Below are 461373 nucleotides of genomic sequence, written 5' to 3'. Positions count from 1 at the left end.
GCTTCATCTCGTTCATTTCGATGACCTCGATGATCGGTCTGGCACTCGGTGTCCTGGCGATGATTGTGGTGCTGTCGGTCATGAACGGTTTCCAGCGGGAAATGAGCTCGCGGATTCTCGGCATGGTGCCGCACGCGGTCATTGCCGGTAACACTCCGGTCGATGACTGGAAACCGCTGGCCGACGCTGCGCTGAAAAACCCTGAAGTCACTGCTGCCGTGCCATTCACCGACATGGAAGGCATGCTGTCCTACAAGGGCTCGATGCAGCCGATCCAGATCAGCGGCGTAGACCCGGCGTTGGAACATGAAGTATCGATCGTCACGCAGCACATCACCCGCGGAAGCCTCGAAGACCTCAAGCCGGGCGAGTTCGGCGTGGTGCTGGGCGACATTACCGCACGCCGCTTCCGCTTGACCATCGGCGACAAGCTGACGCTGATCGTTCCTGAAGTCAGCAGCGCCCCTGGCGGCATCACGCCGCGCCTGCAACGCCTGACCGTCGTGGGTATCTTCAAGGTCGGTGCCGAGCTGGACGGTTCGATGGGCCTGATCAATATCGCCGATGCGGCGCAGATGCAGCGCTGGCAGCCCAACCAGGTTCAGGGTGTGCGACTGGCGCTCAAGGATCTGTACAAGGCGCCCCAGGTGTCCACCGCCATTGCCGCCGGTCTGGGTGATGGCTATCGCGCCGATGACTGGACCCACACCCAGGGCAGCCTGTTCAGTGCCATGAAGATGGAAAAGACCATGATCGGTCTGTTGCTGCTGATGATCGTCGCTGTGGCTGCGTTCAACATCATTGCGACGCTGATAATGGTGGTCAACGACAAGGGCGCAGACATCGCCATCCTGCGCACCATCGGCGCCACGCCGCGGCAGATCATGGCGATCTTCGTGGTTCAGGGCACTGTCATCGGTATCGTCGGTACGTTGATCGGCGGCATCCTGGGGATTATTGCCGCGCTGAACGTCAGCAGCCTGGTGGGCTGGCTCGAGCGGGTCAGCGGCCAGCACATCTTCAGTTCCGATGTGTATTTCATCAGCAACCTGCCTTCAGAACTGCAGGCCGGTGACGTGCTGCTGATCTGCAGTGCCGGGTTTATCCTGAGCTTTCTGGCGACCATCTACCCCGCGTGGCGCGCCGCGCAGATCCAGCCGGCGCACGCACTGCGTTACGAGTGACAGGGCCTGAGTCACCTTCGTCGAGGCCGCAGGGCGGCCTGCGAGGGTGGCGGGGCAGAGCGGATTTTCGCTGAAAGCCCCACGCAAACGCTATAAACTCGCCGCGTTAATTCATGATCCAGGTATTGCCATGCATCCCGCAGCCGAACACTCACCGCTGGGCAAGTCCAGTGAGTACATCGCCACCTACACGCCGTCGCTGTTGTTCCCGATCCCTCGTGCCGCAAAATGGGCCGAGCTTGGGCTTACCGCGCAGACGCTGCCTTATCAGGGTGTCGATTTCTGGAACTGCTACGAGCTGTCATGGCTGCTGCCTTCCGGCAAGCCGGTGGTGGCCATTGGCGAATTCAGTATTCCGGCAGAATCGCCGAACATCATCGAATCGAAGTCCTTCAAGCTGTACCTCAATTCGTTGAATCAGACGGCTTTCGCGAACGTCGAACAGCTGCAGACCACTCTCGAGCAGGATTTGTCGGCTGCGGCGGGCAAGCCGGTCGGCGTGCGTATTCGCAGCCTGGCGGAAATCGAAGAAGAAGGTGTCGCGGCGTTGCCGGGCCTGTGCATCGACGACCTGGACATCTCGGTCAGCAGCTATGACCGGCCGCAACCCGAGTTGCTGCGTTGTGATGACTCGCGGGTGGTGGAAGAGAGCGTGCACAGTCATCTGCTCAAATCCAACTGTCCGGTCACCAGCCAGCCTGACTGGGGCAGCGTAGTGGTCGAATATCGCGGCGCAGCACTGGATCACGCCAGCCTGCTGGCGTATATCGTCAGCTTCCGCCAGCACTCGGATTTTCATGAGCAGTGTGTGGAAAGAATCTTCCTCGACCTGCAGCGCTTGCTCAAGCCGGAGAAGCTCACCGTGTATGCGCGCTACGTGCGCCGCGGTGGTCTGGACATCAACCCGTACCGCAGCACTGAAACGCTCGACGTGGACAATCGCAGGCTGGCGCGGCAGTAATATTGTCTGAGGCCCGAGGAGTGAACGCAGAGCGTCCGGAACGGCATCCCCACGCGGAGCGTGAGGAACGACAGGTATCAGTAGTGCTGATGCTCGGCGTCGCACCGCGCATCAGCGGCCGAACGCAGAGCTATCAGAACGGCATCTCCCAATCAGACTCCGATATTGCCCAGCGTCTGCACGATGTTGCGCAGAGTGCCGGCGATGGTCGGATGCTCCAGCTCGAAACGCTCGACAGCCAGATTCACGCCATCAGCCAGGCTGCTGTCCTGCTCGTGGGTGGCCTGTTCCAGCTGAATTTTAGTTTCAATTTGTTGCATGAGCTCGTGCAGGTTTTCCCGCTCGGACTCTGACATCGGCGGGTTATGCTCCAGTTGCTCGCGCAGAGTATTGAGTTGTTCTTGCAGTTCGCGGGCGGGCATGACGTGCTCCTTGATTGATAAGTCTGTCTCATGGACTTCGCCGGAGAGCTAAAGGTCCATGTTCAATCAAGACTAATCCAGTCTGCGCCCTGCTGCATATGTATCAGGGTTTTTCGCCCTTGCTGCGTCGCAGGGCGATGTCGGCCAGGCAGGATTCCAGCTCGCCCAGATGGTCGATCACCGAATGCACCCCCAGCGAATAGAGTTTGAGCGTGGCCTGCGCGCGTCGCTGTTCACGTTCTGCATTGCTGAGCGCCTGCCATTGCGAGGGCGAGAGTCCGCACAGTGGTCCGCAGGAGGCCAGGCCAATGGTCCACAGCCCGGCGTTCAGCCCGGACTGCAACAGGCGCGGGTCGCCGCTGATCAGTACGCAGCCATCCAGATGGCTGACTTTCAGGGCCATCAATGCCAGCCAGCAGGCATCCGGTGCGGGCCAGCCTGCGGTCGGGCGGGGGGCGGGAATCATCCAGTCACTTACCGGCACAGACAGTGTGGCGCTCACGCTTTCAGGCAGTTCATCGAGCCAGGCGCAAGGCATGCTCTGGTCGCGCAGGGTCTGCAGAATAGCCTTTGCACCCGGTGTGAACTGCGTGTGCTCATCGCCGGGTGTGCGCGAGTTTGCGGCCTGCGCGCCGAAGTCCACCAGGCAGCCGCTGAGGCCGAACAGCAGGGCAGGGAAGGTTGGCAGAGGCGTGAGGACCGGGGCGAGCATGAGGATCTCTCTGAAATATCGAGAAACGCTACCGATCTTTTGTGACACTTCGATGAATGTGCGATGACGGAGTTTATGCGGAACCCTTTGCTGACAGACCTGCCTTATTCTCGACAGAAGGCTTTATACTCCCTGTCCTAGCGTGTGGGGCGTAGCACCCGCGTCATTATTTCGATATCTCGATCAGGAGTGTCAGCTATGCCCGTGACCGGTGCAGGCTTTATCAAACGTTTGGTGCAATTGTCCCTGTGTGCCGGCATCGCGCTGGTTCCGGTGGCCGTGCAGGCCGCTGAAGATGATCCGTGGGAAGGCATCAACCGTCCCATTTTCAAATTCAACGATACCCTTGACGCTTACACGCTCAAGCCGCTGGCCAAGGGATATCAGTACATCGCGCCGCAATTCGTCGAAGACGGTATCCATAACTTCTTCAGCAACATCGGCGATGTCGGCAACCTGGCGAACAACGTGCTGCAGGCCAAGCCTGAAGCGGCGGGCGTCGACACTGCGCGCCTGATCGTCAATACCACCTTCGGCCTGCTGGGCTTCATCGACGTGGGTACCCGCATGGGCCTGCAACGCAACGATGAAGACTTCGGTCAGACGCTGGGCTACTGGGGCGTGCCGAGCGGTCCGTTCGTGGTCATTCCGTTGCTGGGGCCAAGCACCGTACGTGATGCGTTCGCCAAGTACCCGGACACCTACACCTCGCCCTACCGCTACATCGATCACGTCCCGACCCGTAACACGGCGCTGGGCGTCAACCTGATCGATACGCGTGCCAGCCTGCTGTCTGCCGAGCGCATGGTCAGTGGCGATCGCTACACCTTCGTTCGCAATGCCTATTTGCAGAACCGCGAGTTCAAGGTCAAGGATGGCAAGGTCGAAGACGATTTTTAATCGCTACTTTGCCGATGCATGAATCAATAAAGGCGACCCTGGGGTCGCCTTTATTATTTTGTAAAAGTGTGAACCGGTTCCGCCCGTTTTCACTTCATCGAGACGATTGAAAGCCCCAGTTTCTGTCCACCACCTTCTTCATCATTCACCCAGACCACCTCGGTTTCGGCTTCAAGCCCCTTGAGTGCAGGATGGTCAGAATCAATACGCACGTCGAGTTTGTCTCCGACCTGGAACGAGCGTGGCGCCTGAACCTGCATGCCAGAGCTGGAAAGGTCAATGCATACGGCAGGGATCACCTGGCCGGCGTGGATCAGGTTGACGTCTGCATCGACGCGCATGCGGATGTAATCCCGCTTTTCCTCGTAGTCGCGATCATTTCGACTCATGTACAGTCCTTCGTTTTAGTTGCTGATTTGTGAGTTCTTATAACTCTGGGTGATTTGCGATGTAAAGAGCGCAAAGTGAGGGTAGGAGCATGCTTGAAACACCCGTCGGATGGGAGTACCGTCTGCGCCTTGAAGGGCACCTCTGAAACACGACAGACTTATCAAGTTGTTGCGTGTTATTGCGGAGAGGCTAGAAGCGAATCCAGTAAGTGGCTTTCGGTAACCCCGGGCCGCCTACGCCAACCTGATCTGGCGCCGTTTGCCCCCATGCCAAAAACCAGTGCCAAGCTGCTGATTATCGATGACGACGACGTAGTGCGCGCAAGCCTTGCCGCCTACCTTGAAGACAGTGGCTTCAGCGTTCTGCAAGCGAGTAACGGCTTGCAGGGAATCCAGATATTCGAGCAGGAGAACCCCGATCTGGTGGTCTGCGACTTACGCATGCCACAGATGGGCGGGCTTGAGCTGATCCGTCAGGTCACCGCCATCGCGCCGCAGACGCCTGTCATCGTCGTTTCCGGTGCGGGCGTGATGAGCGATGCAGTCGAGGCCTTGCGCCTCGGCGCTGCCGACTACCTGATCAAGCCTCTCGAAGATCTTGCCGTACTCGAGCATTCGGTGCGTCGTGCGCTGGATCGTGCTCGCTTGCTCACTGAAAACCAGGTCTACCGCGAGAAGCTGGAAAAAGCCAATCGCGAGCTCGAAGCCAGCCTGCACCTGTTGCAGGAAGACCAGGACGCAGGTCGGCAAGTGCAGATGAACATGCTGCCGATCACGCCGTGGTCGATTGACGCGTTCAAGTTTGCGCACCAGATCATTCCGTCGTTGTACCTGTCCGGCGATTTTGTCGATTATTTCAGGGTCGACGAACGGCGCGTCGCTTTCTATCTGGCCGATGTTTCAGGCCATGGCGCGTCCTCGGCATTCATTACCGTGCTGCTGAAGTTCATGACCACGCGGCTGCTGTTCGAGTCCAAGCGTGGTGGAACGCTTCCGGAATTCAAGCCGTCGGATGTGCTGGGGCATATCAACCGCGGCCTTATCAGTTGCAAGCTGGGCAAGCACGTTACGATGGTCGGCGGTGTCATCGACGAAGAGTCAGGTAAACTGACGTACGCAGTGGGCGGACATCTGCCATTGCCTGTGTTGTATTCCGAAGGGCAGGCGCATTATCTGGAAGGTCGTGGACTCCCGGTAGGGTTGTTCAACGAGGCTACTTATCAGGATCATGAAATCGATCTGCCCGAGTCCTTCAGTCTGACCATGTTGTCTGATGGCATACTGGACTTGTTACCCGGTGATACACTCAAAGAGAAAGAAGCCGTCCTTCCCGAATTGGTCAAGACGGCTGGCGGCAGCCTGGATGGCTTGCAGCAGGTTTTTGAATTGGCAACGCTAGGGGAGATGCCGGATGATATCGCCTTGTTAGTGTTAAGCAGGAATCTTGAATGAGTACCGGTAGAATCCAGTTCGCCGAGCAGGAAGGCACCTTCGTTCTCAAGTTCGTGGGTGAAGTGCGGTTGACGCTGTGTTCGGCACTGGATGCGACTATCGAGCGCATCTTCACTGCGCTGAATTTCTCGGCGGTGGTCATTGACCTGACCGAAACCCGCAGCATTGACAGCACAACGCTTGGCCTGCTGGCCAAACTGTCGATTCTGTCACGCCAGAAGGTAGGCCTGTTGCCGACCCTTGTGACCACTCACGAGGACATCACGCGCCTGTTGCAGTCGATGGGCTTCGATCAGGTCTTCAACATCGTTGACCGGCCTCTGCCGCGGCCTGAGTGCCTGACTGATCTGCCTTCACAGGACCAGTGCGAAGAAGTGGTGAAAGCCAAGGTGCTTGAAGCGCACAAGATCCTCATGGGCCTCAACGACTCCAATCGTGAAGCGTTCCATGATCTGGTCAATGCACTGGAAGGTCAGCGCTAGGCATCAGTTTCGTCTGTCTCTCTGATCGCCGAACCCCAGGCAGCAAAAAGGGCGACACCTGCGAAGGTGTCGCCCTTTTTCATGTTCAGGCTTTTTTGGCGGAGAGCAGTGCTTCCAGCTTTTCCTGATCGCGAGCGAACTGACGAATACCTTCAGCCAGCTTTTCGGTGGCCATGGCGTCTTCGTTGGAAGCCCAGCGGAATTGGCTCTCGGTCAGGCTCTGACGCGCTTCGCCGGCGTTGCCCGGTGCAAGCTTGCGTTCCAGAGTGCCGGTGTCCTCAGCCAGCTTCTTGAGCAGGTCGGTGCTGATGGTCAGGCGATCACAACCGGCCAGCTGTTCGATCTGGTTCAGGTTGCGAAAGCTCGCACCCATGACCACGGTCTTGAAGTCGTTGGCCTTGTAGTAGTTGTAGATGCGCGTTACCGATTGCACGCCCGGGTCTTCTGCGCCGGTGTAGTCGGTGCCTGTCGACTTCTTGTACCAGTCGTAGATACGGCCCACGAACGGCGAAATCAGGAACACCCCGGCCTCGGCGCAGGCGACTGCCTGGGCGAAGGAGAACAGCAAGGTCAGGTTGGTCTGGATGCCATCCTTCTCGAGCTTCTCAGCTGCGCGGATACCTTCCCAGGTAGCTGCCAGTTTGATCAGCACCCGATCACGCTTGATGCCAGCGGCGTCGTACAGACCTATCAAGCGCTCGCTGCGCTCGATCAGGGCATGGGTGTCGAAGGAGAGGCGTGCGTCCACTTCAGTGGATACGCGACCCGGAACCACTTTGAGAATCTCCTGACCGATGGCGACTGCAAAGCGGTCGCAGGCCAGGCCGATGTCGCCCTTGCTACCGTCGAACGCTTCGCCCAGCATCTTGGCGTTGTTCGCGTCGGAAGCGGCCTTGAGCAGCAGGGAAGGGTTGGTGGTGGCGTCCTCGGGTTCGAGGCTCTTGATTGCGCCGAAGTCGCCGGTGTCAGCAACAACGGTGGTGAATTTCTTGAGTTGATCCAGCTTGGAAGTCATGAGCGTGCTCTGTCCTGTGCGGTTGGATGACATTACCCGAGCGCTGCCGACCACTCAAGGCCGCAGCGCTTACTGCTGCCGATGATAGGCCCTGAGGGACGGCATTGTCGTGAATACCTTTGTCTAGACTGTTTTTGAGCCTCGCACCGACTGCTTGTTCCCTTCATATGAATTTAACCTCTGCCGAGCGGCCTGCACGCTGCAGGTTTCACAGCGACCACTTCAGCGAGACCATCAGGTTGCGCGGGTCACCGTAAACGCCGCTGCCGGTCGCCAGCGGAATGCCTTGCCAGTATTTTTCGTCGAATACGTTGTTGAGATTGACCCGCGCGTCCCAGTGCTCGTCGAACCGGTAGGCTGCCATCAGCCCCACGACCGCATAGGCATCCTGCACGGAGTGACCGTTGCCGACCCGGTTGTACGTCTCGCTTTGTGCCAGGACATCTGCACCCACGCGCCATTTGTTCAGGTTGCCGGGCAGGTGGTAGGACGTCGCTGCCTTGAACAGGTGTTTCGGCTGATTGGGCGCAAACAGGTCGCCCTTGTCATTGGTTCGGTCCTTGACGTACTGGCTCAACACCAATGTGTAGGAAGCGGAGGCCTGCCAGTCAGGTGTCAGCTGGCCGGTTATTTCTGCGTCGATACCTCGACTGCGCACTTCCCCGGCGGCTTCGTAACAGACGCGATTTTGCTGCTGGCAGGCGGCTGGCGGGTTGACGATGGCATACGCGCGGTTTTCCTGGGTCATGTCGAAGACTGCCAGCGAGGCATTCAGGCTGCCGTCGAAGTATTCGCCTTTCAGACCGATTTCATAACTTTCGCCGGTCATCGGGTCAAGCACGCCGCCCCCCACGTCCAGCTGATTCTGCGGCTTGAAAATCTCGGTATAGCTGGCGTAGGCCGAGTAGGTGTCGTTCAGGTCATAGACAACACCGGCGTAGGGCGTGACTTCGCGGATGACCTTGTAGTCGCCATTATTGGCCGAACGATTCTGGTAGTCGTACCAGCTCACCCGGCTGCCGACGATAAGGTGCAACGGATCAATCGGGTTGAAACGCGCGGCAGCGTAGACGCCTTCCTCGGTGGCGGTGTTCTGGCTGACATAGGCCGTGCGCGTGGCAAGGTCTGGCTTTGCAATCACGTTGGGATTGAAGTGATGGATATCGATTGGCGTGGAGCCGTAGAAGCCGCCTTTCTGATCGAACTTCTCTTCGCGACGACTGACCCCGAGCATCAGCTCATGCTCTCGGCCAAACAGCTGGAACGGGCCGGACAGTGAGCCGTCGAGGCTGGTCTGCACATCCGTGGTGTCGTACTGGCCGGCTGCCTGGCCGTAGCCGGTGCCGTTGGCGGTCAGGTAGTTGGAGTACATGTCGGACTCCGCCCAGATTCTGGTCGCTGCCAGCTTGCTGCTCCAGCCGTTGTCGAAATGATGGGTCAGGTCAGTGAAAAGGCTGACGTTGTGTCTGTCCCAGTAGGCCCAGTCGTTGCTCAGGAACGTCGAGCGTGGCAGGTCGAGATTCTCGCCGTTCGGACCGGATGGCAGGCTGCCCCAGTCGGAGGTCGCGTCATCGCGCTGCCTCGAGGCGCCGATGGTCCAGGTGGTCGATTCGCTGAGATCGGCTTCCAGCACGCCATAGAACGTCTGGCGCTCTTTATCGCGCTCATCGACAAAACTGTTGCCCGTTTCGTAGGCCGCCACCACCCGGCCGCGCAAGGTACCGGAATCGTTGAGCCGGTTCGACGCGTCCACTTCGGTACGGTAACGGTCCCAACTCCCTGCACTGGTGGTCACGCTCACTTGCGGAGTCGTGGTGGGACGCTTGCGGATCAGGTTCAGCGTCGCCGATGGACTGCCCGCACCGGTCATCAGCCCCGTCGCCCCGCGCACCACCTCGACGCGGTCGTACAGGGCCAGATCGGCACCGGAAATGGTGTCCAGTGTAAAGGTACTGACGATTGTCGGCAGACCGTCATACATCAGGTTATCGATGGCAAAGCCGCGCGCCAGAAATTGCTGACGGTCCGAGCCGAACTTGCGCAGCGTCACGCCGGGTGCATATTTGACGACATCATTGAGGTCGTTCATGCCTTGATCTTCAATGCGCTGGCGGGTGATCACGCTCACCGACTGCGGCGTCTCGCGAATCGACAGGGGCAGCCTGGTCGCGCTGCTCATCGAGCCGGTCGTATACGAGCCACTGCCTTCTGTAGTGGCCATTCCAGCGATTCCCGTTTGAGCGCTGATCTCCACGTTGCCCAGCGTCATGGGGCCATTGCTGGCTGGCTGGAATACCTTCACGGCATTGCCCTGCACTTGGGCGTCAAGGCCGCTGCCCAGCAGCAGTCGGCTCAGTGCCTGAGCCGGTTCCAGGCTGCCTCTTACAGCCGGGGCCTGCTTGCTTGCAATCAGGTAGTCATCAGCCGATATCTGCAGGCCGCTTTCCTGACTCAGTTGTGTCAGCGATTTGGAGAGCGGCTGTGCGGGCAGATCGAGTTGGACGGGGGCTGCCACTGCGGCGGCTGAAAGCCCGAGGACTACAAGACCGGTCAGCGAAGGGGGAAACGGACGAAGCATTAGGGTCATTCCTGCAATGGCTGAGGACGTGGTGATACATCTGGCAGAGGACGCGCCTCTCGACCGGGGTGACGGGCAGCGGCGGGGCGAGACTAACAACTTTTTCACATTTAATTAAATGCTAATCACTCTCAGTTACATTCTCATACATATTTGTCGCACGAGCCTCGCCTGTGGCGTCGAGCAACGCATTGGGGTAAAGATGTTGTTCAACTCGCGATCATCTGAAGGAACCAGCATGCATTCACGACGCTTCCCCATCACTGCCGCAATCGGATTTTCCCTGGCGTCCATGGGCCTGTTTTCCATGGTTGCCAGTGCCGCCGAGCTGTCACCCGATCAGTTGCTGAAGAAAGCCCAGGCCGAACAACCGGCCTACCTCGACACGGTCCGGCAACTGGTCGATATCGACACAGGCACCGGCCAGGCAACCGGGCTGAAGACCGTCAGCGCAATGCTGGTCGAACGTCTCAAGGCGCTGGGCGCAGAAGTCTCCACCACGCCGGCAGAGCCTTCGGCGGGGGACAATATCGTCGGTACCTTCGAAGGCAACGGGACGCGGTCTTTTCTGTTGATGGTTCACTACGACACGGTGTTTGGGCCGGGCACCGCCGCCAAGCGTCCCTTCAGACTCGACAGCGAGCGCGCCTATGGCCCGGGGGTGGCAGATGCCAAGGGCGGCGTAGCGATGATTCTGCACGCGCTGCAACTGTTGCAGAATGAGCAGTTCAAGGCGTTCGGTACGCTCACTGTGCTCTTCAACCCGGACGAGGAGACCGGCTCCAGCGGCTCGAAAAAAGTCATCGCCGAACTCGCTCGCCAGCATGACTACGTGTTTTCGTACGAGCCGCCTGACAAGGATGCCGTCACTGTTGCCACCAACGGCATCAATGGTCTGATTCTCGATGTCAAAGGCAAGTCGTCACACGCTGGCTCCGCTCCCGAGGCCGGACGCAATGCGGCCATCGAGCTTGCGCACCAACTGCTGCAGCTCAAGGACCTCGGCGACCCGGACAAAGGCACGACCGTCAACTGGACGCTGATCAAGGGCGGGGAGAAGCGCAACATCATTCCATCCAGCGCGTCGGCCGAGGCGGACATGCGCTATTCCGATCTCAGTGAAAGCGATCGCGTACTGGCTGATGGCCAAAGGATGGTGAAGAAGACGCTGGTCGATGGCACCGAAGTGACCTTGCGAATGGAAAAAGGCCGACCGCCGCTGGCCAGAAACCCTGGCTCCGAACAGTTGGCGAAAACCGCGCAGACGCTTTACCAGAAAACAGGCCGAACTTTAGAGCCGATTGCCATGCGTTTCGGTACCGACGCGGGCTATGCCTACGTACCGGGCAGTGCAAAACCGGCGGTGCTCGAAACCATGGGCGTGGTCGGCGCGGGCCTGTATGCCGACGATGAATACATTGAGTTGTCGAGCATTGCGCCCAGGCTTTACCTGACCGTCGCGTTGATTACGCAGCTGTCGAAGGGCGATGCGACACCCTGAGGGCCTGTGAGGTGAGGGCGGCAAGGCGTGGTCTCCGGTCCGCGCCATCTGTCGAGGTATCGGGCATTGCGATTGACCTGAGCGCCGATAAACGATTAACTGTATATGTATACAGTAAATCATAAAAGGCTCGCCTCATGAGTGTTACCTTCCTTGGCCCATTGTCGGCAGGGGGCATCAAGCTCCCGTTCATATCGCTGTCGTCCGTTGGCGCCCGATCGCCAGTGGTCGAGAAGCATGTTTCGATTGCCGAGCTTTGTGAGGTCCGTGAGCCGCACGCTTACCTGGCCAGGATCGAAGATCAAGGCATGCAAGGGGGCGGCATGTGCAGCGGAGACATGCTGGTGGTCGACCGCAGCCAGTACGCCGAGCACGGTGACATCGTCGTTGCCTCGCTCAATGCACGGCAGATCTGCCGACGTTTGCATATGCGGGGTGATGTGGTGATTCTGGAATCGCAAAACCCGGATTACCCGCCACTGCGTGTCACCGACAACGATGACCTGATCATCCTGGGCGTGGTGACCTATAGTGTGAAAAATCTACTGGAGGGCCGCGCTGCATCATCAGCTCATCGATGAACAGACGCATGTCCTTGCATTGCACGCCGCTGCGTGATCTGCTTCCTACTCTTTGGCTTTTAGCGGAATACCGAGCGCATGCAAGAACGACTTGACCAGTTACGGCTCCCCAAGCCTGTACAGGGAGCAATCAGTGATCTGGTAAGAGCGCTCGACGCAACCAGCACCTGCGCCGACGTGGAAGCCGAAGCGGCGTTGCAGATCGAATACATTCACGGTCTTGAGACCAGCAGAAAGCTGCGTCCAGCCGATGCCGAAGCGCTTTACATCATATTCGACGACGCAGTTCAGGCTCGTTTACAGGCACTTGCCGATTAGATTCGGTATTCCGTTATTCTTCTGCCTGCGTGAATTTCACTCCAGACGTTATTTGTCCGCTGGATAGGGACGGATACATTGGCTTACCCTACGAATCCGCAATCTGCGGGGATCATGTCAGGTTTGAATGGCTATGCGGTTATCAGGCTTCATCCTCGAAAACATCGAAGCTATTGTGCGCGAGTGGACCGATTTCGCGCGCACCCTGTCCGCGCTCGGCGAGCCTCTGGATACCACGGAGCTCAGAGACCATGCCGAGCAAATGCTGCGCGCCATCGCCACTGATCTGCAAACGGATCAATCGTTGCAGCAACAGGTCGACAAATCCCAGGGCCACGGTGTGTCAAATGAACAGACTGCAGCGAAAAGCCACGCGATCACTCGATTGATGTCGGGCTTCACCATCGATCAGGTGGTTTCGGAGTTTCGGGCATTGCGGGCGAGCGTGATCAAGCAGTGGATGTCGCGAGAGACGCAGGACGCTCAACAGCAGATCGAAGACATGATCCGCTTCAACGAGGCAATAGATCAGGCCCTTGCCGAGTCTATCTCCAGCTACACAGGCGCGGTTCAGGCGTCACGCAATATCTTCCTGGGCATCCTCGGGCACGACTTGCGCACCCCGCTAAGCGCGATATTGCTGGGTGCCGACGTGCTGTTGCGCACCCATGATCTGGGCGCGCGGCCAACCAAGGTCGCCTCGAGGATCTATTCCAGCGTGAAGCGCGCCAACCAGATCGTTGGCGATTTGCTTGACTTCACGCGTTCGCAGATCGGCCCCGGTATCCCGCTGAAAAAGACCGAAGTAGACATGCAACCCATCTGCACTCGCATCGTTGAAGAGTCGAGTACCGTCCACCCGGAAGCAGACATTCGCCTGACTTCAGATGAGCCGGTCATTGGTCGCTTCGATGGCGATCGCCTCGAGCAGGTCTTCTCCAACCTCATCGGCAACGCCATACAGCATGGCAATAGCAGCGATCCCGTCGAAGTGACGCTGGCCGTCTCGGAGAGTGGGCTGCGCTTTACCGTTCACAATACCGGCAGCCCGATTCCCGAAGACGTGCTTCCGTTCATCTTCAACCCGATGGACCGCTATTCACCCGAAAAGATGACCGATAACGGACCATATTCAAGCCTGGGGCTGGGTCTGTTCATCGTCGACAGGATTGTCGATGCGCACGGCGGGCGTATCGAGGTGACATCGAAAGCGGATTTGGGGACTACGTTTGCGGTCGTTATTCCGTTGAATGCGGAATGAGGTCGCGTAGCGGCGATAGAGTTGCGAGGCAACTGAAGAGCATCCGGATCAGAGCTGCCTGTCCCTGATAACGCGCCCGTCATGGCCTGAAAGTCAGCGCAGGATAATCACACCCTGACGTGCCACACGGATGAGATGCCTGTAGGTGTCCGATCTGCTGCCGTCGGGGGGAAGACGAATGATCAACAGGTCATAAGTATCATCGTCCCATAGACCCATGTCTGCACACCCGTCAAAAAGCCGCATGGCCGGGCTCAGTACCGTCGCCAGGCCTGTCGTTGAAACGGGTAAGTTTTCAACGCCTGCCATCTCAGTTGCCAACTGCTCTGCTTTACCAAACCTCAGCGTCCGCCAGGCCAGACGAAAAGAACTACGGTTGATCGTCACGCCGTTCTCGAGACCAATAACGGGATTTCGGTTTCTATCGGATATCACATGTATGCTCCATGCAAACACTCGATCCTGGTTAACGCATCACTTCATCGAGCTGATTCAGACTCAGTCCCGATTGTAGAAAATCCAGTCCCTCTGGTTCTTCCAATCCAAGTAAAACAGTCGAGATCTGCCGGTAGGCGTTACGAAACAGTGAGCTGCCCAGGCTGATCCGGCGAACGCCGACTGTCCTGAGTCTGTCAATCGTCATACCGAAAACAGGCAGGACGTTGAGAGGTTTGCTGAGCGCTCTCTGAATCGCCTCAATGTCCTCGATCGATTTCACGCCGGGTGCGAACAGACAATCGGCTCCTGCTTCTTCAAACGCGACCAGCCGTTTAATAACTTCGGTCAACGAATACTCGTGTGCTCCAAGCAGATAGTCGGTCCTGGCGGTGACGATAAAATCGGCATCGAGCGCGTGGGCGGCCTCACTCGCAGCGCGTACCCGATCGCACGCTTCTTCGATAGAGAAATACAGCGGGGTGTTCGGGTCATGATAGTCGGCTATATCCTCAATGGATGCACCAGCGCAGCCGACGGTCAGGGCTCTTCTGAAATGCTCCTCGACCTTGCCCAGTGTTTTCGCCAGACCATTCTCCAGGTCTGCCGTCACGGGTATGTCCACTGCCCGAACGATGCGTTCAATCGCCGCAAAGCGATCTTCATGGTCCATCGAGGGGGATGAATCGCGGTAGCCCTGTGCATAGGCAATCCCCGCGCTGGTGGTGCCGAGGCTGGCGTAGCCCAACTGCTGAATGAGGCGCGCGCTTCCCTCACACCATGCATTGGGCATGACGAATAACTCATTGCGTTCATGTAACTTTCTGAATGCCTGGCTGGTGTTCATGGCGCCTCCCTGAATGGCCAAGCATAGTCTTCTTCACAGCACGCATGATTAAAAAAAAATGAAGGGGCTTAAAAAAGTTTGAACAGACAACACGCAGCCCCTGTGAAATGCTTTTGTCCACTTTATCGCAAGGACGTCGACTGATGAAAAGGATTGCTTCTGCTGCGTTGTTTATTGCGTCCTGTACCACCGCTTTAATGGTGAGCGCGGCGCCACTGCCTGCCAGTTCAGCCGCAAATATAGACGGTGTGGAAGTTCATACCGTCACGCTAAAAACTGACGCGATGAAGATGGCCCTTTGGCGTGATTCGCCGAAAGGGACCCACACTCAAACAATGAAAGAGTCACAAGTTGTTCTGTTTATTCATGGCGCAACCATTTCAGGTAATCTCTCGGCCGGGTACGCCATCGACGGTTATTCCTGGGCCCAAGACGTCGCCAATTCAGGGCGTGAGGCCTGGGTGGTGGACCTGCCGGGGTATGGTCGTTCTGATGATTATTCGGAAATGCGCGAGGCCAGTCCACACGCCAACGGTGAATCGGTGGGCAATGCCAAAAGCCTGGTGCCCGTGATTGATGCCGCCGTCGACTATGTATTGAAGTTTACCGGTGCAAAAAAACTGACGATTATCGCCACGTCCAGGGGCGCGATACCGGTGGGGTATTACCTGAGCGCGCACGGCGAAAAAGTAGACAAGGTCGTGTTCAACTCGCCCATCGTCCGGCGTGATACCACAAGCCCGGAGATTGTCCGAGGCTTGTTCGGCAGTGCCGAAAGACCCGACAAGAGCTTTTATGAGATTCCGGTCGACAAGCGATTGTCCATGATAGAAGAAGACCGTCCGGCGGGCACCGAGACGCAGCTTGAACAAGGGTTTATAAAAAACTGGCCCGGTGATGCAGCGCTGGAAAGAGCGCATCAAAAGAACATGATTAAAGTACCCGGAGGTTTTGCCCAGGATATCTACGATGCCTGGCATGGCGTGTATTGGGACCCTGCCACAATCACGGTGCCTGTATTAATCACACGCGGTGACTATGATCATGTGCTGACCACCGCGGCGGATATCGACTGGCTGTACACACACTTGAGCAATGCTTCCAGTAAACGGTACGTGCTGATCGATAAAGGCACCCATGCCATGTTATTTGAAAAAAAGCGTTTCGAACTCTATCGCGAAGTACGGGTTTTTCTGGAAGGCTCATATAACCGATTGTCACTGGCCTGTAGTTTTTGCGGCGGCCGCAACTAAAGCAAGGAGCAGATCATGTTGAAGAAAGCACGCATTGTTAAATTTCCAGGCGTTTTTGACGAGCAGGTATACAACGAGCGGGTTTCACGCAGCGGTTGTTTTCTCGGCAACTCGACACTGGAGCAGATGGCCAATCAGGGTAAGCTTTCCAATGCTGTTGTCGGCGTCGCTGGCGCAGGGGGTATTGGCGGTGCCGTGGCCCTCGGGCTGGCACGATTGGGTGTAAGGCATATTAAAATTGCCGATCCCGATTCTTTCGACATCAGCAATATCAACCGACAGTTTGGTGCTTCAGTGGAAACCGTCGGTCGTAACAAGGCGTTGGTGGTTGCCGAGCTGGTTCACCGGCTGGCGGGTGACGTGAGCGTTGATGTGTTTCCGGAGGGTATACAGAAGCACACCGCTGAAGCGTTTGTGGAGGACTGTGATCTGGTGTTGGATCAAATGGACTTCTGCAGCATTGCCGAGCGCTATGCACTGCACAGGGCGTACCGTCACTCAGCCAGGTGCAAAGGCTTGCTGGCATCCTCGGTGGTCGGTTGGGGCGCCAACATCTACAAGTTCGACAAGGCAGGCCTGACGCTGGAGGATTTTTACGATATTCCGGAAGAGGCGCAGATGACGCCTGAGCTGGTAGAAAGGCTGGTCATGCTTCAAGCCTCTTATCAGCCTCGTTTTCCGAGCATTCCCGATATTTTCAGCTGGATGAAAGAGACAGGAAACGTGCCTATTCTTTCCGTGGCACCGACGGCCTCGCACTACTTGATTCTCTGTCGTTCAGCGCTGATGCTTTGCGACCTGGAGGGCGCACCGTACAGCACCGAACTTCCTCCCATGCCCAAGTATTACTGGTTCGACGGCTCTACGTTCGACAACGGTATTTATGAATTCGACGGCACGTGGGCAAACCCCGAGGAGCATCGCAAACACTTCAATGTCAATTGAACCAGCTGGCCCCGATCGGGGCCAGCCCTTTGAGGAAGGCGCCGTGAACGAAGTGCTCGATACTCAGGAACGGCACAATATTTCCAGGTTCCTCCTGGCCTCCAGTCTGTGGTTCATTTGTGTGGGGATACAAAGCGTATTTCTGCCCTGGGTACTGATCAGCGTCGTTCATGCATCGGCCTTTCAATTTGGCATCGCCCAGATGTGCCTGATGTTGCCGGTGCTGCTGCTGGTGATCTATGGCGGTTATGTTGCCGATCGCAAACCGTTGCGCAGGTTATTGGTCTGCGTGTACCTGGGTGGCGCGCTGACGGCATTGGTCTTCGCCGTCTGGAGTTACCAGTCCGCAATAACGTACGCCAACGTGCTGGTGTATGCGTTGGCCTTTGGCGTGCTGTCGGCCTTTTGTGCGCCCGCCAGAGAACTTTACTTGAATGTACTGGGCAAGAAACAGTTGCAAAAGATCGTCACTATAAACATCGGGATTGAGTTCGGGATTCAGACGGTGGGTTTCGCCATTGGAGGTATTGCACCACAGGTGGGCGTCGGTCTGATGTTCTTGTTGTTGTCGTTTCTGTTCGGGATGTCGTCCCTGGCCGCCTCTTATATTTCGGTGACCACGCCCAGCAAGCCTCATTCCGGCCTGATCGCTGAAACCCGTACCGCGCTGCGGTTTTCCATTCAGCACCCGGTCATCTTCCCGGTACTGTTATTAAACGGCCTGATCGGTGTATTTTTTCTGGGCTCATTTTTCGTCATGTTACCCCTGCATATTTCCCGGTTGCCGGGGTACGACGCCTCGTTGTTGGCGCTGTTCAATATTGTGTTTATGGTTGGGTTGATCGCTTCCGTCATTGTCTTGACCGTCAAGGGCGGGATAGAAAATAAATTACGGGCACTGATCAGTTCCTGCCTGCTCGCGTCGTTACTGCTGGCGGTTATCCCATCCGTGCTCACAGAGTGGATTCTGTTTTTAGGGGTATTGAGTTGGGGGTTTCTGGGCGGTATTGCCCTCAGCATGGGGCAGACGCTGATTCAGGAAAATGCCCCTTCAGGTAATAAAGCTCAGGTGTTAGCGTTACTGATGTTGTTTTTCATGGGGGGCAGTCCGATAGGTTCTTTCCTGCTGGGAACACTTCTCGAGTTCGTTGACGCGCCCGTCGTAGGTGTCATCAGTGCAGTCGCAATGATTGTTTCAATAATGGCAGTTTCCTATACCTACACGCTATGGAATGCACAACATGAACGGATCGACACTGCCCTTTGACGATGCCACGTCGAAGGACTTCAAAGGTAACGTGCTACTTGCAAACTCTGATATTGAACTCGCCCTGGTCAAGGCTGTTTGGCAGGAAGTGTACAGCGAGGAGTTAGGTTGGCTGGACGGGGATGACACCGATCCTCGTAATGATCGCTACCATGCCAACTCGGTCTACCTGCTCGCCACTGACGAAGAGGGAGCCGCCGTGGGGGTCATGCGCATGATTATCGACGGGGACCAAGGTCTGCCCATCGACAACTTTGCCGATATTTCCGGAATACGGGCAACCGCGCAAGGCGCGCTCATCGAATGTACGCGACTCATGGTTCCGGCCAGGCACCGCGATCAGATATTTTCGGCTTACCCCTACGGTATTTTTGCTGCCTTGGTAAAAGCGGCTTTGCAGTATTGCCTGAAAGAAAAAAACTACGACGTCCTTGCCAATTGTTTTATCGATACACCGCACACACCGATAAAAGCACTGGCCCACATGGGGTTCCGTGACTTGAACATTCGCTTTCGAGACGAGTTGCATGAAACGTCAGAGTGTACGGTTCTGCATTTAGACGTCAAGGACATGCTGTCGATATTTTACGGGCCCGAGAAAAGCCTGGGCCATTACATCATGGCGCGAGCGTAGTTTAATTTTTCTGGGCAAGGGAAGCAGGCATGAACCCATCAATGGCTATCTACGAGCGTGAGTCGAATGTGCGTTCTTATTGTCGCGACTGTGACGTTGTGTTTGCGACGGCGCAAGGCGCAGTGATCGAAGACGTCGAGGGGCGACAGTTCATCGACTTTTTTGCGGGGGCCGGATCACTGAACTATGGCCACAATAACCCGCGTTTGAAAAAAGAGCTGTTGGACTATATTCAGCAGGACGGTATCACGACCACCCTAGACTTTCACAGCGCTGCGAAGTCTCGGTTTATCGAACAGTTCGAACGGATTATCCTCACACCGCGGGGAATGAACTACAAACTGCAGTTCACTGGGCCCACGGGGACCAATGCAATCGAGGCCGCCTTGAAGCTGGCCCGCAAGATCACCGGACGCACTTCCATCGCTGCGTTTACCCATGCATTTCACGGCGTCACGCTGGGCTCGCTGGCGCTGACCGCCAACGCCGATAAAAGAGCCGTCTCTGGCGTAGAGCTTTCAAATGTCGTTCGGCTACCTTATGACGGATTTCTGGGGCGTGACATTGACAGCGCGCATATCATTGAAACGATGTTCTCCTCAGCAGGCGCAGGTTTCGAGCCGCCGGCAGCCATTATTCTGGAAGTTGTGCAGGGCGAGGGCGGTTTGAATTGCGCGCGTCCGCAATGGTTACAGAGAATTCAACGGCTGTGCCAGGCCTCAGGCGCGCTGCTGATCATTGACGATATTCAAGCCGGTTGCGGTCGTACGGGCACGTTTTTCAGTTTTGAATCTGCCGATATATCCCCCGACATCATTTGCCTTTCGAAGTCCATCAGCGGTTATGGTCTGCCGATGTCACTGGTGCTGATAAAGCCGGAGCACGATCAGTGGGCGCCCGGTGAACACAATGGCACCTTTCGTGGAAACAACACTGCATTCGTGACGGCTGCGGCGGCACTGAGCTATTGGCAAGACAACGCGTTCGAGCGCTCGATTGCGCAACGTTCCGCCGTCCTGCGCCTTGCACTGGAAAAAATAATTGCTCATTCACCCCCCGAGGCTGTCCGCATTGTCGGGAGAGGGCTGTTTATGGGATTGAGATTTGGCAACTCACGGCGCGCGAGCAGACTGTCTGCAGAATGCCTGTCCCAAGGTCTGCTTGTGGAAACCTGTGGTCCCTTGAATGAAGTGCTCAAGCTGATGCCGCCACTGACCATCGATCTGCCTGTATTAGAGCGCGGACTGGACATCTTGAAACGTGCCTACCTTTCTACCTTACACAACGAATCATCGCGAGGGATTGCCTGATGGATTTAATGGTTGGAGATACCCGTACATTGTCTGCCCGTGCGTTGGGCGATGAGTTCATCCTGCAAGAGCTTGCACAATTAAGAGACGAACTGATACAGCAGGTTTTCGATCATCCTTTTCTGGTTCAGTGTCGTGCGGCAAGCATGCCGATAGACCGGCTGAAGAACTTTCTCGTGCAACAAGGAAAATACAGCCGTTATTTCACCCGGTACATCTGCCAGTTAATGAGTCATCTTGAGGGTGATGAAGATATTCTGGCAGTGTTCGAAAATCTTTTCGAAGAACTGGGTTTTGGTGAAGTCGCCGAACCCACTCATTCGGCTATCTACCGTGAGATGTTGTGCTCCTTCGACCTGAACCTGGAGGCGCACGCCACGCTTCCTTCCACGCAGCACCTCATCGATACAATGATGAACTTCTGCAAACAGCCCAATGGTATTTATGGACTCTCGGCGTTGTGCCTGGGGGCTGAGGCCATTGTTCCTCACCTGTACAGTGACATTGTCACTGGCTTCTCGGGTCAGGGCGTTGCTGCAGAGAGGCTCAGGTTTTTCACGTTGCATATCGAATGTGACGATGGTCACGCGGACACCCTGTTGGCGATTCTGTCGCGTCTGGTGATGGAAAAACCGACTCGTTTTGAAATAGTCCGGCACGCCGCCGTCATGATGATCAAGGCGCGACTTGAGTTTCTCGATAAACTTTGAGGTGAGCATGAATAACCCTACTTTTTCTTCCGGTGATTTCGTGCATGTTCCCGCCAGTCTGGCCGTTGGCGAGGACGTGGGCACGCTGTTACATGAAGGCGTCAGAACAACCACGCTGGACGCGTTCAGCAAAACAAGAAAGCACGAAGTTCATGTTGTCGACCTGCCGTCCAGGTCGATAAGCATGACGTTCGGTGCGCTGCAGCCGCTGCAAGGGTCGGGCCTGCATCGGCATAACTATGAAACCATCATCTATATCATTTCAGGCACCGGTTTTTCGATGGTAGGAGAGACGCTCGTTGCCTGGACAGCTGGAGACGCCGTTTATATTCCCGTCTGGCGTTGGCACAAACACGTCAATACATCAGAGGACGCAGAGGTCACGTACATCGCCTGTGAAAATACGCCTCTGCTGCAGGCGCTTGGCGTCGCGTTGCGGGAGGAAGCTTCCTGAAAGAAGCTCGGTATCCGTGCCGCGGAGGGGAGTCTGGGCGTACCGAAGTTTTCATCCGTAAATGAACGGTCAGAAAGATGATCGGGGCACAGAAAATCGATTCAGCCCGCCGTTTTTTAACCCTATTTCCTCTGATGCTCAGGAATACTTTGCGAATACCCGCCAAATGGCCTAACTATAGAGGGAAGGAAAGCCGGGGTGCAGTGGGAAAACCCCGGAGCGGGAAAACACCCGGTTGGCAAAGTCGACCATCCGCTTTGCACCGGGTAAACAGGGAAAACGGATGTCTCGAATCTTTGATGTTGATACGCACCTTTGGCGCACGTTCAAATCGGTGAGCGAAACTCGAAGTATCACGCGGTCTGCGGTTGCGCTGTGCAAAACTCCACCAGCCATCAGCATGCAGATAAAAAAGCTGGAAGCACTTCTGGAACTGAAGTTGTTCGTCAGAGGCGACGACGGTTTTCGGCTGACGGTCATTGGCGAAGAAGTATTGGCGGCCGCTGAAAAGATTCTCGCCATGCATGACAATCTGTTCCGCTTGAAGAACAAGAACCCTGATAGCGAATTGCGTCTGGGCATGCCGGATGATTACGCACTCTTTTTCCTTCACGGGATTGTAAAAGCCCTGTCTCGATCAAACCCCGATCTCAAGATAAAGCTGGTCTGCAAGACGTCGTCGTTCTTGATAGACGACGTCGACCAGGGTCGACTGGACATGGCCGTTGTCGCAGTGCCGGAATCTCGGGTCATGGAGCATTCTGAATACATCAGGCGTGAAGAACTGCACTGGATCGGCGATGCCAGGCTGATCAGGGCAGGGCATCCGATACCGTTGGTGCATTTTCCCGATGGTTGTATATGCCGAGAGGTCTCTGTCCAATCCTTGCAGTTTGCCGGGATGGCGTCCGAGATACGATTCACCTCAGAGTCCAATTTTGCCGTTTTCAATGCCATCAGTGCCGGTGTAGGTATCGGCGTGGGCGAGTTATCACTCATTCCGGGCGATACGCCTATTATCACAAGCTCGCTGCTTCCCGCCTTGCCCGCCATACGGATGTCTGTACTCTCCAACAACGATCGCATTTCCAGAGCTGTCCTTTCCAGAATAAGCACTAGCGTTGTGAGGTGCGTCAATGCTGTCTGCGAGCAGAATATCCTCGGAAAAACACGCCCGGAAAATGCCTTTGCTGTTGGCGCTTTTTGACACGTTCAGCTCCCGTGCCTGAAATCCGGCTGCGAATCAGCACGTCATCAGAACTGTCGCTTTCCTGATAAACTATCGGCCTTTCCCGATTGACCGCGTCTCTGCGTGCGGGCCACTGTGTGGTCCCGCGCATCGCTCGATTCAATTGAGCCATTTTCTCACTGGCCGCCACTCAATGATGCATGTTGTTGAGGCCAGCTAAGGGATGGCGATAACCCGCCGCGTAAAAGACCAATCCACATGAACATCGAAAACAACGAAGCCTCAGCAAACATAGGCGATCCGGTTGCAACAGTGTCTCGCCGCTTCTCCGTCGCGCCGATGATGGACTGGACCGACCACCACTGCCGCTACTTCATGCGCAAGCTCTCAAAGCACGCCTTGCTCTACACCGAGATGGTCACCACCGGTGCCTTGCTGCATGGCGACCGTGAGCGGTTCCTGCGGCATGATGAAAGCGAGCATCCGCTGGCATTGCAGCTGGGTGGCAGTACGGCGGCGGATCTGGCTGCGTGTTCGCGTCTGGCGCAAGAGGCGGGGTATGACGAGGTCAATCTGAACGTCGGTTGCCCGAGTGACCGGGTGCAGAACAACATGATCGGCGCGTGCCTGATGGCGCATCCTGAGCTGGTGGCGGATTGCGTGAAGGCGATGCGCGATGCGGTCGGTATTCCGGTCACGGTCAAGCACCGGATCGGCATCAATGGCCGTGACAGCTACGCCGAGTTGTGTGATTTCGTCGGCAAGGTTCAGGAGGCGGGTTGCCAGAGTTTCACGGTTCACGCGCGTATCGCGATTCTCGAAGGGCTGTCTCCCAAGGAAAACCGCGATATTCCGCCTCTGCGTTATGACGTGGTCGCGCAGTTGAAGTCTGACTTTCCTGACCTGGAGATTGTGCTCAACGGCGGCATCAAGACGCTGGAGCAGTGCAGTGAGCATTTGCAGACGTTCGATGGAGTGATGCTGGGGCGTGAGGCTTATCACAATCCTTATTTGCTGGCGAATGTGGACCAGCAGTTGTTCGGCAGCACGGCGCCGGTCATCAGTCGTTACGATGCGTTGGAGTCGATGCGGCCGTACATTGCGGAGCACATTGCCAGCGGCGGCAACATGCACCACGTCACCCGGCATATGCTCGGTCTGGGCCTGGGTTTCCCTGGCGCGCGACGCTTCCGTCAGTTGCTGTCGGTTGACATACACAAGGCCGAAAATCCCATGCTGTTGCTGGATCAGGCCGCGGCGTTTCTGCAGGGGCATTGATCGCATGTGCCGTGCGTTGATCTGAGCTGAATCAAAGGAACCGCTTATTCCAGTAGCGGCGTTATCGGGCTGCGGTTATGTTGAGCGCATAACCCAACAAGGAAAACGCCCATGCACAAAGTCCTGGTTCCTTTCGACGGCTCCGAGCACGCGATGCGTGCCCTGGGCTATGTCATCGAGTTGTCTGGCGAACTCACCAAGTCGCTCGAGGTACATATCCTGAATGTGCAGGCCAGCCCTATCGATTACAGCCTTTATCTGGCTCCCGACATGATTGATGGCGTCAAGGCCGGCTTGACCAATGAAGGCAAGCGGGTGCTGGCTGATGCGGTTGCGTTGTTGACTGCTGCTGGTGTGCCGTTTCAGGCCCACGTCGATCTGGGCAACGTGGCCGAACAGGTTGAGGCCGAGGTCAAGCGGCTTGGCTGTGACGCGGTGGTGATGGGCACCCGCGGGCTCGGTAACTTTGGCGGCTTGCTGCTGGGCTCCGTGGCCACGCGGGTGATCCACGAAGCATCGGTGCCGGTGACGCTGATCAAATAATCACTGCTGCGCCAGCGTGCGCGGCTGGCGCAGTAGTTCGATATTTTCCGCAGGCACCAGCTCGCGCAGCGATTTATACAGTGCGCGGGTTTCCAGCAGGTTCCAGATGCGCAGCATGGTTTCCAGGGCATCCAGCGGCTTGCTGATGAAGTCCCGCGCGCCCAGCGCCAGCGCGCGCAGGCGGGTATCGCGCGTTGCGTCGGCGGTCAGCACCATGATCGGCAGGTAGTCATTGGTCGGTATGCGCCGGTTGAGCTGTTCCAGTACCGCGAAGCCATCGAATTCGGGCATGTGCAGATCGAGCACAACAAGGTCGGGCTCGAAGCTGTTGAACAGGTCCAGCGTGCGCAACGGCTCGGTGCTGCTCAGGACATTGGTCAGCCCCTCGCGGGCAAGCAGTTGCTCCATCAGATCAAGGTTGGGCCGCTGGTCATCGATGATCAGAATGCGGAAGTCGCCGGTCATGTGGGCTCCGGTAAATACTGGTCCAGGAGGGCAAGGAACACTGGCACCTGGATGGGTTTGATCACAATGGCCGTGGCGCCGGCCTGTTTCAGTTCGCGATGGGCTTTATCACTGGTGTCGGCAGTGATCATCAGCACGGGCGTGTGGGCGGTGGCCGGCAAGTGGCGCAGACGTTGCAGCACCTCAAGCCCCTTGATGTCCGGCAGGTTGAGGTCGAGAAGAATCAGCTGTGGCGCATGCTGGCGCGCCAGGTCCAGCCCCAGTTGGCCCTGCATGCTCGACAGCAACTGGATACCGGGTCTACGTTGCAGCAGCGTTTCAATCAAGGCCATGCTCGACAAATTGTCTTCGATGCACAGCAGCTTGCCATGATAGACCGGGCGGGCAGGTGAGCGTGCATCAGGCTTTATCTCAAGGGAAGTTTCAGCTTGACGGGGCAGTTTAGCGGCAGGCGGCTGCACCCGCACAAACGGCAGCGCCAGTATGAACCGGCAGCCTTCGTCCGGCGTGTTCTGTACGGACAGTGTGCCGTGCATCATCTCCAGCATGCTTTTGCTCAGCGCCAGTCCCAGCCCGGTCCCTTCGACACTCGGGTTGGCGTCCAGGCGTTCGAACGGTTTGAACAGCTGCCCGATACGCTCTGGCGCAATCCCGTAGCCAGTGTCCACTACGCTGACCGTCACCTGCTCGGCGGTCTGCTCGATTTCAATCCGCACCTGGCCGGCGGGCCGGTTGTATTTGATGGCGTTGGACAGCAGGTTCAGCAACACCTGAATCAAGCGCTGGCGGTCAGCCACCACGCCGATCTCGTCAGGCAGGTTCGGCAAGGGCTTCAATTCGATGTTGGCGTCGGCAGCCATCGGCGAGACCAGCACCAGCGCTTCTTCAAGCACGCTCGACAGGGATACGGGCTCGAGGATCAGGGAAACATGCCCGGCTTCGATTCTGGCGATGTCGAGCACTTCATTGATCAGCTTCAGCAGATGCTGGCCCGCCCGCAGAATATGACCGATTTGCGGGCGCTGGCTGGCGGGGGAGTCCATGTCCAGCAACTGGGCAAAGCCCAGAATCGAGTTCAGCGGCGTGCGCAGTTCATGGCTCATGCGCGACAGGAATTCACTTTTGGCCCGGCTGGCGCGTTCGGCTTCCTCGCGCGCAGTGCCCAAGGCAATTTCGGCAACGCGACGATCACTGATGTCACGGGTGATCTTGGAGAAACCGCGCAGCTCGTCATTGCTGTCGTATTGCGCGGTGATCACCACACTGGCCCAGAAACGGCTGCCATCCTTGCGTTGGCGCCAGCCTTCTTCGGTATACCGGCCATTGACGGTGGCCTCATGCAGCGCCATGTCGGGGTGTTGCGGACACTCCTGCTGCAGATAGAACACAGAAAAGTGCTGGCCGATGATCTCCTGCTCCGTGTACCCCTTGATACGTTCGGCCCCTGCGTTCCAGGTGGTGATGTAGCCGTTGCGGTCCAACGCGAAGATGCCGTAGTCCTTGACGCCTTCGATGATCAGCCGCAAGCGCTCTTCGTTGTCGCGCAGAGCGCGTTCGCGTTCGGCGAGCAACTGACCGGCTTCGACCAGCCGGGTACCGAGCTGGCCGATTTCATCCTTTTCAGGCGGCTGGGGCAGCAGCGGATGCCCCAGCGCCAGACGCTGCGCGTTGCGTTGCACCTGATGCACCCTGGCGACGATGCCCTTGGACAGCATCAGCACCGCAAGGATGGCACCGAAGATTCCGCAGGCCGCTGCCAGCAGGGTCGACAGCAGCAGGCGCTCGCGGGTGGCTGCGGCAGCCTCGGTGCGTTCGGCGAGCAGCGCGTCTTCACGCTCGCGCATGATGCCGATGCGTTCGCGCAACTGGTCGAGCACGTACTTGTTTTCGATCAGGATGCGGGCGACGGTTTCCTGATCTTGCCTATTCATTGAGCGCAGTTTTCCCAGGCCTTCGACCTTGGTGTTGATCAGCGGCTCGATGGCTTTCAGGTGTTCGCGCATCTGCCCGTCACGCACATTGGTGTTGAGCCGCGTCAGCGCCGCCTCGATCAGCGGTTGCGCGTTGAGGTAGCCAGGCAGGAAGTCTTCCCTGTGAGTCAGCAGATAGCCACGTACGCTGGCCGCGCCTTCTGCGATCTGGGTGTGGAGGGTCTGGATGTCGCCTTGCACGAGCAGCACACGCCGTACATCTTCCTCCGCCCGAGCGGTCTGGCGCTCGGCGATGTAAATCAGCACCAGCGAGAACATGAGAATCGTCAGTGGCAGCGAAATGGCCACCAGCGCCTTGCCGCGTAGCGGAAGGTCTTCCCAGCGACTGCTGGCGTGTGCCGTCATTGCCAGTCGCTCGTCGATTGACTCACCAGCCCCAGTGCAACACCGCGTACTGCAGCCTGCGTGCGGTCCGAGGCGCCGAGTTTGCCGATGACCTTTTCCACGTGGGCCTTGGCTGTGCCGGTGGTGATGCCAAGCTTTTCGCCTATTTCCCGATTGCTGAAGCCGCCCGCTACCAGGCCGAGTACCTGGCGCTCACGCGGGGTGAGGGTTTCCGGCAGGGCTGCGCCACTGGTGTTGCGTTCGGTCATGCGCCGCAGCAGGCGCGCGCTGACGGCGCTGTTCAGTGCCTCTTCACCACGCGCCACCCTTTGCAGGCCGTCGATCACTTCGTCGCGGCTGGCATCCTTGAGCAGGTAGCCCACGGCACCCGCACTGATCGCAGCCTCCAGGTGATCGGTACTGTCGTCCATGGTGAAAATCACCACTTTCAGCCCCGGCATGCGCTGTTGGAGAATCCGCGCAGCGCCCAGCCCGTTGAGCACCGGCATACGAATGTCGAGGATGGCGATGTCCGGTTGCAGTTCCAGGCACAGATCGATGGCTTGCTGGCCGTCGGCTGCCTGACCGACCACTTCGAATTCCGGATGCCCCGCCAGCAGCGAGACGAACCCGGTACGCGTCACTTCATGATCGTCCGCCAAAACCAGTCGCACAGTGTCAGTCATGTCATTGCCTTGTCTGCGGTAAAAGGAACGATGGCGCGCAGTCGGGTGCCGTGCCCGGGCCGACTGACGCAGGTCAGACGGCCGCCGAGCAGGCTGGCGCGCTCCTGCATGGCCACCAGGCCCAGTTTCTGGACGCCTTTGCCATTAAACGGTTTTTGGGTGATGAAACCACTGCCGTTGTCTTCCAGCAGCAGTGAAATGTGCTCGTCACTCAGTTCCAGGGCCAATTCTACGCGGCCGGCACTGGCGTGTTTGAGCACATTGTTGATGCCTTCCTGGGCAATACGGAACAGGGCGATTTCCAGGTGGCTGGGCAGGCGGGTCAGGGAGCGCGAGCGCCAATGCACCGCGACTCCCGCTTCGCGCAACCGGTCGGCTTCCTTGTCGACCGCCTGCAGCAGGCCGAAATCGTCGAGCACGCTAGGACGCAGACCGCTGATCAGTTGTCGACCTTCGCCCACGCAGTGCTGCGCCAGTTTGAGAATGGCCTGCAGATCGGCGTCCAGTGGCGCAGGCAGCGCCGGACAGCGACCGGCAAAACCCTGCAATCGCTGGTGCAGACCGGCCAGGGTCTGAGCCAGACCATCATGCAGGTCGTAGGCCATGCGTTTGCGCTCGTCTTCCTGAGCGGTGAACAACTGGCGGACCAGTTCGGACATGGTCTGCTCTCTGACCACCAGCGCGTCGAGCAGCCGATTGTTTTCCAGGTGCGCCGCCAGCAACGTCGCCAGCAATTGCAGCGACTCGATGTCTTCGTTGTCCGGCGCATTGATGCCCACGCTGTTGGCCAGCAGCAAGGTGCCAAAAGACCCTTCGTCGGCGCCGCGCAACGGTAACAGCAGCATGCACGGCAGGTCGGCTGCGGGCCGCTCCAGCCATTGCGGGCCGATGGCCAGCGGGTCGGCAGCGGTTTCAAGCGTGGCGAGGCGTTCTGCACTGCCATGGCTGGCGGTGGTCTGCACACCGTTGTCGGCACTCCATTCCAGCAGCAGGCCATGGTCCATGGCTACGAATGCGCACGCGCGTTGCAGCACGCACTGGCGCATGGCCTGAGGTGGCAGATGGGTCAGCTCCTGACCGGTATCCACCAGCAGGCGAAGACGTGCGGCGCGGCTTTGCGACTGGCGATACTGGTTACGGATGGCCAGTGCGCTTGCCGGATCATGGGGAGGACTTTGCATGGGGTGCTCCAGCGAGGGTTGATGCCCGCGCGGGCATAAACAGAAGTCAGGCTATTAGAACTGTATCAGGAGGTGACGCCTATCTGCCGATCGGCATACACAGTTAACCCCGGTTGGCCGATGGCGAGCCGTGGCGGGGAGGGCAAAGTGGCAATCACTGAATCCCTGAACAGATCCCCGTAGGAGAGTAGCGATGAAAACGAAATTGACCGCCCTGGCCCTGTTGCTGGCTGTAAGTGCACCGATGGTTCACGCTGCTGCCGAGCCGTCCGGCTACACCTACCGCATGGTGGCCGAGACGCCAAACAATGTGAACGACAAGGAAATCGCCGGTCTGTTTGATCGCTGGAACAAGGCCCTGCAAACCGGAAACTCCACTACCGTCGCATCGTTGTACGCGTCGGACGCGGTCCTGCAGCCTACGGTCTCCAACAAGGTGCGTGCCACTCCGGCAGAGATCAAAGATTACTTCGATAAGTTCCTGGCGCTCAAGCCGGTTGGCGAGATCAACTACCGGGAGATTCGTCGCCTGGGGCCTGATGCCGCAGCGGACAACGGTGTTTACACCTTCACCCTGACGGCGCCGGACGGCAAGAAGACCAAGGTACAGGCACGTTATTCGTTCCTCTACCACCGCGTCGGCAACGAGTGGAAGATTCTCAACCACCACTCCTCGGCGATGCCGGAAGTGCAGCCTGAGTATCAGGTCAGCCGCTGATCTGTCGTCTGCCAGGCTGAAAACAAAAATCCGGAGCCAATGCTCCGGATTTTTTTGCCTGCCTGAACCGCTCGCAATCAGGCTTCAGCCTGGGCGCCATTGACCTTGCGGCAATGAATCAGCGCATCGCGGATCATGAAGTTGACCAGCGTTGGCGACACACCCAGTTCCTTGGCGATGTCTTTTTGCGGCACGCCGTGCAGGCGGTACATCTCGAACGCATAGCGGGTGCGGGGCGGCAGCTCGGTCAGGGCGTCGGCAATTTTCTCCAGGCTGGAGAAATTGATATGCGAGATTTCCGGCGAGGCACCCTGAATCACCACGTTCAGCCCCTCGGCCTCGGGGCCGGTGTATTTCTGTTCCAGCGCCTGTTTGCGGTAATGGTCGATGGCCAGGTTGCGCACGATCTGAAACAGGTAACTGAGCTGTGCCTTGAAGGTCAGCGTGGCCTGCGGTGCCGAGCGCAGTCTGAAAAAGGCATCTTGTACGACGTCTTCGGCGCGCGAGCGGCAGCCCACGATGCGGGCCGCAATCTTGACCAGCAGCAAGTAGTTATCGACGAATGCCTGGAGTAAGGGTGAGTCGCACTTACTTGTGATTACGTGTTCCGTCATGGAATTCACCTTGCTGCTTCAACAATGGAGGGGAGGGCCGCATGAAAGAGGCAGCGCCGTCACATGGGGCGACAAATTAGCCTTAATGATAATTATTGTCAAATGCGAAAGCCAATCAGCGCACTTTAAAAGGGCGTTTTTTTCGTGCCTGTCCCCGCCGCGTGCATCCGCCTAATTATTTGCAGACGCCATCCGTTCTCATTGGTGACAGGCCCGACCACGGTTGCGGCCAGGGAATACCTCAGGAGAACCCCATGCGTTTCGATCACGCGCATCGCCGCTTTTACATCCGCGCCCACAGCCGGACGGTTTCGATATGAGCACGCCGGTGAGCCTGACGCTGTTCTGTCTGCCTTATTCCGGGGCCAGCGCGATGTTCTACAGCCCCTGGCGGCGCAAATTGCCGGAGTGGCTGAACGTGCGCCCGCTGGAGCTTCCCGGCCGTGGCATGCGCATGGACGAGCCCTTGCAGACCGACATCGTGCAGCTGGCCAGTCATCTGGCCGACGAGATCAGTGCCGACCTGGACAAGCCCTATGCGCTGTTTGGCCACAGTCTGGGCGGGCTGCTGGCCTTTGAGCTGGCGCACGTCTTGCGCGAGCGCGGCCTGCCTGCGCCGCTGGCGCTGTTCGCATCGGCGACTGCCGGCCCGGTGCGGCGCGATGTCAGCGAATACGCCACTGCGAAGACTGATGCGCAACTGCTCGACCGATTGCGCACGTTAAAAGGCACCAGCGAAAACGTCATCGCCAACCAGGAGCTCATGCAGTTGATGCTGCCGATCCTGCGCGCCGATTTTCTGCTCTGCGGCAGCTTTGTGTACGGCAGGCGCGAGCCGCTCAGCGTGCCGATCCATGTATTCGGCGGCAAGCAGGACAGCATCAGCGTCGAGCAACTGCTCGACTGGCAGGAAGAGACCTGCACCGGCTTCTCTCTGGACATGTTCGAGGGCCATCACTTTTATCTGGTCGACGAGCAAACGCAGCTGCTCCGTCTGCTGCGACGCTATTGCGAACAGCACCTGACACGCTGGCGCAACAGCGCGTCACGGCACATGAACCGGGCCGCCGGTTGACCCTGTTTGCTCCGCGCGCGACCTCCTTGCAGGGCGCGCGTCTTTTTTGAAATTCAGATTTTATCTGGCACGCCGAATCTAGCAGGAACCCCATCATGGATGCGTTTGAACTCCCCGACACTCTGGCTCAGGCTCTTCAGCGTCGCGCCTTGCACACGCCGGATCGGCTGGCGCTGCGTTTTCTCACCGATGAGAAAGACCAGGGCCTGGTGTTGACCTACCGTGATCTGGACCTGCGCGCGCGGACCATCGCTGCTGCGCTGCAACGTCAGGCTGTGCCGGGGGATCGGGCAATTCTGCTGTTCCATAGCGGGCCCGACTATGTTGCGGCGTTCTTCGGCTGCCTGTATGCCGGGGTCATTGCCGTGCCGGCTTATCCGCCGGAATCCAATCGTCGCCATCACCAGGAGCGACTGCTGTCGATCATCGCCGATGCCGAGCCGCGTCTGCTGCTGACCGGCTCCGATTTGCAGCCTGCCTTGCTGCAGATGGACGAGCTGGCCGCCGCCGATGCGCCGCCACTGCTCTGTGTCGATACGCTGCCTGCTGCCCCGGCACAAGACTGGCAGGGCCCACAACTGCAGGCCGACGACATTGCGTTCCTGCAATACACCTCTGGCTCGACCGCACTACCGAAGGGCGTGCAGGTCACGCATGGCAATCTGGTCGCCAACGAGTCATTGATCCGCCACGGCTTCGGCATCGACGTCAATCCGGACGACGTGATTGTCAGCTGGCTGCCGCTCTACCACGACATGGGCCTGATCGGCGGCTTGTTGCAGCCGATTTTCAGCGGTGTCCCGTGCATCCTGATGGCCCCCGCGTACTTCCTCGCCCGGCCGTTGCGCTGGCTGGAAGCCATCAGTGAATACGGCGGCACCATCAGCGGCGGGCCTGACTTCGCCTACCAGCTGTGCAGCGCACGGGTCAGCGATTCGGCGCTGGAGCGTCTGGACCTGAGTCGCTGGCGCGTGGCGTATTCGGGCTCCGAGCCGATTCGCGAAGACAGCCTGAGAGCATTTGCCGAAAAATTCGCCAGTTGCGGCTTCACGCCTGACAGCTTCATGGCGTCCTACGGTCTGGCCGAAGCGACGTTGTATGTGGCCGGGGGCAAGCGCGGCAAGGGTATCCCATCGCTGCGCCTGGATGCGCAGGCGCTGGCGCGCAATGTCGTAGAACCGGGCGACGGTATGCCGGTCATGAGCTGCGGCACGGGCCAGCCAGGGCATGGCGTGCTGATCGCCGACCCGGTCAGCCTGCAGGTGCTCGGCGAGAATCAGGTTGGCGAAGTCTGGGCCAGCGGGCCGAGCATCGCCCATGGTTACTGGCGCAACCCGGAAGCCACCGCCAAGGCGTTCGTGCAGCACGCCGGGCAGACCTGGCTGCGTACCGGCGACCTGGGTTTTCAGCGTCACGGCGAGCTGTACATCACTGGCCGCCTGAAGGACATGTTGATTGTTCGTGGCCACAACCTGTACCCACAGGACATCGAAAAGCTCATCGAGCGTGACGTAGATGTCGTGCGCAAAGGCCGGGTGGCGGCGTTTGCCGTCACTCAGGACGGTAGCGAAGGCATCGGCATTGCTGCTGAAATAAGTCGCAGCGTGCAGAAAATCCTCACGCCGGACGCGTTGATCAAGGTTATCCGGCAGACCGTGGCCGAGGCGTTTCAGGAAGCGCCGAGTGTCGTGGTACTGCTCAATCCGGGCGCGCTGCCCAAGACCTCCAGCGGCAAATTGCAGCGCTCGGCCTGCCGCACGCGTCTGGCCGACGGCAGCCTGGACAGCTACGCGGTGTTTCCTTCGAGCGATGCCACTCTTTCAGGCTGTGCCCCAAGCAGCGGCTCGGACCTGCAAGCGCAGATCGCCACAGTCTGGTGCGAGCAGTTGCAGTGTGAACAGGTCAACGCCGACGACCATTTCTTCCTGCTGGGCGGCAATTCGATTATCGCGACCCAGGTCGTGGCCCGCCTGCGCGAAACGCTGGGGATTGACCTGAGCCTGCGACTGCTCTTTGAAGCGCCGACGCTGGCGGCCTTCGCGGCACAGGTCGAAACGCTGCAGACCGCCGCATCGCAGGGCGACAGCCAGACGCAGAGCGCCATCGCGCGATTGCCCGGCAATGAGCATCTGCCACAGTCCATGGCCCAAAACCGCCTTTGGTTCCTCTGGCAGCTCGACCCGCACAGCAGCGCCTACAACATTCCCGGTGGGCTTCACCTGCGCGGTGAACTGGTTAGCACTGCATTGCGCACCAGTTTCCAACGCCTGATCGAGCGTCATGAATCGCTGCGCACGCGCTTCTACGAACAGAACGGCGTGGCCCTGCAACGTATCGATGCGCCGAGTGAATTTCACCTGGACACCCTCGATATCAGCGATCTGCCCAGCGACGAGCGTCAGGCACGGGCCGTGGCAATTCGCGAACAGCAGGCGCGCTTGCCGTTCGATCTGCAACACGGCCCGTTGCTGCGCGTCACGTTGCTGCAACTGGACGAAGAAGAGCATCAATTGCTGGTCACGCTGCACCATATCATTGCCGATGGCTGGTCGCTGAATGTGCTGATCGACGAGTTCTCGCGCCTCTATGCCTCGGCTGTTCAGGGCCAGACGCTGGAGCTGGCACCGTTGCCGCTGCGTTACGCCGATTACGGCCAATGGCAGCGCGAATGGCTGGCGAACGGCGAGGCCGAGCGCCAGCTGGCTTACTGGCAGCAGCAACTGGGTGATGAACAGCCAGTTCTGACGTTGAGCACCGACCATCCGCGTTCGGCCCGCCAGCAGCACAGCGCTTCGCGCTACAGCCTGCGCTTGACTGCCGAACTGAGCACCGCCGTGCGCAACACCGCGCAAGCCTGGCAATCGACGTCGTTCATGTTCCTGCTGGCAGGGTTCCAGACCCTGTTGCATCGTTACAGCGGGCAAGCCGACATTCGCATCGGTGTGCCCGGCGCCAATCGGCCACGCCATGAAACCCAGGGCCTGATCGGCTTCTTCATCAACACCCTGGTGCTGCGCGCAGAGCTGGACCCGCGTCTGCCATTCTCGACCCTGCTGGCCCAGACCCTGCAGGCGGCGCTTGAAGCCCAGGCCCATCAGGACGTGCCGTTCGAGCAACTGGTCGAAGCGTTTCCGCAGGCGCGCGAGCACGGTCTGTTTCAAGTCATGTTCAACCACCAGCAACGCGACCTCGGCGCTCTGCGTCGTTTGCCTGGGCTGCTGGCCGAAGAGCTGCCGTGGCACAGCCGCGAGGCCAAGTTCGATCTGCAACTGCACAGTGAGGAGGACCGCAATGGTCGCCTGACGCTGTCCTTCGATTACGCCGACGAACTGTTCGAGCACGACACTATCGTGGCCATGGCTCAGCACTATGTGCGCCTGCTGACGCAGGTCAGCCAGCAGGCCCAGCTCGCGCTGGGTGACGTGCAACTGCTCAGCGCCGAGGAGCAGGAGCAACAGGCGCAATGGAGCGCCGCGCCTTGCGCACCGGCCACGTTGTGGTTGCCGGAACGGCTGGACCGCCAGGCGCGACAGACACCGGAACGTATCGCACTGGTGTGGGAGGGCGGCAGCCTAGACTTCGCCAGCCTGCACGCTCAGGCCAACCGCCTGGCGCATTACCTGCGCGACAAGGGCGTTGGTCCGGACATCAAGGTGGCGATCGCCGCCGAGCGTTCGCCGCAGCTGTTGATCGGGCTGCTGGCGATCCTCAAGGCAGGCGGGGCTTACGTGCCGCTGGACCCGGACTATCCGATGGATCGACTCGCCTACATGCTGCAAGACAGCGGGGTCGAACTGCTGTTGACCCAGAGCCATCTGCTGGGCGACCTGCCGAGCGCCGAAGGCGTGTGCACCGTCGCGATGGACACGCTGCACCTGGACAACTGGCCGGTCAGTGCGCCGCGTCTGAACCTGCACGGCGACAACCTGGCGTACGTGATTTACACCTCCGGCTCGACCGGTCAGCCCAAAGGCGTCGGCAACACTCACGCGGCCCTGGCCGAGCGCCTGCAATGGATGCAGGACACCTACGCACTGGATGAAAGCGACGTGCTGATGCAGAAGGCACCGATCAGTTTCGACGTCTCGGTGTGGGAGTGCTTCTGGCCGCTGGTCACCGGCTGCCGCTTGTTGCTGGCAGGCCCTGGCGAACACCGCGATCCGCAGCGCATCGCGCAGCTGATCAACGCGTATTCGGTGACCACGCTGCACTTCGTGCCGCCGCTGCTGCAACTGTTCATCGATGAGCCGCTGGCGCAGCAGTGCAGCAGCCTGCGTCGGCTGTTTTCCGGCGGCGAAACGTTGCCCGGCGAGCTGCGCAACCGGGTGCTCGAGCAACTGCCCGGCGTACAGCTGCACAACCGCTATGGCCCGACTGAAACCGCGATCAACGTCACCCACTGGCAGTGCCGGATCAGCGACGGCCTGCGCTCGCCGATCGGCCGGCCATTGGGCAATGTGCTGTGCCGGGTGCTGGACAGCGAACTGAATCCGCTGCCACGCGGGGTGGCCGGGGAGCTGTGCATCGGCGGCATCGGTCTGGCGCGTGGCTATCTGGGACGTCCCGGGCTGACCGCCGAGCGCTTCATCGCCGATCCGCTGGGGCAAGCGGGTGAGCGCCTGTATCGTACCGGTGACCTGGTGCGCTGGGCCGCCGATGGCGTGCTGGAATACCTTGGCCGTCTGGATCAGCAGGTCAAACTGCGCGGTTTCCGCGTCGAACCACAAGAGATCGAAGCGCGTTTGCTGGCCCAGCCAGGCGTAGGCCAGGCAGCCGTCCTGCTGCGCGAAACCGTTGCCGGGCCGCAACTGATCGGTTACTACACCGCCGAAGCGGGGCAGAACGTCGAGGCCGAGCGGATCAAGTCGGCACTGGCCCTGGAACTGCCGGATTACATGGTTCCGGCGCAGCTGGTGCGCCTCGACAGCATGCCCCTGAGCCCGAGCGGCAAGCTGGATCGTCGCGCCTTGCCCGAGCCGCAATGGCAGACCCGCGAGCACGTCGAGCCGCAGACGGATCTGCAAAAACAGATCGCCGCTGTCTGGCGACAGGTGCTGGGCGTGCCGCGTGTCGGCCTGCGCGATGATTTCTTCGAGCTGGGCGGGCATTCGTTGCTGGCCACGCAAATCATTTCCCGCGTGCGTCAGGCGTGCGACATCGACCTGCCGTTACGGACGCTGTTCGAAGCCAGCGAACTGGGCGCGTTTGCCGAACAGGTTGAGGCCATTCAGCAGTCCGGCGCACGCAGCAGCCTGCAACCGATTGCCCGTGTCGACCGCAGCCAGCCGGTGCCGTTGTCCTACTCCCAGCAGCGCATGTGGTTCCTCTGGCAGATGGAACCGGACAGCCCGGCCTACAACGTCGGCGGCATGGCGCGCCTGAAAGGCGTGCTGAACATCGAGTGCTTCGAGGCAGCGCTGCAAGCTTTGATCCTGCGCCACGAAACCCTGCGCACCACGTTCCCGAGCGTCAACGGCGTAGCGTGCCAGCAGGTCAGCGAGCAGTCCGGCCTGCGCGTGCAATGGCAGGACTACTCGGCATTGCCCGCCGAGCTTCGTCAGCAGCGCATTCAGGCACTGGCCGACAGTGAGGCGCACCAGCCTTTCGATCTGGAAACCGGACCGTTGTTGCGCGCGTGTCTGGCCAAGGCGAGCGACCTTGAGCATTACTTCGTCCTGACCCTGCACCACATCGTCACCGAAGGCTGGGCGATGGACATTTTCGCCCGCGAACTGGGGCAGCTTTACGAAGCCTTCCTCGAAGGACGACCATCGCCGCTGGAACCGCTGGCGGTGCACTATCTGGATTACAGCGTCTGGCAGCGGCAGTGGATGGAAGCTGGCGAACGCCAGCGCCAGCTCGATTACTGGACCGCGCAGTTGGGCAGCGAGCATCCATTGCTGGAGCTGCCTGCGGACCGGCCGCGGCCGCCGGTGCAAAGCCATCAGGGCGAACTGTATCGCTTTGACCTGAACGCCGACCTGGCCGCGAAAGTTCGTGCATTCAATGCGCGCAACGGCCTGACCCTGTTCATGACCATGACCGCCACCCTGGCGGTATTGCTCTACCGCTACAGCGGCCAGAACGACTTGCGCATCGGCGCGCCGGTGGCCAACCGCATTCGTCCGGAAAGCGAAGGGCTGATCGGCGCGTTCCTCAATACCCAGGTGTTGCGCGTGCAGCTTGACGGGCAGATGAGCGTCGCCCAGCTGTTCGAACAGGTTCGCCACACGGTGATCGAAGGCCAGTCGCATCAGGACCTGCCGTTCGATCATCTGGTCGAAGCCCTGCAACCGCCACGCAGCGCAGCCTACAACCCGCTGTTTCAGGTGATGTGCAACGTGCAGCGCTGGGAGTTCCAGCAAAGCCGCGAACTGGCGGGCATGACTGTCGAGTACCTGGTCAACGATGCGCGAGCCACCAAGTTCGACCTCAATCTGGAAGTCACCGAACTGGACCACCGTCTGGGTTGCTGCCTGACCTACAGCACCGATCTGTTCGACGAACCGCGCATCGCACAGATGGCCGAACACTGGCTGAACCTGTTGCAGGCGCTGCTCGCTGATCCACAACAGCGTTTGAGTGAATTGCCGCTGTTGCAGGACACAGAGCGTCAGCAACTGCTCGACAGCCTCGGCGTCGAAGCGGGTGAGCAGCGGCTCGACCAGTGCATTCACAGCCTGTTCTCCGAACAGGCACAACGGCGTGCAGACGCGCCGGCGCTGACGTTCGCCGGGCAAACTCTCAGCTACGCCGAGCTGGACGCCAAGGCCAACCAACTGGCCTGGATGCTCCGCGAGCGCGGCGTCGGCCCGCAGGTTCGCGTCGGTCTGGCGCTGCCGCGCTCGCTGGACATGGTCGTCGGCCTGCTGGCGATCCTCAAGGCCGGTGGCGCTTACGTGCCGCTCGACCCGGAATACCCGCTGGAACGCCTGCACTACATGATCGAAGACAGCGGCGTCGGGCTGCTGCTGAGCGATCGTGCCCTGTTTACCGCGTTGGGCGAGTTGCCTGCCGGTGTTGCCCGCTGGTGCCTGGAAGACGATCAGCCGCTGCTGGAGTCTTTTTCGTCCGATGAACTGCCGTTTATCAGCCTGCCGCAGCATCAGGCGTACCTGATTTACACCTCCGGCTCGACCGGCAAACCCAAGGGCGTGGTGGTGTCCCATGGTGAAATCGCCATGCATTGCCAGGCGGTGATCCGACGCTTCGACATGCGCCCTGACGACTGCGAGCTGCATTTCTATTCGATCAATTTCGACGCCGCCACCGAGCGTCTGCTGGTGCCCTTGCTCAGTGGTGCGCGAGTGGTACTGCGTGCTCAGGGGCAGTGGGACGCCGAAGAAATCTGCACGCTGATTCGTCAGCAGCAGGTCAATATTCTCGGCTTCACGCCCAGTTACGGCAGCCAGTTGGCGCAGTGGCTGGCGACCCAGGGCCAGACCCTGCCGGTGCGCATGTGCATCACCGGCGGCGAAGCGCTGACCGGCGAACACCTGCAACGCATCCGTGCGGTGTTCCAGCCCGAGCTGTTATTCAATGCCTACGGCCCGACCGAAACCGTGGTCATGCCGCTGGCCAGCCTGGCCCCGCAGCAACTGGAGGACGGTGAAGCCAGCGTGCCGATCGGACGCGTGGTCGGTGCACGGGTGGCGTACATTCTCGACGCCGATCTGGCGCTGGTGCCCCAGGGCGCGAGCGGCGAGCTGTACATCGGCGGAGCGGGCCTGGCGCAGGGCTATCACCAGCGCCCCGGCATGACTGCCGAACGCTTCGTGGCCGATCCATTCGTCAGCAACGGCGGGCGTCTGTACCGTACCGGCGATCTGGTGCGCCAGCGCGCCGACGGTTTGGTGGAATACCTGGGGCGTATTGACCATCAGGTGAAGATTCGCGGCTTCCGCATCGAACTGGGGGAGATCGAGACCCGTCTGCTGGAGCACGCAGCAATCCGCGAAGCCATCGTGCTGGCGCTGGACACGCCGTCAGGCAAGCAACTGGCAGGCTATCTGGTCAGCGATGTGGCCGGGCATGGCGACGAGCAGCAGACGCAATTGCGTGAAGCGCTCAAGTCGCACCTCAAGGCGCAACTGCCGGACTACATGGTGCCGACCCACCTGATTCTGCTCGACAGCATGCCACTGACCGCCAACGGCAAACTCGACCGCCGTGCCTTGCCTGCACCAGACCCGGAGCTCAATCGTCAACACTACGTAGCGCCCGCCAGTGAGCTGGAGCAACAGTTGGCGGCAATCTGGTGTGCGGTGCTGAACGTGGAAAAAGTCGGCCTCAACGATAACTTCTTTGAGCTGGGCGGCGACTCGATCCTGTCGATTCAGGTGGTCAGCCGGGCGCGTCAGCTGGGTATTCATTTCAGCCCGCGTGATTTGTTCCAGCACCAGACCGTGCAGACCCTGGCCGCCGTGGCCACCACTCGCGAGCTGATTCAGGCCGAGCAGGGCCAGCTTGACGGTGCTTCCAGCCTGACGCCGATTCAACACTGGTTCTTCGACACGCCGATCCCCGAGCGTCGGCACTGGAATCAGTCGTTGCTGCTGGAGCCGCTCAGCGCGCTGGACCCGAACGTCCTTGAGCAGGCGTTGCGTGCGCTACTCGAACAACACGATGCCCTGCGCCTGAGTTTCACCGAGCATGAGGGTACGTGGCAGGCAGAACACCGCGCAGTGTCCGCCGACACCACCCTGTTGATTCAGGCGCAAGTCAGCGACATGGCCGAATGCGCAGCCTTGTACGCTGACACCCAGCGCAGTCTCGACCTGCAAGACGGTCCGCTGCTGCGCGCCTTGCTGGTCGACGGTCCGCAGGGTCAGCAACGGTTGCTGATGGTCATTCATCACCTGGTAGTCGACGGCGTGTCGTGGCGTGTGCTGCTCGACGATCTGCAAACTGCTTATCGTCAATTAAGCGAATCCGCGCCGGTGCGCTTTGCGGCGAAGACCAGCGCCTTCCGCGACTGGGCCGCACGTCTGCAGGCCTATGCAGGCAATGAATCGTTACGTGAAGAACTGCACCTGTGGCAGCGCCAGCTGGGCGGTCCTGCGACGAGTCTGCCGTGCCATAACCCGCAGGGCGGTCGGCAGAATCGTCATGCGCAGACGGTCAGCGTGCGCCTGGATGCCGAACGTACCCGGCAACTGCTGCAACAGGCGCCGAGTGCCTACCGAACCCAGGTCAACGACCTGCTGCTGACCGCGCTGGCACAGGTGGTCTGCCGCTGGAGCGGGCAGCCGTCGACCCTGATCCAGCTTGAAGGTCACGGCCGTGAAAACCTGTTCGATGACATCGACCTGACCCGGACGGTGGGCTGGTTCACCAGCGCCTATCCGCTGCGCCTGACGCCCGCGCCGGCTGTCGACGCGGCACCGGGCGATTCGATCAAGGCAATCAAGGAGCAACTGCGCCAGGTGCCGCACAAGGGGCTGGGCTATGGCGTGCTGCGCTACCTGGCCGACAGTGTCAGCAAGGCCGCCATGCAGGCATTGCCGGTGGCGCCGATCACCTTTAACTACCTCGGCCAGTTCGATCAGAGCTTCGCTGACGACGCGCTGTTCCGTCCGCTGCAAGAGTCGCCAGGCGCGGCCCACGATCCACAGGCGCCGCTGTCTAACGAACTGAGCATCGACAGTCAGGTGTACGGGGGTGAACTGCTGCTGCGCTGGACTTTCAGTGCCGAGCGCTATGAACCCGCTGCCATCGAAGTACTGGCGCAGGATTACCTGGCTTGCCTGCAGGCGCTGATCGCCCATTGCCTGGCCGATGGCAGCGGCGGCCTGACGCCGTCGGACTTCCCGCTGGCTGCTCTGGATCAGGCGCAACTGGACGCGTTGCCGGTTCCGCCAAGCCACATCGACGACGTCTACCCACTGACCCCGATGCAGGAGGGCATGCTGCTGCACACTTTGCTGGAGCCGGGAACCGGACTGTATTACATGCAGGACCGCTACCGCATCGACAGCGCCCTGGACCCGCAGCGTTTCGCCCAGGCCTGGCAAGCGGTCATCGCCCGTCACGAAGCGTTGCGTGCCTCGTTCTGCTGGAACATCGGCGAAACCATGCTGCAGGTCATTCACAAGCCGGGCAGCACGCCAATTGATTACCTGGACTGGCGTGAGGTGCCGGCGGAGCAGCAGGAGCCGCGCTTGCAGGTTCTGCTCAAGTCCGAGCGCGAGGCCGGTTTCGAACTGCTCGATCAACCGCCGTTCCACCTGCGCCTGATCCGCGTCGACGAGGCGCGCTACTGGTTCATGATGAGCAACCACCACATCCTGATCGATGCCTGGTGCCGCTCGCTGCTGATGAACGACTTCTTCGACATCTACACCGCGCTAGGCGAAGGTCGTGATGCGCAACTGGCCCCCGCACCGCGCTATCGCGACTACATCGGCTGGTTGCAACGCCGAGGCCTGACGCAGGCACGTGACTGGTGGCGAGACAACCTGCGCGGCTTCGAGCGGCCCACGCCGATCCCCAGCGACCGGCCGTTCCTGCGTGAACATGCCGGCGACAGCGGTGGCATGGTGGTGGGCGACTGCTACACCCGTCTCGATGAACGCGACGGTGCGCAACTGCGCGAACTGGCGCAGCAGCATCAACTGACCGTCAACACCTTCGCCCAGGCGGCCTGGGCGCTGACCCTGCGGCGCATGAGCGGTGATCGCGACGTGGTGTTCGGCGTGACTGTGGCCGGGCGGCCGGTGGAACTGCCGCAGATGCAGCGCACGGTCGGGCTGTTCATCAACACCATCGCCTTGCGTGTCGGCATGCCGGCTGACGATCAACGTTGCAGCGTTCGCCAGTGGCTCAGCCAGTTGCTGGACAGCAACATGCAGCTGCGCGAGTACGAATACCTGCCGCTGGTGACCATTCAGGAAAACAGCGAGCTGCCCAAGGGCCAGCCGCTGTTCGACAGCCTGTTCGTGTTCGAGAACGCGCCGGTCGAGGTCTCGGTGCTGGACCGTGCGCAAAGCCTGAATGCCACCTCGGATTCCGGTCGCACCCACACCAACTACCCGCTGACCGCAGTCTGCTATCCGGGCGATGACCTGGGCCTGCACCTGTCCTACGACCAGCGCTATTTCGACGAATCCACCGTGCAGAGCATGCTCAGTGAGTTCAAGCGCCTGCTGCTGGCGCTGGTCGAAGGCTTTCATGGCGACATGGCCGAATTGGCGCTGGTCAGTGAGCAGGAGCGCGCTTTCCTGATCGACGGCTGCAATCAGAGCGACCACGCTTACCCGCTGGATAAAAGCTATGTCGAACTGTTCGAAGCGCAGGTCGCGGCGCATCCGGAGCGCATTGCGGTCAGTTGCCTGGAACGTCAGCTCAGCTATGCCGCGCTGAATATCGCCAGCAACCGTCTGGGCCATGCCTTGATCGAGGCCGGTGTCGGTTTCGATCTGCCGGTTGCCGTGCTCGCCGAGCGTGGCCTTGAACTGTTGGGCATGATCATCGGCAGCTTCAAGGCCGGTGCCGGTTACCTGCCGCTGGACCCGACGCTGCCGAACTCGCGGCTGAGCGGCATCATCGACCAGAGCGCCACGCCGCTGCTGGTGTGCAGTGCTGAGTGCCTGGAACAGGGCAGGGCGTTACTTGATGCGCTGCCTGAGTCGAGCCGACCGCAGTTGCGGGTCTGGGAAAACGTGCAGCAGAGCGATTCCGCGCAGCACAACCCTGGTCGCTACAGCGCGCCGGACAACCTCGCTTATGTGATCTTCACCTCAGGCTCCACCGGGCTGCCGAAGGGTGTGATGGTCGAGCAGCGCGGCATGCTCAATAACCAGTTGAGCAAGGTGCCTTACCTGAGCCTGAGCGACCGCGATGTGATCGCCCAGACCGCCTCGCAGAGTTTCGACATTTCGGTCTGGCAGTTCCTCGCCGCGCCGCTGTTTGGCGCTCGGGTAGATATCGTGCCGAACGACATCGCCCGCGACCCGCAGGCCCTTTTGGCGCATGTTCAGGCGCAGCGCATCAGCGTGCTGGAAAGCGTGCCGTCGCTGATCACCGGCCTGCTCGCCGAACCGCAGGCAGCGCTCGACAGCCTGCGCTGGATGCTGCCGACCGGTGAAGCCATGCCGCCGGAGCTGGCCAGCCAGTGGCTGCAATGTTACCCGCAGATCGGCCTGGTGAATGCCTATGGTCCGGCTGAGTGTTCCGACGATGTGGCGTTCTTCCGGGTCGATGTGCAGTCCACTCGCAGCGCTTATCTGCCGATCGGTTCGCCGACCGACAACAATCGTCTGTACTTGCTCGACGATGCGCTGGACCTCGTGCCGCTGGGTGCCGTCGGTGAGCTGTGCGTAGCCGGGGACGGTGTCGGTCGCGGCTATGTTGCTGATCCGCTGCGCACCGTGCCGGTGTTCGTGCCGCATCCGTTCGGTGCGCCGGGCGAACGTCTGTACCGCACCGGTGACCTGGCGCGGCGGCGCAAGGACGGCGTGCTGGAGTACGTCGGCCGGGTCGATCATCAGGTGAAGATTCGTGGCTATCGCATCGAGCTGGGTGAAATCGAAACCCGTCTGCTGGAGCATCCGGCCATCCGTGAGTCAGTGGTGCTGGACGTCGACGGCCCATTGGGTAAGGTGCTGGCGGCCTACCTGGTGCCGCGTTCCGCGACGCAGGATCACGAGGCTCTGCGTGACGAGGTGAAAAGCCACCTCAAGTCCAGCCTGCCGGACTACATGGTGCCGACGCATCTGGTGTTGCTGGAGGCCATGCCGCTGACCCCGAACGGCAAGCTGGACCGCAAGGCCCTGCCAGCGCCCGACGTCAGCCTGGCGCAGCAGGATTATCTGGCGCCACAGACCGAAATGGAGCAGCAGCTGGCGACGATCTGGGCCGATGTGCTCAAGGTCGAGCGCGTGGGCATTACCGACAACTTCTTCGAGCTGGGCGGGCACTCGCTGCTCGCCACTCAGGTGGTGACCCGTGCGCAGAAGCGCTTGCAGCGTAACGTCCCGTTACGGGCAATGTTCGAGTTCAACACCGTTCAGGCGTTGGCGCAGCACCTGGAAAGCCTTGGCGGAACACAGGTCGACGAGCAGAAATTCGACCGTCTGGCGGACTTGATGGCGGAACTGGAAGGGCTCTGATCAGCCTCTCGTCGGGGCGCCGGGGCTGCGGATAAAAAACTCGTTACCGGGTGTAAATCCGCAGCCCGCTGGCGCGTTTTCAAAGCAACGAACACATACCTGAAGCGGCATGCGCCAACGCCCATGCTTCAGGTCATTCAAGCAGCGTATTGAGGGTTGCACAGATGTCAGTCGCTACCAGGTTTATCGATGATCAGCCGACTCAGGTTGCCCCGGCTGCGGCTGAGACGCTCTACCAGTTCGACGAATCGCCACTGCTGGCCCGACAGAGTCGCCAGGAGTCCAATGCTCGCAGCTACCCGCGGCGCATACCGCTGGCGCTCAAACGCGCCAAGGGTATTCACATCGAGGACGTCGAAGGGCGGCGCTTCATCGATTGCCTGGCAGGCGCGGGCACCCTGGCGTTGGGGCATAACCATCCAGTGATTATCGAAGCGATCCAGCAGGTGATCGCCGACGAGTTGCCGCTGCACACCCTGGACCTCACCACGCCGGTCAAAGACCAGTTCGTTCAGGACCTGTTCGGCCTGCTGCCCCCAGCGCTGGCCGATGACGCGAAGATTCAGTTCTGCGGCCCGACCGGGACCGATGCGGTGGAAGCCGCGTTGAAGCTGGTGCGTACCGCTACCGGACGCAGCACGGTCTTGTCATTTCAGGGCGGTTATCACGGCATGAGCCAGGGCGCATTGAGCCTGATGGGCAGCCTGGGGCCTAAAAAGCCGCTGGGTGCGCTGCTCGGCACAGGCGTGCAGTTTCTGCCTTACCCCTACGATTACCGCTGCCCGTTCGGGCTTGGCGGCGAACAGGGCGTGCGCGCCAACCTGCATTATCTGGAAAACCTGCTCAACGACCCGGAAGCCGGCGTGCAATTGCCCGCAGCGGTCATCCTTGAAGTGGTGCAGGGCGAGGGCGGAGTCATCCCTGCTGATCTGGACTGGCTGCGCGGCGTGCGACGCATCACCGAAAAGGCCGGCGTGGCGCTGATCGTCGATGAAATCCAGAGCGGTTTCGCACGCACCGGCAAGATGTTTGCCTTCGAGCATGCCGGGATCATCCCGGACGTGGTGGTCATGTCCAAAGCCATCGGCGGCAGCTTGCCGTTGGCGGTGGTGGTCTATCGTTCATGGCTGGATACCTGGCTGCCAGGCGCTCACGCCGGGACCTTTCGCGGCAATCAGATGGCCATGGCTACCGGTTCTGCCGTCATGCGCTATCTTCAGGAGCACTCCATTTGCGAACACGCGACAGCCATGGGCGCGCGGCTGTCCGGGCATCTGCGTGCCTTGCAGCGTGACTTCCCGCAACTGGGCGATATTCGCGGGCGCGGCCTGATGCTCGGTGTCGAGCTGGTCGACCCATCCGGTGCGCGTGATGCACAGGGTCACCCGCCGCTATTTGCGCGTCTGGCCCCACTGATCCAGCGTGAATGCCTCAAGCGCGGGCTGATTCTGGAGCTGGGCGGTCGACATGCCAGCGTGGTACGTTTTCTGCCACCGCTGATCATCACCGCCGAGCAGATCGACGAAGTGGCAGAGATCTTCGGCCGTGCGCTGAACGCCGCTGTCGCCCAGGTTTAATTTTTCGACGTAGTGATACGTTCAATCCCTATAGCTGCCATGAATTGGCACGGCAGCGCTGAACACACATGGAGAGCAGCAATGACTTCAGTATTCGATCGGGAAGACATCGTCTTTCAAGTTGTAGTCAACCACGAAGAACAGTATTCCATCTGGCCCGACTACAAGGCGATCCCCAACGGCTGGCGCACCGTGGGCAAAAGCGGCTTCAAGAAAGAATGCCTGGCCTACATCGAAGAAGTCTGGACCGACATGCGCCCCCTGAGCCTGCGCCAGAAAATGGAAGCGCAGACGGCCTGATTGACGGTCTGGACGGATACTTCGATTATCGTGCGACGCTCCGCGTCGCATGCCTTTCCGGACGCTCCGCGTCCTCTCTACGACGTAAAGCGTCGCGACCTGCATTCCCACGCTGGAGCGTGCCGAACGATAATCTCACTCCATACCAGCCAGCACCCCGATAATCCCCTGAATATCCCCCTGCAACTCTGCCAGCGGGTCAGCGCCATCGATCCCCAGCACCAACAGCTTGCTGCCAGCCGCTTCAATGGCGGTCTTGACCGGCGCGGGTGGCTGGCGGTGATCGAGCACCAAGGCCACGTCGTTATCCTTCAGGGTCGCGCTCAATTTGCTCAAGGCTTCTGGCGTCCATTGCTCGTCCGTCAGCGCCTGAGTGTCGATCAGCTCCAGATTCAGCCCGCTGATCAAATAGCTGAAGCGATCCGACAGGCTCACCACACTCAAATTATCGGCACCGGCCAGCGCGGCCTCGCTGCTGGCGCTGAGCTTGAGTAGCTGCTGCTTGAACGCCGCCAGGTTGGCCTCGATTTTCGGTTTGGCGGCCGGAGCCAGGCGCACCAGATCCGCTGCCAGCACATCGGCCATACGCCCCATGTTATTGCTCGCCAGCCACGGCTGACTGTTCAATCCGTCAGTGCCCTGACCCGGCTGTACGGCGATGCCTGGCAAGCTGCCGTCCACCGGCCGTGCGGCGTCGATCTCGACGATACGAATATTGCTGCGCCGTGCATTGGGGTAAAGCGGGTCATCGGCCCAGATCGAGCGCAAGCCGATCACCGCGTCGGCGTTGTTCGCCAGCCCGCGCAAGGCATCGGCACCACGCCCGGTGAAATACGCCGTCTGACGCGAGCCCGGCAGGTTGGCCGCTGCAGCCCGCTGCAGCACCACACCGCTGTCCTTGAGCAGTATCTCGCTCAGGCCATAGGTGATCGGCAGGCTGGCCAGCACTCGCACCGGTTGCGAACTGTCGGTTTTGCTGTCAGCCGCCTGCAGGCTGTTGCTGAACAGGCCGCTCATGATCAGCGCGAGGGTCAAGGTACGTAACGTAGGCATTTATCCAATATTCCCTTTCAGGCTCGGCAGCGTGCCGCGAGCGATGGCGGCGAGCGCAAAAGCCATGCCCGCCACCAGAATGATTGCCGCGCCGGACGGCACAGGCAGGTCGAAGACGATGGGCAGCAGGATGCCGCACAGGGTGCTGAGCGTCGCAATGGCCACTGAAATCCAGAAAAAGCCCTTGAGCGACTGGCTCAACAGGCGTGCGGCCGCCGCCGGAATCACCAGCAGCGCACCGACCAGGATTGCGCCGATGACTTTCACCGCCGCGACCGTGATCAGCGTCACCAGAATCACGAACAGGTAATCCAGCGTCTTCACCGCCACGCCGCGCACCGCAGCCAGTTGCGGGTTGAAGCTGGCCAGCATGATGCGGTTGTACAGCGGCAGGCTCAGGCCCATGACCAGCGAACCGACGATCAGCAGTACCAGCAGGTCGTTGCCGTTGACGGTCAGCACGGAGCCGAACAGCACGTTTTCCAGAATGTGCACGTTGATCTTGCCGGCCAGCACCAGCAGCAGGCTCGCGCCCAGTGCCAGGGAGACCGACAGGAACACGCCGATCAACGTGTCCGGTGCCAGCCCGGTGCGGTTGCGCAGGTAATTGAGGACGATGCCGAACAGCAGGCAATAGCCGAACAGCGCGCCATAGGGGCCGGTGTAGGGTTCGCCGAGCAGAATGCCGATCGCCACCCCGGTCAGTGCCGCATGGCCCACGGCTTCGGAGAAAAACGCGAAGCGCTTGACCACCACCAGTGTTCCCAGCCCGCCCAGCACCGGGCCGATCAACAGCCCGGCGAGCAGGGCGTTGACCACGAAACCGTAGGCCAGCGCCTCGGGCAGGTAACCGGAAGAGGCGAGGCCCTGAATGAACAGGCGAAAGGTTTCGTAATCCATTACGCGATCCTCCCGGCGCTGCTATCCGTCGTGCGCGGGTGCGCGGAAAACAGGGTCAGCAGCCGCTCCGGGGTCAGCGCAGTGGCGGCCGGTTCATCGAACAGGATGCGTCGGTTGAGCCCTGTTACCTGATCGGCCAGACGCCTGACGGCATCCAGGTCATGCTCGATCCACAGGACCGTAACCCCGCTTCGGCGCCAGTCGCCCAACAACCGCTCGAACACCTGAATACCCGCTTCATCCAGCGCCGACATCGGCTCATCCAGCACCAGCAATTGCGGCGCAGGAATCAGCCCCTGCGCCAGCAGCACGCGCTGCCGCTCGCCACCGGACAGCGCGCCCATGCGCCGTTTGCGCTTGTCCTGCATCCCGACCCGTTCCAGCGCCTCGCCAATCGCTGCCGCGTAGTGCTTCGACAAGCCCAAAAACGCCGGGCGTCGCTGACACATCGCAGCCATGAAGTCGTCGACGGTCATCGGCAGGCCACGGTCGAACTCCAGCGCCTGCGGTACATAGCCGATCAGCCCTGGAGCTGCAGGCCACAGTAGGCTCAATTGGCCCTGATGCGGTGTCTGCCCGAGCAGGGTCTTGATCAGCGAGCTTTTGCCACCGCCGTTCGGGCCGACCAGTGCGTGTACGCTGCCGGCGCGCACATTGAAATGAACCTGATCGAGAATCGTGGTGCGCCCGAGGGTCAGGCTGACCTGCTTGAATTCGATGCCCGGCCCCTGGCTGACGATATCGAGTTGCTGTGCAGCCGTCATGCGCCCGACTCCTGAATGGCGCGTACCACTGTGTCCAGGTTGCCGGCCATCTCCTTTTCGTATTTGTCAGCGGTGTATTCGCCATAGGAGATATGCGACAGAGGGTACAGTTTGACCCCGGATTCACGCTGAATGGTCTCGACGTAGGTGGACGGGAAATCCATCTCCGAGAAGATCACCTTCACGTCCAGCTCACGCAGTTGGTCGATGGTTTTTTTCAACTGGCTCGGGCTCGGCTCGATGCCATGCGCCGGTTCAACCACGGCGGTGACTTCCAGGCCGAATTCGCGCAGCAGGTAGTCGTAGGCGGCATGCACCGTGGCCACGCGCAGGTCGGCATTGGGTGCCTTGGTCAGTTTGGCGAGCGCGTCGGCGCGCATCTGGCGCAGGCGCTTGCCGTAGGCGCGGGCGTTGGCGGTGTAGGTTTTGGCATTGTCCGGGTCCAGCTTGCCCAGCTCGCGGGCGATATTGTTGACCTGCGCAATGGACGCACTGATCGACAGGAAGGTGTGCGGATTGACCACTTTGCCAGCACCTCGCGCCGCCACCCCGGTGGCCGCCAGCAACGGCACATCGGCATTGGCCTCGATGGTCTTGATGTTCGGCGTTTCACTGGCGGCGATCATGCGGTCGGCAAAATCGTCATGGCCAACGCCGTTGAGCACGATCACGTCCAGCGAACCGATGCGCTTGATGTCCTCGGCGCGCGGCTCATAGGCATGCGGGTTGAAGCCCGCCGGGATCAGCGGCACGACGTCGGCCTTGTCGCCGACAATATTGCTCACGTAGCTGTAGTAAGGGTGCAGGGTAATGCCGATGCGCAGGCGTTTGGCCGGTTCGGCGGCGAAGCTGGACGGCGCCAGCAGGGCGACCATCAGCCCCGTCAGCAGGCCGCGCAGCAAGGGACGGCGTTTGAATGAAATAGGCATGGGCAAGCGGTCTTCTTTCAAAGGAATGCGGAGTTTCAGTGCGGGTGCTGACGGGTCACGCCAGCATCGAATTGCGCGACGACCTGTTTCCAGCCTGAATCGATCAAGGCCTGGTCACTGAGGTCGCTGACCGTCGCCAGCGAGGCGTTGCGGTTGATCCAGATGTCTGGCTGCTCGCCGGAATCGACACGCATCAGAAACGAACCGGCCACGCTCGGCGTCCGGCTCAGTCCCAGGTAGGACTGCTCGATCATCTGCCAGGCATGATCGCCACGGCTCACCGAACTGGCATCCCTGGCGAACGGCGCAAAGCCTTCATCGCCCAGTTGCTCTGGGGTGATCGGTGTCTGCTGCTCGCTGGCCAGCAGGCGGATTTCGTCGAGGGTCACGCGCAGGTCGGCGTAAATGCCTTGTTCCGCAGCGCTCAAATCGCGTCGTGCGTCCAGTTGGTGGTTGGCGATGCTGTGCGTTTCCTGAGTATCACGGTGCAGGCTGATCACGCCGGCAGCGCTGCCGAGGATCAGCAGGCACAGCAGCAGGACGTACAGGGTTTCATGCCCGGCGCCTGCCGGGCGGACGATGTGTCGGGTTGGTGTGCTCATGGCGCCTGGATGTCCGCCTGATCGATTTCCACCACGTGACCGGGTCCGGCGTCGAACAGCACGTAGAACTCCGAAGCCGGGCGCTTGAAGGTCACGGTCGAGTCTTCGCCGAGCTTGCCGGGCACCAGGATGGTTTCGTCGTAGCCGATCACGTCCAGGGTCACACCCGGCGCACCACTGCCGTCGGAAAAACCGCCGGTGCAGCGGATCTGCTCGGTGTCGATCTGTTTGCATTCGCACATCGGGTTATGCGCCAGGGCGTTGCCGCTCAGGCCAAGCAGGCACAGGGCACTGGCCGTCAGCCAGCGCAGGGAAGGGCGGGCAATCATGGTTGGGCTCCTTGTTTTTTAAGCCACGCCACGGTGCTGGGCGAAGCCTGTTGCAGGGGGATGGAAGTCTGATGCACGGCGCCGTCCCAGCCTTCCATGGTGATCCACAGTTCGGCGTCGGGATCGGTGTTTTGCGCGATCTGCATGAAGGCACTCATGCGGTAGCCGCCACCGAAGAAAATCACCCCGGCGGTGCGCAGGCTGCGCGGTTTGCCGATACGCAGATAAGTGGCCTTGACCCGGTCGATGCAGGCGTTGCACAGCGCCGCGTTGAAACTTTTCATGTAGCCCGATGGGCCGGAAAGGCGCGGCGCTTCGTTGCGGTCTTCTGCCAGGCGCAGGTTCCACGGGCCGACCTGAATCTCGCCGACCTCGCGCTGGCCAAGGCCCTGATCACCACGATCCAGTGAAACATCGGAGAAGTACTTGGGCATGAAACCCAGCGGGATCAGCACCAGCAGCACGTTGATATGGAAGCGCCATTTGTGCCAGAAACGACTCAGTGACGATGCAGGTTGTGCAGCAGCGGCGGCCTTGCTCACAGGCTGTTCTCCGGGGTGCGGGTCGCCAGCGGCGAGGTGTTTATCTCCGGGGTGTACGCGACAGGTCTGGCTCGGGCATCACGCTTGAGGGCATTGATTGTTGCTATCGCGGTGCGCTTGCTCCAGATCAACAGGCCGCTGAGCACCATCATGCTCAGCAGCAGGCCGAAAAACGCCCAGATCAGCTTGATCCAGATGCCGCCGAAATCGCCGGTGTGCAGGGGGCGCATGGACTCGGTGACGAACTCCAGCTTGTTGCGGTCCGACAGCAGGTGCGAGGCGGCAATCTCGCCGCTGTACGGGTTGATTTCGGCGGTCTGGAACATCAATGGATACCAGCTGCGTCCACCCACCTGCATGTTGCTGTAGGCATTGAACGGCGGTGTGATGAAGCTGGCTTCCAGGCCCGGAATCCGCTCCCTGGCGATTTCCACGGCGCGCTCCAGGCTGATGGTCGGCGCGGGTCTGCCGTCGGCAGTCAGCGGCACGGCGCTGTGCGGGATGATCGACGCGACCTGGGATTTGCTGGAAATACTGATCTGGTTGTCGCCCAGAATCGCCTGGATCAGAAACCACGTGCCGGTAATGGAAATTACCGCAATGAACCAGATCGACCAGACGCCGCTGAGGCGATGCAGGTCGCCCCAGAAAATCCGCGGGCCCTGGCTGAAACGCACGGGCTTGAAAAAGCCGCGCCAGAATTTCTTGTAGACCACCAGCCCGGTCACCAGTGACGCCAGCAACGGCAGGCCGAGAATCGACACCAGGTACCAGCCCCACGAATAGCCGTTGGTAAACGGCACCAGCCACCAGCCGTGCAGCGCCCGGGTGAAGCGGCGGAAGTCGAACGATGGGGTAATACCCTGAATCACTCCAGTGTAAGGGTTGACGTAAGCCGGCACCGAACGCCCGTCGGGGTAGGTGATGAACACGCTCAAGGCGAAGTACTCGCCGTCCGGCTGCATGATGGTGCCGACGATCAGGTCCGGCTCGTTGCGTTCGATGGTTGCGCGAATCTGTTCGAAGTTCAGGCGCTGGGCGTCGTCGGAAGGGCGGTTGTCACGCATCTCCGGGTTGGCCAGCCACATGATTTCCTTGCTGACCACGGCCAGCGTGCCGGTCACACAAACGATCAGCACGAAGAACCAGATCGGCAGGGCCAGCCAGCTGTGGACGAGAAACCAGATTTTTGAACGGGACTTCTTCGACATGGATAAACAATCTCGATTCACGATGTGGAGCGGCCGCAAGGCGGTGCCCTCTGTCTGTACGCGCGGGCGTAAAAAGCCTCGCATTAAGTTAAAGACGAATGAGAACTGAATTCCTATAGGAACTTTTTGCGTTTAAATGCAAAAAATTGTTTCAGCGCCGCGGTACACCTCCGCATGCCGCATGAATAGGGCGGTACGGCTAATTTTTCAGCAGCGCAGTACGTTCAATCTGGACATTGGTGTTGCGCCAGGCCGCAGGGGCTCGGGCGCTTTTGCCATCAAGGGAGAGACATCATGAGTCATGCGTTGAGTTTGGATATCCGGCCGTTGCTGGCAGGGGCGGGCAGCTTGCCGATGCTGGTGCAGGCACCCGAGCCCGGTCTGGACTTGATGGAAGCGCTGGGCGAACTCAAGCCGTTGGTCGCCGAACATCTGTACAGCGCCGGCGGGATTCTGTTTCGCGGCTTCGAGGTGGGCGGTGCGGAAGCGTTTCGCGAGTTCGCCGCCGGTTTCGGCGATCCGCTGCTCAACTACGAGTTCGGCTCTACGCCGCGCAGCAATGTCACCAAAGGCGTGTACACCTCAACCGAGTACCCGGCGCACCAGAGCATCCCTCTGCACAACGAGCAGGCCTACACGCTGGAATGGCCGATGAAGATCTGGTTCTACAGCATGATCGCGGCGCAGACAGGTGGTGAAACACCGATCGCCGACAGCCGCGAAATCTACCGACGCATTCCGGCGCGCATTCGCGAGCGCTTTGTCGAAAAGAAACTGATGTACGTGCGTAACTACGGCAACGGGCTCGATGTGGAATGGAGTCAGGTGTTCAATACCGACGATGAGTCCGTGGTCGAAGCCTACTGCCGGGCGCACAACATCGAGTGCGAATGGAAAGACGACGGCGAACTGCGCACCCGGCAGATTTGTCAGGCGGTATCACGCCACCCGGTGACCCACGACACCGTCTGGTTCAACCAGGCGCACCTGTTCCACATCTCCAACCTGCAACCGGAAGTGCGCGAAACCCTGCTCGACGTAGTGGACGAAGAAGACCTGCCGCGCAACGTCTACTACGGCGACGGCTCGCCCCTCGAAGAAACCCTGCTGGACGAAATCCGCGGCGTACTCGACGAATGCACCGTCAGCTTCCCATGGCTGGAAAACGACGTCCTGATGCTCGACAACATGCTCACCGCCCACTCCCGCGCACCCTTCACCGGCAAACGCAAAGTGGTGGTCGCCATGGCACAGGGGCATTCGGATAAGTAAACGCCGTTAGATCATCGTGCTGACGGAGCGTAGGCGCGATAGTCACGTTTGAGCGAGTGGAACGATAAGTGTCCGGCTATTGATTATCGTGCCTGCGCTCCGCGTAGGCACGCAGTTCTGGACGCTCTGCGTCCTCTCTTGAGTGCGCAGTGCAATGCAGAGCCTTACCCCCGAGAAACCTTTCTAAATATTTCCTCGCCAATTCGTTCTTGTTGATACGACCCCGCCCGACGGTCAGCCCCACTCAGCAAGGATCGACCCATGAACCCCGAACACGCCCAGAAACTCGCTCGCCGTTTTGTCGAGTTACCCCTTGAAAAACGCCGCCTGTTCCTCGATGGCATGCGCAAGGAGAACATGGATTTCTCGCTGTTCCCGATTCCTTCCTGTGCCGGGCTGGCCGAGCGTGACGGTCTGTCCTATGCCCAGCAACGCATGTGGTTTCTCTGGCAACTGGACCCGCACAGCGCGGCCTACAACCTGCCGATGTCGGTGTGCCTGAACGGTCCGCTGGAACTGCCTTTGCTGGAGCGGGCATTCGGTGCGCTGGTCGAACGACATGAAAGCCTGCGCACCACCTTCGGCCAGGAGGGCGACCGGGCGTTTCAGCGTGTCGCGCCGCCAGCGCCAGTGAGCATCCGCCTGACCGACCTGAGCGCCTTGCCGCCCGAGCAGCGCTGGGCCAGTGCGCGTCAGGCCATGGCCGAACAGGCCGCGCAAACCTTCGATCTGCAGCGCGGGCCGCTGTTCACCGTGCAGGTGCTGCGTCTGGCCGAACAGGAGCACCTGCTGCTGCTCAACCTGCACCACATGATCACCGATGGCTGGTCGATGAACGTGCTGATCGACGAATGGCTGCGCGGCTACGACGCGCTGCTGGCCGGCAAACCGCTGCCTTTTCAGCCGCTGCTTGTGCAGTACCGCGATTACGCAGTCTGGCAACGCAGCTGGCTAGAAGCCGGTGAGCAGGCGCGTCAGCTGGACTACTGGCGCAGCCACCTGGGCGAAGAGCATCCGCTGCTGGAGCTGCCCACCGACCGTCCGTATCCGGCCTTGCCCAGTCACGACGGCGCTCGCCTGGAGCTGGCACTGGAGCCCGAGCTGCTGCGCAACCTGAAAAGCCTCGCGCAACGCCAGGGCGTGACCCTGTTCGTGGTGCTGCTGGCGACCTTCAAAAGCCTGCTGCATCGCTACAGCGGGCAGACCGACATTCGTGTCGGCGGCCTGATCGCCAACCGCACCCGCAGCGAAACCGAAGGGCTGATCGGCTGCTTCATCAATACTCAGGTACTGCGCAGTGAAGTGACGGCGCAGACCCGCTTCGTCGACCTGTTGAATATCGTCCGCGATGCCTCGACCGGTGCCCAAGCGCATCAGGAGTTGCCATTCGACGCCATCATCGACGCCCTGCAGCCGGAGCGCAGTCAGAGCCATAACCCTTTATTTCAGGTGATGTTCAATCACCAGCCGGTGGTTGCCGACCTGCTCGACAAACAGTTGAGCGGCGGCCTGCGCGTGGCCAATCTGCCCGCCGAACAACAGGCACTGGCGCAGCGCTCGCACGCTGCCGCCAGCGACCTGATGCTGGCCACCAGCGGTGAAGGCGAACAACTGCATGCCGCCTTCACCTACGCCACCGACATTTTTGACGAGTCGACCATCGCTCGCCTGGCCGGGCACTGGCGCAACCTGTTGGCCTCTGTCTGTGCCGACCCGCTGCAGACCATCGCCGAGCTGTCGATGCTCTCGGCCGACGAACGTAAGCAACTGTTGGCAGTGGACAGTGCTGCCAACGCCGACAGCAACACCGCCGCACACCGTCTGTTCGAAGCGCAGGTACAACGCACGCCCGATGCAGCGGCGCTGATCCTTGCCAGCGAAGGTCAGTCTCCAGGCCTGAGCTACACCGAGCTGAACCAGCGCAGTAACCGTCTGGCCTGGCAGCTGCGCGAGCAGGGTGTCGGCGCGGACGTGCTGGTCGGCGTGGCGCTGGATCGTTCGCTGGACATGCCCGTGGCGCTGCTCGCCGTGCTCAAGGCTGGCGGTGCCTATGTGCCGCTGGACCTGAATGCGCCGCGCGAACGCTTGCGTCATGTATTGGAGGACAGTGGCGTGAAACTGCTGCTGACCCACAGCGATCAGCTGACCGGGCTGCCTGAATTGGCTGACATGCAATGCCTGTGCATCGATCGGATGAACAGCGAAACCGCCAGCGTGCACAACCTCGACGGCCCGATCGATCCGGCCAGCCTGGCCTACGTGATTTACACCTCAGGGTCGACCGGGCGGCCCAAAGGCGTGGCGATCAGTCATGCGGCGCTGGCCGAGTTCGTCGCCCTGGGGGCCAACTACAGTGAGCTGCGCGAAGGCGACCGGGTCCTGCAGTTCGCCACCCACAGCTTCGATGGCTTCGTCGAGCAGTTCTACCCACCGTTGTGTCGCGGTGCGGCCGTCGTGCTGCGTGACGAGCGCCTGTGGGACAGCGCCACCTTCCATCAGGCCATCGTCGAGCACGGCGTAACCCTCGCCGACTTGCCCGCGGCCTATTGGCTGACGCTGGTTCAGGACTTCGCCGCCAGCCCGCCCGCGCATTACGGCGCGCTACGGCAGGTGCATGTTGGCGGCGAAGCCATGGCCGTCGAGGGGCTGCGCCTGTGGCAAAAGGCCGGGCTCGGGCATGTACGCCTGCTCAATACCTATGGCCCGACCGAAGCCACCGTGGTGTCGAGCATCCATGATTGCAGCACGCTGACCCCGCAGCAGGTGTCCTGGCGCGGCGTGCCGATTGGCCGGGCGCTGGCAGGACGACGCCTGTACGTTCTCGACGATCAAATGAACCTGCTGCCGCAAGGTGCGGTGGGCGAGCTGTACATCGGCGGTCCTGGTCTGGCGCGGGGGTATCACGCTCAGCCCGGTCTGAGCGCCGAACGTTTTGTCGCCGATCCATTTGTCAGCGGTGAGCGCCTGTATCGCAGCGGCGACCGCGCCCGACTGCGTGCCGATGGTGCTGTCGAGTACATCGGCCGGGTCGATCATCAAGTGAAGATTCGCGGTTTCCGCCTCGAGCTGGGCGAAATCGAATCGCGCCTGCAGCAATGCACGGGCGTGCGCGAGGCCGTGGTGCTGGCCGTCGAACTGGCGGGCAGCACGCAGTTGGTCGCCTACGTGGTGCCGGACGTTGCCGCGTCTACAGAGGCCGAACAGTTGGCCCTGCGCCAAAGCATCCGCAGCCAGTTGCAAGCCTTCCTGCCGGATTACATGGTGCCGACGCACATGCTGCTGTTGCCCGAGCTGCCCCTGACGCCCAGCGGCAAGCTGGACCGCAAGGCATTGCCAGCCCCCGACGCAAGCCAGTTGCAGGCGCGTTATCGGGCGCCGCACAGCGAGGTGGAAATCTGCCTGGCGGCCATCTGGGCGGACGTCCTGCATGCGCCCCAGGTGGGCCTCGACGATCACTTTTTCGAACTGGGCGGGCATTCGTTGCTCGCCGCGCAAGTCATCGCCCGGATCAAGACGCAGTTGGGCATCAGCCTGCCGCTGCGCACTCTGTTTGAAAAACCGCTGCTCAGTGAGCTCGCCGTCGAAGTGGCAGCGCTGACCGACAACAGCACGGACAACGACTGGAGCGACATGGACCAGTTCATGGACTCACTGGAGGAATTCGGCGCATGACCGGGACCACTGCTGCACGCATCGCGAAACGTTTTGTCGGCCTGTCGCTGGAGCAACGCCAACAGTTCCTCGCCCGGTTGCGCCAGGAAGGCAAGGATTTCAGCCTGTTGCCGGTGCCGGTCAGCCGGCATGATGTCAGCGCCATTCCGCTGTCCTTCGCTCAGCAACGCCTGCTGTTCCTCTGGCAGCTCGATCCGTCGAGCGACGCGTACAAGATGACCACCGGCCTGCGTCTGCGCGGCACGTTGAACGAGTCGGCGTTGCGCCGTGCATTCGATCACCTGATTGAGCGCCATGAGGTGCTGCGCACGGTGTTTCAGACTGATGGCGATCAGGCACAGCAACTGCTGCTGCACGACCAGACAGTCGCATTGGAAAGCATTGATTTGGCCGGTCTGGCCGATGTCGAACTGCGCGATGCCGAGCTGGCGCTGCAAGTGGCCACAGTCACGGGCCAAGCGTTTGATCTGCGTACGGGGCCGCTGCTGCGCGCGCACCTGTTTCGCCTCGCGGACGACGAGCATGTGCTGATCGTCAGCATGCACCACATCGTCTCCGACGGCTGGTCGATGGATGTGATGATTCAGGAGTTCGTGCACTGCTATCAGGCGTACTGCGAGGGCCGCGAACCCGCGCTGCCGGAACTGCCGCTGCAATACGCCGACTATGCGATCTGGCAGCGCAGCTGGCTGGAGGCGGGCGAGGGCGCACGTCAGCTGGACTACTGGCGTCACCAGTTGGGCGAAGAGCAACCGTTGCTGGACGCCGCACCGGATTTCCCGCGTCCGGCCACGCAAAGCCATCAGGGCGAGCACCTGCGTTTCGATTTCGGTGTAGACCTGTCGCGGCGGCTCAACGCCTTTGCGCGCACGCAGGGCATGACCCTGTTCATGCTGGTGCTGGCCGGCTTTTCGCTGTTTCTGTCGCGCAAGGCCGGGCAGCGTGATATCCGCATCGGCGTGCCGAATGCCAACCGCGGTCGCGCTGAAACCGAAGGCTTGATCGGCTTCTTCATAAATACTCAGGTTTTGCGCTGCCAGGTGGACGAACGCCTGAGCTACCTTGACCTGCTCGCGCAGATTCGCGACACCTCGTTCGGTGCGCAGGCGCATCAGGACGTGCCCTTCGAACAACTGGTCGATCAACTGGCGCCCGAGCGTAGCCTGGGCCACAACCCTCTGTTCCAGGCCAAGTTCAACCAGAACGTGGTCCTCAAGCAGAAAACCGCGCTCAGGCTGGCCGGGCTGGAGGTCAGCGAATATGCCTTCGACAAACAGGGCGCACATTTCGACCTGGCGCTGGACATCACGGATGATGGCACACTGATCCACGGCGACATGGCCTACGCCAGCGACCTGTATCGACGCACCACCGTCGAAGGTTTCATCCCGGAACTGCTCGCGCTGTTCGAAACCCTGCTCGACGCGCCGCAGGCACCGCTGTTCAGCCTGGGAGCACTCGCGGTCGAGCCGAGGCGCGACGCTCGCGCACCCGCGCCGCACATGCTGCAACTGTGGGACCGACAGGTCGAACGGCAACCTAATGCCCAGGCAGCCCGCTGCCTGCAGCGCACGCTGACCACGCTGCAACTGGAGCAGGCCGCCAATCAGTTGGCCCATCACCTGATCCGCATGGACATCAGCGAGGGCCAGCCGGTCGCGGTATTGATGGAGCGTTCGCTGGACTGGCTGACCGCCGTGCTGGCAATTTTCAAGGCCGGCGGCGTGTACATGCCGCTGGACGTCAAAGCCCCCGATGCGCGACTGCAACAGATGCTGGTCAATGCGCAGGCAAGAGTATTGCTGTGTGCCGAGGGTGATGTGCGGCACACGTCGCTGGGTGTTGCCGGTTGTCAGGGCCTGACCTGGACGCCTGCGCTGTGGCAGGACCTGCCTGTCAGCCGCCCTGACACCCGGCCTTCAGCCGATTCGGCGGCCTACGTGATTCATACCTCCGGCTCGACCGGCCAGGCAAAAGGTGTGCTGGTCAGCCAGAGCGCACTGGCCAGTTACCTGCGTGGCTTGTCGGAGCAATTGCAACTGGCACCCGAGGCGAGCATGGCGCTGGTCTCGACCATCGCCGCCGACCTCGGCCATACCGTGCTGTTCGGCGCGCTGTGTTCGGGACGCACGCTGCACGTGCTGACAGAGGCGCTGGGTTTTGACCCGGATGCCTTCGCGGCCTACATGGCCGAGCATCAGGTGGGCGTGCTGAAAATCGTCCCCGGTCATCTGGCCGCGCTGTTGCAGGCCGGTCAGCCAGCCGATGTACTGCCGCAGCATGCACTGATTGTCGGCGGCGAAGCCTGCTCGCCAGCGCTTGTGGAGCAGGTGCGTCAGCTCAAGCCGGGTTGCCGGGTGATCAACCACTACGGGCCGAGCGAAACCACTGTTGGTGTGCTGACTTATGAGGTGCTGATGTCGCCCTGTGGGAGCGAGCCGGGCGATGCTTCGCTTGCTCGCGAAGAGGCCGACACAGGCTTGCGAAACAGGCCGGCTGGGCCATCGCTTTCGCGAGCAAGCTCGCTCCCACAGGATGTGTATCTCCCACAGGATGTATGTGTATCCACTGGGGTGAACTCTGGCGACCCTCTGCGCAGCGTGCCAGTCGGCAGATCGTTGCCGGGGGCCAGCGCCTACGTGCTGGACGACGTGCTGAACCCTGTGGGTACTCAGGTCGCCGGTGAGCTGTACATCGGCGGCGACAGCGTGGCGCTGGCCTATATCGGCCAGCCTGCGCTGACCGCCGAGCGCTTCGTGCCGGACCCGTTCGCGCAGGACGGCACGCGCGTCTACCGCAGCGGCGACCGCATGCGCCGCAATCATCAGGGCCTGCTGGAATTCATCGGCCGGGCCGACGATCAGGTCAAAGTGCGCGGCTATCGCGTCGAGCCGGCAGAGGTCGCGCGGGTGTTGCTGGGCCTGGCTTCGGTGGCGCAGGTCAGCGTACTGGCGTTGCCCGTCGATGACGATCAGACCCGCCTGCAACTGGTGGCCTATTGCGTCGCGGCAAGCGGGGCGAATCTGAATGTCGACAGCCTGCGCGAGCAACTGGCTGCGCGCTTGCCGGACTACATGGTGCCCGCGCAGATCATGCTGCTGGACAGTCTGCCACTGACCGTCAACGGCAAGCTCGACAAGCGCGCCTTGCCCAAGCCTGGCGTGGTCAAACAGCGTTACACCGCACCAGTCGGCGAGATCGAGGAAAAGCTCGCTGCCGTGTGGGCGGATGTCCTCAAGCTGGAGCAAGTGGGCAGCACTGACAACTTCTTCGAACTGGGCGGCGATTCGATTCTCAGCCTGCAGATCATTGCCCGCGCCAAGCGCCAGGGCATCAAGCTCAGCCCCAAGCAATTGTTCGAAAAACAGACCATCGGCCAACTGGCCTCGGTGGCGAAACTGATTCAGAAAAAGCCCGTCGCTGTGGCAGAGCAGATCAGCGGTTCGTTGCCGTTGCTGCCGATTCAGGCACGTTTCTTCGAACTGGACATCCCCGAGCGCCAGCACTGGAATCAGGCGCTGATGCTCAAGCCGTTGCAAACGCTGGAGGCCGCTCATCTTCAGTCGGCATTGACTGCGCTGATCGAGCAGCACGACGCACTGCGCTTGGGTTTCAGCCAGCAGAACGGCCAATGGCAGGCCACCTTCGGCGCGCCGAATACTCGCGAGCTGCTCTGGACCCATGAGCTGGACAGCATCGAGCGCTTGCCTGAGCTGGCCGATGAGGCGCAACGCAGCCTGGATCTGAAAAACGGACCGCTATTGCGTGCCGTGCTGATCCACCTGCCGCACGGCGAACAGCGCCTGCTGCTGGTGATTCATCATCTGCTGGTGGACGGCGTGTCATGGCGGGTGTTGCTGGAAGACCTGCAACAGGCGTACTTCGCCCTGGCGCAAGGCCAGCCGATAGCACTCGCGGCAAAAACCACGTCGCTCCAGCGTTGGGCCGAGCAATTGCAACAGTATGCGGCCGGTGAGACGCTGAAGGCCGAGCGCGATTACTGGCTGCAGGCCTTGCAGGGCGAAGACCAGCCGCTGCCTCGTGACAAGCCCGAAGGCACGATGCGCAATCGCGACGTGGCCCATGCGTCGTCATGGCTGAGCAGGAACCTGACCCACAAGCTGCTGAAAGTCGCGCCCGCCGCGTACCGCACGCAAGTCAACGACCTGCTACTGACGGCGCTGGCCCAGGTCCTCTGCGAATGGAGCCAGCAGCCCTCGGTGCTGATCCAGCTGGAAGGGCATGGCCGCGAAGACCTGTTCGACGACACTGATCTGAGCCGCACCGTTGGCTGGTTCAGCAGCCTGTTTCCGGTGCGTCTCACGCTGCAGACCGCGCCGGGTGCAAGCCTGTGCGGCATCAAGGAGCAATTGCGTGCGGTGCCCGACAAGGGCATTGGTTACGGTGTGTTGCGCTATATGGGCGAGGGGCCTTTCGCGCAGCAATTGGCCGCCTTGCCGCAGGCGCGGGTCACGTTCAATTATCTGGGCCAGTTCGACGGCAGCTTCAACGAACACCAAGGCGCGCTGTTCGTACCGAGTGCCGACAGTGCAGGCACTGCGCTGTGCGAAGACGGGCCGCTGGGCAACTGGCTGAGCCTTAACGGTCAGGTGTTCGACGGCCAGTTGCAACTGGACTGGAGCTTCAGCCGCGAGGTGTATCACGCCTCGACCATCGACACCCTGGCGCGTCGCTACGAGCAGGCGCTGACCACCCTGATCGAACATTGCACGGCGGGGCATCAAGGCGTTACGCCGTCGGACTTCCCGCTGGCGCGCCTCACCCAGGCGCAGCTTGACGGTCTGCCGATTGCGGCGGGCCAGATCGAGGATATCTACCCGCTGTCACCGATGCAGCAGGGCATGCTGTTTCACTCGTTATTCGATGAACGCGCGGGCAACTACATCAACCAGTTGCAGGTGAACATTCGCGGGCTGGATGTGCCGCGTTTCCGCAACGCCTGGCAGGCCGCGGTGGACCATCACGACGTGCTGCGCAGCTGTTTTGTCAGTCAGCGCGAGCAGTCGCTGCAAGTGGTGCAGCGTCAGGTCGAGGTGCCCTTTGTCGAGCTGGATGCGCGTGGTCAGCCAGAAAACTGGCTCGACGATTGGGCGCAGGCCGACCGTCAGCAAGGCTTCGATCTGGCGCAAGGGCCATTGTTGCGCCTGGCCGTGTTGCGTATCGCCGACGACGCGTGGCATTTGGTTTACACCAGCCACCACATCCTTATGGATGGCTGGAGCAGCTCGCGCCTGCTCGGTGAAGTGCTGCAACGCTACAGCGGGCAGATGCCAGCGAAACAGGCAGGCCGCTATCGTGATTACATTCAGTGGCTACAGCGTCAGGATGCCGCGCTCAGCGAGCGTTTCTGGACTGCGGAACTGGCGGAGCTGGACGAGCCGACCCGCTTGCTGCAAGCGTTCAAGTCTTCGGCCGAGGGGCAGGGCTACGGCGACTACATCCAGCTGATCGACAGCGACGGCACGCGACGTTTGAGCGAGTTTGCCCGCGAGCAACGCGTCACCCTCAATACGCTGCTGCAATCGGCCTGGCTGTTGCTGCTGCAACGCTATACCGGCCAGTCCGGCGTGACCTTTGGCGCGACGGTGGCCGGGCGTCCGGCCGAGTTGCCGGGTGTCGAAGAACAGCTGGGGCTGTTCATCAATACCCTGCCGGTCATCGCCAGCCCGCGTGCCGAGCAGACGGTGGCCGACTGGGTGCAGCAGGTGCAGGCGAAAAACCTTGCTCTGCGCGAGCATGAGCACACGCCGCTGTATGACATCCAGCGCTGGGCGCGCAACAGTGGCGAGGCGTTGTTCGACAACATTCTGGTGTTCGAAAACTACCCGGTGTCCGAAGCCCTGCAGCGCGCGCCGGACGGTCTGGTCTTCAGCGACCTGCGCAATCAGGAGCAGGCCCATTACCCGCTGACCCTGGTGGTCGAGGCCAATGAGGTACTGTCGGTACGTTTCAGTTACGACCGCCAGCACTTCAGCGCCGAAGGCATTCTGCAACTGGCGGCGCATTTCGATCACCTGCTGCAGAGCCTCTGCGCATCGGCAACCACGCCACTCGGCGAACTGGCATTGCCGACCGCCTGGACGCAAAGCGTGCAGCGCTACCCGAGCGAGCACTGCGCCCACCAACGCATCGAAGCCGAAGCCGAGCGTAACCCGCAGGCCATCGCCCTGAGTTTTGGCGATCAGCAACTGAGTTACCGGCAGCTCAACCAGCGCGCCAACCAGCTGGCGCACAAACTGCGCGAGCAGGGCGTCGGCCCGGATGTGCGCGTCGGGCTGGCCGCCGAGCGCGGTCTGGACATGATTGTCGGCCTGCTGGCCATCCTCAAGGCCGGTGGTGCTTACGTGCCGCTGGACCCGGATTACCCGCAGGATCGCCTGAGCTTTCTGATGCACGACAGTGGTATCGAACTGTTGCTGACCCAAGCGCCGCTGCTTGGCAAACTGCCGATCCCCGAACAGGTGCAGACGCTCGATCTGGCTGACAAACTGGACGGTTACAGCACGGAAAACCCGATCAATCAGACCGCGCCGGACAACCTGGCCTACGTGATCTACACCTCGGGTTCGACCGGTAAACCGAAAGGTACCTTGCTCGCCCATCACAACCTGATGCGCCTGTTCGCCGCGACGGATGACTGGTTCACATTCAGCGAAAAGGACGTGTGGACGCTGTTCCATTCCTTTGCCTTCGACTTCTCGGTCTGGGAGATCTTTGGCGCACTGCTGCATGGCGGCCGACTGGTGATCGTGCCCCGCGAAGTGACCCGCTCGCCGGAAGAATTCCATGCGTTGCTGATCGAACAACAGGTCACGGTGCTCAACCAGACGCCGTCGGCGTTCAAGCAACTGATGCGCGTGGCCTGTGATTCATCGTTACCGCTGTCGCTGCAGAAAGTTATCTTCGGCGGCGAGGCGCTGGACGTCGTTAGCCTGAAGCCGTGGTTCGAGCGCTTTGGCGATCAATCATCGCAACTGATCAACATGTACGGCATCACCGAAACCACCGTGCATGTGAGCTATCGACCGATCACGCTGGCCGACACGCAGAACCCGGCCAGCCCGATTGGCGAGGCGATTCCCGACCTGTCGTGGTACGTACTGGATGCTGATTTCAACCCGGTCGCTCAGGGCTGCAGCGGCGAGTTGCACATCGGCCATGCCGGTCTGGCGCGGGGCTATCACAATCGTGCGGCGCTGACCGCCGAACGCTTTGTGCCGGACCCGTTCTCCAACGACGGTGGCCGCCTTTATCGCACCGGCGACCTGGCGCGTTATCGGGCCACGGGCGTGATCGACTACGTCGGGCGCATCGACCATCAAGTGAAAATTCGCGGCTTCCGCATCGAACTCGGTGAAATCGAAGCGCGGTTGCAAGCGCACCCGGCCATACGCGAAGTGAGCGTGCTGGCGCTGGACGGGCAGTTGGCGGCGTATCTGGTGCCTAACGAGCCTGATCAGGATCAGCAGAGCCTTCGTGAAACGCTGAAAAATGAACTGAGGGCGCACTTGCCCGATTATATGGTGCCCACCCATTTCATCGTCCTCGACAGCATGCCGCTGACTGCCAACGGCAAGCTGGATCGCAAGGCGCTGCCTGCGCCGGATGCCAGTCAGTTGCAGGCCAGCTACAGCGCTCCGCAAGGCGAGCTGGAGCAGCAACTGGCAGCGATCTGGGCCGATGTGTTGAAGGTCGAGCGGGTCGGGCGCAACGACAACTTTTTCGAGCTCGGCGGCCATTCGCTGCTGGCGGTGCAGATGCTCGTGCGGGTGCGCGAACAGTTGCAGCACGAGGTCGGCCTCAAGGATGTCTTCGAGCAACCACTGCTGGCGGACTTCTGCGCCACGCTGCAGGAAAAAAATGGCGAAAGTGACCACGCGCAGGACGAATTGACTAAATCACTGGAGGCACTCAAACGTTTATCAGCGGAGGAAATTGATAATTTGATTGCTTAGCAGGAGAGACCCCAGTGCAACAGTTGCTTGACTCCGTTAAATCGCTGTCCGCCCGTGAACGCAAGGCGCTGGCGGTCCTGCTCAAGCGTCAAGGGGTGAATCTCTACGGGGTCACGCCGATTGCCGTGAGGGAGACGCAGGCACCGTCCGCGCTCTCCTACGCGCAGCAGCGGCAATGGATCATCTGGCAACTGGAGCCGCACAGCGCGGCCTACAACATTCCGCTGGCGCTGCGCCTGCACGGTGCGCTGAATGTCGAGGCATTGCGACGCAGCGTGGAGCAACTGATCGAACGTCACGAAACCCTGCGCACGACCTTCGAACAGCAGGGCGATGAAGCGCTGCAGGTGGTGCATCCGGCGTCGCCGTTTGCGCTCGGTGTCGAGCAGCTGGCGGCTGGCGAGTCCGTTGAAGCGTGGGTGGATCAGCACGTGCAGCAGCCTTTCGATCTGCTGCAAGGGCCACTGCTGCGGGTCAACGTGCTCAAGCTGAGCGGGCAGGAGCATGTACTGGTGTTGACCCAGCACCACATCGTCTCCGATGGCTGGTCGATGCCGATCATGGTCGAGGAGTTGATGCAGTTCTATCAGGCCGCCAGCCTCGGTCGCGAGATCACACTGGCACCGTTGCCGACCCAGTATGCCGACTACGCCCTTTGGCAGCGCAACTGGCTAGAAATGGGTGAACAGGAACGCCAGCTGGCGTACTGGAAGCAGCAACTGGGCGAGCAACAGCCGATTCTGGAACTGCCCACTGATCGGCCGCGTCCTGCGCTGCGCAGTTACCAAGGTGCGCGACTTGACGTCGAGCTGGACGCCGCACTGCTCGACGGCCTCAAGGTGCTGGCGCGTCAACAGGGCATCACGCTGTTCATGCTGTTGCTGGCCTCGTTGCAGACCCTGCTGCACCGCTACAGCGGTCAGGCCGATATACGCGTCGGCGTGCCGGTCGCCAACCGTACCCGCAGCGAAACCCAGGGGCTGATCGGCTTCTTCGTCAATACTCAGGTGCTCAAGGCCGAATTCACCACGCAGACCACCGTGGCCGAGCTGTTGCAGCAGGTCAAACACACTGCCGTGCAGGCGCAGGCCCATCAGGACCTGCCGTTCGAACAACTGGTCGAAGCCTTGCAGCCGCAGCGCGACCTGAGCCGCAGCCCGCTGTTTCAAGTGGCCTACAACCACCAGAGCGAAGGCCACAACCAGAGCCGTGAGCTGGCAGGGCTGCGTCTGGAATATCAGGTGTTCGACAAGCACACCGCGCAGTTCGACCTGACCCTCGACACCTGCGAACGCCCGGACGGCCTGACAGCCGCACTGACCTACGCCACCGACCTGTTCGACGCATCGATCATCGAGCGCATGGCCAGCCATTGGCGCAACCTGCTCTACGGCATGTGCCGCGACGTCAATCAGCGTATCGCTGACCTGCCATTGCTGAGTGCCGAGGAACGCCAGAATACTCTGCGTGACTGGAACCGCGATCTTGCGGTTTACCCAAGCGCTTATTGTGCCCATCAACGCATCGAAACCCAGGCCGAGCGCACGCCGCTGGCCATCGCTCTGAGCTTTGGTGTCGAGCAACTGAGCTATCAACAGCTCAACCGCCGCGCCAATCAGCTTGCCCATAAACTGCGCGAACAGGGGATTGGCCCGGAGGTGCGCGTCGGGCTGGCTGCCGAGCGCGGTCTGGAGATGATTGTCGGCCTGCTGGCCATCCTCAAGGCCGGGGGTGCTTACGTGCCGCTGGACCCGGATTACCCGCAGGATCGCCTGAGCTTTCTGATGCACGACAGCGGTATCCAGCTGCTGCTGACCCAGACGTCGCTGCTCGACAAACTGCCAATCCCTGCACAGGTGCAGACGCTCGATCTGGCTGACGCTCTGGACGGTTACAGCACGGAAAACCCGCTCAATCAGACCACACCGGACAACCTGGCCTACGTGATCTACACCTCGGGCTCGACCGGCAAACCCAAAGGCACCTTGCTTGCCCATCACAACCTGATGCGCCTGTTCGCCGCGACGGATGAGTGGTTCACATTCAGCGAAAAGGATGTGTGGACGCTGTTCCATTCCTTCGCCTTCGACTTTTCGGTGTGGGAGATTTTCGGCGCGCTGCTGCATGGCGGCCGACTGGTCATCGTGCCCCGTGAAGTGACCCGTTCGCCGGAAGAGTTTCATGCGCTGCTGGTCGAGCAGCAGGTTACGGTGCTCAACCAGACGCCGTCGGCGTTCAAGCAACTGATGCGCGTGGCCTGTGATTCATCGTTACCGCTGTCGCTGCAGACAGTCATCTTCGGCGGCGAAGCACTGGACGTCGCCAGCCTGAAGCCGTGGTTCGAGCGCTTCGGCGATCAGACACCGCAACTGATCAACATGTACGGCATCACCGAAACCACCGTGCATGTGAGCTATCGACCGATCAAGCTGGCTGACACGCAGAACCCCGCCAGTCCGATTGGCGAGGCGATTCCCGACCTGTCGTGGTACGTGCTGGACGCCGATTTCAATCCGGTCGCCCAAGGTTGCAGCGGCGAGCTGCACATCGGCCATGCCGGTCTGGCGCGGGGCTACCATAACCGCGCCGCGCTGACGGCCGAACGCTTTGTGCCCGATCCGTTTTCCAGCGATGGCGGCCGCCTGTACCGCACCGGCGACCTGGCGCGTTATCGCGCTGCCGGAATCATCGAATACGCCGGGCGTATCGACCACCAAGTGAAGATTCGTGGCTTCCGTATCGAACTGGGTGAAATCGAAGCGCGGCTGCAAGCGCACCCGGCGGTGCGTGAAGTGCACGTGCTGGCGCTGGACGGGCAGTTGGCGGCGTACCTGGTGCCTGCTGAGCCTGATCAGGACCAGCCAACCCTGCGTGAAATGCTTAAAAACCAACTCAGGGCGCACCTGCCGGATTACATGGTGCCCACCCATTTCATCGTCCTCGACAGCATGCCGCTGACTGCCAACGGCAAGCTGGATCGCAAGGCGCTGCCTGCGCCGGATGCCAGTCAGTTGCAGGCCACCTACAGCGCTCCGCAAGGCAAGCTGGAGCAGCAACTGGCGGCGATCTGGGCCGATGTGTTGAAACTCGAGCGGGTCGGGCGCAGCGATAACTTTTTCGAGCTGGGCGGGCATTCGCTGCTGGCCACTCAGGTGATTTCGCGCATTCGTCAGCAGCTGGATGTCGAGCTGTCGTTACGCTACCTGTTCGAAGCGCGTGATCTGGCGGCCTTCGCGCTGGCAGCGGGCGCAGGGCAGGGCAACGACGCGCCGCGCTTCATCAAGGCCGACCGCACGCAGCCGTTGGGGCTGTCCTACGCGCAGCATCGTCAGTGGTTCCTCTGGCAGCTTGACCCGGAGAACACCGCGTACATTATTCCCGCAGCCCTGCGCCTGCGCGGTTCGCTGGACATCGCTGCGCTGGAGCACAGTTTCAGCGCGCTGATCGCCCGCCACGAGACCCTGCGCACGACCTTCCGCCAGCAGGGCGAGCATGCCGTACAGGTCATTCATGCGCCACGCGCCTTGACCCTGTCTGTCGAGTCGCTGCCCAGCGGCCAGAGCCTTGAAGCTTGCGTGCAGCAGGAAATGCAGCGCCCGTTCGATCTGGAGCAGGGGCCGCTGTTGCGGGTCCGCTTGCTGAACCTGAACACCGATGAGCATGTGCTGATTCTGACCCAGCATCACATCGTCTCCGATGGCTGGTCGATGCCGATCATGGTCGATGAACTGGTGCGCCTTTACGAGGGCTACAGTCAGGGCCGTGAGGTGAGCTTGACCGCGCTGGAGCTGCAATACGCCGACTACGCACTGTGGCAGCGGACCTGGATGGAGGCTGGCGAGCAGGCCCGGCAGCTGGATTACTGGAAGCAGCAATTGGGCGATCAGCAACCGATTCTGGAGCTGCCCGCCGATTATCCGCGGCCAGTGGTGCAAAGCCATGCCGGTGCGCGGCTGGCAGTCGAGCTTGAGCCTGCGCTGATCGATGGTTTGAAGCAGGTCTCGCGGCAACAGGGCGTGACTCTGTTCATGCTGTTGCTGGCGTCATTCCAGAGCATGCTGCACCGTCACAGCGGTCAGTCGGACATTCGTGTCGGCGTGCCGATTGCCAACCGCAACCGCGCTGAAACCGAAGGCCTGATCGGCTTCTTCGTCAACACACAGGTGCTGCGCGCCGAGTTTGACGTGCACACGACGTTCAACGAGTTGCTGCAGCAGGTCAAACACACCGCCCTGCAAGCCCAGGCGCATCAGGAGCTGCCATTCGAGCAACTGGTCGAAGCCCTGCAGCCACACCGCAGCCTCAGCCACAGCCCGCTGTTTCAGGTGATGTTCAATCACCAGAGCCAGGCCAGCGCCGACGTCCGCGCGTTGCCCGGTCTGCAGGTCGAAGCGTTGCTGCCGGACAGTTACCCGGCGCAGTTCGACCTGACCCTGAACACTGCTGAACATGACGGTGGCCTGAGCGCTGGCCTGACCTACGCGACAGCGTTGTTCGACCCGCGCACCATTGAGCGCATGGCCGGGCACTGGCTGGCCTTGTTGCAGGCCATCTGCGCCAATGCCGCACAGCGCATCGCCGAAGTGCCGATGCTCGACAGGGCTGAACGGCAGCAGATTCTCCACGACTGGAACGCCACAGCCGCAGACTTCCCCAGCGAAGACTGCCTGCACAGCCTGATCGAAGCTCAGGTACGCGCGACGCCGGACGCTCCGGCGCTGATTTTCGCCGCCGAGCAGATGAGCTACGCGCAACTCAACGCCCGCGCCAATCAGCTTGCGCATCGCCTGCGTGAGTCGGGCGTCGGCCCGGACGTATTGGTGGGTATCTGCGTCGAGCGCAGTCTGCAACTGGTCATCGGTCTGCTGGCGATCATTAAGGCGGGCGGCGCTTATGTACCGCTGGACCCGGATTATCCCGAGGATCGTCTGGCCTACATGATGCAGGACAGCGGTATCGGTCTGCTGCTGACTCAGACGGCGCTATTGGAACGTTTGCCGGTTTCGCATCAGGTGCAGAGCCTGTGTCTGGATCAGGACGGCGACTGGCTGGAGGATTACAGCACCGCCAACCCGGTCAACCTGAGCCATCCATTGAATCTGGCTTATGTGATTTACACCTCGGGTTCGACCGGTAAACCCAAGGGCGCGGGCAACAGCCATCGTGCGCTGGTCAACCGTCTGCACTGGATGCAGAAGGCCTACGCGCTGGATGGCAGCGATACGGTTCTGCAAAAGACGCCGTTCAGTTTCGACGTGTCGGTCTGGGAGTTCTTCTGGCCGCTGATGACCGGCGCACGTCTGGCCGTGGCGCTACCGGGCGATCACCGCGACCCCGAGCGGCTGGTGCAGACCATCCGTGAGCATCAGGTCACGACCCTGCATTTCGTGCCGTCGATGCTGCAGGCGTTCCTGACCCATCCTCAGGTGGAAAGCTGCAATACGCTGCGCCGAGTGGTGTGCAGCGGCGAAGCACTGCCTGCCGAACTGGCCGCTCAGGTGCTCAAGCGGCTGCCGCAGGCCGGTTTGTACAACCTGTACGGGCCGACCGAAGCGGCCATCGACGTGACCCATTGGACGTGCACCACAGACGACGTTCTCAGCGTGCCGATCGGCCGGCCGATCGATAACCTGAAAACCCACATCCTCGACGACGGCCTGTTGCCTGCCGCCCAAGGCGTGGTGGCGGAGTTGTACCTGGGCGGCGTCGGTCTGGCGCGGGGTTATCACAACCGAGCAGCCTTGACGGCTGAGCGCTTCGTGCCGGATCCGTTCGACGAGCAGGGCGGCGGCAGGCTGTACCGCACTGGCGATCTGGCGCGCTACCGCGACGCGGGCGTCATCGACTATGCCGGGCGTATCGACCATCAGGTGAAGATTCGCGGCTTGCGCATCGAACTGGGCGAAATCGAAGCCTGCCTGCTGGAGCACGACAGTGTTAATGAGGCGGTGGTGATCGACGTTGACGGCCCGTCCGGCAAACAGCTGGCGGCGTATCTGGTGGTCGAGCACCACGACGATCAGCTGCGTGATGCGCTCAAGGCCTTCCTCAAGGAGTCGCTGCCGGATTACATGGTGCCCACGCACTTCATCATCCTCGACAGGATGCCGCTGAGCGCCAACGGCAAGCTCGATCGCAAGGCACTGCCGAAACCGGACGCCAGCCAGTTGCAGCGCCAGTACGTCGCGCCGTCCACAGAGCAGGAACAGCAGATGGCGGTGATCTGGGCTGATGTGCTGAAAGTCGAGCGTGTCGGCCTGAGCGACGATTTCTTCGAGCTCGGTGGCCACTCGCTGCTGGCGACGCAGCTGATTTCCAGAATTCACACCGGCCTGGGAATCGACATTCCGCTGCGCCTGATCTTCGAGAAACCGCAATTGAACGAATTTATTCAGGCCTTCGCCGGCAGTGGCCTGTCGCTGACCGAGGACGGCTTGTCCGATATTGAAAAAATGATGAATGAAATGGCGGGTATCTGACATGGACAAGTCTGCAGCAGAGCGTATCGCCCAGCGTTTCGTCGGCTTGCCCGTCGAACAGCGCCGGCAGATCCTCGCCAAGATGCACGAGACCGGGCAGAGCTTCAAACTGCTGCCCATCGCCGTGACCCGACACGCCGCAGCGCGTATTCCGCTGTCCTACGCGCAGCAGCGCATGCTGTTCCTCTGGCAGATGGAGCCGGGCAACGCGGCCTACAACGTGCCCATGGCGGTGCGTCTGAATGGCGCATTGAACCGGCAGGCCCTGAGCGCGGCGCTGGACCTGCTGGTGCAGCGTCATGAAACCCTGCGTACCCGCTTCGTTTCAGAGGACGGCGCGTTCTATCAGGAGATTCTCGAGCAGGCCACGGTCGCCCTCGAGTTCGCGTCAGTGGCGCCCGCAGACATCGAGCAGCAGGTGCGCGCCGAGTTGCAAAAGCCTTTCGATCTGTTGAGCGGTACGCTGCTGCGGGTCAAGCTGTTTCAGTTGAGTGAAAGCGAACACGTACTGACCGTGTGCATGCATCACGTGGTGTCCGATGGCTGGTCCGGCGAAGTGCTGATTCGCGAGTTCGTGCAGTTGTATCAGGCGCAGGTATCGGGGCAGCCAGTGCCGTTGCCCGCCCTGGCGATTCAGTACGCCGACTACGCGATCTGGCAACGCGCCTGGCTGGAGGCCGGGGAGGGCGAGCGGCAGCTGCACTACTGGAAACAGCAACTGGGCAGCGAACAACCGTTGCTGAGCCTGCCACTGGATCATCCGCGTCCGCTGCAACCCAGCCATCGCGGTGCGAGTGTGCGCGTCGACCTGTCGCAGCAACTCTCCGCGCAACTGAAAAGCCTGGCGCGCAACAACGGCCAGACCCTGTTCATGGTGACACTGGCGGCGCTGTCGGTGGTGCTGTCGCGCTTCAGCGGACAGTCCGACCTCCGCATCGGTGCACCCAATGCCGGGCGCACACGCAGCGAGCTGGAAGGGCTGATCGGCTTTTTCATCAACACTCAGGTGCTGCGTGTGCAGGTGGACGAGCGGCAGAGCTTTGCCGAGCTGCTGGATCAGGTCAAGCAGGTGGTCACGGGCGCGCAGTCGCATCAGGAACTGCCGTTCGAGCATCTGGTGGATGCCTTGGCGCCGGAGCGCAATCCGGGTCACAACCCGCTGTTCCAGTTCAAGATCAATCAGCACGTGCTGGCGGCCGATGGCAACGGGCAGCGCGTGTCGGGCCTGACGGTCGATGAGTTCCCGATGGGCAGCAGCGATGCGCGTTTCGACCTGGCCTTCGACTTCACCGACACGCCCGACGGGATACGCGGTTATTTCACCTACGCCACCGATCTGTTCGAAGCACAGACCATCGAGCGTATCGCCGACGCGCTGCGCAGGGTGCTGCACGCACTGGTTTCGGACACCGACCGGCGTCTGGCCGATCTTCCACACGCGGTATCGTCGCTGGTCGCCGAGCAAACCCAGGACTTTGCCTGCACCGATTTTCTCAGCCTCTGGCAACAGGGCCTGCGTGCCGGGCGTGGCAAGACTGCGTTGCGTGTGGGCCAGCAGGTGTTGAGCTTTGACGAACTTGAGACACGCAGTAACCAATTCGCCCGCTACCTGCACGCCCAGGACATCAAGCCGGGCATGACCGTCGCGCTGTGCCTGGACCGCTCCGTGGAATGGGTGATCAGCCTGCTGGCGCTGCTGAAGCTGGGCGCGGTGTACCTGCCGCTGGACAGCGCGCAACCCGCCGAGCGCCTGCAGCAACTGGTCCGTGACAGCGGCACGGTGCTGCTGGTGCATGCGCCCGAAGACGACAAGGCCGCGCGGTTGGGCGTGTGCCCGGTGCTGGCGTTCGATGCTGCGCTTTGGGCCGCTGTCGACAACCAGTCGCTGGACGTTCGGGTGCTGCCCGGGCAAGCGGCGTACATCATCTACACCTCCGGCTCCACCGGGCAGCCCAAGGGCGTGGTGATCAGCCACGGCGCGCTGGCCAACTATGTGCAGGGCGTGCTTGAGCGCCTGGCGCTGAACGACGGGGCGAGCATGGCGATGGTGTCGACGGTCGCTGCCGACCTGGGGCACACGCTGTTGTTCGGTGCGCTGGCGTCCGGCCGGACGCTGCACCTGCTGTCTCACGAACAGGCGTTCGACCCGGACGGTTTTGCGCGTTACATGGCCGAGCATCAGGTTGACGTGCTGAAAATCGTGCCCAGCCATTTGCAGGGCCTGCTGCAGGCCGCCAACCCGGCGGACGTGCTGCCTGGGCAAGTGCTGATTCTGGGCGGCGAGGCCAGCGCCTGGGCGTTGATCGAGCAGGTGCGTGCGCTCAAACCGGGCTGCCGGGTCATCAACCACTACGGTCCGACCGAGACCACGGTCGGCATCCTGACTCACGAAGTGGCGGGGCCTATAGACGCCTGCCGCAGTGTGCCGGTCGGTCAGCCGCTGGCCAACGGCAAGGCGCGGGTGCTGGACGCTTACCTGAACCCGGTGGCCGAACGGGTGGCCGGTGAACTGTATCTGGGCGGTCGCGGGCTGGCGCAGGGTTATCTGGGCCGTGCGGCAATGACCGCCGAACGCTTTGTGCCGGACCCGGACGCCAACGGTCAGCGCCTGTACCGTGCAGGCGACCGTGCGCGGTGGGTGGATGGCGTGCTGGAATACCTGGGCCGTGCTGACGATCAGGTGAAAATCCGCGGTTATCGTGTCGAGCCGGGCGAGGTCGGCCAGCTTCTGCAAACCCTGGACAACGTCGCCGAGGCCGTGGTGCTGGCCCAGCCGCTGGACAGTGACGAGACGCGCTTGCAACTGGTGGCCTATTGCGTCGCGGCGGCCGGCACGAGCCTCAATGTCGACCAGTTGCGCGAGCAATTGGTGGCTCGCCTTCCGGAGTATCTGGTGCCCGCGCAGATCATGCTCCTGGAGCGTCTGCCGGTGACCGCCAATGGCAAGCTCGACAAGCGCGCCTTGCCAAGGCCTGGCGTAGTCAAACAGCGTTACACCGCACCAGTCGGCGAGATCGAGGAAAAGCTCGCCGCCGTGTGGGCGGATGTCCTCAAGCTGGAGCAGGTCGGCAGCACCGACAACTTCTTCGAACTGGGCGGCGATTCGATCCTCAGTCTGCAGATCATCGCCCGCGCCAAGCGTCAGGGCATCAAGCTCAGCCCCAAACAATTGTTCGAAAAGCAGACCATCGGCCAACTGGCCTCGGTGGCGAAACTGATTCAGAAAAAGCCCGCCGCCGTGGCAGAACACATCAGCGGTTCGTTGCCGTTGCTGCCGATTCAGGCGCGTTTCTTCGAGCTGGACATCCCCGAGCGTCAGCACTGGAATCAGGCGCTGATGCTCAAGCCGTTGCAAACGCTGGAGGCTGCTCATCTTCAGTCTGCATTGACTGCGCTGATCGAGCAGCACGACGCACTGCGTCTGGGTTTCACCCAGCAGGACGGCCAATGGCAGGCCACCTTCGGCGCGCTGAACACTCGCGAGCTGCTCTGGACTCATGAGCTGGACAGCATCGAGCGCTTGCCTGAGCTGGCCGATGAAGCGCAACGCAGCCTGGACCTGAAAAACGGCACGTTGCTGCGTGGCGTGCTGATCAACCTGCCACAAGGCGAACAGCGTCTGTTGCTGGTGATTCATCATCTGCTGGTGGACGGCGTGTCCTGGCGGGTGTTGCTGGAAGACCTGCAACAGGCGTACGTAGCTCTGGCATCAGGCCAGCCAGCGCTGTTGCCGGCGAAAACCAGCTCGCTGAAAAGCTGGGCTGAGCACTTGCAGGCCTACGCGCAAAGCCCGGCGCTGGAGCAGGAGTTGGGCTACTGGCAGGCGCAATTGCAGGACGTCAGCGATGCCTTGCCGTGTGATCATCCGCATGGCGGCCAGCAACAGAAGCACGCGCTGTCGGTGGTCACGCAACTCAATGGCGAGCTGACCCGACAACTGCTGCAGGACGCCCCGGCGGCGTACCGCACGCAGATCAATGACCTGCTGCTGACCGCGCTGGCGCGGGTGGTCAGCCGCTGGACCGCGCAACCGCATGCGTTGATTCGTCTCGAAGGCCACGGCCGCGAAGACCTGTTCGACGCACTGGACCTGAGCCGCACGGTGGGTTGGTTCAGCAATGTGTACCCGGTCAGGCTCACCCCGCAGGCCTCGCTGGCCGATTCGATCATGACCATCAAGGAGCAACTGCGCGCAGTACCCGACAAGGGCATCGGTTACGGCGCGTTGCGCTACCTGGGCCGCGAATCGGCGCGGCAGACCCTAAAAGCCCTGCCGCTAGGCAGCATCGTATTCAATTACCTGGGGCAGTTCGACGGCACCTTCGACGCACCAGAGGCACTGTTCACCCCTTCGGCCGACAGCAGCGGTGCCTCACAGAGTGCCGATGCGCCGCTGGCTGCGCCGATCAGCATCAACGGTCAGGTCTATGCCGGTGAGCTGCGCCTGAGCTGGACCTTCAGTGGCGCGGTGTTCGAGCGCGAGACCGTGCAGCGCCTGGCCGATGAGTACGCCGCCGAATTGCAACAATTGATTGCCCATTGCACCACCGAAGGCGTGGCTGGGGCGACTCCCTCGGACTTTCCGCTGGCGCGCCTCAGTCAGTCGCAGCTGAGCCGTTTGCCGATATCTGCCGGGCAGATCGAAGACCTCTACCCGTTGGCACCGATGCAGCAGGGCATGCTGTTCCACACCCTGTTCGAGCAGGAGGCGGGCAATTACATCAACCAGATGCGCATCGAGGTCAGCGGCCTGGACGTGCCGCGTTTCCGCGCCGCCTGGCAGGCCACGCTGGATGCCCATGAGGTGCTGCGCAGTGCCTTCATCAGCCATCTGCAACCAGCGCTGCAAGTGGTCTTGCGTGATGTGCGCATGCCTTTTGTCGAGCTGGATGCCCGGGGGCAGTCGTCCGGCTGGATCGACCAATGGGCCGATGCCGACCGCCAGCAAGGTTTCGATCTGGCCCAGGGGCCTTTGCTGCGCCTGGCCGTATTGCGCACCGGCGAGCAGAGCCATCAACTGATCTACACCAGCCATCACATCCTCATGGATGGCTGGAGCAGCTCACGTCTGCTGGGTGAAGTGCTGCAGCGTTATAGCGGCCAGACACTGCCGAGGCAGGTCAGCCGCTATCGCGACTACATCGAATGGTTGCAGCGCCAGGATGCTGGTCTCAGCGAGCGTTTCTGGACCGATCAGTTGGCCAGACTCGATGAGCCCACGCGGCTGGTGCAGGCCTTCAAGACGCCTGAGAATGGGCAGGGGCACGGTGATTACTTGCACTCGATCGACGCCGAGAACACCCGTCAACTGAGCGAGTTTGCCCGCGAGCAGCGCGTGACCCTCAACACGCTGGTGCAATCGGCCTGGCTGCTGGTACTGCAACGCTACACGGGGCAGTCCAGCGTCACCTTCGGCGCAACCGTGGCCGGGCGTCCGGCGGATCTGCCGGGTGTCGAGGAGCAACTCGGGCTGTTCATCAATACCCTGCCGGTGATCGCCAGCCCGCGTGCCGAGCAGCGCGTGGCGGATTGGGTGCAACAGGTGCAGGCGCAGAACATCGCCTTGCGAGAGCACGAACACACACCGCTGTACGAGATTCAGCGTTGGGCACGCAGCGCTGGCGAGGCGCTGTTCGACACCATTCTGGTGTTCGAAAACTACCCGGTGTCCGAAGCCCTGCAACAAGCTGCGCCGCCGGGGCTGGTGTTCGGTGGTCTGTACACGCAGGAGCAGACGCATTACCCACTGACGCTGGTGGTCAATCTCGGTGAAACCCTGTCGTTGCGCTTCAGTTACGCCCGTCAGGCGTTCAGCGAGCAACACATGGCGCAGTTGTCGGCGCATTTTCAGCAGGTCCTGCAGGCGCTGGCGCATGACTCACAGGCGGCGCTTGGCGAACTGGCGCTGTTGAACGACGACGAGCAGCAGCATGTTCTGCGCGAGTGGAACGCCACAGCCGTAGACTTCCCCAGCGAGCAGTGCCTGCACAATCTGATCGAAGCCCAGGTGCGTGTCACGCCGGACGCTCCGGCGCTGATTTTCGCCGCCGAACAATTGAGCTACGCACACCTCAACGCCCGCGCCAATCAGCTTGCGCATCGCCTGCGTGAGTCGGGCGTCGGCCCGGACGTGCTGGTGGGGATTTGCGTCGAGCGCAGCCTGGAACTGGTCATCGGTCTGCTGGCGATCATTAAAGCAGGTGGCGCTTATGTACCGCTGGACCCGGATTATCCCGAAGATCGGCTGGCTTACATGATGCAGGACAGCGGGATTGGCTTGCTGCTGACCCAGACTTCGTTGCAGGAACGCCTACCGGTTCCTGCGCAGGTACACAGTCTGTGTCTGGATCAGGACGGCGACTGGCTGGAGGGTTACAGCACCGCCAACCCGGTCAACCTCAGCCATCCATTGAATCTGGCTTACGTGATTTACACCTCGGGTTCGACCGGCAAACCCAAGGGCGCGGGCAATAGCCATCGTGCTTTGGTCAACCGCTTACACTGGATGCAGAAGGCTTACGCGCTGGATGGCAGCGATACGGTTCTGCAGAAGACTCCGTTCAGTTTCGACGTGTCGGTCTGGGAATTCTTCTGGCCGCTGATGACCGGCGCACGTCTGGCCATGGCGCTGCCGGGCGATCATCGCGACCCCGAGCGGCTGGTGCAGACCATTCGCGAGCATCAGGTCACGACGCTGCACTTCGTGCCGTCGATGCTGCAGGCGTTCATGGCTCATCCTCAGGTGGAAAGCTGCAACACGCTGCGCCGAGTGGTATGCAGCGGCGAAGCACTGCCTGCCGAGCTGGCCGCTCAGGTGCTCAAGCGTTTGCCGCAGGCCGGCCTGTACAACCTGTATGGCCCCACCGAAGCGGCCATCGACGTGACCCATTGGACGTGCACCACCGACGACGTGCTCAGCGTGCCGATCGGACGGCCGATCGACAACCTGAAAACCCACATCCTCGACGACGGCCTGCTGCCTGCTGCACAGGGCGTGGCGGCGGAGTTGTACCTGGGCGGCGTCGGTCTGGCGCGGGGTTATCACAACCGTGCAGCGCTGACGGCTGAGCGCTTCGTGCCGGATCCGTTCGACGAACAGGGCGGCGGCAGGCTGTACCGTACCGGCGATCTGGCGCGCTACCGCGACGCGGGCGTCATCGACTATGCCGGGCGTATCGACCATCAGGTGAAGATTCGCGGCTTGCGCATCGAGCTGGGCGAAATCGAAGCGCGTCTGCATGAGCATGCCGCTGTGCGCGAAGTCACGGTGATCGACATCGACGGGCCGTCCGGCAAGCAACTGGTGGCTTATCTGGTGCCGACCGCTACCGCTGAGGCGCCGGACGTTCTGCGCGAGCGTCTGCAGGCCCACCTCAAGGCTCAGGTGCCGGATTACATGGTGCCGGGCTACTTTGTCGTTATCGATTCGATGCCGCTGACCGCCAATGGCAAGCTGGATCGCAGAGCGCTGCCGAAACCGGACGTGGCCCGTTCACAGCAGGGTTATGTGGCGCCGCGCAGCGCATTCGAGCAACGCCTTGCTGCGTTGTGGGAGCAGGTGTTGCACGTCGAACGGGTCGGGCTCAACGACAACTTCTTCGCCCTGGGCGGGCACTCGCTGCTGGCGGTTTCACTGGCGGGCAGGATTCGCGAGACGTTCGATATCTCCATCAAGCTGCATGACTTGCTGTTGCTGCAGACCCTGGGCGAGCTGGCCGATTTCATGCGTGCCGATGAAGCCAGGGTCAAGTCGGCGGTCATCGCCATGAACGCCAATGGCTCGGCGCATGCGCCACTGTTCTGCCTGCCGCCGGGCGGTGGTGGCACCTATTCGTATTACCCGCTGGCGGGCAAGTTGAGCGACAGCCGACGGGTTTACGGGTTGGTCAACAAGGCCTACGTGGTGCCGGGCTGGTTCGATACGTCGTGGCAGGACATGGTCGATTACTACGTCGAACAGATCCGCATGACCCAGCCGCACGGGCCGTACAACCTGCTGGGCTGGTCGATGGGCGGCGCGCTGGCCGTCGAGGTCGCGCATGTGCTGGAGCGTGCTGGCGAGGTGGTGAGCTTTCTCGGGCTGGTCGACACCCAGCTACCGGCATCGGTCGGCATGCAATGGGTCAAAGAGGACCCGCACGTCACCACGCAGCAGCAGGGCGAAAACTACTACCGCAGCCTGATCAAGAGCCTGCAGGCCTTTGTGCCGGGCTTGCAGGAGCAAACCATTGTCGACCTGATCGAAACGGCCCGGCAGTCGGTGACCGGGGAGAGTGAAGTGATTGATCAGGTGATCGAGCAGATCGCATTGCAACACGCAATGAACGTCGACAGCCTGCGCAGCATGTTCCAGGACATCGCGGTGCAGGACGAAATCGAAACCGGTTACAAATTGCTGGAAGCCAACGCGAAACTCAGCCAGGCGTTTACCTTGAGGACCCTCAATGTACAGGTCGATTGCTGGTGGGCAGGGCAAAGCCGCAAACCGGGACAGATTGCCAAGGCTGAAGCGGTGCTGCTGGAACAGTGCTCGGTCAACGGACTGCGCAGCTCGACGACGATCGATCAACGACACGACAACCTGGTGATCGCGGAAGCGTTTCTGCAGGGGCTTGCCGAGCGCTTGGTGTGACGCAGAGCGTCACGAACGGCATTCCCACGCGCATGGGAACGATAGTCAAACGTCCGACTTTTTGGGGTCAGTTCACTCCAGCGTGGGCATGCCTTTCTGGACGCTCTTGAGTGCGCGGCGCGAGCGTCGCTTAAAAATCACCGCGCAGGGTCAGCACGTAGTTGCGCGGGTCGCCGTAATAGTTACCGCGGTCGATGTCACCGGTGGCCTTGTAGTATTTGCGATCCAGCAGGTTGTTGCCGTTGAGGGCCACCGACCAGTGTTCGTCGATTTTCCACGCGATCCGGGCATCCCAGATGGCCCGGCCAGCGTTATCGATGGGTTGGGTCGACTCGTGTTCCGAGTAGCCGCTCTGCGCCGAAACCCCGCCGCCGACCGTCAACCGACGCCAGGCGCCGGGCAGGGTGTAGCGGCTGGTCAGGCGCAGCATATGCCGGGGTGTTTCTGCTGAAATCGATTGCCCGTCGCTGCCGCGGGTGATGTTGAACGTGTAGCCGGCCAGGGTCTGCAATCCCGGTAACGGCTCGCCGCTGATTTCCATATCGATGCCCTTGCTGCGCCGAATATCACCGTTCAGGTAGCAGGTCCCATAGGCATCATTGCTCAGGCACTGACCCGCATTGGCATCATCTTCGACGGCCACGTCCTTCTGCTTCACATAGAACAGCGCCAGTGACACGTTCAGGCGTTTGTCGAACAGCTCGCCCTTGATTCCGGTTTCATGGCTGGCACCGATGGCCGGATCAAGCAGCGTACCTGAGGCGGTTCGATAGGCGCTTTGCGGCAGAAAAATATCCGTGTAACTGGCGTACCACGACCAGTCCCGGTTGAGGTCGTAGATGACCCCCGCAAACGGCGTGACCTGGTTGTCCTCCTGCGCGCGACGGTTTACGCCTGCGGACGTGGTCTGATAGTCATAGCTGCTGACCCGGCCACCCATCACCAGGCTCAAGGATTCTGTCAGGCTCAGGCGCAGGTTGCTGTAGACGCCATAGCGCTTGTCGCTGTAGTCCGTGCTGCTCCAGGCCGGGCGCGCAGGCTCGGCAATCGCGTCGTGGTCGGGGCTGAAGATAGCCAGTGGCTGATTGGCATTGACCGTGGCATAGCGCGACTCGCGTTTCTGCACGGACCCGTTGCCGCCGACGGTCAACTGGTGAGTCAGGCCAAAGGCGTCGAACCGGCCGTCCAGGTGCGCGTCGATGCCATTGCTATGGATATCGTCCGAGCGGAACAGGGTTCGGACCAGCCGGGAGCCGTTCTGCGTCGCCGGATCAATAGCGCCCTGTGCGTAGGCGACCTTCTGATCGAAAGCGCCCTCGGAGTGGGTTGCCGACAGTGTGCCGCTCCAGTTCTCGTCAAGGCGGGTTTCCAGCTCGCTGAACACTTCGTCGGTGCGGGTCTGGTGGCGGTTCCAGTCCTGAGCCAGCGACGTGGAGCGCGGCAGGTCGATGGCCTTGCCGTTGCTGTAGCGGGGCAGACCGAAGATCGAAAAGCCTTGGGTGTCCGCGTTCTGATGGCGCACGCCCAGGGTCAGGGTGGTGTCTTTGCTCAGGTCGGTTTCCAGGATGCCGTAGAGCAACGGCGCGGTTTTCTGCAGACCATCGGTGAAATAGCCGCGGTCTTCATAGGACGTTACAAAACGCCCGCGGATGCTGCCGGAATCGTTGAGTTTGCTGCTGCCATCCAGGTCGACCCGGTAGTTGTCCCAACTGCCTGCGCGGGTGGTAATCGACAGCTGCGGCAGTGCGGTCGGGCGCTTGCGGACCAGATTGACCGCGCCACCGGGGTTGCCTGCGCCGATCAGCAAGCCGGCTGCGCCGCGCAGCACTTCAACGCGGTCGTAGATTTCCATGTCCGGGGTCATCCAGCCGGTCACGCTGTAACCCTGACCGGCCACGCCATCGATGATGTAGCTCTCGTCCTCCAGCGCGAAGCCCCTCGAACTGAAGACATGAGAGCCGAAGTTACGTTGGGAAAAGGTGATGCCGGGCGTTTGGGCCATCACTTCATCAAGGCCGGTGAGGTTTTTGTCGTCCATCACCTGGCGGGTCATGACGGTGATCGACTGCGGCGTTTCGCGCAGCGACTGAGCGGTCTTGTTGATGCTCACGCCAGTGGCCGCATACGAGCCGCTGCCCTCGGAGGTGATGCCGAACGAGTCGCCCTTGATCGCCACCGGCCCGAGATTCATGGTTTGTGCGGAGGCAGCAGCGCCAAGGGTCAGGGTGTTGTCTTCAAGACTGTGCGCTACGTTGGCTTTTTTCAGCAGGTCGGCAACTGCCTGTTCGGGCGTCAGCCTGCCATGCACCGGGCTGCTGAGCTTGCCGTTCAGGTCGTCGGGGTTATAGAGGATTTGCAGATCGCACTGGCGGCCTAATTCCTTTAGCGCACTGCTCAGGGTCTGGGCCGGGATATCGAACTCGAATTCTTCCGCCAGCGCCTGTCCCTGGACACTCAACACCAGCAACAACCCCACACCGCCCAGACGCAGGCCGAGCGTTTTCACGCGGCCTGTGCGCAGACGGCTGGAGGATGTTTGCATGGGAGGGATGGCTCGTTGAGATCAATGGCGAAGGATAATGCATTTGCGGTGGAGTTGGTGGTATGCAGATGTTTGCTGAGTGTCCCGGCCCCCAGCGTTCCGCTCGCTCAAACGCTCATGGGCCAGTATGTTGTCCAAAAATGCATCGTCTGAACTACAGTCTTCGCGAACAAGTTCGCTCCCACGGCCTTCGGCCAGAATCAAAAGCGGGCTTGTGTATAACGCTGAATGCAGAGCGTAGGCGCTAGAATCACGCCTATCGTTTACTTAGATCAGAAATCCCCCCGCAAGGTCAGGACGTAGCTGCGCGGTTCGCCGTAGACGTTGGAGCGGTCGGTGGCGATCGAGGTGGTGTAGTACTTGCGGTCGAACAGGTTTTCGGCGTTTAGCGACACCTTCCAGTTTTCGTCCAGTTTCCATGACGCCCTGGCATCCCAGATGGCCCGACCGGCCACGCCGAGTGCTTTGTCGTAGGGCACTTCGTAACCCGAATCCGCCGACACTCCAGCGCCCAGGGTCAGGCGGTTCCAGGCACCCGGCAGGTTGTAGCTGGTGTTGAGGCGCAGCATGTGTTTCGGCGTTTCGTAAGCCACATCCGAATCACCGTTGTTGCGCAGCATGTTGTAGGTGTAACCGCCGAACACTTGCAGCCCCGGCAGCACTTCACCGCTGGCCTCGACGTCGACACCCTTGCTGCGGCTGATGCCGTCCTGCAGGTAGCAGGAGCCGTCGGAGCTGGTAGGGCACAGTTCAGTGGTGTTCACATCAACGGCAGCCACATCTTTCTGTTTGATATAGAACAGCGCCATCGACAGGTTCATGCGCTTGTCGAACAGCTCGCCCTTGAAGCCGGTTTCGTAGTTGGAGCCGATGGCCGGGTCCAGTGGCGAGCCGCCAGCGGTGACGTAGTTGGCCTGTGGCGTGAAGATGTCGGCATAGCTGGCGTACCACGACCAGCTGTCGTTGATGTCATAGATCAGGCCGGCGAACGGGGTGAATTCCTGAGTCTGCTTGGATTCGTAACTGTTTGCCGCACCGGTTTTGACGTCGTACTTGTAGTCGTACCAGCTGAGGCGCGTGCCCAGCACCACGCTCAACGGTTCGCTCAGGTGAATGCGCGTGTTGGCGTACAGACCCGCGCGTTCTTCGGTGGTGTCGATGTCATTTTGCCAAGCGGGACGGGCCGGTTTGGCAAACGCATTCTCGTTGACGTCGAAAACGTTGACTGCGGTGCGTCTGGTCACGGTCGCCTGATGTGTGTTGGCGTCCTGCTTCGACCAATCGGCCCCCAGGGTCACTTGATGTTCAAGGCCGAACGCGTTGAAGTTGCCTTCCAGCTGGCTGTTCAGACCGACGCTGTCGACCTCGTCCTTGCGAAACAGCGTGCCCTGAAAGTTGGAGCCCGCCAGCGTCACGGGATTCACTGCGCCCCGTGCGTAGGCAATGTTCTGATCGAAGCCACCTTGGGAATAGGTCAGCGACGTCCGGCTGGTCCAGTCTTCATTGAAGCGATGCGCGACTTCGGTGAACACCTCGGTCATGTCGCTTTCATGGCGGTTCCACTTCTGCGCCAGGTTGGTCGAGCGCGACAGGCCCAGCGACTGGCCGTTGCTGTAGCGCGGCAGGCCATAGATCGAGTAGCCGTTGATGACCTGTTCCTGACGACGCAGGCTCATGGTCAGGGTGGTGTCATCGCTCAGGTCGGCTTCGACGATGCCGTACAGCAGCGGCGTGCGGCTGTCGCGACCGTCCAGGTAGGAGCCGCTGTCATCGTAGGCCGCGACCATGCGCCCGCGCAGGGTGCCTGAATCGTTGAGCTTGCCGCTGCCATCCAGGTCGACCCGGTACTGGTCCCATGAGCCGGCGCGGGTGGTGATCGAAAATTTGTTCTCGGCGGTCGGGCGTTTGCGCACCAGATTGACCGCACCGCCGGGCTGACCGGCACCGACCAGCAGCCCTGACGCGCCGCGCAGCACTTCCACGCGGTCGTAGATCGCCATGTCGGGCTGCATCCAGCCGGTGATCTGATAGCCCTGACCGCCAATGCCGTCGACCAGGAAGCTTTCCGCCAGCAGCGAGAAGCCGCGTGAGGTGTACACGTGACCGCCGAAGTTGCGGTACTGGAAGGTGATACCCGGAGTGTCTTCCAGCACGTCGCTGAGGCTGGTGAGGTTGTTGTCATCCATGACTTGCCGAGTCACCACGCTCACCGATTGCGGTGTTTCGCGCAGCGATTGCGGTGCGCCCTTGCCGATACTCACTGCACCGGTGGTGTAGGAACCGGTGCCGTCGGTGCTGGTGCCCAGGTAATGCGAGTCGATTGCGGTCGGGGCCAGATTGAGCGTGCCCGTGGTGTTCGAATCGTCTGCGACAGTTTCCTGCGCCTGGCCGGCCACCGGCATGCACAGCGCAAGACCCATGGCCGCCATGGATGGCCGGGAGCGGAACATCTGACTGAGCATCAACGCTTTGCTGAGCGGGGTGAGTCGTGACGGGTTGTGCATGAATTGGCTCTTTCCAGTAAGTATCGGCAAGGAGATCGGGAGCGTCGTTCAGGTCTGCGCAGTCGGGTCCAGCCGTCGACCGGGCAGGCGTGAGCTACTTTTTTATGGGGCGTTGCGCGAGAGATGGCTGGGCGCGCAATTCGCTGTTAATGAGAACGAAAGCGAATAACGTTTATTTAATGTTTTTTTCACAATCCACAAAAAAACATGGCGTTTGGCTAGTAATTGAGCGTGGCGCGGAGTGCACAGGCAAAAAAAACCCGCTCACGGACGTACCGGGCGGGGCGTTTCAGGCGCGAGTGAATCACGCCGTAATGGTTTTATCGCGGGGTTCGCTGTGAACCTGTTCGACCTGAATCTGCCCGGTCTGCATCCGCACCAGCTGGTCGGCGATGTAGAAATAGCGGTCGTCATGGGAGATCACGATGATGGTCTTGCCTTGTTGCTTCAGTTCCGGCAGCAGCTCGGTGTAGAACACGCGACGGAACGCCGGGTCCTGATCGGCGGCCCACTCGTCGAACACCAGCACCTGACGCTCGTCCAGCCACGCATTGATCAGCGCCAGACGCTTGCGCTGACCGGTCGACAGATCGGTGGTGGTGAAGGCCCCGTTCTCGATCCTGACCTTGTGCGCGATGTCCAGGCGCTCCAGGTATTTGCCCGCGTCTTGCGGCAGCGCGGCCTGGCCCTGCAACGGCTCGTCGAACAGGTAGTAGTCGGCGAAAATCGTGGTGAACAGCTGGCGGTAGTCATCCAGCTTTTCCGCAGTGACGGCCTGGCCATTGAGGCGGATCTCGCCCTGTTGCGGCGTGTACAGGCCCAGCAGCAGCTTGATCAGCGTGGTCTTGCCACAGCCGTTCTCGCCGACGATGAACACGATGTCGCCCTGTTTGATGCTCAAGTCGACCGGGCCAAGGTGGAAGGCATCGCTGCCCTCGACCGGCGGGTAGTCATAGCGCAGGTTGTGCAGCTCCAGCGTGTGCATGCTGGCCAGCGACGTCGGTCGGTCACTGACCAGCAGGTGCGGTTCGGGGCTGGAGAATTTCCACGACAGCTCGGCGATGCGACGCATGGCGATCTGCGCACGGCTGATGCCGGGCAGGGCAGTAATCAGGCGTTCCAGCGGGCCTTTCATGTACAGCATCACCAGCACGAAGCCGCCCAGTACGGTCTTTTCGGTCGTCGGCCAGAGCGCCTGAAAGGCAATAGCCATGCCGATCACCGCAAAGAACAGCATCGAGCCGAAGGTTTCCGCGCTGACGAAGATGTTGGCAGCGCGAATGTTCGAGCGGCAGATGTGTTCAGTGGCACCGTGAATCTTTTCGTCGAGCATGTGCTGACGACGTTTGCGCTGAATGCGCAGCTCCTTGGCGCCTGCGGACAGCGCCTGATAGTGCTTCTGCAATTCGTCTTCGCTGTTGCGCGCGGCCAGAATGCTGCGCATGCCGAACGCATGCGCCAGGTATTGTGCGCCGGTGCCGAGCACTACGGTGAGTACCGTCAGTGCCAGAATCTGCCAGGACAGCACGGCCAGATAGGCCAGGCAGCCTAGGGTGACGGTAAACGAAATCACCATCGGCGCGACCGACAGGGCAAAGGTGCTGATGGTGTTAACGTCGTTGAGCAGCACCGGGATCAGGCGGTGCGCGCGATAGCGTTCCAGCTGCTCGATGGGCGCGACCAGCACCTTGGCCGCCAGCTCGCGGCGCAGGTTGGCGACGACTCGCTGGCCGACGTAATTGGTCGACAGGTTGGACAGGGTCGAACACGCCAGGGTCAGCACACACAGGCCGGCAAACAGCAGCGCGGTCTGCGTGTCCGGCCCGCCGGGCATGTTCATCGCGTTGTTGATGGTGGCCAGCAGGCCGGTGACGCTCAGGCCGCTGACAATCCCCAGCAAGGTCGACAGCGCCACCAGCCACCAGAACGGCTTGAGGATTCTCAGGGTTTCCCGGGCGAGGCTTTCAGTTGTGCGGGTCATGGTGTGTCTCGTCAGTGTCCGTGAGTGCGGCGTGGGCTTGTTCAGGCCGGGGGCGCATGAAGTCCGTCAGAGGTCGCGGGCGACCCGGAAACCCAGCCAGTCGCCCCGTACATCCGGCTGGCGGCTGTTGCGGTTGCCGGAGCGCGAGAAAATCGGCGCTTCGGTCCAGTCATTGCCGCGAATCATCTTCCAGGTGCAATCACCGGCCAGCCATGCGCTGCCATCGGTGGGCGCGCCATTGTAGTTGCTGGTCTCGCAATCGGCAGTCCATTCGTAGACGTTGCCGTGGGCGTCGTAGATGCCGAAATCGTTAGGGCTGTAGCTGCCAGCGGGCGCTGTGTAGCTGAAACCGTCTTCCGGGCCGTAGGTGTTGGCGTGTTTGGCGATGCTGTAGGGCTTGCCTTCGTCCATCGGAAACGGGAAGGAGCCCTTGCTGCTGCCGCGTGCTGCGTATTCGCGCTGGGCTTCGCTGACCATGTGGTAGGACTTGCCGGTCTTTTTCGACAGCCATTCGACATACGTCTTGGCTTCGTTCCAGTCCATGCACACCGCAGGCTGACGCGGGCTCAGCGGGTAGCGCGGTGTGCCGGCCTTGCACTCGCGACCCGGCCGGGTATCGCCGTCCGGCATTTTGTAGCCGGAGCTCTTGATGTAAGCGTTCCACTCGCCGCTCAGCACCTGAAAACGGCTGATGGCGAAGGGTTTCGCGAAGGTCACGTCATGCAGAGGACCTTCGTCCGGCTGACGACCCAGTTCCTCTTCGGGCGCACCCATGGTGAAGGTGCCCGCAGGCAGCACGACCATTTCCGGGCAGTCCTTGCAGTCCTTGAACACTTTTCCGGGCGCGGGCACCGCTGCGGGCGTGGCGGCGAGGGTGGTGCCACATAGCAACAGGCCGAGCAGGGCGGACAGGGGCAGCAGTGTTTTTTTCATGACGGGTCTCGATGGAAAACGGAAAACAGGTGATCAGTGCATTTGTGTCAGGCGCGCCGGGCGAGCAGCGTCATGAAACGATCGATTTCGGCTTCGCTGTTCAGCAGCCCCGGCGCGGTGCGCACCACCGGGCCGACGTCGCGACTCACCGCGTCAACGACCATGCGCTGCTTCATCAGCCAGGCCGCCACGTCGTCGCACGACTGGCCCTTGAGCCGGAAGAAACTGAAGCCCGCCGACAGCGCAGGGTCCATGGGCGTCACCAGCTCGACATTGGGCTGGGCCTTGAGGCGCTGCTTGAGGTAACTGTTGAGCTGGTGAATACGTGCCTGCACATCGGCCTTGCCCAGTTTCAGGTGCAGTTTGAAGGCCTCGTTCAACGCCCAGCGGTGTTCGAACGAGTGGTAGCCACCGGGCGTCATGATCGTGCTGAAACCGGTGGCTTCCGAGAACGTCGGGATCAGCGGCGTGAGGTCCTTGACCTGTTCCGAGCGGGCGCAGACGATGCCGGTACCGCGTGGACCGAACAGCCACTTGTGGGTGCCGGCGACATAGAAGTCGCACTTCATCTCCGGGAAGTCGAGGTTCTCGACGCCAAAGCCATGCACGCCGTCGACCACATAGAGGATGCGGTCCTGGTCGTCACGGTTGCGGTTGTGTTCCTCGACCAGATCGCCGATGGCCCCGATGGGCAGTTTCACGCCGCTGCCGGACTGCACCCAGGTCATGCCCAGCACCCGCGTCTTCGGCTGGATACTGCGCGCGATGGAGCCGATGATTTCGTCGACCGAGACGGTAGCCGGGTCCTTGAACAGGCGAATCTTGCGCACCTGCGTGCCGTCGCGCTGCTGGCGGAATTTGAGGATGTCGCGGACGCAGGAATGCTCGTGTTCGGTGGTCAGAATCTCCTGATCCGGGCGCACATGGAGACCGCCGTAGATGATCGCCAGGCCTTCAGTGGTGCTGCCGGTCAGGGCGATCTGGCCGGGTTGGGCGTTCAGGTACTTGCCCGCCCAGACGCGAACCTCGTGTTCGCGGCGCTCGGTCTCTCCCAGGTCCCAGTCCATGGCCAGACCGGGATTGCGGTCGATATGCGCGCGATGCTGTTCGATGGCCTGACGAACCGGTGCAGGGTGCGAGGTGACCAGAAAATTGGAGAGGTGAACGTAGTCCGGGTCCTGATTGAACAATTGTTTCAGGCGCGTCCATTTATCCGTGGAGGCCGGCTGAGTGGCTGGCGTCATGGCCGCCGTTGCCAGGCTGGAGCCCAGTGGCAGGGCTGCGGCCAGCACTCCGGCCTGTTTGAGAAAGGTTCTGCGATCAGTCATGAGCGTCTGCGCCTGAGGGTCGGGTAGCGGCGTTTGAGAGATTCATGTGCTTCACATCCGGGCGAGCAGCAGCCTGAACCTGCTCCCAGACGCGCAGAAAGTTGCCGCCCCAGAGCTTGGTGATATCCGCTTCGGCGTAGCCGCGCTCGATCAGTTCGGCCGTCACGTTGCGGATCTCGCTGACATCGTTGAAGCCTTTCACGCCGCCGCCATCGTTGAAGTCGGAGCTGATGCCGACGTGGTCGATGCCGATTTTGCGGACGGTGTAATCGATGGCGTCGACGAAGTCCTTGACCGTGGCTTTGGGCTCCTCCTCAAGAATCGCGTACAGCTTGCTGGCATAGGCGCCGAAGCGTTGTTCCGGCCAGACGGTGATGATCGGGTCGCCGGGCATCAGCGCCATGGCCAGGTTCGGCAGCGGTGGCAGGTCGAAGTCCTTGCGCAGCGCGTTGAGCTTGTCCTGGGTTTTCTGGCTCAGCGGCTTCAAATAGGCCGGGAACGCTACGATCTGCACCACGCCGCCGCTGCGCTTGATGAGCTGCAGTTCCTCGTCGCTGAGGTTGCGCGGGATGTCCACCAGCGCACGCGGCGCCGAGTGCGAGGCGACCATGGGCGTACGGCTCAGCTCGCTGACCTGTTGCAGCGCCTTGCTCGACATCTGCGACACGTCGATGATCACACCCAGGTCGTTGAGGCGGCGCACGGCCTGCCTGCCGATCTCCGACAGGCCGCCCAGAGCGTCGGGCGTGTCATTGAGAAAGGGCAGGGGGCGTGAAGAATCGGCCCAGCTGTTGTTGCCAACGTAACTGAAACCGAACATGCGCATGCCGCGTGCGGTCCAGTGGTCCAGCAGGCTCAGGTCATTACCCAGCGGGTAAGCGTTGAGCATGCTGATGAAGATCGCAAACTTGCCTTCGCCGTGCAGGCGGCGCATGTCGTCCGGGGTGTAGGCGATGCCGACCTGATTGGGGAAATCGCGCACCAGCCCGCTGATGATCCGGTAGCGCACTTCCTGCTGATGGCGTGCTTCGTCGACGAAACCGGGTGTCGGACGATGCGGGGCGTTGTCGCCGTTCCAGATCTCCGGCCAGCCGAATACCGTCAGTGCAGCCCCGGACAGGCGTCCGCGCGCGGCTTTCACCAGGTCGAACTGCCCCGAGCCGTCCTTGTCGGCTTCGTTGCCCTCGCTGCCGAATTTCATCGGCACGGTGATGTGGCTGTCGAAGGAAATGATCCGCTCCTGCAGGTCGTCGGCCTGTTGCATGACCTTGACCGGGTAGCCTGCCGGCGACCAGTAATTCCAGGCCAGAAAGCCCGTACCTGCACTAATGGCCAGGGCCAGCGGCAGGCCGATGAAGAGAGCTTTTTTCCAACGCGGTCTTGTCATTTCCGTCTCGTGTGGTTAACCGTTGCGCAGCCAGCGACGGCTGTTGCTATCTGGTGGAGAACGAGCGGATCGCCGATAAATTTAGCGCGGGGGCATGGATGTGGGTACAGCGCTAAATTTGTCTGCCGGTTTTACGTTCTAGCTTGGATAACGGCTGTCTCGGGGCTGGAACAGGTAGGGTAATGACGATTTCTCGACGAGGGTTCATAGCGGGGCTGGCGCTGACCGGTGCGGCAGTTCCGGCAGCGTATTACGCGCATCGGGAACTCACCCGGGTCGACCTGCCTGAAACGCCGGGCGAAGCGACGGCGGGGCCTGCCGATACCGCCACCCAGCGCCTGGCCGACAAGTTGCGCGGTGTGTGGACTCTGCGCTTTGAGGGGCGCGATGCCGGGCTTGGCGGTGCGCCGCTCGAAGGCCTGGAAATGTTTCTCGACATCGCCCCGCGCGGTCGCGGTCTGCGCGGCTATATCGACACGGCCGACCAATTGCGCGGCGATGCGCTGCCGCGTTTTCGGGTGATTGGCGATCTGCAACCGGCCAACGCCGCAAGACTCTATCTGCGGGTCATGGACGGGCATGCCGGCAATGATCCGCACAGCGACAGCCCGGATTACGAATTCAGCCTGACCCTCGATGAAGTCTGGGGCGCGTTCGGTAACGCGGGCAGCGGCACTCTGAGCGGGCGTATCGAACGTCTTGACCGACCGCTGGCCCTGCCCGAACTGGAAAACCGTCTGATCGCGATCAAACAGGTGTTTCCAGAAGCGCGGGAAAGGGTGGGCCTGAGTCCGCCGTTTCTGGCCTGGCTGGTTTCCAGGGAGCATCGTCTGTTCCATCAGCTCTGGCATGCCTCGCGAGACAAATGGCACAAGTTGCCGGAAGACAAGCGTGACGCATTGCGCGGCATCGGCTGGCAGCCGGGGCCGCGTGATCATGAGCGCGATGCGCGTGGCCCGCACAAGGACCGCAACGGCTCGGGTGAAGACTTCTTTTATATGCACCGGCACATGCTGATCCAGGCACGCAGGATTCAGGACTTGCCGTCCTGGCCGCGTTTTCCGCTGCCGCAGCCTGAGCTGGAGCGCGACCGCCTGGGCTTTGCCCGCTATTTCGACAATCACGACGGTTGTTCGCTGCCGCCCAACTGGCTGGCGCATGGTGACGAGGAATACACACAGCTGGTCAGCGATATCAAAAGCCACGAGACGTTTCATACGCATTTTCAGGTCTGGGAATCGCAGTATCGCGATCCGCGTTTTTTGTCGAAGCTGACCCTGGGCCAGTTTGGTTCGCAGGTCGAACTGGAACTGCACGACTGGCTGCACATGCGCTGGGCCTCGGTGGCCCGAGATCCGGCCAACGGCCAGCCGGTGCCAATGGCACGTCGTTCGGATGATTTTGCCGAGCGCTGGTTCGCGCCGGAAAACGACTTTCTCGCCGACCCGTTTTCATCGCACGTGAACCCGGTGTTCTGGATGTTCCATGGCTGGATTGACGACCGCATTGAGGACTGGTTCCGCGCCCACGAGCGCTTTCATCCGGGCGAAGTGAAGCGCCTGGAAGTCAACGGCGTGCCGTGGTTTGCGCCAGGCCGCTGGGTGAATGTCAGCGATCCCTGGCTGGGGCCTGAAACGCACGGTTGCAGCACAGTGCCCGGCCAGGCTGCAGGCACGACCATGGAAATGGACCCGGAAGTCATGAAGCTGGCGCTGCGGATTACTTTTGCTGCGGATGACAGGTTGAGCAACCTGCTTCGCCGTGTGTCGCGCAGGCCGTGGTATGCCCGGAATCTGTTGCCGGACAGGTGGTTTTGACGAACGACGGTTGAGATTGTCGTTCTCTACGCTCCAGCGTGGGAGTGCCGTCTATGACGCTCTGCGTCGCAAGAGGACGCAGAGCGTCCAGAAAGGCATGCGACGCGGAGCGTCGCACGATAGTGGTGGGATTATCGTTCCTTGCGTGACGCTCAGCGCACCTGCCAGCCCCCACCCAGTGCCTTGTACAGCGCGATGCTCGCCTGCAGGCGCGCCAGCCGCAGTTGCACACTGACATCCTGCGCCAGGTACAGCGTGCGCTGGGTTTCCAGTACGGTGAGCAGGTCCTCGGCGCCTTCCTGATAGCGGCTCTGGGCGATGCGGAAGGCGGTTTGCGCCTGTTTGAGTTCTTCTTCGTGCCAGTAGCGCTGTTGATCCAGGCCGTGAATGCTGTTCAAGGCTTTTTCCACGTCGGCGAAGCTGTTGATGATTGCGCCGCGATAGGTTTCCAGCAGCTCTTCCTGACGCGCTGTGGCCTTGTCGCGCTCTGCAGCCAGGCGACCATTGTTGAAGATCGGTCCGACCAGCCCGGCAGCGAGGCTGCTGAACGGTGCGCGCAGCCAGTCTTCGGCGCGGGTGTTTTCGGTGCCGAGCCTGGCGCTCAGGGTCAGTTTCGGCAGCATGGCGGCGCGGGCGACGGTGACATTGGCCTGTGCCGCCGCCAGTTCGGCTTCGGCCTTGGCCAGATCAGGGCGGCGGGTCAGTAGTTCGCTGGGCAGGCCGGGGCCGATGTCCGGCCAGTTCAGGGTGTCGAAGGGCTGATCCGCGAGGTGCAGATTCTGCACCGGCTGACCGAGCAAGGCTGACAGGGTGATCAACTGCTCGTTGGCCAGTTGCTGAACACGGGGCAGTTCACGCTGCTGGGTCGCAACCAGATTCTTCTGCTGCGCCAGCTCCAGAGCGGTAGCTGAACCCGATTCATAGCGCGTCTGCACCAGACGCAGCACGTCTTGTGCGTTGGTCAGGTTCAGTTCGGCAATCCGCCCTTGCTCGCGCGCCGCCAGGGTTTGCGCATAGCGATCGGCGACGTTGGCCAGCAGGGTCAGCTCCACGGTCGCCTGATCGAACTGGCTGGCGCGCAGGCCCTGTAGTGCGCTGTCGCGTCCCGCTGCGATGCCGCCCCAGAAATCCACTTCATAGCTGGCGGTCAGGTCGCTGGTGAAGTTGTTGGTGTTGTTGTCATCTGAAGGGTTGGCCTTGCGGTCGCTGTTGCGCACGAATTTGTTGTGTTCACCGCGCACGTCAAACGCCAGCTCCGGCAGTAACGGCGCGCCGCCGATGATAGCGCTGGCCTGCGCCTGACGAACCCGCGCCATCGCCGCAGCGACTTCGTGGCTGTCGCGGCTGGCCTGTTCGATCAGGCGATTCAGCTGCGGACTGCCGAACTGCCGCCACCAACGCACGTCGCTGCGCTGTGCGGCGGCGTTTTCGGCAAACGCCCAGCTTGCTGGTGGCTGGATGCCGCTGCCCAGCGGCGGAGCAGGCGTCTGGCAAGCGCTCAGCAACAGGCAGGCAGTCAAAACGGAGAGACTGGTCTTCATTGATCGATCATTCACTGGTGAGGGCCGCGACCGGGTCGAGGCGAGCAGCTTTGCGGGCCGGCATGAAGCCGAAGATCACGCCGGTGATCAGGGCGCAGGCAAACGCCCCGGCCACAGCCGGCAGGGTGAACGCCACCGCCACCTTGCTAAGCAGCAGCGCTGCGCCCATGCCCAGCGCCAGCACGATACCGGCCAGCCCGCCGACCACGGAAAGCATCACTGCCTCGGTGAGGAACTGCCGCAAGATGTCGCTCTGCCGCGCGCCGGTGGCCATGCGGATGCCGATTTCACGGGTGCGTTCGCGCACCGTCATCAGCATGATGTTCATCACGCCGATGCCGCCGACCAGCAAGGAAATGGCGGCAATCGAGCCGAGCATCAGCGACAGGGTATTCTGGGTGCGTGCTTCGGCCTGGATCATCGCGGCGTTGTTGGTCAGCTCGTAATCCTGTTTGCCGTGATGCAGTTGTTGCAGCAGGTCGCGTATCGATTGTTCGGCCTGTTTGACGTTGTTGGCGTCGCGGGTGGCGATGGTGATGTACTCGGGGTCCTGCGTGCCGAACAGGCGGATGCTGGCCGACGAGTAGGGGATGGCGATGCGATTGTCGCTGTCCAGATCGCCCGACGTGGCGCCTTTTTCCTGCAGCACGCCGACCACCTGAAAAGGCACGTTTTCGATCAGGATGTACTGGCCGACAGGGTCGGTCTGTTCGTCGAACAGTTTCTGGCGCACCTTGTGGCCAATCACAGCCACTGCCGCTGCGTTCTGCTCATCCGCCTCGCTGAAATAACTGCCTTCCACCACCGGCCAGTTGAAGATCGCCGGAAAGTGCGTGTCATTACCGCCGACGTAACTGGAGTGATCGACGTTGCCGTAGCGCACCCCGGCCTGGCCGCCGTTGACCGGCATGATCATCTTGACCTCGGGCAACTGGCCCAGCGCGGCGACTTCCTCCAGGGTGATGACGCCCTTGGGCGCACGCGGATTGGGCGCCTTGCCGTTGAGGTAAATGATGTTGGAGCCGAACGACGACATCTGCGCCATGACCTGACGCTTGCTGCCTTCGCCGACGGCCAGCATCACCACCACCGACGCCACGCCGATGACGATGCCCAGCAGCGTCAGCGCAGTTCGGAAGCGGTTGATCCACATGACGCGCCACGCCGCCTGAACCGCGTCGAGCAGTTCGCCTTGCCAAGCGCTGTGACTGCCGCTGCCCTCGCTCAGGCGCTTGCGCAGGTCGACCGCTTGCAGCGCGGCTGGATTGTCTGCAGGCGGCGTGGGCCGGTCATTGGCGGTATCGCTGATCACCAGGCCATCGCTGATCTCGATGACCCGTTTGGCGCGCGCCGCCACTTCCCGGTCATGGGTGATGAGGATCACCACATGGCCCTGGCTGGCCAGTTCGTCGAGCAGGGTCATCACCTCCGCGCCACTGTGGCTGTCCAGCGCACCGGTGGGCTCGTCGGCGAGGATGATGTGCCCGCCATTCATCAAGGCGCGGGCGATGGAAACCCGTTGCTGCTGGCCGCCGGACAACTGATGCGGTCGATTGCTGGTGCGCGACGCCAGGCCCAGCCGGTCGAGCAGGGCGGCGGCCCGCGCGTGACGCTCTGCGGCGGGCGTCCCGGCATAGATCGCCGGCATCTCGACGTTTTCCTGCGCCGAGCCGGACGGAATCAGGTGATAGCCCTGAAACACGAACCCGAACGCTTCGCGGCGCAGCCAGGCGAGTTCGTCGCTGCCCAGCGCGGCGACGTTTTCTCCGGCGAACAGGTATTCACCCGAGGTCGGACGGTCCAGACAACCGAGGATGTTCATCAGTGTCGACTTGCCGGACCCGGAAGCGCCGACGATCGCCACGAACTCACCGGCATGAATCGACAGATCGATGCCGCGCAGCACGTTGACCAGTGGGCTGTCGCCTCCGCCGTAGGATTTGCGGATGCCTCGCAGGTCGATCAGCGGCGTGCGCATTCAGCCCCCGCTGCCGACGGAGGCGGGCATCAGCAGGCGTTCACCTTCATTCAAGCCGTCGATTACCTGCACGCGCAGACGGTCGCTGATGCCGGTGCGCACCTGACGGTTCTGCACCTCGCCATTGGCAGATAGCACCTGGGCGGTCTGCCTATCAGTCTGCGCCCCGTTTCGCAACGCCGCGAGTGGCGCGGTGAGGGTGTTCTCGGCTTTTTCGGCGACGAAGAATATCTGTGCGGTCATTTCTGCCATCAGCGCCTGATCGCTGTTATCCACGTCCAGCAGCACGGTGTACAGCACCACACGGCCACCGCCGTTTTTGCGCGAACTGCTTGGGCTGCCACCGCCCTGATTGGCTTGATCCAGCGGCCTGGGCGGTACTGGCAGGATCTGCCGCACGGTGCTGCTCCAGCGCCGGTTGCCGCCGCTCAGGGTGGTGAAATAGGCAGTCATGCCGGGTTTGACATGGCCGATATCGGCCTCCGAGACCTCGGCCCAGACCGTCATCGGCGACAAGCGGGCGATGCGCAGAATCAGCGGTGTCTGTTGTTGCGCGTTCAATGTCTGGCCTTCACGTGCGTCGAGTGCCACCACTGTGCCGCTCATGGGCGCAAAAATACGGGTGTAGCCCAGCGCCGCTTCGTCGCTGCGCATGGCGGCCTGGGCTTCGAGAATCTGCGCCTTGAACATATCGACCCGTGCCTGGGTGGCGCGAAATTCCGATTCTGCAGCCTGCACGTCCTCGGCCCGTGTGGCACCGCCTGCGGCGAGGCGCTTCTGGCGCTGCTGCTTCTGTTCGGCCAGTTCGTGCAGCGCACGCTGTTCCTGCAATTGCGCCTTGAGGTTATCGATGGCGTAGCGTGCGGCGTCGAGCTTGGCTTTTTGCGTCGAAGGGTCGATCTCGACCAACAGGTCGCCTTCCTTGACCTGGTCGCCGACCTGGGCGTGGATTTTCATGATCTGCCCACTGGCCTGCGAACCCACGTCCACGTAGCTGCGCGGCTGCAGGGTACCGAGCGCCGTGACGCTGTTTTCGATCGTGCCGCGAGTCACCGTCACAGTCGCGGCGCTGCCTTTGCTGTCGGGCAGGATCTGCCAGGCGCATACGGCAATGACCGGGAACAGGCACAGCGCCACCAGGAGGGCGCGTCGAGGATGTCGAGAGCGTTTCATGCAGATTCCTGCGCTGGGAGATCAGTCGGTCGGTGAACGACGGCCACGAGAGCTGCCCTTTAAACGAGGCATGCCGGCAGGAATTTAGCGTCGAACACGGGTTATCCGCTTCGGCTAAACATCAGCGTCCGTGCTTCGTTTAACGGGAGCGGCTAATTCGGGTCGTCTTGTCGAGTTGGAGTCAGCGTGAATATGTCCAGACCCCTGTGCGGTTTTCTGTTTGCAGGTCTTTCATTGGCTGTGATTTTGCCCGCGCAGGCCTTGGTTGAGCCTGGAAATCAGGCGGCCAGGGCCGAGATCCGGCGGACCGGTTTTGGCGTGCCGCATATCGTTGCCGCCAATGAGCGCGGTCTGGGCTACGGCATCGGTTATGCCTACGCGCAGGACAACCTGTGCCTGCTGGCCAATGAGGTCGTTACCGTAAACGGCCAGCGCTCGCGCTATTTCGGCCCGGACAAGGCGACCCTTGAGCAGCGCAACAACATGGCCAGTGACCTGCTGTTCCAGTGGCTCAATACGCCGCAGGCACTGGCGGATTTCTGGAAGGCGCAGCCGCTGGAGATTCGCGAGTTGATGCAGGGCTATGTCGCCGGTTACAACCGTTCGCTGGCCGAGCAGACCACCCAAGGCCTGCCGCAACCCTGTGCGGCCGAGTGGGTCCGGCCGATCAGCACTGATGACCTGGTGCGTTTGACCCGTCGCCTGCTGGTCGAGGGGGGCGTGGGGCAGTTCGCCGAAGCGCTGGCCGGTGCCACGCCGCCTGCGCTGCAGAAGCCACTGCAGGTAAATGCTCAGCAGGTTCAGGCGCTGCAACTGGCCGCAGCGCGTAATCAGCGTTTTGCCCTGGAGCGCGGCAGCAATGCAGTGGCAATAGGGCGCGAGCTGTCCGCCAACGGGCGTGGCATGCTGCTGGCCAATCCGCATTTTCCATGGGCTGGCGGCATGCGTTTCTATCAAATGCATCTGACCATTCCCGGCAAACTCGACGTGATGGGCGCAGCGCTGCCGGGCCTGCCGCTGATCAATATCGGCTTCAATCAGCATCTGGCCTGGAGCCATACCGTCGACACGTCGAAACACTTCACGCTGCATCGCCTGCAGCTCGACCCGAAGGATTCCACCCGTTACCTGCTGGATGGCCAATCGGTTGCCATGGGCAAGCAGCAGGTGAGTGTCGACGTGAAGCAAGCGGATGGCAGCCTGAAGTCGGTGCGACGCATCGTCTATTCGTCCATATTCGGTCCGGTGGTGCAATGGCCGGGCAAGCTGGACTGGGACAATAAGTTTGCCTTCAGCCTGCGTGATGCCAACCTGCAAAATGATCGGGTGTTGCAGCAGTGGTATGCAATGGACAAGGCCGACAGCCTCAAGGCGTTTGAGGATTCGGTGCACAAGATCCAGGGCATTCCGTGGGTCAACACCCTGGCAGTCGATGCCAAGGGGCAGGCGCTGTACATGAACCTCTCGGTGGTGCCGAACGTTGACGCCGCCAGGCTTGCCCGATGCAGTGATCCGCGCATCGGCACGGAACTGATCGTGCTCGACGGCTCGCGCAGTGAATGCAACTGGAAGGTCTCCGCAGAGGCGGCACAAGCCGGTATCTATCCGTCCTCGCGCCAGCCGCAACTGCTGCGAACCGACTTCGTGCAGCACTCCAACGATTCGGCGTGGATGGTCAATCCCGCTGCGCCGTTGAAGGACTTTTCGCCGCTGATCAGCCAGGACGGCCAGCCGCTGGGACAGCGAGCGCGTTTTGCGCTGGATCGGCTGGGCAGCCTGAAAAAGGCGGGCAAGATCAGCGTCGAGAACCTGCAAGCGATGGTCATGGACAACGAGGTCTATCAGGCCGGGCAAGTGCTGCCGGATCTGCTCAGTTTCTGTGCCTCGGAGCTGGGTGATGATGCGGCGCGTCTGACGCCGCTGTGTACCGCGCTGAAAGCCTGGGATGGACGCGCTGACCTGAACAGTAGCATCGGCTTCTTGTACTTCCAGAGAATCGTGACGTCCATGCAGGCTGTTGCCTTGCGCTGGCGCGTGGAGTTCGACCCACGGGACCCGGTTCACACGCCGAGCGGGCTGGCGATTGAGAACCCTCAGGTCGCCACTGCATTGCGCGCTGCCATGTTGGCCGCAGTGGATGAAGTGACCAAGGCAGGCCTCTCGGCAGGCAGTAAATGGGGCGACATTCAGGTCTCCAGCATCAGCGGCAAGCAGATCCCTATTCATGGCGGGCCGGCCGGGCTGGGCGTCTACAACGCCATGCAGACAATCGCTGGCAAGGACGGCAAGCGCGAGGTGGTCAGTGGCACCAGCTACCTGCAGGTGGTGTCGTTCGACGAGCACGGCCCCAAGGCGCAGGGTTTACTGGCGTTCTCGGAGTCGAGCAATCCACAGTCAGCCCATTCAAGCGACCAGACTGAGGCGTTTTCAAAAAAACAGTGGCAAGCATTGCCGTTCACTGATCAGCAGATCAAGGCTGATCCTGCGTATGAGGTGCAGGTGATAAGCGAGGAGGCCAATCGCTGAAAGAGGCAAGAAAAGCGTTTGGGCCATGCGGCCCAAATGCGCTTGCCGGGAATCAGCCGCCGGGTGTATCAATGTCAGCGTCAACGCCAGTGGTGGGCTGATGATTGCGTAAATCCTCGGTTTTTTCTTCCGGCTCATGGTCAGGCACATAGGCGCTGTCGCTGTTTGACTGGCTCTGCGACTGAGTCTGTGACTGGCTGGGGGAAGGCGTCTGGCCCTGGCTCTGGCCATTGCCCTTTTCAGTCCCGGGTTTTACGTCCCCGACCTGCGGCTCGATTGCCGGATCGTTGCGGTCCGGGCCCGGGCTGGCAGGTGCGTCCTGATTTGGCGTCGGTTCTTTCTGACGTTGCGGTTCGATAGACATGGGTACCTCGATATCTGGTTCAGAAAATGTGCTGACAGAGTTTCGAGGCAGGTTTTTTCAGATCGTTCGATGGAAAGTGCCCAGCGGAGCAGGGAGCAGGGAGCAGGGAGCAGGGAGCAGGGAGCTGGGAGCTACAAGCCGCAAGCCGCAAGCTGCAAGCTGCAAGCTGCAAGCTACAAGCTACAAGCTACAAGCTACAAGCTACAAGCAAGAGCGGTTCTGCTTTTACTTGCAGCTTGCAGCTTTCGGCTTGCAGCTTAAAGCTTAAAGAACCTGCTTGATCGCGTCACACACTACGTCAATGTTCTTCTGATTCAGCGCGGCCACGCAGATACGCCCGGTGTCCAGCGCGTAGATGCCGAACTCGCTGCGCAGGCGCTGGGCCTGTTCGGCGGTCAGACCGGAGTAGGAGAACATGCCGCACTGGCGCGCGACGAAGCTGAAGTCCTGACCGGCCGGATTATCAGCCAGACGCTCGACCATCGCCTTGCGCATGCCCTGGATGCGCAGGCGCATTTCGCCCAGTTCCTCTTCCCACATTGCGCGCAACGTCGGGTCGTTAAGCACCGCTGCGGAGATGATCGCACCGTGGGTCGGCGGGTTGGAGTAGTTGGTGCGGATCACGCGTTTGACCTGGGACAGGACGCGAGTGGTTTCTTCTTTCGATTCGGTAATGATCGACAACGCGCCGACGCGTTCGCCATAAAGCGACAGCGATTTGGAGAACGAGCTCGAGGCGAAGAAGGTCAGGCCCGACTCGGCGAACAGGCGCACTGCCAGCGCATCTTCCTGAATGCCCTGACCGAAGCCTTGATAGGCCATGTCCAGAAACGGGACGTGGCCCTTGGACTTGACCACTTCCAGCACTTTTTTCCAGTCATCCAGGCTCAGGTCGACCCCGGTCGGGTTGTGGCAGCAGGCGTGCAGCACGACCACCGAGTTGTTCGGCAGGTTGTGCAGGTCTTCGAGCATGCCGGCACGGTTCACGTCGTGAGTGGCAGCGTCGTAGTAGCGATAGTTCTGCACCGCAAAGCCCGCGGTTTCAAACAGCGCACGATGGTTTTCCCAGCTCGGGTCGCTGATGGCGACGACGGCATCGGGCAGCAACTGCTTGAGGAAGTCGGCACCGATCTTCAGTGCGCCGGTGCCGCCGACCGATTGGGTGGTCAGCACGCGGCCCGAGGCGATCAGCGGCGAATCGGCGCCCAGCAACAGTTTTTGCACGGCCTGGTCATAGGCGGCAATACCGTCGATCGGCAGGTAGCCACGCGGGGCATGCTGGGCCACGCGGACCTTCTCGGCTTCGGCCACGGCGCGCAGCAGGGGAATGCGCCCGTCTTCATCACAGTAGACGCCTACGCCAAGGTTGACCTTGGTGCTGCGGGTGTCGGCGTTGAAGGCTTCGTTGATACCCAGGATCGGATCGCGGGGTGCCATTTCGACAGCGGAAAACAGGCTCATGGTGCGGCGGCTCTTGGTGAAGAGTGGGAAGGGGACACGCTGAGGCTCGATGCGCCAAAGCGGTGCGCAAACAGAGCGTAGTATAGAGAGCATCCCCTCGGTGATCGACAGTGCAGGGCGGGTTTTTTACAGGTTTTTGCGCATATTTGTAGAACGTTCGTTCGGTTAAAACCTCAATGCTTTAAGTGGGTGGCTTGAAAGGCTGATATATGACTCCATCTATTAGCCATCACTTCAAAACATCGCACGCCTGCTTCCCGGCGGGAACGGCTGTTTGCGATGATTTCGTCGTTGCGCGCCGTCATGCGCCGACGAATATTTCCAGTTGTGCCGTCGAGGCGGTCAGGTCGCGGAAAGATTCACGCGAACCCGTCACGCGCACCATTCAAGAGGTCAGTTATGTCCGAGTTCCAGCTCGTTACCCGCTTTGAGCCAGCCGGCGATCAGCCCGAGGCCATTCGCCAACTGGTCGAAGGGATCGACGCCGGGCTCGCGCACCAGACCTTGCTCGGGGTGACCGGCTCGGGCAAGACGTTCAGCATCGCCAACGTGATTTCGCAGATCAAGCGCCCGACGCTGGTGCTGGCGCCGAACAAGACCCTGGCCGCGCAGTTGTATGGCGAATTCAAGGCGTTTTTCCCGAACAACGCCGTGGAATACTTCGTTTCCTACTACGACTACTACCAGCCCGAAGCCTATGTGCCGTCGTCCGACACCTTCATCGAGAAGGATGCGTCGATCAACGACCACATCGAGCAGATGCGTCTGTCGGCGACCAAGGCGCTGCTGGAGCGCAAGGATGCGATCATCGTCACCACGGTGTCGTGCATCTACGGTCTGGGCAGTCCGGAAACCTACCTGCGCATGGTCATGCACATCGACCGCGGCGACAAACTCGATCAGCGTGCCTTGCTGCGCCGCCTGGCCGACCTGCAATACACCCGTAACGACATGGACTTTGCCCGTGCGACATTCCGGGTGCGCGGTGATGTGATCGACATCTACCCGGCCGAATCCGATCTGGAAGCGATTCGTATCGAGCTGTTCGATGACGAGGTCGAGAGCCTGTCGGCGTTCGATCCGCTGACCGGCGAGGTGATCCGCAAGCTGCCGCGCTTCACCTTCTACCCGAAAAGCCACTACGTCACCCCGCGCGAAACGCTGATCGAAGCGATGGAAAACATCAAGGTCGAGCTGCAGGAGCGTCTCGAATACCTGCGCAGCCAGAACAAACTGGTGGAAGCCCAGCGTCTTGAGCAGCGCACCCGTTTCGACCTGGAAATGATGCTGGAGCTGGGCTACTGCAACGGTATCGAAAACTACTCGCGCTACCTGTCGGGCCGTCCGTCCGGTGCGCCGCCGCCGACCCTGTTCGACTACCTGCCCCCGGATGCGTTGCTGGTGATCGACGAATCCCACGTCAGCGTGCCGCAGGTCGGCGCGATGTACAAAGGTGACCGTTCGCGCAAGGAAACACTCGTCGAGTACGGCTTCCGCCTGCCGTCGGCACTGGATAACCGGCCGATGCGCTTCGACGAGTGGGAGGCGATCAGCCCGCAGACCATTTTTGTCTCGGCGACTCCGGGTAACTACGAGGCCGAGCACGCCGGGCGTATCGTCGAGCAGGTGGTGCGTCCGACCGGCCTGGTGGACCCGCAGATCGAGATTCGTCCGGCGCTGACCCAGGTCGACGATCTGTTGTCGGAAATTCACAAGCGTGCTGCGCTTGAAGAGCGGGTGCTGGTCACCACGCTGACCAAGCGCATGTCCGAGGATTTGACCGACTACCTGAGCGACCACGGGGTGCGCGTGCGTTACCTGCACTCGGACATCGATACGGTGGAACGCGTCGAAATCATCCGCGACCTGCGATTGGGGACATTCGATGTGCTGGTGGGCATCAACCTGCTGCGTGAAGGTCTGGACATGCCGGAAGTGTCGCTGGTGGCGATTCTCGATGCCGACAAGGAAGGCTTCCTGCGTTCCGACCGTTCGCTGATCCAGACCATTGGCCGGGCGGCACGGAACCTCAACGGCCGGGCGATTCTGTATGCCGACCGGATTACCGGCTCGATGGAGCGCGCCATCGGCGAGACCGAGCGACGTCGCGAGAAGCAGATCGCCTTCAACCTGGAACATGGCATTACGCCCAAAGGCGTATTCAAGGACGTCGCCGACATCATGGAAGGCGCCACCGTGCCCGGCTCGCGCAGCAAGAAGCGCAAAGGCATGGCCAAAGCCGCCGAAGAAAACGCCCGCTACGAGAACGAACTGCGCTCGCCGAGCGAGATCAACAAACGCATTCGCCAACTGGAAGAAAAAATGTACCAACTGGCCCGCGACCTGGAATTCGAGGCCGCCGCACAAATGCGCGACGAAATCGGCAAACTGCGCGAGAGGTTGCTGGCGGTTTGAAGCATTGGGCACGCTACTTCTTATGCCTATGCGCCGCGTAGGCATGCAGTTCGTGACGCCCTGCGTCACAAGCCTTTAGTGCCGCACAATGTCATGCTGCGCCTGCATGAGCCCGCCATACGCGCTTTTCGATCACGATGGCACTGACGACGCAGGGTGCGACGTTAGTGACGGCTGAGTCATGGCGCTGATCCGGGGGTAGCCTGGCAGGACGCCAGGCTAGCCGCACCGCGCCATGGATGGCGCGTTGCGGCGACCCCCGGATCAGTGACAGGGCGAAGGAACCCGACGAAGTCGGGCCGGAAACCGGAGCGAGGGGGTTTGCCTACTTTGGCCCCATCAAAGTAGGTCGCCGAGGGGCGAAAAGGTGACCTGAGCCGAACCTCAATCCACCTGACGGCGCAGAGCCGTCGTGTGACGCAGAGCGTCACGAACTGCATTACCACGCGGAGTGGGAACGATATCCACGCCGAGCAGGGACTTTGCTCACTTTGGTCCCTCAAAGTGAGTCGCCGAGGGGCGAAAAGGTGACCTGAGCCGAACCCCAATCCACCTGAAAAAGAAAAACCGCCGTGTGACGCAGAGCGTCACGAACTGCATGCCAACGCGGAGCATTGGCACGATAATCAGCTGAATTTGTTTACAGCTCCGGGCGCGGAGCATGTGGAACGAGAGACGTCCGGGCAATTGCCTTTCTTGCTGGAGCCCCATGCCCCCGGCCTGTTAACATTCCGCGCTTGATCGACATAATTCGGGATTTTCCATGACCACCGTTCGTACCCGCATCGCGCCATCGCCCACAGGCGACCCCCACGTCGGCACGGCCTACATCGCGCTGTTCAACTACTGCTTTGCCAAACAGCATGGCGGCGAGTTCATCCTGCGCATTGAAGACACCGATCAACTGCGCTCTACCCGCGAGTCCGAACAGCAGATCTTCGACGCACTGCGCTGGCTGGGCATCGACTGGAGCGAAGGCCCCGACGTCGGTGGTCCTCACGGCCCCTACCGCCAAAGCGAGCGCGGCGACATCTACAAGAAATACGCGCAGCAACTGGTCGACATGGGTCATGCCTTCCCGTGCTTCTGCACCGCCGAAGAGCTGGACCAGATGCGCGCCGAACAGCAGGCCAAGGGCGAAACTCCGCGCTATGACGGTCGTGCCTTGCTGCTCACCAAGGAAGAAGTTCAGCGCCGCCTGGATGCCGGCGAGCCACACGTGATCCGCATGAAAGTGCCGACCGAAGGCGTCTGCGTCGTCCCTGATATGCTGCGTGGCGAAGTCGAAATCCCGTGGGACCGCATGGACATGCAGGTCCTGATGAAGACCGACGGCCTGCCGACCTACTTCCTCGCCAACGTCGTCGATGACCACCTGATGGGCATCACCCACGTATTGCGCGGCGAAGAATGGCTGCCATCGGCACCCAAACTGATCCTGCTGTACGAATACTTCGGCTGGGACAAGCCGCAACTGTGCTACATGCCGCTGCTGCGTAACCCCGACAAGAGCAAGCTGTCCAAGCGCAAGAACCCCACCTCGGTGACTTTCTACGAGCGCATGGGCTTCATGCCCGAGGCGATGCTCAACTACCTGGGGCGCATGGGCTGGTCGATGCCTGACGAGCGCGAGAAGTTCTCCTTGCAGGAGATGGTCGACAACTTCGACCTGTCGCGTGTTTCGCTGGGCGGGCCGATCTTCGATATCGAAAAGCTTTCCTGGCTCAATGGCCAATGGCTGCGTGATCTGCCGGTCGAGGAGTTTGCCTCACGTCTGAAGACCTGGGCGCTGAACCCTGACTACATGATGAAGATCGCACCGCATGTGCAGGGCAGGGTAGAGACCTTCAGTCAGGTCGCACCGCTGGCCGGCTTCTTCTTCGCAGGTGGCGTCACGCCTGATGTGAAGCTGTTCGAACACAAGAAGCTGTCTCCGGAGCAGGTGCGTCAGGTGATGCAGCTGATCCTGTGGAAGCTGGAATCGCTGCGTCAGTGGGAGAAGGACCGCATCATGGGTTGCATCCAGGCCGTGGTCGAACATCTCGAACTCAAGCTGCGTGATGCCATGCCACTGATGTTCGCTGCGATCACCGGTCAGGCCAATTCGGTCTCGGTGACCGATGCGATGGAAATCCTCGGTCCTGACCTGACCCGCTTCCGGCTGCGTCAGGCACTCGATTTGCTGGGCGGCGTTTCCAAGAAAGAAAACAAGGAATGGGAAAAGCTGCTGGGCTCGATTGCCTGAGGCATTACCTGTTCCTGTGAATCGCCCCCGGTTCTCCGGGGGTTGAATGGTAAGTGGTTGTATTACCGACAAAAAAGTTTGCAGATTGTAGAAAATAAATTTGACAGCCCTGTCACTCACGCTTAATATGCGCCCCGTCCACTGATGTGGGGCTTTAGCTCAGCTGGGAGAGCGCCTGCATGGCATGCAGGAGGTCAGCGGTTCGATCCCGCTAAGCTCCACCAAATTTAGCGTTGCAGAGTGCTGCTACACTGCTCTGGAATCTGGAATGATGTGAAACAAGCGGATCCAGCGACCGTTTGTTTTGCGAGAAGGTTTTGTCCCCTTCGTCTAGTGGCCTAGGACACCGCCCTTTCACGGCGGTAACAGGGGTTCGAGTCCCCTAGGGGACGCCAGTTTCACCGAGTGATGCCGGAAGGTTGATCTCCGCCGAGAGGCGTAAATCCGGGGCTTTAGCTCAGCTGGGAGAGCGCCTGCATGGCATGCAGGAGGTCAGCGGTTCGATCCCGCTAAGCTCCACCAATTTTGCCAGGGTTCATCGTTCGATGAACCTGACTGAAGGTTTTGCGTCCCCTTCGTCTAGTGGCCTAGGACACCGCCCTTTCACGGCGGTAACAGGGGTTCGAGTCCCCTAGGGGACGCCACGATTTCCCGCTCTGCGGGACCAAGGGTCATTCGATTATTGAATGGCCCTTTTGTTTTTTCAGGGTTCGAAAAATCCTTCTTTCTGTTTTTATCTATTGCCACACTCAACTGTAACCGACTCTCTTGCCGATACTGCGTTGGCATGCCGTTCGGGACACTCCGCGTCCTCTATGCGTTCGCAACGCAGTGCGCCGCGAACTGCATCCTCGCGCTACAGCCCTCATGGTTATACATAAGTCTTGTGGGAGCGAGCTTGCTCGCGAAGAGGCCGGTATAGCTCCCAGGAAATAGGGGTTGGATGCATCGTCTTCGTGAGCAAGCTCACTCCCACAGGTCTGTGTCCAGTCTGCACGTACGGTTTCAGGCCTTTTATCCGGGCTTATCCAGACTTGTGTGTGACTCTGAGCGCTGTAGCGTGAAGAGCAAAAGGCGTTCCGAGGGGCGCTTTTCATGCCAGCGCGTGTGAACGCGCGCCATGACCCGCTACACTCCCGCCAATCACATCTACTCAAGCAGGAGCACGCATGGTCTGGGACCGGGCAACGCCGTTTGTCATCGATCTGAATGTCGCCGCCGAAGACATCGACGGGCTGGGGCACGCCAATAACGCCGTCTATGTGTCCTGGCTGGAACGCTGTGCCTGGCGTCATTCGCAGTTCCTCGGGCTGGACCTCACCGAATACCGACGCCTCGACCGTGCGATGGCGGTGGTCAGGCATGAGATCGACTACCTCGCCAGCGCCTACGAGAACGACGAGCTGCAACTGGCGACCTGGATCGTCGACTGGGACCGCCGCCTGAAAATGACCCGCTGTTTTCAGCTCAAGCGTCCTGCCGACAACCTGACCTTGCTGCGCGCGCAAACCACCTTTGTCTGCATCGAACTGTCCACTGGTAAGCCCAAGCGTATGCCTGCCGAGTTCATTGAGGGCTACGGCGCAGCCATCTCTGACAACGCCGTTCCCAATCCGCACGTCGGGCAGTAAACTGCCGGACTTTTTTTCGAGTGTTACCCATGCAAATTGCTCTGGCGCCCATGGAGGGGTTGGTCGACGACATCCTGCGTAATGTGCTGACGAAAGTCGGCGGCATCGACTGGTGCGTGACCGAATTCATCCGGGTGTCCGAGCGTTTGATGCCGGCGCATTACTTCTATAAATACGCATCGGAATTTCACCAGGGCGCGAAAACTGACGCAGGCACACCGTTACGCCTTCAATTGCTGGGCTCTGACCCCGTGTGCCTGGCCGAGAACGCCGCGTTCGCCTGCGAATTGGGCGCCCCCGTGCTGGATCTCAACTTCGGCTGCCCGGCCAAGACCGTCAATCGCTCGCGTGGCGGCGCAATCCTGCTCAAGGAGCCGGAATTGCTGCATTCGATCGTCAGCCAGGTACGCCGTGCCGTGCCCAAACATATTCCTGTCACAGCCAAGATGCGTCTGGGTTACGAAAATACCGATGGCGCGCTGGATTGCGCACGGGCATTGGCTGACGGCGGGGCAGAGCAAATCGTCGTTCACGCCCGCACCAAGGTCGACGGCTACAAGCCGCCGGCGCACTGGGAGTGGATTGCGCGCATTCAGGAAGTGGTCAAGGTTCCGGTGGTCGCCAACGGGGAAATCTGGACCGTTGAGGATTGGCGGCGTTGCCGCGAAATCTGTGGCGCGCGGGACATCATGATCGGTCGCGGGCTGGTGGCGCGTCCTGATCTGGCCCGGCAGATCGCTGCAGCGCAGAAGGGCGAAGAGGTCGTGCCAATGACCTGGGACGAGCTACAGCCGATGCTGCGGGTCTTCTGGCAGGACTGCCTGGCGAAGATGACGCTGATTCAGGCGCCGGGTCGGCTCAAGCAGTGGCTGGTGCTGTTGACCAAAAGCTATCCCGAGGCGACCCTGATGTTCAATACGTTGCGCCGCGAGACCGACTGCGATCGCATCAGCGTATTGCTGGGCTGCGCGCCCGGTTGCTTACCCAGAAGCTGATCCCGACGAACGGTCAAAAAAATTCTGAAAAAAGTCTCTTGAAAAGCGAAGGGCTGTCCCTATTTTGGTGATCAAGCGATGCCGAAAAAGGGTCGCGTAAATCACTCGCTGATAAACAGGAGAATTGTTATGGCTACTGCATTTTCTCTGGCTCCACTGTTTCGCAACTCAGTGGGATTCGACCGCTTCAACGACCTCTTCGAGTCGGCGGCACGAAATGAGACAACCAGCGGTTATCCGCCCTACAACGTCGAGCGGCACACCGATGACCATTATCGAATCGTGATTGCTGCAGCAGGCATGCAAGAGCAGGATCTCGAGTTGCAGGTTGAAAAAGGCGTGCTGACCGTGATCGGCAACAAGCGCGAGCAAGAAGCCGAAAACGTGACGTATCTGCATCAGGGTATTGCCCGGCGTGAATTCAAGCTGTCATTCAGGCTGGCGGACAATATCGAAGTCAAAGGGGCCGATTTGTCTCACGGCCTGCTGAATATTGACTTGGTGCGCAATGTGCCGGAAGAAGCGAAACCAAAGCGTATTCCGCTCAATAGCCAGAAAGCGCTGGAAAACTGATCCGTCAGGTGACGTTGAGTCAGCGGCATGTAACAGAGAAGGCGCCTGCGGGGCGCCTTCTTTTTTAGTCCTGATGTGCGGTTTGCTGCGCAGGCCGCTTGAGCTCCAGCAAGGACTCGAACTGCGGGCCTGGCAGTGGTTCGCTGAACAGATAGCCTTGATAGGTGTAGCAGCCGACTTTTTCCAGAAATGCCAACTGCTCTGAGGTTTCCACGCCTTCCGCGATCACGTTCAGGTTGAGGCTCTGCGCCATGGCGACGATGGCACGGATGATTTCCGCGTCGTTGGGGTCGTTGGTGGCGTCCTGGACGAAAGACTGGTCTATCTTCAGCGTATCCACCGGCAAGCGCTTGAGGTAGGTCAGTGACGAATAGCCAGTGCCGAAATCATCCATCGCAAAGCTGACGCCCAGCGCCTTTAAGCTGAGCATCTTGAGGATGGTGTCGTCCAGGTTCTGGATGACGATACCTTCGGTGATTTCCAGCTTGAGCATGGACGCAGGCAACTGATGCAGGGTCAGGCTGCGTTCCACGCGCTCGATGAAATCGTGCTGGAGAAACTGTCGCGGGCTGATATTGACGCCCATCAGGAATCTGTTTTCCGGGATCAGCCCCTGCCTTAACAGCAGGCCACCGGTTTTGCAGGCTTCGTTCAGAATATGGCTGCCGACCTCCAGAATCATTCCGCTTTCTTCAAGTATCTGCACGAACTGATCAGGCGCCATCAAGCCGTATTCGGGGTGTTGCCAGCGCAGCAGGGCCTCGGCCCCGGTGATGTATTCGTTGCGGCAGTCGACCTGGGCCTGGAAGTGTAGGTGAAATTCGTTGCGGGTGAGGGCCAGGCGCAAGTCATTTTCCAGGCGCAGACGCTGGCTGACGGCCTGTTGCATGGACACATGGAAAAACTGTGAAGCGTTGCGCCCGCCATCCTTGGCCCGATACAGGGCAATATCGGCGCGCTTGAGCAGATCGGCCGGGGTCAGCCCATCATCCGGAATCAGCACCACGCCGATGCTCGGTGTGACCTGCAGGCGATGGCCGTCGAGAAACATCGGTTCGGCCAGCAGGTTGCGCAGGTTGTCGGCCAGCTCCCGCACTTGCTGGGTGACCTCGTCCTGTGAGCCTTCCAGGCCGCAGATCAACACCACGAATTCGTCGCCGCCCAAGCGGGCCACGGTGTCTTCCTGGCGCACGCTGGCTTCCAGGCGCGCGGCGATGATGCTCAGAACGCTATCGCCCACCGGATGGCCGAGCGAGTCGTTGATGTGCTTGAAATGGTCCAGATCGAGAAACAGCAGGGCACCGCGCAGGTTCTGATGCTGAAGCAGCGACACTTGCTGGCTCAGGCGGTCGAGCAGCAGTGCGCGATTGGGCAGCCCGGTCAGCGGGTCGTGATAAGCCAGGTGCTGAATCTGCGCCTGGGCATTTTTAAGCGCGCCGATGTCGCGGGCATTCATCAACAGGCAGGCGGTGTTGTTCAGGGTGATGAATTCGACCGATATATCCAGTACCAGGGGCGCGCCGTGCTTGTCTCGACCGTCCATTTCCCGATGATGCACGCGGCCTTTCTGGCGCAATTCTTCAAGCATGTGTTCGCGCTGCAAGGTGTCGGTCCAGATACCGACCTCGTGCGCTGTACGGCCGAGCACTTCCTGCGCGCTGAAACCGGTCAGGCGAGTAAAACCATCGTTGACCTCGACATAGCGGCCCGAGTCGATCTCAGTGATGGTGATCGAGTCGGGGCTTGAATGAAACGCCTTGGCAAATTTTTCCTCGCTGGCCTCCAGGGCGATCTGCGCGCACTGTTGGGTAATGTCCATGAGGGTGCCGGACAGCCTGACGGGCTTGCCCTGTTCATCCCGGTAAATCCGCGCGCGGCCTTCAAGCAGGCGTGACGCTCCGTTTTTCAACTTGAACCGGTAGGTGACTTGCAGGCAGTCCTGCCCGGTTTCGAGTGCCACGGCATAGATCGCGCGCATTCGGCGGCGCTCTTCGGCAGGCAGGCTGCCGAAGAACTGCCCGCCAGACTCGTCGAAGAGCCGTGCCGGCATGCCGTGCAACAGCGCCGCGCGTGCCGAAGCCTGCAGCCGGTTGCGGACGATATCCAGATCCCAGGTGCCCATTTGCGCCAGGTCCAGTGCCAGCTCCAGGCGATCACGGGTTTCCTTCAGGGCCCGCTCTGCGTCCGTCAGCGGCAGCCTGGCGGAGGCCGACTGTGCGGTAGCTTTCGGCACGGCGTTATCCGGTAGGTTGGGCATGTTATCCGAGCCTTTAATCGATAGAACCGCCAGAGCGATCTGCCTGCGGCCTGCAGCAGCATCTACTCACTGTGTCTGCGCATCGAGCAATTTCATGAATGCCCGTGCCGCATTCGACAGCGTGCGTTCGGTGTGCAGGATGTAGCCTAGCTGGCGATTGAGCTGTACGCCCGGCAGCGGAATGCGCGCGACCTGCTCGTCGAGCATGGTACGTGGCAGAACACTCCAGGCCAGGCCGATGGAAACCATCATCTTGATGGTCTCCATATAGTTGGTGCTCATGGCGATGTTGGGCTTGAGGCCCTGGGCCTCGCACAATCCGCTGACAATGTGATGGGTAAACGTATTACCGCCGGGAAATACCGCCGGATAGCGCACAATATCCTCCAGCTTCATCGGGCCGCTGTTGGCCAGCGCGTGCTCGGGTGCAGCGACGAAATCCAGCGGATCGTCCCAGACGGGCACGGCGCGGATCAGTGCATGCGGCTCGGGCGCCAGTGTAATGACTGCCAACTCGGCGCGCCCGTGAAGAATTTCTTCATAAGCGATTTCCGAATCCAGGAACTGAATGTCCAGTGCAACCTTCGGGTAAGTACGGGTAAAGGCCCGCAATATCGGCGGCAAACGGTGCAGGCCTATGTGATGGCTGGTCGCCAGAGTCAACCGCCCGGTGACTTCCCCGGTCAGGTTGGTCAAAGCACGGCGGGTGTCATCCAGCACGTTGAGAATCTGGTAGGCGCGCGGCAGCAGGGCGCGTCCGGCCTCGGTCAGACTGACTTCGCGGCCCAGGCGGTCGAACAGGCGCACGTTGAGTTGCTGCTCCAGACCGGCAATGCGCTTGCTGATGGCCGGTTGGGTCAGGTAAAGGCGTTCGCCTGCCCCGGAGAAGCTGCCGGTCTCGGCAATGGCAATAAAGGCATTGAGGTTGGCCAAGTCCATGGTCAGATTCCAGTTGGTTATCCAAAGTATGAAAATTATGAATTTGAGTTATTTAAGCATATTCCATAGGATGACCGCACAAGCCAAAGGGTCATCGCCACGATTGCCCAAGGCATAGAAAGAAGCTGATGAGGAAGTACGTCCGATGGCCGGGAAAACGCTCTACGACAAGCTCTGGGATTCGCATTTGGTCAAACAGCGCGACGATGGTTCGGCGCTGATCTACATTGATCGTCATATCATCCACGAAGTGACCTCGCCGCAGGCGTTCGAAGGTCTGCGGCTGGCGAAGCGCAAGCCTTGGCGGATCGACTCGATCATCGCCACGCCTGACCATAACGTGCCGACCACCGCAGAACGCAAGGGTGGCATCGGTGCCATCGAGGATCAGGTGTCGCGCTTGCAGGTGCAGACCCTCGACGACAACTGCGACGAGTACGGCATCACCGAATTCAAGATGAATGACCCGCGCCAGGGCATCGTCCACGTGATCGGCCCGGAGCAGGGCGCAACCCTGCCAGGCATGAGCGTGGTCTGCGGCGACTCGCACACCTCGACCCACGGCGCATTCGGTGCGCTGGCCCACGGCATCGGCACTTCCGAGGTCGAGCACGTGCTCGCTACCCAGTGCCTGGTTGCCAAGAAAATGAAGAACATGCTGGTGTCGGTCGAAGGGCAATTGCCGTTTGGCGTGACAGCCAAGGACATCGTACTGGCAGTGATCGGCAAGATCGGCACTGCCGGCGGTAACGGTTACGCCATCGAGTTCGCCGGCAGCGCGATCCGCGACCTGTCGATCGAAGGGCGCATGACCATCTGCAACATGTCCATCGAAGCGGGCGCGCGGGTTGGTATGGTGGCCACCGACGAGAAGACCGTCGAGTACGTCAAAGGCCGTCCGTTCGCACCCAAAGGCGCAGAGTGGGACCTCGCTGTCGAAGCCTGGAAGGACCTGGTGTCCGACCCGGACGCTGTGTTCGATACCGTGGTCAAGCTGGACGCCGCACAGATCAAGCCGCAGGTCAGCTGGGGCACCTCGCCGGAAATGGTCCTGGCGGTTGATCAGAACGTGCCGGACCCTGCGCAAGAGCCGGATCTGGTCAAGCGTGGCTCCATCGAGCGTGCGCTCAAGTACATGGGCCTGAAAGCCAATCAGCCGATTACCGACATCCAGCTGGACCGGGTATTCATCGGTTCCTGCACCAACTCGCGCATCGAAGACTTGCGCGCCGCTGCGGACGTTGCCAAAGGTCGCAAGGTGGCTTCAACCATCAAGCAGGCCATCGTGGTCCCAGGCTCGGGGCTGATCAAGGCGCAGGCCGAGAAGGAAGGGCTGGACAAGGTGTTCATCGAAGCCGGCTTTGAGTGGCGTGAACCGGGCTGCTCCATGTGCCTGGCGATGAACCCGGACCGCCTGGGTTCCGGCGAGCACTGCGCGTCGACCTCCAACCGTAACTTCGAAGGTCGTCAGGGGGCCGGTGGCCGCACGCATCTGGTGAGCCCGGCGATGGCCGCTGCCGCTGCGGTGAATGGCCGTTTCATCGATGTTCGCGACCTGATCCAGCACTGAGGAGTCCCGTATGAAAGCCTTTACCCAGCACCGTGGCCTGGTCGCTCCTCTGGATCGTGCCAACGTCGACACTGACCAGATCATTCCCAAGCAGTTTCTCAAGTCGATCAAGCGCACCGGTTTCGGTCCGAACCTGTTCGATGAATGGCGTTATCTGGACGTGGGGCAGCCTTACCAGGACAACTCCAAGCGCCCATTGAACACTGACTTCGTCCTCAACCACGAGCGGTATCAGGGTGCCAGTGTTCTGTTGGCCCGGGAAAACTTCGGCTGCGGCTCGAGCCGCGAACACGCGCCGTGGGCACTGGAAGAGTACGGTTTCTGCGCAATCATTGCGCCGAGCTACGCGGACATCTTCTTCAACAACAGCTTCAAGAACGGCTTGTTGCCGATCATCCTGTCCGAGGAAGACGTCGATCAACTGTTCAAGCAGGTGGAAGCCACGCCCGGTTATCAGTTGAGTATCGATCTGCAGGCGCAGACCGTGACCCGCCCGGATGGCAAGGTCCTGAGCTTTGAAATCGATGCGTTCCGCAAGCATTGCCTGCTCAACGGTCTGGACGATATCGGCCTGACGCTGATGGACGCCGAGGCCATCGCCGGTTTCGAGAGCAAGCACCGCGCCAGCCAGCCGTGGCTGTTCCGCGACTGATCGATCTCCAGCGGATGCATGTTTGCCAGTAAGGTGCAATTGCCCCTTGCTGGCAAAAGTGTTTTCGCGGCACGCTAAATTTTCTGTGGTATCGAGCGTTTCAAGCAGGCGTTGTCAAAGACGCCGATGCACAAAATCGAGGATGTTATGAGCAAGCAGATTCTGATTCTCCCTGGTGATGGTATTGGTCCGGAAATCATGACCGAAGCGGTCAAGGTGCTGGAACTGGCCAACGAAAAGTATCAACTGGGGTTTGAGTTGACCCACGACGTGATCGGCGGCGCGGCCATCGACAAGCACGGCGTGCCGCTGGCCGATGAAACCCTGGAGCGTGCCCGTGCGGCCGATGCCGTGCTGCTGGGTGCAGTCGGCGGCCCGAAATGGGACACCATCGAGCGCGACATCCGTCCTGAGCGCGGTCTGCTGAAAATACGCTCGCAACTGGGCCTGTTCGGCAACCTGCGTCCGGCGATCCTTTATCCGCAACTGGCCGACGCGTCGAGCCTGAAACCGGAAATTGTCGCCGGCCTGGATATCCTGATCGTTCGCGAGTTGACCGGTGGCATCTATTTCGGCGCGCCACGCGGCACGCGGGTGCTGGATAATGGCGAGCGTCAGGCTTACGACACACTGCCGTACAGCGAAAGCGAGATCCGCCGCATTGCCAAAGTCGGTTTCGACATGGCCATGGTGCGTGGCAAGAAGCTCTGCTCGGTGGACAAGGCCAACGTACTGGCGTCCAGCCAGCTGTGGCGCGAAATCGTCGAGCAGGTTGCCAAGGATTACCCTGAAGTCGAACTGAGCCACATGTACGTCGACAACGCTGCCATGCAACTGGTGCGTGCACCCAAGCAGTTCGATGTGATCGTGACCGACAACTTGTTCGGCGACATTCTCTCCGATCAGGCGTCGATGCTCACCGGCTCCATCGGCATGCTGCCGTCGGCCTCGCTGGACACGGCCAACAAGGGCATGTACGAGCCATGTCACGGTTCTGCGCCGGACATCGCCGGCAAAGGCATTGCCAACCCGTTGGCGACCATTCTGTCGGTGTCGATGATGCTGCGTTACAGCTTCAATCTGACCGATGCGGCCGACGCCATCGAAAAGGCTGTCAGCCTGGTTCTGGATCAGGGTATCCGCACCGGCGACATCTGGTCGGAAGGCAAAGTCAAAGTCGGTACGCAGGAAATGGGCGATGCTGTAGTCGCCGCGCTGCGGAATCTGTAATCTCTCTGGCCCGCCGCCTGCTGTGTACGCGCAGAGCGGCGGTCCCACTTTTATTCAAGGTGTAGTTGCGATGAAACGTGTAGGTCTGATCGGTTGGCGTGGCATGGTCGGTTCCGTGCTCATGCAGCGGATGCGGGAAGAGCAGGACTTCGATCTCATTGAGCCGGTGTTCTTCACTACTTCCAATGTCGGTGGCCAGGCGCCTTCGGTGGGCAAGGATGTTGCGCCCCTGAAAGATGCCTACAGCATCGACGAGCTGAAAACCCTGGACGTGGTGCTGACCTGCCAGGGTGGCGACTACACCAATGAGGTGTTCCCCAAGCTGCGCGAAGCGGGCTGGCAGGGTTACTGGATCGATGCGGCGTCGAGCCTGCGCATGCAGGATGACGCGGTCATCGTGCTTGACCCGGTGAACCGCAAGGTCATCGACCAGCAACTGGATGCGGGTACCAAGAACTATATCGGTGGCAACTGCACCGTCAGCCTGATGCTGATGGGCCTGGGCGGCCTGTTCGATGCCGGTCTGGTCGAGTGGATGAACGTCATGACCTATCAGGCGGCCTCCGGCGCCGGCGCGCAGAACATGCGTGAGCTGATCCGGCAAATGGGCGCGGTGCATGCTTCGGTGGCCGATGATCTGGCCAACCCGGCCAGCGCCATTCTGGACATCGACCGCAAGGTGGCTGAAGCCATGCGCAGCGAGTCGTTCCCCACCGAGAACTTCGGCGTGCCGCTGGCGGGCAGCCTGATCCCGTGGATCGACAAGGCCCTGCCAAACGGCCAGAGCCGCGAAGAGTGGAAAGGCCAGGCCGAGACCAACAAGATCCTCGGTCGCTTCAAGAGCCCGATCCCGGTGGACGGCATCTGCGTTCGCATTGGTGCGATGCGCTGCCATAGCCAGGCGCTGACCATCAAGCTGAACAAGGATGTGCCGATTGCGGACATCGAAGGCTTGATCAGCCAGCACAACCCGTGGGTCAAGCTGGTGCCGAACAATCGCGAAGCCAGCATGCATGAGCTGAGCCCGACGGCGGTGACCGGCACCATGAGCATTCCGGTGGGGCGTCTGCGCAAACTGAACATGGGTTCGCAATACCTGGGCGCTTTCACCGTGGGTGACCAGCTGTTGTGGGGCGCTGCGGAGCCGCTGCGTCGCATGCTGAGAATCCTGCTGGAGCGTTGAGGCTTCGGTTTCACAGCAAACCCGCTTTCCGAAAGGGAAGCGGGTTTTTTAATGGCTGATACTTTTGATTGATCGCCCTTTGTCCCTATATATGGGATTGAAATTTACATATTGAGATAAGTGTAACAACGGGTTTATAGTCGTCCTGCACTCACTTCCAAAAAAACAACAGGTGACGCAATGCAGGCGCAATTGATCGCGCTCGATTGGGGGACAACCTCACTTCGTGCTTATCGACTTGGCGAACATGGCCAGGTACTGGAACAGCGCGCATTGAGCGCGGGCATCATGCAGTTGCCAACCACGCCGCGGCTGATCGCGGGGCAGTTCTGCAGTGACGGTTTCGAACTGGCCTTTGACCAGGCGTGCGGCGACTGGCTCGATGCCCAGCCAGACCTGCAGGTGATTGCCTGCGGCATGGTCGGCAGCGCGCAGGGCTGGCGCGAGGCGGCTTACCGGGAAACGCCGGCCAGCGTCAACGAACTGAGCGCAGCGTTGCAGACCGTGCGCAGCGTGCGCGGTGTAACCGTGCACATCATCCCCGGCGTCCTGCAGCGCTCGACCCTGCCTAACGTCATGCGTGGCGAAGAAACCCAGGTGCTGGGTGTGCTGGCGGGGCTCGAAGAAGGGCAGGGCAGCCAGCCTCTGCTGATCGGTCTGCCTGGCAGTCACTCCAAATGGGTGCAGGTAGAGCGCGGGCGCATCGTTCACTTCGACACCTTCATGACCGGCGAGGTCTACGCCGCACTCTGCGCACATACCATTCTCGGACGCACTATGCAGCCTTCGCAGGCGTTCGACGAGCAGGCGTTTGACCGCGGCCTGTCGATTGCTCTGTCCGACGCGGGCTCCGCGGGGCCGCTGTCGACGATTTTCAGCACGCGAACGCTCGGCCTGACCGGGCAATTGGCTGCTAGTGCGCAACCTGACTATCTTTCCGGCCTGTTGATTGGCCATGAACTGGGTGCCATCGCCAGGCTGCATCTGCACAACCACGAACAATTGCCTGCGGTGATCCTCATCGGCAGTGATTCGCTGTGCACGCGCTATGCACGCGGGCTTGCGGTTTGTGGCTTTCCCGGGGTGACATTGGCCGAGCAGGCGACCGAGCGTGGCCTGTGGCAGGTCGCCGTTCAGGCCGGTCTGATCGCGCGCCGCTCGTCCCAACACATTCGAGAGGTTTGACATGCTCAAGCAAGCATTGAAAGAAAATGGCCTGGTCGCGATTCTGCGCGGCCTGCGTCCCGAAGAAGCGCCTGCCGTGGGCGATGCGCTGTACGAGGCGGGGTTTCGGGTCATCGAAGTGCCGCTCAACTCCCCGCAACCGTTCGACAGCATCCGCTTGTTGCGTCAGCAATTGCCTGCCGATTGCCTGATCGGTGCTGGCACCGTGCTCACCGCTGAGCAGGTGACTCAGGTCAAGGATGCCGGCGGGCAAGTGATCGTTATGCCGCACAGTGACGCCAAGGTGCTGCGTGCGGCCAAGGCGGCCGGGCTGTTCCTGTCGCCAGGGGTCGCGACGCCGACCGAAGCCTTTGCGGCACTGGCCGAAGGTGCCGATGTGCTCAAGCTGTTTCCTGCCGAGCAAATGTCGCCTGCGGTGGTCAAGGCGTGGCTGGCGGTCTTGCCCAAGGGCACGATTCTGCTGCCGGTCGGGGGGATTTCGCCGGACAACATGAAGGTATTTCTCGATGCGGGCGTGAAGGGGTTTGGCCTGGGCTCCGGGCTGTTCAAACCCGGCATGAGCGTCGCAGACGTCACCGAGCGTGCCCAGGCCTATGTGGCGGCCTGGAAGCTGCACAGCGCAGCGCTTGCAGACTGACCGGCGCAGACGCCGTCGTGCAGTAGCCGCTATCCAACAAGAGAATCAACAAGAGAAACCGCACTCATGAAAATCACCAAACTCACCACGTTCATCGTTCCGCCGCGCTGGTGCTTCCTCAAGGTCGAGACCGACGAGGGCGTTGTCGGCTGGGGCGAGCCAGTGGTCGAAGGCCGCGCGCACACGGTCGCTGCCGCTGTGGAAGAGCTTTCCGATTACCTGATCGGCAAGGATCCGCGCAACATTGAAGACATCTGGACCGTGCTGTACCGCGGCGGCTTCTACCGCGGCGGCGCGATTCACATGAGTGCGCTGGCCGGTATCGATCAGGCGTTGTGGGACATCAAGGGCAAGGCGCTGGGGGTGTCGGTCAGTGATCTGCTCGGCGGTCAGGTGCGTGACAAGATTCGCGTCTATTCGTGGATTGGCGGTGATCGACCCGCCGATACGGCGCGCGCCGCCAAGGAAGCGGTCGAGCGCGGTTTTACGGCGGTGAAGATGAATGGCACCGAAGAGCTGCAGTTTCTCGACACTTTCGACAAGGTCGACCTGGCACTGGCCAACGTGGCCGCCGTGCGTGATGCAGTGGGGCCGAATGTCGGCATCGGTGTGGACTTCCACGGCCGGGTTCACAAGCCGATGGCCAAGGTGCTGATGAAGGAGCTGGACCCGTACAAGCTGATGTTCATCGAAGAGCCGGTGCTCAGCGAGAACTATGAAGCACTGAAGGAACTGGCGCCGCTGACCAGCACTCCGATTGCGCTGGGCGAGCGGCTGTTCTCGCGCTGGGACTTCAAGCGTGTGTTGAGCGAAGGCTACGTCGACATCATCCAGCCGGATGCCTCGCACGCCGGTGGCATTACCGAAACCCGCAAGATCGCCAACATGGCTGAAGCCTACGACGTCGCACTGGCGCTGCATTGCCCGCTGGGGCCTATCGCGCTGGCGGCCTGCCTGCAACTGGACGCGGTTTGCTACAACGCCTTCATCCAGGAGCAGAGCCTGGGTATTCACTACAACGAAAGCAACGACCTGCTCGATTACGTCAAGCACCCGGAAGTCTTTGACTACGACAAAGGCATGGTCAAGATCCCCAACGGCCCCGGCCTGGGCATCGAAATCAACGAAGAATACGTCATTGAACGCGCCGCCATCGGCCACCGCTGGCGCAACCCGATCTGGCGTCATGCGGATGGCAGTTTTGCCGAGTGGTAGAAAAGCAAATCCGCTAGCCATCGTTTCGGCGCTCTGCGCTCATCGCCATACATAAGTCCTGAAGCGCCTGGAAAATGGGCGTTCAGGCTTCTGCCCGCAGGGCGTAGGAGCGAACGTGTTCGCGAACAGGCTTACCTGTTCTCTGAAAATGTTTCGTTTGAACAATTGTCTTCGCGAACAAGTTCGCTCCTACGGCCTTCGGCCAGAATCAAAAGCGCACTTGCGTATAACGATGAGCGCTCTGCGTGGGAACGAGAATCGGCGTGCCTTCAGCTCAGCTGTATCGAAACACAGACCTCAATAAATCCAACAAGAGGCTACATTCCATGCGCACTCGAACTCTGGAGGGTGCGGCATCCCTGGTGACGCCGTCCCGCAAACGTTTCTTTATCATGGTGCTGCTGTTCATCACCGTAGTGATCAACTACCTGGACCGCAGCAACCTGTCGATTGCCGCACCAGCGCTGACCTCCGAACTGGGCCTTGATCCGGTGCATGTCGGGCTGATCTTTTCCGCGTTCGGCTGGACCTACGCCGCCATGCAACTGCCTGGGGGCTGGCTGGTAGATCGCGTGCCGCCGCGCATTCTCTATACCGCAGCCCTGCTGCTGTGGTCCATTGCGACCATCATGCTCGGCTTCGCCGCCAGCTTCATCGCCCTGTTCGTACTGCGCATGGCGGTCGGTGCGCTGGAAGCACCTGCTTATCCGATCAACAGCCGCGTGGTTACCACCTGGTTTCCCGAGCGCGAGCGTGCTACCGCTATCGGCGTCTACACCTCCGGACAGTTCGTCGGTCTGGCGTTTTTGACCCCGGTACTGGCCTGGTTGCAGGCGCACTACGGCTGGCACATGGTGTTTGTCGCCACCGGTGGAGTCGGCGTGTTGTGGGCGTTGATCTGGTACACGGTGTATCGCGAGCCACGTGATTTCAAAGGCGTCAATCAGCAGGAAATCGAGCTGATTCAGGAGGGTGGCGGGCTGGTGGACATCCAGAAGGATGTCGAAAAACAGAAGCAGGCGTTCAGCTGGCTGGACCTGGGTATTGTGTTGAGCAGGCGCAAGCTGTGGGGCATCTACCTGGGGCAGTTCTGCCTGAACTCGACGCTGTGGTTTTTCCTGACCTGGTTCCCGACCTACCTGGTGAAATACCGGGGTATGGACTTCATCAAGTCTGGCCTGCTGGCGTCGTTGCCGTTCCTCGCCGCATTCGTCGGTGTGCTGTGCTCGGGCTTCTTTTCCGACTGGCTGATCCGTCGCGGGCATAGCGTAGGCTTTGCACGCAAGTTGCCGATCATTGCCGGGCTGCTGATCTCGACCTCGATCATCGGTGCCAACTTCGTCGACTCTACGCCGCTGGTGATCACCTTTCTGGCGCTGGCGTTCTTCGGCAACGGTCTGGCGTCGATCACCTGGTCGCTGGTCTCGACCCTGGCACCGGCGCGCCTGCTGGGCCTGACCGGTGGCACGTTCAACTTCATCGGCAACCTTTCTGCCATCGCCACCCCGATCGTGATTGGCTTTCTGGCGTCGGGAGACTCGTTCGCGCCTGCCATCACCTACATTTCGGTCCTGGCACTGCTGGGCGCGCTGTCGTACATCCTGCTGGTAGGGAAAGTGGAGCGTATCGAGCTCTGATATCGACGCATCCGGACACTGGCGGTGATAATGCCGCCGGTTTTCGATCCGAACCCTTTTGATCCGAGCAAGGCCTCTCATGCACAACGATTCGATCACCCCTGAAAAGATTACCGGCAAGGACTCCGTACCCACCGGGACTCAGACCTTGCTGCGCGGGCTGGGGGTGGTGCAGGCGGTTGCCGGTGGCGCACGGGACCTCAAGGAGATCGCCCGGCTGATCGGCACCACGCGCAGCACCACGCACCGTCTGGCCAGTTGCCTGGTCGAGGAGCGTTACCTGCGCATCGTTCCTCAGGTGGGCTATCTGCTTGGGCCGAAACTGATCGAGCTGGGGTTTCAGGCGCGTGAAGAGGTGCCCCTGGCGATGCTGGCCAGGCCGTATCTGGATCGCTTGTCGGAGCTGACCGGCGATACCGTGCATCTGGCAGTACGGGAAGGGGACGACGTGCTCTATCTGCACAAGAATCCCGGTCGCAATGGTCCGGAAATGCGTTCGCGGGTCGGGCATCGGATGCCGATGGTGCGCACCGGTATCGGCAAGGCGCTGCTGCTGGACAGTGCTCAGTCCGAGTGGCAGCGGCTGTATGAAATCAGCATGCCGAGCACAGGCAGAAATCCGCTATGGCCTGCTCATGAGCAGCAAACCTGGGAACAGTTGAAGGCACGGCGGGAGGAGTACGTAGAAGGAGGGTATGCATTCGATCTGGAGGACAACGAGCCGTCGATCCGTTGTGTCGCAGCGCCGGTACGTGATGCCAGCAAACAGATCGTTGCCGGCATCAGTGTCGCCAGTACCGTGCCCTACATGCCGTTGGAGAAGATGGCCGAGCTGGTTCCGCTGATCAAAACCATCGCAGCGGAACTCTCGGCCGATCTCGGCGGCTGATCGGCAGTCGATCAGGCCTTCAGCGTGGCCATGTCGATTACGAAGCGGTACTTCACGTCACCGGCCAGCATGCGCTCGTAGGCTTCGTTGATGTTGCGGATATCGAGCATTTCGATGTCGCAGGTGATGTCGTTCTCGGCACAGAAATCCAGTACTTCCTGAGTTTCCGCGATACCGCCGATCAACGAACCGGCCAGCACGCGACGGCTCATTACCAGGTTGGCGGCGTGTACTGGCGGCTCGATCGGCTCAATCAGGCCGACCAGAATGTGGGCGCCGTCGAAACGCAAGGTTTCCAGGTAGGGGTTCAGGTCGTGCTGCACCGGAATGGTGTCGAGCAGGAAGTCGAAATGCCCGGCAGCAGCCTTCATCTGTTCAGCGTCGGTGGAGACGATCACATGATCGGCGCCTTGACGATGTGCTTCCTGAGCCTTGGCGGCGGAGCGGGTGAACAGGGTCACTTCAGCGCCCATGGCCTTGGCGAACTTGATGCCCATGTGGCCCAGACCGCCCATGCCCAGAATGCCGACCTTGTCGCCCGCCTTGACGCCGTAGTGCTTGAGCGGCGAATAGGTGGTGATACCTGCGCAGAGAATCGGCGCAGCAGCGGCCGGATCGAGTTTTTCCGGGACGCGCACGACAAAGTGCTCGGCGACCACGATGCTGTTCGAGTAACCGCCCATGGTGTTGCTGCCGTCCACGCGGTCCGGCGTTGCGTAAGTCATGGTCGGGCCTTCCAGGCAGTACTGCTCGAGGTCCGACTTGCAGGCCGAGCATTCGCGGCACGAATCGACCATGCAGCCGACACCGACCATGTCACCGACCTTGTACTGGGTTGCACTGCTGCCGGTGGCAGTGACGCGGCCAACGATTTCGTGGCCTGGCATCAGTGGGTAAACAGCAATGCCCCACTCGTTGCGCGCCTGGTGAATGTCGGAGTGGCAGACGCCGCAATAAAGGATTTCGATGGCAACGTCGTCGGCACGCAGAGCGCGACGTTCGAAGGTCATCGGGGCGAGGGGAGCGGTAGCTGACTGTGCGGCGTAACCGATAGCTGTGTACATGTTTGACCTCGCAAGATGTAACGGAAGAGAGGCGAACCATTGTCCTGATACAGGCCCTTCGCGGCTATGGTGAATCCTCCGTGTTTCATGCCTATTCCTCCGGCCTGAAAATTCAGGGTCGGCGCTGAGGCGCAAATCTGCGATGATACGGCTGTCTGTTTCTCTGCCAGGCTGTGCCCATGACCTTACCTGTTGTGCCGGATGGCAATGCCACCCTCGTTTCCCTGATCCAGCCGCTGGCAGTGCGCCCGGGGTTTGTCGCTACGCCGTTGCCGGAGGTCCGCGTGCTTTCGGCGTTTGGTTATGTCGCCAGCAGCCCGCAGATCTACGAGCCGAGCCTGATGATCGTGGTGCAGGGCAGCAAGATCGCGTGCCTGGGGCCGCGCACGTTCGAATACGGCACCGGGCATTACCTGATTCAGGCGCTCTCTGTGCCGTTCAAGTGCGAAACGTTCGCCACTCCGGAAAAGCCGCTTTACGGCGTTTCAGTGGCGATTGACCGCGTGTTGCTCGGTGAGCTGGTGCAGGTGATGGGCCCGGTCACCGGGCACGAGAGTCAGGTGCAGACGCCGGAATCCATGACCTCGGTGCGCATCGATAACACTATGCGCGACAGTGTCGAGCGTTTGCTGCGTTGTCTGCATGATCCGCTGGAGTGTCAGGCCATGGGCCAGGCACGGATTCGCGAGGTGCTGTATACCGCGCTGCGCGGACCGCAGTCGGGGGTGCTACGTGCGCTGGTCGAACAGCAGGGGCAGTTCGCACGAATTGCCTCGGCCGTGACCTACCTGCATGAGCATTATGACCACGCGTTGAACGTCGACACGCTGGCCAGTTGCGCGAACATGAGCACGTCGACCTTTCATGAGCATTTCAAGCGCAGCACGCTGTTGTCGCCGGTGCAGTACCTCAAGCGCCTGCGCCTGCTCAAGGCTCAGCAATTGCTGGTGGCCGAGGGCCTGGGTGTGGCGCAGGTCGCGTTGAAGGTCGGCTATCAAAGCGCGTCGCAGTTCAGTCGTGAATACAAACGTTACTTTGAGCGCAGACCGGGCGAAGAGGGATGTAGGGGTTAGCTGCAAGCTTCAAGCCGCAAGCTTCAAGATCAAAGCTTGTAGCTTGTAGCTTGTAGCTTGTAGCTTGTAGCTTGTAGCTTGTAGCTTGTAGCTTGTAGCTTGTAGCTTGCAGCTGCTTCACCTCACATATTCGGGTAGGTCGGGCCGCCAGCGCCTTCCGGTGCCACCCAGGTGATGTTCTGCGACGGGTCCTTGATGTCGCAGGTCTTGCAGTGCACGCAGTTCTGCGCGTTGATCTGGAAGCGTTTCTCGCCGTCTTCCTTGGTGATGACTTCATACACGCCAGCCGGGCAATAACGCTGAGCCGGCTCGTCATACAGCGGCAGGTTCTTGCTGATCGGGATGCTCGGATCGGTCAGCTTCAGGTGGCAGGGCTGTTCCTCTTCATGGTTGGTGCTGGAGAGGAATACCGAACTGAGCTTGTCGAAGCTGAGCTTGCCGTCGGGTTTCGGGTAGTCGATCTTCTTCGAGTCGGCTGCGAGCTTCAGGCAGGCGTAGTCCGGCTTGGTGTCGTGCAGCGTGAACGGCAGCTTGCCACCGAAAATGTTCTGATCGATGAAGTTGAATGCGCCGCCCTTGATCGCGCCGTATTTGTGGATCGCCACGCCAAAGTTACGGCTGGCGAACAGTTCTTCATGCAGCCAGCTGGCCTTGAATGCGTCCACGTAGGCGTTCAGCACGTCGCCGCCTTCCTTGCCGGCGAGCAGCGCGTCGGCTACCGAATCGGCAGCCAGCATGCCTGACTTCATCGCCGTATGGCTGCCCTTGATCTTGGCGAAATTCAGCGTGCCCAGATCGCAGCCGATCAGCGCGCCGCCGGGGAAGACCATCTTCGGCAGGGAGTTCAAGCCGCCCTTGGCAATCGCGCGGGCACCGTAGCTGATGCGCTTGCCGCCTTCCAGGTACTGCTTGACGACCGGGTGATGCTTGTAGCGCTGGAATTCGTCGAACGGCGAGAGGTACGGGTTGCTGTAGGACAGGTCGATGATCAGGCCGACCACGACCTGATTGTTTTCCAGGTGGTACAGGAACGAGCCGCCCGGATTGTCATCGTCCAGCGGCCAGCCGGCGGTGTGCACCACCAGCCCCTGTTCATGTTTAGCCGGATCGACTTCCCAGATTTCCTTGAGGCCGATAGCGTAATGCTGCACGTCGGCTTCGTCGTCGAGCTTGAAGCGCTTGAGCAGCTGCTTGCCGATGTGACCACGGCAGCCTTCGGCGAACAGCGTGTACTTGGCGCGCAGTTCCATGCCGGGGGTGTACAGGCCTTCCTTCGGATTGCCTTCGCGGTCGACACCCAGGTCGCCGGTGACGATGCCGCGTACTACACCGTTTTCGTCGAACAGCGCTTCCTGAGCGGCAAAGCCCGGATAGATTTCGACACCGAGGTTTTCAGCCTGCTGCGCCAGCCAGCGGCACAGGTTGCCCAGCGAGATGATGTAGTTGCCATGGTTGTGCATGGTCTTGGGGACGAAAAAGTCCGGTATTTTCTGGGCTTTTTCGGCGTCGCGCAGCACATAGATGTCGTCGCGCTTGACCGGCGTGTTGAGCGGAGCGCCCAGTTCCTGCCAGTTGGGGAACAGTTCGTTCAGTGCGCGGGGCTCGAACACGGCACCGGAGAGGATGTGCGCACCGACTTCGGAGCCTTTTTCCACCACGCAGACGCTGATTTCCTGGCCAGCTTCAGCGGCCTTCTGTTTAAGGCGGCAAGCGGCAGAAAGCCCGGACGGGCCGGCTCCGACGATAACGACGTCGAATTCCATGTATTCGCGTTCCACAGGCTATCTCCTACTCTCAAGGCTCACGGTGTTTTTATGGGCACTGCTTTTTTGGTTGCTGCAGGCCGACGCATGGAGGTATTGAACCGCCTCGTCTTTTAATGGTTCGCATTATATCTACACCACTGCGCGGGTCCAATACAAACGTTTGTTTGAATCGGCCGCAGGCCAGATAAATCAAAGACACCAGACTCGGAACTGGCCGATTTGGCGTATTGACCGGAAAAGGCGTTGCGGTCAATATACGGGCGGTTTTGCGTTTGCCGTAGGCTGAAACGAGGTTCCCGGATTGCGGGCAATCTCTCAAAAGGCATCAGGCAGACGCGCTGCAGGCAACAGGTCAACGTCGCACGGCGCATTTTACACACCCAGCCGCTGCTTGACGGGTGACTCCCGGCTTTTATATGGCTTTTTAAAGCCGTCCGAATGGCCTGCACGCATAGCGATTGCTTGTTGAGGACACATATCGATCGCCTGGTGCCGCCGGGCGACTTCTTTTCACCGGAGAGTGAGGAATCCATGAAGGTTCTTGTAGCTGTCAAACGAGTGGTCGACTACAACGTCAAGGTTCGCGTCAAGGCGGACAACTCCGGCGTCGATCTTGCCAACGTCAAAATGTCCATGAACCCGTTCTGCGAAATCGCCGTTGAAGAGGCGGTTCGTCTTAAAGAGAAGGGTGTAGCCACCGAAATCGTCGTCGTCACCATCGGCCCGACCACCGCTCAGGAACAACTGCGTACCGCCCTGGCACTGGGGGCCGACCGTGCCGTGCTGGTCGAGTCCGCCGAGGAACTGACTTCTCTGGCCGTGGCCAAGCTGCTCAAGGCCGTGGTCGACAAGGAGCAGCCACAACTGGTGATCCTTGGCAAACAGGCCATCGACAGTGATAACAACCAGACCGGCCAGATGCTGGCTGCGTTGAGCGGCTACCCGCAGGGTACGTTCGCATCCAAGGTTGAAGTGACCGGTGACAAGGTCGCCGTAACCCGTGAAATCGACGGCGGCCTGCAGACCGTTTCCCTGAGCCTGCCAGCCATCGTGACCACGGACCTGCGCCTGAACGAGCCACGCTACGCTTCGCTGCCCAACATCATGAAGGCCAAGAAGAAGCCGCTCGAAGTGCTGACCCCGGATGCACTGGGCGTTTCCACGGCCTCGACCAACAAGACCCTCAAGGTCGAAGCGCCGGCTGCACGCAGCGCCGGCATCAAGGTCAAGTCGGTGGCTGAACTGGTCGAGAAACTGAAAAACGAAGCGAAGGTAATCTAAATGACGATCCTGGTTATCGCTGAACACGACAATGCGACCGTAGCCCCGGCTACGCTCAACACCCTTGCTGCTGCCCAGAAGATCGGCGGTGACATTCATTTGCTGGTGGCCGGTTCCGGCGTGAGCGCCGTTGCCGACGCAGCCGCCAAAATTGCCGGTGTGACCAAGGTCCTGGTGGCCGATCACGAAGCCTACGCGCACCAACTGCCTGAAAACATCGCACCGCTGGTCGTGGAACTGGCTGCGGGCCATAGCCATGTTCTGGCTGCGGCAACGTCCAATGGCAAGAACATCCTGCCGCGTGTCGCTGCGCAGCTGGATGTTGACCAGATATCCGAGATCGTATCGGTGGTTTCCGCCGACACCTTCACTCGTCCGATCTATGCCGGTAATGCCATCGCCACCGTTCAGTCGACGGCTGCGGTCAAGGTCATCACCGTACGCGCCACCGGCTTCGACCCGGTGGCTGCCGAGGGTGGCTCGGCCGCTGTTGAAGCAGTATCGGCTGCTCACGATGCCGGCAAGTCCAGCTTCGTTGGTGAAGAACTGGCCAAATCTGATCGTCCGGAGCTGACAGCAGCGAAGATCGTGGTTTCCGGTGGTCGCGGCATGCAGAACGGCGACAACTTCAGGCACCTGTACACGCTGGCCGACAAGCTCGGTGCGGCAGTGGGCGCTTCCCGTGCTGCGGTCGATGCCGGTTTCGTACCCAACGACATGCAGGTCGGTCAGACCGGCAAGATCGTTGCTCCTCAGCTGTACATCGCGGTCGGTATTTCCGGTGCCATTCAGCATCTGGCCGGTATGAAGGATTCCAAGGTGATCGTTGCGATCAACAAGGATGAAGAGGCGCCGATCTTCCAGGTCGCCGATTACGGTCTGGTGGCTGACTTGTTCGAAGCCATCCCCGAGCTGGAGAAGCTGGTTTAAGCCACGCGCTTCCACTATAAAGAGAACCCGTTCCATTCGGGGTTCGCACACCAGCGGTTTATGGTGCGCCTGCCCGGATCGAACGGGTTTTTTATTGGGTATCGAAAGGACTTCTCATGGTGCATTCCCGGCTGCTGTCTTCGCTTCTTTTCGGGCTGATCGCGCTGCCGTCGCTGGCCTTCGCCGCAGGCAAGTGCGAGCGTCTGATCGTGACTGGCAGCCCGGACGCGCCGCCTTATCTGTGGCGTGATCCCCAGGACCCGCGTCACCTGATGGGCGCCAATGCCGATCTGCTGACTCAGGCAGCGGGCGAGCTGGGTATCAAGGTTGAGTTTCTGTATGGCGGCAAGCGCAGTCAGGCACTCGAAGAGGTGCGCACCGGGCGCATGGACCTGCTGGCTGACGCGCCGTTGAACGCGGCACAACTCGAAGCGCTGGATTACATTCATCCGCCGATCGTGCAGAACGAAATCATGGTCTGGACGCGTCACGATCACAGTGTGCCGTTCAATGCCGTCAGCGAGCTGCAGGGTCATCCCGGCGCCATGTCGGAAAAGACCCGCCTGACGCCATCCTTTGATGCGCTGGCCAGACAGAGTCTGACCCTGGAGAGGGTGCCTGCACTTACGCCCGCGTTCCAGAAGCTGGCCCTGGGTGAGGTGGATTACGTGCTTGCCGGGCGTTATGCCGGTCTGGTCATGGTGCAGACCCTGGGTCTGTCCAAAGACCTGACAGCGCAGCCTCTACCGGTCGATACGCCGGGTTTTTATCTGGCCTTGTCGTTCAATTCGGCCTGCAATGAACCATGGTTGCGCGGACAGCTGGCGAAAAAGATGACAGAATCGGCCGCCTCTGGCCTTGCGGGCGATGTCATCAGGCACAACCTGGAGTTGTGGAAAGCCCAACTGCTGCAACCTGCCAGCGCCAGCGCACCCAACAAGTAGGGATGTTTTTGTGAGTATTCGTTTTTCAATTGCCGTCATGGCAATCGCCACGCTGGCCGGTTGCGCCAGTGACCCGGTACCAACCGAGCAGTTCAAACTGACCGAGCAGGCGCTGGAGCAGGCCAAGGCGGTCGGTGCGAGTGACGATCAGCCCGAGATGGAAGTCGCCCAGGCCGGCTTCGCCGAAGCCCGCGCCTCCATGGCAAGCCACGCCTACAAGGACGCGCGCATGAAAGCCGAGCAGGCCGAACTTGATGCGCGCCTGGCCGAAGCGCGAGTGCTGACCCTCAAGAGCCAGGAGCAGGTCAATCAGTTGAATACCCGCCTCAATCGCTTGTGCAAGCAGCTGGGGGAGGCGCAATGAACCGTATTCCTCGTGTCCTGAGTGTGTGTCTGTTGCTGGGGTCGGCTGGCCTTTACGGTTGTGCCGGTCACAAGGACAGTGGCCAGGCCTTGCAGCAGGCCAGTGCCGACTTCCAGAAGGTCAAGGAAGATACCGATGTGCTGCGCAGTGCGCCCAAAGATGTCATTCGCGCGGGTGAGTCGCTGGCCCGCGCCGAGCGTCTGTCCAGTTACCTGGGGAGCGGTGCCGATGTCGCTCACTACGCCTACCTCAGCAGCCGTTACAGCGAAATCGCGCGTGAGCACAGCAACCTGATGCTGAGTCAGGAGCGTCTGGCAAAAATGGACATGGAGCGTCAGCGTATGCAGCTGGCACTGCGTGAAGCCAAGCTGGCCAGCGCCCAGCAGCAGGGCCGTTGGCTGGAGGATCAGATCCTCAGCCTGGCCACCACCGAAACCGACCGCGGGCTGGTCATGACCCTGGGCGATGTGCTGTTCGACGCCGGACATGCCGAGCTGAAAAACTCCGCCAGCCGTACCATCCTCAAAGTTGTGCAGTTTCTGCAGATCAACCCGCGCCGAGTGGTCCGGATCGAAGGTTATACCGACAGTACGGGCGATCGTCAGGACAACCTGAAGCTCTCGAAAGACCGGGCACAGGCCGTCGCTGACGTGCTGATGGACCTGGGTGTCGATGAAAAACGTATCCACGTCGAAGGTTATGGCCAGGAGTTTCCTGTGAATGCCAATACCTTCGAGCGGGGCCGTGCGCAAAACAGGCGTGTCGAGATCGTTTTCTCGGACGAGAAAGGTCAGTTGGGCGCAGCTCGCTGATAAAAAGCCGATAAAAAGCCCGACGCCGGAAACGGCCTCGGGCTTTTTTGTCTTTAATAACATTGACTATGGCGTTTCTGCCCGCGTTTATTTTCACTCAGCAATCATCAATGCTGGCCTGATTTCAAACTGTTCCCGTACACTTCCGATCTGTGCCGGTTATTACGCATCTGTATTTTCAAAAATAATAAATCACCGGTCTTTTTGAGGCTGTGTCATGACCAATCTCTTGCTCTACCAGCGTATCGCTCAGCAGTTGGCCGAAGACATTCGTCGTGGTGTCTATCAGCCCGGCGAGCGGGTGCCGTCCGTCCGCAAAATGAGTTCGCAGCTCAACGTCAGCCATGCCACTGTATTGCAGGCCTACGCGAATCTTGAAGATCAGGGGCTCATCCGCGCGCGTCCTCAGTCCGGCTACTACGTCCATCAAACCCCCGCGCTGACAGCTTCGACCCCGGATATCGCGCGGGTCGAGCGGCCCGGCCTGGTCACACGCAGCAGCATTATCCAGCAGGTACTCGAAGAGTCCCGCCGCGAAGGTGTGTTCGCCCTTGGAGCTGCCGTGCCTCATGTTGATTACCTGCCGGTGCGCGCGTTGCATCAGCAGTTGGCCAAGGTCACGCGCTTTCACAGCCCGCGGGCCTTCAGTTACATGTTCAGCCCTGGCTTCGAACCCTTGCGCAGGCAGGTCGCCATCCGCATGCGTGACGCCGGCGTGGTGGTCGACCCGCCAGAGGTGGTGATCACTCACGGCTGCGTGGATGCGCTGCAGATGGCCCTGCGGGTGTTGACGCGGCCCGGCGATCTGATTGCCGCCGAATCGCCAGCCTATTACGGGTTGCTGCAACTTGCCGACCTGCTGGGTTTGAAAGTCATCGAAATCCCTAGTGATCCGGCCACCGGCATCAGCCTTGAAGCCTTGCAGCTGGCGGCCAATCAATGGTCCATCAAGGCACTGGTACTGACCTCGCGGCTGAGCAATCCACTGGGCGGCACCATGCCTGAGGAGCGGCAGAAAAACCTGCTGCGTCTGACCTCGGATTTCGATATCCAGGTGGTTGAAGACGACGTCTACGGCGAGTTGATGTTCGAAGTAGGGCGGACCAAGGCGCTCAAGGCGTTCGACCGGCTGGGGAGGGTGATTTACTGCTCAAGCTTCTCCAAGACCTTGTCACCGGGTGTGCGCATCGGCTGGATGATAGCCGGCAAGTACCAGGCGGAAATTCAGCGTCTGCAAACCTTCAGTACTCACTCGGCGTGCAGCGTGACGCAAATGGCCGTCGCGGCTTACCTCGAAAACGGTGGCTACGATCGGCACCTGCGCTTCATTCGTCTCGAATACCGCAAGAACCTCAGTGCGTATCAGCTGGCGGTGCAGCAGTTCTTTCCCGAAGGTACGCAGATGAGTCGGCCCGCAGGGGGCTTTATCCTGTGGGTCAGTCTGCCGGGCAGGGTCAACACCCAAGAGCTGCATGTCCGTGCGCTCGAGCAGGGCATCAGTATTGCACCCGGGCTGATTTTCAGTAATACCGAGCAGTTCAACCACTGTATTCGTTTGAATTGCGGCATGAAATGGAACAAGGAAGCCGAGCGGGCATTGATGACACTGGGGATTCTGTCCAAGCAGTTGTGTCAGGAGGCTGTTCAGGCTTATTGATTGGCAAAGATATTTGTCAATTCTTCGGAACTCTTGTCTTGTCAGGTTGGCCTCAAAAGGACAGCATGTGTTTCTTTCCGGCTTTTTGCCACTGTCTTGCCTGACTTTTTGCCTATGAATGTTTTTCGCTGTCTCGGATTGCTTGTCGTCGTACTTCTGAGTGGTTGTGACGCTCCGGATACCTCTGTGCCCAAACCCAAGACCGAGGCGGTCATCACCGCGCCGGTATCGCCCGAGGTGCATCTGAAGACTGAGGCACCTGCGCAGGCAGCCGCCACCGATGCCAAGCAAATCAAGGCGCCGGACACCATGCATCAGCTGATGCCGGGCGTGCCAGTCGTGCCTGTGGTGATCGGAAAGGAAAAATCAGAACCTGCAGCACCCCAGAGCGTCAAATCGGCGACTTCCGAAAAAGCCTCTTCCAGGATTGCGGCAGCCAAGGCACCTGCGAGCAAGCGCAAGAACGCCAAGGATGCCAAGACCGCCAGCGTCAAGGATGTGCGAATCAAAGCACCCAAGCTGGACCTGAGCCTGCCTCCCGAGCTGGTCAAGGAGCTCGACTCGCCTGCCAAGGTGATTACCAACAAGCGCAAGCCGATATTGCCGCAGATGTTCAGCGACAAGGGCGATTCTGCGAACCCTGGCCCTTTCGAGCTCGAGGGGCGATTGCTGACCAACGAAATGCAATTGCAGATGCGCAATGACAACCGTCGGGATGTAGAAGGCGCTGCGCTGGACTTCAAATTCAAGCAGTAAGTCCTGCCTGTCGTCCGATACGGCGTTTTCAAACAGACGTTTTGACGGTTAATATCCTTTCTCTTTTTTAATTTTCACAAAAGGGTGTCTGGTCATGGACTGCCGTTCCGGTTGTGGCGCGTGCTGCATAGCGCCTTCCATCACGTCTCCCATACCCGGTATGCCTGACGGAAAGCCTGCTGGCGAGCGCTGTCTGCATCTGTCGGTCGAGTTTTTGTGCGCCTTGTTCGGCAGGGCTGAGCGGCCCGCGGTGTGCAGTCAGTTCAAGGCGGCAGATGATGTCTGCGGTGCCGACCAGGCGGATGCCATTCGCCTGATCGGTTGGTGGGAAAAAGCCACTGCGGTGGCCTGAAAAAGTGTTTTCGAGCACAAATGCTTCTTCGGAACTTCAAAACAAGGAATAGAACAATGGGTCCGCTGTATCGCATGGCTGTTGCTTGTGGCTTCACTGTAATGCTTGCCGGAACGGCGCAAGCTGAAGAGTGGAAAGAGGTCAAGAATCAGGATGGCATCAAGGTCTCGTTGAGCGACGTGCCTGGTTCCGATTACAAGGCGTATCAAGGTATTGCGCTGATCAATGCCAGCGTAAGCAAGTTGCGTGCGCTCCAGGAGGATGTCACGGGGGCCTGCGCCTGGATTCATGAGTGCAAGTTGCAGAAAGTGCTCAAGCACGAAGGCAACAAGACCTGGACCTACAGCCAGTTCAATACGCCCTGGCCGGTGACGCCTCGCGATTCGGTGCTGTTGATCACCACTCAGGAAGGCCCTGACGGGAGTGTTACCCGTAACCTTGAAGAGCAGCCTTCGTATATCCCCGAGGAGAAGGGCTATGTGCGGGTGACCGAGGTCAAAGGCTTCTGGAAAATGGTGCCGAAGGGGCCGAACCAGACTGAAGTGACCTATCAGGTTCACACCGAGCCGGGTGGCAGTGTGCCGTCGATGCTGGCCAACAAGTTCGTTGTCGATGCTCCGTACAACACCTTGAAAGCGCTCAGGGAGCGTGCCGCGCAAACCAAATGATCCGCACTGGATAGCGCGCATAAAAAAGGGCTGCCAATGGCAGCCCTTTTTTTGCGCGTGGCGCTTACTTGCGGTCTTGCAGGGCGACGATGTCGCGTTGCACGTTGCCGGTGTACAGCTGACGGGGGCGACCGATCTTGTAAGGGCTGGAGAGCATTTCCTTCCAGTGCGAGATCCAGCCGACAGTCCGCGCCAGGGCGAAGATCACGGTGAACATGCTGGTCGGAATGCCTATGGCCTTGAGGATGATGCCCGAATAGAAGTCGACGTTCGGGTACAGCGAACGCTCGATGAAGTACGGGTCGGTCAGGGCGATCTCTTCGAGGCGCATGGCCAGTTCGAGTTGAGGATCGTTGGTGATGCCCAGCTCTTTCAGTACTTCGTCGCAGGTCTGCTTCATTACGGTGGCGCGTGGGTCACGGTTCTTGTACACGCGATGGCCGAAGCCCATGAGCTTGAACGGATCGTTCTTGTCCTTGGCCTTGGCAATGAACTTGTCGATGTTCGACACATCGCCGATTTCATCGAGCATGGTCAGTACCGCTTCGTTGGCGCCGCCGTGGGCAGGGCCCCAGAGCGCTGCGATACCGGCTGCGATACAGGCGAACGGGTTGGCGCCCGAAGAGCCCGCCATGCGCACGGTGGAGGTCGAAGCGTTCTGCTCGTGATCGGCGTGGAGGATGAAGATCTTGTCCATCGCCTTGGCCAGCACCGGGCTGATCGGTTTGATCTCGCACGGGGTGTTGAACATCATGTGCAGAAAGTTTTCCGCGTAGCTTAAGTCGTTGCGCGGGTACATCATGGGCTGACCCATGGAGTACTTGTAGACCATCGCTGCCAGCGTCGGCATTTTGGCGACCAGGCGGACCGCAGAAATCTCGCGGTGCTGCGGGTTATTGATGTCCAGTGAGTCGTGGTAGAACGCTGACAGGGCGCCGACTACGCCACACATGACGGCCATCGGGTGGGCGTCGCGGCGGAAACCGTTGAAAAAGGTCTTGAGCTGTTCGTGAACCATCGTGTGGTTCTTGACCACGGCCACGAACTGGGCTTTCTGCTCGGCGGTGGGCAGTTCACCGTTGAGCAGCAGGTAGCAGGTTTCGAGATAGTCGGACTGCTCGGCCAGTTGTTCGATCGGGTAGCCGCGGTGTAGCAGAATGCCATTATCACCATCGATGTAGGTGATCTTCGAATCGCAAGAGGCCGTGGACATGAAACCAGGGTCAAATGTGAAGCGGCCGGTGGCGGTCAGGCCGCGTACGTCGATCACGTCCGGACCCACTGTACCGGTCAGAATTGGCAGCTCGACGGGGGCAGCGCCCTCGATGATCAACTGCGCTTTTTTGTCAGCCATGTGGCCTCCTATTTATGCTTCAAATCATCAGACAGGCCCCCCACGCAGGGCCCGCATCACTATAGTGAGATAAATTCTAAAGTCAATTTGCCTAAAGTCGTGTTCCGCAAGGGCTCGGCCGTGGATTTTGCAGACGGTTTACTGCCGTTTACGCCTTTTGTCGCGGCAACGCAATCCGCTATTGGCGGTAAGTCTGCGCGTTGTCATTAGTAACCTAACTGTCTATACTCGGCGTCCGACCGCCAGAGGCTTTTGGCCTGTTTCAAGGGGGTCGTCACTTCCTGGGTGGTGGGTACCTGACCAGTGCACTTCCCAACAACTTGCCCTGATTGTTAGGGGCTCTTCAGTGTGAAAAAAAGCCGTGAATAGCCAACGACCTGTAAATCTAGACCTAAGGACCATCAAGCTCCCAGTCACCGCTTACACGTCCATCCTTCACCGCATCTCCGGTGTCATCCTCTTTGTCGGTATTGCAATCATGCTGTATGCAATGGACAAGTCGCTGGCCTCCGAAGAGGGATTTGGTGAAGTCAAGGCGTATATGACCAGTCCGCTGGCCAAGCTGATCATCTGGGGACTTCTGTCTGCCCTGCTGTACCACCTGGTGGCCGGTATTCGTCACCTCATCATGGACTCGGGGGTAGGCGAGACGCTTGAAGGCGGCAAGCTGGGCTCCAAAATCGTTATCGCGGTCTCCGTGATTCTGATTCTTCTGGCGGGAGTATGGATATGGTAACCAACGTCACCAACCTGTCGCGTTCGGGCCTCTATGACTGGATGGCTCAGCGTGTTTCCGCAGTCGTGCTCGCGGCTTATTTCATTTTCCTGATCGGTTACATGGTCTTTCACCCGGGTCTGAGCTACGCCCAATGGCATGGTCTGTTCGCTCACAACGGAATGCGTATCTTCAGTCTTCTGGCTCTCGTTGCCCTTGGCGCCCACGCCTGGGTCGGCATGTGGACCATCGCGACCGACTACCTGACGCCGATGGCGCTGGGCAAGTCCGCAACTGCAGTACGTTTCCTGTTCCAGGCGGTATGTGGCGTTCTGATGTTCGCCTACTTCGTCTGGGGCGTGCAGATTCTTTGGGGTATCTGATCCATGGCTAACATTAATGCGCTTTCTTTCGACGCCATCATCATTGGTGGTGGCGGTGCCGGCATGCGCGCTGCGCTGCAGCTCGCCCAGGGCGGTCACAAGACTGCCGTGGTCACCAAGGTTTTCCCGACCCGCTCGCACACCGTATCCGCCCAGGGTGGCATCACCTGTGCAATCGCTTCCGCCGATCCGAACGATGACTGGCGCTGGCACATGTACGATACCGTCAAGGGTTCCGACTACATCGGTGACCAGGACGCTATCGAATACATGTGTTCCGTAGGTCCGGAAGCGGTCTTCGAACTCGAGCACATGGGCCTGCCGTTCTCACGTACCGAGCAGGGCCGTATCTACCAGCGTCCGTTCGGTGGCCAGTCCAAGGACTTCGGCAAGGGCGGGCAGGCTGCCCGTACCTGCGCTGCCGCCGACCGTACCGGTCACGCGCTGCTGCACACCCTGTATCAGGCCAACCTGAAGGCCGGCACTGTATTCCTCAACGAATACTATGCAGTTGATCTGGTGAAGAACAACGATGGCGCCTTTGTCGGCATCATCGCGATCTGCATCGAGACGGGCGAAACCTCGTACATCCGCGCCAATGCAACCGTGCTGGCGACTGGCGGTGCAGGCCGTATCTACTCGTCGACCACCAATGCCCTGATCAATACCGGTGACGGTATCGGCATGGCGTTGCGTGCCGGTGTGCCGGTTCAGGACATCGAAATGTGGCAGTTCCACCCGACCGGTATTGCCGGCGCAGGTGTACTGGTCACTGAAGGTTGCCGCGGTGAAGGCGGTTACCTGATCAACAAGCACGGTGAGCGTTTCATGGAGCGTTATGCTCCGAACGCCAAGGACCTTGCCGGTCGTGACGTTGTGGCACGTTCCATGGTCAAGGAAATCATTGCCGGTAACGGCTGTGGTCCCGATGGCGATCACGTGATGCTCAAGCTCGATCACCTTGGTGAAGAAGTGCTGCACAGCCGTCTGCCAGGCATCATGGAGCTGTCCAAGACCTTCGCTCACGTCGATCCTGCGACCGCGCCGATTCCTGTCGTACCGACTTGCCACTACATGATGGGCGGCGTTGCCACCAACATTCACGGCCAGGCGATCACTCAGGATGCGGCGGGCGTCGACCAGATCATTCCAGGTCTGTTCGCGGTAGGTGAAGTGGCTTGCGTATCGGTTCACGGCGCCAACCGTCTGGGCGGCAACTCGTTGCTCGATCTGGTGGTGTTCGGCCGCGCTGCGGGTATCCACCTGGAGCAGGCCCTGCGTGAAGGCGTCGATTATGCGCGCGCTTCCGAGTCCGACATCGATGCTGCCCTTGCACGCCTTGCCGGCCTGAACGAGCGCACCACCGGTGAAGACGTTGCAACCCTGCGCAAAGAGCTGCAGAGCTGCATGCAGAACTACTTCGGTGTATTCCGTACCGGCGAATACATGCAGAAGGGTATCGCCCAGCTGGCTGATCTGCGTGTACGTATCGCCAACGTCAAGATCAACGACAAGAGCCAGGCGTTCAACACCGCCCGTATCGAAGCGCTTGAACTGCAAAACCTGCTGGAAGTTGCCGAAGCCACGGCGATTGCTGCAGAGCATCGTAAAGAGTCCCGCGGCGCTCACGCTCGTGAAGACTTTGAAGATCGCGATGACGAGAACTGGTTGTGCCACACCCTGTATTTCCCGGGTGACAAGAGTGTGACCAAGCGTGCCGTGAACTTCTCGCCGAAAACTGTCCCGACTTTTGAACCGAAGATTCGGACTTATTAAGGGGTGACCGATATGTTGCAAGTCAGTGTTTATCGTTACAACCCTGATCAGGACGCTGCACCATTCATGCAGGAGTTTCAGGTCGATACCGGTGGCAAAGACCTGATGGTGCTGGACGTGCTCGCCCTGGTCAAAGAGCAGGATGAAGGCTTTTCGTACCGTCGCTCGTGCCGTGAAGGCGTGTGCGGTTCCGACGGCATGAACATCAACGGCAAGAATGGCCTGGCCTGCATCACGCCGTTGTCGGCTGTCGTTGCCAAGAACAAGCTGATCGTACGTCCTCTGCCTGGTTTGCCGGTTATCCGTGACCTGGTCGTCGATATGAGCATCTTCTACAAGCAGTACGAGAAGGTGAAGCCATTCTTGCAGAACGATACGCCGGCTCCGGCCATCGAACGTCTGCAAACGCCGGAAGAGCGCGAAAAGCTCGATGGTCTGTACGAGTGCATCCTGTGCGCTTGCTGCTCGACTTCCTGCCCGTCCTTCTGGTGGAACCCCGACAAGTTCCTGGGTCCTGCTGCACTGCTGCAAGCCTACCGTTTCCTGGCTGACAGCCGTGATACTCGCACCAGTGAGCGTCTGGCTTCGCTTGATGATCCGTTCAGCGTATTCCGCTGCCGCGGCATCATGAACTGCGTCAACGTCTGTCCGAAGGGCCTTAACCCAACCAAGGCTATCGGTCACGTACGCAACATGTTGTTGCAGAACGGCGTCTGATTCATCGCTTTATCTGTTACACCGTTACACTGAAGTGGCTACGGCGCAGGCTTCAACCGGCGCCGTAGTTTTAACCTGAGCAGCAGCTCGCAAGGCTGCGGCTCTTATTTTGAAGAAATGAGACCAGCAGGGGCATCCGGGCTGGTACCCGGACTATCTGCGTGATCCCTGGTGACTTGATACAGTCGCTGCACACGACTATTTCAGGATTGCTCTGGTGTCTTCGCCGGTGGTGTCCCCTTACCGAGGGTGACCAAGCATGCAAGAAAGCGTGATGCAGCGCATGTGGAACAGTGCCCACCTATCCGGTGGTAACGCTGCCTATGTGGAAGAGCTCTATGAGCTTTACCTGCACGACCCTAACGCTGTGCCAGAAGAATGGCGCACCTACTTTCAGAAGTTGCCAGCAGACGGCAGCTCTGCCACTGATGTATCGCACTCGACCATTCGCGATCATTTCGTGTTGCTGGCCAAAAACCAGCGCCGCGCTCAACCGGTGTCCGCCGGCAGTGTGAGCAGCGAACACGAGAAGAAGCAGGTTGAAGTGCTGCGACTGATCCAGGCATATCGGATGCGTGGCCACCAGGCTGCCCAACTCGATCCGCTGGGCCTGTGGCAGCGCCCTGCGCCTGCGGATCTGTCGATCAATCATTACGGCTTGACCAATGCCGATCTCGATACGACCTTCCGTGCCGGCGACCTGTTCATCGGCAAAGAGGAAGCGAGCCTACGCGAAATTCATGAAGCGTTGCAGCAGACATATTGTCGCACCATCGGCTCCGAGTTCACTCACATCGTGGATTCCGAGCAGCGCAACTGGTTCATGCAGCGTCTCGAGAGTGTCCGTGGCCGTCCGGTGTTCTCGGCTGACATTCAGAGCCACCTGCTCGAGCGTGTTACCGCAGCCGAAGGCCTCGAAAAATACCTGGGCACCAAATACCCGGGCACCAAGCGTTTCGGTCTGGAAGGCGGCGAAAGCCTGATTCCGATGCTCGACGAGCTGATTCAGCGTTCCGGGTCCTATGGCACCAAGGAAGTCGTGATCGGCATGGCCCACCGTGGCCGCCTCAACGTACTGGTGAACACCTTCGGCAAGAACCCGCGCGACCTGTTCGACGAGTTCGAAGGCAAGAAGAAAGTGGAACTGGGCTCCGGTGACGTCAAATACCACCAGGGCTTCTCTTCCAATGTCATGACCGCAGGCGGTGAGGTTCACCTCGCCATGGCCTTCAACCCGTCTCACCTGGAGATCGTGTCTCCAGTGGTCGAGGGTTCTGTGCGTGCGCGTCAGGATCGTCGCAACGATCCGAACGGCGACAAGGTTCTGCCGATTTCCCTCCACGGCGACGCGGCCTTTGCCGGCCAGGGCGTGGTCATGGAAACCTTCCAGATGTCGCAGACTCGCGGCTTCAAGACGGGCGGCACGATCCACATCGTCATCAACAACCAGGTGGGCTTCACCATCAGCAACCCGCTGGACTCGCGTTCTACCGAGTACGCCACCGACGTTGCCAAGATGATTCAGGCACCGATCCTCCATGTGAATGGGGATGATCCGGAAGCCGTGATGTTCGTGACCCAGCTGGCCATCGATTACCGCATGCAGTTCAAGCGTGACATCGTGATCGACCTGGTTTGCTACCGTCGCCGTGGTCACAACGAAGCTGACGAGCCTAGCGGCACCCAGCCTTTGATGTACCAGCAGATTACCAAGCAGCGCACCACCCGCGAGCTGTATGCCGAGCATCTGATCAAGACCGGCGTTCTCGACGATGCCCGCGTTCAGGCCAAGGTCGACGACTACCGCAGCGCGCTGGACAATGGTCTGCACGTAGTGAAAAGCCTGGTCAAGGAGCCGAACAAGGAATTGTTCGTCGACTGGCGTCCATATCTGGGTCATGCCTGGACTGCGCGTCACGATACAAGCTTCGACCTCAAGACCCTGCAGGAACTGTCCGCCAAGCTCATGGAGCTGCCGGAAGGTTTCGTCGTGCAGCGTCAGGTTCAGAAAATCTACGAAGACCGCCAGAAGATGCAGGCCGGTGGCTTGCCGATCAACTGGGGTTACGCCGAAACCATGGCGTACGCCACACTGGCCTTCGAAGGTCACCCGATCCGCATGACGGGGCAGGACATCGGTCGCGGTACGTTCTCGCACCGTCACGCCGTGCTGCACAACCAGAAAGACGCCGGGACCTATATCCCGTTGCAGAATCTGTACTCCGGTCAGCCACGTTTCGACCTGTACGACTCGTTCCTTTCGGAAGAGGCTGTACTGGCATTCGAATACGGCTATTCGACCACGCAGCCTGATGCGCTGGTTATTTGGGAAGCCCAGTTCGGCGACTTCGCCAACGGTGCCCAGGTGGTTGTCGACCAGTTCATCACCAGCGGCGAGCACAAGTGGGGCCGTCTGTGCGGTCTGACCATGCTGTTGCCTCATGGCTATGAAGGGCAGGGACCAGAGCACTCGTCGGCACGTCTGGAGCGTTACCTGCAATTGTGCGCCGAGCACAACATTCAGGTGTGCGTACCGACGACTCCGGCGCAGATCTATCACTTGTTGCGTCGTCAGGTCATCCGTCCGCTGCGCAAGCCGCTGATCGTGCTGACACCGAAGTCGCTGCTGCGTCACAAGCTGGCTGTTTCGACCCTGGAAGATCTGGCCGAAGGCTCGTTCCAGACCGTCATTCCGGAAATCGATACCCTCGATCCGGCCAAGGTCACGCGTCTGGTGCTGTGCAGCGGCAAGGTTTACTACGACCTGCTGGAAAAACGCCGTGCCGAAGGGCGTGAAGACATCGCCATCGTTCGCCTCGAGCAGCTGTATCCGTTCCCTGAAGATGATTTGATGGAAACCATCGCGCCTTACACCAACCTGCAGCATGTGGTCTGGTGTCAGGAAGAACCGATGAACCAGGGTGCCTGGTACAGCAGTCAACACCACCTGCGTCGCAGCATGGGCAACCACAAACGTGAACTCGTTCTCGAGTACGCCGGTCGTGATGCTTCTGCCGCTCCAGCGTGTGGTTATGCGTCGATGCACGCCGAGCAGCAGGAAAAACTGCTGCAAGATGCCTTCACTGTTTAACGCCTTCGAGCATTAGAAACCGAATTAAGGAATTACAGATAATGGCTATCGAGATTAAAGCCCCCTCTTTCCCGGAATCCGTTGCCGACGGCACCATTTCCAAGTGGTACAAAAAAGAGGGCGATGCGGTAAAGCGTGACGAGATGCTGGTCGATATCGAGACTGACAAGGTTGTCCTCGAAGTGCTGGCCGAAGCTGACGGCGTGATGGGCGCGATCACCAAGGAAGAGGGTGCCATCGTCCTGTCCAACGAAGTGCTCGGGACATTGAATGACGGTGCTACAGCATCTGCTGCTCCGGCACCGGCTGCTGCGCCTGCCTCGGCGCCTGCTTCGGCACCCGCCGCTGCTCCGGCTGCATCTGCTGGCGAAGAAGACCCGATTGCTGCGCCTGCTGCGCGTCAACTGGCTGAAGAAAACGGCATCAACCTGGCCAGCCTCAAGGGCACCGGTAAAGACGGCCGTATCACCAAGGAAGACGTGGTTGCTGCAGTTGAAGCGAAGAAATCCGCTCCGGCCGCTGCGCCTGCTGCCAAGCCTGCCGCCGCCGCTGCTCCTGTCGTCGCCGCTGGCGATCGCACCGAGAAGCGTGTACCGATGACCCGCGTGCGTGCAACCGTTGCCAAGCGTCTGGTCGAAGCTCAGTCGAACATGGCGATGCTGACCACGTTCAACGAAGTCGACATGACCGAAGTCATGGCGCTGCGTTCGAAGTACAAGGACCTGTTCGAGAAGTCGCACAACGGCGTACGTCTGGGCTTCATGTCGTTCTTCGTCAAAGCAGCCACCGAGGCGCTGAAACGCTTCCCGGCCGTCAACGCGTCGATCGATGGTTCCGATATCGTTTACCACGGCTATGCCGACGTCGGTGTAGCGGTTTCCAGCGATCGCGGTCTGGTCGTACCGGTTCTGCGTAACGCAGAGCACATGAGCCTGGCTGAAATCGAAGGCGGCATCGCCACCTTCGGCAAGAAAGCCCGCGACGGTAAGCTGTCCATCGACGAGATGACCGGCGGTACGTTCACCATCACCAATGGTGGTACTTTCGGTTCGATGATGTCGACGCCGATCGTCAACCCGCCACAGGCTGCAATTCTGGGTATGCACAACATTCTGCAGCGTCCGATGGCGGTCAATGGTCAGGTTGTGATTCGCCCGATGATGTATCTGGCGTTGTCGTACGATCACCGTTTGATCGACGGCAAGGAAGCGGTAACCTTCCTCGTGACCATCAAGAACCTGCTGGAAGATCCGGCTCGTCTGCTGCTGGATATCTGATGGAGTAGCCTCGAGCTGCAAGCCTCAAGCTTCAAGTCAGAAGCGAAAGGCGAGCAGTCGGGGCTGATGTGTTTCACCTAATTCAATAGGTCGCAAGTCGGCCTCGCGATGAAACGCGGACTGACTTGCAGCTTGCAGCTAAAAGCTCGCAGCTATAGAGGAATTCTTTTTTATGTCCCAGAAATTCGACGTGGTAGTGATTGGCGCAGGCCCTGGCGGTTATGTTGCCGCCATCAAGGCTGCGCAACTTGGTCTCAAGACTGCCTGCATCGAGAAGTATCAGGACAAGGAGGGCAAACTGGCCCTCGGCGGTACCTGCCTGAACGTAGGTTGCATTCCTTCCAAGGCACTGCTCGACAGCTCCTGGAAATTCTATGAAGCCAAGAACGGCTTCAGCGTACATGGCATCTCGACATCTGAACTGAACATCGATATCCCAGCGATGATTGGCCGCAAGTCGACGATCGTCAAAGGCCTGACCGGCGGCGTCGCCAGCCTGTTCAAAGCCAACGGCGTGACCACGTTGCAGGGTCACGGCAAACTGCTGGCCGGCAAGAAGGTAGAACTGACCGCAGCCGACGGCACCGTCGAAATCATCGAAGCGGACCATGTGATCCTGGCATCGGGCTCGCGTCCTATCGACATTCCGCCAGCTCCTGTTGACCAGAAAGTCATCGTCGATTCGACCGGTGCTCTTGAATTCCAGCAGGTTCCACAACGTCTGGGCGTCATCGGCGCTGGCGTGATCGGTCTGGAACTGGGTTCCGTGTGGGCTCGCCTGGGTGCTCAGGTCACCGTTCTGGAAGCGCTGGAGAAGTTCATCCCGGCAGCCGACGAAGCGGTCTCCAAGGAAGCGCTGAAAACCTTCAACAAGCAAGGCCTGGACATCAAACTGGGCGCTCGCGTTACCGGTTCCAAGGTCGAAGGCGAACAGGTTGTGGTCAGCTACACCGACGCTGCCGGCGAACAGTCGATCACCTTCGATCGTCTGATCGTTGCCGTGGGCCGTCGCCCTGTGACCACTGACCTGCTGGCTTCGGACAGCGGTGTGGATCTGGATGAGCGCGGTTTCATCTACGTTGATGACTACTGCACCACCAGCGTACCGGGCGTATACGCCATCGGTGACGTGGTTCGCGGTCTGATGCTGGCGCACAAGGCCTCGGAAGAGGGCATTATGGTTGTCGAGCGCATCAAGGGCCACAAGGCCCAGATGAACTACAACCTGATCCCGTCGGTTATCTACACCCACCCGGAAATCGCCTGGGTCGGCAAGACCGAGCAGACGCTCAAGGCCGAAGGCGTTGAAGTCAATGTCGGTACGTTCCCGTTCGCAGCCAGTGGCCGTGCCATGGCAGCCAACGACACCGGCGGTTTCGTCAAGATCATTGCCGACGCCAAGACCGATCGCGTACTGGGTGTTCACGTTATCGGCCCGAGCGCCGCAGAACTGGTACAGCAGGGCGCAATCGCGATGGAATTCGGCAGTAGCGCAGAGGACATCGGCATGATGGTCTTCTCGCACCCGACCCTGTCCGAAGCGCTGCATGAAGCTGCACTGGCTGTGAATGGCGGCGCCATCCATATCCAGAATCGCAAAAAACGCTAAGACAACAAGAGAAACCACGGCGCAGTGCCCGTCGTTGGCCTTGCAAGCAGGGCTAACCGCGGAATCTGCGCCGGACTCGACCTCTCAGGCGGCTTCATGAGTGTCCCACGGCACTTGCGGAGTCCACCCGGAGTAGCGGTCACAGGTGGTGCGGCACGCTGACGTGCAGCACCGAATGCGCAGTACCTAAACGAAGACGGTAATAAGCATGAATCTTCACGAGTATCAGGGTAAGCAGCTGTTCGCTGAGTACGGCCTGCCAGTATCCAAGGGTTACGCGGTAGACACCCCGGAAGCAGCAGCAGAAGCCTGCGACAAGATCGGCGGGACCGAGTGGGTCGTCAAAGCCCAGGTTCACGCAGGTGGTCGCGGTAAAGCGGGCGGCGTAAAGCTGGTTCGCAGCAAGGAAGACGCTGCAGCGTTCGCTCAACAGTGGTTGGGCAAGCGTCTGGTGACTTACCAGACTGACGCCAACGGTCAGCCAGTGACCAAGATCCTGGTCGAGTCCTGCACCGACATCGCCAAAGAGCTGTATCTGGGCGCTGTGGTCGATCGTTCCAGCCGTCGTATCGTGTTCATGGCTTCCACCGAAGGTGGCGTGGACATCGAGAAGATCGCTCACGACACTCCTGAAAAGATTCTCAAGGCCACCATCGATCCACTGGTCGGCGCTCAGCCGTTCCAGGGTCGCGATCTGGCATTCCAGCTGGGTCTGGAAGGCAAGCAGGTCACTCAGTTCGCCAAGATCTTCACCGGTCTGGCCAAGCTGTTCCAGGACCATGACCTGGCACTGCTGGAAGTGAACCCGCTGGTGATCAAGGCTGACGGCGATCTGCACTGCCTGGACGCCAAGATCAACATCGACGCCAACGCCATGTACCGTCAGCCAAAGCTGAAGGGCTTCCACGATCCTTCGCAGGACGATCCTCGCGAAGCTCACGCCGCCAAGTTCGAACTGAACTACGTTGCGCTGGAAGGCAACATCGGCTGCATGGTCAACGGTGCCGGTCTGGCCATGGGTACCATGGACATCGTCAACCTGCATGGCGGCAAGCCTGCAAACTTCCTTGACGTTGGCGGCGGTGCCACCAAGGAGCGCGTTACCGAAGCGTTCAAGATCATCCTGTCCGACGCCAACGTCGCTGCAGTACTGGTCAACATCTTCGGCGGCATCGTTCGTTGCGACATGATTGCCGAAGGCATCATCGGTGCAGTGAAAGAAGTCGGCGTTAAAATCCCGGTTGTTGTTCGCCTTGAAGGCAACAACGCTGAGCTGGGCGCTAAAGTACTGGCAGAAAGCGGTTTGAACATCATCGCTGCTACCAGCCTGACCGACGCTGCTCAACAAGTTGTCAAAGCCGCGGAGGGCAAGTAATGAGCGTCCTGATCAATAAAGACACCAAGGTTATCTGCCAGGGTTTCACTGGTTCGCAAGGTACCTTCCACTCCGAGCAAGCCATTGCCTACGGCACCAAGATGGTTGGCGGCGTGACACCAGGCAAGGGTGGCACCACGCACCTGAACCTGCCCGTGTTCAACACTGTGAAAGAAGCGGTAGACACCACTGGCGCAACCGCCAGCGTCATCTACGTTCCGGCTCCTTTCTGCAAGGATTCCATCCTTGAAGCAGCGTTCGGCGGCATCAAGCTGATCGTGTGCATCACCGAAGGCATCCCGACCATCGACATGCTGGAAGCCAAGGTCAAGTGCGACGAGCTGGGTGTGGTCCTGATCGGTCCTAACTGCCCAGGCGTCATCACTCCGGGCGAGTGCAAGATCGGCATCATGCCAGGTCACATTCACTTGCCAGGCAAGGTAGGCATCGTGTCGCGTTCCGGCACCCTGACTTACGAAGCTGTGAAGCAGACCACTGACGCCGGTTTCGGTCAGTCCACCTGTGTTGGTATCGGCGGTGACCCGATCCCGGGCTCGAACTTCATCGACATCCTGAAGCTGTTCCAGGAAGACCCGAAGACCGAAGCGATCGTCATGATCGGTGAGATCGGCGGTTCGGCTGAAGAAGAAGCGGCTGCCTACATCAAGGCACACGTGACCAAGCCGGTTGTTTCCTACATCGCTGGTGTGACTGCTCCTCCGGGCAAGCGCATGGGCCATGCCGGTGCAATCATCTCGGGTGGTAAAGGTACTGCAGACGAGAAATTCGCTGCACTGCAGGACGCTGGCGTGAAAACCGTGCGCTCCCTGGCAGATATCGGCAAGGCCCTGGCCGAGCTGACCGGTTGGCCGACCAAGTAAGCCTCGCTTGCTTTTCGGGTAATCGACAGAAGCCACCTTCGGGTGGCTTTTGTTTGGGCGTCTGAAAAAGGCCGCGGGGGCGTTCTGGTCCTGTGTTCTCCTATCGATTGTTGTTCATCTGCCATTCCTGGCGGGTCAATTCCCATATCTGCTCCTGGGTGGTCCCGCAAACAAACTGCGCTTCCTGCACAGTCACAAGACGCATGCCTTCACGCCGCGACAGGCGGCACGACGCTTCATTCAAGGCCGATTTGGCTACACGCAAAACAGGACGTTTCAAGGTTTCAAACCAGAAACGGTCGATGGCCACGCACACCTCCGACATCAGGCCCAGCCCCTGATAGGGTGGAGAGAGCCAGAACCCGCGATTGTTGTCTGGCTCATCCATCATGCACGCGGCACCGATCAGATGATCCTGCTCGCCGCAAAGACGAATCGACCAGTGCCACTCTTCACCGTCCTGCATGGCTGGCAGGGCGTCCTCGCGAAGATAACGCAGCGTTTCTCCGTCAGGGTAGGGCCAGGGCACATGGTGGGTCAGATAACGCACCACTTCCCACTGGTTGAACAGGTGTTGCATCGCCGCGGCGTCTTCAAGCTGCAAGGGCCGCAGGACCAGGCGCGGCGTATACAGGGTCGGCGTGAGTATCGCGCTCAGATGGGTGATGTCAGGCATGGAAATAAGCTGCCGGGTATAGAGAGGAGGGCCAATATATCCGCTAGGAAACGCCTGGTCTGTCAGGCATTTCTGGTTTTACAGCGGCTTTTGCAACTGCCAGTTCAAGGTGCGTCGTCGGGTTGCTCGCCCTGAGACAGTGCATTTTCGAGCGAAGTTGGCTACCCTGTCCGCCGTTTTTGCGTTGCCCTCACGAGGGGCGTTTCGCAAGGTACTGCCACGTCTTACGCCGACGGGCTGCGTCTGCCCCATTCATGGGTGACGTCCCATCCCTTATTTCGATTCCGTGTGGTCCCTCGTAATGAAAGTGTTGAAAGGCCAGGACATCCTGGCACTCGGTTTTATGACATTTGCCCTGTTCGTCGGGGCTGGCAACATCATCTTCCCCCCCATAGTGGGTCTGCAGGCCGGGCCGCATGTCTGGATGGCGGCGCTGGGCTTTCTGGTCACCGCAGTTGGCTTGCCGGTCATTACCGTGATTGCTCTGGCCAGGGTCGGGGGCGCGATGGATGCCCTGAGCAGTCCGATTGGCAAGATCGCCGGCGGGGCGCTCGCTGCCGTCTGCTATCTGGCGGTCGGTCCATTGTTCGCCACGCCACGTACCGCCACGGTCTCGTTCGAAGTCGGACTGGCGCCTCTGACCGGCGACACGCCGATGGCGTTGTTCCTCTACAGCTTGGTGTACTTTCTGGTGGTGTTCTGGGTGTCGCTGTACCCGGGGCGCCTGCTCGATACCGTCGGGCGCTTTCTGGCACCTCTGAAGATCATCGCGCTGGCGGTACTGGGCATCGCGGCATTCGCCTTGCCGGCAGGCGGAATAGGGGAGGCAGAGCCGGCGTACGCCGTAGCGCCATTTTCCCAGGGCTTCATCAATGGCTACCTGACCATGGACACGCTGGGGGCGCTTGTCTTCGGTATCGTCATCGTCAACGCGATCCGCTCTCGCGGTGTCGAATCGCCCCGTCTGATCACGCGCTACGCGATCATTGCCGGGCTGATCGCCGGGGTCGGGTTGGCGCTGGTGTATGTCAGTCTGTTTCGCCTAGGTTCCGGCAGCCACGCCGTGGCCGCAGGTGCCAGCAATGGCGCAGCGGTTCTGCATGCCTACGTACAGCACACCTTCGGTTCGCTGGGCAGCGGTTTTCTTGCCGTACTGATTTCCCTGGCGTGTCTGGTCACTGCAGTAGGCCTGACCTGTGCCTGCGCCGAATACTTTGCCAAGGTGCTGCCGCTGTCCTACAGAACGCTAGTGATAATCCTCGCCGTGTTCTCGTTGCTGGTGTCCAATCTCGGGTTGACCAAACTGATCCAGTTTTCGATTCCGGTGCTCACGGCGATTTATCCGCCGTGCATTGTTCTGGTCGCGCTGAGCTTCTGCAAGGGGCTCTGGCAGAGCCAGGGACGTGTGGTGGCACCCGTGATGCTGGTTTCTCTGGTATTCGGCCTGATCGATGCGCTGAAGGGCGCTGGTTTCGCCGATGCTCTGCCGGATGTTTTGAGCCATCTGCCGCTGGGTGATCAGGGGCTTGCGTGGCTGGTGCCTGCTGTTGTCACACTTGCGGTTGCAGTGGTGGTCGACAGGGTGATGGGCAAGCGCAGCGAGGCGCTGGCTTGAAGGCCGTGCTTTAGACGATTGCGCAGGAAAAATCGTGCTGCATGAAAAGGCCCGCTGTAAGCGGGCCTTTTTAGTTCTGCGAGCGTGTCAGCCTTACTTGGTGGCTGGTGCTGCTTCTGGCGCCTTGTCGGCGTTTTCATTGGTGCGCTGCTGAGCGGCTTCAGCGTTCTTCTGAGCGGCTTCCTGGCTTTCCTTGGCCGCGTCATTCACTTTTTCCTGAGCCTTTTCCATCGACTCCTGGGACTGCTGAGCTGCCTTGTTGGCATCTTGCTGAGTGTTTTCGGACTTTTTGTCACAGGCGGCAAGGCCCAGGGTGGCAGAAAGCATCAAGGCATAGGCTAAAGATTTACGCATGGGGTGTTTCTCCTTATTAAGTATTCACGAGCCTAAGAGCCTGCCCCCGAGGGTTAAGTTCCACCCGTGACGACAATAATGGAGGGGGCCGTTTCACGGTCGTTACAGGCTGATGAAAGCGCGCCGATCATCAGCCGTTCCGGCGAGCGCCGAGCAGGCGGGTTCGCCCCGTGCCCGACGCACGAAACACGCTCCAGGCATCATTGGCTCTTGAAATCCCCGACCCAGCCCCCACCTTGATGACTACCCGCTGTCACACAGGCTGCTGCCTGACCGTGACGGCTTATACCATCCAGATCGGAGTTTGATGATTATGAGTGTGGAAACTCAAAAGGAAACCCTGGGCTTCCAGACCGAGGTAAAGCAACTGCTGCACCTCATGATCCATTCGCTGTATTCCAACAAGGAAATTTTCCTTCGCGAATTGATCTCGAACGCGTCTGACGCGGTCGACAAATTGCGTTTTGAAGCGTTGTCCACGCCCGAGTTGCTGGAAGGCGGCGCGGAGCTGAAAATTCGTGTGAGCTTCGACAAGGACGCGAAGACCGTTACGCTTGAAGACAACGGCATCGGTATGAGCCGTGAAGACGTGATCACCCACCTGGGCACGATCGCCAAGTCCGGCACCGCTGATTTCATGAAAAACCTGTCCGGCGACCAGAAGAAGGATTCGCACCTGATCGGTCAGTTCGGCGTCGGCTTCTACTCGGCGTTCATCGTTGCCGATCAGGTCGAAGTGTTCAGCCGTCGTGCCGGCACGCCGGCGAGCGAAGGCGTGCACTGGTCTTCCAAGGGCGAAGGCGAGTTCGAAGTTGCTACCGTCGACAAGGCTGATCGTGGCACCCGTATTGTTCTGCACCTGAAAAACGGTGAAGAAGAGTTCGCTGACGGCTACCGCCTGCGCAACATCATCAAGAAATACTCCGACCATATTGCCTTGCCGATCGAGCTGCCCAAAGAGCAGCCTCCGGCAGCCGAAGGCGAGGAGGCTCCGGCGCTGGAGTGGGAAACCGTCAACCGCGCCAGCGCACTCTGGACCCGTCCGCGCACCGAGGTGAAGGACGAGGAGTATCAGGAATTCTACAAGCACGTTGCACACGACTACGAGAACCCGCTGAGCTGGAGCCACAACAAGGTCGAAGGTAAGCTGGAATACACCTCACTGCTGTACGTGCCTGCGCGTGCGCCGTTCGATCTGTATCAGCGTGAAGCACCGCGTGGTCTCAAGCTCTACGTGCAGCGCGTGTTCGTGATGGATCAGGCCGAGTCGTTCCTGCCGCTGTACATGCGCTTCGTCAAGGGCGTGGTCGACTCCAACGATCTGTCGCTGAACGTTTCCCGTGAAATCCTGCAGAAAGATCCGATCATAGACTCGATGAAGTCGGCGCTGACCAAGCGTGTGCTGGACATGCTGGAGAAGCTGGCGAAAAATGAGCCCGAGAAGTACAAGGGTTTCTGGAAGAACTTCGGTCAGGTCCTCAAGGAAGGTCCGGCAGAAGACTTCGCCAACAAAGAAAAAATCGCCGGTCTGCTGCGTTTCGCATCGACGTCCGACGACAGCGGCGAACAAAGCGTTTCTCTGGCCGAGTACCTGGCGCGTGCCAAGGAAGGTCAGGACAAGATTTACTACCTCACTGGCGAATCCTACGCACAGGTCAAGAACAGCCCGCACCTTGAGGTCTTCCGCAAGAAAGGCATCGAAGTGCTGTTGCTCACCGATCGTATCGACGAGTGGCTGATGAGCTACCTGAGCGACTTTGACGGCAAGGGCTTTGTGGATGTGGCGCGTGGTGACCTGGATCTGGGCAAGCTTGACTCCGAAGAGGACAAGAAGGCTCAGGAAGAGATCGCCAAGGACAAGGAAGGCCTGATCGAGCGCCTGAAAGCCGCGCTGGGTGAGTCGGTGAGCGAAGTGCGGGTATCCCATCGTCTGACCGATTCGCCTGCGATTCTGGCCATTGGCGAGCAGGATATGGGTCTGCAAATGCGTCAGATTCTGGAAGCCAGCGGGCAGAAGGTGCCGGATTCCAAGCCTATCTTCGAATTCAACCCTGCGCACCCATTGATCAGCAAGCTCGATGCCGAACAGAGTGAAGACCGCTTCGGCGATCTGTCGCACATCCTGTTCGATCAGGCCGCGCTGGCCGCTGGTGACAGCCTCAAGGATCCGGCCGCTTACGTGCGCCGTCTGAACAAGTTGCTGGTAGAACTGTCGGTTTGATAGCCGGTTGACAAGAAACCCGCCTCGGCGGGTTTTTTGTTTCAGTTCCCGCGACACGTCCTTCATCTCTCCAACGATCAGGAGTCAGTAATGAGCAGCAATATCGAAATTCGTTCTGTGGTCTATCAGATTGATGGTCAGCCTTATGAAAGCCGTCTGGTGTACGACACAAAAGCTACTGCTGCACAGCCGGGTCTGCTGATGGCGCCTAACTGGATGGGTGTCAGCAAGGGTGCCGAAGACATTGCCAAAGCGGTCGCAGCCGAGGGCTATGTAGTGTTGCTGGCTGACCTGTATGGTCAGCAGATTCGTCCAGGTAACAATGACGAGGCGGGCGCTGCCATGACGCCGCTCAAGAACGATCGCGGCCTGTTGCGCAAGCGTATGCAGGCAGGACTTGACCAGTTGTTGGGTCAGGGCGGTGCGTCTCTGGACTCAAGCAAAATCGCAACCTTCGGTTTCTGCTTCGGCGGCTGCTGCTCTCTGGAGCTTGCGCGTACCGGTGCCGAACTGAAAGCCGCGATCTCCTTCCACGGCACGCTGGACACACCCAACCCGGCTGACGCCAAAAACATCAAGGGCTCGGTGCTGGTCCTGCACGGTGCTTCTGACCCATTGGTGCCGAAAGAGCAACTGCCGGCTTTCGAAGACGAGATGAACGCCGCTGGCGTGGACTGGCAACTGTACAGCTACGGCGGTGCATTCCACTCCTTCACCGATCCGCACGCCAACGTGCCGGGCATGATGATGTACGACGCCAAAGTATCGAGCCGCGCGTTCAAGTCGATGCATGATTTGCTGAAAGAAGTGTTCGGCTGAAGGAACAACGATCTTCCCCTAAGGCGTGCCGGATGACACTACCGTTCCGTGGGCATGCCGGTCCGGACGCTCTGCGTCCTCTTGCGACGCAGAGCGTCGTGAACTGCATTCCCACGCTGGAGTGGTGTGAACGATCGGTGTTCTGAAGATCCATCGTCCCCCCAGATATACCGAAGAACGCTAGCCACGTTTTTCCGACTCACAAAAAAGGCGCCTCGAAAGGCGCCTTCTTTGTTTGTGGCAAAAGCAGTATTACTTGCCCGCCCAGCGCTTCAAGACCAGCGTGGCGTTGGTGCCACCGAAACCGAAGCTGTTGCTCATGACCAGATCGAGCTTGGCGTCTTCCTTGGTTTTGAGCAGGATAGGCATGTCGGCAACCACCGGGTCCAGCTCTTCGATGTTGGCCGAACCTGCGATGAAGTTGTTCTCCATCATCAGCAGGCAGTAGATCGCTTCGTGGACACCTGCGGCGCCCAGCGAGTGGCCCGACAGGCTCTTGGTGGAGCTGATCGCCGGAGCGTTGGCGCCGAATACTTCGCGCACACCTTCCATTTCCTTGGCGTCGCCGACCGGGGTCGAGGTGCCGTGGGTGTTGATGTAGTCAATGGCGCCGGAGTCGATGTCGCCCAAGGCCATCTTCATGCAACGAATGGCACCTTCACCGCTGGGTGCGACCATGTCGTAGCCATCGGAGGTCGCGCCGTAACCGACGATTTCTGCGTAGATCTTCGCGCCACGCGCCAAGGCGTGTTCGAGTTCTTCGACCACCACCATGCCGCCACCACCAGCAATGACGAAACCGTCACGCTTGGCGTCGTAGGCACGCGAGGCTTTATCCGGCGTTTCGTTGTACTGGGTGGACAGTGCGCCCATCGCGTCGAACAGGAACGACTGGCTCCAGTGCTCTTCTTCGCCGCCACCGGCAAAGACGATGTCCTGTTTGCCCAGCTGGATCTGCTCGACAGCGTTGCCGATGCAGTGTGCGCTGGTGGCGCAGGCGGACGAGATGGAGTAGTTCACACCCTTGATCTTGAATGGTGTGGCCAGGCAGGCCGAAACGGTGCTGCCCATCGTCCGCGTGACGCGGTAGGGGCCAACGCGCTTGACGCCTTTCTCACGCAAGGTATCCAGCGCTTCCATCTGGTTCAGGGTCGAGGCGCCGCCGCTGCCGGCGATCAGGCCGGTACGCACGTTGGAAACCTGCTCTTCGGTCAGGCCCGAATCGGTGATAGCGTCTTTCATCGCCAGGTAGGCATAGGCTGCCGCGTGGCCGACGAAGCGGAAGATCTTGCGATCGATCAGCTCTTCCAGATTCAGGTCGATGGAGCCGGAAACCTGGCTGCGCAGACCCATTTCGGCATATTCCGGGTTGAAGCGGATGCCAGGGCGGTTAGCACGCAGGTTAGCGGTGACGGTCTCTTTGTCATTGCCCAAGCAGGAAACAATACCCAGACCAGTGATAACGACGCGGCGCATGCGAGTACCCTTAGAAATTTTCAGTGGAAGTGAACACGCCGACCCGGAGGCCTTCGGCGGTATAGATTTCGCGACCGTCGACACTCACTGAACCGTCGGCGATGGCCAGGTTCAGCTTGCCCTTAAGGACGCGCTTGATGTGGATGTTGTAAGTGACTTTCTTGGCGGTAGGCAGAACCTGACCGAAAAACTTCACTTCGCCTGAACCCAGGGCACGGCCACGGCCGGGATTGCCCTGCCAGCCAAGATAGAAGCCGACCAGCTGCCACATGGCGTCGAGGCCCAGGCATCCAGGCATGACCGGATCACCTTCGAAGTGGCAGGCAAAGAACCACAGGTCCGGATTGATATCCAGTTCGGCGACCAACTCACCCTTGCCGAACTTGCCGCCCTCATCGCTGATGTGCGTGATGCGATCAACCATCAGCATGTTGGGGGCGGGCAGTTGCGCATTACCTGGGCCGAACAGCTCGCCACGACTGCAGCGCAGCAGGTCTTCCCGGGTAAAGGCGTGTTGTTTGGTCATGCGAGCTCCTCAATAATCTTGTGCGGCAGGTTGTGGCGCCACTGGCCCGAACGCCAGTCCTGGCGCGCTAATTTCGCCAGGACCCTGTCCGGCAGCCTACTCATAGACTGTTGCGTTGTAATGAAAGTCACAGCGCAGGTGAAATCAAGGTACACCTGTACACTGAATTTTGTCATTCAGCCGATTTTGCTGGCCGATCTGGATGCCAAGACTGCCGCAATTTAACATTTATCGCCAGTCACAGGTGCTTCAAAGGACAGCCAGCGCTGCAAAACCTGCTGTAAATCAGCATGTTTGAACGGTTTGGGCAGGTAATCATCCATTCCTGCCTGCAAACAGGCGTCCCGATCACCCTGTAACGCGTTGGCGGTCAGGGCAATGATTGGGATTCGCTCCAGCCCGGAAAGTTGCCTGATTCGACGGGTGGCCTCATAGCCGTCCATGACCGGCAGTCGGCAATCCATCAGAATCAACGCGTGATTGCCTGCGCTTGCCTTCGCCACTGCTTCGGCACCGTCGACAGCGATGTCGACCTCGCACCCCAGATTACGCAACATGGCCTGCACCACGGTGCGGTTCACCGGGTTGTCTTCGACCAGCAAGATGCTGCGCTCCCGGCCGTGTGAGTCGAGTGTCGACAGCGGCTTGGCAATAGCCACCGAAGCGTCGCGCGAGACGGGCAGGGGGATCTGCAGCGTGAATAATGAGCCGGACCCTTCCTCGCTCTCGGCGTGCAAGGTACCGCCCATGCGTTCGGCCAGAGTCCGCGCAATCGGCAGCCCCAGCCCCGTGCCGCCGTAACGTCTGGAAATAGAGCTGTCGGCCTGCTTGAACGCATCGAACATCGATTCCAGTCGCTCGGCGTCGATACCGATGCCGCTGTCCTGTACCGCACAGGTAAAGTGCAGCAGCTCATCGTCGAGCATTGCCCACCTGGCGTCGACGCAGACCTTGCCTTGCTCGGTGAATTTAAGCGCGTTGCCGATCAGGTTCACCAGAATCTGGCGAATGCGGGTCGGGTCGCCTATGACGTTCAAGGTCTCAAGGCCTGGCTGAATGTGCAGCTCCAGCAGCAGCGTGCGTTGCGCGGCGCTGTGGTTGAAGGCGTGGGTCGAGGCGCTGACCAGTTCCGCCAGGTTGAACGGTATGCCTTCCATCTGCAGGGCATCGCGCTCGATGCGGGAAAAGTCCAGGATATCGTTGATGACCCGCAGCAGATGCTCGGTGGATTCGGTCGCCAGCGTCGCATACTCGCTCTGCTCATGGGTCATGTGCGTGGTTTCCAGCAGCTGCAGCATGCCCAGTACACCGTTCATGGGCGTACGCAGCTCGTGACTCATCATGGCCAGAAAATCAGATTTGGCGCGGTTGGCCTGTTCGGCTTCTTCCCGGGTCTGGATCAGCTGTGCCACCGAGCGCTGCTGCTCGAGGCTGGCGCGGTGCAGGTTCTCTGCCAGGTTGTTGATGTGCCGCGCCAGCGCGCCCAGTTCGGCGTCGTCGCTGACCGGCATGGGCGTGTGGTAATCGCCCTGTTGAATCGCCTTGAGCGCTTCGCCCATATCACTGATGGGCCTGGACAGGCTCAAAGCCAGGCTACGCGCCAGCAGAAAGGCGAACAGCAAAGCGACCATCGCCAGGACGCCAGCCTTGAGCAGTATCTCCTGCTGACGTCGGCTGAATGCTTCGCTGGACATGCCCACCAGCACCCGCCCCAGATAACGCTGTGAAGCGCCCTGCGCGGGTTGGCTTTTTCCTGCGGCAGGCGTGCCGGGATTGTCGTGAATGGTGGTGCGCTGCGGCTGAACGGGGGCCAGGAACACTTCCATCTGCCGGGCCTGCTGCTCGTTGTCGCGCGGCTGGTCTATGTAGATCACGGCGGTATTGGAGCTGTCCTGAATTTCCACATAGCGAACGCTGGGCATGGACAGGGTGGCGCGCATCAGCGCCTTGAGCCCCTCGATATCACCCGTGGTCACGCCCGGCTCGACCGCGGTCGCCAGCTGATTGGCGATCAGCTGCCCGGTGTGATTGAGCTCCTGACGCAGATCCTGAATACGCACGAAAGTAAAAAAGCTGATCAGCAAAGCCGTCAGCAACAGGGCAGGGCCAAGGCTGATGATCTGCGTGCGGGTATTGATGTCCCAGTGCCGAAACTTCATCGGCTGTGCGCCTCGCGCGCAAGGCACTGCTGAGGTTGTTCGATTGATGCGTCCATGCCTGTTTGCCCGGTGGTCGCGAATCGGTCAGGCTGCACAAGGCAGGGCCGGCCATCACGATGATTCATGCTGTGCGCGCATGTTAACCGAGATGGCGCGTGTTTCCAGCGAACTTGTTTGATTGATGCTGTCCTGACTGCGTAACGGATCAGCTTTGTCGCTAGCTGATAACGTGTTGCTCCGTATAATGATCACATCGCCACTTGAATGGCTCTGGATGGATAGTTTTATGACCACACAGCAACCCGTCGCGGTGCTTGGCGGTGGCAGCTTCGGTACGGCCATTGCCAATCTGCTGGCCGAGAACGGCCATCAGGTTCGTCAATGGATGCGCGATCCGGAGCAGGCTGAGGCCATTCGCGTCAATCGTGAAAACCCCCGTTACCTCAAAGGCATCAAGGTTCGTCCTGAAGTCGAACCGGTCACCGACCTGACGGCGGTGCTCGACGCCAGTGAACTGATCTTCGTCGCCTTGCCATCGAGTGCCTTGCGCTCGGTGCTGTCGCCTCACGTCGAGCGCCTGAATGGCAAGATGCTGGTGAGCCTGACCAAGGGTATCGAAGCGCAGAGCTTCAAGCTGATGAGTCAGATCCTCGAAGAGATCGTCCCGCAAGCGCGTATCGGCGTGTTGTCCGGGCCCAATCTGGCGCGGGAAATCGCCGAGCATGCGTTGACCGCAACGGTGGTTGCCAGCGAAGACGAGGCGTTGTGTCAGGAGGTTCAGGCGGCATTGCACGGGCGCACCTTTCGCGTCTATGCCAGCAATGACCGGTTTGGCGTCGAGCTGGGCGGGGCACTGAAGAACGTTTACGCAATCATTGCCGGCATGGCGGTGGCGCTGGACATGGGCGAAAACACCAAGAGCATGCTGATCACCCGGGCGCTGGCGGAAATGACCCGTTTCGCGGTCAGCCAGGGTGCCAACCCGATGACCTTTCTCGGCCTGGCCGGGGTGGGCGATCTCATCGTCACCTGTTCCTCGCCGAAAAGCCGCAACTATCAGGTCGGGTTTGCCCTGGGCCAGGGGCTGACGCTGGAAGAAGCGGTCACACGCCTGGGTGAGGTGGCCGAGGGTGTGAACACCCTCAAGGTGCTCAAGGTCAAAGCGCAGGAAGTGCAGGTCTATATGCCATTGGTCGCCGGGCTGCACGCGATTCTTTTTGAAGGTCGTACGCTCAGCCAGGTAATCGAGGCGCTGATGCGGGCCGAGCCCAAGACGGACGTCGATTTCATTTCGATTACCGGCTTTAATTGAATTCAGTCTGATCAGGAGAAGGTCTTGAACGAGTCGAAAATCCAGCACAACGAATCGATCCTGCTGCGCATTCTGTGGATGCTGCTGTTTCTGGGCGTATGGCACGTTGCCCAGATCATTCTGGCGGGCGTGGTGCTGGTGCAACTGGTCTATCGCCTGATTTACGGTGCGCCGAATGGTGGCCTGATGAACTTCGGCGACAGCATCAGCCAGTACCTGGCGCAGATCGGTCGTTTCGGGACGTTTCACAGCGACCATAAACCCTGGCCTTTTGGCGACTGGCCAGCACCGCGTGCGCCCGAAGGCGAGGCGCCCCATCATGTCCCGCCAGCGGCTCAGCCGGTACGCGATGAGGAGCCAAAGCCATGAAGGTCTGGGTATTGCGTCATGGCGAAGCGCAGTCGCGGGCGCGCAGTGATGCGGAGCGCGAATTGACTGCACATGGGCGTGAGGAAGTGCTGAAAAGTGCGCTGCAACTGACGGACAAGCCCGTGCAACGGATCATCGCCAGCCCCTATGTGCGTGCACAACAGACTGCCGAGCTGGTGCGTCAGTCGTTGGCCTTCGATGACTCGATCGTCACCGCGCCCTGGCTTACACCCGACAGCAGCCCGCGTGAGGTGCTGGCGCAACTGGACAAGCTGGGTATCGATGAAGTGCTGCTGGTCAGCCATCAGCCTCTGGTGGGCGAACTGATCGGGGTACTGGCGCACGGCAGTCCGCAACAGGCCGAGCCGATGAGCACGGCCAGTCTTGCCGAACTGGAAGGCGAGTTCGTAGTGGCAGGCGGCATGCGCCTCAACAGCGTCAGGCACGTCTGAACAGCCTGTACGCGCAATGAATGACCGCCGCGAATGCGGCTCTCCTGGGGAAAAGGATTCAGCATGAGCATATGGCGTCAGGCTCCCGATATCGAAGCCCTTATGGCGGCTCAAAAAAGCACTATTGGTGAAGTGCTGGACATTCGCTTCGAGTCTTTCACCGATGACTCCCTCACGGCCAGCATGGTGGTCGATCAACGTACCCACCAGCCTTTCGGACTGCTGCACGGCGGCGCATCCGTGGTCCTGGCGGAGTCGCTGGGGTCAATGGCCAGTTACCTGATCGTCGACCCGAGCAAGTATTTTTGCGTCGGGCTGGAGGTCAACGCCAACCATTTGCGTGGTGTGCGTAGCGGGCGTGTCACCGGTGTGGTCAGGCCTGTGCACATAGGCCGGACCACTCATGTATGGGACATCCGCATCAGCAACGACGAAGGCAAGCCAAGCTGCATTTCACGCTTGACGGTGGCCGTCGTAGCGCATGGCAAAGAGCCTCCAGTCAATTGAGTGTTCTCAGCTATTAATCCCTCTGCTTAAGCCAAGGCTCTCTTCAGGCAGTCTTTTGGTTTTCAGGTCGCCTATATAAAGGCTTGTCTGGACCGTTTAACCCAGGCTTTATAGGCCTTAATGCCGCTCCGACCGCCGTATCGGGTGATCCTGATGGCCGGAGTGACACCTGCGATGGCGGTTCCAGTCATTGCCGATCTGCGAAGCAACTTGGCACAATCGTGACTCGCCCGCTCATGGAAGTATTGGCATGTCGCAACCCGTGTTCTTTGCTCACGCCAATGGCTTCCCTTCGGCGACGTACAGCAAGCTGTTTTGCGCGCTGGCACCGGAATTTTCGGTGGCCCATCTTGAGCAACACGCCCATGATCCGCGTTTTCCGGTGGATGACAACTGGCTGAATCTGGTCGATGAGTTGCTTCACCATCTGCGCGAGCAGCCTGGCCCGGTGTGGGGGGTAGGGCACTCGCTCGGCGGCGTGTTGCATCTGCATGCCGCATTGCGCTGCCCGGAACTCTACCGGGGCGTGGTGATGCTCGACTCACCGGTGCTGGGGCTGGCTGACCAGTTGTTCATACGCGCCGCCAAGCGCCTGGGCTTTATCGACCGCATCACGCCAGCGGGCCGTACCCTGGGCCGTCGTGAGGCGTTTGATGATCTGCGGTCGGCACGCGCCTACTTCGCTGGCAAGACCCTGTTCAGCCGCTTCGATCCCGACTGCCTGAGCGCGTACCTGCAACACGGTCTGCGCGAGGACGGCGGGCAGTGGCGGCTGCGTTTCGACCCGGCGACCGAGATCAGCATCTACCGCAGCATCCCGCACACCAGCCCAGTGCCGTCACGGCAACTCAAGGTGCCACTCGCGATGGTGCGCGGCAAACACAGCCGGGTGATCATGCCTCATCATGGCTATCTGGCCCGACGCATGCGCGAAGGCGAATATCTGTCCATGCCTGGAGGGCACATGTTTCCCCTTGAACGACCGGATGAAACCGCATTGCTGCTCAAGACGCTGCTGGCTCGCTGGGACGCACGCAGTGCCTCAAGGGTGACGGCGTGACGTTTGCCATGGAAGAGGTGCGTTTCAATCTTGGGCATATCGAACTGGCGGCTCATCTTTACGGCCCCGAAGACGGCCAGCCGGTGATTGCCGTACATGGCTGGCTCGACAACGCCAACAGCTTTGCCCGCCTGGCACCGCGACTGGAGGGCCTGCGCATCGTAGCGCTCGATCTGGCCGGGCATGGTCATTCAGAGCATCGGCCTGCCGGGGCGTCCTATGCGCTGGCCGACTACGTGTTCGACGTGCTGCAGGTCGCCGAGCAATTGGGCTGGCAGCGCTTCGCCCTGATGGGCCACTCGCTGGGCGCGATCATTTCGGTATTGCTGGCCGGGTCGTTGCCGGAGCGGGTCACGCGGCTGGCACTGATTGATGGTTTGATTCCCTTGACCGGCGACCCTGAATCCGCCGCCGGGCGGATGGGCTCCGCCCTGCAGGCGCAGCTCAGGCTGTCAGGCAAGAAAAAGCCGGTTTACGAGGATCAGCAACGTGCTGTTCAGGCGCGTATGAAAGGCGTGGTCCCGGTGAGTCGCGAGGCTGCCGAATTACTCGCCCAGCGCGGTCTGATGCCGGTACCCGGCGGCTATACCTGGCGCAGCGACAGCCGCCTGACGTTGCCATCTGCGATTCGTCTTACACATCAGCAGGCGATGTCTTTCGTAAACGCTATCCGTTGCCCGACGCAACTGCTGGTCGCTACAGGCGGCATGCTGGCGAAAAACCAGCTCATGCTGTCCGGGCTGCCTTTCGACGTCGTGCAGCTTGAAGGCGGTCATCATCTGCACCTGAACGACGAGCAGGGTGCGAGCGCTGTTGCACACTGTATCAATCGCTTGTTCGCTGCTTCTTGACTTGAGCCCGGCAACTGTCGACGCTGGACGGGTTGAAACAGGAGTCAACCGTGATGGATCAATCCGCAGCCTCTGGTGACCGCCTCGCTGGCGATCTTTTATATTTTCGTTCCCTGCTTGCCTGCCAATGAGAGCACTCATGCGTTTATCAAGTGTTCCCGTTGTCGCCTTGTGCCTGTCGATGTTCAGCACTGTGCTCTGCGCCGCCGACGTAACAGGCAGCAGTGATCTGCAAATTCTGCCGCGTCTGGCCGACACGGAAATCGTCGATTATCGTCCAGCTGCCGAGCTCGAGCGGGTCTACCCCATGGGCTCGATCCGCAAGATCAGCGGCCAGTTGCGTTTTGATGGCCAGGTCAGTGCGCGCGGCAATCTGACGTCGGTTACCTATCAATTACCTGCCGAGCGGACTTCCGACGACGCCTTCACCGCAGCTCGCGAATCCTTGCAGCAGCAAGGCGCCGAACTGCTGTTCTGGTGTCAGGCGCGCGACTGCGGAGAAAGCAGCCTGTGGGCCAACGAAGTGTTCGGCAACGCCAAACTGTATGGTGCGGATGACCGCCAGGCTTACCTTCTGTTGCGTCTGGCAGAACCGCGCAGTGACACCCTGGTAGCGCTTTACAGCATCACCCGTGGCAACCGCCGGGCCTACCTGCACGTCGAGCAGTTTGAATCCTCTGCGCCACTGGGCGAACTGCTGCCGACCTCTGCCACCTTGCTGCGCCAATTGCGCAGCACCGGCAAGCTGGAACTGCCCCGACTGAGCGGCGAACCGCAGGATGCCTGGGTTACTCTTGTTTCTCGCGCCTTGAACCTGGACAGCAGCCTGCGCGCCACCGTGTCCGGGCCCAGTGCCGGCGCCTGGCTTGACGCCCTGATCGCCAAAGGCGTTCGCGCGTCCCGGCTCGAGGCGGGCGTCACTGAAGGCAAGGGGCTCAAGATCGAGGTTATCCGCTAGAACAGTGATGGCGGACAGGCAGGTTCGCCATTATGCTCGCTTCCTCCGATCCTTTTTAGTGAATAGCGCATGTTCAACAATGACCGTCTGTTGGTGCAGATTCTGCTGCTGGCGCTGTTCGGTGCCTGTCTCTGGGTGATGGCGCCGTTCTGGTCGGCGCTGGTCTGGGGCGCGGTACTGGCCTTCGCCAGCTGGCCGCTGATGCGTTTGCTGACCCGCTGGTTCAAGGGCCGTGAGTCGCTGGCTGCGCTGGTGATGTGCCTGTGCTGGATGCTGCTGGTCGCGGCGCCGCTGGTGTGGCTGGGCTTCAATCTTGCCGATCATGTGCGTGACGCCACGGGCTTGATCAAGGACATTCAGGTCGACGGCTTGCCCGACCCACCGCAATGGCTGGCGGGTATTCCGCTGGTGGGCGAACGACTGGTAGCGCTGTGGACCACCATCGATCAGCAAGGCGCGGCGTTCATGGCGACGCTCAAGCCGCATCTGGGTCAGGTCGGTAACTGGATTCTGGCACGCAGTGCGCAGATCGGCAGCGGGATTCTGGAACTGACCCTGAGCATCGTCTTCGCCTTCTTCTTCTACAGGGACGGTCCGCGCCTGGCCGCCTTCGTGCTCAGCCTGCTGGAACGCCTGATCGGCGAGCGTGCCCAGTATTATCTGGATCTGGTCGCTGGCACAGTGCAGCGCGTGGTCAACGGCGTCATAGGTACAGCAGCGGCCCAGGCGGTACTGGCGCTGATCGGCTTCCTGATCGCGGGTATTCCCGGCGCGTTGGTGCTGGGTATTCTGACTTTTCTGTTCAGTCTGATCCCGATGGGCCCGCCCTTGGTCTGGTTGCCTGCCACTGCCTGGCTGGTCTGGCAGGGCGAGTACGGTATGGCGATATTTCTGGGCATCTGGGGGATGTTCATCATCAGTGGCGTGGACAACGTGCTCAAGCCATACCTGATCAGCAGGGGCGGCAATCTGCCGCTGGTGATTGTCTTGTTGGGTGTGTTCGGCGGATTGCTGGCATTCGGTTTCATCGGCCTGTTCATCGGCCCGACGCTTCTGGCAGTCGCTTACAGCCTGTTGACCGATTGGGTCGGCAGCGAGCGGGCGCGTCCCCTCTAGCGGGCTGGCTATGCAGTCGCTCTGCGTCTTGGCAGATCGAGGATTGCCGTCAGGCCGCCGCCTGGCGTTTGTGTGAGCGATAGCTCGCCGCCGATGCGCCGCGCGGCTTCCCGCGCAATGCTCATACCCATGCCGATTCCGCCGGAGTTGCGGTTGCGAGAACCTTCCAGACGGTAGAACGGTTCGAATACTGTCTCGTGAAACTCGGGCGCAATCCCCGGTCCGTGATCAACGACCGATATGCGCACGTGATCGGCGCTGTCCTCAATCACAATACGCGCGCTACCGGCGTAACGCAGAGCGTTGTCGACCAGATTCTGCAGGCACGAGCGCAGCGCCATCGGCTGCGTCTTGAGCGGTTTGCACTGGCCTTCATACTGCACGTCGTCGCCATTGTCCTGGGCATTCTCGGCCTGCGATTCGATCAGCGCCTGCAGGTCGAATTGCTGCAGGCCTTCGCTGCGCCGGTGCTCATTGAGGTAGGCGAGGGTGGCGTCGAGCATGCTGATCATGTCATTGAGATCCTGAGTCATCTGGCCATGCAGCCTGGGCTCTTCGATCTGTTCGACACGCAGCTTTAGCCGTGAAAGGGGCGTGCGCAGGTCGTGGGATACCGCAGCCAGCATGCGCCCGCGCTGCTGCATCTGTTCCCGGATCTTGCGCTGCATCAGATTGAACGTCTGCGCAGCCAGTCGGGCTTCCTGCGGGCCGCTGATTTCCAGTGGCGGGCTGTCGAGGTCTTCACTCAGGCGCTCGGCTGCTTCGCTCAGGCTCTGCACGGGACGGCTGAGGGCCTTGGCACCGTACCACGCAGCGATGATCAGGGTGATGAACTGGAAGAACAGCAATATCAGCGGACCGCCGAGCATCGGCGGTCTGTGCATGGGCCGCTGATCGAATTGCCCATGCTCGGTGTTGGACGCGGTAGGTGGCGGCGGGCGCATGCCGTACTGAGTGAACCAGATGAAGGCCAGCAGGTGCGCCAACAGAATAGCCAACAGAGCGCCACCAAACAGTCGCGCAAACAGCGTGTCGAATCTGCGGATCAACCCAGCTCCCTGGCATCGAACAGATAGCCTTCACCGCGCACGGTCTTGATCAGTTGTGGATTTTTCGGATCATCGCCGAGCTTCTGGCGTAGACGCGAGACCAGCAAATCGATACTGCGGTCAAACGCCTCGATTGAGCGGCCGCGGGCAGCATCGAGCAACTGCTCGCGGCTCAGCACCCGGTGCGGCCGTTCGAGAAACACACGTAACAGACGAAACTCGGCGTTGGACAGCGGCACCACCAGGCCATCGGCGGCGGTCAGCTGGCGCAGGACGCTGTTCAGGCGCCACGCGTCAAAACGAATGGTGGTGCGCTGATCACTGCGTTCGTCGCGGACCCGGCGCAGAATGGTCTGGATGCGCGCGACCAGTTCGCGTGGCTCGAACGGCTTGGCCATGTAATCGTCGGCACCCAGTTCCAGACCGATGATCCGGTCAGTCGGTTCGCAGCGTGCGGTCAGCATCAGAATCGGGATGTCCGACGTGCTGCGCAGCCAGCGGCACAGTGACAGCCCGTCTTCACCGGGAAGCATCAGGTCCAGCACCACCACGTCGAAGGTTTCCGCGGTCAGCGCCTGACGCATCTGTGTGCCGTCGGTGACGCCACTGGCGTTGATATTGAAGCGCGTCAGGTAGTCGCAGAGCAGTTCGCGAATGGCCACATCGTCATCGACGATCAGCGCACGAACGCTCCAGCGCTGATCGGTCGATGTGGCATCCAGGGAGGTATCGGGAAGTGCTTGCATAATGCGTCTGTCGCCTGCTTGTGCCGCCATGGACTGGCCGCTGTTGAAGATCAGCGCTGCCCCTCATGCTACTTCGCCGGGAAGCTCGGCGGTAGGGTGGCGTGATCGAATGTCGGGCGCATGTCATAAATGTATCGAGATTGATACGAGCGCCTGTCGAGCGTGCCTTGCAAAGCGCACCCCTGGTACTAATGACAGTATCCAGCGTCGCGCGACTACCGTTTAATCGAACGGGCTACCGGTCTGGATGGCCGGTTCTGGCAGACAAACTTTTGTCGAGACGGCCAGGGTTTGTTGCCGTTGTATCGGCTCGCGATGCAACGGCAACAGACCCTGGGTGCATGATCAATCCGCCCGTACGTTTTCTGCATAAACAGGGCGGCAATCGGATAGCAAAGGAGTGCTGATGATGGTCGATTCAAAAACAACAGCAACGTTAGATGACAAAAAAAAAGCGCGTATCGCCTACCGGCTGGCGCGCAGTCAACGCGGTTCAGGGATCGACGCAGACCTTGCCCCTGCACAGGTGGCGGGCATTGTGGACCCGGCCGATGGAACGCTGAACAAGGATGTCCTGGCTGGCGAATTTCTCAAGGTCACCCTGCCTCAGTGGGCAGGACTGGTCACTGACCCGGGCGACTCCGATACTTTTTTCATCGATTGGGCTATCGGTGCAGCGGCGGATAACGACGCGTTTAAAGAAGTGTTTAGCGATACCGTTACCGCACCGGTTGATCCTGAAACCTTTCCAATGGTGATCGATATTCCGCTGAGTAGTTTAATGCAAGGCTTGGCAAAACCTGCAGACGGTGCTTACAGTTTGCGCTACCGGATCAGGCAACCGAATGATCAAGAGACCACCAGCCCGTCGATCGACCTCATCGTCGATACCACGCCGCCGGGCGAGCATCTTGAGCCTGAGCAGATGGTTCTGGCTACAGATCAGTTGACCCAGGCGTTTCTGGATGCAAACCCGGGCGGTCTGGTCGGCACGCTGCCTGACTATGACAACTGGCAACCCGGCGACAAGGTAGCCTTCTACTGGGTTGGCACGCCGTTGCCAGAGAGTGCTGAAGAACTGCCGGCTCCGGTTGGTGTCGTTGAACTGGCCAGCTCGACGAATAATACGGTGACATTCCCCGTTTCGGCCATTGAAGCGTCCAGGGACGAGCCCTACTACGCCATTTACATTCTGGTCGACAAAGCCACCAATCGCACTTCGCTTTCCAGCCCAAAACGCATCGACGTGGCGCTGGGGCTATTGCCCGACCACTTGAAAGAACCCGTCGTGCCCTTGGCACAGCCTCCAGAAAAGTTGATTAACCTGCCTGATGCGAGACTTGGGGTCGAGGTGTTGATCGAGTCGTTCGATAACTGGAAGCCGGCCGACCGTATCGAAGTCACTTGGGGTACTGAGGTGCTTCGACCTGACGAAGTCGGCAGCTCTCCAGCGTTTCCGATTTCGATCAGCGTCCCTGATCTGGTTCTGCAGGGGCAATACAATCAAGCGAACGGCGGCGACCAGCCCACCGATGTGAGTTATCGAATCCTGCGTGGTGTCGTTCCGTCCGAAGTGAAAAGCATCAGCGTCAATGTCAATTTCGCCACTATCGGCCCTGACCCTATAACCGATCCTGGGTGGCCGGATCCGGTCAACGACGCATTACTGCGGGTCGAGGTCTATGGTCAGACGTCCAATCAGTTGAACGTCCTGACAGCGGCGGATTATAACCAGCCTGCCAAGGTCGGTTTCAGGCTGTATGACAGACTTCAAGCGGGTGAAATTATAGATTTCTACTGGGGCACAAGCCATGTAGCAGAGGCTCAATACACCGTGGCTGCTGGCGACCTGGCAGGCGCTGAGCGTGATGTTGAAATACCCTGGAGTTACATCGATCATGAAGGCAATCGCGTTGACTTGCCGGCCCATTACCGCATTCATGGGCCCGATTCAGAAAACACGCAACACTCGCCGGACACTCTGGTCAACGTAGACGCCATTGTCATCATCCCGGAAGCCCCGGTCTTCGAGGGCACCAGTTCTAATGGCTGGCTGAATTGCGATTCACTCTTCGCCGACGGCATCGAAAATCCGGGGCAGGGTGAACCAGGTATACGGGTCCGCGTTCCGGATCTTTCGAAATATCTGTCGGACAATGAAACCGTCACTTTGCACTGGTACGGCTCCGAGGGAAATACCGGCGACGTGCCTATTTCCGGCACCGAAAAAGACGAGGCTATCGTGCTGGGAGGCAACCATCCGGCCACCGGTTTCATCTGGCTGGTCACGCCCTACGATAAACACATTCTGCCTATCTACAATCCTGCAGGCGGCAGCCAAAACGGGAGCGCGAGGATCAGGTACTCCTTCAGCATGGGAGGCGAAACCATTACCTCGCTGGAAACCACCGCCCGGGTAGGGATGTACGACGCAAACGGGTCTTGTCCTATCGTGCTCAAAACAGGTCAACCAACGAAAAACTAAGGAGGGTCACCGGCAGACGGTGCCTGCGGCCTGCCGCAGTCACCCTGCCGGGTATAAGCAGGCTCAGGTTGCTCCCAAACGGTTTAGGAAGGCCGGCGCGTGCCGGGTCATGTCACCTACGCTTATCGGTGTTTTCCCCGACGATCATCTGCTGTCAGAACCTCCCTACTGTTACCTAGGAAACGTCCTACAGAGCATTCAGTTGGATCCCGCTAGTCTTGCGGCCTCCCTCCCGAGGCCGCTTTCGGGCAGTCGTCACGGGGTTCAACCTGGTTTACCTCAAGGTAATGCATCCTCATGAATGCTCCATTCGTGCTGCGTCCGCTTTCATGGACACTAAAGACCGTTATTTTTCTTTCTCCCTTGCTGACCGGTAGTCATGCGCTTGCGCAAATCCTTGTCGGTACGCCGCAGACCATCGATGCAACAGGCCCGCTGGACAGCTATCGGGTTGTCAGCACCGGGAATCTGACCGCCAACGGCGCGACCACCCTGCAAATATCCACGATCACCGGAGCCAAGCTGACGCTTACTGGCAGTCAGGTCAGTGCGGGTACAAGCTCTTCAGCCGTCTCGTTGACCGGGGCAGAGGCGTTGATCGTCGGTAGCGTCCTGACAGGCGGCGCGGATGGCCTGGGGATGGGCAATGAAAGTTCGCAACTGGTCGGCTCCACGGCCACCGTCATCGGCAGCACGATCACCGCCACCAATCGCGGAATAAATGCCGGCTCGCTCAGCAACCTGACCCTGGAAGGTACTTCAGTAACGGCCACTGGCACCAATGGCAGAGGCATGGAGATGTGGGACTCCATGGTGAAGGCGTCCGGCAGCACCATTACCGGGCAGCAATATGGCGTGCGCTTGCGCGCTGACCCGGCCGTGCCCTCAAGCAATCTGCTGGTCCTTGAAGGAACCCGGGTCGAAGGTATCACCGGGTCGGCGCTGATCGTCGGAACGCCCACCGGCGCGCCCGCGACTGCCGATATCCAGGTCAACAATGGTTCTACGCTGACTGGCGGCAATGGCAAGATACTGGAGTTGATCAACGGTTCAACGGCGCACATGACCGTGGACAACAGCCATCTGCAGGGCGATGTATCGGCGGGTGAGGGCAGTACCGCCAGCCTGTCACTGCAAAATAATGCGACCCTGACCGGGCGCCTGGAGAACGTATCCAGCCTGTCGCTCAGTAGCCAGGGCCAGTGGGTGATGGTCGAGAATGGTCAGGTGAATGAACTGTCCATGAACGGCGGCTCGGTCAGGTTTGGCGACGCGGCCGCGTTTTACACCTTGTCACTCGCAAGCCTGTCAGGGAGTGGCACCTTCATGATGGATGTGGATTTCGGTGGCCAGGCCACTGACTTTCTTGACATCACGGGCAACGCGACCGGCAGTCATACCTTGCTTATTGGCAGCACGGGTGTCGATCCGCTCAGCGATACCAGCTTGCACGTCGTGCATGCGGCAGCCGGCGATGCCAGCTTTTCGCTCGCAGGCGGCGCAGTGGATCTGGGCGCCTGGTCCTATGACCTGATCAAACAGGGCGACAACGACTGGTATCTGGACACCGCCACCCGCACCATCAGCCCTGGCGCACAGACGGTCATGGCGTTGTTCAACACCGCGCCGACTGTCTGGTACGGGGAGTTGACGACGCTACGTTCGCGCATGGGCGAATTGCGTATGGACGAGGGCCGTTCCGGCGGCTGGATACGTACCTACGGCAACAAATTCAATGTCGCCGACGCCTCAGGCTTCGGGTATCAGCAGGTTCAGAGCGGTGTCGCTCTCGGCGCAGATGGCAAGCTGCCTATGGGGTCTGGGCAATGGCTGGCAGGCGTCATGATCGGGCAGAGTACGTCCGACCTCAGTCTGGATCACGGTGCCAGTGGCAAGGTCGACAGCTACTCGCTGGGCGCTTACAGCACCTGGCTGGACAGCGAAAGCGGCTACTACGTCGATGGCGTGATCAAACTCAATCAGTTCAAGAACAAGGCCAGAGTCAATCTCAGCGATGGTTCCCGCACGCGCGGCAACTACGACAATCTGGGGGTTGGTGCGTCGCTGGAGCTGGGTCGGCACATCAAACTGGACAATGGTTATTTTCTCGAACCCTATACCCAGCTAGCGGGCCTGGTCGTTCAGGGCAAGGACTACGCACTGGACAACGGTATGCGTGCCGAAGGTGACCGCAGCCGGTCGCTGCTCGGCAAGGTCGGTACGACAGCGGGGCGCAGTTTCGACCTGGGCAAAGGACGTACGCTGCAACCTTACGTGCGGGTGGCCGTGGCTCACGAATTCGTCAACAGGAACGAGGTCAAGGTCAATGACAACGTGTTCAACAACGACCTCTCCGGTTCCCGTGGCGAGTTGGGGGCGGGTGTTTCGGTGTCGCTGTCTGACAACCTGCAGTTGCATGCTGATTTCGATTACAGCAATGGCGATGCCATCGAGCAGCCGTGGGGTGCCAGTGCGGGCTTGCGTTACAGTTGGTAGCGACAGCGAAGCGGGGCGGATAATGTTTGATCGCTGGCGCTGATGCGCCAACGGTCCTATCACTTGTGCCAGTATCCGCAGAAAAAAACAGGGTGTTAACTGATGGGCATGGCGGTCGGCAAACGGGTCGGCCACCGCTTCCTCGCGCTGGAGGCCCGGCTCATGTCTGTCATTTCAAAGTGGCTCGAACGGATCAGAATCCTGTTCAGGTCGGCTTCAAGGCGCAAGAGCAGTTTGCTTGCGCCGCCCATCATCGCCGAACTCCTTCCTGATGTACCCGGTGGTGAGCCCAATTTGCTCCCCAGCAGTGCCTGGCTCGCCCCATTGCGGGTCGATTTTCCCATGTGGCAGAACTCCGGGCCCTCGCCGGGCGATCCCGAGTATCTGCGCGTTTACTGGAATGACATGCTGCTGGAGGAGAAGATCTGGACCGAACCTGTGCAGTCCGCCGATCTGTTCAGCATGATCCCGCAGCAATACCTTATCGAAGGCCAGCATCGACTCCGTTATAGCGTCGAGACCGCCAATCAGGTGCAGACCGAATCCGAAACACTGGTCTTTGTCATTGATAAAACGGCACCGGTATTCGAAGACGAAGGGGCGCTGATTTTTCCGGAAGAAATCATCAGTGACGGTCTCACGGCGGCCTGGCTGGACACTCATGGCGATACCCTGCTGGCCGAGGTGCCTGCCTATTTTTCGCCGAGCCCAGGGGACATCATTACCTGGTACTGGAGCAGCACGCCGACGGGGTCGGAGCACACCGGAACCTTGACGCTCGAAGCGTCCGATATCGGTAGCGCAATCAATATCGCCTTCGGCAGGCAACTGATTCTCGAGAGCGGCGATGGCATTCGTTATGCGTCCTACAGACTGAAGGATCGTTCGGGCAATGCCGGGCCTCGTGCGCTGGCTGTTTCGCTGCTGGTGTGCGCTCAGCCAGTCCCGCGTGTGTTACCGCCCCCGAGGGTTCAGGAGGCCGCAGGCTCGGCAAGCGCCAGCAGGCTTGATCCGGTAGATGCCTTTCAGGGCACGACGGTATCGATACCTGAGGATGCAGTGATCTTTCCCGGTGAGACCGTCCGCGTTCAATGGGCCGAGCCAGGCAGTGTGGGCTCCTTTCTTACGGAAATCGCAGACTCGAGACTGTTCAGCATTCCTCCGACACAAGTTGCCCAGCATTTCGGCAAGTCAATCCCGGTGTTCTACGAGGTGTTCGAAAAAAGCGCCGACTCATCACATATTTCCGACCGGCATACGCTGAGCATCATGGGCATGACAGGCTTTCCAGTCGTGCAATGTGACAAAGTATCCGGGGGGCGTCTGAGCCTGCATGACATTGCCGAGGGCGGGTACGCGCGGTTCACGCTCGACAGTTGGTCATTCATGGGCACTGACCAGTTTGTCAGCGTCGAGGTGCATGGCTTAAGCAGCGCTGATAATGCTTTGCTAGTGGTCAGCGTGCTCGACGAGCACCCGGTGCCGGTAGTGGACGATGAAATCGATGCCGGTCACATCAGCAAAACGGATTTGAACAGATTTATGATCGGCACTCAGCTGGATGTACGAGTGCGGGTGAGTTTCGATCAGACGCTCTCCTGGCAGCCTTTCCCTTCACTGAGAGCGACGTTGTACGCCTGAGAAGGTCATGGACCGCCAGGTCGGCAGTCCACGGTGCAGTGCTACTTGTAGGTCATCGTGAAGCTGAGTGCCCCTTTGGCCTTGCCCGGCCGGATCGCGCTGCTGGCCTGAGTCTGATAGAAGCGGGCGTAGAAGTTCAGCACAACGTTGCCGGGTGTGATCGCGATCAGGGGCACTTCGGTCTGTAACTCCATGGGCGTAACGCCGTCACCTTTCAGGACCTGAATCCCCATGCCCTTGGCGTCCGAATCGCTGGTCAGGCTGAACACCCCGCTGCCGACTGGGCCCTCGGGAACCGAGCCTTCGACACCATCGAGCTGGATATGCGCCGTTGCCACGAAGCCTGCGCCCGTGTAGGTCTCGCAGTTACTCAACGCAATACTGAACGGCACCGCAGGCGTGGTGAAGCCGGGACCGGTGAAGTCAGTGCTGTCCCACTCACCCAACTGCACCGGGTCGGCACTGACCGGATCTGCACCGACGCTGCACTGTGCCTGAAGTATTGTGCCGGTTAGCCCGAACTTCATGATCTTGCCAAGCGTCGTCACGCTTCCGGAGAACAGTTCACTGCCATTGAGCACATTGGGGCCGGGAGGAATCGGCCCGGTCTTGACCAGCGTGAGGTAGTTGTTCAGATGAAGGAAACGCAGGCTCGTGAGCATTTTCTGGTGGTCGTTGATGCCGATGAACGGAACAGAGGCGCTGCCACCTACAGGCGTGAAGCAATTGGGGCAGTTCCTGTCATACGGATACTCCAGTCTTACCCGCACCCCGACGCCCGGAATATTGGTTTGCAGTATCTTGCCGGTGAGGTCTTCCCCGTTTATAGGCTCCACCGTGCCCGAAAATATCGGAGCCGTTGCCGTAGCGTTGAATTCCAGAAGAGCCGTTCCATCATTTTTGCAGGCCGCCTCCAGGCCAGCCTGGTCTGTTGTGGCGTGAAGCATATCGATGCTGCCGATAAAGGTGCCCACTGCAGCGTCTTTTGGGACGTATAGCGTGCCGATGTCGCGCCGGTAATCCTTTATTCCCGGAGAGGAAACCCAGTAGCAATCGTTGCTGGGGGTGTCGTCCTGTACGTCGGAATAAGCCGCAGCGCTATAGCTGGCCCCCAACAGGATCAGACTGGGGAGCAGGGCATTCAATGCAGTGTTCATGGGGTGATTCCTGAAATAACAATGTCGCGGATGGCTCAGACCTGATGTCACTGGGCGCACGTCATGTCTTGCATTCGATAGCCCTTGGTCAGAGGCATGCCGGCGGGGTCGATGTGCAGGCGGCACTGCGGGTCGATTTTCTCTCCCCAGTGGACATCGAGGGTTTGCGCCTGCATGCCGGTGGACAACAACACCTGCCCGCCCTGGCCTGCGATGCCCAGGATGTTGCCCTGCGCGTCGCTGACCTGGGCGCCGAATGGCAGCGGCTTGCCACTTTGAGTGGTCGCATTGATGACCAGGCGTGTCACCGTGCGCGCAGCGAAGGTGGTCTTGATCACCGCCCCCCTGGCAGGCACCACTTGAGTACTGGCGTTATCGATTTCCACCTCGGGGCCCAACTGGTCGGTTTGCAAGGCGATCGGGTTGTAACGGTAGGGGCGCAGATAGGGCATCAATGCGTAGCCGCGGCTATTGGTCCTGACTCCGGTCGCGTTCTGTATGCCAACGCCTGGTGTATCGGGCACTTCGACCAGCGCGATGGTGTCGCCCAGATTCGGGCCGAACTCGATGCCGTCGGCGTGCAGCAACAAGGCGCCGCTGGCATTGACTGATGTACTTCGATAATCATTGCCTTGGGTCACACCGGCGCCAAGGCTGGCGAAGGTCGCCTGATAACCGGCCGCAAGGCTGGCACTTTGCTGCTTTCCATCATCGTTGCTCAGGCTGGCGTGATAATTGACCCGGTTTTCGTAGAGGCTGCCGCTCAGGCTGCCCCGTTGACTGTGGCGATTGGCGCTGTTCTGCAGGTCGAATGTGGCATTACTCGAATGGCCGGTGTCGAGGGGCATCGAGATGCTCAGGCCGAACTGCCGGTCGTTGCCGCGGTTACTGGCTACGCTCAGCGACTGTGAGGCGTAGAAGTTATAGGTGATCCCGGCACGATGGGTGTTGAAGTTGAATTGAAATTGGCGCTGCTCGATATCGCTGCCCCAGTAATCCTGTTGCGACAGCGTCAGGCCCACGCTGCTGCGTGCGCCGATTCTCTGATGAACCGAAGCCTCCAGGCGACTTCTGCGGCTGCCTGTGAACGTATCGTCGTCGCTGCGCTGACTGACGGCTTCGTCGAAATCCCGATAGCCTTCGGTGGAGTAGCGGTAACCTGCGAAGCGCAGATTGGTATGGGTCGTGAACGCCTTGCCGTACTTGATGGCGTAACTCATGCCCTGCACGCTGGACTGAACGGGCTGATCGATGCTGGCGCGTGACCGGGTTACATCGAACGCCATCGCTCCCAGGACGCCCATGTCTCGTGACACGCCCAGCGCAGCGGCATGGTAGAAGTCGCTGGTCATCAGTCCGCCATAAAGTGTCGAGTTCCAGCCTGTTCCAACGGCCAGCGTTCCTTGCCATAACCAGGGATGCTCGGTGGCGTAGGCACCGTTGAAGCGGCCCAAGGCTGCGCTGTATTTCCAGACGCCTTCGCGCAACAGGTTACTCATGGTCGAGTAAGGTTGGGTAAAACGCCGTACCTGCCCATCGGCCTCGGTCAGCACGATCTCCAGCTCGCCGCTGCCTGCAGTGTTCAGGTCATCTATTTCATAGGGGCCGGCACTGACATACGTGGAGTAAATCGGGTAGCCGTTCTGCAGGACTTCCAGTTTGGCCCTGCTTTGCGCTACGCCACGAATCACAGGTGCGTAACCCTGCAGGGAATCGGGGAGCATCTCCTGATCGGTTTTGATCAACCCGCCCTTGATCGGCATGCTCCGGAAGACATCGCCGCCGGTGTAGGTTTCACCGAGGGTCAGGTTAGCGTGCGTGCCGGGCAGGTCGCGCTGTGCATAAGCGTAGGCTCTGGTCCACTCGCGATGTCCCTGTGCATCCTGACGCACGCTTTGATTGCTGCGTAACCGCCATGACCCCAGGTTGATACCGGTGTTGAGGTACAGGTCTGCACTGCTGCTGGTGCCTGCCTCCCTGTGGGTGGTCTGTTGCGCCGAGGTCTGGTAATTGATGAAGGCGGCGTTGATGCCGTAATCCCAAAGCGCGGGCTCCACTCGCCCATTGGCATCGCGGCGCATGGCGATCTGCGGTATCGAGATCAACAGTTGCAGTCTGCCTCCGTCCAGTACGACCCTGGCGTCCGGAATCAATTGGCCCAGCGCGACACAAGCGACTTGCAACAAGGCCGGGTCGGCCAGGCTGTCGAGGCGTACGCCGATCTGCTCCAGCAATTCTCGCGACAGGCAGGGCAGCAGGCCGTTGCCTTGCGGGTCGGCATCGAAACGGATCTGCCGTTGGCCGAAATAGCGCATATTGACGTGGATTTCTACCCAATGATCGCCTGGCCCGAGGCTTTCGACAACTGACAAGTGGTTCAGCACGCTGGCCGCGGCTTCACTGTCATAGTCCTGGCCCTGACGCAGGAAGCCGGACTGGAAGTTGACAGGGGGGGCCGCCTTGGTCAGTTCCAGCGGTACGGTAACGCTGCCGCACACAATCAACACCTGCATAAAGCGCAGGCGCACTGGTATGAACCCGGAATCGGGTAATAGGGTCATGTTCAATGTCCTGGGGATGAAACGGGCCAGCGCTGTTTCAGTCAGTCAGCGTGGCTGTAGCGGTCAGCGGCTTGCTGTAGCCGCCGTAATCGTTGATTGCGGAAAACACCACCTGCAGGCCCGGTACCGCTTTCGTTTCACTGAGCTCGTAATGCCGAGAGCTGAACGGGCCAAGCATGGCGACTTCCTTGACCTTTTCAGTGCTGCCACCGCCGGAGACGTCGAGTCGAATGAACGACACGTGAAAGGGCGTCGGATTCATCGCGGTCAGTTCTGCCTTGCCCGCAATCTGCCTGACCGACCATTGCAGGTCCTTGAGGCGGGCAATGGGGTTGTCAGTCAGCAGAGCCGGGCGATAAAACAGTTTGATACGGGTGCGCAGGGCAATATTCAGTACATTGCCTTGCGACTGGCTGGCCTGAGGTATTTCCTGCACGTTGAAGTAGAACAATGATTCACGATCGGAGGGCAGGTCGTGGGGCAGGCCATTGATCTGTACCTGTTGTTCCTTGCCCGGATTGAGGCGGAAAAGTGGCGGCGAAGGTGCGAATGGAACGACGGTGACCGTGTCGTCTGCCTCCGTATTTACCCAGGTCTGCACCGCGAACGGGCGATCACTGGGATTGGATATGACCACCGAAGTACTGCGCTTGTCGCCGTCGAACACGATGCGAGTTGCGTTGATGGTCAATGCTGCCTGGCTGGCGGGTATATAAGCTGCGCACATGAATAACAGCATGCACCCCGCGATGGCAGGTGGTTTAAACGCCTGTTGGAAAATCATGGAAAGTTACCTTGTACGTTCAGATCCGAAGCGAACCTGAACGTATTGAAGATGCTTCACGTGAAAAGACTATTGATCCTTACATAGTGAGCGAATGGGTCGATGTATCAGTTAATCGCGACAACAAACTGTACATCCGCCGAAGCGGCGCCGGCTTGTACGGTAGACGCTGTCGAACGGTAGTAGGCGTTGAACACCATGTCGGTGATACCCCCCTCGACCAGTGGATAAGCCGCCGAGGCGTCGCCTGGTTTGATGGAGGTCCCGGTCTGGTCCTTGATGACAATCGCAACGCCCTTTGCCCCGTCGGCAGTAGGGGTGACAGCGAAGTAGTCGCCGCTGCTGTCCGCGTTCCCGATGAAGGTAACTTTGGCCGTATTCGGGTCGCCAGCCGTAAGGCCGCAACTGCCGTCGTCATTGACGCGCAGGGCAAAGCTCTTGCCAGAGAGTTCCTGACCGATGCCGGTGAAGCGGCTGGCCTCGACAGAGCCCATGTTCACCAGGTTGCCGATAGAGCCATCGCCCGGATTGACCACTTCGATAGGGCACGTGGTGGCGGTGATCTTGCCTTCGAAACGGATGGTGCCGGTGCCGGGGTTGGCGGATACGACAGTGGCACTCAATGTAGTCGCCAGAGCAAGGCCCAGTACGGATAGCATTTTGTTCACGATAAAAACCTTATAAGTATTAACGTTACAAGAGTGAAAATGTAACTATTTATGGTGTCTTGAGAGACCGTTTGTGTTGCGTGTCATGACGGGGCGGGAGTTTACAGTAGGGGCGTTAGTTGCAAAGTCTCTGGAAGGCTTTGTTTAATGGCGGGGGGTGTAGGATATTTCCTAAACTAGTGTCGTATATTGTGATTTGCGGATGTGTGCTTCGTTATATGCCAGATTTAAATCGTTCGTAGGTTACGGCCTGGCATAAATTACACACGTCTTGATACTTGGCATAACGCATTAGAAGGTCTGGATAATGGATGATTCAGTATTGGCAATCAGCTTGGCAAGTCAGGCTCAGACGCCACCGACAAGCGCTTACAGCTGTCGATGGCGAGATATCGGACTTCACCTTCTGATTAGGAAGACGTTTTTTTGCCAGACGCCGTCCTCCCCGAAGCGGGGGAGATACTCCGTAAATTTAATTCTCGGCGCTGGCGCTGCTGGCGCTGCTGGCGCTGTAGCCCTTGGTATACCTCGCACTCCATCAGCGGGAACATTGGCAAATGGAGTCGAGGCGGTTCTTGTTGAGGTAAGGTTGCCAGCGAGCGGTACGTTATTCCTGTTTCTGAGCAGGGTCGTCAATGCGTCGACTGCGCTTTGTTGCGTTCTGCTCAAGGTTCCTTTCAATCCTGGTAGCCGTTCGACGCCGGTCACAGGCGAGATAGACGTTGCGTTTACTGAGCTCAATGCCGAGCCCAGTTTTGTCTGATAGGCTGCTCGACCGAGTGCCTGGGTCCCAGCCTTGATCGCGCTTTTAACCGCACCTTTCAAGAACCCCCCACCGAGCTCTAAAGCTCCCCCCGCGTAGGCGAGGTACTGCCCTGCTTGAAGTGCTGTATTGTTTCCCGTCGCCGCACCATAAGCACTGGCAGCAGTGGATGCAGCACTGAGAGTGGTCCCTGTCGCCAACACTCCGGCTGTAACGTAGGCAGCCGCCTGTGCGCTCATCGATAAACCCAGAACCGTTACAGGGCCCGAGACGGGTGTGGCCAATCCAAGCGTGGCAACTGTCGCGTAGACACCGAGTACGGTGAACACTACGCCAACCGCCACCATGGCCCAGGACTCTATTCCCATGCCCCCCGGCATCTCTGCCGGTATCGCATCCTCATCGGGCCGTCGCAGCCTGCCGCTCTGGGAGCTGGCGTCATGCCCGGTGGGGTCGCGCCAGGCGATGGGATTGCCCAGGCAATAGGTATAGGGGTTGAGCCCGCCTGCGCCGAAGGGGCTCAAGGAGTCGGGGCTGTGAAAACGCATCATGCCGGGGTTGTAGGCTCTGTAGCCATTGCCGAGCAGGTACCAGCCCGTGTCTTTTTCGCATACCTCGCCGTTGAACCCTGCGACGCTGAGCAACGCGTCATCGCTGTGGCGTTCTCCGTAGGCGCTGTATACAGCTGTTCGCAAGGTGTTCTGCTGGAACTCGGCGAGAACGCTCAGGTTCGCATCTGTCAGCAACAGCAGAGTGTCTGCAGATTCTCCGACGGTCTGCTGGCCGATGGGTTGCTCATCGATGTGCAGGAACTGAGTGCGTCGGCTGTCCTGCACGGTGCTGCTCAACTGCTGATTCTGATAAAAACGCAGTATTTCGCTGTCGCTGCCATTGCGGGTGGTGACCAACTGGTTATGGCCGTCGTAAGCGTATGTATTGATCGGCTCCCCCGTCGGTTTCTCCACCCGTGAAAGGCGGCTCTGGCTGTCGTAGTCCAACTGGTTGCCGTGCTCGTCATTGAGTTGATTGCCGTTGGTGTCATAGCAGAACGTCGGATCCGGTGTGCTCCGCGCAGGCCGGTAGGTGATGCCGAGTAACTGGCATCGGTCCCTGGAGTCGGGGTCACCCTCTTTGCCATAGCGGAAGATAGCTGTCTCGGTGCTCTCATCGGCAAATTCGGTATGGTTCAGGGTCATGTTGTCCAGCTCGTCGAAGTTGAACGTCTGCTTGAGTATCGCCCTGCCGGAGGCGTGCACCGGCAATTTACTGCCTGAATAGCTGACGCCGGTCAGACGACTTCGAGCGTCATACCTGAATTCTTCCAGCAGCAGCCTGTTGCCCGCTTCCTGCAGGTGACGGCTTTGCATGAGTCCGTCGGGCTGCCATTGCTGTTCCAGCGTACGTACCGGGTGACCGCCTGCAATCTGCGTCCTGAGAACTTCCTGTCCCTGGTCGTCATACTCCATGCGGGTTATCAGGCTGGTTCCTGCGGCCTGATCGTGGGTTGTCATCTCTCTGGGCTGACCGAGTGGGTCATACATGATGGTTACCTTCACGTTGCCCTGGACGACGCTTTCAAGCTGGCCGAACCCGTCGTACCAGTAACTCGTTTCCACACCTTTGACGCGGTGTTTTACGCCGCCTTTGAGCCGGCCTTTGACGACGCTTTTAACCGGGTTTTTGACTTCTTTTTGTTCGACGTCGGTGCGGTACATCGCACGGCCCTGCAAGGATGTCCGATGCAGGGTTTTCCAGGTCCGCTCTTGTAGATCCGTCCAGGTCTCTTCGGTCAACTGGTTGTGCGCGTCATAAGCGTAAGCGCGCTTACCTTGCTGATTGGTGGCAGAGGTCAGGCGGGCACTGACGTTGTTATAGTCAAACTCGGCGGTCTCATCCGGTGCAGTACTGGAGACGATCTGGTCGGTGAGTGCCAGGTTGTAGGTGTAGCTGATGTCGTCACCCTTGGCCGTTTTGCGTGTTTTGACCTGCCGGTGACCGTCCTCATACTCGTAACGCTCGATACGTTGCCCAGCCTGGGCCAGTGTCAGGCGCCCGAGCCCGTCGAACGTCTGTTTACCTGCCGGGGTTTTGGTAATACCGTCCGGATGAATCATCTCCAGGCCGATCGGCAGCTCGGTGTTGCTGTGCGGTGCATAATCACGGCGTGCCACGCTGCTATCTGGCAAGCGTGTGTTGACCATGCGCGACCAGGCGTCATAACTGAACTGCGTTTTGTGGTCTGACTCGTCGGTCTGCTCTGTGCAGCGTCCCAGTCCGTCGTAGAGAAAGCTTTGTGAGCCAAGGTCCATCCCGGCTGCGTTCTGGCTCTTGATCCTGACCGGCTTACCGAACATGTTCAGCCAGGTCTCGCTGCGGCCACTGATCAGAGGCTCTGCTTCACCGCTTTGCACCCAGCGCCTCTGAATAGGACCATCATGTTCTTCATTGCCGATGGGGTCGTAGTACTGGTGGGTCTGCACGCCTTGATCAGTGGTAATGACAGACTGGCCGTTCCAGTCGTCGTAGGTGTACGTGTTACGCGTGGTGAACCGTTGCTGGTTGTCGAACCAGTCGTAATCCGTTTCGTATTGCACGTTGTTCCAGGCGTTGTAGTGCGCTGTATGGATCATGTGCATTGCGTGCGGATTATTGCTGTCGATGTGGTCCCTTTCTTCGAGTATTGCCCGGCCCAGACCGTCCATGACAGAACGGGTCTTGACCTTGCGGGCATCGACCAGCACTTGTTCTGCCTGCTGCGCCGGAGCGGAACACAGGGTGTACAGGTACTCGCGACTGGCTTCATGACCGGCAGTCGAATTCGGTGCGATCGTTTCTTTGATCAGCCGGTTGAGCGCGTCATGGATATAGCGGGTCTCCACGCCTTCTTCCAGGGTCAGCAGCACCTGGCCTGTCAACAATGACTGCTGTTGCTGCTTGCTTATGCGGGCGTTGTCGAAACCGATAGTGATGATGTCGATGAGTTGTACCGGGACTTTCAGTTGCTCGCTCTCGCTATTGCTGTACTCGTAGACGGTAACGGTGTCGTTTCCATTCAGGGACTCGATATTTTTCCCGGTTCGACCATGCTGGAAAGGCGCGTCCGGCTGGTTGATGTACTCCAGCAGGATCCTCTGCAGCTCCACAGAGGTTCCATCGCTTTCAAGCTGCAGCAGTATTTCGCCTTCCGGCACAATCCAGTCGGGTGAGCCGCTGCCGGTCAGTGCGGGCAATATGCGGTAGCGATAACGCGTGGACAGGGTAGGGGCCTTGGGCTGCGACGACAGGGCGGGTCTGACCACTTTTTCTTTCACCCGGGAGACAAACCCTTCCGCATCGGCCGGGCAACCGTCGCCACCGCTGGCCGGGTACCAACTGCTGACTTCTTCGATTCCGTTGGCTCGCGTATGCACCAGCAGATTGCCGTAAATGTCATAGGTATCGGTGACGGTCTCTGTGCGGGTCCGCTCAGGCTCGTCCAGCCGTTGCCAGCGGGTGGTGACTTTGCTGGGTAGCTGACAATCGGCGGGCTGCTTTGAGTAATGCACGCCCTCCAGGATGTTGTAGGCGGTCGTGACCGTTTGCTGATTTTCGTTCTGGGTGGTGACTTCAATGGTCTGCAGGTGGAAGCGGTTGAAGGTCCGCTTTATGCTGCGCACGGCCTTGTTGTCGACCCACAGGCTTTCGGTGCAGACATAGTCGTAGTCCTGCAAATATTTATAGAGGTTGTCCAGGCCGTTGTCTTCCCAGGCGATGGGCAACCCTGCACCGAGAAAATTTCGTGAGCGTTGCTGGCCGTCCTTGTAGGTATATCGCACATCGAGCTTTGCCAGCTTGAGACCGGGATCGATGACGTGTCTTGTCACTCTGGGTATGGGCAGGCGAGCGGCGCTGGATGGAAATGTATGGCCCTCGTCCTCGTAGTAAACGTCTTCGCTGCTTCCTGTAGGTGTCTCTACATGCTTGACGCATAACTGATTGCCATTCTCCAGGCCATATTCGAAGCGCCAGGACGCATTATTGTCGGTGGGCAGGGTGATGCGCGACACGCGTTTGTCGCTGCCGGCAAGTGTCATTAAAAAGCGTGCCAGCGGAGTGCCGCCAGTGCCGGCATACGGGTGCAGGTTCAGCTCGACGGAGGTGCTGCTGCGTGCGATTTCCAGCAACGTCTGACCCAGGTCGTCAGTGATCGAATCAAGCCTGTAGGTGCTGCTGTTGAACGCCGTGTGTTTGAGCGCAATGCTGTGCCCCGACGGCGCGATGATTTTTACCACCCAGGCCATTTTTTTATTGCCGCTGCTGTGCAGTCTGAGGATTTCCACCAGACCTGATTTATGCACCACCCGGTAAGACTCTTGGTCCAGCTTGTAGAAGTGGAAGGTGTCGAGTTTCTTCTCCGTCATCGTCAGCTGACCGGTGCTGCTGGTGCCGTCGACCCGGAAGGTCTCGCCCGTGCTGAGGGACAGGATCTGAGTGGCAGGATCGTATTGTGACAACTGCAGGTTCCAGCCCAGGCCATAGCCACTGTCCAGCGTATTGAGCTGGCTGTAGGACATGTCGAGTCGGAACCCCGGCCCGCGCAGGTCATTGCTTTGCAGATCGGGCATGCTGATCGATATGTTGTACAGCCCGGTGCGTGGGTCAACGCCGCTTTTCAGACAACTCATGAAATTGAGCGCGTTGGAGTGCACGGAAGTAGAAGCAGCCATGGAGCGGACCTCGCTGATTGATGCGTGACAAGCGCAGCGGTGTCTGACGATTGTGCAGTCCTTGCGCTCTGGTCAATGACGACGCCCAAGCCTGAACACCTTGGGCGTCGGTGTGGCTGGAGGTCTTGCCTAACCCTAACAGTCCGTACCCGGGCAACAACCTAGCAGTAGTGCTAGTGGGCAATTGATGTGCATCGGCGTAAAAAAAATCCTATCCGCATCCTCAGGGGCAACCCTTGCGATATACCCATTTCAGGCGGAAACGAGAAAGGAGTCTCACTCATGGCGCTGGATCTTCCCGCCCCCAAGGTGCCCGACCTGCAGCCCGGGAACTACCTCGATCTGGAACAGTTGGGCAGTGCCGACCTGATTACCTGGATCAACTACCCAGGCATCAAGAACGGCGATCGGTTCATGCCCAACTGGCGAGGTTGCGGCGCTCTGGGCGCAGTGGAGGACTATATCAACGATTTGATCGAGGTCGTGGGATTGCAGCCTGAAGGCATGCCCCTGTTGATCAATAATCCGTTGCTGGTGAGGCTTGATAAGGGGTGGGTGTTTTACTCGTACGTCGTCGTTGGTCGCCCCGATGAATCCCTGCGCCTGTTCTTCTATGTCGGTAAACCGCCGTCAACGGCCGCCGGGCTGGGGGTGCCGCAATGCAGGGAGTCTCACGATCTGAAGCTTGATCCCGACCTGCTGTGGGAAGTCGATGAGGTGCTGATCGTAACGCCGCCGTATCTGGCCATGCGCGAGGGCGACAGGGTGACCCTCACGCTGGATCTTTATTTCGCCGAAGGCGATTACTTGTACCCTCTGTTCTTTTCCCAGGTATTAACACTGAAAGAAGTGGGCCAGCCCTTGCAGTGGCCGATAGGGCCCAACGAATTTACATCCATTGGAAATGGCTTCGTTCTGATGAGCTACTGCATCGAGTATGCCGACTCCACATCGACAACGGCCTCGGTCACCCAGTCTCTGGCCATCGTCGCACCCTCAGCGGCGTTATTGCCCGCCTTGACTATCAAGGATTTCAGCGGCGGCTCACTGGACCCGGAGGCCTTTCCTGACGGCATCACCCTGCTGATCGACCCTTTCGGCATTCAGATCGATGACGATGTCGTGGTTTACGTCTCCAGCGGCAATCGACTGGTGCAGACCCTCAGGGCTGACATAACCAATCTCGACAGTGGCGTACTGCAGTTCTCGCTGGCTCAGGCCTGGCTTTATGCCAATAACGGCAAGGAAATCGAGCTGGTGTACCAGTACGCGCGACCCGGCCATGCAGCCAGCTCGTTGCCGCGCAAGGTCATTCTGCGTCGGCCACTCGATCTACCGGAGCCCGTTATCGAAGACGCGACCATTGAAAATCCCGTTGAAGGGGGCGTGAAGGGCTATATCTTTGCCTCGCAGCTGGAGAGGGGGGCGACGATTCGCATACCGAAAGACGCGGTCATCGGCGACGACTCCACGGTACAGATGTACTGGGATGGTTACGGAAGCACGGGCACCTTTATCGCTGATCCTTCGCCAGACGATTCGCGCCTGTTCCTCATCCCGCCCACAGCGGTTCCGGCCAATATGGGCAAGCGTCTGGCCGTGTATTACAAGGTCGATTCAGCGTCGCAATCGGGCACCTCGAAAGTATTCGATCTGGAAGTCAGAGGCCTGGGCTCCGGTTGGCCTTCCATCCAGATCATGCGCCCACGCGCCACTGATGGCCGGCTCTCGCTCGCTGAGGTATCGCCAGAAGGTGCCGGTCTTGACCTGGCTTCCTGGGTCTACATGGCGCCCGGACAACGGGTACGAATCAAGGCCACTGGCTTGTTGAAATCGGGATCGGAGCAGACGGTCGGGCTACGTACCGGTGCAGCCGAACCGCTCAGTGAGGCGGAATACGATGCCAGGAAGGTATCGGTGATTATCCCGAGGGATTTTCTGGAAAGTCTGCAAAGAGACAGTCAGACCAACACCGTGAAGGTTGAAGTCAGCTTTGATGAAGGGGCGAATTACACGCAGTTTCCGTCCATCGGTTTCACGGTGCTGGAAGATCTTTTTTTTGGGCCGGCAAGCGGACGCACGACGCGATAGCTACCGGCATGACCCGACACTTGCATGGACGCAATCCTATGACCAATAACACGCTGAACAGCCTGACCGAGTGGATGAAAAACCCCGACAACAATGTTATGTGGGGCTGGGATTCCATCGCCGCGATGGCCCGGGGCAAGGTGAATAACCTGTTGCTTCAGGAATACATCGCGCGATTTTCGTCGAACGCTTATCTGAAGCCTGTGAGCGGAGAGGTGGCACTGAGCGACGGCTTCAGAGAACGTATTCACAATTTCATCCTGGATACGCCCAGGCTGACGTTCTCGAACAATGACCTGGGTCAGTCTCATGCGACATTGACCTGTTCCATTCTGGGCGGAACGCAATTGACGATGAGAAATAACGTCGATAATTGGGAAGCCGACAGAGTGATTCATATCGATGCGCTTCAAGGTCCGAAACTGACACTGGATCTCGCGCTGGAAAAGGTTCCTGGCAGTGTCCAGAGTGATGGGCGGGTGCGGCTCGACCTCAAGGACAGTGACAATTTCATTCTGACCTTCGCGGTTGACAGGGCTGACCGGGTACTCGGCGGAAATTTTTTCAAAGCCCTGTTCACTGCATTGCCGGACGAGCAGCGCGTATGGACGTTGGGCGTGATCAAGCGTGGCACCAATAATCTGATGCACCCCCAGTCCTTCAAACTGCGCACCCAGACCAATCCTGCCGCGCCTCTCGACCCGCAGGCCGCCAACTACGGCGACGGGGCCGTGCTGGTGTTCATTCGCCTGGAAGGCAGTCAGGAAGGCGGCGACATACCGGTAGAGTACCAATACCTGATACCGGATGATGTTGGTAAAGATTATTCGGCCACGGTGTTGTTCAGTGCGGAGCGTACGTTCAAGGCGGCACTGTTCATCGGTGAAGTGACCAGGACCATTGCTTCGATTATTGAAGGCGTGGTGTTCAACACGTTCCATGATGGCTCCGGCCGACCGGTCAAGGCGACGGCCACGTCGGGCAGACTGATAACGTCCGAAACGAGCAGCCAGAATGTCACGGTTCAAATCGATGGCGTGCCAGTCCAGGCAAATGTCTACAAAAACGAGACCTGGCTTGACGCGTTCGGGAGCGCACCTTTGTCGGTGGAACTCATTGGCGATGGCATGGTGGAACTGACCTGGAAGCCCAAAGCGACCCCCGGCGTAATACTTACGTTGCCAGGCGGTGTGCTGCTACTGGTCATGAGCAAGGTCATCACGGTTGAGATACGGTGCATTTATAACTTCGCCGAAGAAAACAACGACCTCGTTCTGATCCCTAGTCTCACGATAAGTACCACCAGCAGCGAACCGGATGTCTCAGAGAACGATCCACCAGTAAACAGCCTCTCATTAGCTTTCTTGATACTGTCGGTAAAGAACAATTTCGAGACGCTGGATACGCATCCGTTCGAGTCCGACATCAGGGCCGTACTGGAAGGCAAACTCGCTACTCGTGTGCCGATCAGCTCGTTTATCCGGGACAGTATCGACCTCAGTTTCAACGAAGCCATTGTGCCTGACGTACTGCGTGCGCCCAGAGACATTGCCGTCTTCGGCCGTATCAACAGTTCCGGGGCAGACTTTGTCGTCAGCCCTGCGGAGCACCTGATGGCCGTCGACAGTTCCACCACGTTTGCCATTCAACCGCCGGGTGCGAATGTGAGGTGGACTGCCGAACTTCTGCAGGGTGATGCACAGAACTTCGGCGCCATCAACAACTCCGGCAGGTACTACGCGCCAGAAACATCTCTAACCGAGCTTCCATTCACACGTGTTCGGGTGACGGCCACTGACACCGACTCGAACTATCAAAGTTCGGCCCTGGTCACGATCGTGACCAATCCGATCACTCTCAATCCGTTGATCCAGGTGTGTGACGCCAGGGCGACGGTGGAGCTGCAGGCAGGTTCGCTCGGCACAGAGGAAATGGACTGGTCGATCAAGGATCCGGTGGCTGGCGAAAGCGGTGTTCTGGAGCCCAGCGCACTGGCTGATGGTGATCACCGTTATGTCGCAGCATCAAAGGTGCCCGGCAAAACCTACGTATTGGATCAGATCGTCGTGACCAGCGGGCAGGCGAGTGTTTCTTCGTGGGTACTGGTAAAGCATCAGACACCCCTGTTAACCGTGAAAGTCGTCAACACCGTAAAGGTTTCGGAAGTTCTGGACGTGGTAAGAACATTGAAAGTTTTAAGGGTTGTGAAAGGCACGAAAGGCCCAAAAGTTGTGACCCTCTGGAAGCGCGTGAACGCTGTGAACATTCGCGCCGATCAGGTTCAACTGGAAGCGTTTGCCAATGGCGTTCCGATGCCAGACACCCGGTGGAGAGTCGGTGTCGGGGGCGGGAACGTCCTTAACGGCCTGTACACCCCCGACGTACCTTCGACTGACCGGTTTGTGCTGATCTTTGTCGAGGCCCCGCATTCAATCCTTGGCATCATAGAAGGGCATATCATATTGCCGCTGCCGCTGGACCGGTTTGCCGGAGATCTGGAATTGATGAAAGACAAAAAAGTACAGACGTCCTAACCGAGCGTACGTCGGTCTTAAGTTTATCTACATCACAGGAGGTGATGTCATGGCTGGTTATTCAGCGGAAAGTCTGCTGGCATGGATGAAAAATACCACGCGTCTGAGAGGTTGGGACGCGATCATTGCGCTGGATGGCGACAAGGTCAACGAGCTGCTTGACCACCTTTACCAGAAGAGTGTGGCTCAGGGGCTGTCGCGTCCGGTGCCGGACGGAAGTATCGCGATTCCCGATACGCATGACTCTCACTTTTTCTCGGGCTGTGTTCTCGGTGCGCCAACCTTGTAGTTCAAACACAGTGCCCTGGAGCATTCCCTGCTGGCCTGGCGCATTTCAGTAATCGCCGGTTTGCATACCGTGCTGGAGAACGTTCAAGGACAGCACAATGTTCACAGAATCGCTACCTACGATCCGCTGAACGCACCGCACCTGGATTTTGATCTGCAAATGAGCAGTCAGAGCGCGGATCTGGTTGTGGATCTTGGTCTGGCTGAAAACCTTACGCTGGATTTTCCGGGCGGGACTACCGAACAAAGCAAGGTCGGTGAGTTTTTTCAGGGTTGGTTGATCAACCCTGAAAATCCGCAACAGCTGTTCAGGTTGGGCATTTTCAACGAGCAGAGCAACGAATTGCTTAACGTACGCAGAATTGATGTGCGCTCACAGCTTGAAAGCTCCGATGCCACATCGGTGCATAAAAAAGGCGCCTTGTTACTGTTCACGACCATGGAGTACGGCGTCAGTGGCGGGATTCCGGGTGACGAGTCCGACTTCCGTTACCTGATTCCCAACGATGCTCAGCTTTCGTATTCGGCGACCGCCGTGTTTTCCTCCCACGCGTTGCACCGTGCTGCCTTTGGCCATGCGGTGATGCAAATGCTCCAGGCACCCGACTTCAGCTTCATCGTTTCGGAGGATAAACCGCTGCAGCGGATGGTCGCCCGGGCCGGCACGTTTGCAGTTCCTGCTGGAGACTATCGAAGTGCGGACTATGTCTTCGAATCGGAGCCTTTCAGTGTCCAGGCCTTCAACACTCAGCATCCCCTGACCATTGATTTCGAGTACACCCAGACCATGCAGACCTGGGAATTCCCCTGCACGCTGGGCTTTCGCTACAGGGCGCTGGACAGCGATCAATGGCAATCGCACAACGCTACGTTCAACATCAGCCTCAAGCATGAGTTTCATCTGATTGAAAGTGAGTCAGATGATCAGGCAATGGAAGGGCAACTTTATGCGCCTTATCTGTTCGACCATGAAGTCAGCGCCGTTCCGGGAACGCTGGACAACCTGAGTGCCGGGGAACTGGAGCAGGTCAACGGTTTCGTGGCCTACACCGTCAAACACGCACTGTTGCAAGGGTTGAGCAAAACCCTGGATGCAACCGGCGCCGAGCGTTTTCTGGGCGGCTGGTTATTGCCTGACGAGCAAGCACTGCAACCTGTACTCAAACGTCTGCCTTATGACCTGGCAGTGTTCGGTCGTATCGATCCCGGTGCGTCCACGTTCAGTATCGTCGAGCAGCAGGCAATGATCGGCACGGGAGAAACGCTGCAATTTACCACCCGGCCTGCGCGCGAAGGCCTCATCTGGTCCCGGACGAATGCAGCGGACGGCGATACTGAAGGTCCGGGAGAAATTGATACGCAAGGCATGTATACGGCTCCTGCAGCGCTGCCCGTGAGGCAGGGTTTTCAACGCGTATTGATCAAGGCAACTGACCCGGTGTCCGGACATTGCAGTACGGCATTGTTGACGGTGATGGCCAGCAGCGTCAGCGTCAGCCCGTTGATTCAGGTGTGTAATTACGGTGAACGGATAGCGCTCTCAGCACGCACTGCGCGCACAACTCCCCTGAAATGGACCGTGGTCGATCCGGTGCCCGGACAAAGCGGGACGCTCGAGGATGGCATGGATGCGCCGCATGAGAAGTTTTACATCGCCGGCCCAGGGGGCGCTGGGAATACCTATGTTCTGGACACAATAACGGTCAGCGACGATCAGCACACCCAGTCAATCCAGGTACTGGTTCTTCGCCACTCACCGATGCTGCCCATCACGCTGGTTAGCGTCAACGATCAGCGTGCCGAGCTGAAAGTCGTCGTCAACGGCAGAGTCCTCCCGGTTACCTGGAGTTGGAGCGGGCCGGGCTGGATAGATCCCGAGGGTGTGTACAGCAGTGATGCCAACGCACCTGAGCGCTTCGTTGTCGTGTTCGCAGAACTTTTCGATGACACACTTGGCATGATGGCCGGGCACCTGATTCTGCCGCTGCCATTGAGTGACTCGACCGGGGTGCTGCAGGCACTGACCGGGCAGCCAGCGTTGGGTACGGCGGGCACTGCAATGCCTCGTTCATTGAGCGGTATTGTGCAGCGCGCCGGTGCCGGTGCTTTGACCCAGGGCTGGGGAGCCGTCGCAGCGGTCAGTCGCAGCGATCTCAACCGGCATATGGAACAGCAATACATTGAGCGCTATCAGGAGCTGGACTTCTTGCCGTTGTTCACCGGCGACATCGTTGTGGATGAGCGACAAGGCGACACTGTTCGTCTGAAGCAGGTCGAACTGGGTGTGCCGGTCCTGTCGTTTCTGCCTGAGTCGCCGGGCTACAGCAGTGTTCTGGTCACGATGCATATCGTGTCTGGCCGCTACAGCGGCCTGCATCAGCCGCAGGGAAGCGCGACCACCGTGTCCGGCAGCTTCGTCATCAGCGAGCCGATGGGCTTCAGGCTGGCGATGACGGTTGACCTCTTCGTGGGCGAGGAGGGCCATGTGCTGCTCGATCTGGCTGGCGGAGCCGGCGTTGCCTGTAACCTGGGGGGCGTCGATGAGGCGATCAATCAGCAACTGGCGGATTTCTTCGCTCAGGAGTTCAAACAGATTGCGCTTCATCGCCGGGTTTTCTCAGTGCTGCAGGCACAGCTCAATCGCTACCACGTTCAGACGCCAGGCAGCTTGCGGCTTCTTGCCCGCGCCGCGCCGGGTTCAAACGATGCGCACACGGACACTGCGGGTGATGGCGCGCTTATGCTGTTCATGCACGCGCAGGATGGCGAAGGCGAAGGCTTGTTTCCGCCAACAGACGATTTCGTTTATCCAATACCTGATGATCGCGGGGCAGACAATCAGCCAGCATACGGCACAGTGTTGATGCTCGCGCAAAAGACCCTGTCGATGATCGAACGTGAACGCTTGCAGATGCTGGACACCCTCAAGTTCACCGGTGGGCGCGTATTTGAACCGCTTGAGCAGCATCGCGCACATGACCTGCTGTTGTTTGGCAGCCTTCGTGCAACACAGGCCAGCATTACGCCAATGTTCTCGACCCTGGCGGCCGGGCAGACCCAGCGTTTCGTCCTGCGCAACTCACAAGGCGAAGAAATACCGGCCACCAGTTGGAGTGCGTTAAGCATTCAAAGCCACGTGGCTGCCGGAAGCGGCAGCATCTCTTCCAGCGGCGTTTACACGGCAGCGGATCTTGAGGCGATCGGCCATGACGCGATTCGCGTGGTGATCACCGCCGCCTATCAAGAGTCAGGCGCTGTCGTCAAGGTCTCGGCGCTGGTCAGTGTGGTATCACGGAGCATGGAGTTGGTGCCGCGTGTAACGGTAGTACCGGGAGGGGCTACGCTGCAAACGGTCTCTCTGGCTGCTTCGACGCTTGACGGCAGCCCGGTGAGCTGGACACTGTTGGGTGCTGAGCTTGGCAGGTTGAGTCAGGGAGACAAGGGCGCGCTCTTCAGTCCGGACGCCAGGTCCGGGAAAAGAGCGCTGGCCGTGCAACAGATCGAGGCGTTGGGCAATGATTATGGCATCGCTACCGTGCTTGTCGCCAATGGGCAACAAATGCTGCGCATCGAGCCGGCTTTCGTCCCCAGAGCACGGCCAATGGTGGCGGTGCAGTTACAGGATGACCGTGCACTGCTGCCCGGTCTTGAGCGACGCTGGAAGGTGGTGGGCGGACCAGGCACGGTCGATCGGCAGGGGCTTTTCATGCCGCCCGACCAGAGGCTTGTCGCCAGCAGCGTGGTGAGCTGTGAAGTGGTGAACAACGGGGTGGTTCTTGCGTGTGGCTATAGCGTCATCGAATTGTCTGAAGTGATCGACGAAGGTCGTTGGGAAGAAATGTCGATGTTCACCGTTATGGTCCCCGGCACGTCGTCGGGTGACCACAGGACGGGTAGTCTGTACCCCAACGGTTATCAGCAGCTCAGGCTGCAGGTCAAGACCCAGGTGATGCCGGTGGACGGTGTCGATTACCAGCTGAGCCCCACCGAAATGGCTTCCATGCGTCTGGTAGACGATATCACCGGACAAAACATCGAGTCAGTGCTCCCCACTCTGGACGGCATGCCCGAAAGTGATGACCAGGCTTGGCGCGTGCGTAAACAACATAACCGCTTCGAGTTGTCCGGGGCTGGCGTTTTCGCTGCTGAGTCGGGTCTGGATGTTCCACGGCCAGTCGCCCAGGACTTCTACCTGCATAGTCGGGCAGAACCCGGTTTCAGCGGTGTTTTCTATGCGACCTTTCAGGATGACAACGGCAAGTGGTGGACCTCGGTGCAGTACGAAGAGGTTAACAGCAAGGTCGAAATCAACCCGCGACGTTTGCCCACGTTCGATACCCGCAATTACACCTTCGTTCCGAAACGTCTGGATGACAATGGCACAGATCCTTCGGTTGATCCGCCTCCAGAAAACTCTCCAGATGATCCTTTCGATTTGCACTTCAATACCACCGATTACTGGAAGCTGAATGTCACTAACCCCGATACCCAGCAAGAGGTAAAGTTCGAGACGCTGAAGTTTCTGCCCTACAGGCCCGACAGTGACGTGATCAATACCTCGATCATTCTCTGGGAAAGCAGGCAGGCAGCAGAAGTAATGTTCAGTTGGACGGGGTTTATCTTCGACGACCCGGCGGTCAAAGGCGATGTGAGCAAGGTGCGCTTTGACGAAGCACTCAAGGATGTGATGGGGGACGTTCACACGTTGGACATTAACGTCGATACGTCCTTATTCGAGACCGGCAAACTGATTATCAGCCTGCATCGCCTCCGGGGCCTTAAATATATCCCGGAAGGAGATCCCGCCCGCGACAAGTTGATGGGGACACTGGCAGCCCCGAGTGCACTGGTAGTCCTGTTGATCGATAAGCAGGGCAATGCCCATAAACGGCGAATCAGTTTTCTGCCCAGCGGCTCCGGCAGGCGCAACCGCCTCATGCATACCTTGTATTCGGAAACCCGGCCCCAATGAGGCATTGACGCAACAAATTGACAGGGAGTCATCACCATGAATGCGCTGAATAAAACCCTCGCGTACCTGGCTCTTGCGGGGTTGGCAGGCTGTACGTTAGTCCCGTCCCACAGGCCCGTACCCAAGCCCCCGGCAGAGCCGGTTCGTCTCATCATGCTCGCAGAAACCTCCGATGGCGGCGGCAAGAACTGCACGTTTGTCGCCAAGGACGACGTGGTTCGTCTCAACAAGGGTGATCATGAATGCACAAACGATCAGATGAGTTTTATAAAGCTGGATAACGTGCGTTCGGCCATGAAGATACTCCTGGAGTCCAGAGATTGCGATGATCCGGGAGGCTGGGTATTTGGACTCGAAACCTATATCGACCCCGTTACAACAGTCTGGATCTCCATCGACCAGCTCAGAGGCAAACCGGTCGACAGCATTATCACTCGCGGCGTTGTTTTGACCAAGGTGTATAGCGGGGGTGAAAACATAAAAGGCAAGTTGTCCTGCGTGCGTGTCGATGTATCGGATTAGCCCTCAGCACAACCGGACCTGTCAGGCCAACGTGTTAATCGTCACCCGCATGGGGTGACGGTTATCCCACTCTATAAAGTTCGAGGTTCATGAATCATGACAGCATCGACTTCCGTACACTCCAACGCGTTCAACTTCCTGAGTTATGTACAGAGCGGCGTTGACCCCCGTACCGGGCAATATACGGTGGCGATTACCTTGCCCGACGTCAAGACCAACGGATTACGTGGCCCGGGCGTGCCGCTGGCACTCAACTATAACCCTCTCAACCGACAGGACAGCGGCTTTGGTCTGGGCTGGAATCTGCAATTGTCGCAGTACGATCCGGGTAGCCAGATCATATCGCTGAGCAGCGGTGAGACATTCAAGGTCGATGGCACCGGCGACGGCCAGATGCTGATGTCGGAAAAGAAAATCGACAGCTTTCACTTTTACAAGGAGGACGAGACCCACTACCGGGTGATGCACAAGTCGGGTCTGGTGGAGCAGCTTGAAATGCGTGGCAGCGGGACCAACAGAGTCGCGCTGCCGGTGCGCGTACTTGCTCCTGAAGGTCACAGCGTCACACTGGATTACACCTCTTTCGGCGGGCATCAGATGCTCAGCGAAATCAAGGATGACTCGGGCCAGATATTGCTCGGTGTCAGCCGCGAAGAGACAGCGGTGAAGCTGCGTATGACCACTGGCGAGGAACCGGATGCGACATTCGTAATGGTGCTGGGCGGATCGGATCACCGTGTCGATCGTATCGAATTGCCGACTGACAATGCGGCCTCCTGGCGTTTTGCATACAGTCGGATCCGTGACCATTTGTGCATGACGTCGGTGGAAACACCCGTCGGCGGTCGGGAGGAGATCTTTTACACCGACAGCGGCCATCAGTTTCCTGCCAAAGCGGCACGTGACCCTTTGCCCCGAGTCACGCGTCATCGCACAACGCCCGGATTCGGTCAGGCACAAATGGACGTCCATTACACCTATCAGGACAGCGCCGGGCGCCAGCGCAACTTTCTGGGCGCCGGGCTGGATATCGCTTGGGAAGATAACGGTCTGGACAATCTGTATCGATATCTCGGGGCGGAGCCGTACGAGTATTCGTCGACTGAGACATTGCGTGTTCAGGTTGCAGGCGAGGCTGACGCCGAGCGCAGCATCGAACGGACGTTCAACCAGTTTCACCTGCTTACTCGAGAAACCACGCGCAAGAACCTTACGGTCATGCAGGTGGACACTCGCTACTACATCGAGCCGGGGCAACCCTTTTTGACTCAGCCCGCCTATTGTCAGTTACCCAAAGAGGTCGAGACCACCTGGCGGCTGTCATCAGACGGCAGTGTGCCGCGCAGTGAAGTCGTCAGCAGCACCTATGACAAGCACGGCAACCTGCTCACTCAGACTCAGGCCAACGGTGTGGTCGAGGTCAGTGAGTGGTATCCGGCCGACGGTGAGGACGGATGCCCGCCAGACCCTGAAGGCTTCGTGCGCTGGATGAAAAGCAGCCAGGTTATTCCGGCGGCATCCGGCTACGGCGATGCTCCGGTCATGATCACCCGTTATCGTTACCTGGCATTGCCTGCGGTGGATGGCGGTCAGCTGCAGGAATGGCTTGCACCGCAAAGCGAGACGTTACTGATGCAGGCCGCTGATGATGAGCACGAGCAGCGCCTCACCACCTATGAATACTTCAATGAGCCGAACAACGCACGCCTGCACGGCCGGCTCAAACTGCAACGGGTGATCATGGGTGAGAATGCAACCAGCACAGAATATGCCTACAGCACCCCTGACAGCGAGATTTATGGCAAGACTGTGTTGCAAACCAAACAGACCGTGACCGGCTTCGATAACACGAAGAAGGTCATTACACTGGAGGACTCTTTGCTCAACGGCGAACCCTTGCTCAGTCGCGACGACAACAACGTGGAAATCCGTTATGTCTACGACAGTCTGCGCCGTGTACTGAGTGAAACCGTGGCGCCAGATGATGATCTCTATGAGGCGACCAGAAGTTATGAGTATCGCCTGTGTGCCAAGGCCACTGATCAGGCCATGCAGACACTCATCGACGTCAAGAAGGTAAAAACCTGCAGTCACTTCGATGGCCTCAACCGGGTTATCTACGAGGAGCGGGATGACGCAGATACCCTCGCACGTGTCGACATACCTCGACAGACCTACGCTGCCGTTTATGACGCATGGGGGCTGATGATCAGCGAAACCGAATTCGACTGGCTGGATGAGCAAAACCTGGCTCTGAAGAGCCTCTTCGAATACGACGATTGGGGCGAACAGCGTTCTGTCACCGGGCCGGATAACGTCAAGACGGTCGAAGAGACCGACCCCATTGGTACGTCGCAATCGCAAGGGCCAATTCAGCGTAGCTGGATCGAGGGCGCCGGTGGCGTCGGCAAGAGCGAGTTCACCGAGTCCTGGATGAGCCTGTTCGAACAGCCGACCCGTAGTGAGCGCCTGGATCAGGCGGGCAACTCGGTCAGTCTGAGCCAGTACCATTACGACGGTCTTGGCCGCCGTGTCGAGGAAGTTATCGGGGTGGCAAACGGCGGCCGGCGCACCACCTATCTCTATGACGTCTTCGATCGGGTGATCGAGTCCACATTGCCAAGCCGGGCCATCGTGCGTCGCAGCTATGCAAGCTACAGCAGCGAAGACTTGCCTGTCAGTATCGGCATCGAGCACAACGGCAAAAGCATTGTGTTGGGAGAGCAGGAGTTCGATGGGCTGGATCGTCTGGTCAGTTCTGTCACCGGTGGGCGTAAACGTACGCTTGTTTACGACCCCGGTCTGCTGCAACCCAAAACGGTAACCCTGCCCAGCAAGCGGAAAATCGACTATGAATACAAGCCCCAGGTGGGCGATGAGCCGTGGCGCAGGGTGCAGTCCGAAGCGGAGCCTGAACCTCAAACCACCTGCAAGGCCGGTCTGCCGAGAGAGTCCGCGACGACGCCAGCGCCTGGCAAGACTGCGGAGCCGGGTGTGGCTGCCGATTACAGTTACGATCAGCAGAACGCCCGTCTGATTCATTCCGAGGAGCAGGGCGAGATACTGGATCGCGCTTATTACAGTACCGGCTCGCTGAAAAGCGAGACGCGCACCTCTGCAGGCAAAGCCTACGAGATGTTTTACAGCTACAGCCGACAGGGCCTGTTGCTGTCTTACACCGATGTACTGGGACAGGAGCAGGTCAATCGTTATGACAACTGCGGTCGTCTTTACGAAACTTCGCTGGGTGAGGTGTATTCAACGTTCGACTATGACACTGCCTTTGGTCGCCTCGCAAAAATCACCACCACCGACAAGACCGACGGCAGCCGCGAGAGAACCGTCGCGATCAGCCTTGAATATGATGATCTGGGACGGGAAGTCAGTCGTGTATTCGACCTCGATGGTGTCAAGCAGCAGATGGTTCAGGTCTATGACGATGTGGATAACATGGTCCAGCGCACCCTGAGCCAGGGCACGGAAATACTCCGTGACGAAAACTACAACTACGATGCGTCCGGTCGCCTGATTCAATACCAATGCTCGGGAACTCAGCGGCCGGTAGACCCCTATGGCAGGACTCTGCTGGCGCAGAACTTCACTTTCGATGGCGCGAACAACCTGACGGTCGTCACCACTCGTTTCGATGGTGGTACCAACAATGCCCGGTATTTTTACGAAAAAGACGACCCCGTACAGTTGAGCCGGGTAACGAACAGTAACGGCGAATACTACCCGCCTGAAATCAAACTCCACTACGACCCGGACGGTAATCTGGACATCGACGAAGCCGGGCGCACGCTCAAATACGATCCCCTCGGCCGCCTGATCGAAGTAGGCACGTCCTCAGCCGGCATTCATTACCAGTACGATCCCCAGGACCAACTGACCGGGGAGACCCGTGGCGGCGACAGGGACCTGCGCTTCTATCGCGACGGAGAGCTGGCCAATCAACTCGGCAGCCAGGGGCAGAGCACCTTCATGCGTGGCGACGACTACCTGCTGGCCGAGCAGCAGGGTGATCGGACGCTGCTGCTTGCCACCAGCGCCAGCGATAGCGTGCTGGGCGAGGTGGCTGCCGACGGGGTCAACCGGAGGTGGTATACGGCATACGGCCACGCTAGCGGCGAAGATCCACCGCACGGCAGACTGGGGTTCAACGGCGAACTGAGCGAGGCGGATACCGGCTGGCAAATGCTGGGCAATGGCTATCGGGCCTACAGCCCGGTGTTGATGCGCTTCAACAGCCCTGATAGCTGGAGTCCGTTTGGCGAGGGTGGGGTGAATGCTTATGCGTATGTTGAGGGGAATCCGGTGGGTAGACGGGATCCGTCGGGGCATACTCCCTGGGGGTTTTTTCTAAGACTTGCAACTGCGCCCCTCAGTTCGAATGTCAAGAATGTTCCCAAGGCTCTTATCCGTACTTTCGATGGCGCACCAGAACATCTGAGAAGGATTAGGCGCAAAGATGTTGTGAGGTTAGAAGCGCATGTGCAGAGGCATAAGGAAAGCGCGGATAAAGCGTACAATAACCTTATTACGAGTAAGAGCGCTTTGGATGACGCTGTTGATAGCGGGCTTGATAGCTCTGCGCTTCGCAGCACGTACGATAACGCACAGAAAAACTACGACTGGTATGACGATCTAGAAAAATCTCTTAAATTTGCTCGGGAAAACCCTAAGGCACGGGCAATAACCCCGTACGCTAGATCCACTTTCAAAAAATCGGAAGAGCATGTGCGCGTTAACAAAAAACTCTATGCTGACAATCAGAACATCAACTTCAGGAACAATAATAAGATAAATAGAGTTCAAAGGCCGGCAGGTGAAATTAGAGGTTATCTGGGGGAAGGCATGTAGCGAGAATGTGCAGTGATCTTGCAAAAACCGGGTAACGATCTAGTTATCTTATCGTCGCCCGGTCTTGATTTTAATCACTCCACCAAAATAACCCCCTGCCTGATCGCCATCACCAATGCCGCCTTCAATGACGTCACCCCGAACTTACGGCGGATATTGCTGGTATGAAAGTGCACGGTCGCTTCCGAGCACCCTTGTATGCGGGATATTTCCCAGGCGGATTTGCCGATCGCCACCCATTCCAGGACTTGTCGTTCCTTGACAGTCAGCTGGACGGTGGCGGGGGGGGCTGGGGAGGGCGGCGTGGTGCCGGGTGGTTTTCCATTGTCGCGAAGCATGGTGAAGTCCTTTCCCTGAAGATCGCCGCACCACGATACCCCTGCATCCCCTAACGCGAACCTGACATAAATGACAGCGCCGCAGGACCGTGAAGGCCTTGCGCCGTCAAGGCTGTAGCGCTTTTTTACAGCTTCTTTACGCCCCGGCCAGCCTGTCGATCTCGCGCCTTTACACCCTGCCTGTGGACAATCACCCCACGCGGCCTTCGCCGTACCGGTGGTGCCTGATGGGGGAAATTTCAATGAGCGTTATGGATGGTATCTCTCTGTTGATGGGAGTCGGGCTGTTCATCTATCTGCTGGTGGCGCTGTTGCGCGCCGACCAGAGTCAGGAGTGATCATGCACAGTTACGATTATCTGTTGATCCTGGCCTTTCTGGTCCTGCTGCTGGCCCCTGCGCCGTGGCTGGGACGTTTCTATTACCGGGTCATGGAAGGCGAGCGCACATGGCTGAGCCCGGTGCTGGGGCCGGTCGAGCGGGCCTGCTACCGGATTTCCGGCGTCGACCCGAAAACCGAACAGTCCTGGAAGCAATACGCCTGGGCCTTGCTGGCGTTCAACCTGGCGGGCTTTGTCGTGTTGTTCGCCATCCTCATGCTGCAAGGCATGCTGCCGCTCAACCCGCAGCAATTGCCGGGCATGGAGTGGTCGCTGGCCTTCAACACCACCATGAGTTTTGTCGCCAACACCAACTGGCAGGCCTACAGCGGCGAAGCGTCGCTCAGCTACCTGAGCCAGATGGTCGGCCTGACCGTGCAGAACTTCGTCAGCGCGGCGACCGGCCTGGCAGTGCTGGTCGCGCTGTGTCGCGGCATCAGTCGTCGTTCATCGCAGAGCCTGGGTAACTTCTGGGCCGACATGACCCGCGCCACGCTCTACGGGCTGTTGCCGATCAGTATCGTGCTGGCGGTGTTTCTGGTCTGGCAGGGCGTGCCACAGAACTTTGGCCACTACATCGACGCACTGACCCTGCAAGGCGCTGACCAAAGCCTGCCCATGGGCCCTGCGGCCAGTCAGATCGCCATCAAGCAACTGGGCACCAATGGCGGCGGCTTCTTCGGCGTCAACTCGGCGCATCCGTTCGAGAACCCCACGGCCTGGAGCAACCTGTTCGAGCTGGTATCGATCCTGTTGATCCCGGCTGCACTGGTGTTCACTTTCGGCCACTACGTCAAGGACATGCGCCAGAGCCGCGCAATCCTCGGCTGCATGCTGGCGCTGCTGTTGATCGGCGGTGCGGTCTCGCTGTGGGCCGAGTACCAGCCCAACCCGGCGCTGAACATCGCCGGTGTCGAGCAGACCGCACCGCTCGAAGGCAAGGAAACCCGCTTCGGCACCACCGGCACGGTGCTGTGGTCAGTCGCTACCACTGCGGCCTCCAACGGCTCGGTCAACGGCATGCACGACAGCCTCAACCCGCTGACCGGCATGGTCGCGCTGGTCAACATGATGGTCGGCGAAGTGATCTTCGGCGGCGTCGGTGTCGGCCTCAACGGCATGCTGCTCAACGTACTGATTGCCGTTTTCCTTGCAGGCCTGATGATTGGCCGTACCCCGGAATACCTGGGCAAGAAGCTGCAAGCGCAGGAAGTCCGGCTGCTGGTCGCGACCCTGCTGGTGATGCCGGTCGGCGTACTGGTGCTGGGCGCGATTGCCGCGAGCCTGCCAGGCCCGGCCGGTGCCGTCAGCAACCCTGGCCCGCACGGCTTCAGTCAGTTGCTGTACGCCTACACCTCGGCGACGGCCAACAACGGCTCGGCGTTCGGCGGCTTCAGTGCCAACACCGTGTTCCACAACCTGATGCTCAGCCTGGCGATTTTCATCGGCCGCTTCGGTTACATCCTGCCGGTGCTGGCCCTGGCCGGTAGCCTGGCCATGAAGAAGGCCGCGCCGCAGGGCCAGAACAGCTTCCCGACCCACGGCCTGCTGTTCGTCACCCTGCTGACCGTCACGATTCTGCTGGTGGGTGGCTTGACCTTCCTGCCGACCCTGGCACTGGGGCCGATTGCCGAACACCTGAGCCTGGGTTTCTGAGGAACCGATCATGAACTTACCTATTAATCCTGCAAAAAATGCTGCTGCGAAATCTACTGAATCGCAGGCCACCGAATCGGCAAAAACCGGCATCGCCGCCCTGTGGCGTCCGGCGCTGGTGCAGGCGTTCGTCAAGCTCGACCCGCGTCAGCTCAAGCGTTCGCCGGTCATGCTGGTGGTGGAACTGACCGCCATTCTGACCACCGTGCTGTGCGTGATCCCCAACCCGCAGGTGCCGACTTCGGTCTGCGTGCAGATCGCCCTGTGGTTGTGGTTCACCGTGCTGTTCGCCAACTTCGCCGAAGCGCTGGCCGAAGGCCGCGGCAAGGCCCGCGCCGACAGTCTCAAGGCGGGCAGCGAAGGGCTCAAGGCACGTATCAGGGACGACAACGGCAGCCTGCGCATCATCAATGCCAGCGAGTTGCGCAAGGGTGATGTGGTGCGCGTCGAGATCGGCGAAATGATTCCCGGTGATGGCGAAGTCATCGAAGGCATCGCTGCGGTCAACGAGGCTGCGATTACCGGCGAATCCGCGCCAGTGATTCGCGAGTCCGGTGGCGATCGCTCGGCCGTGACCGGCAACACCCGGCTGGTCTCCGACTGGCTGCTGATACGCATCAGCGCCAACCCCGGTGAATCGACGCTGGACCGCATGATCGCGCTGGTCGAAGGTGCCAAACGGCAGAAGACCCCCAATGAAGTCGCGCTGGATATCCTGCTGATCGGCCTGACCCTGATCTTCCTGCTGGTGGTCATCACCTTGCAGCCGTTCGCCCACTTTGCCGGTGGCAGCCTACCGCTGGTGTTTCTGGTGGCGTTGCTGGTCACGCTGATCCCCACCACCATTGGCGGCCTGCTGTCGGCCATCGGCATTGCCGGTATGGACCGCCTGGTGCGCCTCAATGTGATCGCCAAGTCCGGTCGCGCCGTGGAAGCCGCAGGCGATGTGCATGTGCTGCTGCTGGACAAGACCGGCACCATCACCTTCGGCAACCGTCGCTGCGCCGCCGTCTACGCTGCTCCGGGCGTGACCCCGAAGGAACTGGGCGAGGGTGCTTTGCTGGCCTCGCTGGCCGACGACACGGCAGAAGGCAAATCCATCGTCGAGTTTCTGCGCAACCTGCACCCGATGAACGAGCCGACCCTGAGCTCGGTGACGGCTGTGCCGTTCAGCGCTGACACACGTCTGTCCGGCGTTGATTACCAGGGCCACGTGTACCGCAAGGGCGCGGTGGATTCGCTGCTGGCCTTTATCGACATGCAGCGCAGCGAGCTGCCGCCTGTACTGGCCCGCGAGGTCGAAAAGATCGCCAAGACCGGCGGCACACCGCTGCTGGTCTGCGCCAACGGTCGGTTGTTGGGCGCGATCCATCTCAAGGACGTGGTCAAGCCAGGCATTCGCGAACGCTTCGAAGAACTGCGCAAACTGGGTATCCGGACCGTGATGGTCACCGGCGACAACCCGCTGACTGCCGCAGCGATTGCTGCCGAGGCCGGTGTCGACGACGTGCTGGCTGAAGCGACGCCGGAGAAGAAACTGGAGCGAATTCGCCAAGAGCAGGGCGAAGGTCGTTTGGTGGCGATGTGTGGCGACGGCGCCAACGATGCACCTGCACTGGCCCAGGCCGACGTCGGCATGGCGATGAACGACGGCACCCAGGCCGCACGCGAAGCGGCCAACATGGTTGACCTCGACAGCGACCCGACCAAGTTGCTGGACGTGGTGCAGATCGGCAAGGAGTTGCTGGTTACCCGCGGTGCGCTGACCACCTTTTCGATTGCCAACGACGTGGCCAAGTACTTCGCCGTGCTGCCCGCGCTGTTTGCCTCGATCTACCCGCAACTGGGTGTGCTCAACGTCATGAAGCTGGCCAGCCCGCAGAGCGCGATTGTCTCGGCCATCGTCTTCAACGCGCTGATCATCGTCGTACTGATCCCGCTGGCCCTGCGTGGCGTGCGTGTGCAGGCGGCCAGCGCGGCTCACCTGCTGCGTCGCAACCTGCTGATCTACGGCCTGGGCGGCATCGTCGTGCCGTTTATCGGCATTAAGCTGATCGACATGCTGCTGGTCGCACTCGGCCTTGTTTGAAGCCCGTGCTGCACGCCGGTCGGCGTGCAGCCTCACCTGATTGAGGATGTGCAGATGTCCAATGTATTGCGTCCGGCCTTGAGCCTGATCGTGTTGATGAGCCTGATCACCGGCGTGGCCTATCCACTGGTGGTCACCGGGGTTGCGCAAGTGGCGTTTCCGGAGCAGGCCAATGGCAGTCTGGTGTATGACGCGTCGGGCAAGGTGCGTGGCTCGGCGCTGATCGCCCAGTCGTTCACCGGCGATGAGTGGTTCCAGTCGCGTCCATCGGCTGGCGCATTCGCGACCGTGGCCAGCGGCGCGAGTAACTTCGCGCCGAGCAACCCGGCGCTGGCGACACGCGTGAAAGAGGACGCCGCGAAACTGGCCAACGTCTCGCAGGAACCGATACCAATGGCCTTGCTGACCACCTCCGGCAGCGGACTTGACCCGCACCTCTCGCCTGAAGCGGTGGCCTGGCAGGCCGGGCGTGTTGCAGCGGCGCGCCAATTGCCGCTGGACAAAGTGCAGGCGCTGATCGACGCCAATACTCAGCGTCCGCTGATCGGCCCACCCGTGGTCAACGTATTGGCCTTGAATATGAGCCTGAATCAGTTACCGTCTGCACCGCGCAACGCGCAGCTGTAACAAAGTGCGCCGTGTCCGCAGTAGATTCACTAAGCTGTAGCTGATCAGAAAGAGGGTGGTAACCAACGTGAGTGATTCCGGTCGAGCTGACGCACTGCTGGCCCAGCTGCCCCGCGAGGGGCGAGGGCGGCTGAAGGTTTTTCTCGGGGCCGCGCCGGGGGTCGGCAAGACCTACGCCATGCTCCAGGCGGCTCACGCGCAGCTGCGCCAAGGGGTGAAGGTGCTGGCGGGCGTGGTCGAAACCCACGGCCGCGCAGAAACCGAGGCACTGCTCAACGGCCTGCCGCAACAGCCCTTGCTGCGCACTGATTATCGCGGCATGACCCTCGAAGAAATGGACCTCGACGCGCTGCTCAAGGCTGCGCCGAGCCTGGTACTGGTCGACGAACTGGCGCACACCAATGCACCCGGCAGTCGACACGCCAAACGCTGGCAGGATATTCAGGAACTGCTCGCCGCCGGCATTGATGTGTATACCACCGTCAACGTCCAGCATCTGGAAAGCCTGAATGACCAGGTGCGCGGCATCACCGGCGTGCAGGTGCGTGAAACGCTGCCGGACTGGGTGTTGCAGGAAGCCTTTGATCTGGTGCTGATCGACCTGCCGCCCCGTGAACTGCTGGAGCGCCTGCGCGACGGCAAGGTCTACGTGCCGGAACAGGCACGCGCGGCCATCGACGCCTTTTTCACCCAGACCAACCTCACCGCGCTGCGCGAAATGGCCATGCAGACGGCGGCGGCGCAGGTCGATAACGATCTGGCGCAGGGCTACCGGCAGTTGGGCCAGTCGGCCCCGGCGGTTCGCGGGCGGATGCTGGTGGGCATCGACGGTGATATCCATGCCGAGCGTCTGGTGCGTCACGCCAGTCGGGTTGCCCAGCGTCGCCATCTGCCTTGGAGCGCCGTGCATGTGGACGATGGCCAAACCCTCGACGAGCAGTCCCGCGCGCGTCTGCAAAGCGCTCAACAACTGGCCGAGCGGCTCGGCGGCGAAGCGGTTTCGCTGCGCGCCGGGGAGGTTGCCCGAACGCTGGTGCAGCATGCCATCGAACGGCGTGCCAGCGTGGTGCTGGTCGGCCAGTCGCGTCGGCACTGGCGGCGTAAAGTCTTCGGCGGCGGCGTTGCGGCGCGCTTGTTGCGAGAAGGGCACGGTCTGGAAATCTCGGTGCTCGACGACAGCGAGGAACTGCCCGATCAGCCGCCGCGTGCGCGCCCGGCTCGTGAAGTGGTGTGGTTCGATTACGGCCTGGCTTTCGTCGCCACGTTGATCGCCAGTCTGGTGGCCTGGGGCGTTGCAGGCGTGCTGGCACTGCCGAACATTTCCCTGATCTTTCTCGCTGCGGTATTGCTGGTCGCCGTGCGCAGCAGCATGGGCCCGGCGCTGGCCTGTGCCGGGTTATCGTTCCTGGCGTATGACTTTCTGTTCATTCCGCCGAGCTTTTCCCTGAACATCCAGCGCGAAGAAGACGTGCTGACGCTGTTGTTCTTCCTGCTGATGTCGGCCCTGACCGGCAAGCTCGCAGCACGTCAGCGCAGGCAGTTGCAGGCGTTGCGCGATACCCAGGAGCAGACCAGTGAGCTGCTCGACCTGTCGGGCAAGATGACTGCCGCCACTGACGGTAAAGCGGTGTTCAGCGCAGCAGAACAGCATTTCTCCGGCTGGAAGGAACTGCACCTGTGTCTGGTCGACCGCGACGGAGAGGGCGGCTGGGTGGTCGAAACCGGCGGGCCGCTGACCTTCTCGGAAGCCGAGCGTGCCGCTGCCGACTGGGCCTGGAAGCACGATCAACCCGCGGGCAGTGGCACTGGCACCTTGCCGTCCGGACGCTGGTGGTGGTGGCCGATCACCGCAGAAGAAGGGCCGTTGGCTTTACTTGGGGTATGCGCGCGGGACGGCCAGTCGTTCACTGCGCAGCATCGACGTCTGCTGGCGGCGCTCACCCAGCCACTGGCGCAGGCGCTGGCCCGCGCGCAATTGGCCCAGGAGCTTGAAGCCGCGCGTCTACACGGCGAAACCGAGCAATTGCGCAGCGCCTTGCTGGCTTCGGTATCCCACGACTTGCGTACCCCGCTGACCTCGATGCGCGGCAGCATCGACAGCCTGCTGGCCTTGGGTGAAGCCATTCCACTGGAGGATCGCCGCGAGCTGCTGGAAGGCACCCGCGATGAAGCCGAGCGCCTGGACCGCTATATCCAGAACCTGCTGGACATGACGCGTCTGGGGCACGGTGCGCTGAAGCTGGCCCGCGACTGGGTGTCGCCCGCCGATATCGTCGGCAGCGCGCTCAATCGGCTGCGTGCCGTACTGGCGCCATTGCAGGTCAGCACCCAGGTGACCGGCGAGCTGCCGCTGCTTTACGTGCACGCGGCGCTGATCGAGCAGGCGCTGGTCAATGTTCTTGAGAACGCTGCGCGCTTTTCGCCGGTCGATGGACGCTTGCAGGTAGCGGCCGGTGTGGTCGACAGTGAACTGTTTTTCTCGGTCAGTGACGAAGGCCCCGGTATTCCCGAGGACGAACGAGCGAAGATTTTCGACATGTTCTACACCGCCGCCCGCGGCGATCGCGGCGGGCAGGGCACGGGGCTGGGGCTGGCGATCTGTCAGGGTATGATCGGCGCGCACGGTGGGCGGCTAACGGTCGAGGAGGGCATCGACGGGCTGGGTACACGCATCACTCTGTTTCTGCCGCTGCAGGCGCAGCCGGATGTGGAACTGGAGGAGTCCGCTTGAGCCAGGCGACTACCATTCTGGTCATCGACGACGAGCCGCAGATTCGCAAGTTCCTGCGCATCAGTCTGGTGTCGCAGGGCTACAAGGTGCTGGAAGCCGCCACGGGCGCCGAGGGTCTGACTCAGGCGGCGTTGAACAAACCGGATTTGCTGGTGCTCGACCTTGGGTTACCGGACATGGACGGTCAGCAGGTGCTGAGCGAGTTTCGCGAGTGGTCGGCCGTGCCGGTGCTGGTGCTTTCGGTGCGCGCCAGCGAGGCACAGAAAGTTCAGGCGCTGGACGCCGGCGCCAACGACTACGTGACCAAACCGTTTGGCATTCAAGAGTTTCTGGCTCGAATCAGGGCGCTGCTCAGGCAGGCGTCGGGCAGTGAAAAGCCCGATTCTGCGCTTGAGTTCGGGCCGCTAACCGTCGACCTCGCCTATCGGCGTGTGCTGCTCGACGGTCAGGAAGTGGCGCTGACCCGCAAGGAATACGCGGTGCTGGCACAGTTGGCGCGGCACCCCGGACGGGTCATTACCCAGCAGCAATTGCTCAAGGATATCTGGGGGCCTACGCACACCGAAGACAGTCACTATCTGCGTATCGTGGTGGGGCATTTGCGGCAGAAGCTGGCAGATGATCCGACCGCTCCGCGGTTCATCCTCACCGAGCCTGGAATAGGGTATCGTCTGCTGGCTGATCACTAGATGAAAAAAGCGAGCATAGCCCCGTGCTGCGGCACTTTTACTGCCGCCCACCGTCAAAGCCGCACACTCCCTGTTCTCTTTTGAGGTAACACCCGCATGAAAGCCCTTATCTGTCTGCCATTGCTTGTTTTGGTTCTTGCGGGTTGTGCTGGCAAGACCGGATATCGCGACAGCTGCGCCACTCAGCTCGACGCTGCCTGGCATGAGCTGGATCTGGCCAAGGCTGAAGGTTTCGCCGGAACGGTCAGTTACTCCAAGGCCTTGTCGTTGTTGACGGGTGCCAAGACTCAGCAGCAGTTCGAGGCGTTTGAAGGCTGCACCGAGAAGTCCGAGAAAGCCCGCTTCTACATCCGCGAGTCCCGCGCTGGCCGTTGACACCTGACGATACACAGGTCTGCTCTTGATTCTGGCCGAAGGCCGTGGGAGCCAACTTGCTCGCGAAAGAGTTCGCACAAACGCCGAAAATGCATCGACTGAAACACCGTCTTCGCGAGCAAGCTCGCTCCCACCAGGTCATCAGTGCCGGAGGGCATTCGCACGGCTCGAAACACCGTCGACCTGTGTGAGTAATCCACATGGCTTGAAAACACCCCGGCCCTGTGTGAGTGTTTCACATGGCCCGAAAACACCCCGTACCTGTGGGAGCGAGCTTGCTCGCGAAAGAGTTTGCACAAGCGCCGAAAATGCATCGACTGAAACACCGTCTTCGCGAGCAAGCTCGCTCCCACCAGGTCATCAGTGCCGCATGGCATTCGCATGGCTCGAGACACAGCCGACCTGTGTGAGTAATCCACATAGCTCGAAAACACCCCGGCCCTGTGTGAGTGTTTCACATGGCCCGAAAACACCCCGTACCTGTGGGAGCGAGCTTGCTCGCGAAAGAGTTTGCACAAGCGCCGAAAATGCATCGACTGAAACACCGTCTTCGCGAGCAAGCTCGCTCCCACGAGGTCATCAGTGCCGCAGGGCATTCGCACGGCTCGAAACACCGTCGACCTGTGTGAGTAATCCACATGGCTTGAAAACACCCCGGACCTGTGTGAGTGTTTCACATGGCCCGAAAACACCCCGTACCTGTGGGAGCGAGCTTGCTCGCGAAAGAGTTTGCACAAGCGCCGAAAATGCATCGACTGAAACACCGTCTTCGCGAGCAAGCTCGCTCCCACAAGGTCATCAGTGCCGCAGGGCATTCGCACGGCTCGAAACACCGTCGACCTGTATGAGTAATCCACATGGCTTAAAAACACCCCGGACCTGTGTGAGTGTTTCACATGGCCCGAGAACACCCCGGCCCTGTGTGAGTGTTTCACATGGCCCGAAAACACCCCGGCCCTGTGTGAGTGTTTTACATCGCCCGAAAACACCCCGTACCTGTGGGAGCGAGCTTGCTCGCGAAAGAGTTTGCACAAGCGCCGAAAATGCATCGACTGAAACACCGTCTTCGCGAGCAAGCTCGCTCCCACCAGGTCATCAGTGCCGCATGGCATTCGCATGGCTCGAAACACAGCCGACCTGTGACTATCGTGCCGATGCTCCGCGTCGGCATGCCGTTCGTGACGCTCTGCGTTACAAATCTTCAGTTTGGCGAGACGGTAGGCCTAACCAACTCTGGCGAAACGGCCTACGCTCAATTTAAAGTGTTCGGACACTGGCATCGCTTGCAGTCCCACAGTCATGAAGCAGTTGCCGGAAGGGGCTTTCGATGGGTAGAAAACTCGATGCGTGCCTGAGCGCGATCAATGAGGTGGTGCTGGGCAAGGAGGCGCAGGTACGGTTGGCGATGACGTGTCTGGTCGGCGGCGGGCATTTGCTGATCGAGGACTTGCCGGGGATGGGCAAGACCACTCTCAGTCATGCGCTGGCGAAAATTCTCGGTCTGAGTTATCAGCGTATTCAGTTCACTTCTGACTTGTTGCCAGGTGACATCTTGGGGACTTCGGTATTTGATCGGGACAGTGGGCAGTTCACCTTTCATCCTGGGCCGATTTTCGCCGAGCTGGTGCTCGCCGACGAGATCAACCGCGCCACACCCAAGAGCCAGAGCGCGTTGCTGGAAGCCATGGAAGAAGGGCAAGTGTCCATTGAAGGCGCGACGCGTCTGTTGCCCGATCCATTCTTTGTGATCGCGACTCAGAACCCGTTCAGTTCCGGCGGCACTTTTGCCTTGCCCGAGTCGCAACTGGACAGGTTCATGATGCGTATTTCCATGGGCTACCCGGCCAGAGCCGCAGAGAAAGCCCTGCTGCTGGGTGAGTCGCGCCGCGAGCTGTTGCCGCGTCTGCAACCGATTCTGGATCACGCCCAGCTTGGTCAGCTCCAGGCGCAGGCGCGGCAGGTGCGCGCCAGTGATGCGCTGGTTGATTATGTCCTGCGACTGGTCGAGGCGACACGCAGTCAGCCGCAGTTCGCCTACGGGCTATCACCCAGGGCGAGCCTGGCGGTTCTGGCTGCGGCACGGGCCTGGGCGATGTTGCTGGGGCGTGATTACGTGATTCCCGAGGACGTGCAGGCGGTGCTGCCGTCGGTGATCGGCCACCGCTTGCGTGAACGCAGCGATCCGACCGGGCATGGCGGCGGTGCGCTGGTGCAATGGCTGTTGCGCGAGGTGCCCGTGCTTTGATCGAACCGCTCAAACCGCTCTGGCAACGCTGGCTGTCGAGGCGAATTCCTCCAGCGTCACGCATTACTCTCGACCACCGACGCATTTTCATTATGCCGACACGCACCGGCATGATTTACGCGTTAGTGCTGGTGCTCATGCTGCTGGTGGCGATCAATTACCAGAACAGCCTGGCCTACGGGTTGACCTTTCTGTTGCTGTCGATAGGCGTGCTGGCCATCCTGCACACCTACCGCAACGTCAGCGGTCTGGTTCTGAGTGCGGGCGTGGCGCGTTCGGTATTCGTCGGCGAGCCGGTGCAATTGCGCCTGCGCCTGGAAAGTGCCGGGCAGGCTCACCACGCATTGGGCTTGGGCTGGAGCGCGACAGCGTTGCAGTCAGGCGATGTGCTGCCCCGTGGGCTGACCGACCTGGAGCTGACCCTGCCCGCCGAAAAGCGCGGTTGGCTGCGTGCGCCAAGGCTGAGGATCGAGAGTGTGTTTCCGCTGGGTATCTTTTGCGCCTGGAGCTGGCTCGATCTGGAGCAGAGCGCCTTGATCTACCCTCGACCCTTGTCCGGGACCATGCCGCTGCTCAAAGGCGTGCAGCCGCATGCCGAGGACGATGGTCATGCCACCCAAGGGGCCGGTGTCGATGATTATCAGGGCCTGCGCAGCTACCAGCCGGGTGACAACCGCAGTCGTCTGCACTGGAAAGCGTATTCCCGCGGGCAGGGACTGCTGATCAAGGATTTTACCGACCTCAGTGGCCATGACCTGTGCCTGGACTTCATGGCGCTGGGCGGGGATATCGAGGAGCGCCTGTCGCGCCTGTGTTACTGGGTGCTGGAGCTGTCGCAACGGCAGCAGCCGTTTGCCCTGCGGTTACCGGGCTTTTTGTCGGCAGTGGACAGCGGTGACGCACACCGCGAAGTCTGCCTGCGCGCCCTTGCGCTGTACGGCCATCGATCATGAACGACAAGGTCCAGGCAGTTCCCGCCGCGCCCATTCCGCGTGTCAGCCTGACCTGGCTGCTGGTGGCGCAGGCACTGGTGGTGTTGCCGTTCGCGCTGCATGTCCCGGTGTCGATCATGATCCTCTGGCTGGGCTGCACGGTGTGGCGCGTTCAAGCGTTCCGCATGCGCGTGCGATTGCCTGGCACCTGGGTCAAGTCCGGGCTGCTGGTGGGCACCGCAGGTGGCGTGTATCTGGCGCGCGGCAGCCTGGTCGGGCTGGACGCCGGGGCTGCGTTACTGGTGGCGGCATTCGTTCTGAAAATGCTGGAAATGAACAATCGCCGTGACGCGCGTGTGCTGATTTTTCTTGGTTTCTTCTGTGTGGCGGTCGGCTATCTGTTCGAAGACAACCTGCTGTGGGCGCTCTTCAGTCTGCTGCCGGTCAGCGCGCTGCTGGCTGCGTTGATCGGCCTGCAACACACGGACCTGGCCGGCAGGTCGGTCGATACGCTCAAGCTGGCGTTCAAGCTGATGGCGCAGGCACTGCCGTTGATGCTCCTGCTGTTTCTGTTCTTTCCGCGTCTGGACCCACTCTGGTCGCTGCCGCAGCCGAGCAACAAAGGCGTCACCGGTCTGTCGGACAATATGGCACCCGGCGACATGGCCGAGCTGAGCAAATCGCCTGCGCTGGTGTTCCGCGCCAGTTTCGAAGTGCCTATCCCGGCGCGCAACCAGCTGTACTGGCGTGGTCTGACCCTTGAGCAGTTCGATGGACGTCGCTGGTCGCAGTCGGCACGTGCCCAGACCGTACAGATTGCGCAGTGGGAGAAACGCGGTGAGCCGCTGGCCTACAGCGTTGTCATGGAAGCCAGCGGCCGGCCCTGGCTGCCGAGCCTCGACGTGGCAGAAACCACGTTGCCGGATGTGCGGCAGATGAGCGACTTCCGCCTGCAGCGCAGACGCCCCGTCGAGCAGTCGCTGCTGTACGCCGTCAACTCATGGCCGCAAAGCGTACGGGATCCGCTGTTCAGCGAACAGATCCAGCGTCAGGACTTGCAATTACCTGCCAAGGGCAATGATCAGGCGCGGCAATGGGCCGATGAACTGCGCCGCCGCTACACTACTGCGGACGCCATGGTCGCGGCGATGCTCAGTTACTTCAGCGATCAGCCGTTTCACTACACCCTCAAGCCGGTGCCACTGGGCAATGACAGCATCGATGAATTCCTGTTTGCCAGTCGTCAGGGGTTTTGCGCCCACTATGCCGGTGCCATGACCTTTGTCCTGCGCGCGGCGGGCATTCCGGCGCGGGTGGTGGCCGGGTATCAGGGTGGCGAACTGAACCCCGATGGGCAGTACCTGACGGTTCGCCAGTTCGACGCGCATGCCTGGGTGGAATACTGGCAGCCGGGCTTGGGCTGGCGCCGCGTCGACCCGACTGCAGCGGTGGCGCCGCAACGTATCGAGCAAGGCCTGGAGCAGGCGCTGGCGGCGGACGAAGCGTTTCTGCAGGACTCGCCCTATTCAGCGTTGCGCTACCGCAACGTGCCTTGGGTCAACGCCCTGCGCCTCAGTTGGGATAACCTCAATTACGGCTGGCAGCGTTGGGTGCTGGGCTATCAGGGACAACAGCAGTTACAAATTCTCGGTCGCTGGTTTTCAGGCTTCCAGGCGCCGGTTTTTGTCCTGGGAAGCCTGTTTTCACTGGGCCTGGTGGCATTATGGCTGTTCAAACCCTGGCAACGCGAAAGCGACTCGCAACTGCGCGTGTTCAACGCATTTGAACGCTTGCTCGCCCGCCATGGTCTGCGTCGTATGCCGGGTGAAGGCGCTGACGCATTCTGCCGCAGGGCGGTGCTCTACTTTCCGCAGCATGCCGAGGCCATTGAAGGTTTCATCCGCGAATTTCAAGCGCAGCGCTACGCTGGGCGGCTGGCTTCGGCAAGCCGCTTGAGGCAGGCACTGAGCACGTTGCGCCGGGGTTTGCCATGGAGGTTGTCAGCCGTCAGGGACAGGCATTCATGAATCAGTTTGTCGAAGGGGAATTGCATGTCTTCAATGGTGGATCATCTGGTCGCCGAAGTGCTGGCGCTGCATGTCAAATTGCTCGCGTGTCAGGCACGTCTTGCCGTTTCGACTGACAGCGAAGCGCTGCACGATTTACGTACCACGGTGCGCCGTCTGCGCAGCGTACTGCGGCCCCTGAGGGAAAACCCGAGTGCGGCAGAGCTGGAAGACGCGGCCAAGGCGGTCGGCCAACTGACCACGCCGCTGCGTGATATGCAGGTGCTCGCCGGGTTTCTTGAAGAGCAGGGTTTGAACGAGGCCTCATTCACACGCAACCGCTACCTGGAAAGCGCCTGCCCAAAGGTCGCCAGCTCGCCCGAGTTGACCCGTCTGCTCAAGCTGATTGACCGGTTCCCGGAATTGCTGCGCCTGCAACAGCGTCAAGGCATGTTGCGGGGCCTGCGCAAGACCATTGAAAAACGCATGGACAAGCAATGGCACAAGCTGCGTGTGGCCATCGCCGAGCCGGGGCACGATCGGCATGACCTGCGCTTGCTGATCAAGCGCGTGCGATACGCTGCCGAAGCCTATCCGCTACTCAGTCATCAGCCGAAAAACATGCAGGCCCGGCTCAAGTCCGCACAAGGCGAACTGGGCGACTGGCATGATCATCTGCAATGGCTGGAGCAGGCTGCCGAACAACCTGATCTGGCTCCCTGTGTGCCGGGCTGGCAAATCGGCATAGTACGCGCCGAACGCAAGGCCGAAGCCTCGCTCAAACGCCTGGCCAAGGCCTGCTTCTGATCCAGTCATTTGTTGTGGATCAAGTCATTCAGGCCGCAAAAATGGCCATTATGCGGCGTGTCGTTGACTAAGCGGATGGTTATCATCCATTCACTTGTGTGTTGACGTGTGGAGTGAGCATGACCTTTTCTGAACTGATCGATGCGCTGCATCGTGATCCGCGCTCCGTCACGATCCCTGCCGAGTGGTCGCAGGGGCGTGCCTGCTTTGGCGGACTCATGGCTGCGCTGACCTATGAAGCGATGCGTGCAGAGGTGCCGGAAGGGCGGCCGGTTCGTTCGCTGGCGATCACCTTTGTCGGGCCGGCCGCGCCCGGGGTGCCGATTGCTTTCGAGGTCGACATCCTGCGTCATGGCAAGGCAGTCAGTCAGGTGCTGGGACGCGCCATGCAGAACGGTCAGGTAATGACCCTGATACAAGGCAGCTTCGGTGCCCCTCGGGAATCAATGATCACCTTTTCCGCGGAGGCCGCGCCGGTCCTCAAACCGGTTGAACAATGCCCGGAGTTGCCGTTCGCTAGCGGCGTAATGCCTGACTACCTGCGTTTCATGGATATCCGCTGGGCGTTGGGCGGCATGCCGTTCAGCAATACCCCATCGCCGGCGATAGGCGGCTATGTGCGCTTTCGCGGTGAGCCGCACGCCATGGCCATGAGCGAAGCGCACATTCTGGCGCTGGTGGACACCTGGCCGCCTGCCATATTGCCGCATCTGGACAAGCCGGCCCCCGGCAGTTCACTGACCTGGACCATTGAGTTCGTCCAGCCGCAGCCATCGCTCGATACCCTGCAGTGGTGCAGCTATCGCGCAGTCATCGAGCATGCCCGCGATGGCTACGGTCATACCGCCGCGGCATTGTGGAGCCCCGACGGCGAGCTGATCGCAATCAGTCGCCAGACGGTCACCGTGTTTGGCTGACCGGCAACCGGATCAAGGTTTGCGAGCGGCCCGTGCGGCGTTCTGGCGCTGAAAACCCAGCGCCGCCACCAAGCCAATCACACCGATTGCAACCGATGAAAGGCTTTCGGAAAACAGGCCGTTGAGGATCAGCAGGGCCGCCAGAATGAATAGCGGTACGGCTATCAGGTACAGGGCCAGACTGGTCGAGTGCTCCTGACTGTCGTTGCTGTCACGCCATGGATTCAATTGCAGATCGGAAAGTGGCTTGTTCATGATGCGGTCCTCTTCAGGCAACGCGTAAAGCGTCGTTCAATGCCTGAAGGATAGGCCCGCGCGCAGAGGGCTGACGAGTCAAGCCTGTCTATCGCGGCGATAGCCTGTTACAGCTTGAGCTGGCCAATGGCGGCATTCAGTTCGCCTGCCAGCGTAGCCAGCTCGTCACTGGTGCTGGCCGAGTCAACCGTCTGGATCACCGTGCGTTCGGTGACATCGCGGATACTCACCACCGCACGGTTCATCTCCTCGGCGACCTGGCTTTGCTGCTGGGCCGCCACGGCGATCTGCGTATTGCTTTCGCGCATCTGTGCCACGGCACCGGCAATCGCCGCCAGCGCATCACCGGCTTCCCGCGCCTGCTGCACGCATTCGTCAGCCTTGTGCGAGCTTTCCTGCATGAAATCCACGGCATCGCGGGTGCCGCTTTGCAGGGTCGAGACCATCGTGGTGATTTCATCGGTGGAGGTCTGCACCCGCTTCGCCAGATTGCGTACCTCATCGGCGACCACGGCAAAACCCCGACCCATTTCCCCGGCGCGTGCGGCCTCGATGGCTGCGTTGAGGGCGAGCAGGTTGGTCTGCTCGGCGATGCTGTGGATCACGTTGACCACGCCGTTGATCTTCTGGCTGTCTTCGGCCATGCGCTGGATCATTTCCGCCGTTTGCTGCACGCCGCTGGAAAGCCCCGCGATGGACACCTGCACACGGTCGACCACTACTTTGCCGCTGCCCGCCAGTGCGTCTGCCGTCTGCGATTGATCGCGGGTGGCTGTAGCGTGCTGGGCAATGTGATGGACCGTGGCAGTCATTTCGTTGATGGCCGTGGCCACCTGATCGGTTTCGCTTTGCTGACCGAGCATGCCTTGGCGCACCTCCTTCATGCCCGCCGCCAGATGCGCTGCGCCCTGATCGAGGCGGCCAGCGGTTTGCGAAACAGTGTTGACCACTCGCTGATAACCGGCCTGCATGGCGTTGAAGGCCTTGGCCATCTGCCCGACCTCATCGTCACTGCGGTTGGGAACACGGGCCGCCAGGTCGCCGCTTTTTTCGACGTGCAGCATCACGTCTTTGAGTGCGTTGAGCTGGCTGAGCAGGAAGCGGATCAGCAGCTGCGAGGCACAGAGCATCAATAACATCAGCACAAAAACCGCCATCGCGTAGTGCGTGAAGCGATCCAGCAGGATTTGCATGAAGGTCGGGGTGAATGCCAGTAGCGCAATCCGTTGCTCGGCGCCTCGGGTGATGATCTGCGCACCGCTCAGCCATTGATCGCCAGCGGGCTTGTCCAGCGTCACCCAGTCGCGGGCGTCAGCCAGTTCCGGCAGCGCAAGGCCATCGACAACCGGTGTCTGACCCTGACGGTACGTCAGCAATGTATTGCTAGAGGGCAGGGCTGCGTCGACGGGCCAGGCGGCGAGCAGGCGCGCCTGCGCTTGTGCTGCCTGACGCGACGCATCCGTGCGCGCGTGTTGTTCAGTTTGCATGGCGTACAGCACCAGCAACAGGGTGGTGACGAAAGCGACCGCGTTGACGGCCCAGAACTTATATTTCAGTGACAGGTTGCCAAGCCATGAGCCCATGAGTGGTCTTCTTCGGTAATCGGTTGAGATAGCAGCAAGATGCCATCACTGTGCCTCAGCCAACGAAGAGAGCCTTGATGCGGGTCAACAAAGCTGCAGATTTTCATCCTCTGAGGTGTCCTTCAGCACCGGCAAGGCAAAAAACTGCCGCGCGCAATCAGTGCTGTGGCGTGCGAGGTCTTCCTGCGTTTCGCCCCGGTGCAAGGCCACTTCGCGCAATACTTCCGGCAGGTATGCCGGTTCGTTGCGACCGTTTTTCGGTTTGGGGCGCAGGCTGCGTGGCAGCAGGTAGGGCGCATCGCTTTCCAGCATCAGCCGGCCGCGAGGGATGTTGCCCACCAGCGCATGCAGGTGGGTGCCGCGTCGTTCGTCGCAGATCCAGCCGGTGATGCCGATATGCAGATCAAGGTCCAGGTAACTGAACAGCGCGGCGCGCTCACCGGTGAAACAGTGCACGACTGCCGCGGGCAGGCGGTCGCGGTAGTCGCGCAGAATCTCCAGCAACCGCTGGTTGGCGTCGCGTTCGTGGAGGAACACCGGTAATTGCAGTTCCACAGCCATGGCCAGGTGCGCCTCGAGGACCTTTTCCTGTTGGGGGCGAGGCGAGAAATCGCGATTGTAATCCAGGCCGCATTCACCCACGGCGCGAACGCGATTTTCCCTGAGCAGGGCATGCAACTGTTTCTCGGTGTCGCCGGTCCAATCGCTCGCTGAATGCGGGTGGATTCCCGCCGTGCAGAACAGGCGTTGCGCGCTTTCATCCAGCTCGTGACACAGCTGCAAGGCGTGTTCGCTGCCCTCGACACTGGTGCCGGTCACCACCAGTTGTTCGACGCCTGCGGCGTAGGCGCGGTCGAGTACCGCCTGTCGCTGCGAGGCGAAGCTTGCGTTGGTCAGATTGACGCCGATGTCGATGAGTTGCATGGTGCTACCTCCAGCTGAAGGCTGCCGAGCATACCAGAGCTCTGGCCACAACAAGAAAACGCTGGGTATTCAAGCGATTGAACCTGAGGGTTCAACGATTTCCTTCGCTGCTCGATGCTGCTGCGTGACCTCAAGATTTCCTTTTTCCTGTTTCTTTCCGGCATTGCCCTGGGGAAGTGAATGATCCGATCCGCGCTTGTGTCTTTGATGTGCCTGTTACCGCTGCTGCCCTTGCAGGTTTCTGCTCGTCAGACCGGTCCCGAGGTCGTGCAGCACACGGTGCAGGTGCGCGATTTACCGGCGATTCGCAGCAGCAAGGTGCTGCGCGTGCTGGTCAATCAGAGCCGTAACAGCTCCGGCGACGTCAAGGGTCAGGAAATCGGCGTCGAATACCATCGCCTGCAAGCCTTCGAGCAGTACCTTAACAGCCACTCCCGTGCGGGGCAGAAGATCACGATCAAGGTCATCCCCAAGGCCAAGAACCAGCTGCTCACCGCCTTGCAGCGCGGAGAAGGCGACATGATCGCCCCCGGCGAGCTGCTCGATGTCAGCGACGCCAAGGGCATTCAGGCCAGCGCACCGATCGTGCATGACGTGCCTCTGGTGCTGGTCGGCGTTCGCGGTCAGCGCAGTGTGCGCCGTGTGGATCAATTGTCCGGAAAGACCCTGAGCCTGCCCACCGGCAGTGCTGCCGACGAAGCCTTGCATCAGGTCAATCGACAACTGGAGCTGCGCAAGCTGCCTCTGGCAAAAATCGAATGGGTCGACCCCAGTCTGGCCGTCGAGGATGTGCTGGAAATGGTCCAGGCCGGAATCTATCCGATGACGCTGGTCGAGCAGCCGATTGCCGAGCGCTGGGCGAGGATCATGCCCAAACTGCGCATCGAACGCGGCCTGACCTTGCAGACCCACGGTGATATCAGCTGGTTCGTACGTGACAACGCCACCCAGTTGCGGGCCAGTGTCGACGATTTCCTCAAAGACTATAAGCCGTCGGCCCAGCAGGATCAGGTGTTCGCCAACGCGTACAAGAACACCTACAAGGTCAACAACCCGCTAGTGCGCAACAACCTGCAGCGTCTTGAACAACTGCGTCCGATGCTGCAGCGCCATGCCGATGCGCAGGGCATGGACTGGCTTGACCTGGCAGCCCTCGCGTTCAAGGAATCCAAACTCGACCCGTCTGCCAAGGGCAGTGGCGGCGCCACAGGCTTGTTGCAGATCACGCCTTCGGCAGCGAAAAGCGTTGGCGTGCCGAGCATCCAGAGCGCTGACGACAACATCCGAGCCGGTTCGCGCTACATGGCGCTGATCCAGCGCAAGTATTTCTCCAGTAAACGGGTCAACGAACGCGAGCGCATGGCATTCGTGATGGCCGCCTATAACCTGGGACCTGAGCGCGTGCAGGGTATGCGCGAGGAAGCGCGGCGTCGCGGGCTGAATCCGAACCAGTGGTTCTTCCAGACCGAGCGCGTGGCGATGGAGCAGGGCGGTGCCAATGTCGTGGCGTTCGTGAACAGCGTGAACAAGTACTACCTGGCCTTTGATCGCGAGCGCGACTCGCTGGAAAAGAGCGGTCCCAAACCAGCGGTAAAACGCTAAAGATCGATTTATTCGATTTTTATACGCCGTTATTTGCGGTTTTTACATGAGTGAATTTGATTATCATGGCGCCACTCGCTGTTAATCACCCATCACTTACGGAAAGTCTCGCATGAACACATTGATCAAGTCGGTCCTCACCACTCGCGCCGGTTACGGCCTGACTGTCCTGCGCGTCATCGTCGGTATCGCGTTCATCGCGCACGGCAGCCAGAAACTGTTCGGCGCCTTCGGTGGTTATGGCCTCGAAGGCACTGCGCAGTACATGGAAAGCCTGGGCCTGACGCCGGGTTACCTGATGGCGCTGATGTCGGGCAGCGCCGAATTCTTTGGTGGCCTGGGCCTGCTGCTGGGGCTGCTGGCTCGTCCCGCTGCGGTCGTGGTGATCCTGCTGTTGCTGGTGGCGATCTTCACCGTGCACATCCACAACGGCTTCTTCATGGCCAACAACGGCTACGAGTACGCGCTGGCACTGCTTGGCGGTGCCGTGGCAGTACTCATCGAAGGTGCAGGCAAGTTGTCGCTGGACCGTATCATCGCCCGATAACCGGCTACGCTTGCTGTGCAATGCCCGCTCTTGTAGCGGGCCTTGTGCGTTTGCAGGCACCCGCCATGAATGGCAATTGACAATGAATGGGACGTTTCTCTAGGATGCGTGCTCAAGCGCCGATTTAACAACTACTTGCGGGGCGCCTGGCAAGGCTGAAGTCTTGTCGAAATACCGCTAAAACGTTGGTTCGGTGTTGCCTCTCACCGCTGCCCAGCGGATCTTGCGAGGCAGAGAAACCATCATGAACAACCTGCGCCCCCTCATTCGTCTTTCCCCGATCAGCACGGTCTTGTCCCGCAAGAACCCGAAAATCCTTCTCAGCGGTTCCCATCAGCCCACGTTGTTGCGCTATCTCGACGGCTGGCCGCGTCGGCGTGGCGGCTCCTGTGCGTTTCTGATTCAGTTCGCCGAGACCCACCAGTCGCTGAGTCATTTTGCCGACGATCAATTCGACCTCGCCGTGGTGCAATCGCCGCAGGCAGATGATGTCGGGCAAGTGATTCATGACCTGACGCGCATCGCCCGGCAGGGTCTGATTACGCTGGGTTGAATCGCCTGATTCAGCTAATGGGCATAGAAGGCATATTGCTGGCCCCCGACGCGTGAACGGACAGGCAAAATCGCCGCCTTATCAAAGGATTAGGTGGTTTTCGCATGCGTTTGGTCTATTGTGCTCTGGCGTGCCTGACGCTTTCCGGGCTGGCGTTTTCCGTACAGGCCAGAAACGCCACGGAAAACGAGCGTTATCTGTGTCGTTGGGGCTCGGCTATTGCGGGCGGTGCGCAGGCCTCCAAGTTGTCAGGCGTTACTCGCTATGGCGCGCGGCAGAAGCTGCAGGCGCGCAAGTTTGCCAAACAATGGATGCGGCCCATGGCATTGCGTATCACGGAACAGACCTACGACAGCGAGTCGCGGCTCAAGCCTGATGCGGTGACCAAGGTCTATTACGACGGCTGCATCCAGCATGAGGTGGCGCGACGTTGAGTCTTTGTCGCCTGTCGAACTGATTTTTGCCGGGCCGGAGAAACTTCTTGAGTACAAAGATCATCACCCGTGACGGGCATCAAGCCCTGAAGAAAGAACTCGACTACCTGTGGCGAGAGCACCGGCCCGACATTACGCAAAAGGTCGCCTGGGCGGCATCGCTCGGGGATCGCAGCGAAAACGCCGATTACCAGTACAACAAGAAGCTGCTGCGTGAGATCGACCGACGCGTGCGCTATCTGCGCAAGCGCCTCGAAGACATGCGTGTCGTGCAGTATTCGCCGGAGCAGGAAGGGCGGGTGTTCTTCGGTGCCTGGGTCGAGATCGAGAACGAAGCGGGCGATCTCAAGAAATTCCGCATTGTCGGTTATGACGAAATCTATGGGCGCAACGACTACATCTCCATCGACTCGCCCATGGCTCGCGCCTTGCTGAAAAAGGAAGTGGGCGACGAGGTGTTGGTCAATACGCCCGAAGGCGAGAAACTGTGGTTCGTGAACTCGATTGATTACGAGAAGTGAGGCCGGACGCAGAGCGTCCGGCATTGCATTCTCACGCGGAGCGCTGATCGCTATACCCAACTAGCTCCCACTAGGTTTGTGAGTAGCCTCAACCCTCGCGCAGCACGGTCAGCGGGCTGACGTTCAGTGCGCGGCGGGTGCCGAATACACCGGCACCACCGACCAGCAAGGCGCCGATCACCGGGAGCAGTAGTAGCCATGGATGTGGCTGCCATTCCAGCGAAAAGGCGTAGCGGTACAGCACGAAGCTCACCAGCTCACAGCCCAACGCCGCCAGTACGCCACTGGCAGCCCCCAGCAAACCGAATTCGATGCGCCGCGACTTGATCAGCAGCGCTCGCTCTGCGCCCAGTGCGCGCAGCAGTGCGCCTTGCCGGATGCGTTCGTCCAGCGTGGCCTGCAATCCGGAAAACAGCACCGCGATACCTGCGGCCAGCACGAACAGCAGAACGAACTGCACGGCCAGGGTCACCTGATCGAGGATGCTGCGTACCTGCGCGAGCAGGGCCTCTACACCCAGAATGCTGATGGAGGGGTAGGCGCGCGACAGCTCGACGATCTGCTTGTCCTGGCCGGGTGGCAGGTAAAAGCTGGTCAGGTAAGTGGTCGGCAAGTCGGCGAGGGTACCGGGCTGGAAAATCATGAAGAAGTTGGGCTGGAAGGTATCCCAGTTCACGTCCCTGAGGCTGGTGACCACGGCGTCGCGGGTCAGTCCGCCGACGATGAAGCTCAGGCGGTCGCCCAGTTTGATTTTCAGGCTGTCGGCCAGTTTGGCCTCGATCGAGACACCGGGCATTGCATCGCTTTGCCCGGAATCAGGCAACGCTTTCCACCAGTTGCCGGAAGTCAGGGTATTGCCCTCGGGAAGCTCGGCGGCCCAGGTCAGGCTCAGGTCGCGACGCGTGGCATTTTCACCGCGCGAATCCTTGGTCACGAAGTTACTGACCGGTTCACCGTTGATGCTGGTCAGGCGTCCAGGCACCACCGGGTAAAGGGGCGCAGCGTGAGTGGACAGCTTGCTCAGGGTCTGGGCAAAGTTTTCTTTATCGGCCGGCAGTACGTTGAGCACGAAATAGTTCGGTGCATCCTTGGGCAACTGATTTTGCCAGGTGTCGAGCAGCTCACCGCGTAGCAGCGCGATCAAGCCCATCGACAGCAGAATCAGGCCGAAAGCCAGTGATTGTCCGGCTGCGGCCAGCGGGTAACGTAGCAGTTGACCCAGGCCCAGTCGCCAGGGCAGCGAGGCTCCGGACAGCAGGCGGCGCAGGCTGTTGAGCGCCAGCAGCAACAGACTGCCAAGCAGCAGCGCGGCGACGATACCACCACCCAGCAGGGCGAAGGTCAGGACCAGGTCCAGGCTCAGGCGCCACATGATCAGGCCCAGCGCGAGCAGCGCTGCGCCATACACTAACCAGGAGCTGGCGGGGATTGGCAACATGTCGCGGCGCAGTACACGCAGCGGCGGCACGCGACCCAGTGCAGCCAGCGGCGGCAGGGCGAAACCGGCCAGCGCTACCAGCCCGGTGCCCATGCCGGCCAGCGCAGGCAGTACGCCGCCTGGCGGAACGGTCGCCGGAAGCAGATTTTGCAGCAGTGCGAACAGCCCGAGCTGTGCCAGCCAGCCCAGCAAGGCACCACTCAGGCTGGCCAGCAAGCCGATGATCGCCAGTTGCAGGCTGAACAGGGTCATCGCCTCACCGCGCGACAGTCCCAGGCAGCGCAGCAGGGCGCTGGCATCGAAGCGCCTTGCTGCGAATCGGGATGCCGACAGCGCCACGGCAACGCCCGCCAGCAACACGGCGACCAGACTGGCCATATTCAAATAACGTTCGGCCTTGCCCAGTGCGCCGCCAATCTGCTGGCTGCCATCGCGGGCGTCCTTGATTTCCTGATGCGGCTCAAGACCCGGCTCGATGGCTTTGCGATAGGCCGCCAGTGCCTCCGGCGGGCCGCTCCACATCTCCCGATAGGTGACCCGGCTGCCCGGCTGTACCACGCCGGTGGCGGCAAGGTCCTGCAGGTTGATCATCACGCGCGGGGTCAGGCTGTAGAAGTTGCCTGCCCGGTCTGGCTCGTAAGTCAGTACGCGGGTCAGTTTCAAGGTTTTGGAGCCGACATCGAGGTCGTCTCCGACCTTCAGGTCGACCGCAGGAAGCAGGCGTGCCTCGACCCAGGCTTCACCCGGTTGCGGACCGCTGCCAGCCTGTTCCGGCTGGTACAGGTCTGCGGCGCTTTTCAGTTCGCCGCGCAATGGGTAAGCGTCGTCCACCGCCTTGATGCTCGACAGCTGGATACCGGCGTCGGTCGCGATCACGCTGGAAAAGACCACGATCTGCGCATGCTTGAGTTGCAGGCGTTTGCCTTCTTCGACCTGCTCGGCACGCGCCGGGCTCGAGCCTTCGAGGATCAGATCGGCACCCAGGAACTCGGTCGCCCGCAGCAGCATCGCGCCGTTCAGACGGGCGCCGAAATAACCGATGGCGGTGCTCGCCGCCACGGCGACCAGAAGGGCGAAAAACAATACCCGCAATTCTCCGGCGCGGGCATCGCGCATCAGTTGGCGGACAGCGAGGCTCAGCAGGCGGGCAAAAGGCAAACGTGCCATCAAGGCTCCAGCGGGGCGACCAGTCGGCCCCCTTCAAGACGGATCAGGCGACGGCAGCGATGCGCCAGACGCTCATCGTGAGTGACCAGCACCAGCGTTGTGTTGCGCTCCTTGTTCAGTTCGAAGAGCAGGTCGCTGATGCGTTCGCCAGTGTGGCTGTCGAGGTTGCCGGTGGGTTCGTCGGCGAACAGCACGTCGGGGTCGGCTGCGAAGGCGCGGGCAATGGCGACCCGTTGCTGTTCGCCACCCGACAACTGACGCGGCGTATGGGTCAGGCGCTGGCCAAGGCCCACCCGTTCCAGCAGGTCGCGGGCTTTTTCACGGGCGTCTTTGCGGCCTTCGAGCTCCATCGGCAGCATGACGTTTTCCAGCGCGTTCAGACTGTCGAGTAGCTGGAACGACTGAAACACGAACCCGACGTGCTCAGCCCGCACTCTGGCGCGCTGGTCTTCATCCAGTTCGCTGAGGTTGCGCCCCGAAAGGATGACTGAACCGGCGCTCGGCAGGTCCAGCCCGGCCAGCAAGCCGAGCAGGGTGGATTTGCCCGAACCGGAGGCACCGACGATGGCCAGCGTATCGCCCTTGTTTAGTTCCAGGGAGAGTTCGTGCAGGATGGTCAGGTCACCTTCGGTGCTGGGGACTACTTTGCTGAGGCTTTGGGCACTGAGAATACTTTCACTCATGGAGAATCCGATGCGTGCGTTGTTTTTAAGTGCTGGCCTGGGGTTACTGCTGCTGTCACAGGGCGCGTTGGCGGGCACGGTGTTGATCGTTGGGGATAGTATCAGTGCGGCTTTCGGGCTGGATACCCGCGTGGGGTGGGTCAGCCTGCTGGAACAGCGTCTGAGCAAGGAGGGATTCGACGACAAGGTGGTCAATGCGTCGATCAGTGGCGACACCAGTGCAGGCGGCCAGGCGCGTTTGCCTGCGCTGCTTGCAGAGCATAAGCCGGAACTGGTTATTCTGGAGTTGGGTGGCAACGACGGCCTGCGCGGCCAGCAGCCTGCTCAATTGCAACAAAACCTTTCATCGATGATTGACCGCTCGCAGGCGGCGGGTGCCAAAGTGCTGTTGTTGGGCATGCGCATCCCGCCCAACTACGGGCCACGCTACACCAAGGCCTTTGAAGAGGTTTACAGCAACCTGGCCAAGGAGAAAAAGGTCCCCTTCGTGCCATTCTTTCTCGAAGGTGTAGGCGGGGTGCCCGAACTGATGCAAGCCGATGGTCTGCATCCTGCGGCGGCCGCTCAGGGCAAGTTGCTGGAAAATGTCTGGCCGAGCCTGAAACCGCTGCTTTGAGGCTTTCCCGGGCGGGGGCTTTCGGCTAATGTGGCGCCCCCGATCTGGAGCCCCCCATGCCGCGTCCCGCCTGGTCCCTGTATGCCTATCAAATGCTTGAACCCGATGAGCAGCTGGATCTGTTCGCCTGTCAGGAAGTGCGCGTCCATCTGATCGCTCGCCAATTGGAGCTGGGCGGCTCGATCGACCGTACATTGTGTGGCACGTTGTTGCCGGCCCAGCCGCAAATGCGCGCCGTCGAACTGCAGGCCATGCGCGATGAGCGTCTGTGTCCCTTGTGCAAGGCCATCATGGATGCGCAGCGCAGGGGTATGAATCCGATCTGGCCTGAACTCTAGCTGTCATCACTGCCGGAAGGCCAGCCGCAGATATCCCCGATCTGGCAAGGGCCGGTGTACACTTCAGTTCTTGCTTCCATCTCTTTAGTCGTTACCCGAAGGATCTTCCCGGATGTTGTCGCGCATTCCAGCCGTTACCCGCTGTCTGTCGCTTGCTGCTCTGTGCGCGGCGAGCTCTGTCCATGCACTGGAGTTTCCGTTGCCGCCGCCCGGCGAAGACATCGTGGGGCAGGTGCAGGTCATCAAGGCCAAATACGAAGACACCTTCGCCGATCTGGGCACCCAATATGATCTGGGCTACCTGGAAATGATCGCTGCCAACCCTGGCGTCGATCCTTGGTTGCCGGGTGCAGGCAAGGACATCGTGCTGCCGACCCGTTTCATTCTGCCGCCGGGTCCGCGCGAAGGGATTGTCATCAACCTTGCCGAATACCGCATGTATTACTACCCCAAGGGGCAGAATGTCGTGCACACCTATCCGCTGGGTGTCGGTCGTGAAGGCTGGGGGTCGCCGATTGGCGTGACCAAGGTGACGGCCAAGACGCCGAACCCGACCTGGACGCCGCCGGCCTCGATCAAGGCCGAGCATGCGGCTGATGGCGATCCGCTGCCAGACGTGGTGCCGGCCGGTCCGGACAACCCGCTGGGGCCGTTCAAATTCGGCCTGGGGCTTTCCGGCTACCTGATCCACGGCTCGAACAAGAAGTTCGGTATCGGCATGCGCACCAGTCACGGCTGTTTCCGCATGTACAACAATAACGTGCTGGAACTGGCCGACATGGCCCCGGTCGGTACGACCGTGCGCATCATCAGCGAGCCTTACAAGTTCGGCATCAGCGGTGGCAAGGTCTATCTCGAAGCGCACACGCCGGTTGATGACCTGGGCAACCCGTCGGTGGTCGACAAGCACACTGCGGTGATCAATGCGCTGCTCAAGCGTGACGACTTGGCCAACAACCTGCGCATGAACTGGGACGTGGTACGTGATGTGGTTGCGGCCGAAGACGGCATGCCGGTGGAGATCGCAGAACCGGGCAAAGCGCCTGCGAGTGCTGAAGAACCGGTGATTTTTCAGTAAATCGTCGCCAGCAATTGCTCTCGTGCCAATGCGGAGCTTTGGCAAAAATTAGTTATCTTCCTGATACAGCAGAACAGTCATTCAGGCTTGCGCACGCAATCACCGAGCCAGAAAAGAGGCAAAAAAAAGCCGACCCGTTGCCGGGTCGGCTTTCAATAATCCCGGGGGATTATTACTTGCGGCTGGCTTTGTCCAACATGCGCAGAGCGCGCTCGTTGGCTTCGTCAGCAGTTTGCTGAGCTTTTTGAGCAGCAGCCATAGCTTCGTCAGCCTTGCGGTAGGCTTCGTCGGCACGTGCTTGCGAACGAGCTGCTGCGTCTTCGGTAGCTGTCAGACGAGCTTCGGTTTCTTTGGATACGCTGCTGCAACCGGTAGCCAGAACTGCGGCCAGAGCCAGAGCAGAGAATTTCAGAACGTTGTTCATCGTGTTCACCTTCAAGGAATTTTTTTTCAAATTAGTCATCTCTCGAAAATGAGAAAACGACCGGCGTACATAGTACCCATTGTTTGTAGTAAGTAAACGGACCCGCCGCAAGAAGCTGCTAAAATTCCTCGCTTTGAAAGCGTTCCGCGTTACTTCTCAAGCGTTCTGTACAAAAACTATCCACTTTAACTGGACCTTTGCCTTGCTAAGGCGTTCCGAACAGTACGCGTAAGACCATGCCTGATTGACTGTCGGTCGGCACGTGAGCATTTCCAGGTGTTTTTACATCGACCGCGCTTGAGCATAGTCGCTAATGGCGCCTACTATCTCAATGTGATGTCCGTCGAGATCGGCAGTGCTCTACCGGTGTCGAAAACAGACACTGGGTGGCGTAGATGTTCCTTCGCCTGAAAAAGACCGGTAAGGTAGGGGTCAAATTCCAAGACCCGCGAGGAGTAGCGATGAGCGAGGCGTTGTCCATCCACCATGACGAAGTCGGCCACCATTTCGAAATCATTATCGACGGCCACCGTGCCTATTTGACGTATATGGATCTCGGCAAGCAGACCCTGGACTTCTATCGGACCTTCGTACCGGACGCCTTGCGGGGTCGCGGAATTGCCGCCGCGCTGACCAAGGAGGCGCTCGATTATGCCGACAGCATGGGCTATTCCGTCATACCGTCCTGCTCTTATGTCGAGCGCTATATGGAGCTGCATGATCTGCAGTCGCAGGCGGCCAAGCTCTGAAGACCTGTAGCTACCGACAGCAAGCATAAAAAAACGCCGAGCATTTGCTCGGCGTTTTCGTTATTGCAGTGCAGTCGGTCAGGCAATTACTTGCGCTTGCGAGCTGGCAGCACGTCCTTGAGTTTCGCGTGCATGCTGCGCAAGGTCTTTTCAGTGCTTTCCCAATCGATGCAGGCATCGGTGATGGACACGCCGTACTGCAATTCCGACAGGTCCTTGGGAATCGCCTGGCAGCCCCAGTTCAAATGGCTCTCGACCATCAAACCGATGATCGATTCGTTGCCTTCGAGGATCTGGTTGGCGACGTTTTCCATCACCAGCGGTTGCAGGGCCGGGTCCTTGTTGGAGTTGGCATGGCTGCAGTCGACCATGATGTTCGGGCGAATGCCGGACTTGTTCAGCGCCTGCTCGCAGAGCGCAACGCTGACCGAGTCATAGTTGGGCTTGCCGTTGCCGCCGCGCAGTACCACATGACCGTAGGCATTGCCTTTGGTGGTCACGATCGACACGCCGCCTTCCTGGTTGATACCCAGGAAACGATGCGGGCTCGACACCGATTGCAAGGCGTTGATGGCAACCGTCAGGCCGCCGTCGGTGCCGTTCTTGAAACCGACTGCCGAGGACAGGCCCGAAGCCATCTCGCGATGAGTCTGGGATTCTGTGGTGCGCGCGCCGATGGCCGACCAACTGATCAGATCCTGCAGATACTGCGGAGAGATCGGGTCCAGGGCTTCGGTCGCGGTGGGCAGCCCCATCTCGGCCAGATCCAGCAGCAGCTGGCGACCGATGTGCAGGCCATCCTGGATCTTGAACGAGTCATCCAGGTACGGGTCGTTGATCAGGCCTTTCCAGCCTACCGTGGTGCGTGGCTTCTCGAAGTAGACGCGCATCACCAGATACAGCGTGTCAGACACTTCCGCCGCCAGCGCCTTGAGACGCTCGGCGTACTCCTTGGCAGCCTTCAGGTCGTGGATCGAGCACGGGCCGATCACGATGAACAGGCGGTGATCATGGCCATCGAGAATGTTGCGAATCACTTCGCGGCCCTGGCTGACGGTCTGCAGGGCAGCATCGGTCAGGGGGATGTCGCGCTTGAGCTGATCCGGAGTGATCAGAGTCTCGTTGGAGGCAACGTTGAGGTCGTCAATCGGTAAATCAGCCATCGTGTTACTCATCAGGTCGCGGGTACTGGCCGCCAACGGTCCCCCGTGCGGCGGTGCCCAGCAGGTTTGAGCGCAGCGGGGAGCCGAACCTTAGCGCGTTATCGCGTTGTTCGACAATAAGTAAACGAGGTATCGGCCAGGTCTTTGGCCGAGATGCGCTGCCTTATTGCAAGACAATCCGCTGCGACGGATAGTGTACGGCCGCAAATAGCGAGACAGTCAAGGGAGAGGTCATGGGTGTTGATTCCCGTCGTCCGCGCGTCGGCATCATAGGTACGGGTGCCATCGGGGGCTTTTACGGATTGATGCTGGCGCGTGCCGGATACGATGTGCATTTTCTGCTGCGCAGCGAGTTTGACACGGTGGCGCGCGAAGGTTTGCAGGTCAAAAGCGCCGTGCATGGCGAGCTGTCCCTCAAGCCGGTTCAGGCGTATCGCTCGGCGGCTGAAATGCCGTCTTGTGACTGGCTGCTGGTCGGCACCAAGAGCACCGGCAATGCCGCGCTCGGTCCGATCATTCGCCAGGCGGCTGCGCCAAACGCCAGCGTGCTGCTGTTGCAGAACGGTCTGGCTGTCGAAGACCAGCTGCGTAATGTCCTGCCCGACAGCCTGCACATACTCGGCGGGCTGTGCTTCGTCTGCGTCAACCGGGTTGCGCCCGGCGTCGTCGCCCATGAAGCCTTCGGCGCGGTCAGTGTCGGCTATCACAGCGGCCCGGCGGAAGATGAGGCGAGCCGCATGGCGGTTGTCGAAGCCTGCGCGGCCCTGTTCAGAACAGCCGGCATCGACGCACCGGTCATGGCCAATCTGCAACAGGCCCGCTGGCAGAAGCTGGTCTGGAATGTGCCCTACAACGGGCTGTCGGCCTTGTTGCAGACCAGTACCGGCCGATTGATGGCCGACCCTGACAGCCAGGCCTTGATCCGGTCGCTGATGGACGAGGTCGTGCAGGGCGCCGAGGCCTGTGGGCATGCCTTGCCGCCGGGTTTCGCGCAGCATCTGTTTACAGTGACCGAAAGCATGCCGGATTACAGGCCCAGCATGTACCACGACCTGGCCGAAAGACGTCCGCTGGAGCTGGACGCCATTTATGCCCGGCCCCTCGCAGCAGCGCTTGCCGCCGGGTTTGACATGCCTCGCGTGCGGGCGCTTTATCAGGCACTGGCGTTCATCGATCGGGGCAACCACCCGGCAAGCAAGGAGTGATTCATGACAGAAGCTGAAGACCACAAGCTGGTACTGGCGATTTCATCGCGTGCGCTGTTCGATCTGCGCGACAGTCATGAGGTGTACATGGCCGATGGGGTCGAGGCCTACCGCAAGTATCAGATCGAACATGAGGACGAAATCCTCGCGCAGGGCGATGCCTTCCCGCTGGTCGAAAAACTGCTGAGCCTCAATGCCAGTCTGCAAAAGGCGCGCGTCGAAGTGGTGCTGGTGTCGCGCAACAGTGCCGATACCGGGCTGCGGGTCTTCAACTCGATTCAGCATTATGGCCTCGACATCAGCCGCGCCGCCTTTGCCGGCGGACGCAGTCCTTACCCGTATCTCGCAGCGTTTGGCTGCCACCTGTTTCTCTCCACGCATGCCGAGGATGTACGCAGCGCCCTGGATGCCGGGTTCGCGGCCGCGACCATCCTTTCGGGTGGTGCACGGCGTGCAGCCAGCGCCGAGTTGCGGATTGCCTTCGATGGCGACGCCGTATTGTTTTCCGACGAATCAGAGCGGGTTTACCAGAGCGGCGGGCTGGCAGCCTTTCAGGCCAGCGAGCGTGAGTGGGCTCGCGAACCGTTGCGCGGCGGACCTTTCAAGCCGTTTCTCGCCGCACTCAATCAGCTGCAGCGCGAGTTTCCCGACGCGAGCTGCCCGATTCGCACCGCGCTGGTCACGGCTCGCTCGGCACCTGCTCATGAGCGCGTGATTCGTACCTTGCGCGAATGGGATATTCGTCTGGACGAGTCGCTGTTTCTCGGTGGTTTGCAAAAGTCGGCCTTCCTTGAAGCGTTCGCCGCCGATGTGTTTTTCGACGATCAGCCCGGCCACTGCGAGAAGGCGCGTGATGTGGTGGCGACGGGTCACGTTCCGCACGGCATCAGCAACGAAATAGTGCCACTTGCCGACGGGGGCTGAGAAGTCCGCCGTCACAGCCGATGATGCGCTGCTACGCTGAGTCAATCTCCGCCATTCCGGTTGTACGGGAGGTTGTATGGTCCGTTCGATGCTGTATGCCGCAGACCTCGGTCTGTACGCGCCTTATGTAACGCAGCACGCGCTGGCGCTGGCTCGAACGTTCAACGCCGAGCTGTACGTCATCCATGTCGTCGAGCCTCTGGGCCTGTTCGCCGAGTCGGTGCTGCAGAGTTACCTGGGCGAGGACGCGCTGAAAGAGCTTCGCGGCAAAGGTGTGAATGCGTTTCTGAGTGGAATAGAGCAACGAATGCTCGACGGGTTTCGTGAAGAATTGGGCGAAGGGCACTCGGACCTGTCCCTGATTCGTACGGTGCGTGTCGTTCAGGGCGAGCCTGCCAGCGTGATTCTCGAACAGGCGCACAGGCTGAATGTGGATTTGCTGGTGGTCGGCAGTCACAGCCGCAGGATGGAAGAGGGCACCTCGGTAGGCCGCACGGCTGCCAGGGTCCTGCAGTTTTCCGATGTGCCGGTCTACATGGTTCCGATGATGTTGAAAAAGGGGCGGGGGTAGAGGAAAGGTCCAATTGGTGGTTTTAATGAAATCGAGCGTGCGATCACCTTACAAAGGTGATAAAAAGTTCTAGAATTATTCGTCTCACCATTAATCCAGTTATATACCGTCGCCGATACCCATAGGGTTTATCTGCTTTGAGGGATACATATGAAGCTCCAACAACTGCGCTACATTTGGGAAGTGGCGCACCACGACCTCAACGTTTCCGCGACGGCCCAGAGCCTTTACACCTCCCAGCCCGGCATCAGCAAGCAGATCCGTCTGCTTGAAGATGAACTGGGCGTCGAGGTTTTCGCCCGCAGCGGCAAGCACCTGACGCGTGTGACACCGGCAGGCGAGCGCATCATCACGACAGCGGGCGAGATCCTGCGCAAGGTCGAGAGCATCAAGCAGATTGCCCAGGAATTCTCCAACGAGAAGAAGGGCACGCTGTCGATTGCCACCACTCACACTCAGGCGCGCTACGCCTTGCCGCCGGTGATCAGCAACTTCATCAAGCAATACCCTGATGTCGCGCTGCACATGCACCAGGGCTCACCGATGCAGATCGCCGAAATGGCCGCTGACGGGACGGTTGACTTCGCCATCGCCACCGAGGCGCTCGAGCAGTTCAGCGATCTGGTGATGATGCCGTGCTATCGCTGGAACCGTTGCATTGTCGTGCCGCAGGGTCACCCGTTGACCAAGGCGCCGAAGCTGACGCTGGAACTGCTGGCTGAATACCCGATCGTGACTTACGTCTTCGGTTTCACCGGTCGTTCCAAGCTGGACGAAGCGTTCAGCCATCGCGGGCTGGTGCCCAAGGTCGTGTTCACGGCGGCGGATGCCGACGTGATCAAGACCTACGTCAGGCTAAACCTGGGTGTGGGTATCGTGGCAAGAATGGCGATAGACGAGGCAGTGGACAGCGACCTGGTGGTGCTCGATGCCAGTGATCTGTTCGAGTCCAGCGTGACGAAAATCGCTTTCCGTCGCGGCACCTTCCTGCGTGGCTTCATGTGCGATTTCATCGAGAAATTTGCGCCGCACCTGACCCGTGAAGTCATGGCCAAGGCGATTCAGTGCCATAACAAGCAGGAAATGGAAGAGCTGTTTGCCAATGTCGAGCTGCCGGTGCATTAGAAGCAGTTTTGAGCTACAAGCTGCAAGCTGCAAGTAAAAGCGCGCAGGCTGTAGCTTGTAGCTTGTAGCTTGTAGCTTGTAGCTTGTAGCTTGTAGCTTGTAGCTTGTAGCTTGCCGCTCGCGACATTAGTCGCGCACTATCAGATTGCCCGCATGCAGTCCGCATTCCTTCTGCGTGGCTTCTTCCCACCACCAGCGGCCCTCGCGTTCGTGCTGGTTCGGCAATACCGGACGGGTGCAGGGTTCACAGCCGATGCTGATGAAGCCGCGCTCGTGCAGGCTGTTGTAGGGCAGCTCCAGCATGCGGATGTAGCCCCAGATTTCCTCACTGCTCATCTGCGCCAACGGGTTGAATTTGTACAGCGTGCGCTCGGCTGTCGAAAAAGCGCTGTCGATTTCCAACGCGGCAACGGCGCTGCGCGTGCCGGGGCTCTGATCACGGCGCTGGCCGGTTGCCCAGGCGGCGACGCCAGACAGTTTGCGCCGCAGCGGCTCGATCTTGCGGATGCCGCAGCATTCGCCATGGCCGTCCCGGTAAAAGCTGAACAGGCCCTTTTCCTTGACGAAAGGTTCAAGCTTGCTGTGATCGGGCGAAACGATCTCGATCTCGATCTTGTAGTGCTCGCGGACCTGTTCGATGAAGCGGTAGGTTTCCGCATGCAGGCGCCCTGTATCTAGGCTGAAGACCTTGACGTTCTTGTTCAGCTTCCAGGCCATGTCGACCAGAACCACGTCCTCGGCACCGCTGAAAGAGATCCACAGTTCGTCGCCGAAGTGCTCGAACGCCAGTTTCAGAATGTCTTGTGCAGATTTGTTCGCATAGGTCGTCGCCAGTTCAGCGACGTCGAAAGGTTGGCTCATCAGGCGGCTTCCTAAAATGCAAGAGTGGCGCTTAAGCGCTCGTGATGGCGGCAATGGTAACAAAATCCGCTGTTCAGTGGCCGCTGCCAGCGGCTAGAGTGCCACTTCCGCCAAGAGTGAATGGTCTGAGGAGTGTGCTGTGGAAATTGCCTGTCTGGACCTCGAAGGTGTGCTGGTCCCGGAAATCTGGATCGCCTTTGCCGAGAAAACCGGCATCGAATCGCTGCGTGCCACCACGCGGGACATTCCCGATTACGACGTGCTGATGAAGCAGCGCCTGCGCATCCTCGATGAACATGGTCTGAAACTGGCGGATATTCAGGAAGTGATCGGCACCCTCGAGCCACTGGAGGGCGCCGTGGAGTTCGTCAACTGGCTGCGCGAGCGGTTTCAGGTGGTGATTCTCTCGGACACGTTCTACGAATTCTCTCAGCCGCTGATGCGGCAACTGGGTTTTCCGACCCTGCTGTGTCATCGCCTGATCACTGACGAGACCGACCGGGTGGTCAGTTACCAGTTGCGCCAGAAAGACCCCAAGCGTCAGTCGGTGCTGGCCTTCAAGAGCCTGTATTACCGGATCATTGCTGCCGGCGATTCGTATAATGACACGACCATGCTGGGCGAGGCCGACGCCGGTATCCTGTTCCACGCTCCCGACAACGTGATTCGCGAATTCCCGCGGTTTCCAGCGGTGCACACTTTCGATGACCTGAAAAAGGAATTCATCAAGGCCTCGAATCGGGATTTGATGCTTTGAGGGCGAAGCCCCGGTTGCGCGCGACTGGAGACAGTTGACGCAGAGCGGTTCAGAGTGCTTCAAGCGTCTCCAGCAGTACACGGACTTTGGTGAAGGTTTCCTGATATTCCGCCTCGCAGTCCGAGTCGGCGACGATGCCGCCACCGCCCCAGCAGGAAATCTGTCCGTCCTTGACCAACAGGCTGCGGATGGCGATCGAGCTGTCCATTTCGCCACGCACGTCCAGGTACATCAACGAACCGCAATACAGGCTGCGGCGGGTCGGCTCCAGCTCGTCGATGATCTGCATGGCGCGGATCTTCGGTGCGCCGGTGATGGAGCCGCCGGGGAAGCTGCCGCCGATCAGGTCCAGTGCATCGTTGCCAGCGGCCAGCTCTCCGGTCACGCTGCTCACCAGATGGTGCACATTGGGGTAGCTTTCCAGGCTGAACAGCTCGGGGACTTTCACCGAGCCGATGCGGCAGCTGCGGCCCAGGTCGTTACGCAGCAAATCGACGATCATCAGGTTCTCTGCGCGGTCCTTCTCGCTGGCCAGCAGTTCGGCGGCGAAGGCAGCATCCTGCGCCGGGTCGGCGCTGCGTGGCCGCGTGCCTTTGATCGGGCGGGTTTCGACCTGCCGAGCGCTGACCCGCACGAAGCGCTCGGGAGAAAGACTCAGAATTGCATCGGCCCCCGGCAGGCTCAGGTAGCCGGCGAACGGCGTCGGGCAAGCTGCTCGCAGCGCACAATAGGCGGCCCATGGGTCACCGACGCACTGCGCCTGAAAGCGTTGTGCAAAGTTGACCTGGTAGCAGTCACCGGCCCGAATGTAGGCCTGAATGCGTTCGAAAGCATGGCGATAGTTGTCCGCGCTGATGCTGGCCTGAAACGGTTGGCTTAGGCGGAATTCCGTGTGCGGCTCAGGAATATCGACAGAGAACAGCTCAATCAGCCGTTTGCGCTCGCTGGCGGCCAGGGACGGGTGAAAAATCAGCTGGCTGGTCTGCTCCTGATGATCACTGATCAGCGCCCAGGCGTAGAGCCCCAGACGGGCCTCGGGCAATTGCAGGTCGTCAATGGCCTGATCCGGCAATGGCTCCAGGCGTCTACCAAACTCATAACTCAGATAACCGATCAGGCCGCCAGCGAAGGGCAGCTCGCATCCGTCAGGCAGCTGCGTTGCGCCGAGCGCCTTGAGGCTGTCGCGCAAGCGCTGGAGGTAGGCGGCGCCGTCCTCATCATCGGCAACGCTCAGTTCCTGCAGCGGCCATGCACTGAGCAGGTCATGTCGGCCCCGCACGGCTGTCGGCCTGCCGCTGTCGAGCAGCACCGCACCCGGCGCTTCGTGGATTCGCGCAAAGAACGCGATCGGGTCGGCGCTGTAGGGCAGGGGGTGTATCGAACAGATCGGCATCGTCGAATATCGGTCTTGGAAACGCGGCTGGCGATTGTAGCCTTGCCAGTGCGGCAGTCCTAGCGGTATGTCGGTTCAGACGCCGGGCACATGACCGAACAGGTCCTGAACAAAGCTGACCCGCTCCTGCGCTGATTCCTGGCGTCCTTCGAGAGCCAGTTGCTCCAGACGCGCCTCGACGGCCTGAGTGCGATGGGTCAGGCCGCTGTCGTTGGCGATCTGGATGTTCAGGCCGGGACGGGCGTTGAGCTCCAGAATCAGCGGGCCTTTGTCCTGGTCCAGCACCATGTCAACGCCGATGTAGCCCAGACCGCACAACTCGTAGCACTCGGCGGCAAGCTTCATGAAGCCGTCCCAGTTGGGCAGTTGCACGCCATCCACCGAGTGGGTGGTGTCCGGGTGCTTGCTGATGATGTTGTTCAGCCAGGTGCCTTGCAGGGTGACGCCGGTGGCCAGGTCCACACCCACGCCAATGGCGCCCTGGTGAAGGTTGGCCTTGCCGCCTGATTGGCGGGTAGGCAGGCGCAGCATGGCCATCACCGGATACCCCATCAGCACGATGATGCGGATGTCCGGTACGCCTTCATAGCTGATGCTTTTGAAGATCGGGTCCGGCACGACCCTGTATTCGATCAGTGCGCGGTCGCGGTGGCCGCCCAATGAATAAAGGCCGGTAAGGATGCTGGATACCTGATGTTCGATTTCCGAGTGGCTGATGATGCGTCCCGAGACGGTACGAAAGCGCTCCTCGAAACGGTCGGCGATCACCAGAATGCCATCGCCGCCTGCGCCCTGTGCGGGTTTGATCACGAAGTCGCTGTGCCCACCGATGATCTCGTCGAGCCTGTCGATTTCCTTTTCCGTGGAAATCACGCCGTACATCTCCGGCACATGAATGCCTGCGGCGATGGCGCGCTCCTTGGTGATGATCTTGTCATCGACGATCGGATAGAGGCTGCGCTTGTTGTACTTGAGCACGTAGTCGGCGTTACGTCGATTGATGCCCATGATGCCGCGGGCTTCGAGCGCCTTCCAGGTTTTCCACCAGCCGATCACTTGGCCTTTTCCTCTTTCAGGAATGCCTTGAAGCGCACCAGTTCGGTCAGCCGGTAGCCACGGTATCTGCCCATCGCCAGCATGAAGCCGACCAGCACCAGCAGCACAGCCGGGAAGGTGAAGACGAAATAGGTCAGTTCCGGCACGCTCATGATCAGGTGCGCCAGCGACGCGGCGAACAGCGTACCGATGGCGACCTTCATGGCATGGCTGCCGCCACGCTCTTCCCAGGTGATCGACAGGCGTTCGATAGTCATGGTCAGAATCACCATCGGGAACAGCGCAACCGACAGGCCGCGTTCCAGCCCGAGCTTGTGGCTGAACAGGCTGATGGCGGCGATCAGCACCACGACGAAGGTCAGTACCACCGACAGGCGCGGCAGCATTTGCAGTTTCAGGTGCTCCAGATACGAGCGCAGTGACAGGCCCAGCGCGGTGATCACGGTAAACAGTGCGATGCCGAAGCCCAGTTGCGTTTCCCGGAACGCCAGTGCAATCAGCACGGGGGTGAAGGTACCCAGTGTCTGCAGGCCGATCAGGTTGCGCAGGATCAGGATGACCAGTACGCCAATCGGGATCATGACCATGATCATGAAAGTCTGCTGGGTCTGCAGCGGCAAGCCGTACAGCGAATAGGCCAGGAAGTCCGAGTCGGTGCTGGCGTCGGTCAGTTTGGCGAGACGCATCGCGTTCATCTCACTGTTGTTGAGGCTGAACGTGACTTGCACCTTCTTGCCGCCTTCGACGCTGACCAGGCCTTCCTCGCCGGTCCACCAGAGCAGCCGATCGTCCGGCAGGCCGGCTTCGCCGGTGTCGGGATTGAAGTACAGCCATTCCTTGCCGTTGAAGCTGCGCAGCCAGAGTTCCGGTGTCTGCTGCTCGGCATCCAGGCGAATGGTGTGGGCTTTTTCCAGCGGTACGTGGGCGATCGACAGCAGCAGCTCGGTGACTCGGGCCTTGTTGGACGCCGAGTTATCACCGGCCAGCAGCAGTTTGACGTTATCGTCATTCAGGTTGTTGACGCGTTTGATGGCCTCAGTGATGAAGGTCTCAACGTCCGCCGAATGCTGGCGAATGGGCGCCAGCAGCGCTTCGGCAGCGATCTTTTCCGGGCCTTCGACGGTCATGCTGTCGCGAAAGATAGGCCCTTTGACCTTGGGTTTTTCACCGCTGTAACGCTTGGTCAGCACCAGTCGGTAGTAGAGGGTCTGGTTGCCGGTAGCGCGACGGGCCGACCAGGTGACCTTGCGGTTGCCGTCAGCGCGGTTGACGCTGACGCCGTAATTGTTCGAGATGAAGCTTTCATTGAGGCTGATGTAGTCGTGGGCCAGCGGCGGCACGAACATTTGCACCTTCACCGAATCCTTGGGATTGGCGACGAACTCGACTTTGGCGTCGATATTCCACAGGTCATCGGTTTCGTCTTCGCTGACGGGTATGCCCAGCGCCAGAATCTGATAGGCCGTGATCGCGATGCCGAGGGTCACCAGGGCAGTGATCAGGATCTTCAGATGGAGTGTAAGAGAGCGCATGGATTTACTCTGCGTTTTGAGCGACGGAAGCGCAGCCGGGCTTCCCTGCCGCATATTTAAGACTTGGATCGACCAGCGCATCAAAGCGTTTCAAGGCTTCGGAGCCGATCAAAAGCGGGTATTGGAAAGCACTTCGGTCAGTCAAGTTCACTTCTATGGTGCGTAAAGATTCACCCATACAGATATCGAGGCTGATTACCGGACGTGACGAATACCGATTGTCGTCATCCGGGTCGAGATCGTCGGCACGCCGCTTGATCTTGCTGACCCGCGCCAGGGGGCGCTCGATGGGGTGTACATGCTTGCTGTCGCTGGCCAGATAGAAGCGCACCCAGCTTTCGCCATCGCGCTTGAAATGTTTGATGTCGCGGGCGCTCAGCGAGGCGGTCTTGGCGCCGGTGTCGAGCTTGGCGGCGATCTCAATATCGATTTCGCTCAGCCTGGCGTATTCATTGAGGCCATAGACTGTCTTGTTGGCGGCCAGGGTCAGACCGGGCAAAAACAGAAGGCCGAGCAGTGTGGGGAGGGTAGTCAGTCTCATAAATCCTGGCGCGATGAGCGAACAACTTCAGGGTCAGGGCGCAAATGGAATTGACCTGATGATGGTAGGGCAGGCGGTTCGCAGACGCTGGCTCCGCTGCGGAGCGCGCTGTACGGACGCGACGCATTCTAGCATGAAGCCCTGCAGCTGCCAGTGATCAACCTGTGTCGCCGTTCAGGTTGCTGTGTCGAGCAGAACTTGCACGCCTTGGCTGATTGTCGACAATGTAGGGTTTGGCTTTGACGTATTGGACAAATATGGCTAGATTTGAGCGCGTATAGCCATGAGGTGTCGACAATGCTGAAGGTGGTCGAAAAAACAATGACGGTTGCCGACGACTCGGAAACCCTTTCCGAGAACGTTTTCCGACGCATTCAATCGGCCATCGTGAAAGGCGAGATTGCCCCCGGCAGCAAGATTTCCGAGCCGGAACTGGCTCGCACCTATGGCATCAGTCGCGGGCCGCTGCGCGAAGCGATTCACCGGCTCGAAGGGCAGCGCCTGGTGGTTCGTGTGCCGCATGTGGGTGCCCGGGTGGTGTCGCTCAGTCATGCCGAACTGATCGAGCTCTATGAAATTCGCGAGTCACTGGAGGGTATGGCCTGTCGTCTGGCCGCCGAACGCATGACCCAGGCCGAAATCGACGAGTTGCGCGGCGTTCTGGATACCCACGAACGCGACGCCGCGTTTCAGGCTGGGATCGGCTATTACCAGCAAGAGGGTGATTTCGACTTTCACTACCGCATCATTCAGGGCAGCGGCAATCGCACCCTCAGCCAGATGCTCTGCGGCGAGCTCTACCAATTGGTGCGCATGTACCGCATTCAGTATTCCACCACGCCCAACCGGCCTCGCCAGGCCTTTGCCGAACATCACCGCATTCTCGACGCCATCGCCGACCGCGACGGTGAGCTGGCCGAATTGTTGATGCGTCGCCATATCGGCGCGTCCAGACGCAACATCGAGCGCCACTATCAGGCCGCTTCCCAGACGACTTCCGACCGAGGTAAACAATGAGTCATAACAACAGCACTCCCGGCCAGCGTTTCCGCGATGCAGTCGCCAGCGAACAGCCGCTGCAAGTGGTCGGCGCGATCAATGCCAACCACGCACTGCTCGCCAGGCGTGCCGGGTTCAAGGCCATTTATCTGTCGGGTGGCGGAGTCGCTGCAGGATCACTGGGCATTCCGGACCTGGGGATCACCGGTCTTGAAGACGTGCTGATCGATGTGCGGCGCATCACCGACGTTTGCGATCTGCCGTTGCTGGTGGACGTCGACACCGGTTTCGGTTCTTCGGCTTTCAACGTGGCGCGGACCGTGCGCTCGATGATCAAGGCCGGGGCGGCGGCGATTCACATCGAGGATCAGGTCGGTGCCAAGCGTTGCGGGCACCGTCCCAACAAGGAAATCGTTTCTCAGCAGGAAATGGTCGACCGGATCAAGGCTGCCGTGGATGCCCGGACTGACGACAGCTTCGTGATCATGGCGCGTACCGATGCGCTGGCCGTTGAAGGGCTGGAGTCGGCGCTGGAGCGTGCCGCTGCCTGCATTGAAGCCGGCGCGGACATGGTGTTTCCCGAGGCCATCACCGAACTGGCGATGTACAAGCAATTCGCCAACCGCGCAGGCGTGCCGATCCTCGCCAACATCACCGAGTTCGGCGCCACGCCGTTGTTTACGGTCGATGAGCTGCGCGAGGCGGACGTGTCGCTGGTGCTGTATCCGCTTTCCGCATTCCGTGCGATGAACAAGGCTGCGGAAAATGTCTACGGCGCAATCCGCCGTGACGGCAGCCAGAAAAACGTGATCGACAGCATGCAGACGCGCATGGAGCTGTATGACGCGATCGATTACCACACATTCGAGCAGAAGCTGGATGCGCTGTTTGCGCAGAAGAAGGGGTGATGCCTGTGAAATACCGGGCTTCTGGCCGCAGGCCGTAGGAGCGAACTTGTTCGCGAAAGGGCTGGTATATTCTTCGAAGATGTACCGTCTGAACCACAGTCTTCGCGCCCCATCACACAAAAACAAAATTGGAGAACACCATGGCTGAAGCAAAAGTATTGAGCGGCGCCGGGCTGCGCGGTCAGGTTGCCGGGCAGACGGCGTTGTCCACCGTAGGCATGGCCGGTGCCGGGCTGACCTATCGCGGCTATGACGTGCGCGATCTGGCTGCCGAGGCGCGTTTTGAAGAAGTTGCCTACCTGCTGCTGTACGGCGAACTGCCCAATCAGGCCGAATTGTCTGCCTATATGGACAAGCTCAAGCGCCTGCGCGATCTGCCGCAGGCCCTGAAAGAAGTGCTGGAGCGCATACCCGCCGACACGCATCCGATGGACGTGATGCGCACCGGTGCTTCCATGCTCGGCACCCTGGAGCCGGAGCGCAGTTTCGATCAGCAGCGCGACTCGACCGACCGTCTGCTCGCAGCGTTCCCGGCGATCATGTGTTACTGGTATCGCTTCAGTCACGACGGCAAACGTATCGACTGCACCTCGGACGAAGACTCCATCGGCGGGCATTTTCTGCACCTGCTGCTGGACAGGGCGCCCAGCGAACTGCACCGCAAGGTCATGGACGTCTCGCTGATTCTGTACGCCGAGCACGAATTCAATGCCTCGACCTTCACCGCTCGCGTCTGCGCGTCGACCCTGTCGGACCTGTATTCCTGCGTCACGGCAGCCATCGGCACCTTGCGCGGCCCGCTGCACGGTGGTGCCAACGAGGCTGCAATGGAAATGATTCAGCGCTTCGCCTCGGCTGAAGAGGCAACCAAAGGCACGCTGGGCATGCTGGAGCGCAAGGAAAAGATCATGGGCTTTGGCCATGCGATCTACAAGGAGTCTGACCCGCGCAACGGGGTGATCAAGGGCTGGTCGAAGAAGCTCGCCGAGGAAGTGGGCGATACGGTGCTGTTCCCGGTCTCCGAGGCCATCGACAAGGTCATGTGGGAGCAGAAGAAACTGTTCCCCAACGCCGACTTCTACCATGCCTCGGCGTATCACTTCATGGGCATCCCGACCAAGCTGTTTACGCCGATCTTCGTCTGCTCACGCCTGACCGGCTGGGCCGCGCACGTTTTCGAGCAGCGCGCCAACAACCGCATCATTCGCCCGAGCGCCGAGTACATCGGCGTCGAACAGCGCGCGTTCGTACCTCTGGAACAGCGCTAAAAGGGGGCAGGGGAGCCGCCGATGAGCTCCCCACCCGTATTCCGAACACTCCGTGATCGAGTCCCGCAATGAACAGTGAATTTCGCAAACCGCTCCCTGGCACCCGACTGGATTATTTCGACGCTCGGGCAGCCGTCGAGGCGCTCAAGCCCGGAGCTTATGCCACGCTGCCCTACACCTCGCGGGTGCTGGCCGAGAACCTGGTGCGCCGTTGTGATCCGGCGACCTTGAATGCCTCGTTGACCCAGCTCATCGAGCGCAAGCGTGATCTGGATTTTCCCTGGTTCCCGGCACGCGTGGTCTGCCACGATATTCTGGGTCAGACCGCGCTGGTCGACCTTGCCGGGCTTCGTGACGCGATCGCTTCGCAGGGCGGCGATCCTGCGCTGGTCAACCCGGTGGTTCCGGTGCAACTGATCGTCGACCACTCGCTGGCAGTGGAGTCCGACGGTAATGACCCGCAGGCGTTCGCCAAGAACCGCGCCATCGAAGACCGTCGCAACGAAGACCGTTTTCACTTCATCGACTGGACCAAGCAGGCGTTCAAGAACGTCGAAGTGATTCCGCCGGGCAACGGCATCATGCACCAGATCAATCTGGAGAAAATGTCACCGGTGGTGCAGGTGCTCGACGGCGTAGCCTTTCCCGACACGTTGGTGGGGACGGACAGCCACACGCCGCATGTCGATGCTCTGGGCGTGATTGCCATCGGCGTCGGTGGGCTCGAGGCTGAGAACGTCATGCTCGGGCGCGCCTCGTGGATGCGCTTGCCGGATATCATCGGCGTCGAACTGACCGGACGCCATCAGCCAGGCATCACCGCCACCGACCTGGTGCTCGCGCTGACCGAATACCTGCGTCAGCAGAAAGTGGTCGGTGCCTACCTGGAGTTTTACGGCGCAGGCGCGTCGAGTCTGACCCTGGGCGACCGTGCGACGATCTCCAACATGGCGCCTGAATATGGCGCGACGGCGGCGATGTTTTCGATTGATTCGCAAACCATCGACTACCTGCGTTTGACAGGTCGCGAGGACGAGCAGGTCAAGCTGGTCGAGCTGTATGCCCGGCACACCGGTCTTTGGTCGGACAGCCTGAGCGAGGTGCACTACGAGCGGGTGCTGAGTTTCGATCTGTCCAGTGTGGTGCGCAACATGGCCGGGCCCTCCAACCCCCATGCGCGGGTCGCCACCGCCGATCTGGCGGCCAGAGGGATTGCCGGGCAATGGGACGAGGTGCCGGGGCAGATGCCCGACGGCGCGGTGATCATCGCTGCGATCACCAGTTGCACCAACACCAGCAACCCGCGCAACGTCATTGCCGCCGGTCTGCTGGCACGCAACGCCAACCGCCTGGGGCTGCTGCGCAAACCCTGGGTCAAGTCATCGCTGGCCCCCGGTTCGAAAACCGTGGCGCTGTACCTGGATGCAGCAGGGCTGACCTCGGAGCTGGAACAACTGGGTTTTGGCGTCGTAGCCTTTGCCTGCACCACCTGCAACGGCATGTCCGGCGCGCTCGATCCGCTGATCCAGCAGGAAATCATCGACCGCGACCTCTACGCCACGGCGGTCTTGTCCGGTAACCGTAATTTCGACGGGCGTATTCACCCCTATGCCAAGCAGGCCTTTCTGGCCTCGCCGCCCTTGGTGGTGGCGTATGCCATTGCCGGAACCATCCGTTTCGATATTGAAAACGATGTGCTGGGCGTCGCCGAGGGCCGGGAAATCCGTCTCAAGGATATCTGGCCGAGCGATGAAGAGATTGATGCCGTCGTGCAGGCGTCGGTCAAGCCGGAGCAGTTCCGCCAGGTCTATATCCCGATGTTTGCCATCGAAGAGCACACCGGGCCGAAGGTCGAGCCGCTCTACGACTGGCGTCCGATGAGCACCTACATCCGTCGCCCGCCCTACTGGGAAGGCGCGCTGGCCGGAGAGCGCACGCTCAAGGGCATGCGGGCGCTGGCCGTACTGCCGGACAACATCACCACCGATCACCTGTCGCCGTCCAACGCGATCATGCTCGACAGTGCGGCGGGCGAGTACCTGGCGAAAATGGGCCTGCCGGAGGAAGACTTCAACTCCTACGCGACCCATCGGGGCGACCACCTGACCGCCCAGCGCGCGACCTTTGCCAACCCGCAACTGGTCAACGAGATGGCAGTGGTCGACGGCAAGGTCAAAAAAGGCTCGCTGACCCGTATCGAACCCGAAGGCGTGGTCACGCGGATGTGGGAAGCCATCGAAACCTACATGGCGCGCAAACAACCGTTGATCATCATTGCCGGTGCCGACTATGGGCAGGGCTCGTCCCGTGACTGGGCGGCCAAAGGCGTCAGGCTGGCGGGCGTCGAAGTGATTGCTGCAGAAGGGTTCGAGCGTATTCACCGCACCAACCTGGTCGGCATGGGCGTGCTGCCGCTGGAGTTCAAGCCGGGCACCAGCCGTCTGACCCTGGGCATCGACGGCAGCGAAACCTTCGATGTGATCGGCCAGCGCACACCGCGCGCGACGTTGACGCTGGTGATTCAACGCCGTAACGGCGAGCGCGTCGAGGTGCCGGTGACCTGTCGTCTGGACACCGCTGAAGAGCTCTCTATTTATGAGGCGGGCGGCGTATTGCAGCGTTTTGCTCAAGACTTTCTGGAGGCTACTGCATCGTAGCTACGCTGGAGCGTGAGGAACGATAAGCGTGCGCAAGAGCACTATCGTGCCCATGCTCCGCGTTGGCATGCACTTCTGGACGCTCTGCGTCCAATTTTGAGCGCGCAGCGCGCTCTTTGAACAGGACAACGAATTCATGGCTCATTCACCCCAGATCCGCATCCCCGCCACCTACATGCGCGGTGGCACCAGCAAGGGTGTGTTTTTCAGGCTGACTGATCTGCCCGAAGCTGCACAGGTTCCGGGCGCGGCGCGGGATGCGCTGCTGTTGCGGGTCATCGGCAGCCCTGACCCCTATGAAAAGCAGATCGACGGCATGGGCGGGGCAACGTCGAGTACCAGCAAGAGCGTGATTGTTTCGCGCAGCAGCAGGCCCGATCACGATGTCGATTACCTGTTTGGCCAAGTATCCATCGACAAGCCGTTTGTCGACTGGAGCGGCAATTGCGGCAACCTGTCAGCGGCCGTGGGACCGTTCGCGATTACCAGTGGCCTGGTCGACCCGGGCCGTGTTCCGCAGGACGGCGTCGCGGTGGTGCGTATCTGGCAGGCCAACATCGGCAAGACCATCATCGCCCATGTGCCGATCAGCAACGGCGTGGTGCAGGAAACCGGTGATTTCGAGCTGGATGGCGTGACCTTCCCGGCAGCTGAAGTGCCACTGGAGTTTCTCGACCCGGCGGCGGACGAAGAGGGCGCGGGCGGCTCGATGTTTCCGACGGGCAATCTGGTGGACGAGCTGGAGGTGCCCGGCATCGGCATTCTGAAGGCGACCATGATCAATGCCGGCATCCCGACGATTTTCGTTAACGCCGCCGATATCGGTTACTCCGGCACTGAGCTGCAGGGCGATATCAACAGTGATCCGCAGGCGCTGGCCCGTCTGGAGGCCATTCGTGCCTACGGTGCGCTGCGCATGGGCCTGATCGGCAACATCGATGAAGCTGCCGCACGCCAGCACACGCCCAAGGTGGCCTTTGTCGCTGCGCCCGCCGATTACGTGGCGTCGAGTGGCAAGCCTGTGGCTGCGCAGGATATCGAGCTGCTGGTACGCGCCGTGTCGATGGGCAAGCTGCACCACGCGATGATGGGCACGGCTGCGGTGGCCATCGGCACAGCGGCGGCCATTCCGGGCACGCTGGTGAATCTGACCGCTGGCGGTCAGGCACGCAGTGCGGTCAACTTTGGCCATCCCTCCGGCACATTGCGGGTCGGCGCCAAGGCCGTTCAGGAGGGCGGTGACTGGAAAGTCACCAAGGCCCTGATGAGCCGCAGCGCCCGCGTGCTGATGGAAGGCTGGGTGCGGGTGTCGCAGCCAGGCGAGTGAAGTCGTCAGCTTGACGGGGTGACCGCAGCGCCTACTTGAAGCGTCGCTCCACGCCTTTTTCGACCAGCACCTTGGCGGAGATTTCTTCCACCGAAAAATGCGTGGAATTGATGTGTGCGATGTTCTCGCGGCGGAACAGACTTTCCACCTCGCGCACCTCGAATTCGCACTGCGCGTAGCTGGAGTAGCGGCTGTTGGGCTTGCGCTCGTGGCGGATCGCGGTGAGACGGTCCGGGTCGATGGTCAGGCCGAAGAGCTTTTCGCGATGCTGCTTGAGCGCTGCAGGCAGTTGCAGCCTTTCCATGTCATCTTCGGTCAGCGGATAGTTGGCGGCCCGGATACCGAACTGCATGGCCATGTACAGACAGGTCGGGGTCTTGCCGCAGCGCGAGACGCCGACGAGGATGATATCGGCCTTGTCGTAATAATGTGTCCGTGCGCCGTCATCGTTGTCCAGCGCAAAGTTGACCGCCTCGATGCGCTCCATGTAATTGGAGTTATGCCCGATGGAATGCGATTTACCCACGGAGTAGGACGAGTGTGAACTAAGCTCCTGCTCCAGCGGGGCGAGGAAGGTCGAAAAGATATCGATCATGAAGCCATTGGACGTCGCCAGAATCTCGCGAATGTCCTGATTGACGATGGTGTCGAAGATGATCGGCCGCACATCGTCCTTGTCGGCGGCATTATTGATTTGTTGTACCATCGCCCGCGCTTTCTCGACGCTGTCGATATAGGGCCTGGTGAACTTGTTGAACGTAATGTTTTCAAATTGTGCCAACAGGCTCTGGCCCAGGGTTTCGGCGGTGATGCCCGTGCCGTCCGAGATGAAGAAAGCGGATCGTTTCATTTTTGTCCCAGGCCTTAAGCAGTTGACGAATTCTGGCTATCATAGGCGTGCTGGCCTGCCATGAGAGCCCGCAGGTGCAGCTTTTTTGCACGCATGGTTTTGCACACTCGGTTTTGAACGCCCGATCTGTACGTCCGGGCAGACACGCCTGAAGCCACATCGCATGTGGCGCAGGTGAATGAGCTTTTCCCAACAACAAACACAGTTAGTGGAGAGATCACCTTGGTAGAGTACGTAGTTTCCCTCGATAAGCTCGGCGTCCATGATGTAGAGCACGTGGGGGGCAAAAACTCGTCCCTCGGCGAGATGATCAGCAACCTCGCAGGTGCTGGTGTTTCGGTGCCCGGCGGCTTCGCGACTACCGCCCAGGCCTACCGTGACTTTCTCGAGCTCAGCGGCCTGAACGAGCAGATCCATGCGGCGCTGGACGCCCTTGACGTCGATGATGTCAACGCGTTGGCCCGCACCGGTGCGCAGATTCGTCAGTGGATCATGGAGGCCGAGTTCCCCGAGCAGCTCAACGCCCAGATCCGTACTGCGTTTGCCGAGCTCTCTGCGGGTAATCCGAACCTGGCCGTGGCCGTGCGTTCCTCCGCAACGGCCGAAGACTTGCCGGATGCCTCGTTCGCCGGCCAGCAGGAGACCTTCCTGAACATCCGCGGCGTCGAGAACGTGATCCGTGCCGCCAAGGAAGTCTTCGCTTCATTGTTCAACGACCGTGCGATTTCCTACCGTGTACACCAGGGCTTCGACCACAAGCTGGTCGCGCTGTCTGCAGGCGTGCAGCGTATGGTGCGCTCCGAAACCGGCACGGCTGGTGTCATGTTCACCCTCGACACCGAGTCCGGCTTCCGCGACGTGGTGTTCATCACCGGCGCTTACGGCCTGGGCGAGACGGTTGTACAGGGCGCCGTCAACCCGGACGAATTCTACGTGCACAAGGACACGCTGGCGGCTGGCCGCCCGGCGATCCTGCGTCGCAATCTGGGCAGCAAGGCGATCAAGATGATTTACGGCGAAGAAGCCAAGGCCGGTCGTTCGGTCAAGGTGATCGACGTCGAGCCTGCCGATCGCGCGCGTTTCTGCCTGAGCGATGCCGAAGTGTCCGAGCTGGCCAAGCAGGCGATGATTATCGAGAAGCACTACAAGTGCCCGATGGACATCGAGTGGGCCAAGGACGGTGACGACGGCAAGCTGTACATCGTCCAGGCGCGCCCGGAAACGGTGAAGAGCCGTGCTTCGGCCAACGTCATGGAACGCTATCTGCTCAAGGAGACCGGCAAGGTACTGGTCGAAGGCCGTGCCATCGGTCAGCGCATCGGCGCGGGCAAGGTACGCATCATCAAGGACGTGTCCGAGATGGACAAGGTCCAGCCCGGTGACGTGCTGGTGTCGGACATGACCGACCCGGACTGGGAGCCGGTCATGAAGCGCGCCAGCGCAATCGTCACCAACCGTGGCGGTCGTACCTGCCACGCGGCGATCATCGCCCGTGAGCTGGGCATCCCGGCAGTGGTCGGCTGCGGCAACGCCACGCACACCCTTCAGGATGGCCAGGGTGTCACGGTTTCCTGCGCCGAGGGCGACACCGGTTATATCTTCGAAGGCGAACTGGGCTTCGACATCAAGACCAACTCGGTCGACGCGATGCCTGATCTGCCGTTCAAGATCATGATGAACGTCGGCAACCCTGACCGTGCCTTCGATTTCGCCCAGTTGCCCAATGCCGGTGTCGGTCTGGCGCGTCTGGAGTTCATCATCAACCGTATGATCGGCGTGCACCCCAAGGCGCTGCTCAACTACTCGGTGCTGCCACCGGAAATCAAGGAAAGCGTCGACAAGCGTATCGCCGGCTACGACGATCCGGTCGGTTTCTATGTCGAAAAGCTGGTCGAGGGCATCAGTACCCTGGCTGCCGCGTTCACGCCGAAGAAGGTCATCGTGCGCCTCTCGGACTTCAAGTCCAACGAGTACGCGAATCTGATCGGCGGCAAGCTCTACGAGCCTGAAGAAGAAAACCCGATGCTGGGCTTCCGCGGTGCGTCGCGTTATATCAGCGAGAACTTCCGTGACTGCTTTGAGCTGGAGTGCCGTGCGCTCAAGCGTGTGCGCGAAGAGATGGGCCTGACCAACGTCGAGATCATGGTGCCGTTTGTCCGCACCTTGGGCGAGGCGAGCCAGGTGATCGATCTGCTGGCCGCCAATGGCCTGAAGCGTGGCGAAAACGGCCTGCGCATCATCATGATGTGCGAACTGCCGTCCAACGCGATTCTGGCGGAAGAGTTCCTGGAGTACTTCGACGGCTTCTCCATCGGCTCCAACGACCTGACCCAGCTGACCCTCGGTCTTGATCGTGACTCCGGGGTGATCGCTCACCTGTTTGATGAGCGTAACCCGGCGGTCAAGAAGCTGCTGTCCAATGCCATTCAGGCGTGCAACAAGGCCGGCAAGTACATCGGCATCTGCGGGCAGGGGCCTTCCGATCACCCGGATCTGGCGCGCTGGCTGATGGATCAGGGCATCGAGAGTGTGTCGCTTAACCCCGATTCGGTACTGGAGACCTGGTTCTTCCTTGCCGAGGCACAGGCGCCTGTCTGACCCGCGGCGACGTACCTGAGGCACGGCCCTTAAACGACCGGGCTCCCGTGTGACGCGAACGCGGCCTGAGCCGTCATGTGGTTCAGGTGTTTGAATGAGGCGGTTTCTTCGGAAGCCGCCTTTTTTATGGCGCACCGCGAGACCCCGGAACGCGTGGTTTCATCCCGTCTGTCAAACCAGATAAAGAGTGATATGCAGAGCAGCAGCCAGCTTTTCCCCGTGGCCTTGATCAGCGCCGAGCGTCGTGGCGACCTGGTCGAGGACGTCTACCGTCTCAAACCTGCCAACAGCCCCGACGCCAGTGTCGAACTTGCGGTAACCCGGCTGGGGCGCGTCGATCAGCCGGATGTGCGTGGCACTCCGGTCATACTGCTGCATGGCAGTTTTTCCAACCGGCGGTTCTGGTATTCGCCCAAGGGCATCGGTCTGGGCGCGTATCTGGCGCGGGCCGGCTATGACGTGTGGATTCCTGAAATGCGCGGCCATGGCTTGTCGGCTCGCAACCTGAGTTATCGCAGCAATTGCGTGGCGGACTACGCGCGCTTCGATTTGCCAGCCATTGCCGCGTTCGTCGTCGAGCAAAGTGGCCAGATACCGCACTGGATCGGCCACTCGCTGGGCGGCACAAGCCTGGCGGCAGCCTTGGGCGGTCAGTATCTGGGGGCTGATACTGCAGCGTCCGTGGCGCTGTTCGGCAGCCAGGTCAGCCGCACCTACTGGCCGCTGAAAGTCCCGCCACTGCAATGGTCTGCGAAGTTGCTGCTGAGGTCCTTCGAGCATATCTCCGGACCGCGTTTCAAGCGCGGGCCGGAAGACGAGCCGATCGGCCTGGTTCTGGAAAGCATGCGCTGGCACGGGTTGTTCGGGCGTTTCGGTGAGCGTGACAACAACTGGTGGGCAGGGTTGAGCGCGGTTCAGGTGCCGCTTCTGGCTGTCGCTGCGGCCGGCGACCATCAGGACCCGGTGTGGGCTTGCCGTGAACTGTTCGAGCAGATCGGCAGCGAACACAGGCAATTCCTCTGCCTGAGCCGCGAACACGGCTTCAGCGAGGATTTCGATCATGTGCAGATGCTGGTCAGCAAGGCCGCGCAGCAGCAGGTCTGGCCGCGCGTGATCGAGTGGCTTGGCGAGCGCTCCGTTCCTGAACAAGTTGCAGAGTTTCAGGTCGCGGTGGGCAGTTAGCCGGTAAAGTCGCTATGGTTAGGCTCATCCGGTCGTGTCTGTTTCACTAAACCGTCTGTATCAATCGCGTCCCAATAGCCGATGAAAGGAGTTGTCCCATGCACTACCTCACCCCCGATCTGTGTGACGCCTATCCGGACCTGATTCAGGTCGTGGAGCCGATGTTCAGCAATTTTGGCGGCCGCGATTCGTTTGGTGGCCAGATCGTCACGCTGAAATGTTTCGAGGACAACTCCAAGGTCAGGGAGCAGGTCGAGCTCGACGGCAAGGGCAAGGTACTGGTCGTCGACGGTGGTGGCTCGCTGCGTTGCGCGCTGCTGGGTGACATGCTGGCTGACAAGGCTGCAAAGAACGGCTGGGAAGGCATGTTGATCTACGGCTGCGTCCGCGATGTGGATGTCATCGCCCAGACTGACCTGGGTGTCCAGGCGCTCGCCAGTCATCCGAAGAAAACCGAGAAGCGCGGCATAGGTGAGCTGAATGTGCCGGTGACCTTTGGCGGCGTGACGTTCCGCCCCGGTGAGTACCTGTACGCCGACAACAACGGCGTCATCATTTCCCCATCACCTCTGACCATGCCGGAATAAGCGAAGTATCCATGTTCGATGAAGCAAACGCGCAGTGGGGGCTGGTTCATGCCCTCGTTTTGGACGGTAAGGGTGGGGCGCGTTTCATCGCTCGAACCGAGTTGCAGGACCTTGCATTGCAGCCAGAAGAAAGCCTCTGGCTGCATTGGGATCGTAGCCACCCGCAGACACATGCCTGGCTGCGCACCGGCAGCGGTCTGAGCGAGTTTGCCTGCGACCTGTTGCTGGAAGAGAACACCCGGCCGCGTTTGTTGCCGTTGCCGGAGCAGGAGCTGCTGCTGTTTCTGCGCGGCGTGAATCTGAATCCCGGTGCGGAACCTGAAGACATGGTCTCGGTGCGTATCTTCGCTGCCGCGCAGCGGGTGATCTCGCTGCGCCTGCGTCCGTTGCGCGCCACTGAGGAACTGATTGAGCTGCTGGGGCAGGGCAAAGGCCCGAAGAGCGCCTCGGAGCTGATTCTGCACCTCGCGCAGCACCTCACTGACAAGGTTCAGGACCTGGTGGGTGAACTGACCGAGTCGGTCGATGAAGAGGAAGAAAAGAACGACGCCGACGAACGGTACAATCCCGAGCATGGCAAGCTGCTGCACATCCGTCGACGCGCTGCCGGCCTGCGCCGGTTCCTTGGGCCGCAGCGGGATATTTATGGTCAGCTTTCACGCATCAAGCTGTCCTGGTTTGCCCATGACGACGCTGATTACTGGAATGAGCTGAACAACAGCCTGACCCGTTATCTGGAAGAGCTCGAGCTGACCCGCGAGCGGGTGGGGCTGCTGCTGGAGTCCGAGGACCGGCGCCTGCGCGAGCACATGAACCGCACCATGTACCGCTTCGGTATCATTACCTGTATCTTTCTGCCGATGAGTTTTCTCACGGGTTTGCTGGGTATTAACGTTGGCGGCATTCCGGGTTCGGCCAGTTCGTACGGCTTTCTGGTGGCCTGTCTGCTGATCGTCGCACTGGGCGCAGGGCAGTGGTGGCTGTTCCGCCGTTTGCGTTGGGTATAGGGTGAGCCTCGATGGTTTTTTGGTGAGCTTGTGTGACTTGTTGTTTTCGCGTCGCGTCTTTGAATGACATTACGTGAGGTGCCTGATGCACGATCCGTTTGAAGAATCTTTACGCGACATGCTCAATTCTTCATCCTCCAGCCGGGATGATGACGCATGTCTGGGACGCGTCCTGAAGACCGCCAATCGCCAGGTCGGCGCCGGTGTGTTATTCGGGTTGCTGGGCCGCTGGTCTGAGGCGCTGATGATTGCTGTGAACAACGGCTCGGCCCACGTCTCTCCCGTTTCTCGTCGCACCTCGACAGGTGCGCGTTCTATCGATAAGGCTGATTGAGCATGGAATTGAACCTCTGGACCCAGAGCCTTCTTGCTGCAATGACTGCATTGTGGACCAAAGTCGCAAACTTCATCCCCAACCTGTTCGGCGCCCTGGTTGTGGTGTTGCTCGGTTTTGTCGTCGCCAAGCTGCTCGACGCGCTACTTTCCAAACTATTGGCCAAACTGGGCCTTGATCGTCTGGTCGGCGGTACCGGCCTGACCAAGATCATCGGCCGCGCTGGCGTCAAAGTGCCGGTCTCCACGCTGATCGGCAAGGTCGTCTACTGGTTCGTTCTGCTTATATTCCTCGTATCGGCCGCTGAATCATTGGGCCTGCAGCGGGTCTCAGCTACGCTCGACATGCTGGCGCTGTATTTGCCCAAGGTATTTGGTGCCGCGCTGGTGCTACTGGTGGGCGTATTGCTGGCGCAATTGGTCAATGGACTGGTGCGCGGTGCTGCCGAAGGCGTAGGGATCGATTACTCTGCCGGCCTGGGGCGAATTGCCCAAGGGCTGGTCATTATCATCAGTATTTCGGTCGCTATCAGCCAGCTCGAGGTCAAGACCGACCTGCTGAACCACGTTATCGTGATTGCGCTGATTACCGTTGGTCTGACAGTAGCGCTTGCCCTGGGCCTCGGCAGTCGCGAAATTGCCGGGCAGATCATTGCCGGAATTTACGTCCGCGAGCTGTTTCAGGTCGGGCAACAGGTACAGATAGGCGATACGGAAGGGCAAATCGAGGAAATCGGTACGGTCAAGACAACGCTACTGACAGACGAGGGGGAGCTGGTGTCGTTTTCCAACCGCATCCTGCTCGAGCAGAGAGTAAGCAGCCGTTAAGCGGTTAACCTGCTAATGTATGCCGCCAGGTTGCCGATACAGGCCATGGCGGACATTGACCTGACTGTCGGCAAGATTTGTTTTGAATAAACCTCAACCGTTTTCGACGCGCTACGACCCACGCGAGCTCTCAGATGAGGAGCTGGTTGCGCGCGCCCACGTTGAGCTGTTCAATGTGACGCGGGCCTACGAAGAATTGATGCGCCGTTACCAGCGAACACTTTTTAACGTGTGTGCGCGGTATCTGGGGAACGATCGCGATGCTGATGATGTCTGTCAGGAGGTGATGCTTAAAGTGTTGTATGGGTTGAAAAATTTTGAAGGTAAATCTAAATTTAAAACCTGGCTGTACAGCATCACCTACAATGAATGCATCACGCAGTACAGGAAGGAACGGCGTAAGCGTCGCTTGATGGACGCGCTGAGTCTGGATCCACTTGAGGAAGCGTCGGAAGAAAAGGCGCCCAAACCTGAAGAACGGGGCGGACTTGATCGCTGGCTTGTGTATGTGAACCCGATCGATCGGGAGATTCTGGTCCTGCGTTTTGTTGCAGAACTTGAATTCCAGGAGATCGCTGACATCATGCACATGGGCTTGAGCGCAACGAAAATGCGTTACAAGCGGGCTTTAGATAAATTACGAGAGAAATTTGCGGGAATCGCCGAAACTTAATACGGTGCAAATATCTCTAACAAACTGGCAAGGTCTGGTAGACTTGCCGCTGAGTTGTCCCCATGTGTGGGACTGCTTAATAATCATCAGATGGGGATTTAACGGATGAAACTGAAAAACACCTTGGGCTTGGCCATTGGTACTATTGTTGCCGCAACTTCGTTCGGCGCGCTGGCTCAAGGCCAAGGCGCGGTCGAAATCGAAGGCTTCGCCAAGAAAGAGTACTACGACAGCGATCGTAACTTCAAAAACGACGGCAACCTGTTCGGCGGCTCCGTTGGCTACTTCCTGACTGACGATGTTGAGCTGCGTCTGGGCTACGACGAAGTCCACAACGTCCGTAGCGACAGCGGCAAGAACATCAAGGGCGCAGACACTGCTCTGGACGCTCTGTACCACTTCAACAACCCAGGCGACATGCTGCGTCCATACGTATCTGCCGGTTTCTCTGACCAGAGCATCGGTCAAGACGCTCGCCGTGGCCGTGACGGTTCCACCTTCGCCAACATCGGCGGCGGCGCCAAGCTGTACTTCACTGACAACTTCTATGCCCGTGCAGGCGTTGAAGCTCAGTACAACATCGACCAAGGCAACACCGAGTGGGCGCCTAGCGTCGGTATCGGTGTAAACTTCGGTGGCGGCAGCAAGAAAGTTGAAGCAGCACCAGCTCCAGTAGCTGAAGTGTGCTCCGACAGCGACAACGACGGCGTGTGCGACAACGTCGACAAGTGCCCGGACACCCCAGCCAACGTTACCGTTGACGCTGATGGCTGCCCAGCAGTTGCCGAAGTGGTTCGTGTTGAGCTGGACGTGAAGTTCGATTTCGACAAATCCGTAGTCAAGCCTAACAGCTACGGCGACATCAAGAACCTCGCTGACTTCATGCAGCAGTACCCACAGACCACCACCACTGTTGAAGGTCACACTGACTCCGTCGGTCCTGACGCTTACAACCAAAAACTGTCCGAGCGTCGTGCAAACGCCGTTAAACAGGTTCTGGTTAACCAGTACGGTGTTGGCGCTAGCCGCGTAAACTCGGTTGGTTACGGCGAAAGCAAGCCAGTTGCTGATAACGCAACTGAAGCTGGCCGCGCAGTTAACCGTCGCGTAGAAGCAGAAGTAGAAGCTCAAGCTAAGTAATTAGCCGCTTGTACTGAAAAGCCCGGCTTAGGCCGGGCTTTTCTTTGCCTGCGATTTGGCATTGCGTCTGTTCAGGCGGGCTTGATGTCAGCCGGCATTCAGCTGCGCGTGGTCTGTCAGGGTTTGATTCAGCAGCTCATTGCTGTGCGCGGCAACCGCACCGATCACCAGAATGGCGGGGCTCTTCAATTGGAAAGCGGCTGCGTCCTGTTGCATGTCATTCAGGGAGCTGCGGCATTCGCGCTGCCACGGCAGCGAAGCGTTCTCGATCATCGCCACCGGCATCTCGCCACTCATTCCGCCTGCCAGCAGGCTCTCGCGAATTTCCGCCAGTTTCGCCACGCCCATGTAAACCACCAGGGTGGTTCCGCCTTGCGCGAGCGCCTGCCAGTTGAGGGTGCTGTCGTCCTGAGTGTGAGCGGTGACCAGCGTCACGCCACGGCTAATACCACGCAGGGTCAGCGAAATGCCGCACTGTGTTGCACCGGCAAGACCCGCTGTAATGCCGTTGACCAGTTCCACGGCGACACCGCGCTCCTGCAGCCATTGAGCCTCTTCACCGCCCCGTCCGAAGATGCAAGGATCGCCGCCTTTAAGGCGAACCACGCATTTGCCCTGACGGACATAGCGCAGCATCAGGCGATGGATAAACGCTTGCGGCGTCGAACGGCAACCGCCGCGCTTGCCGACCGCGATGACCCGCGCTCCCGGACAATGTTCCAGCACTGCGGGGTTGACCAGATCGTCGATCAGCACTACGTCGGCTTCAGCCAAGGCACGCACTGCCTTGAGGGTCAGTAATTCCGGGTCGCCTGGGCCTGCGCCCACCAGCCATACTTTTGCGCTCATGCCGCATTCCTCATTCTGTAACCGCCACGGTATGGATCAGTCTTCTTATTTCCGGCACGCACGAGCCGCACTGGGTGCCGCAGCCCAACTGTGTCTTGAGTTGATTCAGGTCCAGGCCACGCTCGATAGCGCTCATGACCGCGTTCTGGCTGACGTTCATGCAGTTGCACAAGGTCTTGTCGCGAGTCTGTGTCGAGTCTTTGCCCGGTTCGCTGCTCAGCGGTGCCAACAGCCAGCGCCGCAGTGAAGCATCGACGCGCTGTTCCAGCCACAACGTCTGCAGCCAATGCCGGGCAAGTGTTTCACCGGCCAGACGAATCGCGGTAATACGTTGGTTGTCGATACGTACTCGCTTGCCGATCGAGCGTTTGGGGTCGTCATACGCCATGACCGGTCCTTCATCCAGGCCCAGTACACGATCAATCTGCTCTAGCAGCGCTGAATCGGGTGCTTGTGCGCTGGCGGCGCGTATCAGCAGAGCCGGTCGCTCGCGTCCGGCAAGGCCCATGCTCAGGTAGGGGAAGGCGTCGCACAAGGGGCGCAGCTTTTCCATCCGTTGTTGCACGTTGCCCTCGACCAGCGCAAAGAATTGCCAGGGCAGGTAGGCTTTTTCGATCCTGACGCCGGCGTGCTTGAGTTCCGGTTGTTTCGAGACCGGGTCGAAGGCTGGCTGGGTGAGCACATTGATCCCCCCCTTGAGGAACCTGTCGCCCCAATGCATCGGCACAAAGGCCTGTCCGACTGCAACGCTGTCCTCGCTACCGACGGGCAACAGCAGTTCGCCGCGCCGGCTGATCAGTTTGATCAGGTCGCCGGGTTGCAGGTCATGGCTGAGCATGTCCTGCGGATTAAGGCTCAGCACTGCTTCGCTGACGTGTCCGAACAAACGCGCAGCGGTGCCGGTGCGACTCATGCCATGCCATTGATCGCGCAGCCTGCCGGTGTTGAGCGTCAGCGGGTAGTCGGCATCGCGCAATTCCCTGGCGGCAATGTAAGGCTCGGACAGGAACCGCGCCCGGCCTGAATCGGTGGCAAAGACTCCATCGCTGTAAAGGCGCGGCGTGCCGCTGCTAGCGCCACGCGGGAAGGGCCATTGTTGCGGGCCCTGCTGGTCGATGAGCTCGCGGTCGATTCCGGACATGTCCAGATCGCGTCCGACCGTCAGGCCCTTGAACTCATCGAACAAGGCCTTGGGTGTGGCGAAATCGAACAGCGCGGGCGCGTCGGGTTGCAGGCGTTTTTGCAGGCGCTGGGCGAAATCCACTGTGATTGCCCAGTCGGAGCGCGCTTCGCCGGGCGGCTGGATGGCCTTGCGCACGTTGGAGATGCGCCGTTCGGAGTTGGTCACCGTGCCTTCTTTCTCGCCCCAACTGGCGGCAGGCAGCAACAGATCGGCATAACGCGCGGTTTCGGTGGTTTTGAACGCTTCCTGGAGTACCACGAACGGGCAGGTTTCCAGCGCTTGCCTGATGCGGGTCTGGTCGGGCAGTGACTGTGCCGGGTTGGTACAGGCGATCCACAGGGCCTTGATCGTTCCGCTCTGCAATTGCTCGAACAGTTCGATGGCTGAAAGGCCGGGATTGGCAGGCAGGCTGTCGACGCCCCAGTAGTCTGCAACCTCCTGACGATGCTGAGGATTTGCCGCGTCGCGATGGCCTGGCAACAGGTTGGACAAGCTGCCGGTCTCACGTCCGCCCATGGCGTTGGGCTGGCCAGTGAGCGAGAAGGGGCCTGCGCCGGGTTTGCCAATCTGCCCGGTCGCCAGGTGCAGGTTGATCAGCGCGCTGTTTTTCGCGCTGCCGGCCGTGGACTGATTCAGCCCCATGCACCACAGCGACAGAAAAGCCGGAGCTTCGCCCACCCAGCGGGCGCAGGTGTGCAGCTGTTCCAGAGTAATGCCGCAGAGGGAGGCCACGTGCTCAGGCGGGTAATCACCGGCCAGCGTGGCCAGTTCCTCATAGCCCTGTGTGTGCGCGGCAATGAACGCCGGATCGATCAGGCGTTCGTTCATCAGTATATGAAGGATGCCGTGAAACAGCGCGACGTCCGTGCCGGGCTGAATCGCCAGGTGCAGGTCGGCCAGTTCGCAGGTGTCGGTGCGCCGTGGGTCGATGACGATGAGTTTCATCTGCGGACGACAGCTTTTTGCCTCTTCCAGACGACGAAACAGAATCGGGTGCGCGTACGCCATATTGCTGCCGACGATCATCACGCAGTCGCTCAGTTCGATGTCTTCGTAGCTGCAGGGCGGTGCATCGGCACCCAGGCTGCGCTTGTAGCCAGCCACGGCTGAGGACATGCACAGCCGTGAGTTGCTGTCGATATTGTTGGTGCCGATCAGTGCGCGCGCCAGCTTGTTGAACGCGTAGTAGTCTTCGGTCAGCAACTGGCCGGAAATGTAGAAGGCGACGCTGTCGGGACCGTGTTCGCGAATGGTCTCGGCGAACACATTGGCCGCGTGCTCCAGCGCGGTATCCCAATCGGTGACGCTGCGCACCAGGCCCTTGCCCAAACGCAGTTCCGGGTACAGCGCGCGGGCTTCGATGTCGCCGGTCAGGTGCAGGCTCGAGCCTTTGCTGCACAGCTTGCCGAAGTTGGCCGGGTGCTTCGGGTCGCCGCTGACACCAAGAATATGCTCGCCGTCATGTTCGATCAGTACGCCGCAGCCCACGCCGCAATAGCAGCAGGTAGACGCCGTGATTCGAGGGGTGTGGAGGGCAAGGCTGTTCATGCGCAGGCAGCCTCTGGCGCAACGGGTTTGCCGAACATCAGATGGTCGCGTATGGCGTCGATACCCTGGCCATCACGGATCTGCTGCAAGTACCAGTTGCCGTCGGCGGTGTCGCCGTACAGGCAGGCGCCGACCAGTACATCGTTCTTTATTACCAGCTTCTTGTAGACACCGCCGATGGGGTCGGAAAGGGTGATGCTTTCAGTGCCTTCGCCACCCAGGAAATCGCCGGCGGAAAACAGATCGATGCCGGTGACTTTCAGCTTGGTCGAGGTGACCGAGCCCTGATAACGCGCAAAGCCCAGTTGCGCAAGGTGATTGGCGCACACTCGGGCCTGCTCGAACAGCGGCGCCACCAGTCCATAGGCGATGCCGCGGTGGCTGACACATTCGCCAATCGCGTAGATGCGCGGGTCGTAGGTCTGCAAGGTGTCATTGACCAGGATGCCGCGGTTACAGGGCAGGCCGGCTTGCTCGGCCAATTCGGTGTTGGGCCGTATGCCGGCGGCCATGACCACCAGATCGGCGTCGATCCTGTCGCCGTTGTTGAATTGCACTGCGGTTACACGGCCCTGATCATCGCCGAGCAGGGCGTTGGTCTGTTCGTCGAGGCGAAAGCTCAGGCCGCGCTTTTCCAGCGCCGCTTGCAACATCCGCCCGCTGGTCTTGTCCAGCTGGCGCTCCAGCAGCGTCTGGCCGTTATGCACTACCGTGACGTGCATGCCGCGCAGACTCAGGCCGTTGGCCGCTTCCAGGCCGAGCAACCCGCCGCCGATGACGACTGCGCGTTTGTGCGTGACGGCGGTGTCGATCATCTGCCGCGTGTGGCCGATGTCGCGATAACCGATGACGCCGTTCAGCGTGTTGCCGGGGATCGGCAGTATGAACGGTCGCGAACCGGTGGCAATCAGCAGCCGGTCGTAATGGGCCTGAGTGCCGTCATCGGCGATCACCAGGCGTCTAATGCGGTCGATCTTCACCACGCGACGGTTGAGCAACAACTGGATACCGTTGCGTTCGTACCAGTCGAGATCGTTGAGCACGATGTCTTCGAAATTCTGTTCGCCGGCCAGTACCGGCGACAGCAGGATGCGATTGTAATTGGGGTGTGGCTCGGCACCGAAGACCGTGATGTGGTAAAGGTCTTCGCTCAGTTTCAGCAACTCTTCGAGTGTGCGCACGCCGGCCATGCCGTTGCCGATCATCACCAGTTTGAGTTTGGTCATCTTGCCTCCGAGTCACTGCAGCGCGTGCTCGACATATTTAGCGCAAACAAAAAAAGGCGTCCCGTCAGTGGCCTGACGAGGACGCCTTTGTCCGGTCCCGTTCTCTCGGGAGACGCAGCCTTCAGCGTTGAGGGCGGCGTTTTATGAATTATCTAACAAGGACCATGCAGCGCTTGTGCCAACTCGGATTTGCCGGCCTGCGCGGCGTGCAGCCGATAATGCACACCCTTTCTGCACTGCGTTGAGGCGCGTTGCACAGAAGCGGGGCGCAAGGGCTCAGTGGCGGCCCATCAACCAGATCATCAGCACCAGATTGAACAGCAGGGAGAGCAGGGCCAGTGTTCGCCAGACTTTCAACGGTTCGCGTTCCAGCAGCGGACGCGGCTTTGCCACCAGCGGACGATGCTCGGCCTGCTCCAGTTCCAGCAACCACTGTTCGGCGGTTTCATAACGCTGGTTCGGGTCGGCGTGCAGTGCCTTGTCCAGGCTTTGGCTCAGCCACTGCGGCAGATCCGGTCGGTAACGACTGGCAGGTATCGGTGTGCCGAAGCGACGGTGCTGAAAGGCTTCGATCTCACCGTACGGGTATTGCCCTGTCAGCAGGTAATACAGGGTGACGCCCGCTGCGTACAGGTCTTGTTGCGGATGCGGTTCCGCGCCGTTGAAGGCTTCCGGTGCTATATAGCTGGGTGTGCCGGGCAGGTCTTCGGTGTTGACCGCCGAAAGGCCCGGGCAGAACGCCAGGCCAAAATCCAGCAGGCGCAACTCGCCGTCGTCGGCCAGCAGCAGGTTTTCCGGTTTGATATCGCGATGGATGATGTTGCGTCGATGCAGCAGGCCCGTGGCCCGTAGCAGCCGCGTGGCGAGATCCTGCCACTGCGCCAGCGGCAACGGCCCTTTGCCAGTGAAAAGCTCGGCCAGTGTGTGCCCGCGGTACTCGCGCATCACGTAATACAGATGCTGTCGGTCTGGCAGCGGGTGTATCTCGGGAAAGAAGCGCCCGGCGACCCGACGCAGAAACCACTCTTCCAGCAGCAGCCCCTGACCGGCGCCGGTTTCGTCATGGCGACGGGCCGGCAGGGTTTTCAGCAGCCAGGGTTGCTCATGGATATCGGTGACGCGATAAACGATGGACTGGCGTGACTGCGCCACGATGCTGCCGACTTTCCAGCCCTCGAATGTCTGATCGGCCTTGAGCGCGGGTGGCAGCGGCCATTGTTGCAGTTGCAGCAGCGCATCCCCCAGATCGTCCTCGCCGAGCATGTCGACCTGAATCAGCAGGGCGCTGGCATTGTCCTGACTGCCGGCCAGGTGCGCCGCGCTGACCAGGGTTTTCACCGCGGCGTCGAGGTCGTGCTGTTCGCCCAGAATCGAGCGAATGCTCGCATCGCCCAGCGTCGCCCAGACCCCATCGCTGACCAGCAGCAGGCGTTCGCCCTCACACAACTCGCCGTCCAGGTAATCCATGACCACGTACTGATCCAGACCCAGCGCACGCTTGAGCACATGCTGCATGTCGGCCTGTTCCCAGACGTGATCTTCACTGATGCGTTTGAGCGTCCCGGACCGCCAGCGATAAGCCCGGCAGTCGCCGACATGGGCGAGGGTGAAGCGCCGACCGCGCAGCACCAGAGCGCTGAGGGTGGTCAACAAGCCGTTGGCCAGCAGCCAGCGATTCTGGGCCAGCAGCAGACGATCAAGGGACTGCGCCACGCCCCAGGTTTCCGGCGTGGCGTAATAGTCGAGGGCCAGCGCCTGCAGGGTCGACTGCGCGGCCAGTGCGCCGTCGGCACACTGGCTGACGCCGTCGGCAAGGGCGAACAGATAGCCCTTGCTGGCCGCCAGCGCCGGGACTGGCGTGACCAGGCGCACGGCGTCCTGATTTTCCGCTCGCGGTCCGCTGGCGCTGAATTGCGCAAACTGCAGTTGCAGGGTCATCGGCGCTTCAGACCCGAGCCGCCGTGACTGCGGCCGAACCCCAGGTGGTTCTCCAGCGCCGCTTGACGTTCAGCAGGCCGAACCAGGCCAGTACCGCCAGGCCGGCGAACAGCCACAGGCCCAACTGGTAGTCGCCGGTGTTCTGTTTGATGGTGCCCAGGCCTGCCGCCAGCAGGAAGCCACCGATGCCACCCGCCATACCGATCAAGCCGGTCATGACCCCGATTTCCTTGCGGAAGCGCTGCGGTACCAACTGGAATACCGCGCCGTTGCCAGCACCCAGACCCAGCATTGCAGCCACGAACAGCGCCAGCGCTGCCCACGAACTCGGCAGGTTGAAGCCCACGGCGGCAATGCCGATTGCGGCAACCGCATACATGACGGTCAGCGTGCGAATCCCGCCGAAGCGGTCGGCCAGCGCGCCACCCAACGGACGCATCAGGCTGCCACCGAATACGCAGGCAGCGGTGTAGTAACCGGCAGTGATCGGGCTCAAGCCATATTGGTCGTTGAAATAGCCGGGCAGGGCGCTGGCCAGGCCAATGAAACCACCGAATGTCACACTGTAGAAAAACATGAACCACCAGCTGTCACGGTCACCCAGCGCCTTGAGGTAGTCCGCCACGGATTTGGGTTTGCTGCGTTGCGGGGCGTTGCGTGCCATCAGGGTGAAGGCAATCAGCGTCAGAACCAGCGGGATCAGCGCCAGGCCGAAGACGTTGCCCCAGCCGAAACTGGCCGCCAGCACCGGCGCGATCAGCGCGGCCAGGACAGTGCCGGAATTGCCCGCACCGGCGATGCCCATGGCCTTGCCCTGATGCTGGGCTGGATACCATTGCGACGCCAGGGGCAGTGCGACAGCGAACGAAGCACCGGCCATACCGAGGAACAGGCCCAGCACCAGCACTTGGCCATAGGTGTGAATGCCCAGTTGCCAGGCAACCAGCAGTGCGCCGATAACAATCACCTGGCCGATGACCCCGGCAGTCTTGGGCGACAGCTGGTCGGCCAGCAGGCCCATGAAGAAGCGCAGCACCGCACCCGCCAGAATCGGCGTGGCGACCATCAGGCCACGTTGCTGAGTGGTCAGGTGCAGGTCAGTAGCAATCTGCACCGCCAGCGGGCCAAGCAGGTACCAGACCATGAAACTAAGGTCAAAATAGAGAAAGGCCGCGAACAGGGTCGGTTTGTGGCCTGCCTTCCAGAAGCTTGTATCCATGTGCACACCTCATCATCTGCTAGTTAGTCAGTCGGGCCATGACCGCGACACGGGTTATTCAGACGCTGTGGTGGAGTGTTCCGAATGACGGCGACTCCACCGGCCCCTTCGCCGGGGCCAAAACGCAAAAACGTCGCCTCTCTGTCCACGGGGGCGGAAAGAGATGAGCGACGTCTTTGTCGTAAAAGGTGATAGCCGCCGTTGGCTACCGGTGAGATTGCTTTAGCAATAGATGGGCCAAGGGCGGTGCAAGCGTGTCAGCCTTACGTCGCAGGCAGGTTGTATTGCTTTCAGGATCTGCGAGCAGACTGATGTATGACCTCGAACCGTGCGTGGGTCGGCAGGCGCGCTGCAAAAAAGGGCGTGGCGGCGAAAAGCCAGATAACGGCTTGCACAGTCCGTATCAGTCAACAGAAACAGGCAGTTAACAGGATTCAAGAATATTTTATTAAAGTTCAAACTATTTAATATTATTTAATGTGCCATCAGTTTTACGTGTAAGTACTGTCATTGTGATGCTGTTTCGATACGCAGCTATGATGACCTTAATGTATATAAGTTAATACGCAGCTCGCAGAGTTGTACGATAACAACGCTGCAAATATTTAATTTACTTTGCGTGGTATGTCTGAGAGCATCGCTTCTGTCGCAACCTGTGACGCTTATTCAACAGACAGTGATTTCACTTTTCAATCCGGTAATCTGTAGTTGCAGTTTGCCAGTCAATTTCGATAAATGCTTACTTTGAAAGAAGTCATCGGCTACTCGCTCTTTTATCGGCTTCCGGTTGTCCTCGACACCTGAATGCCCGACACACTCTGCACCTCGGCATTGCACGCATGCCTGCCGTGTTGCCTTCCTATCCGCGCTGCTTGTACAGGCGCCTGCAAAGGACATCATCATCATGAGTAACATCAATTACGCACCTACCATCTGGTCCCGTGCCGATGCGTTGAAGGTCAATGAAAATGACCCGACCACCACGCAACCGTTGGTAAAAGCAGACTTTCCGGTCATGAGTGATAAGGTCTTCATCTGGGACACCATGCCGTTGCGCGAGCTTGACGGCACGGTGGTCTCGGTCAACGGCTGGTCGGTCATCGTCACGCTGACAGCTGATCGCCACCCCGACGACCCGCAGTATCTCGGCGCCAACGGCCGCTACGACATCAAGCGCGACTGGGAAGATCGTCACGGGCGGGCGCGCATGTGCTACTGGTATTCGCGTACCGGCAAGAACTGGATCTTCGGTGGCCGGGTCATGGCCGAAGGCGTGTCGCCCACCACCCGTGAGTGGGCGGGCACACCGGTACTGTTGAATGACAAGGGTGATATCGATCTTTACTACACCTGCGTGACACCGGGGGCGACAATTGCCAAAGTACGCGGCCGTATTGTAACGTCCGATCAGGGCGTGGAGTTGAAAGACTTTACCCAGGTCAAAAAACTCTTCGAGGCCGACGGCACTTATTATCAAACCGAAGCGCAGAACTCGACGTGGAACTTCCGCGACCCCAGTCCGTTTATTGATCCCAATGATGGCAAGTTGTATATGGTCTTTGAAGGTAATGTCGCCGGCGAGCGCGGTACGCATTCAGTGGGTGCTGCGGAACTTGGCCCGGTGCCACCCTGCCATGAAGAAGTGGGCGGTGCGCGTTTTCAAGTGGGCTGTATCGGTCTGGCGGTTGCTAAGGATCTCAGCGGTGAAGAGTGGGAAATATTACCGCCACTGGTCACTGCGGTGGGTGTCAATGATCAGACCGAACGTCCGCATTATGTCTTTCAGGACGGCAAGTATTATTTGTTCACCATTAGTCACAAGTTTACGTATGCCGACGGTGTGACCGGGCCGGATGGCGTTTACGGTTTTGTGGGCGAGCATTTGTTCGGGCCTTACCGGCCGATGAACGCATCCGGACTGGTGCTGGGCAATCCGCCTGCACAGCCTTTTCAGACGTACTCCCACTGCGTGATGCCGAACGGCCTGGTGACTTCGTTCATCGACAGCGTGCCCACCAGCGGCGATGACTACCGTATCGGCGGCACCGAGGCGCCGACGGTTAGAATCCTGTTGAAGGGCGACCGCTCGTTCGTGCAGGAAGAATATGACTACGGCTACGTCCCGGCTATGAAGGATGTACAGCTGAGCTGACAGGCTGTGCCCCTGTAACCTGTGAAGAACGCCTGTGCGGACAGGCGTTCTTCGTGGCTTCAGCCCAGCAGTTCGCTCATCGCGATAATCTGCTCTGCCACCTGAATCAGCTTCTGCTGACGACTCATTGCCTGACGTCGCATCAGCGTGTAAGCGTCCTCTTCGTTGCAATCCTTCATCTTCATCAGCAGTCCCTTGGCCAGTTCGATGCGCTTGCGCTCGGCCAGTTGCTGGTCGCGGGCATGCAATTGCGCGCGCAGCGCCTGATCGCTTTCAAAGCGGGCCATCGCCACATCCAGAATCGGTTGCAGCCGTTGCGCCTGAATACCCTCGACGATATAAGCGCTGACCCCGGATTTGATCGCCTGGCGCATCACGCCTGGATCGTGCTCGTCGGTGAACATCACGATGGGACGTGGCTGGTCGCGGCTGACCAGCACCACTTGCTCCATCACATCGCGACCTGGCGATTCAGTGTCAATGAGGATGACGTCCGGGCGCACGGCTTCAACGCGCGCGGGCAGGTCGATGACCAGTCCGGATTCGTCGATCACGTCGAAACCGGCCTCTATCAAGGCTGACCTGAGGCGACCGACCTTTTTGGCCGTGTCATTGATAAGCAGGATACGCAGCATGGTTACGTTCTCCTTCAACGACTGGCCACAGCGGGCGCGTCGTCGGCCAGCGAGTGGAGCTTGAAGCTACGCGCGTAGCCCGCCGGATCGCTGCCGTCCCAGACCCTGCCATCGATCAGCTGGCTGCTGCGCAAGGTCGCGGCAGGTACGTCGATGCCCAGCGCACTGGCGGCCTGACAGTACAGGTCGAGTTGTTGCACACGGCTGGCCACCGCCAGGTAATCCGGGTCTTCGCGCAACAGGCCCCAGCGTCGGAACTGGGTCATGAACCACATGCCGTCAGACAGCCAGGGGTAGTTGACCTGTCCCTGGGCATGGAAGCTGACCGCGTGAGGGTCTTGCCAGCGATTGCCGAGACCGTCGCTGTACTGGCCGAGCAAACGCGGTTCGATGCAGTCCACTGAGGTGTCCAGGTAATCGGCACCGCTGAGCAGTTGTGCGGTGCTGCGCCGGTTATCGTCGTTTTCCTCGATGAAGCGGCTGGCTTCCAGTACGGCCATGATCAGCGCTCTGGCAGTGTTGGGGTTCTGCTCGACAAACTCACGGGTACAGCCCAGCACTTTGCCCGGGTGATCCGGCCAGATCGACTGGCTGGTCGCCATGGTGAAGCCCAGTTGCTGCTGTACGGCGCTGGCGCCCCAGGGTTCGCCGACGCAGAAACCGTCGATGCGCCCGGCCTGCAGGTGTTGCGCCATTTGCGTGGGCGGCACTACTACACTGTTCACATCATCCAGCGGATGAATGCCCTGACTGGCCAGCCAGTAGTAGAGCCACATGGCATGGTTGCCGGTGGGGAAGGTCTGCGCGAAGGTCAGCTTTGAGCCGCTTTGGTGCGCGCGTTTGTCCAGTGCTTCAGGAGTGATCACGCCGGCCTGCTGTAATTCGCGGGACAGGTTGATGCACTGGCCGTTCTGGTTGAGCCCCATGAGGATGGCCATGTCGGTCGCCGGGCCACCGCTGATGCCCAGTTCCACGGCGTAGATCAGGCCGTACAGGCTGTGTGCCGCCTGCAACTGCCCGCTGACCAGTCTGTCGCGCAGCCCGGCCCAGGAAGTCTGACGCTCAAGGTTCAGGCTCAGGCCGTAAGGCTGGGCGAAACCCTGCGTGGCCGCGACCACCAGCGGGGCACAGTCGGTCAATGCCATGAAGCCCACGTCCAGGCTGTTCATTTCCGGGGCGTCGCTACCGGCCACCCAGTCCAGCGCATTACCGGTTCGTTCGTTCATCGCGCGTGCTTCATCAAAGGTCCGTCCAGAAAAAAGGCGTCGTCCGACCCATTGCAATGCAAGTGTCGAAGCGACGCCGTTGTCCATGCACCGCTCCGCCGTTGGAGTGAGTGCCGATAGCGGTTTCAAGCAAGGCATATGCCATCGCCGGGGGAGGGCGAGCAACAAGTTTGTCGCGCGCCTCGCCTGACAGGCCCGCACACGTCTATAATCGCCACCCTGAATTCAGCTGCTCACGAGCCCATCCCGCCATGTATAACCTGGCCCGCCAGTTACTGTTCAAACTTTCCCCGGAAACCTCTCATGACCTGTCGCTGGACCTGATCGGTGCAGGCGGACGGCTGGGCCTCAATGGCCTGCTGAGCAAGTCCCCGGCGAAGTTGCCGGTCAGTGTGATGGGCCTTGAGTTTCCCAACCCCGTAGGGCTGGCAGCCGGCCTGGACAAGAATGGTGCGGCGATCGATGGCTTCGCGCAACTGGGCTTCGGTTTCGTCGAGATCGGCACAGTGACGCCACGTCCGCAGCCGGGCAATCCCAAGCCGCGTATTTTCCGCTTGCCCAACGCCGAGGCGATCATCAATCGCATGGGCTTCAACAATCTGGGCGTCGACAATCTGGTGTCCCGCGTCGAAGCGGCAAAGTATCGCGGCGTTCTGGGTATCAATATCGGCAAGAACTTCGACACGCCGGTCGAGCGCGCGGTCGACGATTACCTGATCTGTCTGGACAAGGTCTATGCCCATGCCAGCTACGTCACGGTCAACGTCAGTTCGCCCAACACGCCGGGGCTGCGCAGCCTGCAGTTCGGCGATTCGCTCAAGCAACTGCTCCAGGCCCTGAGCCTGCGTCAGCAGGAACTGACGCAACGGCATGGCAGGCGTGTGCCGCTGGCGATCAAGATTGCCCCGGACATGACCGACGAAGAAACCGTGCTGGTGGCCGCAGCCCTGATCGAGTCCGGTATGGACGCAGTCATTGCCACCAACACCACGCTGAGCCGCCAAGGCGTCGAAGGCCTTCCGCATGCTGATCAGGCAGGCGGTTTATCGGGCGCTCCGGTTCGGGAAAAAAGCACGCACATCGTCAAGGTTCTGGCCGGTGAGCTCGCGGGTCGTCTGCCGATCATCGCCGCCGGGGGGATCACCGAAGGCCGGCATGCCGCCGAGAAGATCGCTGCGGGTGCCAGTCTGGTGCAGCTCTATTCGGGGTTTATCTACAAGGGCCCTGCGCTGATTCGCGAGTCTGTGGATGCCATTGCGGCAATGCCTCGCGCCGCACGCTGAACCCGGGGTAAAAAAAGGGGCTCTGCAAGAGAGCCCCTGGGCGTTGGCCCGCCGCCCGGGTCGGGCGTGCATGGTGCAGGTGTGAATCAGTCAGTCATGTATGGCCCGACAGAGGCCTGAAAGTCTTTGATGTGAATCGCCTCATCCGACCGCGTGAAGTTCGTTGAGTCTGTGGATGCCCGCAGTGCCGGTCATACCGTCCCAGTTGTCGCCGCGTCCTTCGCGCCAGCCATTGATCCATGCCTGGCGTACTGACGGTAGAGTAAAAGGGCAAAGCTCACGGGATTTACCATGAACGCCGTATTGATAACCGCGTAAAAATGCTCTTTCCAACGGATCACGCTTAAGTCTTCTCATAGGGTAATGCCCTCGTCTGTTGACTGTAATATCCCTGAGACCCCGTGTTGAGGTCGGGCAGAATCTTCTGCCGTTGGGGCCCGCTGCCGGCGTCGCGGGCCTTGATGCCATCACCGTTGCGGCGATGACCTGAGACGATTTCTAACCAAAGCGCAGGGCGGTGTGAATGATCGTTTTGTCATAAGCACGTCACATTCAGGTCTGTCGAGCAATAAGCGCTGACCTGTTTCAACCACGATTTTTTCTGCAGCCCCGTGAACATGGGGGTTTGCGAGCTCATTGAGATCGCTTATCAGGCTCATATACTGGCTCAATGCCTTGGCTGCTTAAGCGACGAAGGGTCACAGCAAGGCTGCAAAAATGTGACTTTTCAAAAAAAGACTTTTGACTGCGCGCCTCTATTGCCGACATCGCCTTGCCTGATATCTGTTCTAATACGCGCCAAAACTGCCGCAATGACATGACAGGATCATGCGGTGGACCGGCACACATCACGTGCCACGCAGGCGTTCTCCATGAAAGACGCCTGTTCAAATCTGGCAGGGCAATGCGTTGCCCGCCGCAGACGGCTCAGGCCCTGGAATACACATGTCGGATCGCTACGAACTTTTCCTCACTTGCCCCAAAGGCCTCGAGGGCCTGCTTGCCGAGGAAGCCACTGCGCTGGGTCTGCAAGAGACCCGCGAGCACACTTCAGCCATTCGCGGCTCGGCTGACATGGAGACCGCTTACCGGCTGTGTCTCTGGTCGCGCCTGGCCAACCGCGTGTTGCTGGTGCTCAAGCGCTTCCCGATGAAGGATGCCGAAGACCTTTACCACGGCGTACTGGATGTCGAGTGGCAGGACCACCTCGAATCCGACGGCACCATTGCCGTGGAATTCAGTGGCCATGGTTCGGGCATCGACAACACCCATTTCGGTGCACTGAAGGTCAAGGATGCGATCGTCGACAAGCTGCGCACCCCGGATGGCGAGCGCCCTTCGGTCGATAAGATCAACCCCGATCTGCGCGTACACCTGCGTCTGGATCGCGGCGAAGCCATTCTGTCCCTCGATCTGTCCGGGCACAGCCTGCACCAGCGCGGTTACCGTCTGCAGCAGGGCGCTGCACCGCTGAAGGAAAACCTCGCCGCCGCCATCCTGATCCGCGCCGGCTGGCCGCGCATCGCTTCCGAGGGCGGCGCGCTGGCTGACCCTATGTGCGGTGTCGGTACGTTCCTGGTCGAGGCCGGTATGATCGCCGCCGACATCGCCCCGAACATCAAGCGTGAACGCTGGGGTTTCTCGGCCTGGCTGGGCCACGTCCCGGCGCTGTGGCGCAAGCTGCACGACGAAGCGCTGGCCCGCGCCGAGGCCGGGTTGGCCAAGACCCCGTCTTGGATTCGCGGTTACGAAGCCGATCCGCGGCTGATCCAGCCAGGACGCAACAACATCGAACGTGCCGGCCTGAGCGACTGGATCAAGGTCTATCAGGGCGAAGTCGCGACGTTCGAACCGCGTCCCGACCAGAACCAGAAAGGCCTGGTGATCTGCAACCCTCCGTACGGCGAGCGTCTGGGAGATGAAGCCAGCCTGTTGTATCTCTACCAGAACCTCGGTGAGCGCCTGCGTCAGGCCTGCCTTAACTGGGAGGCTGCGGTATTCACCGGCGCGCCTGATCTGGGCAAGCGCATGGGGATTCGCAGCCACAAACAGTATTCGTTCTGGAACGGCGCCTTGCCGTGCAAACTGCTGCTGATCAAGGTCACGCCTGACCAGTTCGTGACCGGCGAGCGACGCACCCCTGAGCAGCGTCAGATCGAACGCGAAAACCCTGTCGAGGTTGAAGTCGTTGAGCGAAAACTCAACAAGAACGGCAACCCGATCAAGCCAGAACCGGTGGTGGTCGAGCAGGCGCGCCTGAGCGAAGGCGGGCAGATGTTTGCCAATCGCCTGCAAAAGAACCTCAAGCTGATGGGCAAGTGGGTGCGTCGCGAAGGGATCGATTGCTACCGCGTGTATGACGCCGACATGCCTGAATACTCGCTGGCGATCGATCTGTATCACGACTGGGTGCATGTTCAGGAATACGCAGCACCCAAGTCCATCGATCCGGAAAAGGCCTCGGCGCGACTGTTCGATGCGCTGGCGGCCATTCCGCAAGCACTGAACATCGACAAGAACCGCGTGGTGATCAAGCGTCGCGAGCGTCAGAGCGGCACCAAGCAGTACGAGCGTCAAAGTGCCCAGGGCCAGTTTCTGGAAGTCAGCGAAGGCGGCGTCAAGTTGCTGGTCAATCTGACCGACTACCTGGACACCGGGCTGTTTCTCGACCACCGGCCGATGCGCATGCGTATCCAGCGCGAGGCGGCCGGCAAGCGCTTTCTGAACCTGTTTGCCTACACGGCGACGGCCAGTGTGCATGCTGCCAAGGGCGGTGCGCGCAGCACCACCAGCGTCGACCTGTCGCGGACCTATCTGGACTGGGCGCGTCGTAACCTGTCGCTGAACGGTTTCTCCGACAAGAATCGTCTGGAGCAGGGCGACGTGATGGCCTGGCTGCAGGCCAACCGCGACGAGTACGACCTGATCTTCATCGACCCGCCGACGTTCTCCAACTCCAAGCGCATGGAAGGCATTTTTGATGTCCAGCGTGATCAGGTCGAGCTGATCGATCTGGCCATGGCTCGTCTGGCACCGGGTGGCGTGTTGTACTTCTCCAACAACTTCCGCAAGTTTGTGCTCGATGAAAACCTGAGTCAGCGTTATGCGGTCGAAGATATTACCGCGCAGACCATCGATCAGGACTTCGCCCGTAATGGCAAGATCCACCGCGCCTGGAAAATCATGGCGCGTAGCTGATCCGGTACGCGATGAACGGATCGGTAACAGTCCGTTCGTTGCGTCTCGCGACACTTCTTGCACTCGTTTGCATGCCCTTGTGCTCAAGCGCGTTTAAACCTAAGGCAAACGCCTGATTTGTTGTTGCATATAAACGTCATGTGAATCAATAACTTGATGTGAAAAGCCTGAGTGTATGGACTTTGATGAAATTTATTTCACCAAGCCTGAAGCTTTTGCATTGCACGGCGTTGCGCGGTGTTATACTCGCGATATCAGATGGCTATATATTTTTCTTTATTCATATTTCGATCGTCATCCTACGGTTATACAGCGGCTGTCTTGTTGAATGTCTTGTCTGTTTTCGTTTCCTCGGAGTGCGCACTTTTATTCCCGATAATATTTCCTCGGGAAAGCGGTATAACGAATTTCAACTGTCGACCTCCTGAGTGAAGTCCCTGTTCAATCGGGCGACTGAAGGTATCGACCGTGTCTTGAGATTGTCCACGCCGTACCTACCTCCGAAGGTAACAAGATGAGAAACGTCAAGGTCGCTGTTCGTGCCGGGATGAGCTTTATGCTGATCACCTGCCTGCTCATCGCGCTGGGAGGGATCGCGCTATGGAAAATGGGCGAGTTACGGACCAGCATGGAATCGCTGGAAAAGGACGCGATGGCCAGCATCATACAGGCCAACAAAATAAGCAGCGCCACGCTGCGCCTGCGACTGGATGCCCGGCGGTTGATTGCGCAGACTGACCTGCAGGCTCAGACCGTTACCGTGACTCGGTTGAAAACTGCGCGAGAAGACATGCTCAAACAATCTGCTGCGTATGCGCCGATGGTAAACGCTGCCGATGAGGCAAGTCTCTATCAAACCGTTACTACTTCCGCCCAGAAGTTTGCGTCACTTCTGGATAGGGTGCTTGAGCTTGTTCAGAAAGGCGCTAACGCTGATGCAGTTACATTTACCGACACTAATATAGTGCCCGTCACCGGTGAGTTGCAGGCCGCCATCGACGCATTGGTTCAGATGAATATTGATCAGGCCGATCAACTGAGTGTGCGTGCAGAAGCCGCTTATGAAAGTGGTTTTATGTTCACAGTGGTTATTATTATAGTGTCATTGATCATTACCATATTTCTCGCGATTCTGTTGACGCGCAGTATTGTCACGCCTTTGAAATCATTGTTGTCGGTCAATGAGCGTATTGCCAGCGGTGATCTTCGTGGTGATATTCCGGTCACGGGCGACGACGAGTTTTCCGAACTGCAGCGCTCGACACTGGCCATGCAGAAGAACCTGCGACAAACCATTGGCCTGATCGGCAACTCGTCACAGCAGCTGGCTTCCGCTGCCGAAGAAATGAATTCCATCACCGTGCAGTCCAGCACCGGGTTGGGTCGTCAGAATCAGGAGATCGAGCAGGCCGCCACAGCGGTCAACGAAATGACCGCAGCGGTCGATGAGGTCGCGCGCAACGCAGCGGCTGCATCTGACGCAGCGAAAGAATCCAATGCCTCCACAGTGCGCGGCGCTGAGCGAGTGGCCAGTACCGTCACCGCGATCGAAAAACTGAGCGCCACGGTGCTTGCCACCAGTGCCGATGTGCAGCGTCTGGCCGGGCAATCCAACGACATCAGCAAAGTCCTTGCGGTGATTCGTACCATCGCCGAGCAAACCAACCTGCTTGCCCTCAATGCCGCTATCGAAGCCGCTCGTGCCGGCGAGCAGGGGCGCGGTTTTGCGGTGGTGGCGGATGAGGTCCGGGCACTGGCGCATCGCACCCAGCAGTCAACCCAGGAAATCGAGCAAATGATCGGCGCCGTTCTAGAGGGCTCCGAACAAGCTACCCGGTCGATGCAGGAAAGTTGCACGGGCGCGCAGGATACTCTTGGGGTTGCGCACGAGGCCGGCGTGGCGCTTGACGAGATTGCCCGGCGCATCGAAGAAATCAATGACATGAACACGCTGATCGCTACAGCTTCCGAAGAGCAGGCGCAGGTGGCTCGTTCGATTGACCATAACCTGATCAGTATTCGCGACCTTTCCGTGCAGAGTACCGAGGGTGCCAATCAGACTTCCCTTGCCAGTGGCGAACTGTCGAGACTGGCCATTGAAATGAACGGCGTCGTTACACGATTCAAGATGTAACTTGGGTGGCTGCCCGCAAGGCTAAGGCCCCGTCTTCAATCTTGCGGACAGACCAACGGATCATCCCGAAACAGTCATAAACCTATGAAAATTACTGGCGAATAGCTATAACAGAAGTCATAGCCAGCCTGACGCTTCCGTATGTTGGCGTCTTGAGTTTGTGTGTATGACAGTCAAGCGGTTCAAGCTCAGAATTCTGAGTTTCATCAATGGTCAGCTTTCAGCGTGGCTTATCGCCGTCCTGGCATTGCTGGTCGGCGCGGCACTGACGATCATGCTGGCGCTGGCCGACAATGAGTTGTATCAGCGCCAGTTGCGTCAGCGTTTCGACATCATTGCTGCGGAGCGTTTCAGTCGCCTGCAGGAGCGTCTGGACAGGCAGGTTACCCGGCTCGACACCCTGGCTCGCTTCTTTATCTACTCCCAGCAGGTCGAACCGTCCGAGTTCGACGGGTTCGTCGCGCCGTTGCTGATTGGGACACAGGCGTATGCCTGGAACCCGAAGGTGCTGCAGGCCGAGCGGGCGGCTTTTGAAAGGCAGTCGCGTGAGGACGGCTCGCCCGGATATGCCATACGCGAGATGGATGAAAACGGCGCCTTGAAAGTCGCTGCCGTGCGAAATGAGTATTTCCCGGTTCGATTCATCCAGACCCTCAGCAACATTCCGACGCCAGCGGGGTTCGATATTGCCTCGGAGCCGGTGCGCCGTGCCGCGCTGGAACGTGCGCGGTTGCTGAAACGAACCGTCGCAACGCCGCGTATCCGCCTGTTGTCTCTGGAGCCATCTGACACCTACGGCATTTTGCTGGTCGCGCCCGTGTTCTCGATTGGCCAACCGGTTGCACAATTGAGGGGCTACGTCACCGCAGTGATCAGCCTGACGCAATTGATGAACGTCGGCACGGCAGATCAAGACAACCTTGCCGTGACCATGCTGGACCTGAGTTCGCCGGAAACACCCGAGCAGGTCTACCAGTCGCCGCTCCCTGCGATAGGCAGTCCGCTGTACGCCAGCAGCCTGCTGAGCCTGGGCGACAGGGATTATCTGGTCGAGGTTCGCCCTACGCAGATTTTCAGCCTGAACAACCAGATCATGATGCCTGGCCGAGTGTTGTGGCTTGGAGGGCTTTTGAGCCTGATGCTCAGCGCCTTGCTCTACAGTCTGATCAGCCAGCGTCAGCGCGCCCTGCAACGGGTGGCGCAACGCACCCGCGAGCTGCGCCAGCGCGAGCAGCAATTGAGGGCTGCGCATGGGCAGTTGCGCAGTGTATTGGACGCGGCGACCGAAGTAGCGATCATCGCGACCGATCTTGACGGGCTGATCAAGACGTTCAATGTCGGTGCACAGAAAATGCTCGGCTATGCACAGGAGGATGTGCTGGGCAGGTTCCGCCTCATGGACTTTTACCAGTCAGCCGATCTGGAGGCCCGCGCGAGCCGCTTGAGCAAAAGCCGTGGGCAACCTATCAGCGCCTCGCAACTGATGTTTCTCGATGCCGTGCAGGACGGTAACCACCCTTCGCAGGAGTGGACCCTGCAGCGCAGCGATGGCAGCACGTTGGTGGTGAACATGCTGGTCACTGCGGTGCGTGACGATCAGGGGCTTTGGACCGGGTACCTGGCGGTGTGCATCGACGTCACCGAGCACAAGCGCGTCAATCAGGCCCTGGCCGAGAAGGGGCAATTGCTGAAAAAGCTTGGCTCGCAAGTGCCAGGCGGCATTTACCAGTACCACCTGGCCGTCGATGGCAGCGCACGTTTCAGGTACGCCAGCGCCGGCATGTGCGAACTGTTCGAGGTGGACGAAGAGCATCTGCTGGGCGATTCCGAAACTATCCTGCGACGCATACAGGCGGTGGACCTGGTGCGGGTCAGAAGCTCCATTCTGATCAGTGCCGAACACCTGACACCGTGGAGCGAAGAGTACCGCGTCGAGCTGCCACGCAAAGGGCTGCGCTGGTTACGCGCGGCGTCAACGCCTGAACGCCTGGCCGATGGCAGCGTGCTCTGGCACGGCTTTGTATCGGATATCACCGACCTCAAGCGCGTCGAGCAGGAGCTGCGTGCGCTGTCGGTCACCGATGTACTGACCGGTGCCTACAATAGGCGCTACTTTCAGGACCGGATGCAGGCCGAGCTGAAAAGAATCGACCGGCACGGCGGTAACCTGTCGATCATCATGCTCGATATCGATCACTTCAAACGCATCAATGACCGCTTTGGGCATGCCGCAGGTGATCAGGTGCTCAAGGCCATCTCGGAAAAGATCAGCCAGCGGCTGCGCAGCGACGATGTGTTCTGCCGTCTGGGTGGTGAAGAGTTCATGGTGATCTGCCCCGGAACGCGGGGTGCCCAGGCCTATCAACTGGCACTGAGCCTACGCGAGGAACTGCGCAAGCAGGTTATCGAAGGCGTCGATCAGGTGGTCACAGGCAGCTTCGGGATCGCCAGCTGGCGCGAGGGTGAGGGTATCGACGCGATGTTGCTGCGCGCCGACTCCGGAGTCTACGCCGCCAAACAGGCCGGTCGCGACCGGGTAGAGCCCGAGTAGGGCTGATGCAGAGAGGCCCGCTGCGCAAGCGGGCCTGCTGATTGTCGGTATCGATTGGTTATTGCTGGATCGAGACCGTGGTGTTGGTCAGCTTGGGCTGCCGATACAGATCGACTAGTACCTCGTCGAGTATCGAGGATGCGCCGAACGGACGCGGGTCGTTGAGGATCGCCACGACGGCCCAGGTGTTGCCGTTGCTGTCGCGGCTGAAGCCGGCAATCGCACGCACGGTATTCAGGGTGCCGGTCTTGATGTGCGCCTCGCCGAGCAGCGGAGTGCGCTTGAGTCGCTTGCGCATGGTGCCGTCGAGGCCGGCCAGCGGCATCGAGCTCATGAACTCGGCAGCGTAGGGGCTACGCCACGCCGCTTGCAGGATCACCGCCATTTCACGCGCGCTGACACGCTCGGCCCGCGACAGCCCGGAGCCATTCTCCATGACCAGGTGCGGCGCGGTGATGCCTTTCTTCGCCAGCCACTGACGGATGACACGCTGTGCGGCCTTGCCGTCGTCACCGTCAGCTTCGTTGCGGAACTCTTCGCCCAGGCTCAGGAACAGTTGCTGGGCCATGGTGTTGTTGCTGAATTTGTTGATGTCACGAATGACTTCCACCAGATCCGGAGAAAAGGCCTTGGCCAGCAGCTTGGCATTGCCGGGCAGCACGCCAACGCGGTCCTTGCCCTGAATGGTGCCGCCCAGTTCCTGCCAGATGGCCCGCACTGCACCAGCCGCATAGGTGGGGTGGTCCAGCAGTGACAGGTAGGTCTGTGAGTTGCAGCCATTGCCCAGCTGGCCGGTGACCGTTACGTTGACGCTGCCATCGGCCTGGGTGACCGGGTTGTAACGCACATCCCCGGTGCATTGCTTCGAGGCGCTTGCCTTGACCTGATTATCAATGCGGATGCTGGCAATCGGCGGCTCGACCGAGACCAGAATCCTGCCGTCATCATTGCGGGTCACGAAGCGCAGCGCCTTGAGGTTGACCATCAGCGCGTCGGGTTTGACCAGAAACGGCTTGTTGTCGTCATTGCCGTCATCGTTGAACACTGGCAATTGCGGTTGCACGAAATGACTGCGGTCCAGTACCAGGTCGCCGGTCACCTGCTGCACGCCATTGGCGCGCAGGTCACGCATCAGCAGCCAGAGCTTTTCCATATTCAGCTTGGGATCGCCGCCGCCCTTGAGGTACAGGTTGCCGCGCAGCACGCCATTGCTCAGGGTGCCGTCGGTGAAGAATTCGGTTTTCCACTGGTGGGTCGGGCCGAGCATTTCCAGGGCCGCGTAGGTGGTGATCAGCTTCATGGTGGAAGCCGGGTTGACCGAGACGTCGGCGTTGAACACGGTGGGCGTGCCGGGGCCATTGAGCGGCAACATCACCAGCGACAGTGCGTCATCGCCTAGTTTGCTGGCTTTCATGGCCTGTTGAACCTTGGGGGGCAGCGTGGTGTTGATGACGGCGGCGTAGGAGGGCAGAGCCAGGGGCAAAAGGAGTGACGCGAGCAACAATGGACGTAGCGACTTGATCATTGACTAAAACCCTACTGCAAAGAGGGAAACGAAAAAGAGGGCATGGATGAATTCCCTCGGTAACTATTGCAAATGTCGATTCAATTTCGATAACTATAATAGTGAATGCGCGGCGGGTTTTTTTGTAACACACAATGCCACGCATGAAACGAGCCGCATTATGCCCCAAGCGGGGCAGGCTTGTGACCGGGGGGCAAGCCGGTAAATGCTATTTTTTATTGAATCGGCATGCACGGCGGTCGCAAAGCCGGATATCCATCACACGCCGCAATTGTCGGGCTTTTAAGTCGCCAAGCTGGTAAAGTGCCGCCCGATATTTATTGATGAGGATTGTCCCATGGCCACTAACCGCTCCCGCCGTCTGCGCAAAAAACTGTGTGTGGACGAGTTCCAGGAATTGGGTTTTGAACTGAACCTGGACTTCAAGCAAGAGCTGGACGACAAGGCAATCGATGCTTTCCTTGACGCTTTCCTGAAAGAAGCAATGGAAGCCAACGGTCTTGGCTATGTGGGCGGCGACGACTTCGGTCTGGTTTGCCTGAGCAAGCGTGGCTCGGTCAGCGAAGAGCAGCGTGCTGCTGTCGAAGCCTGGCTCAAGGGCCGCAGCGAACTGACAGAAGTCACTGTCAGCCCGCTGATCGACGTCTGGTACCCGGAAAAGGAAATCAATCCGGCCGCCTGATGTAACGGGAAGCAGGCCAGCGCCTGCTTCCCTTGCTTGTTCCCCGCACGTCTCCCGTCTATAGCCCTTCGTTGTATCGTCTCCGGCGCTCGCTCAGTCAGGTTTTGCCTGTTGCAGCATCAGTGCGTCCTCAAGCTCGATCATGGCCAGTTCGACTGCCTGCTGGCAGGTGTAGAACTGTTCATCGGGTGTGTCCGGTTCGCAGGCCAGTTCGAGCGCATCACAGGCATCGACCACCCGTGAAGCCGTGATGATCCGTGCCGCGCCCTTGATCCTGTGCGCCAGGTCGCGGGTTTCCTGACGATTGTTTTCCGGCATCAGTCTGGCCAGCAACAGCCGGTCTTCGTGGTTACTGTGCAGCAGTTGCGCGAGCAGACGCTCAACCATTTCAGGACGGTCACCGGTCAGGTTGCTGACGCTGTCGAGGCTGAAGGGCAGGGCTCGTGTGGGCGCCAGCGGGGCGATGGCTGCCAGCCGTTCGCTGAGCATCGAGAGGCTGATGGGTTTGAACAGGCAGTCGTCCATGCCAGCCGTGCGGCAGCGCTCGATCTCGTCAGGCTGCGCGTTGGCCGTGAAGCCCCAGACAGGGCAGCGTTGGCGTTCGCAGGTGCGCTCATGTTCGCGGATCGCAGCGGTCATGTCGTAGCCGTTCATGATCGGCATATTGCAATCGGCGACGACCAGATCGAAGGCATCTGTTTTCCAGCGATCAAGCCCTTGTGCGCCGTTTTCGGCCATTTCGCAGTGATGGCCGAGAAAGCCGAGCTGCTGGCAAAGCAGCAGTCGATTGGCTGGATGATCGTCGACGATCAGGATCCTGAGGGCCTGATGAGCGACGGCTGCCGGCTGCGCAACGACGGGCTGCCCGGTCAGAGGCTCCAGTGTGGTCAGCACCAGATTCATGCTGATCCGAGTGCCGTGCCCCGGTGTGCTGTAGAGCGAGAGATTGCCGCCCATCATCATGCACAGGTTGCGGCAGATCACCAGCCCGAGTCCGGCGCCGGTACGCGCCATTTGTCCAGTGTTATCGGCCTGGGCGAACGGCTCGAACAAGCGTTGCTGGTCTTCGACACTGATGCCGATGCCGCTGTCCTGAACGGTGATGTGCAGATGCAGCAGTTGCGGGTTCGGGCTTTCGGCTGCTTGCAATACGACCTTGATTCTCCCCATCGGGGTGAACTTGATGGCGTTGCTGACCAGGTTGGACAGTATCTGTTTGAAGCGCAGCGGGTCGATCAGCACGTCGGCGCTGATCCTGCTGTCCAGTTCCAGCACCAGCTCGAGGTCCTTCTGCCGCGCCAGACCGTCGAATACCCTGAGCACCGACTCTACCAGCCGGCGCAGATTCGCCCGCTCGGGGTTGAGTGACAGCCGCCCGGATTCGATGCGGGCGATGTCGAGGATATCGCCGATCAGGTCGAGCAGGTCGTTGGCCGAGCTGTAGGCGACTTCGATGGCGGACCGATCCAGTTCGCCGTGATCGGCACGTTTGAGCGCCAGCTCCAGCATGCCGATCACCGCATTCATCGGGGTGCGGATTTCATGGCTCATGGTGGCAAGGAAGGTGCTTTTGGCTCGGCTGGCGGCGTCGGCCTGTTCCTTGGCAGCCTGCAGGTCTTCGATGAGCTGGCGACGCTCGCTGATGTCGATCCAGCCGCCAATGATGCCCTGTACTTCGCCCAGAGAATCACGAAACGGCAGGATCCAGTGGTAGATGGTCAGCTGTCGATCGCCAATGCGCAAAGGGCGGTCGAGGATCAGCGCGGTATTGCTGGCCATGACCCGCTGATAGTCGGCAGCGTATTCCCGGGCTTCGAAGGCGTTGCCCAGCACCCCTTCGGTAGCGCTCTTGCCGATGATGTCTTCCCGTTGCGCGGAGAACACCCTGAGGTAGCTGTCATTGCACATGCGCAACATACCTTCGCGATCCCGTACGTAGATGGGATGCGGCGTACCCTCGACCAGGGCGCGCATGAATTCGAACTGATCGCCCAGAGCCCGTTCCGCCGCTTCACGCTGACGTATCTGCCGGCGCATCCAGGCATTCCAGGCCAGCAGGCCCAGCAGCAACAGGCCTGCACCCACCACAATCTGATAGATCAGCCGTTCATAGTCATGCCAGTTGGCACGTGAGGGTGTGTAAACGCGCCAGCGGTTGTTGATCGCTGCCATGTCCTGCGGTGCGATGCTTGCCAGTGCCTTGTCGAGAATCGAGCTCAGCTCGATGGCATTGCGTGAGGTCGCCATGGAAATCAGCGCCGGATCCTCGCCGACGGTGGCGGTCATCTGCAAACGCTCCTCGAAGATCCCGGAAGACAGGAAATAGTCTGCGCTGAGCAGCGAGATGACCGCACCTTCCGCCCGGCCCAGTGACAACATGTCCAGCGCCTGGAACGGGTTGTCGATCTCCAGCGGCACGACCCTGGGGTATTTGCGGCTTAGCCAGTCGAGCACCGGGCTGCCCTGAGTGATCGCCAGACGCTTGCCGTCCATTTGCTCCAGATAGCTGGGGGCACCTTGGTCCTTGCGGGTGACCAGCACGAACGAATTGTCGATGTAGGGGCGAGTGAAGCTGAATCGGTCCTCACGCGCATCACTGGACACCAGCGCGCCGATCATGTCTGCCTGACCTTCGCCGACCTGATTGAGCATGTCGGTCAGGCTGGGCGAGCGTTTGACGTCGAACCTGAGCCCGGTACGCAGGCGCACCAGTTCGAGCAAGTCTGCGGTGATGCCGCGAAAGTTACCCTTGGCATCGAAGAATGTCAGCGGTGCATACGCTTCGTTGACGACCACGCGCACGGTCGGGTGCTGAGCGATCCAGCGCTCCTCGCGTTGCGTCAGTTGCAGCTTCTGGTCGGTGAGCATCAGGTCGCTGCCCGTGCTCCAGCGTCTGGAAATATTGATCCGTTCATCGACGGGGATGGCTTTCAGCGTCTGATTGATGATGCCCAGCAGTTGGGTGTTTTCGTTGCTGACCGCGAAGCTGAAACCGTTGGGCTCGTGCTTGCCGAAATTCGACATCTGCACGTTGTTCAGATAACCCTTGTTGATGATGTACTGGGTGGAAATCGTATCGCCCAGGAACACGTCCGCCTGATTGAAGGCGACTGCGTTGATGGCGTTCTGAAAAGAGGGATAGGTCTTCAGCGTTGCGCCGGGATAGGACGCTTCGACCTCGGCAGGCGGCAGGTAGTGATAGACCATGCTCAGCCGCATGCCTTTCAGGCCCTCGTTCAGGGGGCGGGTGTCTCCGACCCGAGTGACCAGAACGGGCTGGTCCACCGAGTAGGGCTGTGAAAGCCTGATATTGCGATCGACGGCTTCAAAACCGTTTGCGGTGCCCAGCAGATCGATCTGGCCTGCGGCAAGGGCCTTGATCGCTGCATTACGGGTTTCGAAACGCTGGACCCTGACGGGCAGGTCCAGCGCATCCGAAATGATCCCTGCGTAATCGGCAGTGATGCCTTCGTAATCGTTCCCTGAAATCGTGATATCGAAGGGCGGGTAATCGGGGCTCGATGTGCCGAGAATCAGTTCGCGTTGCCCGCGCACCCACTGCCACTGGTGACTGTCCAGCTTCACGTCCATGTGCGCCGGGCTCGAACGGCCGAGCAGGGTGTAGTGATCGGCCGCATGAATACCGGCCTCAGCACCCCAGCCCAGGCACAGGCTTGTGGCCAGTATTAATAATTGTCTGAAGCGCTTGGGCATCCGTTTTCTCACACTAGCGCGTTGCGTTTTGCCATCTCGATAAGTTCTACCAAGGTTCTGGTTTTCAGTTTTTGCATAAGCCGTGTTTTGTAAGTGCTGACGGTTTTGTTACTGAGAAACATGCCCTTGGCTATTTCCTTGTTGGAACGGCCTTGGGCAAATAACTGCAAGACCATCAGTTCGCGGTCATTGACCAACTTGAACAGCTCCAGCTCGTTGGTCTGGCCATCTTCACGAACTGCGCACGTCAACGCCTGACTGGGAAAGTAATTGTAGCCGGATAATACCGCTTTCACCGAACTGAGCAGTTCGCTAAGGTCTTCCTGCTTGCACACATAACCCGAGGCACCTGATTGCATGCAGCGAATGGCAAACAGGTTGGGGGTCTGCGACGTCAGCACCAGAATCTTGGAGGGCAGCCCCATCGTATTGAAGCGGGCCAGCACCTCGAGGCCGTCGAGCTTGGGGATGCTGATGTCGAGGATGATCAGGTCGGGCATGCATTCACGCACCATCTGCATGGCGTCGACACCGTTGTCGGTTTCGCCGACCACCTCATAATTTTCATTCTCCAGGAGCATTCTGACCGCCATCCGGATGACCGGATGATCGTCGATGATAAAAACTGAGTTCATATTCCATTCCATAACAAGCAGTGAAGAAAGCGCGCACCTTAGCTCAGATGTTCGGGCAGGCACATAAAGAGACTTGCTCGGCAGGCATATATAGGAAAAGTCCTACAAAAATTAGCGTATCGGAGTACGTAAAAGCCTACGTAGAACACAAGTGTGTTTAAACGTTAACGCTTATTTCAATGTGTATTTGACGAGTGATGCATCAAATTTTTATTACGTTCTGGAATCATCATTCATGTTGACTGCTGATTTCCTACGCGTCTGAACGTCGTATTTAATCGGTACGGTTTGTCGGTGTTAAGGTATGTATCTGTTTTTACCCTGCCTATCTGAAAGCGGATAAAGCCGGTTTACCGACGTCAGTCAATGAGGTGCCCCAGCAGGCGGCTGAGGTCGGGCCCGTGCAGGGGCTTGCTCAGGCAGCCGAGCAGGGGGAGATCGCGCTGCAGGGCGAGTTGCTGCAGGTTTTCAAGCTGTTTATCCGGCAAGCCGCTGAGCAGAATCGCCTGGCGCAGCAAGCCTTGTCGGGCTGCCTCGTCGATCAGGTCGAGGCCTGACATGTCCGGCAGGCACTGATCGCACAGCACAAGCCCGTACGGTTCGGCGCTGCGTTGCATGGCGGCCATGGCCTCGGCAGCCGTCAGCACGGGCGTCAGCAGGAAGTAGCCATGGTTGTTGAGCAGCACCTGAGTGGCGATCAATTGAAACGGGTGATCTTCCACCAGAAGGATGCGCAGGCTATGTGTGGACATGAGCGTTCCGGAAAGGCCCTGGCGAGGCGTTCAGGCGTCGGCAGGCGGCGTGCGGACCCGTGAGTATCGCAGGCGGATGGATGACGTGCCGGATGGCAGTTGAAGTGGCTGGAATTATTGAGGGATGCAAGAAAAGCTGCGATAGGACCCGTCTGACATGCATGTAGGGCCTGTCTGAGTTTTGCGGGGTGATCAGGTCTGACCAGCCTTTGCCTGTGTGCGTTCAGGCAGCGGGCTGGTCGATGGAGGCTATATTTGGCCGGAGCGGCCAGTCATTTCCCGGGCCATTTCACTGGCGTAGCTGTCGGTCATGCCCGCAATGAAGTCGATCATGCGCAGGAACGAGGCATGCAGCGGTGCCTTGGGATCGGGCGCGCTGTTACCCAGTAAATCGAGGATGCGTCGATGCTTGAACGATGGCGTCCTGCCGCCGAACTGTTCGACGGCCGCGCCGCAGAATGCGTTGAGGAGGATCTCCAGCGTGGTGTAGGCACCGATTTCATGCAGTGTCTTGCGCTTGTCCTGAAAGATTTTCTTGCGCGCCATGTCCTTGGCGTTGAGCACACAGCGTTTGGCCGGGCCGTGCATATGCTCGACCAGGTCGCCAGGCAGGGTGCCTGCCAGCAAGGCGTCCTGCTGCTCGACGAAGGCTCTGGCGGCCGCGTTGGTCAAGTGCTCGATGGCCTTGCCACGCAGGATTGCCAGTTTGCGCCGTCGTGAGTCGCCCGGGCCCAGTTGTCGGTAGGTTTCCGGAAGATCGTCGCCGACCAGCCCGAGCAAAAGCGATTCCACTTCTGCGTAGTTGAGCAGGTCCATCTCCAGACCGTCTTCCAGATCGATCAGGGCGTAACAGATGTCGTCGGCCGCCTCCATCAGATACACCAGCGGATGACGCGCCCAACGCTGGTCTTCGAGCTGCGGCAAACCCAGCTTGCCGGCGATCTGCTCAAGGATCGGCAGTTCGCTCTGATAGCAGCCGAACTTGTGCTTTTTGTAGCCCAGCGAGTCCGCGTGACGGGCGGTCCATGGGTATTTGAGGTATGTGCCCAATGTGGCGTAGGTCAGGCGGGTGCCGCCGTCGAACTGGTGGTATTCCAGCTGCGTCAGCACCCGAAATCCTTGGGCATTACCTTCGAAATTGAGAAAGTCATTACGCTCGGTATCGCTCATCGCGTCGAGCCAGCCACGCCCGGCGGCTTGATTGAACCAGTTGCGAATCGCATCTTCGCCCGAGTGACCGAACGGCGGATTGCCGATGTCGTGGGCCAGACAGGCCGATTGCACAACCATGCCCAGGTCGCTCGGATCGCACCATTCAGGCAGGGCAGAGCGCAGCGTTTCGCCGACACGCATCCCCAGCGAACGGCCGACACAACTGACTTCCAGCGAATGGGTCAGGCGCGTATGGATATGATCATTGCTGGACACCGGATGCACCTGGGTCTTGCGTCCCAAGCGGCGGAAGGCCCCGGAAAAGATGATCCGGTCATGGTCCTTGTGAAACGGACTGCGCCCCAGTTCCTCGGGGCTGTGCAGGGTCTTGCCCAGTCGTTCGCGGTTAAGCAGTGTTTGCCAATCCAATGCGTTCACTCCGTCAGTAATTGGGGCGTAGCTTCCCGCTTCGACACGCCTGCCGCAAGGGGCGCATTGATGAAAACAGGTCCCGTAGAAAAACAAATGCCTGCACCGGAATTCCGGAGCAGGCATTTATATTAAGGCCAGTACAGTCAGGCCAGGATCATGCGAGATGCACGGCGCGATCAGACTTTGCGATTGCGATTCTGCAGGGCGCGTGCTTGCATGGCGACCTTGACCACCGGCGTCAAGGTGATGCCCAGCTTTAACAGGCGGCCCAACAGGCTGGTACGTCCGGTCTTGGCACGTTTGCCGCTCAGGAAGCCCAGCAGGGCGACCGAGCCCACGCCCCAGAGCGGCGCGTGGCGAAAGCCCAGCGCGCTTTTCCAGTCATGGCGGATACCGCGAAAGCGTTGCAACGGCTGCATCAGTTGCGTCGATTCGTGGCGAATTTCCTGGCGGTGCATTTCCATGCGCAGGCGGATCAATGCCTTGCGCAGTTCTCGACGAGTATTGCTCTGGTGCGACTTGGGTTCACTCATGGCATCAATCGCTCACGGTCATTGGCCAGTTCTTCGAGGGTCGCATGGAAGGGCGAGGACTCGTCGAAGATCGCTGCCTTGAGGCGCAATCCACAGAAGATCGCGGCCAGCAGGTAAAACGTACACAGGCCAACGATGCCGGCCAGGCGATAGCTGTCCCACAGAACGATCAGCAGCAAGGCCGAGAGCCCGGTGAGCAGCAGCAGGCCGAAAACCAGTGCCAGACCGGCGAACAGCAGCAGGCTGACGGTTCGCGCTTTCTGTTCCTGCAATTCAATGCCGAACAGCTCGACGTGAGTGTGCAACAGGCCAAGGAAGGCAGCGCCCAGGCGCCGCGGTGAAGCGCCCGGAGTTCCTTCGGGCGGTGCTGATTCCGTTCCCAGAGTCATGATGTTAGCGCCTTGTAGCCAGCAGACCGATCAGAAAGCCGACACCTGCGGCAATACCGACGGACTGCCAGGGGTTGTTCTGAACGTAATCTTCGGTGGCGACCACTGCCGCTTCACCGCGCTCGCGCAACGAATCTTCGGTGGTCTTCAGGGTTTCCTTGGCACGCAGCAGGCTTTCGCGGATCTGGGCGCGCAATTCATCGGCCTGATCACCCGCCAGAGAGGCGGTATGCGCCAGTAATTTCTCAGTGTCGGCAACCAGTACCTGGAAGTCGGCTCTCAGGATTTCCTGAGCATTCTGTGCAGTTTCGCGGGCCATGATGTTCTCCGTTTGGTGGGCGTATGAATGTTTCGAGTACAGGTGATTCCTGAAGGTTCACTTCGATTGCCGCATCGTGTTCGATCAGGCTTTACACTGCAGTTGCACCTTACTCCAAAAGTATCTGCCAGCAAAAACCGCAACCACTGGAAGATTGGGGTTTCGTATTTCTGGCCATTGGCTATGCTCCACACGCGTGATCAAGGGATGGCCTGGCGCGCGCGACATCCGTTGAATGGAGAGAGGCATGGAGCGGCTGTATTCCCTGCAGGGGCTCAGGGGCGTAGCGGTCCTGGGCGTTGTGTTGTTTCACATGATGTCGGTAGAGAGCAAGTTTTCCGGTGGCGATATCCTTTTGCCGCCTTGGCTAGATTTTTTTCAGTTGGGCGTCGATCTGTTCTTCGTCATCAGCGGATTCGTCATGGTGATTGTCAGCCGTGGCCGTTTTCAGAGCGCAATCGAAGCCCAGCGGTTTCTGTTCAATCGGGTATCGCGGATCTATCCCACGTACTGGTTGTACTTTTTCATCACCCTGGCGGTTTATCTGGTGCAGCCGGGCATGGTCAACAGCGGGCATGGCTCGTCCAATCTGATCATGTCGTTCCTGCTGTTGCCCAACGACAAGGTGCTGCTGGTTATGGTGGCCTGGTCGCTGCTGTTCGAACTGTGGTTTTACGTGGTGTTCTCCGGCTTTCTGCTGTTTCGCGAGCGCAGCCTGCCGTTTCTGCTCGGCGGCTGGTGTCTGATCATCGTGGCGTTCAACACGCTGGCAGACTGGCAGGACTATTCCCCGGCAGTAAAGATCATCCTGCATCCCTATGCCCTCGAGTTCATGCTTGGCGCCGCGCTGGCCTTGTTCTTTTACGGTCGCCACAGTGCCCGCGTGCCGACTGCTGCGGTCTGGTTACTGCTCGGTGTCGCGTTGTTGGCGGCGGTGCCCCTGATCGGCTATTACCGGCTGTATGCGAGTCAGGGGTTGCTGCGCATGCTCATGGTCGGCGGCACGTTCGGCATGCTGGTGGTGACGCTGGCATTGCTCGAACGGCGTCGACACCTGCGGGTGCCCGGGTTTCTGGTTGCCGTGGGCGATATGTCCTACACGATCTATCTGTCTCATCTGCTGGTGCTGGGGGTGATCGGCAGGGTCTGGAGTCTGGTGGGAGCCTGGCCCGAAAGCGACCTGGACAACCTGTTTTTCGCGCTGCTGATGATGGCTGCGGCGGTGTGCTATGGCTGGGTCGGTTATCGTTGTTTCGAGAAACCGGTACTGGATCGCGCCAATGCGTTCAGCAAGGCGCATTTTCGGGTGTCGACGTGATCCCGGTGCGCGCCTAGAATAATTTCCGCTTGCCGAGGATTCGCCGAGGATCGACTCATGCCCCCCGAATGTCAGCTGTTCAGCACCCTGGGATGCCCGCTGTGCGAGGTTGCCGAAGCGGTTTTACTGCCGTTCGCCATCGAACACGGCCTGCTGGTTGAGCTGGTCGACATCTGCGAGGATGAGCAACTGCTTGAACGCTACGAGTTGCGCGTTCCTGTGTTGCGGCGAGTCGACACCGGCGACGAGCTGGACTGGCCATTTGACGCGCCTCAAGTGGCGTCGTTTCTGAGTCGTTGAGCTGCCTTGTCGTTGAGCTGCATTCCCTTTCATTTACCGGACACGACGCGCAGTGAATATCGATACACGCATCAAATTTCGCCATCTGGTCTGCTTTCTAGAAGTGGCCCGGCAGGGCAGTCTGGCGCGTGCTTCCGACGTTCTGGCGATCAGTCAGCCGGCGCTGTCGAAAAGTCTCAAAGAGCTGGAAACCCTGCTCGACACCACGCTGTTCGTGCGCAGTAAAAGTGGTGCGGCACTCACCGAAGCGGGCGTGGCGTTCATGCGCTTTGCCGGGCCCAGCGTGCAGGCCCTGCGCGAGGGCGTCAGCAGCCTGCGCTCGGGCGAGCACGACACGGTCACTGCACGACTGGGCGTACTGTCGACGGCCGAAAGCCTGTTGGTGCCCGAGGTGGTTCATCGCCTGCACCAGCAGCACCCGGCGCTGATCGTCAGCGTGATGACCGGACCCAGTGCCTATCTGCTGTCGCAATTGAGGGTAGGGGAGCTGGATCTGGTGGTCGGGCGCATGACGGACAGTCCGCAGATTCAGGGCCTGACGTTCGAGCACCTGTACAACGAGTCGATGACGCTGGTGGTGCGCAGCGATCACCCATTGCTGGCTGCGCCGCTCAAGCCTGAAAGCCTGGAGCAATTCCCGCTGGTATTGCCGCTGGCAGGCACGACCATCCGCAAGTTTGCCGACAGCCTGTTCGTACAGTGCGGCATCCGCATGCCACGTCAGCGCCTTGAAACCCTTTCGCTCACCCTCAGCCGTCGCTATGTGCAATGCAGCGATGCGGTGTGGATCGCGCCGCTGGATGCCGTGTCGCTGGAGTTGAAAGGCGGCACGCTGGTCGAACTGGACATGGGTATTCGTGAGCCGGGCGGTTCGGTCGGTTTGTGCAGCAACCCGGCCTTGCCACTCACGCGCGCAGCGCAGTGGTGCGTGGACGAGCTGCGGAGTCTTGGAGAGGCCTATCGCAACGTCTAGCATCCATAACCAAATGGTTATGGATCATGGGGTTTATTTCAGTTCTCTATAAGCATGGATCGCGCGACACTTCGCCGCAGCCTGTAGCGCATGTGATCGACGCCTGCGCGCCCCATAAGAAAAACGAGGAGAACGCCATGTCTGCCGCGGACAACAGCCGCTTCGTCATTCGTGACCGAAACTGGCATCCAAAAGCTCTCACCCCTGATTACAAGACCTCGATCCTGCGCTCGCCGCGTCAGGCGCTGGTCAGTATCCCGCAGTCCATTTCCGAAACCACCGGCCCGGATTTCTCGCATTTGAAATTCGGCCAGCACGATAACGACCTGCTGCTCAATTTCAACAACGGTGGGCTGCCCATCGGCGAGCGTATCCTGCTGGCCGGGCGGGTCTGCGATCAGTACGGAAAGCCGATCCCGCATACGCTGGTGGAGATCTGGCAGGCCAACGCCGGCGGGCGTTATCGCCACAAGCGCGATGCCTATCTGGCGCCTATCGATCCCAATTTCGGTGGCGTCGGACGTGCACTGACCGACAGCGAAGGCAATTACAGCTTCCGTACCGTCAAGCCAGGGCCTTACCCATGGCGCAACGGTCCCAACGACTGGCGCCCGGCGCACATTCATGTGTCGATCAGCGGGCCGTCGATTGCTACACGGCTGATTACCCAGTTGTATTTCGAAGGCGACCCGCTGATTCCGATCTGCCCGATCGTCAAGGCCATCGCCAATCCGGACGCCGTGCAGAGCCTGATTGCCAGGCTCGACCTGGGCCTGGGAAATCCGATGGATTGCCTGGCGTATCGCTTTGATATCGTGTTGCGCGGCCAGCGCAAGACTCATTTCGAAAACTGCTGAGGAGCCCGACATGCCCGTTCAATTGCTGCAGGAAACCCCTTCGCAAACCGCTGGCCCTTACGTTCACATCGGTCTTGCACCGCAGGTGGCCGGCAACCCGACCCGCGAGCTGGAAATCTGGAACGAGATGGCCAGGCCCGAGGCGCCCGGCGAGCACATCGTGTTGCTGGGCAACGTCTTCGACGGCAACGGTCACCTGATCCGTGATGCCTATCTGGAGTTCTGGCAGGCGGATCATCAGGGTGCGTATCACAGCGAATTCGACCCCGACAGACCGTTCAACGGATTTGGTCGCACGGCAACTGCGGACGATGGCCAATGGATCCTCAAGACCATCAAGCCAGGCTCGGCGCGCAATGCGGCGGGCGTGCCGATGGCGGCGCACATCAATGTTTCGCTGTTTGCGCGGGGCATCAATATTCATCTGCAGACGCGGTTGTATTTCGACGACGAAGCCCAGGCGAACGCGCAGGACCCGGTGCTCAATCTGATTGAGCAGCCCCCGCGCCGCGAAACCCTGGTGGCACGTCCTTGCACGCACGAGGGGCAGACGGCCTATCGTTTTGATATCCGCGTGCAAGGTGAGGGCGAGACAGTGTTTTTCGATTTCTGAATCGCTTGTCGATTCAGCAATCAATGTGCGTGCGTTTCAAGGCGCCTGCATCGGCAGGCGACCCTATAAAAATAAAAGGACATCTCCATGACGCTTTCCGCCGGCAGCCCCGCGCCGAGTACGCTCGACGTTCAGGCCTTCATCAATGCGCAACCGCTATCCGGGTATCAGTGGCGAGTGGTTGCGCTGTGTTTTCTGATCGTGTTTCTCGACGGCCTCGATACTGCCGCAATGGGCTTCATTGCACCCGCACTCAGCCAGGATTGGGGGATCGATCGGGCCAGCCTGGGGCCGGTGATGAGTGCTGCGCTGATCGGCATGGTGTTCGGCGCGCTGGGTTCCGGCCCGCTGGCCGACCGCTTCGGGCGCAAGGTGGTGCTGGTGGTCGCGGTGCTGCTGTTCGGTCTTTTCAGCCTGGCATCAGCCTACAGCAGCAACATCGATCAATTGCTGGTACTGCGCCTGTTGACCGGGCTGGGGCTCGGCGCGGCGATGCCCAACGCCACTACCTTGCTGTCGGAATACACCCCCGAGCGGCTCAAGTCGCTGCTGGTGACGAGCATGTTCTGCGGTTTCAATCTGGGCATGGCATGCGGCGGTTTTGTATCAGCCAAACTGATACCCAGCATGGGCTGGCACAGCCTGCTGATGCTGGGCGGTATCCTGCCCCTCCTGCTGGCGGTGGTGCTGATGGTCTGGCTGCCGGAATCGGCGCGATTTCTGGTGGTACGTAATCGCGGTGCAGAGCGGATTCGCAAGGTTCTGTCACCGATTGCGCCCAAGGCGCTGGCCGGTATCACTGATTTCAGCGTTCCCGAACAGAAAACCGTCAGCAGCCGTAATGTGCTGAAAGTGATCTTCTCCGGCAACTACAGTGCCGGCACGCTGTTGCTGTGGCTGACGTATTTCATGGGTCTGGTCATCGTCTACCTGCTGACCAGCTGGCTGCCGACGCTGATGCGCGACAGCGGCGCGAGCATGGAGCAGTCGGCCTTCATCGGCGCGCTGTTTCAGTTCGGCGGGGTGTTGAGTGCTGTGGGCGTGGGCTGGGCGATGGATCGTTACAACCCGCACAAGGTCATTGGTTGTGCTTATGCACTGGCGGGGGTGTTCGCCTGGCTGGTCGGGCAGAGTCTGGGTAATGTCGCGCTGTTGGCGACACTGGTGCTGCTGGCCGGCATGTGCATCAACGGCGCGCAGTCGGCAATGCCGTCGCTGGCAGCGCGTTTTTACCCCACTCAGGGGCGTGCCACGGGCGTGTCGTGGATGCTCGGGATCGGCCGTTTCGGCGCCATTCTCGGCGCCTGGGCCGGTGCCACGCTGCTGGGCCTGGGCTGGACGTTCGAGCAGGTGCTGACCGCGCTGGTCATCCCGGCGGCGCTGGCCACGATAGCGGTGCTGATCAAAGGCTGGGTCAGCCATTCGGACGCTACCTGAAACCTTTCAATCTGGAGTGGTGATGTGAACAGAGCGAGCAATCAACTTTTCGATGCCTACTTCATGCAACCCGAAATGCGCGAGATCTTTTCCGATGAAGGCCGGGTGCAGGGCATGCTCGATTTCGAGGCTGCGCTGGCCCGGGCACAGGCGCGCGTCGGCCTGATCCCGCCCGAGGTAGTCGCCGACATCGAGCTGAGCTGCGACGCACGGCTGTTCGATTTTGACGCGCTGGCAATCGCCATCGGCAGTGCCGGCAATTCAGCGATTCCGCTGGTCAAGGCGCTGGGCAAACAGATTGCCGCACGCAGCGCTGAAGCCGAGCGCTACGTGCACATGGGCGCGACCAGTCAGGATGTGATGGACAGCGGGCTGGTCCTGCAACTGCGCCGAGCCATCGCGCTGCTTGAGCGTGACCTCACCCGACTGGCCGATGCGATGGCTGAGCAGGCACAGCGTCATGCCGGCACGCCACTGGCCGGACGCACTTGGCTGCAGCAGGCCACGCCGGTCACATTGGGGATGAAAATCGCCGGCTGGCTGGGCGCAGTCACTCGCCATCGACAGCGCTTGAACGAGATCAAACCGCGCCTGCTGTGCCTGCAGTTCGGTGGTGCGTCCGGCAGCCTCGCGGCGCTGGGCGATCAGGCCTTTTCGGTGGCCGAAGCGCTGGCCGATGAGTTGCAACTGGCGTTGCCCGAGCAGCCCTGGCACACCCAGCGCGACCGACTGGTGGAGTTTGCCGGTCTGTTGGGCCTGATCGCCGGCAGTCTCGGCAAGCTGGGACGCGATGTGAGCCTGTTGATGCAGACCGAAGTGGGCGAGGTCTTCGAGCCTTCGGCGCCTGGGAAGGGCGGATCTTCGACCATGCCGCACAAACGCAACCCGGTCGGCGCTGCAGTCATGATCAGCACCGCCACCCGCGCACCGGGTCTGGTGGGCACGATGCTGTCGGCCATGCCGCAGGAGCACGAACGCAGTCTGGGCCTGTGGCATGCCGAGTGGGAGACCTTGCCGGAACTGTGCTGTCTGGTCTCCGGTTCCCTGCAGCAGGCCTTGCAGGTGATATCTGGTCTGCAGGTGGATGCCGAGCGCATGGCGATCAATCTTCAATCCACCAAAGGCCTGGTTCTCGCCGAGGCAGTGAGCATTGCGCTGGCTCAGCGCATCGGCCGCGATGCAGCCCATCATCTGGTTGAACAGTGCTGCCGGCGTGCGGTGGAGCAGGGCGCGCATTTGCGTCAGGTGCTCGGCGAAACCCCGCAGGTCAGCGAGCAGTTTTCTTCTGACGAGCTGGATCGTCTGCTCGATCCGGCCCATTACCTTGGCCAGGCTCGCCATTGGGTCGAGCGCGCCGTGGCCGAACACACAAGGATTTCCCAATGACCGAAGACGAACGTTACGAAGCCGGCATGCAGGTGCGCCGCGCGGTGCTGGGCGATGCGCATGTCGATAACAGCCTGAGCAAACTGACGCCGTTCAATGAAGAGTTTCAGGAGATGATCACTCGTCACGCCTGGGGTGATATCTGGACGCGTCCGGGGTTGCCGCGCCATACGCGCAGCCTGATCACCATCGCGATGCTGATCGGCATGAATCGCGAAGGCGAATTGCGCCTGCACCTCAAGGCCGCGAAAAACAACGGCGTGACCCGCGAGGAAATCAAGGAAGTGCTGATGCAGAGCGCTATCTACTGCGGCATTCCTGCGGCCAATGCAACGTTCCATCTGGCTGAAGCGGTGTGGGATGAAATGGGCGTGGAGTCATTGCAGGACAATTGAGAGCGGTGATCGAGAACGCCGCCGCAGCGCCCTCGGCCACGGCGGCGTCCTGTTCGGATCAGAGCAGCGACAGCGGGTAGCTGACGATCAGGCGGTTTTCGTCGAACTGGTTGGTGTTGTAGTCGCGACGCATGGTGGAGTTGCGCCATTTGACTGACAGGCTTTTGAACGCGCCGCTCTGGAACACATAAGCCAGCTCGGTTTCCCGTGCCCACTCTTCGCCGTCGGTGATGGCGCCAGTGTGCACGTTGTCGCCGCTGATGTAGCGGTTCATCAGGGTCAAACCGGGCACGCCCATAGCTACGAAGTCATAGTCATGGCGCAACTGCCAGGATTTCTCCTTGGCATTGTCGAAGCTGGAGTTGTAACTGTCGTTGGCCAAGGTCCCGCCACTGGTGCCGTTGACGCGCATCCAGGCGCTGTCGCCGCTGACTTTCTGCAGGCCCAGGTAAAAGGTGTTGCCACCGTGTCGTGCCGAAAGCAGCGCTGACCAGGTCTTGTTGTCCAGATCGCCGGCCAGCGACTGACCATCGTCCTTGCCTTGGAAGTAGCCAAGGTTGGCCCCCAGCGTCCAGCTGCCCAACGGCTGGCTGTGCAGCAGGTTGAAATATTGCTGGTGGTAGATGTCTTCAAGCTCGGCGTACCACACGCCGACCTGGGTGCGCTTTTCGTTGAACACGTACTCGCCGCCGCCAAAGTTGAAGCGGTCGGAAGTGAACGCGGTACGGCCATTCAAGGACATGTCTTCCATGCTTGCGTCGTTGCGCGGGCTGTTGCCACGGAACTGACCACCGTAAAGGGTCAGGCCGTCGATTTCCTTGGAGGTGATCTGCCCGCCCTGAAAGGTTTGTGGCAGCGAGCGGCCGTCATCCGAGCGCAGGATCGGCAGCACCGGCATCCACTCGCCGACCTTCAATTCGGTCTTCGAGAAGCGTGCCTTGCCGGCCACTGCCAGACGGCCGAAGTCGTCGGCCGGGCGTCCATCGCTATGGATGGGCAGCAATTGTGTGCCGCCGGTACCCTTGCCGCCGTCTAGCTTGAGCGAGTAGAGGCCCAGTGCGTCGACACCAAAGCCGACGGTGCCTTGGGTGAAGCCGGAGCGGGCGTCGAGGATGAAGTTCTGCGTCCACTCCTCGGCGTAGTTCTGCGTATTGGCCGGGTCGACGAAGTTGCGGTTGATGTAGAAGTTGCGTAGGTTCAGATTGACCTTGGCGTCTTCGACGAACCCGGCACTGTGGCCGCTGATGGGCGTCAGGCTTGCAGCGACAGCCGCCGACAGACCGCAAAGGAGTTTGCAGGGGGAATTCACGCGCATGGAACAGACCTTTTTTGTAGTTATTGAGTCGTGTAACTGGCTGCGATAGTGAAATGGCGTAACGCCCCGTGCAATTGTGAAACAGTCGTTTCGGGCGATTATCGAACGCTAATGAACCGGTTCGAACATTTCCTGCGAGAAGCCGCAAACGTGTGTGCGATGCTCACGGGCAAATATGGGTAGAGAGCGCGTTCGGCCACGGCGTCGGGCTGCTGAAACTTGAACAAGGAAGCGCAATGAGTACTGCCAGCACGCCGTTGTCCGGCGTCAATCAACCTCTCAAAGGTATAGGCTTCATTCTTCTGGCGACTTTTCTGTTTGCCAGTCACGACACCCTGTCCAAGTACCTGTCCGGCTTCTATCCGATCATTCTGGTGGTGTGGGCGCGTTATGTGGTGCACACGCTGCTGATGGCCTGCATTTTCATGCCGTCATCGGGGTTGCGAGTGCTGCGTACCAAGCGTCCTGGCCTGCAGGCCTTGCGCGCACTGGCGTTGCTGGGCACCAGTCTGCTGTTTACCAGCAGCCTGATGTTCATCCCGCAGGCGGAAGCGACGGCGGTCAACTTTCTTGCGCCGTTGCTGGTTACCGCGTTATCGGTGCCGCTGCTGCACGAGCGTGTGACGCGCGGGCAGTGGACAGCGGTGGTGGTCGGGTTTGTCGGGGTGATGATCATTATTCATCCGGGCGGCGAGCTGTTTACCCCGGCGATTCTGTTGCCGCTCTCATCGGCTTTGTGTTTTGCGCTGTATCAACTCCTGACGCGGTTGGTCAGTCCGTTCGACAGTCCGACCACCAGCAATTTTTTCGCGGGGCTGTTCAATACGCTGTTGATGAGTGCGCTGGTGCCGTTCTTCTGGGAAGTGCCAGCGCTCAAGCACTTGCCGTTTCTGCTGGCGCTGGGTGCGTGCGGGATGTCGGCGCATTTGCTGCTGACCCAGGCCTTCCGCTTCGCCGCTCCGGCCATGCTTGCGCCGTTTAGTTATTGCCAGATCGTGTTCGCTGGATTGCTGGGCTACCTGGTCTTCGACCACACCCCGTCTCCGACCGCGCAGGCCGGCATCGCCATCATCTGCCTCAGCGGTCTGGCGGCGGCTTGGCAACAGCGGCGTAAAGGTGGGTAATGTGTGGCACTGAAGGCGCTGATTGACGCCGATGCCAATGTTCAGCGTTGGCATAAGGTTTGTGACGCTCCACGTTACATGGCGGTTTTTCTTTGTCAGGCGGATTGGGGTTCGGCTCAGGTCACCTTTTCGCCCCTCGGCGACTTACTTTGATGGGGCCAAAGTAAGCAAACCCCCTGGCTCCGTTTCCGGCCCGACTTCGTCGGGTTCCTTCGCCCTGACACTGATCCGGGGGGCGCCGTAACGCGCCATCCATGGCGCGGTGCGGCTAGCCTGGCGTCCTGCCAGGCTACCCCCGGATCAGCGCCAGGACTCAGCCGTCACTTACGTCGCACTCTGCGTCGTCAGTACCATCGCGCTCGAAAAGCACTTCGTTGGCAGCGAATGGTGGGTAAGTCATAACATTGTTTTCGCATCAGAGATTGTTGACGCAGAGCGTCACGAACTGCATTCACACCAGAGCGTGAGGAACGAGAGTTACACGGGAGAAAACTTCTCGTCACTCTGCGCAGAGCGTAGGGACGATAGCGAAAAGGCCCGGTCACTGAGTGAGCCGGGCCTTTTTGATGGTGTCAGACGATTACTCGCTGAGCGTCGGAACCTTGCGAGGGGCCATGAAGTACATCCAGATCAGGGCAATGAAATACATCGCCGGGATCATGGTGAACAACACGTTGTAGTTGTTATTGGTGGCGGTCAGCACCGCACCCACGATCTGCGTCATGAACATACCGCCGATGGCCGCACACATCCCGCCGAAGCCGAACACGGTACTCATCATGTGCTTGGGGGTGTAGTCCATCACCAGGCTCCAGATATTCGCCGTCCAGGCCTGATGCGCACCCACGGCAAGCGAAATGGCCAGTACCGCCACCCACAGCCCGCTGGCATTGGCCGCGAACACCACGCTGCAGATCGTGATGGCAAAGATCAGCATCGACAACAGCCGCGCAGTCGTCGCACGCATGCCACGACCAATCAGCCAGGACGACAGAATGCCGCCACCGACACTGCCGAAGTCAGCCGTCAGCCAGATCAGAATCAGCGGGATACCCATCTGCGTCACGCTGATCCCCAGGTTGTATTGCTGATTGAGGAACGGCGGCAGCCAGTACAGGTAGAACCAGAACACTGGAGCAGTGATCGCATACGCCAGCGCGAATGCCCACGTACCCCGCATCTTCAGGATGCCGGTAAACGGCACCTTGACCGGCGCCGGTTCGACTTCCTTATTGATGTAGTCCAGTTCGGTCTTGCTGACGGTCGGATGCTCTTCGGGGTTGTAGTACTTCAAGCGCCAGGTGATGGCCCAAAGCAGCCCCAGCGAACCCATTGCCACGAAGGCGGCCTGCCAGCCCCAGACCGTGAGGATCACCGGCAGGAGGGCCGGGGTCAACATGGCACCGACGTTGGTGCCGGCGTTGAAGATGCCGGTGGCCACCGCGCGCTCACCAGCAGGGAACCATAGCCGCGTGGTCTTCACACAGGCCGGGTAGTTGGCGGCTTCGGTCAGGCCCAGAATGAAGCGGCAGACCATGAAGCCGACAGCGGAAGTGGCAAGGCCGTGAGCACCGGTGGCCAGGCTCCACAGCAGCACCGCGAGGAAGAACGCGCGCTTCACGCCAACCTTGTCGATGAAGCGGCCCTGCAGTACGAAGCCGACCGCGTAACCGACCTGAAACCAGAAGTTGATGTTGGCGTAGTCCATCGCCGTCCAGCTCATTTCCTTGGCAAGGATGGGCTGCATGACGCCGAGCGCGGCCCGGTCGATATAGTTCAGCGTGGTGGCGAAGAACACCAGGGCGAGCATGCCCCAGCGAGTCTTGCCTACGGCGAGCGCGCCGCGGATCTTTTCGCCCATCCCGGCACGGGCGGCCTGGGCGACAGGGTTGGTCTGGGTGTTAAGCATGATGTTCTAACCATCCGTTCCAGGACTGTGCTGCTGGCAACAGTCGGACTGAGAAGTCCACTCGATGCAGGCGTTGTGCAGGTAAAGTGATGTCGTAGAACCGTGATTCGACTGGCCTGTAGACTCAGGCTGTCCTCGAAACGATCCGTCGGGCCGACAATTTACAGGTTGGGCCGCGTAAGTGTGTTGGAATGTTTCAGGCGACGCAGACCGTGGCCGGGCTTTTGGCCGGGCGGCTTCGTCGAACAGGACGTCTGTTGAGACGGACGGGTGATCGGGCGAGCAAAGCGAGAAGGGTGCGCATGAGCAATGTTCCTGTTTTTTGAATTGTTATGGGTTTGCTGCTGATGGAGCGAATATCGAAATGTTGGACTGCGGGTCTATCCTGCAATGTGATGCCGATGTTGAGCATTACGAGATACAGCGTCAATTGAGTAAAACGGCTTTTGTTCGATAATCGAACGTAAAACTAACCGGTTCGTACACTTTATGTTGCTGTAGTGTTTTCACAGGCAAATACTTTACTCGCACCTCTGAATAAGGCCGGGAAAGGCCAGGAATGCGGTGTTGTCCAGTCGCGACCCAAGCAGGTCGCGTTCATCCAGGAGCTGAAAAGCATGCAGCGTTCAATTGCTACCGTATCCTTGAGCGGTACTCTGCCCGAAAAGCTCGAAGCCATCGCCGCAGCCGGCTTTGACGGCGTCGAGATTTTCGAAAACGACTTGTTGTATTACGACGGCAGCCCACGCAACATCAGGCAAATGTGTGCCGACCTGGGCATTGCCATCACCCTGTTCCAGCCGTTCCGCGATTTTGAAGGCTGCCGCCGTGATCGTCTGCAGCGCAATATCGACCGTGCCGAACGCAAATTCGATCTGATGCAGGAACTGGGCACCGATCTGGTGCTGGTCTGCAGCAATGCGTCTGCCGATTCGGTGGGCGACGAAAACATTCTGCTCGATGACCTGGGCCTGCTGGCCGAGCGCGCCGGTGCCCGTAACCTGAGAGTCGGTTATGAAGCGCTGGCCTGGGGCAAGCATGTGAACACCTGGCAACAGGTCTGGAACCTGGTGCGTCAGGTCGACCACCCGGCGCTTGGCGTGTTGCTCGACAGCTTCCATACCCTGTCGCTGAAGGGCGATCCGAGCGCCATTGCGCAGATCCCGGGCGACAAGATCTTCTTCGTGCAGATGGCCGACGCACCGCTTCTGGCGATGGATGTACTGGAGTGGAGCCGCCATTTCCGTTGCTTCCCGGGCCAGGGTGAATTCGATCTGGCCGGCTTTCTCGCGCCGATCCTGCGCAGTGGTTATACCGGGCCGTTGTCGCTGGAAGTGTTCAACGATGGCTTCCGTGCAGCGCCGACACGCGCCAATGCCGCGGACGGCCTGCGTTCGCTGCTCTATCTGGAAGAGAAAACCCGCCAGTTGATGGCGCGTGACGAGCCGACCGCGGTTCCCGAAATCCTTTTCAATCCACCCGCGGCCAGTACCTACAATGGGGTCGAGTTCCTCGAGTTTGCCGTTGACGAGAGCCATGGCGCTCGACTGTCGGGCTGGCTGCAACGGCTGGGCTTTGCCAAGCTGGGTCAGCATCGCTCCAAGGCGGTCAGTCTGTTGGGGCAGGGTGATATCAGGATTGTGCTCAATGCCGAACCCTATTCCTTTGCCCACAGCTTCTTCGAGGCGCACGGCCCTTCATTATGCGCGACCGCCTTGCGCGTCGACGACGGTCATCAGTCGCTGGAACGCGCGCGCGTCTTCAAGGGCCAGCCCTATCGTGGCCTGGTCGGCCCTAACGAGCGGGAGATTCCGTCGGTCCGCGCGCCTGACGGCAGCCTGATCTATCTGGTGGATAACGCCGCGCCGGGAGAGTCGATTTACGACAGCGATTTTGTCGTCGATCCGCAAGCAGTCGCCAAGGGCGGGTTGCAGCGTATCGACCACATGGCTATGGCGCTGCCGGCCGACAGCCTGGACAGCTGGGTGCTGTTCTACAAAAGCATTCTGGACTTTGAGGCTGACGATGAAGTGGTCTTGCCCGACCCCTATGGTCTGGTCAAAAGCCGTGCGCTGCGCAGCCGTTGTAGCACCGTGCGCTTGCCGCTGAATATCTCCGAGAACCGCAATACAGCCATCTCCCATGCGCTGTCGAGCTATCGCGGCTCGGGTGTGCACCACATTGCATTTTCCTGCGAAGACATCTTTGCCGAAGTAAGCCGCGCCAAGGAAGCGGGCGTACCGTTGCTGGACATTCCGCTCAATTACTACGATGACCTGGCGGCGCGCTTCGATTTCGACGAGGAGTTTCTCAGTGAACTGGCGTATTACAACGTGCTCTATGATCGCGATGCGCAGGGTGGCGAGTTGTTCCACGTCTACACCGATGCGTTTGACGGGCGCTTCTTTTTCGAAATCCTGCAGCGCAAGAACGGCTACGTAGGGTACGGCGCTGCCAACGTCCCGGTGCGTCTGGCCGCGATGGCCAAGGCGCGCAATGTGGCAGCACGTCAGGCGCGTCTGTAAGGCGAATCCGATTGCAAGGCTGCTGCGAGGGTTTGACGCCCTCGCGGCTTCCCTCAGTTGCCGGTCGGCTGCATACTCCGCGCATCACTCGTGGGCATGAGCCAACAATGAAAACTACTGACGACTCCGTTGCCGTTGCATCGAAAGGGCGCAAGAACAATCCGGAAAAAACCCGCGAAGACATTCTGCAGGCCGCCGTTGCCGAGTTTGTCGCCCATGGCCTGTCGGGTGCGCGCGTCGATGCCATTGCCGAACGCACCAAAACCTCGAAACGGATGATCTATTACTATTTCGGCAGCAAGGAACAGCTGTACGTCGAAGTGCTGGAAAAACTTTACGGCGCGATTCGCAACACCGAGAGCCAGCTCAATCTGTCCGAACTCGAGCCTGTGGAAGCGATTCACCGCGTGGTCGAGTTCACCTTCGATCACCACGACAGCAATGTCGATTTCGTGCGCATCGTGTGCATCGAAAACATCCATAACGGCGAGAACGTCAAACAGTCCGAATCGATTCATGCCAAGAGCCAGAACATCATCAGGGCGCTCGACGGCATCCTGCGTCGTGGCGAAGCCAGCGGCCTGTTTCGTGAGGGTGTTCATCCGGTGGACTTGCACCTGATGATCAGCTCGTTCTGCTTCTACCGGATCTCCAATCGCCATACCTTCAGCGAAATCTTTCAGATCGAGTTGTGGAGCGAGGAGGTCAAGCAGCGCCACAAGGCAATGATCTGCGACGCTGTGCTGCGTTATCTCAAGTGCTGACGTTTACAACGTGTGGAAGTGCGCCATCATCCGCTCTGCGTCGGCGGACTGGCCGCTGAACAGTTCAAAGGCCTTGACCGCCTGAAACACCGCCATGGTGCTGCCATCCAGGGTACGGCAGCCCAGTACGCGGGCATGCTTGAGCAGTTCGGTTTCCAGCGGAAAGTAAATGATTTCCGCCACCCACAGTTCAGGCCGCAGCAACTCGATCGGCAACGGCGTGCCTGGCAGTTTTGACATCCCGACCGGCGTGGTATTGACCAATCCGTCTGCTTCGGCCATTGCCGCAGGCAGGTCGATGCCCACCTGAGCACGCCCGGTACCGAAGTGCTGGTTAAGGTTGTCCACCAGCCGTTGGGCGCGTTGCGGCTCGACCTCAAACACGCTGAGGCGCTCGACGCCTGCGCTCAGCAGCGCATGCGCCACGGCAGCGCCCGCGCCGCCTGCACCCATCTGCACCACCTGTTGGCGTGGGGCCTTGTCCAGGCCGCGCTGAAAACCTTCGGCAAAGCCCAGGCAGTCGGTATTGTGACCGATGCGTTTACCGTCCTTGAACACCACCGTATTCACCGCGCCGATACCGCGTGCTTCATCGGACAGCTCATCCAGTAACGGGATGACCGCCTGCTTGCAGGGGAAGGTGATATTCAGGCCGGTAAAGCCACACTGTCGGGCGCCTTCAAGCAGCCGGGGCAGGGCATCAACGTCCAGTTGCAGGGCGTCGATATCGATCAGCCGATACAGATAGCGCATACCCTGCGCATCGCCTTCACGCTCGTGCATGGCAGGTGTCCGCGAGGCCTGGATGCCCGAGCCGATCAGGCCGGCGAGGATGGAAGGTTTTTCAGCGTGAGTCATAAAATACATCTCTTGTTTTTGTGTCACTGCCCGGTTGGCTGCAGGTGTTAAACGGAATGTACCAGATGGTTAATAGTGCCGCAGGCAGAAGTCGATTACCACACAGCGATGTTGTGCGGTGATCGCACTAATCAGTGATAATCCACGGCCAGCCGCTTCCGGCTTACACGAGTTCGAGTCCCCCGCATGTCCGAGTCCGTCTTCAGCGCCGCACAGCAGCAAGCCAGTACGTTGTATCTGCCACCGGGGTCGTGGGCCACGGTGCTCGATTGCCTGTGCGCGAAATTTCCGGCCATCAGCCGCGAACAGTGGCTGGATCGGTTTGCTCGCGGCCGGGTGCTGGATGAAAACGGCAAGGCCATCGCGCCTGATCTGGCGTACCGGGAAGGGCTGCGTGTTCACTACTTTCGTGAGGTTGCCAACGAAACGCCGATCCCTGTGGTTGAAACGATCCTCTACGCCGATGAGCATCTGGTGGTGGCTGACAAGCCGCACTTTCTCCCGGTGACGCCCGCAGGCGAATACGTCGAGCAAACCTTGCTGCGGCGCTTGATTCATCGCCTGGGCAATCCTGATCTGGTGCCGCTGCACCGCATTGACCGGCACACCGCGGGGCTGGTGCTGTTTTCCGCCAACCGACAGACGCGCTCGGCTTATCAGACATTGTTTCCCACCCGGCGCATCGACAAGTTTTATCAGGCCATTGCGCCAGCGCTGCCGGAGCTGACATTTCCGCGTTTGCACGAGAGCCGTCTGGTCGAGGGTGAACCGTTCTTTCGCATGCAGGAAGGTGTCGGCGCGAGTAACACCCGTACGCAGATCGAGGTGCTTGAGCGGCAGGATAAATTGTGGCGTTACGGGCTTTACCCGGTGACCGGCAAAAAGCATCAGCTGCGTGTACACATGGCTGCACTGGGCGCTGCCATCTGCAACGACCCGTTTTACCCGGACGTGGTGAAAGACCCTGTGGACGACTATCGGAATCCGTTGAAGCTGCTGGCCAGCAGCTTGCGCTTCGTCGACCCGCTCAATGGCGAACAGCGCCACTTCGAGAGCCTGTTGCCGCTCGACTGGTAGTACAGGAACAGTGAAATGACAGGTAAAAAAAACCCGCACTCGGCGGGTTTTTTCAAATCAGTAACGCGACGCCCGGATCACAGATCCTTGACGGTACGTACCTGATCCTTGTTGATGCGGGTCTGCTTGCCGTCGAGTTGCTTGAACTCGTAGAAGCCAGAGTCTTCATCGTACTTCGGCGTGTCGACAGCCTGGATTTCACGACCATCGTTCAAGGTGATCACAGTGGGCGATGCGCAGCCGGCGAGGGAGGCAATGCTCAGTGCAAGCAGGAAGGCAGCGGGAAGGGTCCGTTGTTTCATTACTGTGTCTCCAGATGGATTCTTGATTTGCTGAACTCTCAGACGGATACACCGTCAGCAAGTTCCGTATACACCCGCAGCAACTTCAATGACCAGTCACTTGTTGCGGTTTTCACTGATCCCGGTCAACAGACAGGGAGTGTTCAGGTTGGCCAGGCGTGGATCGCCGGCTTCCAGTTGCAGAGCGACTGGCTGCAGCGGTTCCAGAGCCCGTCTCGGGCTGCGTTCGCCGGCCTGCCATGCGGCTTCCAGCGTTGCGGCGTGAGCGACAGGGATCATACCTAAAAGCGGCTGCCAGTGCTGACCTTCACGCACCATTATCGGTCGCTCCGGGTATTCAGCGGCTTTTTCACGCAATGCGTGCAGCAACGCCTTATCGACCAAAGGTGCGTCGCAGGGCAGGATCAGCAACCATCGATGCCGCGCCAGAGGCAGTGCGGCGCGAATCCCGGCCAGAGGACCGTTGAAGTCAGTATCGTCGTCCTGCACCAGTCGATCGGCGTAACGCGCATAGTGATCGATATTGCGATTGCAGGAAATGATCAGGTCGTCGGTCAGCGGCCGGGTCAGTCGGTGCAGATGTTCGATCAGCGCAGTGCCCTGCCACTCGATCAGGCCCTTGTCACGCCCGCCCATGCGCTGTCCCCGGCCTCCGGCCAGCAGCAGAATCGAGCAGGGCGGCAGTGGGGCAGGAACATTCATCGAACACTCGTCGGGCAGTCAAAAGGAGTGCTGTGATATAACACCCGCCTGTTTTCTTAACAACTGGATGAGGCCATGAAAGCCAAGGCTGACACACCTTTCGTACCCCTTAATATCGCCGTACTGACCGTCAGCGATACCCGTACCCGTGAAACCGATACCTCGGGGCAGATGTTCGTCGACCGCCTGACCGACGCAGGCCACGGTCTGATCGAGCGCGTGCTGCTCAAGGATGACCTGTACAAGATCCGCGCTCAGGTAGCGACCTGGATTGCCGACGATCAGGTGCAGGTCGTGCTGATCACCGGTGGCACCGGCTTTACCGGCCGCGACAGCACACCTGAAGCCGTTGCCTGCCTGCTGGACAAGCAGGTCGATGGTTTCGGTGAGCTGTTCCGGCAGATATCGGTACCGGATATCGGCACCTCGACCATTCAGTCCCGTGCGCTGGCCGGCCTGTCCAATGGCACCCTGGTGTGCTGCCTGCCGGGCTCAACCAATGCAGTGCGTACGGCATGGGACGGCATTCTTGCCCAGCAACTGGATTCGCGCTTCCGGCCTTGCAACTTTGTGCCTCACCTCAAGCAGGCCGAGCCCTGTGCGACCCGTGGTTGAGTGCTCATGAGCAACCAGCCGAAAACCCTGCTGCCCGTTGAAGAGGCCATTGCGCGTCTGTTGAAGATGGCTGAGGCCACGCCCATCACCGAGCGCGAAAGGGTCTCGCTGGCTGATGCCGAAGGCCGGGTACTGGCAGTGGATCTGGTCTCCACGCTGGACTTGCCGCCCTGGCCGAACAGTGCCATGGACGGTTATGCCTTGCGGGTGGCGGACTGGCACGGCGAGCCGTTGACGGTCAGTCAGCGTATCTTCGCCGGTCAGGCCCCCGAGGCTCTGGCCCCTGGCACCTGTGCGCGTATTTTCACCGGCGCGCCGATGCCAGAAGGCGCTGACTGCGTCGAGATGCAGGAAAACGCCGAGGTGCTGGCGGATCAGCGTGTGCGGTTCAACGAACCGCTGGGTGTCGGGCAGAATATTCGTCCGCAAGGCCAGGAAACCCGGGTCGGTGATGCCGTGCTGGCCGCCGGCACGCGGCTGGGTCCGATCGAACTGGGTCTGGCGGCCTCGCTGGGCCTCGCCGGGCTTGAGGTCATTCGTCGCGTGCGGGTCGCAGTGCTGTCCACGGGTGATGAGTTGATTGAGCCGGGTCAGCCGTTGGGACCGGGGCAGATCTACAATAGCAACCGGGTGTTGCTGTGCAGCTGGCTGAAGCGGCTCGAATGCGAGGTCGTGGATGCAGGCATCCTGCCGGATGATCTGGAAAAGACTCGCGCTGCACTGGCGAATCTGCAGGGCGTCGATCTGATTCTCTCCACGGGCGGAGTGTCCGTGGGCGAAGCGGATTTCCTTGGCCACGCATTGCGTGAAGAGGGCGAGCTGACACTCTGGAAGCTGGCCATCAAGCCTGGCAAACCGCTGACCTTCGGGCATTTTCGGGGGGTGCCGGTGATCGGTCTGCCTGGTAATCCGGCCTCTACGCTGGTCACCTTTGCCTTGCTGGCCAGGGCTTACCTGCTGCGTCGCCAAGGCGTGATCGACGTCGCACCCCTGCAGTTCCCGGTGCCCGCCGGGTTTGTCTGGACGCGTCCTGGCAATCGTCGCGAGTACCTGCGCGGTCGTCTGGAGCAGGGCCGGGCCGTGGCTTATCGCAATCAGAGCTCAGGAGTGCTGCGCAGCGCTGCGTGGGCCGATGGTCTGATTGAAGTCCGCGAAGGCTCGACCGTGGCCGAAGGTGACTGGGTCAACTTCATCCCGTTGAGTGAAGTGCTCGGCTGAGTGCATTCGAATGGTGGGGCGGGTAAGCATGAGCTACTCTCAACAACGCTGACACAGTGGGCAACCGGACTTCGCCCTGGAGTATTGTTATGGCGCCATTGAGAGTGGCTTGTGTGATCCCGACCTACAACGGACGCAAGGATCTGGAGCGTCTGCTGGATTCACTGGCTGCGCAGACTGCCAGCTTCGATACGCTGATCGTGGACTCCAGTTCCTCGGATGGCACGCTGGAGCTGGCGCAATCGCGATGTGCCAATGTACTGCGTATCGACAGCAAGGATTTCAACCACGGCGGCACCCGGCAGATGATGGTCGATCTGCATCCCGACTATGACGTGTATGTCTTCATGACCCAGGATGCGTATGTTGAAGACATCAATGCCATCGCCAACCTTCTGCTGCCATTCGCCGACCCTAAGGTCGGTGCGGTATGCGGGCGACAGTTGCCGCACAAGGACGCCAATCTGCTGGCCCAGCATGCGCGGTTGTTCAATTACCCGCCAACCTCGCAGGTCAAGACCCTCGCCGATGCCGGTACGCTGGGCATCAAGACCCCATTTATGTCCAATTCGTTTGCGGCCTATCGAGGCGAAGCGTTGCGGGCCATTGGCGGTTTTCCGCGGCATGTGATTCTTTCGGAAGACATGTACGTCACCGCGAAAATGCTTATCGATGGCTGGAAAGCGGCTTACGAAGGTTCGGCAGTATGCCGTCATTCGCACAATTACAGCCTGCGTGAAGAGTTTCGCCGTTACTTCGATATCGGCGTGTTCCAGGCCCGCGAAGCATGGATCTACGAAACCTTTGGCGGCATCGGTGGTGAGGGCATGCGTTACGTCAAGTCCGAGCTGAAATTCCTCGGTCCCCGGCGAATTCTCTGGTGGCCTGTGTCGTTCGTGCGTAATGCGCTGAAGCTGCTGGCCTACAAGCTGAGTCGGCAGGAAAAGCGCTTGCCCCGCGGCGTGAAGAAGAAGCTCGGCATGTACGCGCGCTACTGGGACAGCCCTTACGCCTGAGTTGCGCCGCAGACCAGGCCTGCGGCGCATGAGCAGGTCAGCTTTTCGCGGCTTCTTCGTCCAGACGGTCTGACTCGAACAGCTGCGCCAGGTCGGCCCTGGCTTCGCGGGCAGTCTGCAGTACCTTGGCGTCGTCGTCATACACCTCGTGCTGAGCGGCCAGCACCTGTTCGTCGTGACGCTTGAAGCGACTGATGCGCGCGTCGGCCTGTGTTTCGCTGAGGCCCAGGCCCATGAGGGTCTGGCGACTCATTTCCAGGCTCGAGTAGAACGTTTCGCGAACTGCGTGAGCGCCCAGGTCCATCAACCGATGAACATGCTGGCGGTTACGTGCGCGGGCAATGATCTTCATGTGCGGATACAGCTTGCGGATCAGCTCGGCAGTCTTGATGTTGGTGTCGGGATCATCGGTCGCGATGACGAAGAACTCGGCCTCATCGACTTTGGCGGCACGCAATATTTCCGGGCGCAACGGGTCGCCATAGAAGACCGGGACATTGCCGAAGCTGCGTGAAAACTCGATGGACTCGACGGCTGTGTCCAGGGCGATGAAAGGAATCTTCTGCGCGCGCAGGATACGCGCGACGATCTGCCCCATACGGCCCATGCCGGCAATCACCACCCGTGGTTTGTCGGTCTGGATATCGCGGTATTCGGCCGGCACCTCGACGGGCTTGATCCTGGGTTTGATCCAGCGCGCCAGGGCAATGAACAGCAACGGCGTGATCGCCATCGACAAGGTGATGGTCAACACCAGCATGTCGTACAGCCCGGCCTCGAACAGCCCCTGAGCGCTGCCGATCTTGAACACCACAAAGGCAAACTCGCCGCCTGCGGCCAGTACCAGGCCCAACTGCAACGCGCTGCGGTTGTTGAGTTCGCCAAGGGTGCGACCGATCAGGAACAGCATCGGCAACTTGATTGCGATCAGCAACAGCGTCAGGCCCAGCACGATCAGCGGCGAGCTGAGCAACAGGCCGACGTTGGCGCCCATGCCAACGCTGATGAAAAACAGCCCCAGCAGCAGCCCCTTGAACGGTTCGATCTGTGCTTCCAGTTCGTGACGGTACTCGGAGTCGGCCAGCAACAGGCCGGCGAGAAACGCGCCCAGCGCCATGGACACCCCCACCAGTTCCATCAGCCACGCCGTGCCTATCACCACCAGCAAGGCCGTGGCGGTCGAGACTTCCTGGATTTTGGTCTTGGCGACGATACGGAACACTGGACGCAGCAGATAGCGTCCGCCAATCACTACGATGGCAATGCTGCCGAGTACGCGCAGGCCGTGATTGATGCTTTCGCCAGTGTCCATTGCATGATCGGCTCCGGCCAGAAACGGCACCATGGCAATCAGCGGGATCGCCGCAATGTCCTGAAACAGGAGAATGGCGAACGCCATCCTGCCGTGCGGGCTATTCAGTTGTTTGCGTTCCGCCAGGCTCTGCAGGCCGAAGGCCGTGGACGACAGGGCAAGGCCAAGGCCCAGAATGACCGCCGTGTTCAGCGACTGGTTGAAGGCAGCGAAGGCGACCCCACCGATGATCAGACCGGTGAGCAGCACCTGCGCCATGCCCACGCCAAACACGGATTTGCGCATGACCCATAAACGCTTGGGCGAAAGCTCCAGGCCAATGATGAATAGCAGCAGTACCACGCCAAGTTCGGAAATATGGCTGACGCTCTCGGTATCGCCGATCAGGCCCAATACCGAAGGGCCGATGATCACGCCGGCGAACAAATAGCCGATCACCGCGCCCAGCTTCAGCCGCTTGGCCAGCGGCACAGTCAGCACGGCGGCGAGCAGAAATACCACTGCGACCTGCAGCAGGCTGCCTTCATGGGGCATGTAAAACTCCTTGGTAATAATTGAACACACGGTTGAAGCAGGGGCGGTATTAAAGCATGGGAGTTTTACACGGCAACGCGCATCGCGGCATGACGATAATCAACGTCGTTGATAGAACGTACCTGAAAGAGTGCGCAGGAGAGTGATAGGTAGGGTGACGATGCCATCCGTTGCGCATCGGCGTAAGATATGCCCGCAAACAGGCAGCGTCAGTTGCCGGCTCATGAGCATTCAGGAAACCGTTATGACCAACAAGCAGCGTTTGATTTACTCGATTCTGATCGCCCTCGGCGTTTTGGCGATCATGCTGGGCTTGTCGCATCTGCAAAACAGCGGTGCCATCACCGAAAAGACCTTTCAGTACATCGCCATCAGCGTGGCGGTGCTGGTAGTGATCCTCAACGGCATCATGCGGCGCAAGGTCAAGCGCTAAGCGCTAAGCGCTGGTGACCGGTGCGACGAAGACGGATTTACCGGGCACCGTCCTTGCCGACTTCCCCCAGCCATTCCCGGGCCCGGGGGTGCAGGCTGTAGGTCTTGTCGTCGTTGAGGTCGATCACGCCCTCGTCGCACAGACGCTTGAGGACCTCGCGCACGCTGAGAAACGATAGCGGCACATCGAGCCTGAGCAACTGGCTGTGTACGCCGCGTACTCCCAGAGGGTGGCCTTCTTCGCTCGAGACCAGTAGCGCGTCGAGCACCTTGAGCCTGACCAGGCTGGTGCGCAGGCCAAAGCTTTTCAGGAGCATCCGGATGTGCTCGTTTCCGGGCCGCTCGGTCTCCAGAGCGGGCGACTGTGCCTGCGCAGCCACTGCAGTTTGCCGCAGCAGGGTGCGAGTCGTGATTCCTTGGCGATTGAACATCCGCAAACTCCTTTTCAGGCTTTTTAAACACTCTCAATTACTAAGACGAACGAGCTCGGCAAAACCTCAGTGTTCGGCGGAAAAAAATACGCGGCCCAGTCTGTACAGGCTCGCTGCAGCGTGGTGCGCTTGAGGTTAGATGAAGAATCGTCGGGAGTGAGAGGGGATTGTTCCGACGATGGGCGCAGCCGAATTGGCTATGCATCTGCAAGACCGCGAGTGCGATCAGCCTTTCGGTGTGTCGGAGGTACGGCGGTTGAGTACCGGGTTGCCGTTCTGATTCTGCGTCACATACACCGGCAACACCTTGGGCAGAGAGCCTAGCAGGCTCGACAGGTCGTGGGTGTTGTAACTGCCGCCCAGGCGCATGGCACCGGTTGCGCTGTCCGCCAGCAGAATGGGTGTTTGCAGGTAGCGATTGATCAGCGGCAGTGCCTGGCTGAGCGGCAGATCATTGAAGATCAGCTTGCCATTGCGCCACGCCAGGCTGGTATCGCGTGCTTCGGTCTGGCTGATCAGTGGAGCGTCGTCGCCGGTCTTGTAGATGGCCTGCATGCCGGGGGCGAGGGCGTGGCTCGAAGAAGGATGCGCACGATCACTGTTGATCTGAACCGACCCCTCGACCAGCGTCACGCGTACCTGATCCTGATACATCCATACATTGAAGCGCGTGCCGGTGACCCTGATGCTGCCTGCACCGGCATCGACGACAAAGGGATGCGTGCTGTCGTGGCTGACCTCAAAGAACGCCTCGCCCTTTGTCAGCGTGACGCTGCGTCGATCCCGATAATTGGCATAGGTCAGCTCGGTACCCAGGTTCAGCTCGGCACGGCTGCCGTCCTCGAGCATGACCAGACGTGTGGCGGTATCGGCGTTGTAAGTCTCGTAGGCGTCAGGCAGCCAGCCTTGATGCCAGCCGACGTACCCGGCAATCGGCAGCGCCATGGCAACCACCGCTGCGGCTGCGGCCAGTTTTGCCCAGCGGCGACCGCGACGAGGTCGAACCTGATCAGGTCGGGCAGCGTGGGCTTGGAGCACAGGTGCCGGATTGAGCGGTTCGATTTGCCCGGCGATATCCCAGACTTCCAGCATGGCGTTGTATTCAATCGCATGCAGAGGGTGGGCCTTCAGCCATTGCTCGAATGCTTTCCGTTCGGCGGCGGTACAGTCTTCTGCATGCAGGCGCATGCACCAATGCGCAGCGGCATCGGTGATCGCGTCGTGTTCTGCGTTGCTGAAAAGAGGGTCGCTCATGGGCGCTCCGGCCTATACCTTCGGCGCATTCTACCCTTTGATTTCAGGCAGAGAGAACATTTGCAGGCTATTGCCCATCAAGGCGCTGCGTATTTTCTGGTGAATGCAAGCGGGTCTCATTGAAAACTTCCCGTCGCAGTCTGTCCGCTACGATCAGGTTATTACCTTTGGGAGTGTCTTTGCACAATCCGCAGCGCTACTCTCGGGGCCTGTCTTTCGCCTCGTCGCTCTCGCTAGCGTTCTCGATCTACCGCCATGAACAGGAGTTTCAGATGCGCGCCAATTCTGCCGATCAGTCGACCCGGACCGTTTCCTTTGAGCAACTGACAGATCTGTTGCGCCGAATCTTTGTCGCTCATGGCACAAGCGCGGAGGTTGCCGAGGCGCTTGCCGAGAACTGCGCCAGCGCCCAGCGCGACGGCTCGCATAGCCATGGCATCTTTCGCATCCCCGGCTATCTCTCATCGCTGGCCAGCGGCTGGGTGAATGGCAAGGCTGTGCCGGTGGTCGAGGATGTCGGCGCTGCGTTTGTCCGGGTCGATGCCGGAGGCGGTTTTGCCCAACCCGCACTGGCGGCAGCCAGAGCCCTGTTGATAGCCAAGGCGCGCAGCGCCGGCATTGCGGTTCTGGCCATCCGCAACTCTCATCACTTCGCTGCGTTATGGCCGGATGTCGAGCCTTTCGCCGAACAGGGGCTGGTCGCCCTGAGCATGGTCAACAGCATGACCTGCGTTGTGCCGCATGGTGCGCGTCAACCTCTGTTCGGCACCAACCCGATTGCTTTCGCCGCGCCCCGTGCAGGCAGCGAACCCATCGTTTTCGACCTGGCGACCAGCGCCATCGCCCACGGTGATGTACAGATCGCCGCACGTGAAGGTCGACTGCTGCCGGTGGGCATGGGTGTCGATTGTGACGGCCAGCCCACTGAAGAGCCTCGCGCCATTCTCGAGGGTGGTGCGTTGTTGCCGTTCGGCGGGCACAAGGGTTCTGCACTGTCGATGATGGTCGAGCTGCTGGCAGCAGGGCTGACAGGGGGCAATTTCTCGTTCGAATTCGACTGGTCGAAGCATCCCGGTGCACAGACGCCCTGGACCGGTCAGTTGCTGATCGTCATCGACCCTGACAAGGGCAGCGGTCAGTCGTTTGCACAGCGCAGCGAGGAGCTTGTGCGGCAACTGCATGGGGCAGGGCAGGAGCGTCTGCCGGGGGATCGGCGTTATAGCGAACGCGCGCAATCGATGGTGCACGGTATCAGCATCACCCAGGCTGATCTGGAGCGCCTGCAGGCCCTGGCGGGTCATTGAGGGATTTACAAATTCACTGACCATTCGTCGCGATTGGTCTTGTATCAGCGCGCGGTTCAAAATACTGTATGTATGAACAGTAAAGAACGAATGAGGTCTGTCATGTCCCTTAAGTCAGCGCAAAGCCCGATTGCTCAACAACACCGTACGCTCTCTTCAGTCAACGAAATGCAGCGCGAGGATTTTCTCCGGCTGGCGGCCGGACTGCGCCAGTTCAATGCCTACGAGCCGGAGGTGTCGATCGTCATCGCGGCCGCCCGCGTTGGCGGTGAATACCGCCAGGCCAGCGCGATGGAATAACGTGGCTGATCGCAGCCACGGCACGCCTTGGGTTGATTGTGAGTATACGTAACGTATATGCTTCATATATTCAACTTGAGGTGAATCATGGGTCTGGTAAAAATCTCCGAAAACATGCACGCCAATCTGCGCTCTGCCAGCGTTGCGCTCAGCCGCTCCATCAATGCGCAGGCCGAGCACTGGATGCGTGTCGGTATGCTCGCTGAACTGCACCCGGCGCTGGATTACAGCGAGATCTGCCAGATGCTGATCCGTCTCGAAAATGCTGGTGAGACCGTGCTGACCGCTTCGAACTTCAACATCTCGGAGCCTTCAGCTTCCAGCCTGTCCAAGGCGGCCTCATGAGCAGCGCTATCGGTATCAAGACCGAACAGGATCTCGTGCAGCTGCGTATAGCCGGCAGACTGGCCGCCGATGTGCTTGCGATGATCACACCTTACGTCAAGGCTGGCGTCAGCACCGAAGCGCTCGACGATATCTGTAATGAATACATCGTCAAAGAGCTGAAAGTGATTCCTGCGAACGTCGGCTATCACGGTTTTACCAAGACCACCTGCATCTCTCCGAATGCCGTGGTGTGCCATGGCATACCTTCTGCCACCGACATCCTCAAGGAAGGCGACATCGTCAATATCGATGTCGCGGTCATCAAGGACGGCTGGTACGGCGATACCAGCCGGATGTACCTGGTGGGTGAGGTCAGCCCCCTGGCCAGGCGTCTGGTCGAGACGACCTATGAGGCAACTCGCGCCGGTATCCATGCCGTGCGCCCTGGGGCAACCCTGGGTGATATCGGTTATGCCATCCAGAGCGTCGCTCATCGCGAAGGCTTCAGCGTGGTGCGCGAATATTGCGGACACGGCATCGGGCGTAAATACCATGAAGAGCCGCAGGTTCTGCACTACGGTGCACAGGGTAAAGGCCTCAGACTGAAACCCGGCATGGTGTTCACCATCGAGCCGATGATCAATGCAGGCAGGGCTGGCACCCGGACACTGCCGGATGGCTGGACGGTTCTGGCCAGCGACCTTTCACTGTCTGCGCAGTGGGAGCATATGGTTGCCGTCACCTCGACCGGTTTCGAGCTGCTGACGCCGTGGCCTGATGGCACAGGCGATTACCCTGCCATCTGATCCGGAAGCGGCTGGCAATGCCTATGAACAATGGCCTTTTTCGAAGGCCATTGTCTGGTTGAAGGGGACGATGCTTCAGGCTTGCAGCGGAGACCTTCTCCAATGTACCTGCGTCACGCCAAAGCGCTTGGCCTGCAAGGTTGCGACGCCCATCGGGCCTGCGGATATATTGCCGCTCACGGTCCCCACACCTGCATGCAGGGTCGCACAATGCAATGCGTCGCTCTGACACAATTGCTTTGCATGATGCAGAAAGCAGTGAGGTTCGCCGTTGAATTGATAGTGAATTTCAAATTCCGTTTGATGAATCATCTTTCCTGCCTGCGAACGTGATAATCAGCCTGATTTTTTTGGCATATGCACGGGCAGAGTCTTCCCGATCACGCCCTTGTTTTCAGAGAGTAGAACGAAAATCGTACTGTTCATGGATTGAGTTAACAGTTGTCCGATGAGTGGTTTTGGATTCACTCAAGTGCATCAGTCAATGGCCGAGCAATCCATCCGTTTGAGGGCTCGGCCTTTGATCAATCGTAGTTATTTACACGATTTCAGGTCTACCGGGCCTACAAAGTCATTACCGCGTCCCATGACACAAGCGACCTGCTGGTTACGCTGGCGCTCCCATGCCTGAGGCGGATAGGTTTTGTTCCAGGCCTGATAGAGCTGCTGGTCCTGGCGCGAGAGGCGCAAGTTGTACTGTTTGCTCATGTAGAAGTAGGTGCGCGCAATCATGCCGCGTATCGAGGGGCGAGGCATGACCTTTTTGGCCTTGAAATCCACTTGGGTCAGGCATGAACCGTACTGGCCCTTTTGCTCGGGTATCCAGCCAAAGCTGAAGTTGCTGCGGTCACCGTTGACCTCGCCGATACTGGGCACCAGGTTATGCAGGTCTGCCTCAGCGCGTTTGTAGACCGGGTCAGTTTTTGTGCAGTTCTTGCGCCCGCCGTTCTGCCAGCATTGGCGCAGGTGTCCGATCTGCCAGGCAGGCACGATGTGTTCCCATTCAATACGACTGGCGCGCTTGGCGCTCTTGCGCGGTACATAGCCGCACCCAGCGATATCGACCCGATTGCCCGTGTATTTACAGCCGCAGTAAAACTCGGTCGACTGCGGTGCATACAAGCCCCAGGCAACTTTCTTGGCTTCGCTGAAAGTGCGCGGTGCTTGTGCCTGAGCGGCGAATGAGGCGGTGATGAGCAGGGTAGTGCAAAGCAGTGAGGAAAATCGAAACGTCATGCCGTCAGTCTTCCTTCGGCAGCGTCCAGAAGATTTGCACGCCACCGTCGTCGCGCCAGGCGAGGGTGACATTGTCGTTCTCGGCTATTTCTTCAAGGAGCTGTGCCCAGTCGTCTTCTGCCTCGTCCGGCTGACGAAAGAGCAGGGCAGCCCTGGATTTCTGCGCGGTGGGCGAGTTGATGATCTTCTGTACCCGCATGCCCATGCGCTCGTAAGGGCCGGGAGTGGAGGGGGTCGCTGTGCTTTGTTTTGCCACGGAAAAAGGTCCCTGAATATTGCTGTACGGGCATACAGTATTTGAGTGTCGGATCTTTCGCAACATCTATGTAAGATAAAGCGCTCGAAGTGGCACACTATTGCCTTGAAAAAAACCTGACGTTTCCGGAGTCACACATGAATATCAAGCCACTGGCATTTCCGTTACTGGCCTCGGCAGTTGTGCTGCTGGCAGGCTGTTCCACGCCCTCGGTCGTCACGCTGCAAAACGGTACTCAGTACGTGACCAAAGACATGCCCAAGACCAAGACCCGCGACGGTTTCTACGAGTTCGAGGATATCTCCGGCAAGACAATCCGGATCAAGGCCGATGATGTGGCGACGGTCAAACCTGAAGAGTGAAACCCGACTGATCGTGACGCTCGTTCCCTGCACTGGCGGGGACGGGCAGCTAGGGAAGATTTAATTTCCGGTGGATTGACAAAGGCTGCAGCTTTTTCCATAGTTCGCTCCTCGCAAACGTTTGCGCGACGATGCCCGGCATCGATTCTGCGCCGTTCGCCCGAACAATAATCACAAGATCGGAGATGAACTCATGAAGCTGCCATTCGCTGGACGCCTTCTCGCTGTCGCTATGTTTGCTGCCGTCACGGCAGTTATGCCCCTCTCTACCGTCTATGCCCAGACGCCTGAAAAACCCAAGGTTGCACTGGTCATGAAGTCATTGGCCAACGAGTTCTTCCTGACCATGGAAGACGGTGCCAAGGCCTACCAGAAAGAACATGCTACCGAATTCGATTTGATCTCCAACGGGATCAAGGATGAGTCCGATACGTCGGCGCAGATCCGCATCGTCGAACAGATGATCGCCTCCAACGTGAATGCGCTGGTGATCGCGCCCGCCGACTCCAAAGCGCTGGTACCGGTGCTCAAGAAAGCCACCGATGCCGGAATCAAGGTCGTCAACATCGACAACCAGCTCGATGTCGACGTGCTCAAAAGCAAAAGCCTGCAAATTCCGTTCGTAGGGCCTGACAACCGCAAGGGTGCCAAGCTGGTGGGCGACTATCTGGCCAAGAAACTGACCGCTGGTGACGAGGTGGGCATCATCGAAGGTGTGTCGACCACCAATAATGCTCAGCAACGCACCGCCGGTTTCAAGGACGCCATGGACGAAGCGAAAATGAAAGTGGTGTCCACGCAGTCCGGTAACTGGGAAATCGACAAGGGCAACGCTGTGGCCTCGGCGATGCTCAATGAATACCCGAACCTGAAAGCCCTGCTGGCCGGTAATGACAGCATGGCGCTGGGCGCCGTCTCTGCAGTGCGTGCGGCAGGCAAGGCTGGCAAGGTCATGGTCGTGGGCTACGACAACATCAATGCGATCAAGCCGATGCTCAAGGATGGCCGGGTTCTGGCCACGGCCGATCAGTACGCAGCCAAGCAGGCGGTCTTCGGTATCGAAGCTGCCCTCAAGCTGGTCAAAGGCGAGAAGGTCGATACCAACGATAAGGGCGTGATCGAAACGCCGGTGCAGCTCGTTACTCAACCTTGATTCACGCCGTGTAAAGGTGCCCGTCCGCAGAGGACGGGCGCTGGGAGAAATGTATGTCAGCGTCTGCTCAGACAGCTGTTCTTTCGGTCAGTGGCATCGGCAAAACCTACGCACAGCCCGTACTCGGTGACGTCGACCTGACGTTGATGCGTGGCGAAGTGCTGGCCCTGACCGGGGAAAACGGTGCCGGTAAAAGCACCTTGTCGAAAATCATCGGCGGGCTGGTAACGCCTACCACCGGAAATATGGAGTTCCAGGGCCAGCCTTATCAGCCTGCAAGTCGTACCCAGGCCGAAAAACTCGGCATTCGCATGGTCATGCAGGAGCTCAACCTGCTGCCGACCCTGACCGTGGCCGAAAATCTGTTTCTTCATGACCTGCCCCGTAGGGCCGGCTGGATCGACCGCAAGCGCTTGCGCGAAAACGCGACCGAGGCCATGGCCCAAGTGGGGCTAGACGCCATTGATCCCGACACACTGGTCGGCGAATTGGGGATTGGCCACCAACAGATGGTCGAGATCGCACGCAACCTGATCGGCGACTGTCACGTGCTGATTCTCGACGAACCCACTGCAATGCTCACCTCGCGCGAAGTGGAAATGCTCTTCGAGCAGATCACACGGCTGCAGGCACGTGGCGTCTCGATCATCTACATATCCCATCGGCTTGAAGAGCTTGCCAGGGTGTCCCAGCGCATCGCCGTGCTGCGCGACGGCAAACTGGTGTGTGTCGAGCCGATTTCCCGATACAACAGTGAGCAACTGGTGACCCTGATGGTTGGCCGTGAGCTCGGCGAGCATATCGACATGGGCGCCCGGCAGATTGGCGAGGTGGCGCTGTCAGTCAAGGGGCTCAGTCGCGCCGGCAAGGTTCAGGATGTCTCCTTCGACGTGCGTCGAGGTGAAATCTTCGGTATTTCCGGGCTGATCGGTGCCGGGCGTACCGAGTTGTTGCGCCTGATCTACGGTGCAGACGTTGCCGACAGCGGTGACATCGAAGTCGGAAGGCCGCTGCAGAAGGTCAGCATTCGCTCGCCATCCGACGCAGTGGAGCAGGGTATCGCGCTGATCACGGAAGACCGGAAGAGCGAAGGCCTGCTGATGTCGCAATCGATCAGCGCCAACATCGCGCTGGGCAACATGCATTCGATCTCCCGCGCGGGCTTGGTCAACAGCGACGATGAGCTGAAACTGGCGCAGCGCCAGGTGGCGGCCATGCGCATTCGCAGCTCCAGTCCGGGCCAACTGGTCTCCGAGCTGTCGGGTGGCAATCAGCAGAAGGTGGTGATCGGTCGCTGGCTGGAACGTGACTGCACGGTGATGCTGTTCGACGAGCCGACACGGGGCATCGACATCGGTGCCAAGTTCGATATCTACGCGCTGCTGGCCGAACTGACCCGTCAGGGCAGGGCGCTGGTGGTGGTTTCCAGTGATCTGCGCGAGCTGATGCTGATTTGTGATCGTATCGGCGTGCTGTCTGCCGGTCGCCTGATCGACACGTTCGAGCGCGACAGCTGGACCCAGGACCAATTGCTGGCCGCTGCCTTCGCCGGTTATCAGAAACGTGACGCGCTGCTCAATGATGCGGCGCCCAGGAACGACTCATGAAAAATACTCCTTCTCCGACGCTGACCGCGCCGGTCCGTCGCGGCGGCAACTACCTTGGCCTCGGTACCTACATCGGGCTGGCCGGTGCGTTGCTGGTGATGATCGTGCTGTTCTCGCTGCTCAGCGATCACTTCCTGTCCTACCAGACCTTCAGCATGCTGGCTAACCAGATCCCGGACCTGATGGTGCTGTCGGTCGGCATGACGCTGATCCTCATCATCGGCGGCATCGACCTGTCGGTCGGCTCGGTGCTGGCACTGGCTGCTTCGGCGGTCAGTGTGGCAATCCTCGGCTGGGGCTGGAGCGTGTTTCCGGCTGCGTTACTGGGCATTGCCTGTGCGACGCTGGCGGGTACGATCACCGGTTCGATTACGGTTGCCTGGCGCATCCCTTCGTTCATCGTGTCTCTGGGCGTGCTGGAAATGGCCCGTGGCGCGGCCTATCAGATGACCAATTCGCGTACCGCCTACATCGGTGATTCGTTCGCCTGGCTGTCCGATCCGATTGCCTTTGGCATTGCGCCGTCCTTCATCATCGCGTTGCTGGTCATCTTCGTCGCTCAGGCGGTGCTGACCCGCACCGTTTTCGGTCGCTACCTGATCGGCATTGGCACCAACGAAGAGGCCGTGCGTCTGGCGGGTATCAATCCCAAGCCTTACAAGATTCTGGTGTTCTCGCTGATGGGGCTGCTGGCCGGTGTTGCGGCACTGTTCCAGATATCCAGGCTGGAAGCGGCCGACCCTAATGCCGGTGCCGGGCTAGAGCTGCAGGTCATTGCGGCAGTGGTGATCGGCGGTACCAGCCTGATGGGCGGTCGCGGTTCGATCATCAGCACCTTTTTCGGTGTGCTGATCATTTCCGTGCTGGCCGCAGGCCTGGCGCAAATCGGTGCGACCGAGCCGACCAAGCGGATCATCACCGGTGCGGTGATCGTGATCGCTGTGGTGCTGGACACCTATCGCAGCCACCGGGCTCGGCGCCAGGGCTGATATGGCAACCATCAAGGATGTCGCGGCCCTTGCGGGTATCTCGTACACCACGGTTTCCCACGTGCTGAACAAGACCCGGCCGGTCAGCGAACCGGTCAGGCTCAAGGTCGAAGCCGCCATTGCACAGCTCGATTATGTGCCCAGTGCAGTGGCGCGTTCGCTGAAGGCCAAGACCACCTCGACTATCGGTCTGTTGATTCCCAACGGCATGAACCCGTACTTCGCCGAGTTGGCGCGGGGCATCGAGGATTACTGCGAGCGCAATGGTTTTTGTGTGATCCTCTGCAACTCCGATGACAATCCGGAGAAACAGCGTGGTTATCTGCGCGTGCTGCTGGAAAAGCGCGTGGACGGTCTGATTGTCTCTTCGGTCGGTGGTGATGTCGGTGTTGCAGGCGGACTTGCCGAGGTCCGTACGCCGCTGGTGATCGTTGACCGGGAACTGGACGGTATCGATGCCGACATGATCCGTATCGACCATGAGCAGGGCGCTTATCTGGCGACTCGGCACTTGCTGGACCTGGGGCATAGCGCCATTGCCTGTATCGGCGGGCCAGTTCATAGCACCGTGGCCGAGATGCGTCTGGCGGGTTATCGGCGCGCCCTGCAGCAGGCGTCCGTCCAGGTCCGGGCCGAATGGTCGCTGCACAGTGAGTTCACCAGCTCTGCCGGTCATGAGGCTGCGTGCCAGCTGCTGGCAGAACGCCCGCCGACCGCGATTTTTGCCGGCAACGACGTGATTGCCATCGGTGTGCTGCGCGCCGCCGCCGAGCGCTTGATTCGCGTGCCTCAGGACCTGTCGGTGATCGGTTTCGATGATATCCAGATGAGTCGCTACGTTTATCCGGCGCTCACCACCGTGGGACAGTCGATCATGCAATTGGGCGAAACCGCTGCAGAAATGCTGCTGAGCAGAATCGCCACACCCCATGGGCTTCCTGCCGAAAAAAGACTCGTGACGCCCAGCGTCGTGGTGCGCGAGTCCACGGCAGCGCCAAACACTTTGTCCAACGAATGACGTGCACGTACAGCAACGGATTAATGAGCCATGCAAGCAAAAATAGTGATAGTGGGCAGTCTGAACATGGATCTGGTCATCCGCGCCCAGCGTCTGCCGCGTCCCGGCGAGACCTTGAGCGGGGAAACATTTGACACCGTGCCGGGCGGCAAGGGTGCGAATCAGGCGGTCGCTGCGGCACGTCTGGGCGCCAGCGTGGCGATGATCGGTTGTGTCGGGGCCGATGCCTACGGGGAACAATTGCGTGCAGCGTTGCTGGCCGAGCAGATCGATTGTCAGGCGGTGACCGTCGTTGAGGGCGTGTCCACCGGTATCGCCTCGATCGTGGTCGACGCCAACAGCCAGAACGCCATTGTCATCGTGGCCGGTGGCAATGGTCGGCTCAGTCCGGCATTGATCGAGCGCTTCGACACGCTGCTGGCGGATTCGCAAATCGTCATCTGCCAGCTCGAAGTGCCGACCGAGACCGTTTTCCATACCCTGGCCCGCGCCCGTGCGCTGGGCAAGACCGTCATTCTCAATCCTGCGCCTGCCAGCGAGCCCTTGCCGGCAAACTGGTATGCCCTGATCGACTACCTGATCCCGAACGAAAGCGAAGCGCAGACCCTGACCGGTGTAAACGTTGACTCACCGGCTGCCGCTGAAAACGCGGCATCATCCATGCTGGCGGCCGGCGCGCGCAACGTGATCATCACCCTCGGCGAGCACGGAACCCTGTTCGCCAATGCGTCTGGCATGGAGCATATTCCAGCGCGACGCGTGCAGGCCGTGGACACCACCGCTGCAGGTGATACCTTTGTCGGCGGTTTTGCGGCGGCATTGTCCGCAGGCCATGGCGAGTTGCAGGCAATTCGTTTCGGTCAGGCTGCGGCGGCCATCTCCGTCACCCGAGCGGGTGCCCAGCCGTCCATCCCGACGTTTGAGGAAGTACAGGAATTCAATTCGCTATGAAAAAGACCCCGTTACTCAATATTGCCCTGTCCCGCGTGATTGCATCGCTGGGCCACGGTGACATCCTGATGATCGTCGACGCCGGCATGCCAGTACCGGCAGGCGTCGAACTGATCGACCTCGCGCTGACCCGCGGTGTGCCGGATTTCATCAGTGTGCTGGATGTCGTGCTGAGTGAAATGCAGGTTGAAAGCCATGTGCTGGCCAGCGAGATGGCCGAGGTCCAGCCGCCTGCGTTGCAGGTGATCGAAAGCCTGAATCTCGACGACCAATTGGGGCAACAACGCTGGATAAGCCATGAAGACCTCAAGGTCTTGAGTCGCAAGGCCAAGGCAATCATCCGTACCGGAGAATGTCAGCCGTACAGTAATGTGGCGCTGGTATCCGGAGTCGTCTTCTAGGCTATGTGCAAAAAGTGGCTGCGCTCGGTGATGCTGCGTTAAAAACAGGCTCGTGCGCGAGTCCGATCAGAATGCTCATTTACAACACGTAGAGTCGAGCGCGACCCCGGCCGGTCCTCGCCTGTTTTTGCCTTGCCTGACCTTCGCTCGCCGACTTTTCGCAAAAAGCCTAGTTATTCAAGAAAGGGAGTTTCATATGACATTGATACAGTTTTCCAGGCAGTTCATTCGTGGAGCGTTGCTCTTGTCCATTCTAGGTACTGCTGCTGTCCAGGCGGCTGAAAAGCGCGATCTGATCATCGATACCGATCCAGGTGCGGACGATGTCGTTGCGTTGTTGCTGGCGCTGGCGTCACCTGAAGAGCTGAACGTCATGGCTATCACCACGGTGGCCGGCAATGTGCGGCTCGACAAGACCTCGCGCAACGCCAGGCTGGCGCGGGAGTGGGCCGGGCGCGAAGAGGTGCCTGTGTATGCCGGTGCGCCCAAGCCGCTGGTGCGTACACCGATCTATGCAGAGAACGTTCACGGTCAGGAAGGTTTACCGGGTGTGCCCGTGCATGAGCCCGCCAAGGGGCTGGCCGAAGGCAATGCCGTCGATTACCTGATTCGCACCCTGAGCAAGGCCAAGCCGCACAGCATCACCATCGCCATGCTCGGCCCGCAGACCAACCTGGCGCTAGCGCTGGTGCAGGCTCCGGAAATCACCCAGGGCATCAAGGAAGTGGTGGTCATGGGCGGCGCGCATTTCAACGGCGGTAACATCACTCCGGTTGCCGAATTCAATCTGTTCGCCGACCCCCACGCTGCGCAGATCGTTCTGGCCAGTGGTGTGAAGCTGACGTACGTGCCGCTGGATGTGACCCACAAGATTCTCACCAGTGAACAGCGCCTCAAGCAGATCGCCGCATTGGGCAATAATGCTGGCAAGCTGGTGGACGGCATTCTCAATGAATACGTCAAGCTGGACATGGAGCATTACGGTTTGCCCGGTGGACCTGTACACGATGCCAGCGTGATTGCCTGGCTGCTCAAGCCCGCGTTGTTCTCCGGAAGGCAGATCAACGTGGCGGTAGACACTCGTGAAGGGATCGGTTTCGGTCAGACAGTGGCCGACTGGTACGGCACGCTCAAGCAGCCGCAGAACGTATTCTGGGTCGAGAACGGCGACGCTCAGGGTTTCTTCGATCTGCTGACCGAGCGACTGGCGCGTCTCAAGTAGTCATGCATTCTGAAGCCGCGTATCAGGCGGGCAGTCCTGCCGCCGCATAGCGGCTCAGCACCTGGCTGATGAAGGAGCGGGCACCCTCGGTGCCCAGTTCCTTGATCAGCAGGTCGACTGCGATGATCATCAGCTCTTCCGGATTCCCGGGGCTGTGCGAGCAGTGGCCCTGAGGCCACTTGGCCTTGATGTCGGCGTCTAGGGTTATGGCTGTCATGTCTGTCTGATCTCCAGTGAAGGGCCACGTACACGCTGCTCGCGTCCCGGCGCTTGTGTCTCTGGCAGTAAACCATCCCCCGCACATTTTGACACTTCTACTTACACATGATCCTGATAGCCCGGTTCAATGAGTACCGGCGGTAAACGTTTTGTGACGATTTCTTCGCGCGTCCTGTGTCATGCCAAGGCAGACTCCCGTTCCAGACAGATCAACAGGTTACGCAAGGCATGTCGGTCGGACCGTGCAACCAACGCGCCCGAGCGCGGTCGGACAGGTCTGGAAACGTTCATTGGCAGAGGAGGGTGTATGCCCCGGAAATTCGCAACATTGGGTTTTATGGTCGTGGCTTCATTGATGGCAGGCTGCAGCAGTACGGCCCCCGATAGCAGTGCCAGTGCTGAAGCGCCCGTCAAGGCCGACGCGCCAGCCAGCAACGCGATACCTGGCCGCTGTGATGCAGGGCTTGCCCAGTTTGCCATTGGCAAGCAAGCGTCCATAGACCTCCTTTCTCAAGTCCGCGCCCGTTCCGGTTCGCAGGATGCGCGCATTCTCGGTCCTGACGACATGGTCACGCTGGAATACCGATCCGAGCGGGTAAACGTCAACACCGACGCTTCGGGTAAGGTCACCCGGATCAATTGCGGTTGAGCCGGTACTTTCTTTTGCACATAAAAAAACCCCGTCAATGACGGGGTTTTTTTGTGTCAGGTGAATCAGGCCACCTGAACTTCTTCTGCTTGCATGCCTTTCTGGCCTTTAGCAGCAACAAAAGTAACGGTCTGGCCTTCTTTCAGGCTTTTGAAACCGTCGCTCTGGATTGCTTTGAAGTGTACGAACAGGTCGTCACCGCCACCTTGTGGAGTGATAAAGCCGAAGCCTTTTTCATCGTTGAACCATTTTACGGTGCCGGTTTGGCGATTAGACATGGTGTATCTCCAGAAACATAATTTTCAGTAACGTGCTGCTCAGGCCAACTGGGCACACCGGGCTATCATAGTCGAAATGAGCAAAAAAACAGCTATTAAGGTGGGCGCTTTGCGTAAAGGTCCCGTATATGCAGTTCACCATACTCTGCAAACCGCCCTCCGAGGTGCCAGATCCCGTACAGAACAGGCTTTATCAATGGCGCTTAAAGCCATGATTTCAATGGCTTTCAGAAGAGCCGGGGCCAACTGCTATCAGTGCTTGGCACGTGCGTTTTACCCCGGCTGAAAAAAATGATTATTTTGTCGCTGTGCAGTTCTCTGCGACCAGTTTTTGCAGTTTTGCCGTCAATGCAGCGGGAGGTGCTGCCTTGGTGTCCTTGAGCGAGGCTATTTCCTTGTCGGTGAAATGACTGTCCACCTGCTTTGCACCGCATTCGCAGTGAGTCGCGGCGGTCTTGTCATTCAGCCCCTGTTTCTTGGCCGCAGCAACGCATTCCTGAGTGAAAGTGGTGCGTGTCGCTCCGTCCATCGCGGCGTGAGCACCCAGCGGGATGAGGGCGGCGCTGCAGAAGAGGAGGCTGGTCAGGCGTGAAAACTTCATGGTGTTCTCCTTATTGCTGGAAAAAACGTACGGGGTCTCGCTGGTTTCTGACGCCCATGAAGCCTGCCAGTTCAGGCGCCGTGTTAATTCCATTTGATTTGCGTGGATGTGCATCCCGGTCGGCCTGGCTGTGGTAGGATGCGCGTCCTGTTATTTTCAAGCGCCCCATGGTCTATGGCTTTCGGTGCAGCGCAGGCAGGTTTTTTCGTACATTCCAGTCATCTGGTCCGGTTCAAGGTTGGCCCCAAGGCTCCTGCCACTGTGAGGCAGGCATACCACCGGATCACGTACTGGCTCATCCCAACCCACGTGACCTTTGGTAGGGGTCACCACTAGGAGAGGAGGCGCCATGCCAACTATTACTCTTCCCGACGGCAGTCAACGTTCATTCGATCATGCGGTTTCCGTAGCCGATGTCGCGCTTTCAATCGGTGCCGGTCTGGCCAAGGCCACCGTTGCCGGCAAGGTCGACGGCAAGCTTGTCGACGCCTGCGACCTGATCGAAAACGATGCCAGCCTGCAGATCATCACCCCCAAGGATCAGGAAGGACTGGAAATCATCCGTCACTCCTGCGCGCACCTGGTAGGGCACGCGGTCAAGCAGTTGTATCCGACTGCAAAAATGGTCATCGGCCCGGTGATCGACGACGGTTTCTATTACGATATCGCCTACGAGCGCCCGTTCACGCCTGACGATATGGCGGCGATCGAGCAGCGCATGCAGCAATTGATCGAAAAAGATTACGACGTCATCAAGAAAGTCACCCCGCGCGCTGAAGTGATCGAGGTGTTCACCGCCCGTCACGAAGATTACAAGCTGCGCCTGGTCGAAGACATGCCGAACGAGCAGGCCATGGGCCTGTATTACCACGAAGAATACGTCGACATGTGCCGCGGTCCGCACGTGCCGAACACGCGTTTCCTGAAGTCATTCAAGCTGACCAAGCTGTCTGGCGCCTACTGGCGTGGCGACGCCAAGAACGAGCAACTGCAGCGTGTCTACGGCACCGCCTGGGCTGACAAGAAGCAGTTGGCGGCCTACATTCTGCGCATCGAAGAAGCCGAGAAACGCGACCATCGCAAGATCGGCAAGCGTCTTGGTCTGTTCCATACCCAGGAAGAAGCGCCGGGCATGGTCTTCTGGCACCCGCAGGGCTGGACCCTGTACCAGGTGCTCGAGCAGTATATGCGCAAAGTGCAGCGTGAAAACGGCTACCTCGAGATCAAGACTCCGCAAGTAGTTGATCGCTCGCTCTGGGAAAAATCCGGGCACTGGGCCAACTACGCCGACAACATGTTCACCACCGAGTCCGAAAGCCGCGACTACGCGATCAAGCCGATGAACTGCCCTTGCCACGTGCAGGTGTTCAATCAGGGCCTGAAGAGCTACCGCGAGCTGCCGATGCGTCTGGCCGAGTTCGGTGCCTGTCACCGTAACGAGCCATCGGGCGCCTTGCACGGCATCATGCGCGTGCGTGGCTTCACTCAGGACGATGCGCACATCTTCTGTACCGAAGACCAGATGCAGGCCGAGTCCGCCGCGTTCATCAAGCTGACGCTGGATGTCTACGCCGATTTCGGCTTCAAGGATATCGAACTCAAATTGTCCACTCGCCCTGAAAAGCGTGTAGGCTCCGACGAGCTTTGGGACCGTGCCGAATCGGCGCTGGCTTCTGCACTCGATAGCGCAGGTCTGCCTTATGATCTGCAGCCGGGTGAAGGCGCGTTCTACGGTCCGAAAATCGAGTTCTCCCTCAAGGATTGTCTCGGTCGGGTATGGCAGTGCGGCACCTTGCAGCTGGACTTCAATCTGCCGATCCGCTTGAGTGCCGAGTACGTGTCGGAAGACAACAGTCGCAAGAATCCGGTCATGTTGCACCGCGCGATTCTTGGATCCTTCGAGCGGTTCATCGGAATTCTGATCGAGCATTACGAAGGCGCATTCCCGGCCTGGCTGGCGCCTACCCAGGCAGTGATCATGAATATCACTGACAAACAGGCCGATTTTGCCCTCGAAGTGGAAAAAACTCTGGCCGAAAGCGGGTTTCGTGCCAAGTCCGACTTGAGAAATGAAAAGATCGGCTTTAAAATCCGTGAGCATACTTTGCTCAAGGTTCCTTATCTCCTCGTGATTGGAGATCGGGAGGTTGAAATGCAAACTGTCGCTGTGCGTACACGTGAAGGCGCTGACCTTGGCTCGATGCCGGTCGCCCAATTCGCTGAATTCCTCGCACAAGCGGTTTCCCGGCGTGGTCGCCAAGATACGGAGTAATTATTATTAAGCGTGAAATGAGACAAGATAAACGAGCTGCACCCAAGGCCCCGATCAATGAAAATATCTCGGCCCGCGAGGTTCGTTTAATTGGCGCTGACGGCGAGCAGATTGGCATCGTCTCGATTGATGAAGCGCTTCGTATTGCCGAAGAGGCGAAGCTGGATCTGGTAGAGATTTCTGCCGACGCACTCCCTCCGGTCTGCCGTGTGATGGATTACGGCAAATCGATCTTCGAGAAGAAGAAGCAGGTTGCTGCAGCGAAGAAGAACCAGAAGCAGATCCAGGTTAAAGAAATCAAGTTTCGTCCAGGGACGGAGGAAGGGGATTACCAGGTAAAACTACGCAACCTGGTACGTTTCCTGAGTGACGGGGACAGGGCCAAGGTATCGTTGAGATTCCGCGGTCGTGAGATGGCCCACCAGGAGCTGGGTATGGAGCTGTTGAAGCGGGTTGAAGGTGACCTGCTCGAATACGGTTCCGTCGAACAGCATCCTAAGATGGAAGGACGCCAGCTGATCATGGTCATCGCCCCGAAAAAGAAGAAATAACCACCAGGGCACGGCAGGCCTTGCGGTTATATTTATCAACTGAATGCGGAGTATCCGAACATGCCAAAGATGAAGACTAAAAGTGGTGCAGCTAAGCGGTTTTTGAAAACCGCCAACGGCATCAAGCACAAGCACGCTTTCAAGAGCCACATCCTGACCAAAATGTCGACAAAGCGTAAGCGTCAATTGCGCGGTAGCAGCTTGCTGCATCCGTCTGACGTGGCAAAAGTCGAGCGCATGCTGCGCCTTCGTTAATTTTGATCAAGATATAGAGGAAATAACTCATGGCTCGTGTAAAGCGTGGCGTCATTGCCCGTAAGCGTCACAAAAAAATTCTGAAACTTGCAAAAGGCTACTACGGCGCGCGTTCACGCGTATTCCGTGTTGCCAAGCAAGCGGTAATCAAGGCAGGCCAATACGCCTACCGTGACCGTCGTCAGAAAAAACGTCAGTTCCGCGCTCTGTGGATCGCTCGTATCAACGCTGGTGCTCGTGTTAACGGTCTGTCCTACAGCCGTTTCATTGCCGGCCTGAAAAAAGCGTCCATCGAGATCGACCGTAAGGTTCTGGCTGATCTGGCAGTGAACGAAAAAGCGGCGTTTGCTGCGATTGTCGAGAAAGCTAAAGCCACCTTGGCCTAAGTCCCCGACAATCACTTGCCCCGGTTCTCCGGGGCCGGTGTTAAACGTCATAAATAGGGGAAGAGCCTTCAGCTCTTCCCCTATTTTGTATCTGGAGTCTGTACATGGAAAACCTGGACGCGCTGGTCTCTCAAGCTCTTGAGGCTGTGCAAAGCGCCGAAGATATCAATGCCCTGGAGCAAATCCGGGTTCACTACCTCGGCAAGAAAGGCGAGTTGACTCAGGTGATGAAGACCCTGGGGAACCTGCCTGCTGAAGAGCGTCCGCAAGTCGGTGCGCTGATCAACGTTGCCAAGGAACGTGTCACAGAGGTTCTCAATGCACGCAAGGCATCGTTTGAGCAGGCAGAACTGACTGCAAGGCTCGCGGCCGAATGCATCGATGTGACCCTGCCGGGCCGCGGTCAGACCTCAGGTGGTCTGCACCCGATTACCCGTACTCTGGAACGTATCGAACAATTCTTCACGCACATCGGCTACGGCATCGCCGAAGGCCCTGAAGTCGAAGACGATTACCACAACTTCGAGGCGCTCAACATCCCAGGCCACCACCCGGCCCGGTCGATGCACGACACCTTCTATTTCAATGCGAACATGCTGCTGCGCACCCATACCTCGCCGGTACAGGTACGCACTATGGAATCGCAGCAGCCGCCGATCCGCATCGTCTGCCCAGGCCGTGTGTACCGTAGTGACTCGGATATCACCCACTCGCCGATGTTCCACCAGATCGAAGGTCTGCTGGTTGATCGCGACATCAATTTTGCCGATCTGAAAGGCACCATCGAAGAATTCCTGCGTGTGTTCTTCGAGAAAGAGCTGGCCGTACGCTTCCGTCCTTCGTATTTCCCGTTCACCGAGCCCTCGGCGGAAGTGGATATGGAATGCGTCATGTGCAGTGGCAAGGGCTGCCGCGTCTGCAAGCAGACCGGCTGGCTTGAAGTCATGGGTTGCGGCATGGTCCACCCGAACGTGCTGCGCATGTCCGGCATCGATCCTGAAGAGTTTCAGGGCTTTGCGTTCGGCATGGGCGTAGAGCGTCTGGCCATGCTGCGTTACGGCGTCAATGATTTGCGCCTGTTCTTCGACAACGATTTGCGGTTCCTCGCGCAATTTCGCTAAGTCGTACGAACCTTTCAGGAGAGCAGGATGAAATTCAGTGAACAATGGCTGCGCGGCTGGGTAAGCCCGCAGGTTTCCCGCGACGAGCTGGTTGCTCGTCTGTCGATGGCCGGTCTTGAGGTTGACAGCGTGACGCTGGCCGCCGGCGTTTTCAGCGGCGTGGTGGTGGGTGAGGTGCTGAGCACCGAGCAACACCCCGATGCCGACAAGCTGCGTGTGTGTCAGGTCAGCAATGGCAGCGAAACCTTTCAGGTTGTCTGTGGTGCGCCAAATGTGCGTCCGGGCCTGAAAATTCCATTCGCCATGATCGGCGCCGAGCTTCCCGGCGATTTCAAGATCAAGAAAGCCAAGCTGCGCGGCGTCGAGTCCAACGGCATGTTGTGTTCGGCTGCCGAGTTGCAGGCCGGCGAGGGCAATGATGGCCTGATGGAACTGGCTGCTGATGCGCCGGTTGGCCAGGACATTCGTGTCTATCTGAGCCTGGACGATGCCAGCATTGAGGTCGACCTGACTCCAAACCGCGGCGACTGCCTGTCGGTGGCCGGTCTGGCGCGTGAAGTCGGTGCGCTGTACGCCGCAGAAGTCACCCGTCCGCAGATCGCTGCTATCAGCGCTGCACACGATGAAGTGCGCCCGGTCGAAGTACTGGCGCCGGCTGCATGCCCGCGCTACCTGGGCCGTGTGATCCGCAATGTCGACCTGTCGCGTCCGACCCCGCTGTGGATGGTCGAGCGTCTGCGTCGTTCCGACGTGCGCAGCATCGATGCCGCTGTCGACATCACCAACTACGTGATGCTGGAACTGGGTCAGCCTCTGCATGCGTTCGATCTGGCCGAAATCAACGGCGGGATTCGTGTGCGCATGGCCGAGGAGGGCGAGAAGCTCGTTCTGCTCGACGGTCAGGAAGTCAGCCTGCGTGCCGACACGTTGGTCATTGCCGATCACCAGCGCGCGCTGGCGATCGCCGGTGTCATGGGTGGCGAGCACAGCGGTGTGACTGCAAGTACTCGCGATATTTTCCTGGAAAGCGCGTTCTTCGACACCATTTCGGTGGCCGGCAAGGCGCGTTCCTATGGTTTGCATACCGACGCTTCGCACCGCTATGAGCGTGGTGTGGACTGGCAACTGGCCCGTGAAGCCATGGAGCGGGCCACTGGTCTGCTGCTGGAAATCACTGGTGGCGAAGCCGGCCCCGTGATCGAAGTGGTCAGCGAGCAGCATTTGCCGTCGATCGCCCCGGTTACGCTACGCGCGAGCCGCGTCGAGCAGATGCTCGGTCTGGTGATCGAAAACGCCGAAATCGAACGCCTGCTGACAGGTCTCGGCCTGGCTGTGACTGCTGAAGCCGATGGGCAATGGCGTGTCGAAGTGCCAAGTCATCGTTTCGACATCAGCCTTGAAGTCGACCTGATCGAAGAGCTGGCGCGTCTGTACGGCTACAACCGTCTGCCGGTCCGCTATCCGCAAGCCCGCCTGGCTCCCCAGGCCAAGGCCGAAGCCAAGGGCGATCTGCCTGAGTTGCGCCGCCTGCTGGTTGCCCGCGGCTATCAGGAAGCGATCACCTACAGCTTCATCGACCCGAAATGGTTCGAGCTTTTCTCGCCGGGCGCCAAGCCGTTGCTGCTGGCCAACCCGATCTCCAATGACATGGCGGCCATGCGCGCCTCGCTGTGGCCCGGTCTGGTCAAAGCCCTGCAGCACAACCTCAACCGCCAGCAGGATCGCGTGCGGATGTTCGAAAGCGGTCTGCGCTTCGTCGGTCAGCTCGACGGCTTGAAGCAAGAGCCGATGCTCGCTGGCGTGGTGTGCGGCAGCCGCCTGCCGGAAGGCTGGGCGCAAGGTCGCGACGTAGTCGATTTCTTCGACGTCAAGGCCGACGTCGAAGCGGTTCTGGGCTTTGCCGGTGCGTTGGGCGAGTTCACCTTCACGCCGGGTCAGCATCCTGCCTTGCACCCAGGCCAGACGGCTCGCATCGAGCGTGATGGCCGTGAGGTCGGTTTCCTGGGCGCCATTCACCCGGAACTGTCGAAAACCCTCGGCCTGGATCGCCCGGTGTTTGTTTTCGAGCTGGTTCTGGCCGAAGTGTCGACCGGCCGTCTGCCTAAATTCCACGAGCTATCGCGCTTCCCTGAAGTGCGCCGCGACCTGGCACTGCTGGCTGATCGGGATGTTTCGGCCAGTGCGGTTCTGGACGTTATTCGTGAAAATGCAGGCGAGTGGCTCACAGACCTCAGGTTATTTGATGTTTACCAGGGTAAAGGCATTGATCCGCATAGAAAAAGCCTTGCAGTCGGCTTGACCTGGCAGCATCCATCACGCACTCTTAATGACGATGAGGTAAACGCAACGACACTTGCTATCCTCACCTCGCTTGAGGAGAGGTTAAACGCCACGTTAAGGAAGTAGCGTATGGGGGCTCTGACGAAAGCTGAGATGGCCGAACGTCTGTACGAAGAGCTGGGCCTGAATAAACGGGAAGCCAAGGAACTGGTCGAACTGTTTTTTGAAGAAATCAGGCACGCTCTGGAAGATAACGAGCAGGTGAAGTTGTCAGGTTTCGGCAACTTCGACCTTCGAGACAAGCGCCAGCGGCCTGGGAGAAATCCCAAGACCGGTGAAGAGATTCCGATTACGGCGCGCCGTGTGGTCACCTTTCGTCCAGGGCAGAAGCTGAAGGCCCGAGTTGAGGCATATGCTGGAACCAAGTCATAACGACGAGCTGCCGCCGATCCCCGGCAAACGCTACTTCACCATTGGTGAGGTCAGCGAGCTCTGCGCGGTAAAACCGCACGTTCTGCGTTATTGGGAGCAGGAGTTTCCTCAACTCAACCCCGTCAAGCGACGCGGAAACCGTCGGTATTATCAGCGCCAGGACGTGCTGATGATCCGCCAGATCCGCGGCCTGCTGTACGATCAGGGCTTCACCATCGGTGGCGCCCGACTTCGTCTTACCAGCGGTGAACCGAAGGATGACACCCAGCAGTACAAGCAGATGATCCGCGAGATGATTGCGGAGCTGGAAGACGTACTCGTCATGCTCAAGGCGTAATTGAGCAGTAAGGATACTTCCAAAATTCAAATGCTTAGGGTATATTCCTCAACGTTTTCGCACGTTGCAAAACAGATACACGCCTAGTCGGGGCGTAGCGCAGTCCGGTAGCGCACTAGCATGGGGTGCTAGGGGTCGAGTGTTCGAATCACTCCGTCCCGACCATATAATTCAATGACTTAGGCCAATGTTCGCAGCATTGGCCTTTTTCATGCGCGTGACTTTTGCGTGACTCGTTGGTTTTTCATGCCTGCCTCCTTTTCAAAAATGTCAGACCCGGCCCACGCGAGTCAATTGCTGACACCATGTTTGCAGCATCCATCAGATATCCAGTATCCGAGCATTGGTCCCGTTCGAAAACCATTTCATGGAACGATTACGCGGTGCTGTCAGGCCCAGTCAATCACATTCCCCTGCTCATCTGACGCTCCCACTTTTCACGCATTGGCATGACGTTGCCCCGCCGCTGAGACTCAGTTTGAGAAGGGTATTGGAGCTTCGCGATTCGGTTCGGCTACCATCGAGCAGATCAATTTATGTATGGATGCACTGATGCTCAATGATTCCGATACCTTGGGAAGTGCTTTCAAGCGTGCCTTTTACCGGGTCGACGGTATAACCATGTATGCGTGTTGGGCGATATGGGTGGGGGTGCTGATTTGGGACCTGCTTGGTTCGGAAGGCTCGGGGATCCACACGGTTGTCCTGATTCTGATAGGCCTTTTAAATCCTTTCCTGTTTCTGCTGCTTGGCCTTTGGCGTTTACCCGGTCTGCTGACGGCGTTGATTATCATCGGCATCAATATCAAGTTTTTATTCGCTTGGCTTTGAACCTTACGACCTATGTAAAACGCGGTATTGAGGGCTGAAACCTTCTCGCGCTGCTTGCTTGCACATAAAAGGCCTGTCGCTTTTTATAACAGGCACAGCCCCGTGCCAGCGTCCTAATCCAGCCACTCGGAATAGCCAATAGCTGTTACCTAAAAGCCGTGGCGACGTTCCCCTGCACCAACGCTTTGCGCGTGTGCCTGCGACGCGAGCTCCGACTAAGGTGCTCACCACCTCCAAAAAAACAATTTGACATATGTTATTTGTGATCACATATTTGCTCTATAAGAACGCCAATATGAGTCACTCCCCATGACAGATCGTCCCATCCTCCTGCCCGCCATGCGGCAGGTCTCTCGCGATACCCTCCAGGACCAGGTCTACCGGCAGATCCGTGAAGCGTTGATGAGCGGGCGCTTTCAGCCGGGTCAGAAGCTGACGATCCGTGGTCTTGCCGAGGCGCTGGGTTCCAGTCCGATGCCAGTTCGCGAAGCCTTGAATCGCCTCAGCGCCGAGAACGCCTTCGAAGTCACCGAAACCGCCCGGTTGCGCGTGCCCATGATGACCCCGGAGCGGCTGCGCGAGATTCGCGATGCGCGGGTTGCGCTGGAAGGTCTGTTGGCCGAGAAAGCCGTGGTTCTGATCAACGACGCCGATCTTGCCGACATCAGCCAGCTCTGCGGGCAGATGCAGAAGGCTGCCGACAACGTTGATGTCGCGCTCTATCTGTGGACCAACTTTGCCTTTCACCGACGTATTTATGCGGTGGCCAAGGCCGAGCTGATCGTTGCGGCAGTGGAGAATTTCTGGCTGCACATCGGTCCGTGTTTCGCGCTGGTTGCGCCTGACAGGGCGCATCTCCAGCGTTCGATGGAAGCACACAACCGTATCGTCGAGGCATTGGCGGCGCGTGATGGGGCGGCGGCTCGTGCAGCTGTCACCGACGACATCATGCAGGCTGCCGACTCTCTGACGCGCCTGATCGCAAACAGCGACCGCTCCAGGTCGCGTGTCTCGGGAGTGAAAAAAGCATGAGTGTTCTCAATCGGCTGGTTCCCTATGCAGGGCTGCGTGTCCTGATTTCCGGCGGTGCGGCCGGGATCGGTGAGGTATTGGCAACGGCCTACCTGGAAGCGGGGGCAAAGGTACACGTGTGCGATGTCAGCGAGGCGGCCATCGCGGCATTCCTCGATCGCCATCCAGGCAGCGTCGCCACCCACGCAGACGTCGCTGATCCGGCGCAGATCGAAGCGGTATTCAGGGTGCAGCGAGCACGCTTCGATGGTCTTGATGTGCTGATCAACAACGCCGGGATCGCCGGGCCGACGGCGGGCATCGATGCAATCAGCGAAGAAGAGTGGCAGCGCACCATCGACATCAATCTCACCGGGCAGTACCGCTTCGCTCATCACGCTGTGCCGTTGCTCAAGGCCTCGCCCAACGCTCACCTGATCCATATCGCCTCGGTCGCCGGTCGCCTGGGCTATGCCTGGCGCACTCCGTATGCCGCGACCAAATGGGCGATTGTCGGGCTGATGAAGTCGCTGGCGTCCGAGTTGGGGGAAAGTGATATCCGCGTCAATGCCTTGCTGCCGGGTATCGTCGAAGGTCCACGCATGGACGGAGTGATTCGGGCCCGTGCGCAACAGATGAACGTGCCGGAGGAGGCGATGCGCGAGGAGTACCTGAAAAAGATCTCGCTCAAGCGCATGGTCACCGCCGAGGACGTTGCGGCGATGGCGCTCTTTCTGTGTTCGCCCGCCGCCCGCAACGTCACGGGGCAGGCCATCAGTGTGGATGGCAACGTCGAATACCTTTAAGGATTCGGCCCGATAGCAACGATGACCGGACGTCGTCCGAGTCATGTTCCACATCAGACTTCTCGCCAACAACAAGAATGGAGAATGCTCATGCCCAAAAAACGTCCGGTCATCATTACCTGCGCCGTCACGGGAGCAATCCACACGCCGTCGATGTCGCCTCATTTGCCGATCACGCCGCAGGAAATCGCCGATGCAGCCATCGGTGCCGCCGAGGCCGGGGCCTCGATCGTTCATTTGCACGCCCGCGACCCACATGACGGAAGGCCCAGTCAGGATGTCGATCTGTTTCGGCAGTTCCTGCCGCAGATCAAGGCCAAGAGCGACGTTGTGATCAATATCACCACCGGTGGCGCGCCGACCATGGGCGTGGAAGAGCGCCTGCAGCCGGTGGCGCAGCTCAAGCCGGAACTCGCCTCGTTGAACATGGGGTCAATGAACTTCGGACTATACGAAATGCTGGATCGCTACAGCGAATTCAAGCACGACTGGGAGCGTCCCTATCTGGCCGACAGCGACGACCGGATTTTCCGCAACACCTTCCGCGACATCGCGCACATCCTTAATACCTGTGCCGAGAACCGTACACGCTTTGAGATTGAATGCTACGACATCGGCCATCTGTATACCGCAGCACACTTCCTGCAGCGTGGGTTGCTCAAAGCGCCGATCTTCATCCAGTCTGTATTCGGTTTGCGCGGCGGTATCGGCGGGCATCCTGAAGACCTGGCGCACATGCGCCGCACGGCTGATCGTCTGTTTGGCGATGCCTATCAGTGGTCGATCCTGGGGGCCGGCCGCAATCAGATTCCGCTGGGCACCATGGGCCTGTCGATGGGCAGTCATGTGCGGGTCGGTCTGGAGGATTCGCTGTGGGACGGACCGGGCAAGCTGGCGGCGTCCAATGCCGATCAGGTCAAGCGTATCCGCACGGTGATCGAAGCGCTGGGCGGGCAGGTGGCAACGCCTGACCAAGCCCGTGAAATGCTCGATCTGAAGGGGCAGGACAAGGTTAATTTCTAGTCGCCGCAAAATGTGTCATCTCAATAACAACAAGACAGAGGTGAAAAATGCGTATCGAAATCGTTGTCGACGTAAAGACCACGCTGGGCGAAGGCCCGGGCTGGGATGTCGAGCAACAGCGCCTGTACTGGATCGACAGCTTCGACGGCCGCGTCCTGCGCTGCACGGACGACGGGCGTGAACTGCGCGCCTGGGATGTCGGCCAGAAAATCGGCTCCATGGCCTTGCGCAAGCACGGCGATGCGGCGCTCGTCGCGTTGCAGACCGGCATCTATAACCTCGATCTGCCGAGCGGCGATCTCGAGCTGATCGTCGACCCTGAACCCGGGTTGCCGAACAATCGGCTCAATGATGGCAAGGTCGATCGGCAGGGCCGGTTCATCGTGGGCTCGATGGACACGCAGGAGGATCAGGCCAGCGCAAAGCTGTATCGCCTCGACCCGGACCTGAGCCTGCACACCCTGGATGAGGGCATCATCGTGTCCAACGGCCCTTGCTGGAGTCCGGGCGGGGAAACTTTTTATTTCGCCGACACCTGGTCCGGGGAGATCTGGACCTACGATTACGACAACGCCAGCGGCGCAGTCGCCAACAGACGCACCTTTACCAAGGTCGACACCTCGGCAGGGGGCGCGGCGGATGGCTGCACCGTGGATGCCGAGGGCTGTCTGTGGCAAGCGCTGGTGTATGCCGGAAAGCTGGTGCGTTACACCCCTGACGGGCAGGTGGATCGCATCATCGACATGCCGGTGAAAAAAGTGACCAGTCTGACCTTCGGCGGCCCGAATCTGGACACACTGTTTGTCACCTCCATGGCCAAGCCGCCGTTGCCGCGCTTTCCGCAAGATGGCCAGCAGCGCGGTGCCCTGTTCGCCATCACCGGGCTGGGTGTGAAAGGCATCGCCGAGCGGCGCTTTGCCAGTTAACCCGCCGACAGACCGAACCTGAACGTTAAGGACGACTGGACCCTTTCTCGCTGGGGCGTGTGCAGCACGCCTGGAGATTTCCCATGCCAAATAACAAGAACGCATCGCTGGGCAAGATTCATCGTTTTTCGTGGGTGTCATTGCTGGTCTGCTGGATGATCTGGATTTTGAACGCTTACGATCGCGAGATCGTCTTGCGCCTGGGTCCGACGATTTCCAAGCATTTCGACCTGTCTGCGGACCAGTGGGGGACGGTGGCGACGGTGGTCATGCTGGCGCTGGCCGTTCTCGATATTCCCGGCTCCATCTGGAGCGATCGCTACGGCGGAGGGTGGAAGCGGGCGCGCTTTCAGGTGCCGTTGGTACTGGGTTACACCGCGCTGTCGTTTCTGTCGGGCTTCAAGGCATTGAGTGGCAGCCTGGCCAGTTTCATCGCCTTGCGCGTCGGGGTGAATCTGGGCGCTGGCTGGGGCGAGCCTGTTGGTGTCAGCAACACTGCCGAGTGGTGGCCAGTAGAACGTCGCGGTTTTGCCCTGGGCGCGCACCATACCGGTTACCCCATCGGCGCGATGCTCAGCGGCATCGTCGCCAGTTTCGTGATCAGCACCTACGGTGAGGAAAACTGGCGTTATGTGTTCTTCTTCGCCTTCGTGGTAGCACTGCCATTGATGATCTTCTGGGCACGTTATTCGACTGCCGAGCGCATCACCCAACTGTACGTGGACATCGCTGCCAAAGGCATGACCCCGCCGGACAGCACGCCGTCGACCAATGTAAAAGGCCAGGTCTGGAAATCGGTGAAGGCGACGCTGAGCAACCGCAATATCGCCCTGACTGCCGGTAACACCCTGCTTACGCAAGTGGTGTACATGGGCGTCAACATTGTCCTGCCGGCCTACCTGTACAACATCCTCAACCTGTCGCTGGCCGAATCGGCGGGAATGAGCGTGGTGTTCACCCTGACCGGCATCCTCGGGCAATTGATCTGGCCGTCGCTGTCGGACATCATCGGTCGGCGCATCACCTTGATCATTTGTGGCATATGGATGGCGGTCAGTGTCGGGGCCTTTTACTTCGCCAACACCATCCTGATCGTCATCGCCGTGCAGTTGCTTTTCGGTCTGGTGGCCAATGCCGTCTGGCCCATCTACTACGCGGTCGCTTCCGACTCGGCGCAACCTTCGGCGACCTCCACAGCCAACGGGATCATCACCACAGCGATGTTCATCGGCGGCGGTATTGCCCCGGTGCTGATGGGAACGCTGATTTCCGTGGGCGGTGGCTGGACCAGCCTCAGCGGTTATACCGTGTGCTTTTTCGTGATGGCTGGTTGCGCATTGGGCGGGGCGTTCCTGCAGCTGTTTTCTCACCGTCCAGAGTTGCTGACGGTGCAGCGGAGCGTGTGAGGGTGGACAGGGATGCCGCCTGGCTTTGATCTGACATGGCAATAAGTGACTAGTAAGGACGCTGGATATCTGACTAATGCGTCAGTCTGCGGGGACAGGAAATATAGCGCCATCGCTCAAAGTCCGTCCCCGCTTCAATCAGAAAGTGCCACTTTCAAGAATGGCAGCATTCGCTTGCCGGGCCCTCCAGCCAATTGAAGAGGGGAGAATAAAGTATTACTTTTCCGACCATTACTTGCTGTTAGCGACATTTAGGCTGTCGCAATCAGGACGTACCTTGACTGCTGTGAGCAAAAAATTGACGTCATAAATTCTCAGGCGTCAAGTTTTTCTGGCGCTACAGTCAATCAGATGCCAAGTGTAATAAAAATTTTTTATCCTTGAATATCATTGCTTTAGAGGAGAATAGAGCTTTTATTCAGGCCTGGTGAAGTTGCAGCCCCTAAAGTTACTGAGCTGGCGGACGACATGAGTAATATCTCAATGACATCAATCATAAAAGTTGGTTCAGCCCATTTTTACGATTGATAGTGCCCATCATGCAAGCCACGGAACGGCTATGTTCAGGATCGACATCATGTTCAGCAAACTCAGCATCTCGCAAAAGCTGTACTTCAGCTTTGCCGCGATCATCGTATTTATCGCCGTCCTGGTCGCGAGTGCTTACAGAGGCTTTGAGCAGGTCGAAGAGGCCACCAACAGCAATGTGCATACCTATCAGGTGCTGAGTGAAGCGCAACTTGCTCTTGAACAGCTGATCAATATCGAAACCGGGATGCGCGGCTTTGTCATCGCCTCGAAGGATGCCTTCCTTGAGCCATTGGTGGCGGGGCAGAAGCGCTTCACCGAAGAGCTCGATTCGCTCAAGCGCCTGACAGCTGACAATGCGGAACAGCAGCGCCGCCTGGCTGCTCTGGGTGACACCCAGAAGCGCTGGCTTGATGAAGATGTCAATCCGATCATCGCTCTGCGTCGCGACCTTACTGCACGCAATATGCCTGATGATGAACTGGATGCACGCATCACCTCGGGTGCCGACAAGGCCAAGATGGACAGCATGCGCGCTTTACTTGCCGAGATCAGCGGTGCCGAGCAGAAGTTGCTGGTTCAGCGCAGCCAGGACATGACGGACGCCAAGCATTTGGCGATCCTGATCCTGATGTGCGGCGGCCTAGCCGCGGCTGTTCTCGCGATGATCCTTGCCGCTGTATTGGGGCGCAGCACCACGGCGCGCCTGCAACTGGCCATTGATGCCGCAACGGCAATTGCCAATGGCAAGCTGGACACTGTGATCGACACCAGCAGCCACGACGAGCTGCCGAAAGCCTTTGACCGTATGCAGAATCGCCTGCGCGAGATGATTCAACAGATCAGCCATGCCGCCAATCAACTGGTCGTCGCCGTGCAACAGATTTCCGGTGCCTCCGAGCAACTGTCCGGTGCTATTCAGGAACAGTCGACGTCCGCCTCGGCGATGGCGGCCACAATCGAAGAACTGACCGTCAGCATCCATCACGTCTCCGAAAACGCCGACGAGGCGCACGAACTCGCCAGCCGTTCAGGGCAGCAGTCGAAAGATGGTGCGCAGGTCATCGAAAACACCTTGTCCAGCATGAATGGCATCGCCCGGACCGTGCAGCTTTCCTCCACTCAGGTCGCAGGTCTGGGTCAGCACTCCGAGCACATTTCATCGATCGTCAGCGTGATTCAGGGCATTGCCGACCAGACCAACCTGCTGGCCCTCAACGCTGCCATCGAGGCTGCTCGGGCCGGTGAGCAAGGCCGTGGCTTCGCAGTGGTTGCCGACGAAGTACGCCTGCTGGCGCAGAACACCGGCAAGTCCACCAAGGAAATCGCCGGGATGATCGAGAAAATTCAGGCGGGCGTGCGGGAAACCGTCGAGAGCATGCGCAGCGGCGTTCAGGAAGTGAACGAAGGTGTTGCAATGGCTGGCACCGCCGGTCAAGCGATCATCGAGATTCGCGACAGTTCGGGCAAGGTTCTGCAGGTGGTCGACCAGATATCCTTCGCGCTGCGTGAGCAAACTGCAGCCAGCCAGGATGTCGCACGTAACGTCGAGCGCTCCGCGCAAATGGCTGAACAGAACAACATGTCGGTTCAGGAACTGCTCAAGACCAGCGGCGGCCTGAAGACCCTCGCCACCAGCCTGCAGACGGAAGTGGGCAAGTTTCGGCTTTAAGGTCTGAAAGCGCATCAGCAGCAGGGTCACCCTGCTGAAAAAACCGGTATTAGTCGAAGCGCTAATGCCGGTTTTTTTGCATATTAAAAAAATGCGCCTAACCTTTGGTGCCTCGATGACGATCCCGAGCAGCGCATCGAAATTCATGCAATGAAATGGCAGCGCAGGCTGTCTCAGGACTGATGCCTTGTTACGTCAGTGCTGAGCCAGAATACTGTCCAGCAAACCCGGGAAACGGCTCTCGAGCATCTGTTTACGTAGCGAATTCATGTGCGTGGTGCCCACGTTGCGCGTCTGTACAAGCCCCGCGTCGCGTAGCACGCGGAAGTGATGGGACATGCTGGATTTGGGGCGTCCGCCGTCCAGTTCGCCGCAGGTGGCCTCTGCAACGCCGGCCAGGCAGCGCACGATTCCCATGCGAACGGGATCACTCAAGGCATAGAGTAAGCGTTCGAGGGTGAGGTCTTCAGGATCGGGGTGTTGGAAGGTTCGCATGCTGAGGATGATATCAAGGCTTTCGTTTATTGCCATAGTTCGATTACCATCGAACAACTGAAATCAAAAGTCATCTGGCCTACGGGAGCTTTCCAATGTCTGCATTGTTCGAACCCTTCAAACTGAAAGACGTCACGCTGCGCAATCGAATCGCCATTCCTCCGATGTGCCAGTACTCGGCAACCGAAGGTGTTATCAACGACTGGCACCAGGTGCATCTGGCCAGTATGGCGCGCGGTGGTGCGGGTCTGTTGGTGGTCGAAGCTACCGCCGTTGCGCCGGAAGGGCGTATTACCCCAGGTTGCACCGGTATCTGGAACGACGAGCAGGCGCAGGCATTCGTGCCTGTCGTCAAAGCCATCAAGGCCGCAGGATGCGTGCCGGGTATTCAGATTGCCCACGCCGGTCGCAAGGCCAGCGCCAATCGCCCATGGGAAGGTGATGACCATATCGCAGCGTCCGATTCGCGCGGCTGGGACACCATCGCTCCGTCCGCCATCGCGTTCGGTGCCAATCTGCCGAAAGTCCCGCGCGCCATGACCCTGGAAGACATCGCTCGTGTTCGCCAGAACTTCGTCGATGCTGCCCGTCGCGCCCGCGATGCCGGCTTTGAATGGATCGAGTTGCATTTTGCCCACGGCTACCTGGGGCAGAGCTTCTTCTCCGAGCACTCCAACCAGCGCACCGATGAGTACGGCGGCAGCTTCGATAACCGTAGCCGTTTCCTGCTGGAAACCCTGGCTGCAGTGCGTGAAGTCTGGCCTGAGAACCTTCCGCTCACCGCACGTTTTGGCGTGATCGAATACGACGGTCGCGACGAGCAGACTCTGGCAGAATCGATCGAACTGGCGCGCCGCTTCAAGGCTGGCGGGCTGGATCTGTTGAGCGTCAGCGTCGGTTTCAGCACCCCGGACGCCAACATTCCGTGGGGGCCTGCGTTCATGGGGCCTGTTGCCGAGCGTGTGCGCCGTGAAGCGGATATTCCCGTGACCAGCGCCTGGGGTTTTGGCGAGCCGAAGCTGGCTGAAGAGGCGGTCAAGTCAGGCCAGCTCGATCTGGTCTCGATTGGTCGTGCACATCTGGCCGACCCGCATTGGGCCTACTTCGCAGCGAAAGAACTGGGCGTTGAAAAATCTGCCTGGACCTTGCCTGCGCCTTACGCTCACTGGCTTGAACGTTATCGCTGAGCACGCCTGACCTGAAGATATGCATGCGTTGGTGGCACCTACAGCGTATGCACCTTATCTTCTGCTGAAGTGGTGGTAGGCGTTTGCCAACCACCACCCAGCGCTTTGAATACGGCGACCGCCGCCTGCGCGGATTCGACGTGTGCCTGCGCCTTGGCGTCAGCGACCTGCAGCATTTTCTCGTCGGCGCGCAGAACATCGATCAAACTGGCAGCACCTTTGCTGTAGCTTGCGAATGAGGATTGCCGGGCAGAAGCAAGCGCAGTTTCGCTTTTACCCAGCATTGCAGCTTGAGTTTCGCGGCTGGCCAACGAAGAAAAAGCATTTTCAACGTCCTCAGTGGCGCGCAAAACTGACTGTCGATAAGCCGCCAGAGCTTCTGCCTCTTGTCCCTTGGCTTGACTGATCCGGGCGTTCACCCGGCCGAAATCAAAAAGCCTCCAGCGAAGCCCCAAAATACCTGCTGACTGACTGGCACCGCCGGTAAACAGATTGCCGCTCGACACGGCTGTGGCGCTGCCCAGCAATGCGCTGAGTGAGAGTTTGGGGTAATACTCGCTGATCGCCATGCCGATACGCGCGTTCGAAGCGGCGAGGCGCCGCTCGGCCACGATCAGATCAGGTCTGCGACGGAGGAGATCGGCTGGCGTTCCTGTCGATGTCAGCGCGGGTGCGTGTGGGATTCGACCTGTTTCAGCCAGAGAGCCCCGATGAGTGCCAGGCGGTACGCCCAGCATCACGTCAAGCGCGTTCATTGCAGCGTCGAGACCTGTTTGCAGAATCGGCACTGTTGCCTGCACCTGTAAAAGCTCAGCTTCGATCTGACGGACTTCATAGTCAGGGGACAGACCACGCTCATGAAGGAGCTGGACTTTTTCCAGCAGGTCTTGCCGGGTTTTAACCTGTCGGTTTGTGATCGCCAGCCTGGCTTGCAGACCACGGATGGTGATGTAGGTATCGGCGGTCCGCGCTGCCACAGCGAGCCTCGCAGCCGCAACACCTGCCTGCGAAGCCTGGTATTCAGCCAGTGCAGCCTGTCGGCTGCGTCTCAAACCGCCAAAAACATCCAGCTCCCAGCTTGCGGTCAGATTGGCTTCATAGGAATTGCCATAACGATCGTAGCCAGGTGCCGAGTTCAGCACCTGGCCGAGCGGAGTTTCTACCGATTGATGAGCCCGCGCCGTCTGTGCATCAATGTTGCCCGACGGGAGCAGGGCGGCGGTTGCCGCATCTGCTCCGGCGCGTGCCTGAGCCAGTTGCGCGCTGGCTTGAGCGAGATCGAGGTTCTGCGCCAGTGCGCGTGACACGAAGCTGCTCAGTAACGGATCATCAAAACCGTCCCACCAGGCGGAACTGACAAGCGGATGCGCGGTAATATTCGCAGCGCCACGTGGTTGAGTCAGATAGCGGTCAGGCAGGGGCGCATCCGGGCGCTGGTAATCCGGACCCACGGCGCAGCCCGACAGCAGGCCGGTGCTCATGACCAGTACATAAGTACAAAGCGTGCGCATGGAAATTCCTTGAGATGATCAGGTTGTGACTATATTACGATCCGGTCACTTGTTGTCAATGAGTGTTCACATAGCTAAGCTGGAAACATGACTAATCAAATCAAGACATCCCCAACGCGTGGTCCCTCCGACCACAGCGTTCGCGATCAGGTTGTCGAAGCGGCAACACAGCATTTCGGCCACTACGGCTATGAGAAAACCACGGTCTCCGATCTGGCCAAGGCCATCGGTTTTTCCAAGGCCTACATCTACAAGTTCTTCGACTCCAAGCAAGCCATCGGCGAAGTGATCTGCTCGAACCGGCTGGCGATGATCATGGCGCTGGTGAACTCGGCCATCAGCGACGCGCCAACGGCCTCCGAGAGGCTGCGCCGCCTGTTCCGCTCGCTTGTGGAGGCCGGTAGCGACCTGTTTTTTCACGACCGGAAGCTGTATGACATAGCCGCTGTCGCAGGCCGCGATCAGTGGCCTTCTGCTGCCGCGCACGACGAGCGTATTCGCCAGCTCATCCAGCAAATCGTTCTTGAAGGCAGGGAGTCGGGAGAGTTCGAACGCAAGACACCTCTGGACGAGGCCGTTCAGGCCATTCACCTGGTCATGCGTCCGTACATCAACCCGGTGCAATTGCAATACAACCTCGACATCGTGTCGACGGCTCCGGTCCATCTGTCGGCGCTGATACTGCGAAGTCTGGCACCCTGAAATTGTGACCATTGACTAATTTGGTCACTTTACGGAGAATCGTTTCCCTGCTCACTTGATTTCAAGTAGGGATCCCATGCTCCTGTTCAGACCCAAAGCCACTGCGTTGTTGTTATTGCCTCTCTTCCTGACTGCGTGCAGCGAGTCGTCCGGGGGGCGCGATCCACGTACCCAGCCGCCTCTGGTAAGGGCGGCCACTGTTGCAAATACTGATCAAGCCTCCCGTTCATTCACCGGGGTTGTGGTCGCTCGGGTTCAGAGCGACCTGGGGTTTCGGGTTTCCGGGAAGGTGCTTGAGCGCCTGGTTGATACCGGCCAGACCGTCAAGCGCGGTGAGCCGCTGATGCGCCTGGACCCCGTTGACCTTGGGCTTCAGTCTCAGGCCCAACAGCAGGCGGTTGCCGCGGCTGTGGCGCGAGCCAGGCAGACCGCCGATGACGAAGCGCGTAATCGTGATCTGGTTGTTGCTGGTGCGATATCCGCGTCCGCCTACGACAGGATCAAATCCCTGGCCGACACCGCCAAGGCAGAGCTGAGTGCTGCACAAGCGCAGGCCAGCGTGGCGCGTAACGCAACCGGATACGCCGTTTTACTGGCGGACGCCGACGGCGTGGTGGTCGATACCCTGGTCGAGCCTGGACAGGTCGTCAGCGCAGGCCAGCCCGTGGTCAGGCTGGCAAAGGCCGGGCCACGTGAAGCCATTGTCCATCTGCCTGAAACCTTGCGGCCGACTATGGGGGATCGAGCTGAGGCCAGACTGTATGGCGACGGTGCGCGCGTCATACCGGCAAGACTGCGGCTGCTCTCTGACGCCGCAGACCCGCTGACGCGTACGTTTGAAGCCAGGTATGTGCTTGAAGGCTCAAACATCAGTGCACCTCTGGGTTCAACGGTGTCCCTCGATATCGCTGCCGGCAAGGCTGGCCGGCAGTCGCTGGCGATACCCATTGCCGCTCTGCATGACCCGGGTCGAGACCCGGGTGTCTGGGTCATTGCGGGTACGCCTGCAAAAGTCAACTGGCGCGCCGTGCAACTGCTGGGTGTGAGTGACGATTCGGCAAATGTGAGTGGCGGTCTCGAGGCCGGTGAGCAGGTCGTGGCATTGGGTACGCATTTGCTTCACGACGGTGAGGAAGTGCTCGTGCAGCAAGGTGGTATCACCGCCGAGGCACGACCATGAGTCCGGGACGTTTCAACCTGTCTGCACTGGCCGTTCGCGAACGCGCCATCACGCTGTTTCTGATTATTTTGATCGGCGTGGCCGGTACGCTTTCATTTTTCAAACTGGGGCGTGCGGAAGATCCGCCTTTCACCGTCAAGCAAATGACCGTTATTTCTGCGTGGCCTGGCGCAACCGCTCAGGAGATGCAGGATCAGGTCGCCGAGCCGCTTGAAAAACGCATGCAGGAATTGAAGTGGTACGACCGTAGCGAGACCTACACCCGGCCAGGTCTGGCATTCACTATGGTTTCATTCCAGGACAAGACGCCACCTTCTCAGGTGCAGGAAGAGTTTTATCAGGCGCGCAAGAAACTCAGTGATGCCGCGAAGTCATTGCCTGCGGGGGTCATTGGTCCGATGGTCAATGATGAATTCTCGGACGTGACCTTTGCGCTGTTTGCGTTGAAAGCCAAAGGTGAGCCGCAGCGGCTACTGGTACGCGATGCCGAGTCACTGCGCCAGCGTCTGTTGCATGTGCCGGGCGTGAAGAAGATCAATATCATCGGTGAACAGGCCGAACGAATTTTCGTGTCGTTCTCCCACGAGCGGCTGGCAACATTGGGTATCGCTCCTCAGGATATTTTTTCGGCGCTCAACGACCAGAACGTCCTGACGCCTGCCGGTTCGATTGAGACCCGCGGGCCCCAGGTTTTTCTGCGCCTGGACGGTGCCTTCGACACCCTTGAGAAAATCCGCAATACGCCGATTGTGGCGCGGGGTAAAACGCTGAAGCTCCAGGACGTGGCGACAGTGGAGCGCGGTTACGAAGACCCCGCGACCTTTATGGTCCGCAATCAGGGTGAGCCTGCGCTGTTGCTGGGTATCGTGATGCGCGACGGCTGGAACGGGCTGGACCTGGGTAAGGCGCTGGATGCAGAAACGGCCAGCATCAACCAAGGCATGCCCTTGGGAATGACGCTTTCAAAAGTCACTGACCAGTCGGTGAACATCGGTTCGGCCGTTGACGAGTTCATGATCAAGTTCTTCGTCGCCCTGCTTGTGGTGATGCTGGTGTGCTTCCTCAGCATGGGCTGGCGAGTCGGTGTGGTGGTCGCTGCAGCGGTACCGCTGACGCTGGCCATGGTCTTCGTCGTGATGGAAGCGACGGGCAAGAACTTTGATCGTATTACCCTGGGATCACTGATCCTGGCGCTGGGCCTGTTGGTGGACGACGCCATCATTGCCATCGAAATGATGGTGGTGAAAATGGAGGAGGGCTACGACCGGATCAAGGCCTCAGCCTATGCCTGGAGCCACACAGCGGCGCCCATGCTTGCCGGTACCCTGGTGACTGCGGTCGGCTTCATGCCGAATGGCTTTGCGCAGTCGACTGCCGGCGAGTACACCAGCAACATGTTCTGGATTGTCGGCATCGCCCTGATTGCTTCCTGGATAGTTGCAGTGGTCTTCACACCTTATCTGGGGGTGAAGATGCTGCCGGAAATCAAGCCGGTTGAAGGCGGACACGCCGCCATCTACGACACGGCGCATTACAATCGTTTCAGGCGGATTCTGGCCCGCGTCATTGCCAGGAAGTGGTGGGTGGCGGGTGCGGTTATCGCTGCATTTGTGGTGGCGATTCTCGGGATGGGGGCAGTCAAGAAACAATTCTTCCCGACTTCCGATCGTCCGGAAGTACTGATCGAAGTGCAGATGCCCTACGGCACATCCATCGAGCAGACAAGCGCCACCACCGCCAAAGTAGAGGCATGGCTGAAAAAGCAGGATGCCGCGAAGATCGTCACGTCCTACATCGGCCAGGGCTCGCCACGCTTTTATCTGGCAATGGCGCCGGAGCTGCCCGACCCGTCGTTTGCAAAGATCGTTGTACTGACTGAAAGCCAGGAAGCACGTGAGGCGCTCAAGCTACGGATTCGTGAGGCGGTTGCTGACGGACTTGCACCTGAAGCCCGGGTCAGGGTCACACAGCTCGTGTTCGGTCCTTATTCACCGTTTCCCGTGGCGTATCGCGTGAGCGGGCCGGACCCTGACACATTGCGCGAGATCGCCGCGCGGGTCGAAACCGTGATGGCGGCGAGTCCGATGATGCGTACCGTCAACAGCGATTGGGGGACACGAGTGCCCACGCTGCACTTCTCTCTGGATCAGGATCGTTTGCAGGCCGTCGGGCTGACCTCGAGCGCAGTTGCCCGGCAATTGCAGTTCCTGCTTTCAGGTGTCCCAGTCACCTCTGTCCGCGAAGATATCCGTTCAGTGGACGTGATGGGCAGGGCGGCGGGTGACATCCGCCTGGACCCTGCGAAGATCGAGGGTTTCACGCTGGTAGGGGCTGCCGGTCAGCGTATTCCTCTGTCGCAGACCGGAGTGGTCGAAGTGCGCATGGAAGACCCGATTCTGCGCCGAAGAGATCGTGTGCCGACTATCACCGTGCGCGGTGATATTGCGGAAGATCTGCAACCGCCGGATGTCTCCGCCGGGATCATGAAAGCATTGCAGCCGATTATCGACAGCCTGCCGCAGGGCTATCGGATCGAGCAGGCCGGATCAATAGAGGAGTCGGCAAAGGCCACTGTGGCATTGGCTCCGCTGTTTCCGATCATGATTGCCGTTACCTTGCTGATCATCATCCTTCAGGTGCGTTCGATGTCGGCGATGATGATGGTGTTTTTCACCGCGCCGCTCGGGTTGATCGGCGTTGTGCCGACATTGCTTCTGTTCAATCAGCCGTTTGGTATCAACGCCCTGGTCGGACTGATCGCGCTGTCCGGCATTCTGATGCGCAATACCTTGATCCTGATCGGGCAAATCGACCACAACGAAAAGCAAGGGCTAGACCCGTTTCATGCGGTGGTCGAAGCGACCGTACAGCGGGCACGCCCGGTGCTGCTCACGGCTCTGGCGGCGATCCTGGCGTTCATTCCCCTGACCCATTCGGTGTTCTGGGGCACGCTTGCCTACACGCTGATCGGAGGCACCCTCGGCGGGACTGTCATGACGCTGGTCTTCCTGCCAGCCATGTATTCGATCTGGTTCAAAATCCGTCCGGATAGAGGAACGCAGCCCCGAAACTCCAGCAGTCACGCCTCAACTGGCACAGAGATGAAGGGGATTTGATCATGAGTCGTTACGCTTAAAGGCGGAGTGCGGCTTTGCGATCAGTTCTACAAAATCGACTACCGTACATGCGTCCGGTGCTGGCGTTGTCCTCATGAGAATAATCTCGCCTAACCGGATTCGCGGGGTCAATGCCAGCATTCTCTTTCGGCGCTGGGAAGGCAAGTTGTAAGTCGTTTGAGCCTGGAAAGTGCTCTGCAACGGCCTGGCTGCTCACTTGCGCCGCACCCGCGGCGCAAGTCCTGTCAATTGCTGCCGAACGCATGCCCAGGCCAGGTGCAGGGCATTACGCAACGCCACTGCATCGGCGCTCATCACGCGTACCGACACGCCGCAATCGTTCGGCAATGCGCTGATGCTGGTGCCGGAGCTCACCCGTCAATACGATGAAGCCTTCCAGCAGTTCGATGTGCTGGTAATGCCGACCATGCCGTTCGTGGCGACCACACTGACCGCCGCCGACGCGCCGATTGAAGAGTACGTGCATAGCGCGTTGAACATGCTGGCCAACACCGCACCGTTCGACCTGACCGGCCACCCGGCCACGTCAGTCCCGGCCGGTCTGGCCGACGGACTGCCGGTCGCCATGATGATCGTCGCGTCGCGCTTCAAGGATGCCTTGGCGTTGCGTGTCGCGCAGGCTTATGAAACCGCCCGCGGAACGTTTCCCACGCCTCCGGGTGTTTGATTCCGGAGACTGATCGAGGGGCATACTCGCTCCATGCTAGCGGGTGTGCCCCTTCATTCCTCAAGGCCTCCACACCTCCACATCCTGCGCATCCACCGCCTTGGGCAGCAGGCCGGCAGCGAAGAAGGCGTCGGCGATATGCTGTTGTTCGTCCAATTGATCGTGCGTGACTGGCTGGATCTGATAAGTCCGATGGCTGTTGGCGATTTCAACCGTTTCGATATCCAGATTGCCCCACAAAGGGCTCAGTAGCTGCGCTGCTTCGCTTGGATTGGCCTTGAGCCAGATGCCTGCCTTGTGCAACTGCTCGTAAACCACGCTGAGCACTTGTGAGTGGTCCTTGGCGTAGCCGGTGCCGGTCAGGTAATAACGCTTGTAGCTGGACAATCCCTTGCCGTCAGCCAGAGTGCGCGTCGGCAATTGCCGTTGGGCGCTGGTCAGGAAGGGTTCCCAGGTGACCCAGGCGTCAACTTTATTGTTCTCGAAGGCCGCGCGGCCGTCGGCGGGCGACAGGTAGGCGGGCTGAATATCGGAAAATGTCAGACCGGCCTTTTTCAATGCTGCGATCAGCAGGTAGTGAGAACCCGCCGCTTTGGTGACCGCGACCTTTTTGCCTTTCAGATCCGATAACTGCTGCACGGGCGAGTTTTTATGGACGATGATCGCCTGCGCGGAAGGCGAGGCCGCTTCCTGGGCAAAGTAGGTCAGCCGGGCCTGCGCTGCCTGGGCGAAGATCGGTACGGTGTCCGCCACATCCGCGCTGATGTCCACGTTGCCGATGTTCAAAGCCTCTAGCAGCGGCAGGCCATTCGGAAACTCATGCCAGGTCACCGCAACGTGCCGTGCGGCGAGGGCTTTCTCCAGAATGCCCTGTGTTTTCAGCAGGGTGATCAGCGTCGACGACTTCTGGTAACCGATTCGCAGCGTTTCCTGCGCTTCGGCAGGGAAGGTGATGCACAAGATCAACGCCGCGAGCAGACCTGCCAGCAGCGGACGACGATAGCCGGTTTGTGTGTTTTTTATCGGTTTGGGCATGGCACGCTCGGTATTTGAAGGTGACGCTGAGTGTCAGGAGTGGTATCCCCACGCAGCGCAATGAGGATGATCTGTGTCAGTAGCCGCGCTGGCGATCAGCCTGATTCTGCAAGGCCTGCCCGCTGAGAAAACGGTCAAGGTTGGCCAGAAAGCTGTCGGCTATTTCGTGGCGGCTGTTGCTGGAGATCGCCGAGGTGTGGGGTGACAGGCGTACTCTGGGGTGTGCATATAGGGGATGACCGTCCGGCAGGGGCTCAGGTTCGGTGACGTCCAGCGAGGCAAGGCCAATGGTTCCCCTATCAAGCGCCTTGAGCAGCGCCTCATGGTCAAGCAGGCCACCACGGGCGATGTTGATCAGGTGCAGGCCGGGTTTGGCGCTGTTCAGTACGTCGGCGTTGACGATGTGCCGTGTGGCAGGTGTCAGAGGTGCGGCCAGTACCAGATGGTCGGCGCGGGAAAAAAGCTCGTGAATGTCGCGCGCGCTTTCGACGCCATCAACCTCGAACGGCGTCTGGCTCTGCCGCAACGCCACGACAGTGATGCCCAGTGCCAGCGCTTTACCGGCCAGGCTGCGACCTATGGCGCCGAAGCCGAGAATCCCGAGCGTAGTGCCCTTGAGCGGTGTCAGTGCAGTGAAATTCCATTGCGAGTCATGCACCCAGATGTCCGGCAAGTGTTTGGCAGCAGCGAAAATGGCGGCCAACGAGAACTCGGCAATGTTTTCTGCCGCGCTGCCCCGGGAGGTGCTGACCGGCGGGCCGTCGAACAGCCAGCCGGGATAGAAGTCGATGCCCGAAGACACCACCTGAATCCATTTCAGGCCATAAGGCCAGCCCGGAGGCGGTGAGGCAGGGGCTTCATAACCACGAACATTGATAGGGCGCGCCAGCAGAATGCTGACCTCGCCGGGCAGGTCGCTCGGCACGCCGGCCGGTACGCCGATGACCCTGGCTTCTGGATGGGTCACTGCAAGCCGCTCGCTGATGACCTGATTGAAGTCATCATCCAGTTGGCTGGCTATCACGAGTCGAGTCATGCCACAGCCTCGTCTGATTGATGGGCGACAGCCTTTGCATGACGATTGGCCGGTATTTCAAGACCGAGATTGTCACGCAGCGTATTGCCGGTGTATTCGGTGCGGAACAGTCCGCGCTGCTGCAGCACCGGCACCACCTGTTCAGTGAAATACTGCAAACCGTCCGGCAGGACGCTGTTGATGATGAAGCCATCGGCTGCGCCTGCCTCGAACCATGTCTGTATCGCGTCGGCAACCTGATCGGGCGTGCCGACGAAGTCGCGGCGGGGCAGGGAGAAGCGCAGGGCGACCTCACGCAGGCTCAGGCCTTCGTCTCTGGCCAGTTGCTTGATCCGGTCCGAACCGCCTTTCTGGCTGTTGGAGCCCAGATCACCTAGTTCCGGGAAGGGTTCGTCCAGTGGGTACTGGCTGAAATCGTGATCATTGAAGGGGCGGCCAAGGGCGACAATGGCATCTTCGATCGTCACCAGCTCCACGGCCTGGCGATAGCGGCTCTCCACCTCGGCCTCATCACGCCCGACAATCGGGCGAATACCCGGCAGAATCGACAGCGCGTGGGGATCTCGGCCAAAGCCGCCCGCTCTCTGTTTCAGGTCCTGATAGTAGGCGCGTGCTTCATCGAAGCTCTCGGCGTGGACAAAGATCGCATCCGAATTCTGAGCGGCGAAGTTACGCCCGGCCTCGGAAGTGCCTGCCTGAAAAATCACCGGCTGACCCTGCTTCGACCGGGCGATGTTGAGCGGGCCTTTCACCGAGAAAAATTCGCCCTTGTGGTTCAGCGCGTGCAGTTTGCCTGGCGTGAAGAACTCGCCTTTCTGCTTGTCGTAGGCGAAAGCGTCGTCTTCCCAGGAATCCCAAAGGCCCTTCACCACCTCGATATGCTCTTTGGCGATTCGGTAGCGCACCGCATGTGGCGGGTGTTCGCCCTTGCTGAAGTTATCGGCGGTGCCACTCAGCCACGACGTCACCACGTTCCAGCCAGCCCGGCCGCCGCTGATGTGGTCCAGTGAGGCAAACTGGCGAGCGACCTGGAAGGGCTCTGTGTAACTGACCGTGACCGTTGCTACCAGACCGATGTGCCGGGTGGTGGCTGCGAGTGCGGACAGAATGGTCAAGGGTTCGAAGCGATTCAGGTAGTGAGGACTGGATTTCTCGTGGATGTGCAGGCTGTCGGCAATGAACACAAAATCGAATCGGGCCGCTTCTGCCAGGTGGGTCTGTTGCTGATAAAACCCTAAATTCACACTGGCGTTGGCCAGCGCTTGCGGGTGGCGCCATTCGCCCCAGCCATGGCCGACCCCGTGGACCATGGCGCCAAGTTTAAGGTGTCGTTGTTTGCTCATGAAGTGTGCCCCGGGCGTGATGAGGAAGGTAGATTCACCTCCGCCTGGAGAAAGGGGTCGGTAATGGGATTACGGTATTCCTATAAAAAACTGCCGTGAAATTCTTTTTTGTTATAGGTTTATTATTAAAGTAAATAATTATTAATTTACAAATTATGCGTTATTTGAATTTTAAGGATTTCCCTTCGCACGCCATGTCCCGGGCCTGATTATCTGTTCGTGAAATATCTGGCCGACGCCTTGCTCAAGTACCTGACCGGGTCGCAGCGAACAAACATTGATCCAGGACAAAACCTGCACGTCTACAGTGTTTCAAGGTGACGAAAATAATTGATATGTCGGTGATCCGGCCGATACAGGCCTACGTATGCAGCCCTCAGCCTACCCAAGCCTTCTAGAACAGGAGTTCCATGGATCCGCGTCTTGCTGGACTTTCCTTCTTGCTGACCCTGGGCTGGACTGGCGCTGTCATTCTTGTCATCTGGTTTTATGCCTGATGAACAAGAGGTGTTCGACGTCGATAAAGGCGTGGTGTTCGAAGCGCTCTTCGCTGACGACCGGCAGCCTGTCTGTGTGATGGCGAAATAGCGGCCCTAAAGCTGTTCCGTTTGATGCCGATGTTAATACTACAGCTACCTGCCAGGTGGAGTCGGTCATTCCATCCAGCGCTGACGGCCTGACAGTTCGCGCTATGGACGGCATTGAGAAAGACGATTAACCGGCTTGATCGGCAGCCTCCATAGTCCACACATTGGTGTGTCTGACAGGGCTCGCAGAGACCGGCGCTTCATGACAATACTTCCATAGATGCTTACTCGTAGAGTATTTCCACATGTCGACCACAATTGAAAGCACCCCCAGGGACAAGGCCAGGCTGGAACTTGATCTTCACTCGCTGATGGCTGCCATTGACCGTTCCCAGGCGATGATCGAGTTCGATCTTGAAGGCAATATCCTGCGGGCCAATACCAATTTTCTGGATTGCGTCGGTTATCGGCTGGATGAGGTCCAGGGTCGGCATCACCGCATGTTCTGCACGCCGGAACATGCGTCCAGCGTCGAATATGCAACGTTTTGGGAAAAACTGGGCAAGGGCGCTTTCGACGAAGGGCAGTACAAGCGCCTGGGCAAGAACGGGCGCGAGATCTGGTTGCAGGCTACTTATAACCCGGTGTTCGACGAGCAGGGCAATCCGTTCAAGGTGGTGAAGTTCGCCACGGACGTGACTGCGCAACGCAAGTCCAATGCCGAGTACGAAGGCAAGGTTGCGGCCATTGATCGTTCGCAGGGCATTATCGAATTCGACCTGAACGGTCGCGTGCTCAACGCCAACGAAAACTTTCTCAAGGTCCTGGGCTATCGTCTGGACGAGATTCAGGGTCAGCACCATCGCATGTTTTGCGAAGACGACTACCTGAACAGTCCGGCCTATCGTGCCTTCTGGGCCAAGCTCGAACGTGGCGAGTATGACTCCGGCGAATACAAGCGCATCGGCAAGAACGGTCGCGAGCTGTGGATCAGCGCCACTTACAACCCGATCTTCGACCCGGATGGTCGTCCTTACAAGGTTGTGAAGTTCGCCAACGATGTGACCGAGAGCCGCATTCGTCAGGCTGAGTCCGCGGGCAAGGTGACGGCCATCGAGCGCTCCCAAGCGGTGATCGAATTCGATCTGACGGGCAAGGTGCTGCACGCCAACCGCAATTTTCTGACGGTATTCGGCTACGATCTCGACGAAATCGTCGGTGAACACCACCGTATGTTCTGCTCCGAAGAATTTGTCAGCAGCCTGCAGTATCGTGAGCTCTGGGAGAAGCTGGGGCGCGGCGAGTACGACGCCAACGAGTACAAGCGCAAGCGCAAGGACGGTAAGGAGATCTGGATTCAGGCGACCTACAACCCGATTTTCGATGCGCAGGGCAAACCCTACAAGATCGTCAAATTCGCGCTCGACGTGACTGTGGCCAAGGAAACCAGCGTCGAGGACCAGGGCAAGGTGAATGCCATCGACCGCGCCCAGGCCGTCATCGAATTTGACATGGCCGGCAACATCATCACCGCCAACGCCAACTTCCTCAAAGCGCTGGGTTATGGCCTGCTGGAAATCAAAGGCAAGCATCACCGTATCTTCTGTGAGGAAGAATACGTGCGCGGCACCGAGTACCGTGAATTCTGGCACGGGCTGGGGCAGGGCGAGTTCTACTCCGGGCGCTTCATGCGCGTCAGCAAATACGGGCAGAAAATCTGGATTCAGGCGACGTACAGCCCTATTTTCGACCACGACGGCTTGCCGTTCAAAGTGGTGAAATTCGCCACTGACATTACCCGTCAGGTCGAGATGGAACAGGCGATAGAGGCCAAGACCCGCGCCATGGGTGATTCGGTGAAAGCACTGATGAACGCCATTTCCTATGTGGCGCAAAGTACCGAGACGGCCACCGATCTGGCCAGAATGACGCGTGAGCAGGCCAGTTCCGGTTCGCAGACGCTGGTCAAGGCGTCCGACGCAATGGGCATGATTGCCAAGTCCGCCGAGGGCATTCAGGACATCATTCAGGTGATCAGCGAGATCGCCAGCCAGACCAACATGCTGGCCTTCAACGCGGCCATCGAAGCGGCCAGGGCCGGTGAACATGGCCTGGGCTTTTCGGTAGTCGCCGACGAGGTGCGCAAGCTGGCCGAGAAGTCCTCGCGTGCGACCAAGGAAATCAACAAGCTGATTCTGGAAACGGTCAGCCGGATCGAGTCGGGCAACGAGATTTCGCGCAGTGCCGGCGAAGCCTTCGAACACATCGTGGAAGGCGTGATGCAGACCACACAGGCGATCGACGGGATCAACACGGCGACAGAGAAGCAACGCCTGTCGGCGCAGGAAGTCGAGACCCTGATCGTCGAGCTGCATAAAGCCAACCTGACCGGCTACACCGAAACTCTGAACAAGGTATCCATCGGACAACCTGCATGAGCAGCCTGAATGCCTATGGCGTCGTGCAGATCAATGGTGTGTATCTGGCGGTGGTTGCCGATGCATTGATGGAGGCCGTGCACTGGCCCGCTGATCTGCGTCCCCATCCATTGACCCGGGGGGCGTTGCGTGGGGTGTTTACCCTGCGCGGCAAACCGGTGCCATTGGTCGACCTGCGGGCTCAACTGGCGGAGGGTGGCGATATGTCTTCGCCGACGCCACTGGTCGCGATTCTCAAGTACGGCGGTGGCTACCTCGGGCTGGCGATTGACGCTGTGTGCGACATTCTCAAGGCCCGCGATTCTCAGTTCAGCCCGCTGGGGCCCGCGGGCAGCGCTGTCGGGCTGCTGCCCTCTCTGCTGCTCGGCGCTGAAGAGTCACGGATGATCTACAAGCTCGATCTTGCCTTCATGAGTGGTTTGCCAGGCGTACTGTTCGCTGCCGACCCCAACGCGCAAGTGCTCAAGGATGAGGCGCTGGCCGCCAAGAGTCGCTTGCTGCATTACCTGGTATTCGAGTGCGATGGCCGCAACTTCTGTATCGATGCCAGCGTTGTGACCGAGTTGGTGGACGGTCCCGAGATCACAGCCTCGGACTTTGCCAGTGACTGCTGCTTTGGCGTCACCTCGGTGCGTGGCACCAAGGTCCCGGCGCTTAACCTGTCCGAAGTGCTTGGTCTGGATCATCTACGTCAGACGTCCAAGCCGCAGTTGCTGCTGTTGACTGCGCCAGACGGGCGGGTGTGCGGGTTTGGCTATGACCGCATGGTCGCCATTCAGCGTCAGGATCCGGACAGTCTGTTGGCGGCGCCGGGCTATGGCCTGCCGCATCCAGAGCTGCTGGCCGGGGTAATGAACCTGGAGGAGGGGCAGCAGGCCTTGTTGCTTGATCACCCGATGCTGTTGCAGCGCCCGGAAGTCAAAAGCTACACCCAGGTTTATCAGCACGACGTCAAACCTGCCCAGGCGTCGCACGATGTGACCAAGGCCATGCTGCGCCACGCCTGCCTGCTGTTCGATGCGCCGACCCGCTTCGTCGCACCGTTGAGTCAGATCGTGGAGATCATGAGCATGCCGCAGCAACTGATCGGCCTGTCGCAGCCGGAAACGCATTTGCTGGGGCAGTTCAATCTGCGCGGCGAGCAGGTGCCGCTTATCTGCCTGAGCAGCCTGTTGGGCGAAGGCGCACAGGTCCAGGCCGAAGCAACGCGTGTATTGATCGTGCGTGGCGAGCGGCTGTGCTTCGGTTTTGCAGTGAACCGCGTCGATGCAATTGACGCGTTCAATCAGTTCGATCCGGCCATGCTGGAACAAGGCTGGCAAGCCAGTACCGGCAAGGGCATTTCGGTCAATGACCGGGTCCGTTCGCTGGTCAGCGTCGGTACTCAGGAGCGCAGTTGGCGTGCGACCCTACTCGATCTGCAGGGCCTGGCCAGGCAACTGGAATGCAACGTCGATCAGCGCCGCACTGTGCAATCAGTCTGAACCGAATGCTCCGCGCGTGGCCTTATTTGAGTGTCCACCAGCGGAGTCAACGACCATGACTGACAAGAAAGACGAGAAAAAACCGGAACCGCAAAGCGATGTGCCCGCGCACTCGACGCCCGAAGAAAAGGAACGCCTGAAAGACTTCAACAAGGACGGCATCCCGCCTGGGGTTTGCTGACAGCTGTTGAATGCTTTTCCCGAAGCGCCCGGCCTATTACAGGCCGGGCGTTTTCGTATCAGGCCCTTGTGTTTCAATCGCCGCCCTTGGCGAAGTCCAGCAGCCCGGCACCCTCCATTCGGTAACGAACCCATTCACTTTGCGGTGCCGCGCCGATGGCTTCGTAGAACTGGATGGCTGGCTCGTTCCAGTCCAGAACGCTCCATTCCAGGCGGCCACAATCGTTGGCCACCGCTTCGCGAGCGATCTGTCGAAGCAGTGCGCGTCCAGCGCCGATGCTGCGTTTCTCCGGCGTGACATACAGGTCCTCCAGATAAACACCATTGCGTCCCAGCCAGGTCGAGTAGCTGTAGAAATAGACGGCATAGCCAACGGGCTTGCCGTCATCCAGGCACATCAGCGCCTTGGCAGGTGCGTTGTCGGCGAACAGGCTGCGTTGAATATCGTCGGCACCGGCCTTGACCTCGTGCCCGGCGCGTTCATAGATGGCAAGTTCGGTGATGAACGCCAGAATCTGACTGGCATCAGAGGCAATGGCTGGGCGTATTTCGAGGGACACGGAGGGCATTCCTTGGCTTATGGGCGCAGCATGATAGCCGCATTCGCCAGGCGCTCGATAGTCAGGCGTCGCGCAGCAGGTCGTTGGCGTTGAGCAACTGATAGGCGATCTGGGGACGTGCTTCCAGGGCGCGGCGGATGGCGGCAGGAATCGATTGACGCGTCTTGCGACACAGCCCGACCTTTTCCTCGACGACAATGCTGATGCCGCGCATGGTGCGCACTTCATTGAAGCCTGGCGCGACGTCGACACGCACGCCCAGTTGCTGGAAAATCTTGCGCTGCATGTGCTCCAGATCTTCCAGACTGTCGATACGCTCCAGGCGATCCAGCAGGGTTTTTTCTGCGTCGCGGGACAGCAGCAGAATCCGCAGGTCTGCATCTTCCGCGTCCAGCAGCTCGCGCTTGCAGTCGCAAGCGCCGGGCGGGCAGGGGTTACGGATTTTCAGAGGGGCGTTCATGGGCGCAGCATAGCGACTGATATGGGCGTCTGACCATAGCTGAGTGCATGTGCGCCGCGCAGGTAAAAGCCTGGCTTCTGCTGATATTCGCAGCGCTCCGCCGGGGCCTTACAGGTGCCGGATCAATTCGGCCACTTCATCTCGCCCTTGATGACCTTTGCACTCATCTCCAGCGAAGCCGGTTCGGCCAGTTGCGGCCAGGCTTTGTGCATGGCGTCGATCAGCGTGGCGGAATCCTTGGCCTTGGCGGTCTGTTCTTCGAAGGACTTCAGGTAGTCGGCGGTGAACGTCACAGCCTGGGTGCCTGACGGGACCTCGCCCAGGTAATGACCCGGAATCACGGTGGCCGGTTTCAGCGCCTCGATGCCTTTGAGTGTCGCGAGCCAGTCCTGACGCGATTTCGTGCTTTGCGTGTCAGCGACCCAGACATGAATACCGCTGGAGACCACGACACCGCCAACCACGGCTTTAAGGGACGGAATCCATACGTAGCTGCGCTCGGGCGCCGGGCCGTTAAGGCCTTTGATCTGCAACGGCTGGCCTTCAAGCGTCAGGTGATCGCCCTTGAGCACTTCCGGCACAACCAGGCTGGCTGGCGCATTGTCCTTGAGAATCGGGCCCCAGTAGGCGAGTTTGCCCTGCATCGACGCCTTGATCGCCTTCACGGTAGGTGCGCTGGCGACGATCTTCGCCTCGGGGAACGCGGCTTTGATGACGTCCAGACCGAAGTAGTAATCCGGGTCGCTGTGGCTGATATAGACGGTGGTAAGTTGCTTGCCGCTGGCCTTGATCTTTTGCACCAGGGCCTCGGCGTCGTTGCGCTGGAACTGCGCATCGATAAGCACCGCGTCATGCTTGCCCGTGATCAGTTCGGATGACACCGGGAAGACGGCTTTTTCAGCCGGGTTATACACCTCGATTGCCAGGGGGGCTGCGGCCTGTGCTGCGAGAGGGAACAGAGCAGCGAAGGACAGGGCAAGCAGGGATTTACGCAACATGGGGTACGACCTTCGTTCGGGCAGGACTGAGGTCGTTATCTTATGTTGCCTCAGATGAAACAAAAGCCTCAGTATTGGCAACTATTGATTGCTTATATCGGACGAATCGTGGATCGGATCATAGCGGCACGGGTATTCATCGCTATCAACGACAGGGGCAGCCTCATCGCCGCAGCCGAGGCGCTGGACATGTCTCGGGCAATGGTCACACGTTATCTGGCGCAGATGGAGAGCTGGGCCGGAGCGCGACTGCTGCACCGGACCACGCGCAAGCTCGGCTTGACCGCCCCCGGACAAGTGACGTTGTTGCGTTGCCAGCAGTTGATCGAGCTGGCCGACGCGGTGCCGCTGGCGGCCGATACGCAAATCGAGGAGCCACGCGGCATGCTGCGCGTCGCCTGTTCGCAGTCACTGGCGCTGGCCGTTCTGGCACCCGCGGTGACGGCTTACCTGCGCCGTTATCCCGGCACCTCGGCAGACCTGCTTATCGGCAACGACGCCGTGGATCTGGTCCGCGAGCGAATCGATCTGGCGATCCGCATCACCAATCAGCTGGACCCCAATGTCATTGCCCGTCCGCTGGGGCAATGCGATTCGGTGGTGTGTGCTTCTCCAGCCTATCTCGCCATGCACGGCACGCCGTCCAGGCCGCAGGAACTGCCTGCCCACAACTGCCTGACCTATTCGTACTTCGGCAAAAGCCTTTGGGAGTTCACCCGCCAGCAACTGCCGCTCAGTGTGCCGGTCGGCGGCAACCTGAGTGCCAACGATTCAGTGGTGCTGCTGGAGGCCGCAGTGGCGGGCGCCGGTATCAGTCTGCAGCCTGTGCATTCGGCGGCGCCGTTGATTGCAAGCGGCAAGCTGATCGCCCTGATGCCGGAGTACCAGCCACGGGCTCTGGGGATACACGCGATCTACACCTCAAGGCACCATCAGTCAGCAACGCTGCGCACTTTTCTGGATTTTCTGACTGAATGGTTTGAGAGGGGTGGAGATTAGATCACCTGCTGTGGACAGGGCTCAGAGCGTCCAGAACACGCGGAGCATGGGCACGATAGGGTACGCACAGACGCCCATCGTTCCCACGCTCCGTGTGTGCAGTATCAGGTCTTGAACTTGCGCACCAGGCCGTCCAGTTCACTGGACAGCATCTCCAGGCTTCTGGAATCCGCGCGGGCCGAGTCCGAGAGTTCGGCGATCAACTGCGCATCACCATGGATCTGGCTGATGTGCCGGTTGATGTCTTCGGCCACCTGATGCTGTTCCTCGGCGGCGGTTGCGATCTGGGTATTCATATCGCGAATCACATCCACTGACTCGCGGATCTGCCCGAAGCTGCTGCGTGCCTGTCCGATCTTGGTCACCGATTGCTGCGACACGTCGAGGCTGGCATGCATCTGTTGCGCCACCGAGGCAGTGCGTTTGGCCAGATTGCCCAGCAAGCTGTCGATTTCTGCGGTCGAGTCCGACGTGCGTTTGGCCAGTGCGCGGACTTCGTCGGCTACCACGGCAAAGCCGCGACCCTGTTCGCCTGCACGTGCCGCCTCGATGGCCGCGTTGAGCGCCAGCAGGTTGGTCTGCTCGGCAATCGAGCGGATGGTGTTGAGGATCGACTGAATGCCTGCGCTGTCCTTTTCCAGTTGCGTCATGTCCTTGGCCGAGCGGGTGAGCTCTTCGCTGAGCTGGTCGACGCTGCGCACCGCTTCATCGATCTGCCGCTGACCTTCACGCGCCTGTTGCTGACCGTTGTCGGCCGAGTCGGCGGCCTGGCTGCAGGAGCGGGCGACTTCATTGGAGGTAGCGACCATTTCATGAAACGCCGTGGAGACCATGTCCACCGCTTCGCGCTGTCGGCCAGCAGCTTCGGCCATGTCGTTGGAGACACGTGTCGAACTGTGTGAGGCTTCGAGAATCTTCCCGGCCGCCTGGCCGATGTGCTGGATCAGACTGCGGATCGCGGTCAGGAACTTGTTGAACCAGCCCGCCAGCTGCGCGGTTTCGTCCTTGCCGCGCACGGCGAGGTTTTGGGTCAGGTCGCCTTCACCGCCCGCGATGCCTTCCAGACCACTGGAAACACTGTGGATCGGACGCACGATAACGCGGGCGAAACTGGCACCGACAATTGCAAAGACCACCGCCAGCACCGCCGCGATGATACCGATCAACCAGGTCAGGCGGGTGGCCGAGGCCATCACTTCGTCCTGCTTGATCAGGCCGATGAAGTTCCAGCCCAGTTGCTCGGACGAGTACACATTGGCCATGTAGCGTTCGCCGTTAAGTGTCACCTCGACCAGACCACTGGCGGTTTTCGCCAGATCGCTGAAGCCGTCGCCCAGTTCGCCCAGTTTCTTGAAGTTATGCTCGGGCTGTTTCGGATCGACCAGCACGGTGCCGTTCTTTTCCATCAGCATCAGATAGCCGCTTTCGCCCAGTTTGATCTGCTTGACGATGTTGGTCAGTTGCTTGAGCGATACGTCAATATTGACCACGCCGCCAGGGTTGCCCAGCTTGTTGGGTATCGCCCGGATAGTGCTGACCAGTACTGCATCGTCGTTGGCCCAGTAATAGGCATCGCTACGCACGGTCTTGCCGGCATTGGCCATCGCCGTCTTGTACCACGGCCGCACACGCGGGTCGTAGTTGCTCATTTTCGGGTCTTCCGGCGTCATGATGTAGCTGCCGTTGATCAGACCATAAGAGACGTAGGAGTAGGCCGGGTGAGCCTTGGCGATACTGGCGAACAGCTCGGTCGCCTGCCTGTCATTCTCGGACTGCGGAGGAGGCGTTGCGCCCATGTAGTTGCGGAAATCGTCGCTCGCCCCGGCGATCAGCGGGTGCGCCGCGATGTAATTGACGTTCTGCGTAATGCCGTCGAAAAACAGCTGCATGGCGTTGTCGACCTGGCGAATTTCACGCGCGCTGCTGTCCACGAAATCACTGGTCGCCTTGTCACGCAGGTTCACGACCACGATGGCGGCGACGACTAATATGGGCAAGCACGCAATGACTGCGAACGCCCAAGTCAATTTCTGTTTGATATTCATTTGAGCTCCGGGATGTCCGTTACTGCCGCAGGTGTTGGGCGCTGCATGGACGCAGTCTGCGCCACCAGGCGTTGGCCTGAGAGTCGTTCTTATGGTCTACCAACAGGTCAACGGCTTTTTGCCGGCATTCTTTAACTGGCGTGGCGGTAACAGACACTTGTTGTCGTTCATGAGCACGAAACGACCTTTGCTCAGTAACGCAGTAACCCGGGGTTCATAAATAGCGTCCTCCAAACTCGGTCATGGCATCCAGCATCGCGTCCTTGAAGTAAGCCAGCGAAGCCCGATCGAAGAGGATCTGGAAACAGGGTTCGGCCTGCGCGCCGAGGTTGATGACGATCACATTGATGCGCGCCGCCGAGGTCTGCGCCACCGAACCGGGAGCGAAAGCCCCCGGGCGCAGATCTACGCCACACAGCTTGGCCATCACCTCGGCGATACACTCGCCACTCAGTTGCAGCCAGGCATGGCTGTCTTCGCGAGGCAGCAGGTAATTGGCGCTGTGGTCCAGCTCCCAGCGAGCTTCTTCATCGGCGATGCGCTGCCCGTCATCAAGGGGGCTGCCCAGCAGCAGGTATTCGGTCTGCGAAAGGCGCGCAACATGGCTGCCGTCCGCCTGTGTGACGGCGCGGTTCGGTGCCTCGGGCAGGCTGAAACCGCGTGCCGTGAGGTAGTCAGCGCTTTGCGTGCCGCGAAATCCCACGCGTGGCCGATCGGTCAGGTCTTGCAGCGTGCACAAGGCGCGCGGGTTGGCGCCGACAGGACTGTTCTGGATAAGGCTGGTCATGGGTCAGAGCTCCTGGCGCTGGTTTTCAGGGTCGAAGAAGGGCAGCTTCACGACGGTTGCCTGAACCACCACGCCATCTTCGACGCGGATCGGAATCTGCTGGCCGGGAGTGCTCTGGTCGAACGCGGCATAGGCCATGCCAATGATCATGCCCAAGGTCGAGGAGTACTCGCAGGACGTCACGTTGCCACTGATGTCCGGGCCCTTGAGCACCAGATGGCCCTCAAGCGGCAGCGGGCTGGCCTTGGGCAGGGTGAAGCCAACCAGCTTGCGCTTCAGCGGCCGGGCTTCGAGGATGTCCACCGAGCGGCGGCCGACGAAGAACGGCTTGCTGCGGCTGACGGCCCAACCCATGTCGATCTCGACCGGGTGGGTCATGCCGTCGGTGTCCTGGCTGATAATGACGTGGCCTTTTTCCAGACGTAACAGCCGTTGCGTCTCGACGCCGAACGGACGCATGTCGAAGGCCTTGCCAGCCTCGACAAGTGCATCCCAGAGCCTGAGCGCGTGACGAGCGGGAACGTGGATCTCATAGCCCAGTTCACCTACAAAGCCGACCCGCAACAGCCGCGCCTTGATGCCGGCAACCGTGCCCAGGCGCACGCCAAGATAAGGGAAACCCTCGGCAGACAGATCAAGGTCGGTACAGACCTGCTCCAGCACCTTGCGCGAATCCGGACCCGCCACGTTGACCGCGGCAATGGCCGCCGTGACGTTGGTGATGTCCACGTTCAGACGCCATTGGGCATTCCACTTGAGCATCTGCTGATAAATGCGATCCACGCCGCTGGTGGTGGCCGTGACGTAGAAATGCTGTTCGGCAAAGCGCGCGCAAACGCCGTCGTCGATGACCACGCCTTGCTCGTTGGTCATCAGCGCGTAACGCGAACGCCCGACCGGCTGTTTGAGAAAGGCGAAGGTATACAGGCGGTTGAGCAGCTCGGCGGCATCGGGGCCGCGCACGTCCAGGCCGCCGAGTGTCGACACGTCGATAATGCCGACCTTGTTGCGCACGTGCAGTGCTTCCTGCTGCATGCAGGCATCGCGTTGCGAGGCTTTGCCATAGAACGCCGGACGCTGCCAGATCCCGGCCGGCATCATTTTCGCGCCTGCCTGCACATGACGCTGGTGCATGGGCGTCTGCCGATGCGGATCGAAGGCACGACCTGCAACATGTGCCAGTTTCTCTGCCTCGAAGGGCGGCCGGGCCGTGGTCACGCCGGTTTCACTGATGCTGCGCTGGGTCGAGGCAGCCACCAGTCGTGCGGTAGGCAGTGCCGAGTGACGACCCTGTGAGGGGCCCATGCCCACCGTGGAATAGCGTTTTACCAACTGGATGTCGCGATAGCCGATGCGTGTGGCATTGACGATATCGCGTACCTGAAGGTCTTCGTCGAAGTCGACAAAGTCCTTGCCGTCAGGGTGCGGGAAGATCGGCCAGGCGAAGTTGACCTGCGCTTCGCTGCGCAGCGCGGCAGGTGTGTCAGCCGATGCCAGGCCAAGTGCCGAGACCACGCTGGCGGCGGCATGCGCGGCATCGGCCAGTACGTTGTCCAGCGCGTGGTAACCGTTGACCGAGCCTGCGATGCTCAGGTTCTGTGGCAGGCTACTGATGGCGAATTCGGCCTGTTGATCGTCATAGGCCAGCTTGCCGCCGGCCTGACACAACAACTGGTAGACCGGCATGTAGCCGCCGGACATGCACAGCAGGTCGCAGTCGACATGCGAACCGCCGTTCGCCACCTGACCCTGGCCGGTGATCTTGCGCAGTTCGGCGCCGCTCACATGGCGCATGCCTTTCTCATGCAGCGCTTCATAGACCGTTGTGTTCACGTGGCAGACGATGCCGCGCTTTTCCAGCGCAAGACGCAGCGTCCGGTCCGACGGGCTGCTGCGCATATCGGCAACCGCGACCACGTCGACGCCCTGATCGTGCAAATCCAGTGCGGCGAGGTAACCGTCATCATTGCCGGTCAGCACCACCGCGCGTTTGCCGGGCTTCACGGCGTACAACTTGATCAGCCGCTGTACGGCGCTGGTCAGCATGACGCCGGGGAGGTCGTTGTTACGGAAAATCACCGGCTGATCGAACGAGCCGCTGCACACCAGACAGTGCGTGGCGCGCACCTTGTACAAACGCTTGCCCTGAATCACCGGCAGGTAGTTGTCGGTGAACCAGGCATTGCAGGTCGCTTGCTTGAGCACCTCGATATTGTCATGTGCTTCTACCGCAGCGACCAGTTCACGCCGCAGCTGTTCGGCACGCAGGCCTTCGACATCAAAGCGGGCATACGCCAGCGAACCGCCGAGGATCGGCTGCTGTTCGATCAGCAATACCTTGGCGCCGGCATTGGCAGCACTCAGTGCTGCCTGCAAGCCGGCAGGTCCCGCGCCGATCACCGCCAGATCCGTGAACAGGTAGGCCTTGTCGTAGTACTCGGGCTGGAAGGTCAGGTCCAGCACGCCAAGGCCGGCCTTCTTGCGAATGATCGGTTCCCAGAGTTTCCACATGCCCTTGGGCTTGTAGAAAGAACGGTAGTAGAAACCCACCGGCATGAACTTCGAGAACTTGCCCAGGTACGCGTCCCGGTCGTTGTCCAGCGAGCCGCTGAAGTTCTGGCCGGTGGCCTGCAAGCCTTCCTGCAGCGCAACGGTGTCGGCCATTACGTTGGGCTCGTGAGGCAACTGGATCAGGCTGTTGGCGTCCTGTCCGGCCATGGTCAGCGGACCGCGCGGGCGGTGGTACTTGAATGACCGTGAAAGCAGGAAGCGACCGTTGGCCAGCAGCGCACTGGCAATACTGTCGCCCTGCAGGCCCTGATAGGTTTTGCCATCGAAGCTGAACGTGAGCGGCCGGGTGCGATCGATCAGCAGGCCCATGGGCGCGGGCAGGCGGGCGGGGGTGGTCATCCTGCGATCTCCTTGGAGGCGAGAGGGGCGAAGTCGATACGTGCGGTAAATAGTTCGCGTGGATCGAAGGTGCGGATGATCTCGTCGCTGCCGGTGTGGCGCTCGGCCAGGAACCAGTAGCTGGAGGGATTGTGCATCCACCACTCGCGCACCACGCCCAGCGTGTCCTCACTGTTGAACACGTAATCGGCCCACTCGGCATCGCTGCAGGTTTGCGGGTCGGGCATGTGTTTGAATTCCCCGCCGTAGGTGAACTCGCTGATGTTGCGCGGCCCGTTGAGCGGGCAGGTCATGATTTTCATGTGTCGCTCTCCGTCAGTGGCTGGCCGCTGTTGCGCCCATTTCGTTGACTTGCTGAAAGGTCGAGAAGCGCTCGAGCGCGAATGGCTTAATCAACTCGGGCACCTTGCCGCCGCTGGCCACCAGTTCGGCCATGGTCTTGCCGCAGATCGGCGTGGCCTTGAAGCCCCAGGTGCCCCAGCCCGCATCCAGGTAGTAATTCCTGACCGGGGAGAGGCCCATGATCGGGCTGTAGTCCGGGGTCATGTCGGTGATCCCGGCCCATTGGCGCATCAGTTTGGCGTTCGCCAGAAACGGAAACATCTCGATGGCGTGGGCCAGCAGGCTTTCCTTGAGGTCCAGCGTCGAGCGGCTGTTGAACAACGGGTAGGGATCAGAGCCACCGCCAAACACCACTTCGCCACGGCTGGTCTGCTGCACATAGCAGTGCAGGGCGGACGAACTCACCAGCGGGTCAAGAAAGGGTTTGAAGGGTTGAGTGACCATCGCTTGCAGCGGGAAAGTCTGGATCGGCGAACGAATCCCGGCCTTCTTCATCATCTGCGAACTCATACCTGCCACCGCCTGCACGGCGCAACCGCACTGGATGGTGCCGCGATTGGTCTTCACCGCCTTAATGGTGCCGTTCTCGATCACCAGTTCCTGCACGTCGGTCAGTTGATGAATTTCCACTCCGCGCTTGGCCGCCTGCTTGGCGTAGCCCCAGGCAACCGCGTCATGCCGGGCGGTGCCGCCGTCGATGTGCCACAGGCCGGCGAGTACCGGCAGATGGCCGGGGTCCAGATTGAGACTCGGCACCAGTTCGCGGATCTGCTGGCGGTCGATCATCTCGGTGCGGCCGCCGAAATGCTTGTTGACCTCGGCGCGCTGGCGGAACGACCGGACCGTGGCGTCGGTATGCGCGAGGGTCAGTTGGCCGCGCTCGGAGTACATGATGTTGAAGTCGAACTCGTTGGACAGGCCCTGAAACATCTTCACCGACTCGGCATAGAACTTCACGCCTTCGCTGGTCAGGTAATTGGAGCGGATCACCGCCGTGTTGCGCGCTGTATTGCCGCCGCCCAGGTAACCTTTTTCCAGCACGGCAATATTGGTGATGCCGTGGTATTTCGACAGGTAGTAGGCGGTAGCCAGGCCATGCCCGCCGCCGCCGATGATCACCACGTCGTAGGAGGACTTCAGTTCCTTGGGCGCAGGCAGATCTACCTCGACCGGGTACTCCGAGCTGAGCCCGTATTTCAACAGGTTGAAAGGCATACGGCCTCCGATTGGCTGCGTTGCGCGTGGGCCTGCTGCCGGGCAGCAGTCACGGTGTTTTTCATCAGAAAAGCGATGGTCATCGGCCCGACCCCGCCGGGAACGGGCGTGATGGCAGCAGCGACTTCGATAGCGCTGTCGAAATCCACATCGCCCACCAGGCAATTACGGCCGTGGTCCTCGATGCGATTGATACCAACGTCTATCACCACTGCGCCGCGCTTGAGCCAGCTGGCATCGATCAGGCGCGGACGGCCCACCGCCGCCACGACGATGTCGGCCAACTGGCACAAGGCCCTGGCGTCGTGACTGCGCGAATGCACCACCGTCACCGAGCAATGCGCTTGCAGCAGCAGGGCCGCCATGGGTTTGCCGACGATGTTGGAACGACCGATCACCACCGCATGCTTGCCGCTTAGATCGCCGCAGGTTTCTTCGAGCAAGTGCAGGCAGCCGCTGGGCGTGCAGGGCGTCAGTACGTTACGTCCCTGACTCAGGCCTCCGACGTTTTCACTGTGAAAGCCGTCTACGTCCTTGCCCGGACCGATAGCCTGCAAGACGCGGTTTTCTTCTAGGTGAGCGGGCAAGGGCAGTTGCAGGAGAATGCCGTTTACCGTGTTGTCGGCGTTCAATTCGGCAATCAACGCCAGTAAGCGCGCCTGGCTGCTGTCGGCCGGCAGGCGGTGTTCCAGCGAGCGAATGCCGGCTTCCTCGGCGCGCAGGATCTTGTTGCGTACGTAGACTTCACTGGCCGCGTCGTTACCGACCAGAATGACTGCCAGCGCCGGCTCGATGCCTTCGGCCTTCAAGGTGTTCACGTCGTGTCTGACCTGCTGCAGAACGCGAGCGGCGGCGGCCTTGCCGTCGATGATGTGTGCGCTCATCGGAACACCACCGTTCGATCCGTGTTGAGAAACACGCGGTGCTCCAGGTGGTACTTGACTGCCCGCGACAGCGCGATGGTTTCGTTATTGCGTCCCGCCGCGACCAGGTCGGCAGGCAGGTAGACGTGATCGACGCGCTGCACTTCCTGCTCGATGATCGGACCTTCATCCAGGTCGCTGGTGACGTAGTGCGCGGTGGCGCCGATCAGCTTCACGCCGCGCTCGTAAGCCTGATGGTAGGGCTTGGCGCCCTTGAAACCCGGCAGAAACGAGTGATGGATATTGATCGCCCGACCCGCCAGTTGCTGGCACAGGTCGTCGGAGAGAATCTGCATGTAGCGCGCCAGCACCACCAGCTCGGTGCCGGTTTCATCGACCACCTTCATCAGTGCGGCTTCCTGCGCGGCCTTGGTTTCCCTGGTCACGGGCAGGTAGATGAAGCGAATACCCTCACGTTCGGCCATCGGTCGTAGATCCAGGTGATTGGAGACGATGGCGGTGATGGTCATGTCCATTTCGCCCTTGTGGTAGCGGTACAGCAGGTCGGTCAGGCAGTGATCGAACTTGCTGACCATCAGCAGCACACGCATCGGCCGGCGCGTGTCGTGCAGCTCCCACTGCATGGCAAAGTCGTTGGCCACCGCGTCGAAGCCGGCTTTCAATTGCTGGATGTCGCCCTCATGACCATCGTTGAAACGAAACACTGCGCGCATGAAAAAAGTGCCGCTGTACTCATCGTCGAACTGGGCCATTTCACCGATGTAGCAGCTGTTGCCAGCCAGGTAGGAGGTCACCGCCGCGACAATGCCGGAGGTCGCCGGGCAGCTGATCTTCAGGATGAAATGGTTCTTCTCGTGTTGCATGGCGTGTCCTCTGAAGGGTGGCGGCAGTTTGGCGCAGGGCGAAAAAGGTCAGATGCAGAGGGTCTGGTTAGCGAATAAAATTCTCTACAGGAATTTAATATTCTTAAAGGCTGTTTATAGGCGAAAGGAAATCCAGCGTCCAGAGGTTTCTGGAAACTTTGTTTACTAAAGGGAATATGGAGGGGCGAAGCAGCCGGGAGAGCGGAGCTCAGGCTCACGCTCCTGAAGACAGAAAACGCCTGCAGCAGGCGTTTTCCGGAAGCAGGAAGGGGGTTTACTCGTGATGCGCCTCACCAACAAACGTAAGGGAAGTAAACAAGCCGCGTTCGGCGATGTCGGCGTTGTCCTTGACCGGCAGCGTGACCTCGGCCGCGATGATGTTCAGCCCCTCGTTACGCACGATGACGCTGGCCAGACCTTGTGCATCGGTTTCGGCGCTGACGACATCCGGTGCACTGCGGTAATCGCCGATCAGCTTGATACCGGCGGCGGGTTTGCCGTCGATCAGTACGCGCACCGGCAGTGGTTTGCCTGCGCCGACTTTCAAGGGGTCGGTCTGCGGCACGATCACGAAATTCAGTTTGTTGAACGTTGGCAGGTGCGCGCCTTCGGCGTAAATGGCCACGCTGTATTTGAAGGTGTGGATGGAGTCGGTGCCGTTGGGCACCTTGCTGCGGCCCTCGTTGATCCATTGCTTCTCGGCGTTGCGCGTCCACATGCCGTTATCCAGCGCAACGCTCATGACCGCAGGCGGCTTGAGCGGCACCAGACGCGCGTGGTCTTCAAGGCGTTGTACCGTCACCGGGATCATTTTGCCCTGCAGGTCGTAGGCCCATGCGCCGCTGACTTTCTGCGCCTTGAAGGCGTTGTCTTCGGCGCCATGACCGTAGACCACTTCGATATTGCCGCGACGCTGTTCGGTCCACAGACCGTGCGCATTGACGTGACTGGCGAACAGAGCGCCGAGTAGGCCCAGGGCCAGGAAAGGTTTGCTTGAAAGCATGATGCGTCCTTGTTGTTGTGAACGGAGTGTATTGATCCGGGTTGTCATGGGCGTCAGAGGTTGAGGGTCAGGCTCACCGTAACGTTGCGCGGTTCGCCAGGCGCGACCCAGTAATTGCTGTAGGAGCGCTCGTAGTATTTTTCATCGAAAATGTTGTTCAGGTTCAGACCCACCGTGACGTTGTCGCTGGCTTTGTAATGCGCCAGCAGGTCTACGGTCTGGTAGGCCGGCAGTTCGAAGTCAGAGCCCGACTGCCCCGAGCGGTCGCCGACGTAGGTGTACGCAGCGCCCACGTCCGAGCCGCGCAATGCGCCTTCCTGGAACTCATAGACGCCCAGCAGGCTGCCGCTGTGTTTGGCGACACCGAGGATGCGACTGCCGGTGGGGATGCTCTGGTCGCCCTTGGTCACTTCGGCGTCAATGTAGGCGAAGGCACCGATGACCCGAATGGCTTCGCTGACCTGCCCGGTAAATTGCAGATCCAAGCCCTGGCTGCGAGCCTTGCCCACTGCACGATTGGTGTCGGTGCCCGGATCCAGCGCGAGAACGTTTTCCTTTTCGATATGAAAGGCGGCGAGGGTGGTGCTCAGGCGATCGTCGAACAGTTCGCTCTTGATCCCGACTTCGTAGCCGACGCCTTCTTCCGGGTCGAAGGTTCTGCCGGCGGCATCCAGGCCATTGTTGGGCTTGAACGAGGTGGAGGCGTTGGCGAACAGGCCGACCTGCGGTGTGAGTTGATAAAGCAACCCGGCGCGCTGAGTGAAAGCGTCCTGGCGCTGCCCGGAGGTGGCGTTGGTGGTGAAATCATCGACCTGCTGATCGAAGTGCTCGTAGCGTGCCCCGATCATGCCGCGCAGTTTGTCGGTAAAGACAATCTGGTCCTGCAGGTTCAGCGCGCGGCTTTCGATATGCTCGTAAAAATCAGTACCGGAGCGTGCGCCGGCGGGCTTCGGCTGGCCGTAGACCGGGTTGTAGATGTCGATGGCGTAGGGGCTGCCGGCGATGGTCGTGACGCGTTCGTTCTTGCGATAGTTCTCGTACTCGGTGCCGATCAGCACTTCGTGCTCGACCCCCATGCCATCGAAACGGCCGCGTAACTCTAACTGGGTGATGCTGTCATGCCAATTATTGTCGCGCTCCCGATAACGCCGATTGACGGTGTGCCCGTCGGCGTTCAGCGGGCGCGCCTCGCTGGCAAAACCCGACATCTCGCCCTGCTTGTAATGGCTGGCCAGACGTAGCGACCAGACATCGTTGAGCTGGTGGTCCAGCGCGAACTGGACCATGTTGTTGTCGTTATCGATGTCATCGTCCGGCTCGCCGAGGAAGGTCGAGCGCGACACGCCGCTCCACTTGTTATTGGGGGCGACCACACCTCGGTCGAAAGTCGATGTGTGGCGTACGAACTCGGTTTCCACCAGCAGACTGGTGTCAGGGTTCAATTGCCAGCTGAAGGACGGGGCGACAAATACCCGTTTGCTCTCTACATGGTCACGAAAGCTGTTGTTGTCTTCGACGGCCAGATTGACCCGCGAAAGCAGATTGCCTTCTTCATCCAGCGGCGTGTTGACGTCCAGCGCGGTGCGATAGCGATCCCAACTGCCTGCGCTGGTCTGCAAGGTGGTAAAGGCTTCACGCTGGGGTTTCTTGGTGACGATGTTGACCGTGCCGCCCGGATCGCCACGCCCGTACAGGCTGGCGGCAGGGCCTTTCAGCACTTCGATGCGTTCAATGTTTGCGGCATCTGGCGTGGCAGGGTAGCCGCGGTTGGCGCTGAAGCCATCCTTGTAGAACTCGGAAGTGGTAAAGCCGCGGATGCTGTACTCGTAAAGCGTCAGCCCGCCGAAGTTATTCTGCTTCGATACGCCGCCGGCAAAATCCAGCGCGCGCTCGACATTGTTGCTGCCAAGGTCCTTGAGCACTGAGGCAGGTACGACGCTGATCGACTGCGGGATATCCGCGATGGCAGTGTCGGTTTTGGTGGCCGTGGCCGAGCGGGTGGCGCGGTAGCCCTGGATCGGGCTGGTGGCGGTCTCGTACTGATAGTCGGAGGTGACGTTGACGCTTTCCAGTTCAATGGTCTGCGGGCCTTCCTCCGCGTATCCCGTATTGCCCAAAACCCCGATTGCCAAGCCTGCCAGAGACGCGATTCTACGAGACGACATGTGAGACTTCCTGATGATAATAGATACAATATAACATCTCTGTTGAGAACTATTGTTGTTTGTTCAAGGGAGATGTAACCGTTGCGTCTATCAGCAGGCATTCCGGCCGTGAGGCTCAGTATTCAGGTGGGATCGGGGAGCACGCGCGAGGTCCATTTCCGTTGAGGAAATAGACCTTGCTCACTCATGCCAGCAACTCCGTCCCTAACTGAAACGCCACCCACAACGCCAGTCCGGTGGCGAAGGTCAGCGCGATGTTTTCGAACCAGTTGTTACGGTATTCCTTGCTCAGCAGTGACTTCTGATTGGACATGATCAGCAGCCCCAGCGAGATGACGGGCAACCCGATGATATTCAGCGCGTTGACGCCCAGCGTAAGGGTCACGAAGTCCGGCATGCCGGGCAGCGACCAGATCAGCGGGGTGACCAGAATGAACAGCATGAACCACCGGTGCATCGGGTCGTGGTGGAACACTTTGCCGTAGCGTTCGCGGCGCTTGGGCTGGATGTGCTGGAAGGCATCGGTGATCAGCATCGGAAAGGCTGTGGTCTTGCCGGAAATACTGGCGAACAGCGTGGCGAATACGCCGATGAAGAAGATGTACCAGCCCAGCGGGCCGAAGAAGATCTCCAGCGCCTTGCCCAAGTCCGCCAGGGTGTTGACCTGAATACCGTTGGGCCGCAGGATTTCGACACCCACCACCCAGATAGCCAGGTTGATGACGATGCCGACGATCACCGCGAACAGCAGATCGTTGCGCTGGATGCGCTTGTGCTCGGGGCCGGTCCAGCCTTTTTCACGCATCACGTAAGGGTGGACGAAGTTGGCAATCGACCCGGCTACGGCACCGATCACCGAGACCGCCACCAGCAGCGCGCCGTGCACGCCTTCATCAGGCGGAATACTGAAGCCGATGGTGCCCTTGATGATGCCGGTGACATCGGGCCCGGACATGATCGCCAAGGTCAGAAACGCCAGGGTCATGATGGCCAGCAGCACCTTCATCACGCCTTCGATCATTGCGTAGATATTGCGCCCCACCAACAGCCACACGGCAATCACCACTGCGACGGAGCAGAGCAGTGGCTGGTCGATGTGCAGCAGCATGGCAAGCGCCTCGCCAGCGCCCTTGATCATGTAGGCGTTTATCAAATGCCCCATGAGCAATGCGTAGCCGAGCATGAACCAGGCAAACAGCGGATGCAGCTGCGCGTAACCCTGAAGGATGGTCATGCCCTGGTTATTGCAGAGCTGGAAGCGGGCGATGATGTTGACGATCAGAAACCTGAGCAACAGCGAAATCGCCAGTACCCACATCATGGCGTAACCATAGCTGGCGCCTGCAACCGATGAGGTGATCAGATCGCCCGCGCCCAGCCAGGACAGTACGGCGATGATGCCGGGCCCCAATAACCTGGCTAGTTTCTTGAGGCGAGGTTCGGCTGCGGATGCAGCCGTTTCTTTGAGAGACGGGGTTTGCGGCATGCGGTGAATCTCCGTTTTTTATTGTAATGAGATGTCAGTCACTGCCGAACAAGATAAGACGTCGTACAACGTTGGTCGTGTTTGAAAGTGTAACTATGTGTGAGCCAGCTGCAACGCGGGCTAAGCTTGCGTCTGCCAGTCTCGTCTTCTCTGGAGAGCCAATGACGTTTTCAATACTCGCCGCTGCCCAATTCTGCTCTGCGCGGGGAGATATCGAACACAATCTCTCCGGGCACCTGGCGTTCATGCAACGGGCTGCTGAACTGGGTGCCAGTTACTTGCTGTTTCCAGAGTTGTCACTGACAGGCTACGAGCCGGAACTGGCTCGTGAGCTGGCTTTGCTTGCAGACGATGCGCGTCTGGCGCCGCTCGTGGCATTGGCGGTGAAATTGCAATTGACGACCACCGTTGGCGTGCCACTCAGGGGGCCGAGCGACAGTGTCCTGATCGGCGCATTGACCTTCACCGCCGCGGGCGATGTCATCGCCTATGCCAAGCAATATCTGCATCCCGGGGAAGACGTCGTGTTCAGCGCCGGCAATCAGGACTGCTATCTGCCACTTGATCAGCACCGTATCGGTCTGTGCGTGTGTGCAGACTTCGCCCACGCCGAGCACGCGCAACGCATGGCGCAAGGCGGATCCTGGGTGTACGCAGCCAGTGTGCTGATCTCGCCGGGCGGCTATGAATACGATGCCGGATTGCTTTCGGGGCATGCCCGCCGTCACTCGCTGCCGGTGTTGATGGCCAATCATGGTGGGCCGACTGGCGGATGGCAGTCGGCGGGGCGCAGTGGTCTGTGGGACGAGGCAGGGCGCTGGGTTAGCGGGATGGAAGGTGGAGGTGGCGGTCTGGTAGTCGCAACCCGCCAGCGCGAGGGCTGGCAGGTCAAGGCGGTTACGGTGGACTAAGGGTGGTCACGCGCCCACGGCATTGTCCGGTTTGAGCCCGGTTTCGTTATGCGAGCGCGAAAGGGTCTCCGGCACCGTCAGCCACAACAGGCAGAACGCTACCGCTGCCACACCGGCGAGTGTCAGAAATGCCGCGCTGTAACCTGCTGCATGCACCACAAAGCCCGCCAGGCTGTTGCTCAGCGCTGCACCCAGCCCGAACAGCGTGGACAGCGCACCCAGACTCACGTTGAAACGCCCGCTGCCTTGAGTGAGGTCCTTGACCATCAATGGGAACAAGGCACCGAACAGGCCAGCGCCGATGCCGTCGAGCATCTGCACCGCCACCAGCCAATAGGGATCGTCGGAAAGGGTGTAAAGCACACCGCGAATCGGCAAGAACAGAAAGCCGGCCAGCAACAGCGGCTTACGTCCCCAGACATCTGCTTTCATGCCGACCAGCAGCGCGGCCGGCACCATCACCAGTTGGGCCGCGACAATGCACGCCGAGGTCAGCGGTGTCGCCATCTGCATATTGATTTGTGACAGCTTCTGGCTAACCAGCGGCAGCATTGCTGCGTTGGCCAGATGGAACAGCGCGCAGCAGATACCGAACATCAGCAGCGGCTTGTTGCTTAACAGCGCAGAAAGGCCTGACGGCTGGTGACCACTGACCTCGTGTCTGGCGTCGAAGCCCCGAGCCACGTCGTGATCGATCGCGTCTGCGGAAACGAAGCTGACCGCGACAATACTCGCCAGCGCCATGGCGGCCATCAGGTAAAACACCGCGATAGGACCGAAGAGGTAGGCGAAGCCGCCAGCCAGAAGGGCTGCGCAGGCATTACCAGCGTGGTTGAAGGTTTCGTTGCGCCCGGTACGGCGGGTAAACGCTTTGGGCCCGGTGATGCCCAGCGAAATGGCCGCGATGGCCGGTGCAAATACCGAGGCCGCAATGCTGCTCAACGCCTGGGTCAGGGCGACCACTGAAAAAGACGAAGTAAAGGGCAGAATCAGGCAGCTCAGCGTCACCAACAAGGCCGCCACACCGATCATGGCGCGCTTGTAGGGCGTTCTGTCGATCAGCGCCCCGGCAGGTGTCTGGGTCAGCAGTCCGGCAATACCGGCAATGGTCATCACCACGCCGATGCTGGCCGGGTCCCATTTGTGCACCGCCAGCAGATAGATCGCCAGATACGGGCCCAGGCCATCGCGCACATCGGCAAGGAAGAAATTCAGGCTATCCAGTGAAAGGGTGTTGCGGCGATCTGCATGACTGACCAAGAGTGAGGTTCCTGTAATTCGTCCGACTCCAGGCAACCGAGTCACGGGTAATACTGACCCGGGCCGTTTTAAAGAAGTTTCCGCACCCAAGATGAAATTTAGGCTTCAAATGCTCTTTTTCTGCAGGCTTTTCAGTCGCTGGGTCGCGCGTTGCACGGCTGCCATCTTTTCAGGCCGTTTCATGCGCTTCCACTTGCGAATATCGTCCTTGGTACGCCCGCAGCTCACGCACAGATCGCCGCTGAGCTGGCACACGGAAATGCACGGGTTTTCGATGTCCTTGGCCATGCTCAACCTCGTCTGGCGTATTTGCGTTTGATGCGCTGCTGCCAATCGCCTGCATTCTCGCGCAGGCACTGCTCTTCGCAGTCGACATGCACATGCGCCGCTGCATTCGACAGGCTGACCTGAGCATCGTCAAGTGCCTCCACCGTGAGACCGATCATGCGCTTGTCCAACCCGCGCTGCAGCGCAGCGTTCTTGTCAGCCAGCGTATCAAACACCCACACCACCTGCAGGCTGGCCGGGAATGCTGCGTAATCGACTTCATGAGTCAGCCAGCAGAAACCAGGCATCTCGGCCTTGGCGGTCTCGCAGGCGTGCGTCAGTGCGCTCACCAGACGCCGATCTGTCTGGGCCTGTTCGCGTTTGCTGGATGGCATGGGGGGCCTTGGAGTGTAGAGGGAAAGATGGTCACGATACCTGATTGCTGGTTTTGCTTACAGGCTGAGGCAATCAAGAATGTGGAAGCTGGGTTCCGAGTTGGCCTCAGATTAAGTACATAACTGTGAGGTCTTGTTTATTTTTAAACGTTTCGGTGTGACGTGTCCTTCATTATCTACAGATAAGGACGATAGCGCTAACATGTGTTGTTCGGGCATCCTTGTGTGCATTGAATTATTGCTTGTCGAGCTGGCGACGTTTTAATCGACTAAGGAGTGTTCAGTGATTGTGTCTCATATAGGTGTGTTTGGCACTTTATTTGTAGATTATAGGTCTTTTGTTAACTGTACGCAGGGGGTAGTGCTATGGCGTTTGATACTTACATGCAGATCGAGGGTGTTCCTGGCGAATCCCTTGACGCTGTATTTAAAGATTGGATAGAGCTTTCGGATTTTGATGTAGGTGCAAGCCAGTCAGCGTCGGCGACGACAACAAGCGCTGGTGGGGCAAGCAACGGGCGAGCCAGTATGAGCGATTTCTTTTCCCGTAAAGCTGTTGATAAATCTACCCCCAAGCTCCATGAGGCTTGCTGCAGTGGTAAGCATTTCAAAGAGGTCACTATCGCTGTAAATCGTGCAGGTACGGAAAAAATAAAATATCTGGAGATAAAGCTTGAAGAGGTAATAATTTCTTCGGTGTCTCTGAATGGCAATGGCTCGATTGAAAGTGGTTTTCCAACTGAAACAGTGCGCCTTAATTATGGGCGCATAAAAATGCTCTATACCCAGCAGAAGCGATCCGATGGTCAAGGCGGCGGACAAGTAGCGGGTGGTTGGGATGGTATAAAAAATAGAGTCTACGCTTAGTTTTTGCCAAGGAAGGGTGTTGCATGTCGGAAAATACCAATAATTCTAATGTTGCATATTGCAGCTTTTCATTAAACAGTGAATTCGTGAGCACTTTGCGTTGTGGTCAAGCTAGCTATGAAGCGTTCTCGGGTATGGGGGCTCCGTTTGTTAACAATCCTCAATATCAGTCTGTTCAGGGGAAAGGTGCAATTCCAGCTGGGCGATATTTTATTGTTGATCGGCAAAGTGGGGGCAGGTTCGGTTGGGTTAGAGAGCCGTTACAAGACTTTTTGGCTGGCACAGAAAGAGGAGAGTGGTTTGGTCTCTATAGAGATGACGGGGAAGTTGATGATCAGACAACGGTTGATAATATACGGCGTGGCGCGTTTAGGCTCCACCCCGTCGGGCCGCGTGGTCTAAGCGAAGGCTGCATTACTCTTAATTCTCAGATTGGTTTCGATGAGCTTAAGAAGTATCTTCGCAGCCAGAGGGGGGAGGTTATCAGCGGAACGAATCTCAAGTATTATGAGGTAATAGATGTGGTCGGTGCTGGCGATAAAAATTCCAAATGAAGAAGATAATGAAACTCATCGTGATGGGCGTTTTGGTTTTGGTACTGGCTGCGCTGCTCACTAAGTGGGTTGTCGCTTCAGGCTTTATTGGCTGGCTTCTTAGAACTGAAACAGGCCTCGATATGTATGCTTCAACAGTGAGTGCGCTGGGCATAATCGGTGGCGAGGATGGAGAGTTCATGCTTCTTGCCTTGATGGTATTCGTAATGCTGGTTCCATCGGCGTTTCTTGTGGGCGCTGCAGCTAAAAGGCTTCATACGTTCAGAGCAAAACGGCAGTCATGCAGCAAATAAGAGAGCCGGCAGATAATACGCAGTGCTGTCTGATCGCACACGGCCATTATTCAAGCCATCCAGCGGTATCTTGTAGGATGACGTGCGGCCGCAAGACGCGCGCCTTTCCGACAATAAAGATAATGGATGCTCATCATGGACTTCTCATCGCCAGGCAATACACCTGATCACAGCCGCAGGGGCTTTCTTAAACAGTCACTGGCCGTTTCGGCGACCGTGGCCGCCATTGGCGCGTTGCCGCGTCTTTCCAGCGCTCAGCCGCTGACCCAACGCTACCCCGACCCTTTGGTCAGTGTGCTGGACGACAGCTTTACCCACATACGAATCTTCAATGCCAGCGTCGAGAAGCTGGCCAGCGGCATGCGCTGGGCCGAAGGGCCTGTGTGGATCGGTGACGGTCGCTACTTGCTGGTCAGCGACATTGCCAACAATCGCATCATGCGTTGGGATGAGGTGACGGGTGAGCTGTCGGTGTACCGCGAGCACTCGAACTTTTCAAATGGCATGTGTCGCGACCGTCAGGGAAGACTGCTGGTTTGTGAGGGCTCCAGCACGACCAATGAGGGGCGGCGGGTGACGCGTACCGAGTACAACGGGCGTATCACCGTGCTGGCCGACAGCTTTGAGGGCAAACCTTTCAATTCGCCCAACGATATCGCCTGCAAACGTGATGGGTCTATCTGGTTCACCGATCCCACCTTCCAGGCCGAAAGCAACTACGAAGGTCAAAAGGTCAAGCAGGAGCAACCCTTCGGCGTCTATCGCATAGACCCCTCGAACGGCAAGGTCTCCAGAGTGATTGATGATCTGGCAGGTCCGAACGGCCTGTGCTTTTCGCCGGACGAGAAAACCTTGTACGTTGTTGAAGGACGCGCCAAACCCCACGGCCTGATCTGGGCGATAGCGGTCAACGAAGACGGCACGCTGGGCGAGCGGCGCAAGCTTATCGAAGGCCTGGACTACGCGGCCATCGACGGCATCAAGTGCGACGAGGGCGGCAACCTGTGGTGCGGCTGGGGCGGTAACGGTGATCCCAAGGCGGATATGGAGAAACTCGACGGCGTGCGAGTGTTCAACCCTCAAGGCAAGGCCATCGGTCATATCAGTCTGCCCGAACGCTGCGCCAATATCTGTTTCGGCGGGCGAGAGGGCAATCGGCTGTTCATGGCCAGCAGTCATTCGCTTTATTCGGTGTTCGTGAACGCGCGCGGTGCTACGTTTGCCTGACGGCGCGTGACCCGATGACGGCGCATGACACGACGCGTCGTCAATCGGGTCGAACCCCTTGGGCCGTGCCCGGTCTGTTCCTGTAATTACTTTCAGGGATAGTTATTTATGTCGGCGCAACGCGGCCTGGTTCTACTTGCACGAGGCGGTTATGCCGCCCGTGGTGTTGTTTATCTGATTATCGGTCTGTTCGCGGTACTGGCGGCGCAGGGCTCCTCGCAGCCGGCCGACAGCCACAGCAGTCTTGAAGCGCTGTTGAGCCAGCCTTTCGGCGGCGTTCTGGTCGGGGTGGTGATCGTCGGTCTGTTGGCGTTCGCGGCATGGCGAGTCCTGCAGGCTACCCGGGACGTTGACCATCATGGCCGCGAATTCAAAGGGCTGGTGATTCGCGGCGGTCTGTTGGTGGGCGGCTTTACGTACGGCGCACTGGCGTTTTTTGCCCTCGGCCTGCTGGTCAGTGGGCTGAAGAGCTCCGGAGGCTCATCGGATGGCGGGCAGGCCAAGGACCTGCTGGCAGCCATTTTGTCCTGGGATCATTCCAATCTGCTGGTCTATGTGGTCGCCCTGGTGCCCCTGGGGCTGGGCATTGTGCACATCATCAAGGGCTACAAGGCGTCCTTCGAGAAGTATTTCGAGGCCGACGAAGACGTCATGAAATACGTGCGTCCTGTCTCGCGCTTCGGCCTGATCGCCCGCGGCGTGGCGTTCATCGAAATCGCCGTATTACTGGCGGTCAGCGGCTCCAGTTATCAGGCCATGCACCCGCCGGGCATGAAAGATGCGCTCAACGGTTTGCAGGATCTGCCCGCAGGCGGCCTGGTATTGCTGATCGTGGCACTTGGGCTGATTGCGTTTTCGGTGTACAGCTTTGCTCAGGCGGCCTGGCGCCGGATCAATATGGACGTGCCTGATGCGCCGGAGGCCGTGGCGCGTCATTTCCGCTGAACATCCGCATTTGGCAGAGGGCTGCGTGACGTCTCAGGTCAGGCAGTCCTTTTCGGTGGTGCCTGCCAGTAAAAATAATGTGATCTACGTCTCAAGTCGCCCTTGGCGCGGCCGACATTCTCTTTAGCGCTGCGATCATTTTCCGGACTGACGTTCTCCACGCGGGCCCGGATCAGATTCAGCGCAATAAAAATAAAAGAGGATAGCCATGACCATTCTTCAGCGAGTGATCGGTGGATTTGCTGTGCTGGTAGTACTGCTGCTCGCCATGGCAGGTATCAGCTATCAAAGCACTCATTCCATAAGCGATCGGATCAGCGTCATCACAGGGCAATCCGCACCCTTGAGCAGGGCGGCGAGCGAGCTATACGTGCATGTGCTGCGCGCCAACCAGGCACTGCTCGGGGTTCTGGTCAGCACTGATCCCAAACAGATCGACGATGGCAAGCAGCCGTTCAACGAGAGCATGACCCGGTTCAATCAGTTGCTGGACAGCACGCCTGCCTATATTGGCGATCATGCTGAACTGCGCGACAACCTGAACCAGCAACGCCAACTGAGTGCTGCTTATGCCGAGCAGGCGCAGACGCTGATTGCCAGCCATCGACAGCACGTTCTGCAGGCACTTCAGAGCCGAGTGTTGCAGGGCTACAGCAGCAGTCAGGGCGCGCAACTGACCGGTTATCTTCGTGACTATATTGCCCGCGAGCGCAACGCCGGTTCCGCCGAGACGGTGGCAGCGGGGGAAAAGCTGCTACTGGAGGTCGGCAAATCCTACGATGGTCTGGCTGCCCATGCCGCCACACCGAATATTCAGACCTTGCAGCGCGTACTCAACTTGCAGGATGAGGTGATCAGTACCCGCACACGGGAGCTCATCGCAGCCGACCCGCGCGCTGGCCGGATTGCCGCAGTGATGGTCAACCGCCTGCTTAACGATCTGACTGGCAGCGACGGCGTTTATCAGGCCTACAGGCAGGAAGCGGCACTCGCCGAGCAGGTCGACAAGCAGCGCCAGGCAGCGGAAACCCGTCTTCAAGCAACGCTGGGCAAGATCGGCGAGTTCGGCAATCAGTCAGTGGCGGTGGCCAACGAGGCCAAGGCCGGGGCGGATTCGACGATTGCCACCAGCCTTAGCCTGTTGCTGATCGCCTGCCTGCTGGCCGTCATGGCGGCAGCAATCATCGGCACATGGGTCGCCTTCAGCCTTCGTCGCCCTCTGGCTGCGTTTCGCGAGGTTTTGAAGACGCTCACCAGTGGCGACATGCGGGTACGTTTCGACGTCAGCCGCCGCGATGAGTTTGGTGAGTTGGGTGGTTATCTCAATGAATTCACCCAGTCGTTGCAACAGACGTTTCGTCAGCTGATCGGGTCGGCCGACAACCTGGCGCTGACCGCCAGCCAGAACGCGCAGATCAGTGAGCAGACGACCCGCGTGGTGGACGAGCAGAAGGATCGGCTCAACTCTGCCGCGTCAGCCATGAATGAAATGGAAAGCACGGTCGAGGAAGTCGCCCGTCGGGCTCAGGACACACGCGGCGCGGTGGACAGCACCAGTGAGCTGACCGGAAAGGTGCAAAAGCGTGTTGCTGAAACCATCGTCAACATTCGCCAGCAGGCTGAACAGGTCAACAAGGCGTCTGCGGTGACCGACGAGTTGCAGAAATACGGGCAGAACATCGACGGCATCGTCGACGCCATTCGCACCATTGCCGAACAGACCAACCTGCTGGCGCTCAACGCCGCCATCGAAGCGGCGCGGGCTGGCGAGCAGGGCAGGGGCTTTGCGGTGGTGGCCGATGAGGTGCGCTCACTGGCCAGTCGCACTCAGACCTCCACCAGCGAAATCCAGGAAATGATCGGCCAGATGCAGAGCAAGATCCATTCGGCGGTAGAGGTGATGAACGAAAGCCAGATCCAGTCCGACCATTGCGTGACACTGGCTTCCGGCGCTGATCAATTGCTGGTGGAAATGGGCGAGGCGGTGGATGTGATTCGCGACATGAACATTCAGATCGCTGCGGCCACCGAACAGCAAAGCGCGACGGTGCAGGAGACCAGTCGCATGGTCACGCACATCAATGATTCCGCCCAGCAGGCCGCCGACGGTGCCGAGCAATCGGCAATCAGCAGTCAGGACCTGTCGAAAATGGCCAGGGATCAGCGCGAGCTGCTTCATCATTTCAGCGTTTAACGCCCCGGGAGTCAGAACATGAAACAGTGGTTATCGATTTCCCTGAGTGCGAGCCTGCTGTTCGCTGGCCTGGCGCAGGCTGCCACGCCGCTGATCGGTGTAGGCATGGCCAAATACAACGACAACTTCCAGACCATCCTGCGCCACGGCGTGGAAAAACAGGTAGCCCTGCTGGACGCCGACATTTTCATGGAAAACGGCCAGGACGACGTGGAGCTGCAGATGCGGCAGTTTCGCAATCTGGTGAACTCGAAAGTCGATGCCATCGTCGTCGCAATGGTGAGTGGCAAAAGTGCGCCGGAAATGATGCGTCTGGCCAACGAGGCCAAGGTGCCGCTGGTATTCGTCAATCGCAATCCGGAGCCTGCCAAGTGGCCTGCGCTGACGGCGTTCGTCGGCTCTGACGAACTGGAATCCGGCACATTGCAGATGGAAGAGCTGGCCCGCCGCGCCAATTACAAGGGCAATGTGGTGATTCTGGTCGGCGACCCGAGCAACAAATCATCGGTCATGCGTACCGAGGACGTGGAGAAGGTGGTCGCCAAGTACCCGGACATGAAGGTCGTGCAGAAGAAAATCGGCAACTGGGAGCGCAGTCAGGCTGCGACCATCGTGATTGAATGGGTCAAGCAGGGCGTGGACTTCTCCATCATCGCTGCCAACAATGACGAAATGGCCATTGGGGCAATCATGGGGCTGGAAAAAACCGGCAAAAAGGCGGGTGATTATCTGGTGGGCGGGATCGATGGCACCCCGGACGGTTTGAAGCTGATGGCCGAAGGCAAGATGGCGGTGAGCGTGTTTCAGGATGCGCTCGGGCAGGCCGACGGCGCAGTGGATGCCGCGATGCGCATGGCGCGCGGCGAAACCCTGGCGTCCCCGGTCATCTGGGTGCCGTTCAAGCTCATTACTCCGGAAAATCGTCAGCAGTTCGAGTAGTGCGCAGGTTGCAAACGTGTGGCGCCGGGCGTCACACGTTTGTGTCCTTGCTGCACACTCGGGATCGAACGTGGAACAGGGCGCGCTTATCGGCAGGTCAGACCCGGATATCCTGCGGTCCGCGGATCTGGGCTTCGATGCGTGTGCCGGTCAGGCGCTCTTCGTTGGAGAACCCGTCGTAACTGGACAGGTCGCCAAAGCGGATACCGGTGAGTTGCTCGATCTGCGCGACGCTGCGTTGCCAGGTTTTGAGCGGGCCGAACATGATATCCAGCTTACCCAGCTCGCGGGTCTGGTCGATCATGTAGGCGCTGGCCGAAGGCTTGCCGTCATCACCGAGAAAGGCCACGACCTTCCAGAATGCCGAAGGGATTTTGACATTGCGGTAGCTGCGGTCGTCGTCGCGCAGCACCGGGCCGGTGAACACCGTTACCCGTGATTTCCAGCGTCGTGTGTTGTCGAGAATGTAGTCCTCGAGTTCCAGCCAGGTCTTCTGGTTGAACGCACCCATCTGCGGCGAGCAGTTGGTGAAGTGGAAGGTGTCACTGTTGGCAACTTCGGCTTCCTTGCCCCAGTTAGGGTCCTGACGCCGAACCAGATGGCCGCGATCCAGCAGGTTGTCGGCGTATACGCTTTCGCCAATCTGCGCTTCGGCAGGCAGACGGCCGTCGAAGGCCCAGGAATCCTTGCTGCGCTTGACCTCTACGCTATTGGCACCATCAATGTTGACGCCGACATACAGTGCCAGACGCCGACTGCGCGACATGGTGATGGAAAAGTGTGTGTAATCGAGGCGATCCCCGGTGTCCTTCAACGGATAGACATCAGGCGCCAGTTCCTCGTCGACAGTCGGCCAGGGCACGATGAAATCACCGAGGAAGTTCTCGGCATAGCCGGTGCGCTTTTTCAAGTCGCTTGCCGGTGTGGTGCGCGGTGCGGCCAGCGCCTGTGGCTCGAGTAATGCTGTAGTCGACGTCAGCGGTCTGAGGTCGGCAAGGCGGGGCCGGTAGGCGAGATCGATGGCGAACTTCTTGTCAGGCACAGTGTTTGCTCCTGTGGGGGATTGAATGTCGTTAGTTCACCATAGACGCGTTACAGAGCGGCGTCAGGCCGGACGGTCAAGGTTATTGTCTGCCGATTCGACAACATCCGCTAAATAGGCCTAAGTATCTGGCAACGTGCGTCGATAAGCTGTTGATAAGAGCAATCCGCAGCTCGCGTTATTTCATTGACCGGAGGGCTACAGGATGTCGATAAAACTACGTCTGTTCTTGCTGATAGGCACCAGTGTACTGACCGTCATGATCATCAGCCTGGTCAACTACCTGGGTAATACGCGCATGGAGGCGGCGATGCTCGACAGTGAAGTCAGCATGGCTGCGCTGGGCAATCACCTGCAAGCCGACATGATGCACGACGCGCTGCGCGCCGATGTGCTGTCAGCGATGCTGTTCGGCCTTGGCAGGAGCAACAGTTCGCGTGATGAAGTGCAGGTGTCGCTCAATGAGCATGCCGCACTGTTTCGCAAGGTCGTGAGCGATAACCTGCAACTGCCGCTCACCGATGCCATTAAGGCAGAACTCAGCAGGATCAAGCCTAGCCTCGACGCCTATATCAGCGCAGGCGAGCGGATTGTCGGGCTGGCCATCGACAGCCCGGACCGCGCGCAGCAAGAGCTGGGTACATTTTCCAGCGCCTTCACGCAACTGGAGGGGCAGATGTCGAGCTTGAGTGACCTGATCGAGGACAATTCCAAAGCCAGCGGCGAGCGCACTCGTCAGGCGATTAGCAGTGCCAATGTGACCTTGGCGGTCGTGCTTTCGATCAGTATTTTGCTGCTGCTGATCCAGGGGCATTGGGTGACGCGCAGCATCATGATCCCGCTCGCGTCCGCCAGCCGTATTGCCGACAGTATTGCCCATGGCAACCTGCGCGAACCTATCGCCGAGTCCCGTGGCCGTGACGAAGCCAGCATGCTGATTCGCAGCCTGGCGATCATGCAGCGTGACCTGCGCAGCATGATCGAAGTGGTGCGCAGCAATGCCAACGACGTCAGTGGTATGAGCCGTCAGCTCAGCAGTGGTTGCCATGAGGTGGCCGACAGCAGCCGGCAACAGAGTTCGGCAGCCGGCACCATGTCGGCGGCGACCAGCGAGATGACCGCAAGCATTGAAGAAATCACCCGGCATGCCGGGCAGGCCCTGGAAATGGCCAGTCAGGCCGAATCCCTGGCCAAGAACGGCGGTCGGGTAATCCATCAGGTGGTCAGTGACATGGACAGCATTGCCCGTTCGGCGCAGCAGTCGGCTCAGGTGATCCGTACGCTGGACAAGGACTCGGAAGGAATCTTCAATATTATTCAGGTCATCAAGGGCATTGCCGACCAGACCAACCTGCTGGCACTCAACGCGGCCATCGAAGCCGCCCGCGCTGGCGAGCAGGGCCGTGGGTTTGCCGTGGTAGCCGACGAGGTGCGCAGCCTGGCGGGGCGCACCAGTGCGTCCACTCAGGAAATCACCACCATGGTTGCGCGCATTCAGCAGAGCACCCGTGAGGCGGTCACCAGCATGGAAGCCGGTGTGGCTCAGGTCGACAAGGGCATGGCGGTCACCGCCGAAGTGGAACGTGCGATCAGCGATATCCTGGATGCCACGTTGAGCACCACACAATTGGTCAACGACATCACCCGCACCATTGGTGAGCAAAGCCTGGCGAGTAATGAAATCGCTCATCAGGTAGAAATGATTGCCAGCATGTCCGAGGGCAATAGCCGGGTCATCGGCCAGACCGCCAGTACGACTGACGAACTGTCGGTAATGGCCGGGCAGCTTTCACAATCGGTCGATCGCTTTCAGCTGTGATATCAAATTGCCCAGCTCTGCAGTACTCTGCGGCGCGAAAAGCACCGTGAGCTGCGTGGTCGAAGTTTTTCCGCCTCCGCTGAAGGCAAACGCATTAAAGCTTTGGTAGCGACAGACGTTAACCATCGCACCGGAATCACCCTTGTACCCAGGAGCAGCAAAATGCAGACGTTAAAGGCTTTGTACGAGTCAGTTGAAAAGCAGTTTTTCAACACGCTGACCAAGAAGCTATCAAGTCTTTTCCTGCTGGTCTTGGTCAGCGCCTTGCTGTATTGGGTGGCGTTGAACATTCGTTCCGACATCATGCTGCAATTGCGCGGCACGCAAACGGACCCTGCCGCGCTGGGCGTGATCCAGAGTCAGCTTGATCTGCTGAGCAATGCGATTCTGTTGAGCACGCTGTTCACGCTGGTCATGGTCAGCTTCATGGTCTGGTATTTCCGCCACCTGATCGTGCGTCCTGTGATGTCCATGACCCGCGCGCTCGAAGAGGTCGCCAGTGGTGAGGGTGATCTGTCGAAGGATCTGCCGTTGCTCACTCATGATGAAATTCGCGGGCTGGCCAGTACCTGCAATCTCTTTCTGGCCAAACAGCGCGAGATCATCAGCAGCATTCAAGGGCTGACTGTACAGATCGCCGTCGAGTCGGCGCGTTCGCTGAAGAACATCAGTGATTCCAGCGACAGCGCAACCGATCAGGCACGCTTCGCCAGAGAAGTGATGGACCAGAGCAACATGGCAGTGGGCAGCATCGAGGACGTCTCGCAACAGACCCAGGGCATTTCCAGCACCACCGCGCAGAACCTGAGCATGGCGCGCGATTCTTATGCCGAATTGCTGGAAGTGACCGGAAACATCAGCCAGATATCCAGCAGCCTCAATGAGTTCGGCGGGCTGGTCTCCGGCTTGAATGAACGTTCATCAAGCATCAAGTCGATTGTCGGTCTTATTCAGCAGATTTCTTCGCAAACCAACCTGCTGGCGCTCAATGCGGCCATCGAAGCGGCACGTGCAGGGGAGAGTGGTCGAGGTTTTGCGGTGGTGGCTGACGAGGTGCGCACGCTGGCGCAAAACGTCAGTAAAGCCACTGATGATATCTCTCGCAACATCGACGCTATGCTTCAGGAAGTCAGCTCCACACACGAACAGACCATCCAGATCAGCCACAGCGCCCGCGAAACCCAGCTGGTGGTAGAGCGTGCGTCCGGCCATTTCGAAAGCATGATCGGCGATTTCGAGTCGACCAACGACAAGCTCGCCGACATCGCTGCGCACATTCAGCAGTTTGCTTCTACCAACACGGGGATCAATGAACGGGTAACGCGGATCTATTCCGATAGCCAGGCCATCGACCAGCGCATGCAGCACTCCGCGACGGCCACCCGGGATCTTTCCAGCGTGGCCGAGCAGGTGCAGGCGCTGTTGGGGCGATTTGTGCTTGGGCATGGCGAACTGGATGCGGCGATCACTCGCGCTAGCCAGTGCCGTGACATTCTGCAAGCACGCCTGGTCGAGCTGCATAAACATGGCGTCAATCTGTTCGATCAGAGTTACAAGCTGATTTCGGGCACAGACCCCAAACAATACACCACCGGTTACACCGAGCGTTTTGCGCAAATCTGCCAGGAAGAATGCGACAAGCTGACCAAGGGCACACGGGGCGGCAAGGTTACATTCATCGTCGACAGCAAGGGCTATTGCCCGGTCAATAACAGCTGGGTATCGCAAAAACCTACCGGCAATCGTGAAGTCGATCTGCCGGTGTGCCGCAACAAACGTATGTTCTCCGACCCGATTGGTCTGCGCGCCGCAGGCAACAAGCAGCGTTTTCTGTTGCAGACTTACCTGCGCGATACCGGCGAGATCATGACCGAAATCGATGTGCCGTTCTTCTTCGAGGGGCGCCACTGGGGCAACTTGCGGATGGGCTTCGACGCAGCGCTGCTATTGGGTAAATAAGCGAGGGCGCGACGTGCGCGCCCGGTGTTCGATGCTGACCCACAGTGACATCGCTCAATGTGTTTCATGCACTGACGGCAGGCGTGTTCAGGCTGGCCTGACCCGAAAGGACTGAACGTTTGCGCCAATAAAAGCTCCATTTTCAAGCGGCGCTGATTTCCAGAACGCCACCGGAGGTGTGACTTTGAACATTCAAGACCTGACCAAGCATGTAAAGGATCAAACGGTTCGTGAACTCGATTTGATCTCCATGGAAGGCGGTTCCTACGTGCTGCACGCAAAGCTCGACGGCAAGTCTGTGCCGGTGGAAGATTCGAGCGGAAAAACCCTGCACGTTGCTTCGGTGGAAGAGGCGCGCAAGGTGCTGTCTTCGGTGTCTGACGTAAAACTGTTCATGACCCAGGCCGTGGCGCATGACGAAATGGTCGGTCTTGACGATGTCCGGGCCCAGTCTTCGCGGCACGAGATACCCTTGCGCTCCAGTCTGTGATGTCGATCAGGTGTTGTTGCGCCTGACCGCAACGCACTTGATTTCGAGCAGCAACCCGGGGTGCGCCAGTTCGGCAACGCCGATGCAGGTCCAGGCACATTGGCCACGCGGGAAAATGCGGTTTTTCACTTCACGAAACACCGCCATGTGCTCGCTCATGGCGACGTGATAAGTGGTCATGTCGACGATATCGTCGAAGGTGCAGCCGCCCTCGGCGAGTACGGTGCGCAGATTTTCCCAGCAGGCGATGAATTGCGCCTCAGGGTTGAGAATGACTTCCATATCCCGCGTACGCCCCACCTGGCCCGCGCAGTACAGGGTATCCCCAACCCTGACCGCAGGCGCATAGCCTGCACGGTCCATGATCGACTGCATGGTGGGCGGAATGATGAGCTCTCGGTCTGACATGTTGTAACACCTGTTTGTAACGCTTGAATGTGCAGTGGCTGATCTGGCTATCGCCGTTCCGGCCTACGCCTTGGCGGCCGGTCTGGCAGCACGCCGTGGCTTTTTCGCCGCAGTGTCCGCTGTGGCGGTGGAGGTCTTGGCGACGCGCTTTGTGGTCTTGCGTTTTTTCTTCCAGGGCGGCGCAACGCCTGCCGGGCTGGCCGGCCCGCTGATGCTCATACGCATGCCGACGCAACGGCTGACCTGTTTGCTCATCCACGCCGCCTGTTTGGCAACGAACTCTTCGAGGCTCATTTCGCCGCTCTGGACCATGTCCAGCGCCTGCTCCCAGATGGCGGTAGTGCCCGGATCGGCGATGGCACGCGGCACGGCGTCGATCAGGCTGAAGGCCGCCGGTGCTGCGCACAGCGATTTGCCCTGCTTGGTCAGGTAGCCACGGTCCAGCAGGCCTTGAATGATCCCGGCGCGGGTGGCTTCGGTGCCGATGCCGGTGGTGTCCTTGAGCTTCTGTTTGAGCAGCGGGTCTTCCACCAGTTTGGCGACGTTCTTCATCGCCTTGATCAGGTCTCCCTCGGTGAACGGTTTCGGCGGCTGGGTCCAGAGGTCCTTGAGGACGACCTCGGCGATTGCACACTCGCAGCCCTGAAACAATGCCGGCAACGGCTGCGGGGCAGGCGCTTCACGACCCTTGGCCGGGGTCAGCGCTTCGGGCATCGCACGCTTCCAGCCCGGCTCGACGATCTGCTTGCCCACCGCACGCAGCGCGTGGCCTGCACAGTCGAAGTCAGCCTGGGTGCGGTCGTATTCATGGTTGGGCAGAAACTGGGCCAGGTAACGCGCCCTGATCAGGGTATACACCGCTCGCGGTTTGCCGGTCAGACGTTCTACGCCACGCACCGCCGCGGTGGGAATGATGCCGTGGTGCGCCGTCACTTTGCTGTCATTCCAGGCCCGTGACCGACGTTGTGGGTCGAGGTGCGGGGAAAGGCCTGCCAGTGCAGGGTCGGCCTTGCACAGCGCTGCGATGATGCCTGCGGCTTCACCGTGCTGACTGTTCGGCAGGTACCCGCAATCGCTGCGCGGGTAGGTGATGACCTTGTGGGTTTCATACAGGGACTGGGCGATGTCGAGGGTTTCCTGCGCGCCGAGCCCGAGCTTCTTCGAACAGATTTCCTGCAGGGTACCCAGGTCGAACGGCAAGGGCGCGGCTTCGCGAATGCGCTCGGTACGCAGCTTGACCAGTCGTGCGCTGGCTGCGGCGTGCATGTCGTGCGCAGCCTGTTGCGCCAGCGCCTGGTTCAGGCAGCGGTCCTGATCGTCGCAGGCGTCCGACGGCGCGCGCCACTGGGCAATGAAGGCCTGATTGTCATGCAGCAGCCTGACGTCAATCGCCCAGTAGGGCGCCGGGACGAAGTTGGCGATGCTGCGATCACGGTCTACCACCAGTCGCAGGGTCGGGGTTTGTACCCGGCCCACTGGCAACACGCCCTGATAACCGGATTGTCGACCCAGCAGGGTGAACAGACGGCTCATGTTCATGCCGATCAGCCAGTCGGCGCGTGATCGGCCCAGTGCCGAGTGATACAGGCTGAACGTGTCGGCACCGGGCTTGAGCGCCGCCAGCGCCTTGCGAATCGAGGCGTCATCCAGTGCCGACAGCCACAAGCGCTGAATCGGCCCGCGATAGCGACAGTGCTCGATCAGTTCGCGGGCGATCATTTCGCCCTCACGGTCGGCATCGGTGGCGATCACCAGTTCCCGGGCTTCACCCAGCAGTCGTTTGACTGCCTTGAACTGGCTGGCAGTTCTGGGCTTGACCAGCATCTTCCATTTTTCCGGAACAATGGGCAGGTCTTCCAGCACCCAGCGTTTGTAACGTGCATCGTAGGCATCGGGCGGGGCGGTTTCCAGCAGGTGGCCGATGCACCAGGTCACCGTCGCATTGGCACCCACCCAGCAGCCGTCGCCACGCCGGGTCGCGCCGAGCGCAGCCGCAATGTCTTTGGCCTGGGAAGGTTTTTCGCAGAGAAACAGCCGCATGACTACCGTCGTCGATTACCGGTGCAAGGGCTGCAAGGATGAACGTTGAATGCGTAGCGGGCAAGTTTTATCTGTATGGATATACAGATAAATGCACTGTGCGGCCTCAGCAATGGACCGCTCGATGTTCTGCCCGCTTGCGCGGTCCAGCCTTTAGAGTTGCCGGTGGCTCAGCTCAACAATTCGGAAAACGCCTTGTCGGCTTCCAGCACCGCTGGCAACCCGGCAAACAGCGCGTCCAGATCGATGCCTTCCATCAGCGGCCCGCCTGACGCTTGCTGCGCCTGAGGTGTCGCGCCGCCGTGGGCTTCCAGCGCGTCTGAAATGGTGATGGCCTGGGCGACGATCCTCGGTAAAGACGCGTCCTTCGGTGCCTTCAGCGGAGTCGCCTGATAGGCGATAGCGTCGCGAATGACCTGGGGCAGATGCCAGCGACTGGCCAGTTCTGCGCCGACTTCCGGGTAGCTGAAACCCAGTTGCAGGGTTTCGCTGGCTGCACGCCCTGGCGTCCCGGCTTTGGCGGCGTTGTTCAGGCGCTCGGCCACATCGGGCGCGCCGGTCTGGATCAGCAACTCACCGATGTTATGCATGACCCCGCAGGTAAAGGCGATTTCAGTGTCGGCACCGGTCTGTTTCGCCAGCATCCGGCAGATCCCTGCCACCTGAAAGCTTTTCAGCCAGAACCCCTTGAGATCAAAACTCGGCCCGGCCTTGAAGGCACCGGTCACTGCCGAGGCCATTACCAGCGTACGCAACGTATTGAAACCCAGGCGCATGGCCGCGTCTTCGATGCTCGAGGATTCCCTCGAACCACGAAAGCGCGCCGAGTTGGCCAAGCGCAATACCTTGGCCGCAATCACCGGGTCTTTTTCTATATTGCGGGCAATGCTTTCCAGGTTGGAAGAGGGATTGTCAAATTGCAGCATCAAGTCCTGAGCCACTTTGGGAATACTCGGGAGGCTATGCAAACCGTCAAAAAGTTGCTCGATACTTGGCATGGCGAAACCATCCTGTGCAGGGCGGGGGATGATTTCAACCATAGCCAGTTTTTCATGTTCTGCACGCTTGAGTGTCGATTATGGGAAGGACATCTCGACCCCCGACGAAAAAAATAATCAAGGACTCGTGGGTCGCGCCGATATGGCGATACAAGCGTCTTTGTAAGGTGTCGATACTCGGACCTGCCTGGTGATTGACGCCGCGGCAGGTGTATCGGCTCCGGTTGCTGAACGGCCTGTGGGTTGTAACGTGAAATAGACGGCACCGTTGTGAAGTTTGATTGGCGATCCAGAGATCGTCCTTATTGGTTTTTTGCCGTGGAAGTATCCGCTATGAAGAGTCTGGGGTTCAGCAAGAAAATCCTTCTTGCCGCTGCATTGATTGTGGTTGTTGCGTTCAGCGTGTTCATTGTCGTCAATGACTATCGCCAGCGTCAGTCACTCAAATCCAGCGTCAAGTCCGAGTTGCAGCAACTGGGTACGCTCACCACGCAGAATATTCAGACCTGGCTGGAAAGCCGTATGCAATTGCTGCAATCGATGTCGCAGCAGATCGCCGCGGATGGCAAGGAACTGCCCCAGTTGCAGCGCGCCATCGGCCTGCCGGCCTACAGCGAAAGTTTTCAGCTGAGCTACTTTGGCAGCACCGAAGGCGTGATGTTCTCGGTGCCGTCCGCCAATCGCCCCGCTGACTACGACCCGCGTGCGCGTGGCTGGTACAAGGCGGCACAGAATGCGCCCGGCACCATTGTGACCGAACCCTACATCGCGGCATCTTCCGGCAAGCTGGTCATGACCATGGCCACACCGGTCAAGTTCCAGAATCAGTTCGTGGGCGTGGCCGGTGCCGATATCGCTCTGGACAACGTCACCAAGATCATCAACTCGCTGAACTTCGATGGCCATGGCTATGCATTTCTGGTCAGTGCCGACGGCAAGATTCTGGTGCACCCGGACAGCAAACTGGTGCTCAAGAACATCAGTGAAGCCTACCCGACCAACACTCCGAAAATTACCACGGGTGTGACCGAAATCGACTCCGGTAAAAAGCCGGAAATCATTTCTTTCACGCCTGTTCAAGGTGTTTCGACGGCCAACTGGTACGTGGCACTGGTACTCGAGCAGGATTCCGCCTACGCCATGTTGGCCGAGTTCCGTGCCTCGGCCATCACGGCCATGGTGGTAGTGGTGGTGGTGATCATCCTGCTGCTGGGTCTGTTGATTCGCGTGTTGATGCAGCCCTTGCATCAGATGGGCCGTGCGATGCGTGATATCGCTGACGGTGAGGGCGATCTGACCAAGCGTCTGGCGATCACTTCGCAGGATGAATTCGGTGAACTGGCCGAGTCGTTCAACCGTTTCGTCGAGCGCATTCACACTTCGATTCGTGAAGTGGCTTCGACTGCCGCACAGCTGGGCGAGGTTGCCACTCGGGTGGTCAAGGTCTCCAACGCGTCCATGAGCAACTCGGACCAGCAGTCCAACCGTACCGAAAGCGTGGCGGCGGCGATCAACGAATTGGGCGCCGCAGCCCAGGAAATCGCCCAGAATGCGGCACGCACCTCGCAGCAGTCGAGCGATGCGAGCGGCCTGGCCAGCGACGGCCAGAACGTCGTGCAGCAGACCATCAAGGCGATGAACGAGCTGTCCGGGAAGATCAGCGAGTCGTGCGTGAACATCGAAAGCCTGAATGGCAAGACCGCCAACATCGGGCAGATTCTCGAAGTGATCACCAGCATTTCCCAGCAGACCAACCTGCTGGCGCTCAACGCGGCCATCGAAGCGGCGCGTGCCGGTGAAGCCGGGCGCGGGTTTGCGGTCGTGGCCGACGAAGTGCGCAACCTGGCGCATCGCACTCAGGATTCTGCCCAGCAAGTGCAGACCATGATTGAAGAGCTGCAGGTCGGCGCTCGCGACGCAGTGACCAACATGACCGAGAGCCAGCGTCAGAGCGAGGACAGCGTCGGCATCGCCAACCTGGCCGGCGAGCGTCTGAGCAGCGTGACCCGCCGTATCGAAGAGATCAACGGCATGAACCAGTCGGTCGCGGCGGCAACCGAGGAGCAGACCTCGGTGGTCGAATCGATCAATGTCGACATCACTCACATCAACACCCTCAACCAGCTGGGCGTCGACAACCTGCGCCAGACCCTGGATGCCTGCAACTCGCTGGAAGAGCAGGCCGCGCGTCTGCAGCAACTGGTGGGCAGCTTCAGGATCTGATCCGGCCATTCTCTGCGCCGCTGCTCATACCTGGGCGGCGCAGGCAGAGCGTCTGGAACCGTATCCCGACGCCCTGCATCGCTGAACGTGTGCGCATCGCAACAACATCTGCGACAAACTGTTATGACCCCGTCATTCGAGCTTCATGAGGCTGCAACAACACAGGTTCAGTTTGGTTGACAACCAAATGCGACCTGTCCCGGGTCGTACACAGACCGAGAAGCCTCATGAACGAAGCCATTCATGTACAAGGCCTGAACAAGACCTTTTCCCATAAAAGCGCGCTCATTGACCTTGCGTTGTCTATACAACCCGGTGAGATGGTCGCGCTGATTGGCGCTTCCGGTTCGGGCAAGTCAACGCTGCTCCGGCATCTCGCCGGCCTGGCGTGCTGCGATCGCAGCAATGGCGGACAGGTTCAGGTGCTGGGGCGCGAGGTTCAGTCCTCGGGTCGCCTGAACGGCCAGGTGCGACGTCTGCGCGCCGACATCGGTTATATCTTTCAGCAATTCAATCTGGTCAATCGCCTCAGCGTGCTGGACAACGTCCTGCTCGGTTGTCTGGGGCGCATGCCACGCTGGCGCGGCAGTCTTGCGCTGTTCAATAACGAGGAAAAACAGCGTGCAATGGCTGCGCTGGAAAGGGTCGGGCTGGCGGACCTTGCCGCGCAACGGGCTTCGACCCTGTCCGGCGGTCAGCAGCAGCGAGTGGCGATAGCCCGGGCCTTGACCCAGCGCGCCGAAGTGATCCTCGCCGACGAACCGATTGCCTCGCTGGACCCGGAATCGGCCCGCCGCGTCATGGAAATCCTCGCCGACATCAACCGCCGCGACGGCAAGACGGTCGTGGTGACCCTGCACCAGGTCGATTATGCCGTGCGCTATTGCCCGCGTGCGGTGGCTCTCAAGTCGGGGCGCATCCATTTTGATGGTCTGGCGCAGGACCTCAGCAAACAGTTTCTCAACGACCTCTACGGTGCAGACGCGGACGCGAGTCTGATGATCACCGAACGAAGCCGGCGTGTGCGGCAAAAAGCCAGCCTGACGCTGGCCAAGGTCTGACGTCCTTTCAACATCCCCCACCTGACATTTTCCGGAGAGCCTGCATGTTCAAGCGTATCGGTCGTCTTCTCGCCTCTGCCGCCTTGCTGACTGCCTGCGCGTTGGGCACGGTCCAGGCCGCAGAAGAAAAAGCCATCAATTTCGGCATCATGTCCACCGAGTCTTCGCAAAACCTGAAAAGTATCTGGCAGCCGTTTCTCGATGACATGAGCCGCAAGACCGGTCTCAAGGTTAACGCCACCTTCGCCTCGGACTACGCCGGCCTGATTCAGGGCATGCGTTTCAACAAGGTGGACGTGGCCTGGCTGGGCAACAAAGCGGCGATGGAAGCGGTGGACCGCTCCAACGGCGAGATCTTTGCCCAGACCTCGGCCGCCAACGGTGACGCGGGCTACTGGAGCCTGCTGATCGTACGTAAGGACAGCCCGATCAATAACGTCGAAGACATGCTCAAGAACGCCAAGAGCCTGACCTTCGGCAACGGTGACCCGAACTCCACTTCGGGCTATCTGGTGCCAGGTTATTACGTGTTTGCGAAAAACCATGTCGATGCGTCCACCGCCTTCAAGCGCACCTTGAACTCCAGTCATGAAGTCAACGCCCTCAGCGTTGCCAAGGGTCAGCTGGACGTTGCGACCTTCAACACCGAAAGCTGGGATCGCCTGGCCGTGACTCAGCCCGACAAGGTCGAGCAACTCAAGGTGATCTGGAAATCGCCGCTGATCCCGGCCGACCCGATTGTCTGGAGCAAGGCGCTGTCGGACCAGGAAAAGGCAAAGATTCGTGAATTCTTCACCAGTTACGGCAATACCGACGAAGAGAAAACCGTGCTGAAGAACATGCAGATGGGCAAGTTTCTCAAGTCCAGCGACGACCAGTTGTTGCCCATTCGCCAACTCGAACTGTTCAAGCAGCGCACCGAAGTGGTGGCCAGCACCACGCTGGACGAGCAGGAGAAAGCCGCCCGTCTCAAGGATATCGATGCCAGCCTGAGCAAGTTGCAGGAGCGCATCACCGAGCTGAACCAGAAAACCGCAGGCAGCTCCGCAGGTTGAGCCAGCCGTTCACGATCAGGAGTTCGTCATGACCACTCATGCTGCCTATACCCAGGTCGCGGGCAAACCCAACGGGTCCCGTTATCTGGGTTGGGGCCTGTTGCTCGCTGCACTCGCCTGGGCCTGGCACGGCGCAGAAATGAACCCGATGGCACTGGTTCGCGACTCGTCGAACATGGCCACATTCGCCGCCGATTTCTTCCCTCCGGACTTCCGTGAGTGGCGCAGTTACCTCAAGGAAATGCTGGTGACTATCCAGATTGCTCTGTGGGGCACGGCGCTGGCGATTGTCTGCTCGATACCGCTGGGCATTCTGTGCGCCGAGAACATCACGCCGTGGTGGATTCATCTGCCGCTGCGGCGCTGCATGGACGCTTTTCGTTCGATCAACGAGATGGTGTTTGCGATGCTGTTCGTGGTCGCCGTCGGGCTGGGGCCGTTCGCCGGGGTGCTGGCGCTGTGGATCAGCACCACCGGGGTCCTCGCCAAATTGTTCGCCGAAGCTGTCGAAGCCATAGAGCCCGGACCGGTCGAAGGGGTGCGCGCCACCGGTGCCAGCGCCTTGCAGGAAGTCATCTACGGGGTCATCCCGCAGGTCATGCCGCTGTGGATCTCCTATGCTCTATACCGGTTCGAATCCAATGTGCGCTCGGCGACGGTGGTCGGGATGGTCGGCGCAGGAGGCATCGGGGTTATCCTCTGGGAAAACATTCGCGCCTTTGCGTTCGTCCAGACCAGCGCCGTGCTGCTGGTGATCATCGTTGTGGTAAGCGTCATCGACATCATGTCGCAGCGCCTGCGCAAGCAATTCATCTGACAGAAGAGGGGTGTTCAATGAACACTTTTTTTAACCATGCAGTTGTCTAGACAAGTTAGCCCGATGTACCACGAGCTCGCCAACATCTTGCGTGAAGAGCTGACTACCTATCAGCCCGGCGATTTCCTGCCCGCCGAATTCCAGCTGGCCGAGCGCTTCAGCGTCAACCGCCACACCATTCGCCGCGCGGTCGATGAACTGGTACGTGAGGGCAGCGTGTTGCGACGTCAGGGCAAAGGCACTCAAGTGCTGGAGCGTCCGCTGATTTATCCGATGCAGGCTGACAGCGCCTACAGCAAATCCTGGTCGGCGCAGGGCCTGGGCGTGGAAGCGATCCTGCTGCGTCGTCAGGAATGTCAGGCCAGCCGTGAAGATGCCCAGCATCTGGGAGTGGACGAGCACGCGCCGCTGATCGAACTGCAGACACTGCGCAAACTGGACGGCCAGGCGGTCAGCCTGATCTTCCACCGCTACAGCGCCCGTTACAGCGATTTGCTGGCCGATTACCGCGGCGGCTCGGTGCGCCAGTACCTGGCTGAGCGCGAGTTGCCGTTGAGCCGTGCGCAGAGCCTGATCGGCGCACGCCTGCCGTCCCGCGAAGAGGCCGCGTGGTTGCTGATGCCCCGACACATGCCGGCGCTGACCGTACTGACGGTTTCCTGTGACCCGGCGGGGCAGCCGGTGGAGCTTTCCCGCTCGGTCAGTCGCGCCGATCGCTTCCAGTATCAAGTGGCGACTCCTTTCAAGACGACCTGACACCGAGGTGTTCCATGCAAGCAACTCCCGAAACAACGGCGCGTCAGCACTGGATGGGCGTACTGGCCCGCGCTCATGCCGATCAGCCGAGCCGCGAGCAGTTGAACCGCCACGAAGCGGCGCTACGCGACACCGATTACCAGATGATCCGCGCCCCGGAAATCGGCATGACCCTGGTGCGCGGCCGTATGGGCGGCACGGGTTCAGCTTTCAACCTCGGCGAAATGAGCGTGACGCGCTGTGTGGTGCGTCTGGCCGACGGGCGCACCGGCTACAGCTATCTGGCTGGACGCGATAAGCGCCACGCTGAACTGGCGGCTCTGGCCGACGCGCATTTGCAGGGCGCGCAGCAGGCCTGGTGGCTGTCCGAGTTGATCGAGCCGCTGGCGCGTGCGCAAGCCGAGCGTCGGGCGCGCAAGGACGCCGAGGCCGCTGCCACCAAAGTCGAATTCTTTACCCTGGTCCGAGGAGAAGACTGATGAATGCCGTCCTTTTGCAACCTGCCTTCACCGATCCGGTACTGGATGCCCAGCGCAGTTTTCGTGTCGCCCTCAAGGCGTTGTCCGGTCCGGGGGTGATTCAGACCCTGCCCAGCGCGCACCAGCCGCCGGCCTTGCAGGGTCTGGACAGTGCAACCCACGCCTTGTGCCTGGCGCTGCTGGACCTGGACACGCCAGTGTGGCTGGCACCGGCATTCGATACCCCGGCGATTCGCGCGAACATTGCCTTTCATTGCGGCAGTCCGATTGTCACTGAGCGGCACGCAGCGCGCTTCGCGTTGCTCGATGCATCGACTGCCCTGCAACTGCACGATTTCGATAACGGCAATGACCGCTACCCGGATCAGTCCTGCACTTTGATGATTCAGCTGCCTGACCTGGAAGGCGGGCGGATGCTTGCCTGGAGCGGTCCGGGCATCGAGCGACACCATTCGGTGGCCCTGCCGCTGGATGAAGGTTTCTGGGCCGCACGTGAAGCACGTAATGCCTTCCCTTGCGGGTTGGATGTGTTCTTTGTTTCGGGCAATCGATTGCTCGGCTTGCCACGCAGTACCCGCGTGCAGGAGTGTGCCTGATGTACGTCGCAGTCAAGGGTGGCGAACAGGCCATCGATAATGCTCACCGCTTGCTGGCCAGCAGGCGTCGTGGCGACACCGACATTGCCGAACTCGACGTCGAGCAGATTCGTCAGCAACTGCCGCTGGCGGTAGCACGGGTCATGAGCGAAGGTTCGCTGTACGACCCGCAACTGGCTGCGCTGGCGATCAAGCAGTCGGCGGGCGACCTGATCGAAGCGATCTTCCTGCTGCGCGCCTACCGCACCACGCTGACGCGCTTTTGCGCCAGCGTGCCCATCGACACCTCGAACATGCAGCTCAACCGTCGCTTGTCGGCCACATTCAAGGACCTCCCTGGCGGTCAATTGCTGGGGCCGACCTTCGACTACACCCATCGCTTGCTGGATTTTACCCTGCTGGCCGAAGGCGAGCACCCGGGCCCTGAAGTCACCCTGCACGCCACGCTTGAGCCCTGTCCGCGAGTGCTCGGATTGCTTGCCAAGGAAGGGCTGATGAAGCCCGAAGTCGACGATGGCGAGCGCGTCGCGGACATCACCCGCGAGCCGCTGGAGTATCCGTCCAGTCGTGCCCAGCGCCTGCAGGCACTGGCGCGTGGTGATGAGGGGTTTCTGCTGGCGCTGGGTTATTCGACCCAGCGCGGTTATGGCCGCAATCACCCGTTCGCCGGGGAAATCCGTATCGGCGAGGTGGAAGTCTGGATCGAACCTGAAGAACTGGGCTTCCCGATTGTGATTGGCGACATCGAAGTCACCGAATGCGAGATGGTCAATCAGTTCGTCGGCTCGGCCAGCGAACCCGCGCAGTTTACCCGGGGTTACGGCCTGGCGTTCGGTAACGCGGAGCGCAAGGCAATGGGTATGGCACTGGTGGACCGTTCGCTGCGCGCCGAGGAATTCAACGAAGAGATCCTCTCACCGGCCCAGCAGGAAGAGTTCGTCCTGGCGCACTGCGACAACGTTGAAGCGGCGGGTTTCGTTTCTCACCTCAAGCTGCCGCATTACGTCGACTTCCAGTCCGAGCTGGAGCTGATCCGCAAGCTGCGCAAGTCTGCACCGAAACCGGGGAGCGACCAATGACTCATGCACCGATCAACACCACACAAAGGCCTGCACGGGATGAGGCCTACAACTTCGCTTATCTGGACGAGCAGACCAAACGCATGATTCGTCGCGCCTTGCTCAAGGCGGTGGCAATCCCCGGTTACCAGGTGCCGTTCGGTGGGCGCGAAATGCCGCTGCCGTATGGTTGGGGCACCGGCGGTATGCAACTGACCGCCGCAATCCTGGGCGCCGATGATGTGCTCAAGGTCATCGACCAGGGCGCTGACGACACCACCAACGCGGTTTCGATCAGGCGTTTCTTTGCCCGTACGGCTGGCATTGCCACAACCGAGCGCACGCCCGAGGCGACGGTCATCCAGACCCGTCACCGAATCCCGGAAACACCGCTGCACGCCGATCAGATCATGGTCTATCAGGTGCCGATTCCCGAGCCGCTGCGTTTCATCGAGCCCTCGGAAACCGAGACCCGGACCATGCACGCGCTGGATGATTACGGCGTCATGCACGTCAAACTCTATGAGGACATCGCCACCTTCGGCCATATCGCCACCAGTTACGCCTACCCGGTGATGGTCGATGAGCGCTATGTGATGGATCCGTCGCCGATTCCCAAATTCGATAACCCCAAGCTGCACATGAGCCCGGCATTGATGCTGTTCGGCGCAGGGCGCGAAAAGCGTCTGTACGCCGTGCCGCCGTATACGCAGGTAGTAAGCCTGGACTTTGAAGATCACCCGTTCGAGGTGCAGCGCTGGGAGCAGTGCTGTGCGATCTGCGGCAGCCATGATTCCTTTCTCGACGAGCTGATTCTCGACGATGCCGGGACGCAGAGCTTTGTCTGTTCCGACACCGATTACTGCGCCCAGCGCGTCAAACAGCAGGAGAACGACCGATGATCAGTGCACGTTCATTGGAGGCGGCGGGCGAGCGCCTTCCCGAGGCTGTGCAGCCGCTGCTCAAGGTGCGCGGCCTGACCCGTCTGTACGGTGTGCAGAAGGGCTGTCAGGACGTCAGTTTCGATCTGTACCCCGGAGAAGTGTTGGGCATCGTTGGCGAGTCCGGCTCGGGGAAATCCACGCTGCTCTCGCTGTTGAGCGGACGTTGCCCGCCGGACCGCGGCAGCATCGACTATCGCAGCAAGGAGGGTGACTGGTTCGACCTGTACAGCGCCAGTGAGGCGCAGCGGCGCACCTTGCTGCGCACCGAGTGGGGCTTTGTCGAACAGAATCCGCGCGATGGCCTGCGCATGGGCGTGTCGGCCGGTGCCAATATCGGCGAGCGTCTGATGGCACAGGGGGTACGCAATTATCAGCAGTTGCGCGGTGCCGCGCTGGACTGGCTGACCCAGGTGGAAATCGATCCGCAGCGCATCGACGACCTGCCGCGGACCTTTTCCGGCGGCATGCAACAGCGCCTGCAAATCGCCCGCAATCTGGTCTCCAGCCCCAGACTGGTGTTCATGGACGAACCCACCGGCGGGCTCGACGTGTCGGTGCAGGCCCGCTTGCTCGATCTGTTGCGCGGGCTGGTGCGCGAACTGGATCTGGCCGTGGTCATCGTCACCCATGATCTGGCGGTCGCGCGGCTGCTGGCTGACCGGCTGATGGTCATGCGTCGCTCGGAAGTGGTCGAAAGCGGCCTGACCGACCAGATTCTCGATGACCCGCAGCACCCGTATTCGCAACTGCTGGTGTCCTCGGTATTGCAGCCATGAGCCGCACTGTCCGAACAGCCTGTACAGAAGAGGTGAGCCCGATGACAACCTTGATCGAGGTCCGTGACCTGTCGAAAACTTTCACCCTGCATCAGCACAACGGCGTGGTCCTCAATGTGCTTCGCGGCCTGAATTTTTCGGTGCGCGCCGGCGAATGCCTGGTGCTCAGCGGGCAATCCGGCGCGGGCAAAAGCACGCTGCTGCGCACCCTGTACGGCAATTATCTGCCTGCCGCCGGCAGCATTCGCGTGCAGCATGAAGGCGAGTGGACCGAACTGGTCGGCGCAACCCCGCGCCAGGTGCTTGAGGTGCGACGCAAGACACTCGGCTACGTCAGCCAGTTCTTGCGCGTGATTCCGCGTGTGTCCAGCCTGGACGTGGTCATGGAACCGGCTCTGGCGCGCGGTTGGCCCCGTGAGCAGGCTCAGGAGCGCGCGCAACTGCTGCTGGGGCGGCTGAATATTCCGCAGCGCCTGTGGCCGTTGGCGCCCAGTACGTTTTCCGGTGGCGAACAGCAGCGTATCAACATCGCGCGCGCATTCATGGTGCCATGGCCGGTGCTGTTGCTCGACGAACCGACTGCGTCGCTGGACGACGCCAACCGCCGGGTGGTGCTGGAACTGGTCGATGAGGCCAAACAGGCCGGTGCCGCCCTGATCGGTATTTTCCATGATCGCGACGCCCGCGAGGCAGTCGCCAATCGTCAACTCGACATGACCCCGGTGGACCTCACCGCCAAGGAGTTGCTGCAATGCTGAACGAACAGGTTTTCAGTAACGCCCGCGTGGTGACGGCCGAACAGGTATTCACCGGCACTGTGGTGGTCCGTGACGGCCTGATTGCCGAGGTCGAGAGTGGATGCAGCCAGTTGAGTCAGGCTCAGGACATGCAGGGCGATTACCTGCTGCCGGGGTTGGTGGAATTGCACACCGACAACCTGGAAAAGCACCTGTCGCCGCGTCCGGGTGTCGACTGGCCGTCGATGTCCGCGGTGATCAGCCACGATGCGCAAATCGTCGCGGCGGGCATCACCACGGTGTTCGACGCGCTGTCGATCGGCGACATCAACCCCAAAGGCAAGCGCATGCAGCAATTGCCCGCCATGCTGCAGGCGATTGCCGACGCCAATGCGGCAGGCCTGACTCGCGCCGAGCATGTGCTGCACTTGCGCTGCGAGGTCAGTCACCCGGATACCTTGAGCGTGTTTCGCGATCTGGTGGACCAGCCACTGGTGCAACTGGTCTCGGTGATGGACCATGCGCCCGGCCAGCGTCAGTTTGCCCTGGAGTCCAAGTACCGCGAGTACTACATGGGCAAGTACCACATGAATAACGAGGAAATGGACCGTTTCATCGTTGAACAGGTGGCCAACTCCAACGAGTACGCCGACCGTTACCGGCGTGCGATCGTCGAACTGTGCCTGGCGCGCGGCCTGTCGATTGCCAGTCACGACGATGCAACCATGGCGCATGTCGAGGAGTCGGCGGGTTTCGGCATGAACATCGCCGAGTTCCCGACCACACTCGAAGCGGCCCGTGGCTGTCGGCAACTGGGCATGAGCGTGTTGATGGGCGCACCGAACATCGTGCGCGGCGGCTCGCACTCCGGTAACGTGGCGGCAGCATCGCTGGCCCGCGACGGGCTGCTGGATATTCTGTCCAGCGATTACTACCCGGCCAGTCTGTTGCAGTCTGCATTCATGCTCGCTGCTCAGGACAACGCATGTGACCTGCCGCAGGCGGTCAAAATGGTCAGCCGCACGCCGGCCGTGGCTGCCGGCTTGGCGGATCGTGGTGAGATACGTGTCGGGCTGCGTGCTGATCTGATCCAGGCGCGTGATCATGCCGGCCTGCCGGTTATCGACAAGGTCTGGCGACAAGGCAAGAGGGTGTTTTGATGGTTGGCAGGTTGATCTATCTTATCGGGCCGTCCGGATCAGGCAAGGACAGCCTGCTGGACGCGGCCCGGGATACCCTGGCGCAACGCGATTGCCGAATCGTTCGGCGGGTGATCACCCGTTCTGCCGAAGCGGTGGGCGAGGCGGCGCAGGCGGTGACCGTCGAGCAGTTCGAGCAGATGCGCGAGCGAGGCGCGTTCGCCTTGAGCTGGCAGGCCAATGGTCTGCACTACGGCATTCCCGTCGAGATCGATCAGTGGCTGCTGGAAGGCCATGACGTCCTGATCAACGGCTCCCGGGCGCATCTGCAGAAGGCGCAGGCGCGCTATCCCACGCTGCTGGCGGTGTTGCTGACGGTCAATCAGGAGGTGTTGCGCAAGCGCCTGCTGGCGCGCAACCGGGAAAGCCTTGCGGAAATCGAGGAGCGTCTTGCGCGCAACTCACGCTTTGCCGGAGACTTGCTGGCGAGCAATCCGCAGGTCTTCCCGCTGGATAATTCCGCTGATCTGCAACACACCGTTGCCACGCTGCTCGGCTTGCTCGACAAGCGTCACGCATGCGCCTGACCCTGTTGGGCACCGGTGACGCCCGACAGGTGCCGGTCTACGGTTGTCAGTGCGCGGCGTGTACTGCCGCGCTGAACAACCATGATCTGCGCCGCTTGCCGTGCAGCGCGCTGATCGAATGCGCCGACCAGCGCTGGTTGATCGACAGCGGCCTGACCGACCTCACCGAGCGTTTCCCTCCGCGTAGCCTGAGCGGGATTCTGCAGACGCATTACCACGCCGACCATGCTCAGGGGCTGTTGCACCTGCGCTGGGGTCAGGGGCTGGTGATTCCGGTCCACGGCCCGGCGGATCCGGAAGGCCTGGCCGACCTCTACAAACACCCCGGTATCCTGGATTTCAGCCAGCCATTCGCGGCTTTCGAATGCCGTGCACTGGGCGCGTTGCAGGTCACAGCGCTGCCACTGGCGCACTCAAAGCCTACGTTCGGCTACCTGTTCGAAGGCGACGGGCAACGTTTTGCCTACCTGACTGACACCGTCGGCTTGCCCGACGACACCCGCGAGTATCTGCAACGTGCACCGCTGGATCTGCTGGTGCTCGACTGCTCCATGCCTCCACAGCCTCAGCCGCCGCGTAATCACAACGACTTGACGTTGGCGCTGCAAACCATCGAGTGGCTAAGACCGGGCAGGGCGGTGCTGACGCATGTCGGCCATACGCTGGATGCGTGGTTGATGGAGCACTCAGGGCAGTTACCGGGCAATGTAGTGGTAGGGCGGGATGAGATGAGTGTGCTCTGAGCGAGGTCTTCACATCGCGCCAATCTCCGGCTTGCCCGTTCTCGACCCGCCATAGATCGGCGGATGCGTGACGATGTGGGTCAGGTTGACCGCCGAGGCCAGCAGTTTCTGCAGGTCGGGACGCGGACGTGACAGGCGTGGATCATTCAGCGTTGCCTGCTCGATCGCCTCGGCGCAGGCCAGCAGCTTCGCGTCGCCCCGAAATCCGCCGATCACCTGCAGCCCGAACGGCATACCGTTGTGGTCGGCGCCGCAGGGCAGGGACAGCGCCGGATTGGTGGTCAGGGTGATGGTGTAGCACAGCGCCAGCCAGCGATAGTAATTGTCCAGGGGCACGCCATTGACTTCGCGCAGGTACAGCTCGCTCCAGGGGAAGGGCGAGACTGGCGTGGTGGGCGCGAGGATCAGGTCGTAGTGTTCGAATTGTTTCTGAAAGCCGCGAAAGATCCGGCTTTGCTCGCCATGCGCCTTGACGCAGTCCTGCAGCGACATCGCGGCACCCATGTCGAAATTGGCGCGGGTGTTGGGCCCCAGTGCATCAGGGTCGCGGTCGTGAGCGTCCTGCAACCCGGCGACGAAGGCTTCGGCACGCAGGACGTCGAAGGTGCGATGGGCGCTGGTCAGATTCAGGTCGATGGCTTCGCAGGACTTGAACAGCGATTTCAGGGCGCTGATCTTTTCCCGAAAGACGGCACGGATCCTCTCATCCACAGCACACGCGCCGAAGTCTTCGCTGTAGCCGACACGCAGCTGGCTGAGGTCGATCGGGCGCGGTGCGAACTCGTCAGCGGCGATGGCATAACTCAATGGGTCGGACTGCCCCAGCCCGGCGCTGGCGCGCAGTTGCAGCAGGGTATCGGCAACATTGCGGCCCATGGGGCCTACCACTGAAATCGGTGTCCAGCCGAGCTTCTTGCGTTCACTCGGCACCAGCCCTGGTGAAGGACGCAGGCCGACGATACCGCACAGCGCCGCGGGAATGCGCAGCGAACCGCCGGTGTCCGAGCCGCTGCACAACGGCACCATGTCGACGGCCAGTGCGGCGGCGGATCCACCCGAGGAACCGCCGGCATTTAGTTCAGGATTGAACGGGTTACCGGTCGCGCCCCACACCACATTGCGGGTATTGGCGCCTGCGCCCAGCTCCGGAACATTGGTCTTGCCGACCATGATTGCCCCGGCTGCACGCAGGCGCGCGACGACCAGGTTGTCCTGCGCGGGAATGTTGTCGCGAAACAGTTGCGAGCCGTAGGTGGTGAGTACCCCGGCGGTTTCTTCCAGGTCCTTGATGCCGATTGGCAGGCCATGCAGCAGCCCCAGCGGTTTGCCCTGCATGACGGCCTGTTCGGCCAGCAGTGCCTCGTCGCGGGCGCGCTCGAAACAGGTCGCGGCGAACGCGTTGATCTTCGGGTTCAGGCTTTCAATCCGCTCGATACAGGCGTCCAGCAACTCCACCGGAGAGAGCTGTTTGTTGCCGATCAGCGCACGCAGTTCGGTAGCGGATTTACCGAGCAGCTCAGACGATTTTTGCATGGAGTGTTCCTCACTGGACTTAGGTATAACGCTGGGTGCGGAGCATGGCTACGATACTGGCCCGAATGTTCATCGTTCCGCATGCTCCGTGGGGGAATGCATTTCGTGACGCTCTGCGTCACACATCCCCCAGCGCCAGAATCGTCGCGACCAGCGCCTGGCCTCTGGGCACCAAGGTGTTCAGTTCCAGGTACTCGCGGTCGGTGTGGACCTTGCCGCCCACCGGGCCAAGGCCGCACAGGGTCGGGATCCCCAGGCTGGCGGTAAACCCCGAGTCGGCGCAGCCCCCGGTGAATTCGCCTTCCACGCTGAAACCCAGTTCCTGCGCGAGGCCCTGATAAATACTCAGCAACTCGGTGCTGTGTCGGGCTTCCATCGGCAGGAAGGTGGTGGCTTCCAGCAGTCTTGCTGACGTGCCGGGCAGTTCCTCTTCGGCGACGATCGCCTGCACGGCGGCAAGTATTTCCGTCCATTGGCGAAGCTCGACAAAGCGCACGTCGAGCTTCGCCGTGGCGCTGGGCGCTACCGTGTTGCTGGAGGTGCCACCGCAGATCAGCCCGACATTGGTGGTGATGCCCGCTGCGTAATCAGTCAACGCATGCAACTTGATCACCTTGTGCGCCAGCGCCTGGATGGCACTGGCACCGTCGGCATGATTGACCCCCGAATGCGCTGCGCGGCCGTTGACTTCGATGATCAGCGTGGCACCGCCTTTGCGCGCGCTGACCACATTGCCGCTGGCGCGTCCCGGTTCGGGGTTGAGCACCGCGCGCGCCTGGCGGGCGTAGTGTTCGATGTGGCTGCGAGCGCTGGCGGAGCCGATTTCCTCGTCGCCGGTATACAGAATCTGCACCGGGAACGGCAGCGGACCTGCGCGTTTCAAGGCCAAGGCCTTCAGCGCAAAGCAGTTGAGCACCAGTCCGCCTTTCATGTCGGCCACGCCAGGGCCGTAGGCCAGTTCGGCGTCCCTGGTGTAGCCACGGGTGGACGTGGTGCCTTTCGGAAACACCGTGTCGCGGTGCCCAAGCAACAACACCGGTTTGCCGGGGCCGCCGGGCAACTCTGCGAGCAGTACATCGCCAAACCCTTCGACCGGGATGCGTGTGACGTCGATACCGTCGACCTGCAACTGCTCGACAAGCAGGTCACCGACCGCGTCGACGCCGACCTTGTCGTAGCTGTTGGAATCGGTATCGACCAGGCGCTGCAGCAGCGCTTCCATCGCCTCATATTGCTCGGCCAGCCACGCGGTGGCGTGCAGTTGTGCCTCATTCATTCACTCAGCTCCTGTGCCCGCTGCTCCCGGGTCAGTCGTGCGCCGTCCGTGCCGAGGTCCCAGAACAGTCCGGCCATGATTTGCAGGCTCTCCTTGACCACCGGAGCCAGCAAGTGCTCATCAGGCGCATGCTGCGAGCACGCCGGGTATGAGTGTGGCACCCAGACCGTCGGCAGGCCCAGCACTTCAGCGAACACGTCATTGGGCAGTGAACCGCCCAGATTGGGCAGCAGTGCGGGTTTCTTGCCAGTGGTGGTGGCCAGCGAATCCAGCGCCCAGCCGACCCACGGGCTGTCCGGCGACAGGCGCGTGGCGTGCATCACGTCCATACGGGTCTGCCTGACCTCGACACGATCGAAGCCACGGGCATCGAGGTGCGCGCGCACCGCGGGGATGAACGCGTTGTAATCGCTGTCGACCACAAAGCGAATGTGACACAACGCGTGAGCCTTGCCGGGAATGGCGTGTACCGGGGCGTCCGGGTTGCCGGTCTTGAAGGCGAGGACGTCGAGGGTGTTCCAGCCGAAGACTTTTTCGCTGAGCGACAGCGCCGGGTTGCCCCAGTCGGCGTCGATGTCCGGATCGCCGGGGCCGCCGCCGACCTCGATATCCGCCAACGCGGCCTTCACAGCGTCGGGAATGGCTTTGGGCATCAGCCCTGCGACTTTCACCCGGCCATGCTCATCGACCATGCTGGCGATGGCATTGGCCAGAATGATCCCCGGGTTGGCCAGCAGGCCGCCCCAGTTGCCGGAATGGTGCGCGCCTTCGCGCAGGTTCACCGTCAGCTCGAAGTTGAACACCCCGCGCGAGCCGAGAAACAGGGTAGGGCGTGCCGCTGCGAGGCGCGGGCCATCGGAGGCGATAAAGATGTCGGCGGCGAGCTCTTCGGCGTGGGCCTGGCAGAATGCGCTCAGGCCGGGAGAGCCATCTTCTTCGCCCATTTCCAGAAGCAGTTTGACGTTGAAGCCCAGCTTGCCATCGCGAGCCTTGAGGGTCTGCTCCAGTGCCGTCAGGTTGATCAGGTGCTGGCCCTTGTTGTCGGCGGTGCCGCGCCCGTACCAGCGCTCGCCACGTTCAATCACCTGCCACGGCGACAGGCCGGTCTGCCACTGCGCGTCATAGCCGCGAACCACGTCGCCGTGGCCGTAACTGAGCAGCGTTGGCAGTTCAGCGGCTTCGATGCGCGTGGCGATCATCAGCGGGCCTCGTCCGGCGACCGGGTTGTCATGCACGGTAACGCTGAAACCCAGGCGCTCGACATGCGGGGTGATGAACTCATGAAGATAACGATACAGCTCGGGCAGGCTCTCGGCCTCCTGGCTTTGGGTCGGGTAGGCAACGCTTCTGCCGAGCAGGGCGAAAAAGGCGCCGTTGTCGAACTGTTCAGTGACGTTTTCGATGGCGTGCGAACGGCTACTCATAAGGGCATCTGCTCCAGAGGTTTCGAGGTGTCGTGCAGGTGGCAGCGGACGGTTCCGCCTTCCATGCGGCCAATGGCCGGGGCTTTTTCCTTGCACACCGGCATGCACGCCGGGCAGCGCGGATGAAAGGCGCAGCCGGACGGCGGCGACATGGGATTGGGAAAGGTGCCGTGCAAACCCAGATCGGGAATCCCCAGATGCGGGTCCGGGGTCAGCACCGAGTCCAGCAACGCCTGGGTGTAGGGATGGCCGGGCCGGGCGAACAATGATTCGCGGCTGCGCTCTTCAACGATCCGCCCCAGGTACATGACCGCCACGCGGTCGGCCAGATGTTCGATGACCGCCAAATTGTGGCTGATCAGCAGGTAAGTCAGGCCGAATTCCTGTTTGAGGTCCTGTAACAGGTTGAGAATCTGCGCCTGCACTGAAACGTCCAGCGCCGAAGTCGGCTCGTCGCAGATCAGCACATCCGGACGCATCACCAGCGCCCGGGCAATCGCCACACGCTGGCGCTGGCCACCGGAAAGCTGGCTCGGGTAACTGTCGATCACGCGCTTGGGCAAGCCGACCACGTCCATCATTGCTTCGGCGCGCTGGCGACGTTCGGCCGGGGTGCCGATGCCATGCACGATCAGCGGCAGCGTGACGATCTCGCGCAGGGTCTTGCGCGGGTTGAGTGACGAGTAGGGGTCCTGAAAGATCGGCTGAATGCGGCGCGCCATCTCCTTGCGGTCGGTACCGGCGAGGTGCTTGCCGTTGACCAGTACGTCGCCGCTGCTGGGTGCAAGCAGCCCCAGCAGCATCTTCGCCAGGGTACTTTTACCGCAACCCGATTCGCCGACCAGCCCGAGTGTTTCGCCACGCATCAGGCGTAGCGACACACCATCGACGGCTTTGAGCGTGGCATTGGGTTTGAAAAAACCACGACTGATGCTGAATTCGCGGCGTATATCGCACAGCTCCAGCGCGATGTCTTTCTTGACGCTGGCAGTCGGAACCTGTTTCACGGCGGTATTCATGACGGTACGCCCTCACGTTGAAACGCAGGTTCGGCGCCCGCTGCAGCAAACAGGCAGCGAGTCATGTGGTTGTGGCTATTGATCGGCGGGATGTCGTCGGCACAGGCGGGGATCGCCTGCGGGCAGCGATTGCGAAATGCGCAGCCGTGTTGCTCGCCCACCAGGCTGGGCACCAGCCCCAGAATCGACCCCAGCGGCTGGCCCGGCTGAGTGCGCCCGGGGATCGGTATGCTTGCCAGCAAGCCGCGGGTATAGGGGTGTTGCGGGTTCTCGAACAACTCGATGGCCGGGGCGGTCTCGACGATCTGTCCGGCGTACATCACCGCGACCCGGTCGGCGATACGTGCCACCAGCCCCAGGTCGTGGGTGATGAAGATCACGGCCAGACCCAGCTCCTTCTGAATGTCGCGGATCAGGCGCAGGATCTGCGCCTGAATGGTCACGTCCAGCGCAGTGGTCGGTTCGTCGGCGATGATCACGTCCGGTTCGCACATCAGGGCCATGGCGATGATCACCCGCTGGCGCAGGCCGCCGGACAATTGGTGCGGATACTGGCGCAAGCGCTCGCCCGCGTTGCTGATCCCGACTTTCTCGAGCATCTGCGCGGCGCGCTGCAGGGCCTCCTTGCGCGACACCTTGCGGTGTCGGGTGAGCACTTCGCTGAGCTGATCGCCAATGCTGTAGGCCGGGTTCAGCGAGGTCATGGGCTCCTGAAAGATCATCGCCAGGCGGTTGCCGCGCAGGTCGCACATCTGCCGCTCGCTCTGGGTCAGCATGTCGATGCCGTCCAGGCTCAGCGTCGTTGCGGTACGCCGGGCTTTGCGCGGCAGCAGGTCCATGAGTGCCAGCGAAGTCAGGGATTTGCCGCAGCCGGACTCGCCGACGATGCACAGCATTTCGCCGCGCTCGACCTGAAAGTCCAGGCCGCGCACTGCGTGCAGCGTGTCTTGCCCGAGAGGAATCTCGACACGCAGGTTTTCAACATGCAAAAGCGCCATGTGCGTATCTCCTCTGTCAGTTGCGCCCGTCGGGCAGGATCAGGTCGCGCAGTCCGTCACCGACCAGGTTGATGCCCAGCACCAGCACCATCAGGGCCACGCCGGGAATGGCGATGACCCAAGGGGAAAAGAACATGTACGGTTTGCCCTCGGCGATCATCAGCCCCCATGAAGGAATGGGCGGCTGCACGCCAACCCCGAGAAACGACAGGGCCGACTCGAGGAGGATTGCGTGAGCCATTTCCAGCGTAGCCACGACGATCAGCGCACCGACCAGATTGGGCAGGATTTCGCTGGCCAGAATGCGCAGCGTCGAGCAGCCCAGGGCCTGGGCCGAGGCGACGTATTCAGCGTCGCGAATCTGCTGCACGGCAGCGCGTACCACCACGGCAAAGCGGTCCCAGAGCAGGCAGCCAAGCAGCACGATCACCACTTTCAGCGAGCCACCGATCAGCGACGCGGAGGCCAGCGCGATCATCACCACCGGCATCGCCAGGCGGGTGGTGATCAGGTAGCTGATCAGTGCATCGGTCTTGCCGCCAAAGTAACCGGCCAACAGGCCCATGATGGTGCCGATGATTCCGGAGATCAGCGCGGCCGAGAAGCCGATGAACAACGAGATGCGTGCGCCGTAGAGCAGGCGCGACAGGTAATCGCGGCCCAGTTTGTCGGTGCCCAGCACGTAGTCCCAGGTGCCGTTGGCCATCCACACCGGCGGTTTCATGCGCAACATCACGTCCTGCGCATAAGGGTCGTAGGGGGCCAGCCAGGGGGCGAGCAGTGCGCCGAGCAGGATGATCAGCAGCAGTACCGCGCCGATGGCGAAGCCGCGATGCGCGAAGCTGCTGCGCAACGTGCGCCAGACGCTGCGCGCTGGAGGCTGGTAATCGTTGATCAGCAGCGGCGATGAGGTGGTTGTGCTCATGGGGCCTCCTATTTCACGCGGATGCGCGGGTCGAGCAGTGCGTTGAGCACGTCGGCCAGCAGGGTGAGGACGATGTAGATCACCGCGATCAACAGCACGACCGCCTGCACCACCGGAAAGTCGTCACGGGCAATCGCATCCCAGGCCAGCTGGCCAATGCCCTGCAGCGAGAAAACCGTTTCGATGACCACCGAACCGCCGAGCATGAAGCCGAATTCCACGGCGGCGAGGGCCACCACCGGAATCAGCGCGTTGCGCAACGCATGCTTGAACAGCACGGTGGCAGGGCGCAGGCCCTTGGCTCGCGCGGTGCGGATGTAATCGGAGTTGAGCACGTCGAGCATGCCCGCACGGGTCAGGCGCATGATCGCCGGCGTGGCGTAATAACCGAGGGCGATGGCCGGCATCACGAAGTGCGCCCAGGTCGAATTGCCTGATACCGGCAGCCATTTCAGGGTGACCGAGAACACCACGATCAGCATCAGTGCGAACCAGAAACTCGGCATGGCCTGACCCAGTACTGCGATGCTCAGTGCCAGGCGATCAATCCACGTGTCGCGTTTCACCGCGGCCAGCACACCCAGCGGAATGGCGATCAGCAGCGCAATACTCAGGGCCATCGCTCCCAGTCCGAGGGTGATCGACAGTCGCGAGGCGATCAGGTTGTAGACCGACTCCTGAAAGAAGAACGAGTCGCCCAGATCAAGACGCACCACGTCGGCCAGCCATTCGAAATACTGCGTAACCAACGGCTTGTTGAGGCCGTACTGCACCCGGATCTGTTCGATCTGCTCGCTGCTGGCTTCCGGGCCACCGATGGCAGTGGCCAGATCGCCGGACAGGTGCAGCAGGGAAAAGCTGATCACCGACACGGTAATCGCTACGCACAGGGCGATGCCCAGGCGGCGCAAGAGAAATCCGAACATGGCAAGTGACCTTGTGTTCAGGGAGTGACGGGGTGGCTGAACCTGCTGCAAGACGCGTCGTGCGCCTCACAGCCCGGTTCGCCGACTGGCCTGGGCAAGCGCTTATTTCCAGCTCGACAGCACGAAGCGCGGCAGCTCGTCCGGGTAAGGCTTGAAATTCAGGTCCGAGACATACGCGTAGTTCATCGAGTAGTTGAACAGCGGCGCCCAGTAGGCCTGCTCGCTGATGCGCTGCAACGCCTTGCGGTAGTTGTCCTTGCGCACCTGCGGGTCCAGCGCGTTGTCGGCGGTCTGCAGCCAGCCCTGGACTTGCGGGTCCTTGATGTTGTCGTCGGGGTTGCCCTTGAACCAGGTGCCGGCCGACGCCGAGGTGTCGAGGATCGAGAACGAGCCCCAGGCCTGGAACGACATCGGTACCTTGCCGCCGCGCTGCTGATCACGCAGGGCGGCGTACTTCAGGTAGCGCAGCTTGGCGTTGATGCCCACGGCGCGCAGGTTGCCGATGATGGCTTCCACGTAGTCGCGGTCGCGGTAAGCGAAGATTTCGGTTTCAAAGCCGTTCGGGTAGCCGGCTTCGGCGAGCAGCGCCTTGGCCTTTGCCGGGTCGTAGTTGTAGACCGTGGCGGCGGTGGTGTCACAACCGAACTGGCCAGGGTAGCAGGCGACTTGCAACGGCTTGCTTTCGCCGCCGACCAGTTGCGAAGCCAGCCCGTCCCGATTGATCGCGTAGTTGATCGCCTGACGTACTTTCAGGTGCTTCATCGGCGAATCGGCGCTGGAGGTGCCGCGCGCGTCGAGAATCAGAAAGCCAATGCGCATGGTCGCACCGCTGGTCACCACCAGATTGGGCATGGCCTTGAGGTTTTCCGCCTGATCCGGTGCAACCCGCCACGTCCAGTCGACGCCACCGGTCATCAGCTCGGCCAGACGGGTTTCGGCATCGGCGATCACCCTGAAGTTGATGTGCCCGATCTTTGGCTGACCCTGAGGGCTGTCCTTGAAGTAGTCCGGGTTCTTGTCCATCTTCACGCCTTCGCCGGTGGCGATGGCCGTCACCTTGTAAGGCCCGGTGCCGATCGGTTTACGGCTGAAGCCTGCCAGCCCGACTTCTTCGAAATATTTTTTCGGGAACATCGGTACGGCGTTGGAGAGGTATTCCAGCGCAGGCGGGAAGGGTTTTTTCAGGTGCAGGCGAACGCTGTAATCACCCAGTTTTTCGGCGCTCTTGATCCAGTCGACGTTTTGTACCGTGACCACCTTGGACTCGGGAGACACCACATAATTGAGGGTGAACACCACGTCATCTGCGGTAAACGGGTCGCCGTTGTGAAACTTCACGCCCTGGCGCAGCTGGAAATCGATGGTCGTATCGTCGACTTGTTTCCAGCTGGTGGCGAGCATCGGTTGGTACTCGCCATTGTCCGGGTTGCGATAGACCAGGTTGTCCCAGATCAGGCGACCGAGGATCACGCCTTCGCGCAAATCGTTGTGATAGGGGCTGATGTTTTCCGGTTCGCTGTCGGAGGCGTAGACCAGTGTGTCGTCAGCCTTGCCGGCCAGGACGGAGAAACTGCTGAACAGGCTCAATAGCGCGATGCTGCGAGCGAAACCCTTGATTCCCATGCCGTCGTCTCCAAAAGGCAAAGTGGATGTATCAAAGGGCAGTGGGTCGCAAATGCGAGAAGAGGGGAAACAACGAGGCCGCAGTGTTCTTTTGATTGGCTTCTTTTGATGAGTTGCGCCTCGACATGACTCTAGGCAAAGCGTATCAATGCCACAAGCACAATATTTCGAACCTTTCATTGCTGAAAAGGCAACGCAGGAGCACCGATGCAACTCTACGGCGTACAGTCCACGGCCTTGCGCTACTTCCTCGAAGTGGCGCGGTGCGGATCGATCAGCGAAGCCTCGATCCGCCTCAATGTCGCGTCTTCGGCAGTCAGTCGGCAGATCAGCAAACTGGAGCGGGAACTGGATGCAGTGCTCTTCGAGCGTCAGGCGCGCGGCATGATGCTCAGCGAGGCGGGGGTTCGCCTGGCGGCCTATGCACGCAAATCACAGCTTGAGGCCGAGCAGGTGGTACTGGAAATTACCGAGCTGCAAGGCTTGCAGCGTGGGCATGTACGCATCGCCTGCTCCGAGGGCTTTGCCCTGGATTTTCTGCCGCAGTGCATTGCGCGCTTTCGGCGGCAGTACCAGGGCATCCATTTCTCGATGGAGGTCTGCGCCCCGGCGCAAGCCACCGAACGGGTGCGCTCGGGCGACGCTGACCTGTGCCTGACTTTCAGCCTGACGCCGCAGAACGAGATCAAGGTCGAGCACATCCACAGCGGCGCGATCTGCGCTGTGGTCAGTCATAACCATCCGCTGGCCGCACGCAAGGAGGTCACGCTGGCTGAACTGCAGCCTTACGCCATCGCCCTGACCAACACCGACACGACCTTGCGCCAGTTGTTCGATATCTGCTGCGGCGTGCAGGGCCTGCTGTTCGATCCGGTGCTGACCAGCAATTACATCGGCGCCTTGCTGCGGTTTGTTCGGGAGGAGGGCGGAATCAGCCTGTCCAGCGAGATGACACTGGATAAACGCGCCCATGAAAAACAGCTCAAATCGCTGCCGATCAGTGACGATGGCATGAAGGCACGGCGTATCGAGTTGCAAAGCATGGCAGGGCGCAATCTGCCGGCGGCAGTCGCTGCCTTTCGTGATTTTCTGATCGAGGAGCTGGCAAAGACCTGAGCCGCTGGCGGTATTGCGGGAGCGTTGTGTGGAGTGAGTAACCTTTGGTTGATGAAGTTCGCGAGCATGATGTTATAGTGTAACGAATTTATGGCCGTGCGCTGCACGGCTGTGAACCGCCAACATCAGGCTTCGCCCGCGTGGTGAAGTTCGCCAACGAGACGAACGACGCACATGAACAAACCTCTCCCGGATGTTGCCCTGACGGAAATTTCCCCGGCGCTGGTGTCACTCGACTGGGTCGGCATGCAAGGTGTGGAAGTGCCGATCAGACTGGCTGAAGCGAGCATTCGTCATCCTGTTCACGCGCATGTCGATCTGCAGGTCGATCTGGCCGACCCGAGCGTCAAGGGTATCCACATGTCGCGGCTCTATCGGTTGCTCGACGGCTATGCCGAGCGCCAGATCGTCAGCCCAGATACGCTGGCTGCCTTGCTGGAAGCCATGGTCGAGAGCCACCTCGACTGTCACTCCAGCCACGCCCGACTCAAGCTGAGCTTCAATCTGCTGTGCCGTCGTCCGGCGTTGATCACCGAAGGGCTCAGCGGCTGGAAATCCTACCCTGTGACGCTCGATGCCACCTGGCATGCCGGTCGGCTGTGCCTCGACAGTTCGGTGGATGTCACCTACTCGTCCACCTGTCCGTGCTCGGCTGCATTGTCTCGCCAATTGCTGGAAGAGGCATTCGCGGCGCGCTTCGGCAGGCAGTCGTTTGTCGATCCGATGCAGGTCGCCGCCTGGTTGCGCGAGAACGCATCGTTCGCCACGCCGCACAGCCAGCGCAGCGTTGCGACGGTGCAGGTGCGGGTGGCGGAGCAGGCGACCGAACTGGGCCTGATGACGCTGATCGACCTTGTCGAACAGGCGTTGGGCACCCCGGTACAAACCGCCGTCAAGCGTGCCGACGAGCAGGCGTTCGCGCGGCTCAACGGCCAGAACCTGATGTACGTCGAAGACGCTGCGCGCAAGGTCCAGCAAGCACTCGAGGGCCGCTATGCAGCTTCCAGCGTCAGTGTCCGTCACTTCGAAAGCCTGCACCCGCACGATGCCGCTGCCCAGACTTCCAACTACCTGTCCTGAGGTTTCATACCGTGATCCGTAAAAACCCTTCCGGCCATCTGCCGGTCATTGCCGAGTCCGCCTACATCGATAAAACCGCGATCATTTGCGGCAAGGTGATCATTAAGGACAACGTATTTGTCGGCCCCTACGCCGTGATCCGCGCCGACGAAGTCGATGCCACCGGAGACATGGAACCGATCGTCATCGGTGCCAATTCCAACATTCAGGATGGCGTGGTTATCCATTCGAAATCAGGTGCTGCTGTCACCATCGGCGAGTTCACCTCGATCGCCCACCGCTCCATCGTGCACGGACCTTGCATAGTTGGAGATCGCGTGTTCATCGGGTTCAATAGCGTGTTGTTCAATTGCCAGGTCGGCAACGGCAGCGTGGTCAGGCACAACTCGGTGGTCGACGGTCGCGATTTGCCGGAGCACTTTTACGTGCCGTCCACCACACGGATCGGGCCGGGCACTGACCTTTCGCAATTTCCACCGGTGAGCATTTCGGCTTCGGAATTTTCCGAAGATGTGGCGCACACCAATATTGATCTGGTACGCGGCTACAAAGCGCTTCAGAACGAGTTTTGAAGCGCTGCGCGCCAGCGGCAAGCGGCAAGTTATAAGCTGCAAGCTAGAGGCTAAAAGCTTGAAGCTTTCCACTTGCAGCTTGCAGCTACAAGCCATTAGCCCCCCATCACGGACCTTGGACTTTTCATGACAACAGCTGTTCACTCAAACCGGGCACCCGCATCACGACTGCGCTCAATCGATGCTCTGCGCGGGCTGATCATTCTTTTCATGTTGCTGGACCATGTCCGCGAAACGTTCTTCATGCACCACCAGGTCATCGACCCGATGGACGTCACAACCACCGCGCCCGAGCTGTTTTTCAGCCGGACGCTGGCGCATTTGTGTGCGCCACTGTTCGTCCTGCTGACCGGGCTTTCGGCGTTCCTCTATGGCGAGAAACACCAGGGCAAAACCGACGTTGCGGCGTTCCTGCTCAAGCGCGGTCTGTTTCTGATTGCGCTGGAGTTCACGCTGGTGAGCTTTGCCTGGACCTTCCAGTTCCCGCCGACCATCATCTACCTGCAAGTGATCTGGGCCATCGGCCTGAGCATGGTCGCGCTGTCGTTGATGGTGTTTCTGCCGCGCTGGGCGCTGGTGGTCATCGGTGTGGTGATCATCGCCGGGCATAACCTGCTGGACACGGTGCATTTCGGTGTCGAGTCGGCCATGCACGTGCCGTGGGCGATTCTGCACGACCGTGGCTGGATCGAGGCTTCCGATAACCTGCGCTTGCGTACGTCTTATCCGTTGTTGCCGTGGATCGGCATCATCGCACTGGGCTACGCCGCAGGCCCCTGGTTCTCAAGCAGCTACGATGGGGCGAAACGCCGTGCGAATCTGTGGAAGTGTGGGGCAGGGGCGTTGCTGGGCTTCGTGGTTCTGCGCCTGATCAACGGCTACGGTGAAAAGCCGTGGAGCGTCGGCGACAGCGGTATACAGACGCTCATGAGCTTCTTCAATATCACCAAATACCCGCCCTCGCTGCTGTTCATCTGCCTGACGCTGGGGATTGGTCTGCTGATCCTCATCGCCTTTGAACGCAGTCAGGAGAAAAGCTGGTTAAGGCCGCTAGTGGTGCTCGGTTCGGCGCCGATGTTTTTCTACCTGCTGCACCTTTACGTGCTGAAAATTCTGTACCTGATTGCCTTGGCGATCTGGGGCACCAATCAGGGCACGTACTTCGGTTTCGACCACATGTGGGGCGTCTGGCTGACCTCGGTGGTACTGGCCGTACTGCTGTTCCCGGCGGTGCGCTGGTTCGCCGCGCTCAAGGCCCGGCGTCGGGATATCAGCTGGCTGAAATACTTCTAGTCCCCGCAATAGCGGTGCGCCTGCTGGCGTACCGCGTCTCGCCTGGCGTCAATCTCCGTGCGCCCCGTAATTCATGATCGACAGCAGCTTGATCGGCACCTGCACCAGTTGCTCGGGGCCATGTGGGATGTCGCCGTCGAAGGTCAGGCTGTCACCGGCCTGCATTGGATACAACTGGTTACCGTGGCGGTAGATCAGCTCGCCTTCCAGCAGGTGCAAAAACTCCGTGCCTGGGTGTGAGAAGGTCGGAAACTCTTCGCTGGCATCGTCCATCGTCACCATGTACGCCTCGAAACTCTTCTTCGGCCCACGGGTATGGTTGAGCAGGTGATAGGTGTGGCCTTTCTCGGTGCCGCGCCTCACCACTTCGAGTCCTTCATCGGCCTTCACCAGCAGGGCGCTGCTGCCTTGCTGGTCATACTGGCTGAACAGTTTGGACATGGGCATGCCCAGCACGTCGCACAGGCGGCTGAGGTTGTCGAGGCTAGTCGAGACCTGCGCGTTCTCGATCTTGCTCAGCATGCCCTGGCTGATACCGGCGATGCGCGCCACGTCGGCGAGCTTCAATTCCTGAGCCTGGCGCTGTCGCTTGATCTGGATGCCCAGGTACTGCTCGAGCTTCAATTTCGGATGCGGTTCGGTCGGCATGTTCATCGGCTTTGCACAGTTTCCGTTCAATAATTTTTATTTCGCACTGGGAATGTGCGTTTCGACAGGCCGTGGTGGGGCCGGTGTGCAGATTATTCCCAGAGGGAAAACGAGTTTCCCATATAAACAGCGTAATTACCCCTCCTGAGTCGCTTCGTTTGACTGACATACCGAACTGGCAAGCGCTTTGCATTCCTAAAGGGAAAGTAAATTTCCTGTTCGGAATATGCACCTATAGGCAGTGAACAGCGGCCCTTCCCTGAAACGTTTTGCTTTTGCCAGGAGACACGTCCCATGTTGCCACCCGAAACACAGCGTCTGATCGAACAGCACGGCATCAAGTACGTACTGGCTCAGTTCGTCGACATTCATGGTTCGGCCAAGACCAAATCGGTTCCTGTGACAGGTCTGGAAATGGTTGCAGAGGACGGTGCCGGGTTTGCCGGTTTCGCGATCTGCGGCATGGGCATGGAGCCTCATGGGCCGGACTTCATGGCCAGGGGCGATCTGTCGTCGCTGACCCCGGTGCCGTGGCAGCCGGGCTATGGACGGGTGGTGTGCATCGGCCATGTGGATGGCAAACCCTGGCCTTATGACAGCCGCTACGTGTTGCAGCAGCAGGTCGAACGCCTCAGCCAGCGTGGCTGGACCCTCAATACCGGCCTGGAGCCCGAGTTCAGCCTGTTCAAGCGCGATGTCACCGGCAGCCTGCAGATGGTCGATGCCAGCGATAACCTCGACAAGCCCTGCTACGACTACAAGGGGCTGTCGCGCTCTCGCGAGTTTCTCGAGCGCCTGACCGAAGCATTGCAGCCGGTGGGTTTCGACATCTATCAGATCGATCACGAAGACGCCAACGGCCAGTTTGAGATCAACTACACCTACAGCGAGGCCATGGAGTCGGCTGACCGTTTCACTTTCTTCCGCATGGCCGCCGGAGAGATCGCCAATGACATGGGCATGATCTGCTCGTTCATGCCCAAGCCTGACCCCAAACGTGCCGGCAATGGCATGCACTTTCACCTGTCGATCGCCAGTGCCAGCAACAAGAACCTGTTCCACGATGCCAGCGATCCGAGCGGCATGGGCTTGTCGAAGCTGGCCTATCACTTCGCCGCGGGCCTGCTGGCTCACGGGCCTGCGCTGTGCGCCTTTGCCGCACCCACGGTCAACTCCTACAAACGCCTGGAGGTCGGCAATTCACTCTCGGGCGCCACTTGGGCTCCGGCGTTTATTGCCTTCGGTGCCAACAACCGCTCGGCGATGGTACGCGTGCCTTACGGCCGCCTGGAGTTTCGCCTGCCCGACGCCGGTTGCAATCCGTATCTGGTCAGCGCCGCGATCATTGCCGCAGGGCTCGACGGTATCGACCGGCAACTGGAAATCGATCACGTCTGCAACGAGAACCTCTACACATTGAGCCTCGAAGAGATTGCCGCACGGGGCATCAAGACCCTGCCGCAGTCGCTCAACGAAGCCTGCGATGCATTGCAGGCCGATCCGTTGTTTGGCGAAGTGCTGGGCAGCGAGATTGTCGATGAATTCATCCGCCTCAAGCGCATGGAATGGGTGGAATACAGCCGCCACGTGAGCGACTGGGAAGTGAAGCGCTATATCGAGTTTTTCTAGCGGCAAGTTTCAGAGAGCAGCTGCAAGTTTCAAGCGGCAAGCTGCAAGAAGAAGCGGATTGCGGCGTGTTTGATTTCTCTGTCTACGCGGTTGGTTTTTAGCTTGCAGCTTGCAGCTAAAAGCTTGCCGCTCCCGAACAAGGTGAGGCGTATGTGCGGAATCGTTGGTTTGTATCTGAAAAACCCGGCGCTGGAGTCGCAACTCGGCAAGTTGTTCGAGCCGATGCTCGAAGCCATGACCGACCGCGGACCGGACAGTGCCGGGTTCGCCATTTATGGGGACGAAGTGGCGCAGGGCTGGGTCAAGCTGACCTTGCAGGCCACCACCGAACAGTATGATTTCACGGCGTTGATCGCGGCGCTGCAAGACAGGTTGAGCGCGCCGCTGGACTGGTTTCAGAACGCCAGCGCTGTGGTCTTGAAGATTCAGGCAGAAGAAGCCCCGGTGCGTGCCGCGCTGGCGGAGCTGGCACCGAGCTTGCGCATCATGAGTGCCGGGCAGAGCATCGAGATCCTCAAGGGCATGGGCCTGCCGCGGGAGATTTCCGAACGTTTCGGTCTGGCGTCCATGAAAGGCAGCCACATCATCGGCCACACGCGCATGGCCACCGAAAGCGCCGTGACCATGGAAGGCAGTCACCCGTTCTCCACGGGCTCCGACCTGTGCCTGGTGCACAACGGCTCACTGTCCAATCACTTTCGTCTGCGCCAGAACCTGCGCCGCGAGGGTATTCATTTCGAGACCGATAACGACACCGAAGTGGCGGCGGGGTATCTGGCCTGGCGTCTGCAACAGGGCGACAGCCTGAAACAGGCACTCGACAAGTCGCTCGAAGACCTCGATGGCTTCTTTACTTTCGCCATCGGCACACGCAATGGTTTTGCGGTGATTCGCGACCCGATCGCCTGCAAGCCGGCAATCCTTGCGGAAACCGATGACTACGTCGCCATGGCCTCGGAATACCAGGCGCTGTCCAGCCTGCCGGGGATTGAAAACGCCAGGGTCTGGGAACCGGTCCCGGCCACCATGTACATCTGGGAACGCGAGCCAGCCGAGGGAGCACGTCCATGAAAACCGTCGATCTTTCCAGCGCCACCGTGCGTGATCTCAACCAGGCCCTGCACGATCAGGTCAAGGAAGTACAGGACCGCGAATGGCTGGTCACGCATCCCGATGGCGCACACAACCTGGCGGTCGGCGTCAACGAAGCCATCTCCATCGATATTAAGGGCCACGCGGGTTACTACTGCGCGGGGATGAACCAGAAAGCGTCGATCACTGTGCACGGCAACGTCGGCGTCGGCTGCGCGGAAAACATGATGTCCGGCGCTGTGCGGGTCAAGGGCAGTGCCTCGCAGGCGGCCGGCGCAACGGCACATGGCGGCTTGCTGGTAATTGAAGGCGATGCCGGGGCGCGTTGCGGGATTTCCATGAAAGGCATCGACATCGTGGTCGGCGGCAGCATCGGCCACATGAGCTGCTTCATGGGCCAGGCCGGCCGGCTGGTGGTCTGCGGCGACGCCGGCGATGCGCTGGGCGACTCGCTGTATGAAACGCGGATCTACGTCAAAGGCAAGGTCGAGTCACTGGGCTCCGACTGCATCGCCAAGGAGATGCGTGAAGAGCATCTGCAGGAGTTGCAGGAGTTGCTCAATCGCGCGGGCTTCAACGAGAAGGCAGCGGATTTCAAACGCTACGGCTCGGCCCGTCAGCTGTACAACTTCAAAGTCGATAACGCCTCCGCGTACTGATCCAGGAGCATTACCATGAGCGACCCTATCAGCCACAAACCTGCTCCAGTCCTGCGCGAGTCGGCCACCTTCGATCGCCTGACCATTCAGGAAATCCAGCGTGCTGCGGAAACCGGCATCTACGACATTCGTGGTGGCGGCACCAAGCGCAAACTGCCGCACTTCGACGACCTGCTGTTGCTCGGCGCCAGTGTGTCGCGCTACCCGCTGGAAGGCTACCGCGAGAAGTGCGGCACTGACGTGGTGCTCGGCAATCGTTTTGCCAAAAAGCCGTTGTACCTGAAAATCCCCGTGACCATTGCAGGCATGAGCTTCGGCGCGTTGTCGGCCAACGCCAAGGAAGCACTGGGGCGCGGCGCGACCATCGCGGGGACCAGCACCACCACCGGCGACGGCGGCATGACCCCGGAAGAGCGTGGTCAGTCGCAGCATCTGGTCTATCAGTACCTGCCATCGCGTTATGGCATGAACCCGGACGACCTGCGCAAGGCCGATGCCATCGAGATCGTGCTGGGGCAGGGCGCCAAACCGGGCGGCGGTGGCATGCTGCTGGGCATGAAAGTCACCGAGCGTGTGGCCGGCATGCGCACCTTGCCGGTCGGTGTCGATCAGCGCTCGGCCTGTCGTCACCCGGACTGGACCGGCCCGGACGATCTGGCGATCAAGATTGCCGAGATTCGCGAGATCACCGACTGGGAAAAGCCGATCTACGTGAAGATCGGTGCCAGCCGCCCCTACTACGACGTGAAACTGGCCGTAAAAGCGGGCGCCGACGTGATCGTCCTCGACGGCATGCAGGGCGGTACGGCGGCGACTCAGGAAGTGTTCATCGAACACGTCGGCATTCCGATTCTGCCTGCCATCCCGCAGGCCGTGCAGGCGCTGCAGGAAATGGGCATGCATCGCAAGGTGCAGTTGATCGTCTCTGGTGGCATCCGCAACGGCGCCGACGTGGCCAAGGCCATGGCGCTGGGTGCCGACGCAGTGGCGATTGGCACGGCGGCACTGATAGCACTGGGTGACAACCATCCGCGGCTCGACGAAGAACTGAAAAAGATCGGCTCGGCAGCGGGTTACTACGACGACTGGCAAAACGGCCGCGACCCGGCGGGCATCACCACCCAGGACCCGGAACTGTCCAAACGCCTCGACCCGGTCGAAGGCGGCCGGCGCCTAGCCAACTACCTGCGCGTACTCGTCCTCGAAGCCCAGACCATGGCCCGCGCATGCGGTAAATCACACCTGCACAACCTCGACCCGGAAGACCTGGTGGCACTGACCGTCGAATCAGCAGCCATGGCCCGCGTGCCCCTGGCCGGGACATCGTGGATTCCGGGTTCGGGTTCAGGGTCGGGTTACTGACGCCATAACGTGCTTTCGAAACGCGATGTACTGACTGACGCCATAACGGGCTTGTCGACCGCGATGGCACAGACGACGCAGAGTGCGACGTAAGTGACGGCTGAGTCCTGGCGCTGATCCGGGGGTAGCCTGGCAGGACGCCAGGCTAGCCGCACCGGACCATGGATGGCCCGTTGCGGCGACCCCCGGATAAGTGGCAGGGCGAAGGAACCCGACGAAGTCGGGCCGGAAACGGAGCTGCGGGCTTTGCCTACTTTGGCCCCATCAAAGTAGGTCGCCGAGGGGCGAAAAGGTGATCTGAGCCGGACCCTAACCTACCTGATATCACAGAACTACTGTGTGACGCAGAGCGTCACGAAAGGCATTACCACGCGTGGGAACGAGCGTCGCAATGTGATTTTTGATTCTGGCCGAAGGCCGTAGGAGCGAACTTGTTCGCGAAGAAGGCTTCTCAATCGACGTATTTTTGCCGATTACACTCGCGCTTTCGCGAACAAGTTCGCTCCTATGCCCTTCGGGCAGAAGCCTGGAAGCCTTTACTTGGAGCATCCAGGACTTGCGCATAACGATGAGTGCAGAGCGTGTGGAGGATCAATATTAATATTATGGTCTGGGCAGCATTTTCCTGGGCCTCTCAGGCAATCTCAACACTCAACGAAACACCGGCACCACATGCTTGATGAACAGCTCGAGCGACTTTTTCTTCTCGGCGTGGGGCAGGCTGTTGTCGCACCAGAAGCTGAACTCGTCGACACCCAACTCCTGATAATGACGAATACGCGGAATGATCTCCTCCGGCGTACCGATCATAGTGTTTTTGCGGATGTTCTCCAGCTCGAACTCCGGACGCTCCTTGAATTTCTCTTCCGGGCTAGGGGCCAGAAAACCATTGACCGGCGTCTGTTTATTGCCAAACCACGCGTCAAAGGTACGGTAGAACTTCGCGATGGCGGTGGCACCCACTTTCCAGCCTTCGGGATCATCTGCGGCATGCACATGCGTATGGCGCAGCACCATTAATTGCGGACGGGGCACGTCAGGGTTATTGGCCAGCGCGGCGTCGAACTTGTTCTTCAGGTCGACCACTTCTTCGTCACCCTTCATTAATGGGGTGACCATCACGTTACAGCCGTTCTGCACGGCGAAATTGTGCGAGTCGGGGTCGCGCGCAGCGATCCACATCGGCGGCGTGTTGATCGGCTTGGGCACAGAAGTCGAGGTCGGGAATTTCCAGATATCGCCATCGTGAGCGTAGTCACCCTGCCATAGCGCACGTACCACAGGGACCATTTCACGCAACGCCTTGCCGCCCTCGGAGGCTGGCATGCCACCGGCCATGCGGTCGAACTCCACCTGATAGGCACCGCGTGCCAAGCCGACTTCCATGCGCCCGTTGCTGATCACGTCCAGCAGCGCGCATTCACCCGCGACCCGCAATGGATGCCAGAACGGCGCAATGATGGTACCGGCGCCCAGATGAATACGTGTGGTCCTGGCCGCCAGATACGCCAGCAGCGGCATCGGGCTTGGCGAGATGGTGTATTCCATCGCGTGGTGTTCGCCTATCCAGACCGTGCTGAAACCACCTTGCTCGGCCATCAGCGTCAGCTCGGTCAGGTCCTCGAAAAGCTGGCGATGACTGACACTTTCATCCCAGCGTTCCATGTGCACGAACAACGAAAACTTCATGACACTTACCTCGCTTAAATCCTGGCGCCTGCACCGGCGTGATGAGTTATTGTTGTCTGATGGTATACCGTAATACTTTCGGTGCAAGTGTTTTTTGCGGCGCTGCTTTTCGCTGCAAAACGCAACAGCAGAAACGAAAAAAGCGCCTCAAAGGAGGCGCTTTCGGATGTTGCGGATTCAGCCGGGGCAGGCCCGATCAGCTCGGGATCAACTGCAGGCTTCGGATTCAATGTACTCAGCCGTGGAGTCGCGAATCACCGGACCCATGCCACTCACGGCCTTTGCCTGCTCCATGATTTCCAGTGTGGAACCGGTGCCGACCAGGTTCACCGTGTGGTTGGCGCAGTTATAGACCCGCTTGGAGTAGATCACCCCAAGCATCCCTTCACGCCGCGTGATCACGACCCGTTCCTGTGCGTTGCCGCTTTTCTCTACCAGTGCGTGCTGACCGGTTCGATCATGGGGGATGGATATGCTTTTGCCTTCAGCATGCGCCGACAGGGCAGGGATCATCAGGGCCAGAAAACAGGCATGCAATTTCATCGGTGCTCCTGCGGATGAATGCGGGTTCGTTGGATCCAAAATTTACTACTGCAACGCGATTCTGGATAGCCGGGAGAGCTGCCTCTCGTCGGCTTGTTTTCAACAAATCACATCCTGCGCCAGGCCAAATATCCCGTGGAACTGTTGCTCAGGCAACAGTCGTTCCACAGCCTGGTGTGGGGCGGACAGTTGACGCTGCACGCCAGCCGTTGCAACACCTTGATCTGCCTGTCTTTTATTGGATGGCATGGTTGCTGCTCTGTGGATGTGCAGGCCCTTGTGCTTAATGCGCTCGGGAAGCTTGCAGCAGAGGAGTACCGTATGAGCCAATCGTCCATAAAATTTGCGTACTGGGTGCCCAACGTCAGTGGTGGGCTGGTAGTCAGCAAGATCGAACAGCGCACCAGTTGGACCATCGACTACAACCGCAAACTGGCGCAGATCGCCGAGCAGTCCGGCTTCGACTATGCGCTGACGCAAATCCGCTTTACCGCCGGCTATGGTGCCGAATTCCAGCATGAATCCGTAGCTTTCAGCCACGCACTGTTGGCCGCGACCGAAAAGCTCAAGGTCATTGCCGCGATATTGCCCGGGCCATGGACTCCGTCGGTAGCCGCCAAACAACTGGCGACCATTGACCAGCTCACGGCCGGGCGCGTGGCAGTCAACATCGTCAGCGGCTGGTTCAAGGGCGAGTTTCAGGCCATCGGTGAGCCCTGGCTGGAGCATGACGAACGTTATCGGCGCTCCGAGGAGTTCATTCGCGCGCTCAAGGGGATCTGGACCACCGACAACTTCACCTTCAAGGGTGATTTCTATCGCTTCCACGATTACACCCTCAAACCCAAGCCGATCCAGCGTCCTCACCCGGAGATCTTTCAGGGCGGCAGCTCTCGGGCTGCACGTGATATGGCGGCGCGGGTGTCGGACTGGTATTTCACCAACGGCAATACTGTCGAAGGCATCAAGGCGCAGGTCGATGACATTCGAGCCAAGGCAGCCGCGAACGGGCATTCGGTGAAGATCGGCGTGAACGCGTTCATCATTGCCAGGGATACCGAAGAGGAGGCGCGTGCCGTGCTGGCCGAAATCGTCGACAAGGCTGACCCGGAAGCCGTCAACGCCTTTGGTGATGCCGCGAAACAGGCTGGCCAGTCGAGTCCGGAGGGCGAGGGCAACTGGGCCAAATCCACCTTTCAGGATCTGGTGCAGTACAACGACGGCTTCAAGACCAACCTGATCGGCACACCCCGGCAGATTGCCGAGCGCATCGTGGAGCTCAAGTCCGTTGGCGTAGACCTGGTCCTTTCGGCGTTCCTGCATTTCCAGGAAGAAGTCGCCTATTTCGGTCAGCACGTGTTGCCTCTGGTACGCGAGCTGGAAGCCGCCGCGCAACGCACGCCTGTCGCCGAGACGGCTTGACCTCAGGCCACTGTCGATAACCCGCCTTGCCCCTGTAAGCCAGTCGCATTTACAGCCCGTCATAAAATCAGGCGCCACTGTGATCCAGTGTGCGCCTGTGTCCGTATGTTCAACCCCGATCAACCCATATACAGTTGCACGTGGCATTATGATGCCACTCGCTGGCATGCTTTTATCGATGCCAGGCCTTCCAGGTATGGCCGAGCACTTGCCGACAATGGCATTTGATAGCGAAAGGATTGTCGATGGCCCCTGAGCAATCAGGTCCGGTTTTCAGAAAAACCAGATGCACTGGTTCTCACCTGTTGTGGAGGCAAGTTTTGAAACGCGACCTTCGGCTTGCGTCATGGCTGATCTTCGTAGTGTGCGCCTGCGTGGTGATGTTGATGGCCTGGCAAGCATGGACCGCACGCCGCAACACTCTGGAAAACATCCAGACCAGCACGATCAATCTGGCTGGAGCGCTGAGTACCTACACGGATGGCATTTTCAAGCAGAGCGAGCTGATGCTGATCGGCCTGACGGAGCGTGTCGAAAAGGACGGCGCCGGGCCTGAACAGATCGAGCGTCTGAGGTGGGTCATTGCGCGTGAAATGGGCGCGTTGCCGCAGATCGATACCGTGTCGCTGTACAACGCCGACGGGATTTGCATCTTCTCGAGCAATCCCAAAGTCATAGGCATCAACAGTGGGCAGCGCCAGTTCTTTCAGCACCACTTGCAGATGCCTGACAAAGCCCCTTACATCGGCCCGACGATTCGCAGCCGCGCCTCCGGCGAATGGGTCATATCGGTCAGCAGACGCATCAATAATCCCGATGCGAGTTTTGCCGGGCTGATGGTCGTGACCATCGGCGTCGATCATCTGTTGAAGTTCTATTCGGATATCAAGGTTGGCCGAACCGGCATCATCAGTCTGACGTCGACCACCGGACAGCTGCGGGTACGCTATCCCCATCTGGAGCAGGAAATCGGTCGCGACCTGTCATCGACGCCCATTTTTACGTCGAAACGCGGCCAAGTGTCCGGCACCGCTCAGTTCGTTTCCAGGATTGACGGTGTCCCGCGTTTTTATGCGTTCAAACGCAGTGATGTCTACCCGATCGTCACCGTGGTTGCGCTGGGTCAGAAAGAAGCCATGCTCGACTGGCTGGGCCAGACCAGGCAGTCCATTCTGGTCATGCTGGTGCTGCTCGGCCTGGTGATCGGACTCGGCGTTCGTCTGATCGGGCATATCCACAGCCGCATACGTGCAGAAGACCAGCTGCTCGATTCCCAGGCAGCCCTGATCCAGCTGAACCAGCACCTGGAGTTGATCGCCTCTGAAGACAAACTGACCGGGCTGGCCAATCGCAGACGTTTCGATCAGTTTCTGGAAGTCGAATTCAAACGCGCCAGACGCGAGCGCAGTCTGCTGTCGTTGATTCTGATCGATGCCGATCATTTCAAACGCTACAACGATCATTACGGTCATCTGGCCGGTGATGAATGCCTGATTGCGCTTGCTCGAGTGGTCGAGCAGTTCATTCGCCGTCCCAGTGACGTCGCCGCCCGCTATGGTGGTGAAGAGATCGCGGTGGTGTTGCCCGGTACTGATGAGTCGAATGCTCGCCAGGTGGCCGAGAAGATCCTTCAGGCAATCCGTGACGAGCAGATCGAACATCCTGCCAGCCCGTTTGGCATCGTGACGATCAGCCTGGGTGTCGCGACATTCGTCGGCACGGATCGTCAGCTCGATCAGCGAGGCCTGATCGAGCTTGCTGACCGCGCGTTGTATGCCGCCAAATCGCAGGGTCGCAACCGGGTGAATGTGGCGTCGGAAAACGCGACTGGCACATTGCCGGCCTGGACCCGCGTCAAGGCCTCGGCGGATGCGCGAGCCGACACGGAGCCAAGGTCGGGCCAGCGCGATTGATGCCCGTCGGCCGCCCCTTGGCTATCACTTCTCAGACAGTTGCTGATCGTCGGCAATCTGTTGCGCATGCGGTTTGCGGCGCAGCGCGGACAACACCCAGACGAAGAATATCGGCACCAGTACCACGCCCAGCAACGTTGCACTGAGCATGCCGCCGATAACACCTGTACCGATGGCGCGCTGGCTCGCAGCCCCCGCGCCGGTGGCGAGGGTCAGCGGCACCACGCCAAGGATGAAGGCCAGCGAGGTCATGACAATCGGCCGAAAGCGCAGCCGCGCAGCCTGAAGTGCCGCGTCGCGCAGTGAATGGCCCTGATCCCACAGCTCCTTGGCGAACTCGACGATGAGAATCGCGTTTTTCGCCGCCAGCCCGATGATGGTGATCAGGCCGACTTTGAAATACACATCGTTGGGCATGCCGACGGCCGTCACGGCTAGCACGGAACCCAACGCACCGACGGGTACGATCAGCATCACCACCAGCGGGATAGCCCAGCTCTCATAGAGCGCGACCAGCAGCAGGAACACCACCAGCAGCGCCAGGCCGAACAGTCCGACCGCCTGGCCGCTGGCGAGTCTTTCTTGATAGGAGAGGCCGGTCCATTCGTAACCGATGCCTTGCGGCAGCTCGGAAACGATCCGTTCGATTTCAGCCATGGCCTCGCCGGTACTGACCCCCGGCGCTGCGTCGCCGGAAATCCTGAACGCGGGGTAGCCATTGTAGCGTGCGATCTGCACCGGGCCTTGTTCCCAGTGTGTCGAAACGAAGGCACCCAACGGCACCAGCGTGCCGCTGCTGTTGGGCACGTAGAGTTTGAGCACGCTTTCCGGGGTCATTCGCGAACTCTGCTCGGCCTGCACGACCACGCGCTGTTGACGTCCGGCATTGGCGAAGTCACTGATCACCGAGGAACCGAAGGCGGTGGACAGGGCGTTGCTGATCGACTCGAAACTCACCCCAAGCGCACGGGCTTTTTCGCGGTCGATGTTCAGGCGCAATTGCGGCGCTTCGGCCAGGCCTTCCATCATCGCGTAGAGAATCTTCGGGTTGCCGTTGGCCTCGCCGAGCAGCTTGTCGCGTGCCGCCAGCAAGGCTTCACGGCCCAGGCCTGCGCGGTCCTGCAGACGCAGCGAGAAGCCGCCCGAGGTGCCCAGGCCGTCGATAGGCGGTGGCGTCACTGCCATCACCGTGCCGTCGCCGAGCCCGGCAAAATGCTGGTTGAACGCCGCTGCTTCTTCAGCCGCCGACTGGCCCTTGCCGCGCTCCGACCAGTCCTTCAGGGTCGGGAACGCAAGACCCGCGTTTTCACCCATGCCCGAGAAGCTGAACCCCAGCAGCATGGTCACCGCGCCAGTGGCTTCGCGGGACAGCATGTAGTTCTCAAGCAATTGCGCGGTGAGGTCGGTACGTGAACGGGTGGCACCGGGAGGCAGTTGCACGTCGATGATCAGATAGCCCTGGTCTTCCACGGGCACAAAGGACTCCGGCAGACGCAGGTAGAAAAAGCCCAGCAGACCGACGATACCCAGGTACAGCAGCATGTAGCGGCCGGCGCGCTTGATCATGCTGGAGCTGACGCGCTCGTAACGGTCGGTGAACATGCCGAACAGGCGATTGAAACCACCGAAGAACCCCCGCTTTTCATGGTGCCCGGCCGGGATCGGCTTGAGCAGCGTGGCACACAGCGCGGGGGTGAACGTCAGGGCCAGGAAACCCGAAAACAGAATCGACACGGCCAGCGACAGCGAGAACTGCTGGTAGATGACCCCGACCGAGCCGCCCATGAACGCCAGTGGCAGAAACACGGCGGCCAGGACCAGCGTGATGCCGAAAATCGCCCCGGAAACCTGCTGCATCGCCTTGACCGTGGCGGCGGCGGGAGAGAGGCCTTCTTCAGCCATGATCCGCTCGACGTTTTCCACCACCACAATGGCGTCGTCGACCAGAATACCAATGGCCAGCACCATGCCGAACATGGTCATCATGTTCACCGAGAAGCCCATCAGGTACATGATCGCCAGTGTCCCTGCCAGGCACACCGGGACCACGATGGTCGGGATCAGCGTGTAACGGATGTTCTGCAGAAACAGGAACATCACTAGAAACACCAGCACCATGGCTTCAACGAGGGTGTAGATCACCTTGTCGATCGCCACGTCAACGAAGCGCGAGGTGTCGTACGGTATCGAAAACCCGACGCCTTCCGGGAAGTTGACCGACAGCTCGGTGAGCCGCTGCTCGACGGCTCTGGCCGTCTGGATCGCGTTGGCACCCGGCGACAGCTGAACGGCACCGGCGACGGCCCGTTGCCCGTTCAGGCGTGATTCGAAGCTGTAATCCTGGCTGCCGACCGCCACCCGCGCCACATCGGACAGGTGCACCGCAGAGCCGTCCTCGTTGGCACGCAGAACGATGCGCCCGAACTCTTCCGGGTTGTCCAAAGTGCCCTTGACCGCCAGAGTGGCGGTCAACTCCTGCAATGACGAGCCCGGGCTGCTGCCGAAACTGCCTGCCGGAACCTGCACGTTCTGCGCCCGGATGGCGGCATTCACGTCGTCGATGGACAAGCCGAAACCCACCAGCTTCTGCGGATCGATCCATACCCGCATCGCGGCTTCGGCAGCGAAGAATTGCAGTCTGCCGACACCGTTCACCCGGCTTATTTCGTTATTGACGTTGCGTGCCGCGTAGTCGGCCAACGCGACGGTATCCTTGTTGGCCGCGCCGTCCTTGTAGTTCAGTGTGTAGATCAACAGAAAACCGGAGCTGGCCTGTTCGACCTGCAGGCCCTGGCTGAGGACCGTCTGCGGCAAGCGTGCTTCGGCTTTCTTGATACGGTTCTGTACCTCGACCTGAGCCAGGTCCGAGTTGGTGCCCGGCACGAACGTCACGTTGATTTCCGCGCTGCCGGTCGAGTTGCTGGTCGACTCGTAATACAGCATCCCCTTGGCACCGTTGAGCTCGTCCTCGATAACGCTGGTCACCGAATCGACCAGCACTTTCGCGGATGCGCCGGGGTAGGTTGCGGTGATGGTGATCTGCGGTGGCGCCACGTCCGGGTACTGCGCCACAGGCAAAGACGGCAGAGCCATCAACCCGGCGAGCAAGATGAACAGGGCGAGTACCCAGGCGAAGTTAGGGCGCTTGATAAAAAAGAGAGACATGGACAGTGATCCTCGGTCGCGCTGAAGGCGGCTTTATTGCGCCTTGGCCTGCGGCTGGGCGGAGGGCGATTTGCGGGCGACCTTGTCACCGGCGCTGAGCCCGGTCATGTTGCCGACAATGACCTGTTCGCCTGCCTTCAGGCCTTCAGTGATCTGCCAGCGCGAATCCTGCATCGCCCCGGTTTTTACCGGGCGCGCTTCAACCGTGCCGTCCTGGGCAATCACCAGCACGCGGGCTGCACCGTCACCGGAGCGCTGAACGGCGCGCTGCGGAACAAGAATGGCGTTGCTGTCAACGCGTTGCGGTGTGCGTACCCGCACGTACATGCCGGGCAGCAGCACGCCCTTGGGATTGGCAAAGCGCGCACGCAACGAAACCTGGCCGGTAGTCCGGTCTACTGCGACATCGGTAAACAGCAGGGTGCCAGTGCTCGTGTAATCGGTGCCGTCGACACTCAGTGACAACGCGTCTTCGCCGCCCTTTGGCAAGCGGCCTTCCTGTATCGCGGCGCGCATCTGCAAGGCGTCGGCGGCCGGCTGGGTAAAGTCGGCGTAGACCGGGTCGAGTTGTTGAATGGTTGCCAGCAGCGTGGTTTCGCCCTGACCGACCAGCGCGCCCTCGGTGACCATAGCGCGGCCAATGCGGCCTGAAATCGGCGCCTTGACGGTGGCATAGCTCAGGTTCAGCCTGGCTGTTTCAACATCGGCCTCGGCCGAACGCTTCGCTGCAACAGCGTTTTGCAGCGCGGAGCGGGCCGTGTCGAAGGTCTGGCGACTCACCGCTTCAATTTCCACCAGCGACTCATAGCGCTTGACCGTGGCCTGAGTCTCGAACAGCGTGGCCTGAGTCCGTGCCAGATCTCCCTGCGCCTTGGACAGCGCGGCCTTGAATGGCGCCGGATCGATCTGGAACAGCACTGCGCCGGCTTTCACGTCGGCGCCTTCCTCGAAGTTGCGGCTCAGCACGATACCGGCCACCCGGGCGCGAACCTGCGCCACACGCACCGGTTCGATACGGCCGGGCAATTCGTCAACGAGCGTGAACGATTCGGCGCTGACGATAATGGCTTCCACCTCTTTGGGCGCTTTCGATGCAGCGTGATCCTGCTGCTGTTTCTGCTCGCACCCGGCCAGACCCAACGCTGCCAGCAGGGCTACTGCAGACATGACACGCCAATCGCTGAAACTACTCATCATTCACCCGGCCGCAGCCATCAGATGCTAAAGCCGCGAATGATCCACTTTGAAAGGCGATGAGTCAATATTGACTCACATGAGGCTTTAGTGACTAATTGTGTATAGGCTTTGAGAACGCGGTAAGGTTTCTGCACAATGCGCCGCCCGCCACTTATACGAGTTGAAGACGTACCCAATGGAATTACCTGCTGACGACAAATTTCTGAAGGCTCTGGCCGTTGCGCTGGTCGACCATTCCAACGGTACGCTCAAGGATATTGCTCAGGCGGCTGGTGTCAGCAAGGCGACGCTCAACCGCTTCTGCGGTACTCGCGCCAATCTCGTGGAACTGCTGCTCAATCACGCCTCGGACCTGATGAACCAGATGGTTGCCGACGCGGATCTGCAGCATGCTCCGCCGCTGGAAGCACTTCAGCGGCTGGTCGACAACCACCTCATGCACCGCGAAATGCTGGTCTTTCTGGTATTTCAGTGGCGTCCGGATTCGCTCGACGAAAGCAGCGGGGGACGCCGCTGGTTGCCTTACTCTGACGCCCTGGATGCATTTTTCCTGCGCGGTCAGCGTGAAGGTCTGTTCCGGATCGACGTCGGTGCCGCCGTCCTTACCGAAATGTTCGCAGCGCTGCTCTCCGGGATGGTCGACGCCGAACGCCGCGGCCGTGTGGCACGCGTCGGCATGGGCGCATTGGTGACCCAGTTTTTCCTGCAGGGCGCGGCGGCACGATAAGCCAGCCTGTGCTGTTTTGTCGCATGACCTATTGCAGCCCATGAGCGCGACGTTTGCGCGTCTGCTCATGCCTTGATACAGGATTGGCGGTATTCCCCATGGTCCTTGAGTGGTAAATTCGCCGCCTTTGAATTTGTCTGAACCCACGCGCCTTATCCTCAGGGGACGCAAGACATGACGCAACATCTGACACGCCGCGAGGTGGTCGCAGGTCTCTCGTTGTTGAGCCTTGGTCTGCTGACCGGCTGCGGCAGCTCCAATGCGTTGCCGTTCAAGCACGGCAAGGACATGAGCAACGAGATTGTCGGCCGCAACTTCCGGCTCAAGGACTCGCAAGGCAACGTCAAGACGCTGTCGAGTTTTCGCGGCCTCATGCCGATGATCTTCTTCGGTTTCACCCAGTGCCCGGCCATCTGCCCCACCGCGCTGGCGCGAGCTGCACAGATCAGGAAGCTGATGGGCGAGGAGGGCAAGACGCTGCAGGTGGTGTTCATTACCCTGGACCCGGAGCGCGATACGCCCGAAGTGATCGACGCTTATGTGAAGGCCTTCGATCCGACCTTCGTTGCACTGTCCGGCACGCTTGAAGAAACGGCGGCAACGGCGAAGGAGTTCGGCGTATTCTTCGAGAAGGTTCCACTGGGTGACACCTACACGATATCGCACACCGCCACCAGTTACGTTTACGACACCCGCGGTGTATTACGCCTGGGGTTGTCGCACAGGCTGTCCGCCCAACAATGCACCGAAGATCTGCTCACTTTGATGGAAGTATGCTGATGACCGCTCTGATTCGTAACGTTGCAAAACCGCTGTTGCTGACCCTCTCGCTGTTGGGCCTGAGCGCTCAGGCCCTGGCCGAAACACACATCAATGACGCCTGGGTGCGTGCCACCGTGCCAGGCCAGTCCGCCACGGGTGCGTTCATGCGTATCACCGCGGACACGGACAGCAAGTTGGTCGACGTCGCTTCACCTGTTGCGAAAACCGTGCAGATCCATGAGATGAGCATGAAAGGCGATGTGATGAGCATGCAGCGCGTCAACTCGGTCGACCTGCCGGCTGGCAAACCGGTGATGCTCGATTCCGATGGCTACCACGTGATGTTCATGGGCCTGTCCGCCCAGGTCAAAGAGGGCGACCAGGTGCCTCTGACCCTGACCGTGGAAGACGCCAAGGGCGCGAAGCAAACGATCCAGGTCACCGCAGTCGCCAGATCACTGACCGGCAACGAGCACAGCAGCCACGGCGATCACAGCGGCCATTGAGGCTTGCAGCATCGGACGCTGGGCACTCATCGTTATAAACCGGTCTTGTGGGAGCGAGCTTGCTCGCGAAGAGGCCGGCACAGCCCCCCAGCAAACAGGGGCTCGATGCATCGGCAAGAGAGTGATCTACATGACGCCTATCGTTCCTCACGCTCCAGTGGAATGCCTTTCGTGACGCTCCGCGTCACAACTCTGTGCCTCACTGCACGTTCAAAAGCGAACGCGGAACGTCCGCCTCCTATATGCATTTAGGATCTAACCGACGAACCAAATATTCTTTTCAGGAACAAAGCTCTTTCGGCGATGATTGCCTCGCCACATCGGCCTAAGGAAGGTGACTGATACCAACAGAACCTGGATTTTTATCATGAAAATGCAGGAGTGTATCAATGGGCAATGTCCAGACCGCAGCCAGTGCACATGACGTGCCTTGGCGCCAGACGCCGAGTGGCGATCTGGTCGATCTGGGGCGTCCTTTCCGTGCGCCGCTGGCGTTATCGCGGTTGCAAAGCACCCCCAAGCCGATTCTCGGACGGCGCGAAGCCATTTTGCTCGGTGCGCTGGCGCTGGTGTTCCATGGCGCGATCATTTACTGGCTGAGCCAGAACCCGACGCCGGCGTTGCCGGTTGTGCCACCTGAAATCCCGCCGATGACCATCGAGTTTTCCCAGCCTGCGCCACCGGTTGTGGAAACACCGCCGCCACCGCCCGAGCCTGTCGTGCAACCGGTGGTCGAGCCGCCACCTCCTGTCGAGGACGAACTGGCCGTCAAACCGCCGCCGCCCAAACCGATTCCCAAGCCCAAGCCACAGCCGCCCAAACCGGTGGTCAAGCCGGTCGTGAAACCCGTGGCCAAACCGGCTGAGCAGCCACCCACACCCCCTGTACCGGCAGCTCCTGTCGCCGCGCCTGCGCCACCCGCTCCGCCGGCACCAAAGCCGGTGACCCCGGCCTCGGCCAGTGCGGGTTACTTGCGCAACCCGGCTCCGGAATATCCATCGCTGGCCATGCGTCGCGGCTGGGAAGGCACTGTGCTGTTGCGCGTGCATGTATTGGCCAGCGGCAAGCCCGGCGAGATTCAAATACAGAAGAGCAGTGGCCGCGAGCAGCTTGATGACGCCGCGCTTGCTGCGGTGAAACGCTGGAGTTTCGTTCCGGCCAAGCAGGGCGATGTAGCCCAGGATGGCTGGGTCAGCGTGCCCATTGATTTCAAGATCAACTGAGGCTTCAAGATCAAAACGTTTCACGATCAAACCCGGCTATTCGATTGACCTGGCGAGCTACCTGAACCAAAGGCGCATCGCGACACACTCCATGCCTTGTTCAGACTTTGTTCAGAGAGAGCTGCGCCATGAATCTACTTGCTTCGCCTTTTGAATCCATCGAACACGCGGTCATCTGGCTGCTGGTGCTTTTTTCCGTCGCGACCTGGGGCCTGGCCTTGCTCAAGGGCGTGCAGTTTTCGCGTCTGAAGTCTCAGGATCGCAAGTTCCACAAGCGGTTCTGGGCGGCATCGAGTCTGGATTCGGCCGCGCAACTGGCCCAGGAGCAACCGGGCGCTGCCGCTCGTGTCGCCCTGGCCGGTTACGCCGCCATTCAGGTGCCGGATGGCGCGCAGGCCAATGACCTCAGTCATTCCATCAACCATCAGGACCGCCTTGAGCGCGCACTGCGTCAGCAGATCGTTCGCGAGCGCCGCTCGCTGGAAACCGGTCTGGCCATCCTCGCCAGCATCGGCAGCACTTCGCCTTTCATCGGTCTGTTCGGTACGGTCTGGGGCATCATGTCGGCCCTCAAGGGCATCAGTGCGGCCGGTTCTGCGAGCCTGGAAACGGTGGCCGGGCCGATCGGCGCGGCGCTGGTGGCTACCGGTGTCGGTATTGCCGTCGCAGTGCCCGCAGTGCTGGTTTACAACTACTTCCTGCGACGCCTGAAACTGACCGCTGCCGATCTGGATGACTTTGCCCATGACTTCTATAGCCTTGCGCAGAAGAGCGCCTTCCGTGTGCTGCTGCATCCGGTATTGAAGTCCGGCACTGCGGGCGCCCACGCCGGGCAGAACGTGAAGGAGGCCTCCTGAGATGGCTTTTTCTACTCAAGATACCGATGAAGTGCTGAGCGAGATCAACGTCACGCCGCTGGTAGACGTAATGCTGGTGCTGCTGGTGGTGTTCATCGTTACCGCGCCGCTGTTGACCAACTCGATCCCGATCAACCTGCCCAAGACCGAATCGGTCGCGCCAGTGGAGCAGAAAGACCCATTGGTGGTGAGCATCGACGGGCAGGGCAAGCTGTTCATCAACAAGGACGAAATCCAGCCGGGCTTGCTGGAAAGCAGCCTGAAGGCGGCCAAGGACAAGACCCCTGACGTGCGCGTGCAATTGCAGGCGGACAATGGCGTCAACTACGGAGAAGTCGCGCGCGCAATGGCTTCCATCGAACGTGCCGGGATTACCAAATTGTCCGTGATCACTGCCAAGTAGCAGATTTATACCACCTACAGCTTCAACGGTTTTGGGCCGCATCCTCAGGCAGGTGCGGCCTTTTTTTGCCTGCATCGCAAGCATTTTTCAGTACGGACACAAATGCAGATGCTTGTTCGTTATTGGTATTTAAATATTTAAATCAATGTCATTAAGCTATATCGCATCGGGCTACCGGAACATCAATCAGACACCGTAATGATCGCCACCGTCCGCCGCACGGATCGCTCGTTGTAACCAGAACAAAGTTTCTGGATCAGGGATTTTCAAGGGGTAGTGGTATGGGGAATTTCAAACGCAGCGTATTGGCCACGGCGATTTTTTCAGCCAATTTGCTGAGCGTCGCGGGTATCAGTGCAAGCGCTTTTGCCGCCGAAGCGACAGATGAACAAGCTAATCAGGGTGCGTCCACTCTGGGTACAGTGATCGTGACCGGCACCCGTGCGCAGGAGCGTACCGCCAGCGCCTCGCTGTCGCCTGTCGATGTGATCTCCGGTGACAGCCTGCGCAGTTCCGGCTCCAGCGAGTTGGGCGCCGTGCTGGCTCGTCTGATTCCTTCGATCAATTTCCCTCGGCCGAGCCTGGTGGACGGTGCGGAGCTGACACGTCCGGCGCAACTGCGTGGCCTCTCGCCGGATCAGGTGCTGGTGCTGGTCAACGGCAAGCGCCGGCATACATCCGCCTTCGTCAATCTGGGCGGGGCGGTCGGACGTGGTTCGGCACCTGCCGACCTGAATGCCATTCCGCTGTCGGCCATCGACCATATCGAAGTCCTGCGCGACGGTGCGTCGGCACGTTATGGGTCCGATGCCATCGCCGGGGTGATCAACATTATTCTCAAGAGCGCCGACCATGGCGGGTCGATTTCCAGCCAGTACGGCCAATACAAGAAGGGCGACGGCATTCAGCGCCAAGTATCGGGCAATACCGGTTTTGCCCTGGGCGACAACGGCACGTTCAACCTGTCCGGTGAGGGTGCCAACAATGACTACACCAACCGAGCCGGTGACGACTTGCGAGCGTCCAGTGTCGGGTCCACCACTTACGGTCAGCAGGTGTTTCGCCAGGGCGAGCCACAGACGCACGAGGGCAAGCTGCAGTACAACGCCGAATACAGCTTCAGCGATGCGGCGGAGTTCTACAGCTTTGGGGGCTACAGCAAACGGCGTGGTGAAACCGCCGCTTTCTATCGGCCGAGCAATGCTTCGAATAACATTGCGGCGATTTATCCAAACGGCTATCTGCCACTGATCAACGGCACGCTCGAAGACACCTCGCTGGTCGCTGGCCTGCGCGGTGAACTGGCGTATGACTGGCACTACGACGTGTCCGCCAACTATGGCAAAAACTCTTATGAGCTGCGCACCAAAACCATTAACACCTCATTGGGGCTGAACACGCCGCGCTCGTTTTACAACGGCACGCTGACCAATGATCAGAGGCAACTGAGCCTCGACCTGTTCAGAGAATTCAATACAGCGTGGCTGCCTTATCCGGTATCGGTTGCGTTTGGCGCGGAGTACCTGCGGCAGGGCTATCAGATCGAGGCAGGGCAGCCAGAGTCGTATTTCCAGACCGGCAGTTCCGGGTTGGGCGGTTTCCGCGCGGCGGATGCAGGCAGTTACTCGCGACACAACTTCGCACAGTATCTGGACCTGGAAACCAATCTGACCGAGAAGCTCGGTGTGTCGGCTGCCGTCCGCCACGAGGACTACAGCGATTTCGGTTCCAATGTCAGCGGCTCGCTTTCGGCGCGCTACGATTTCACTCCGCAGTTGGCCTTGCGAGGCAGCGTATCGACAGGCTTCCGCGCGCCTTCACTGGCGCAGCAGAACTTTACTTTCACGTCGTCGCAGCTGATTGGCAACACCATCCAGGAAGCGGGCACGTTTCCGGCCGGCAGTAACGTTGCACAACTGTTGGGTGCCGAAGACCTCAAGCCGGAAAAGTCCCGCAACTACAGCCTGGGCCTGGTACTCCAGCCGCTGGACAGCCTGACCGTGACTGCCGACGTCTATCGCATCGACATTCAGGACCGTATCTCGCTGTCCTCCAATCTGGTGCTCAATAACACCGCCATCAATTACCTGCGCAGCAATGGCGTAGGCGATATCAACTACACCAGTGCCCGTTATTTCACCAACGCCACGGACACCAGCACCGATGGCGTCGATCTGGTCGCCAATTACCGCTACCAGTTCGACAACGGTGTGCGCTGGAACAGCACGGTGGGTTACAACTACAACCACACCAAAGTCACCGACGTGAAGGCCAACCCGGCGATTCTCGATCAGTTGGGAGTGAACCTGGTGCGGGTAGACCGCAGGGAGCGCATCGGTTTGCTGGGCGACACTACGCCTCAACACAAACTGACGCTGGGCAATGACCTGACGTTTGGCAATTGGGCGCTGCACTCCAACCTGGTCCGCTACGGCGAGTTCACCAGCTATCAGGCCGACAAGGTCAACGACCAGACCTTCAGCGCCGCCTGGCTGCTGGACCTGGCGGTCGACTACAAACTCAAGAGCTGGGTCTTCACCCTGGGCGGCGACAACGTCACCGACAAATACCCGGAAAAGCTCAACGACTTCTCCTCCAGCGGCGGCAACCTGGCCTACAGCACATTCTCGCCCTACGGGTACAGCGGCGCTTATTACTACGGCAAGGTGACGTATAACTGGTAGCGCGATTTGCCGCTGACTGTCGTTCCAATACGTTGCGTTTGCATAAAGCTCGTGACGCTGCAACACGACGCTATGCCTTGCTCCTGGGCACTGCACATAAACGAAAGCGCTTTTTTGGCGCAATGGCACTGACAACGCAAATTGCGACGTAAGTGACGGCTGAGTCCTGACGCTGATCCGGGGGTAACTCGGCAGGACGCCGAGTTAGCCGCACCGGGCCATGGAGGGCCCGTTGCGGCGACCCCCGGATCAGTGACAGCGCGAAGGAACCCGACGAAGTCGGGCCTGAGCCGGAGCCAGGGGCTTTGGTCACTTTGGCCCCATCAAAGTGACTCGCCGAGGGGCGAAAAGCTGACCTGAGCCGAACCCCAATCCACCTGACAAAGAAAAACCGCCGTGTTACGCAGAGCGTCGGCCGCTGTGAGGGGGAGAAATCTTGCAGTCTTCGGCATGCCATGTTCCGGTGGGGATTTAAAATTCTCTGGAGCACATCGATATATAAAAAGCTATTTAAATAGCCTTTAGAAATAATCATAGACCTTCGTGGACATGTGCAAAGGCGGTAGCAGGACTGACTTTAATATTCTCATTTTTTATAATTAGCTTAGAAGTAAATGTGATTTTTAATTGAATCCCCATGCGCCTAGTCTTGCTGATCAGTCAGAAGTCATCCAGGAGCAATACCATGAGCAACGTCAGCGCTTTGCCAGTCCAGTCAGGTACGACGCCGTCGGGTAGCGGCAGCGTGCGCGACAGAGTGTCGCCGGAAGAATGGGAAGTCCGGGTCAAGCTGGCGGCGGCCTATCGGCTGGCGGCGCTCAAGCGTTGGACCGATCATATCTATACGCATTTCTCGGCACGCGTGCCGGGCCCGGACGAGCACTTTCTGATCAACGCGTTCGGGCTGCTGTTCGATGAAATCACCGCATCCAACCTGGTCAAGGTCGATATTGACGGCACGATTGTCGATGACCCCACCGGGCTGGGTATCAACTACGCCGGTTACGTGATTCACAGTGCCATTCATGCTGCGCGCCACGACCTGCAGGCGGTGCTGCACACGCACACCCGTGACGGTATCGCCGTGTCGGCGCAGAAGGACGGCCTGCTGCCCATCTCCCAGCACTCGATTGCCTTCTCCGGCCGGGTTGCTTACCACGGCTATGAAGGCATTGCGCTGGACTTGAGTGAACGCGAACGGCTGGTCGCGGACCTGGGTGACAAGAGCGTGATGATCCTGCGCAACCACGGGTTGCTGACCGGCGGGGTGAGTGTCGAGCATGCGTTTCAGCAGCTTCATGCCCTTGAGTACGCCTGCAATATTCAGATTGCGGCACAGTCGGCGGGTAACGCCGAACTGGTGTTCCCACCGCGCGAGGTGATTGCCAAGGTGGAGCAGCAGGCAAAGGCCATCAAGGACGGCCATGCGCCGGGTGTCGCACGGCACTGGAATGCCCTGATTCGCGAGCTGGAGCGTAACGACACCGACTACAAGACGTGACCCTGCAACGCAGTGATGCGAGGCGCTTGAGGTTGGTGTAGTGTGCGCAGCCAAAACAAGGGGCGCACACATGCAAGACCTGCTGAACGAAATCCTCGATGAAGTAAGACCCTTGCTTGGTCAGGGCAAGGTGGCCGATTACATCCCGGCACTGGGCGAGGTCCGGCCAGATCAGCTGGGCATCGCGGTGTACGGCAACGATGGTCAGGTGTTCAGCGCCGGGGACGCCGAAACGGCGTTTTCGATACAGAGCATTTCCAAGGTGTTCAGCCTGGTGCAAGCCATCGGTCACTCGGGCGAGGAGATCTGGCAGCGTCTCGGACACGAGCCTTCTGGCCAGCCATTCAACTCGCTGGTGCAGCTGGAGTTCGAGCAGGGCAGGCCGCGCAATCCGTTCATCAATGCCGGTGCGCTGGTGATCTGCGACATCAACCAGGCGCGGTTCGCAGCACCGTCGCTGTCGATGCGCGACTTCGTTCGACGCCTGTGCGGTAATCGGGCGATCACTTCCGACTCCAAAGTCGCCGACTCCGAATACCAGCACCGTTCGCGCAATGCCGCGGCGGCCTATCTGATGAAATCCTTCGACAATTTTCACGGCGATGTGGAAGACGTGCTGCGCAGCTACTTCCATCATTGTGCGCTGAGCATGAATTGTATCGATCTGGCCAAAGCATTCGGTTTTCTGGCTCATCAGGGCTTTTGCGCTCACAGCGGCGAGCAGATCGTCACTGCGCGGCAGGCTACCCAGGTCAACTCGATCATGGCCACCAGCGGCCTGTACGACGAAGCCGGCAACTTCGCCTATCGCGTAGGCCTGCCGGGCAAGAGCGGGGTAGGCGGTGGTATCGTTGCGATCGTGCCCGAGCGTGCCTCAGTCTGTGTGTGGTCCCCGGAGTTGAACGCAGCGGGCAATTCCCTTGTCGGTATGGCTGCGCTGGAAAAACTCAGCGCGAGGGTCGACTGGTCGGTCTTTTGAGGTGAAAAGCCTTCTGAAGTGAACCGCGCGTCGAAGCGCGAACCAGACAGGAGTCATGGATTGAATAGAAGGCTATGCAAATCGCTCATGCTGAGCGTCGGGTTGCTGATATTGGCAGGCTGTGGCACGCAGCGGGTCCAGGAGCCCGAACTGACGCCTGAACAGGCGCGCGCGCAGATCATGCGCCTGATGCCGGCGACTGCTACGGATCGCCAGGGATGGGCCACGGATATTCACGCCGCGTTTGCCGCGCAGAAGATCCCGCTGACCACCGAAAACCTGTGTTCGGTGATGGCCGTTACCGAGCAGGAATCGACCTTTCAAGTCGATCCTGCAGTGCCGGACATGGGCCACATCGCCCGCGCAGAAATCAATCGCCGCGCTGCGCGACTGCACATTCCCAATGCGCTGATCGCCACCGCGTTACGTGTTCGCTCGCCGGACGGCAAGACTTACGGCAAACGCCTCGATTCTGCGCGCACCGAGAAAGACCTCAGCGCGATCTTTGATGACTTCATCGGCATGGTGCCGCTGGGTCAGGCGTTGTTCGGCAACTTCAACCCAGTCAAGACCGGCGGGCCGATGCAGGTCAGCATCGCCTTTGCCGAGAAACACGCCGAGGATTATCCCTACACGGTCGATGGTTCGATCCGCCGCGAAGTCTTCACCCGCCGTGGCGGCATGTACTTCGGTATCGCTCACCTGCTGGGCTACCCGGTCAACTACACCCAGTCGTTGTACCGCTTTGCCGACTTCAATGCCGGTTGGTACGCCAGTCGCAATGCCGCGTTCCAGAATGCTGTGAGTCGGGCGACCGGCATCGAGCTGGCGCTGGATGGCGACCTGATCCGCTTTGACTCTACCTCGCCGGGCTCCACCGAGCTGGCAGTACGCACGCTGGGCGATCGGCTGGGCATGAACAAGTCGCAGATATGGAGCCAGCTCAAGCAGGGCGACACGCTGGAATTCGAGGAGACCGATCTGTACAGCAAGGTCTTCGCCCTGGCGGACAGGGCGGCGGGCAAACCTTTGCCCAGGGCCATCCTGCCCGGCATTACCCTGAAAAGCCCGAAAATCACCCGTAACCTCACCACCGCCTGGTTTGCCGAGCGCGTCGACGACCGACGCGAACGCTGCGTGCAGCGTGCGCCCAAGTGAGGTTGAATCACCGTGACAGGAGTTTTACCGTCATCGCATCTCGCTCGCCTCCGAAAAACGTATCCAGCACCTTTTGAAACACGGGTCGCTCAGGTGCTGCGATGCTGAACAGGGTCATGCTCGAATGCAGTTTCATGTCATCCGGCGAACTGAAGATCTGTCGCGCCGAACGTTCTACCTGAGGCGCAATGATTGCGGCGCACTGTTCCAGACGCGGCCCCAGCACGGGGTGTTGCAGGTAAGCCCGAGCTTCATCGAGGTCGGTGATTGCGTAGTGTCGCGCCGTGTCGCTGCGCCCCAACCCCTGGATCTGCGGGAACACAAACCACATCCAGTGGGAGCGTTTCTGTCCGGCTCCAAGTTCCGTTAGCACCTGCTGGAACAGCGGTTGCTGGGCATCGACAAAGCGTTGCAGGTTGTAAGCATCTTTCATGATGAGTTTCCTGTTTTTCAACGAACCTGTGGTCGTATGATGGCCGCCCGACATGGGGGTTCGACCTGTCTGAAGAGTTTTTAAGCGTATGCCGGTTTTCAAGCGTTTCATTTCGTTCATGCACCAGGCCTTGCGCGCCATGCATCTGGTCTGGACCACCTCCCGAGCGCTGTCCATCGGGCTGATCGTCGCCACGCTGATCGCCGGCCTGCTGCCCGCGCTGGCCGCCTGGCTCGGCCAGCGCATCGTCGATGCGGTGGTCGCTGCCATGCAGTTGCACGCCAGTGCGGGCGAAGCACCGTTGTGGCCGGTGCTGCGCTATGTGTTGTTCGAAGCCGGTGTGCTGGCTCTGCTCGCGGCAGCACAGCGCGGGCTTTCCGTGCAGCAGGCGTTGCTGCGGGTGCTGCTGGGGCAGAAGGTCAATACCCTGATTCTGGAGAAGGCCCAGACCCTGTCGCTGTCGCAGTTCGAAGACTCCGAGTTTTACGACAAGCTTGTGCGCGTCCGGCGTGAAGCCTCGACACGGCCGCTGGCTCTGGTGACCAAATCGTTGGGGTTGCTGCAAAACCTCATTTCGCTGATCAGCTTTGCCGTATTGCTGGTGCATTTTTCGCCTTGGGCGTTGCTGATTCTGGTGCTCGGCGCGTTGCCGGTGTTTTTTGCCGAGGCGCATTTTTCCGGCGACGCGTTCCGCCTGTTTACCCGGCGCGCTCCGGAAACCCGTCGGCAGAATTACATCGAAACACTGCTCTCCCACGAGGGCTATATCAAGGAGGTCAAGCTGTTCGGCTTCGCGCCGCTGCTGCTCAAGCGCTACCGCGACACCTTCGAGCGTCTGTATGCCGAAGACCGGCGCCTGACGGTGCGCCGTGATGGCTGGGGCTTCCTGCTCGGTCTGCTGGGCACGGCTGCGTTTTACCTGGCCTACGCCTGGGTGGTGGTCGATGCGGTACACGGGCGGATCACCCTGGGGCAGATGACCATGTACCTGGTGCTGTTCAAACAGGGTCAGGCCGCGGTGAGCAGCAGTCTCAGCGCCATCAGTGGTTTGTACGAGGACGGGCTGTATCTGGCTGACCTGTATGTCTACCTCGGTCAGCCGGTTACGCCATCTGCTGGCAGCCTGACCGTGGGCGCGCAACCCGGTGATGGCATGCGCTTCGAGAACGTCAGTTTCACTTATCCGGGGACCAGCCGTCCGGCACTTGAAAATATCGATCTGCACCTGGCCCCGGGGCGCAGCGTGGCCCTGGTGGGCGAGAACGGGTCGGGAAAAACCACCCTGATCAAGCTGCTGACGCGCCTCTACCAACCCGATCAAGGCCGCATTCTGCTGGACGGCAGCGATCTGCAGGAGTGGGACGAAGATGCTTTGCGCTCGCGCATCGGCGTGATTTTTCAGGACTTCATTCGCTATCAGTTTCAGGTCGGCGAGAACCTTGGGGTCGGCGACACTCAGGCCTTCCATGATGAAGGCCGTTGGCGCGAAGCGGCGGCGCAGGGCATGGCCGCGCAGTTCATCGAACAGCTCGACAAAGGCTACGCCACACAACTGGGCCGCTGGTTTGCGGGAGGTCAGGAACTGTCCGGCGGGCAGTGGCAGAAAATCGCGTTGTCACGCGCTTACATGCGCCGCGACGCCGATATCCTGATTCTCGACGAGCCGACTGCCGCCCTGGATGCCGGGGCAGAAGCGGCGGTATTCGAACATTTTCGCGAGTACGCCAAAGGGCGCATGACGCTGCTCATATCGCATCGGTTTTCCAGCGTGCGCAACGCCGAACACATCGTGGTGCTGGAGCACGGGCGGGTGCTGGAACGCGGTGATCATGACAGCCTGATCGTCGCCGCAGGGCGCTACGCCGCGCTGTTCGATCTGCAGGCGCAGGGTTATCGCTAGGTAAAACCGTATAAAAAGTGTTGCAGTGAATGACCAGTCAGCGTTTTATGGGAGCCCTGTTTCAAGCTGTATCTTTTTGAATCAAACGGAGACATCGATGCAATTTCGTAAATTGGGCAAAACCGATCTGTCGGTCAGCGCGATCTGTCTGGGCACCATGACCTGGGGCGAGCAGAACACCCAGGATGAAGCATTCGAACAGATTCGTATGGCCAAGGATGCCAAGGTTAACTTCCTCGACACGGCAGAAATGTACCCGGTGCCGCCGCGTGGCGAGACCTACACCAAGACCGAAAGCATCATCGGCGAGTACTTCAAGAAGTACGGTGACCGCAACGACTGGGTGCTGGCCAGCAAGGTCGCCGGTCCAGGTCGCATGGATCACATCCGCGATGGCAATCCGCGCCTCGACCGCAAGAACATCACTGCGGCGCTGGAAGCCAGCCTCAAGCGTCTGAACACCGATTACCTGGACCTGTACCAGTTGCACTGGCCGGATCGCAAGACCAACTTCTTCGGCGTGCTCGGTTACACCCACGACCCGGATGATCAGGCCGTCGAAATCGAAGAAACCCTGTCGGTACTGGGCGATCTGGTCAAGGCAGGCAAGATTCGTCACTTCGGCCTGTCCAACGAAACGCCGTGGGGCACCCAGCGTTTTCTGCACCTGGCCGAAACCCTCGATCTGCCACGTGCCGTTTCCATCCAGAACCCCTACAACCTGCTTAACCGCACCTTTGAAGTCGGTCTGGCGGAAATCGCCATTCGCGAACAGATCGGCCTGCTGGCGTACTCGCCACTGGCGTTCGGTGTTCTGGCGGGCAAGTACCTGGACGGTGCACGTCCGGCCGATGGCCGTCTGACTCTGTTCGAGCGTTTCCAGCGCTACAACAACCCGCAGGCCGTCACCGCCACGGCCAAGTACGTCGCGCTTGCTCGCGAGCATGGTCTGGATCCTTCGCAGATGGCGCTGGCCTACGTGACCAGCCGTCCGTTCGTGACCAGCAACATCATTGGTGCCACGAAACTGGACCAACTGAAGATCAATCTGGAGAGCATCGACGTCACGCTGTCCGATGAAGTCATCGCCGGTATCGAAGCCATTCACACCTCGCAGCCCAACCCTGCGCCATAACCTGCACTGAACTTAATTTCAGCCTCGCCAGTCAGCACTAGTACGCTTACTCCGAGGCTGAAATTGATGCACATCTCACTCAAGCAACAAGTCGCAATCGTTACCGGCGCCAGTTCCGGTCTGGGCGCGGGTGCTGCACGCGCGCTGGCAGAGGCCGGTGCCGCCGTGGTGATCAACTACAACTCCAAACCTGAACCTGCCGAGAAGCTGGCCGAAGAGATTCGTGCGGCCGGGGGCAAGGCGCTGGCTGTGGGGGCCGACGTTTCGAAAGAAGAAGACGTCGAGCGGCTGTTTGCACAGACCATCGAACATTTCGGCGCGCTGGATATTCTGGTCGCCAATTCCGGCTTGCAAAAGGACGCGTCGATCGTCGACATGTCCCTCGAAGACTGGAATACCGTCATCAACGTCAACCTGACCGGGCAGTTTCTCTGCGCCCGCGCGGCATTGCGTCAGTTCATCAAGCAGGGCATGCGCCCTGAAGTGTCACGGGCCATGGGCAAGATCATTCACATGAGCTCGGTGCATCAGCTGATTCCATGGGCCGGGCACGTCAATTACGCAGCGTCCAAGGGCGGCGTCGACCTGTTGATGCGCAGCATCGCCCAGGAAGTCGGCGAGCTGAAGATTCGCGTCAACAGCGTTGCTCCCGGTGCCATCCGCACGCCGATCAATGCCGATGCACGCAAGGGCGACGCCGAGAAGGAAATGCTCAAACTGATCCCTTATGGTCGTATTGGCGAGCCGGAAGATGTTGCCAATGCGGTGCTCTGGCTGGCGTCCGATGCCTCGGATTATGTGCACGGCACCACCCTGTTCATCGATGGGGGCATGACCCTCTATCCGGAGTTCCGTGGCAATGGCTGACTTTCCCGCAGAGGCGCAAAACCGTATCGAGGATCACGGCATCATCGGCGACATGCGCAGTGCTGCGCTGATTGCTAGCACCGGCAGCATCGATTTCTGTTGCTGGCCGGACTTCGACAGCCCGTCGATTTTCACTGCGCTGCTCGACACCCCCGACGCCGGGATCTTTCAGCTGGCGCCCGATCTGCCTGACGCCAGGCGGCTGCAGATCTATCTGCCGGATACCAACGTCCTGCAAACCCGCTGGATTTCCGAGGACGCGGTGGTGGAAGTCACCGACCTGATGCCGATCGGCGAGGATCAGGACGATCTGCCGCGCATCGTGCGCCGCGTTCAGGTGCGTTTTGGCGAGGCCACGCTGCGCATGCGCTGCCGGGTGCGCATGGATTACAGCCGTGCCGACACCAGCGCGCGAGTCGATGGTCAGGACATCTGCTTCGAAGCCGCCGGGCAACCGGGCATGCGTTTGTCGGCGACGACACCGTTGCGTCTCGAGCAGCACGACGCCGTGGCCGAATTTCATATGCACAAGGGCCAGACCATCGAGTTCATCCTCGGCGGAATCGATGATTCGAATGTCGCTGCTGGCCGGTGCTCGCGCTATTTCGATGACACCTTGAAGTTCTGGCGGCGCTGGTCCGGGCAGTCGCACTACACCGGGCGCTGGCGTGAAATGGTCACTCGCTCGGCGCTGGCCCTCAAGCTGCTGACCTCGCGCAAGCACGGCGGCATCGTTGCCGCCGCGACGTTCGGTCTGCCGGAAACCGAGGGCGGTGAGCGCAACTGGGATTACCGCTACACCTGGATACGTGACGCGTCGTTCACCGTGTATGCGTTCATGCGTCTGGGGTACACCGATGAAGCCAATGCCTTCATGAGCTGGGTGCGCGGGCGACTGGATGACTGCTGCGAACAGACTGAGAAGCTCGGCATTCTCTATGCGCTGGATGGCCACGCTGAGCTGCCGGAAGAGCATCTCGATCACTTGTCCGGCTACGGCGGTGCGCAGCCGGTACGCATTGGCAACGAAGCGTACAAGCAGGTTCAGCTGGACATCTACGGCGAGCTGATGGACGCCGTGTACCTGGCCAACAAATACGGTGATGCCATCTCCCATGACGGCTGGCAGCATGTGGTGCGCCAGGTCGACTATGTGTGCGAGCACTGGAACGACCGGGACGTGGGCATCTGGGAAATGCGCGGCGGCGACCAGCACTTCCTGCACTCGCGGCTGATGTGCTGGGTGGCCCTGGACCGGGCTCTGCGCCTGGCCTTCAAGCGTTCACTGTCGGGGCCGTTCGAGCGTTGGACCAAGGTGCGCGAAGAGATCCACGACGATATCTGGAAGAACTTCTGGAACGACGATCTGGGGCATTTCGTGCAGCACAAGGGCAGCTGCAATCTGGATGCCTCGATGTTGCTGATGCCACTGGTGCGCTTCGTCGGCGCCAACGATCCCAAGTGGCTGGCGACGCTGGATGCCATCGAGGGCGCGTTGGTGCGTGACGGGATGGTGTTCCGTTACCGCAACGACGACGATCATGATGACGGTCTGGCAGGTGAAGAGGGCGCCTTCGTGGCCTGCTCGTTCTGGTACGTCGAATGTCTGGCCCGCGCCGGCCGGGTCGAACAGGCGCACCTGGAGTTCGAGCAACTGCTGCGTTACGCCAATCCGCTGGGCTTGTACGCCGAAGAGTTCGACGCGCATGCTCATCACCTCGGCAATACACCGCAGGCCCTGAGCCATCTGGCGCTGATCAGTGCGGCCAGTTTTCTGGACCGCAAACTGGGCGGCGGGCAGGCGCTCTGGCAGCCTTGACACGGTGAACAAACGGATCATGAATGGACGTTCAACGCTTCAGCCATGATTCGTTTCACTCGGCGTGCAATGAATACCCCACTGGCTGTTCTTCAAGTCGGTGGTCTTGCGCCACAGTCGCGCAATAACTCAACCGCGGCAGATAAACGCCGTTGCTGCGCATGGCTGCCCGAATCGCCACGTCGTCATCACAGGTCGCCAGCGTGCGTCCGGCAAGCAGCCCGATCGCTTGCGCCGAACGCATCGCGCCCATCGGTGTCCAGTCGGCAATGATCAACGCACCTCTGGGCACTACCGGCTCGTAGGCGCGCACGAAATGCTCAGCAGACCGGTCGCGCAGGTAAGGCACCATGAAGTAGCGAATATCGTCACGATAGGGCAACTGCTCCTTGTGCGCCGGAAGGGTGATGACCCCGTTGGCGTAGAGTGAATACGTCAGCAGGATGACTGCCGGTGCCGACAATGCCGAGAGATTGAGCAATGTGCCGCGTGCCGCTGTGCGGGGCAGGATACGCCGCAACTGAATCATGCCGAGGATCGTCAGTATCGCTGCACCGGGCAGAAAAAAGGTAAAGCGGTCGGTCACATTGTAGGAAATGGCGAACACCAGATTCAGCAGCGCGGCGCTCCATAACAGCCGCAGCCGGCTTCCCTTGGGAAACAGCAGCAGCCCCGCCAGTTGCGGCCCGATCAGCGACACCAGCAACAGCGCTACCGCGCTCTTTTCCTCGAGGAGTTTGTCGAAACGCAACAGACTGCCTTCCCACTCCGGCCCTGCAACGGTCGCGCTGGCCCCGGTCATGTAACGATGCGCAATATCCAGCAGGCCCATCCCGGCGTTCAGGTCATTGATTACCGCAACAGCGGCCGCCGCGAAACCAAGCATGAAGCCGGGCAGGGTGATCAATACTCGCGCCTTGTGCTGAAACAGCAGGTGCAGGTAAAGCGGCAGCAGAACCACGAACGTCAGTTGATGAACCGAGGCCGCCAGCCCGGTGAGGACGCCAATCGCGAAGAGTTTTTTCAGCGGCGTCAGAAGGGCACTGTCATTGAAAGACAGCGCATAGGCCAGTAGCACGATCAGCGTGTGCAACAGGTAGACCTCAGCCTTGGTCGACACCCAGAACACGCCATGGGCCAGTGTTGTCGCCGCGGCAGCGAGCAGCGCCTGGCGTGCACCCGCGCCAACGCTCTGCGCCAATCGGTAGACGACCCAAGCCAGCGGCAGAAGAAGCACCGAATTCAGCAGGCTGAGCGAGCGTGCACCGAACAGGTTGAAAAAAACCGTATTGAACAGCTGATAAAACGGATGCTCAAGTGGCCCGAGCGACTGGCTGAAATACTGACCCTCATGGGCGTTGGCCAGGAACATGCCATTGTCCATCCATTGCACCGGACCACTGGAGGCCAGAAAGCTCGCCGTGATGGCGGCACCTAGCAAAAACAGGGGGATACACATCGATGTGCGCGAATCGAGTGGCATTGAACCGCTCCTCCGTGAGATGACCAAAAATGTCGAGCGTTTGTGTTACGGCCTCAAGGCTGAGGATTCGGTACGGGTGTCGAGCCGGTAAAGCGCGAGAGCATCACGGCGCCGATGGCCACCGCAAACCACAGGGTCGCCAGACGTATCAGCAATGTCGCAGCAATCGCATCGGCCCCCGGCATGCCCTTGAACATCAGCAGTCCGATCATCACCGCTTCGGCGCTGCCCAGGCCGCCCGGCATGAAGCTCAAGGCCCCCGCGAGCATCGCCAGTGCATAGGTAAATACGGCAAAGGTCAGCGGGATCTGCGCGCCCATCCAGCCAAGCATCCAGTAAAACGCCAGTGCCTCGGCGCTCCAGGCCAGCAGACTGAGCAGGCTGGCGGTCAGCAGCACGTTGCCATGCAGGCACTGGCGAGCGGCAAGCAGCACGTTGAACAACTGCTGCCACAGGCTGCTGGCTCGCGTGTTTTTTGTGGGCAGTGAAACCTGTAAACGCTCCAGCAAGTGACGGCGAGACAGCACTAGCGAACCCGTCAGAACCAGTGCCAGACCGAGCAGGATCATCGGCTGCGCCTGCGGATACCACGACAGTCCGAACAGCGTGAGCAGTACGATGGCCAGCAGATCGGAAAGACGCTCGCTGACAAACGCGGCAAAGCTTTGCGAGTAAGGCACGCCCAGCGGCCTGAGCAATACGCCACGCAGCGCTTCACCGGCCTTGCCGGGAGTCGTGGTCAGGGCGAAGCCAGCCAGATAGATCCGCAGGCTTTTTCGCCAGGCCAACGGATGCCCCAACACTGAAAGGTAGAGTTGCCAGCGGACGAAGCGCAGCGCGTAGTTGATTGCAGACATCAACAACGCCACGCCGATGCCGAGCAGCCCGACCTTGCCCGTCGCTGCGCTGAACGCCTGCCAGCCGCCCCACAGTGAGAAACCCAGATACCCTATGGCCGAGAAGACGATCGACAGAAGCACTGCCCGATAGCGCCATCCGGACAGCAACAGCGAGCCGGTCACAGGTTGAGCCTTTTGAACAATGGCTGCGGGATCGAGCGAATCACCCACATGATCCATGCCCAGAAGCCGGGCGCGTAAAGGCTTGTTGACTGGCGCGCGATGCCGTTGACGATGCGTTCGGCAACGTCTGCCGGTTGCGCCACCAGCCAGGCCGGCAGTGGCAGACCCCGGGTCATGGGCGTGTCGACAAAGCCTGGCTTTATGGTCACTACGTGTACGCCCAGCTTGAACATCCGCGCCTGTAACCCGTCGCAGAACGTCGAGACGGCAGCTTTGGCCGAGCCGTACAGATAATTGGAAGGGCGTCCGCGATCCCCCGCGACCGAGGAAATCACCGCCAGTGTGCCGCAACGCTGAACCTCGAACTGCCTGCCCAACACGGTCAGCAAGGCAATCACCGATGCACCATTGGTGATGAATTCCTGCACAGCCAGCCCTGCGTTTTGCTCGCAGGCCTTCTGATCGGGCAAGGTGCCGTGAGCCAGAAGCACGATATCTATCTGCCCAAGTGCAGCCAGGCAATCGGCCAGCATCGCCGGGTGCGCCGAGAAGTGCGTGACGTCCATTTGATAGGTGTCTACGTGTCCGGCACCGCGGGCCCTGAGGTCGGCGGCATTACCCGCGAGCTTGTCCGTATTGCGCGCGACCAGGAAAAAATCGCAGCCTTGCGCAGCCCAGCGCCGGGCGCAGGCATGGGCAATGGTTGATGTAGCGCCAATGATCAGAATCTTTTTCATGACATCACTCGTTTCCAGAAGCGGGACATCAAAGAGGGGTCGCGCAGGGCTTCCAGGCGTTCCCACGCCGGATAGGCCTGACGGAAGTCGCTGCCGCTCATGTGTGCATCCTTGGCCGGGTACAGTCGTCCACCCGCGTCACGGACAATGGCGTCCAGACGCGGGAACAGTGAGCCGGCCAGATCGCGCGTCTGCGCAAAGTCCAGTGCCAGCGAGGTGCCCTGCATCGGAAAAGACAGCAGCCCCGGCGAGACGATGTCACCGCAGCGCTTGAGCACTGCGAGGAATGATCCCTGTCCCGAGGCTGCGATGGCATCGAGCAGCAGCTGCATGGCCTGGGGTGCGCAGTGCTCGGGAATCACGCACTGGTATTGCTGAAACCCCTTGCGACCATAAAGACGATTCCAGTGCAGCATTCGATCCAGCGGGTAGAAGAACGCCTCGCAGGTGGTGCGGCGGGGCGTTGGCAGGTCTGAGTGCGCGTGCCAGTACAGAGAATTGAACGCACGCAAGGACAGACTGTTGACCAGCGACACCGGAGGCGTGAACGGCACGCTCAGGCGATTGCGCGCCTCAACCGACAGTGACCCATAACGGGCGTGGTTGCCGACGATGTAGACCCCGCGGCCGCTATGCGCACCACGGGCCAGGCAGTCGATCCAGGCGACGCTGTATTCATGCTGCGCATCCAGCTCTTGCGACAGCGTAAAGAACTCCGCCAGATTGGCGAAGCGCACTGCCGTACTGTCGATCTGCGCGCTGCGGATCGGCATCAGCTGCAGCTCGACCCAGCTGATAACGCCAGTAAGACCGAGGCCGCCGATGCTGGCGGCGAAAAAATGGGGATTGTCCACGGCTGAGCAGACCATGGGCGGCTGGTCATGACGGATCAGCTCGAAGCGCCTGACATGACAGCCAAAGGTGCCGCGCCGATGATGGTTCTTGCCGTGTACATCATTGGCCAGCGCGCCGCCTATCGTCACGTACTGTGTGCCAGGCGTGACCGGTAGAAACCAGCCGTGCGGGATCGCTGCCGCGAGCAGTTGCGACAGTGTCATGCCCGCTTCCAGTTGCACCACACCGCGCTGCCAGTCCGCAGCAATGAAGCGATCCAGTCCGCGCATGTCCAGTACGTGATCGCTGCTGGCCAGACAGCTGTCGCCGTAGCTGCGGCCGTTGCCGAAGGGCAGGCTGGTGTGATGGCGTGCAACGGTTTGCGAGATGTGCGCGGGCAATCGTTTTATCGAATCACATTCGTGACCCTGCTGGGCAACCTGCGGGTAGCGGCCCCAGGAGTAAAGAGGCCCGCTCATGCCGCGACCCAGAACACCAGCAGGAACAGCAAGCCGATCCCCTGGCTGATCCGGTCGCGAATCGCGAAAACCACCGGATCCTCGTTCATTTCACCGCGATGGGTGAGCATCCAGATCCGGGTGATCCAGAACAACAGCAATGGGCAGGCCAGCCAGATAACGTGCGGGTGCTGATACAAAGCCACCGTCGCACCTTCATGGATGTAAAGCGCCAGCACCATCACTGCCAGATTGCCTGACGAGGCCCCCAATGAAGCGATCATGTCCAGATCGCCCGGGTAGTAACCACGGCCAGCCGTCTTGCCTGTTACAGCGCGCAGTCGTGCTTCGCGCAGTTCGGCATAGCGCTTGACCAGCGCCAGGCTGAGAAACAGAAACATCGAAAACGCCAGAATCCAGAACGTCAGTGGCAATTGAAACGCGGCAGCACCGGCCAGAATACGCGTGGTATAGAGCATCGCCAGAACGATGACGTCGACGGCCATGTGGCGCTTGAGGTAAAGCGAATAAACCAGCGTCAGCAGGTAATAGGCTGCCAGCACCGCCGAAAATTGCCACGGCAATCCTGTTGCCGCAGCGGAGAAGGCTGCGGCGAGCAACAGCGGTATGACCAGCAGGCCGGATTTTATCGACAGCGCACCACTGGCGAACGGGCGCTCGCGCTTGCTTCTGTGGTGGCGGTCGTCTGCCAGGTCAAGGAGGTCGTTGAGCAGGTATACGCTGGATGCGCACAGCCCGAAACACAGAAAGGCCAGCAAACCGTCGAGCAGCAATTGCGTGCTCTGGACCTGATGGGCAGCCAGCAGGGGCACAAAAATCAGCGCGTTCTTCAGCCATTGGTGCAGGCGCAGCGCTTTGCGCCAGGCGCTGGTCCCGGACGCCGCCGATTGGATAACCTGCTCGACATTACCTTGTGCCCGCGCCTTGCGCTCCACACCGGCAAGCGGGCTGGCGACGATGGCCTTGCGTGAGACACCCCAGATGCACAGATCGTCCTGGGAGTTGCCGATGTAATCAAAGCCCCGCTCACCATAATGGCTAACCAGCAAGTCGCGTTTGCGATGCGCGGAAAGGTTGGTTATACCGTCCGAGGCCCACACCTGATCGAACAGTTGCAGGTGTGCCGCGATCCGGTTGGCGAGGGATTCGTGGGAGGCCGTTGCCAGAATCACGCTTCGACCGGTCTGTCGTTCGGTCTGAATGTAATCAATGACGTCAGCGTTGAACGGCAGTAACGCCACGTCAATCTCGGTACCCAAGGCCAGGCCCTGCTTGAGAGACGCCTTACCCTGCAGCAGCCAGACGAAAAGACTGAACAGCTTTAACGGATGACCACGGATAAACGCCACGGCGGTTTCAAACAGCATGTCAGATCGCAGCAATGTTCCGTCGAGGTCGACAACCAGCGGTGTATGAACCTCAAGAATTCTTCCTTGAATACCGGGCATGAATAGTTGCTCCTGTGAACGTGAGCGCACTATGGAACGAAAACGGACATTCGCCACTTCAATAAAGTTAAACGCTGTTCGTAATTGAGCCGTGCCGATGGCGTCAGAAAAATCAGCTGTTTGACACTATTCGCCACACAACGGCTATTGATCCGTTATTCGATCAAAGACCGGAATCTGGCGGTGGCAACGGTGATGGCTGGCGAGTGCCGCGCGACCCATCGCGATCTGGCCGAGGCAGTGCGCTTCCGGCAATTCTTTGCCGATCGGTATCAGCGACTCCGCTTGACCCGTTGCAGATCCCGGCCCCACGCGGACTGCGCTTGAGGTGTTCATTGGTCGCAGACATCAAAAAAATAATGAATTTCTTCGCCATGAGTAGAGTCACCTATACTTCAAGTCACTGCTGAAAAAAGGATCAGGCTTTCAATGGCACTTCCAAAGCATTACCGCATTGATTATCTGCTAAATGGTTCGTTCAAGAGTTTTTATATACGAACCGAGAATATGGACAACGCTCAAGCATGGCACTGTGCAAGTGTCGATGCAGGCCTCGCACGCATACCTAAATATAGATTGGAGAAGGTTGCTCGCGTATCCAAACCTTACGCCGAGCACTTTGGTGTCACCAACGTTGAGTGGGCTCAGGCCTGAGCCCACTCAACCCTGCACTCGTCAGCGGTGAGCGATCTGCTCCAGCGCAAGATTGCGTGTGCGTGGCCCGAACCGGCCGATGGTGACGATCACGATCAACATGCTGCCGACAATGAAGGCCAGTACGCCCGGCGTGCCGAAGTGGTCGAGAAATATCCCGATCAGCAGGCTGCTGAACACCGTCGACAGTCGGCTGAACGAGTAGCAGAAGCCTACCGCGCGAGCGCGGATATTGGTCGGGAACAGCTCGCCTTGGTACGAGTGATAGCTGAAGCTCAGCCATGCGTTGCAGAACGTGATCATGATCCCGCAGAAAATCAGTCCTGCCGCGCTGGTCTGGAACGCGAACAGGCTGCCGAAGATCATGGCCCCTAATGCGGAACCGACGATTTGCCACTTGTTCTCGAAGCGGTTGGCGAACTTCACGAACAGCAACGGCCCCAGCGGATAAGCCAGGGTAATCACGAACGCATACGCCAGGCTGTGGGTGACGCTCAGGCCCTGACCAGAGAGCAGGGCGGGCAACCAGTTGCCGAAGCCAAAGAAACCGATGGCCTGAAAAACGTGAAAGACGATCAGCATCAAGGCGCGACGACGATAGGGCGGTTGCCACATGTCGGCAAATCGGCCTTTGCCTGACACGGCCACGTTGTCCGGTTCAGGCTCATCCAGTGGTTTGCCGTGGTCCTTGATGCAGCGCGCCTCGATTCCGTCCAGGACTCGCTCGGCTTCATCGAAGCGTCCCTGCTGCGCCAGCCAGCGCGGCGATTCCGGCAGCGCCGAGCGCAACCACCAGACGAACAAGGCAAAGACTGCACTGCTGATCACTACCCAGCGCCAGCCGGAAAAACCGAAAGGGTCCTGGGGCACCAGCCACCATGACATCAGCGCGACGCTGGGGACTGACAAAAACTGAATGAAGAAAGCGAAGGCGAACGCCGAACTGCGTATGCGCTTAGGTACCAGCTCTGACAGGTAGGTGTCGATGGTGACCAATTCGACGCCCAGGCCAATACCCACGACGAAGCGCATGCCAATCACGCCCAGTGCAGAGGTCTGCAGGCCCATGATCACGGTGGCAACGGTGTACCAGATCAGCGCGAAGGTGAAGATCGCGCGGCGTCCGTAGCGATCAGCAATCGGGCTGACGAGGCTGGCACCGAAGAACAGGCCCAGAAAAGTCGCCGAGGCAAAGGCCGCCTGATCGGAGAAGCCGAACAGGCCCTGACTGCCCGTGGCGAAGATTCCCTCACGGATCAGGCCGGGGCTGATGTAGGCGGTCTGGAACAGGTCGTAAAGCTCGAAAAAACCGGCGATGGACAGCAGCGCGACCAGTCGCCAGATGGTCGCGACAGCAGGCAGTCTGTCAATGCGCGCCGAGATATACGCTGCCCGCAACGGCTCGTTCGCGGCTGCCTCGGTATGAGGTAATGAGTTCATGGATGGCCATCCTGAGTTCTTGTTGAGGCCTGGATACTACTCCTTGCAAGTTGTAATCAATGGTCTTTTAATGCGGTTATTGAGGTTTAAAGGATGAAAAATTGTTCATAGGATTAGTTTTTCGATTTTTTATATCGGATCCATTAGAGCGCTAGTGTCACTTGGTCATGAGGTAAATGCATTGATGGCTTGGCAAGGAATGGCGGTGCAAAAAAACCGCAGGCATGAAGCCATCAACGATGTATCAACATGTGTCGCAAAACCTTAGGATTAGACCTTCACTTTCTGCATGCCGGGTTCCCGTGACGTACAAACTGCCCACCACAGCCACTGCTCCTTTTTGCCCCTCGGCGACCACTGACAGTGTGGCCATTCCGCCGAACGCGTCCTTGATGCGCAAGATGATGCTGTTCGTCGGGCCGGGCCTGCTGGTTTCCATCGGCTACATGGATCCTGGTAACTGGGCGACAGCCATCGAGGCCGGGTCGCGCTTCGGCTATTCACTGCTGTTCGTGGTGGTGCTGGCCAGCCTCTCGGGAATGGTCTTGCAGAACCTTTGCTCGCGTCTGGGCATCGCGACCGGCCGTGACCTTGCGCAGTTGTCCGCCGCCCGCTACAGCCGCAAGGTCGCCAAGGGCCAGTGGCTGCTGGCAGAGCTGTCGATCATTGCCACCGATCTGGCGGAAGTGCTGGGGGCTGCGCTGGCGTTTCATCTGTTGCTCGGCGTTTCCATCACCACCGGTGTGGCGCTGACCGCTTTCGATACGCTGATTGTGCTGGCCTTGCAGGGCGCCAATTTTCGTCGTCTGGAAGCCATCGTGCTGGGGCTGATTGCAACCATCGCCAGTTGCTTCGCCGTCGAGTTGTTTCTGATCAAGCCGTTCTGGCCCGACGTCGTCGCGGGT

At 59.9% G+C, this 461373-nt stretch carries 368 protein-coding genes, 5 tRNA genes and 3 pseudogenes (2 of these 376 running past the window's edge); 238 read left to right on the top strand and 138 right to left on the bottom strand.

Annotated elements, in window-relative coordinates:
• On the top strand, window positions 1-1184 hold the 3' portion of the coding sequence (locus JOE34_RS22130; protein ID WP_116816904.1) for a lipoprotein-releasing ABC transporter permease subunit. The gene continues 61 nt to the left of window position 1, outside the view; only the last 1184 of its 1245 coding nucleotides appear in the window; its start codon lies off the left edge, out of view; it ends in the stop codon at window positions 1182-1184.
• 130 nt (window positions 1185-1314) lie between these two features.
• Window positions 1315-2145 carry an NADPH-dependent 7-cyano-7-deazaguanine reductase QueF gene (queF, locus tag JOE34_RS22125; protein ID WP_003396752.1) on the top strand — a complete coding sequence of 277 codons (831 nt, stop codon included), beginning with the start codon at window positions 1315-1317 and terminating at the stop codon, window positions 2143-2145.
• A gap of 152 nt (window positions 2146-2297) precedes the next feature.
• Here queF and JOE34_RS22120 read toward each other — a convergent pair whose 3' ends face one another.
• Entirely contained in the window at window positions 2298-2567 is a 270-nt protein-coding gene (locus JOE34_RS22120) for a DUF4404 family protein (protein ID WP_003315072.1), read from the bottom strand.
• A gap of 103 nt (window positions 2568-2670) precedes the next feature.
• Window positions 2671-3279 carry a hypothetical protein gene (locus tag JOE34_RS22115; RefSeq protein ID WP_003383922.1) on the bottom strand — a complete coding sequence of 203 codons (609 nt, stop codon included), beginning with the start codon at window positions 3277-3279 and terminating at the stop codon, window positions 2671-2673.
• Window positions 3280-3477: 198 nt separating this feature from the next.
• On the opposite strand from JOE34_RS22115, the gene JOE34_RS22110 reads away from it, so the two are divergent.
• Window positions 3478-4179, top strand: a complete 702-nt coding sequence (locus tag JOE34_RS22110; protein ID WP_003423526.1) for a VacJ family lipoprotein — start codon at window positions 3478-3480, stop codon at window positions 4177-4179.
• Between the two features lie 89 nt (window positions 4180-4268).
• Here JOE34_RS22110 and JOE34_RS22105 read toward each other — a convergent pair whose 3' ends face one another.
• Entirely contained in the window at window positions 4269-4568 is a 300-nt protein-coding gene (locus JOE34_RS22105) for a PilZ domain-containing protein (RefSeq protein WP_003315069.1), read from the bottom strand.
• 267 nt (window positions 4569-4835) lie between these two features.
• Between JOE34_RS22105 and rssB the strand changes: the two genes are divergently transcribed.
• Both rssB and rssC read left to right on the top strand, forming a co-directional pair.
• On the top strand, window positions 4836-6020 hold the full coding sequence (rssB, locus tag JOE34_RS22100) for a two-component system response regulator RssB (RefSeq protein WP_004404842.1): 1185 nt from the start codon (window positions 4836-4838) through the stop codon (window positions 6018-6020).
• Window positions 6017-6502 (top strand): anti-sigma factor antagonist RssC, encoded by a 486-nt coding sequence (gene rssC, locus JOE34_RS22095; RefSeq protein ID WP_003315067.1) that lies wholly within the window; start codon window positions 6017-6019, stop codon window positions 6500-6502. The genes rssB and rssC overlap by 4 nt, the downstream gene beginning before the upstream one ends.
• 85 nt (window positions 6503-6587) lie before the next feature.
• Here the strand turns inward: rssC and tal are convergent, their stop codons facing one another.
• Both tal and JOE34_RS22085 read right to left on the bottom strand, forming a co-directional pair.
• Window positions 6588-7517: a transaldolase gene (gene tal, locus JOE34_RS22090; protein ID WP_003423528.1), complete on the bottom strand. Its 930-nt coding sequence runs from the start codon at window positions 7515-7517 to the stop codon at window positions 6588-6590.
• A 208-nt stretch (window positions 7518-7725) separates the two neighbouring features.
• Window positions 7726-10095: a TonB-dependent siderophore receptor gene (locus JOE34_RS22085; protein ID WP_046265809.1), complete on the bottom strand. Its 2370-nt coding sequence runs from the start codon at window positions 10093-10095 to the stop codon at window positions 7726-7728.
• Between the two features lie 238 nt (window positions 10096-10333).
• Between JOE34_RS22085 and JOE34_RS22080 the strand changes: the two genes are divergently transcribed.
• From JOE34_RS22080 to JOE34_RS22065, 4 genes are all read left to right on the top strand, one after another.
• Window positions 10334-11596, top strand: coding sequence for a M20/M25/M40 family metallo-hydrolase (locus tag JOE34_RS22080; protein ID WP_010426054.1), 1263 nt, complete (start codon window positions 10334-10336; stop codon window positions 11594-11596).
• 137 nt (window positions 11597-11733) lie between these two features.
• The gene (locus JOE34_RS22075; RefSeq protein ID WP_046265811.1) at window positions 11734-12177 is read left to right on the top strand and encodes a S24 family peptidase; all 444 of its coding nucleotides are present in this window, start codon (window positions 11734-11736) and stop codon (window positions 12175-12177) included.
• A 78-nt stretch (window positions 12178-12255) separates the two neighbouring features.
• The gene (locus tag JOE34_RS22070; RefSeq protein ID WP_003346461.1) at window positions 12256-12495 is read left to right on the top strand and encodes a hypothetical protein; all 240 of its coding nucleotides are present in this window, start codon (window positions 12256-12258) and stop codon (window positions 12493-12495) included.
• A 133-nt stretch (window positions 12496-12628) separates the two neighbouring features.
• Window positions 12629-13756, top strand: a complete 1128-nt coding sequence (locus JOE34_RS22065) for a HAMP domain-containing sensor histidine kinase (RefSeq protein WP_010426057.1) — start codon at window positions 12629-12631, stop codon at window positions 13754-13756.
• A 93-nt stretch (window positions 13757-13849) separates the two neighbouring features.
• Here the strand turns inward: JOE34_RS22065 and JOE34_RS22060 are convergent, their stop codons facing one another.
• Window positions 13850-14143 carry a hypothetical protein gene (locus tag JOE34_RS22060; RefSeq protein ID WP_170855909.1) on the bottom strand — a complete coding sequence of 98 codons (294 nt, stop codon included), beginning with the start codon at window positions 14141-14143 and terminating at the stop codon, window positions 13850-13852.
• Between the two features lie 79 nt (window positions 14144-14222).
• A complete protein-coding gene (locus JOE34_RS22055; protein WP_010426058.1) occupies window positions 14223-15038 on the bottom strand; it encodes an isocitrate lyase/phosphoenolpyruvate mutase family protein in 816 nt (271 codons plus the stop codon).
• A 143-nt stretch (window positions 15039-15181) separates the two neighbouring features.
• Between JOE34_RS22055 and JOE34_RS22050 the strand changes: the two genes are divergently transcribed.
• The 10 genes from JOE34_RS22050 to JOE34_RS22005 all read left to right on the top strand — a co-directional run bounded on the left by JOE34_RS22050 (window position 15182) and on the right by JOE34_RS22005 (window position 24621).
• Window positions 15182-16291 carry an alpha/beta fold hydrolase gene (locus tag JOE34_RS22050; protein ID WP_010426059.1) on the top strand — a complete coding sequence of 370 codons (1110 nt, stop codon included), beginning with the start codon at window positions 15182-15184 and terminating at the stop codon, window positions 16289-16291.
• 15 nt (window positions 16292-16306) lie between these two features.
• Window positions 16307-17236: a ThiF family adenylyltransferase gene (locus JOE34_RS22045; RefSeq protein WP_010426060.1), complete on the top strand. Its 930-nt coding sequence runs from the start codon at window positions 16307-16309 to the stop codon at window positions 17234-17236.
• A 43-nt stretch (window positions 17237-17279) separates the two neighbouring features.
• Window positions 17280-18503 carry an MFS transporter gene (locus JOE34_RS22040; protein WP_024665220.1) on the top strand — a complete coding sequence of 408 codons (1224 nt, stop codon included), beginning with the start codon at window positions 17280-17282 and terminating at the stop codon, window positions 18501-18503.
• Window positions 18478-19137, top strand: a complete 660-nt coding sequence (locus JOE34_RS22035; RefSeq protein ID WP_010426063.1) for a GNAT family N-acyltransferase — start codon at window positions 18478-18480, stop codon at window positions 19135-19137. The genes JOE34_RS22040 and JOE34_RS22035 overlap by 26 nt, the downstream gene beginning before the upstream one ends.
• Window positions 19138-19178: 41 nt before the next feature.
• A complete protein-coding gene (gene ectB, locus JOE34_RS22030) occupies window positions 19179-20447 on the top strand; it encodes a diaminobutyrate--2-oxoglutarate transaminase (protein WP_024959242.1) in 1269 nt (422 codons plus the stop codon).
• Window positions 20447-21157, top strand: a complete 711-nt coding sequence (locus tag JOE34_RS22025) for an iron-containing redox enzyme family protein (RefSeq protein ID WP_010426077.1) — start codon at window positions 20447-20449, stop codon at window positions 21155-21157. The genes ectB and JOE34_RS22025 overlap by 1 nt, the downstream gene beginning before the upstream one ends.
• 7 nt (window positions 21158-21164) lie before the next feature.
• On the top strand, window positions 21165-21611 hold the full coding sequence (locus tag JOE34_RS22020) for a cupin domain-containing protein (RefSeq protein WP_046265812.1): 447 nt from the start codon (window positions 21165-21167) through the stop codon (window positions 21609-21611).
• A 235-nt stretch (window positions 21612-21846) separates the two neighbouring features.
• The gene (locus tag JOE34_RS22015) at window positions 21847-22818 is read left to right on the top strand and encodes a LysR family transcriptional regulator (protein ID WP_229699104.1); all 972 of its coding nucleotides are present in this window, start codon (window positions 21847-21849) and stop codon (window positions 22816-22818) included.
• Window positions 22819-23058: 240 nt separating this feature from the next.
• Window positions 23059-24078, top strand: coding sequence for a tRNA dihydrouridine(20/20a) synthase DusA (gene dusA / locus JOE34_RS22010; protein WP_046265814.1), 1020 nt, complete (start codon window positions 23059-23061; stop codon window positions 24076-24078).
• Between the two features lie 111 nt (window positions 24079-24189).
• Window positions 24190-24621: a universal stress protein gene (locus JOE34_RS22005; RefSeq protein ID WP_003315056.1), complete on the top strand. Its 432-nt coding sequence runs from the start codon at window positions 24190-24192 to the stop codon at window positions 24619-24621.
• On the opposite strand, the gene JOE34_RS22000 is transcribed toward JOE34_RS22005, so the two are convergent.
• Genes JOE34_RS22000 through JOE34_RS21985 form a run of 4 tightly spaced genes read right to left on the bottom strand, consistent with a single transcriptional unit; the run spans window position 24622 to window position 29268 of the window.
• Window positions 24622-25086, bottom strand: a complete 465-nt coding sequence (locus tag JOE34_RS22000; protein WP_003346434.1) for a response regulator — start codon at window positions 25084-25086, stop codon at window positions 24622-24624.
• On the bottom strand, window positions 25083-27422 hold the full coding sequence (locus JOE34_RS21995; protein WP_004418354.1) for an ATP-binding protein: 2340 nt from the start codon (window positions 27420-27422) through the stop codon (window positions 25083-25085). The genes JOE34_RS22000 and JOE34_RS21995 overlap by 4 nt, the downstream gene beginning before the upstream one ends.
• Window positions 27419-28087, bottom strand: coding sequence for a response regulator transcription factor (locus JOE34_RS21990; protein ID WP_003423535.1), 669 nt, complete (start codon window positions 28085-28087; stop codon window positions 27419-27421). Before JOE34_RS21990 ends, JOE34_RS21995 begins: the two co-directional genes overlap by 4 nt.
• Window positions 28084-29268 (bottom strand): sensor histidine kinase, encoded by a 1185-nt coding sequence (locus tag JOE34_RS21985; protein WP_024663056.1) that lies wholly within the window; start codon window positions 29266-29268, stop codon window positions 28084-28086. The genes JOE34_RS21990 and JOE34_RS21985 overlap by 4 nt, the downstream gene beginning before the upstream one ends.
• Before the next feature lie 193 nt (window positions 29269-29461).
• Here JOE34_RS21985 and JOE34_RS21980 point away from each other — a divergent pair, with 193 nt between their 5' ends.
• The gene (locus JOE34_RS21980; protein WP_004404772.1) at window positions 29462-29986 is read left to right on the top strand and encodes an SgcJ/EcaC family oxidoreductase; all 525 of its coding nucleotides are present in this window, start codon (window positions 29462-29464) and stop codon (window positions 29984-29986) included.
• A 77-nt stretch (window positions 29987-30063) separates the two neighbouring features.
• Here JOE34_RS21980 and JOE34_RS21975 read toward each other — a convergent pair whose 3' ends face one another.
• Window positions 30064-30600: an RNA polymerase factor sigma-70 gene (locus JOE34_RS21975; RefSeq protein WP_003319375.1), complete on the bottom strand. Its 537-nt coding sequence runs from the start codon at window positions 30598-30600 to the stop codon at window positions 30064-30066.
• 316 nt (window positions 30601-30916) lie between these two features.
• Between JOE34_RS21975 and JOE34_RS21970 the strand changes: the two genes are divergently transcribed.
• The 4 genes from JOE34_RS21970 to JOE34_RS21955 all read left to right on the top strand — a co-directional run bounded on the left by JOE34_RS21970 (window position 30917) and on the right by JOE34_RS21955 (window position 46661).
• Window positions 30917-31675 carry an alpha/beta fold hydrolase gene (locus JOE34_RS21970; protein WP_046265816.1) on the top strand — a complete coding sequence of 253 codons (759 nt, stop codon included), beginning with the start codon at window positions 30917-30919 and terminating at the stop codon, window positions 31673-31675.
• 95 nt (window positions 31676-31770) lie between these two features.
• Window positions 31771-44784: a non-ribosomal peptide synthetase gene (locus JOE34_RS21965; protein WP_245227053.1), complete on the top strand. Its 13014-nt coding sequence runs from the start codon at window positions 31771-31773 to the stop codon at window positions 44782-44784.
• 164 nt (window positions 44785-44948) lie between these two features.
• Window positions 44949-46361, top strand: a complete 1413-nt coding sequence (locus JOE34_RS21960) for an aspartate aminotransferase family protein (RefSeq protein WP_010426131.1) — start codon at window positions 44949-44951, stop codon at window positions 46359-46361.
• Window positions 46362-46442: 81 nt separating this feature from the next.
• A complete protein-coding gene (locus JOE34_RS21955) occupies window positions 46443-46661 on the top strand; it encodes an MbtH family protein (protein ID WP_003304661.1) in 219 nt (72 codons plus the stop codon).
• A gap of 135 nt (window positions 46662-46796) precedes the next feature.
• Here JOE34_RS21955 and JOE34_RS21950 read toward each other — a convergent pair whose 3' ends face one another.
• From JOE34_RS21950 to JOE34_RS21915, 8 genes are read right to left on the bottom strand one after another with little or no spacing between them, the layout of a single operon-like run.
• The gene (locus JOE34_RS21950) at window positions 46797-47714 is read right to left on the bottom strand and encodes a zinc ABC transporter substrate-binding protein (RefSeq protein ID WP_096115487.1); all 918 of its coding nucleotides are present in this window, start codon (window positions 47712-47714) and stop codon (window positions 46797-46799) included.
• Window positions 47715-48614, bottom strand: coding sequence for a metal ABC transporter permease (locus JOE34_RS21945; RefSeq protein ID WP_004418348.1), 900 nt, complete (start codon window positions 48612-48614; stop codon window positions 47715-47717).
• Window positions 48614-49378 carry a metal ABC transporter ATP-binding protein gene (locus JOE34_RS21940; RefSeq protein WP_003318858.1) on the bottom strand — a complete coding sequence of 255 codons (765 nt, stop codon included), beginning with the start codon at window positions 49376-49378 and terminating at the stop codon, window positions 48614-48616. The genes JOE34_RS21945 and JOE34_RS21940 overlap by 1 nt, the downstream gene beginning before the upstream one ends.
• Complete coding sequence (locus tag JOE34_RS21935; RefSeq protein ID WP_003423544.1) at window positions 49375-50307, bottom strand: metal ABC transporter substrate-binding protein; 933 nt, start codon at window positions 50305-50307, stop codon at window positions 49375-49377. Before JOE34_RS21935 ends, JOE34_RS21940 begins: the two co-directional genes overlap by 4 nt.
• Before the next feature lie 35 nt (window positions 50308-50342).
• Window positions 50343-50909 carry a DUF6162 family protein gene (locus tag JOE34_RS21930; RefSeq protein ID WP_004404943.1) on the bottom strand — a complete coding sequence of 189 codons (567 nt, stop codon included), beginning with the start codon at window positions 50907-50909 and terminating at the stop codon, window positions 50343-50345.
• Complete coding sequence (locus tag JOE34_RS21925) at window positions 50906-51238, bottom strand: hypothetical protein (protein WP_096115489.1); 333 nt, start codon at window positions 51236-51238, stop codon at window positions 50906-50908. Before JOE34_RS21925 ends, JOE34_RS21930 begins: the two co-directional genes overlap by 4 nt.
• The gene (locus JOE34_RS21920) at window positions 51235-51780 is read right to left on the bottom strand and encodes a hypothetical protein (protein WP_024683408.1); all 546 of its coding nucleotides are present in this window, start codon (window positions 51778-51780) and stop codon (window positions 51235-51237) included. Before JOE34_RS21920 ends, JOE34_RS21925 begins: the two co-directional genes overlap by 4 nt.
• On the bottom strand, window positions 51777-52991 hold the full coding sequence (locus JOE34_RS21915; RefSeq protein ID WP_096133372.1) for a PepSY domain-containing protein: 1215 nt from the start codon (window positions 52989-52991) through the stop codon (window positions 51777-51779). Before JOE34_RS21915 ends, JOE34_RS21920 begins: the two co-directional genes overlap by 4 nt.
• 294 nt (window positions 52992-53285) lie before the next feature.
• Here JOE34_RS21915 and JOE34_RS21910 point away from each other — a divergent pair, with 294 nt between their 5' ends.
• From JOE34_RS21910 to JOE34_RS21890, 5 genes are all read left to right on the top strand, one after another.
• Window positions 53286-54263 carry a TauD/TfdA family dioxygenase gene (locus tag JOE34_RS21910; protein WP_003416013.1) on the top strand — a complete coding sequence of 326 codons (978 nt, stop codon included), beginning with the start codon at window positions 53286-53288 and terminating at the stop codon, window positions 54261-54263.
• Between the two features lie 261 nt (window positions 54264-54524).
• The gene (locus JOE34_RS21905) at window positions 54525-57935 is read left to right on the top strand and encodes a non-ribosomal peptide synthetase (RefSeq protein WP_046265824.1); all 3411 of its coding nucleotides are present in this window, start codon (window positions 54525-54527) and stop codon (window positions 57933-57935) included.
• On the top strand, window positions 57932-65911 hold the full coding sequence (locus tag JOE34_RS21900) for a non-ribosomal peptide synthetase (protein WP_209996673.1): 7980 nt from the start codon (window positions 57932-57934) through the stop codon (window positions 65909-65911). The genes JOE34_RS21905 and JOE34_RS21900 overlap by 4 nt, the downstream gene beginning before the upstream one ends.
• A 14-nt stretch (window positions 65912-65925) precedes the next feature.
• On the top strand, window positions 65926-72390 hold the full coding sequence (locus tag JOE34_RS21895) for a non-ribosomal peptide synthetase (RefSeq protein ID WP_209996664.1): 6465 nt from the start codon (window positions 65926-65928) through the stop codon (window positions 72388-72390).
• A 1-nt stretch (window position 72391) separates the two neighbouring features.
• Complete coding sequence (locus JOE34_RS21890) at window positions 72392-81022, top strand: non-ribosomal peptide synthetase (RefSeq protein ID WP_209996663.1); 8631 nt, start codon at window positions 72392-72394, stop codon at window positions 81020-81022.
• 130 nt (window positions 81023-81152) lie between these two features.
• On the opposite strand, the gene JOE34_RS21885 is transcribed toward JOE34_RS21890, so the two are convergent.
• The 6 genes from JOE34_RS21885 to pvdM all read right to left on the bottom strand — a co-directional run bounded on the left by JOE34_RS21885 (window position 81153) and on the right by pvdM (window position 91697).
• Complete coding sequence (locus JOE34_RS21885; RefSeq protein ID WP_209996661.1) at window positions 81153-83564, bottom strand: TonB-dependent siderophore receptor; 2412 nt, start codon at window positions 83562-83564, stop codon at window positions 81153-81155.
• 272 nt (window positions 83565-83836) lie between these two features.
• On the bottom strand, window positions 83837-86068 hold the full coding sequence (locus JOE34_RS21880) for a TonB-dependent siderophore receptor (RefSeq protein ID WP_032660558.1): 2232 nt from the start codon (window positions 86066-86068) through the stop codon (window positions 83837-83839).
• 304 nt (window positions 86069-86372) lie between these two features.
• Window positions 86373-88049: a cyclic peptide export ABC transporter gene (locus tag JOE34_RS21875; RefSeq protein ID WP_024664124.1), complete on the bottom strand. Its 1677-nt coding sequence runs from the start codon at window positions 88047-88049 to the stop codon at window positions 86373-86375.
• Window positions 88050-88115: 66 nt separating this feature from the next.
• Complete coding sequence (locus JOE34_RS21870; protein WP_032660559.1) at window positions 88116-88982, bottom strand: formylglycine-generating enzyme family protein; 867 nt, start codon at window positions 88980-88982, stop codon at window positions 88116-88118.
• A 47-nt stretch (window positions 88983-89029) separates the two neighbouring features.
• The gene (locus JOE34_RS21865) at window positions 89030-90310 is read right to left on the bottom strand and encodes an aminotransferase class V-fold PLP-dependent enzyme (RefSeq protein WP_032660560.1); all 1281 of its coding nucleotides are present in this window, start codon (window positions 90308-90310) and stop codon (window positions 89030-89032) included.
• Window positions 90303-91697, bottom strand: a complete 1395-nt coding sequence (gene pvdM, locus JOE34_RS21860; protein ID WP_032660561.1) for a pyoverdine-tailoring dipeptidase-like protein PvdM — start codon at window positions 91695-91697, stop codon at window positions 90303-90305. The genes JOE34_RS21865 and pvdM overlap by 8 nt, the downstream gene beginning before the upstream one ends.
• A 182-nt stretch (window positions 91698-91879) precedes the next feature.
• On the opposite strand from pvdM, the gene JOE34_RS21855 reads away from it, so the two are divergent.
• Entirely contained in the window at window positions 91880-93514 is a 1635-nt protein-coding gene (locus JOE34_RS21855) for a PvdJ/PvdD/PvdP-like protein (protein WP_209996659.1), read from the top strand.
• A 152-nt stretch (window positions 93515-93666) separates the two neighbouring features.
• On the opposite strand, the gene JOE34_RS21850 is transcribed toward JOE34_RS21855, so the two are convergent.
• From JOE34_RS21850 to JOE34_RS21840, 3 genes are read right to left on the bottom strand one after another with little or no spacing between them, the layout of a single operon-like run.
• Window positions 93667-95055, bottom strand: coding sequence for an efflux transporter outer membrane subunit (locus tag JOE34_RS21850; protein WP_032660566.1), 1389 nt, complete (start codon window positions 95053-95055; stop codon window positions 93667-93669).
• A gap of 7 nt (window positions 95056-95062) precedes the next feature.
• A complete protein-coding gene (locus JOE34_RS21845) occupies window positions 95063-97033 on the bottom strand; it encodes a MacB family efflux pump subunit (RefSeq protein WP_046267071.1) in 1971 nt (656 codons plus the stop codon).
• Window positions 97034-98206 (bottom strand): efflux RND transporter periplasmic adaptor subunit, encoded by a 1173-nt coding sequence (locus tag JOE34_RS21840; protein WP_046267072.1) that lies wholly within the window; start codon window positions 98204-98206, stop codon window positions 97034-97036.
• A 192-nt stretch (window positions 98207-98398) separates the two neighbouring features.
• Here JOE34_RS21840 and JOE34_RS21835 point away from each other — a divergent pair, with 192 nt between their 5' ends.
• Window positions 98399-100732, top strand: a complete 2334-nt coding sequence (locus JOE34_RS21835) for an acylase (protein WP_209996657.1) — start codon at window positions 98399-98401, stop codon at window positions 100730-100732.
• Window positions 100733-100784: 52 nt separating this feature from the next.
• Here JOE34_RS21835 and JOE34_RS21830 read toward each other — a convergent pair whose 3' ends face one another.
• Entirely contained in the window at window positions 100785-101096 is a 312-nt protein-coding gene (locus JOE34_RS21830) for a hypothetical protein (RefSeq protein WP_209996656.1), read from the bottom strand.
• Between the two features lie 264 nt (window positions 101097-101360).
• The gene (locus tag JOE34_RS21825) at window positions 101361-102557 is read right to left on the bottom strand and encodes an amino acid aminotransferase (protein ID WP_024649960.1); all 1197 of its coding nucleotides are present in this window, start codon (window positions 102555-102557) and stop codon (window positions 101361-101363) included.
• Window positions 102558-102956: 399 nt separating this feature from the next.
• Between JOE34_RS21825 and uvrB the strand changes: the two genes are divergently transcribed.
• From uvrB to JOE34_RS21780, 9 genes are all read left to right on the top strand, one after another.
• Window positions 102957-104972 (top strand): excinuclease ABC subunit UvrB, encoded by a 2016-nt coding sequence (gene uvrB / locus JOE34_RS21820; RefSeq protein WP_024649959.1) that lies wholly within the window; start codon window positions 102957-102959, stop codon window positions 104970-104972.
• Window positions 104973-105735: 763 nt separating this feature from the next.
• A complete protein-coding gene (gltX, locus tag JOE34_RS21815) occupies window positions 105736-107217 on the top strand; it encodes a glutamate--tRNA ligase (RefSeq protein ID WP_046266695.1) in 1482 nt (493 codons plus the stop codon).
• Between the two features lie 148 nt (window positions 107218-107365).
• Window positions 107366-107441: transfer RNA gene (locus JOE34_RS21810), tRNA-Ala, on the top strand.
• A 95-nt stretch (window positions 107442-107536) separates the two neighbouring features.
• Window positions 107537-107612: transfer RNA gene (locus JOE34_RS21805), tRNA-Glu, on the top strand.
• Between the two features lie 51 nt (window positions 107613-107663).
• A tRNA-Ala gene (locus tag JOE34_RS21800) sits at window positions 107664-107739 on the top strand.
• A 46-nt stretch (window positions 107740-107785) separates the two neighbouring features.
• Window positions 107786-107861, top strand: a tRNA-Glu gene (locus tag JOE34_RS21795).
• Between the two features lie 525 nt (window positions 107862-108386).
• Window positions 108387-108848 (top strand): thioesterase family protein, encoded by a 462-nt coding sequence (locus tag JOE34_RS21790; protein WP_209996654.1) that lies wholly within the window; start codon window positions 108387-108389, stop codon window positions 108846-108848.
• Between the two features lie 29 nt (window positions 108849-108877).
• Window positions 108878-109843: a tRNA-dihydrouridine synthase family protein gene (locus JOE34_RS21785; protein WP_024664020.1), complete on the top strand. Its 966-nt coding sequence runs from the start codon at window positions 108878-108880 to the stop codon at window positions 109841-109843.
• 129 nt (window positions 109844-109972) lie between these two features.
• A complete protein-coding gene (locus JOE34_RS21780) occupies window positions 109973-110416 on the top strand; it encodes an Hsp20 family protein (protein WP_003316521.1) in 444 nt (147 codons plus the stop codon).
• 64 nt (window positions 110417-110480) lie between these two features.
• On the opposite strand, the gene JOE34_RS21775 is transcribed toward JOE34_RS21780, so the two are convergent.
• A complete protein-coding gene (locus JOE34_RS21775) occupies window positions 110481-112673 on the bottom strand; it encodes a GGDEF domain-containing phosphodiesterase (RefSeq protein WP_024663304.1) in 2193 nt (730 codons plus the stop codon).
• Window positions 112674-112739: 66 nt separating this feature from the next.
• The gene (locus tag JOE34_RS21770) at window positions 112740-113612 is read right to left on the bottom strand and encodes a LysR family transcriptional regulator (RefSeq protein ID WP_003316523.1); all 873 of its coding nucleotides are present in this window, start codon (window positions 113610-113612) and stop codon (window positions 112740-112742) included.
• Between the two features lie 145 nt (window positions 113613-113757).
• On the opposite strand from JOE34_RS21770, the gene leuC reads away from it, so the two are divergent.
• The 9 genes from leuC (at window position 113758) to JOE34_RS21725 (ending at window position 123810) form a co-directional block, all read left to right on the top strand.
• Complete coding sequence (gene leuC / locus JOE34_RS21765) at window positions 113758-115182, top strand: 3-isopropylmalate dehydratase large subunit (protein ID WP_003316525.1); 1425 nt, start codon at window positions 113758-113760, stop codon at window positions 115180-115182.
• 10 nt (window positions 115183-115192) lie between these two features.
• The gene (gene leuD / locus JOE34_RS21760; RefSeq protein ID WP_003423567.1) at window positions 115193-115834 is read left to right on the top strand and encodes a 3-isopropylmalate dehydratase small subunit; all 642 of its coding nucleotides are present in this window, start codon (window positions 115193-115195) and stop codon (window positions 115832-115834) included.
• Window positions 115835-115981: 147 nt separating this feature from the next.
• Window positions 115982-117064: a 3-isopropylmalate dehydrogenase gene (leuB, locus tag JOE34_RS21755; protein WP_003345644.1), complete on the top strand. Its 1083-nt coding sequence runs from the start codon at window positions 115982-115984 to the stop codon at window positions 117062-117064.
• A 70-nt stretch (window positions 117065-117134) separates the two neighbouring features.
• Entirely contained in the window at window positions 117135-118247 is a 1113-nt protein-coding gene (gene asd / locus JOE34_RS21750; RefSeq protein ID WP_002552957.1) for an aspartate-semialdehyde dehydrogenase, read from the top strand.
• A 180-nt stretch (window positions 118248-118427) separates the two neighbouring features.
• Window positions 118428-119432, top strand: coding sequence for a 2-dehydro-3-deoxygalactonokinase (locus tag JOE34_RS21745; protein WP_016567766.1), 1005 nt, complete (start codon window positions 118428-118430; stop codon window positions 119430-119432).
• Between the two features lies 1 nt (window position 119433).
• Window positions 119434-120069, top strand: a complete 636-nt coding sequence (locus JOE34_RS21740) for a 2-dehydro-3-deoxy-6-phosphogalactonate aldolase (protein WP_003316530.1) — start codon at window positions 119434-119436, stop codon at window positions 120067-120069.
• 66 nt (window positions 120070-120135) lie between these two features.
• On the top strand, window positions 120136-121284 hold the full coding sequence (dgoD, locus tag JOE34_RS21735; protein WP_003394509.1) for a galactonate dehydratase: 1149 nt from the start codon (window positions 120136-120138) through the stop codon (window positions 121282-121284).
• Between the two features lie 326 nt (window positions 121285-121610).
• Entirely contained in the window at window positions 121611-122921 is a 1311-nt protein-coding gene (locus tag JOE34_RS21730) for an MFS transporter (RefSeq protein ID WP_003316531.1), read from the top strand.
• Between the two features lie 79 nt (window positions 122922-123000).
• Window positions 123001-123810 carry an IclR family transcriptional regulator gene (locus tag JOE34_RS21725; protein ID WP_004418314.1) on the top strand — a complete coding sequence of 270 codons (810 nt, stop codon included), beginning with the start codon at window positions 123001-123003 and terminating at the stop codon, window positions 123808-123810.
• An 11-nt stretch (window positions 123811-123821) separates the two neighbouring features.
• Here the strand turns inward: JOE34_RS21725 and JOE34_RS21720 are convergent, their stop codons facing one another.
• Window positions 123822-124874, bottom strand: coding sequence for an NAD(P)-dependent alcohol dehydrogenase (locus JOE34_RS21720; RefSeq protein ID WP_010432991.1), 1053 nt, complete (start codon window positions 124872-124874; stop codon window positions 123822-123824).
• Between the two features lie 179 nt (window positions 124875-125053).
• Between JOE34_RS21720 and JOE34_RS21715 the strand changes: the two genes are divergently transcribed.
• A complete protein-coding gene (locus JOE34_RS21715; RefSeq protein ID WP_046267046.1) occupies window positions 125054-125947 on the top strand; it encodes an AraC family transcriptional regulator in 894 nt (297 codons plus the stop codon).
• Window positions 125948-126069: 122 nt separating this feature from the next.
• Here JOE34_RS21715 and JOE34_RS21710 read toward each other — a convergent pair whose 3' ends face one another.
• Complete coding sequence (locus tag JOE34_RS21710) at window positions 126070-127725, bottom strand: electron transfer flavoprotein-ubiquinone oxidoreductase (RefSeq protein ID WP_003394534.1); 1656 nt, start codon at window positions 127723-127725, stop codon at window positions 126070-126072.
• A gap of 519 nt (window positions 127726-128244) precedes the next feature.
• Here JOE34_RS21710 and JOE34_RS21705 point away from each other — a divergent pair.
• From JOE34_RS21705 to JOE34_RS21665, 9 genes are all read left to right on the top strand, one after another.
• Window positions 128245-128994: an electron transfer flavoprotein subunit beta/FixA family protein gene (locus JOE34_RS21705; protein WP_003394537.1), complete on the top strand. Its 750-nt coding sequence runs from the start codon at window positions 128245-128247 to the stop codon at window positions 128992-128994.
• The gene (locus tag JOE34_RS21700; protein WP_003366683.1) at window positions 128995-129924 is read left to right on the top strand and encodes an FAD-binding protein; all 930 of its coding nucleotides are present in this window, start codon (window positions 128995-128997) and stop codon (window positions 129922-129924) included.
• A 116-nt stretch (window positions 129925-130040) separates the two neighbouring features.
• A complete protein-coding gene (locus JOE34_RS21695) occupies window positions 130041-130868 on the top strand; it encodes a transporter substrate-binding domain-containing protein (protein ID WP_003394542.1) in 828 nt (275 codons plus the stop codon).
• A gap of 10 nt (window positions 130869-130878) precedes the next feature.
• Window positions 130879-131232 (top strand): DUF4398 domain-containing protein, encoded by a 354-nt coding sequence (locus JOE34_RS21690; protein WP_209996652.1) that lies wholly within the window; start codon window positions 130879-130881, stop codon window positions 131230-131232.
• Window positions 131229-132044, top strand: a complete 816-nt coding sequence (locus tag JOE34_RS21685; RefSeq protein WP_046266416.1) for an OmpA family protein — start codon at window positions 131229-131231, stop codon at window positions 132042-132044. Before JOE34_RS21690 ends, JOE34_RS21685 begins: the two co-directional genes overlap by 4 nt.
• Window positions 132045-132261: 217 nt before the next feature.
• Window positions 132262-133701 carry a PLP-dependent aminotransferase family protein gene (locus JOE34_RS21680; protein WP_209996649.1) on the top strand — a complete coding sequence of 480 codons (1440 nt, stop codon included), beginning with the start codon at window positions 132262-132264 and terminating at the stop codon, window positions 133699-133701.
• Between the two features lie 114 nt (window positions 133702-133815).
• Complete coding sequence (locus JOE34_RS21675) at window positions 133816-134457, top strand: translation initiation factor 2 (protein ID WP_245227051.1); 642 nt, start codon at window positions 133816-133818, stop codon at window positions 134455-134457.
• 94 nt (window positions 134458-134551) lie between these two features.
• Complete coding sequence (locus tag JOE34_RS21670) at window positions 134552-134809, top strand: YkgJ family cysteine cluster protein (RefSeq protein ID WP_010426360.1); 258 nt, start codon at window positions 134552-134554, stop codon at window positions 134807-134809.
• 56 nt (window positions 134810-134865) lie between these two features.
• On the top strand, window positions 134866-135477 hold the full coding sequence (locus JOE34_RS21665) for an START domain-containing protein (protein ID WP_003394551.1): 612 nt from the start codon (window positions 134866-134868) through the stop codon (window positions 135475-135477).
• A 64-nt stretch (window positions 135478-135541) separates the two neighbouring features.
• Here JOE34_RS21665 and gltA read toward each other — a convergent pair whose 3' ends face one another.
• Entirely contained in the window at window positions 135542-136831 is a 1290-nt protein-coding gene (gene gltA / locus JOE34_RS21660; RefSeq protein ID WP_002552974.1) for a citrate synthase, read from the bottom strand.
• A 361-nt stretch (window positions 136832-137192) separates the two neighbouring features.
• Here gltA and sdhC point away from each other — a divergent pair, with 361 nt between their 5' ends.
• From sdhC to sucD, 9 genes are all read left to right on the top strand, one after another.
• Window positions 137193-137567, top strand: a complete 375-nt coding sequence (gene sdhC, locus JOE34_RS21655; RefSeq protein WP_003423585.1) for a succinate dehydrogenase, cytochrome b556 subunit — start codon at window positions 137193-137195, stop codon at window positions 137565-137567.
• On the top strand, window positions 137561-137929 hold the full coding sequence (sdhD, locus tag JOE34_RS21650; RefSeq protein WP_003316551.1) for a succinate dehydrogenase, hydrophobic membrane anchor protein: 369 nt from the start codon (window positions 137561-137563) through the stop codon (window positions 137927-137929). The genes sdhC and sdhD overlap by 7 nt, the downstream gene beginning before the upstream one ends.
• A 3-nt stretch (window positions 137930-137932) precedes the next feature.
• On the top strand, window positions 137933-139705 hold the full coding sequence (gene sdhA / locus JOE34_RS21645; protein ID WP_003394562.1) for a succinate dehydrogenase flavoprotein subunit: 1773 nt from the start codon (window positions 137933-137935) through the stop codon (window positions 139703-139705).
• Between the two features lie 12 nt (window positions 139706-139717).
• Window positions 139718-140422 (top strand): succinate dehydrogenase iron-sulfur subunit, encoded by a 705-nt coding sequence (locus JOE34_RS21640; protein ID WP_003316554.1) that lies wholly within the window; start codon window positions 139718-139720, stop codon window positions 140420-140422.
• 259 nt (window positions 140423-140681) lie between these two features.
• A complete protein-coding gene (locus JOE34_RS21635) occupies window positions 140682-143513 on the top strand; it encodes a 2-oxoglutarate dehydrogenase E1 component (RefSeq protein WP_003394564.1) in 2832 nt (943 codons plus the stop codon).
• 41 nt (window positions 143514-143554) lie between these two features.
• Complete coding sequence (odhB, locus tag JOE34_RS21630; RefSeq protein WP_003409845.1) at window positions 143555-144790, top strand: 2-oxoglutarate dehydrogenase complex dihydrolipoyllysine-residue succinyltransferase; 1236 nt, start codon at window positions 143555-143557, stop codon at window positions 144788-144790.
• Between the two features lie 172 nt (window positions 144791-144962).
• Complete coding sequence (gene lpdA, locus JOE34_RS21625) at window positions 144963-146399, top strand: dihydrolipoyl dehydrogenase (protein ID WP_003394569.1); 1437 nt, start codon at window positions 144963-144965, stop codon at window positions 146397-146399.
• A 208-nt stretch (window positions 146400-146607) separates the two neighbouring features.
• Window positions 146608-147774, top strand: a complete 1167-nt coding sequence (sucC, locus tag JOE34_RS21620; protein WP_003316561.1) for an ADP-forming succinate--CoA ligase subunit beta — start codon at window positions 146608-146610, stop codon at window positions 147772-147774.
• Window positions 147774-148655, top strand: coding sequence for a succinate--CoA ligase subunit alpha (sucD, locus tag JOE34_RS21615; protein WP_003316562.1), 882 nt, complete (start codon window positions 147774-147776; stop codon window positions 148653-148655). Before sucC ends, sucD begins: the two co-directional genes overlap by 1 nt.
• 100 nt (window positions 148656-148755) lie before the next feature.
• Here the strand turns inward: sucD and JOE34_RS21610 are convergent, their stop codons facing one another.
• Complete coding sequence (locus JOE34_RS21610) at window positions 148756-149331, bottom strand: GNAT family N-acetyltransferase (RefSeq protein WP_010426386.1); 576 nt, start codon at window positions 149329-149331, stop codon at window positions 148756-148758.
• Window positions 149332-149632: 301 nt separating this feature from the next.
• Between JOE34_RS21610 and brnQ the strand changes: the two genes are divergently transcribed.
• A complete protein-coding gene (gene brnQ, locus JOE34_RS21605) occupies window positions 149633-150946 on the top strand; it encodes a branched-chain amino acid transport system II carrier protein (protein ID WP_096116333.1) in 1314 nt (437 codons plus the stop codon).
• A gap of 93 nt (window positions 150947-151039) precedes the next feature.
• On the opposite strand, the gene JOE34_RS21600 is transcribed toward brnQ, so the two are convergent.
• Entirely contained in the window at window positions 151040-151300 is a 261-nt protein-coding gene (locus JOE34_RS21600) for a lipoprotein (RefSeq protein WP_003316565.1), read from the bottom strand.
• Window positions 151301-151613: 313 nt separating this feature from the next.
• On the opposite strand from JOE34_RS21600, the gene htpG reads away from it, so the two are divergent.
• Entirely contained in the window at window positions 151614-153521 is a 1908-nt protein-coding gene (gene htpG / locus JOE34_RS21595) for a molecular chaperone HtpG (RefSeq protein WP_003423593.1), read from the top strand.
• A gap of 90 nt (window positions 153522-153611) precedes the next feature.
• Complete coding sequence (locus tag JOE34_RS21590) at window positions 153612-154340, top strand: dienelactone hydrolase family protein (protein WP_003316567.1); 729 nt, start codon at window positions 153612-153614, stop codon at window positions 154338-154340.
• Between the two features lie 252 nt (window positions 154341-154592).
• Here JOE34_RS21590 and fabB read toward each other — a convergent pair whose 3' ends face one another.
• From fabB to JOE34_RS21575, 3 genes are all read right to left on the bottom strand, one after another.
• Complete coding sequence (fabB, locus tag JOE34_RS21585; protein ID WP_003394585.1) at window positions 154593-155816, bottom strand: beta-ketoacyl-ACP synthase I; 1224 nt, start codon at window positions 155814-155816, stop codon at window positions 154593-154595.
• 10 nt (window positions 155817-155826) lie between these two features.
• Window positions 155827-156342 carry a 3-hydroxyacyl-[acyl-carrier-protein] dehydratase FabA gene (gene fabA, locus JOE34_RS21580; RefSeq protein WP_003316569.1) on the bottom strand — a complete coding sequence of 172 codons (516 nt, stop codon included), beginning with the start codon at window positions 156340-156342 and terminating at the stop codon, window positions 155827-155829.
• Window positions 156343-156563: 221 nt separating this feature from the next.
• Entirely contained in the window at window positions 156564-158501 is a 1938-nt protein-coding gene (locus JOE34_RS21575; protein WP_161420862.1) for an ATP-binding protein, read from the bottom strand.
• Between the two features lie 286 nt (window positions 158502-158787).
• Here JOE34_RS21575 and JOE34_RS21570 point away from each other — a divergent pair, with 286 nt between their 5' ends.
• The 8 genes from JOE34_RS21570 to JOE34_RS21535 all read left to right on the top strand — a co-directional run bounded on the left by JOE34_RS21570 (window position 158788) and on the right by JOE34_RS21535 (window position 165126).
• Window positions 158788-159813: an NAD(P)H-dependent glycerol-3-phosphate dehydrogenase gene (locus JOE34_RS21570; protein ID WP_003394589.1), complete on the top strand. Its 1026-nt coding sequence runs from the start codon at window positions 158788-158790 to the stop codon at window positions 159811-159813.
• A gap of 78 nt (window positions 159814-159891) precedes the next feature.
• On the top strand, window positions 159892-160182 hold the full coding sequence (locus JOE34_RS21565; protein ID WP_229636555.1) for a DUF4389 domain-containing protein: 291 nt from the start codon (window positions 159892-159894) through the stop codon (window positions 160180-160182).
• Window positions 160179-160634 carry a phosphohistidine phosphatase SixA gene (gene sixA, locus JOE34_RS21560; protein WP_004410363.1) on the top strand — a complete coding sequence of 152 codons (456 nt, stop codon included), beginning with the start codon at window positions 160179-160181 and terminating at the stop codon, window positions 160632-160634. The genes JOE34_RS21565 and sixA overlap by 4 nt, the downstream gene beginning before the upstream one ends.
• 63 nt (window positions 160635-160697) lie before the next feature.
• Window positions 160698-161141, top strand: coding sequence for a hotdog fold thioesterase (locus tag JOE34_RS21555; RefSeq protein WP_003304856.1), 444 nt, complete (start codon window positions 160698-160700; stop codon window positions 161139-161141).
• 250 nt (window positions 161142-161391) lie between these two features.
• Entirely contained in the window at window positions 161392-162201 is an 810-nt protein-coding gene (locus tag JOE34_RS21550; protein WP_024661400.1) for an alpha/beta hydrolase, read from the top strand.
• Entirely contained in the window at window positions 162198-163052 is an 855-nt protein-coding gene (locus JOE34_RS21545) for an alpha/beta fold hydrolase (protein WP_010426421.1), read from the top strand. The genes JOE34_RS21550 and JOE34_RS21545 overlap by 4 nt, the downstream gene beginning before the upstream one ends.
• A gap of 139 nt (window positions 163053-163191) precedes the next feature.
• Entirely contained in the window at window positions 163192-164010 is an 819-nt protein-coding gene (locus JOE34_RS21540; RefSeq protein WP_024649189.1) for a DUF4892 domain-containing protein, read from the top strand.
• A 69-nt stretch (window positions 164011-164079) separates the two neighbouring features.
• Window positions 164080-165126, top strand: coding sequence for an AI-2E family transporter (locus JOE34_RS21535; RefSeq protein WP_010426429.1), 1047 nt, complete (start codon window positions 164080-164082; stop codon window positions 165124-165126).
• Window positions 165127-165134: 8 nt separating this feature from the next.
• Here JOE34_RS21535 and JOE34_RS21530 read toward each other — a convergent pair whose 3' ends face one another.
• Window positions 165135-166175, bottom strand: a complete 1041-nt coding sequence (locus tag JOE34_RS21530; RefSeq protein ID WP_032660606.1) for a HAMP domain-containing sensor histidine kinase — start codon at window positions 166173-166175, stop codon at window positions 165135-165137.
• Window positions 166172-166921 (bottom strand): response regulator, encoded by a 750-nt coding sequence (locus JOE34_RS21525; RefSeq protein ID WP_010426439.1) that lies wholly within the window; start codon window positions 166919-166921, stop codon window positions 166172-166174. Before JOE34_RS21525 ends, JOE34_RS21530 begins: the two co-directional genes overlap by 4 nt.
• Window positions 166922-167327: 406 nt before the next feature.
• On the opposite strand from JOE34_RS21525, the gene JOE34_RS21520 reads away from it, so the two are divergent.
• The 3 genes from JOE34_RS21520 (at window position 167328) to JOE34_RS21510 (ending at window position 173543) form a co-directional block, all read left to right on the top strand.
• Entirely contained in the window at window positions 167328-169406 is a 2079-nt protein-coding gene (locus JOE34_RS21520) for a hypothetical protein (protein ID WP_209996645.1), read from the top strand.
• 297 nt (window positions 169407-169703) lie between these two features.
• Complete coding sequence (locus JOE34_RS21515) at window positions 169704-171902, top strand: autotransporter outer membrane beta-barrel domain-containing protein (protein ID WP_209996642.1); 2199 nt, start codon at window positions 169704-169706, stop codon at window positions 171900-171902.
• A 102-nt stretch (window positions 171903-172004) separates the two neighbouring features.
• The gene (locus tag JOE34_RS21510; RefSeq protein ID WP_050585214.1) at window positions 172005-173543 is read left to right on the top strand and encodes a hypothetical protein; all 1539 of its coding nucleotides are present in this window, start codon (window positions 172005-172007) and stop codon (window positions 173541-173543) included.
• A gap of 41 nt (window positions 173544-173584) precedes the next feature.
• On the opposite strand, the gene JOE34_RS21505 is transcribed toward JOE34_RS21510, so the two are convergent.
• The 5 genes from JOE34_RS21505 to JOE34_RS21485 form a co-directional block, all read right to left on the bottom strand.
• Entirely contained in the window at window positions 173585-174700 is a 1116-nt protein-coding gene (locus tag JOE34_RS21505; RefSeq protein ID WP_003343524.1) for a fimbrial protein, read from the bottom strand.
• A 47-nt stretch (window positions 174701-174747) separates the two neighbouring features.
• On the bottom strand, window positions 174748-177261 hold the full coding sequence (locus JOE34_RS21500; RefSeq protein WP_209996640.1) for a fimbria/pilus outer membrane usher protein: 2514 nt from the start codon (window positions 177259-177261) through the stop codon (window positions 174748-174750).
• 37 nt (window positions 177262-177298) lie between these two features.
• Window positions 177299-178000 (bottom strand): molecular chaperone, encoded by a 702-nt coding sequence (locus JOE34_RS21495; RefSeq protein ID WP_245227210.1) that lies wholly within the window; start codon window positions 177998-178000, stop codon window positions 177299-177301.
• Between the two features lie 152 nt (window positions 178001-178152).
• Window positions 178153-178713: a fimbrial protein gene (locus JOE34_RS21490; protein ID WP_122242260.1), complete on the bottom strand. Its 561-nt coding sequence runs from the start codon at window positions 178711-178713 to the stop codon at window positions 178153-178155.
• Window positions 178714-179112: 399 nt separating this feature from the next.
• Window positions 179113-184182: an RHS repeat-associated core domain-containing protein gene (locus JOE34_RS21485; protein ID WP_209996638.1), complete on the bottom strand. Its 5070-nt coding sequence runs from the start codon at window positions 184180-184182 to the stop codon at window positions 179113-179115.
• Between the two features lie 282 nt (window positions 184183-184464).
• On the opposite strand from JOE34_RS21485, the gene JOE34_RS21480 reads away from it, so the two are divergent.
• The 6 genes from JOE34_RS21480 (at window position 184465) to JOE34_RS21460 (ending at window position 199449) form a co-directional block, all read left to right on the top strand.
• The gene (locus JOE34_RS21480) at window positions 184465-186273 is read left to right on the top strand and encodes a hypothetical protein (RefSeq protein WP_029571981.1); all 1809 of its coding nucleotides are present in this window, start codon (window positions 184465-184467) and stop codon (window positions 186271-186273) included.
• A gap of 38 nt (window positions 186274-186311) precedes the next feature.
• On the top strand, window positions 186312-188807 hold the full coding sequence (locus JOE34_RS21475; RefSeq protein WP_209996636.1) for a hypothetical protein: 2496 nt from the start codon (window positions 186312-186314) through the stop codon (window positions 188805-188807).
• A gap of 49 nt (window positions 188808-188856) precedes the next feature.
• A complete protein-coding gene (locus JOE34_RS26000) occupies window positions 188857-189096 on the top strand; it encodes a hypothetical protein (RefSeq protein WP_245227049.1) in 240 nt (79 codons plus the stop codon).
• A gap of 1242 nt (window positions 189097-190338) precedes the next feature.
• Window positions 190339-194067, top strand: coding sequence for a hypothetical protein (locus tag JOE34_RS21470; RefSeq protein ID WP_245227206.1), 3729 nt, complete (start codon window positions 190339-190341; stop codon window positions 194065-194067).
• A gap of 36 nt (window positions 194068-194103) precedes the next feature.
• Complete coding sequence (locus JOE34_RS21465) at window positions 194104-194589, top strand: hypothetical protein (RefSeq protein ID WP_122232504.1); 486 nt, start codon at window positions 194104-194106, stop codon at window positions 194587-194589.
• Window positions 194590-194685: 96 nt separating this feature from the next.
• Window positions 194686-199449 carry an RHS repeat-associated core domain-containing protein gene (locus JOE34_RS21460; RefSeq protein ID WP_209996633.1) on the top strand — a complete coding sequence of 1588 codons (4764 nt, stop codon included), beginning with the start codon at window positions 194686-194688 and terminating at the stop codon, window positions 199447-199449.
• Window positions 199450-199523: 74 nt separating this feature from the next.
• Here the strand turns inward: JOE34_RS21460 and JOE34_RS21455 are convergent, their stop codons facing one another.
• Complete coding sequence (locus JOE34_RS21455) at window positions 199524-199787, bottom strand: helix-turn-helix domain-containing protein (RefSeq protein ID WP_003316599.1); 264 nt, start codon at window positions 199785-199787, stop codon at window positions 199524-199526.
• A gap of 242 nt (window positions 199788-200029) precedes the next feature.
• Here JOE34_RS21455 and kdpF point away from each other — a divergent pair, with 242 nt between their 5' ends.
• The 12 genes from kdpF to JOE34_RS21395 all read left to right on the top strand — a co-directional run bounded on the left by kdpF (window position 200030) and on the right by JOE34_RS21395 (window position 215240).
• Window positions 200030-200125 (top strand): K(+)-transporting ATPase subunit F, encoded by a 96-nt coding sequence (kdpF, locus tag JOE34_RS21450; protein ID WP_003406089.1) that lies wholly within the window; start codon window positions 200030-200032, stop codon window positions 200123-200125.
• A 2-nt stretch (window positions 200126-200127) separates the two neighbouring features.
• Window positions 200128-201822 (top strand): potassium-transporting ATPase subunit KdpA, encoded by a 1695-nt coding sequence (kdpA, locus tag JOE34_RS21445; RefSeq protein ID WP_024665644.1) that lies wholly within the window; start codon window positions 200128-200130, stop codon window positions 201820-201822.
• Window positions 201823-201832: 10 nt separating this feature from the next.
• Window positions 201833-203911: a potassium-transporting ATPase subunit KdpB gene (gene kdpB, locus JOE34_RS21440; RefSeq protein WP_003423634.1), complete on the top strand. Its 2079-nt coding sequence runs from the start codon at window positions 201833-201835 to the stop codon at window positions 203909-203911.
• Between the two features lie 54 nt (window positions 203912-203965).
• Window positions 203966-204538, top strand: coding sequence for a potassium-transporting ATPase subunit KdpC (gene kdpC, locus JOE34_RS21435; RefSeq protein ID WP_003394661.1), 573 nt, complete (start codon window positions 203966-203968; stop codon window positions 204536-204538).
• A gap of 67 nt (window positions 204539-204605) precedes the next feature.
• Window positions 204606-207269 carry a sensor histidine kinase KdpD gene (locus JOE34_RS21430; RefSeq protein WP_209996631.1) on the top strand — a complete coding sequence of 888 codons (2664 nt, stop codon included), beginning with the start codon at window positions 204606-204608 and terminating at the stop codon, window positions 207267-207269.
• The gene (locus JOE34_RS21425; RefSeq protein WP_003394668.1) at window positions 207266-207958 is read left to right on the top strand and encodes a response regulator; all 693 of its coding nucleotides are present in this window, start codon (window positions 207266-207268) and stop codon (window positions 207956-207958) included. Before JOE34_RS21430 ends, JOE34_RS21425 begins: the two co-directional genes overlap by 4 nt.
• A 96-nt stretch (window positions 207959-208054) precedes the next feature.
• Window positions 208055-208333 carry a lipoprotein gene (locus tag JOE34_RS21420; protein ID WP_003316607.1) on the top strand — a complete coding sequence of 93 codons (279 nt, stop codon included), beginning with the start codon at window positions 208055-208057 and terminating at the stop codon, window positions 208331-208333.
• Between the two features lie 1327 nt (window positions 208334-209660).
• Window positions 209661-210578: an AAA family ATPase gene (locus JOE34_RS21415; RefSeq protein WP_046237764.1), complete on the top strand. Its 918-nt coding sequence runs from the start codon at window positions 209661-209663 to the stop codon at window positions 210576-210578.
• Window positions 210548-211531 carry a DUF58 domain-containing protein gene (locus JOE34_RS21410; protein WP_025168229.1) on the top strand — a complete coding sequence of 328 codons (984 nt, stop codon included), beginning with the start codon at window positions 210548-210550 and terminating at the stop codon, window positions 211529-211531. Before JOE34_RS21415 ends, JOE34_RS21410 begins: the two co-directional genes overlap by 31 nt.
• Window positions 211528-213537, top strand: coding sequence for a DUF3488 and transglutaminase-like domain-containing protein (locus tag JOE34_RS21405; protein WP_209996629.1), 2010 nt, complete (start codon window positions 211528-211530; stop codon window positions 213535-213537). The genes JOE34_RS21410 and JOE34_RS21405 overlap by 4 nt, the downstream gene beginning before the upstream one ends.
• Before the next feature lie 24 nt (window positions 213538-213561).
• On the top strand, window positions 213562-214323 hold the full coding sequence (locus JOE34_RS21400) for a CHAD domain-containing protein (protein WP_209996628.1): 762 nt from the start codon (window positions 213562-213564) through the stop codon (window positions 214321-214323).
• Between the two features lie 119 nt (window positions 214324-214442).
• Window positions 214443-215240 (top strand): thioesterase family protein, encoded by a 798-nt coding sequence (locus JOE34_RS21395; protein ID WP_096115892.1) that lies wholly within the window; start codon window positions 214443-214445, stop codon window positions 215238-215240.
• A 12-nt stretch (window positions 215241-215252) separates the two neighbouring features.
• On the opposite strand, the gene JOE34_RS21390 is transcribed toward JOE34_RS21395, so the two are convergent.
• The 3 genes from JOE34_RS21390 to JOE34_RS21380 all read right to left on the bottom strand — a co-directional run bounded on the left by JOE34_RS21390 (window position 215253) and on the right by JOE34_RS21380 (window position 218002).
• A complete protein-coding gene (locus JOE34_RS21390; RefSeq protein WP_010409510.1) occupies window positions 215253-215495 on the bottom strand; it encodes a hypothetical protein in 243 nt (80 codons plus the stop codon).
• 107 nt (window positions 215496-215602) lie between these two features.
• A complete protein-coding gene (locus JOE34_RS21385) occupies window positions 215603-217078 on the bottom strand; it encodes a methyl-accepting chemotaxis protein (protein WP_209996625.1) in 1476 nt (491 codons plus the stop codon).
• A gap of 84 nt (window positions 217079-217162) precedes the next feature.
• Complete coding sequence (locus JOE34_RS21380; protein ID WP_003423655.1) at window positions 217163-218002, bottom strand: TatD family hydrolase; 840 nt, start codon at window positions 218000-218002, stop codon at window positions 217163-217165.
• Between the two features lie 180 nt (window positions 218003-218182).
• On the opposite strand from JOE34_RS21380, the gene JOE34_RS21375 reads away from it, so the two are divergent.
• The 5 genes from JOE34_RS21375 (at window position 218183) to greB (ending at window position 221659) form a co-directional block, all read left to right on the top strand.
• The gene (locus tag JOE34_RS21375) at window positions 218183-219604 is read left to right on the top strand and encodes a transglycosylase SLT domain-containing protein (protein ID WP_003392892.1); all 1422 of its coding nucleotides are present in this window, start codon (window positions 218183-218185) and stop codon (window positions 219602-219604) included.
• A 112-nt stretch (window positions 219605-219716) separates the two neighbouring features.
• Complete coding sequence (locus tag JOE34_RS21370; protein WP_003316619.1) at window positions 219717-220151, top strand: DoxX family protein; 435 nt, start codon at window positions 219717-219719, stop codon at window positions 220149-220151.
• A gap of 244 nt (window positions 220152-220395) precedes the next feature.
• Window positions 220396-220704 (top strand): hypothetical protein, encoded by a 309-nt coding sequence (locus tag JOE34_RS21365; RefSeq protein ID WP_003316620.1) that lies wholly within the window; start codon window positions 220396-220398, stop codon window positions 220702-220704.
• Between the two features lie 104 nt (window positions 220705-220808).
• Window positions 220809-221138: a hypothetical protein gene (locus JOE34_RS21360; protein WP_003316621.1), complete on the top strand. Its 330-nt coding sequence runs from the start codon at window positions 220809-220811 to the stop codon at window positions 221136-221138.
• 47 nt (window positions 221139-221185) lie between these two features.
• Entirely contained in the window at window positions 221186-221659 is a 474-nt protein-coding gene (gene greB, locus JOE34_RS21355) for a transcription elongation factor GreB (protein ID WP_004410438.1), read from the top strand.
• Between the two features lie 88 nt (window positions 221660-221747).
• On the opposite strand, the gene JOE34_RS21350 is transcribed toward greB, so the two are convergent.
• Window positions 221748-224264: an ABC transporter permease gene (locus JOE34_RS21350; protein ID WP_046266369.1), complete on the bottom strand. Its 2517-nt coding sequence runs from the start codon at window positions 224262-224264 to the stop codon at window positions 221748-221750.
• The gene (locus tag JOE34_RS21345) at window positions 224264-224947 is read right to left on the bottom strand and encodes an ABC transporter ATP-binding protein (RefSeq protein ID WP_003406778.1); all 684 of its coding nucleotides are present in this window, start codon (window positions 224945-224947) and stop codon (window positions 224264-224266) included. Before JOE34_RS21345 ends, JOE34_RS21350 begins: the two co-directional genes overlap by 1 nt.
• Before the next feature lie 10 nt (window positions 224948-224957).
• Between JOE34_RS21345 and JOE34_RS21340 the strand changes: the two genes are divergently transcribed.
• From JOE34_RS21340 to JOE34_RS21330, 3 genes are all read left to right on the top strand, one after another.
• Window positions 224958-225563: an arylesterase gene (locus JOE34_RS21340; protein WP_004418247.1), complete on the top strand. Its 606-nt coding sequence runs from the start codon at window positions 224958-224960 to the stop codon at window positions 225561-225563.
• 56 nt (window positions 225564-225619) lie between these two features.
• Window positions 225620-225901: a hypothetical protein gene (locus JOE34_RS21335; protein WP_003315714.1), complete on the top strand. Its 282-nt coding sequence runs from the start codon at window positions 225620-225622 to the stop codon at window positions 225899-225901.
• Window positions 225902-226013: 112 nt separating this feature from the next.
• Window positions 226014-226979, top strand: coding sequence for a L,D-transpeptidase family protein (locus JOE34_RS21330; protein ID WP_044323451.1), 966 nt, complete (start codon window positions 226014-226016; stop codon window positions 226977-226979).
• Window positions 226980-227151: 172 nt separating this feature from the next.
• Here the strand turns inward: JOE34_RS21330 and JOE34_RS21325 are convergent, their stop codons facing one another.
• Entirely contained in the window at window positions 227152-227403 is a 252-nt protein-coding gene (locus tag JOE34_RS21325; protein WP_003347084.1) for an Lpp/OprI family alanine-zipper lipoprotein, read from the bottom strand.
• Window positions 227404-227864: 461 nt separating this feature from the next.
• Between JOE34_RS21325 and JOE34_RS21320 the strand changes: the two genes are divergently transcribed.
• Window positions 227865-228152 (top strand): GNAT family N-acetyltransferase, encoded by a 288-nt coding sequence (locus JOE34_RS21320; protein WP_003315710.1) that lies wholly within the window; start codon window positions 227865-227867, stop codon window positions 228150-228152.
• Between the two features lie 86 nt (window positions 228153-228238).
• Here JOE34_RS21320 and JOE34_RS21315 read toward each other — a convergent pair whose 3' ends face one another.
• On the bottom strand, window positions 228239-229315 hold the full coding sequence (locus JOE34_RS21315; RefSeq protein WP_003315709.1) for a 3-deoxy-7-phosphoheptulonate synthase: 1077 nt from the start codon (window positions 229313-229315) through the stop codon (window positions 228239-228241).
• Between the two features lie 233 nt (window positions 229316-229548).
• Between JOE34_RS21315 and JOE34_RS21310 the strand changes: the two genes are divergently transcribed.
• From JOE34_RS21310 to cysB, 4 genes are all read left to right on the top strand, one after another.
• Entirely contained in the window at window positions 229549-230520 is a 972-nt protein-coding gene (locus JOE34_RS21310) for a putative 2-dehydropantoate 2-reductase (RefSeq protein ID WP_046265720.1), read from the top strand.
• Between the two features lie 3 nt (window positions 230521-230523).
• A complete protein-coding gene (locus JOE34_RS21305; RefSeq protein ID WP_003347087.1) occupies window positions 230524-231444 on the top strand; it encodes a 5'-nucleotidase in 921 nt (306 codons plus the stop codon).
• A gap of 76 nt (window positions 231445-231520) precedes the next feature.
• Window positions 231521-232015 carry a universal stress protein gene (locus tag JOE34_RS21300; protein ID WP_032660653.1) on the top strand — a complete coding sequence of 165 codons (495 nt, stop codon included), beginning with the start codon at window positions 231521-231523 and terminating at the stop codon, window positions 232013-232015.
• A 150-nt stretch (window positions 232016-232165) separates the two neighbouring features.
• Window positions 232166-233140, top strand: coding sequence for an HTH-type transcriptional regulator CysB (gene cysB / locus JOE34_RS21295; RefSeq protein WP_003315705.1), 975 nt, complete (start codon window positions 232166-232168; stop codon window positions 233138-233140).
• 126 nt (window positions 233141-233266) lie between these two features.
• On the opposite strand, the gene JOE34_RS21290 is transcribed toward cysB, so the two are convergent.
• Window positions 233267-234001: a phosphoadenylyl-sulfate reductase gene (locus JOE34_RS21290; protein WP_046265719.1), complete on the bottom strand. Its 735-nt coding sequence runs from the start codon at window positions 233999-234001 to the stop codon at window positions 233267-233269.
• Window positions 234002-234140: 139 nt separating this feature from the next.
• Here JOE34_RS21290 and thrH point away from each other — a divergent pair, with 139 nt between their 5' ends.
• On the top strand, window positions 234141-234758 hold the full coding sequence (gene thrH / locus JOE34_RS21285; protein WP_046265718.1) for a bifunctional phosphoserine phosphatase/homoserine phosphotransferase ThrH: 618 nt from the start codon (window positions 234141-234143) through the stop codon (window positions 234756-234758).
• Window positions 234759-234807: 49 nt separating this feature from the next.
• On the opposite strand, the gene pabB is transcribed toward thrH, so the two are convergent.
• The 4 genes from pabB to JOE34_RS21265 all read right to left on the bottom strand — a co-directional run bounded on the left by pabB (window position 234808) and on the right by JOE34_RS21265 (window position 239280).
• Window positions 234808-236151, bottom strand: coding sequence for an aminodeoxychorismate synthase component I (pabB, locus tag JOE34_RS21280; protein ID WP_209996623.1), 1344 nt, complete (start codon window positions 236149-236151; stop codon window positions 234808-234810).
• A 75-nt stretch (window positions 236152-236226) separates the two neighbouring features.
• Window positions 236227-237204 carry an alpha-L-glutamate ligase-like protein gene (locus JOE34_RS21275; protein WP_161632674.1) on the bottom strand — a complete coding sequence of 326 codons (978 nt, stop codon included), beginning with the start codon at window positions 237202-237204 and terminating at the stop codon, window positions 236227-236229.
• A complete protein-coding gene (locus tag JOE34_RS21270) occupies window positions 237204-238739 on the bottom strand; it encodes an inactive transglutaminase family protein (RefSeq protein ID WP_003416135.1) in 1536 nt (511 codons plus the stop codon). The genes JOE34_RS21275 and JOE34_RS21270 overlap by 1 nt, the downstream gene beginning before the upstream one ends.
• Before the next feature lie 4 nt (window positions 238740-238743).
• Window positions 238744-239280, bottom strand: a complete 537-nt coding sequence (locus JOE34_RS21265; RefSeq protein WP_003315699.1) for an ATP-dependent zinc protease — start codon at window positions 239278-239280, stop codon at window positions 238744-238746.
• Window positions 239281-239577: 297 nt separating this feature from the next.
• On the opposite strand from JOE34_RS21265, the gene JOE34_RS21260 reads away from it, so the two are divergent.
• The 5 genes from JOE34_RS21260 to prpF all read left to right on the top strand — a co-directional run bounded on the left by JOE34_RS21260 (window position 239578) and on the right by prpF (window position 246439).
• Window positions 239578-240297, top strand: a complete 720-nt coding sequence (locus JOE34_RS21260) for a GntR family transcriptional regulator (RefSeq protein ID WP_003392922.1) — start codon at window positions 239578-239580, stop codon at window positions 240295-240297.
• Window positions 240294-241187: a methylisocitrate lyase gene (gene prpB / locus JOE34_RS21255; RefSeq protein ID WP_003416137.1), complete on the top strand. Its 894-nt coding sequence runs from the start codon at window positions 240294-240296 to the stop codon at window positions 241185-241187. Before JOE34_RS21260 ends, prpB begins: the two co-directional genes overlap by 4 nt.
• Window positions 241188-241327: 140 nt before the next feature.
• Window positions 241328-242455 carry a 2-methylcitrate synthase gene (gene prpC, locus JOE34_RS21250; RefSeq protein ID WP_024665452.1) on the top strand — a complete coding sequence of 376 codons (1128 nt, stop codon included), beginning with the start codon at window positions 241328-241330 and terminating at the stop codon, window positions 242453-242455.
• Window positions 242456-242523: 68 nt separating this feature from the next.
• Window positions 242524-245112, top strand: a complete 2589-nt coding sequence (gene acnD / locus JOE34_RS21245; RefSeq protein ID WP_024665453.1) for a Fe/S-dependent 2-methylisocitrate dehydratase AcnD — start codon at window positions 242524-242526, stop codon at window positions 245110-245112.
• Window positions 245113-245248: 136 nt separating this feature from the next.
• Window positions 245249-246439 carry a 2-methylaconitate cis-trans isomerase PrpF gene (gene prpF, locus JOE34_RS21240; protein WP_046265716.1) on the top strand — a complete coding sequence of 397 codons (1191 nt, stop codon included), beginning with the start codon at window positions 245249-245251 and terminating at the stop codon, window positions 246437-246439.
• A 31-nt stretch (window positions 246440-246470) separates the two neighbouring features.
• Here the strand turns inward: prpF and JOE34_RS21235 are convergent, their stop codons facing one another.
• A complete protein-coding gene (locus JOE34_RS21235; RefSeq protein ID WP_003347114.1) occupies window positions 246471-247289 on the bottom strand; it encodes a pyruvate, water dikinase regulatory protein in 819 nt (272 codons plus the stop codon).
• A 222-nt stretch (window positions 247290-247511) separates the two neighbouring features.
• On the opposite strand from JOE34_RS21235, the gene ppsA reads away from it, so the two are divergent.
• The 8 genes from ppsA to JOE34_RS21195 all read left to right on the top strand — a co-directional run bounded on the left by ppsA (window position 247512) and on the right by JOE34_RS21195 (window position 255637).
• Complete coding sequence (gene ppsA, locus JOE34_RS21230) at window positions 247512-249887, top strand: phosphoenolpyruvate synthase (protein ID WP_004418234.1); 2376 nt, start codon at window positions 247512-247514, stop codon at window positions 249885-249887.
• A 192-nt stretch (window positions 249888-250079) separates the two neighbouring features.
• Window positions 250080-251069: an alpha/beta fold hydrolase gene (locus JOE34_RS21225; RefSeq protein ID WP_024665808.1), complete on the top strand. Its 990-nt coding sequence runs from the start codon at window positions 250080-250082 to the stop codon at window positions 251067-251069.
• 98 nt (window positions 251070-251167) lie between these two features.
• The gene (gene rraA / locus JOE34_RS21220) at window positions 251168-251656 is read left to right on the top strand and encodes a ribonuclease E activity regulator RraA (RefSeq protein WP_003315690.1); all 489 of its coding nucleotides are present in this window, start codon (window positions 251168-251170) and stop codon (window positions 251654-251656) included.
• A gap of 11 nt (window positions 251657-251667) precedes the next feature.
• Window positions 251668-252663 (top strand): zinc transporter ZntB, encoded by a 996-nt coding sequence (locus JOE34_RS21215; RefSeq protein ID WP_003315689.1) that lies wholly within the window; start codon window positions 251668-251670, stop codon window positions 252661-252663.
• 85 nt (window positions 252664-252748) lie between these two features.
• On the top strand, window positions 252749-252997 hold the full coding sequence (locus JOE34_RS21210) for a crfX protein (RefSeq protein WP_003383654.1): 249 nt from the start codon (window positions 252749-252751) through the stop codon (window positions 252995-252997).
• Window positions 252998-252999: 2 nt separating this feature from the next.
• Window positions 253000-253824, top strand: coding sequence for a mechanosensitive ion channel domain-containing protein (locus tag JOE34_RS21205; RefSeq protein ID WP_003315687.1), 825 nt, complete (start codon window positions 253000-253002; stop codon window positions 253822-253824).
• 82 nt (window positions 253825-253906) lie between these two features.
• A complete protein-coding gene (sigX, locus tag JOE34_RS21200) occupies window positions 253907-254497 on the top strand; it encodes an RNA polymerase sigma factor SigX (protein WP_003315686.1) in 591 nt (196 codons plus the stop codon).
• A 105-nt stretch (window positions 254498-254602) separates the two neighbouring features.
• A complete protein-coding gene (locus JOE34_RS21195) occupies window positions 254603-255637 on the top strand; it encodes an OmpA family protein (RefSeq protein ID WP_003392951.1) in 1035 nt (344 codons plus the stop codon).
• Between the two features lie 87 nt (window positions 255638-255724).
• On the opposite strand, the gene cobA is transcribed toward JOE34_RS21195, so the two are convergent.
• The 5 genes and pseudogenes from cobA to JOE34_RS21170 all read right to left on the bottom strand — a co-directional run bounded on the left by cobA (window position 255725) and on the right by JOE34_RS21170 (window position 263600).
• Window positions 255725-256486: a uroporphyrinogen-III C-methyltransferase gene (gene cobA, locus JOE34_RS21190; protein WP_024684475.1), complete on the bottom strand. Its 762-nt coding sequence runs from the start codon at window positions 256484-256486 to the stop codon at window positions 255725-255727.
• Window positions 256487-256496: 10 nt separating this feature from the next.
• Window positions 256497-259217 (bottom strand): nitrate reductase, encoded by a 2721-nt coding sequence (locus tag JOE34_RS21185; protein WP_209996620.1) that lies wholly within the window; start codon window positions 259215-259217, stop codon window positions 256497-256499.
• 26 nt (window positions 259218-259243) lie between these two features.
• A pseudogene (locus tag JOE34_RS21180) lies at window positions 259244-260443 on the bottom strand (FAD-dependent oxidoreductase); the annotation flags it as partial.
• A gap of 276 nt (window positions 260444-260719) precedes the next feature.
• Window positions 260720-262381 (bottom strand): bifunctional protein-serine/threonine kinase/phosphatase, encoded by a 1662-nt coding sequence (locus JOE34_RS21175; RefSeq protein WP_209996618.1) that lies wholly within the window; start codon window positions 262379-262381, stop codon window positions 260720-260722.
• Window positions 262382-262388: 7 nt separating this feature from the next.
• A complete protein-coding gene (locus JOE34_RS21170) occupies window positions 262389-263600 on the bottom strand; it encodes a nitrate/nitrite transporter (protein ID WP_003423722.1) in 1212 nt (403 codons plus the stop codon).
• Between the two features lie 904 nt (window positions 263601-264504).
• On the opposite strand from JOE34_RS21170, the gene JOE34_RS21165 reads away from it, so the two are divergent.
• Window positions 264505-265752: a glycoside hydrolase family 68 protein gene (locus tag JOE34_RS21165; protein ID WP_209996616.1), complete on the top strand. Its 1248-nt coding sequence runs from the start codon at window positions 264505-264507 to the stop codon at window positions 265750-265752.
• 59 nt (window positions 265753-265811) lie between these two features.
• On the opposite strand, the gene JOE34_RS21160 is transcribed toward JOE34_RS21165, so the two are convergent.
• Together JOE34_RS21160 and JOE34_RS21155 are read right to left on the bottom strand one after the other, a co-directional pair.
• Window positions 265812-266387, bottom strand: a complete 576-nt coding sequence (locus tag JOE34_RS21160) for an ANTAR domain-containing protein (protein ID WP_003392969.1) — start codon at window positions 266385-266387, stop codon at window positions 265812-265814.
• Window positions 266388-266401: 14 nt separating this feature from the next.
• Window positions 266402-267613, bottom strand: coding sequence for a CmpA/NrtA family ABC transporter substrate-binding protein (locus tag JOE34_RS21155; RefSeq protein WP_096116813.1), 1212 nt, complete (start codon window positions 267611-267613; stop codon window positions 266402-266404).
• A 251-nt stretch (window positions 267614-267864) separates the two neighbouring features.
• Here JOE34_RS21155 and JOE34_RS21150 point away from each other — a divergent pair, with 251 nt between their 5' ends.
• A complete protein-coding gene (locus tag JOE34_RS21150; protein ID WP_017277871.1) occupies window positions 267865-268896 on the top strand; it encodes a quinone-dependent dihydroorotate dehydrogenase in 1032 nt (343 codons plus the stop codon).
• A gap of 141 nt (window positions 268897-269037) precedes the next feature.
• Here JOE34_RS21150 and JOE34_RS21145 read toward each other — a convergent pair whose 3' ends face one another.
• The gene (locus JOE34_RS21145) at window positions 269038-269253 is read right to left on the bottom strand and encodes a ribosome modulation factor (RefSeq protein WP_002553055.1); all 216 of its coding nucleotides are present in this window, start codon (window positions 269251-269253) and stop codon (window positions 269038-269040) included.
• Between the two features lie 588 nt (window positions 269254-269841).
• Here JOE34_RS21145 and rlmKL point away from each other — a divergent pair.
• The 3 genes from rlmKL (at window position 269842) to JOE34_RS21130 (ending at window position 276779) form a co-directional block, all read left to right on the top strand.
• Window positions 269842-272094 carry a bifunctional 23S rRNA (guanine(2069)-N(7))-methyltransferase RlmK/23S rRNA (guanine(2445)-N(2))-methyltransferase RlmL gene (gene rlmKL / locus JOE34_RS21140; protein WP_122336319.1) on the top strand — a complete coding sequence of 751 codons (2253 nt, stop codon included), beginning with the start codon at window positions 269842-269844 and terminating at the stop codon, window positions 272092-272094.
• A gap of 514 nt (window positions 272095-272608) precedes the next feature.
• The gene (locus tag JOE34_RS21135; RefSeq protein ID WP_096113872.1) at window positions 272609-274228 is read left to right on the top strand and encodes a methyl-accepting chemotaxis protein; all 1620 of its coding nucleotides are present in this window, start codon (window positions 272609-272611) and stop codon (window positions 274226-274228) included.
• 166 nt (window positions 274229-274394) lie between these two features.
• On the top strand, window positions 274395-276779 hold the full coding sequence (locus JOE34_RS21130) for a diguanylate cyclase (protein ID WP_096113871.1): 2385 nt from the start codon (window positions 274395-274397) through the stop codon (window positions 276777-276779).
• Between the two features lie 58 nt (window positions 276780-276837).
• On the opposite strand, the gene dacB is transcribed toward JOE34_RS21130, so the two are convergent.
• The gene (gene dacB, locus JOE34_RS21125; protein ID WP_003346102.1) at window positions 276838-278304 is read right to left on the bottom strand and encodes a D-alanyl-D-alanine carboxypeptidase/D-alanyl-D-alanine-endopeptidase; all 1467 of its coding nucleotides are present in this window, start codon (window positions 278302-278304) and stop codon (window positions 276838-276840) included.
• 337 nt (window positions 278305-278641) lie between these two features.
• Between dacB and JOE34_RS21120 the strand changes: the two genes are divergently transcribed.
• Entirely contained in the window at window positions 278642-278986 is a 345-nt protein-coding gene (locus JOE34_RS21120) for a 50S ribosome-binding protein YggL (RefSeq protein WP_003346101.1), read from the top strand.
• Between the two features lie 93 nt (window positions 278987-279079).
• Here JOE34_RS21120 and JOE34_RS21115 read toward each other — a convergent pair whose 3' ends face one another.
• The 7 genes from JOE34_RS21115 to JOE34_RS21085 form a co-directional block, all read right to left on the bottom strand.
• On the bottom strand, window positions 279080-282700 hold the full coding sequence (locus tag JOE34_RS21115; RefSeq protein WP_096113870.1) for a transporter substrate-binding domain-containing protein: 3621 nt from the start codon (window positions 282698-282700) through the stop codon (window positions 279080-279082).
• An 8-nt stretch (window positions 282701-282708) separates the two neighbouring features.
• Window positions 282709-283335 carry a response regulator transcription factor gene (locus JOE34_RS21110; protein WP_003423744.1) on the bottom strand — a complete coding sequence of 209 codons (627 nt, stop codon included), beginning with the start codon at window positions 283333-283335 and terminating at the stop codon, window positions 282709-282711.
• Between the two features lie 359 nt (window positions 283336-283694).
• Entirely contained in the window at window positions 283695-284087 is a 393-nt protein-coding gene (locus JOE34_RS21105; protein WP_046719638.1) for a response regulator, read from the bottom strand.
• Between the two features lie 249 nt (window positions 284088-284336).
• Entirely contained in the window at window positions 284337-285668 is a 1332-nt protein-coding gene (locus tag JOE34_RS21100; protein ID WP_003392987.1) for a deoxyguanosinetriphosphate triphosphohydrolase, read from the bottom strand.
• Window positions 285669-285847: 179 nt separating this feature from the next.
• The gene (locus JOE34_RS21095; RefSeq protein WP_003346087.1) at window positions 285848-286204 is read right to left on the bottom strand and encodes a hypothetical protein; all 357 of its coding nucleotides are present in this window, start codon (window positions 286202-286204) and stop codon (window positions 285848-285850) included.
• Window positions 286201-286593, bottom strand: a complete 393-nt coding sequence (locus JOE34_RS21090; protein WP_003392988.1) for a phage holin family protein — start codon at window positions 286591-286593, stop codon at window positions 286201-286203. The genes JOE34_RS21095 and JOE34_RS21090 overlap by 4 nt, the downstream gene beginning before the upstream one ends.
• Window positions 286594-286597: 4 nt before the next feature.
• The gene (locus JOE34_RS21085) at window positions 286598-286912 is read right to left on the bottom strand and encodes a DUF883 family protein (protein WP_003315618.1); all 315 of its coding nucleotides are present in this window, start codon (window positions 286910-286912) and stop codon (window positions 286598-286600) included.
• A gap of 247 nt (window positions 286913-287159) precedes the next feature.
• Between JOE34_RS21085 and JOE34_RS21080 the strand changes: the two genes are divergently transcribed.
• The 8 genes from JOE34_RS21080 (at window position 287160) to pcaC (ending at window position 294191) form a co-directional block, all read left to right on the top strand.
• Window positions 287160-288230: an acyltransferase gene (locus tag JOE34_RS21080; protein WP_209996614.1), complete on the top strand. Its 1071-nt coding sequence runs from the start codon at window positions 287160-287162 to the stop codon at window positions 288228-288230.
• Window positions 288231-288287: 57 nt separating this feature from the next.
• Entirely contained in the window at window positions 288288-288530 is a 243-nt protein-coding gene (locus JOE34_RS21075) for a glutaredoxin family protein (RefSeq protein ID WP_003315616.1), read from the top strand.
• A 52-nt stretch (window positions 288531-288582) separates the two neighbouring features.
• The gene (gene pcaQ, locus JOE34_RS21070; protein ID WP_003423751.1) at window positions 288583-289503 is read left to right on the top strand and encodes a pca operon transcription factor PcaQ; all 921 of its coding nucleotides are present in this window, start codon (window positions 288583-288585) and stop codon (window positions 289501-289503) included.
• A gap of 137 nt (window positions 289504-289640) precedes the next feature.
• Window positions 289641-290360 carry a protocatechuate 3,4-dioxygenase subunit beta gene (pcaH, locus tag JOE34_RS21065; protein ID WP_003416184.1) on the top strand — a complete coding sequence of 240 codons (720 nt, stop codon included), beginning with the start codon at window positions 289641-289643 and terminating at the stop codon, window positions 290358-290360.
• Window positions 290361-290370: 10 nt separating this feature from the next.
• Window positions 290371-290973, top strand: a complete 603-nt coding sequence (pcaG, locus tag JOE34_RS21060) for a protocatechuate 3,4-dioxygenase subunit alpha (RefSeq protein ID WP_209996612.1) — start codon at window positions 290371-290373, stop codon at window positions 290971-290973.
• A gap of 87 nt (window positions 290974-291060) precedes the next feature.
• On the top strand, window positions 291061-292410 hold the full coding sequence (locus tag JOE34_RS21055; RefSeq protein WP_209996609.1) for an MFS transporter: 1350 nt from the start codon (window positions 291061-291063) through the stop codon (window positions 292408-292410).
• 24 nt (window positions 292411-292434) lie between these two features.
• Complete coding sequence (locus JOE34_RS21050; RefSeq protein ID WP_209996607.1) at window positions 292435-293796, top strand: 3-carboxy-cis,cis-muconate cycloisomerase; 1362 nt, start codon at window positions 292435-292437, stop codon at window positions 293794-293796.
• A complete protein-coding gene (pcaC, locus tag JOE34_RS21045; RefSeq protein ID WP_003315610.1) occupies window positions 293793-294191 on the top strand; it encodes a 4-carboxymuconolactone decarboxylase in 399 nt (132 codons plus the stop codon). The genes JOE34_RS21050 and pcaC overlap by 4 nt, the downstream gene beginning before the upstream one ends.
• Window positions 294192-294249: 58 nt before the next feature.
• Here pcaC and JOE34_RS21040 read toward each other — a convergent pair whose 3' ends face one another.
• A complete protein-coding gene (locus JOE34_RS21040; protein WP_024960806.1) occupies window positions 294250-295506 on the bottom strand; it encodes an OprD family porin in 1257 nt (418 codons plus the stop codon).
• Between the two features lie 236 nt (window positions 295507-295742).
• On the opposite strand from JOE34_RS21040, the gene JOE34_RS21035 reads away from it, so the two are divergent.
• Window positions 295743-296630, top strand: coding sequence for a DMT family transporter (locus JOE34_RS21035; protein WP_003423758.1), 888 nt, complete (start codon window positions 295743-295745; stop codon window positions 296628-296630).
• Window positions 296631-297210: 580 nt separating this feature from the next.
• On the opposite strand, the gene JOE34_RS21030 is transcribed toward JOE34_RS21035, so the two are convergent.
• On the bottom strand, window positions 297211-298539 hold the full coding sequence (locus JOE34_RS21030) for an MFS transporter (RefSeq protein WP_003423759.1): 1329 nt from the start codon (window positions 298537-298539) through the stop codon (window positions 297211-297213).
• A gap of 617 nt (window positions 298540-299156) precedes the next feature.
• On the opposite strand from JOE34_RS21030, the gene quiC reads away from it, so the two are divergent.
• Window positions 299157-301064, top strand: coding sequence for a 3-dehydroshikimate dehydratase QuiC (gene quiC / locus JOE34_RS21025; protein ID WP_032660702.1), 1908 nt, complete (start codon window positions 299157-299159; stop codon window positions 301062-301064).
• A 107-nt stretch (window positions 301065-301171) separates the two neighbouring features.
• A complete protein-coding gene (locus JOE34_RS21020) occupies window positions 301172-301828 on the top strand; it encodes a TetR/AcrR family transcriptional regulator (protein ID WP_046265765.1) in 657 nt (218 codons plus the stop codon).
• A gap of 3 nt (window positions 301829-301831) precedes the next feature.
• On the opposite strand, the gene JOE34_RS21015 is transcribed toward JOE34_RS21020, so the two are convergent.
• Window positions 301832-302686, bottom strand: coding sequence for a shikimate dehydrogenase (locus JOE34_RS21015; protein WP_003393007.1), 855 nt, complete (start codon window positions 302684-302686; stop codon window positions 301832-301834).
• A 186-nt stretch (window positions 302687-302872) separates the two neighbouring features.
• On the opposite strand from JOE34_RS21015, the gene JOE34_RS21010 reads away from it, so the two are divergent.
• Window positions 302873-303763 (top strand): pseudouridine synthase, encoded by an 891-nt coding sequence (locus JOE34_RS21010; RefSeq protein WP_198705730.1) that lies wholly within the window; start codon window positions 302873-302875, stop codon window positions 303761-303763.
• 77 nt (window positions 303764-303840) lie between these two features.
• Here the strand turns inward: JOE34_RS21010 and JOE34_RS21005 are convergent, their stop codons facing one another.
• Both JOE34_RS21005 and mobA read right to left on the bottom strand, forming a co-directional pair.
• The gene (locus JOE34_RS21005; protein ID WP_003315600.1) at window positions 303841-304065 is read right to left on the bottom strand and encodes a YgdI/YgdR family lipoprotein; all 225 of its coding nucleotides are present in this window, start codon (window positions 304063-304065) and stop codon (window positions 303841-303843) included.
• 96 nt (window positions 304066-304161) lie between these two features.
• Window positions 304162-304767 carry a molybdenum cofactor guanylyltransferase MobA gene (mobA, locus tag JOE34_RS21000; protein WP_024960151.1) on the bottom strand — a complete coding sequence of 202 codons (606 nt, stop codon included), beginning with the start codon at window positions 304765-304767 and terminating at the stop codon, window positions 304162-304164.
• A gap of 75 nt (window positions 304768-304842) precedes the next feature.
• On the opposite strand from mobA, the gene moaB reads away from it, so the two are divergent.
• From moaB to JOE34_RS20985, 3 genes are all read left to right on the top strand, one after another.
• Window positions 304843-305382: a molybdenum cofactor biosynthesis protein B gene (moaB, locus tag JOE34_RS20995; RefSeq protein WP_002553131.1), complete on the top strand. Its 540-nt coding sequence runs from the start codon at window positions 304843-304845 to the stop codon at window positions 305380-305382.
• 6 nt (window positions 305383-305388) lie between these two features.
• Window positions 305389-306600 (top strand): gephyrin-like molybdotransferase Glp, encoded by a 1212-nt coding sequence (glp, locus tag JOE34_RS20990; RefSeq protein WP_209996606.1) that lies wholly within the window; start codon window positions 305389-305391, stop codon window positions 306598-306600.
• 89 nt (window positions 306601-306689) lie between these two features.
• Entirely contained in the window at window positions 306690-307616 is a 927-nt protein-coding gene (locus JOE34_RS20985; RefSeq protein WP_003393011.1) for a glycosyltransferase, read from the top strand.
• A 37-nt stretch (window positions 307617-307653) separates the two neighbouring features.
• Here JOE34_RS20985 and JOE34_RS20980 read toward each other — a convergent pair whose 3' ends face one another.
• Window positions 307654-309462, bottom strand: coding sequence for a monovalent cation:proton antiporter-2 (CPA2) family protein (locus JOE34_RS20980; protein WP_024684333.1), 1809 nt, complete (start codon window positions 309460-309462; stop codon window positions 307654-307656).
• Window positions 309463-309706: 244 nt separating this feature from the next.
• On the opposite strand from JOE34_RS20980, the gene JOE34_RS20975 reads away from it, so the two are divergent.
• The gene (locus JOE34_RS20975) at window positions 309707-309895 is read left to right on the top strand and encodes a hypothetical protein (protein WP_003393013.1); all 189 of its coding nucleotides are present in this window, start codon (window positions 309707-309709) and stop codon (window positions 309893-309895) included.
• A gap of 37 nt (window positions 309896-309932) precedes the next feature.
• On the opposite strand, the gene JOE34_RS20970 is transcribed toward JOE34_RS20975, so the two are convergent.
• Entirely contained in the window at window positions 309933-310325 is a 393-nt protein-coding gene (locus tag JOE34_RS20970; protein ID WP_003315592.1) for a hypothetical protein, read from the bottom strand.
• A gap of 225 nt (window positions 310326-310550) precedes the next feature.
• On the bottom strand, window positions 310551-311579 hold the full coding sequence (locus JOE34_RS20965) for a FecR family protein (RefSeq protein WP_024665561.1): 1029 nt from the start codon (window positions 311577-311579) through the stop codon (window positions 310551-310553).
• A gap of 272 nt (window positions 311580-311851) precedes the next feature.
• Between JOE34_RS20965 and JOE34_RS20960 the strand changes: the two genes are divergently transcribed.
• From JOE34_RS20960 to map, 4 genes are all read left to right on the top strand, one after another.
• Complete coding sequence (locus JOE34_RS20960) at window positions 311852-312883, top strand: Ldh family oxidoreductase (RefSeq protein ID WP_024665562.1); 1032 nt, start codon at window positions 311852-311854, stop codon at window positions 312881-312883.
• Window positions 312884-312985: 102 nt separating this feature from the next.
• Window positions 312986-313183 carry a hypothetical protein gene (locus JOE34_RS20955; RefSeq protein WP_003393020.1) on the top strand — a complete coding sequence of 66 codons (198 nt, stop codon included), beginning with the start codon at window positions 312986-312988 and terminating at the stop codon, window positions 313181-313183.
• 87 nt (window positions 313184-313270) lie between these two features.
• Complete coding sequence (locus tag JOE34_RS20950; protein WP_003393021.1) at window positions 313271-313528, top strand: ParD-like family protein; 258 nt, start codon at window positions 313271-313273, stop codon at window positions 313526-313528.
• On the top strand, window positions 313525-314316 hold the full coding sequence (gene map / locus JOE34_RS20945) for a type I methionyl aminopeptidase (protein ID WP_209996597.1): 792 nt from the start codon (window positions 313525-313527) through the stop codon (window positions 314314-314316). The genes JOE34_RS20950 and map overlap by 4 nt, the downstream gene beginning before the upstream one ends.
• Window positions 314317-314391: 75 nt before the next feature.
• Here map and JOE34_RS20940 read toward each other — a convergent pair whose 3' ends face one another.
• The 3 genes from JOE34_RS20940 to JOE34_RS20930 form a co-directional block, all read right to left on the bottom strand.
• Entirely contained in the window at window positions 314392-314628 is a 237-nt protein-coding gene (locus JOE34_RS20940; protein WP_209996595.1) for a DUF6555 family protein, read from the bottom strand.
• A 222-nt stretch (window positions 314629-314850) separates the two neighbouring features.
• Window positions 314851-315552, bottom strand: a complete 702-nt coding sequence (locus JOE34_RS20935; RefSeq protein WP_003423784.1) for an endonuclease I family protein — start codon at window positions 315550-315552, stop codon at window positions 314851-314853.
• Window positions 315553-315556: 4 nt separating this feature from the next.
• A complete protein-coding gene (locus tag JOE34_RS20930; RefSeq protein ID WP_004418201.1) occupies window positions 315557-315808 on the bottom strand; it encodes a DUF1654 domain-containing protein in 252 nt (83 codons plus the stop codon).
• Window positions 315809-315945: 137 nt separating this feature from the next.
• On the opposite strand from JOE34_RS20930, the gene JOE34_RS20925 reads away from it, so the two are divergent.
• The 8 genes from JOE34_RS20925 to JOE34_RS20890 all read left to right on the top strand — a co-directional run bounded on the left by JOE34_RS20925 (window position 315946) and on the right by JOE34_RS20890 (window position 323511).
• A complete protein-coding gene (locus JOE34_RS20925) occupies window positions 315946-316170 on the top strand; it encodes a YgdI/YgdR family lipoprotein (RefSeq protein ID WP_209996594.1) in 225 nt (74 codons plus the stop codon).
• 193 nt (window positions 316171-316363) lie between these two features.
• Window positions 316364-317323, top strand: a complete 960-nt coding sequence (locus JOE34_RS20920) for a sugar ABC transporter substrate-binding protein (protein WP_003346032.1) — start codon at window positions 316364-316366, stop codon at window positions 317321-317323.
• A gap of 53 nt (window positions 317324-317376) precedes the next feature.
• Window positions 317377-318930 (top strand): sugar ABC transporter ATP-binding protein, encoded by a 1554-nt coding sequence (locus JOE34_RS20915; protein ID WP_046719622.1) that lies wholly within the window; start codon window positions 317377-317379, stop codon window positions 318928-318930.
• A complete protein-coding gene (locus JOE34_RS20910; RefSeq protein ID WP_016567902.1) occupies window positions 318927-319919 on the top strand; it encodes an ABC transporter permease in 993 nt (330 codons plus the stop codon). The genes JOE34_RS20915 and JOE34_RS20910 overlap by 4 nt, the downstream gene beginning before the upstream one ends.
• Before the next feature lies 1 nt (window position 319920).
• A complete protein-coding gene (locus JOE34_RS20905) occupies window positions 319921-320937 on the top strand; it encodes a substrate-binding domain-containing protein (protein WP_209996592.1) in 1017 nt (338 codons plus the stop codon).
• Between the two features lie 30 nt (window positions 320938-320967).
• The gene (rbsK, locus tag JOE34_RS20900; protein WP_024684328.1) at window positions 320968-321888 is read left to right on the top strand and encodes a ribokinase; all 921 of its coding nucleotides are present in this window, start codon (window positions 320968-320970) and stop codon (window positions 321886-321888) included.
• Complete coding sequence (gene rbsD, locus JOE34_RS20895; protein ID WP_010411492.1) at window positions 321885-322289, top strand: D-ribose pyranase; 405 nt, start codon at window positions 321885-321887, stop codon at window positions 322287-322289. Before rbsK ends, rbsD begins: the two co-directional genes overlap by 4 nt.
• 196 nt (window positions 322290-322485) lie before the next feature.
• Window positions 322486-323511 (top strand): nucleoside hydrolase, encoded by a 1026-nt coding sequence (locus tag JOE34_RS20890; protein WP_016567905.1) that lies wholly within the window; start codon window positions 322486-322488, stop codon window positions 323509-323511.
• A gap of 22 nt (window positions 323512-323533) precedes the next feature.
• Here JOE34_RS20890 and JOE34_RS20885 read toward each other — a convergent pair whose 3' ends face one another.
• Window positions 323534-323728: a hypothetical protein gene (locus JOE34_RS20885; protein WP_003315568.1), complete on the bottom strand. Its 195-nt coding sequence runs from the start codon at window positions 323726-323728 to the stop codon at window positions 323534-323536.
• A gap of 309 nt (window positions 323729-324037) precedes the next feature.
• On the opposite strand from JOE34_RS20885, the gene JOE34_RS20880 reads away from it, so the two are divergent.
• Window positions 324038-324379, top strand: a complete 342-nt coding sequence (locus tag JOE34_RS20880; protein WP_004418197.1) for an I78 family peptidase inhibitor — start codon at window positions 324038-324040, stop codon at window positions 324377-324379.
• A gap of 65 nt (window positions 324380-324444) precedes the next feature.
• Here the strand turns inward: JOE34_RS20880 and JOE34_RS20875 are convergent, their stop codons facing one another.
• Window positions 324445-324657 carry a cold-shock protein gene (locus JOE34_RS20875; protein ID WP_003315566.1) on the bottom strand — a complete coding sequence of 71 codons (213 nt, stop codon included), beginning with the start codon at window positions 324655-324657 and terminating at the stop codon, window positions 324445-324447.
• 295 nt (window positions 324658-324952) lie between these two features.
• On the bottom strand, window positions 324953-325258 hold the full coding sequence (locus JOE34_RS20870; protein WP_003347599.1) for a hypothetical protein: 306 nt from the start codon (window positions 325256-325258) through the stop codon (window positions 324953-324955).
• A gap of 349 nt (window positions 325259-325607) precedes the next feature.
• On the opposite strand from JOE34_RS20870, the gene thrS reads away from it, so the two are divergent.
• The 16 genes from thrS to JOE34_RS20790 all read left to right on the top strand — a co-directional run bounded on the left by thrS (window position 325608) and on the right by JOE34_RS20790 (window position 341095).
• A complete protein-coding gene (thrS, locus tag JOE34_RS20865; RefSeq protein WP_003315564.1) occupies window positions 325608-327530 on the top strand; it encodes a threonine--tRNA ligase in 1923 nt (640 codons plus the stop codon).
• Window positions 327530-328081, top strand: a complete 552-nt coding sequence (gene infC / locus JOE34_RS20860; RefSeq protein WP_170855886.1) for a translation initiation factor IF-3 — start codon at window positions 327530-327532, stop codon at window positions 328079-328081. The genes thrS and infC overlap by 1 nt, the downstream gene beginning before the upstream one ends.
• A gap of 60 nt (window positions 328082-328141) precedes the next feature.
• Complete coding sequence (gene rpmI, locus JOE34_RS20855; protein ID WP_002553160.1) at window positions 328142-328336, top strand: 50S ribosomal protein L35; 195 nt, start codon at window positions 328142-328144, stop codon at window positions 328334-328336.
• A gap of 29 nt (window positions 328337-328365) precedes the next feature.
• Window positions 328366-328722, top strand: a complete 357-nt coding sequence (rplT, locus tag JOE34_RS20850) for a 50S ribosomal protein L20 (RefSeq protein ID WP_002553161.1) — start codon at window positions 328366-328368, stop codon at window positions 328720-328722.
• Window positions 328723-328826: 104 nt separating this feature from the next.
• Complete coding sequence (gene pheS, locus JOE34_RS20845) at window positions 328827-329843, top strand: phenylalanine--tRNA ligase subunit alpha (protein ID WP_003367019.1); 1017 nt, start codon at window positions 328827-328829, stop codon at window positions 329841-329843.
• A gap of 27 nt (window positions 329844-329870) precedes the next feature.
• Window positions 329871-332249 carry a phenylalanine--tRNA ligase subunit beta gene (gene pheT / locus JOE34_RS20840; protein ID WP_046265757.1) on the top strand — a complete coding sequence of 793 codons (2379 nt, stop codon included), beginning with the start codon at window positions 329871-329873 and terminating at the stop codon, window positions 332247-332249.
• A 3-nt stretch (window positions 332250-332252) separates the two neighbouring features.
• Window positions 332253-332555 (top strand): integration host factor subunit alpha, encoded by a 303-nt coding sequence (gene ihfA / locus JOE34_RS20835; protein ID WP_002553164.1) that lies wholly within the window; start codon window positions 332253-332255, stop codon window positions 332553-332555.
• Window positions 332536-332892 (top strand): MerR family transcriptional regulator, encoded by a 357-nt coding sequence (locus tag JOE34_RS20830; RefSeq protein ID WP_003315559.1) that lies wholly within the window; start codon window positions 332536-332538, stop codon window positions 332890-332892. The genes ihfA and JOE34_RS20830 overlap by 20 nt, the downstream gene beginning before the upstream one ends.
• 88 nt (window positions 332893-332980) lie before the next feature.
• A tRNA-Pro gene (locus JOE34_RS20825) sits at window positions 332981-333057 on the top strand.
• A gap of 387 nt (window positions 333058-333444) precedes the next feature.
• Entirely contained in the window at window positions 333445-333723 is a 279-nt protein-coding gene (locus tag JOE34_RS20820) for a hypothetical protein (RefSeq protein WP_046265756.1), read from the top strand.
• A 309-nt stretch (window positions 333724-334032) separates the two neighbouring features.
• On the top strand, window positions 334033-334755 hold the full coding sequence (locus JOE34_RS20815; protein ID WP_003423803.1) for a GntR family transcriptional regulator: 723 nt from the start codon (window positions 334033-334035) through the stop codon (window positions 334753-334755).
• Window positions 334752-335540 carry an SDR family oxidoreductase gene (locus JOE34_RS20810; RefSeq protein WP_209996589.1) on the top strand — a complete coding sequence of 263 codons (789 nt, stop codon included), beginning with the start codon at window positions 334752-334754 and terminating at the stop codon, window positions 335538-335540. Before JOE34_RS20815 ends, JOE34_RS20810 begins: the two co-directional genes overlap by 4 nt.
• A 90-nt stretch (window positions 335541-335630) precedes the next feature.
• Window positions 335631-336563 carry a 3-keto-5-aminohexanoate cleavage protein gene (locus JOE34_RS20805; RefSeq protein WP_003432995.1) on the top strand — a complete coding sequence of 311 codons (933 nt, stop codon included), beginning with the start codon at window positions 335631-335633 and terminating at the stop codon, window positions 336561-336563.
• A gap of 47 nt (window positions 336564-336610) precedes the next feature.
• On the top strand, window positions 336611-337489 hold the full coding sequence (locus JOE34_RS20800) for an SMP-30/gluconolactonase/LRE family protein (protein WP_003396145.1): 879 nt from the start codon (window positions 336611-336613) through the stop codon (window positions 337487-337489).
• A gap of 83 nt (window positions 337490-337572) precedes the next feature.
• Complete coding sequence (locus JOE34_RS20795; protein WP_024647873.1) at window positions 337573-338895, top strand: MFS transporter; 1323 nt, start codon at window positions 337573-337575, stop codon at window positions 338893-338895.
• Between the two features lie 577 nt (window positions 338896-339472).
• A complete protein-coding gene (locus JOE34_RS20790; protein WP_209996588.1) occupies window positions 339473-341095 on the top strand; it encodes a methyl-accepting chemotaxis protein in 1623 nt (540 codons plus the stop codon).
• 195 nt (window positions 341096-341290) lie between these two features.
• Here the strand turns inward: JOE34_RS20790 and JOE34_RS20785 are convergent, their stop codons facing one another.
• Entirely contained in the window at window positions 341291-341626 is a 336-nt protein-coding gene (locus JOE34_RS20785) for a helix-turn-helix domain-containing protein (protein WP_010410171.1), read from the bottom strand.
• A 59-nt stretch (window positions 341627-341685) separates the two neighbouring features.
• Here JOE34_RS20785 and JOE34_RS20780 point away from each other — a divergent pair, with 59 nt between their 5' ends.
• Window positions 341686-342777 (top strand): NADH:flavin oxidoreductase/NADH oxidase, encoded by a 1092-nt coding sequence (locus JOE34_RS20780; protein ID WP_003396141.1) that lies wholly within the window; start codon window positions 341686-341688, stop codon window positions 342775-342777.
• A 38-nt stretch (window positions 342778-342815) separates the two neighbouring features.
• Here the strand turns inward: JOE34_RS20780 and JOE34_RS20775 are convergent, their stop codons facing one another.
• Window positions 342816-344288 (bottom strand): efflux transporter outer membrane subunit, encoded by a 1473-nt coding sequence (locus JOE34_RS20775; RefSeq protein ID WP_209996587.1) that lies wholly within the window; start codon window positions 344286-344288, stop codon window positions 342816-342818.
• A gap of 87 nt (window positions 344289-344375) precedes the next feature.
• On the opposite strand from JOE34_RS20775, the gene JOE34_RS20770 reads away from it, so the two are divergent.
• The 3 genes from JOE34_RS20770 to JOE34_RS20760 all read left to right on the top strand — a co-directional run bounded on the left by JOE34_RS20770 (window position 344376) and on the right by JOE34_RS20760 (window position 349286).
• Window positions 344376-344990 (top strand): TetR/AcrR family transcriptional regulator, encoded by a 615-nt coding sequence (locus JOE34_RS20770; protein ID WP_003396139.1) that lies wholly within the window; start codon window positions 344376-344378, stop codon window positions 344988-344990.
• Window positions 344991-345066: 76 nt separating this feature from the next.
• Entirely contained in the window at window positions 345067-346170 is a 1104-nt protein-coding gene (locus tag JOE34_RS20765) for an efflux RND transporter periplasmic adaptor subunit (protein ID WP_209996585.1), read from the top strand.
• Window positions 346167-349286 carry an efflux RND transporter permease subunit gene (locus tag JOE34_RS20760; RefSeq protein WP_209996583.1) on the top strand — a complete coding sequence of 1040 codons (3120 nt, stop codon included), beginning with the start codon at window positions 346167-346169 and terminating at the stop codon, window positions 349284-349286. Before JOE34_RS20765 ends, JOE34_RS20760 begins: the two co-directional genes overlap by 4 nt.
• A gap of 213 nt (window positions 349287-349499) precedes the next feature.
• Here JOE34_RS20760 and JOE34_RS26150 read toward each other — a convergent pair.
• Window positions 349500-349643, bottom strand: a pseudogene (locus JOE34_RS26150) (urease accessory protein UreD); the annotation flags it as partial.
• On the opposite strand from JOE34_RS26150, the pseudogene JOE34_RS20755 reads away from it, so the two are divergent.
• Window positions 349642-349974, top strand: a pseudogene (locus JOE34_RS20755) (amidase family protein); the annotation flags it as partial. The pseudogenes JOE34_RS26150 and JOE34_RS20755 overlap by 2 nt on opposite strands.
• A gap of 60 nt (window positions 349975-350034) precedes the next feature.
• Here the strand turns inward: JOE34_RS20755 and JOE34_RS20750 are convergent.
• The 3 genes from JOE34_RS20750 to JOE34_RS20740 all read right to left on the bottom strand — a co-directional run bounded on the left by JOE34_RS20750 (window position 350035) and on the right by JOE34_RS20740 (window position 353388).
• Window positions 350035-351009, bottom strand: a complete 975-nt coding sequence (locus tag JOE34_RS20750; RefSeq protein ID WP_004418092.1) for an aliphatic sulfonate ABC transporter substrate-binding protein — start codon at window positions 351007-351009, stop codon at window positions 350035-350037.
• 76 nt (window positions 351010-351085) lie between these two features.
• On the bottom strand, window positions 351086-352045 hold the full coding sequence (locus tag JOE34_RS20745) for a D-isomer specific 2-hydroxyacid dehydrogenase family protein (RefSeq protein ID WP_010410206.1): 960 nt from the start codon (window positions 352043-352045) through the stop codon (window positions 351086-351088).
• Window positions 352042-353388 carry an LLM class flavin-dependent oxidoreductase gene (locus JOE34_RS20740; protein ID WP_004410692.1) on the bottom strand — a complete coding sequence of 449 codons (1347 nt, stop codon included), beginning with the start codon at window positions 353386-353388 and terminating at the stop codon, window positions 352042-352044. Before JOE34_RS20740 ends, JOE34_RS20745 begins: the two co-directional genes overlap by 4 nt.
• An 832-nt stretch (window positions 353389-354220) precedes the next feature.
• On the opposite strand from JOE34_RS20740, the gene JOE34_RS20735 reads away from it, so the two are divergent.
• From JOE34_RS20735 to JOE34_RS26070, 3 genes are read left to right on the top strand one after another with little or no spacing between them, the layout of a single operon-like run.
• On the top strand, window positions 354221-356353 hold the full coding sequence (locus tag JOE34_RS20735; protein WP_003423837.1) for a PAS domain S-box protein: 2133 nt from the start codon (window positions 354221-354223) through the stop codon (window positions 356351-356353).
• Entirely contained in the window at window positions 356350-357837 is a 1488-nt protein-coding gene (locus JOE34_RS20730; protein WP_209996581.1) for a chemotaxis protein CheW, read from the top strand. The genes JOE34_RS20735 and JOE34_RS20730 overlap by 4 nt, the downstream gene beginning before the upstream one ends.
• A 55-nt stretch (window positions 357838-357892) precedes the next feature.
• Window positions 357893-358018, top strand: coding sequence for a hypothetical protein (locus JOE34_RS26070; RefSeq protein ID WP_003315538.1), 126 nt, complete (start codon window positions 357893-357895; stop codon window positions 358016-358018).
• A 73-nt stretch (window positions 358019-358091) separates the two neighbouring features.
• Here JOE34_RS26070 and JOE34_RS20725 read toward each other — a convergent pair whose 3' ends face one another.
• From JOE34_RS20725 to JOE34_RS20715, 3 genes are all read right to left on the bottom strand, one after another.
• Window positions 358092-358577 (bottom strand): GNAT family N-acetyltransferase, encoded by a 486-nt coding sequence (locus tag JOE34_RS20725; RefSeq protein ID WP_029572484.1) that lies wholly within the window; start codon window positions 358575-358577, stop codon window positions 358092-358094.
• Window positions 358578-358638: 61 nt separating this feature from the next.
• Window positions 358639-359037: a hypothetical protein gene (locus tag JOE34_RS20720; RefSeq protein ID WP_003423844.1), complete on the bottom strand. Its 399-nt coding sequence runs from the start codon at window positions 359035-359037 to the stop codon at window positions 358639-358641.
• 122 nt (window positions 359038-359159) lie between these two features.
• Window positions 359160-360035 carry an MBL fold metallo-hydrolase gene (locus JOE34_RS20715; RefSeq protein ID WP_010410232.1) on the bottom strand — a complete coding sequence of 292 codons (876 nt, stop codon included), beginning with the start codon at window positions 360033-360035 and terminating at the stop codon, window positions 359160-359162.
• Between the two features lie 108 nt (window positions 360036-360143).
• Here JOE34_RS20715 and JOE34_RS20710 point away from each other — a divergent pair, with 108 nt between their 5' ends.
• Window positions 360144-361034, top strand: coding sequence for a LysR family transcriptional regulator (locus tag JOE34_RS20710; protein WP_239987933.1), 891 nt, complete (start codon window positions 360144-360146; stop codon window positions 361032-361034).
• 104 nt (window positions 361035-361138) lie between these two features.
• Here JOE34_RS20710 and JOE34_RS20705 read toward each other — a convergent pair whose 3' ends face one another.
• From JOE34_RS20705 to JOE34_RS20660, 10 genes are all read right to left on the bottom strand, one after another.
• Window positions 361139-363079 (bottom strand): methyl-accepting chemotaxis protein, encoded by a 1941-nt coding sequence (locus JOE34_RS20705; RefSeq protein WP_122220623.1) that lies wholly within the window; start codon window positions 363077-363079, stop codon window positions 361139-361141.
• A gap of 214 nt (window positions 363080-363293) precedes the next feature.
• Window positions 363294-363866: a sarcosine oxidase gene (locus tag JOE34_RS20700; RefSeq protein ID WP_011267519.1), complete on the bottom strand. Its 573-nt coding sequence runs from the start codon at window positions 363864-363866 to the stop codon at window positions 363294-363296.
• Window positions 363867-363869: 3 nt separating this feature from the next.
• Window positions 363870-366776 carry a 2Fe-2S iron-sulfur cluster-binding protein gene (locus tag JOE34_RS20695; protein ID WP_209996568.1) on the bottom strand — a complete coding sequence of 969 codons (2907 nt, stop codon included), beginning with the start codon at window positions 366774-366776 and terminating at the stop codon, window positions 363870-363872.
• Window positions 366773-367078: a sarcosine oxidase subunit delta gene (locus JOE34_RS20690; RefSeq protein WP_003396121.1), complete on the bottom strand. Its 306-nt coding sequence runs from the start codon at window positions 367076-367078 to the stop codon at window positions 366773-366775. The genes JOE34_RS20695 and JOE34_RS20690 overlap by 4 nt, the downstream gene beginning before the upstream one ends.
• A 13-nt stretch (window positions 367079-367091) precedes the next feature.
• Window positions 367092-368333, bottom strand: a complete 1242-nt coding sequence (locus JOE34_RS20685) for an FAD-dependent oxidoreductase (RefSeq protein WP_058444962.1) — start codon at window positions 368331-368333, stop codon at window positions 367092-367094.
• Window positions 368315-369217 carry a bifunctional methylenetetrahydrofolate dehydrogenase/methenyltetrahydrofolate cyclohydrolase FolD gene (folD, locus tag JOE34_RS20680; RefSeq protein ID WP_209996566.1) on the bottom strand — a complete coding sequence of 301 codons (903 nt, stop codon included), beginning with the start codon at window positions 369215-369217 and terminating at the stop codon, window positions 368315-368317. The genes JOE34_RS20685 and folD overlap by 19 nt, the downstream gene beginning before the upstream one ends.
• On the bottom strand, window positions 369214-370080 hold the full coding sequence (gene purU, locus JOE34_RS20675) for a formyltetrahydrofolate deformylase (protein ID WP_003346974.1): 867 nt from the start codon (window positions 370078-370080) through the stop codon (window positions 369214-369216). Before purU ends, folD begins: the two co-directional genes overlap by 4 nt.
• 274 nt (window positions 370081-370354) lie before the next feature.
• A complete protein-coding gene (locus JOE34_RS20670) occupies window positions 370355-371083 on the bottom strand; it encodes a DUF4198 domain-containing protein (protein WP_003396117.1) in 729 nt (242 codons plus the stop codon).
• A gap of 53 nt (window positions 371084-371136) precedes the next feature.
• Window positions 371137-373248 carry a TonB-dependent siderophore receptor gene (locus JOE34_RS20665; protein WP_046265742.1) on the bottom strand — a complete coding sequence of 704 codons (2112 nt, stop codon included), beginning with the start codon at window positions 373246-373248 and terminating at the stop codon, window positions 371137-371139.
• A 184-nt stretch (window positions 373249-373432) separates the two neighbouring features.
• Window positions 373433-374734, bottom strand: a complete 1302-nt coding sequence (locus JOE34_RS20660) for an Nramp family divalent metal transporter (RefSeq protein ID WP_024682804.1) — start codon at window positions 374732-374734, stop codon at window positions 373433-373435.
• 161 nt (window positions 374735-374895) lie between these two features.
• Between JOE34_RS20660 and JOE34_RS20655 the strand changes: the two genes are divergently transcribed.
• Window positions 374896-375645: a carbon-nitrogen hydrolase family protein gene (locus tag JOE34_RS20655; protein ID WP_209996564.1), complete on the top strand. Its 750-nt coding sequence runs from the start codon at window positions 374896-374898 to the stop codon at window positions 375643-375645.
• 6 nt (window positions 375646-375651) lie between these two features.
• Here JOE34_RS20655 and JOE34_RS20650 read toward each other — a convergent pair whose 3' ends face one another.
• From JOE34_RS20650 to JOE34_RS20640, 3 genes are all read right to left on the bottom strand, one after another.
• Window positions 375652-376905, bottom strand: a complete 1254-nt coding sequence (locus JOE34_RS20650) for an MFS transporter (RefSeq protein ID WP_209996561.1) — start codon at window positions 376903-376905, stop codon at window positions 375652-375654.
• A 105-nt stretch (window positions 376906-377010) separates the two neighbouring features.
• The gene (locus JOE34_RS20645) at window positions 377011-377193 is read right to left on the bottom strand and encodes a DUF1289 domain-containing protein (protein WP_003315517.1); all 183 of its coding nucleotides are present in this window, start codon (window positions 377191-377193) and stop codon (window positions 377011-377013) included.
• A 2-nt stretch (window positions 377194-377195) separates the two neighbouring features.
• On the bottom strand, window positions 377196-377567 hold the full coding sequence (locus tag JOE34_RS20640) for a hypothetical protein (RefSeq protein WP_103695424.1): 372 nt from the start codon (window positions 377565-377567) through the stop codon (window positions 377196-377198).
• A gap of 366 nt (window positions 377568-377933) precedes the next feature.
• Here JOE34_RS20640 and JOE34_RS20635 point away from each other — a divergent pair, with 366 nt between their 5' ends.
• The 7 genes from JOE34_RS20635 to JOE34_RS20605 all read left to right on the top strand — a co-directional run bounded on the left by JOE34_RS20635 (window position 377934) and on the right by JOE34_RS20605 (window position 384586).
• A complete protein-coding gene (locus JOE34_RS20635) occupies window positions 377934-378434 on the top strand; it encodes a type VI secretion system tube protein Hcp (RefSeq protein WP_209996553.1) in 501 nt (166 codons plus the stop codon).
• Between the two features lie 23 nt (window positions 378435-378457).
• Window positions 378458-378988: a DUF2778 domain-containing protein gene (locus tag JOE34_RS20630; RefSeq protein WP_209996551.1), complete on the top strand. Its 531-nt coding sequence runs from the start codon at window positions 378458-378460 to the stop codon at window positions 378986-378988.
• A gap of 8 nt (window positions 378989-378996) precedes the next feature.
• Window positions 378997-379281: a hypothetical protein gene (locus JOE34_RS20625; protein WP_003396107.1), complete on the top strand. Its 285-nt coding sequence runs from the start codon at window positions 378997-378999 to the stop codon at window positions 379279-379281.
• 135 nt (window positions 379282-379416) lie between these two features.
• Window positions 379417-380508, top strand: a complete 1092-nt coding sequence (locus tag JOE34_RS20620) for an SMP-30/gluconolactonase/LRE family protein (RefSeq protein ID WP_024960104.1) — start codon at window positions 379417-379419, stop codon at window positions 380506-380508.
• A gap of 108 nt (window positions 380509-380616) precedes the next feature.
• A complete protein-coding gene (locus JOE34_RS20615) occupies window positions 380617-381453 on the top strand; it encodes a DUF1206 domain-containing protein (RefSeq protein ID WP_003423890.1) in 837 nt (278 codons plus the stop codon).
• 208 nt (window positions 381454-381661) lie between these two features.
• Window positions 381662-383647 (top strand): methyl-accepting chemotaxis protein, encoded by a 1986-nt coding sequence (locus tag JOE34_RS20610; protein WP_046719550.1) that lies wholly within the window; start codon window positions 381662-381664, stop codon window positions 383645-383647.
• An 18-nt stretch (window positions 383648-383665) separates the two neighbouring features.
• Window positions 383666-384586 (top strand): substrate-binding domain-containing protein, encoded by a 921-nt coding sequence (locus tag JOE34_RS20605; protein WP_024647905.1) that lies wholly within the window; start codon window positions 383666-383668, stop codon window positions 384584-384586.
• Window positions 384587-384683: 97 nt separating this feature from the next.
• Here JOE34_RS20605 and JOE34_RS20600 read toward each other — a convergent pair whose 3' ends face one another.
• A complete protein-coding gene (locus JOE34_RS20600) occupies window positions 384684-385628 on the bottom strand; it encodes a DNA/RNA non-specific endonuclease (RefSeq protein ID WP_010410330.1) in 945 nt (314 codons plus the stop codon).
• Window positions 385629-385833: 205 nt separating this feature from the next.
• Here JOE34_RS20600 and JOE34_RS20595 point away from each other — a divergent pair, with 205 nt between their 5' ends.
• The 3 genes from JOE34_RS20595 to JOE34_RS20585 all read left to right on the top strand — a co-directional run bounded on the left by JOE34_RS20595 (window position 385834) and on the right by JOE34_RS20585 (window position 389896).
• Complete coding sequence (locus tag JOE34_RS20595) at window positions 385834-387447, top strand: HAMP domain-containing methyl-accepting chemotaxis protein (RefSeq protein WP_017278418.1); 1614 nt, start codon at window positions 385834-385836, stop codon at window positions 387445-387447.
• Window positions 387448-387609: 162 nt separating this feature from the next.
• Window positions 387610-389406 carry a methyl-accepting chemotaxis protein gene (locus tag JOE34_RS20590; protein WP_209996549.1) on the top strand — a complete coding sequence of 599 codons (1797 nt, stop codon included), beginning with the start codon at window positions 387610-387612 and terminating at the stop codon, window positions 389404-389406.
• A 178-nt stretch (window positions 389407-389584) separates the two neighbouring features.
• Window positions 389585-389896, top strand: a complete 312-nt coding sequence (locus tag JOE34_RS20585) for a DUF6482 family protein (protein WP_024647907.1) — start codon at window positions 389585-389587, stop codon at window positions 389894-389896.
• Window positions 389897-389902: 6 nt separating this feature from the next.
• Here JOE34_RS20585 and JOE34_RS20580 read toward each other — a convergent pair whose 3' ends face one another.
• The 3 genes from JOE34_RS20580 to JOE34_RS20570 all read right to left on the bottom strand — a co-directional run bounded on the left by JOE34_RS20580 (window position 389903) and on the right by JOE34_RS20570 (window position 393342).
• The gene (locus tag JOE34_RS20580; RefSeq protein WP_003423913.1) at window positions 389903-390304 is read right to left on the bottom strand and encodes a RidA family protein; all 402 of its coding nucleotides are present in this window, start codon (window positions 390302-390304) and stop codon (window positions 389903-389905) included.
• Window positions 390305-390367: 63 nt separating this feature from the next.
• Entirely contained in the window at window positions 390368-392344 is a 1977-nt protein-coding gene (locus JOE34_RS20575; protein ID WP_209996546.1) for a DNA topoisomerase III, read from the bottom strand.
• A 170-nt stretch (window positions 392345-392514) separates the two neighbouring features.
• Complete coding sequence (locus JOE34_RS20570; RefSeq protein ID WP_044311996.1) at window positions 392515-393342, bottom strand: HDOD domain-containing protein; 828 nt, start codon at window positions 393340-393342, stop codon at window positions 392515-392517.
• A 333-nt stretch (window positions 393343-393675) separates the two neighbouring features.
• On the opposite strand from JOE34_RS20570, the gene JOE34_RS20565 reads away from it, so the two are divergent.
• From JOE34_RS20565 to phnP, 14 genes are all read left to right on the top strand, one after another.
• On the top strand, window positions 393676-395565 hold the full coding sequence (locus JOE34_RS20565; RefSeq protein ID WP_024960096.1) for a methyl-accepting chemotaxis protein: 1890 nt from the start codon (window positions 393676-393678) through the stop codon (window positions 395563-395565).
• A gap of 227 nt (window positions 395566-395792) precedes the next feature.
• Complete coding sequence (phnC, locus tag JOE34_RS20560; RefSeq protein ID WP_003346938.1) at window positions 395793-396626, top strand: phosphonate ABC transporter ATP-binding protein; 834 nt, start codon at window positions 395793-395795, stop codon at window positions 396624-396626.
• Between the two features lie 44 nt (window positions 396627-396670).
• Window positions 396671-397681, top strand: coding sequence for a phosphonate ABC transporter substrate-binding protein (gene phnD / locus JOE34_RS20555; RefSeq protein ID WP_003423924.1), 1011 nt, complete (start codon window positions 396671-396673; stop codon window positions 397679-397681).
• Between the two features lie 28 nt (window positions 397682-397709).
• Window positions 397710-398498, top strand: coding sequence for a phosphonate ABC transporter, permease protein PhnE (gene phnE / locus JOE34_RS20550; RefSeq protein WP_003346933.1), 789 nt, complete (start codon window positions 397710-397712; stop codon window positions 398496-398498).
• A 36-nt stretch (window positions 398499-398534) separates the two neighbouring features.
• Window positions 398535-399254 carry a phosphonate metabolism transcriptional regulator PhnF gene (gene phnF, locus JOE34_RS20545; protein WP_016567958.1) on the top strand — a complete coding sequence of 240 codons (720 nt, stop codon included), beginning with the start codon at window positions 398535-398537 and terminating at the stop codon, window positions 399252-399254.
• Window positions 399255-399268: 14 nt separating this feature from the next.
• Entirely contained in the window at window positions 399269-399733 is a 465-nt protein-coding gene (gene phnG, locus JOE34_RS20540) for a phosphonate C-P lyase system protein PhnG (protein ID WP_004418042.1), read from the top strand.
• Window positions 399733-400329 carry a phosphonate C-P lyase system protein PhnH gene (gene phnH / locus JOE34_RS20535; protein ID WP_209996544.1) on the top strand — a complete coding sequence of 199 codons (597 nt, stop codon included), beginning with the start codon at window positions 399733-399735 and terminating at the stop codon, window positions 400327-400329. The genes phnG and phnH overlap by 1 nt, the downstream gene beginning before the upstream one ends.
• Window positions 400329-401408 carry a carbon-phosphorus lyase complex subunit PhnI gene (locus JOE34_RS20530; protein WP_209996541.1) on the top strand — a complete coding sequence of 360 codons (1080 nt, stop codon included), beginning with the start codon at window positions 400329-400331 and terminating at the stop codon, window positions 401406-401408. The genes phnH and JOE34_RS20530 overlap by 1 nt, the downstream gene beginning before the upstream one ends.
• Window positions 401405-402289 (top strand): alpha-D-ribose 1-methylphosphonate 5-phosphate C-P-lyase PhnJ, encoded by an 885-nt coding sequence (locus tag JOE34_RS20525; RefSeq protein ID WP_004412612.1) that lies wholly within the window; start codon window positions 401405-401407, stop codon window positions 402287-402289. The genes JOE34_RS20530 and JOE34_RS20525 overlap by 4 nt, the downstream gene beginning before the upstream one ends.
• Window positions 402286-403107: a phosphonate C-P lyase system protein PhnK gene (gene phnK / locus JOE34_RS20520; protein ID WP_209996530.1), complete on the top strand. Its 822-nt coding sequence runs from the start codon at window positions 402286-402288 to the stop codon at window positions 403105-403107. Before JOE34_RS20525 ends, phnK begins: the two co-directional genes overlap by 4 nt.
• A 41-nt stretch (window positions 403108-403148) precedes the next feature.
• Window positions 403149-403865, top strand: coding sequence for a phosphonate C-P lyase system protein PhnL (gene phnL, locus JOE34_RS20515; RefSeq protein ID WP_046265732.1), 717 nt, complete (start codon window positions 403149-403151; stop codon window positions 403863-403865).
• Complete coding sequence (locus JOE34_RS20510; RefSeq protein ID WP_161420905.1) at window positions 403859-405004, top strand: alpha-D-ribose 1-methylphosphonate 5-triphosphate diphosphatase; 1146 nt, start codon at window positions 403859-403861, stop codon at window positions 405002-405004. Before phnL ends, JOE34_RS20510 begins: the two co-directional genes overlap by 7 nt.
• Entirely contained in the window at window positions 405004-405570 is a 567-nt protein-coding gene (phnN, locus tag JOE34_RS20505) for a phosphonate metabolism protein/1,5-bisphosphokinase (PRPP-forming) PhnN (RefSeq protein ID WP_003403600.1), read from the top strand. Before JOE34_RS20510 ends, phnN begins: the two co-directional genes overlap by 1 nt.
• Window positions 405561-406313 (top strand): phosphonate metabolism protein PhnP, encoded by a 753-nt coding sequence (gene phnP / locus JOE34_RS20500; protein ID WP_209996528.1) that lies wholly within the window; start codon window positions 405561-405563, stop codon window positions 406311-406313. Before phnN ends, phnP begins: the two co-directional genes overlap by 10 nt.
• A 9-nt stretch (window positions 406314-406322) precedes the next feature.
• Here phnP and JOE34_RS20495 read toward each other — a convergent pair whose 3' ends face one another.
• The 8 genes from JOE34_RS20495 to JOE34_RS20460 form a co-directional block, all read right to left on the bottom strand.
• Complete coding sequence (locus JOE34_RS20495; RefSeq protein ID WP_122255133.1) at window positions 406323-407846, bottom strand: amidase; 1524 nt, start codon at window positions 407844-407846, stop codon at window positions 406323-406325.
• 118 nt (window positions 407847-407964) lie between these two features.
• On the bottom strand, window positions 407965-409122 hold the full coding sequence (locus tag JOE34_RS20490; protein WP_122255132.1) for a M20 family metallopeptidase: 1158 nt from the start codon (window positions 409120-409122) through the stop codon (window positions 407965-407967).
• Window positions 409119-410546 (bottom strand): M20 family metallopeptidase, encoded by a 1428-nt coding sequence (locus JOE34_RS20485; RefSeq protein ID WP_074953521.1) that lies wholly within the window; start codon window positions 410544-410546, stop codon window positions 409119-409121. Before JOE34_RS20485 ends, JOE34_RS20490 begins: the two co-directional genes overlap by 4 nt.
• Window positions 410543-411565: an oligopeptide/dipeptide ABC transporter ATP-binding protein gene (locus JOE34_RS20480; RefSeq protein WP_074953523.1), complete on the bottom strand. Its 1023-nt coding sequence runs from the start codon at window positions 411563-411565 to the stop codon at window positions 410543-410545. Before JOE34_RS20480 ends, JOE34_RS20485 begins: the two co-directional genes overlap by 4 nt.
• Window positions 411562-412563 carry an ABC transporter ATP-binding protein gene (locus JOE34_RS20475; protein WP_074997743.1) on the bottom strand — a complete coding sequence of 334 codons (1002 nt, stop codon included), beginning with the start codon at window positions 412561-412563 and terminating at the stop codon, window positions 411562-411564. Before JOE34_RS20475 ends, JOE34_RS20480 begins: the two co-directional genes overlap by 4 nt.
• 16 nt (window positions 412564-412579) lie before the next feature.
• Window positions 412580-413488 carry an ABC transporter permease gene (locus JOE34_RS20470; protein ID WP_003423962.1) on the bottom strand — a complete coding sequence of 303 codons (909 nt, stop codon included), beginning with the start codon at window positions 413486-413488 and terminating at the stop codon, window positions 412580-412582.
• Between the two features lie 8 nt (window positions 413489-413496).
• A complete protein-coding gene (locus JOE34_RS20465) occupies window positions 413497-414414 on the bottom strand; it encodes an ABC transporter permease (RefSeq protein ID WP_003348343.1) in 918 nt (305 codons plus the stop codon).
• A 102-nt stretch (window positions 414415-414516) separates the two neighbouring features.
• Entirely contained in the window at window positions 414517-416037 is a 1521-nt protein-coding gene (locus tag JOE34_RS20460) for an ABC transporter substrate-binding protein (RefSeq protein ID WP_011267554.1), read from the bottom strand.
• A 207-nt stretch (window positions 416038-416244) separates the two neighbouring features.
• Between JOE34_RS20460 and JOE34_RS20455 the strand changes: the two genes are divergently transcribed.
• From JOE34_RS20455 to JOE34_RS20440, 4 genes are all read left to right on the top strand, one after another.
• Window positions 416245-417153: a LysR substrate-binding domain-containing protein gene (locus JOE34_RS20455; protein WP_003408081.1), complete on the top strand. Its 909-nt coding sequence runs from the start codon at window positions 416245-416247 to the stop codon at window positions 417151-417153.
• Between the two features lie 174 nt (window positions 417154-417327).
• Window positions 417328-418233 carry a GTP cyclohydrolase FolE2 gene (gene folE2, locus JOE34_RS20450; RefSeq protein WP_017278404.1) on the top strand — a complete coding sequence of 302 codons (906 nt, stop codon included), beginning with the start codon at window positions 417328-417330 and terminating at the stop codon, window positions 418231-418233.
• 11 nt (window positions 418234-418244) lie between these two features.
• Window positions 418245-418805: a carbonic anhydrase gene (locus JOE34_RS20445; RefSeq protein WP_003317836.1), complete on the top strand. Its 561-nt coding sequence runs from the start codon at window positions 418245-418247 to the stop codon at window positions 418803-418805.
• Between the two features lie 126 nt (window positions 418806-418931).
• Entirely contained in the window at window positions 418932-420098 is a 1167-nt protein-coding gene (locus JOE34_RS20440; RefSeq protein ID WP_044311483.1) for a DUF1624 domain-containing protein, read from the top strand.
• A gap of 48 nt (window positions 420099-420146) precedes the next feature.
• On the opposite strand, the gene JOE34_RS20435 is transcribed toward JOE34_RS20440, so the two are convergent.
• Window positions 420147-420752 (bottom strand): helix-turn-helix domain-containing protein, encoded by a 606-nt coding sequence (locus JOE34_RS20435; protein WP_003348330.1) that lies wholly within the window; start codon window positions 420750-420752, stop codon window positions 420147-420149.
• A gap of 288 nt (window positions 420753-421040) precedes the next feature.
• Between JOE34_RS20435 and glnT the strand changes: the two genes are divergently transcribed.
• From glnT to JOE34_RS20415, 4 genes are all read left to right on the top strand, one after another.
• Complete coding sequence (gene glnT, locus JOE34_RS20430; protein ID WP_209996526.1) at window positions 421041-422375, top strand: type III glutamate--ammonia ligase; 1335 nt, start codon at window positions 421041-421043, stop codon at window positions 422373-422375.
• A 150-nt stretch (window positions 422376-422525) separates the two neighbouring features.
• Window positions 422526-423446 carry a glutamine amidotransferase family protein gene (locus JOE34_RS20425; protein WP_209996524.1) on the top strand — a complete coding sequence of 307 codons (921 nt, stop codon included), beginning with the start codon at window positions 422526-422528 and terminating at the stop codon, window positions 423444-423446.
• Window positions 423443-424126 carry a protein glxC gene (locus JOE34_RS20420; RefSeq protein ID WP_003396007.1) on the top strand — a complete coding sequence of 228 codons (684 nt, stop codon included), beginning with the start codon at window positions 423443-423445 and terminating at the stop codon, window positions 424124-424126. Before JOE34_RS20425 ends, JOE34_RS20420 begins: the two co-directional genes overlap by 4 nt.
• Window positions 424127-424141: 15 nt before the next feature.
• A complete protein-coding gene (locus JOE34_RS20415) occupies window positions 424142-425488 on the top strand; it encodes an FMN-binding glutamate synthase family protein (RefSeq protein ID WP_004410832.1) in 1347 nt (448 codons plus the stop codon).
• Between the two features lie 651 nt (window positions 425489-426139).
• Here the strand turns inward: JOE34_RS20415 and JOE34_RS20410 are convergent.
• Complete coding sequence (locus JOE34_RS20410) at window positions 426140-427177, bottom strand: LLM class flavin-dependent oxidoreductase (protein ID WP_024682958.1); 1038 nt, start codon at window positions 427175-427177, stop codon at window positions 426140-426142.
• Between the two features lie 207 nt (window positions 427178-427384).
• A complete protein-coding gene (locus JOE34_RS20405) occupies window positions 427385-427720 on the bottom strand; it encodes a hypothetical protein (RefSeq protein WP_046266801.1) in 336 nt (111 codons plus the stop codon).
• A 321-nt stretch (window positions 427721-428041) separates the two neighbouring features.
• On the opposite strand from JOE34_RS20405, the gene sfnG reads away from it, so the two are divergent.
• Window positions 428042-429142 (top strand): dimethylsulfone monooxygenase SfnG, encoded by a 1101-nt coding sequence (gene sfnG, locus JOE34_RS20400; RefSeq protein WP_003423982.1) that lies wholly within the window; start codon window positions 428042-428044, stop codon window positions 429140-429142.
• A 320-nt stretch (window positions 429143-429462) separates the two neighbouring features.
• Complete coding sequence (locus JOE34_RS20395; RefSeq protein WP_004404095.1) at window positions 429463-431055, top strand: sensor domain-containing diguanylate cyclase; 1593 nt, start codon at window positions 429463-429465, stop codon at window positions 431053-431055.
• Between the two features lie 24 nt (window positions 431056-431079).
• Here JOE34_RS20395 and JOE34_RS20390 read toward each other — a convergent pair whose 3' ends face one another.
• Window positions 431080-434220 (bottom strand): efflux RND transporter permease subunit, encoded by a 3141-nt coding sequence (locus JOE34_RS20390; protein ID WP_209996521.1) that lies wholly within the window; start codon window positions 434218-434220, stop codon window positions 431080-431082.
• A gap of 33 nt (window positions 434221-434253) precedes the next feature.
• On the bottom strand, window positions 434254-435414 hold the full coding sequence (locus tag JOE34_RS20385; protein WP_016567976.1) for an efflux RND transporter periplasmic adaptor subunit: 1161 nt from the start codon (window positions 435412-435414) through the stop codon (window positions 434254-434256).
• Window positions 435415-435592: 178 nt separating this feature from the next.
• Between JOE34_RS20385 and JOE34_RS20380 the strand changes: the two genes are divergently transcribed.
• The 10 genes from JOE34_RS20380 to JOE34_RS20335 all read left to right on the top strand — a co-directional run bounded on the left by JOE34_RS20380 (window position 435593) and on the right by JOE34_RS20335 (window position 446217).
• Complete coding sequence (locus JOE34_RS20380; protein WP_003317850.1) at window positions 435593-436144, top strand: LacI family DNA-binding transcriptional regulator; 552 nt, start codon at window positions 435593-435595, stop codon at window positions 436142-436144.
• A 174-nt stretch (window positions 436145-436318) separates the two neighbouring features.
• Window positions 436319-436924: an SCO family protein gene (locus JOE34_RS20375; protein ID WP_003424002.1), complete on the top strand. Its 606-nt coding sequence runs from the start codon at window positions 436319-436321 to the stop codon at window positions 436922-436924.
• The gene (locus JOE34_RS20370) at window positions 436918-437412 is read left to right on the top strand and encodes a copper chaperone PCu(A)C (protein ID WP_209996519.1); all 495 of its coding nucleotides are present in this window, start codon (window positions 436918-436920) and stop codon (window positions 437410-437412) included. The genes JOE34_RS20375 and JOE34_RS20370 overlap by 7 nt, the downstream gene beginning before the upstream one ends.
• Before the next feature lie 389 nt (window positions 437413-437801).
• Window positions 437802-438635: an energy transducer TonB gene (locus JOE34_RS20365; protein ID WP_209996517.1), complete on the top strand. Its 834-nt coding sequence runs from the start codon at window positions 437802-437804 to the stop codon at window positions 438633-438635.
• A gap of 128 nt (window positions 438636-438763) precedes the next feature.
• Complete coding sequence (locus tag JOE34_RS20360) at window positions 438764-439492, top strand: MotA/TolQ/ExbB proton channel family protein (protein ID WP_074953542.1); 729 nt, start codon at window positions 438764-438766, stop codon at window positions 439490-439492.
• A 1-nt stretch (window position 439493) separates the two neighbouring features.
• Entirely contained in the window at window positions 439494-439895 is a 402-nt protein-coding gene (locus tag JOE34_RS20355) for a biopolymer transporter ExbD (RefSeq protein ID WP_003317853.1), read from the top strand.
• Window positions 439896-440176: 281 nt separating this feature from the next.
• Window positions 440177-442579: a TonB-dependent receptor gene (locus tag JOE34_RS20350; protein WP_209996515.1), complete on the top strand. Its 2403-nt coding sequence runs from the start codon at window positions 440177-440179 to the stop codon at window positions 442577-442579.
• A gap of 685 nt (window positions 442580-443264) precedes the next feature.
• A complete protein-coding gene (locus JOE34_RS20345; RefSeq protein ID WP_003409879.1) occupies window positions 443265-444080 on the top strand; it encodes a class II aldolase/adducin family protein in 816 nt (271 codons plus the stop codon).
• A gap of 70 nt (window positions 444081-444150) precedes the next feature.
• Window positions 444151-445059, top strand: coding sequence for a glutaminase B (glsB, locus tag JOE34_RS20340; RefSeq protein ID WP_003424029.1), 909 nt, complete (start codon window positions 444151-444153; stop codon window positions 445057-445059).
• An 87-nt stretch (window positions 445060-445146) separates the two neighbouring features.
• Window positions 445147-446217 carry a DUF1615 domain-containing protein gene (locus JOE34_RS20335; RefSeq protein WP_024665424.1) on the top strand — a complete coding sequence of 357 codons (1071 nt, stop codon included), beginning with the start codon at window positions 445147-445149 and terminating at the stop codon, window positions 446215-446217.
• A 7-nt stretch (window positions 446218-446224) separates the two neighbouring features.
• Here JOE34_RS20335 and JOE34_RS20330 read toward each other — a convergent pair whose 3' ends face one another.
• Window positions 446225-446650: a DUF1810 domain-containing protein gene (locus JOE34_RS20330; protein ID WP_004404072.1), complete on the bottom strand. Its 426-nt coding sequence runs from the start codon at window positions 446648-446650 to the stop codon at window positions 446225-446227.
• Between the two features lie 88 nt (window positions 446651-446738).
• On the opposite strand from JOE34_RS20330, the gene JOE34_RS20325 reads away from it, so the two are divergent.
• The 4 genes from JOE34_RS20325 to JOE34_RS20310 all read left to right on the top strand — a co-directional run bounded on the left by JOE34_RS20325 (window position 446739) and on the right by JOE34_RS20310 (window position 452371).
• A complete protein-coding gene (locus JOE34_RS20325) occupies window positions 446739-448550 on the top strand; it encodes an ABC transporter ATP-binding protein (protein ID WP_024665425.1) in 1812 nt (603 codons plus the stop codon).
• A 97-nt stretch (window positions 448551-448647) separates the two neighbouring features.
• The gene (locus JOE34_RS20320; RefSeq protein ID WP_010410606.1) at window positions 448648-449685 is read left to right on the top strand and encodes an NADP(H)-dependent aldo-keto reductase; all 1038 of its coding nucleotides are present in this window, start codon (window positions 448648-448650) and stop codon (window positions 449683-449685) included.
• A gap of 66 nt (window positions 449686-449751) precedes the next feature.
• Entirely contained in the window at window positions 449752-450552 is an 801-nt protein-coding gene (locus JOE34_RS20315; RefSeq protein WP_003409893.1) for an SDR family oxidoreductase, read from the top strand.
• Window positions 450545-452371 (top strand): glycoside hydrolase family 15 protein, encoded by a 1827-nt coding sequence (locus JOE34_RS20310; protein WP_209996513.1) that lies wholly within the window; start codon window positions 450545-450547, stop codon window positions 452369-452371. Before JOE34_RS20315 ends, JOE34_RS20310 begins: the two co-directional genes overlap by 8 nt.
• Before the next feature lie 55 nt (window positions 452372-452426).
• Here the strand turns inward: JOE34_RS20310 and JOE34_RS20305 are convergent, their stop codons facing one another.
• Genes JOE34_RS20305 through JOE34_RS20285 form a run of 5 tightly spaced genes read right to left on the bottom strand, consistent with a single transcriptional unit; the run spans window position 452427 to window position 458374 of the window.
• A complete protein-coding gene (locus tag JOE34_RS20305; RefSeq protein WP_024692957.1) occupies window positions 452427-453854 on the bottom strand; it encodes a DUF2723 domain-containing protein in 1428 nt (475 codons plus the stop codon).
• Window positions 453855-453907: 53 nt separating this feature from the next.
• Window positions 453908-454876, bottom strand: a complete 969-nt coding sequence (locus tag JOE34_RS20300) for a lysylphosphatidylglycerol synthase transmembrane domain-containing protein (RefSeq protein ID WP_010410627.1) — start codon at window positions 454874-454876, stop codon at window positions 453908-453910.
• Complete coding sequence (locus JOE34_RS20295; protein ID WP_209996511.1) at window positions 454873-455613, bottom strand: SDR family oxidoreductase; 741 nt, start codon at window positions 455611-455613, stop codon at window positions 454873-454875. The genes JOE34_RS20300 and JOE34_RS20295 overlap by 4 nt, the downstream gene beginning before the upstream one ends.
• Window positions 455610-456926, bottom strand: a complete 1317-nt coding sequence (locus tag JOE34_RS20290) for an FAD-binding oxidoreductase (RefSeq protein ID WP_046719529.1) — start codon at window positions 456924-456926, stop codon at window positions 455610-455612. Before JOE34_RS20290 ends, JOE34_RS20295 begins: the two co-directional genes overlap by 4 nt.
• Window positions 456923-458374: a UbiA family prenyltransferase gene (locus tag JOE34_RS20285; protein ID WP_024665431.1), complete on the bottom strand. Its 1452-nt coding sequence runs from the start codon at window positions 458372-458374 to the stop codon at window positions 456923-456925. The genes JOE34_RS20290 and JOE34_RS20285 overlap by 4 nt, the downstream gene beginning before the upstream one ends.
• Window positions 458375-458803: 429 nt before the next feature.
• Between JOE34_RS20285 and JOE34_RS20280 the strand changes: the two genes are divergently transcribed.
• Entirely contained in the window at window positions 458804-459028 is a 225-nt protein-coding gene (locus tag JOE34_RS20280) for a DUF6555 family protein (RefSeq protein WP_003349366.1), read from the top strand.
• A 21-nt stretch (window positions 459029-459049) separates the two neighbouring features.
• Here JOE34_RS20280 and JOE34_RS20275 read toward each other — a convergent pair whose 3' ends face one another.
• A complete protein-coding gene (locus JOE34_RS20275; protein ID WP_024665432.1) occupies window positions 459050-460468 on the bottom strand; it encodes an MFS transporter in 1419 nt (472 codons plus the stop codon).
• A gap of 302 nt (window positions 460469-460770) precedes the next feature.
• Here JOE34_RS20275 and JOE34_RS20270 point away from each other — a divergent pair, with 302 nt between their 5' ends.
• Window positions 460771-461373 carry the 5' end (the start) of an Nramp family divalent metal transporter gene (locus JOE34_RS20270; protein ID WP_004417997.1) on the top strand. It continues 717 nt past the right edge of the window, so the window shows 603 of its 1320 coding nt (coding positions 1-603); its start codon is at window positions 460771-460773; its stop codon lies off the right edge, out of view.

The organism is Pseudomonas sp. PvP028, assembly GCF_017832255.1.
Classification (GTDB): Bacteria; Pseudomonadota; Gammaproteobacteria; order Pseudomonadales; family Pseudomonadaceae; genus Aquipseudomonas; species Aquipseudomonas syringae.
This window is presented reverse-complemented; position numbering and strand designations above follow the sequence as displayed.

What these genes read in the sequence shown, in the direction of transcription:
- queF (WP_003396752.1), top strand. Translation starts at nt 1,315, where the DNA reads ATGCATCCCGCAGCCGAACACTCACCGCTGGGCAAGTCCAGTGAGTAC.
- JOE34_RS22120 (WP_003315072.1), bottom strand. Translation starts at nt 2,567, where the DNA reads ATGCCCGCCCGCGAACTGCAAGAACAACTCAATACTCTGCGCGAGCAA.
- JOE34_RS22115 (WP_003383922.1), bottom strand. Translation starts at nt 3,279, where the DNA reads ATGCTCGCCCCGGTCCTCACGCCTCTGCCAACCTTCCCTGCCCTGCTG.
- JOE34_RS22110 (WP_003423526.1), top strand. Translation starts at nt 3,478, where the DNA reads ATGCCCGTGACCGGTGCAGGCTTTATCAAACGTTTGGTGCAATTGTCC.
- JOE34_RS22105 (WP_003315069.1), bottom strand. Translation starts at nt 4,568, where the DNA reads ATGAGTCGAAATGATCGCGACTACGAGGAAAAGCGGGATTACATCCGC.
- rssB (WP_004404842.1), top strand. Translation starts at nt 4,836, where the DNA reads ATGCCAAAAACCAGTGCCAAGCTGCTGATTATCGATGACGACGACGTA.
- rssC (WP_003315067.1), top strand. Translation starts at nt 6,017, where the DNA reads ATGAGTACCGGTAGAATCCAGTTCGCCGAGCAGGAAGGCACCTTCGTT.
- tal (WP_003423528.1), bottom strand. Translation starts at nt 7,517, where the DNA reads ATGACTTCCAAGCTGGATCAACTCAAGAAATTCACCACCGTTGTTGCT.
- JOE34_RS22085 (WP_046265809.1), bottom strand. Translation starts at nt 10,095, where the DNA reads ATGCTTCGTCCGTTTCCCCCTTCGCTGACCGGTCTTGTAGTCCTCGGG.
- JOE34_RS22080 (WP_010426054.1), top strand. Translation starts at nt 10,334, where the DNA reads ATGCATTCACGACGCTTCCCCATCACTGCCGCAATCGGATTTTCCCTG.
- JOE34_RS22075 (WP_046265811.1), top strand. Translation starts at nt 11,734, where the DNA reads ATGAGTGTTACCTTCCTTGGCCCATTGTCGGCAGGGGGCATCAAGCTC.
- JOE34_RS22070 (WP_003346461.1), top strand. Translation starts at nt 12,256, where the DNA reads ATGCAAGAACGACTTGACCAGTTACGGCTCCCCAAGCCTGTACAGGGA.
- JOE34_RS22065 (WP_010426057.1), top strand. Translation starts at nt 12,629, where the DNA reads ATGCGGTTATCAGGCTTCATCCTCGAAAACATCGAAGCTATTGTGCGC.
- JOE34_RS22055 (WP_010426058.1), bottom strand. Translation starts at nt 15,038, where the DNA reads ATGAACACCAGCCAGGCATTCAGAAAGTTACATGAACGCAATGAGTTA.
- JOE34_RS22050 (WP_010426059.1), top strand. Translation starts at nt 15,182, where the DNA reads ATGAAAAGGATTGCTTCTGCTGCGTTGTTTATTGCGTCCTGTACCACC.
- JOE34_RS22045 (WP_010426060.1), top strand. Translation starts at nt 16,307, where the DNA reads ATGTTGAAGAAAGCACGCATTGTTAAATTTCCAGGCGTTTTTGACGAG.
- JOE34_RS22035 (WP_010426063.1), top strand. Translation starts at nt 18,478, where the DNA reads ATGAACGGATCGACACTGCCCTTTGACGATGCCACGTCGAAGGACTTC.
- ectB (WP_024959242.1), top strand. Translation starts at nt 19,179, where the DNA reads ATGGCTATCTACGAGCGTGAGTCGAATGTGCGTTCTTATTGTCGCGAC.
- JOE34_RS22025 (WP_010426077.1), top strand. Translation starts at nt 20,447, where the DNA reads ATGGATTTAATGGTTGGAGATACCCGTACATTGTCTGCCCGTGCGTTG.
- JOE34_RS22020 (WP_046265812.1), top strand. Translation starts at nt 21,165, where the DNA reads ATGAATAACCCTACTTTTTCTTCCGGTGATTTCGTGCATGTTCCCGCC.
- dusA (WP_046265814.1), top strand. Translation starts at nt 23,059, where the DNA reads ATGAACATCGAAAACAACGAAGCCTCAGCAAACATAGGCGATCCGGTT.
- JOE34_RS22005 (WP_003315056.1), top strand. Translation starts at nt 24,190, where the DNA reads ATGCACAAAGTCCTGGTTCCTTTCGACGGCTCCGAGCACGCGATGCGT.
- JOE34_RS22000 (WP_003346434.1), bottom strand. Translation starts at nt 25,086, where the DNA reads ATGACCGGCGACTTCCGCATTCTGATCATCGATGACCAGCGGCCCAAC.
- JOE34_RS21995 (WP_004418354.1), bottom strand. Translation starts at nt 27,422, where the DNA reads ATGACGGCACACGCCAGCAGTCGCTGGGAAGACCTTCCGCTACGCGGC.
- JOE34_RS21990 (WP_003423535.1), bottom strand. Translation starts at nt 28,087, where the DNA reads ATGACTGACACTGTGCGACTGGTTTTGGCGGACGATCATGAAGTGACG.
- JOE34_RS21985 (WP_024663056.1), bottom strand. Translation starts at nt 29,268, where the DNA reads ATGCAAAGTCCTCCCCATGATCCGGCAAGCGCACTGGCCATCCGTAAC.
- JOE34_RS21980 (WP_004404772.1), top strand. Translation starts at nt 29,462, where the DNA reads ATGAAAACGAAATTGACCGCCCTGGCCCTGTTGCTGGCTGTAAGTGCA.
- JOE34_RS21975 (WP_003319375.1), bottom strand. Translation starts at nt 30,600, where the DNA reads ATGACGGAACACGTAATCACAAGTAAGTGCGACTCACCCTTACTCCAG.
- JOE34_RS21970 (WP_046265816.1), top strand. Translation starts at nt 30,917, where the DNA reads ATGAGCACGCCGGTGAGCCTGACGCTGTTCTGTCTGCCTTATTCCGGG.
- JOE34_RS21965 (WP_245227053.1), top strand. Translation starts at nt 31,771, where the DNA reads ATGGATGCGTTTGAACTCCCCGACACTCTGGCTCAGGCTCTTCAGCGT.
- JOE34_RS21960 (WP_010426131.1), top strand. Translation starts at nt 44,949, where the DNA reads ATGTCAGTCGCTACCAGGTTTATCGATGATCAGCCGACTCAGGTTGCC.
- JOE34_RS21955 (WP_003304661.1), top strand. Translation starts at nt 46,443, where the DNA reads ATGACTTCAGTATTCGATCGGGAAGACATCGTCTTTCAAGTTGTAGTC.
- JOE34_RS21950 (WP_096115487.1), bottom strand. Translation starts at nt 47,714, where the DNA reads ATGCCTACGTTACGTACCTTGACCCTCGCGCTGATCATGAGCGGCCTG.
- JOE34_RS21945 (WP_004418348.1), bottom strand. Translation starts at nt 48,614, where the DNA reads ATGGATTACGAAACCTTTCGCCTGTTCATTCAGGGCCTCGCCTCTTCC.
- JOE34_RS21940 (WP_003318858.1), bottom strand. Translation starts at nt 49,378, where the DNA reads ATGACGGCTGCACAGCAACTCGATATCGTCAGCCAGGGGCCGGGCATC.
- JOE34_RS21935 (WP_003423544.1), bottom strand. Translation starts at nt 50,307, where the DNA reads ATGCCTATTTCATTCAAACGCCGTCCCTTGCTGCGCGGCCTGCTGACG.
- JOE34_RS21930 (WP_004404943.1), bottom strand. Translation starts at nt 50,909, where the DNA reads ATGAGCACACCAACCCGACACATCGTCCGCCCGGCAGGCGCCGGGCAT.
- JOE34_RS21925 (WP_096115489.1), bottom strand. Translation starts at nt 51,238, where the DNA reads ATGATTGCCCGCCCTTCCCTGCGCTGGCTGACGGCCAGTGCCCTGTGC.
- JOE34_RS21915 (WP_096133372.1), bottom strand. Translation starts at nt 52,991, where the DNA reads ATGTCGAAGAAGTCCCGTTCAAAAATCTGGTTTCTCGTCCACAGCTGG.
- JOE34_RS21910 (WP_003416013.1), top strand. Translation starts at nt 53,286, where the DNA reads ATGAGTCATGCGTTGAGTTTGGATATCCGGCCGTTGCTGGCAGGGGCG.
- JOE34_RS21905 (WP_046265824.1), top strand. Translation starts at nt 54,525, where the DNA reads ATGAACCCCGAACACGCCCAGAAACTCGCTCGCCGTTTTGTCGAGTTA.
- JOE34_RS21900 (WP_209996673.1), top strand. Translation starts at nt 57,932, where the DNA reads ATGACCGGGACCACTGCTGCACGCATCGCGAAACGTTTTGTCGGCCTG.
- JOE34_RS21890 (WP_209996663.1), top strand. Translation starts at nt 72,392, where the DNA reads ATGGACAAGTCTGCAGCAGAGCGTATCGCCCAGCGTTTCGTCGGCTTG.
- JOE34_RS21885 (WP_209996661.1), bottom strand. Translation starts at nt 83,564, where the DNA reads ATGCAAACATCCTCCAGCCGTCTGCGCACAGGCCGCGTGAAAACGCTC.
- JOE34_RS21880 (WP_032660558.1), bottom strand. Translation starts at nt 86,068, where the DNA reads ATGCACAACCCGTCACGACTCACCCCGCTCAGCAAAGCGTTGATGCTC.
- JOE34_RS21875 (WP_024664124.1), bottom strand. Translation starts at nt 88,049, where the DNA reads ATGACCCGCACAACTGAAAGCCTCGCCCGGGAAACCCTGAGAATCCTC.
- JOE34_RS21870 (WP_032660559.1), bottom strand. Translation starts at nt 88,982, where the DNA reads ATGAAAAAAACACTGCTGCCCCTGTCCGCCCTGCTCGGCCTGTTGCTA.
- JOE34_RS21865 (WP_032660560.1), bottom strand. Translation starts at nt 90,310, where the DNA reads ATGACTGATCGCAGAACCTTTCTCAAACAGGCCGGAGTGCTGGCCGCA.
- pvdM (WP_032660561.1), bottom strand. Translation starts at nt 91,697, where the DNA reads ATGACAAGACCGCGTTGGAAAAAAGCTCTCTTCATCGGCCTGCCGCTG.
- JOE34_RS21855 (WP_209996659.1), top strand. Translation starts at nt 91,880, where the DNA reads ATGACGATTTCTCGACGAGGGTTCATAGCGGGGCTGGCGCTGACCGGT.
- JOE34_RS21850 (WP_032660566.1), bottom strand. Translation starts at nt 95,055, where the DNA reads ATGAAGACCAGTCTCTCCGTTTTGACTGCCTGCCTGTTGCTGAGCGCT.
- JOE34_RS21845 (WP_046267071.1), bottom strand. Translation starts at nt 97,033, where the DNA reads ATGCGCACGCCGCTGATCGACCTGCGAGGCATCCGCAAATCCTACGGC.
- JOE34_RS21840 (WP_046267072.1), bottom strand. Translation starts at nt 98,206, where the DNA reads ATGAAACGCTCTCGACATCCTCGACGCGCCCTCCTGGTGGCGCTGTGC.
- JOE34_RS21835 (WP_209996657.1), top strand. Translation starts at nt 98,399, where the DNA reads ATGTCCAGACCCCTGTGCGGTTTTCTGTTTGCAGGTCTTTCATTGGCT.
- JOE34_RS21830 (WP_209996656.1), bottom strand. Translation starts at nt 101,096, where the DNA reads ATGTCTATCGAACCGCAACGTCAGAAAGAACCGACGCCAAATCAGGAC.
- JOE34_RS21825 (WP_024649960.1), bottom strand. Translation starts at nt 102,557, where the DNA reads ATGAGCCTGTTTTCCGCTGTCGAAATGGCACCCCGCGATCCGATCCTG.
- uvrB (WP_024649959.1), top strand. Translation starts at nt 102,957, where the DNA reads ATGTCCGAGTTCCAGCTCGTTACCCGCTTTGAGCCAGCCGGCGATCAG.
- gltX (WP_046266695.1), top strand. Translation starts at nt 105,736, where the DNA reads ATGACCACCGTTCGTACCCGCATCGCGCCATCGCCCACAGGCGACCCC.
- JOE34_RS21790 (WP_209996654.1), top strand. Translation starts at nt 108,387, where the DNA reads ATGGTCTGGGACCGGGCAACGCCGTTTGTCATCGATCTGAATGTCGCC.
- JOE34_RS21785 (WP_024664020.1), top strand. Translation starts at nt 108,878, where the DNA reads ATGCAAATTGCTCTGGCGCCCATGGAGGGGTTGGTCGACGACATCCTG.
- JOE34_RS21780 (WP_003316521.1), top strand. Translation starts at nt 109,973, where the DNA reads ATGGCTACTGCATTTTCTCTGGCTCCACTGTTTCGCAACTCAGTGGGA.
- JOE34_RS21775 (WP_024663304.1), bottom strand. Translation starts at nt 112,673, where the DNA reads ATGCCCAACCTACCGGATAACGCCGTGCCGAAAGCTACCGCACAGTCG.
- JOE34_RS21770 (WP_003316523.1), bottom strand. Translation starts at nt 113,612, where the DNA reads ATGGACTTGGCCAACCTCAATGCCTTTATTGCCATTGCCGAGACCGGC.
- leuC (WP_003316525.1), top strand. Translation starts at nt 113,758, where the DNA reads ATGGCCGGGAAAACGCTCTACGACAAGCTCTGGGATTCGCATTTGGTC.
- leuD (WP_003423567.1), top strand. Translation starts at nt 115,193, where the DNA reads ATGAAAGCCTTTACCCAGCACCGTGGCCTGGTCGCTCCTCTGGATCGT.
- leuB (WP_003345644.1), top strand. Translation starts at nt 115,982, where the DNA reads ATGAGCAAGCAGATTCTGATTCTCCCTGGTGATGGTATTGGTCCGGAA.
- asd (WP_002552957.1), top strand. Translation starts at nt 117,135, where the DNA reads ATGAAACGTGTAGGTCTGATCGGTTGGCGTGGCATGGTCGGTTCCGTG.
- JOE34_RS21745 (WP_016567766.1), top strand. Translation starts at nt 118,428, where the DNA reads ATGCAGGCGCAATTGATCGCGCTCGATTGGGGGACAACCTCACTTCGT.
- JOE34_RS21740 (WP_003316530.1), top strand. Translation starts at nt 119,434, where the DNA reads ATGCTCAAGCAAGCATTGAAAGAAAATGGCCTGGTCGCGATTCTGCGC.
- dgoD (WP_003394509.1), top strand. Translation starts at nt 120,136, where the DNA reads ATGAAAATCACCAAACTCACCACGTTCATCGTTCCGCCGCGCTGGTGC.
- JOE34_RS21730 (WP_003316531.1), top strand. Translation starts at nt 121,611, where the DNA reads ATGCGCACTCGAACTCTGGAGGGTGCGGCATCCCTGGTGACGCCGTCC.
- JOE34_RS21725 (WP_004418314.1), top strand. Translation starts at nt 123,001, where the DNA reads ATGCACAACGATTCGATCACCCCTGAAAAGATTACCGGCAAGGACTCC.
- JOE34_RS21720 (WP_010432991.1), bottom strand. Translation starts at nt 124,874, where the DNA reads ATGTACACAGCTATCGGTTACGCCGCACAGTCAGCTACCGCTCCCCTC.
- JOE34_RS21715 (WP_046267046.1), top strand. Translation starts at nt 125,054, where the DNA reads ATGACCTTACCTGTTGTGCCGGATGGCAATGCCACCCTCGTTTCCCTG.
- JOE34_RS21705 (WP_003394537.1), top strand. Translation starts at nt 128,245, where the DNA reads ATGAAGGTTCTTGTAGCTGTCAAACGAGTGGTCGACTACAACGTCAAG.
- JOE34_RS21700 (WP_003366683.1), top strand. Translation starts at nt 128,995, where the DNA reads ATGACGATCCTGGTTATCGCTGAACACGACAATGCGACCGTAGCCCCG.
- JOE34_RS21695 (WP_003394542.1), top strand. Translation starts at nt 130,041, where the DNA reads ATGGTGCATTCCCGGCTGCTGTCTTCGCTTCTTTTCGGGCTGATCGCG.
- JOE34_RS21685 (WP_046266416.1), top strand. Translation starts at nt 131,229, where the DNA reads ATGAACCGTATTCCTCGTGTCCTGAGTGTGTGTCTGTTGCTGGGGTCG.
- JOE34_RS21680 (WP_209996649.1), top strand. Translation starts at nt 132,262, where the DNA reads ATGACCAATCTCTTGCTCTACCAGCGTATCGCTCAGCAGTTGGCCGAA.
- JOE34_RS21675 (WP_245227051.1), top strand. Translation starts at nt 133,816, where the DNA reads ATGAATGTTTTTCGCTGTCTCGGATTGCTTGTCGTCGTACTTCTGAGT.
- JOE34_RS21670 (WP_010426360.1), top strand. Translation starts at nt 134,552, where the DNA reads ATGGACTGCCGTTCCGGTTGTGGCGCGTGCTGCATAGCGCCTTCCATC.
- JOE34_RS21665 (WP_003394551.1), top strand. Translation starts at nt 134,866, where the DNA reads ATGGGTCCGCTGTATCGCATGGCTGTTGCTTGTGGCTTCACTGTAATG.
- gltA (WP_002552974.1), bottom strand. Translation starts at nt 136,831, where the DNA reads ATGGCTGACAAAAAAGCGCAGTTGATCATCGAGGGCGCTGCCCCCGTC.
- sdhD (WP_003316551.1), top strand. Translation starts at nt 137,561, where the DNA reads ATGGTAACCAACGTCACCAACCTGTCGCGTTCGGGCCTCTATGACTGG.
- sdhA (WP_003394562.1), top strand. Translation starts at nt 137,933, where the DNA reads ATGGCTAACATTAATGCGCTTTCTTTCGACGCCATCATCATTGGTGGT.
- JOE34_RS21640 (WP_003316554.1), top strand. Translation starts at nt 139,718, where the DNA reads ATGTTGCAAGTCAGTGTTTATCGTTACAACCCTGATCAGGACGCTGCA.
- JOE34_RS21635 (WP_003394564.1), top strand. Translation starts at nt 140,682, where the DNA reads ATGCAAGAAAGCGTGATGCAGCGCATGTGGAACAGTGCCCACCTATCC.
- odhB (WP_003409845.1), top strand. Translation starts at nt 143,555, where the DNA reads ATGGCTATCGAGATTAAAGCCCCCTCTTTCCCGGAATCCGTTGCCGAC.
- lpdA (WP_003394569.1), top strand. Translation starts at nt 144,963, where the DNA reads ATGTCCCAGAAATTCGACGTGGTAGTGATTGGCGCAGGCCCTGGCGGT.
- sucC (WP_003316561.1), top strand. Translation starts at nt 146,608, where the DNA reads ATGAATCTTCACGAGTATCAGGGTAAGCAGCTGTTCGCTGAGTACGGC.
- sucD (WP_003316562.1), top strand. Translation starts at nt 147,774, where the DNA reads ATGAGCGTCCTGATCAATAAAGACACCAAGGTTATCTGCCAGGGTTTC.
- JOE34_RS21610 (WP_010426386.1), bottom strand. Translation starts at nt 149,331, where the DNA reads ATGCCTGACATCACCCATCTGAGCGCGATACTCACGCCGACCCTGTAT.
- brnQ (WP_096116333.1), top strand. Translation starts at nt 149,633, where the DNA reads ATGAAAGTGTTGAAAGGCCAGGACATCCTGGCACTCGGTTTTATGACA.
- JOE34_RS21600 (WP_003316565.1), bottom strand. Translation starts at nt 151,300, where the DNA reads ATGCGTAAATCTTTAGCCTATGCCTTGATGCTTTCTGCCACCCTGGGC.
- htpG (WP_003423593.1), top strand. Translation starts at nt 151,614, where the DNA reads ATGAGTGTGGAAACTCAAAAGGAAACCCTGGGCTTCCAGACCGAGGTA.
- JOE34_RS21590 (WP_003316567.1), top strand. Translation starts at nt 153,612, where the DNA reads ATGAGCAGCAATATCGAAATTCGTTCTGTGGTCTATCAGATTGATGGT.
- fabB (WP_003394585.1), bottom strand. Translation starts at nt 155,816, where the DNA reads ATGCGCCGCGTCGTTATCACTGGTCTGGGTATTGTTTCCTGCTTGGGC.
- fabA (WP_003316569.1), bottom strand. Translation starts at nt 156,342, where the DNA reads ATGACCAAACAACACGCCTTTACCCGGGAAGACCTGCTGCGCTGCAGT.
- JOE34_RS21575 (WP_161420862.1), bottom strand. Translation starts at nt 158,501, where the DNA reads ATGAAGTTTCGGCACTGGGACATCAATACCCGCACGCAGATCATCAGC.
- JOE34_RS21570 (WP_003394589.1), top strand. Translation starts at nt 158,788, where the DNA reads ATGACCACACAGCAACCCGTCGCGGTGCTTGGCGGTGGCAGCTTCGGT.
- JOE34_RS21565 (WP_229636555.1), top strand. Translation starts at nt 159,892, where the DNA reads ATGCTGCTGTTTCTGGGCGTATGGCACGTTGCCCAGATCATTCTGGCG.
- sixA (WP_004410363.1), top strand. Translation starts at nt 160,179, where the DNA reads ATGAAGGTCTGGGTATTGCGTCATGGCGAAGCGCAGTCGCGGGCGCGC.
- JOE34_RS21555 (WP_003304856.1), top strand. Translation starts at nt 160,698, where the DNA reads ATGAGCATATGGCGTCAGGCTCCCGATATCGAAGCCCTTATGGCGGCT.
- JOE34_RS21550 (WP_024661400.1), top strand. Translation starts at nt 161,392, where the DNA reads ATGTCGCAACCCGTGTTCTTTGCTCACGCCAATGGCTTCCCTTCGGCG.
- JOE34_RS21540 (WP_024649189.1), top strand. Translation starts at nt 163,192, where the DNA reads ATGCGTTTATCAAGTGTTCCCGTTGTCGCCTTGTGCCTGTCGATGTTC.
- JOE34_RS21535 (WP_010426429.1), top strand. Translation starts at nt 164,080, where the DNA reads ATGTTCAACAATGACCGTCTGTTGGTGCAGATTCTGCTGCTGGCGCTG.
- JOE34_RS21525 (WP_010426439.1), bottom strand. Translation starts at nt 166,921, where the DNA reads ATGCAAGCACTTCCCGATACCTCCCTGGATGCCACATCGACCGATCAG.
- JOE34_RS21520 (WP_209996645.1), top strand. Translation starts at nt 167,328, where the DNA reads ATGATGGTCGATTCAAAAACAACAGCAACGTTAGATGACAAAAAAAAA.
- JOE34_RS21515 (WP_209996642.1), top strand. Translation starts at nt 169,704, where the DNA reads ATGAATGCTCCATTCGTGCTGCGTCCGCTTTCATGGACACTAAAGACC.
- JOE34_RS21510 (WP_050585214.1), top strand. Translation starts at nt 172,005, where the DNA reads ATGGGCATGGCGGTCGGCAAACGGGTCGGCCACCGCTTCCTCGCGCTG.
- JOE34_RS21505 (WP_003343524.1), bottom strand. Translation starts at nt 174,700, where the DNA reads ATGAACACTGCATTGAATGCCCTGCTCCCCAGTCTGATCCTGTTGGGG.
- JOE34_RS21500 (WP_209996640.1), bottom strand. Translation starts at nt 177,261, where the DNA reads ATGACCCTATTACCCGATTCCGGGTTCATACCAGTGCGCCTGCGCTTT.
- JOE34_RS21495 (WP_245227210.1), bottom strand. Translation starts at nt 178,000, where the DNA reads ATGCTGTTATTCATGTGCGCAGCTTATATACCCGCCAGCCAGGCAGCA.
- JOE34_RS21485 (WP_209996638.1), bottom strand. Translation starts at nt 184,182, where the DNA reads ATGGCTGCTTCTACTTCCGTGCACTCCAACGCGCTCAATTTCATGAGT.
- JOE34_RS21480 (WP_029571981.1), top strand. Translation starts at nt 184,465, where the DNA reads ATGGCGCTGGATCTTCCCGCCCCCAAGGTGCCCGACCTGCAGCCCGGG.
- JOE34_RS21475 (WP_209996636.1), top strand. Translation starts at nt 186,312, where the DNA reads ATGACCAATAACACGCTGAACAGCCTGACCGAGTGGATGAAAAACCCC.
- JOE34_RS26000 (WP_245227049.1), top strand. Translation starts at nt 188,857, where the DNA reads ATGGCTGGTTATTCAGCGGAAAGTCTGCTGGCATGGATGAAAAATACC.
- JOE34_RS21470 (WP_245227206.1), top strand. Translation starts at nt 190,339, where the DNA reads ATGATCGGCACGGGAGAAACGCTGCAATTTACCACCCGGCCTGCGCGC.
- JOE34_RS21465 (WP_122232504.1), top strand. Translation starts at nt 194,104, where the DNA reads ATGAATGCGCTGAATAAAACCCTCGCGTACCTGGCTCTTGCGGGGTTG.
- JOE34_RS21460 (WP_209996633.1), top strand. Translation starts at nt 194,686, where the DNA reads ATGACAGCATCGACTTCCGTACACTCCAACGCGTTCAACTTCCTGAGT.
- JOE34_RS21455 (WP_003316599.1), bottom strand. Translation starts at nt 199,787, where the DNA reads ATGCTTCGCGACAATGGAAAACCACCCGGCACCACGCCGCCCTCCCCA.
- kdpF (WP_003406089.1), top strand. Translation starts at nt 200,030, where the DNA reads ATGAGCGTTATGGATGGTATCTCTCTGTTGATGGGAGTCGGGCTGTTC.
- kdpA (WP_024665644.1), top strand. Translation starts at nt 200,128, where the DNA reads ATGCACAGTTACGATTATCTGTTGATCCTGGCCTTTCTGGTCCTGCTG.
- kdpB (WP_003423634.1), top strand. Translation starts at nt 201,833, where the DNA reads ATGAACTTACCTATTAATCCTGCAAAAAATGCTGCTGCGAAATCTACT.
- kdpC (WP_003394661.1), top strand. Translation starts at nt 203,966, where the DNA reads ATGTCCAATGTATTGCGTCCGGCCTTGAGCCTGATCGTGTTGATGAGC.
- JOE34_RS21420 (WP_003316607.1), top strand. Translation starts at nt 208,055, where the DNA reads ATGAAAGCCCTTATCTGTCTGCCATTGCTTGTTTTGGTTCTTGCGGGT.
- JOE34_RS21415 (WP_046237764.1), top strand. Translation starts at nt 209,661, where the DNA reads ATGGGTAGAAAACTCGATGCGTGCCTGAGCGCGATCAATGAGGTGGTG.
- JOE34_RS21410 (WP_025168229.1), top strand. Translation starts at nt 210,548, where the DNA reads ATGGCTGTTGCGCGAGGTGCCCGTGCTTTGATCGAACCGCTCAAACCG.
- JOE34_RS21405 (WP_209996629.1), top strand. Translation starts at nt 211,528, where the DNA reads ATGAACGACAAGGTCCAGGCAGTTCCCGCCGCGCCCATTCCGCGTGTC.
- JOE34_RS21400 (WP_209996628.1), top strand. Translation starts at nt 213,562, where the DNA reads ATGTCTTCAATGGTGGATCATCTGGTCGCCGAAGTGCTGGCGCTGCAT.
- JOE34_RS21395 (WP_096115892.1), top strand. Translation starts at nt 214,443, where the DNA reads ATGACCTTTTCTGAACTGATCGATGCGCTGCATCGTGATCCGCGCTCC.
- JOE34_RS21390 (WP_010409510.1), bottom strand. Translation starts at nt 215,495, where the DNA reads ATGAACAAGCCACTTTCCGATCTGCAATTGAATCCATGGCGTGACAGC.
- JOE34_RS21385 (WP_209996625.1), bottom strand. Translation starts at nt 217,078, where the DNA reads ATGGGCTCATGGCTTGGCAACCTGTCACTGAAATATAAGTTCTGGGCC.
- JOE34_RS21380 (WP_003423655.1), bottom strand. Translation starts at nt 218,002, where the DNA reads ATGCAACTCATCGACATCGGCGTCAATCTGACCAACGCAAGCTTCGCC.
- JOE34_RS21375 (WP_003392892.1), top strand. Translation starts at nt 218,183, where the DNA reads ATGATCCGATCCGCGCTTGTGTCTTTGATGTGCCTGTTACCGCTGCTG.
- JOE34_RS21370 (WP_003316619.1), top strand. Translation starts at nt 219,717, where the DNA reads ATGAACACATTGATCAAGTCGGTCCTCACCACTCGCGCCGGTTACGGC.
- JOE34_RS21365 (WP_003316620.1), top strand. Translation starts at nt 220,396, where the DNA reads ATGAACAACCTGCGCCCCCTCATTCGTCTTTCCCCGATCAGCACGGTC.
- JOE34_RS21360 (WP_003316621.1), top strand. Translation starts at nt 220,809, where the DNA reads ATGCGTTTGGTCTATTGTGCTCTGGCGTGCCTGACGCTTTCCGGGCTG.
- JOE34_RS21350 (WP_046266369.1), bottom strand. Translation starts at nt 224,264, where the DNA reads ATGGCACGTTTGCCTTTTGCCCGCCTGCTGAGCCTCGCTGTCCGCCAA.
- JOE34_RS21345 (WP_003406778.1), bottom strand. Translation starts at nt 224,947, where the DNA reads ATGAGTGAAAGTATTCTCAGTGCCCAAAGCCTCAGCAAAGTAGTCCCC.
- JOE34_RS21340 (WP_004418247.1), top strand. Translation starts at nt 224,958, where the DNA reads ATGCGTGCGTTGTTTTTAAGTGCTGGCCTGGGGTTACTGCTGCTGTCA.
- JOE34_RS21335 (WP_003315714.1), top strand. Translation starts at nt 225,620, where the DNA reads ATGCCGCGTCCCGCCTGGTCCCTGTATGCCTATCAAATGCTTGAACCC.
- JOE34_RS21330 (WP_044323451.1), top strand. Translation starts at nt 226,014, where the DNA reads ATGTTGTCGCGCATTCCAGCCGTTACCCGCTGTCTGTCGCTTGCTGCT.
- JOE34_RS21325 (WP_003347084.1), bottom strand. Translation starts at nt 227,403, where the DNA reads ATGAACAACGTTCTGAAATTCTCTGCTCTGGCTCTGGCCGCAGTTCTG.
- JOE34_RS21320 (WP_003315710.1), top strand. Translation starts at nt 227,865, where the DNA reads ATGAGCGAGGCGTTGTCCATCCACCATGACGAAGTCGGCCACCATTTC.
- JOE34_RS21315 (WP_003315709.1), bottom strand. Translation starts at nt 229,315, where the DNA reads ATGGCTGATTTACCGATTGACGACCTCAACGTTGCCTCCAACGAGACT.
- JOE34_RS21310 (WP_046265720.1), top strand. Translation starts at nt 229,549, where the DNA reads ATGGGTGTTGATTCCCGTCGTCCGCGCGTCGGCATCATAGGTACGGGT.
- JOE34_RS21305 (WP_003347087.1), top strand. Translation starts at nt 230,524, where the DNA reads ATGACAGAAGCTGAAGACCACAAGCTGGTACTGGCGATTTCATCGCGT.
- JOE34_RS21300 (WP_032660653.1), top strand. Translation starts at nt 231,521, where the DNA reads ATGGTCCGTTCGATGCTGTATGCCGCAGACCTCGGTCTGTACGCGCCT.
- cysB (WP_003315705.1), top strand. Translation starts at nt 232,166, where the DNA reads ATGAAGCTCCAACAACTGCGCTACATTTGGGAAGTGGCGCACCACGAC.
- JOE34_RS21290 (WP_046265719.1), bottom strand. Translation starts at nt 234,001, where the DNA reads ATGAGCCAACCTTTCGACGTCGCTGAACTGGCGACGACCTATGCGAAC.
- pabB (WP_209996623.1), bottom strand. Translation starts at nt 236,151, where the DNA reads ATGCCGATCTGTTCGATACACCCCCTGCCCTACAGCGCCGACCCGATC.
- JOE34_RS21270 (WP_003416135.1), bottom strand. Translation starts at nt 238,739, where the DNA reads ATGCGCTCTCTTACACTCCATCTGAAGATCCTGATCACTGCCCTGGTG.
- JOE34_RS21265 (WP_003315699.1), bottom strand. Translation starts at nt 239,280, where the DNA reads ATGAGACTGACTACCCTCCCCACACTGCTCGGCCTTCTGTTTTTGCCC.
- JOE34_RS21260 (WP_003392922.1), top strand. Translation starts at nt 239,578, where the DNA reads ATGCTGAAGGTGGTCGAAAAAACAATGACGGTTGCCGACGACTCGGAA.
- prpB (WP_003416137.1), top strand. Translation starts at nt 240,294, where the DNA reads ATGAGTCATAACAACAGCACTCCCGGCCAGCGTTTCCGCGATGCAGTC.
- prpC (WP_024665452.1), top strand. Translation starts at nt 241,328, where the DNA reads ATGGCTGAAGCAAAAGTATTGAGCGGCGCCGGGCTGCGCGGTCAGGTT.
- acnD (WP_024665453.1), top strand. Translation starts at nt 242,524, where the DNA reads ATGAACAGTGAATTTCGCAAACCGCTCCCTGGCACCCGACTGGATTAT.
- prpF (WP_046265716.1), top strand. Translation starts at nt 245,249, where the DNA reads ATGGCTCATTCACCCCAGATCCGCATCCCCGCCACCTACATGCGCGGT.
- JOE34_RS21235 (WP_003347114.1), bottom strand. Translation starts at nt 247,289, where the DNA reads ATGAAACGATCCGCTTTCTTCATCTCGGACGGCACGGGCATCACCGCC.
- JOE34_RS21225 (WP_024665808.1), top strand. Translation starts at nt 250,080, where the DNA reads ATGCAGAGCAGCAGCCAGCTTTTCCCCGTGGCCTTGATCAGCGCCGAG.
- rraA (WP_003315690.1), top strand. Translation starts at nt 251,168, where the DNA reads ATGCACTACCTCACCCCCGATCTGTGTGACGCCTATCCGGACCTGATT.
- JOE34_RS21215 (WP_003315689.1), top strand. Translation starts at nt 251,668, where the DNA reads ATGTTCGATGAAGCAAACGCGCAGTGGGGGCTGGTTCATGCCCTCGTT.
- JOE34_RS21210 (WP_003383654.1), top strand. Translation starts at nt 252,749, where the DNA reads ATGCACGATCCGTTTGAAGAATCTTTACGCGACATGCTCAATTCTTCA.
- JOE34_RS21205 (WP_003315687.1), top strand. Translation starts at nt 253,000, where the DNA reads ATGGAATTGAACCTCTGGACCCAGAGCCTTCTTGCTGCAATGACTGCA.
- JOE34_RS21195 (WP_003392951.1), top strand. Translation starts at nt 254,603, where the DNA reads ATGAAACTGAAAAACACCTTGGGCTTGGCCATTGGTACTATTGTTGCC.
- cobA (WP_024684475.1), bottom strand. Translation starts at nt 256,486, where the DNA reads ATGAGCGCAAAAGTATGGCTGGTGGGCGCAGGCCCAGGCGACCCGGAA.
- JOE34_RS21185 (WP_209996620.1), bottom strand. Translation starts at nt 259,217, where the DNA reads ATGAACAGCCTTGCCCTCCACACCCCTCGAATCACGGCGTCTACCTGC.
- JOE34_RS21175 (WP_209996618.1), bottom strand. Translation starts at nt 262,381, where the DNA reads ATGACCCTGCAACTGCAGTTTGCGCAATTCAGCGCCAGCGGACCGCGA.
- JOE34_RS21170 (WP_003423722.1), bottom strand. Translation starts at nt 263,600, where the DNA reads ATGGATACAAGCTTCTGGAAGGCAGGCCACAAACCGACCCTGTTCGCG.
- JOE34_RS21165 (WP_209996616.1), top strand. Translation starts at nt 264,505, where the DNA reads ATGAGTAACATCAATTACGCACCTACCATCTGGTCCCGTGCCGATGCG.
- JOE34_RS21160 (WP_003392969.1), bottom strand. Translation starts at nt 266,387, where the DNA reads ATGCTGCGTATCCTGCTTATCAATGACACGGCCAAAAAGGTCGGTCGC.
- JOE34_RS21155 (WP_096116813.1), bottom strand. Translation starts at nt 267,613, where the DNA reads ATGAACGAACGAACCGGTAATGCGCTGGACTGGGTGGCCGGTAGCGAC.
- JOE34_RS21150 (WP_017277871.1), top strand. Translation starts at nt 267,865, where the DNA reads ATGTATAACCTGGCCCGCCAGTTACTGTTCAAACTTTCCCCGGAAACC.
- JOE34_RS21145 (WP_002553055.1), bottom strand. Translation starts at nt 269,253, where the DNA reads ATGAGAAGACTTAAGCGTGATCCGTTGGAAAGAGCATTTTTACGCGGT.
- rlmKL (WP_122336319.1), top strand. Translation starts at nt 269,842, where the DNA reads ATGTCGGATCGCTACGAACTTTTCCTCACTTGCCCCAAAGGCCTCGAG.
- JOE34_RS21135 (WP_096113872.1), top strand. Translation starts at nt 272,609, where the DNA reads ATGAGAAACGTCAAGGTCGCTGTTCGTGCCGGGATGAGCTTTATGCTG.
- JOE34_RS21130 (WP_096113871.1), top strand. Translation starts at nt 274,395, where the DNA reads ATGACAGTCAAGCGGTTCAAGCTCAGAATTCTGAGTTTCATCAATGGT.
- dacB (WP_003346102.1), bottom strand. Translation starts at nt 278,304, where the DNA reads ATGATCAAGTCGCTACGTCCATTGTTGCTCGCGTCACTCCTTTTGCCC.
- JOE34_RS21120 (WP_003346101.1), top strand. Translation starts at nt 278,642, where the DNA reads ATGGCCACTAACCGCTCCCGCCGTCTGCGCAAAAAACTGTGTGTGGAC.
- JOE34_RS21115 (WP_096113870.1), bottom strand. Translation starts at nt 282,700, where the DNA reads ATGCCCAAGCGCTTCAGACAATTATTAATACTGGCCACAAGCCTGTGC.
- JOE34_RS21110 (WP_003423744.1), bottom strand. Translation starts at nt 283,335, where the DNA reads ATGAACTCAGTTTTTATCATCGACGATCATCCGGTCATCCGGATGGCG.
- JOE34_RS21105 (WP_046719638.1), bottom strand. Translation starts at nt 284,087, where the DNA reads ATGTCCACACATAGCCTGCGCATCCTTCTGGTGGAAGATCACCCGTTT.
- JOE34_RS21095 (WP_003346087.1), bottom strand. Translation starts at nt 286,204, where the DNA reads ATGAGTGAACCCAAGTCGCACCAGAGCAATACTCGTCGAGAACTGCGC.
- JOE34_RS21090 (WP_003392988.1), bottom strand. Translation starts at nt 286,593, where the DNA reads ATGACTCTGGGAACGGAATCAGCACCGCCCGAAGGAACTCCGGGCGCT.
- JOE34_RS21085 (WP_003315618.1), bottom strand. Translation starts at nt 286,912, where the DNA reads ATGGCCCGCGAAACTGCACAGAATGCTCAGGAAATCCTGAGAGCCGAC.
- JOE34_RS21080 (WP_209996614.1), top strand. Translation starts at nt 287,160, where the DNA reads ATGGAGCGGCTGTATTCCCTGCAGGGGCTCAGGGGCGTAGCGGTCCTG.
- JOE34_RS21075 (WP_003315616.1), top strand. Translation starts at nt 288,288, where the DNA reads ATGCCCCCCGAATGTCAGCTGTTCAGCACCCTGGGATGCCCGCTGTGC.
- pcaH (WP_003416184.1), top strand. Translation starts at nt 289,641, where the DNA reads ATGTCTGCCGCGGACAACAGCCGCTTCGTCATTCGTGACCGAAACTGG.
- pcaG (WP_209996612.1), top strand. Translation starts at nt 290,371, where the DNA reads ATGCCCGTTCAATTGCTGCAGGAAACCCCTTCGCAAACCGCTGGCCCT.
- JOE34_RS21055 (WP_209996609.1), top strand. Translation starts at nt 291,061, where the DNA reads ATGACGCTTTCCGCCGGCAGCCCCGCGCCGAGTACGCTCGACGTTCAG.
- pcaC (WP_003315610.1), top strand. Translation starts at nt 293,793, where the DNA reads ATGACCGAAGACGAACGTTACGAAGCCGGCATGCAGGTGCGCCGCGCG.
- JOE34_RS21040 (WP_024960806.1), bottom strand. Translation starts at nt 295,506, where the DNA reads ATGCGCGTGAATTCCCCCTGCAAACTCCTTTGCGGTCTGTCGGCGGCT.
- JOE34_RS21035 (WP_003423758.1), top strand. Translation starts at nt 295,743, where the DNA reads ATGAGTACTGCCAGCACGCCGTTGTCCGGCGTCAATCAACCTCTCAAA.
- JOE34_RS21030 (WP_003423759.1), bottom strand. Translation starts at nt 298,539, where the DNA reads ATGCTTAACACCCAGACCAACCCTGTCGCCCAGGCCGCCCGTGCCGGG.
- quiC (WP_032660702.1), top strand. Translation starts at nt 299,157, where the DNA reads ATGCAGCGTTCAATTGCTACCGTATCCTTGAGCGGTACTCTGCCCGAA.
- JOE34_RS21020 (WP_046265765.1), top strand. Translation starts at nt 301,172, where the DNA reads ATGAAAACTACTGACGACTCCGTTGCCGTTGCATCGAAAGGGCGCAAG.
- JOE34_RS21015 (WP_003393007.1), bottom strand. Translation starts at nt 302,686, where the DNA reads ATGACTCACGCTGAAAAACCTTCCATCCTCGCCGGCCTGATCGGCTCG.
- JOE34_RS21010 (WP_198705730.1), top strand. Translation starts at nt 302,873, where the DNA reads ATGTCCGAGTCCGTCTTCAGCGCCGCACAGCAGCAAGCCAGTACGTTG.
- JOE34_RS21005 (WP_003315600.1), bottom strand. Translation starts at nt 304,065, where the DNA reads ATGAAACAACGGACCCTTCCCGCTGCCTTCCTGCTTGCACTGAGCATT.
- mobA (WP_024960151.1), bottom strand. Translation starts at nt 304,767, where the DNA reads ATGAATGTTCCTGCCCCACTGCCGCCCTGCTCGATTCTGCTGCTGGCC.
- moaB (WP_002553131.1), top strand. Translation starts at nt 304,843, where the DNA reads ATGAAAGCCAAGGCTGACACACCTTTCGTACCCCTTAATATCGCCGTA.
- glp (WP_209996606.1), top strand. Translation starts at nt 305,389, where the DNA reads ATGAGCAACCAGCCGAAAACCCTGCTGCCCGTTGAAGAGGCCATTGCG.
- JOE34_RS20985 (WP_003393011.1), top strand. Translation starts at nt 306,690, where the DNA reads ATGGCGCCATTGAGAGTGGCTTGTGTGATCCCGACCTACAACGGACGC.
- JOE34_RS20980 (WP_024684333.1), bottom strand. Translation starts at nt 309,462, where the DNA reads ATGCCCCATGAAGGCAGCCTGCTGCAGGTCGCAGTGGTATTTCTGCTC.
- JOE34_RS20975 (WP_003393013.1), top strand. Translation starts at nt 309,707, where the DNA reads ATGACCAACAAGCAGCGTTTGATTTACTCGATTCTGATCGCCCTCGGC.
- JOE34_RS20970 (WP_003315592.1), bottom strand. Translation starts at nt 310,325, where the DNA reads ATGTTCAATCGCCAAGGAATCACGACTCGCACCCTGCTGCGGCAAACT.
- JOE34_RS20965 (WP_024665561.1), bottom strand. Translation starts at nt 311,579, where the DNA reads ATGAGCGACCCTCTTTTCAGCAACGCAGAACACGACGCGATCACCGAT.
- JOE34_RS20960 (WP_024665562.1), top strand. Translation starts at nt 311,852, where the DNA reads ATGCGCGCCAATTCTGCCGATCAGTCGACCCGGACCGTTTCCTTTGAG.
- JOE34_RS20955 (WP_003393020.1), top strand. Translation starts at nt 312,986, where the DNA reads ATGTCCCTTAAGTCAGCGCAAAGCCCGATTGCTCAACAACACCGTACG.
- JOE34_RS20950 (WP_003393021.1), top strand. Translation starts at nt 313,271, where the DNA reads ATGGGTCTGGTAAAAATCTCCGAAAACATGCACGCCAATCTGCGCTCT.
- map (WP_209996597.1), top strand. Translation starts at nt 313,525, where the DNA reads ATGAGCAGCGCTATCGGTATCAAGACCGAACAGGATCTCGTGCAGCTG.
- JOE34_RS20940 (WP_209996595.1), bottom strand. Translation starts at nt 314,628, where the DNA reads ATGATTCATCAAACGGAATTTGAAATTCACTATCAATTCAACGGCGAA.
- JOE34_RS20935 (WP_003423784.1), bottom strand. Translation starts at nt 315,552, where the DNA reads ATGACGTTTCGATTTTCCTCACTGCTTTGCACTACCCTGCTCATCACC.
- JOE34_RS20925 (WP_209996594.1), top strand. Translation starts at nt 315,946, where the DNA reads ATGAATATCAAGCCACTGGCATTTCCGTTACTGGCCTCGGCAGTTGTG.
- JOE34_RS20920 (WP_003346032.1), top strand. Translation starts at nt 316,364, where the DNA reads ATGAAGCTGCCATTCGCTGGACGCCTTCTCGCTGTCGCTATGTTTGCT.
- JOE34_RS20915 (WP_046719622.1), top strand. Translation starts at nt 317,377, where the DNA reads ATGTCAGCGTCTGCTCAGACAGCTGTTCTTTCGGTCAGTGGCATCGGC.
- JOE34_RS20910 (WP_016567902.1), top strand. Translation starts at nt 318,927, where the DNA reads ATGAAAAATACTCCTTCTCCGACGCTGACCGCGCCGGTCCGTCGCGGC.
- JOE34_RS20905 (WP_209996592.1), top strand. Translation starts at nt 319,921, where the DNA reads ATGGCAACCATCAAGGATGTCGCGGCCCTTGCGGGTATCTCGTACACC.
- rbsK (WP_024684328.1), top strand. Translation starts at nt 320,968, where the DNA reads ATGCAAGCAAAAATAGTGATAGTGGGCAGTCTGAACATGGATCTGGTC.
- rbsD (WP_010411492.1), top strand. Translation starts at nt 321,885, where the DNA reads ATGAAAAAGACCCCGTTACTCAATATTGCCCTGTCCCGCGTGATTGCA.
- JOE34_RS20890 (WP_016567905.1), top strand. Translation starts at nt 322,486, where the DNA reads ATGACATTGATACAGTTTTCCAGGCAGTTCATTCGTGGAGCGTTGCTC.
- JOE34_RS20885 (WP_003315568.1), bottom strand. Translation starts at nt 323,728, where the DNA reads ATGACAGCCATAACCCTAGACGCCGACATCAAGGCCAAGTGGCCTCAG.
- JOE34_RS20880 (WP_004418197.1), top strand. Translation starts at nt 324,038, where the DNA reads ATGCCCCGGAAATTCGCAACATTGGGTTTTATGGTCGTGGCTTCATTG.
- JOE34_RS20875 (WP_003315566.1), bottom strand. Translation starts at nt 324,657, where the DNA reads ATGTCTAATCGCCAAACCGGCACCGTAAAATGGTTCAACGATGAAAAA.
- JOE34_RS20870 (WP_003347599.1), bottom strand. Translation starts at nt 325,258, where the DNA reads ATGAAGTTTTCACGCCTGACCAGCCTCCTCTTCTGCAGCGCCGCCCTC.
- thrS (WP_003315564.1), top strand. Translation starts at nt 325,608, where the DNA reads ATGCCAACTATTACTCTTCCCGACGGCAGTCAACGTTCATTCGATCAT.
- rpmI (WP_002553160.1), top strand. Translation starts at nt 328,142, where the DNA reads ATGCCAAAGATGAAGACTAAAAGTGGTGCAGCTAAGCGGTTTTTGAAA.
- rplT (WP_002553161.1), top strand. Translation starts at nt 328,366, where the DNA reads ATGGCTCGTGTAAAGCGTGGCGTCATTGCCCGTAAGCGTCACAAAAAA.
- pheS (WP_003367019.1), top strand. Translation starts at nt 328,827, where the DNA reads ATGGAAAACCTGGACGCGCTGGTCTCTCAAGCTCTTGAGGCTGTGCAA.
- pheT (WP_046265757.1), top strand. Translation starts at nt 329,871, where the DNA reads ATGAAATTCAGTGAACAATGGCTGCGCGGCTGGGTAAGCCCGCAGGTT.
- ihfA (WP_002553164.1), top strand. Translation starts at nt 332,253, where the DNA reads ATGGGGGCTCTGACGAAAGCTGAGATGGCCGAACGTCTGTACGAAGAG.
- JOE34_RS20830 (WP_003315559.1), top strand. Translation starts at nt 332,536, where the DNA reads ATGCTGGAACCAAGTCATAACGACGAGCTGCCGCCGATCCCCGGCAAA.
- JOE34_RS20820 (WP_046265756.1), top strand. Translation starts at nt 333,445, where the DNA reads ATGCTCAATGATTCCGATACCTTGGGAAGTGCTTTCAAGCGTGCCTTT.
- JOE34_RS20815 (WP_003423803.1), top strand. Translation starts at nt 334,033, where the DNA reads ATGACAGATCGTCCCATCCTCCTGCCCGCCATGCGGCAGGTCTCTCGC.
- JOE34_RS20810 (WP_209996589.1), top strand. Translation starts at nt 334,752, where the DNA reads ATGAGTGTTCTCAATCGGCTGGTTCCCTATGCAGGGCTGCGTGTCCTG.
- JOE34_RS20805 (WP_003432995.1), top strand. Translation starts at nt 335,631, where the DNA reads ATGCCCAAAAAACGTCCGGTCATCATTACCTGCGCCGTCACGGGAGCA.
- JOE34_RS20800 (WP_003396145.1), top strand. Translation starts at nt 336,611, where the DNA reads ATGCGTATCGAAATCGTTGTCGACGTAAAGACCACGCTGGGCGAAGGC.
- JOE34_RS20795 (WP_024647873.1), top strand. Translation starts at nt 337,573, where the DNA reads ATGCCAAATAACAAGAACGCATCGCTGGGCAAGATTCATCGTTTTTCG.
- JOE34_RS20790 (WP_209996588.1), top strand. Translation starts at nt 339,473, where the DNA reads ATGTTCAGCAAACTCAGCATCTCGCAAAAGCTGTACTTCAGCTTTGCC.
- JOE34_RS20785 (WP_010410171.1), bottom strand. Translation starts at nt 341,626, where the DNA reads ATGGCAATAAACGAAAGCCTTGATATCATCCTCAGCATGCGAACCTTC.
- JOE34_RS20780 (WP_003396141.1), top strand. Translation starts at nt 341,686, where the DNA reads ATGTCTGCATTGTTCGAACCCTTCAAACTGAAAGACGTCACGCTGCGC.
- JOE34_RS20775 (WP_209996587.1), bottom strand. Translation starts at nt 344,288, where the DNA reads ATGCGCACGCTTTGTACTTATGTACTGGTCATGAGCACCGGCCTGCTG.
- JOE34_RS20770 (WP_003396139.1), top strand. Translation starts at nt 344,376, where the DNA reads ATGACTAATCAAATCAAGACATCCCCAACGCGTGGTCCCTCCGACCAC.
- JOE34_RS20765 (WP_209996585.1), top strand. Translation starts at nt 345,067, where the DNA reads ATGCTCCTGTTCAGACCCAAAGCCACTGCGTTGTTGTTATTGCCTCTC.
- JOE34_RS20760 (WP_209996583.1), top strand. Translation starts at nt 346,167, where the DNA reads ATGAGTCCGGGACGTTTCAACCTGTCTGCACTGGCCGTTCGCGAACGC.
- JOE34_RS20750 (WP_004418092.1), bottom strand. Translation starts at nt 351,009, where the DNA reads ATGCCCAAACCGATAAAAAACACACAAACCGGCTATCGTCGTCCGCTG.
- JOE34_RS20745 (WP_010410206.1), bottom strand. Translation starts at nt 352,045, where the DNA reads ATGACTCGACTCGTGATAGCCAGCCAACTGGATGATGACTTCAATCAG.
- JOE34_RS20740 (WP_004410692.1), bottom strand. Translation starts at nt 353,388, where the DNA reads ATGAGCAAACAACGACACCTTAAACTTGGCGCCATGGTCCACGGGGTC.
- JOE34_RS20735 (WP_003423837.1), top strand. Translation starts at nt 354,221, where the DNA reads ATGTCGACCACAATTGAAAGCACCCCCAGGGACAAGGCCAGGCTGGAA.
- JOE34_RS20730 (WP_209996581.1), top strand. Translation starts at nt 356,350, where the DNA reads ATGAGCAGCCTGAATGCCTATGGCGTCGTGCAGATCAATGGTGTGTAT.
- JOE34_RS26070 (WP_003315538.1), top strand. Translation starts at nt 357,893, where the DNA reads ATGACTGACAAGAAAGACGAGAAAAAACCGGAACCGCAAAGCGATGTG.
- JOE34_RS20720 (WP_003423844.1), bottom strand. Translation starts at nt 359,037, where the DNA reads ATGAACGCCCCTCTGAAAATCCGTAACCCCTGCCCGCCCGGCGCTTGC.
- JOE34_RS20715 (WP_010410232.1), bottom strand. Translation starts at nt 360,035, where the DNA reads ATGTTGCGTAAATCCCTGCTTGCCCTGTCCTTCGCTGCTCTGTTCCCT.
- JOE34_RS20705 (WP_122220623.1), bottom strand. Translation starts at nt 363,079, where the DNA reads ATGAATATCAAACAGAAATTGACTTGGGCGTTCGCAGTCATTGCGTGC.
- JOE34_RS20700 (WP_011267519.1), bottom strand. Translation starts at nt 363,866, where the DNA reads ATGACCAGCCTTATCCAGAACAGTCCTGTCGGCGCCAACCCGCGCGCC.
- JOE34_RS20695 (WP_209996568.1), bottom strand. Translation starts at nt 366,776, where the DNA reads ATGACCACCCCCGCCCGCCTGCCCGCGCCCATGGGCCTGCTGATCGAT.
- JOE34_RS20690 (WP_003396121.1), bottom strand. Translation starts at nt 367,078, where the DNA reads ATGAAAATCATGACCTGCCCGCTCAACGGGCCGCGCAACATCAGCGAG.
- JOE34_RS20685 (WP_058444962.1), bottom strand. Translation starts at nt 368,333, where the DNA reads ATGCCTTTCAACCTGTTGAAATACGGGCTCAGCTCGGAGTACCCGGTC.
- folD (WP_209996566.1), bottom strand. Translation starts at nt 369,217, where the DNA reads ATGAGCGCACACATCATCGACGGCAAGGCCGCCGCCGCTCGCGTTCTG.
- purU (WP_003346974.1), bottom strand. Translation starts at nt 370,080, where the DNA reads ATGCAACACGAGAAGAACCATTTCATCCTGAAGATCAGCTGCCCGGCG.
- JOE34_RS20670 (WP_003396117.1), bottom strand. Translation starts at nt 371,083, where the DNA reads ATGCTTTCAAGCAAACCTTTCCTGGCCCTGGGCCTACTCGGCGCTCTG.
- JOE34_RS20665 (WP_046265742.1), bottom strand. Translation starts at nt 373,248, where the DNA reads ATGTCGTCTCGTAGAATCGCGTCTCTGGCAGGCTTGGCAATCGGGGTT.
- JOE34_RS20660 (WP_024682804.1), bottom strand. Translation starts at nt 374,734, where the DNA reads ATGCCGCAAACCCCGTCTCTCAAAGAAACGGCTGCATCCGCAGCCGAA.
- JOE34_RS20655 (WP_209996564.1), top strand. Translation starts at nt 374,896, where the DNA reads ATGACGTTTTCAATACTCGCCGCTGCCCAATTCTGCTCTGCGCGGGGA.
- JOE34_RS20645 (WP_003315517.1), bottom strand. Translation starts at nt 377,193, where the DNA reads ATGGCCAAGGACATCGAAAACCCGTGCATTTCCGTGTGCCAGCTCAGC.
- JOE34_RS20640 (WP_103695424.1), bottom strand. Translation starts at nt 377,567, where the DNA reads ATGCCATCCAGCAAACGCGAACAGGCCCAGACAGATCGGCGTCTGGTG.
- JOE34_RS20635 (WP_209996553.1), top strand. Translation starts at nt 377,934, where the DNA reads ATGGCGTTTGATACTTACATGCAGATCGAGGGTGTTCCTGGCGAATCC.
- JOE34_RS20630 (WP_209996551.1), top strand. Translation starts at nt 378,458, where the DNA reads ATGTCGGAAAATACCAATAATTCTAATGTTGCATATTGCAGCTTTTCA.
- JOE34_RS20625 (WP_003396107.1), top strand. Translation starts at nt 378,997, where the DNA reads ATGAAACTCATCGTGATGGGCGTTTTGGTTTTGGTACTGGCTGCGCTG.
- JOE34_RS20620 (WP_024960104.1), top strand. Translation starts at nt 379,417, where the DNA reads ATGGACTTCTCATCGCCAGGCAATACACCTGATCACAGCCGCAGGGGC.
- JOE34_RS20615 (WP_003423890.1), top strand. Translation starts at nt 380,617, where the DNA reads ATGTCGGCGCAACGCGGCCTGGTTCTACTTGCACGAGGCGGTTATGCC.
- JOE34_RS20610 (WP_046719550.1), top strand. Translation starts at nt 381,662, where the DNA reads ATGACCATTCTTCAGCGAGTGATCGGTGGATTTGCTGTGCTGGTAGTA.
- JOE34_RS20605 (WP_024647905.1), top strand. Translation starts at nt 383,666, where the DNA reads ATGAAACAGTGGTTATCGATTTCCCTGAGTGCGAGCCTGCTGTTCGCT.
- JOE34_RS20595 (WP_017278418.1), top strand. Translation starts at nt 385,834, where the DNA reads ATGTCGATAAAACTACGTCTGTTCTTGCTGATAGGCACCAGTGTACTG.
- JOE34_RS20590 (WP_209996549.1), top strand. Translation starts at nt 387,610, where the DNA reads ATGCAGACGTTAAAGGCTTTGTACGAGTCAGTTGAAAAGCAGTTTTTC.
- JOE34_RS20580 (WP_003423913.1), bottom strand. Translation starts at nt 390,304, where the DNA reads ATGTCAGACCGAGAGCTCATCATTCCGCCCACCATGCAGTCGATCATG.
- JOE34_RS20575 (WP_209996546.1), bottom strand. Translation starts at nt 392,344, where the DNA reads ATGCGGCTGTTTCTCTGCGAAAAACCTTCCCAGGCCAAAGACATTGCG.
- JOE34_RS20570 (WP_044311996.1), bottom strand. Translation starts at nt 393,342, where the DNA reads ATGCCAAGTATCGAGCAACTTTTTGACGGTTTGCATAGCCTCCCGAGT.
- JOE34_RS20565 (WP_024960096.1), top strand. Translation starts at nt 393,676, where the DNA reads ATGAAGAGTCTGGGGTTCAGCAAGAAAATCCTTCTTGCCGCTGCATTG.
- phnC (WP_003346938.1), top strand. Translation starts at nt 395,793, where the DNA reads ATGAACGAAGCCATTCATGTACAAGGCCTGAACAAGACCTTTTCCCAT.
- phnD (WP_003423924.1), top strand. Translation starts at nt 396,671, where the DNA reads ATGTTCAAGCGTATCGGTCGTCTTCTCGCCTCTGCCGCCTTGCTGACT.
- phnE (WP_003346933.1), top strand. Translation starts at nt 397,710, where the DNA reads ATGACCACTCATGCTGCCTATACCCAGGTCGCGGGCAAACCCAACGGG.
- phnF (WP_016567958.1), top strand. Translation starts at nt 398,535, where the DNA reads ATGCAGTTGTCTAGACAAGTTAGCCCGATGTACCACGAGCTCGCCAAC.
- phnG (WP_004418042.1), top strand. Translation starts at nt 399,269, where the DNA reads ATGCAAGCAACTCCCGAAACAACGGCGCGTCAGCACTGGATGGGCGTA.
- phnH (WP_209996544.1), top strand. Translation starts at nt 399,733, where the DNA reads ATGAATGCCGTCCTTTTGCAACCTGCCTTCACCGATCCGGTACTGGAT.
- JOE34_RS20530 (WP_209996541.1), top strand. Translation starts at nt 400,329, where the DNA reads ATGTACGTCGCAGTCAAGGGTGGCGAACAGGCCATCGATAATGCTCAC.
- JOE34_RS20525 (WP_004412612.1), top strand. Translation starts at nt 401,405, where the DNA reads ATGACTCATGCACCGATCAACACCACACAAAGGCCTGCACGGGATGAG.
- phnK (WP_209996530.1), top strand. Translation starts at nt 402,286, where the DNA reads ATGATCAGTGCACGTTCATTGGAGGCGGCGGGCGAGCGCCTTCCCGAG.
- phnL (WP_046265732.1), top strand. Translation starts at nt 403,149, where the DNA reads ATGACAACCTTGATCGAGGTCCGTGACCTGTCGAAAACTTTCACCCTG.
- JOE34_RS20510 (WP_161420905.1), top strand. Translation starts at nt 403,859, where the DNA reads ATGCTGAACGAACAGGTTTTCAGTAACGCCCGCGTGGTGACGGCCGAA.
- phnN (WP_003403600.1), top strand. Translation starts at nt 405,004, where the DNA reads ATGGTTGGCAGGTTGATCTATCTTATCGGGCCGTCCGGATCAGGCAAG.
- phnP (WP_209996528.1), top strand. Translation starts at nt 405,561, where the DNA reads ATGCGCCTGACCCTGTTGGGCACCGGTGACGCCCGACAGGTGCCGGTC.
- JOE34_RS20495 (WP_122255133.1), bottom strand. Translation starts at nt 407,846, where the DNA reads ATGCAAAAATCGTCTGAGCTGCTCGGTAAATCCGCTACCGAACTGCGT.
- JOE34_RS20490 (WP_122255132.1), bottom strand. Translation starts at nt 409,122, where the DNA reads ATGAATGAGGCACAACTGCACGCCACCGCGTGGCTGGCCGAGCAATAT.
- JOE34_RS20485 (WP_074953521.1), bottom strand. Translation starts at nt 410,546, where the DNA reads ATGAGTAGCCGTTCGCACGCCATCGAAAACGTCACTGAACAGTTCGAC.
- JOE34_RS20480 (WP_074953523.1), bottom strand. Translation starts at nt 411,565, where the DNA reads ATGAATACCGCCGTGAAACAGGTTCCGACTGCCAGCGTCAAGAAAGAC.
- JOE34_RS20475 (WP_074997743.1), bottom strand. Translation starts at nt 412,563, where the DNA reads ATGGCGCTTTTGCATGTTGAAAACCTGCGTGTCGAGATTCCTCTCGGG.
- JOE34_RS20470 (WP_003423962.1), bottom strand. Translation starts at nt 413,488, where the DNA reads ATGAGCACAACCACCTCATCGCCGCTGCTGATCAACGATTACCAGCCT.
- JOE34_RS20465 (WP_003348343.1), bottom strand. Translation starts at nt 414,414, where the DNA reads ATGTTCGGATTTCTCTTGCGCCGCCTGGGCATCGCCCTGTGCGTAGCG.
- JOE34_RS20460 (WP_011267554.1), bottom strand. Translation starts at nt 416,037, where the DNA reads ATGGGAATCAAGGGTTTCGCTCGCAGCATCGCGCTATTGAGCCTGTTC.
- JOE34_RS20455 (WP_003408081.1), top strand. Translation starts at nt 416,245, where the DNA reads ATGCAACTCTACGGCGTACAGTCCACGGCCTTGCGCTACTTCCTCGAA.
- folE2 (WP_017278404.1), top strand. Translation starts at nt 417,328, where the DNA reads ATGAACAAACCTCTCCCGGATGTTGCCCTGACGGAAATTTCCCCGGCG.
- JOE34_RS20440 (WP_044311483.1), top strand. Translation starts at nt 418,932, where the DNA reads ATGACAACAGCTGTTCACTCAAACCGGGCACCCGCATCACGACTGCGC.
- JOE34_RS20435 (WP_003348330.1), bottom strand. Translation starts at nt 420,752, where the DNA reads ATGAACATGCCGACCGAACCGCATCCGAAATTGAAGCTCGAGCAGTAC.
- glnT (WP_209996526.1), top strand. Translation starts at nt 421,041, where the DNA reads ATGTTGCCACCCGAAACACAGCGTCTGATCGAACAGCACGGCATCAAG.
- JOE34_RS20425 (WP_209996524.1), top strand. Translation starts at nt 422,526, where the DNA reads ATGTGCGGAATCGTTGGTTTGTATCTGAAAAACCCGGCGCTGGAGTCG.
- JOE34_RS20420 (WP_003396007.1), top strand. Translation starts at nt 423,443, where the DNA reads ATGAAAACCGTCGATCTTTCCAGCGCCACCGTGCGTGATCTCAACCAG.
- JOE34_RS20415 (WP_004410832.1), top strand. Translation starts at nt 424,142, where the DNA reads ATGAGCGACCCTATCAGCCACAAACCTGCTCCAGTCCTGCGCGAGTCG.
- JOE34_RS20410 (WP_024682958.1), bottom strand. Translation starts at nt 427,177, where the DNA reads ATGAAGTTTTCGTTGTTCGTGCACATGGAACGCTGGGATGAAAGTGTC.
- JOE34_RS20405 (WP_046266801.1), bottom strand. Translation starts at nt 427,720, where the DNA reads ATGAAATTGCATGCCTGTTTTCTGGCCCTGATGATCCCTGCCCTGTCG.
- sfnG (WP_003423982.1), top strand. Translation starts at nt 428,042, where the DNA reads ATGAGCCAATCGTCCATAAAATTTGCGTACTGGGTGCCCAACGTCAGT.
- JOE34_RS20390 (WP_209996521.1), bottom strand. Translation starts at nt 434,220, where the DNA reads ATGTCTCTCTTTTTTATCAAGCGCCCTAACTTCGCCTGGGTACTCGCC.
- JOE34_RS20385 (WP_016567976.1), bottom strand. Translation starts at nt 435,414, where the DNA reads ATGAGTAGTTTCAGCGATTGGCGTGTCATGTCTGCAGTAGCCCTGCTG.
- JOE34_RS20380 (WP_003317850.1), top strand. Translation starts at nt 435,593, where the DNA reads ATGGAATTACCTGCTGACGACAAATTTCTGAAGGCTCTGGCCGTTGCG.
- JOE34_RS20375 (WP_003424002.1), top strand. Translation starts at nt 436,319, where the DNA reads ATGACGCAACATCTGACACGCCGCGAGGTGGTCGCAGGTCTCTCGTTG.
- JOE34_RS20370 (WP_209996519.1), top strand. Translation starts at nt 436,918, where the DNA reads ATGCTGATGACCGCTCTGATTCGTAACGTTGCAAAACCGCTGTTGCTG.
- JOE34_RS20365 (WP_209996517.1), top strand. Translation starts at nt 437,802, where the DNA reads ATGGGCAATGTCCAGACCGCAGCCAGTGCACATGACGTGCCTTGGCGC.
- JOE34_RS20360 (WP_074953542.1), top strand. Translation starts at nt 438,764, where the DNA reads ATGAATCTACTTGCTTCGCCTTTTGAATCCATCGAACACGCGGTCATC.
- JOE34_RS20355 (WP_003317853.1), top strand. Translation starts at nt 439,494, where the DNA reads ATGGCTTTTTCTACTCAAGATACCGATGAAGTGCTGAGCGAGATCAAC.
- JOE34_RS20350 (WP_209996515.1), top strand. Translation starts at nt 440,177, where the DNA reads ATGGGGAATTTCAAACGCAGCGTATTGGCCACGGCGATTTTTTCAGCC.
- JOE34_RS20345 (WP_003409879.1), top strand. Translation starts at nt 443,265, where the DNA reads ATGAGCAACGTCAGCGCTTTGCCAGTCCAGTCAGGTACGACGCCGTCG.
- glsB (WP_003424029.1), top strand. Translation starts at nt 444,151, where the DNA reads ATGCAAGACCTGCTGAACGAAATCCTCGATGAAGTAAGACCCTTGCTT.
- JOE34_RS20335 (WP_024665424.1), top strand. Translation starts at nt 445,147, where the DNA reads ATGCTGAGCGTCGGGTTGCTGATATTGGCAGGCTGTGGCACGCAGCGG.
- JOE34_RS20330 (WP_004404072.1), bottom strand. Translation starts at nt 446,650, where the DNA reads ATGAAAGATGCTTACAACCTGCAACGCTTTGTCGATGCCCAGCAACCG.
- JOE34_RS20325 (WP_024665425.1), top strand. Translation starts at nt 446,739, where the DNA reads ATGCCGGTTTTCAAGCGTTTCATTTCGTTCATGCACCAGGCCTTGCGC.
- JOE34_RS20320 (WP_010410606.1), top strand. Translation starts at nt 448,648, where the DNA reads ATGCAATTTCGTAAATTGGGCAAAACCGATCTGTCGGTCAGCGCGATC.
- JOE34_RS20315 (WP_003409893.1), top strand. Translation starts at nt 449,752, where the DNA reads ATGCACATCTCACTCAAGCAACAAGTCGCAATCGTTACCGGCGCCAGT.
- JOE34_RS20310 (WP_209996513.1), top strand. Translation starts at nt 450,545, where the DNA reads ATGGCTGACTTTCCCGCAGAGGCGCAAAACCGTATCGAGGATCACGGC.
- JOE34_RS20305 (WP_024692957.1), bottom strand. Translation starts at nt 453,854, where the DNA reads ATGCCACTCGATTCGCGCACATCGATGTGTATCCCCCTGTTTTTGCTA.
- JOE34_RS20295 (WP_209996511.1), bottom strand. Translation starts at nt 455,613, where the DNA reads ATGAAAAAGATTCTGATCATTGGCGCTACATCAACCATTGCCCATGCC.
- JOE34_RS20290 (WP_046719529.1), bottom strand. Translation starts at nt 456,926, where the DNA reads ATGAGCGGGCCTCTTTACTCCTGGGGCCGCTACCCGCAGGTTGCCCAG.
- JOE34_RS20285 (WP_024665431.1), bottom strand. Translation starts at nt 458,374, where the DNA reads ATGCCCGGTATTCAAGGAAGAATTCTTGAGGTTCATACACCGCTGGTT.
- JOE34_RS20280 (WP_003349366.1), top strand. Translation starts at nt 458,804, where the DNA reads ATGGCACTTCCAAAGCATTACCGCATTGATTATCTGCTAAATGGTTCG.
- JOE34_RS20275 (WP_024665432.1), bottom strand. Translation starts at nt 460,468, where the DNA reads ATGAACTCATTACCTCATACCGAGGCAGCCGCGAACGAGCCGTTGCGG.